General features: G+C 53.6%; 428 protein-coding genes, 3 tRNA genes, 4 pseudogenes and 1 other annotated feature (2 of these 436 only partly in view). Of the genes and pseudogenes, 192 read left to right on the forward strand and 243 right to left on the reverse strand.

Annotation, left to right across the window (positions count from 1 at the left end):
* On the reverse strand, positions 1-120 hold the 5' end (the start) of the coding sequence (locus AC07WB_RS09090; RefSeq protein ID WP_097097383.1) for a hypothetical protein. The gene continues 204 nt to the left of window position 1, outside the view; the window shows 120 of its 324 coding nt (coding positions 1-120); the start codon lies at positions 118-120; the stop codon falls past the left edge of the window.
* A gap of 366 nt (positions 121-486) precedes the next feature.
* On the opposite strand from AC07WB_RS09090, the gene rhaT reads away from it, so the two are divergent.
* The gene (gene rhaT, locus AC07WB_RS09095) at positions 487-1521 is read left to right on the forward strand and encodes an L-rhamnose/proton symporter RhaT (RefSeq protein ID WP_494940360.1); all 1035 of its coding nucleotides are present in this window, start codon (positions 487-489) and stop codon (positions 1519-1521) included.
* 28 nt (positions 1522-1549) lie between these two features.
* Here rhaT and rhaR read toward each other — a convergent pair whose 3' ends face one another.
* Both rhaR and rhaS read right to left on the reverse strand, forming a co-directional pair.
* Positions 1550-2416: an HTH-type transcriptional activator RhaR gene (gene rhaR, locus AC07WB_RS09100; RefSeq protein WP_345829789.1), complete on the reverse strand. Its 867-nt coding sequence runs from the start codon at positions 2414-2416 to the stop codon at positions 1550-1552.
* A gap of 15 nt (positions 2417-2431) precedes the next feature.
* Complete coding sequence (gene rhaS, locus AC07WB_RS09105; RefSeq protein ID WP_494940361.1) at positions 2432-3253, reverse strand: HTH-type transcriptional activator RhaS; 822 nt, start codon at positions 3251-3253, stop codon at positions 2432-2434.
* 290 nt (positions 3254-3543) lie between these two features.
* Between rhaS and rhaB the strand changes: the two genes are divergently transcribed.
* The 4 genes from rhaB to rhaM are packed head-to-tail and all read left to right on the forward strand — an operon-like array spanning position 3544 to position 7422.
* Positions 3544-5016 carry a rhamnulokinase gene (gene rhaB, locus AC07WB_RS09110; RefSeq protein ID WP_494940362.1) on the forward strand — a complete coding sequence of 491 codons (1473 nt, stop codon included), beginning with the start codon at positions 3544-3546 and terminating at the stop codon, positions 5014-5016.
* Positions 5009-6265 carry an L-rhamnose isomerase gene (locus AC07WB_RS09115; protein WP_494940363.1) on the forward strand — a complete coding sequence of 419 codons (1257 nt, stop codon included), beginning with the start codon at positions 5009-5011 and terminating at the stop codon, positions 6263-6265. The genes rhaB and AC07WB_RS09115 overlap by 8 nt, the downstream gene beginning before the upstream one ends.
* A 10-nt stretch (positions 6266-6275) precedes the next feature.
* The gene (rhaD, locus tag AC07WB_RS09120) at positions 6276-7118 is read left to right on the forward strand and encodes a rhamnulose-1-phosphate aldolase (RefSeq protein ID WP_097097377.1); all 843 of its coding nucleotides are present in this window, start codon (positions 6276-6278) and stop codon (positions 7116-7118) included.
* On the forward strand, positions 7108-7422 hold the full coding sequence (rhaM, locus tag AC07WB_RS09125; protein ID WP_097097376.1) for an L-rhamnose mutarotase: 315 nt from the start codon (positions 7108-7110) through the stop codon (positions 7420-7422). The genes rhaD and rhaM overlap by 11 nt, the downstream gene beginning before the upstream one ends.
* Positions 7423-7479: 57 nt before the next feature.
* Here rhaM and AC07WB_RS09130 read toward each other — a convergent pair whose 3' ends face one another.
* Positions 7480-8127: a TetR/AcrR family transcriptional regulator gene (locus AC07WB_RS09130; RefSeq protein WP_345829785.1), complete on the reverse strand. Its 648-nt coding sequence runs from the start codon at positions 8125-8127 to the stop codon at positions 7480-7482.
* A gap of 296 nt (positions 8128-8423) precedes the next feature.
* On the opposite strand from AC07WB_RS09130, the gene bhsA reads away from it, so the two are divergent.
* The gene (gene bhsA, locus AC07WB_RS09135) at positions 8424-8681 is read left to right on the forward strand and encodes a multiple stress resistance protein BhsA (RefSeq protein WP_097097374.1); all 258 of its coding nucleotides are present in this window, start codon (positions 8424-8426) and stop codon (positions 8679-8681) included.
* 84 nt (positions 8682-8765) lie between these two features.
* On the opposite strand, the gene AC07WB_RS09140 is transcribed toward bhsA, so the two are convergent.
* The 3 genes from AC07WB_RS09140 to ynfM all read right to left on the reverse strand — a co-directional run bounded on the left by AC07WB_RS09140 (position 8766) and on the right by ynfM (position 12011).
* Positions 8766-9950 (reverse strand): sugar transporter, encoded by a 1185-nt coding sequence (locus tag AC07WB_RS09140; protein ID WP_494940364.1) that lies wholly within the window; start codon positions 9948-9950, stop codon positions 8766-8768.
* Between the two features lie 379 nt (positions 9951-10329).
* Entirely contained in the window at positions 10330-10587 is a 258-nt protein-coding gene (locus tag AC07WB_RS09145) for a hypothetical protein (protein ID WP_097097372.1), read from the reverse strand.
* Between the two features lie 167 nt (positions 10588-10754).
* Positions 10755-12011 carry a multidrug efflux MFS transporter YnfM/SxtP(Kp) gene (ynfM, locus tag AC07WB_RS09150; protein ID WP_494940365.1) on the reverse strand — a complete coding sequence of 419 codons (1257 nt, stop codon included), beginning with the start codon at positions 12009-12011 and terminating at the stop codon, positions 10755-10757.
* 94 nt (positions 12012-12105) lie between these two features.
* Between ynfM and AC07WB_RS09155 the strand changes: the two genes are divergently transcribed.
* From AC07WB_RS09155 to bioD, 3 genes are all read left to right on the forward strand, one after another.
* Positions 12106-13002: a LysR family transcriptional regulator gene (locus tag AC07WB_RS09155; protein WP_494940366.1), complete on the forward strand. Its 897-nt coding sequence runs from the start codon at positions 12106-12108 to the stop codon at positions 13000-13002.
* 135 nt (positions 13003-13137) lie between these two features.
* Positions 13138-14355, forward strand: coding sequence for a sugar metabolism global transcriptional regulator Mlc (gene mlc, locus AC07WB_RS09160; protein ID WP_097097369.1), 1218 nt, complete (start codon positions 13138-13140; stop codon positions 14353-14355).
* 102 nt (positions 14356-14457) lie between these two features.
* Positions 14458-15162: a dethiobiotin synthase gene (gene bioD, locus AC07WB_RS09165; protein WP_097097368.1), complete on the forward strand. Its 705-nt coding sequence runs from the start codon at positions 14458-14460 to the stop codon at positions 15160-15162.
* 117 nt (positions 15163-15279) lie between these two features.
* Here bioD and osmV read toward each other — a convergent pair whose 3' ends face one another.
* Genes osmV through AC07WB_RS09185 form a run of 4 tightly spaced genes read right to left on the reverse strand, consistent with a single transcriptional unit; the run spans position 15280 to position 18733 of the window.
* A complete protein-coding gene (osmV, locus tag AC07WB_RS09170; protein ID WP_097097367.1) occupies positions 15280-16416 on the reverse strand; it encodes an osmoprotectant ABC transporter ATP-binding protein OsmV in 1137 nt (378 codons plus the stop codon).
* Complete coding sequence (gene osmW, locus AC07WB_RS09175; RefSeq protein WP_064738719.1) at positions 16416-17063, reverse strand: osmoprotectant ABC transporter permease OsmW; 648 nt, start codon at positions 17061-17063, stop codon at positions 16416-16418. The genes osmV and osmW overlap by 1 nt, the downstream gene beginning before the upstream one ends.
* A 9-nt stretch (positions 17064-17072) precedes the next feature.
* Entirely contained in the window at positions 17073-17999 is a 927-nt protein-coding gene (locus AC07WB_RS09180) for a glycine betaine ABC transporter substrate-binding protein (protein ID WP_097097366.1), read from the reverse strand.
* Positions 18000-18016: 17 nt separating this feature from the next.
* Positions 18017-18733 carry an ABC transporter permease gene (locus AC07WB_RS09185; RefSeq protein ID WP_494940367.1) on the reverse strand — a complete coding sequence of 239 codons (717 nt, stop codon included), beginning with the start codon at positions 18731-18733 and terminating at the stop codon, positions 18017-18019.
* Between the two features lie 383 nt (positions 18734-19116).
* Between AC07WB_RS09185 and AC07WB_RS09190 the strand changes: the two genes are divergently transcribed.
* Positions 19117-20577 (forward strand): MDR family MFS transporter, encoded by a 1461-nt coding sequence (locus tag AC07WB_RS09190; protein ID WP_494940368.1) that lies wholly within the window; start codon positions 19117-19119, stop codon positions 20575-20577.
* A gap of 31 nt (positions 20578-20608) precedes the next feature.
* Here AC07WB_RS09190 and AC07WB_RS09195 read toward each other — a convergent pair whose 3' ends face one another.
* Together AC07WB_RS09195 and AC07WB_RS09200 are read right to left on the reverse strand one after the other, a co-directional pair.
* The gene (locus AC07WB_RS09195) at positions 20609-20914 is read right to left on the reverse strand and encodes a DUF1161 domain-containing protein (protein WP_494940369.1); all 306 of its coding nucleotides are present in this window, start codon (positions 20912-20914) and stop codon (positions 20609-20611) included.
* Positions 20915-20966: 52 nt separating this feature from the next.
* Positions 20967-21302 (reverse strand): DUF1283 family protein, encoded by a 336-nt coding sequence (locus AC07WB_RS09200; RefSeq protein WP_097097362.1) that lies wholly within the window; start codon positions 21300-21302, stop codon positions 20967-20969.
* A 131-nt stretch (positions 21303-21433) separates the two neighbouring features.
* Between AC07WB_RS09200 and AC07WB_RS09205 the strand changes: the two genes are divergently transcribed.
* Complete coding sequence (locus AC07WB_RS09205; RefSeq protein ID WP_176519176.1) at positions 21434-21763, forward strand: YnfA family protein; 330 nt, start codon at positions 21434-21436, stop codon at positions 21761-21763.
* Positions 21764-21825: 62 nt separating this feature from the next.
* On the opposite strand, the gene ydfG is transcribed toward AC07WB_RS09205, so the two are convergent.
* On the reverse strand, positions 21826-22572 hold the full coding sequence (gene ydfG / locus AC07WB_RS09210) for a bifunctional NADP-dependent 3-hydroxy acid dehydrogenase/3-hydroxypropionate dehydrogenase YdfG (protein WP_049852249.1): 747 nt from the start codon (positions 22570-22572) through the stop codon (positions 21826-21828).
* A 381-nt stretch (positions 22573-22953) separates the two neighbouring features.
* Here ydfG and guaD point away from each other — a divergent pair, with 381 nt between their 5' ends.
* The 5 genes from guaD to dcp all read left to right on the forward strand — a co-directional run bounded on the left by guaD (position 22954) and on the right by dcp (position 30976).
* On the forward strand, positions 22954-24282 hold the full coding sequence (gene guaD / locus AC07WB_RS09215; protein ID WP_494940370.1) for a guanine deaminase: 1329 nt from the start codon (positions 22954-22956) through the stop codon (positions 24280-24282).
* Entirely contained in the window at positions 24279-25727 is a 1449-nt protein-coding gene (gene xdhA, locus AC07WB_RS09220) for a xanthine dehydrogenase small subunit (RefSeq protein ID WP_494940371.1), read from the forward strand. The genes guaD and xdhA overlap by 4 nt, the downstream gene beginning before the upstream one ends.
* Positions 25717-28083 (forward strand): xanthine dehydrogenase molybdopterin binding subunit, encoded by a 2367-nt coding sequence (gene xdhB / locus AC07WB_RS09225; protein WP_494940372.1) that lies wholly within the window; start codon positions 25717-25719, stop codon positions 28081-28083. Before xdhA ends, xdhB begins: the two co-directional genes overlap by 11 nt.
* Entirely contained in the window at positions 28070-28852 is a 783-nt protein-coding gene (xdhC, locus tag AC07WB_RS09230) for a xanthine dehydrogenase accessory protein XdhC (protein WP_097097358.1), read from the forward strand. The genes xdhB and xdhC overlap by 14 nt, the downstream gene beginning before the upstream one ends.
* 72 nt (positions 28853-28924) lie before the next feature.
* Positions 28925-30976: a peptidyl-dipeptidase Dcp gene (gene dcp, locus AC07WB_RS09235; protein WP_494940373.1), complete on the forward strand. Its 2052-nt coding sequence runs from the start codon at positions 28925-28927 to the stop codon at positions 30974-30976.
* A gap of 37 nt (positions 30977-31013) precedes the next feature.
* Here the strand turns inward: dcp and hpxO are convergent, their stop codons facing one another.
* Complete coding sequence (gene hpxO / locus AC07WB_RS09240) at positions 31014-32171, reverse strand: FAD-dependent urate hydroxylase HpxO (protein WP_494940374.1); 1158 nt, start codon at positions 32169-32171, stop codon at positions 31014-31016.
* A gap of 248 nt (positions 32172-32419) precedes the next feature.
* Between hpxO and AC07WB_RS09245 the strand changes: the two genes are divergently transcribed.
* Both AC07WB_RS09245 and AC07WB_RS09250 read left to right on the forward strand, forming a co-directional pair.
* Positions 32420-32659, forward strand: a complete 240-nt coding sequence (locus tag AC07WB_RS09245) for a hypothetical protein (RefSeq protein ID WP_097097355.1) — start codon at positions 32420-32422, stop codon at positions 32657-32659.
* Positions 32660-32734: 75 nt separating this feature from the next.
* Positions 32735-33997 carry an acid phosphatase gene (locus AC07WB_RS09250; RefSeq protein WP_494940375.1) on the forward strand — a complete coding sequence of 421 codons (1263 nt, stop codon included), beginning with the start codon at positions 32735-32737 and terminating at the stop codon, positions 33995-33997.
* A gap of 29 nt (positions 33998-34026) precedes the next feature.
* On the opposite strand, the gene AC07WB_RS09255 is transcribed toward AC07WB_RS09250, so the two are convergent.
* The 10 genes from AC07WB_RS09255 to AC07WB_RS09300 all read right to left on the reverse strand — a co-directional run bounded on the left by AC07WB_RS09255 (position 34027) and on the right by AC07WB_RS09300 (position 44165).
* Complete coding sequence (locus tag AC07WB_RS09255; protein WP_494940376.1) at positions 34027-34527, reverse strand: RES family NAD+ phosphorylase; 501 nt, start codon at positions 34525-34527, stop codon at positions 34027-34029.
* Positions 34527-35009, reverse strand: coding sequence for an Xre family toxin-antitoxin system antitoxin (locus tag AC07WB_RS09260; protein WP_494940377.1), 483 nt, complete (start codon positions 35007-35009; stop codon positions 34527-34529). The genes AC07WB_RS09255 and AC07WB_RS09260 overlap by 1 nt, the downstream gene beginning before the upstream one ends.
* A gap of 103 nt (positions 35010-35112) precedes the next feature.
* The gene (locus AC07WB_RS09265) at positions 35113-35442 is read right to left on the reverse strand and encodes a DHCW motif cupin fold protein (protein WP_494940378.1); all 330 of its coding nucleotides are present in this window, start codon (positions 35440-35442) and stop codon (positions 35113-35115) included.
* A 65-nt stretch (positions 35443-35507) separates the two neighbouring features.
* On the reverse strand, positions 35508-36992 hold the full coding sequence (locus tag AC07WB_RS09270; protein ID WP_494940379.1) for an FGGY-family carbohydrate kinase: 1485 nt from the start codon (positions 36990-36992) through the stop codon (positions 35508-35510).
* A gap of 60 nt (positions 36993-37052) precedes the next feature.
* Entirely contained in the window at positions 37053-37892 is an 840-nt protein-coding gene (locus AC07WB_RS09275; RefSeq protein WP_097097349.1) for a class I fructose-bisphosphate aldolase, read from the reverse strand.
* Entirely contained in the window at positions 37876-39630 is a 1755-nt protein-coding gene (locus AC07WB_RS09280; protein WP_494940380.1) for a glycerol-3-phosphate dehydrogenase/oxidase, read from the reverse strand. The genes AC07WB_RS09275 and AC07WB_RS09280 overlap by 17 nt, the downstream gene beginning before the upstream one ends.
* Complete coding sequence (locus AC07WB_RS09285) at positions 39623-40612, reverse strand: sugar-binding transcriptional regulator (RefSeq protein WP_097097347.1); 990 nt, start codon at positions 40610-40612, stop codon at positions 39623-39625. Before AC07WB_RS09285 ends, AC07WB_RS09280 begins: the two co-directional genes overlap by 8 nt.
* A gap of 13 nt (positions 40613-40625) precedes the next feature.
* Positions 40626-41621 carry an ABC transporter permease gene (locus AC07WB_RS09290; RefSeq protein WP_097097346.1) on the reverse strand — a complete coding sequence of 332 codons (996 nt, stop codon included), beginning with the start codon at positions 41619-41621 and terminating at the stop codon, positions 40626-40628.
* Positions 41618-43126, reverse strand: coding sequence for a sugar ABC transporter ATP-binding protein (locus AC07WB_RS09295; protein WP_097097345.1), 1509 nt, complete (start codon positions 43124-43126; stop codon positions 41618-41620). Before AC07WB_RS09295 ends, AC07WB_RS09290 begins: the two co-directional genes overlap by 4 nt.
* A 10-nt stretch (positions 43127-43136) precedes the next feature.
* Complete coding sequence (locus tag AC07WB_RS09300) at positions 43137-44165, reverse strand: substrate-binding domain-containing protein (protein WP_494940381.1); 1029 nt, start codon at positions 44163-44165, stop codon at positions 43137-43139.
* Between the two features lie 391 nt (positions 44166-44556).
* Between AC07WB_RS09300 and AC07WB_RS09305 the strand changes: the two genes are divergently transcribed.
* Together AC07WB_RS09305 and AC07WB_RS09310 are read left to right on the forward strand one after the other, a co-directional pair.
* Positions 44557-45819, forward strand: coding sequence for a DUF1479 domain-containing protein (locus tag AC07WB_RS09305; RefSeq protein WP_494940382.1), 1263 nt, complete (start codon positions 44557-44559; stop codon positions 45817-45819).
* A gap of 42 nt (positions 45820-45861) precedes the next feature.
* On the forward strand, positions 45862-46602 hold the full coding sequence (locus AC07WB_RS09310; RefSeq protein ID WP_097097342.1) for a DeoR/GlpR family DNA-binding transcription regulator: 741 nt from the start codon (positions 45862-45864) through the stop codon (positions 46600-46602).
* Positions 46603-46626: 24 nt separating this feature from the next.
* On the opposite strand, the gene AC07WB_RS09315 is transcribed toward AC07WB_RS09310, so the two are convergent.
* The 6 genes from AC07WB_RS09315 to AC07WB_RS09340 form a co-directional block, all read right to left on the reverse strand.
* The gene (locus AC07WB_RS09315; RefSeq protein WP_097097341.1) at positions 46627-47874 is read right to left on the reverse strand and encodes a type II toxin-antitoxin system HipA family toxin; all 1248 of its coding nucleotides are present in this window, start codon (positions 47872-47874) and stop codon (positions 46627-46629) included.
* Positions 47864-48211, reverse strand: coding sequence for a helix-turn-helix domain-containing protein (locus AC07WB_RS09320; RefSeq protein WP_097097340.1), 348 nt, complete (start codon positions 48209-48211; stop codon positions 47864-47866). Before AC07WB_RS09320 ends, AC07WB_RS09315 begins: the two co-directional genes overlap by 11 nt.
* A gap of 163 nt (positions 48212-48374) precedes the next feature.
* Positions 48375-49328, reverse strand: a complete 954-nt coding sequence (locus AC07WB_RS09325; protein ID WP_097097339.1) for a sugar-binding transcriptional regulator — start codon at positions 49326-49328, stop codon at positions 48375-48377.
* A 13-nt stretch (positions 49329-49341) separates the two neighbouring features.
* Entirely contained in the window at positions 49342-50280 is a 939-nt protein-coding gene (locus AC07WB_RS09330) for a sugar phosphate isomerase/epimerase family protein (protein WP_097097338.1), read from the reverse strand.
* A gap of 10 nt (positions 50281-50290) precedes the next feature.
* Entirely contained in the window at positions 50291-51817 is a 1527-nt protein-coding gene (locus AC07WB_RS09335; protein WP_097097337.1) for a glycerol-3-phosphate dehydrogenase, read from the reverse strand.
* Positions 51818-51827: 10 nt separating this feature from the next.
* Positions 51828-53375, reverse strand: coding sequence for an FGGY-family carbohydrate kinase (locus AC07WB_RS09340; RefSeq protein WP_494940383.1), 1548 nt, complete (start codon positions 53373-53375; stop codon positions 51828-51830).
* 424 nt (positions 53376-53799) lie between these two features.
* Between AC07WB_RS09340 and AC07WB_RS09345 the strand changes: the two genes are divergently transcribed.
* From AC07WB_RS09345 to AC07WB_RS09375, 7 genes are all read left to right on the forward strand, one after another.
* The gene (locus AC07WB_RS09345; protein WP_494940384.1) at positions 53800-54453 is read left to right on the forward strand and encodes a DUF2291 domain-containing protein; all 654 of its coding nucleotides are present in this window, start codon (positions 53800-53802) and stop codon (positions 54451-54453) included.
* Positions 54450-55988 (forward strand): sugar ABC transporter ATP-binding protein, encoded by a 1539-nt coding sequence (locus AC07WB_RS09350; RefSeq protein WP_097097334.1) that lies wholly within the window; start codon positions 54450-54452, stop codon positions 55986-55988. The genes AC07WB_RS09345 and AC07WB_RS09350 overlap by 4 nt, the downstream gene beginning before the upstream one ends.
* 22 nt (positions 55989-56010) lie before the next feature.
* Entirely contained in the window at positions 56011-57066 is a 1056-nt protein-coding gene (locus AC07WB_RS09355) for an ABC transporter permease (RefSeq protein WP_176519175.1), read from the forward strand.
* Between the two features lie 72 nt (positions 57067-57138).
* Positions 57139-58086 carry a D-ribose ABC transporter substrate-binding protein gene (locus AC07WB_RS09360; protein ID WP_007888383.1) on the forward strand — a complete coding sequence of 316 codons (948 nt, stop codon included), beginning with the start codon at positions 57139-57141 and terminating at the stop codon, positions 58084-58086.
* Between the two features lie 138 nt (positions 58087-58224).
* Complete coding sequence (locus AC07WB_RS09365; RefSeq protein WP_097097332.1) at positions 58225-59085, forward strand: DeoR/GlpR family DNA-binding transcription regulator; 861 nt, start codon at positions 58225-58227, stop codon at positions 59083-59085.
* 173 nt (positions 59086-59258) lie between these two features.
* Entirely contained in the window at positions 59259-59990 is a 732-nt protein-coding gene (locus tag AC07WB_RS09370) for a DUF1275 family protein (RefSeq protein ID WP_097097331.1), read from the forward strand.
* 203 nt (positions 59991-60193) lie between these two features.
* Entirely contained in the window at positions 60194-60403 is a 210-nt protein-coding gene (locus tag AC07WB_RS09375) for a YMGG-like glycine zipper-containing protein (RefSeq protein ID WP_064738688.1), read from the forward strand.
* Between the two features lie 80 nt (positions 60404-60483).
* Here AC07WB_RS09375 and AC07WB_RS09380 read toward each other — a convergent pair whose 3' ends face one another.
* A complete protein-coding gene (locus tag AC07WB_RS09380; protein WP_494940385.1) occupies positions 60484-61377 on the reverse strand; it encodes an aromatic alcohol reductase in 894 nt (297 codons plus the stop codon).
* A gap of 119 nt (positions 61378-61496) precedes the next feature.
* On the opposite strand from AC07WB_RS09380, the gene AC07WB_RS09385 reads away from it, so the two are divergent.
* From AC07WB_RS09385 to AC07WB_RS09410, 6 genes and pseudogenes are all read left to right on the forward strand, one after another.
* Positions 61497-61919 carry a winged helix-turn-helix transcriptional regulator gene (locus AC07WB_RS09385; RefSeq protein ID WP_097097329.1) on the forward strand — a complete coding sequence of 141 codons (423 nt, stop codon included), beginning with the start codon at positions 61497-61499 and terminating at the stop codon, positions 61917-61919.
* 49 nt (positions 61920-61968) lie between these two features.
* Entirely contained in the window at positions 61969-62394 is a 426-nt protein-coding gene (locus AC07WB_RS09390) for a hypothetical protein (RefSeq protein WP_494940386.1), read from the forward strand.
* A 164-nt stretch (positions 62395-62558) separates the two neighbouring features.
* Positions 62559-62684: pseudogene (locus tag AC07WB_RS09395) on the forward strand (ESPR domain-containing protein); the annotation flags it as partial.
* 24 nt (positions 62685-62708) lie between these two features.
* Positions 62709-65600, forward strand: coding sequence for an autotransporter outer membrane beta-barrel domain-containing protein (locus AC07WB_RS09400; protein WP_494941060.1), 2892 nt, complete (start codon positions 62709-62711; stop codon positions 65598-65600).
* A gap of 133 nt (positions 65601-65733) precedes the next feature.
* A complete protein-coding gene (locus tag AC07WB_RS09405; protein WP_097097326.1) occupies positions 65734-66381 on the forward strand; it encodes a response regulator transcription factor in 648 nt (215 codons plus the stop codon).
* A 9-nt stretch (positions 66382-66390) separates the two neighbouring features.
* Positions 66391-70035 carry a transporter substrate-binding domain-containing protein gene (locus AC07WB_RS09410; RefSeq protein ID WP_494940387.1) on the forward strand — a complete coding sequence of 1215 codons (3645 nt, stop codon included), beginning with the start codon at positions 66391-66393 and terminating at the stop codon, positions 70033-70035.
* 58 nt (positions 70036-70093) lie between these two features.
* Here the strand turns inward: AC07WB_RS09410 and AC07WB_RS09415 are convergent, their stop codons facing one another.
* Both AC07WB_RS09415 and AC07WB_RS09420 read right to left on the reverse strand, forming a co-directional pair.
* Positions 70094-70378, reverse strand: a complete 285-nt coding sequence (locus AC07WB_RS09415) for a YmdA family protein (protein WP_097097324.1) — start codon at positions 70376-70378, stop codon at positions 70094-70096.
* A 117-nt stretch (positions 70379-70495) separates the two neighbouring features.
* Positions 70496-71452 carry a MurR/RpiR family transcriptional regulator gene (locus AC07WB_RS09420; RefSeq protein WP_494940388.1) on the reverse strand — a complete coding sequence of 319 codons (957 nt, stop codon included), beginning with the start codon at positions 71450-71452 and terminating at the stop codon, positions 70496-70498.
* Positions 71453-71740: 288 nt separating this feature from the next.
* Between AC07WB_RS09420 and AC07WB_RS09425 the strand changes: the two genes are divergently transcribed.
* Genes AC07WB_RS09425 through celB form a run of 4 tightly spaced genes read left to right on the forward strand, consistent with a single transcriptional unit; the run spans position 71741 to position 75140 of the window.
* Positions 71741-72049 carry a PTS sugar transporter subunit IIB gene (locus tag AC07WB_RS09425; RefSeq protein WP_097097322.1) on the forward strand — a complete coding sequence of 103 codons (309 nt, stop codon included), beginning with the start codon at positions 71741-71743 and terminating at the stop codon, positions 72047-72049.
* 59 nt (positions 72050-72108) lie between these two features.
* On the forward strand, positions 72109-72450 hold the full coding sequence (locus tag AC07WB_RS09430) for a PTS lactose/cellobiose transporter subunit IIA (protein WP_097097321.1): 342 nt from the start codon (positions 72109-72111) through the stop codon (positions 72448-72450).
* A complete protein-coding gene (locus AC07WB_RS09435) occupies positions 72443-73756 on the forward strand; it encodes a 6-phospho-beta-glucosidase (protein ID WP_494941061.1) in 1314 nt (437 codons plus the stop codon). The genes AC07WB_RS09430 and AC07WB_RS09435 overlap by 8 nt, the downstream gene beginning before the upstream one ends.
* Positions 73757-73787: 31 nt before the next feature.
* A complete protein-coding gene (gene celB, locus AC07WB_RS09440; protein WP_097097319.1) occupies positions 73788-75140 on the forward strand; it encodes a PTS cellobiose transporter subunit IIC in 1353 nt (450 codons plus the stop codon).
* Positions 75141-75180: 40 nt separating this feature from the next.
* On the opposite strand, the gene AC07WB_RS09445 is transcribed toward celB, so the two are convergent.
* The 4 genes from AC07WB_RS09445 to AC07WB_RS09460 form a co-directional block, all read right to left on the reverse strand.
* Positions 75181-75750, reverse strand: a complete 570-nt coding sequence (locus tag AC07WB_RS09445) for a YceI family protein (protein WP_097097318.1) — start codon at positions 75748-75750, stop codon at positions 75181-75183.
* Between the two features lie 111 nt (positions 75751-75861).
* The gene (locus AC07WB_RS09450; RefSeq protein WP_494940389.1) at positions 75862-77127 is read right to left on the reverse strand and encodes a type II toxin-antitoxin system HipA family toxin; all 1266 of its coding nucleotides are present in this window, start codon (positions 77125-77127) and stop codon (positions 75862-75864) included.
* A complete protein-coding gene (locus tag AC07WB_RS09455) occupies positions 77117-77434 on the reverse strand; it encodes a helix-turn-helix domain-containing protein (protein ID WP_097097710.1) in 318 nt (105 codons plus the stop codon). Before AC07WB_RS09455 ends, AC07WB_RS09450 begins: the two co-directional genes overlap by 11 nt.
* A gap of 691 nt (positions 77435-78125) precedes the next feature.
* The gene (locus AC07WB_RS09460) at positions 78126-78905 is read right to left on the reverse strand and encodes a class I SAM-dependent methyltransferase (protein ID WP_494940390.1); all 780 of its coding nucleotides are present in this window, start codon (positions 78903-78905) and stop codon (positions 78126-78128) included.
* Between the two features lie 157 nt (positions 78906-79062).
* On the opposite strand from AC07WB_RS09460, the gene AC07WB_RS09465 reads away from it, so the two are divergent.
* Positions 79063-79722 (forward strand): DUF1345 domain-containing protein, encoded by a 660-nt coding sequence (locus tag AC07WB_RS09465; RefSeq protein WP_494940391.1) that lies wholly within the window; start codon positions 79063-79065, stop codon positions 79720-79722.
* A 19-nt stretch (positions 79723-79741) separates the two neighbouring features.
* On the opposite strand, the gene AC07WB_RS09470 is transcribed toward AC07WB_RS09465, so the two are convergent.
* Positions 79742-80050 carry a hypothetical protein gene (locus AC07WB_RS09470; RefSeq protein ID WP_345829726.1) on the reverse strand — a complete coding sequence of 103 codons (309 nt, stop codon included), beginning with the start codon at positions 80048-80050 and terminating at the stop codon, positions 79742-79744.
* 135 nt (positions 80051-80185) lie between these two features.
* Between AC07WB_RS09470 and AC07WB_RS09475 the strand changes: the two genes are divergently transcribed.
* The 3 genes from AC07WB_RS09475 to AC07WB_RS09485 all read left to right on the forward strand — a co-directional run bounded on the left by AC07WB_RS09475 (position 80186) and on the right by AC07WB_RS09485 (position 82726).
* The gene (locus tag AC07WB_RS09475; RefSeq protein WP_345829725.1) at positions 80186-80467 is read left to right on the forward strand and encodes a VF530 family protein; all 282 of its coding nucleotides are present in this window, start codon (positions 80186-80188) and stop codon (positions 80465-80467) included.
* Positions 80468-80770: 303 nt separating this feature from the next.
* The gene (locus tag AC07WB_RS09480) at positions 80771-82201 is read left to right on the forward strand and encodes a purine-cytosine permease family protein (protein WP_345829724.1); all 1431 of its coding nucleotides are present in this window, start codon (positions 80771-80773) and stop codon (positions 82199-82201) included.
* Between the two features lie 117 nt (positions 82202-82318).
* On the forward strand, positions 82319-82726 hold the full coding sequence (locus tag AC07WB_RS09485; protein ID WP_345829723.1) for a cupin domain-containing protein: 408 nt from the start codon (positions 82319-82321) through the stop codon (positions 82724-82726).
* Between the two features lie 47 nt (positions 82727-82773).
* Here AC07WB_RS09485 and AC07WB_RS09490 read toward each other — a convergent pair whose 3' ends face one another.
* Positions 82774-83892: a lactonase family protein gene (locus tag AC07WB_RS09490; RefSeq protein ID WP_345829722.1), complete on the reverse strand. Its 1119-nt coding sequence runs from the start codon at positions 83890-83892 to the stop codon at positions 82774-82776.
* 333 nt (positions 83893-84225) lie between these two features.
* Here AC07WB_RS09490 and curA point away from each other — a divergent pair, with 333 nt between their 5' ends.
* Both curA and AC07WB_RS09500 read left to right on the forward strand, forming a co-directional pair.
* Entirely contained in the window at positions 84226-85254 is a 1029-nt protein-coding gene (gene curA / locus AC07WB_RS09495) for an NADPH-dependent curcumin/dihydrocurcumin reductase (RefSeq protein WP_345829721.1), read from the forward strand.
* 110 nt (positions 85255-85364) lie between these two features.
* Complete coding sequence (locus tag AC07WB_RS09500; RefSeq protein ID WP_345829720.1) at positions 85365-86618, forward strand: SfnB family sulfur acquisition oxidoreductase; 1254 nt, start codon at positions 85365-85367, stop codon at positions 86616-86618.
* A 49-nt stretch (positions 86619-86667) separates the two neighbouring features.
* On the opposite strand, the gene AC07WB_RS09505 is transcribed toward AC07WB_RS09500, so the two are convergent.
* From AC07WB_RS09505 to AC07WB_RS09520, 4 genes are read right to left on the reverse strand one after another with little or no spacing between them, the layout of a single operon-like run.
* On the reverse strand, positions 86668-87654 hold the full coding sequence (locus tag AC07WB_RS09505) for an ABC transporter permease (RefSeq protein ID WP_345829719.1): 987 nt from the start codon (positions 87652-87654) through the stop codon (positions 86668-86670).
* Positions 87647-88660, reverse strand: a complete 1014-nt coding sequence (locus AC07WB_RS09510) for an ABC transporter permease (RefSeq protein ID WP_494940392.1) — start codon at positions 88658-88660, stop codon at positions 87647-87649. The genes AC07WB_RS09505 and AC07WB_RS09510 overlap by 8 nt, the downstream gene beginning before the upstream one ends.
* Entirely contained in the window at positions 88657-90180 is a 1524-nt protein-coding gene (locus tag AC07WB_RS09515) for a sugar ABC transporter ATP-binding protein (RefSeq protein ID WP_494940393.1), read from the reverse strand. Before AC07WB_RS09515 ends, AC07WB_RS09510 begins: the two co-directional genes overlap by 4 nt.
* Complete coding sequence (locus AC07WB_RS09520; RefSeq protein ID WP_494940394.1) at positions 90170-91147, reverse strand: sugar ABC transporter substrate-binding protein; 978 nt, start codon at positions 91145-91147, stop codon at positions 90170-90172. The genes AC07WB_RS09515 and AC07WB_RS09520 overlap by 11 nt, the downstream gene beginning before the upstream one ends.
* Positions 91148-91445: 298 nt before the next feature.
* Between AC07WB_RS09520 and AC07WB_RS09525 the strand changes: the two genes are divergently transcribed.
* Positions 91446-92210, forward strand: coding sequence for a hypothetical protein (locus AC07WB_RS09525; RefSeq protein ID WP_345829716.1), 765 nt, complete (start codon positions 91446-91448; stop codon positions 92208-92210).
* Positions 92211-92272: 62 nt separating this feature from the next.
* Here AC07WB_RS09525 and rluF read toward each other — a convergent pair whose 3' ends face one another.
* The 18 genes from rluF to AC07WB_RS09615 all read right to left on the reverse strand — a co-directional run bounded on the left by rluF (position 92273) and on the right by AC07WB_RS09615 (position 113820).
* Positions 92273-93154 (reverse strand): 23S rRNA pseudouridine(2604) synthase RluF, encoded by an 882-nt coding sequence (gene rluF, locus AC07WB_RS09530; RefSeq protein WP_494940395.1) that lies wholly within the window; start codon positions 93152-93154, stop codon positions 92273-92275.
* Between the two features lie 96 nt (positions 93155-93250).
* Positions 93251-94171, reverse strand: coding sequence for a metallophosphoesterase (locus AC07WB_RS09535; protein ID WP_494940396.1), 921 nt, complete (start codon positions 94169-94171; stop codon positions 93251-93253).
* A 12-nt stretch (positions 94172-94183) separates the two neighbouring features.
* Complete coding sequence (locus AC07WB_RS09540) at positions 94184-95002, reverse strand: carbohydrate ABC transporter permease (protein ID WP_494940397.1); 819 nt, start codon at positions 95000-95002, stop codon at positions 94184-94186.
* Positions 94999-95910: a carbohydrate ABC transporter permease gene (locus AC07WB_RS09545; RefSeq protein ID WP_494940398.1), complete on the reverse strand. Its 912-nt coding sequence runs from the start codon at positions 95908-95910 to the stop codon at positions 94999-95001. Before AC07WB_RS09545 ends, AC07WB_RS09540 begins: the two co-directional genes overlap by 4 nt.
* Positions 95911-95912: 2 nt before the next feature.
* On the reverse strand, positions 95913-97190 hold the full coding sequence (locus tag AC07WB_RS09550) for an ABC transporter substrate-binding protein (RefSeq protein WP_097097300.1): 1278 nt from the start codon (positions 97188-97190) through the stop codon (positions 95913-95915).
* Between the two features lie 27 nt (positions 97191-97217).
* Positions 97218-98318 carry an ABC transporter ATP-binding protein gene (locus AC07WB_RS09555; protein WP_494940399.1) on the reverse strand — a complete coding sequence of 367 codons (1101 nt, stop codon included), beginning with the start codon at positions 98316-98318 and terminating at the stop codon, positions 97218-97220.
* Between the two features lie 96 nt (positions 98319-98414).
* Positions 98415-99419, reverse strand: a complete 1005-nt coding sequence (locus AC07WB_RS09560; protein WP_097097298.1) for an ABC transporter permease — start codon at positions 99417-99419, stop codon at positions 98415-98417.
* Positions 99412-100356 carry an ABC transporter permease gene (locus AC07WB_RS09565; protein ID WP_345829707.1) on the reverse strand — a complete coding sequence of 315 codons (945 nt, stop codon included), beginning with the start codon at positions 100354-100356 and terminating at the stop codon, positions 99412-99414. Before AC07WB_RS09565 ends, AC07WB_RS09560 begins: the two co-directional genes overlap by 8 nt.
* Position 100357: 1 nt before the next feature.
* A complete protein-coding gene (locus AC07WB_RS09570; protein WP_494940400.1) occupies positions 100358-101986 on the reverse strand; it encodes a dipeptide ABC transporter ATP-binding protein in 1629 nt (542 codons plus the stop codon).
* Positions 101987-101995: 9 nt separating this feature from the next.
* Positions 101996-103747, reverse strand: coding sequence for an ABC transporter substrate-binding protein (locus AC07WB_RS09575; RefSeq protein WP_494940401.1), 1752 nt, complete (start codon positions 103745-103747; stop codon positions 101996-101998).
* A 20-nt stretch (positions 103748-103767) separates the two neighbouring features.
* Complete coding sequence (locus tag AC07WB_RS09580) at positions 103768-104976, reverse strand: GNAT family N-acetyltransferase (RefSeq protein ID WP_097097295.1); 1209 nt, start codon at positions 104974-104976, stop codon at positions 103768-103770.
* A gap of 10 nt (positions 104977-104986) precedes the next feature.
* Positions 104987-106210: an acyl-CoA dehydrogenase family protein gene (locus AC07WB_RS09585; RefSeq protein WP_494940402.1), complete on the reverse strand. Its 1224-nt coding sequence runs from the start codon at positions 106208-106210 to the stop codon at positions 104987-104989.
* 18 nt (positions 106211-106228) lie between these two features.
* A complete protein-coding gene (locus AC07WB_RS09590; RefSeq protein WP_097097293.1) occupies positions 106229-107377 on the reverse strand; it encodes an LLM class flavin-dependent oxidoreductase in 1149 nt (382 codons plus the stop codon).
* Positions 107374-108789 carry an LLM class flavin-dependent oxidoreductase gene (locus tag AC07WB_RS09595; protein WP_494940403.1) on the reverse strand — a complete coding sequence of 472 codons (1416 nt, stop codon included), beginning with the start codon at positions 108787-108789 and terminating at the stop codon, positions 107374-107376. The genes AC07WB_RS09590 and AC07WB_RS09595 overlap by 4 nt, the downstream gene beginning before the upstream one ends.
* Before the next feature lie 18 nt (positions 108790-108807).
* On the reverse strand, positions 108808-110427 hold the full coding sequence (locus AC07WB_RS09600; protein ID WP_097097291.1) for a dipeptide ABC transporter ATP-binding protein: 1620 nt from the start codon (positions 110425-110427) through the stop codon (positions 108808-108810).
* A complete protein-coding gene (locus AC07WB_RS09605; protein ID WP_494940404.1) occupies positions 110427-111254 on the reverse strand; it encodes an ABC transporter permease in 828 nt (275 codons plus the stop codon). The genes AC07WB_RS09600 and AC07WB_RS09605 overlap by 1 nt, the downstream gene beginning before the upstream one ends.
* A complete protein-coding gene (locus tag AC07WB_RS09610; RefSeq protein WP_494940405.1) occupies positions 111251-112204 on the reverse strand; it encodes an ABC transporter permease in 954 nt (317 codons plus the stop codon). The genes AC07WB_RS09605 and AC07WB_RS09610 overlap by 4 nt, the downstream gene beginning before the upstream one ends.
* A complete protein-coding gene (locus AC07WB_RS09615) occupies positions 112201-113820 on the reverse strand; it encodes an ABC transporter substrate-binding protein (protein WP_494940406.1) in 1620 nt (539 codons plus the stop codon). The genes AC07WB_RS09610 and AC07WB_RS09615 overlap by 4 nt, the downstream gene beginning before the upstream one ends.
* Before the next feature lie 250 nt (positions 113821-114070).
* On the opposite strand from AC07WB_RS09615, the gene AC07WB_RS09620 reads away from it, so the two are divergent.
* Positions 114071-115447, forward strand: coding sequence for an LLM class flavin-dependent oxidoreductase (locus tag AC07WB_RS09620; protein WP_494940407.1), 1377 nt, complete (start codon positions 114071-114073; stop codon positions 115445-115447).
* On the opposite strand, the gene AC07WB_RS09625 is transcribed toward AC07WB_RS09620, so the two are convergent.
* Complete coding sequence (locus tag AC07WB_RS09625; RefSeq protein ID WP_494940408.1) at positions 115425-116099, reverse strand: GntR family transcriptional regulator; 675 nt, start codon at positions 116097-116099, stop codon at positions 115425-115427. The genes AC07WB_RS09620 and AC07WB_RS09625 overlap by 23 nt on opposite strands.
* Positions 116100-116267: 168 nt before the next feature.
* On the opposite strand from AC07WB_RS09625, the gene AC07WB_RS09630 reads away from it, so the two are divergent.
* The 7 genes from AC07WB_RS09630 to AC07WB_RS09660 are packed head-to-tail and all read left to right on the forward strand — an operon-like array spanning position 116268 to position 123719.
* Positions 116268-117758 carry an ABC transporter substrate-binding protein gene (locus AC07WB_RS09630; protein ID WP_494940409.1) on the forward strand — a complete coding sequence of 497 codons (1491 nt, stop codon included), beginning with the start codon at positions 116268-116270 and terminating at the stop codon, positions 117756-117758.
* Positions 117755-118615, forward strand: coding sequence for an ABC transporter permease (locus AC07WB_RS09635; protein ID WP_494940410.1), 861 nt, complete (start codon positions 117755-117757; stop codon positions 118613-118615). The genes AC07WB_RS09630 and AC07WB_RS09635 overlap by 4 nt, the downstream gene beginning before the upstream one ends.
* Before the next feature lies 1 nt (position 118616).
* Positions 118617-119531: an ABC transporter permease gene (locus AC07WB_RS09640; RefSeq protein WP_494940411.1), complete on the forward strand. Its 915-nt coding sequence runs from the start codon at positions 118617-118619 to the stop codon at positions 119529-119531.
* Positions 119528-120928, forward strand: a complete 1401-nt coding sequence (locus AC07WB_RS09645) for a M20 family metallopeptidase (protein WP_097097282.1) — start codon at positions 119528-119530, stop codon at positions 120926-120928. The genes AC07WB_RS09640 and AC07WB_RS09645 overlap by 4 nt, the downstream gene beginning before the upstream one ends.
* A gap of 1 nt (position 120929) precedes the next feature.
* On the forward strand, positions 120930-121928 hold the full coding sequence (locus AC07WB_RS09650) for a 1-aminocyclopropane-1-carboxylate deaminase/D-cysteine desulfhydrase (RefSeq protein WP_494940412.1): 999 nt from the start codon (positions 120930-120932) through the stop codon (positions 121926-121928).
* Positions 121928-122911 (forward strand): ornithine cyclodeaminase, encoded by a 984-nt coding sequence (locus AC07WB_RS09655; RefSeq protein ID WP_494940413.1) that lies wholly within the window; start codon positions 121928-121930, stop codon positions 122909-122911. The genes AC07WB_RS09650 and AC07WB_RS09655 overlap by 1 nt, the downstream gene beginning before the upstream one ends.
* Positions 122901-123719 carry a rhodanese-like domain-containing protein gene (locus AC07WB_RS09660; RefSeq protein WP_494940414.1) on the forward strand — a complete coding sequence of 273 codons (819 nt, stop codon included), beginning with the start codon at positions 122901-122903 and terminating at the stop codon, positions 123717-123719. The genes AC07WB_RS09655 and AC07WB_RS09660 overlap by 11 nt, the downstream gene beginning before the upstream one ends.
* Here the strand turns inward: AC07WB_RS09660 and AC07WB_RS09665 are convergent.
* Positions 123705-125312 (reverse strand): dipeptide ABC transporter ATP-binding protein, encoded by a 1608-nt coding sequence (locus tag AC07WB_RS09665; RefSeq protein WP_494940415.1) that lies wholly within the window; start codon positions 125310-125312, stop codon positions 123705-123707. The two genes, AC07WB_RS09660 and AC07WB_RS09665, sit on opposite strands and share 15 nt — an antisense overlap.
* A 115-nt stretch (positions 125313-125427) precedes the next feature.
* Positions 125428-126318: a LysR substrate-binding domain-containing protein gene (locus AC07WB_RS09670; protein WP_097097277.1), complete on the reverse strand. Its 891-nt coding sequence runs from the start codon at positions 126316-126318 to the stop codon at positions 125428-125430.
* 108 nt (positions 126319-126426) lie between these two features.
* On the opposite strand from AC07WB_RS09670, the gene AC07WB_RS09675 reads away from it, so the two are divergent.
* Complete coding sequence (locus AC07WB_RS09675; protein WP_494940416.1) at positions 126427-127008, forward strand: nuclear transport factor 2 family protein; 582 nt, start codon at positions 126427-126429, stop codon at positions 127006-127008.
* A gap of 6 nt (positions 127009-127014) precedes the next feature.
* On the opposite strand, the gene AC07WB_RS09680 is transcribed toward AC07WB_RS09675, so the two are convergent.
* The 6 genes from AC07WB_RS09680 to AC07WB_RS09705 all read right to left on the reverse strand — a co-directional run bounded on the left by AC07WB_RS09680 (position 127015) and on the right by AC07WB_RS09705 (position 133709).
* Positions 127015-127983, reverse strand: a complete 969-nt coding sequence (locus tag AC07WB_RS09680; RefSeq protein ID WP_097097275.1) for a sugar-binding transcriptional regulator — start codon at positions 127981-127983, stop codon at positions 127015-127017.
* Positions 127984-128179: 196 nt separating this feature from the next.
* The gene (locus AC07WB_RS09685) at positions 128180-129037 is read right to left on the reverse strand and encodes a phosphogluconate dehydrogenase C-terminal domain-containing protein (protein ID WP_494940417.1); all 858 of its coding nucleotides are present in this window, start codon (positions 129035-129037) and stop codon (positions 128180-128182) included.
* A 4-nt stretch (positions 129038-129041) separates the two neighbouring features.
* Positions 129042-129851, reverse strand: a complete 810-nt coding sequence (locus AC07WB_RS09690) for a sugar phosphate isomerase/epimerase family protein (protein ID WP_494940418.1) — start codon at positions 129849-129851, stop codon at positions 129042-129044.
* A complete protein-coding gene (locus AC07WB_RS09695) occupies positions 129851-130624 on the reverse strand; it encodes a triose-phosphate isomerase family protein (RefSeq protein WP_494940419.1) in 774 nt (257 codons plus the stop codon). The genes AC07WB_RS09690 and AC07WB_RS09695 overlap by 1 nt, the downstream gene beginning before the upstream one ends.
* Positions 130625-130627: 3 nt before the next feature.
* Positions 130628-132373, reverse strand: coding sequence for a dihydroxyacetone kinase family protein (locus AC07WB_RS09700; protein ID WP_494940420.1), 1746 nt, complete (start codon positions 132371-132373; stop codon positions 130628-130630).
* 1 nt (position 132374) lies between these two features.
* Positions 132375-133709: an MFS transporter gene (locus AC07WB_RS09705; RefSeq protein ID WP_494940421.1), complete on the reverse strand. Its 1335-nt coding sequence runs from the start codon at positions 133707-133709 to the stop codon at positions 132375-132377.
* A gap of 446 nt (positions 133710-134155) precedes the next feature.
* Between AC07WB_RS09705 and AC07WB_RS09710 the strand changes: the two genes are divergently transcribed.
* Positions 134156-134614 (forward strand): RpiB/LacA/LacB family sugar-phosphate isomerase, encoded by a 459-nt coding sequence (locus AC07WB_RS09710; protein ID WP_097097269.1) that lies wholly within the window; start codon positions 134156-134158, stop codon positions 134612-134614.
* Between the two features lie 119 nt (positions 134615-134733).
* Here the strand turns inward: AC07WB_RS09710 and AC07WB_RS09715 are convergent, their stop codons facing one another.
* Positions 134734-135342, reverse strand: a complete 609-nt coding sequence (locus tag AC07WB_RS09715) for a TetR/AcrR family transcriptional regulator (RefSeq protein WP_494940422.1) — start codon at positions 135340-135342, stop codon at positions 134734-134736.
* A gap of 87 nt (positions 135343-135429) precedes the next feature.
* Positions 135430-136110 (reverse strand): type 1 glutamine amidotransferase domain-containing protein, encoded by a 681-nt coding sequence (locus tag AC07WB_RS09720; RefSeq protein ID WP_345829668.1) that lies wholly within the window; start codon positions 136108-136110, stop codon positions 135430-135432.
* 202 nt (positions 136111-136312) lie between these two features.
* Between AC07WB_RS09720 and lplA the strand changes: the two genes are divergently transcribed.
* A complete protein-coding gene (lplA, locus tag AC07WB_RS09725; protein ID WP_494940423.1) occupies positions 136313-137329 on the forward strand; it encodes a lipoate--protein ligase in 1017 nt (338 codons plus the stop codon).
* 77 nt (positions 137330-137406) lie between these two features.
* On the opposite strand, the gene AC07WB_RS09730 is transcribed toward lplA, so the two are convergent.
* Entirely contained in the window at positions 137407-138774 is a 1368-nt protein-coding gene (locus AC07WB_RS09730; protein ID WP_494940424.1) for a PTS transporter subunit EIIC, read from the reverse strand.
* A 302-nt stretch (positions 138775-139076) separates the two neighbouring features.
* Between AC07WB_RS09730 and AC07WB_RS09735 the strand changes: the two genes are divergently transcribed.
* Positions 139077-140276, forward strand: a complete 1200-nt coding sequence (locus AC07WB_RS09735) for an enolase C-terminal domain-like protein (protein ID WP_400455913.1) — start codon at positions 139077-139079, stop codon at positions 140274-140276.
* Between the two features lies 1 nt (position 140277).
* On the opposite strand, the gene AC07WB_RS09740 is transcribed toward AC07WB_RS09735, so the two are convergent.
* Together AC07WB_RS09740 and AC07WB_RS09745 are read right to left on the reverse strand one after the other, a co-directional pair.
* Positions 140278-140994: a GntR family transcriptional regulator gene (locus AC07WB_RS09740; RefSeq protein WP_097097263.1), complete on the reverse strand. Its 717-nt coding sequence runs from the start codon at positions 140992-140994 to the stop codon at positions 140278-140280.
* A gap of 210 nt (positions 140995-141204) precedes the next feature.
* Complete coding sequence (locus AC07WB_RS09745; protein WP_097097262.1) at positions 141205-141975, reverse strand: DeoR/GlpR family DNA-binding transcription regulator; 771 nt, start codon at positions 141973-141975, stop codon at positions 141205-141207.
* A 140-nt stretch (positions 141976-142115) separates the two neighbouring features.
* On the opposite strand from AC07WB_RS09745, the gene AC07WB_RS09750 reads away from it, so the two are divergent.
* Together AC07WB_RS09750 and AC07WB_RS09755 are read left to right on the forward strand one after the other, a co-directional pair.
* Positions 142116-143279, forward strand: coding sequence for an MFS transporter (locus AC07WB_RS09750; protein ID WP_494940425.1), 1164 nt, complete (start codon positions 142116-142118; stop codon positions 143277-143279).
* Entirely contained in the window at positions 143276-143668 is a 393-nt protein-coding gene (locus tag AC07WB_RS09755) for a VOC family protein (RefSeq protein ID WP_345829657.1), read from the forward strand. Before AC07WB_RS09750 ends, AC07WB_RS09755 begins: the two co-directional genes overlap by 4 nt.
* An 80-nt stretch (positions 143669-143748) precedes the next feature.
* On the opposite strand, the gene AC07WB_RS09760 is transcribed toward AC07WB_RS09755, so the two are convergent.
* Positions 143749-146109, reverse strand: coding sequence for a membrane-bound PQQ-dependent dehydrogenase, glucose/quinate/shikimate family (locus AC07WB_RS09760; RefSeq protein WP_494940426.1), 2361 nt, complete (start codon positions 146107-146109; stop codon positions 143749-143751).
* Between the two features lie 763 nt (positions 146110-146872).
* On the opposite strand from AC07WB_RS09760, the gene AC07WB_RS09765 reads away from it, so the two are divergent.
* Positions 146873-147841 carry a GT-D fold domain-containing glycosyltransferase gene (locus AC07WB_RS09765; protein WP_494940427.1) on the forward strand — a complete coding sequence of 323 codons (969 nt, stop codon included), beginning with the start codon at positions 146873-146875 and terminating at the stop codon, positions 147839-147841.
* A gap of 82 nt (positions 147842-147923) precedes the next feature.
* Here the strand turns inward: AC07WB_RS09765 and AC07WB_RS09770 are convergent, their stop codons facing one another.
* The gene (locus tag AC07WB_RS09770) at positions 147924-148556 is read right to left on the reverse strand and encodes a DapH/DapD/GlmU-related protein (protein ID WP_494940428.1); all 633 of its coding nucleotides are present in this window, start codon (positions 148554-148556) and stop codon (positions 147924-147926) included.
* 133 nt (positions 148557-148689) lie between these two features.
* Here AC07WB_RS09770 and AC07WB_RS09775 point away from each other — a divergent pair, with 133 nt between their 5' ends.
* Positions 148690-149592 (forward strand): ParB/Srx family N-terminal domain-containing protein, encoded by a 903-nt coding sequence (locus AC07WB_RS09775; RefSeq protein ID WP_494940429.1) that lies wholly within the window; start codon positions 148690-148692, stop codon positions 149590-149592.
* Between the two features lie 56 nt (positions 149593-149648).
* Entirely contained in the window at positions 149649-150194 is a 546-nt protein-coding gene (locus AC07WB_RS09780; protein ID WP_345829648.1) for an NUDIX hydrolase, read from the forward strand.
* A 117-nt stretch (positions 150195-150311) separates the two neighbouring features.
* Here AC07WB_RS09780 and AC07WB_RS09785 read toward each other — a convergent pair whose 3' ends face one another.
* Complete coding sequence (locus AC07WB_RS09785; RefSeq protein WP_494940430.1) at positions 150312-152705, reverse strand: glycoside hydrolase family 31 protein; 2394 nt, start codon at positions 152703-152705, stop codon at positions 150312-150314.
* A 14-nt stretch (positions 152706-152719) separates the two neighbouring features.
* Positions 152720-154021 carry an MFS transporter gene (locus AC07WB_RS09790; RefSeq protein ID WP_097097254.1) on the reverse strand — a complete coding sequence of 434 codons (1302 nt, stop codon included), beginning with the start codon at positions 154019-154021 and terminating at the stop codon, positions 152720-152722.
* 228 nt (positions 154022-154249) lie between these two features.
* Here AC07WB_RS09790 and uxuA point away from each other — a divergent pair, with 228 nt between their 5' ends.
* The 4 genes from uxuA (at position 154250) to AC07WB_RS09810 (ending at position 158678) form a co-directional block, all read left to right on the forward strand.
* A complete protein-coding gene (gene uxuA, locus AC07WB_RS09795; protein ID WP_494940431.1) occupies positions 154250-155455 on the forward strand; it encodes a mannonate dehydratase in 1206 nt (401 codons plus the stop codon).
* A complete protein-coding gene (gene uxaC / locus AC07WB_RS09800; protein ID WP_494940432.1) occupies positions 155455-156870 on the forward strand; it encodes a glucuronate isomerase in 1416 nt (471 codons plus the stop codon). Before uxuA ends, uxaC begins: the two co-directional genes overlap by 1 nt.
* Positions 156871-156985: 115 nt before the next feature.
* Entirely contained in the window at positions 156986-157759 is a 774-nt protein-coding gene (uxuR, locus tag AC07WB_RS09805) for a Uxu operon transcriptional regulator (protein ID WP_097097251.1), read from the forward strand.
* Between the two features lie 25 nt (positions 157760-157784).
* Entirely contained in the window at positions 157785-158678 is an 894-nt protein-coding gene (locus AC07WB_RS09810) for a LysR family transcriptional regulator (protein WP_097097250.1), read from the forward strand.
* 4 nt (positions 158679-158682) lie between these two features.
* Here the strand turns inward: AC07WB_RS09810 and AC07WB_RS09815 are convergent, their stop codons facing one another.
* The 4 genes from AC07WB_RS09815 to AC07WB_RS09830 form a co-directional block, all read right to left on the reverse strand.
* The gene (locus AC07WB_RS09815; protein WP_097097249.1) at positions 158683-160065 is read right to left on the reverse strand and encodes a M24 family metallopeptidase; all 1383 of its coding nucleotides are present in this window, start codon (positions 160063-160065) and stop codon (positions 158683-158685) included.
* Between the two features lie 594 nt (positions 160066-160659).
* Positions 160660-161952, reverse strand: a complete 1293-nt coding sequence (locus tag AC07WB_RS09820; protein ID WP_097097248.1) for a PQQ-dependent sugar dehydrogenase — start codon at positions 161950-161952, stop codon at positions 160660-160662.
* Positions 161949-162371: a DUF2231 domain-containing protein gene (locus tag AC07WB_RS09825; RefSeq protein WP_097097247.1), complete on the reverse strand. Its 423-nt coding sequence runs from the start codon at positions 162369-162371 to the stop codon at positions 161949-161951. Before AC07WB_RS09825 ends, AC07WB_RS09820 begins: the two co-directional genes overlap by 4 nt.
* Before the next feature lie 176 nt (positions 162372-162547).
* Positions 162548-164167, reverse strand: coding sequence for a peptide ABC transporter substrate-binding protein (locus AC07WB_RS09830; RefSeq protein WP_494940433.1), 1620 nt, complete (start codon positions 164165-164167; stop codon positions 162548-162550).
* A gap of 207 nt (positions 164168-164374) precedes the next feature.
* On the opposite strand from AC07WB_RS09830, the gene mpaA reads away from it, so the two are divergent.
* Entirely contained in the window at positions 164375-165088 is a 714-nt protein-coding gene (gene mpaA / locus AC07WB_RS09835; RefSeq protein WP_097097245.1) for a murein tripeptide amidase MpaA, read from the forward strand.
* On the opposite strand, the gene ycjG is transcribed toward mpaA, so the two are convergent.
* On the reverse strand, positions 165057-166043 hold the full coding sequence (gene ycjG, locus AC07WB_RS09840; protein WP_494940434.1) for an L-Ala-D/L-Glu epimerase: 987 nt from the start codon (positions 166041-166043) through the stop codon (positions 165057-165059). The two genes, mpaA and ycjG, sit on opposite strands and share 32 nt — an antisense overlap.
* 154 nt (positions 166044-166197) lie before the next feature.
* Between ycjG and tpx the strand changes: the two genes are divergently transcribed.
* On the forward strand, positions 166198-166701 hold the full coding sequence (tpx, locus tag AC07WB_RS09845) for a thiol peroxidase (protein ID WP_400455943.1): 504 nt from the start codon (positions 166198-166200) through the stop codon (positions 166699-166701).
* Between the two features lie 95 nt (positions 166702-166796).
* Here tpx and tyrR read toward each other — a convergent pair whose 3' ends face one another.
* The 7 genes from tyrR to pspA all read right to left on the reverse strand — a co-directional run bounded on the left by tyrR (position 166797) and on the right by pspA (position 172721).
* Positions 166797-168362 carry a transcriptional regulator TyrR gene (gene tyrR, locus AC07WB_RS09850; RefSeq protein WP_097097242.1) on the reverse strand — a complete coding sequence of 522 codons (1566 nt, stop codon included), beginning with the start codon at positions 168360-168362 and terminating at the stop codon, positions 166797-166799.
* A 213-nt stretch (positions 168363-168575) separates the two neighbouring features.
* Positions 168576-169649 carry a TIGR01620 family protein gene (locus tag AC07WB_RS09855; RefSeq protein ID WP_494940435.1) on the reverse strand — a complete coding sequence of 358 codons (1074 nt, stop codon included), beginning with the start codon at positions 169647-169649 and terminating at the stop codon, positions 168576-168578.
* Complete coding sequence (locus tag AC07WB_RS09860; protein ID WP_345829633.1) at positions 169646-171043, reverse strand: YcjX family GTP-binding protein; 1398 nt, start codon at positions 171041-171043, stop codon at positions 169646-169648. Before AC07WB_RS09860 ends, AC07WB_RS09855 begins: the two co-directional genes overlap by 4 nt.
* A complete protein-coding gene (gene pspD, locus AC07WB_RS09865; protein ID WP_007888070.1) occupies positions 171024-171272 on the reverse strand; it encodes a phage shock protein PspD in 249 nt (82 codons plus the stop codon). Before pspD ends, AC07WB_RS09860 begins: the two co-directional genes overlap by 20 nt.
* A 147-nt stretch (positions 171273-171419) precedes the next feature.
* Positions 171420-171767: an envelope stress response membrane protein PspC gene (gene pspC, locus AC07WB_RS09870; RefSeq protein ID WP_345829630.1), complete on the reverse strand. Its 348-nt coding sequence runs from the start codon at positions 171765-171767 to the stop codon at positions 171420-171422.
* Positions 171764-171991, reverse strand: coding sequence for an envelope stress response membrane protein PspB (gene pspB / locus AC07WB_RS09875; protein ID WP_097097239.1), 228 nt, complete (start codon positions 171989-171991; stop codon positions 171764-171766). The genes pspC and pspB overlap by 4 nt, the downstream gene beginning before the upstream one ends.
* 64 nt (positions 171992-172055) lie before the next feature.
* Entirely contained in the window at positions 172056-172721 is a 666-nt protein-coding gene (pspA, locus tag AC07WB_RS09880; protein ID WP_097097238.1) for a phage shock protein PspA, read from the reverse strand.
* A 164-nt stretch (positions 172722-172885) separates the two neighbouring features.
* Between pspA and pspF the strand changes: the two genes are divergently transcribed.
* The 9 genes from pspF to AC07WB_RS09925 all read left to right on the forward strand — a co-directional run bounded on the left by pspF (position 172886) and on the right by AC07WB_RS09925 (position 183394).
* On the forward strand, positions 172886-173878 hold the full coding sequence (pspF, locus tag AC07WB_RS09885) for a phage shock protein operon transcriptional activator (RefSeq protein ID WP_494941062.1): 993 nt from the start codon (positions 172886-172888) through the stop codon (positions 173876-173878).
* A 274-nt stretch (positions 173879-174152) separates the two neighbouring features.
* Positions 174153-175580, forward strand: a complete 1428-nt coding sequence (locus AC07WB_RS09890; RefSeq protein WP_494940436.1) for an alpha,alpha-trehalose-phosphate synthase (UDP-forming) — start codon at positions 174153-174155, stop codon at positions 175578-175580.
* A 298-nt stretch (positions 175581-175878) separates the two neighbouring features.
* Positions 175879-177501 (forward strand): ABC transporter substrate-binding protein SapA, encoded by a 1623-nt coding sequence (gene sapA, locus AC07WB_RS09895; RefSeq protein WP_494940437.1) that lies wholly within the window; start codon positions 175879-175881, stop codon positions 177499-177501.
* Between the two features lie 2 nt (positions 177502-177503).
* Positions 177504-178469, forward strand: a complete 966-nt coding sequence (gene sapB, locus AC07WB_RS09900) for a putrescine export ABC transporter permease SapB (protein ID WP_097097234.1) — start codon at positions 177504-177506, stop codon at positions 178467-178469.
* A complete protein-coding gene (gene sapC / locus AC07WB_RS09905; protein WP_097097233.1) occupies positions 178456-179346 on the forward strand; it encodes a putrescine export ABC transporter permease SapC in 891 nt (296 codons plus the stop codon). The genes sapB and sapC overlap by 14 nt, the downstream gene beginning before the upstream one ends.
* Positions 179346-180341 (forward strand): putrescine export ABC transporter ATP-binding protein SapD, encoded by a 996-nt coding sequence (gene sapD, locus AC07WB_RS09910; RefSeq protein ID WP_097097232.1) that lies wholly within the window; start codon positions 179346-179348, stop codon positions 180339-180341. Before sapC ends, sapD begins: the two co-directional genes overlap by 1 nt.
* Before the next feature lie 2 nt (positions 180342-180343).
* On the forward strand, positions 180344-181147 hold the full coding sequence (gene sapF, locus AC07WB_RS09915; protein WP_097097231.1) for a putrescine export ABC transporter ATP-binding protein SapF: 804 nt from the start codon (positions 180344-180346) through the stop codon (positions 181145-181147).
* Positions 181148-181286: 139 nt separating this feature from the next.
* Positions 181287-182075, forward strand: coding sequence for an enoyl-ACP reductase FabI (gene fabI, locus AC07WB_RS09920; RefSeq protein ID WP_007892455.1), 789 nt, complete (start codon positions 181287-181289; stop codon positions 182073-182075).
* A gap of 197 nt (positions 182076-182272) precedes the next feature.
* Positions 182273-183394 carry a CMD domain-containing protein gene (locus tag AC07WB_RS09925; protein ID WP_494940438.1) on the forward strand — a complete coding sequence of 374 codons (1122 nt, stop codon included), beginning with the start codon at positions 182273-182275 and terminating at the stop codon, positions 183392-183394.
* Here AC07WB_RS09925 and AC07WB_RS09930 read toward each other — a convergent pair.
* A complete protein-coding gene (locus tag AC07WB_RS09930; protein ID WP_097097229.1) occupies positions 183391-184287 on the reverse strand; it encodes a LysR substrate-binding domain-containing protein in 897 nt (298 codons plus the stop codon). The genes AC07WB_RS09925 and AC07WB_RS09930 overlap by 4 nt on opposite strands.
* A 300-nt stretch (positions 184288-184587) precedes the next feature.
* Here AC07WB_RS09930 and AC07WB_RS09935 point away from each other — a divergent pair, with 300 nt between their 5' ends.
* A complete protein-coding gene (locus tag AC07WB_RS09935) occupies positions 184588-184773 on the forward strand; it encodes a con-10 family general stress protein (RefSeq protein ID WP_097097228.1) in 186 nt (61 codons plus the stop codon).
* Between the two features lie 61 nt (positions 184774-184834).
* Here the strand turns inward: AC07WB_RS09935 and AC07WB_RS09940 are convergent, their stop codons facing one another.
* Positions 184835-186424, reverse strand: a complete 1590-nt coding sequence (locus AC07WB_RS09940) for a PTS transporter subunit EIIC (protein WP_097097227.1) — start codon at positions 186422-186424, stop codon at positions 184835-184837.
* Positions 186425-186668: 244 nt separating this feature from the next.
* On the opposite strand from AC07WB_RS09940, the gene AC07WB_RS09945 reads away from it, so the two are divergent.
* The 5 genes from AC07WB_RS09945 (at position 186669) to pdeR (ending at position 195715) form a co-directional block, all read left to right on the forward strand.
* Entirely contained in the window at positions 186669-188975 is a 2307-nt protein-coding gene (locus AC07WB_RS09945) for an FdhF/YdeP family oxidoreductase (protein WP_494940439.1), read from the forward strand.
* Positions 188976-189099: 124 nt separating this feature from the next.
* Positions 189100-191034 (forward strand): exoribonuclease II, encoded by a 1935-nt coding sequence (locus AC07WB_RS09950; RefSeq protein ID WP_494940440.1) that lies wholly within the window; start codon positions 189100-189102, stop codon positions 191032-191034.
* A 184-nt stretch (positions 191035-191218) separates the two neighbouring features.
* Positions 191219-193285 (forward strand): carbon starvation CstA family protein, encoded by a 2067-nt coding sequence (locus AC07WB_RS09955; RefSeq protein WP_345829616.1) that lies wholly within the window; start codon positions 191219-191221, stop codon positions 193283-193285.
* Positions 193278-193574, forward strand: a complete 297-nt coding sequence (locus tag AC07WB_RS09960; RefSeq protein WP_400455964.1) for a YbdD/YjiX family protein — start codon at positions 193278-193280, stop codon at positions 193572-193574. The genes AC07WB_RS09955 and AC07WB_RS09960 overlap by 8 nt, the downstream gene beginning before the upstream one ends.
* Positions 193575-193729: 155 nt before the next feature.
* Positions 193730-195715, forward strand: a complete 1986-nt coding sequence (gene pdeR / locus AC07WB_RS09965; RefSeq protein WP_097097222.1) for a cyclic di-GMP phosphodiesterase — start codon at positions 193730-193732, stop codon at positions 195713-195715.
* A gap of 15 nt (positions 195716-195730) precedes the next feature.
* Here pdeR and AC07WB_RS09970 read toward each other — a convergent pair whose 3' ends face one another.
* The 3 genes from AC07WB_RS09970 to araD all read right to left on the reverse strand — a co-directional run bounded on the left by AC07WB_RS09970 (position 195731) and on the right by araD (position 198656).
* Positions 195731-196597: a crotonase/enoyl-CoA hydratase family protein gene (locus tag AC07WB_RS09970; protein ID WP_494940441.1), complete on the reverse strand. Its 867-nt coding sequence runs from the start codon at positions 196595-196597 to the stop codon at positions 195731-195733.
* 145 nt (positions 196598-196742) lie between these two features.
* Positions 196743-197726, reverse strand: a complete 984-nt coding sequence (kdgT, locus tag AC07WB_RS09975) for a 2-keto-3-deoxygluconate transporter (protein WP_097097220.1) — start codon at positions 197724-197726, stop codon at positions 196743-196745.
* A 231-nt stretch (positions 197727-197957) separates the two neighbouring features.
* Complete coding sequence (gene araD, locus AC07WB_RS09980) at positions 197958-198656, reverse strand: L-ribulose-5-phosphate 4-epimerase (protein ID WP_345829614.1); 699 nt, start codon at positions 198654-198656, stop codon at positions 197958-197960.
* A gap of 338 nt (positions 198657-198994) precedes the next feature.
* Between araD and osmB the strand changes: the two genes are divergently transcribed.
* Complete coding sequence (osmB, locus tag AC07WB_RS09985) at positions 198995-199213, forward strand: osmotically-inducible lipoprotein OsmB (protein WP_097097218.1); 219 nt, start codon at positions 198995-198997, stop codon at positions 199211-199213.
* A gap of 73 nt (positions 199214-199286) precedes the next feature.
* Here osmB and yciH read toward each other — a convergent pair whose 3' ends face one another.
* The 5 genes from yciH to pgpB form a co-directional block, all read right to left on the reverse strand.
* The gene (yciH, locus tag AC07WB_RS09990) at positions 199287-199610 is read right to left on the reverse strand and encodes a stress response translation initiation inhibitor YciH (protein WP_494940442.1); all 324 of its coding nucleotides are present in this window, start codon (positions 199608-199610) and stop codon (positions 199287-199289) included.
* Entirely contained in the window at positions 199610-200317 is a 708-nt protein-coding gene (gene pyrF / locus AC07WB_RS09995) for an orotidine-5'-phosphate decarboxylase (RefSeq protein WP_494940443.1), read from the reverse strand. The genes yciH and pyrF overlap by 1 nt, the downstream gene beginning before the upstream one ends.
* A gap of 202 nt (positions 200318-200519) precedes the next feature.
* Complete coding sequence (gene lapB / locus AC07WB_RS10000; protein ID WP_494940444.1) at positions 200520-201689, reverse strand: lipopolysaccharide assembly protein LapB; 1170 nt, start codon at positions 201687-201689, stop codon at positions 200520-200522.
* A 6-nt stretch (positions 201690-201695) separates the two neighbouring features.
* On the reverse strand, positions 201696-202001 hold the full coding sequence (locus AC07WB_RS10005; protein ID WP_097097214.1) for a LapA family protein: 306 nt from the start codon (positions 201999-202001) through the stop codon (positions 201696-201698).
* Positions 202002-202129: 128 nt separating this feature from the next.
* A complete protein-coding gene (pgpB, locus tag AC07WB_RS10010; RefSeq protein WP_400455973.1) occupies positions 202130-202894 on the reverse strand; it encodes a phosphatidylglycerophosphatase B in 765 nt (254 codons plus the stop codon).
* A 229-nt stretch (positions 202895-203123) separates the two neighbouring features.
* Between pgpB and ribA the strand changes: the two genes are divergently transcribed.
* The gene (gene ribA / locus AC07WB_RS10015) at positions 203124-203717 is read left to right on the forward strand and encodes a GTP cyclohydrolase II (RefSeq protein WP_097097212.1); all 594 of its coding nucleotides are present in this window, start codon (positions 203124-203126) and stop codon (positions 203715-203717) included.
* A gap of 34 nt (positions 203718-203751) precedes the next feature.
* Here the strand turns inward: ribA and acnA are convergent, their stop codons facing one another.
* From acnA to topA, 5 genes are all read right to left on the reverse strand, one after another.
* A complete protein-coding gene (gene acnA / locus AC07WB_RS10020) occupies positions 203752-206433 on the reverse strand; it encodes an aconitate hydratase AcnA (protein WP_494940445.1) in 2682 nt (893 codons plus the stop codon).
* 447 nt (positions 206434-206880) lie between these two features.
* Entirely contained in the window at positions 206881-207060 is a 180-nt protein-coding gene (locus tag AC07WB_RS10025; RefSeq protein WP_097097210.1) for a YciX family protein, read from the reverse strand.
* Positions 207061-207063: 3 nt separating this feature from the next.
* Entirely contained in the window at positions 207064-207222 is a 159-nt protein-coding gene (locus AC07WB_RS10030) for a YmiA family putative membrane protein (protein WP_097097209.1), read from the reverse strand.
* Positions 207223-207716: 494 nt separating this feature from the next.
* Complete coding sequence (gene cysB, locus AC07WB_RS10035) at positions 207717-208691, reverse strand: HTH-type transcriptional regulator CysB (RefSeq protein ID WP_007892425.1); 975 nt, start codon at positions 208689-208691, stop codon at positions 207717-207719.
* Positions 208692-208883: 192 nt separating this feature from the next.
* Complete coding sequence (gene topA / locus AC07WB_RS10040; RefSeq protein ID WP_345829606.1) at positions 208884-211481, reverse strand: type I DNA topoisomerase; 2598 nt, start codon at positions 211479-211481, stop codon at positions 208884-208886.
* 371 nt (positions 211482-211852) lie between these two features.
* On the opposite strand from topA, the gene AC07WB_RS10045 reads away from it, so the two are divergent.
* Positions 211853-212101 carry a DUF2498 family protein gene (locus AC07WB_RS10045; RefSeq protein WP_097097207.1) on the forward strand — a complete coding sequence of 83 codons (249 nt, stop codon included), beginning with the start codon at positions 211853-211855 and terminating at the stop codon, positions 212099-212101.
* A gap of 26 nt (positions 212102-212127) precedes the next feature.
* Here AC07WB_RS10045 and sohB read toward each other — a convergent pair whose 3' ends face one another.
* Positions 212128-213174 carry a protease SohB gene (gene sohB, locus AC07WB_RS10050; RefSeq protein ID WP_097097206.1) on the reverse strand — a complete coding sequence of 349 codons (1047 nt, stop codon included), beginning with the start codon at positions 213172-213174 and terminating at the stop codon, positions 212128-212130.
* Between the two features lie 174 nt (positions 213175-213348).
* Here sohB and AC07WB_RS10055 point away from each other — a divergent pair, with 174 nt between their 5' ends.
* Positions 213349-214113 (forward strand): YciK family oxidoreductase, encoded by a 765-nt coding sequence (locus AC07WB_RS10055; protein WP_097097205.1) that lies wholly within the window; start codon positions 213349-213351, stop codon positions 214111-214113.
* On the forward strand, positions 214110-214697 hold the full coding sequence (gene cobO / locus AC07WB_RS10060) for a cob(I)yrinic acid a,c-diamide adenosyltransferase (protein ID WP_097097204.1): 588 nt from the start codon (positions 214110-214112) through the stop codon (positions 214695-214697). The genes AC07WB_RS10055 and cobO overlap by 4 nt, the downstream gene beginning before the upstream one ends.
* 37 nt (positions 214698-214734) lie before the next feature.
* Here cobO and rluB read toward each other — a convergent pair whose 3' ends face one another.
* Entirely contained in the window at positions 214735-215610 is an 876-nt protein-coding gene (gene rluB / locus AC07WB_RS10065; protein ID WP_097097203.1) for a 23S rRNA pseudouridine(2605) synthase RluB, read from the reverse strand.
* Between the two features lie 819 nt (positions 215611-216429).
* On the opposite strand from rluB, the gene AC07WB_RS10070 reads away from it, so the two are divergent.
* Positions 216430-217086: a serine protease gene (locus tag AC07WB_RS10070; RefSeq protein WP_345829598.1), complete on the forward strand. Its 657-nt coding sequence runs from the start codon at positions 216430-216432 to the stop codon at positions 217084-217086.
* Here the strand turns inward: AC07WB_RS10070 and AC07WB_RS10075 are convergent, their stop codons facing one another.
* Positions 217087-217707, reverse strand: a complete 621-nt coding sequence (locus tag AC07WB_RS10075) for an L-threonylcarbamoyladenylate synthase (protein WP_097097201.1) — start codon at positions 217705-217707, stop codon at positions 217087-217089.
* A 12-nt stretch (positions 217708-217719) separates the two neighbouring features.
* On the reverse strand, positions 217720-218604 hold the full coding sequence (gene rnm / locus AC07WB_RS10080) for an RNase RNM (RefSeq protein WP_494940446.1): 885 nt from the start codon (positions 218602-218604) through the stop codon (positions 217720-217722).
* Positions 218605-218758: 154 nt separating this feature from the next.
* Positions 218759-218863: a sequence feature (Trp leader region), on the forward strand.
* Positions 218864-218886: 23 nt separating this feature from the next.
* Here rnm and AC07WB_RS10085 point away from each other — a divergent pair.
* From AC07WB_RS10085 to AC07WB_RS10110, 6 genes and pseudogenes are all read left to right on the forward strand, one after another.
* Positions 218887-220449, forward strand: a complete 1563-nt coding sequence (locus tag AC07WB_RS10085) for an anthranilate synthase component 1 (RefSeq protein WP_097097199.1) — start codon at positions 218887-218889, stop codon at positions 220447-220449.
* Positions 220449-222042: pseudogene (gene trpD, locus AC07WB_RS10090) on the forward strand (bifunctional anthranilate synthase glutamate amidotransferase component TrpG/anthranilate phosphoribosyltransferase TrpD). The gene AC07WB_RS10085 and the pseudogene trpD overlap by 1 nt, the downstream one beginning before the upstream one ends.
* 1 nt (position 222043) lies before the next feature.
* Complete coding sequence (gene trpCF / locus AC07WB_RS10095) at positions 222044-223411, forward strand: bifunctional indole-3-glycerol-phosphate synthase TrpC/phosphoribosylanthranilate isomerase TrpF (RefSeq protein ID WP_097097196.1); 1368 nt, start codon at positions 222044-222046, stop codon at positions 223409-223411.
* A 46-nt stretch (positions 223412-223457) separates the two neighbouring features.
* Positions 223458-224651: a tryptophan synthase subunit beta gene (gene trpB, locus AC07WB_RS10100; RefSeq protein WP_097097195.1), complete on the forward strand. Its 1194-nt coding sequence runs from the start codon at positions 223458-223460 to the stop codon at positions 224649-224651.
* Entirely contained in the window at positions 224651-225454 is an 804-nt protein-coding gene (trpA, locus tag AC07WB_RS10105) for a tryptophan synthase subunit alpha (RefSeq protein ID WP_494940447.1), read from the forward strand. Before trpB ends, trpA begins: the two co-directional genes overlap by 1 nt.
* A gap of 292 nt (positions 225455-225746) precedes the next feature.
* Positions 225747-226061, forward strand: a complete 315-nt coding sequence (locus AC07WB_RS10110; RefSeq protein ID WP_097097193.1) for a BON domain-containing protein — start codon at positions 225747-225749, stop codon at positions 226059-226061.
* Positions 226062-226108: 47 nt separating this feature from the next.
* Here AC07WB_RS10110 and ompW read toward each other — a convergent pair whose 3' ends face one another.
* Positions 226109-226741 (reverse strand): outer membrane protein OmpW, encoded by a 633-nt coding sequence (gene ompW / locus AC07WB_RS10115; protein ID WP_097097192.1) that lies wholly within the window; start codon positions 226739-226741, stop codon positions 226109-226111.
* Positions 226742-226986: 245 nt separating this feature from the next.
* Between ompW and AC07WB_RS10120 the strand changes: the two genes are divergently transcribed.
* The 4 genes from AC07WB_RS10120 to yciA all read left to right on the forward strand — a co-directional run bounded on the left by AC07WB_RS10120 (position 226987) and on the right by yciA (position 229239).
* Positions 226987-227346: a YkgJ family cysteine cluster protein gene (locus AC07WB_RS10120; RefSeq protein ID WP_494940448.1), complete on the forward strand. Its 360-nt coding sequence runs from the start codon at positions 226987-226989 to the stop codon at positions 227344-227346.
* An 84-nt stretch (positions 227347-227430) separates the two neighbouring features.
* Positions 227431-228165 (forward strand): YciC family protein, encoded by a 735-nt coding sequence (locus AC07WB_RS10125; protein WP_097097190.1) that lies wholly within the window; start codon positions 227431-227433, stop codon positions 228163-228165.
* A gap of 60 nt (positions 228166-228225) precedes the next feature.
* Positions 228226-228765: a septation protein A gene (locus AC07WB_RS10130; protein WP_097097189.1), complete on the forward strand. Its 540-nt coding sequence runs from the start codon at positions 228226-228228 to the stop codon at positions 228763-228765.
* Between the two features lie 54 nt (positions 228766-228819).
* On the forward strand, positions 228820-229239 hold the full coding sequence (yciA, locus tag AC07WB_RS10135) for an acyl-CoA thioester hydrolase YciA (protein WP_097097188.1): 420 nt from the start codon (positions 228820-228822) through the stop codon (positions 229237-229239).
* 54 nt (positions 229240-229293) lie between these two features.
* On the opposite strand, the gene tonB is transcribed toward yciA, so the two are convergent.
* Positions 229294-230022 carry a TonB system transport protein TonB gene (gene tonB / locus AC07WB_RS10140; protein ID WP_176519173.1) on the reverse strand — a complete coding sequence of 243 codons (729 nt, stop codon included), beginning with the start codon at positions 230020-230022 and terminating at the stop codon, positions 229294-229296.
* A 205-nt stretch (positions 230023-230227) separates the two neighbouring features.
* On the opposite strand from tonB, the gene AC07WB_RS10145 reads away from it, so the two are divergent.
* Complete coding sequence (locus AC07WB_RS10145) at positions 230228-230524, forward strand: YciI family protein (protein ID WP_007892393.1); 297 nt, start codon at positions 230228-230230, stop codon at positions 230522-230524.
* 3 nt (positions 230525-230527) lie between these two features.
* Positions 230528-230698 (forward strand): hypothetical protein, encoded by a 171-nt coding sequence (locus AC07WB_RS10150; RefSeq protein WP_176519172.1) that lies wholly within the window; start codon positions 230528-230530, stop codon positions 230696-230698.
* Between the two features lie 15 nt (positions 230699-230713).
* Here the strand turns inward: AC07WB_RS10150 and AC07WB_RS10155 are convergent, their stop codons facing one another.
* On the reverse strand, positions 230714-230887 hold the full coding sequence (locus AC07WB_RS10155) for a YciY family protein (RefSeq protein WP_097097186.1): 174 nt from the start codon (positions 230885-230887) through the stop codon (positions 230714-230716).
* Positions 230888-231049: 162 nt separating this feature from the next.
* Here AC07WB_RS10155 and cls point away from each other — a divergent pair, with 162 nt between their 5' ends.
* Both cls and AC07WB_RS10165 read left to right on the forward strand, forming a co-directional pair.
* A complete protein-coding gene (gene cls, locus AC07WB_RS10160; RefSeq protein WP_097097185.1) occupies positions 231050-232510 on the forward strand; it encodes a cardiolipin synthase in 1461 nt (486 codons plus the stop codon).
* Between the two features lie 37 nt (positions 232511-232547).
* Positions 232548-232877, forward strand: a complete 330-nt coding sequence (locus AC07WB_RS10165) for an HI1450 family dsDNA-mimic protein (RefSeq protein ID WP_196250121.1) — start codon at positions 232548-232550, stop codon at positions 232875-232877.
* A gap of 43 nt (positions 232878-232920) precedes the next feature.
* On the opposite strand, the gene oppF is transcribed toward AC07WB_RS10165, so the two are convergent.
* The 7 genes from oppF to AC07WB_RS10200 form a co-directional block, all read right to left on the reverse strand.
* Positions 232921-233925 carry a murein tripeptide/oligopeptide ABC transporter ATP binding protein OppF gene (gene oppF, locus AC07WB_RS10170; protein ID WP_345829583.1) on the reverse strand — a complete coding sequence of 335 codons (1005 nt, stop codon included), beginning with the start codon at positions 233923-233925 and terminating at the stop codon, positions 232921-232923.
* Complete coding sequence (locus tag AC07WB_RS10175; protein WP_097097183.1) at positions 233922-234941, reverse strand: ABC transporter ATP-binding protein; 1020 nt, start codon at positions 234939-234941, stop codon at positions 233922-233924. Before AC07WB_RS10175 ends, oppF begins: the two co-directional genes overlap by 4 nt.
* Before the next feature lie 11 nt (positions 234942-234952).
* Positions 234953-235861 (reverse strand): oligopeptide ABC transporter permease OppC, encoded by a 909-nt coding sequence (oppC, locus tag AC07WB_RS10180; RefSeq protein WP_007892380.1) that lies wholly within the window; start codon positions 235859-235861, stop codon positions 234953-234955.
* Positions 235862-235876: 15 nt separating this feature from the next.
* Positions 235877-236797, reverse strand: coding sequence for an oligopeptide ABC transporter permease OppB (gene oppB, locus AC07WB_RS10185; protein ID WP_007892378.1), 921 nt, complete (start codon positions 236795-236797; stop codon positions 235877-235879).
* 80 nt (positions 236798-236877) lie between these two features.
* Positions 236878-238518: an oligopeptide ABC transporter substrate-binding protein OppA gene (oppA, locus tag AC07WB_RS10190; protein ID WP_097097182.1), complete on the reverse strand. Its 1641-nt coding sequence runs from the start codon at positions 238516-238518 to the stop codon at positions 236878-236880.
* Between the two features lie 157 nt (positions 238519-238675).
* Complete coding sequence (locus tag AC07WB_RS10195) at positions 238676-240289, reverse strand: ABC transporter substrate-binding protein (protein ID WP_097097707.1); 1614 nt, start codon at positions 240287-240289, stop codon at positions 238676-238678.
* A 595-nt stretch (positions 240290-240884) separates the two neighbouring features.
* Positions 240885-241532, reverse strand: a complete 648-nt coding sequence (locus AC07WB_RS10200) for a YchE family NAAT transporter (RefSeq protein WP_097097181.1) — start codon at positions 241530-241532, stop codon at positions 240885-240887.
* Positions 241533-241978: 446 nt separating this feature from the next.
* Between AC07WB_RS10200 and adhE the strand changes: the two genes are divergently transcribed.
* Entirely contained in the window at positions 241979-244654 is a 2676-nt protein-coding gene (gene adhE, locus AC07WB_RS10205; protein WP_097097180.1) for a bifunctional acetaldehyde-CoA/alcohol dehydrogenase, read from the forward strand.
* Between the two features lie 59 nt (positions 244655-244713).
* On the opposite strand, the gene tdk is transcribed toward adhE, so the two are convergent.
* The gene (tdk, locus tag AC07WB_RS10210; RefSeq protein WP_097097179.1) at positions 244714-245328 is read right to left on the reverse strand and encodes a thymidine kinase; all 615 of its coding nucleotides are present in this window, start codon (positions 245326-245328) and stop codon (positions 244714-244716) included.
* Between the two features lie 413 nt (positions 245329-245741).
* On the opposite strand from tdk, the gene hns reads away from it, so the two are divergent.
* Positions 245742-246149 (forward strand): histone-like nucleoid-structuring protein H-NS, encoded by a 408-nt coding sequence (gene hns, locus AC07WB_RS10215; RefSeq protein ID WP_097097178.1) that lies wholly within the window; start codon positions 245742-245744, stop codon positions 246147-246149.
* 96 nt (positions 246150-246245) lie between these two features.
* Here the strand turns inward: hns and AC07WB_RS10220 are convergent, their stop codons facing one another.
* The 5 genes from AC07WB_RS10220 to rssA form a co-directional block, all read right to left on the reverse strand.
* Positions 246246-247253 carry an NAD-dependent epimerase gene (locus AC07WB_RS10220; RefSeq protein ID WP_097097177.1) on the reverse strand — a complete coding sequence of 336 codons (1008 nt, stop codon included), beginning with the start codon at positions 247251-247253 and terminating at the stop codon, positions 246246-246248.
* Positions 247254-247267: 14 nt separating this feature from the next.
* The gene (locus tag AC07WB_RS10225) at positions 247268-248611 is read right to left on the reverse strand and encodes a UDP-glucose dehydrogenase family protein (protein ID WP_097097176.1); all 1344 of its coding nucleotides are present in this window, start codon (positions 248609-248611) and stop codon (positions 247268-247270) included.
* 23 nt (positions 248612-248634) lie between these two features.
* Complete coding sequence (gene galU / locus AC07WB_RS10230) at positions 248635-249543, reverse strand: UTP--glucose-1-phosphate uridylyltransferase GalU (protein ID WP_007892362.1); 909 nt, start codon at positions 249541-249543, stop codon at positions 248635-248637.
* Between the two features lie 193 nt (positions 249544-249736).
* Positions 249737-250753 carry a two-component system response regulator RssB gene (gene rssB / locus AC07WB_RS10235; RefSeq protein WP_097097175.1) on the reverse strand — a complete coding sequence of 339 codons (1017 nt, stop codon included), beginning with the start codon at positions 250751-250753 and terminating at the stop codon, positions 249737-249739.
* Positions 250754-250855: 102 nt separating this feature from the next.
* Positions 250856-251761, reverse strand: a complete 906-nt coding sequence (gene rssA / locus AC07WB_RS10240) for a patatin-like phospholipase RssA (RefSeq protein ID WP_097097174.1) — start codon at positions 251759-251761, stop codon at positions 250856-250858.
* A 96-nt stretch (positions 251762-251857) separates the two neighbouring features.
* Here rssA and AC07WB_RS10245 point away from each other — a divergent pair, with 96 nt between their 5' ends.
* The 5 genes from AC07WB_RS10245 (at position 251858) to xthA (ending at position 254498) form a co-directional block, all read left to right on the forward strand.
* Positions 251858-252313, forward strand: a complete 456-nt coding sequence (locus tag AC07WB_RS10245; RefSeq protein ID WP_097097173.1) for a YchJ family protein — start codon at positions 251858-251860, stop codon at positions 252311-252313.
* 57 nt (positions 252314-252370) lie between these two features.
* Positions 252371-253219 (forward strand): formyltetrahydrofolate deformylase, encoded by an 849-nt coding sequence (gene purU / locus AC07WB_RS10250; RefSeq protein ID WP_097097172.1) that lies wholly within the window; start codon positions 252371-252373, stop codon positions 253217-253219.
* Positions 253220-253363: 144 nt separating this feature from the next.
* Positions 253364-253448: transfer RNA gene (locus tag AC07WB_RS10255), tRNA-Tyr, on the forward strand.
* Between the two features lie 40 nt (positions 253449-253488).
* Positions 253489-253573: transfer RNA gene (locus AC07WB_RS10260), tRNA-Tyr, on the forward strand.
* 118 nt (positions 253574-253691) lie between these two features.
* Positions 253692-254498 (forward strand): exodeoxyribonuclease III, encoded by an 807-nt coding sequence (gene xthA, locus AC07WB_RS10265; protein WP_345829564.1) that lies wholly within the window; start codon positions 253692-253694, stop codon positions 254496-254498.
* A 33-nt stretch (positions 254499-254531) separates the two neighbouring features.
* Here the strand turns inward: xthA and AC07WB_RS10270 are convergent, their stop codons facing one another.
* The 4 genes from AC07WB_RS10270 to AC07WB_RS10285 form a co-directional block, all read right to left on the reverse strand.
* Positions 254532-254828, reverse strand: a complete 297-nt coding sequence (locus AC07WB_RS10270; RefSeq protein ID WP_097097170.1) for a YnjH family protein — start codon at positions 254826-254828, stop codon at positions 254532-254534.
* Positions 254828-256750: a DNA topoisomerase III gene (locus AC07WB_RS10275; RefSeq protein ID WP_494940449.1), complete on the reverse strand. Its 1923-nt coding sequence runs from the start codon at positions 256748-256750 to the stop codon at positions 254828-254830. The genes AC07WB_RS10270 and AC07WB_RS10275 overlap by 1 nt, the downstream gene beginning before the upstream one ends.
* 21 nt (positions 256751-256771) lie before the next feature.
* Entirely contained in the window at positions 256772-257815 is a 1044-nt protein-coding gene (selD, locus tag AC07WB_RS10280; protein WP_097097168.1) for a selenide, water dikinase SelD, read from the reverse strand.
* A gap of 153 nt (positions 257816-257968) precedes the next feature.
* Positions 257969-258520, reverse strand: coding sequence for an NAD(P)H nitroreductase (locus AC07WB_RS10285; RefSeq protein WP_097097167.1), 552 nt, complete (start codon positions 258518-258520; stop codon positions 257969-257971).
* Positions 258521-258689: 169 nt separating this feature from the next.
* Between AC07WB_RS10285 and sppA the strand changes: the two genes are divergently transcribed.
* From sppA to pncA, 3 genes are all read left to right on the forward strand, one after another.
* Positions 258690-260549 (forward strand): signal peptide peptidase SppA, encoded by a 1860-nt coding sequence (gene sppA, locus AC07WB_RS10290; protein WP_097097166.1) that lies wholly within the window; start codon positions 258690-258692, stop codon positions 260547-260549.
* An 85-nt stretch (positions 260550-260634) separates the two neighbouring features.
* Positions 260635-261648 carry an asparaginase gene (gene ansA, locus AC07WB_RS10295; protein ID WP_097097165.1) on the forward strand — a complete coding sequence of 338 codons (1014 nt, stop codon included), beginning with the start codon at positions 260635-260637 and terminating at the stop codon, positions 261646-261648.
* 15 nt (positions 261649-261663) lie between these two features.
* Positions 261664-262272, forward strand: coding sequence for a bifunctional nicotinamidase/pyrazinamidase (gene pncA, locus AC07WB_RS10300; RefSeq protein ID WP_097097164.1), 609 nt, complete (start codon positions 261664-261666; stop codon positions 262270-262272).
* A 35-nt stretch (positions 262273-262307) separates the two neighbouring features.
* Here pncA and AC07WB_RS10305 read toward each other — a convergent pair whose 3' ends face one another.
* Both AC07WB_RS10305 and msrB read right to left on the reverse strand, forming a co-directional pair.
* Complete coding sequence (locus tag AC07WB_RS10305) at positions 262308-262589, reverse strand: YeaC family protein (RefSeq protein ID WP_097097163.1); 282 nt, start codon at positions 262587-262589, stop codon at positions 262308-262310.
* A 2-nt stretch (positions 262590-262591) separates the two neighbouring features.
* Positions 262592-263002 (reverse strand): peptide-methionine (R)-S-oxide reductase MsrB, encoded by a 411-nt coding sequence (msrB, locus tag AC07WB_RS10310; RefSeq protein WP_097097162.1) that lies wholly within the window; start codon positions 263000-263002, stop codon positions 262592-262594.
* A 338-nt stretch (positions 263003-263340) separates the two neighbouring features.
* On the opposite strand from msrB, the gene gapA reads away from it, so the two are divergent.
* Both gapA and AC07WB_RS10320 read left to right on the forward strand, forming a co-directional pair.
* Positions 263341-264339: a glyceraldehyde-3-phosphate dehydrogenase gene (gapA, locus tag AC07WB_RS10315; RefSeq protein WP_007889697.1), complete on the forward strand. Its 999-nt coding sequence runs from the start codon at positions 263341-263343 to the stop codon at positions 264337-264339.
* Between the two features lie 74 nt (positions 264340-264413).
* A complete protein-coding gene (locus tag AC07WB_RS10320) occupies positions 264414-265286 on the forward strand; it encodes a D-hexose-6-phosphate mutarotase (protein ID WP_097097161.1) in 873 nt (290 codons plus the stop codon).
* A gap of 12 nt (positions 265287-265298) precedes the next feature.
* Here the strand turns inward: AC07WB_RS10320 and AC07WB_RS10325 are convergent, their stop codons facing one another.
* Both AC07WB_RS10325 and AC07WB_RS10330 read right to left on the reverse strand, forming a co-directional pair.
* Positions 265299-266147, reverse strand: a complete 849-nt coding sequence (locus AC07WB_RS10325; RefSeq protein WP_097097160.1) for an aldo/keto reductase — start codon at positions 266145-266147, stop codon at positions 265299-265301.
* A gap of 83 nt (positions 266148-266230) precedes the next feature.
* Complete coding sequence (locus tag AC07WB_RS10330) at positions 266231-266980, reverse strand: MipA/OmpV family protein (RefSeq protein WP_097097159.1); 750 nt, start codon at positions 266978-266980, stop codon at positions 266231-266233.
* Positions 266981-267387: 407 nt separating this feature from the next.
* Between AC07WB_RS10330 and yeaG the strand changes: the two genes are divergently transcribed.
* The 6 genes from yeaG to AC07WB_RS10360 all read left to right on the forward strand — a co-directional run bounded on the left by yeaG (position 267388) and on the right by AC07WB_RS10360 (position 276112).
* Positions 267388-269322 (forward strand): protein kinase YeaG, encoded by a 1935-nt coding sequence (gene yeaG / locus AC07WB_RS10335; protein ID WP_097097158.1) that lies wholly within the window; start codon positions 267388-267390, stop codon positions 269320-269322.
* Positions 269323-269412: 90 nt separating this feature from the next.
* Entirely contained in the window at positions 269413-270687 is a 1275-nt protein-coding gene (locus tag AC07WB_RS10340) for a YeaH/YhbH family protein (RefSeq protein WP_097097157.1), read from the forward strand.
* Between the two features lie 231 nt (positions 270688-270918).
* Positions 270919-272646 carry a potassium/proton antiporter gene (locus tag AC07WB_RS10345; protein ID WP_097097156.1) on the forward strand — a complete coding sequence of 576 codons (1728 nt, stop codon included), beginning with the start codon at positions 270919-270921 and terminating at the stop codon, positions 272644-272646.
* 77 nt (positions 272647-272723) lie between these two features.
* Positions 272724-272957 carry a DUF1480 family protein gene (locus AC07WB_RS10350; protein ID WP_097097155.1) on the forward strand — a complete coding sequence of 78 codons (234 nt, stop codon included), beginning with the start codon at positions 272724-272726 and terminating at the stop codon, positions 272955-272957.
* A gap of 376 nt (positions 272958-273333) precedes the next feature.
* Complete coding sequence (gene wbaP, locus AC07WB_RS10355) at positions 273334-274800, forward strand: undecaprenyl-phosphate galactose phosphotransferase WbaP (protein ID WP_400456018.1); 1467 nt, start codon at positions 273334-273336, stop codon at positions 274798-274800.
* A gap of 118 nt (positions 274801-274918) precedes the next feature.
* Positions 274919-276112: a multidrug effflux MFS transporter gene (locus AC07WB_RS10360; RefSeq protein WP_097097153.1), complete on the forward strand. Its 1194-nt coding sequence runs from the start codon at positions 274919-274921 to the stop codon at positions 276110-276112.
* On the opposite strand, the gene dadX is transcribed toward AC07WB_RS10360, so the two are convergent.
* Together dadX and AC07WB_RS10370 are read right to left on the reverse strand one after the other, a co-directional pair.
* The gene (gene dadX / locus AC07WB_RS10365) at positions 276105-277175 is read right to left on the reverse strand and encodes a catabolic alanine racemase DadX (RefSeq protein WP_494940450.1); all 1071 of its coding nucleotides are present in this window, start codon (positions 277173-277175) and stop codon (positions 276105-276107) included. The genes AC07WB_RS10360 and dadX overlap by 8 nt on opposite strands.
* A gap of 21 nt (positions 277176-277196) precedes the next feature.
* A complete protein-coding gene (locus AC07WB_RS10370) occupies positions 277197-278498 on the reverse strand; it encodes a D-amino acid dehydrogenase (RefSeq protein WP_097097151.1) in 1302 nt (433 codons plus the stop codon).
* 494 nt (positions 278499-278992) lie between these two features.
* On the opposite strand from AC07WB_RS10370, the gene AC07WB_RS10375 reads away from it, so the two are divergent.
* Entirely contained in the window at positions 278993-280528 is a 1536-nt protein-coding gene (locus AC07WB_RS10375) for a SpoVR family protein (RefSeq protein WP_097097150.1), read from the forward strand.
* 33 nt (positions 280529-280561) lie between these two features.
* Here AC07WB_RS10375 and fadR read toward each other — a convergent pair whose 3' ends face one another.
* Entirely contained in the window at positions 280562-281281 is a 720-nt protein-coding gene (gene fadR / locus AC07WB_RS10380; protein ID WP_097097149.1) for a fatty acid metabolism transcriptional regulator FadR, read from the reverse strand.
* Between the two features lie 308 nt (positions 281282-281589).
* On the opposite strand from fadR, the gene dsbB reads away from it, so the two are divergent.
* Positions 281590-282120 (forward strand): disulfide bond formation protein DsbB, encoded by a 531-nt coding sequence (dsbB, locus tag AC07WB_RS10385; protein ID WP_097097148.1) that lies wholly within the window; start codon positions 281590-281592, stop codon positions 282118-282120.
* A gap of 40 nt (positions 282121-282160) precedes the next feature.
* On the opposite strand, the gene ycgN is transcribed toward dsbB, so the two are convergent.
* From ycgN to AC07WB_RS10400, 3 genes are all read right to left on the reverse strand, one after another.
* Positions 282161-282607, reverse strand: coding sequence for a cysteine cluster protein YcgN (gene ycgN / locus AC07WB_RS10390; protein WP_007889667.1), 447 nt, complete (start codon positions 282605-282607; stop codon positions 282161-282163).
* 64 nt (positions 282608-282671) lie between these two features.
* Positions 282672-283331 carry a fumarylacetoacetate hydrolase family protein gene (locus AC07WB_RS10395; RefSeq protein WP_097097147.1) on the reverse strand — a complete coding sequence of 220 codons (660 nt, stop codon included), beginning with the start codon at positions 283329-283331 and terminating at the stop codon, positions 282672-282674.
* 267 nt (positions 283332-283598) lie between these two features.
* A complete protein-coding gene (locus AC07WB_RS10400; protein WP_097097146.1) occupies positions 283599-283874 on the reverse strand; it encodes a YcgL domain-containing protein in 276 nt (91 codons plus the stop codon).
* Positions 283875-284027: 153 nt separating this feature from the next.
* On the opposite strand from AC07WB_RS10400, the gene minC reads away from it, so the two are divergent.
* Genes minC through minE form a run of 3 tightly spaced genes read left to right on the forward strand, consistent with a single transcriptional unit; the run spans position 284028 to position 285854 of the window.
* Complete coding sequence (minC, locus tag AC07WB_RS10405; protein ID WP_400456025.1) at positions 284028-284735, forward strand: septum site-determining protein MinC; 708 nt, start codon at positions 284028-284030, stop codon at positions 284733-284735.
* A gap of 33 nt (positions 284736-284768) precedes the next feature.
* On the forward strand, positions 284769-285581 hold the full coding sequence (minD, locus tag AC07WB_RS10410; protein WP_007889662.1) for a septum site-determining protein MinD: 813 nt from the start codon (positions 284769-284771) through the stop codon (positions 285579-285581).
* A gap of 3 nt (positions 285582-285584) precedes the next feature.
* Positions 285585-285854 carry a cell division topological specificity factor MinE gene (gene minE, locus AC07WB_RS10415; RefSeq protein ID WP_007889661.1) on the forward strand — a complete coding sequence of 90 codons (270 nt, stop codon included), beginning with the start codon at positions 285585-285587 and terminating at the stop codon, positions 285852-285854.
* Between the two features lie 54 nt (positions 285855-285908).
* Here minE and rnd read toward each other — a convergent pair whose 3' ends face one another.
* The 5 genes from rnd to yoaA all read right to left on the reverse strand — a co-directional run bounded on the left by rnd (position 285909) and on the right by yoaA (position 292326).
* Complete coding sequence (gene rnd, locus AC07WB_RS10420; RefSeq protein ID WP_097097144.1) at positions 285909-287030, reverse strand: ribonuclease D; 1122 nt, start codon at positions 287028-287030, stop codon at positions 285909-285911.
* 98 nt (positions 287031-287128) lie between these two features.
* On the reverse strand, positions 287129-288805 hold the full coding sequence (gene fadD / locus AC07WB_RS10425) for a long-chain-fatty-acid--CoA ligase FadD (protein ID WP_141400251.1): 1677 nt from the start codon (positions 288803-288805) through the stop codon (positions 287129-287131).
* Positions 288806-289011: 206 nt separating this feature from the next.
* On the reverse strand, positions 289012-289605 hold the full coding sequence (locus tag AC07WB_RS10430; protein ID WP_494940451.1) for a Slp family lipoprotein: 594 nt from the start codon (positions 289603-289605) through the stop codon (positions 289012-289014).
* 59 nt (positions 289606-289664) lie between these two features.
* The gene (gene tsaB, locus AC07WB_RS10435) at positions 289665-290363 is read right to left on the reverse strand and encodes a tRNA (adenosine(37)-N6)-threonylcarbamoyltransferase complex dimerization subunit type 1 TsaB (protein WP_345829528.1); all 699 of its coding nucleotides are present in this window, start codon (positions 290361-290363) and stop codon (positions 289665-289667) included.
* 52 nt (positions 290364-290415) lie between these two features.
* Complete coding sequence (gene yoaA / locus AC07WB_RS10440) at positions 290416-292326, reverse strand: DNA repair helicase YoaA (RefSeq protein ID WP_345829526.1); 1911 nt, start codon at positions 292324-292326, stop codon at positions 290416-290418.
* Between the two features lie 124 nt (positions 292327-292450).
* Here yoaA and AC07WB_RS10445 point away from each other — a divergent pair, with 124 nt between their 5' ends.
* Positions 292451-292795, forward strand: coding sequence for a RidA family protein (locus AC07WB_RS10445; RefSeq protein ID WP_097097139.1), 345 nt, complete (start codon positions 292451-292453; stop codon positions 292793-292795).
* Between the two features lie 13 nt (positions 292796-292808).
* Here the strand turns inward: AC07WB_RS10445 and AC07WB_RS10450 are convergent, their stop codons facing one another.
* The gene (locus tag AC07WB_RS10450) at positions 292809-293006 is read right to left on the reverse strand and encodes a YoaH family protein (protein ID WP_008110398.1); all 198 of its coding nucleotides are present in this window, start codon (positions 293004-293006) and stop codon (positions 292809-292811) included.
* Positions 293007-293119: 113 nt separating this feature from the next.
* Between AC07WB_RS10450 and pabB the strand changes: the two genes are divergently transcribed.
* From pabB to AC07WB_RS10470, 4 genes are all read left to right on the forward strand, one after another.
* The gene (pabB, locus tag AC07WB_RS10455) at positions 293120-294475 is read left to right on the forward strand and encodes an aminodeoxychorismate synthase component 1 (RefSeq protein WP_494940452.1); all 1356 of its coding nucleotides are present in this window, start codon (positions 293120-293122) and stop codon (positions 294473-294475) included.
* Position 294476: 1 nt separating this feature from the next.
* A complete protein-coding gene (locus tag AC07WB_RS10460; RefSeq protein ID WP_097097136.1) occupies positions 294477-295046 on the forward strand; it encodes a CoA pyrophosphatase in 570 nt (189 codons plus the stop codon).
* 192 nt (positions 295047-295238) lie between these two features.
* The gene (locus AC07WB_RS10465) at positions 295239-296603 is read left to right on the forward strand and encodes an L-serine ammonia-lyase (protein ID WP_345829519.1); all 1365 of its coding nucleotides are present in this window, start codon (positions 295239-295241) and stop codon (positions 296601-296603) included.
* 231 nt (positions 296604-296834) lie between these two features.
* Complete coding sequence (locus AC07WB_RS10470; protein WP_345829517.1) at positions 296835-298397, forward strand: EAL domain-containing protein; 1563 nt, start codon at positions 296835-296837, stop codon at positions 298395-298397.
* Between the two features lie 55 nt (positions 298398-298452).
* On the opposite strand, the gene AC07WB_RS10475 is transcribed toward AC07WB_RS10470, so the two are convergent.
* Entirely contained in the window at positions 298453-300018 is a 1566-nt protein-coding gene (locus tag AC07WB_RS10475; protein ID WP_345829515.1) for a TerC family protein, read from the reverse strand.
* Positions 300019-300528: 510 nt separating this feature from the next.
* Here AC07WB_RS10475 and manX point away from each other — a divergent pair.
* From manX to AC07WB_RS10495, 4 genes are all read left to right on the forward strand, one after another.
* Positions 300529-301494 carry a PTS mannose transporter subunit IIAB gene (manX, locus tag AC07WB_RS10480; RefSeq protein WP_345829514.1) on the forward strand — a complete coding sequence of 322 codons (966 nt, stop codon included), beginning with the start codon at positions 300529-300531 and terminating at the stop codon, positions 301492-301494.
* Positions 301495-301552: 58 nt separating this feature from the next.
* The gene (locus AC07WB_RS10485) at positions 301553-302353 is read left to right on the forward strand and encodes a PTS mannose/fructose/sorbose transporter subunit IIC (protein ID WP_097097132.1); all 801 of its coding nucleotides are present in this window, start codon (positions 301553-301555) and stop codon (positions 302351-302353) included.
* A 14-nt stretch (positions 302354-302367) separates the two neighbouring features.
* Entirely contained in the window at positions 302368-303213 is an 846-nt protein-coding gene (locus AC07WB_RS10490) for a PTS mannose transporter subunit IID (RefSeq protein WP_097097131.1), read from the forward strand.
* A gap of 92 nt (positions 303214-303305) precedes the next feature.
* A complete protein-coding gene (locus tag AC07WB_RS10495) occupies positions 303306-303764 on the forward strand; it encodes a DUF986 family protein (protein ID WP_097097130.1) in 459 nt (152 codons plus the stop codon).
* Here AC07WB_RS10495 and rlmA read toward each other — a convergent pair.
* The 4 genes from rlmA to AC07WB_RS10515 form a co-directional block, all read right to left on the reverse strand.
* Positions 303761-304567 (reverse strand): 23S rRNA (guanine(745)-N(1))-methyltransferase, encoded by an 807-nt coding sequence (gene rlmA / locus AC07WB_RS10500; RefSeq protein ID WP_494940453.1) that lies wholly within the window; start codon positions 304565-304567, stop codon positions 303761-303763. The two genes, AC07WB_RS10495 and rlmA, sit on opposite strands and share 4 nt — an antisense overlap.
* Before the next feature lie 140 nt (positions 304568-304707).
* Positions 304708-304917, reverse strand: a complete 210-nt coding sequence (cspE, locus tag AC07WB_RS10505; RefSeq protein ID WP_008110414.1) for a transcription antiterminator/RNA stability regulator CspE — start codon at positions 304915-304917, stop codon at positions 304708-304710.
* Positions 304918-305001: 84 nt separating this feature from the next.
* Positions 305002-305076: a DUF2627 domain-containing protein gene (locus AC07WB_RS10510; RefSeq protein WP_110866451.1), complete on the reverse strand. Its 75-nt coding sequence runs from the start codon at positions 305074-305076 to the stop codon at positions 305002-305004.
* A gap of 696 nt (positions 305077-305772) precedes the next feature.
* On the reverse strand, positions 305773-306048 hold the full coding sequence (locus AC07WB_RS10515; RefSeq protein WP_494940454.1) for a YebO family protein: 276 nt from the start codon (positions 306046-306048) through the stop codon (positions 305773-305775).
* A 221-nt stretch (positions 306049-306269) separates the two neighbouring features.
* Between AC07WB_RS10515 and AC07WB_RS10520 the strand changes: the two genes are divergently transcribed.
* Positions 306270-306506 carry a YobH family protein gene (locus AC07WB_RS10520; RefSeq protein ID WP_097097127.1) on the forward strand — a complete coding sequence of 79 codons (237 nt, stop codon included), beginning with the start codon at positions 306270-306272 and terminating at the stop codon, positions 306504-306506.
* A gap of 36 nt (positions 306507-306542) precedes the next feature.
* On the opposite strand, the gene kdgR is transcribed toward AC07WB_RS10520, so the two are convergent.
* Positions 306543-307334 (reverse strand): DNA-binding transcriptional regulator KdgR, encoded by a 792-nt coding sequence (gene kdgR, locus AC07WB_RS10525; protein ID WP_494940455.1) that lies wholly within the window; start codon positions 307332-307334, stop codon positions 306543-306545.
* A gap of 193 nt (positions 307335-307527) precedes the next feature.
* On the opposite strand from kdgR, the gene AC07WB_RS10530 reads away from it, so the two are divergent.
* Positions 307528-308910 carry an MFS transporter gene (locus AC07WB_RS10530; RefSeq protein WP_097097125.1) on the forward strand — a complete coding sequence of 461 codons (1383 nt, stop codon included), beginning with the start codon at positions 307528-307530 and terminating at the stop codon, positions 308908-308910.
* Positions 308911-308958: 48 nt separating this feature from the next.
* Here AC07WB_RS10530 and htpX read toward each other — a convergent pair whose 3' ends face one another.
* The 4 genes from htpX to AC07WB_RS10550 form a co-directional block, all read right to left on the reverse strand.
* Positions 308959-309840, reverse strand: a complete 882-nt coding sequence (gene htpX, locus AC07WB_RS10535) for a protease HtpX (RefSeq protein ID WP_097097124.1) — start codon at positions 309838-309840, stop codon at positions 308959-308961.
* Between the two features lie 219 nt (positions 309841-310059).
* Positions 310060-312099 carry a carboxy terminal-processing peptidase gene (prc, locus tag AC07WB_RS10540; protein WP_345829506.1) on the reverse strand — a complete coding sequence of 680 codons (2040 nt, stop codon included), beginning with the start codon at positions 312097-312099 and terminating at the stop codon, positions 310060-310062.
* Between the two features lie 19 nt (positions 312100-312118).
* Positions 312119-312796, reverse strand: a complete 678-nt coding sequence (gene proQ / locus AC07WB_RS10545) for an RNA chaperone ProQ (protein ID WP_097097122.1) — start codon at positions 312794-312796, stop codon at positions 312119-312121.
* Between the two features lie 96 nt (positions 312797-312892).
* Complete coding sequence (locus tag AC07WB_RS10550; protein ID WP_007889607.1) at positions 312893-313393, reverse strand: GAF domain-containing protein; 501 nt, start codon at positions 313391-313393, stop codon at positions 312893-312895.
* Between the two features lie 217 nt (positions 313394-313610).
* On the opposite strand from AC07WB_RS10550, the gene yebS reads away from it, so the two are divergent.
* The 3 genes from yebS (at position 313611) to rsmF (ending at position 318960) form a co-directional block, all read left to right on the forward strand.
* Positions 313611-314855: a membrane integrity lipid transport subunit YebS gene (yebS, locus tag AC07WB_RS10555; protein ID WP_494940456.1), complete on the forward strand. Its 1245-nt coding sequence runs from the start codon at positions 313611-313613 to the stop codon at positions 314853-314855.
* On the forward strand, positions 314824-317463 hold the full coding sequence (locus AC07WB_RS10560; protein ID WP_097097119.1) for a PqiB family protein: 2640 nt from the start codon (positions 314824-314826) through the stop codon (positions 317461-317463). Before yebS ends, AC07WB_RS10560 begins: the two co-directional genes overlap by 32 nt.
* Before the next feature lie 72 nt (positions 317464-317535).
* Positions 317536-318960, forward strand: coding sequence for a 16S rRNA (cytosine(1407)-C(5))-methyltransferase RsmF (rsmF, locus tag AC07WB_RS10565; RefSeq protein ID WP_097097118.1), 1425 nt, complete (start codon positions 317536-317538; stop codon positions 318958-318960).
* A 3-nt stretch (positions 318961-318963) separates the two neighbouring features.
* On the opposite strand, the gene AC07WB_RS10570 is transcribed toward rsmF, so the two are convergent.
* Complete coding sequence (locus AC07WB_RS10570; protein WP_494940457.1) at positions 318964-319611, reverse strand: metallophosphoesterase; 648 nt, start codon at positions 319609-319611, stop codon at positions 318964-318966.
* Between the two features lie 255 nt (positions 319612-319866).
* Here AC07WB_RS10570 and AC07WB_RS10575 point away from each other — a divergent pair, with 255 nt between their 5' ends.
* Positions 319867-320598: a class I SAM-dependent methyltransferase gene (locus AC07WB_RS10575; protein ID WP_494940458.1), complete on the forward strand. Its 732-nt coding sequence runs from the start codon at positions 319867-319869 to the stop codon at positions 320596-320598.
* A 256-nt stretch (positions 320599-320854) separates the two neighbouring features.
* Positions 320855-321136: a DUF6388 family protein gene (locus tag AC07WB_RS10580; RefSeq protein WP_345829499.1), complete on the forward strand. Its 282-nt coding sequence runs from the start codon at positions 320855-320857 to the stop codon at positions 321134-321136.
* 48 nt (positions 321137-321184) lie between these two features.
* Here AC07WB_RS10580 and AC07WB_RS10585 read toward each other — a convergent pair whose 3' ends face one another.
* The 6 genes from AC07WB_RS10585 to copC all read right to left on the reverse strand — a co-directional run bounded on the left by AC07WB_RS10585 (position 321185) and on the right by copC (position 324763).
* Positions 321185-321352, reverse strand: coding sequence for a hypothetical protein (locus AC07WB_RS10585; protein ID WP_176519171.1), 168 nt, complete (start codon positions 321350-321352; stop codon positions 321185-321187).
* A 330-nt stretch (positions 321353-321682) separates the two neighbouring features.
* Positions 321683-321826, reverse strand: a complete 144-nt coding sequence (ymcF, locus tag AC07WB_RS10590; RefSeq protein ID WP_097097704.1) for a cold shock small protein YmcF — start codon at positions 321824-321826, stop codon at positions 321683-321685.
* Between the two features lie 2 nt (positions 321827-321828).
* Entirely contained in the window at positions 321829-322041 is a 213-nt protein-coding gene (cspE, locus tag AC07WB_RS10595) for a transcription antiterminator/RNA stability regulator CspE (RefSeq protein ID WP_007889586.1), read from the reverse strand.
* A gap of 1078 nt (positions 322042-323119) precedes the next feature.
* Complete coding sequence (locus tag AC07WB_RS10600; protein ID WP_176519220.1) at positions 323120-323467, reverse strand: DUF2511 domain-containing protein; 348 nt, start codon at positions 323465-323467, stop codon at positions 323120-323122.
* 33 nt (positions 323468-323500) lie between these two features.
* Complete coding sequence (gene copD, locus AC07WB_RS10605) at positions 323501-324382, reverse strand: copper homeostasis membrane protein CopD (protein ID WP_494940459.1); 882 nt, start codon at positions 324380-324382, stop codon at positions 323501-323503.
* Between the two features lie 3 nt (positions 324383-324385).
* Positions 324386-324763: a copper homeostasis periplasmic binding protein CopC gene (copC, locus tag AC07WB_RS10610; protein WP_400456060.1), complete on the reverse strand. Its 378-nt coding sequence runs from the start codon at positions 324761-324763 to the stop codon at positions 324386-324388.
* A 153-nt stretch (positions 324764-324916) separates the two neighbouring features.
* Between copC and AC07WB_RS10615 the strand changes: the two genes are divergently transcribed.
* Both AC07WB_RS10615 and exoX read left to right on the forward strand, forming a co-directional pair.
* Positions 324917-325147, forward strand: a complete 231-nt coding sequence (locus AC07WB_RS10615; protein WP_400456062.1) for a DNA polymerase III subunit theta — start codon at positions 324917-324919, stop codon at positions 325145-325147.
* A 3-nt stretch (positions 325148-325150) separates the two neighbouring features.
* Positions 325151-325819, forward strand: coding sequence for an exodeoxyribonuclease X (gene exoX, locus AC07WB_RS10620; protein WP_097097084.1), 669 nt, complete (start codon positions 325151-325153; stop codon positions 325817-325819).
* Here exoX and AC07WB_RS10625 read toward each other — a convergent pair.
* Both AC07WB_RS10625 and AC07WB_RS10630 read right to left on the reverse strand, forming a co-directional pair.
* Positions 325813-327876: a prolyl oligopeptidase family serine peptidase gene (locus AC07WB_RS10625; protein ID WP_097097083.1), complete on the reverse strand. Its 2064-nt coding sequence runs from the start codon at positions 327874-327876 to the stop codon at positions 325813-325815. The genes exoX and AC07WB_RS10625 overlap by 7 nt on opposite strands.
* 125 nt (positions 327877-328001) lie before the next feature.
* Positions 328002-328643, reverse strand: a complete 642-nt coding sequence (locus AC07WB_RS10630) for a tellurite resistance TerB family protein (RefSeq protein ID WP_345829491.1) — start codon at positions 328641-328643, stop codon at positions 328002-328004.
* A gap of 161 nt (positions 328644-328804) precedes the next feature.
* Between AC07WB_RS10630 and purT the strand changes: the two genes are divergently transcribed.
* Positions 328805-329983, forward strand: a complete 1179-nt coding sequence (gene purT / locus AC07WB_RS10635) for a formate-dependent phosphoribosylglycinamide formyltransferase (RefSeq protein WP_400456066.1) — start codon at positions 328805-328807, stop codon at positions 329981-329983.
* 189 nt (positions 329984-330172) lie between these two features.
* Here purT and AC07WB_RS10640 read toward each other — a convergent pair whose 3' ends face one another.
* Together AC07WB_RS10640 and zwf are read right to left on the reverse strand one after the other, a co-directional pair.
* Complete coding sequence (locus AC07WB_RS10640) at positions 330173-330814, reverse strand: bifunctional 4-hydroxy-2-oxoglutarate aldolase/2-dehydro-3-deoxy-phosphogluconate aldolase (RefSeq protein ID WP_400456068.1); 642 nt, start codon at positions 330812-330814, stop codon at positions 330173-330175.
* 187 nt (positions 330815-331001) lie between these two features.
* The gene (zwf, locus tag AC07WB_RS10645; protein ID WP_097097079.1) at positions 331002-332477 is read right to left on the reverse strand and encodes a glucose-6-phosphate dehydrogenase; all 1476 of its coding nucleotides are present in this window, start codon (positions 332475-332477) and stop codon (positions 331002-331004) included.
* Between the two features lie 371 nt (positions 332478-332848).
* On the opposite strand from zwf, the gene AC07WB_RS10650 reads away from it, so the two are divergent.
* From AC07WB_RS10650 to AC07WB_RS10660, 3 genes are all read left to right on the forward strand, one after another.
* Entirely contained in the window at positions 332849-333703 is an 855-nt protein-coding gene (locus tag AC07WB_RS10650; RefSeq protein ID WP_345829487.1) for a MurR/RpiR family transcriptional regulator, read from the forward strand.
* A 107-nt stretch (positions 333704-333810) separates the two neighbouring features.
* A complete protein-coding gene (gene pyk, locus AC07WB_RS10655; protein ID WP_097097077.1) occupies positions 333811-335253 on the forward strand; it encodes a pyruvate kinase in 1443 nt (480 codons plus the stop codon).
* Positions 335254-335339: 86 nt separating this feature from the next.
* Positions 335340-336572 (forward strand): MFS transporter, encoded by a 1233-nt coding sequence (locus tag AC07WB_RS10660; protein WP_097097076.1) that lies wholly within the window; start codon positions 335340-335342, stop codon positions 336570-336572.
* A 77-nt stretch (positions 336573-336649) separates the two neighbouring features.
* Here the strand turns inward: AC07WB_RS10660 and lpxM are convergent, their stop codons facing one another.
* The 3 genes from lpxM to znuA all read right to left on the reverse strand — a co-directional run bounded on the left by lpxM (position 336650) and on the right by znuA (position 340068).
* Positions 336650-337627 carry a lauroyl-Kdo(2)-lipid IV(A) myristoyltransferase gene (gene lpxM / locus AC07WB_RS10665; RefSeq protein WP_494940460.1) on the reverse strand — a complete coding sequence of 326 codons (978 nt, stop codon included), beginning with the start codon at positions 337625-337627 and terminating at the stop codon, positions 336650-336652.
* A gap of 127 nt (positions 337628-337754) precedes the next feature.
* Positions 337755-339083: a murein DD-endopeptidase MepM gene (gene mepM, locus AC07WB_RS10670; RefSeq protein ID WP_097097074.1), complete on the reverse strand. Its 1329-nt coding sequence runs from the start codon at positions 339081-339083 to the stop codon at positions 337755-337757.
* A 13-nt stretch (positions 339084-339096) separates the two neighbouring features.
* A complete protein-coding gene (gene znuA, locus AC07WB_RS10675; RefSeq protein WP_494940461.1) occupies positions 339097-340068 on the reverse strand; it encodes a zinc ABC transporter substrate-binding protein ZnuA in 972 nt (323 codons plus the stop codon).
* 77 nt (positions 340069-340145) lie between these two features.
* Here znuA and znuC point away from each other — a divergent pair, with 77 nt between their 5' ends.
* Positions 340146-340901, forward strand: coding sequence for a zinc ABC transporter ATP-binding protein ZnuC (znuC, locus tag AC07WB_RS10680; protein WP_494940462.1), 756 nt, complete (start codon positions 340146-340148; stop codon positions 340899-340901).
* Entirely contained in the window at positions 340898-341683 is a 786-nt protein-coding gene (znuB, locus tag AC07WB_RS10685; protein ID WP_097097072.1) for a zinc ABC transporter permease subunit ZnuB, read from the forward strand. The genes znuC and znuB overlap by 4 nt, the downstream gene beginning before the upstream one ends.
* A 7-nt stretch (positions 341684-341690) precedes the next feature.
* Here znuB and ruvB read toward each other — a convergent pair whose 3' ends face one another.
* From ruvB to aspS, 6 genes are all read right to left on the reverse strand, one after another.
* Complete coding sequence (gene ruvB / locus AC07WB_RS10690; RefSeq protein ID WP_007889560.1) at positions 341691-342695, reverse strand: Holliday junction branch migration DNA helicase RuvB; 1005 nt, start codon at positions 342693-342695, stop codon at positions 341691-341693.
* Positions 342696-342703: 8 nt separating this feature from the next.
* Positions 342704-343318 carry a Holliday junction branch migration protein RuvA gene (gene ruvA / locus AC07WB_RS10695; RefSeq protein WP_007889559.1) on the reverse strand — a complete coding sequence of 205 codons (615 nt, stop codon included), beginning with the start codon at positions 343316-343318 and terminating at the stop codon, positions 342704-342706.
* A 91-nt stretch (positions 343319-343409) separates the two neighbouring features.
* On the reverse strand, positions 343410-343937 hold the full coding sequence (gene ruvC, locus AC07WB_RS10700) for a crossover junction endodeoxyribonuclease RuvC (protein WP_345829477.1): 528 nt from the start codon (positions 343935-343937) through the stop codon (positions 343410-343412).
* Positions 343938-343974: 37 nt separating this feature from the next.
* Positions 343975-344718, reverse strand: coding sequence for a YebC/PmpR family DNA-binding transcriptional regulator (locus AC07WB_RS10705; protein WP_097097070.1), 744 nt, complete (start codon positions 344716-344718; stop codon positions 343975-343977).
* Positions 344719-344959: 241 nt separating this feature from the next.
* The gene (gene nudB, locus AC07WB_RS10710; protein ID WP_097097068.1) at positions 344960-345391 is read right to left on the reverse strand and encodes a dihydroneopterin triphosphate diphosphatase; all 432 of its coding nucleotides are present in this window, start codon (positions 345389-345391) and stop codon (positions 344960-344962) included.
* Positions 345391-347172 carry an aspartate--tRNA ligase gene (gene aspS, locus AC07WB_RS10715; RefSeq protein WP_494940463.1) on the reverse strand — a complete coding sequence of 594 codons (1782 nt, stop codon included), beginning with the start codon at positions 347170-347172 and terminating at the stop codon, positions 345391-345393. The genes nudB and aspS overlap by 1 nt, the downstream gene beginning before the upstream one ends.
* A 233-nt stretch (positions 347173-347405) precedes the next feature.
* On the opposite strand from aspS, the gene AC07WB_RS10720 reads away from it, so the two are divergent.
* The 3 genes from AC07WB_RS10720 (at position 347406) to cmoB (ending at position 350000) form a co-directional block, all read left to right on the forward strand.
* Positions 347406-348227 (forward strand): DUF72 domain-containing protein, encoded by an 822-nt coding sequence (locus AC07WB_RS10720; RefSeq protein WP_400456078.1) that lies wholly within the window; start codon positions 347406-347408, stop codon positions 348225-348227.
* A 79-nt stretch (positions 348228-348306) separates the two neighbouring features.
* Entirely contained in the window at positions 348307-349035 is a 729-nt protein-coding gene (cmoA, locus tag AC07WB_RS10725; protein ID WP_097097065.1) for a carboxy-S-adenosyl-L-methionine synthase CmoA, read from the forward strand.
* Positions 349032-350000, forward strand: a complete 969-nt coding sequence (gene cmoB / locus AC07WB_RS10730) for a tRNA 5-methoxyuridine(34)/uridine 5-oxyacetic acid(34) synthase CmoB (protein ID WP_494940464.1) — start codon at positions 349032-349034, stop codon at positions 349998-350000. Before cmoA ends, cmoB begins: the two co-directional genes overlap by 4 nt.
* A 3-nt stretch (positions 350001-350003) precedes the next feature.
* Here the strand turns inward: cmoB and AC07WB_RS10735 are convergent, their stop codons facing one another.
* From AC07WB_RS10735 to cutC, 3 genes are all read right to left on the reverse strand, one after another.
* Positions 350004-350624, reverse strand: coding sequence for a LysE family translocator (locus AC07WB_RS10735; protein ID WP_494940465.1), 621 nt, complete (start codon positions 350622-350624; stop codon positions 350004-350006).
* 155 nt (positions 350625-350779) lie between these two features.
* A complete protein-coding gene (locus tag AC07WB_RS10740) occupies positions 350780-351637 on the reverse strand; it encodes a hypothetical protein (RefSeq protein WP_097097062.1) in 858 nt (285 codons plus the stop codon).
* A 236-nt stretch (positions 351638-351873) separates the two neighbouring features.
* Positions 351874-352626, reverse strand: a complete 753-nt coding sequence (gene cutC / locus AC07WB_RS10745) for a copper homeostasis protein CutC (RefSeq protein ID WP_345829466.1) — start codon at positions 352624-352626, stop codon at positions 351874-351876.
* A gap of 84 nt (positions 352627-352710) precedes the next feature.
* Here cutC and AC07WB_RS10750 point away from each other — a divergent pair, with 84 nt between their 5' ends.
* Complete coding sequence (locus tag AC07WB_RS10750; RefSeq protein WP_494940466.1) at positions 352711-353850, forward strand: MalY/PatB family protein; 1140 nt, start codon at positions 352711-352713, stop codon at positions 353848-353850.
* Here AC07WB_RS10750 and AC07WB_RS10755 read toward each other — a convergent pair.
* Positions 353847-354407, reverse strand: a complete 561-nt coding sequence (locus tag AC07WB_RS10755) for a VOC family protein (RefSeq protein WP_097097059.1) — start codon at positions 354405-354407, stop codon at positions 353847-353849. The two genes, AC07WB_RS10750 and AC07WB_RS10755, sit on opposite strands and share 4 nt — an antisense overlap.
* Positions 354408-355012: 605 nt before the next feature.
* Between AC07WB_RS10755 and argS the strand changes: the two genes are divergently transcribed.
* From argS to aroQ, 5 genes are all read left to right on the forward strand, one after another.
* Positions 355013-356743, forward strand: a complete 1731-nt coding sequence (argS, locus tag AC07WB_RS10760) for an arginine--tRNA ligase (RefSeq protein WP_097097058.1) — start codon at positions 355013-355015, stop codon at positions 356741-356743.
* Positions 356744-357196: 453 nt separating this feature from the next.
* On the forward strand, positions 357197-358576 hold the full coding sequence (locus AC07WB_RS10765) for an MFS transporter (RefSeq protein WP_097097057.1): 1380 nt from the start codon (positions 357197-357199) through the stop codon (positions 358574-358576).
* Between the two features lie 17 nt (positions 358577-358593).
* Complete coding sequence (locus AC07WB_RS10770; protein ID WP_097097056.1) at positions 358594-359853, forward strand: gallate dioxygenase; 1260 nt, start codon at positions 358594-358596, stop codon at positions 359851-359853.
* Entirely contained in the window at positions 359853-360692 is an 840-nt protein-coding gene (locus AC07WB_RS10775; RefSeq protein ID WP_494940467.1) for an amidohydrolase family protein, read from the forward strand. The genes AC07WB_RS10770 and AC07WB_RS10775 overlap by 1 nt, the downstream gene beginning before the upstream one ends.
* Positions 360689-361120 carry a type II 3-dehydroquinate dehydratase gene (gene aroQ, locus AC07WB_RS10780; RefSeq protein ID WP_097097054.1) on the forward strand — a complete coding sequence of 144 codons (432 nt, stop codon included), beginning with the start codon at positions 360689-360691 and terminating at the stop codon, positions 361118-361120. The genes AC07WB_RS10775 and aroQ overlap by 4 nt, the downstream gene beginning before the upstream one ends.
* Here the strand turns inward: aroQ and AC07WB_RS10785 are convergent, their stop codons facing one another.
* Positions 361121-362347, reverse strand: a complete 1227-nt coding sequence (locus AC07WB_RS10785) for a LysR family transcriptional regulator (protein WP_494940468.1) — start codon at positions 362345-362347, stop codon at positions 361121-361123.
* A 128-nt stretch (positions 362348-362475) separates the two neighbouring features.
* On the opposite strand from AC07WB_RS10785, the gene galB reads away from it, so the two are divergent.
* The 8 genes from galB (at position 362476) to AC07WB_RS10825 (ending at position 369938) form a co-directional block, all read left to right on the forward strand.
* Entirely contained in the window at positions 362476-363216 is a 741-nt protein-coding gene (gene galB / locus AC07WB_RS10790) for a 4-oxalmesaconate hydratase (protein WP_494940469.1), read from the forward strand.
* A complete protein-coding gene (locus tag AC07WB_RS10795; protein ID WP_345829457.1) occupies positions 363213-363926 on the forward strand; it encodes a 4-carboxy-4-hydroxy-2-oxoadipate aldolase/oxaloacetate decarboxylase in 714 nt (237 codons plus the stop codon). Before galB ends, AC07WB_RS10795 begins: the two co-directional genes overlap by 4 nt.
* Positions 363927-363929: 3 nt before the next feature.
* Positions 363930-365018 carry a 4-oxalomesaconate tautomerase gene (locus AC07WB_RS10800; protein WP_494940470.1) on the forward strand — a complete coding sequence of 363 codons (1089 nt, stop codon included), beginning with the start codon at positions 363930-363932 and terminating at the stop codon, positions 365016-365018.
* A gap of 3 nt (positions 365019-365021) precedes the next feature.
* A complete protein-coding gene (locus tag AC07WB_RS10805; RefSeq protein ID WP_494940471.1) occupies positions 365022-365906 on the forward strand; it encodes an NAD(P)-dependent oxidoreductase in 885 nt (294 codons plus the stop codon).
* Positions 365907-366021: 115 nt separating this feature from the next.
* On the forward strand, positions 366022-366477 hold the full coding sequence (locus AC07WB_RS10810; RefSeq protein ID WP_494940472.1) for a GlcG/HbpS family heme-binding protein: 456 nt from the start codon (positions 366022-366024) through the stop codon (positions 366475-366477).
* Positions 366478-366492: 15 nt separating this feature from the next.
* Complete coding sequence (locus AC07WB_RS10815; RefSeq protein WP_097097048.1) at positions 366493-367020, forward strand: sugar dehydrogenase complex small subunit; 528 nt, start codon at positions 366493-366495, stop codon at positions 367018-367020.
* A complete protein-coding gene (locus AC07WB_RS10820) occupies positions 367013-368614 on the forward strand; it encodes a GMC family oxidoreductase (RefSeq protein ID WP_345829451.1) in 1602 nt (533 codons plus the stop codon). Before AC07WB_RS10815 ends, AC07WB_RS10820 begins: the two co-directional genes overlap by 8 nt.
* 10 nt (positions 368615-368624) lie before the next feature.
* Positions 368625-369938, forward strand: a complete 1314-nt coding sequence (locus tag AC07WB_RS10825) for a c-type cytochrome (protein WP_494940473.1) — start codon at positions 368625-368627, stop codon at positions 369936-369938.
* A gap of 45 nt (positions 369939-369983) precedes the next feature.
* Here AC07WB_RS10825 and flhE read toward each other — a convergent pair whose 3' ends face one another.
* From flhE to flhB, 3 genes are read right to left on the reverse strand one after another with little or no spacing between them, the layout of a single operon-like run.
* On the reverse strand, positions 369984-370391 hold the full coding sequence (gene flhE / locus AC07WB_RS10830; protein WP_494940474.1) for a flagellar protein FlhE: 408 nt from the start codon (positions 370389-370391) through the stop codon (positions 369984-369986).
* Positions 370391-372478, reverse strand: coding sequence for a flagellar biosynthesis protein FlhA (flhA, locus tag AC07WB_RS10835; protein ID WP_345829446.1), 2088 nt, complete (start codon positions 372476-372478; stop codon positions 370391-370393). The genes flhE and flhA overlap by 1 nt, the downstream gene beginning before the upstream one ends.
* Entirely contained in the window at positions 372471-373622 is a 1152-nt protein-coding gene (flhB, locus tag AC07WB_RS10840) for a flagellar biosynthesis protein FlhB (RefSeq protein ID WP_494940475.1), read from the reverse strand. Before flhB ends, flhA begins: the two co-directional genes overlap by 8 nt.
* Before the next feature lie 833 nt (positions 373623-374455).
* Here flhB and AC07WB_RS10845 point away from each other — a divergent pair.
* The 8 genes from AC07WB_RS10845 to AC07WB_RS10880 all read left to right on the forward strand — a co-directional run bounded on the left by AC07WB_RS10845 (position 374456) and on the right by AC07WB_RS10880 (position 383446).
* Positions 374456-374950 carry an SH3 domain-containing protein gene (locus AC07WB_RS10845; RefSeq protein ID WP_176519169.1) on the forward strand — a complete coding sequence of 165 codons (495 nt, stop codon included), beginning with the start codon at positions 374456-374458 and terminating at the stop codon, positions 374948-374950.
* Between the two features lie 84 nt (positions 374951-375034).
* A complete protein-coding gene (gene icmH / locus AC07WB_RS10850) occupies positions 375035-376249 on the forward strand; it encodes a type IVB secretion system protein IcmH/DotU (RefSeq protein WP_097097042.1) in 1215 nt (404 codons plus the stop codon).
* A complete protein-coding gene (gene tssM / locus AC07WB_RS10855; protein ID WP_097097697.1) occupies positions 376249-378363 on the forward strand; it encodes a type VI secretion system membrane subunit TssM in 2115 nt (704 codons plus the stop codon). The genes icmH and tssM overlap by 1 nt, the downstream gene beginning before the upstream one ends.
* A 13-nt stretch (positions 378364-378376) precedes the next feature.
* Positions 378377-379075, forward strand: a complete 699-nt coding sequence (tagF, locus tag AC07WB_RS10860) for a type VI secretion system-associated protein TagF (RefSeq protein WP_345829441.1) — start codon at positions 378377-378379, stop codon at positions 379073-379075.
* A 33-nt stretch (positions 379076-379108) separates the two neighbouring features.
* Complete coding sequence (gene tagH, locus AC07WB_RS10865; protein ID WP_400456110.1) at positions 379109-380224, forward strand: type VI secretion system-associated FHA domain protein TagH; 1116 nt, start codon at positions 379109-379111, stop codon at positions 380222-380224.
* On the forward strand, positions 380221-380997 hold the full coding sequence (locus tag AC07WB_RS10870; protein ID WP_494940476.1) for a PP2C family protein-serine/threonine phosphatase: 777 nt from the start codon (positions 380221-380223) through the stop codon (positions 380995-380997). The genes tagH and AC07WB_RS10870 overlap by 4 nt, the downstream gene beginning before the upstream one ends.
* A 13-nt stretch (positions 380998-381010) precedes the next feature.
* Entirely contained in the window at positions 381011-381961 is a 951-nt protein-coding gene (locus AC07WB_RS10875) for a hypothetical protein (RefSeq protein ID WP_345829439.1), read from the forward strand.
* Between the two features lie 66 nt (positions 381962-382027).
* The gene (locus AC07WB_RS10880; RefSeq protein WP_097097037.1) at positions 382028-383446 is read left to right on the forward strand and encodes a serine/threonine protein kinase; all 1419 of its coding nucleotides are present in this window, start codon (positions 382028-382030) and stop codon (positions 383444-383446) included.
* Between the two features lie 5 nt (positions 383447-383451).
* Here AC07WB_RS10880 and AC07WB_RS10885 read toward each other — a convergent pair whose 3' ends face one another.
* Positions 383452-384126, reverse strand: a complete 675-nt coding sequence (locus tag AC07WB_RS10885) for a gamma-glutamylcyclotransferase (RefSeq protein WP_176519168.1) — start codon at positions 384124-384126, stop codon at positions 383452-383454.
* Between the two features lie 239 nt (positions 384127-384365).
* The gene (gene chaB / locus AC07WB_RS10890) at positions 384366-384596 is read right to left on the reverse strand and encodes a putative cation transport regulator ChaB (protein ID WP_097097035.1); all 231 of its coding nucleotides are present in this window, start codon (positions 384594-384596) and stop codon (positions 384366-384368) included.
* A gap of 367 nt (positions 384597-384963) precedes the next feature.
* On the opposite strand from chaB, the gene chaA reads away from it, so the two are divergent.
* Positions 384964-386049 carry a sodium-potassium/proton antiporter ChaA gene (chaA, locus tag AC07WB_RS10895; protein ID WP_097097034.1) on the forward strand — a complete coding sequence of 362 codons (1086 nt, stop codon included), beginning with the start codon at positions 384964-384966 and terminating at the stop codon, positions 386047-386049.
* Positions 386050-386189: 140 nt separating this feature from the next.
* Here the strand turns inward: chaA and kdsA are convergent, their stop codons facing one another.
* Genes kdsA through hemA form a run of 6 tightly spaced genes read right to left on the reverse strand, consistent with a single transcriptional unit; the run spans position 386190 to position 391497 of the window.
* Entirely contained in the window at positions 386190-387044 is an 855-nt protein-coding gene (gene kdsA, locus AC07WB_RS10900; protein WP_097097033.1) for a 3-deoxy-8-phosphooctulonate synthase, read from the reverse strand.
* 25 nt (positions 387045-387069) lie between these two features.
* Positions 387070-387879 (reverse strand): invasion regulator SirB1, encoded by an 810-nt coding sequence (sirB1, locus tag AC07WB_RS10905; protein WP_097097032.1) that lies wholly within the window; start codon positions 387877-387879, stop codon positions 387070-387072.
* The gene (locus AC07WB_RS10910; protein WP_097097031.1) at positions 387876-388274 is read right to left on the reverse strand and encodes a SirB2 family protein; all 399 of its coding nucleotides are present in this window, start codon (positions 388272-388274) and stop codon (positions 387876-387878) included. Before AC07WB_RS10910 ends, sirB1 begins: the two co-directional genes overlap by 4 nt.
* A 9-nt stretch (positions 388275-388283) precedes the next feature.
* Entirely contained in the window at positions 388284-389117 is an 834-nt protein-coding gene (gene prmC / locus AC07WB_RS10915; protein ID WP_494940477.1) for a peptide chain release factor N(5)-glutamine methyltransferase, read from the reverse strand.
* Positions 389117-390199: a peptide chain release factor 1 gene (gene prfA / locus AC07WB_RS10920; RefSeq protein WP_097097029.1), complete on the reverse strand. Its 1083-nt coding sequence runs from the start codon at positions 390197-390199 to the stop codon at positions 389117-389119. Before prfA ends, prmC begins: the two co-directional genes overlap by 1 nt.
* 41 nt (positions 390200-390240) lie before the next feature.
* On the reverse strand, positions 390241-391497 hold the full coding sequence (gene hemA, locus AC07WB_RS10925; protein WP_494940478.1) for a glutamyl-tRNA reductase: 1257 nt from the start codon (positions 391495-391497) through the stop codon (positions 390241-390243).
* A 216-nt stretch (positions 391498-391713) separates the two neighbouring features.
* Between hemA and lolB the strand changes: the two genes are divergently transcribed.
* The 4 genes from lolB to AC07WB_RS10945 all read left to right on the forward strand — a co-directional run bounded on the left by lolB (position 391714) and on the right by AC07WB_RS10945 (position 395678).
* The gene (lolB, locus tag AC07WB_RS10930; protein ID WP_097097027.1) at positions 391714-392337 is read left to right on the forward strand and encodes a lipoprotein insertase outer membrane protein LolB; all 624 of its coding nucleotides are present in this window, start codon (positions 391714-391716) and stop codon (positions 392335-392337) included.
* Positions 392334-393191, forward strand: coding sequence for a 4-(cytidine 5'-diphospho)-2-C-methyl-D-erythritol kinase (gene ispE, locus AC07WB_RS10935; protein WP_494940479.1), 858 nt, complete (start codon positions 392334-392336; stop codon positions 393189-393191). The genes lolB and ispE overlap by 4 nt, the downstream gene beginning before the upstream one ends.
* 136 nt (positions 393192-393327) lie before the next feature.
* Positions 393328-394275 carry a ribose-phosphate diphosphokinase gene (gene prs / locus AC07WB_RS10940; RefSeq protein WP_006118899.1) on the forward strand — a complete coding sequence of 316 codons (948 nt, stop codon included), beginning with the start codon at positions 393328-393330 and terminating at the stop codon, positions 394273-394275.
* Between the two features lie 227 nt (positions 394276-394502).
* The gene (locus AC07WB_RS10945) at positions 394503-395678 is read left to right on the forward strand and encodes a GGDEF domain-containing protein (protein ID WP_494940480.1); all 1176 of its coding nucleotides are present in this window, start codon (positions 394503-394505) and stop codon (positions 395676-395678) included.
* Here the strand turns inward: AC07WB_RS10945 and ychH are convergent.
* Positions 395675-395950, reverse strand: a complete 276-nt coding sequence (gene ychH / locus AC07WB_RS10950; protein ID WP_097097024.1) for a stress-induced protein YchH — start codon at positions 395948-395950, stop codon at positions 395675-395677. The two genes, AC07WB_RS10945 and ychH, sit on opposite strands and share 4 nt — an antisense overlap.
* 257 nt (positions 395951-396207) lie before the next feature.
* Here ychH and pth point away from each other — a divergent pair, with 257 nt between their 5' ends.
* Both pth and ychF read left to right on the forward strand, forming a co-directional pair.
* On the forward strand, positions 396208-396795 hold the full coding sequence (pth, locus tag AC07WB_RS10955) for an aminoacyl-tRNA hydrolase (protein ID WP_008107639.1): 588 nt from the start codon (positions 396208-396210) through the stop codon (positions 396793-396795).
* Between the two features lie 111 nt (positions 396796-396906).
* A complete protein-coding gene (gene ychF, locus AC07WB_RS10960; RefSeq protein WP_097097023.1) occupies positions 396907-397998 on the forward strand; it encodes a redox-regulated ATPase YchF in 1092 nt (363 codons plus the stop codon).
* Between the two features lie 187 nt (positions 397999-398185).
* On the opposite strand, the gene AC07WB_RS10965 is transcribed toward ychF, so the two are convergent.
* The 30 genes from AC07WB_RS10965 to AC07WB_RS11110 form a co-directional block, all read right to left on the reverse strand.
* Positions 398186-399502 carry a VasL domain-containing protein gene (locus AC07WB_RS10965; protein ID WP_494940481.1) on the reverse strand — a complete coding sequence of 439 codons (1317 nt, stop codon included), beginning with the start codon at positions 399500-399502 and terminating at the stop codon, positions 398186-398188.
* Positions 399503-399545: 43 nt separating this feature from the next.
* Positions 399546-400001 (reverse strand): type VI secretion system baseplate subunit TssE, encoded by a 456-nt coding sequence (gene tssE / locus AC07WB_RS10970; RefSeq protein ID WP_494940482.1) that lies wholly within the window; start codon positions 399999-400001, stop codon positions 399546-399548.
* Complete coding sequence (gene tssJ, locus AC07WB_RS10975; protein WP_494940483.1) at positions 399998-400540, reverse strand: type VI secretion system lipoprotein TssJ; 543 nt, start codon at positions 400538-400540, stop codon at positions 399998-400000. Before tssJ ends, tssE begins: the two co-directional genes overlap by 4 nt.
* Positions 400518-401591 (reverse strand): type VI secretion system baseplate subunit TssG, encoded by a 1074-nt coding sequence (tssG, locus tag AC07WB_RS10980; protein WP_494940484.1) that lies wholly within the window; start codon positions 401589-401591, stop codon positions 400518-400520. The genes tssJ and tssG overlap by 23 nt, the downstream gene beginning before the upstream one ends.
* Positions 401555-403309, reverse strand: coding sequence for a type VI secretion system baseplate subunit TssF (tssF, locus tag AC07WB_RS10985; RefSeq protein ID WP_494940485.1), 1755 nt, complete (start codon positions 403307-403309; stop codon positions 401555-401557). Before tssF ends, tssG begins: the two co-directional genes overlap by 37 nt.
* A 62-nt stretch (positions 403310-403371) precedes the next feature.
* Positions 403372-404943: a type VI secretion system protein TssA gene (tssA, locus tag AC07WB_RS10990; protein ID WP_345829387.1), complete on the reverse strand. Its 1572-nt coding sequence runs from the start codon at positions 404941-404943 to the stop codon at positions 403372-403374.
* Positions 404943-408350 carry an ImcF-related family protein gene (locus AC07WB_RS10995; protein WP_494940486.1) on the reverse strand — a complete coding sequence of 1136 codons (3408 nt, stop codon included), beginning with the start codon at positions 408348-408350 and terminating at the stop codon, positions 404943-404945. The genes tssA and AC07WB_RS10995 overlap by 1 nt, the downstream gene beginning before the upstream one ends.
* Entirely contained in the window at positions 408343-409455 is a 1113-nt protein-coding gene (locus AC07WB_RS11000; protein ID WP_494940487.1) for a KPHS_23130 family T6SS system protein, read from the reverse strand. The genes AC07WB_RS10995 and AC07WB_RS11000 overlap by 8 nt, the downstream gene beginning before the upstream one ends.
* A gap of 2 nt (positions 409456-409457) precedes the next feature.
* The gene (locus AC07WB_RS11005; RefSeq protein WP_097097015.1) at positions 409458-409715 is read right to left on the reverse strand and encodes a PAAR domain-containing protein; all 258 of its coding nucleotides are present in this window, start codon (positions 409713-409715) and stop codon (positions 409458-409460) included.
* Positions 409716-409797: 82 nt separating this feature from the next.
* Entirely contained in the window at positions 409798-410199 is a 402-nt protein-coding gene (locus AC07WB_RS11010) for a hypothetical protein (RefSeq protein WP_345829381.1), read from the reverse strand.
* The gene (locus AC07WB_RS11015; RefSeq protein ID WP_494940488.1) at positions 410181-411500 is read right to left on the reverse strand and encodes a phosphatase PAP2/dual specificity phosphatase family protein; all 1320 of its coding nucleotides are present in this window, start codon (positions 411498-411500) and stop codon (positions 410181-410183) included. Before AC07WB_RS11015 ends, AC07WB_RS11010 begins: the two co-directional genes overlap by 19 nt.
* Positions 411493-413256: a bifunctional alpha/beta hydrolase/class I SAM-dependent methyltransferase gene (locus tag AC07WB_RS11020; protein WP_494940489.1), complete on the reverse strand. Its 1764-nt coding sequence runs from the start codon at positions 413254-413256 to the stop codon at positions 411493-411495. Before AC07WB_RS11020 ends, AC07WB_RS11015 begins: the two co-directional genes overlap by 8 nt.
* A complete protein-coding gene (locus AC07WB_RS11025; protein ID WP_494940490.1) occupies positions 413253-413885 on the reverse strand; it encodes a lysophospholipid acyltransferase family protein in 633 nt (210 codons plus the stop codon). The genes AC07WB_RS11020 and AC07WB_RS11025 overlap by 4 nt, the downstream gene beginning before the upstream one ends.
* 8 nt (positions 413886-413893) lie before the next feature.
* Positions 413894-414823, reverse strand: a complete 930-nt coding sequence (locus AC07WB_RS11030; RefSeq protein ID WP_494940491.1) for a phosphatidate cytidylyltransferase — start codon at positions 414821-414823, stop codon at positions 413894-413896.
* Positions 414816-415418: a CDP-alcohol phosphatidyltransferase family protein gene (locus AC07WB_RS11035; RefSeq protein WP_494940492.1), complete on the reverse strand. Its 603-nt coding sequence runs from the start codon at positions 415416-415418 to the stop codon at positions 414816-414818. Before AC07WB_RS11035 ends, AC07WB_RS11030 begins: the two co-directional genes overlap by 8 nt.
* A 52-nt stretch (positions 415419-415470) precedes the next feature.
* The gene (locus AC07WB_RS11040; protein WP_494940493.1) at positions 415471-417909 is read right to left on the reverse strand and encodes a T6SS phospholipase effector Tle1-like catalytic domain-containing protein; all 2439 of its coding nucleotides are present in this window, start codon (positions 417907-417909) and stop codon (positions 415471-415473) included.
* Positions 417897-418427: a Tli1a family immunity protein gene (gene tli1a, locus AC07WB_RS11045; protein WP_494941063.1), complete on the reverse strand. Its 531-nt coding sequence runs from the start codon at positions 418425-418427 to the stop codon at positions 417897-417899. The genes AC07WB_RS11040 and tli1a (AC07WB_RS11045) overlap by 13 nt, the downstream gene beginning before the upstream one ends.
* Positions 418427-418957 (reverse strand): Tli1a family immunity protein, encoded by a 531-nt coding sequence (tli1a, locus tag AC07WB_RS11050; RefSeq protein WP_494941064.1) that lies wholly within the window; start codon positions 418955-418957, stop codon positions 418427-418429. Before tli1a (AC07WB_RS11050) ends, tli1a (AC07WB_RS11045) begins: the two co-directional genes overlap by 1 nt.
* Entirely contained in the window at positions 418957-419487 is a 531-nt protein-coding gene (gene tli1a, locus AC07WB_RS11055; protein WP_494941065.1) for a Tli1a family immunity protein, read from the reverse strand. Before tli1a (AC07WB_RS11055) ends, tli1a (AC07WB_RS11050) begins: the two co-directional genes overlap by 1 nt.
* Complete coding sequence (gene tli1a / locus AC07WB_RS11060) at positions 419487-420002, reverse strand: Tli1a family immunity protein (protein WP_494941066.1); 516 nt, start codon at positions 420000-420002, stop codon at positions 419487-419489. The genes tli1a (AC07WB_RS11055) and tli1a (AC07WB_RS11060) overlap by 1 nt, the downstream gene beginning before the upstream one ends.
* A gap of 26 nt (positions 420003-420028) precedes the next feature.
* Positions 420029-420790 (reverse strand): toxin Tle1 chaperone Tla1, encoded by a 762-nt coding sequence (gene tla1 / locus AC07WB_RS11065; RefSeq protein WP_494940494.1) that lies wholly within the window; start codon positions 420788-420790, stop codon positions 420029-420031.
* 31 nt (positions 420791-420821) lie between these two features.
* The gene (locus AC07WB_RS11070) at positions 420822-423197 is read right to left on the reverse strand and encodes a type VI secretion system Vgr family protein (protein ID WP_494940495.1); all 2376 of its coding nucleotides are present in this window, start codon (positions 423195-423197) and stop codon (positions 420822-420824) included.
* Positions 423198-423240: 43 nt separating this feature from the next.
* Positions 423241-425844: a type VI secretion system ATPase TssH gene (gene tssH, locus AC07WB_RS11075; RefSeq protein WP_494940496.1), complete on the reverse strand. Its 2604-nt coding sequence runs from the start codon at positions 425842-425844 to the stop codon at positions 423241-423243.
* Positions 425845-426047: 203 nt separating this feature from the next.
* Complete coding sequence (hcp, locus tag AC07WB_RS11080; protein ID WP_097097003.1) at positions 426048-426539, reverse strand: type VI secretion system effector Hcp; 492 nt, start codon at positions 426537-426539, stop codon at positions 426048-426050.
* Between the two features lie 3 nt (positions 426540-426542).
* A complete protein-coding gene (locus AC07WB_RS11085; protein WP_494940497.1) occupies positions 426543-428228 on the reverse strand; it encodes an OmpA family protein in 1686 nt (561 codons plus the stop codon).
* Positions 428225-428899, reverse strand: a complete 675-nt coding sequence (gene tssL / locus AC07WB_RS11090; protein WP_494940498.1) for a type VI secretion system protein TssL, short form — start codon at positions 428897-428899, stop codon at positions 428225-428227. The genes AC07WB_RS11085 and tssL overlap by 4 nt, the downstream gene beginning before the upstream one ends.
* Entirely contained in the window at positions 428896-430236 is a 1341-nt protein-coding gene (tssK, locus tag AC07WB_RS11095) for a type VI secretion system baseplate subunit TssK (protein ID WP_494940499.1), read from the reverse strand. Before tssK ends, tssL begins: the two co-directional genes overlap by 4 nt.
* Before the next feature lie 15 nt (positions 430237-430251).
* Positions 430252-431799: a type VI secretion system contractile sheath large subunit gene (gene tssC / locus AC07WB_RS11100; protein WP_097096999.1), complete on the reverse strand. Its 1548-nt coding sequence runs from the start codon at positions 431797-431799 to the stop codon at positions 430252-430254.
* Between the two features lie 29 nt (positions 431800-431828).
* Entirely contained in the window at positions 431829-432326 is a 498-nt protein-coding gene (gene tssB / locus AC07WB_RS11105) for a type VI secretion system contractile sheath small subunit (RefSeq protein ID WP_345829355.1), read from the reverse strand.
* A 357-nt stretch (positions 432327-432683) separates the two neighbouring features.
* Positions 432684-433358 carry a GntR family transcriptional regulator gene (locus AC07WB_RS11110; protein WP_345829354.1) on the reverse strand — a complete coding sequence of 225 codons (675 nt, stop codon included), beginning with the start codon at positions 433356-433358 and terminating at the stop codon, positions 432684-432686.
* A gap of 114 nt (positions 433359-433472) precedes the next feature.
* Here AC07WB_RS11110 and AC07WB_RS11115 point away from each other — a divergent pair, with 114 nt between their 5' ends.
* The 4 genes from AC07WB_RS11115 to AC07WB_RS11130 are packed head-to-tail and all read left to right on the forward strand — an operon-like array spanning position 433473 to position 437452.
* Positions 433473-434153 (forward strand): DUF2848 domain-containing protein, encoded by a 681-nt coding sequence (locus AC07WB_RS11115; protein WP_345829353.1) that lies wholly within the window; start codon positions 433473-433475, stop codon positions 434151-434153.
* A gap of 11 nt (positions 434154-434164) precedes the next feature.
* Complete coding sequence (locus AC07WB_RS11120; protein ID WP_345829351.1) at positions 434165-435508, forward strand: amidase; 1344 nt, start codon at positions 434165-434167, stop codon at positions 435506-435508.
* Positions 435509-435510: 2 nt separating this feature from the next.
* The gene (locus AC07WB_RS11125; RefSeq protein WP_345829350.1) at positions 435511-436146 is read left to right on the forward strand and encodes an antibiotic biosynthesis monooxygenase family protein; all 636 of its coding nucleotides are present in this window, start codon (positions 435511-435513) and stop codon (positions 436144-436146) included.
* Positions 436139-437452 carry an MFS transporter gene (locus AC07WB_RS11130; RefSeq protein WP_494940500.1) on the forward strand — a complete coding sequence of 438 codons (1314 nt, stop codon included), beginning with the start codon at positions 436139-436141 and terminating at the stop codon, positions 437450-437452. Before AC07WB_RS11125 ends, AC07WB_RS11130 begins: the two co-directional genes overlap by 8 nt.
* A gap of 74 nt (positions 437453-437526) precedes the next feature.
* Here AC07WB_RS11130 and AC07WB_RS11135 read toward each other — a convergent pair whose 3' ends face one another.
* From AC07WB_RS11135 to AC07WB_RS11180, 10 genes are all read right to left on the reverse strand, one after another.
* Positions 437527-437730, reverse strand: a complete 204-nt coding sequence (locus AC07WB_RS11135) for a hypothetical protein (protein WP_097096992.1) — start codon at positions 437728-437730, stop codon at positions 437527-437529.
* A 61-nt stretch (positions 437731-437791) separates the two neighbouring features.
* Positions 437792-438334 (reverse strand): TetR/AcrR family transcriptional regulator, encoded by a 543-nt coding sequence (locus tag AC07WB_RS11140; RefSeq protein ID WP_345829872.1) that lies wholly within the window; start codon positions 438332-438334, stop codon positions 437792-437794.
* Positions 438335-438570: 236 nt separating this feature from the next.
* Positions 438571-438849 carry a hypothetical protein gene (locus tag AC07WB_RS11145; RefSeq protein ID WP_345829349.1) on the reverse strand — a complete coding sequence of 93 codons (279 nt, stop codon included), beginning with the start codon at positions 438847-438849 and terminating at the stop codon, positions 438571-438573.
* Positions 438850-439192: 343 nt separating this feature from the next.
* Positions 439193-440401, reverse strand: coding sequence for a multidrug effflux MFS transporter (locus tag AC07WB_RS11150; RefSeq protein WP_494940501.1), 1209 nt, complete (start codon positions 440399-440401; stop codon positions 439193-439195).
* 121 nt (positions 440402-440522) lie between these two features.
* Positions 440523-441362, reverse strand: coding sequence for a DUF817 domain-containing protein (locus tag AC07WB_RS11155; RefSeq protein ID WP_494940502.1), 840 nt, complete (start codon positions 441360-441362; stop codon positions 440523-440525).
* A 155-nt stretch (positions 441363-441517) separates the two neighbouring features.
* On the reverse strand, positions 441518-442897 hold the full coding sequence (locus tag AC07WB_RS11160) for an NtaA/DmoA family FMN-dependent monooxygenase (RefSeq protein WP_097096988.1): 1380 nt from the start codon (positions 442895-442897) through the stop codon (positions 441518-441520).
* Between the two features lie 19 nt (positions 442898-442916).
* Positions 442917-444539: a dipeptide ABC transporter ATP-binding protein gene (locus AC07WB_RS11165; RefSeq protein WP_494940503.1), complete on the reverse strand. Its 1623-nt coding sequence runs from the start codon at positions 444537-444539 to the stop codon at positions 442917-442919.
* The gene (locus AC07WB_RS11170) at positions 444539-445396 is read right to left on the reverse strand and encodes an ABC transporter permease (RefSeq protein WP_494940504.1); all 858 of its coding nucleotides are present in this window, start codon (positions 445394-445396) and stop codon (positions 444539-444541) included. The genes AC07WB_RS11165 and AC07WB_RS11170 overlap by 1 nt, the downstream gene beginning before the upstream one ends.
* On the reverse strand, positions 445393-446412 hold the full coding sequence (locus AC07WB_RS11175) for an ABC transporter permease (RefSeq protein ID WP_494940505.1): 1020 nt from the start codon (positions 446410-446412) through the stop codon (positions 445393-445395). The genes AC07WB_RS11170 and AC07WB_RS11175 overlap by 4 nt, the downstream gene beginning before the upstream one ends.
* A complete protein-coding gene (locus AC07WB_RS11180) occupies positions 446409-448022 on the reverse strand; it encodes an ABC transporter substrate-binding protein (RefSeq protein ID WP_494940506.1) in 1614 nt (537 codons plus the stop codon). Before AC07WB_RS11180 ends, AC07WB_RS11175 begins: the two co-directional genes overlap by 4 nt.
* A 302-nt stretch (positions 448023-448324) precedes the next feature.
* On the opposite strand from AC07WB_RS11180, the gene AC07WB_RS11185 reads away from it, so the two are divergent.
* The 3 genes from AC07WB_RS11185 to gap all read left to right on the forward strand — a co-directional run bounded on the left by AC07WB_RS11185 (position 448325) and on the right by gap (position 451833).
* Entirely contained in the window at positions 448325-449560 is a 1236-nt protein-coding gene (locus tag AC07WB_RS11185) for an acyl-CoA dehydrogenase family protein (protein ID WP_097096983.1), read from the forward strand.
* Between the two features lie 203 nt (positions 449561-449763).
* Entirely contained in the window at positions 449764-450744 is a 981-nt protein-coding gene (locus AC07WB_RS11190; RefSeq protein ID WP_494940507.1) for a GlxA family transcriptional regulator, read from the forward strand.
* A 78-nt stretch (positions 450745-450822) separates the two neighbouring features.
* A complete protein-coding gene (gene gap / locus AC07WB_RS11195) occupies positions 450823-451833 on the forward strand; it encodes a type I glyceraldehyde-3-phosphate dehydrogenase (RefSeq protein ID WP_097096981.1) in 1011 nt (336 codons plus the stop codon).
* 70 nt (positions 451834-451903) lie between these two features.
* On the opposite strand, the gene phoA is transcribed toward gap, so the two are convergent.
* Positions 451904-453310, reverse strand: a complete 1407-nt coding sequence (gene phoA / locus AC07WB_RS11200; protein ID WP_494940508.1) for an alkaline phosphatase — start codon at positions 453308-453310, stop codon at positions 451904-451906.
* A 244-nt stretch (positions 453311-453554) separates the two neighbouring features.
* Here phoA and AC07WB_RS11205 point away from each other — a divergent pair.
* Positions 453555-453642 (forward strand) — tRNA-Ser (locus tag AC07WB_RS11205).
* A 376-nt stretch (positions 453643-454018) separates the two neighbouring features.
* Here AC07WB_RS11205 and AC07WB_RS11210 read toward each other — a convergent pair.
* From AC07WB_RS11210 to AC07WB_RS11220, 3 genes and pseudogenes are all read right to left on the reverse strand, one after another.
* Complete coding sequence (locus AC07WB_RS11210; RefSeq protein WP_494940509.1) at positions 454019-454309, reverse strand: hypothetical protein; 291 nt, start codon at positions 454307-454309, stop codon at positions 454019-454021.
* 5 nt (positions 454310-454314) lie between these two features.
* Positions 454315-454404: pseudogene (locus AC07WB_RS11215) on the reverse strand (DUF4113 domain-containing protein); the annotation flags it as partial.
* 139 nt (positions 454405-454543) lie between these two features.
* A complete protein-coding gene (locus tag AC07WB_RS11220; RefSeq protein WP_494940510.1) occupies positions 454544-455050 on the reverse strand; it encodes a terminase small subunit in 507 nt (168 codons plus the stop codon).
* Between the two features lie 20 nt (positions 455051-455070).
* On the opposite strand from AC07WB_RS11220, the gene AC07WB_RS11225 reads away from it, so the two are divergent.
* Entirely contained in the window at positions 455071-455586 is a 516-nt protein-coding gene (locus AC07WB_RS11225; protein WP_494940511.1) for a DUF2441 domain-containing protein, read from the forward strand.
* 1215 nt (positions 455587-456801) lie between these two features.
* Here the strand turns inward: AC07WB_RS11225 and AC07WB_RS11230 are convergent.
* Positions 456802-457347 (reverse strand): YniB family protein, encoded by a 546-nt coding sequence (locus AC07WB_RS11230; protein WP_494940512.1) that lies wholly within the window; start codon positions 457345-457347, stop codon positions 456802-456804.
* A 729-nt stretch (positions 457348-458076) separates the two neighbouring features.
* Between AC07WB_RS11230 and AC07WB_RS11235 the strand changes: the two genes are divergently transcribed.
* Positions 458077-458346, forward strand: a complete 270-nt coding sequence (locus tag AC07WB_RS11235) for a hypothetical protein (RefSeq protein WP_494940513.1) — start codon at positions 458077-458079, stop codon at positions 458344-458346.
* 160 nt (positions 458347-458506) lie between these two features.
* Here AC07WB_RS11235 and AC07WB_RS11240 read toward each other — a convergent pair.
* From AC07WB_RS11240 to yeiL, 4 genes and pseudogenes are all read right to left on the reverse strand, one after another.
* Positions 458507-458898 (reverse strand): annotated as a pseudogene (locus tag AC07WB_RS11240) (integrase arm-type DNA-binding domain-containing protein); the annotation flags it as partial.
* Positions 458899-459153: 255 nt separating this feature from the next.
* Complete coding sequence (locus AC07WB_RS11245) at positions 459154-459693, reverse strand: nuclear transport factor 2 family protein (protein WP_097096977.1); 540 nt, start codon at positions 459691-459693, stop codon at positions 459154-459156.
* A gap of 30 nt (positions 459694-459723) precedes the next feature.
* The gene (locus tag AC07WB_RS11250; protein ID WP_176519166.1) at positions 459724-460308 is read right to left on the reverse strand and encodes a TetR/AcrR family transcriptional regulator; all 585 of its coding nucleotides are present in this window, start codon (positions 460306-460308) and stop codon (positions 459724-459726) included.
* A gap of 177 nt (positions 460309-460485) precedes the next feature.
* Positions 460486-461172 carry a transcriptional regulator YeiL gene (yeiL, locus tag AC07WB_RS11255; protein ID WP_097096976.1) on the reverse strand — a complete coding sequence of 229 codons (687 nt, stop codon included), beginning with the start codon at positions 461170-461172 and terminating at the stop codon, positions 460486-460488.
* A gap of 133 nt (positions 461173-461305) precedes the next feature.
* Between yeiL and rihB the strand changes: the two genes are divergently transcribed.
* A protein-coding gene (rihB, locus tag AC07WB_RS11260) for a ribosylpyrimidine nucleosidase (RefSeq protein ID WP_494940514.1) crosses the window boundary here: on the forward strand, positions 461306-461373 show its 5' end (the start). The gene runs 871 nt beyond the window's last position; 68 of the gene's 939 nt are visible here — the first part of the coding sequence; the start codon lies at positions 461306-461308; its stop codon lies off the right edge, out of view.

Raw genomic sequence — 461373 nt, forward strand, 5'->3', positions numbered from 1 at the left:
CTCATCCAGTCCATTAATAAAGACGTTGAGCGCCTGCGCTGGCACGACAGCGCGGATGTCATCGAGCATCACGCGACTCACCGATTGCGACAGCAGCAGCCTCAATCTTTTGGTATTCATCTCAATCCTTCGTCCTGATGATTTTCCCAACGTTATACGGATTATTTGTCAGCGGGGAAAGCCTGGCGCACGGCTTTGTGTGACTGCCATGTTAAAGGACGCTTTGGCAGTGAAGTAAATACTGTGCTGATCGACACAACAAAAAATAAAAATATGCTGAATAATAAGCTACTTATCAAAATCATCCGCTGTCCTGCCTGCAAATGCGATTTTGTGATCCTTATGTTGATGACCCCCCGAATTTTGCCAGTCACCTGCGCTTTCCGGCAGCCATTCAAAGGCTGAGCGAAAGCGGCTCACCGTAGACTGCCGGTAATCGGGAGACCGCCGGTTTCCTGTTGGCCTCAACCTTACGAAGGAATAACAATGAACAGTGCCATCATTGCAGGTATTTTCTGGCATCTGGTGGGTGCCGCCAGTGCCGCCTGTTTTTATGCTCCATTTAAGCAGGTGAAAAAGTGGTCTTGGGAAACGATGTGGTCGGTCGGGGGTATTATGTCATGGCTGATTCTGCCTTGGGCGGTCAGCGCCGTCTTGCTTCCTCACTTCTGGAGTTACTATAGCAGTTTCAGTTTTTCACAGCTGATGCCGGTCTTTCTGTTTGGTGCCATGTGGGGCATAGGCAATATCAATTACGGTTTGACCATGCGCTATCTGGGGATGTCGATGGGCATCGGTATCGCCATCGGTATCACCTTAGTGGTAGGAACCCTGATGACACCGCTGCTGCAAGGGCGTTTTGTCGAGTTGTTCAGCTCGGCAGGTGGACGTATGACACTGCTCGGCGTGTTTGTTGCGCTGATCGGTGTAGGAATCGTGTCACGTGCTGGTCTGTTGAAGGAGCGCGCGCTGGGTATCAATGCGGAAGAGTTCAACCTGAAAAAAGGACTGGTGCTGGCGGTCATGTGCGGCATCTTCTCTGCGGGCATGTCGTTTGCGATGGATGCCGCGAAGCCGATGCATGAAGCCGCTGCCAATTTAGGTATCAATCCCCTCTATGTGGCATTGCCGAGCTACGTGGTAATCATGGGCGGTGGTGCGTTGGTGAATTTGGCTTACTGCTTCATCCGCCTGGCGGTAAAAAGCGATTTGTCTGTGCGTCGTGATTTCTCGGTCGCTAAGCCCATGCTGCTTGTGAATATTGCCTTTGCCGTGCTGGGCGGCACTATGTGGTATCTGCAATTCTTTTTCTACGCATGGGGCCACGCCAAAATCCCAGCGCAGTATGACTTCGTCAGCTGGATGCTGCATATGAGTCTTTACGTGCTGTGCGGCGGCTTGGTCGGATTGGTGCTGAAAGAGTGGAAATCGGTGGGGCAACGTCCAGTACGCGTCCTTTCTCTGGGTTGTGTGGTGATTATCATTGCCGCCAACATTGTGGGTTTAGGCATGGCGGCCTGATGAATAGCCTGATGCGCCAAACGGCGTGTCAGGCTTTGGCCTTTTCTGATAAGAGTTCTCGCTGCGGCAGGAAGCGCTGCCGCCAGGCACTCGGCGTTAATCCCGTTTCACGCGTAAACACCACCGAAAAGTAGTTGCTGTCATCAAAGCCACACCGCGCCGCCACTTCACTGATTAATCCCTCTTGCGTCCGTAACAGATATTTCGCCTGACAAAGCTGGAGCTGTCGTAAATAGTGCCCAACGGTCATCCCCGTTTGCTGACGAAAAAGCTGTTTTAATGCGCGTTCACTTAACTGATTCTGTTGACAAAAAAGGGATAAATCGAAGGGGCGACTGATGGCTCCTTGCAGCGCCGACATCAGGAGATCAAGCTGTTCGCCTTCCGGCAGTGCCCACGGGCGATCGGCTGCATAACCGTGCCGCCGCAAAATGAGCGCCAGCTGTAAAAACAGGGCTTCAGAGAGCTGTATCGAAAGTGAATCACTTTTACGGCTTTCGCGTTCTAGCTGACTAATTACGCCGCGAGCCAATGCCATACCGCGCGTGGTTAAGCGCCAGCAACCGGGAGAATTCTCTTCCTGTGGAGGCAGCAGTTGACTCCAGTCGAGGCCAAGGCGAAAGCGATCGCGACAGTAAAGTATATTGTCGAGCGCCAGATCGTTGACGCTGTCATAGCTGTGGCAATCATTGTCATGGATGTAAAACACATCGCCGCAGGTCACTAACCATGGACGATCGTTTAATACATGCAGGCCGTTGCCGCGCCAGACAATGACAATTTCACTGAACTCATGGCGATGTGGCGGAAAGGAGGGCTGCGGCATGCGCTCGGCCACGGCAATCGGCAGATTGGTGGCCGGGAAATAGTCTTCGCGCGTTAAGAGCAACGGCATGAGAAAACACTCCGGTTATAGCATCTGCTGGCGCTCCGCTCGGGGCGCGCAGCCAAATTCTCGCCGGAACAGCGTGGAGAAGTGGTTACTGTCACCAAACCCACACTGATAGGCGATGTCGGTAATGCGCATATCGCTATGACGCAGTAAATGCCGCGCCTGTAACAGGCGAAGCCGATTAAGGTAACGCTGTGGCGTATTGCCGGTTTGCTGCTTCATCTGACGGTGCAGGGTACGCAACGACAACGAAAAACGATCGGCCAACGCATCCCATACAATATCTTCACTGTAGTGTTCATTGAGCCAGTCAAGCAACCGGTGCAAGCGTGCTTCCTGGTCCTGAGAGTGATCGTTGTGAGCCGCTTCGCGCAGCAGCACCAGCAGTTGTAGAAAGAGCTGTTCCTGGTGTGCGTGGCGTTCCAGCGACCAGCTATCCTGTTGCTTCATCTGCGTCACAATGTGCAACGCTTGCGCCATGACTTTGTGATTAATGCGCCAATGCGAAGCGTAGTTATCCTCTTCCTCACGAGGCAGCAACGCCTGCAACCCGGAAAGAAATCGAAATGAGGCCGGGCTACGGTAAAGCACATTGGTCAGGCACAAATTTTCGGTTTGCTCATACAGGTGGCGGTCGTGATCGCGAATAAAGCATACGCATCCGGCAGATAACGCCTGCGGCTGACCGTTAAACACATGAATACCTGAACCTTGCTCCACCAGCACAATTTCATGGAAATCATGATGATGTTCAGGAAACGCCTGCTGTGGCACGCGCGGCTCAATGGCGATGGCGTAATCCCCGGCTGGGAAGAAATCTGCGCTATGTAGAACAGTCATGGTTCGCCTCTCATTTGACTCAACTGCAGCCGAGTCTACGCAGGCGCCCCGCAGCTTACCTTGAATTTTGAACTGTGTGACGCAGGAAAATGGCTAATTTTTCAAGATCTCATCGGCGAATGACGGAAATGCGGCAAGGCTCACAACTCTCTACTTATCGGGTTATGTGAGCTTTCTCACGAACTTCTTTGTCCGTCTGCCAGCAGATATTCCGGCCTGGCAGTAAGGGGAAGGTGGCCAAAAGCAGAGGTTTCTAATCTGTAGTCATCTCATTACAGGAAGAACACGCCATGAGTATGCGTAACATTGTTGCCATTGATTTAGGCGCATCCAGCGGGCGCGTGATGCTCGCACAATGGAGTTCAGCAAAGCAGCACATTAGCCTGCGCGAAGTCCGCCGCTTTACCAATCAGCGCGTACGCCGTGCCGACTATGATTGTTGGGATCTGGACCGACTGGAGCAGGAGATACGTCTCGGACTCGCCCAGCTAGACGACGAAGGCATCGTGCCTGACAGCATCGGCATTGATACCTGGGGCGTCGATCTGGTGCTGCTGGATGCCAACGGCGAGCGTGTCGGTGAGGCGGTTAGCTATCGTGACAAGCGCACGGAAGGGCAAATGGCGCAGGCCATTAACGACCTTGGCAAAGAAGCCATCTATCAACGTACGGGCATTCAGTTTCTCCCCATCAATACGCTCTATCAACTGCGTGCGCTGCATCAACAGCAGCCCGATTGGCAGGCACGAGTGCGCCATGCCTTAATGATTCCGGACTACCTGCATTATCGCCTTACCGGCCAGATGAACTGGGAATATACCAACGCCACAACGACGCAATTGCTCAATATCCAGAGCGGTGAGTGGGACCACGATTTACTGGCGTGGGCGGGTGTCCCTGCTGAGTGGTTTGGTAAACCGACGGCACCGGGAAATACCGTGGGATACTGGACCAGCGCCAGTGGCAACTATATTCCCGTGATTGCTGTCGCCACTCACGACACCGCCAGTGCGGTTCTGGCGACACCATTGATGCAGGATGATGCTGCCTACCTCAGTTCAGGCACCTGGTCACTGATAGGCATTGAGAGTTTGCAGCCTTGTGTCAGCAGCGCTGCGCTTAACGCCAACGTGACTAACGAAGGCGGAGCAGAAGGCTATCGTGTGTTGAAAAACATCATGGGCCTGTGGCTGCTGCAACGAGTGTGCACGGAACTGCACATTACCGATCTCTGCTCACTGATCGATGATGCTGCACAAGAACCGCTGTGCCACGCCCTGATCAATCCCAACCACAGCCGCTTTATCAACCCTATCAGCATGGTCCAGGAGATTCAAAACGCCTGCGCCGAGCAGAATATGCCGGTGCCGCAAACGCCTGCCGCGCTAGCGCGCACCATTTTTGACAGCCTGGCACTGTTATATCGCCAGTCAATCAGGGAACTCGACCAGCTCCGCGCCACGCCGCTGCGGCAGCTACATGTGGTGGGCGGTGGCAGCCAAAACCCGCTCCTAAACCAACTGTGTGCCGATGCTTGTCAGGTACCCGTATTGGCCGGCCCTATTGAAGCCTCAACGCTCGGCAACGTCGGTTGCCAGTTAATTGCGCTGGGGGAATTGCGTGACGTTAACGATTTACGCCGCTGCATCAGCCAAAACTTCCCGTTGAAAACATTTGAACCGCTAAAAAACAGTGCCTTTGCTGCCCATCAGGCACGCTTTGCGGCGCTGAGCCAACCTGCTAAGGAACTTGCATATGACTAAGCTGATTGAACAAGCCTATGAACTGGCTAAACAACGCTATGCCGCGATGGGCATAGATGTGGAACAGGTGATGGCGCAACTGGATGGCATTCCTGTCTCAATGCACTGCTGGCAGGGCGATGATGTTCGCGGTTTTGAAAATCCGAACGGCGAATTAACCGGCGGCATTCAGGCGACGGGCAACTATCCCGGCCGCGCCCGCAATGCGGACGAGCTGCGCGCTGATGTAGAAAAGGCGATGTCGCTTATTCCCGGCGCCAAACGCCTCAACCTGCACGCGATTTATCTGGAGAGCGATAAGCCGGTTGATCGTGATGCAATTGAGCCACAACATTTCAGCAACTGGGTGGAATGGGCTAAAACGCATAAGTTAGGTCTCGACTTCAATCCAAGCTGCTTCTCGCATCCGCTGAGCGCTGATGGTTTCACGCTGTCGCACGCAGATAAAGGTATTCGCCAGTTCTGGATCGATCACTGCAAAGCCAGCCGCCGCATTTCTGCCCACTTTGGCGAGCAGCTAGGTACGCCTTCGGTCATGAATATTTGGGTACCGGACGGAATGAAAGATCTCACCGTCGATCGATTAGCGCCACGTCAACGACTGGCCAGCGCGCTTGATGAAGTTATCAGTGAAAAACTCAACCCAGCGCATCATATCGATGCCGTAGAGAGCAAACTATTTGGCATTGGGGCAGAGAGCTACACCGTGGGCTCCAATGAGTTCTGCCTCGGGTATGCCAGCAGCCGCCAAACCGCATTAACGCTCGATGCCGGGCACTTCCATCCTACCGAAGTGATTTCGGACAAAATATCCACCGCCATGCTTTACGTGCCGCGTCTGCTGCTGCATGTGAGCCGCCCAGTGCGTTGGGACAGCGATCACGTGGTCATTCTCGACGATGAAACGCAAGCCATCGCCACTGAAATTGCCCGCCACAAGCTGTTCGACAAAGTGCATATCGGCCTCGACTTCTTCGATGCTTCGATCAACCGCATCGCGGCATGGGTGATTGGGACGCGCAATGCCAAAAAAGCGCTGTTACGTGCGCTGCTTGAGCCAACCGATCAGTTACGTAAGCTGGAATTAGAAGGGGATTACACCGGCCGTCTGGCCATGCTGGAAGAACAGAAATCCTTGCCGTGGCAAGCGGTATGGGAAGCATGGTGCCTGCGCCACGATGTTCCGGCTGACGCCAGCTGGCTGAGCGAAGTCCGTCATTATGAACAACAAACACTGCGTCAACGTTAAGGGACACATCATGCAAAATATTCTCTCTTCCGCTTTTGTTCAGGGAATGGTTAAAGCGACCAGCGACATGTGGTTGAAGGGCTGGGATGAGCGTAACGGCGGTAACGTTACCCTGCGCTTGTTACCTGAGGAAGTTAAAGCTTACGCCAGTGATTTTTATACGGAGCCGCGCTGCATTGAGTTGACGCAACCCGCACCGGCCCTGGCCAATGACTGGTTTCTGGTAACCGGTTCGGGCAAATTTTTCCGCAATGTCCAGATCGATCCGGCCGATTGCCTCGCGCTGTTGCAGGTGGATGACAAAGGGTTGTCATACAAAATCCATTGGGGATTGAGTCATGGTGGCTTGCCAACGTCAGAATTAGCTGCGCACTTTCAGTCGCACAGCGTGCGCAAGCAGATCTCCAACGGCGTCGACCGCGTCATCATGCATTGTCACGCCACCAACTTCATGGCGCTGAGCTATGTGGTGGATCTGGACTCAGCGCGCTTTACGCGCTTGCTATGGGAAGGCAGCACTGAATGTCTGGTAGTGTTCCCCGATGGCGTTGGCATTCTGCCGTGGATGGTGCCTGGCACCGATGGCATTGGGCAAGCGACAGCGGATGCGATGGCAAACCACAGCATTGTGATGTGGCCGTTCCACGGCATTTTTGGTGCTGGCCCCAATCTTGATGAGACGTTTGGCTTAATCGATACCGCCGAAAAATCATCAGAAGTGGTGGTAAAAGCGCTGTCGATGGGCGGCATTCGTCAAAGTATCACCACCGAGCAGTTGATTGCATTGGGTGAGCGTTTCAACGTCAAGCCATGGCAAGCAGCTTTACAGGCGGAGCGCAGTGATGTTGCGTAAGGCGTTTGTGATGCAGGTTCATGCACACTGCCACGATGAGTATTTGCGTCGCCATTCGCCTATATGGCCAGAGCTGGCCGAAACGCTGAAAGCCCATGGTGCACACAATTATGCTATTTGGTTAGACGAAGAGCGCAATCTACTCTTTGCAAGTGTGGAGGTTGAGTCTGAAGCGCGTTGGGATGCTGTGGCAAAAACGGATGTGTGTCAGCGCTGGTGGGCATCGATGAAGGAGTTAATGCCAGCAAATCCTGATAACAGCCCGCTGAGTGCGGCTCTCAAACCGATGTTTTTCTTGCCGTAGAATCGCGCGTTAAAAGAAGTTAAGCAGGCCAGCATTCATGTTGGCCTGCATTTTTATCTAGCTCAGCTCACAATAACCTGCCAACGCAGGCCAAATTGCCATCTGCGTATCGACGATCTGGTCAAGATCGGCGCGATTGGCACCTTCGCGAGCCCGTACCGACATTCCCTGCAGCAAGCAGGCGAGATAACTGGCTAATGTGCTGCTGTTAGCGCACTGCGGCAGTTCATTACGTTGCTGCCGCTTATCGAGAAACGCTTTTAACGCAGACTCTTGCGCATGATGCTGCTGCGCAAGCATCTGTGCCACCTCTTCTGAGCCAGACGATAACGCGCTGGACGTACAGATAAAAAAGCAGCCTGCGGGTTTATCGCACTCGGTAAAACAAGCCGCGGTGGCGCGAAAATACGCTTCAATTGCGGTTTTCACATCCAGCGCATCATCATTCAATACCGCATTACGCTGTGCACTGAATGTTTCGATGTAGCGCTGCATTGCCGCACGAAATAAACCCTCTTTGTTTTCAAACTCAGCATAGAGCGTAGGTGCTTTAGCGCCGGTTGCGTTAACCAAATCTGACAGCGAAGTGCCTTCGTAACCATGGGCCCAGAACAGCATCAATGCTTTATCTAGCGCATCGTTACGATCAAAGACTTTTGGTCGACCGCGAGTTTTACGGTTTACCGCTGCGGTAATGTCTGTCATTGGGCACCTCATTGCATGAAAACACCCAATTAAATTACCGATCATTAAATAAATATGCAAGTCGACTTCATCTTACCTGCGTTAGGCTTTGCCCGTTTGTGCTTTCGCTGGCTAAAAGCACCCGAATGGATAAGTCAAAAAAGCGCTGAAAGCCCATAATCACGCCACTCCCGATTAAAATAATGACCGTTAATAAAATGATTGACGAGCATGCCCATTCGGCGTTAGCATTTAATTAACGGTTGTTAAGTTAATCGCATCCGACCCCAATTCATCTGTGTATAAGAGAGAAAATTATGAAAAGCATTAAACTGACCCTGGCCGCTGTGGCACTGTCCTCCATCGCGTTTGGTAGCATGGCTGCCGATCTGGTAAACGAAGCGCCAATGAATCAACAACAGATTGGCGTGATTAGCGCTTCAGGTAGCACTAACCTGACCTCGCTGGAGAACCAGCTATCGGAGAAGGCCAATGCTGCGGGAGCAAAGTCTTTCCGCATAACTTCGACCTCTGGCAACAACAAGCTAAATGGCACAGCAGTCATTTATAACTAAGAGAATTGTGCAGCGTGCCCCGAAGCATGCTGTGAGAAATGAATAAAAGGCTTCAGCAGCGTATGTCTGCTGAAGCCTTTTTTATTATCCGTTAGAACGTAACTGAGGATAGCGACGGAAGATAGCGATACACCAGAACAGGGCGGCAAGCCCAATGATGCCACCAACGTTACCCACATCTGACATTTTCATATGCAGGCTAACCTGGTTGCCCAGCAGCGCGCCTGCACCAATGCCAATATTGTAAATCCCTGAGAACAGCGACATTGCGACATCAGTTGCATCCGGTGCCAGTGCCAACACGCGCACCTGCATAGCCAATCCGATCATCATCATTGCCATGCCCCAGGCGATGCATAGTATGGTGATTGCGGCGGGACGCGCGGCGGCAAAGACCAATAGACCCATGCTCAACGTGATGATAGCAATGGCCGCGATCAGCATCGCTGAGGGGAATTTATTACCTAGCGTGCTGAACAACACGCTGCCGATAATGCCAGCCGATCCAAACAGCAGCAAAAGCAGGGTGGTGAAGTTTTCATCGGCATTGGCCACAACCTGCATAAACGGTTCGATATAGCTGTAAGCGGTGTAATGCGCCGTCACCACCACCGTTACCAGAATGTACATGGCGACCAACGCAGGACGACGGAATAACATCGGTACGCTGCTCAGCGAACCGGTGTGTTCACTAGGCAGGCGAGGAAGTACGCGCATCAGCAGGATGAGCAATACCAAAGCCGACAATCCAATCATACCGAAAGTAGTACGCCAGCCGAGGTATTGACCCACGATGCGGCCAATGGGCACACCCAATACCATCGCCAGCGCCGTCCCGGTAGCCAGCATACTTAATGCCTGTGTTTTCTTACCGGCAGGCGCCACACGAATTGCCAGCGAAGCGGTAATTGACCAGAACACCGCATGCGCCAGCGCAATGCCGATACGGGAGATAACCAGAGAAGTGAAATCCCACGCCACAGAAGAGAGCACGTGGCTGGCAATAAACAGAATAAATAGCACCGACAGGAGTAAGCGGCGTTCAATGTTACGCGTCAGCAACATCAACGGCAGCGACAATAGTGCCACCACCCATGCATAGATGGTGAGCATGATGCCAACGTCGGCGGTCTTCATGGCATAACTGGCGGCGATATCCGACAGCAGACCAACCGGAACGAATTCCGTGGTGTTAAAGACAAAAGCAGCGATAGCCAGCAGCACGACGCGCAGCCAGGCTGTCTTACGGGAGACGGTTGTAGATTGCATGGAGTTCAAATCAGTCAGGCGGCGAATGTCAGGGCCAAATTGCACCCCATAAAGGTGACCTTTGTCACAAAATTGCGGCTATTGTGGAGCATTAATGCGCCGAGGGAAACCGTTTGTCGGGCTTTTATCGCTGAATATTTTTTATCACCTCCGGCGTGGTTAATAGCCTGAGGTTATTATTGTTTTCTGCTCGATAAATAAACAGCGCGAAGAAGTGAAGTAAAATGCTAAGACGGGTTCGGGGCGATCTGGACCTTGGGCGCATTCCTTACATAAAGGTCCAGACAATATTAAGCTGAAATTTATAATTATTATGAAATCCCTTAGTTTCGCTTAACAAAATGGTTTAACCGCTTAAGCCATTGTCAGACCAGTATTATCAGAGTCTCACCATGTGTTTTAGTGCCACACTATTCTGGGTTGTCAGGTTTTTTTTTACACCGACCGGACAACAGTGCTCGCAGCCCATCGCGCTGGTATAAAACTTACGCGCCTGTTGGATGGCGGCGTTCGGCGTATAAAAAGTACCTAGAAAACGGCGTGCATTATCGGAAGGGAGGAACGGGCAGCCCGTTGCATGTACCACATGATTGTCGTTATAGCCGGCATGCTTATCGACGTAATAATAGAGTTCCATCTAACGTCCTCATTGCTGTGAAATAATAAAAGTCTAACTATTGTTGGAATGGAATTATTATAGCGATGAATCGCCATTTTGTTTTATCTGGAACTGTCAGAACGGCGGGTGGCGTAACGTGATAAAAGAAGCGGGGCGCACAGGCCCCGAGAGAAAGGTGAAAAGTATTACAGTTTTCGGCACTGTAAGCGCCATCCGACCAACAAAGCCATTAATAATAAAAGCGTAATGAAGACGGTGACGCCTATCCAACCATAGCTATGCCAGAACACGCCACCTAGCGTTCCTGCCACACTTGAGCCCACATAGTAGCTGAACAGATAAAGTGAAGAGGCCTGGCCTTTAGCGCGGCGCGCGCGTGGACCAATCCAGCCGCTTGCAACCGAGTGAGCGGCAAAGAATCCAGCGGTGAACAACATCATGCCAGGTAAAATTGCCCACAGTGAGTCAAAGGCGGTAAGCAACAGTCCCGCGAGCATGATCGCCGTGGCGCTAATCATCACTGGACCACGCCCAAAGCGGCTGGTCATGGCCCCGGCCTTCGGCGAGCTCCAGGAGCCGGTAAGATAAACAATTGAAAGCAAACCCACCACGGCCTGGCTTAGCGACCACGGTGCGCTCAGAAGGCGATAACCGATGTAGTTAAACAGCGTCACGAATGCGCCCATCAGCAGAAAGCCTTCCGCAAACAGCAACGGCAGTCCTTTATCGCGCCAGTGCAGGCGGAAGTTGATGAACAAACTGCGCGGTCGCAACGATGCCGGACGGAAATGGCGCGATGCTGGCAAAATTTTCCAAAACATCAGCGCACCGGCAAGGGCAAAGCAGCCGATAACGCCAACGGCAATGCGCCATGAGAAAAAGTCAGTGAGAACGCCGGTAAGCAATCGTCCACTCATACCGCCAATCGAGTTGCCGCTAATATACAGTCCCATCGAAAAGGCGATAACCCGCGGATGAATCTCTTCGCTCAGATACGTCATGCCCACAGCCGCGACGCCGCTAAGCGATAAACCTATCAACGCGCGCATCAGCAAAATCCCCTGCCAACTGCTCATGGTGGCTGATATCAACGTGCAAATGGCCGCGAGCAATAGCGCCGTTACCATTACCGATTTGCGTCCAATTGCGTCCGATAACGGGCCGGTAAACAGCAATCCCAACGCCATTAACCCGGTCGAAAGTGAGAGCGAAATGCTGCTCTCTGCGGGCGACACGCCAAATTGCTGTGATAGCACTGGGAGGATGGGCTGTACGCAATATAACAAAGCAAAAGTGGCAAGGCCGGCGGAAAACAGCGCAAGGGTCACGCGCATAAACTGCGGCGATCCGCGCTCAATCCATTCTGAAGGGGGTACAGCGGGTGCAGGCTCTACGGACAACTCGTCTTCATCAAGTATCCCCGCCTGGGAAGAGCGACTCACGGAACATCCTCGGTTGGTGATTAATGACGTTACTGTAGGAAAGCGCTAATAGGTTGTACAATATATTAATAATCTCAAATAAGACGTTTAAAATATGAATATTGAGTTGCGCCATTTACGCTATTTCATCGCCGTGGCGGAAGAGTTGCATTTTGGCCGTGCAGCGCAGCGCCTGAATATTTCGCAACCGCCGCTCAGTCAGCAGATTCAGCATCTGGAACAGGAAATTAGCGCTCAACTTTTTACGCGTACCAATCGTAGCGTGCAGCTCACGCCCGCAGGGCGCCTTTTTCTCCAGGATGCGCGCGCTATTATGCTGCAGGTTGAGCAGGCAACGGGCCGTGCGGCGCGAGTACATAGCGGCCAGGAGGGTGAGTTACGCATCGGTTTTACGTCGTCCGCTCCGTTCACCGGTCTGGTATCCGATGCGCTTTATCAGTTCCGGCAGCGCTGGCCGGAGGTGCACATTCAGATGCAGGAGAACAATACGCGCCAGCAGCTTGCGCCTCTGCATGAAGCGCGGCTCGATCTCGGCGTTATGCGCAATACGCCGCTACCCAACGACCTGCAACATCGGGTGTTACTGCGTGAACCGCTCTGTGCCGTGGTGCACTGGGCACATCCGCTGGCTGATGCGGAATCAATTTCCATCCAGCTATTAGCAAACGAGCCATTTGTGTTTTTTGATCCGCAAGGGGGGACGGCGCTGTACGGAGAAATTCTGGCGCTGCTGCATCGTTATCAAATCCAACCCTTTATTACCCAGGAAGTCGGTGAAGCGATGACTATTCTTGGCCTGGTGGCAACCGGTCTTGGTGTCTCGATCTTACCGGCGTCTTTCCGTCGAGCGCGTCTGGCGGATGTGGTATGGATTCCCTTGCAGGAGAGCGATGCTATTTCTGAGGTTTGGCTAGTCTGGTCGGCGACGCGTGAACCCACCGCGCAGATGGCAAATATGATGACGCTGATGCTCAAAAATGCCGAGAATTGAACCAGCTGTTGTCGCGATATACTCTCTTTATGTGCGATAAATCACATTTCTAATCAAATATTTGACGCTGCCGGTCAATCTGCATCACCATAGCTGCTGTTTATTTAGAAGCGCGAAAATAATGGGAGCAGGGGCGTGAATCTGTACAGTCAACCTGGCCATATTGACCAGATAAAACAGACCAACGCAGGTGTGGTTTACCGACTGATTGACCTTTACGGCCCGATTTCGCGTATTGAGCTGTCTAAACGTGCCCAGTTAGCACCCGCCAGTATTACCAAAATCGTACGTGAAATGCTTGATGCCCACCTGGTGCAGGAAACGGAGTTTCAGGATCCGGGCAGTCGCGGGCGTCCGGCGATTGGTCTGATCCTCGATACCCTTGCCTGGCACTTTCTCGCTATTCGCATCCAACCCGGACAGATTACGCTAACGCTGCGCGATCTCAGCACGCGAGCAATCCAGGAAGATCGATTACCGCTGCTCGCCACGCCTGAAAAGCCATTGCTACAAACCTTGCAAGACATCGTCAATGATTTCTTCATTCGACATCAAAGTAAGCTGGAGCGGCTAACCGCTATCGCCATTACGCTACCAGGGTTAATCAACGCCGCTTCGGGCGTGGTGCATCGCATGCCAGGATATGATGTGGAGGAGATGCCTCTGGGAGAAACCCTGGCTCAGCGCACCGGGCTACCGGTGTTTGTGCAGCATGATATTTCCGCATGGACGCTCGCAGAAGCGCTATTTGGCGCATCGGGCGGCGCGCAAAACGTGATTCAGATAGTGATTGATGAAACGGTTGGCGCGGGCGTCATTAGCGGCGGACAGTTGTTGCATAAGAATGGCCGCACCTTAGTGGAAATTGGACATACGCAAATCGATCCCTACGGCCAACAGTGCTATTGCGGGAATAATGGTTGCCTCGAAACGGTGGCCAGCACCGGAAGTCTGCTGAACCTGACGGCGCAGCGTTTGCCGTCGCAGCCAGAAAGTTTGTTGCATGATGCACCTTTGACCATCGCAAGCCTGTGCTCGGCAGCCCAGCAGGGCGATCGTCTGGCGCGCGATGTCATTGCCGGAGTGGGTCATCATATAGGCCGCATGCTAGCAATGATGGTCAACATCTTTAATCCTCAACAAATACTTATCGGTTCTCCGCTCAACCAGGCTTCTGACGTTTTGTTTCCGGCGGTGAGTAGTACCATTCGTCAGCAGGCATTGCCCGCGTACAGCCGTGAAATCCAGCTCACGCCAACGGCTTTCAACGATCCTGGCACCTTTGGCGGCGCGGCGCTGATCAAAGACGCGCTCTATAGCGGCTCTTTATTGGTAAAACTGTTGCAGGGATAATTAAAGCTCACCTTAAGTTTGCGCTAACGCAATCTGCTTCTCGCCACATTTACTTAAACTGCCTCCTTCGCACGTTACACATCGCTTTAATGAAGGAGGAGAGTGGTGAAAACACTTTTTGTCACCGGTACCGACACCGCGGTGGGTAAAACCGTCGTATCACGCGCGTTATTACAGTGTTTCGCAAAAGCCGATTTATGCGCAGCAGGTTACAAACCTGTCGCCAAAAGCGCGCAGGTCACACCTGAGGGGCTACGTAATAAAGATGCGCTTTTATTACAGCAGTCTTCCGCTCTCACTCTGCCTTATAGCGCGGTGAATCCTATTACGTTGATTGAGGATGAGATCAGCACCAGCTCTTCGCAACGTATTGATTATTCACTGTTGAGTCGCGGGCTTCATGATTTACAAGCGCGCGCAGCCTGCGTTGTGGTTGAGGGCACGGGTGGTTGGCGTAGTTTAATGAACGATCTCCAACCGTTATCTAACTGGGTACAGCAGGAGCAATTACCCGTGCTGTTGGTGGTAGGGATTAAAGAAGGCTGTATCAGTCATGCATTACTCACCGCAGATGCCATTGCGCTTGATGGATTGAAATTAGTGGGCTGGGTTGCTAATCGTATTAATCCAGGTTTGGCCCATTATGCTGAGATTATCGATGTGCTGCGGGAAAAACTGCACGCCCCTTTGTTAGGGGAATTGCCTTATTTACCGCGCGCAGAACAGCGCGAACTCAGCCGCTATCTGGATGTAAATCTATTGAATGAAGCGGTTGCGCGCAATGACAGTGCCAAACCAGCAGCCTGATGAAAGTGAATGCAGTGATGAATTTTGCTCTGGTGCGTCTCGCTGTCGTCACCCTACGCTGAGTCATGCCCCGCGCGGTAAAAAGCGCGGGGCACTTACTCGATTAACGTAGGTTTATTAAGGATTTAACCGACGACGCGTACGCCCTGAACTCAGATAATCGGCGATGTAATCCTGTGATATTTCGCCACTGTAGCGTCCCTCTTCATCGACAATCGGCATCCATACCGTGTTGTGTTCATACAGTTTGGAGAGCACCACGCGCAGGTTTTCTTCAGCTTTCCCCGTCACTTTAAACGTATGCAGCATCTCTTCGCAGCGACCGGTGGCTCCGCGTGCTTCACGACGCTTCACAAATCCCAGTGGCTTGCCATCTTCATCTACTACCGTCACCGAACGCATATCGTTATCGTCCATGGTGGCGAACGCTTCCTGCAGGGGCGTATTACGTTGTACGGTAATGGTGGGCTGTTGATCGGTTACATCGCCTGCCTGCACCAGCAGTAACCGTTTCAGCGTTCGGTCCTGACCGACAAAAGAGCCAACAAAATCGTTAGCGGGTTTGGCTAACAGCTCATCCGGGCTGGCGCACTGCACGATTTTACCCTGACCAAATACCGCAATGCGGTCGCCCAGTTTCAACGCTTCATCGATATCATGACTCACCAGCATCACGGTCTTCTTCAGCTGACGCTGCATCTCGAGAAACTCGTTCTGAATCACTTCTCGGTTGATGGGGTCGACCGCACCGAAAGGTTCATCCATCAGCAATACCGGCGGATCAGCGGCCAGTGCGCGAATCACGCCGATACGCTGCTGTTGGCCACCGGACATTTCGCGTGGATAGCGGTGCAGGAATTTGGTCGGATCGAGCGCCACCATGCTCATCAATTCCGTGGCACGTTCGCGGCAGCGCTTCTTATCCCAGCCCAGCATACGCGGCACTACGGTGATATTCTCTTCGATGGTCATATTCGGGAACAGACCAATCTGCTGGATGACATAACCAATATTACGGCGCAGGGTCACGGTATCTTGTCCGCTGGTGTCTTCGCCGTTGATCAAAATCCGGCCGCTTGAGGAAGGGATCAGACGATTAATCATCTTCAGGGTAGTGGTTTTGCCACAGCCCGATGGACCGAGCAGCACACACATTTCCCCGGCAGGCACTTCAAGGCTGACGTTATCAACGGCATTAAGCGTAGTGCCGTTCTTTTGCGTAAAGGTTTTCGTCAGGTTTTCCAGTTTTATCATTATCGAATCCCCTTAGGAGTCAGCGCCGACTGCAAACGGTGCAGCAGCCAATCAAGCACAATCGCGAGCAAACAAATCATTAAGGCACCGGCAATCAACATACGCACATCGCTGCCGCTGATACCGTCGAGCAGCTGCAGGCCCAGGCCGCCGGCCCCAATCACGGCAGCAATCGCCATTACACCGACGTTCATCACTACCGCTGTACGAATACCGCCGAAAATCACCGGCAGCGCCATTGGAATTTCTACCCAACGCAGGCGTTGCCAGAAGGTCATGCCAATTCCGCGCCCGGCTTCACGCAGACCTGGGGAAAGATTCTCCAGTGCGGTGTGCGTGTTACGCACGATGGGCAGCAGCGAGTAAAGGAACACGGCAGTAATCGCGGGAAGGGCACCGATGCCTTGACCGATCATCGAAAACAGCGGAATCATCAGGCCGAACAGCGCAATGGTGGGAATGGTTAACACGATGGTGGCGATGCCGAGCACCGGCGTTGCCAGCCACTTAAAGCGCACAATCAAAATGCCCAGCGGTACGCCGACAATAATCGCGAAACCGACCGCCACCAGCACCAGCCACGTATGTTGCCAGGTGAGCGTCATCAGGGTGTGCCAGTTATTCATGATGTAATGCAAGGTATCCACAGCGCCTCCTTACAGCATGTTTTTAGATTGAAGGAAATCACGCGCCACCTGTTGCGGTGACTGATGATCAATATCGACACGCTTATTCATCTCGGTAATCGCTTCGTCATTAATCAGGGCCGACAGCTGATTAAGGGCGCTATCCAATCCCGGATGACTTTGCAACACATCCTGGCGCACCACTGGCGTGACGTTGTAACTTGGGAAGAAGTGCTTGTCGTCCTCTAACACTTTGAGTTCAAAACCTTTCACACGCCCATCGGTGGTATAGATCAGGCCGGCATCCACAAAACCATCACGAATCGCGTTGTACACCAGGCCCGGATCCATCTGGCGAATCTGCGGTCGATCCAGCGGCATGTTGTAGGCTTTTTGCAGCGGCTTCAGGCCGTCGGAGCGTCCTGAGAACTCGAGATCCAAACCGAGTTTCCAGTTGTGTTTAGGATCGTTTTTACGCACCTCTTCCAGCTTCGCCACCAGCTGCGACATGGTGGTGATGCCTTCTTTATCCGCGCGGTCACGCTGCATGGCGAACGCATAGGTGTTGTTCATCGGAGCAGGATTGAGCCACACCAAACCCAGTTTGGCGTCCAGCTGTTTGACCGTTTTATAGGCGTCTTCCGTCGACATCGGTTTATTGATGTGATTAAAGATGATCAGCGAAGTGCCGGTGTATTCCCAGGTCATATCAATCTGTTTATTGATCATCGCGTTGCGACCAATGGTGGTGGCGATATTGGTCTTTGGGATCACCTGAAAACCTTTCTTCTGCAACCACAACACCGTCATCGCGGACAGGATGTGTTGCTCGGTAAAGCTTTTGGTCGCCATGGTAATCGGTGTTGCGGCGGCGGCGCTTTGGCTGATTGCCAGCGTCGCGGTCAGTGCCAGCGCCGTACGTTTAACCCAGCGCGCCAGCTTATTGGCAGTAGCCATCACAAAACTCCTTGTGTTTAAGCCGCAGAGTGCGGGCTGAGATAACGTCCCAATGCCGCCAGCAGCATATCGAGAATCAGCGCGACCAGAGCGGTAGCGACTGCGCCAAGAATAAGCGTGGGGAAATCATTGAGATAGATGCCGGGGAAGATCAGCTCGCCAAAGCTGCTGGCGCCAATCAAGAACGCTAATGGCGCGGTTCCTACGTTGATGGCGGTAGCGATGCGGATACCGGCTAAAATCACCGGTAACGCGTTGGGGATCTCCACCTGGCGCAAACGCTGGAATTTGGTCATACCTATACCATTGGCGGCTTCGATTAACGACGGCGGAACCGCGCTTAAACCGGCAAAAGTATTACGCACAATCGGCAATAGTGAAGCGAGGAACAGGGCAATGAGCGCAGGGCGATCGCCGATACCGACAATCACCATGGCCAGCGCCAGAACGGCCAGCGGCGGCAGCGTGTTACCTACGTTGAAGATTTGCATTACATATTCAGCCCAGCGACGGGCGAACGGACGACTAAGTAAAATACCGCTGGGAATCCCGACCAGCAGCGCAAAGAACATCGACCAAAACACTAAAAACAGATGCTGCTGTCCGAGATAAACCAAATCTTCCCGGCGATCGCGCAGCGTATTTAAACCCAGCCCCCATACCAGCAGAGCAATCACCGCGACAATCGCGAGCAGAGCCAGCCCCGCGCGGCGGGCGAGCGATGCATTTTGCATAGCCAGTGTCTCCCTGATTCGAAAAATCGTTCGATATGCTTATGTCATTCCCAGGATGGTGGCGATGTGAGCCATACTCACACACGAAAATCCTTCACCCCGTCAAATTGCAGTTAAAATGACTGTTTGCTAATGCTTTTTCAGCGAATAACTGGAAAGCACCGTTTAGAGCTATAGCAATGCTTGTCGAATAGCGCCAGTTTTTACGGCAAAATCAGACAGATAGAAATCACAGGAAATCACAGCGAACCCGCATGGAATAAGGCATCATCCGACAATAAAAAAATTTCATCGAAATGCGTGACGCTGTCACAAATAGGCGCACGCAGAGGAAACTGCTATTACGAATTTTCAGCTAGCCTTGTTAGAAATTAGGGAGGCGTATGACTGAAACTGCAGAATTGAATACGGAACATCGCCATTGGATTCTCATCGGCTGCATGCTGGCCATGTTTATGGCGGCAATTGAGGTCACCATCGTGGCCACCGCGATGCCGACGATCATTGCCGATCTCGGCGGTTTTTCGCAGTTTGGTTGGGTGTTCTCCATCTATCTGCTCACCCAGGCGGTAAGCGTGCCGCTGTATGGCCGCCTGGCGGACATGTGGGGCCGTAAACGGCTGCTGTTTATTGGTGTTACGCTGTTTTTGCTTGGCTCCATTCTCTGCGGATTTGCCCACAACATGACGTGGTTAATTCTGTTCCGTGCTTTTCAGGGCCTGGGCGCGGGCGCCATTATGCCGCTGACATCGACCATCGTTGCCGATGTCTATTCTCCGCGCGAACGCGCCAGCGTTCAGGGCTGGCTCTCCAGCGTGTGGGGTATTGCCGCAATTATTGGACCACTAAGCGGCGCATGGCTGGTCCAGCACTTTAGCTGGTCGGTGATTTTTTGGGTCAACGTGCCGATTGGCGTGCTTTCGATGCTATTGCTGGCGCGGTTCCTGCCAACGCGTGAGCACCATCAGGATTCCGCACTTAATCTCACCGGCAGCTGCTGGCTGATGATATGTGTAACGGCATTATTAGTCGCGCTGCTGCAAGCGGAAGTACTTGGCTATTGGTTATTGCCGTTCCTGGCGCTGGCGCTCATTGCCGCATGGCGCTTAAAACATCATGAACAGCGCGCCGATGCGCCCCTTTTCCCGCTCGAAATTTGGCGCAGTCGCCTCATCGTCGCGGGTAACGTGGGCAACCTGATCATAGGTGCCACCATGATGGGCATTAGCGCATTTTTACCCACGTGGATTCAGGGCATCACCGGCGGCACGCCGCTGCAGGCGGGCAGCGCATTAGCAATGATGTCGATTGGTTGGCCGCTGGCGAGTACCTTGAGCGGCCGATTGATGTTGGTGACGTCGTATCGATTTACCGCACAAATGGGTGCACTGCTGCTGATTGCGGGCAGCGCGTTACTGTTACTGCTGCGCAGTGATAGCTCCATTATGCAGGCCGGTTTTACCGCGTTTGTAATGGGGACCGGCATGGGAATGACCACCACGACCTTTTTGGTATCGGTACAGAACCACGCGCATTATGACATTCGCGGCATTTGCACCGCGTCGATCATGTTTAGCCGCATGATAGGGTCGGCCATTGGTACCGCTTTGATGGGGGCGGTGCTCAATCTCAATCTGTCACTGCGTTTGCCGCAGGCAGAGGATCCGATGCAGAAAATCATGTCGCCCGAAAGCCGTCAGGCGCTGCCAGAGGCGACGTTGCATGCCTGGACTGGGCAAATTGCCACCTCATTACACTGGGTGTTTGTCGTGTCGCTGTTGATTGCGCTGTTGACGTTGGGAGTGGCATGGCTGATGCCGCGCCAGCGGCCGGAAGCGGAGTAAAAGCAGGGCGGCCAGGATGCCGCCCGAAAGATTATTGCGCTGAGCTATCCTGAGAACTGCCTGCGCTGTCTGGCACGCTGCTGTCAGCATCATGGCCATTTTTCTTGTAAACAATCTTCTGTGTGTCATTTTCACAATGACCAACCACCTGACCACCAGCCTGATCGGCTTGATCGGCTTGATCGTTGGGGACAATATCAAGCGTGAAGTCCGCTTCAGCGACGCCGTTATTGATAATTTTTTTGCTGATATCCGCTTTAACACTTTCACACGATGCCTGTGCTAACACCGGAAGAGCCAGCATGGCCATCAGCAGAACTGCATTACGTTTTTTCATCATTCACTCCTTTGGTAAGAATTCCTTTGCAAACTATAGCAGCGATAACGCATTAGGGCGCAACGGGGCGTCCGGTACGACGATCAAGGCAACGCAGCGTGTTAGGTTCCCAATAGGCGTTAACGTTGTAACTTTTCTCGCACGAATCACGCGTATCAAAGGCTTTATCCGCTTTGTCGAACTCTTTCTCAACGCGGGTATTGACCTTGTTACGCAGATTTTTTGTGTCGTTCCACTGCTCTTTGCTTTGACGCGCTGCTTCATTGCTGGACGCACTGTTGCCATTTTCAATAATCAGGCGATCGGTATTTGCAGAAGCCAGCGGCGCGGCCAGTAATGCGCTGGAGGTCAGCACGGTTACCAGCAGGGTGGAATACAGTTTTTTCATCTTCATTTCCTTCAGTTTAACACCAGCACAGCCGGGATCATGGCTGTAACAACCATGGACGCTAGTATATCATCGCTGCTTCTTTGCTCACCAGCGGTGAGCTATTTGTTTAGGTTAGAGAGAGATTTTCAATGCTGGTGAAAACCACGTTGCTGTTTTTCATTACAGCGATTGCGGAAATTGTCGGGTGCTTCCTGCCGTGGCTCTGGTTAAAGAAGGGCATGACGGCCTGGCTATTGCTGCCAGCGGCGGCGAGTCTGGCGCTGTTCGTTTGGTTATTGACGCTGCATCCAGCGGCAAGCGGACGCGTCTATGCGGCCTATGGCGGCGTGTATGTGTTGACCGCGCTAATCTGGCTGCGTGTGGTAGATGGCGTGAAACTGAGTACCTGGGATTGGGTCGGCGCGCTGGTGGCGTTTAGCGGTATGCTGATTATTGTGGCCGGTTGGGGACGCGCTTAATTTGGTAGGGTCGCCATTTATGGCGACCTGGTGCGCATGAATGCGCACCCAACAAAATCACATTAACCTTTATGCACCTTCAAACCTGCGGTGGTTTGCGTTACGGGCATAATCTCCAGCGTATTAATGTTGACGTGTTTTGGCAGCGTGGTCACCCAATAGACCGCTTCAGTAACATCTTCCGCCGTTAGAGCGGTGGTGCCTTCATATACCTGTTCCGCTTTGCCATCATCGCCTTTAAAGCGCACGTTAGAAAACTCGGTGCCGCCAACCAAACCTGGCTCAATATCGGTTACGCGCAGCGCGGTGCCGTGCAGATCGGTACGCAGATTCAGGCTGAACTGACGCACGAACGCTTTGGTCGCGCCATAAACGTTACCGCCTAAATAGGGCCAGCTGCCGGCAATCGAACCGATATTCACAATATGCCCCACGTTGCGCTCAACCATCGCTGGCAGCACCGCGCGCGTCATATACACCAAGCCTTTGTTGTTGGTGTCGATCATATTTTCCCAGTCTTCAATATTGGCTTTATGCGCCGGTTCAACGCCCAGCGCCAGGCCGGCATTGTTCACCAGCACATCAATATCGCGCCATTCGGCGGGCAGGGCAGCAATCACTTCGTCGATGGCGGCACGATTGCGCACGTCCAGCTGCACGGTATACAGATTGTCGCCCAGCTCCTCTTTCAACTCTTTTAAGCGCTCAGCGCGACGTCCGCTGGCGATCACCTTGTGACCTGTAGCAATGAAGCGGCGGGTGATACTTTGACCAAAACCAGCAGTTGCGCCAGTAACAAAAATAATCATCTCACTGTTCCTTAAACGATTTCAGGTTATCAGCCACACCTTAGCATTAACCTTCAACCCATGCTCATGAAAACCAAAGGCAAGCTGTTGCAGGATTTTGCCTGCACGTTGAGAGTGCAATCGCGCACCACAAAGACGCATGTCATCGAGCTTGGTACGCGCTCAATGAAGCAAAACTCAGCGCAGTGATAAATAGCAACCGTTTGCCAACATAAGCAATCGGTTGCGCATACGATTGCAGTGCCAGCTTGACACAAAAACCAGTCGAATCAACCTATTATATTGAATTTAAACAGTATTTTTTGTTCTTTGCGTTGGCATGCGCTTTGCAAACTATCTTTAAGCCATTACCTGCACATAAAAAAGCACCAAGGAACCGTTATGCCTTACGCATCCGAAACGCTGCTGCGCGCCAGCTTCTTTGATATCACCGCTCTGGCCGCGCAGCCGGACGACATCGCCGCCAACGCACGCTATCTCGAAGATGGCTTATTAACGCTGCGCGACGGCAAAGTGGTCAGCCTCGAAAGCTGGCAGATCGCGGAAGGGCGCGTCAATCCAGCCGAGGTTACCGATCTGCGCGGCAAACTGATTGTGCCGGGCTTTATCGATACCCATATTCATTACCCGCAAACTGAGATGATTGGTGCCTTCGGCGAGCAGTTACTCGAATGGCTGAATCACTACACCTTCCCGGCGGAAAGCCAATATCACTGTCCCGATCACTCAGCAAAAATGTCGGCGTTCTTCCTGCAACAGCTGTTATCAAACGGCACCACCACCGCGCTGGTGTTTGGCACCGTGCACAAACAGTCGGTGGATGCACTATTTAGCGCGGCGCATCAATTGGATATGCGGCTGATTGCCGGCAAAGTGATGATGGATCGCAATGCGCCGGAATACCTGACTGAAACGCCCGAACAGAGCTACCAGCACACGCGAGAACTGATTGAACGCTGGCATCAACGTGGTCGCCTGAGCTACGCGCTCACGCCGCGCTTCGCGCCGACATCCTCACCGGAACTGCTGGACAAAGTGCGTCAGCTGCGCGAAGCGTATCCAGACGTGTGGATGCACACGCACCTGAGTGAAAACCAGCAGGAAATCGCCTGGGTAAAAGCCCTGTTCCCTGAGCGTGACGGATATCTCGACGTCTACCATCATCACCACCTCACCGGCAAACGCAGCGTGTTCGCCCACTGTTTGCATCTGGAAGATAAAGAGTGGCAATGCCTGCACGACACCGATTCATCGATTGCGTTCTGCCCGACCTCAAACCTGTTTCTCGGCAGCGGCCTGTTCAATATCAAACGCTGCTGGCAGCAGGGCGTGCGCATGGGCATCGGCACCGATGTCGGCGCCGGCACCACCTTTAACCTGCTGCAAACGTTGGGCGAAGCGTATAAGGTCGGCCAGTTACAGCAGTACAAACTGAGCGCCTGCGAAGCGTTCTATCATGCCACCCTGGGCGGCGCGCACGCGCTCGATCTGGATGACGTCATCGGCAACTTTAATCCCGGTAAAGAGGCCGATTTCGTGGTGCTCGATCCGGCGGTTTCGCCGCTGCAGAAGCTGCGCCATGCCAATAGCAAAGATATCTGGGAGCGCCTGTTTGTGCTGATGACGCTGGGCGATGACCGCAACATCGCGCAGACCTGGGTGAGCGGCAAACCGGTATGGCAGCGTGAAAGTGAGGAGCAAATCGCATGATTCAGTTTTTACTCAACAATCGTTTAGTGACCGAACACGCGCTGGATCCCAACCTCACCGTGCTCAACTACCTGCGCGGCCAGCAGCAGCGACGCGGCACCAAAGAGGGCTGCGCCTCAGGGGATTGCGGTGCCTGCACCGTCACGCTCGGTAAGGTCGTCGATGGCCAGATGCACTATCAGGCGGTCAACAGCTGCCTGACACTGGTCAGCAGCCTGCAGGGTAAGCAACTGATCACCGTGGAAGATCTTAAACAGGGCAGCGAACTGCACAGCGTGCAGCAAGCGATGGTGGATTGCCACGGATCGCAGTGCGGTTACTGCACGCCGGGCTTTGTGATGTCGCTGTTCACCCTGCAAAAAAACAGTGGCGGCTGGAATCGTCATCAGGCGGAACAGGCATTAGCGGGCAATCTCTGCCGCTGCACCGGTTATCGTCCGATCATGGAGGCCGCGCAGCAGGCATGTGAACACGCACATGCGGATGCGGATGCGTTCACCGCCAACGCCGCCTCGCTGGTGCAGCGTTTACAGGCGCTCAGCAACGATGACGTGCAGATTATTGAAGCCGATGGCAGCCGCTGTTATCTGCCGAAAACCGTGGCGCAGCTCGCCGATCTTTATCAGCAGCATCCCGAGGCACGTTTAGTGGCGGGCGGCACCGATCTGACACTGCAGATCACCCAGCAATATCAACGCCTGCCGCTGTTAATTGCGCTGGAGCAGGTTAACGAGCTGAAGGTTTGCCACGAGGATCATGACCATATTTATCTCGGTGCCGCCGCGTCCTTGCAGCAGTGCTACCAGTTTCTGGCGCAGCACATCCCGGCGTTTAGCCGCATGCTGGAGCGTTTTGCCTCGCTGCAAATCCGCAATCAGGGCACGCTGGGCGGCAACATTGGCAATGCATCACCAATTGGCGATTGTGCGCCAATGCTGCTGGCGTTGAACGCGCAGCTGGTTTTGCAGCAGGGCGAACGGCAGCGAAAAGTTCCGCTCGATCAATTCTTTACCGCATATCGCCAAACGGTAATGCAGCCGGGTGAGTTCATTCACAGTATTACTATTGCCAAAGTGACGGTGTCACCCAACTTTGCCGCATGGAAAGTGGCGAAACGACTGGATGATGATATTTCCGCGGTGTTCGCCGCCATCAATCTGCACATCAGTAATGATGTGATTGTGGAAGCGCGTATCGCCTTTGGCGGCATGGCGGCAACACCGAAACGCGCGCTGGCAGCGGAAACAGCGCTGCTTGGCCAGCCGTTGAATCTCACCAGCATCGAAAAAGCCTGTACCGCGCTGAGCGTGGATTTCCAGCCGCTGAGCGACTTCCGCGCCAGCGCTGATTATCGCCTGCAGGTGGCACGCAATCTGCTGCGCCGCTATTACGCGCAAGCGTCTGGCGAGCTGACCATTACCGAGGTGTCGCGCTATGTCTCATAACCGCCCGGAACTGAATGAAACCCTGCTGAAAACGCAGTTCGCCACCGGCATGCAAACTGGCGTGGGGCGCAGCAACAAACATGAAAGTGCCGAGAAGCACGTCTCCGGTGAAGCGCTGTATATTGACGATAAGCCGGATTTACCGGGATTACTGCATCTCTGTCCGCGCCTCAGCGAGCACGCGCACGCGCGCATCCTCAAGCTGGATGTGCAACCCTGTTACGCGGTGCCGGGCGTGGTCAGCGTATTGACCTGGCGCGATGTGCCGGGTCTCAACGATGTTGGGCCGCTGGAGCCGGGCGATCCGCTGCTGGCGCAGGACAAAATCGAATACTTCGGCCAAATTGTGATTGCCGTCGCGGCCGACTCACCGGAAGCGGCGCGTGCCGGCGCTGCGGCAGCGGTCATTGAATATGAAGCACTTCCGGCGGTACTCGACGTGCGTGAAGCACTGGAACAGCGCTTCTTTGTGCAGCAGCCACATGTTCATCAGCGCGGTGATGCGGAAGCCGCGCTGGCGCGCGCGCCTCGGCGAATCAAGGGCGAGTTTCATATCGGCGGCCAGGAGCACTTCTATCTGGAAACCCAGACGGCGCTGGTGATTCCTGGCGAAGACGACAGCCTGCAGGTGTTCTCCTCCACGCAAAACCCCACCGAAGTGCAAAAACTGGTGGCGGAAGTGATGGGCATCACCATGAACAAAGTCACCATCGATATGCGCCGCATGGGCGGTGGCTTTGGTGGCAAAGAGACGCAGGCGGCAGGCGTGGCCTGTTTATGTGCTATCGCCGCACGGCAATTGCGTAAACCGGTGAAGATGCGTCTGGCGCGGCGCGACGATATGCAAATCACCGGCAAACGCCACCCGTTTTTTGTACGTTACGACGTCGGCGTTGATGACGATGGGCGCTTCTGCGGCGTGAAAATTGATTTGGCCGGCAACTGCGGCTATTCGCTCGATCTCAGCGGATCGATTGTCGATCGCGCGATGTTTCACGCCGATAACGCCTATTACCTGGGCGATGCGCTGATCACCGGCTATCGCTGCCGCACTCACACCGCGTCTAACACTGCTTATCGCGGCTTCGGCGGCCCGCAGGGCATGGTGGCGATTGAGCAGATCATGGATCACATCGCGCGGGAAATGGGACTGGACCCGCTTGAGCTGCGCAAACGCAACTATTACGGCAAAACCGATCGCAACATCACCCATTATTACCAGCAGGTGGAAGACAATCTGCTGGATGAGATGACCGCCCAGCTCGAAATCAGCAGCGAATATGCGGCACGTCGCCGTGAAATAAGCGCCTTTAACGCCAGCAACCGTTTGATGAAACGTGGGCTGGCGCTGACGCCGGTGAAATTTGGCATCTCCTTTACCTCCAGCTTCCTTAATCAGGCGGGCGCGCTGATTTTGATCTACACCGATGGCACGGTGCAGCTCAATCATGGTGGTACCGAAATGGGTCAGGGGTTAAACACCAAAGTGGCGCAGATTGTGGCGGAAGTGCTGCAAATTGATATCAGCCAGATTCAGGTCACCGCCACCGATACCGGTAAAGTGCCGAATACCTCGCCAACTGCTGCCTCAAGCGGCGCCGATCTCAACGGCAAAGCGGCGCAGAATGCCGCGCAAATCCTGCGCGATCGCATGACCGAGATGCTGTGTCAGCAGCATCAATGTGCTGCTGACGCGGTGAGCTTTAGTAACGGCATTGTGCGCGTTGGTGAGAAGCACTTTACTTTTGCGCAGGTGGCACAGCTTGCCTGGCTTAACCAGGTGCCGCTCTCTGCCACCGGCTTCTATAAAGTGCCGGGTATCCATTACGATCGTGCCGCCGGACGCGGCAAACCGTTCTATTACTTCTCTTACGGCGCCGCCTGCTGCGAAGTGTTGGTCGATACCCTGACCGGCGAATACCGCCTGCTGCGCGCCGATATTCTGCATGATGTGGGCGCCTCACTGAATCCCGCTATCGATATCGGGCAAGTGGAGGGTGGTTTCGTGCAGGGCATGGGCTGGCTCACCTGCGAAGAGCTGGTATGGAATGATAAGGGCAAACTGCTCACCGACGGCCCGGCCAGCTACAAAATCCCGGCGATCAGCGATGTGCCGAGCGATCTGCGCGTCACGCTGGTGGAGAATCGCAAAAATCCGCAGGACACGGTGTTCCATTCGAAAGCCGTTGGCGAGCCGCCCTTTATGTTAGGCATTGCCGTGTGGTGTGCGTTGCAGGATGCCGTCGCCAGCGTCGACAATTATCGCCGCCATCCGCAGCTGGATGCACCCGCCACGCCAGAGCGGGTGTTCTGGGGGATTCAGCGCTTATCAGGAGCAGAGCATGATTTATCATGACTGGATCAGCGTGCTGCACAGCCTGCGCGAAAAGCGCGAAAGCTGCGTGCTCATCACCGTGCTCAGCGAGCGTGGCTCGGTACCGCGCGATCGCGGCAGTAAGATGGTGGTAAGCGCCAGCGATACGTTTCTGACAATTGGCGGTGGTCATCTTGAGTACCAGTGCATTGCGCAAGCGCGTGCCATGCTGCAGCAGCGGTGCACGCAACCGCGCAGTGAAGAGTTCGCGCTGGCCGCACGTCTCGGCCAGTGCTGCGGCGGTCACGCCACGTTGCTGTTTGAGCCGCTGATGCAGCATCAGCCGGAAATTCACCTGTTTGGTGCCGGTCATGTTGGCCAGGCGTTGGTGAATTTACTGGCCACCTTGCCGTGCCATATCACCTGGATTGATAGCCGCGCCGCACAGTTTCGCACGGTACCGGCTGGCGTCACGGTGCGCCAGGTCGACGATCCAATCGACTGTGTGCAGGAAGCCGCACCTGACAGTTACTTTGTGGTAATGACCCACGATCATCCGCTGGATCTGGCGCTCAGCGAGGCGATTCTGCGCCGCGGCGATTTCCGCTATGCCGGGGTGATTGGCTCGGCGACGAAAGCCCAGCGCTTTCGCTATCGGCTGGAGGGCAAAGGCATTGCTGCCGAATCCGTTGCACGCCTACGCTGCCCGATTGGTTTAGCGGATGTGAAGGGCAAGTTGCCAGCTGAAATTGCGGTGGCGGTGGCGGGCGAAATCATCAGCGTTTATCAGCAGCAGGCGATAAGTTGTTGAGAGAGGTGGAAACTGCCAGGATAGAAACATCCCGCCGCCGCCGTGCGGCGTTGCTGATTATCAGGAGCGATAATGACTTCACGAGCCAATCCGTTTTTCACCGCCAGCCGTTTGCCGTATCAAACGCCACCCTTTGATCAGATTCAGGAAGACGATTTTCTGCCTGCGCTAGAAGCGGGCATTGCAGAAAAACGCCGCGAAGTGGCAGCGATTGCCAGCAATCCGGATGCGCCAGACTTTGCCAACACCTATGAGGCGCTGGAGCGCAGCGGTCAGCTGTTAAAACGCGTCAATCTGGTGTTTGGCGCGATGACCTCTGCCAATACCAGCGATCGTCTGCAGGAAATCGACGAACAGATTACGCCGCAGCTCACCGCGCTGAACGATGAAATCTGCCTCAACAGCCAGCTGTTTGCCCGCCTCGATAGCGTGTATCAACAGCGCGGTTCGCAGTGCCCGGACGCTGAAGCCATGCGTCTGGTGGAAGTCACCTGGCAGCATTTCCAGCTGGCGGGCGCCAGCCTGAGCGAAGCCGATAAAACCCAACTGCGCGCCTGCAATCAGGAACTGGCGAGCCTCAGCACGCGCTTTGGCAACAAGCTCTTAGCCGCCACTAAAGCGGGCGCCTATGTGGTAAGCGATGTGCGGGCGTTGGCAGGATTAAGTGAAGAAGATCTGGCGCACGCCAAAGCCGCCGCCGAAGCGCGCGATTTACACGGTGAATGGCTGATCGCCCTGCAAAACACCACCCAGCAACCGGCCTTACAATCGCTGGAGGTACGCGCCACGCGTGAAGCGTTGTTCCAGCAGGCACTAACGCGCAGCGAGCAGGGCGATGATAACGATACGCGCGCCATCGTGTTGCGCATGGCGCAGCTACGTGCTCAGCAGGCGAGCTTGCTCGGATTCAAAACCTATGCCGAATGGAGCATGCAGGATCAGATGGCAAAAACGCCAGATGCCGCGTTTGCCTTTATGCGCCACATTGTGCCTGCCGCGCGCGCGCGCGCAGAACGCGAAGCCGCTGATATCCAGCGCGCCATTGAGCAAGCGCATCACCGTTTCCCGCTGCGCGTCTGGGACTGGAATTTCTATGCCGAGCAGGTACGCAAAGATAAATACGCGCTGGATGAAAGCCAAATCCGCCCTTATTTTGAGCTGAACAACGTGCTGGAGAAGGGCGTGTTTTGGTCCGCCAGCCAGCTGTTTGGTATCCGTTTCAGCCAGCGTCACGATCTGCCGGTGTATCATCCGGACGTCAACGTGTATGAGATTTTCGATGCCGACGACACACCGCTAGCGCTGTTCTACACCGATTTCTTCAAGCGCGATAACAAGAGCGGCGGCGCGTGGATGAGCAATTTTGTCGACCAAAGCACGCTGCTCGGCAGCAAGCCGGTGATCTACAACGTCTGCAACTACACCAAGCCGCAGGCTGGCCAGCCGGCGCTGCTGAGCTGGGACGAAGTGATTACGCTGTTCCATGAATTTGGTCACGCGCTGCACGGTTTATTTGCGAACCAGCGTTATCCGAGCCTGTCCGGCACCGCCACGCCGCGCGATTTTGTCGAGTTCCCGTCGCAGATCAACGAGCATTGGGCCAGCAACGAAGCGGTGTTTGCTAACTATGCGCGTCACTACCAAAGCGGCGAGGCGATGCCTGGCGAATTGCGTGACAAGATGGTGCGTGCCGCGAAGTTCAACAAAGGCTATGACATGACCGAGCTGCTGGCCGCGGCGCTGCTGGATTTGCAGTGGCATTCTCTGACCACAGATGATAATCCGCAGGACGTGAGTCACTTTGAACTACAAGCGCTGGCGGCGGAAAACATCGCACTGGCGGCGGTTCCGCCGCGTTATCGTTCCAGCTATTTCCGTCACATTTGGGGCGGCGGTTATGCGGCCGGTTATTACGCCTATATCTGGACGCAGATGCTGGCCGATGATGGCTATCAGGCCTTTGTTGAACGAGGTGGATTAACACGCGAAAACGGCCAGCAGTTCCGCGACCATATTCTGTCGCGCGGCAACAGCACCGACCTGCAGCATCTGTGGCTGGCCTGGCGCGGCAGAGAGCCGGAGATCGGCCCGATGCTGAAAAACCGTGGTCTGGAGGACGCGTAACGATTGTTTGTAGGGTCGCCATTCATGGCGACCCGGTTCACCCGAGCGGCCCGCCTTCAATGGTTTCGATCATTCCGGCCAGCACGCGCTCGCCGGTTTCGTTTTTCAAATCCGCGTACCACGCCGCGGTCACTTCTGCATCTTTCGCATGCGTCACATCGCAGCGCTTGCGCGCCTTAAGGACCAGATCTTTAGTGCGATCCACGCGCCGTGCTTCGTAGCGTAGCAGCGCATCCTCAATCCCCAGCGAATGCGCTGCCAGCGTCTGCGCCAGCACCACCGCATCTTCCATTGCCGCGCAGCCACCTTGTCCGATATCCGGTGTGGTGCTGTGCGCTGCATCGCCCAGCAAGGCCACGCGACCTTTGACGAAACGGCTGAAGGGTTCGATATCGTGAATTTCTACCCGATTAGTGGTTTGTGGATTGAGGCTTTCAATCAAGCGTTGCACCGGATCGGCCCAGCCGCTGAAGTAGCCTTTAAGATCGTTTTTCAGCGTGGAGCGATCTTCCGGTAAGCCTTTCGGCAGGGGGACATCGAAGAAAAAGTAGAAGCGATTGCCGCTAACCGGCATCAGCGACACGCGTTTGCCTTCCCCAACAAAAGTGGTCCACTGATCGGCAGGCGCGATGGTTTCATCAATGGTCACCAGACCGTTCCAGTTAACGTAGCCGGCATAACGCCGCTCCACGCTCTCGCCCAACACATAGTGACGGATCACTGAATGCGCACCGTCAGCGGCAATCAGGAAATCGCCCTCGACCTGGCTGCCATCATCAAACCAGGCGGTGACGCCTTGCTCGGTTTGCTCAACCTGGGTCACGCGCTTGCCGAAGCTGATACGCGAACGACCGTAGGTGTCGATTAGCATTGCCTGTAATTCGGCGCGTGCCACCGGGTAAGGATATTCACCAACCTGTTGCACCAGCGGCGTCATGCTGAAGCGGGTGAGCGTATGGCCGCTGTAAGCATCGTTGTAAGCCATAAACGCCATGTTGCCGCCCAGTACGCGCAGCGACGCTTTCATGCCTAATGCATTGAGGCATTTAACGCCGTTTGGCCAGATAGAGATTGCCGCGCCCACCGGTTTCATCTCTTTCACTGCTTCAAACACCGTTGTCTCAAAACCCGCTTTCTCCAGCGCAATAGCGGCACTCATCCCACCAATGCCCGCACCAATGACAATCGCTTTCATATTTATCTCCTTTGCTATGCCTTAGAGATTGCAACTTTTGTACCAGTTATGTCTATGGAGAAAATTATCGATATCATTCTGATTTATAAATGATAATTCAGTGTTTATCTCGGCATGCTGCACGGTAAGGGAACGGCCTGGTGCACCTTATCAGGGCAAGCTGCGCATTTTTGTGAATCAAAGGTTTCAGCATGGTAATTGGCCTGGGAACAGCCATACTGATAGAACCTTTCTGCGAGGACTTACTCATGAAGTGGATAATGGCTTTTACGCTGCTATTCAGCGCTAGCGTGCTGGCGCAACCGCAATGGCAGCCGGAGAGAAAAGCGCCGGTCGTGCAGCTAACGCCAATTGCCGCGAAGTGCGATGTGTCGGCGTGTCAGCAAAACTGCTACGTGCAGCAATCGCAGTGCAAGAACGACAACGGAGGCGGCTGCGGCTCGCTGGCACAAATTTGCGTACAAAACTGTTCCAGTCAGTGTCGTTAAGTGAAATAAATCTGTCACAACAGGGTGCTAGCGTGTTTCCCCGGCAAGGTAATATTTTGATAACAGGGGAAAATAATGAAAACCCGCTTCACACTGATTGCAACGGTTCTACTGCTGGCACAGCAGGCGTATGCGGTTTCACTGCCCGACGCTGCTGCGCTGGCCGATCTAACGTCTACCGGTTCCACGCCCGGCTACTCCCAACTTGAACAGCAATCACTGCAGGCTGAACGGCAGGCGCTGCAAGGCAACGCCAGTGCCTTAACGCGTGAACAGTTGGAAAAGGCCAGGCAGACAGCGAAACAGGCCGACACGCAGTGGCTAAAAAACAGCGGTTACGACTTCAAAAGCAAAGAGAATCAGCAGGCGGGCATAGCGTTGCTTTCAGGCTTTAGCGCACTGCCCAGCAGCGTACTGGATGCCAGCCGCGCCACCGTCAGCAGCATCAACCTGAACGCCACGCAAAACGTCCGTCATCAGGCTCTGGCCGATGCGGAAGCGATTAGCTATCTCTATTTCCTCTCCGATGCGCTCGGTCCGCGCCTTGGCAAAGCGTTCCTCACGGCTTACGACAAAGGTGAAATCGGCAAAGCGGCAGCCCTGATTAAAGCTAGCGAAGTCAGCACCAGCGCGGCGAAGAAACATTTTAATTACCCACGGCCTTTTCTACATGAGGGCAACAGCATCCATCTGGTGCCAGACGATGTGGTAGTGAAAGACAATGTACGTTATACCGCCGACGGCGGCTCCTTCCCAAGTGGCCACACCAATACCGGTTACACCGACGCCTTGTTGTTGGCCGAAATGGTACCGGAGCGTTTTGAAGCGCTGGTGACGCGAGGAGCGCGGTACGGTTATTCGCGTGTGGTGTTAGGCGTGCATTATCCGTTGGATGTGATGGGTTCTCGCATGGTGGCGCAGCGTAACGTGGCAAATTACCTCAACGATGCGCGTTATCAGGCGCTGTTCAGTGAAGCGCGCGATCAGCTGCGAGCCGCATTGGAGAAAGAGTGTGGTACTACGCTTGCAGAGTGTGCACGCAGTGAGGGCAAAAACGATCCGTACCGCTCGCCAGCTATGCTGCCGTTCTATCGCTTCACCATGAGTTATAACCTGCCGAAAGCCGCGGTAAAAAATACGCCGGTTAAGGTGCCGCAGGGCGCGGAGATCTTGTTGAAGGCGGCGCTGCCGCAGCTTTCTGATGCGCAGATTCGCGGCCTGATGGTGAAAAGTGCATTACCTAACGGTTATCCGTTGTCGGGTAATAACGCCGAGCAGTCGTTCTGGCAACGTCTGGATTTAACGGCGGCATATGCATTGGCCAGACCGCAGCGCTAATATGTTGATCGCCATTCCTGCGCGCGGCATCACTCCTTAATCCGCCGGTCAAGCGTGAAGGGCGCTGAAGTGGCCTGGGCGAAAAGGGCGGCAGCGGCGGGATGATCGGGATGCAAAATGGCATTGTCTTCACCGGTCAGAATGCTCGGCACCGTCAGCAGCAAAGGCAATTCACTCTCCAGATTGAGAAAGGCCGCGCCAATCGCCTGCGTCTCTTCCTGCTGCTGATATTTATGCCAGTCGCTGGGCAGCTTGCTGCTGTCCAGCGCCATAATTTCGCTTTCTGGAACCGGCACGGTAAAGATCATAAAGCGACTTTTCTCCAGCATGGCTTTACCCGTATGCACCACCAGTTCCAGCGTGGCGAGCGCCTTTGAGCTGCTGAGATAAACCGTTTTAATACCGGGCGGATTCCAGCGACCGCCCCATTTTTCTGCGCCAGCGCCGCTAAAGGCATCGCTGGCGTACTCTTCTTTCACTAAACGATAAAACAGGCGGTAGGGAGCATCCGGTTCCTTCCGTTGCGTCATTACACAATCACTCCGTGTTCCAGACGGCCAATCAGCGTTAACACCGCATCACAGCCCGCGGGCGTGCTCAGCATCTCCATAGGCACTGCATCATCCAGTGCTAACGCAGGTTGATACATCCAGTGCATCGCGGCGTCAACGTCACCACCAAATAATTGCAGCACGGCATCCAGAATTTCGAAGACCTGATAAACACGAGCGCCTTGCTCCACGGATAGCTGTGAACCGGCTTTCTCGCGACGACGATAGGTATTGCGATCGATTGAGACCATTTGCGCGACGTCCAGCGGTGTCGCTTTGAGCACCGTAGCAGCGCGCTCAACGATGCCAACGTCCAATCCTTCGGTGATCAGCTGGTGCGCTTTGAGCGGATTACGCGGCAATCCCATTTGGTCCATGAAGGATTTATGCACATGCTGCATCAGCGTAGGATCGAAGACGCGTGCGGCATTGCCGTGATTGAATGGGGATGCAGTTGTCATAACAACCTCCTGTGTAATGTTCATTTGAACATTTTGATAGTTCAAGTGTACAGCACTACGCAGAGGTTGTCATTTTTTGTCCGTACGTAAAAACAAATGGCGGTTAATCAACAATAAATAACGTTGCGCCCAGCGTTGTTGAGGAGCGATGTGCTTCCGCATTGTCCGCAACCTGGTAACTGACGCCAGCGGTTAAGGTGAAGGTGCGTCCATCATCCAGCTCGGTCACCATTTCACCTTGCAGGCACAGCAAAATATGTCCTTTACTGCACCAGTGATCTGCCAGATACCCCGCTGAATACTCCACCATGCGAACGCGAATATCACCGAAGCGCTGGGTGCGCCACAGCGCAAAACCCTGTTCACCGGGATGCGTTTCAGGCGCGATGTTGTTCCATGTAGTGATGCCAAAAGGAAGCTGATTGATTTGCATGCGGATACCCTGATGAGGTTGAGGCATCCATGATTAGCAGCCAGCGGGCCTATTAGCCAGTAAAATCAACTGGCTTCCTGCCACATCTCGCGCATCGCTAGTTCGAGTTTTTTAAACACCCGGTAACGCGAGTCATGGAACGCAAAACGCTCCGCACGCGGCAGCAGTTCGCCTGGATTGATCTGCACCGCCTGCTGCACCGCCTCGGAGAGGTTACGCCACGCGCCAACGCCCACACCGGCACACAATGCCGCGCCTAGCGCACCGGTCTCTTTACACTCGGCCACGCGAATAGGAATGCCTAATACATCAGCAAACATCTGCGGCCAGATGCAGCTGCGCGCTGCGCCGCCGGACAAAATCGCCTGGGTAAAGGGAATACCGGCCGCGCGTAACCGATCGATATGCGCGCGATGCGCAAAGGTCACGCCTTCAAATAGCGCAAACAGCATATCGGCACGCGTGTGCCAGCCGCCAAGACCGTAAAATCCGGCTTTCGCCGGTTCCGATTTGCGCCCGGAGTAGAGATAAGGATGATAGAGCGGCAGCTGTGCATTAGGTTGTACATGGGCTACCGTGTCGCTGCTGCGCGCCGCGCCCTGGCCGCCGCGGCCATCGTCAAATTCGCGCAGGAACCAGTCGAGGTTAGCCGCCGAGGTGGCGCTGGCTTCAATCGCCATATAGCGATCGGTTTCGATGATCGAGTTCATAAACACCGGGCGCAGATAATCAGGTTTATCCACCACCACTTGATTGATGCTCCAGGTCCCCGCGACAATCGAGGCTTCGCCGCTGTTAACCACGCCGGAACCAATGGCGCTGGCCACCACATCAAAAATCCCGGCAACCACCGGAATGCCCGCCGGTAAGCCGGTGAGCTGAGCCGCTCGTGGGGTAACATGGCCGACCACCTCGCAGGATTCCCGCAGCACGGGTAGCAGGGTGAGGGCGTCTTCAATGCCGTACAGCGCCAGTAACTCCTGGCTGTAACCCCGCTGCCGATAATCAATCAGGCCGGCACCGGCGGCATCCGAATAATCTGCGCTGATGGCGCCACTGAGAAAATGGGCGATAACGTCTTTGGCGCAGAGTAAATGTCCCACCTGCGCCCAGCGTTCGGGCTGGTGCTGCTTAATCCAGCTGATTAATACCGGCGTCGCCGCAGGCCAGGGCTTTTGCAGTGAAATTTGGTAAATGCGCCGATCCGCGTCGCTCGCCTCCAGCGCCTGCACCGTTTCACTGGCGCGATGATCGATGGATTGAATGCCAAACAGCGGCTGCTGCTGTTTATCCAGTGCGTACAAGCCGTTGCCGTGGCCGGCCGCGCCCACCGCAATCACATCACTCGCCGGCGTGCCCGCCTGTTGCAAACAGCGGCTTACGGCATCGCTGACGCCGTGCCAGATATCCGCCACCGGCCGTTCGGCATAACCTTCCTGCGGGCGCTGGGTTTCTCCTGCGCACTCGGCCACCGACAATACGCGACCGCTGAGATCAAACAGCACCGCTTTGATCATGGTGTTTCCGGCATCAATACCCACTATCTTCATATCCGACTCCGTTCTACAAGCGAAGACGGCGCACCGCTTAAGCGCCGGTGCAGGTAAGGCTTAACCCTGCTGATAAATTTCCAATGCGTCGGGGCCGCTGGCGCCCTGATGAATGATCGCCATCAGCGCTTTCACCACGCGCGACGGATTATCGTGCTGGTAAACGTTGCGGCCATACACCATGCCGCTAGCCCCCTGCGCCATTAGCGCGGCGCTTTTTGCCAGCACGCCCGCCAGCTCGCCTTTGCCGCCACCGCGTACCAGCGTGGGGCAGCGCGCCGCTTCGACCACGCGATGAAAATCTTCCACGTGCTCGGTGGGATCGGCTTTGATGATATCTGCACCTAACTCACGCGCCAGCCGCACCAGCGGCACAATCTTCTCCACATCGCCAAGGGATCCATACGCCGCGCCTTGTCCGGCGGGCGCCATCACCAGCGGTTCAATCATCAGCGGCATGCCATAGCGATCGCACGCCTGGCGCAGACGGCCAATATTCTCGACACACATGCGGAAAATGCCCGGCTCATCGGGGATCAGATAGAGATTCACCACCACCGCAGCGGCGTCCAGCTGCAGCGCGGCGAGGATCGGTTCATCGGGATTGTGCAGCACCGCCCACATTTCACGATGGCGCGCGGCGTTGTAGGCGTTGCCGACATCGGTACGCATCACCAGCGCCGGTTTGCGCCCGGCGACGCGCTGTAGCAGATCGGCCTGACCGTAATTCACCTGAATCGCATCTGGCTGCGCGGTAATCAGGTTATCCATTACCGCTGCGATGTTCTCCAGCCCAATGAGAAAATCTGGCTCGTTGGCGATGCCGTGATCGATCGCCACATCCAGACATTTACCGTGCTGGAACAGGCGATGCATGCGCACTTTATTGGTTACTAACATGTCGTGTTTCCTCCTGAAAAACCGTGGGATAAAGACCGGTGAGGCCGTGTAAACGCGCCAGATTGTCACAGCCACGTTGCAGCTGCTGCGCGCGTTCGGTGTCGCTCCAGCCCAGCGTGGTCGCCATGATCTGGGCAATCTCCTGCACCAGCGGCGCGGTCAGTTCACCGCAGATCGCCAGCGAGGTGCGGCGCACCAGCAGATCTTCCAGCTGGCACACCTGTTCATGCTCAATCAGATAGCGCAATTCGATATCGCTGTACGCCGCGTGATGCTGCAGCGGGTGTTCGCCTTGCTGCTGAATCAGCGCCAGCAGCGGCACGGCGCGGCTGCCGTAACGTTTTGCCAGCTGCATTACGCGCGGCAGCGGCGCAGCATAACGCTGCACCAGCTGCGCCAGCCACGCGGTTTGCCCTGAAGGCGGAGGGAAATCGCGTCCGCCGCCAATCGGCACATCGCCGCTGGAAAGATGGCGTTTTTCGCCGAGCAGGCGCAGCACGCGATCGGCTGCCTCTTCACCAAACTGACGAAATGTGGTCCATTTGCCGCCGACTAAACACAGTGTGCTCCACGCCCGATTGGCATCGGGTGGCAGCATCACCAATGAGTGGTTACGTGAAATCTGGCCGTTGAGTTTGGCATCGCTGGCCGGCAGCGGACGCACGCCGCAGAAGGTATAGACGATAGCGGCATCGGGCACGTCGATGTGGGGAAAGACGAAGCGCAGGGATTCCAGGATATACACTTTTTCATCCTCTTCGCACACCACCGCGTCGGGATCGTCAACGCGAATATCGGTGGAACCCACCAGCACCTTGCCGAACCACGGGAACATGATGCAGACGCGGCCTTCCTGATTTTCGAAGTAGACCATTTCGCCATCCAGCATATGCAGCAGTTCGGGATGATCGAGGATCAGATGCGATCCTTTGGTACCGCCAATCATTTTTGGCAGGTCGTCGCGAGAAGAGATGCGCTGGTTGAGCTGGTCGATCCACGCCCCCCCGGCATTCACCAGCACGTGCGGTTGCAGGCTAAAGCGCTCGCCACTTAACGCATCCTGCAGAATAACGGTTTCGCCCTCGGCGCTCACCAGCTGCAGATAGTTGAGCGCCAGCGCTTCCGGACACGCCTGTTGCGCGTCGTCTATGAGTTCAAACCCCAACCGTTCCGGCGCGCTGATCCACGCATCATAGTAGCTGGCGCTGTACTTCACCCAGGGCGCAAATCCCGGCCAGCGATCGCGCGTGGCCGCTTCACTGCGCACCTGATGCTTCGGCATTGAGCCATACTGGCGGGTGTAGATATCGTAGAGGCTGAGGCCGGTTTTAATCAGCAGCGCGCCGCGCCGCGTGGGCTTATCGCTCAGGCGTAGAAAGCGCCGCGTCGCATTGACCAGCCCGCCAGCGAGATTGTCGATTGGCACCGTCGTACGTAAAGGGAATACATAATGCGAGGCGTTTTTTAACAGGCGATCGCGCTCGGTGACCGACTCTTTCACTAACGTGAACTCACCGGTTTCCAGATATCGCAATCCACCGTGGATCATGCGTGAGAGCGCGCCGCTGGCGGCCTGGCACCAGTCGCCTTTCTCCACCAGAATCGCCGGAATACCTTGCAAGGCCAGTTCACGAAAGGTGCTGATGCCGTTGATGCCACCGCCGACGATCAACACCGGGGTGGACGAGCGCTGGCGTAAGAGGTTCAGGCGCTGCTCGCGCGTTTGAATATTATCCATGAGTGACTCCTCGACTCAGGTCCAGTTCCAGTACGCCTGCCGCAGTGGATTCATCCGTGACCATGCTTTTCAGCCACTGACCATGCAGCGCGCAGCGGATGGGATCCACTTTGTCCCGTCCGGCGACTACCGCCATTGAGAATGGAATACGCTGCAGCTCGGGCAAGGTAAGCGCGACCAGCCGACGGTTGGCGTCAAACGGCGCAGGCTGACCGCGAGCATCCAGCAGCCAGGCTAACAGTTCACTGCGCGCGCCGCTGGTTTCAATACTCGCCGAGGCATGACGCGCCGCCAGGTTGAGGTCATAGTAGCTGGAGCTGTCGCTATGAATCGATCCAAGGCCAACCACGGCCAACGTGGCGTTGCGTGCTTTATCCAGCACATTCTCGACGGCGCTGATGCCCATCAGCATGTCGCGTTCTTCGGCGGAATCGGTAAACAGCGGGGCATGGATCTGCCAGGCGTGTCCGCCGAGGCGCGCCGCCATTTCCGATGCCACGTGATTAACATCGGTGTAATGCTTGCCTTGTACGCAGCCCAGGGCGGGCACCACCTGCACATCGTATTTACGCGTGGGCTGTAAGGCATCAACCAACGCGCTAACGCCTTTCCCGCCGGTAATAGCAATCACATCGCCATCTTTGAGGCGCGAGAGCAGATATTCTGCCGCCGCAGCGCCAACCATTTGCAGACTTTGATCCTCGCTGCGCGCCACATTCGGTGCGACCACCACCTGTTGCAGCTGGCCGAGAGCGGCCAGATCGCTCTCCAGCTGGTGCGCTGACAGCCACGGCGATTTGATGGTGATCTCCACCATGCCGCTCTCTTTACCCTGGCGAATCAGCCGATTGACGCTAGCCACAGACAGGCCAGTCTCAACCGCAATATCCGACTGCTTTTTGCCGTCGAGGTAATACATCACCAGTACCTGGTAAATCTGACGTGCGCTGTGAAACGCGGGATGTTCGCTAGTGAATTCCATGGGCGATAATTCCTTATGCAGCTCGGTATTTATTCAGCAAATGGTCAATAGACACCGCGGCCAGCAGGATCAAGCCTTTAATCAACTCCTGCCAGTAAACGGAGACGTTAATCAAAATCAGCGAGCTGGTAACAATCGACAACAGCGCCACACCGAGCACCGCGCCAAGAATCGAACCGGTGCCGCCTTTCAGACTCGCACCGCCAATCACCGCCGCCGCAATTACATTCAGCTCCATACCCACGCCAAACGTCGGGGTAGCAGAGCCGAGACGCGCCATGTAGATAATGCCCGCCAGCCCAGCCAGCGTTGAGGTCAGCACCGTGACCCACAGTTTGATGCGATTGATGTTAATGCCGGAGTAGGCGGCGGCACGTTCGTTGCTGCCGGTATAAAACACTTTGCGGAACAGGGTTGCTTTACGCAGCAGCACGTCGAACAGCGCCACCAGGACAAAAAACAGCACGATGACAAAGGGAATGCCCCAGATAGCGCCCTGGCCGATAAACTTGAAATTCACCGGCAGAGTAAACAGCGACAGCGGTGTGCCCTGGGTGACGATCATGCACAGGCCGCGCACAATCACCATCGCTGCCAGCGAGGCGATAAAATGGCTGAGGCCGATTTTGGTTACCGTAAGTCCCATGAGTAAGCCCACCAACGCCGCCGCGCCAATGCCTGCCAAACTCGCCAGCCAGGGATCCATGCCGCTCAGGAACAGCTGCCCGGCCACCACCATGGAAAGACAAACCACCGCGCCAACTGAAAGATCGATACCGCCGACAATCAGTAAAATGGTCATGCCGATCACCACGATGCCTTCAATCGAAAACGACAGCAGCATCGCCTTCATGTTGGCCCAGGTGAGGAAGTAGGGCGAGGTAAAGCTCATCACCACGAAGATCAGCGCGATGATCACGATCAGCCCCACTTCGCGCTGCTTGTGTATGCCGCCGAACAGCGACCAGCGCGATTTTTGCAAGGTGGGCAGGGTGGTATTCATGGTCATACGGCCTCCGCTTCAGGATTGATGCCGGCGGCGAGCCGCATCAGATTTTCTTCTGTCATGGCATCACCGGTGACTTCACCGCTAATACGCCCTTCATGAATCACAATGATGCGATCGCACAGGCCAATTAACTCGGGCAACTCCGACGAAATCACCACTAAACCCACGCCGTTTGCCGCCAGTTTGGCGAGAATGCTGTAGATTTCCGCCTTGGCGCTGACGTCCACGCCGCGCGTGGGTTCGTCAAGAAAGACAATTTCCGGCTGTACCGACAGCACGCGGGCTAGCGCGACTTTTTGCTGATTGCCGCCCGACAGCGATGACACCGGATCGCTCAATTTGCCATGCTTCAGTTTCACCTGCTGTGCCAGCGCTTCTGCTTGCTGGCGCTCGCGGCCCGGGCTCAGCAGCAGGCGATGATGACTCACGGCGTGGAGATCCAGTGCCGAAATATTCCAGTCGATTGGCATCGAGAGAAACAACCCGGCGTCTTTGCGATCCTCAGATAAATAAACCATGCGCTGTGCAATGCTGGCCGCGTAATTGCGCAGCGTCACCGCCTCGCCTTTAATGCGGATCGCGCCGCGTTTAATCGGCAATAAACCGCAAATCCCTTGCGCGATTTCACTGCGTCCCGCGCCCATTAAACCGCCGATACCGAGGATTTCACCGGGTCGCAGATCAAAATGAATAGCGTGGAAGTGTTTGCCATCACCGAGATCGCGCACCTGCAACAGCGGCGACACGGCGCTAACCGGGCGTTTATTGGGGTAAAGCTGTGAAAGCTCACGTCCTACCAGGCGCGTAATCACTTCATCGGGCGTCATGCTGCGCAGCGGCGCGCTGTGCACGGTGCGGCCATCACGCAAAATAGTGATGTGCTGACACAGCGCAAAAATTTCCGCCATACGATGGCTGATATACACCACCGCAATCCCTTGCGCCTGTAGCTGACGCACAATGGCAAACAGCGTCTGGGCTTCCGGTTCGGTCAGTGCGGCAGTCGGTTCATCCAGAATCAGCAGGCGACAATCCAGCGTCAGCGCCTTGGCAATCTCCACCAGCTGCTGCTGAGACAGTGAGAGTTCGCCCACCTTGCGGGTCACGGCGATCGGCGCCAAGCGGTTCATCACCGTCTGTGCTTTCTCACGCAGCGCTTTATGTGGCATCAGCACGCCACGCTGGCTGGCGGCGTGCGCCATCCAGATGTTTTCATACACGCTGATATCCGGGCACAGCGCAATTTCCTGATGCACTAAACCTATACCGAGCTGCTGTGCCTCGCGCGGCGAGCGCAGGGTGATAGGCTTGCCATCAAGTAACACCTCACCGCTATCCGGGCGCAGAATGCCATCGATAATATTCATCAACGTCGATTTGCCTGCGCCGTTTTCGCCTGCCAGCGCATGGATTTCACCGGCGCGCAGAGTGAGATCTACGCCCTGTAACGCCCGCACCGCGCCAAAGCTTTTACTGATGCCTCGCAATTCAAGAAGTGCCGTCATGATTGTCACCTTACTCGTTGATGCCTTTGGTACCACGGCGTTTCAGATAGGCATCCCAGCGGAAATCGTCGGCATTGTCTTTTGTCACCACCGCATAGCCGTTATCGAGGATGGGGAAGGCGAAAGGATTGGTGCCGTTGCGTTTGGCATCGTTCATGGGATCGATCAGTTCCGGATGAGCGGCGAGGAATAAGGTCATAAAGCCCATATAACCCTGAATGCCCTGATTCGGATTGATGGCGCCAAACACCTGGCCGCTTTTAATCATATCCAGCACCTTGGCGTTAACATCGACGGTCATCACTTTTACTTTGCCGCCATTTTCCGCCACCGCCTGCGCGGCACCGATCGCCGAGCTGGCTTCCGGCATGAAGATGCCTTTGAGGTTAGGGTTGGCCTGCAGCATTGAGAGCACGGCGTTATATGCCTTTGAAGGATCCTGATTGGTGGCGGCGCGCGCCACCAGTTTGCTATCCGGGAAGGCGGCTTTCATTTCGTTGATAAAAGCGGTGACGCGACGATCGTGATTATCCTGCCCCGGGTTTTCCAGTACGGCAAACTCTGCGCCTTTACCCATCGCTTTGCCAAGCTCATCGGCAGCGGCTTTGCCTTCACGGAAGTTGTCCGAGGTGATGTAAGCGACGCGTTTGCTGTTGGGAGAATCGGCGGCGAAGGTCACTACCGGAATGCCCATTTCAGCGGCGCGATTAATCGGTTCAATAAACGGATCGGGATTCATCGGATGAAGAAAGATACCGGCGGGTTTTTGCGCCAGGATTTGCTCAAAGCTGGAGAGCTGTTGGTTAACATCATAGGCTGGCGTGCCGCCGTAAACGGTTTTGCAGCCCAGCTGGTGCGCCGCCTGTTTGAACATTTCATAGACCGGGAACCAGTATTCCACGCCGGTTACCATCACGTTCATATAATAGGTTTCGCCGGGCTTACAGCGAAATTGTGGCGCGTCATCGGCGGCGCTTACGGTGCTGGTGAAACTGCTCGCCAGCAATAAACTCGCGAGAAGTGCGGTGATTTTTTTCATGTTTTTTCCCCGGAACTGACGCTGAATGTGTATGGCTCAGCCGTGACAACAAAACGCGGAAAAACGAGCCGGGGTTAATCGTGAAAATTATTTCTTATGCATGAAATAATTTTCACAAGGTATAAAAGCTGGCGCGAAAAAGATCAATTTATGGTTAACGAATTGTTTCGTAGTTGTGAGTGCGTTCACTAATTGCACTCTTAGGCTGGGTGCAAGCGGCGTTGATCGTCGTTGGTGTGCTCATGCTTTCATATGAAACCTGTCATCAGCTTTATGTGTGACAAAGCTCCCAATTATAAGGTTGCGTGATTGTTAATTGTTCTTCATTAGTTATGAATGAAGTGTAATTTATTTCGAATGAAGATTTTAGGCAATCAAATCGGAGCACCTCATGAACACAACCTTCACGTCTGTACAGCAACCTGATGATTTCAAACAGAACGTCCGCCAGATGAAAAAAGCGCTGAGAGAGCAGATTGGCGATGTCGAAGGGCTGTTTGAACAAGTCAGAAGCAAAATCGTTAACGAAATTGCCGCCGCCCGCGCCGAAGAAGCCCAAAACGGATCGGCATGGCCACAAGTCACTCAGCAGGACATCGCTACCGGACGCATCAGCGAGGCAGTGAAGGATCATATTCGTCGTCGCGGCTGCGTGGTGGTGAAACAAACTTTCGCGCGCGATCAGGCATTGGCGTGGGATGAATCAATGCTCAAGTACCTCAATGACAATGATTTCGATAATGTCTACAAAGGGCCAGGCGATAACTTCTTCGGAAATCTTGAGGCCTCACGCCCGGAAATCTATCCGATTTACTGGAGCGATGCGCAAATGTCAGCGCGCCAAAGTGAAGCCATGGCGCAGACGCAGTCCTTCCTCAATCGCCTATGGAAGTTTGAGTCGCGCGGTATGCGCTGGTTTGAGCCGGACGTCAGCATTATCTATCCCGACCGCATTCGCCGCCGTTTACCGGGCACCACCTCAAAAGGGCTCGGCGCGCATACCGATTCCGGCGCGCTGGAGCGGTGGTTGCTGCCGGCTTATCAGCAGGTGTTCAGTAAAATCTTCACCAACCAGTTTGATCAATACGATCCGTGGGATGCGGCGCACCGCACGGAAGTGAATGAATATCAATCTGGCACCACCACCAAGTGCTCGGCATTCCGTACCTTCCAGGGCTGGACGGCACTATCGGATATGCAACTTGGGCAAGGTTTGCTGCATGTGGTGCCGGTGCCGGAAGCGATGGCCTATTTGCTGTTGCGTCCGCTGCTGAATGATGTACCAGAAGATGAGCTGTGCGGCGTCGCGCCGGGCAAGGTGCTGCCGGTATCTGCGCAGTGGCATCCCGAGCTGATTGAGGGGTTATGTTCGATTCCGGCGCTGCAGGCGGGCGATTCGGTGTGGTGGCACTGCGATGTGATCCATTCGGTTGCTCCGGTTGAAAACCAGCAAGGTTGGGGCAATGTGATGTACATTCCTGCCGCGCCGCTGTGTGAGAAAAATGCGGCTTATGCCAGCAAAGTCGCGCAGGCGCTGGCCAGCGGTGCGTCGCCGGGCGATTTCCCGCCAGAAGATTACGAAACACACTGGCGCAACCGTTTCACGCCTGAGGCGCTGAATGCCAACGGTCGCCGCAGTCTGGGATTGGACTGAATTTCTGGTAAGCTTGGCAAAAATCTTTCGGCAGCGGGTGTTATGAACGCACGTCATCAGCAAATTATTCAATTGGTTAGCGAGCGCGGTAGCGTCAGCGTAACTGAACTGGCGCAAACCACCGGCGTTTCGGAAGTGACCGTGCGTCAGGATCTCAATCTATTGGAGAAAGGCGGCTTTTTGCGCCGCGTGCACGGCTCTGCCGTGGCGCCAGAGAGCGATGACATTGGTGCGCGCATGCAAACCCGCTTTGCCGTGAAAAAACGGCTGGCGGAATATGCGGCGTCGTTGGTCAACAGCGGGGAAACGGTGTTTATCGAAGGGGGTAGCACCAATGCGTTGCTGGCACGCGAACTGAGCGATCGCAGCGATATCACGATCATTACCGTGAGTCATTACATCGCCGGATTGCTGCGCGAAAAGGGCGGCGATGTGATTATCCTCGGCGGTCTTTTTCAAAAAAGCAGCGAATCGGTGGTGGGGCCGCTGACGCGCTTATGCATTCAGCATCTTAATTTTCATAAAGCCTTTATCGGCATTGATGGCTGGGATGCGGTGACCGGTTTTACCAGTCGCGACATGCTGCGCTGTGACGTGGTGAATGCCATTATGGAAAAACCCACCCACACCATCGCGCTGACCGATTCATCGAAGTTTGGCCAGATTCATTCGTTTGCGCTGGCCCCCACACAGCCGTTTCAAACGCTTATCACCGATGACGGACTGGATACCGCCTATCAAAAGACGCTGCGTGCGCAGGGTGTAGCGCTAAATTTGGTTTAACTGACGAACCCATCACTGCGTGTGTCATTCAAGTGAAAATGGATTGATAAATTGCCTGCCCCATAGACTTGCGCGGTCAACCTGGTTCAGTTCTGCTTCATCACATACGTTGCGCCAGTGGCTTTCGATCGACGTTTTCATCATCATGAACTGCTCATGCGCATCAGTGCGACTCAACGCAAAATGATGGGCCGCGTTCAGACAACTGGTCATGCGGCTTAAATTATTATTGCCGCTGATGAGCATAGCCTGAGAAGCTTCATTACCCGCTCGCCCCTGCGGGCAAATGTCATAAGCTGGCGTCAGACTAAAGGTATTACCATCCCAAAATGCGGCGTGATTTCGCGCATGATCATCGGTATTGCCGCAAAGAATATTGAAACAGAGCCGCTTATACAGTTCCAACAATGTCTGATTGGGTGATGCGAAGCGCTGACGAATTATTTCAGCTAACGTCTCATAACTGGCATAGCGTGCGAGCATATCGTCGAGTTCAAACAAAGTCAGAGCGGAGAGCATAACTTTGCGTGTCCATCCATTGGATTGGTATTCACGGTCAAAGCGCTCAATCATGATCACATCGCGCCCTCCAGCCTTAACAAGCTGCACGGGTGCGACATTTAAGCCTGCGAAATATGCAAGCCGCATTGCAAGAAATTCGCCCTTTACCACATTCCATATATCGGCACTGGCTGAAAATTTAGCGATATATTTTTTTCCATCAAATTCGATTAACGCTTTTGGACGTGCGCCGCCAATCGATGTGCCATGAAACAACGCTTGATCCAGTTCTGCTGTCAACGGCACACCTTTTTCAACCCGATCGGCTGACTCGAGTAATTCAGGAAGACTCACATTTTCAGCGGCTCTGGGAATATAGTCCGTTGCGGAATGTTGGAAATCCAAAGCACCAATGCGATCTGAACCGGACTCCATCAGGTAGGTCAGTTCATCAAGCATTCCGGTATCAACATTGGCACCTTTTCGTCCCATACGACGGTTAATGATGACACGACGGCCCCAAGCATCAGGCGCGCTATCTCGAATACAACCCGCAATTTTCAGGCCATTCAAAGGAGGAATAATACCCGTACGCAAAGGAAGTTCGTTCGGATTAAGCGGAATACGATTTTCTCGTTGTAGGTAACTGCGACCATAGTTGAAAAAGAGAGTGTCTCCCTCAGTTTCCAGTCTTCCCGCTACCACCGGGTGAGTTTCACCCGGCAACCATATCCATACGTAAGCTTCTCTAACATGCTGTTCAGAAGTCATCTTTCACCTTCCTGGTGCTCTTTATTTTACTGGTGTGTTTTGGTAATAGCTTTAGCTTTTCCTCCACACGATTACGATGACTGACCAATGATGGCAAACTCACCTCTGTATCAAAAAGAGGAATACCCAAAATGGCCGCAATCTCAAAATAGGTGCCAATCTGGCATTTAACATCGCCTTGCTCAACGCGATATAACGTTCCCCGAGAAATTCCGGCTCTTTCTGCCAATTCTGCGGCGGGGATCTGTTTCTCAATACGTTCAGCACGAATCAGAGAAGCCAATAACGTAATGGCTTCCTGAGCATATCGAGAGGGGGGGGATCCAACAAAAGTCATGATTTGCTCCATACACAATACAAATAGCCGTTATATGTACTACATATAGAACACTATAAACCGAGGAGAAATTCTAATCCATCTTGGGAAAATGAAGGTGGGTGTTCTCTATACAGCACATATAGGCCTTATATGTACTGTACAGAGAACATTGAGGTTGAAATTACGATACCAGCGCCTGCGCCGTTACTTCATCGGTAATCAAACCGGTTACCAGCCCGCTGGCGAGCACCGCGCGGATCGCTTCAACTTTGCTGACGCCGCCTGCCAGCGCCACAATCTCTGCGCGATGCGCCAGATCCAGTTCCACCGACAAGGTGCGCGACGTCAGATTGGTGTTAATCATCTGCCCGTTAGCGTCAAAGAAATGCCCGAGTAATTCACCGACCGCGCCCGATGAGGAGATGTCGTTGATCTCTGCTTCATCAATCATACCGGCCTCAACCAGCTGCGCCGCCGGTTCCACCGTGCCAATCCCCACCAGTTTAATTTCGCTCTGCGCCGCCATGGCAAACACCTCACTCACGCCACGCTGCGCCAGCAGGACGTCACGATCTTCCTGGGTATTAGCAAAAAACGGTACCGGCATCATGTAGGCTTGTGCACCGGTTTTCTCCGCGATGCGATGCATAACATCGTGCGGATTCAGCGCGTAGTTGCGCGTCAAACAGCCAAGCAGCGAGACAAAACGCATGTGCGGCGCATCGATGCGTGGCAGCTGGTGGATGGCAGCGGAAAGGGTGCGACCATGCCCAAGGCCTAGCGTGGTGGAGGGCGATGAAGCCAGGAGATTGCGCAGATAGTCCGCGCCCGCCATACCCAATGCGCGCACCGGCAATCCCTCTTCACCGAGATCGGGCGCGACCTGGCAAAAGTTCAAGCCGAACTTTGCGCGCAGTCGATCTTCTAACGCCACGCAGGCCACGATATCGCCATCAATGGATACCTTTACCGCGCCTTCCGCCACCACGCGCGCAATCATACGGTGCGTTTTAACCGACGGCAGCCCAAGCCGTTTCGCGACTTCGGCCTGCGTCAAGCCGCCAACGTAGTGCAGCCAGGCGGCGCGCAGCGCCAGAGATTCGTCGCGTTCAGTAGAGGTTGGAGCCGGTTTCATGGTTTACGTCCTGTTAGTTAGACAAATGCAGATCCTGCACGCCGGTATCGATATGCCCGGCCCAGAAGGCGACGCTCTCGGCAATCTCATTGACCACGTTGCTATCTGTCGGCTCGCGTTCTTTAAAGCTCAGCTCCAGACAGATCTCATTATCCTGCGCTCCACCACGCGCCAGCGCGTCCAGCAGCGGCTGGGGCTGAATGCGGCCGCCGGCATTGTACTGCAATGTAAACGGTCTGTGGCCGCCTTTATCCAGCATGCTCTGCTTGATGTGGATAATCGGCGAGTAGCGCGGCACCGCTTCCGCCCACGCGTAAGGATCGAAGTCGCGCGGATCGGCAGAGGTAACATCACCGTGATCGATATCTGCCATCATCCACATCGGTACGGCCATTGCTGCCTGGCTCAGCCGCTGCTGCAGGGCTAAACAGGCCGGGATGGTTTCACCGAATTCGCGGCCCACGCTCATCGGTTCCCAGAACAGGTATGTTAACCCGGCGGATTTTGCGTGTTCGGCCACCTCAGCCCAGCAATCAATGGCAATGTCGATTAACGCGGCGCGGCGCGTCGTATCGTTGAAATCTTGCTGGGTAAAAATGGCAAACTGCGAACCCACTGCAGCACCGCCCAGTTCCGCGGTAATGTCGGCAAAGGTTTTGAACCAGTCTACGTAGTAACGGCGTACCGCAACGTCAGGATGGCCAAAATGGTTGAGGCGGCCATAAGGTCCGGTCATACCCGACGTGATGCGCACGCCCGTTGCGCCCAGCGCCTGCTGCATGCGCCGCGTCATGCGGTTTATGGTGGCAGCGGGCCAGCTGGGATTGATAAATTCGTGGGTCAGCTGCACGTCACGAATGCGAATCTGCTGCGCCACGGTGTGAATCAAATCCTGGGGATCGGCAAAGCGGTTCACCAGCGGGTTGGTATTGAGTGACAGCGTTAACGGCATGGTTCACCTCTTATCCGGCGTGCGCACGCAGCGGTGCGGGGGCAGCATAGGTGGCGTTGAACCACTGCGTGAAAGCCTGCTGCTGCGCCTCATCGAGATGCAGCTTATGCTTGGTGCGGCGCCAGAGCACATCCTCTGCCTGCTGCGCCCATTCGTATTCCACCAGATAGCGCACCTCAGCTTCATACAGCTGCCCACCGAAATGACGTCCCAGATCGCCCAACGCATTGGCGTGATCGATAAGCTTGTCCATACGTGTGCCGTACAGACGCGCGTAGTGTTTCCGCAGCGGCTGAGGCAGCCACGGCCAGCGTGATTTAACCTGCTCTAAAAACGTCTCGAAATCGGCGTGCGGCATATCGCCGCCCGGTAAGGTGGCGGCGCGCGTCCAGTCGGCACCCATGTTCGGGAAGTAGGGCGCCAGTTTTTGCATGGCGTGCTCAGCGAGCTTACGGAAGGTGGTGATTTTACCGCCAAATACGTGCAGCAGCGGGGCGTTTTGCCGATCGTCGAGGTCGAAAACATAGTCTCGCGTGACGGCAGAGGGATTGCCTTTGCCGTCATCAAACAGCGGACGCACGCCGGAAAAGCGCGTTATCACGTCGTTGGCGCGCAGTTTCACCTTAAAATAGCGATTAACCACATCGATCAAGTATTGCTGCTCGCTATCATCGACCGTGACCGCTTCCGCTTTGCCTTCCCACGCAATATCGGTGGTGCCGATCAGCGCGTTATCGCCTTCATACGGGTTAATAAAGATCACGCGCTTATCCGTGTTTTGCACCAGATAAGCCTGCTGACCTTCCCAGAATTTCGGCACAATAATGTGCGAGCCTTTTACCAGGCGCACGTTGCGATTGCTTTTGGTGTGCGTCACCTGATTGACGATATCCAGCACCCACGGGCCTGCCGCATTTACCAGCACTTTGGCAAACACAGTGCGTGACGCACCGCTGGCATCCTGCAAGGTGATTTCCCATTTGCCGCTATGGCGCGTGGCTGCCACGCAGCGGGTGCGCGGCAGAATGGTGGCTCCCCGTTCGGCGGCATCCAGCGCATTCAGCGTCACCAGTCGCGCGTCATCGACCCAGCAATCGGAGTATTCGAATCCTTTGTGATAGCTATCCAGCAGCGCCGCGCCCTCAGGATCGCGGCTTAAATCCAGTGAACGGGTGCCCGGTAATTTTTTGCGGCCCCCAAGGTGGTCATAGAGAAACAGCCCCAATCGCACCAGCCACGCCGGGCGATCGCTCGGGCTGTGGGGCAGAACAAAACGCATCGGCCAGATAATGTGCGGTGCCGCGTTAAGCAACACTTCACGCTCGATAAGCGCTTCACGCACCAGACGAAACTCATAATATTCCAGATAGCGCAAACCGCCGTGCACCAGCTTGCCGGAGCGCGATGACGTGCCCTGGGCGAGGTCATCTTTTTCACACATCATCACCGATAACCCGCGCCCGGCGGCGTCGCGCGCAATGCCTGCGCCGTTAATGCCGCCGCCAATCACAAACAGATCCAGCATGTGTTCACTCATGATTTACTCCTTAAAACTGTTTAAGCGCATGCCAGGCGGCAGGAAGATCGTTACGCATCTGTTGATAGGTGGCGAAAAGCGGGTGATAGCGCTGCATCAGATCGGTAGATGGCGCTTCGGGTGCATCCAGCAGCGGCATGACCCAGGTTTTAACGCAGCTCTCCATTGATGGATAAGCACCAATCGCGACCGCCGCCATCATCGCGGCACCGGCCGCACCGGCTTCATCGCGCTGGCTGATACGCACTGGCGCACCAAGGCAGGCTGAGAGAATCTGGCGTAACGGCTGCGAGCGCACGGCCCCGCCGGTTAAACGAATTTCGCCCGGCAGGCTGCCCATCGCCAGATAGCAATCGCGCGCCGCCATGCCGATGCCTTCGATCACCGCACGCACCAAATCGCCAAAATTGTGGGTGTAGCTCAGGCCGGTAAAGCTGGCGCGCGCCTCGGCATTGACAAACGGCCCGCGTTCACCGGCGATGGAGATGTAAGGGTGATAGAGCAGGGTGCCGGGCTTCGCGTCGTTGAGCCAGCGATCGATATGGCCGACCAAACGGGCATGATCGATTTCACAACCAAAGCTGCTGAGCAGGTCACTGGCGAGGTTTAACAGCCAGTCGAGATTGAGCGTGGATGCCATATTGGTTTGCACCTGCGTGACATAGCCCGGCCACGGCAGCGGAATAACGTAACCGGTTTGCGCCGGATTCAGCCACACCTCATCAATGGTCACGCTGCGCAGGTGCACGCCGGTTGAGCCAACAATCGAGCAGGCGGTATTAGCTTCTCCGGTATGCACGCCAGCACCCAGCGCGGTCATCGCCATATCGACATAGCCGAGGCAGATAGGCGTGCCAGCGCGCAAACCGGTAGCCTGCGCGGCGTCGGCGGTGAGAGGATGAGTCGTTTGCGTACCCTCAATGATCTCGGGCAGCAGATGGCGACGATGCTCAAGGCCCAGTGCGGCAATGACCCGATCGTCGTAGCGCTGATGGCGGAAGTTGCCGAAGGTAAAACTCGCTTCTGAGGGGTCGGTGGCGCGTATGCCGGTGAGGTTCAGGTAGAGCCAATCTTTGCAGTGCAGCGCGACTTCGCTTTGCGCCAGCAGTTCGGGATAGAACTGGTCCATGTGCGCGAGCTGCGCGCCCTGCTGGCAGGTGTTGAGTCCGGTGCCCGTGGCGTTGAAGCGCTGAGCCGCTAAGGGATGCTGATTGAGTTTTTCTACCGTGGGAGCCGCACGGGCATCCAGCCAGATCCACGCATCACCGACCGGCTGATTATTCGCCCCCACCAGCCAGCTACCGTCTCCCTGGGCAGTGACGGCCACCGCCACTACGCGCGCGGCCAGATTGTCGACGCGCTCGCCTAATTTACGTATCGCCGTCACCGCATCTTGCCAGGTTTGCGTCATCGATTGCTGCGCCGCGCCGCCTTCACTGCGGTAATAACTGTTACGCACTGATGCGCATGCCAGCTGCGTGCCTTCCAGATCAAATGCCACCGCTTTAACCACCGAGGTGCCGGAATCCAGACCCAGAATGATATCGCCACTATCCACGTACACCTCCGAGAGAAGAAGAGTGATCACCCGACGTATTACAGCCGCCCGCTGTGTTAACAGCCTGTGATGATTTTGCTAAATAATGTCTTACACCACTTCTCACTGAGATAACATATCTTCTGTATTATTTTTCTTTAAAACAAATAAATTTCAGTAGGGATAGCGAAGTCGATCACGAAAATGATGCTAAAACCGCGGGAGAAGCGATGAGCAACCTTGTGATAAATGCTTGTATTGCGCTGTTAATGCGGTTTGTGACGCGTCCGACATCAATTAAGCGATCCAGATCGCTCTCCTGAAAAAATTGCGGCGTACCTGTTGACAATTTAGTCACATCAGCTCAATTCTCATCACACAAGTTATCACATTTATAACATTATCGGCGCGATTATCGCAGCTGATAACCGTGAGAGGTCACGTTATGTCCGATGTCTCAATACTTGCGAAACAGATCTCCCGTAAGCGTACCAGGCGCTATGCGGCGATTGCGTTGGTGGTCGTCGCCGTCATCGCCGCGATGGCGCTGGATACTAAAGTGGTCAAAATCGGCTCCGCGGATGATGCGCAGGAACAAGGGTTCTCAGCGGATAGCTACGGCCAGAAAACCTTCCCGACCATCCAGCACGACGTCGAATCTCGTGCGGTTGAGGCCAAAACGCTGGCGGACGCGCTGCAGGTAAATCAGCAGGACGCGGTGCAGAAATATGGCGTGGGCACGCCGCTGCCGGTGTTCGCGGTGAAACTGGAAGGCGTGGTGCAAGCGGGTCAGATGGGCATCTTCCCGCTACAGGTTGCCGGATTGCCGGAAGGAACGCAGGTGCGACTGCAAACCGGCCCGGCGATAACCGGCACCGATCTGCGTGACGCCAACGGCAAAATTCAGTTCGGCGACTTTACCAACCAGATTGAGTACCAAAACGCCGGTTCGGCGATCAATCGCGCGATGAAAACGGCGGTACTCGACAAGCTGGACCGCGATGCGCTACCGGGCAAAACCGTGCAGGTGGTCGGCGTATTCCGCCTGCTGAACGCGAAGAACTGGATGGTGACGCCGGTTAGCATGGAGGTGAAATGAAACCGTTCAACGTTAATCCTGCCTTGCTGAAAGGTGAAGTGATCCTACAGGCGCGCAATATCAGCAAAGTCTACGGATCAACGCACGCGCTGAAGGGCGTCAATTTCGAAATTCGTCGTGGCGAAGTGACCACGCTATTTGGTGAAAACGGCGCGGGTAAATCGACGCTGATGAAAATTTTGTCGGGCGTAGTGACGCCAACTACCGGGGAAATTCTGTTAAACGGCGAGGAGAAAGTATTTCGATCCGCTACGGAAGCGCGAGACTGCGGCATCTCAATTATCCATCAGGAACTGAATCTCGCACCGAATATGAACGTGCGCGACAACATCTTTATGGGGCGCGAAATCATGAAGCCGGGCGGCGTGGATTACGCCGAAGAGGCGCGCGTCACGGCGCACCTGATGGCCGCGCTGGAAGAGGAGATTGATCCCCTGACGCCGGTAGAGAACCTGCGTCTCGGCCAGCAGCAGATCGTCGAAATCGCTCGTGCTCTATCGGTAAATTCACAGATTCTAATCATGGATGAGCCCACCTCAGCGCTCAGCGCGGCAGAAGTCGCCGTGTTATTTCAGGTGATACGCGATTTAACCAGTCAGGGCGTGGCGATTGTTTATATCTCCCATCATCTGGAAGAGGCGCTGGAGATTACCGATCGCGCGGTGGTATTGCGTGACGGCGTAATGACGGCCTACGCCAAACGCGATGAGATCGATCTCGAATGGATCGTGCGCAATATGGTGGGCGATCACTTTGATCTGGGATCGCCGCCCACAGGCTATGAGTTCGGTCTGCCAGCATTAACCGTTAACGATCTCACGCTGAAAAGCAAAACCGGCATTCGGCTGGTGGATAACCTGTCGCTGGCGGTGAAAGCCGGGGAGATCGTCTGTATTTACGGCCTGATGGGCGCCGGACGCACCGAGCTGCTGGAGTGTATCGCCGGGCGACTGCACCAAAACAGCGGCCACATTCTGCTGCAGGACACCGATGTCTCTGCGCTGACCATTTCACAACGCATTCAAATTGGGCTGGCGCTGGTGCCGGAAGACCGGCAGCGCGATGGCCTGGTGCAAACCATGTCGGTGGGCGAAAACCTGTCACTCGCCAGTATCAGTGAGTTTGTACGCGGCCTGATGCTCTCCAGAAGCCGTGAAAAACAGCTGGTTAACGACAGTATTCGTAACGTGACGGTGAAAACATCCGGTGGCGAAGCGGCGATTGGCTCGCTCTCTGGCGGCAATCAACAAAAAGTGGTGATTGGCAAAATGCTCGCCACGCGTCCCAAAGTGATTTTGCTGGATGAACCGAGTCGCGGCATCGATATCGGCGCCAAAGCCGAGGTGTTTCGCCTGCTGGCCGAGAGTGCCAAAAAGGGGCTGGCGGTGGTGTATACCACGTCGGAAGTGGGTGAGTGTTTGAGTATTGCGCATCGGATCGTGGTGATGAGCAAAGGGCGCATTTCCGCCATCTTCGACGCAAACGTGAGCAAAGAACGCATTATGGCCGCTTCAGGCGAGTCTCTGGTGGCATGACATGAAAAACGGAGCAAAACAGATGACTGACAGAACACAAACGCTGGCCACGCCGCCGATCGCCACCAAAAAAAACAGCGATAAACAGCTCCATCTGGCGCGTTTGCTGCTGGAAGGGCGCGCATTCATCGCGCTATTGGTGATTATCGCCACCTTCTCTTTCCTGTCGCCTAACTACTTTACCGGCGCCAATTTTCTCACCATGGCGTCGCATGTGGCGATCTTCGGATTACCGGCGATCGGCATGCTGCTGGTGATCCTCAACGGCGGCATTGATTTGTCGGTGGGCTCAACGCTCGGTCTGGCGGGCGTGATGGCCGGCTTTATGATGCAGGGGATCAATCTAGAAGCGTTCGGCGTGGTGCTGTATCTGCCGGTTTGGGCGGTAGCGATTTTGACGCTGGTGGTCGGCGCGCTGGTGGGCTTAGTCAACGGTATCCTCATCGCCTGGTTCCGCGTACCGGCGTTCGTTGCCACCCTCGGCACGATGTATGTGGCGCGCGGTATTGCGCTGCTGATCACTAACGGTCTGACCTACAACAAGCTCTCGGGTAGCGAAGCGCTGGGCAACAGCGGGTTCGACTGGCTCGGCTTTAATCGACTCTTCAACATACCGGTTGGCGTGCTGGTGCTTGGCGTTGTGGCGCTGGCCTGTGGTTTTCTGCTTAGCCGCTCGGCCTTTGGTCGCTGGCTTTATGCTTCGGGCGGTAACGAACGCGCGGCCGATCTCTCTGGCGTGCCGGTGAAACGCATCAAAATCAGCGTTTATGTGTTGTCGGGTATCTGCGCCGCGCTGGCGGGGCTGGTGCTCTCTTCACAGCTCACCTCGGCAGGCCCAACGGCGGGCACCACTTACGAGCTGACGGCAATTGCTGCGGTGGTGATTGGTGGTGCGGCCCTGACCGGCGGACGCGGTAACGTGCGCGGTACGCTGCTCGGCGCGTTCGTGATTGGATTTCTCTCTGATGGCCTGGTGATTATCGGCGTCTCTGCTTACTGGCAGACGGTGTTCACTGGTGCCGTGATCGTGCTGGCGGTATTGCTTAACACCCTGCAATACGGGCGGCGCGCTCGCTAACCCGCGCGTGCTGTATGAGCAGCGCGCGGATATCCGTAAAACCTGTACCCCTATAATAACGGAGCACCTACTATGTTCACCAAACGTCTCTTCATCGCGGCCGCGGCCATGGCCATCACCACCTTTGCTGCGCCAACCTGGGCGGATAACGGGCTAATGACCATCATCGTTAACGATCCTTCTAACCCTTACTGGCTGACGGAAGGCCAGGTCGCGCAAAAAGCCGCCGAGAAGCTGGGCTATAGCGCTAAAGTCAGCGCCCACAAAGGCGACACGAATACCGAAAGCCAGCTGATTGATACGGCGATTACCAATAAATCCAAAGCAATCATTCTTGACCCAGCCAATGCCGACGGCTCGGTTGGGTCGGTGAAAAAGGCCATTGCCGCCAATATTCCGGTGTTTATCATCAATGCTGAGCTCAACCAGAGCGGGCTCGCCAAAGCGCAGCTGGTTTCAAACAACGCGCAGGGCGCGGCTGTCGGCGCAATGGAGTGGGTGAAGCAGGTGGGTGATACTGCCAACTATGTTGAGCTGGTTGGCCCGCCGTCCGATAACAACGCCGCAACGCGCGCGAACGGCTTTGATACCGTGCTGACGCAATATCCCACGCTGAAGAAAGTGGGCCAGGAAGTGGCTAACTGGGATCGCACCCAGGGCTTCAATAAGATGCAGTCGCTGCTGCAGGCCAATCCCAACATCAAAGGCGTAATCAGCGGCAACGATGAAATGGCGCTGGGCGCGATTGCGGCGCTGAAAGAGGCGGGCAAGCTGAACCAGATTAAAGTGGGCGGTTTTGATGGTTCGCCGGATGCGGTTGACGCGGTAAAAGCCGGTACCCTGGCATATACCGTGATGCAGCCGGTAGCGCAGTTCGCGCAAAAAGCGGTAGAGCAGGCGGACAGCTTCCTGAAAACCGGTAAAACGGGCGCAGCCTCTGAGAAACAGCTGTTTGACTGCATTCTGATCACCAAAGAGAACGCCGGCAATTTCGCCTCGCCGTTTGTGTTGAAGCAGTAAGTAAAATCGGGTCGCCATAAATGGCGACCCTACAACTGACCTGTGCGGAGTTTGGCGCACCAGGACAATTTGCCAAAACCGTGTTTAAACGCTGTAATGAGTGCCGAACCCGCTTTTGCTTCTTTTCCCGGATGAAATATGGCGCACAACCCGCAGGACTCTTCCCTTGGCGTATTCATGGCCGAAACCTTACCCAGCGATAGCCGCCAGGCACGCCAGCTGGCACGTCGGCAACTGATTGCCGAAGCCGTGATGGCAGAAGGGGCAATCCGCATTGAAGATATCACCGATCGCTTCGGGATCAGTTTGATGACCGCACACCGTGATATTGATGAGATGGTAGAGCGGGGGTTGCTGCATAAATCGCGCGGTGTGGTCTCAGCTACGCCAACCAGCCTGGTTGAATCCAGCGATATCTACCGCGCCACGCGCCAGCTGGAAGAGAAGCAGGCGATTGCTGACGTCGCCGCCACCTATCTGGAGCCGGGACAGGCCATTTTCCTCGATGACTCCACCACGGTGTTGCAGATGGCGCGGCTATTATCAGCGCGTGCGCCGCTGACGGTGATCACCAATTCACTCACGTTAATGAATGAGCTGCGCAACGGCCGGGATATCACCTTGATGGGGTTAGGCGGCCAGTTTTATCACTGGTGCAATGCCTTTATGGGGCGCATGACGCGCGAAGAGATTGCCAGTCTGCGTGCCGACGTGTTTTTCGTCAGCATGTCGGCGATTATCGACGATGCCGTCTTTCATCAATCGGCCGAAACGGTAGAGACCAAACGCGCGATGTTTGATGCGGCACAGAAACGCATCCTGATGATGGACAACACCAAATTTGAGCGGCGTGCGCTGCACCGTTTTGCCCATCTGCGTGAATTTGATGTGGTGATAGTCAATCAGGGAACACCGATCCCTATTTTACGTCGCATGCAGGATCTGGGCGTGAATGTGGTCGTTGCTCCGATGAAAATATCCAGCAGCGTGTCATCATAAGACGCGTGTTATTGCGCCCAACGCTTTACGTTTATTTAAATATATTGAGACTTCAATGCTTTTTTTAGTTTCTTTAATCCAGGCGTTAATTATTCAGGGATTTCCTGGCAATTAAATGTCCAAATTGCTCTACGTTTACTATTCGGCCAAATTTCAGAATAATGGGGTATCTGATGCTGATTAAACTTAAACGTACGCGTACGCATGATGAGGACAGAAATCTGGCAATGTGGTTAGCCACGGCAGCCGGCGTGCTCAATGCTATTGCCCTGGGCGCATTTGGTTTTTTTCCCTCGCATATGTCAGGTAATACCTCACAATTATCCAGTGAAGTGTCGAACGTTAATTTTCGCGATATCACCTTTCTGGCCACCATTCTCGTTGCATTTGTTTGCGGCGCGGTTACCGCCAGAATGGTGGTGATTGGCGGATTAGCGAATGGCAATCGCATTATCTTTTGCCAAATTCTGTGGGTTGAAGGATTGGCGTTGATAGCGTTATCGCTGTTTGAGTTGTTCTTCTTTTCATCCGCTAATAACCGGGAAGTTATTGTCATTCTGGGCTTTCTGATGGGCGTGCATAATTCCACCTCAACACAGTTATCGAATGGTCGGGTACGTTCCACCCATATCACCGGTACGCTGACGGATGCCGGGATCTCACTGGCGTCGGTGCTGGCGGCACTGTTTCGTCGCGATCCGTCGAAAAATGTTTCGGGGCAAAAGCGGCAGTTGTGGACGCATCTGACCACGATTTTCTCTTTCCTGATCGGCGGGATTGTCGGTTTAATGATGTTTAAACACCTGGGTTTTAAAGCCATGGCAATGGTAGGCGCCATTTTAGTGCTGGTGGCCACGCTGGCGATGGTCAGAACATTAATACGCGCGAAGCGTACGGCGGCATAAACGGAGGTAACGGCTGGCAAAGCGACCACGATTTAACCGCTTTGCTAGTACCATCCTCAAATAGGAATTTTTACCTTTCACAAAAGCGTAAAACCCCTTAAATTCACGCCGACGAGCAGTACCAGTCGCAACAGATTGGGTATTTTAACAACAATCAAATAAACACTATTGCATGCCATAAAATAATGGCAGTGAGGCTTTGTATGCTTTTAAAACGCAGCTGTAAGATTGCTATTGTTATGTTGGTTATGTTTTCTGTTACCGCTTGCGGCATGTCGCATCGCGGGAGAAATACCGCCATTGGTGCCGGTGTGGGTGCCGTAGGTGGTGCGGTATTAACCGGCGGTAGTACGTTCGGCACGCTGGGTGGTGCAGCAATTGGCGGCTTGATCGGACACGAAGTGAGCCGTTAATTGTTTGCAATTTGATTCGCTGCCTCGTTCAGCGGCAGCGAATCAGACCAGCAGCAATTAACTCTTTTCTGACATTCCGCTTATTTCATCTTCTCCTGAACTAACCATTGTTTCACACTGGTTACCTCAATACCTTCACGGTAATTATAGGTATTTACCATTGGCCATGAAACGCCATCTTCCCGCGCAAACGCCAAACGATATGCAGCATACCGATCGTGGGGTGCGTTAATGTTCGCGGCCTTTAGCGTGGCAATACGCTCCACCTGACAGGTAAAATCTGTGGCGAAATGCTGGCCAAGTAATGCCGTGAGCTGCGTATAGGTGAGGGTGTCGCCGGCAATATAAATAACCTCATTACTTATCGCCGGCGTATGGAAAAACAGGCTCGCCGTTAATCGGCCAATATCTTCTGGCGTGGTCAGGGTTAACGCAAATTCAGCGTCTCCCAGTGCATGTACCGTGCGTGATGCAAGATTAACCACGCCAAAATCGGCTTCAAACAAAAAGCTGGTAAACATACCCGTCGAAACAATGACCCATTGCGTTTGCTGCTGGGCACGTAATAGCGATCTCACCGCGAGCTGTTCATCCCATACTGGTTGCCCGCTATTTTCGCCAATTCGATCGTAATCGACACCAAACTGCCAGGGGAAATAACGCGCCACCTTGGCCAACAGCACTGCCTCGGTTATTTTTATCTGTTTACCCATACCGCCCACGAAGCCGCTGCAGTTAATAATGGCATCATAGGGCGTAAACAGCTGGGCCAATTCCCCGATGGATACTGCATTAAAATCAGCCGTTAGGATGCCAATATCCCACCGAGCAAGTTGTTCTGCGCGTTGTTGGGCGCTTTGTGAGGCACTTTGTGGCCGTAATAATACGGTTAACCGGATTTCAGGATGGGATTCCCGCAGCGCATAAAACCCCTTAATTACCGCCATTCCCAATTCTCCGGCACCGATGATCAATATATTGCGCCAATGATTATTCACGTAATTGTTCATACTTTTCTCCTTAGGTTGCTGCTAAGGTTGCCCAGAAGAACGTGGCGCTGCAATCAGGCACATTAATGATACCGGGGAAGAGCATGAAATTAAGCGATGAGCAAATAACGGTGTTTGCCACCATTTGTGCGGCCCTTAACGATGAGGACGATATGCTTAAACGCGAAATTCTCACGCACGCAGGAAATCGCTGGTCGCTAAATGTTATTTATACGCTGGGGGTAAACGGCACCTTGCGACACGCCGAACTGGCCAAGGCGATGCCCGGCGTTACGCAAAGAATGTTAACGCGCACGCTGCGATCGCTTGAACGAGAGGGATTAATTAGCCGCTACGATCATCAGCGTAAACAGCCTCATCCGCGGGTTGATTACAGCCTGACGGAATTAGGTAAGGGGATGTTGACCAACATGTTACCACTGTGGCATTGGGTCATCGATAATGCAGCGTTAATACGTGATTCCCGCACCCGTTTCGATACTAAGGAGGGTCGCTCTGGCATCTAAGAAATAGCGTAACTTTCATAAGTTAATCAACATGGATAGGAGTCAATATATGGAGTTTCATCATAAAAGTTGGGAAGAAAAAGCATTCGACTTAGCCAATCAAGGTATCTCCCTTGAAAGTGATGACCAAAATGTCGCGGCGACATTCTCATGGGCTGCTGCGGCGGAATTAGCAAAGACACATCTGCGGGATAAAGAAATTTATTACTGGATCTTAAGCGGGTATGGTTCTTCATTAGTTAAGTGTCAACGCTATCAGGAGGCCATTGAAGCCGCTAATGAAGCGCTTGAATGGGAAGCAACGAAAGGCCAGATCCTTGCAAGAATGACCCTCGCGCGAGCGCTCTATGGAATGGGGGCAATTGACGGCGCGATAGCTTATTTCCAGCAAATATATGCGATGAAAGGCGAAGCTGTTTTTGATGCGTTTCCGGAATTCGATAAAAAAATGCTGGCAGATTTGATGGGACTATAAAAGCGTATTCCAACCTTCAGAGTGAAAAGAGCCTCAGTTAGGGCTCTTTTCCTACGCGATCGGAAACGTCCTACACGCCTGTGGGAACGGTATGATTTAACCCTAAGACACGCATCCTTACTCTTGCGGCATATAAATCGCATATGTTGCTGAGTGAGAGTCTGATGAATATTGTTTACCGCATTATCTGGAATAAAGTGACCGGGCAGTTTGTTGTCGCCTCCGAATTCGCGAGGGGAAAATGTAAATCAAGCCGTTCCCGCAATAGTGCCTTAATTAACGGCGTTTCGGCGGCCTTATTATTTGCAAGCGGTATGAGCACGGCACATGCCGGTTTGGTGGCGAGTGGCGTAAGCCAGAGCCATTCCGACCAGGATATCGTGACCAGCGCCAGTAATGACTATGGCATTCAGGCTGTTTTAGCCGGCGGTGAGATGAATTTCACCGGCGGCACGATCAACACCAGTGGCATTTCGGGCTACGGTGTGGTTGCTTCGGATCAAGGCATGGTTAATATCAGCGGCACCCAAGTGACCACCACCCGTGCTGACGTTCAGGCCCTGTATGCCACACGCAACGGCACAATAAATGCCGATGGTTTAACCGTGAATAGCAACGGCTATGGTGCGTATGTGACAACCAACAGCGCGATGGATTTCCTTAACGGCAGCATAACCAGCAGCGGCGATGGCGTGTATGTGGTCGGCACCAGCACGGTGAATTTTCTCAATAGCAGTGTCACCAGCAACAACCGTGGGCTGGTAGCGGGTGGACTGTCAACACTGACCGCCAGCGATGCCACGATTAATTCGGTAAATCAGGGCCTGTATGCGAACGGCGCAACCATTAACGGCGAACGTTTAATCGTCAATACCAGCGCTCGTAACGGTTACGGCGTGTTTGCCAATGGCACATCGGGCATTATCAGCCTGAAGAACAGTCGGGTGAATACTTTAGGCGATTATGCCAACGGCTTGTATACGGTCAATGGCACTTTTACTGCAGTACAGAACGATGTAGCGACCTCAGGTATCAATGCTCACGCGGTCTATGCCACTGGCTCAATGGCTAATCTGAATGTCACAGGCGGCTCGCTTAGTACCACAGGTGCAGGCGCTGCTGGCGTTCTTTCGAGCGGCGGTGCGCTTGTTAACGCAGATAATCTCTTCATTAACAGCAGCGGTGTGGCTCTTTCGGCCAGCGGCGCAACACTGGATGCCAGCAATATTACCCTAAACACCGCAGCAGGATCGTCAGCGATCGCTGCCGCTGCCGGTGCGACAATTACCGGAACCGCCATTCAGGGGCAGGTGGGCGATGCGGGTAATCTGGTCACCTTTGATGGCGCTGTCGGTGCCGCCAACAGCGTTACGCTGATGAATTCTGCCCTCAGCGTAACGGGAAATAGCGCAATGGGTATCAACAGCATCAACGGCAACAATCAGCTTGCGCTGACCAATACACAACTGAGCGCGGCTGAGGGCAGTGCCATCACACTGCAGAATGGCTCTTCGCTCACTCTCTCGTTGGAGGGATCCACATTAGGCGGAGCAACACTGCTTGATGCATTGGCCAGCGATACCCGCGCGCAGATCACCGCCAGCAATGGCTCGGTGATGGCGGGTAATATCACCGTTGATCCTGCTGCTACCGCTGCGAGCAGCCTGGCGCTGAATGATTCACAGTGGAGCGGCAGTGCGGCGAACCTGCAGGCGCTGACGCTGGAAAACGGCAGCCTGTGGAATATGACCGACAACTCAACTCTGCATACGCTGGCGCTGAATGACAGCACGCTGAATTTCGATCACAGCAATGGACGTTCAACAACCTTGACGGTGAAGGGTGACTTTACCGGCACGGGCGGCACGCTGATCATGAACACGGTGCTGGCTGGCGATGATTCAGACACCGATAAATTGCATGTAACGGGCAACACCAGCGGCACCACGCATGTCGTGATCAATAATGCCGGCGGTAGCGGGGCGCAGACGTTGAACGGGATTGAGTTAATTACCGTAGACGGCACGTCTGCCGGTGAGTTTAGCCAGCAAGGGCGTATTGCAGCAGGTGCTTATGACTATACCTTGTCGCGGGGCGCGGACACTAAAAACTGGTATCTGACCAGCGATGTCAATGCCGTGGACCCTGTTATCGATCCGGTGGTGGATCCGGTCGTTGACCCTGGCGTTGATCCCATCGAAAAGCCAGTGGTGCAGCCGGGTGCCGGCAAGCCTGCGCAGATGATTGTGCGTCCTGAGGTGGGCAACTATAACGCCAATATCGCGGCGGCTAACACCTTATTCACTTTGCGCCTGAGCGATCGTGGCGGCGAAACACACTATGTGGACGTGCTGACCGGCGAAAAGAAAACAACCAGTCTGTGGATGCGCAACCTCGGCGGCCATCAGCAGATGCGTGACAGCAGCGGACAGATCAAGACAGAAACCAATCGCTACGTGCTGCAGTTGGGCGGCGACCTTGCAACCGGGAGTTTCACCGGCAGCGATCGCCTGCATTTCGGTGCGATGGCCGGTTACGGCAACGCTCGCAGCAATAGCGATTCATCGGTTACCGGTTATCGTTCGCAGGGCCATACCAACGGTTATAACGTGGGCGTATACGGCACCTGGTATCAGCAGCCGGAACAGCACACTGGCGCCTATGTGGATAGCTGGTTGCAATATAGCTGGTTTAACAACAGCGTGAATGGCGATCATCTCGCCGCCGAGCGCTATAAATCAAACGGCTTTACTTACTCGCTGGAGAGTGGATACAGCTGGAAAGTGGGCGAAGATCGGGCGAAAAACAGCTACTTCATTGAGCCTAACGCGCAGTTCATCTGGATGGATGTGAAAGCAGACGATCATACCGAAGCCAATGGCACTCGCGTCAGCAGCCAGGGCGATGGCAACCTGCAATCACGTGTCGGTTTGCGTGCTTCACTGAAAACGGCGGGTGAACCGAATCAGGCGGTTTATCAGCCGTTCCTCGAAGCCAACTGGATTAATAACAGTAAGGACTTTGGTAGCACCCTGAACGGTGTCAGCATGACCAGCGAAGGGCAAAAAAACATCGCGGAAGTGCGCGTCGGCGTGGAGAGCAAACTTCCTTCAAGGGTTAACCTGTGGGGCAGCGTCGGTCAGCAAATGGGTAGCAATGATTACCGCGACACCAGCGCAATGATCGGGGTAAAAGTCAGCTTCTGATCACCATTGTCCACGTTTAGCGATGCCGGGCCGTTTAGCCCGGCATTTTTACAGCTCATTGATGGGCATAACAAAATAGCGCTATGCTTAAAAAAATCAGTTATTGATTGCTCATTTCAATCACAGGACGGATATGCACAACTCTTCACCCTACAGCGCAGTTATCGTCGACGATCATCCGGTGGTTCGCATGGCAATTGAAATGCTGCTACTGCGGGAAAACATTGCCGTGACCGGTAAAGCTCACGATGGCGCCGAAGCGCTGCAGTTGGTGAAAAATCTGACGCCGAATTTGATGATTCTGGATATTGCGATTCCGGTGCTTAACGGGCTGGAAGTTATTTCACGCGTTCACGCGATGGGGTATCCCGTAAAAATCCTCGTTTTCACCTCACAAACGGCGGCATCATTTGTTTCACGCTGCCGTCTCGGCGGTGCTTCCGGTTTCGTCGAGAAAACGGAAGAGATGGATGATTTACTGGATGCTATCCGCGCCATCCGGTCAGGCTATACGTTTTTTCCGGCGGAAAAGATGCCTGCGGACTATCCTGCGGGTTCAGCCACGGGTGAAGAGTCGGCCAAACTCGCGCAGCTCTCTGACCGGGAGATGATGGTGCTGATTTATCTTGCTAAGGGCTACAGCAACATCGAAATTGCCGAGGTGCTGACCCTCAGTAACAAAACCATTAGCACCTATAAGACGCGCTTGCTGCAAAAGCTGGGTGTCAAAACGCTGGTGGATTTAATCGGTATTGCCCATCGCAATCATCTTACCGACTAAGGAATATCCGTGAAGTCTCTGCTGTATAAAGTGGCTCTGCCCGTCATGGTATTTCTGGCGCTTTTAATTCTGCATGATGAGGCGATACCTGCTGCTGAACGCCCCATGGATCTGACCTTACTCAGCCGCTCACCTCAGCTGAAGCATCCGCCCACGCAAAGTTTGAACGCCGTACAGCAACAGTGGCTGGCCAGCAAAACGCAGCTGGTAGTAGGCATCGCGTTGCCGCAATATCCGCCATTTACCGTCATTAATAACAAATCTGAATTTGAGGGTATCACCGCTGACTATATTGGTTTGATGGCCACCCTCATCGGTAAGCCGATCAAGGTTAAAGTGTATGCCAATCAAAATGCGGCCTATGAAGCGTTAGAAAACGGTAACGTTGATTTGCTGGGCGGCATGACGCAGTTCGAAAAGCCGAATGAACATCTTACCCTTACGCAGCCTTATGCTACCGAACAGGCGATTATGGCGATGCGCAGTAACGCCAGCCGCACCCTCAGCAGCGATCTGGCCGGGGAAAATATTGCGATGGCGGCAGGCTATCTGCCGTTGGCATGGGTGCAGCAGCAGTTTCCCCATGCCAGCATCCAAACGTATCCCAGCTACCAACAGGCGATTGGCGCCGTGGCCTTCGGTGATGCGGATGTCTTTCTCGGCGATCTTTATCCGATTAGCCGCAATTTCCTCAACAATATCCGCGTCGTGGGTTTAGCCGACTTCCCGGCAAAAACGCTGGCGTTTGCCACACGCCCGGATAATGTGCTGCTCAAACAGATTCTGGATATTGCACTGGCCGAGGTTAGCAATGAAGAGCGCCTCAACATTCTGCAGCGCTGGCATGTTGGCCGAAGCGCTAGCGTGCTTAATCAACAGATTTTCGAACTCACCGAGAGCGAAAGGCAGTGGATCCGGCAGCACCGCAAGGTCAGGGTAGCAGCCATTGACGGCTTTGCCCCGCTGACGTTTACCGATGATGACGGCAATTATCGTGGCATCACCATCGATGTGCTGTCGCAAATTCGCTTGCGCACCGGTCTGGATTTTGAAATCAAAAGCGCGGGCAGCGTGGATGAAATGCAAAGCCTGCTTCAGCAGGGCGATGTTGATATGATTGGCGCGTTAACACCCAGCCCGCAGCGCAAAAACGGTCTTAACTTCAGCCGTGCCTACTTTACCAGCGCCTTTGTAATGGTGGTGCGACAGCAGGCGAATGCACCGCGCAATCTCAGCGATTTGGGGCGAAAAAAACTGGCGGTAATTAACGGAACGCGCATGGCTGATACCCTGCGCAGCCAATATCCCGACATTCAGATCGTCAATGCCAGTAACGCCAACGATGCATTAGCCATGCTGAGTCGTGGTCAGGTAGATGCCGCAATCAATACGCTGGCCAATACCGAATATCAAATAGCCCGTTATTACCGTAATCGCATGCGCATTAGCGCCACGCTCGGTGAATCTCCGGCGTTTATTTCATTTGGTATTCCGCCCCAGTCACATGAGCTGCAGCAGATTATCGACAAGGTCATGCTGAGCATTCCACCCGATGAGATGGATGTAATTGGCAATCTCTGGCGCCCCAACAACATGGTGGCGTCGGAAAATTTCTGGCGCGAGAACCGCGTCGCCATTCTCACCGGCAGTGCATTTGCGGCGGCACTGATCATGGTTTCATTGCTATGGGCCATCTGGCTGCGTCGCCAGATTCGCATCAAATCGCGCATTCAGCGTGAGCTCAACGATCAGCTCGAGTTCATGCATGACATGATCAACGGCACACCGAATGCGACTTACATTCGTGATGCCAGCGGGCGGTTAACCCAGTGTAACGACAGCTTTTTACAGGACCTGGGCGCCACGCGCGAACAGGTGATCAATCAATCGCTGCTGTCGAGCAATCTTTTCGCAGATGAACAGCAAACGCAGCGTTATATCCACGATTTCTACCAGGTGTTGAGTAGCGGACAGCCGCTATTCAAGGACCGCACGTTTCAGCATCTGGGTTCAGGCCAACTGAAAACTATTTTCCACTGGATTCTGCCTTACCGTGATGCGGAAGGCCGGGTAAAGGGCGTGATTGGCGGCTGGCTTGATATCAGCGAACGGCGGCAGTTACTGGAGGCGTTAAATCTGGCGAAAGAGGAAGCCGAAGCCGCCAGTCGTGCCAAAACCCAGTTCCTCTCCACCATGAGCCACGAGATTCGTACGCCTCTCAATGCCGTACTCGGCATGCTGGAGCTGGCGCGCAAATCGGCCGATAAGAATCGTGTCGATCATCAGGCGCTGGACGTTGCCTCGGATGCGGCTAACGAACTGGTGGAGCTGCTGGGGGATATTCTTGATGTGGCACGCATCGAAGCCGGTAAGCTGACGCTTCAGCCCGAGCGCGCCAACCTGCAGCAGCTGTGCAAATCCGTGGTGCGTATTTTCCAGGGAATGGCGGAACAAAAATCCCTGAGCTTAACGCTGGAGATGCAACCCGATTGCGGCGAGGATGTTTTGATTGACCCGCTCCGCTTTAAGCAGATCCTCTCTAATCTGATCGGTAATGCCCTTAAATTTACCGCTCAGGGTGGCGTCAGTGTTGCCGTGCGCATTGAGCAGCAGGCGCGCTGGCACATCGCGCTCAGCGTGAGTGATAGCGGTAAAGGCATTTCACGAGAAGATCAGGCCAGGCTCTTCGCACCGTTTAGCCAGGTGGGATCTCACGGTGAGCAAACGCAGCGTGGCACCGGGCTGGGGTTGATTATCTGTAAAACCTTGTGCGAGAAAATGGACGGTTCTATTTCGCTGGAGAGCCAGCCGGGAATGGGTACGCGTATTGACGTGCAGCTGTTTGCTGACAGGCTGCCACAGGAAGAGCCGCAGCAGGAGCCGGTTTCTGTCGCCAGCGCGCAGCGCCATTCGAGCTTGCGCATTCTTATTGCGGATGATTTCAGGGCTAACCGTTTACTCCTCACGCGACAGCTCCAGTTTCTGGGCCATCAGGTACTTGAAGCCAGCGATGGTCGCCAGGCGCTGCACCTCTGGCGTCAGCAGCCGCTTGATGTGGTCATTACGGATTGCTGTATGCCGGAGATGGATGGCTATGCGCTGGCGCAGGCGATTCGTGCGGAAGAGGCGTTGCGCAACGGTTCTGCCTGTACCATTTTAGGGTTTACTGCGAACGCGTTGCCGGAAGAAATTATCCGTTGTCGCGAGGCGGGCATGGATGGCTGCATGTTCAAGCCGAGTACGCTAGAGGATCTCCAGCGCTGGCTGGATCCGGTGACACGTCAGCCTGTGCCCGAAGCGTTACCGGGAAACGATGACGTTTCGGATGCGATGCGTAAACTCGCGGGGGGCGATGCCACGCTGGTGAGCGAGCTGATGCAGGAGATGTTGGCGAGTTATCAGCAAGATATGCTGGCCTTGACCGCGGCGTTAGCTGACGACGATCGTGACGCATTGCTGGAGCTGGCTCATAAAGTGAAGGGTAGCGCGCGGTTGACGGGTTCCGCTGAGCTGGTTGCACGGTGCGTCGAACTGGAAATTAGCTGTCATGCACCGTCGCCACTGCGCAAAGAGATTGCGGAAGCGGGGCGGGCGTTGCTGGCGGAGATTCGGCGCGCTTTAAACACACTTTCATCAGCACCTCCTTCCAATTGATGAAAGGCCTTAGTCTTGCGACTAAGGCCTTTTGCTCATCAGTAGAGTCAGCAACGGTTTACTTATAAGTCACTTCTACGATTTTCAGATTAGCGTGATTTTTTACTGTTTCAATGCTGACCGTGCCCAGCTGATAGGGCATAGCCTGCTTGTGCTGGGACATAGCAATCGTTTGTACCTGATTGACACCGTTGCGGTAGCAGTTGATTGAAGCCTGCTGCAGCTGTGTGCTGGTGTCGCAAACGGATTCAACCACTGAGCCATTAAAGGTGATGGTGCCATCTGCCGCTATCGCTGTGGGTAGCATAATCAGACCTGACAATAAAACTAATAGGTTGCGCATTCGAAATCCCCTGGGTTGCCTAAGAGAATTATCGGGCACGCAGGGGAAAAACTTAAGCGAATACGGCAGCTAAATTAAGTAAATACTGCAATTAGCCTCAGAAAAGTCTTGGTTGCATCAGGGGTTCGGCTGACCCAACAGCGTGGTTTCCAGCTGATCGAGTGCGAATAAAATACCGTAACGCCGCGTATTTTTCGCCACCGGCAGCGGCAGCCAAATATCGGCCTGGCTGGCGAGGTCCAGCGTGCTTGGGCAGAGCGCAATCACCGGGGTTTTTTGGATAGTTGCGTGATGTACGGCGCTGAGGACGTGGCTGTTTACGGCATCCGGCGCGAGAATAAACAACACATCATCTGGCTGCAAACGACTCAGCGTCATGCTTAATAGATTGTCATCCTGAATCCAGGCGATGGCTAATCCGAGACGATGCAAACGCTGGTGGACCTCAGCAACCAGCGGCGTTTGTGGGCCTGATGCGCCAATCAGCAGCACGCTTCTTGCCTTGCGTAACGTCTCTGCTGCTCGCGTCCAGGTTGCGCGTTCTGCCAGCGCGAATTGCTGCGTCAACGCCTGGCTGATTGCCTCTAAGGGCGCAATAGCAGGGGAATGACGTACCTGTGGCGCGCGCGCTAAACGCATGCGCAAATCGCGAATATCTTCGCAGCCCATTGAACGAGCGAAGCGGGTGATGGTCGCCGCACTGACTTCAGCACGTCCGGCAAGTTGCTCGATGGTGGCGGAAGCAGCAAACGTTGTGTCACTCAAAATAGCCTCCGCGACGCGCTTTTCCTGCTGGCTCAGTGATGCCTGCCGCTGGCGGATGACATCGATAAAGGCCACGTCCTGCTGCTGGCCGGCTTTCCGCACCTGATGCAAAAAGTCATCAAGATCGCGGCAACCTGCCGAAGCGGCAAAGCGGCGTAGCACCTCCTGGCTTACGCCCGCCTGCGCGGCCAGTCCTTCCATGGTGGTGTGCACATTGGCGTCCAGGTTCGCCAGAATAAAGCGCGCCAGCCTCGACTCTTGCGCATCTGCGCGCTCACTCTGCTGTCGCAATTGCCAGACAATATCCATTAGCTCATCACATCCTCAATAGCGAAGGTACATCATGCATGAAATTAATTTTCATGTTGAGTTTTTTTTCAGCGTTTTTTATGCGTTTTTTGCGATAAGTGATGATTAAGACAAAATAATTACGCGTAAGATCACACTGATGAAAAATATTTTCATACAAAATATTCACATAATTATCTGATTATTAACAAATAAATAATTATTCATCAGAAAATCGTCTGCCCATAGCCACTTTACAGCTTCCCTGAGACAGGTCTTAAATGCCCAAGTCAAATCACACGAGGAAAAATCATGCGCATCGTACTTTGTTGTGCTGCGGGGATGTCAACCAGCATGCTGGTTGAAAGAATGCAGAGTGCTGCGCTGGGGCGCGGACTGAAGATCGACATCAAAGCGGTTCCGGTGGCGGAGTTCGAACGCATACTGCCGGATGCCGACGTGGTACTGCTTGGACCGCAAGTTCAGTTTGAAGCCGCTCGGCTTACCGCCATTGCCGCTCCGCAGGGCAAAACCGTCGCCGTTATCGACATGATGGATTACGGCATGATGCGTGGCGATCGGGTGCTTGAAAAAGCGATGGCGTTACACACCGCGTAATACTCCGAACACCCTCATTTAACCGACATGACACAGCCCGATGCTGTGGGGGATTCTGCATGCCTGAAAACGTGGTTCTCGAGTTTGAAGAGCAAATTATGCTGCTGCTGGTGCAAGCCGGAGCAGCACGCAGCGCAGCGATCGGTGCGTTACGTCTGGCGCGTGACGGGCAGTTTACCGAAGCGCAGCAGCAGCTGGCCGCGGCTAAAGAGTGCATCAGTGCGGCACATCAGCAGCAAACGGCATTGATCAGCCTCGATGAGGGCAGCGGCAAGCTGCCGGTCACGCTGATCCTGGTGCATGCCCAGGATCACCTGATGAACGCCATGCTGATTCAGGATCTGGCAGGTGAAATTATTGAACTCTATCGCCGCACTGCGGCAGGAGCAACCGATGCTTAAAATGGCGATTATTGGTGGTGGCAGCAGCTATTCACCTGAACTGGTAGAAGGGATCATCAACCGCTATGCACAGCTGCCGGTCACCGAACTGGCGCTGGTAGATGTTGAACAGGGCCGTGAAAAGGTGAACGTTATCGCCGATCTGACCCGGCGTATGCTGCAGCAGAATGGATTAGAGCAGGTCAAAGTGAGCGTACATTTTGCGCTGGATGAGGCGATTCGCGGTGCCCGTTTCGTACTGACGCAGCTACGCGTGGGACAATTAGCCGCGCGAGCGGCAGATGAACGGCTCGGGTTGAAGTATGGACGACTCGGCCAGGAAACCACCGGCGTCGGCGGGTTCGCCAAAGCGCTGCGCACCATCCCGGTGATGCTGAATATCGCGCGCAAAGTGGAAGAGCTGGCGCCGGACGCCTTCATCATCAATTTCACTAACCCGGCCGGAATTGTCACTGAAGCCGTGTCGCGCTATAGCAAAGCGAAAATCATTGGGCTGTGCAACGTGCCGGTTAACATGCATCACATGATTGCCGGCATGCTTGATGCGCCGTGGGATGATGTGCAGCTGCGCTTCGCCGGGCTGAATCATCTGGTGTGGGTACATCAGGTGACATGTCGCGGCGACGACGTTACTGAACAGGTGATTGAGCAGCTGTGCGATGGGCAATCACTGACCATGAATAACATCAAGGATATGCCCTGGTCGCCATCGTTCCTGCGCGCGCTGAAGGCCATTCCATGCCCGTACCACCGTTATTACTGGCAAACGCCACAAATGCTGGCGGAAGAGCAGGAAAAAGCGCAGAGCGGCCATGAAGGGACGCGCGCCGAGCAGGTGATGAAAGTCGAGGCTGAGCTCTTTGCGTTATATGCCGATCCGCATCTGGCACACAAGCCGGAGCAGCTTAGCTTCCGCGGCGGCGCGTACTACTCGGAAGTGGCCGTCGAGCTGATCAGCGCTATCCATAACAATAGCGGCAAAAATTTGGTGGTGAACTGCCGTAATCAAGGCGCAATCCACGGCCTGCCGGATGATGCGGTGGTGGAAGTGAACTGTCTCGTTGACGCGCAAGGCGCGCATCCGCTGGTGTTTGGTGCGTTGCCGCCGCTGATGAATGGGCTGACGCAGCAGATCAAAGCCTTTGAACGCCTGACCATCGAAGCCGCAGTGCATGGCGATCGGCAGCAGGCGCTGCTGGCGCTGGTTGGCAATCCGTTGGTTGGTGACGTTACCACTGCTGAAGCGCTGCTTGACGAAGTCCTCACCCTGAATCAGCCGTGGCTGCCGCAGTTTGCCACTCCTTAATCTGTTGCGCCATTGAGCCTGAGGAGGCCCTATGTCCAACCGTACTTTTATTGATCGTTATGTCTTGCCCGCTGCACTGAAAGTCGCCGGTCAGAAGCACGTGCTCTCGGTGCGTGACGGCATCATTCTCAACATGCCGTTTATGCTGATTGGCAGTTTCTTCCTGATCTTTGCCTATCTGCCGATTCCGGCATGGGGCCATTTGATGGCGGACCTGTTTGGCGATACGTGGCGCAACAAATTGCTTTATCCGGTACGCGCTACCTACGACATCATGGCGTTGATCTCCAGTTTCGGCATCGCTTATCGACTGGCGGAGAAGTATCGCACGCTCGATCCGCTGACCAGCGGCGCCATGGCCTTAGTGGCGTTTGTGATGACGATTCCGCAGCAGACGCTATTTGCCCCGGTGGAAGGCGCGCCGACACAGCTGGTCACTGGCGTACTGCCGATTTCGCTGATCGGTAGCCAGGGATTGTTCGTGGCAATTGTGATTGCGCTGCTCTCAACGGAGATTTACCGCTTTGTTCATAACCGTAATCTGGTGATCAAAATGCCTGAAGGCGTACCGCCGGCGGTGGCAAAGTCCTTCCTCGCGTTGGTGCCGGGCTTTTGCGTGCTGGCGGTGGTCCTGGTCATTCGCCTCGCGGTGGAAGCCTCGCCGTTCGGGGATATCAACAACCTGATCGCCACCGTGATTGGCTTACCGATGCACCACGTCGGCGGCACATTACCCGGCATGATCTTCTCGGTGTTGTTGATTGGCATTTTGTGGACGCTCGGGCTGCATGGCGATGCGATTGTGTTGGTGTTTATTCAGCCCGTTTGGCTATCGAACATGAGTGAAAATCTCGAGGCATTCCAGCATAACCAACCCATTCCGCACATCTTCACCCAGCAGTTTTATGATTTGTGGATTGCGCCCGGTGGAACCGGTGCCTTACTGGGGCTGGTGATCTTTATGCTGATTCGTTCACGCAGCCGTCAGATGAAGCAGCTTGGCAAAATTGCCGCGCCTGCTGCACTGTTCAATATCAGCGAACCGTTAGTGTTTGGTATTCCACTGGTGATGAATCCGTATCTTTTCCTGCCTTTTATCCTGACACCTGTGGTATTGGTGATTGTGTCGTGGGCCGCGATGAGCACCGGTTTAGTGGCGCCACCGGCTGGGATTGCGCTACCGTTCACCACACCGATTTTCGTGAGCGGCTATCTGGCAACGGGCGGGCACATCTCCGGCACCGTGCTGCAAGTGGTTAATTTAACGCTTTCACTGGTTATCTATTATCCATTCTTCCGCGTATGGGATCGGCTCAAATTCCGTGAGGAAGAAGAAAGTAAACAGCAAGCCCAGGTTGCCACGGGCGAGGCGATAACACCGTAGTGACTTTGCGCCTGCCACCCATTAGCGGTGGCAGGCTTGGTTAATTGCGCTGGGCACGAATACTGAGTTCAATATCTACCCGGTCATCAACAATACCTACCAAGCGATCAACGCGAAAAGCGGTGCGGGAGATCGCCGTGGAGGCGTGCAAAGCCATGGTGTTTGAGGTTGGCGCTACTATTTCGCCGTTATCCAGCTTAGCGATGAGAATCACAGGGCGACTAACATCCTTCACAGACAACGTGCCGATAATTTGAAATTTTCCTTCACCCAGTGACGAAACACGACTGCTGCTGAAAGCAATATTGGGGTAGTGCGGGGCGTCAAAAAAAAGATCGCTCTTGAGTTGATAGGTTAATAAGGCATTCGAAGCCACAAGCGTTTTCACGGGAATCTTCACTTCTATATGATCCTGCCACTCTTGGCTGGGATTGAGGGTGATATAACCCGTCACACCATTCAGGTGCGCCTGCGAAAAATTGTGGCCAAAAGCGCGCCAGGAGAGCCCAATGGATGATTGCTGCGTGTTGATGGCATACGTTTTTGTCTCGGCGTGCGCGACCGGAGATATCAGTAATATAACGGCAGCGAGACAGGCGGTGCGAATCATGGGTTTTACTCCAGTGTGGCAGATAGAGAGTAAACACCTTAAGGGGCAGATTTATTCATCGCGTTTTTATTAATGAAGAAAGTAGGGCGGCGATGGTTTATCAGCGGCGGGCTAATAACGTAACCGCTTGATATTGTCATCCATGCGCGTCTGAATGGTACGCAATGTTTCTGCGGTGATTTGCCCGGGGAACATATCGGCAGCCTTTGCCGCAAAGCGAGCCGCCACGTCACAGCACTTCGCGATAACATTATTGGCCTGTTCTGAACTCAGCTCGGCTTCCTGCTCGGCCAACGCGAAAAGATGTTCACGACCAATTTGCAACGCTTCGCCCATCACATCCATTTGATGATAGCCACCGGGTCCTTCGCACCAGGTCACATCGTAGAAAGGAGCCAGCTGCCATTGTCCATTCTGCGTCATGATGTAAGCAAAGTTTTTCGGGTGATCGTCGCGGTTGTTGAACACGACATTGAAAACCACGCGCTCAAACGCCAATGCTTTCTGGCGGACATCATTGGTACAGATCTGCGTTGCGCGCAGGAAACTGGTGTAATCCAGCGCACCTGGTATCTGATAGTTTGCGCCGGTAAAGGCCGCAAGACTCTGCATCGGTATCCGCACTCCGTTGTGACGATCAAACCGCTTAGAGGCGAACGCCGCCTGTCCATTTGGCAGAGAGAAGTAGGCGGTATCAGGCGTTGCGATCTGGCATTCGCGCAGGCACTCTGCATACACCGCTTCAATCGCGCAGACTTCGGGATGTTCCTTGCTGGCGGGGAATTTAATCAGCCACGCATCCATTTCAGCGGCGGCGGCAGTGGTAAAATGACCGCTAAGCGGATCGCGGTACAGCAGCGCTTTTGGCCTTGCTCCCTGAGGTGAGCCGCCCATCTGTAACAGCCGCTGCAGGAATTCACCGCCTTCGCCATCCAGCACTTCCTGAACTTCTGCCGCCAGTTTTGTCAGCGAAATATCTTCCGCCAGCGAAGTCGCTTCAGGCTGGGAGGGTACAAACGACATTGCGCCCATCGCATTGCTGCCGATATAGGTGAGACGTTCCAACGGTCCGATTCGCGCTGCATTCAGACCGCGCTGGCGGAATAGGCGATCCATCAGCAGCATGCCCCAACCATCGGGTAACGCATCGTAAACCGGGCCGGGTAGAGCAAGCTGATGCGCGGGGAAATCCCTGCGCAGCCGCGGTCCTTTTAGCGGCAGGCTAAGCGACGAGAGTTCTAGCCCGCGCCGCGCTGCTTCTGCGCTGTATTCAAACATGATCAGCGGACGACCGGTGAGCGCGGTAGAAGAGACCAGCGTTCCCCAAAGCCATCGTTCACCCCAGCCTTCGTAGTAAACATCGACTTTACTGACCATCGTTAGCACTCCTTTTTACGCGCTGACGATCGGTGTTCTTCTCGTAGCGCAGCAGATCGTCGAGACTGTCGATCTGCGGCATAAACAGCGCCTCCAGTTCTTTACCGCGTCCCAGCACCATCGCCACCCGCACCAGATTTTCAAATCCCACGTTACGTCCGGATTCGAGATTTGACACGGTATTGACGCCAATTCCCGCCCGCGCGGCGATATCAGCCTGCGTCATCTGCTGCGTCAGGCGCTCTTTACGCAGTCGCTCACACAGTAGCTTGACAATTTCGCTGGGTTTTCTAAGGGTTAAATCCATCATATTGTGTCTTATCATCCAAATATGCGGTTAATACCCAATATTATAGAATTAAAAACAATGCGGGTAAATTTTTTTAAATCCATTATTTCAGGTGTTAAGGGGGAAAGTAGGGGATAAACCACGAAATTATGGAGTTAATCAGCCTGATGGGTAAGATTTAGGTGCTCAGTCTCAAAGTAACATTATCGCTTCGCACGAATAATTCGCGTGAGGCCAATGTTAAAATGTCCTAATGACGCTCACTTAAGCAAAAATGCCTTTTTACGCAGGTGCGCATGAATGCGCACCCTACAAAAACCCGGCTATATCGACGTAGGGTCACCATTCATGGTGACCGATTCACTTATTGACTCACGAGCATCAGTTTTAAATGTCCGGGTTTCAGCTCACGGTAAGCCATCATTAGTTGCGTCCTTAGACGGGGTACTCTGGAAAAATGACGATTAAGCGGATTTCTCAATGTATCCAGAGGCGGACATCTGAATTTAGCCGTTAAACATCAAAGTGCACATAATGTATATTATGTTAAATTTAATGACGCAATCTTTATCTCACACGCCCAGGTGCTGGCCAACAAGCCCTGCACCGCTAAATAAGCCATCATTTGGCTTCATATTCTTTCACTGCCCGTTTCGTAGCGACGCAAGTTATCGCGCAATAAAGTGCGTCACGCTACTCTCACGAGAAACTAGCCGGCTATAGCTACCCAACCGCGAAATGAGAAAGCGGCATAAAAAAGCGATGGTTCGAGAAAACCAGCCTCCCGCAAAAGCGCTTCTTCCTCGGATGCAGATAAAAGCACAAGACGCTCAGCCATCGTTTTAGCTGACGAGGCAGCATTTACCGGGTTGGCAGCAAAGCTGGTAGAACGCGTCAACCATTGGAGCGAGTTGGAGTCAGGTGCCGCATGGTGAGCGATGACGATTTGACTGCCCTGCTTCATGCGGCGACGAATCTGCCTCAGTGTGTGCAGCCGTTCGCTTCTATTAAGAAAATGTAGCGTGAGTAAACATGTTGCGCCGTCAAAAAGAATGTGTGGCGCGTTGTCTACTTTGCCGGTCACGAGCTCAATTCGATCGGCATAAGATGCGGTTGTCTGACGTGCAATATCAAGCATAGCCGGCGACGGATCTACGCCGGTAAACCGCCAGTCGGCCTGTGCCTGTGCCATGGCCAGCAGCTCCAAACCGCCACCGGCACCCACAACAAGGATATGCGCTGCTTCAGTCGCACCTTCACCCAGCAGAATGGTTGTCATCCGATGGAGATCGGACAGTCCGGGTACCTTTTTCGGCGTGTCCTGAACATAAGCCGCAACGGTACTTGATTGCATAAACGGTGTAATATTGGCATTCATGCCGATGGTTATCTTATCGTCATTCAAGGCGAAACCTCGCTGGATCAGATGTTGGATGTCACGACAGGAATGCTCCCAGGCGATGAGAGATCTTTTGATGATATATAACACGCTGCATTTCATGCATCAATAACAGTTACATGAATTGGTTTAATAACGCCCGCTATGAACGGCCTCAAACGGGCGGAATAATTGCTAAGCCTGGCGACCTTAGCAGCGCCTTCGTCTACATTTAAACCCATCTACCTCACGCAGAACAACTTATCTCATGGGCTCTTCGCTAACGACTCACCTCTTCGCTCGGCTGCGATTACTGATCTCAATTATTGCCGGCGTTATTTGCTATTACGTTCTTCCCGCTCAGCTTGGCACTTTGCAACGCCTATTGATTGGCTGGAATGTTTTGGCGTGGTTGTACCTGATTTTTATCTGGTTTCGCATGTTGCGTACTGAAGTGAAGGATATTCAGCATATCGCCAAAATGCAGGATCAAAGCGCTGCGCTAGTGCTGGGCATGGTTATCATTGCCTGTATGGTCAGCATTGTGGCGATTCTGAGTGAGCTCTCATCGTTGCAACATCTCACTGGAACGCCGCGCGTGCTTCATTTATTACTGACAGCAATGACGCTCGTCGTTTCATGGGCACTGCTGCCCAGCTCCTTCGCGATGCATTATGCGCATCATCACTATCTGCATCGCAGCAAAGATGTCACACCGATGATCTTCCCGGAAAAGCCCGACGATCCTGATTATTGGGACTTTCTCTATTTCGCCTTCACCATCGCCGTCGCGTCACAAACGGCTGATGTTGCAACGGGAACCACTGAAATGCGCAAGATTACGCTGCTGCAATCTGTAATCTCGTTTATCTTCAATCTGGCGATTTTGGGATTATCGGTCAACGTAGGTGCCGGATTGCTGAGTTAAAGGTGCAGCAGCAATAGCGCTATCTGCGCCCTTTTATGACGGATGCCTTCCAGTTGAAATCACTGACTTCGCTCTCTTTGAGCGATTCAGGTTTCTTCCTGCGCGTTGGCGTTTTCTTTGCTTTATCAGCCAGTGCTTTCTCTTTTGCTAACTTTGCCGTCATGATCTGTTGTCTGGCTTCCGCCGTGAACTCTTTTTCTTTCTTCGCGTCCGGCTCTTTGCCCGTGCGCTGGCGATACTTCTCAAGCAAACCTTTATAGGCTTCTTCTACCGCCACACGTTCAGAAAGAGTGAACTGATCGATGGAAATCATTTTCTTGTCGTTCATAGCGTATCGTCCATTAGTAAAATCACAGCGACAAGTGTACAGCATTGAAGTGGATTTACCGGTAATGAAGATCGTAGGATTGCCGCTTGCCCGGCTTTCTTGTAACCTTCCCCGTCAACTTTTTAAGGATTTTCCATGAACGATCATCGCTCCAAAGATCCCTTGCACGGCGTAACGCTTGAGATGCAAATTAACGCGCTGGTCGCACATTATGGCTGGGATAAGCTGGGCAAGCTTATCAATATCAACTGTTTCAAAAGCGATCCTAGCGTCAAATCAAGCCTGAAATTTTTACGACGGACGCCCTGGGCGCGCGCGGAAGTTGAAGCGCTTTATCTGGACTCATTGGATGATTTCAGATCGGAGAATGAAGGTGACGTCGCCCCCAATCCCTGGACAACAGGTCGTAACAGCTAATTTTTGCCGATGTAGTCGGCAGCGCTACGTGAAATCTCAGTCACAATCCCCCTGCTTTTTTCACAGAATTCACGTAGCGACGTCATCTCAACATGGACATTTCCGCCCTCTTATTCCGCACAACCTTGCCCGCTTAACAACTTATTAACCTTGCCCGCGTCATCACATTTTCCAATGGTTGATGGTGTTGTATGTTTCCAATCCTCATGACAATATCGCTACATGTATATACATGTAGTGCCAGGATAACTCACACCATACCAACAATAAATGACCCCATTTTGACGCTTCAGCGAGGAAACTATGTCAGCCGAATCACCTGCAGCAGATTACCGCGGCGCGGACAAACAGCGCCTGTCAGAAACACGCTCTATCGATTACATTCCCGCGAGCGAACGCCACGGACATCCGTTTAGCCAGTTCACGTTATGGTTCGGCGGCAACTTGCAAATCACCGCTATCGTGACGGGTGCGCTGGCGGTGGTTTTGGGGGGCGATGTTGTGTGGTCGATTATTGGCTTACTGGTTGGCCAGGTTGTCGGCGCCGCGATCATGTCATTGCATGCCATTCAGGGACCGCGCCTGGGATTGCCGCAGATGATCACCAGCCGCATGCAGTTTGGGGTATATGGCGCGGTCATTCCCCTGGTGCTGGTTTGTATTATGTACGTCGGCTTTTCAGCCAGCGGCACGGTGTTAGCGGGTCAGGCACTCGCCAAACTCATCAATACCAGCAATGCGACCGGTATGATCTTGTTCAGCGCGATCATCGTTGTCATTGCGGTGCTGGGTTATCGTGTGATTCACAAGCTGGGAAAAGTGGCCAGCGTTATCGGCGTGCTGGCCTTTGTATATCTGTTTATCACCCTGCTTTCCACACATGACCTTAGCGCCGTGTGGCAAAACCAGCACTTCACGATTGCTAATTTCCTGCTTGCCGTTTCGCTATCATCATCGTGGCAAATTGCGTTCTGTCCTTATGTCTCTGACTATTCTCGCTATTTACCCACCAATGTCTCGGCGAAAAAACTCTTCAGCTCGGTGTTCTTTGGTACCGTATTGGGCACTCAGGCATCCATGACATTGGGCGTCATCGTCGCGGCCATTGCCGGCAAAGCGTTTCCAGGGAATGAGGTCGGCTATATCGTGAGTTTAGGCAGTAGCGCGACGATGGCGATGGTGATCTATTTTGCCATCTGCTTCGGCAAAATTACCTTCACCACGCTGAATGCTTACGGCAGTTTTATGTCGTTGACGACTATCGTTTCGGGGTTCCGTCAGAAGACATCGCTCAGTCGTGGCGGCCGTATACTCTTTGTGGTGCTGATGGTAGCGGTTTCCTGCGTTATTGCCCTCATCAGCGAACCGGCGTTCCTCAAATCCTTCACGCATTTTCTGCTGTTTTTACTGGCCTTTTTCGTGCCGTGGAGTGCTATAAGCCTGACCGATTTCTATCTTATTACCAAAGGCAAAGTGGATGTACCGGCGCTGTCGCAACCGCATGGCCGTTACGCTCGCTGGAATTGGGCAGGCATTATTGTCTACTTCTGTGGCGTGCTGGTGCAGTTGCCGTTCATTGATAGCCCGCTACATCATGGCTCATTAACCTGGATTTTTGCGGGTAATGACGTGTCCTGGATTATCGGTTGGTTTGTGACAGCCCTGCTGTGGCTAAGCGCGAAAAAGTTTGATCGTCGTGGCACCCTAAAACAATCAATTTATCCCATTGCGTGACGTTGTCACATTGAGGAATTAATGAATCGCGCTCACAAGTGTATTCGGCTTTGAGCGCATTATCATTTAATCAGCCAACCTCTACACTTTATCCACGCTGCACAAATGGAGATAAAGATGAACGAACAATTTGATGGCAATGGCATATTCCCAAAAGGGCCTAAAAATGAAGCGCTTGCGCAATATTTTACCGGCACAAGCTACCTGAACATGCTGACAACGGAAGGCGTTACCATTGGTAATGTGGTATTTGAACCCGCCTGCCGTAATAACTGGCATATTCATCACGGTGGTGGCCAGATCTTATTGGTCACGGGGGGACGCGGGTGGTATCAGGCGTGGAATCAGCCAGCCCGTCAGCTGGTTGCGGGCGATGTGGTTAACATTCCTGCAGGATTAAAGCATTGGCATGGTGCGGCGGCAGATAGCTGGTTTGCTCACATTGCTATCGCTGTTCCGGCCGAGGGCGCCTCCAACGAATGGCTGGAGCCCGTTACGGATGATGAATATCAACAGTTGTCCTGAAGTGGCTGTCGGGTGCGCATTTCTGCGCACCTGCAGCGTTCACGAGGCTAGTTATACGTTACCGTCGTCACCCAATTAGCATCGCCGCCAGCGGCTGCTTCACTCACTCGCTTAAGCTCCCCGCTTCCTGCTTCAATGGCATAGCTGCCGATAACCGCACTCTTCTCACCACTGGCGATTAGCCAGCGACCATCGGATGTAATCGCTATCCCGCGCGGCTGTTTCTCTACCTGCCAGCTATCAATCAGCGACAATTTCCCATCGGCTTTACTCACCCGATAACCGCTAATGGTGCTGCTGGTGCGTTCGCTGACATACAGAAAACGTCCATCTGGCGTAAGACGAATATCGGCAGACCAGATGCGTGGCGTGGTATCGCTATAGCCCGGTGGACGCTCGCGTCCATGCGCAAGTCTGTATTGCGCGGCAACGGCGTTAGGCATTTCTGCCACCTTAACCAGCTCACCGCCTGGCTCACGGCGGAATTGCGTGATGATGCCGCCCATTTCGCCAATGTTATAGAGATAGCGATTATCCGGTGATAGCACTGAATGGCGTGGCCCGTTATCAGCAGCCGTTTTGACGTAGCCGTTGCCGAGCGCCGTCAGGTCACCCTCTTTGCTCAGTTTCAGCTGTAACACGCGATCGGTGCCGAGATTGCCGACATACGCGTTTTCGCCGCTTGCATCCACAATCACCGAATGCGCCGCGTGCCCGGTTTTATAGCTGCCGACCGGCGGCGCAGTGAGTTTGCCATCGCTTGTCAGACGATAAACGTGCACTACGTCACCATCATAGGATGCCCCAAGCAGAAAGCGCCCCTGTCGGTCAGTACTAATATAGGGATAACTGGCCGCAGCCGTCACCGAGGTAGATTGATGTAGATCGCCGCTATTGCGGTCAATGTCCCAGCTCACCAGTTGCAGCGGTTTACTGCGAATTGCCGCATACAGATGTTTATGGTCGGCGCTCAGCGTCATCGGCATCACTTTGCCACCGGCGTGGGTGTGGCCCAGCAGTTGCAGCGCGCCGGTTTGCTCGTTGAGGGCGTAGCGCGCAATGGTGCCATCATCGGCTTCTGAAACATAAACGAAAGTGTGCGCCAGCAAGGGCACACTTGCGGTCATGGTGGCTAAGAGCGTCGCCGCGCGGAATAGGTTTTTCATGCTGCTCGCTGCGCCTCTTGATCGGGGGTGGGTTTTTCTTGATGTCGTGTCATAGCGTCACCTGTAGGGATAAAAGCACCGCTATAGGTATAGGTAGTTGAATAGCGTCTCCGGTATAGGAGATTGCCTGATACCGATTGGGCAAATGCCCTGCACGTTATAAAAATCATGTTGTTACGTTAACTCGCCGCACAAAATTTTAGCGCAGGTTTGTGCGCTGGCTCACTCGATAAATCCTCTGCGCGGCTGTTAGCGCGGCATCAATACACAACCTACGAAAGGTATCCTCGTCTACACTTGCCTGACGTGAAAAACGCTGATAGAGGTAAATCAATGTCGCAATCCAATCAACGCAACCAGGCTTGGCTGCTCGCTTCACGTCCTGAAGGCGAACCGGTAAAAGAGAATTTTCGCCTGGTTGAACAGCCCATTCCTGAACTGAAGGACGGTGAGATCCTGCTGCGCACTCTGTACTTATCGCTCGATCCCTACATGCGCGGGCGCATGGATGACAGCAAATCTTATGCCGCACCGGCGCAGATCGATCAGCCTATGGTCGGCGGCACCGTGAGCGAAGTCGCTGAGTCTAAACATGCCGATTTTAAGCAAGGTGACGTGGTGCTGGCGCAAAGCGGCTGGCAAAGCTATGCGGTTTCAGACGGCAGCGGCGTGGCGAAGCTGGGCGATTTGCCCCATCCTTCCTGGGCACTGGGTATTCTCGGTATGCCAGGATTTACTGCCTATATGGGATTGATGGATATCGGCCAGCCCAAAGCGGGTGAAACGCTGGTGGTTGCAGCGGCAACCGGCCCGGTTGGGGCTACGGTTGGTCAACTTGGTAAACTGAAGGGCTGTCACGTGGTGGGTGTGGCTGGTGGCGAGGAGAAATGTCGCTACGCCATTGAGAAACTGGGTTTCTCCGCCTGCATCGATCATCACCGCGACGACTTTGCTGAGCAATTGGCAGCGGCCTGCCCGGATGGCATCGATATCTATTTCGAGAATGTCGGAGGCAAGGTCTTTGATGCGGTATTCCCCCTGCTAAACACCGCAGCACGCGTGCCGGTATGCGGGTTGGTTTCCGGTTACAGCAGCCGTGAATTACCGCCAGGGCCGGATCGCACACCACAGATCATGGGCGGCATCCTCAAGCGCCGCATTCGTATGCAGGGCTTTATCATCTTCCAGGATTACGGCGATCGTTATCCTGAATTCCTCAAAGCGATGACGCCGCTGGTAGAGCAGCAAAAAATTCACTACCGCGAGCACATGATTGAAGGTTTAGAAAATGCGCCGCAGGCCTTTTTCGATATGCTGAAGGGCAAAAATTTCGGCAAAACCGTGGTTAAAGTAGCGCAGTAACCCGTTGTGTTAACGCCATTTTTCACTTTGCATAGCTGCAATTGAGATATGGCGTGAACTGAGCGCATGAGATGATATTTTTCCCTATAGCGTAATTACCGGGAGTTCTCATGTCGCTCAGTCCCACCCCTAACCTCAAGGTTAATTCTCAACAGGCCGAAGCGCCCGTCCCCTTACCTACCGAGCCGGCTCACCGCATTCGTGATGATGCCGAGGCGATTGAGATTGCTCAGCGGCTGGCCAGCGAGTTTGCCCGTGAAGCCGCGCGGCGTGACCGCGAAGGTATTCTGCCGCTTAAAGAGTTAGACGCATTCTCTCAAAGTGGTTTGTGGGCGATGGCGATCCCGAAAAACCTGGGCGGCGCAGGTGTATCCTGGGTAACGGTAGCGAAAGTGATCGCCATCATTTCGGCGGCGGATTCTGCGCTGGGGCAGCTGCCACAAAACCATCTGGCGGGTGTCGCGCACCTCATTGCCGATGGCACGGAAGCGCAGAAACACGAGCTACTGAGCGAAGTGCTGGCCGGGTTGCGCTGGGGTAATGCTTTCTCTGAGAAAAACTCGCGTACCGTTGCCGATTTTCAGACGCGCTTTAAGCAGGATGGCGATGAAGTGGTGATCAACGGTGAAAAATTCTACGCCACCGGCGCGCTACTCGCGCATCGCATTCACGCGGTAGCGCTTGATGAACAGGATCGCGCCCATCTTATCGTCCTCGACCGCAGCTCGCCCGGCATCACCATCATCAATAACTGGTCGAGCTTTGGCCAGCGCACCACGGCATCCGGCACGGTATTGTTGCATAATGTGCGTGCCCCGCTTTCACGCGTGATCCCCGTGTTTCAAGCCTTTGAGCGCCCAACTGCAGCCGGTCCGATTTCGCAGATTATTCAGGCAGCCGTTGATGTCGGCATTGCGCGCGGCACCATTGAAGACACGCTGCATTTTATCCGCGAGCGTTCACGGCCCTGGATTGATAGTGGTCAAGAGCGCGCATCCGATGATCACTTTACGCTGGCTGCGGTGGGTGATTTAAAAATCCGCCTTCACGCAGCTGAAGCTCTACTGTGGCGCGCCGGTCAAGCGATTGATCTGGCACTGCAGCAGCCCGACGAATCCACGGTCGCGGAGGCGACAGTCGCCACCGCAGAAGCCAAAGTGCTGACCACCGAAATCGCCATTTTGGCCGGCAACAAGCTGTTTGAACTGGCGGGAACCCGTTCTACGTTGCAGGAGTTCAACCTTGACCGGCACTGGCGCAACGCGCGCACGCACACGCTACACGATCCGGTGCGTTGGAAGTATTACCATGTAGGAAATTATTACCTTAACGGCACCCCGCCGCCGCGGCATGCCTGGAGCTAAAGGTAGCAACAGGATCAGCCGAAATTCCGGCTGTTCCTGTTTGCCGCTATCACGCATGACGTCGCGCGCGTAACGCGCCGACCGCCAACACAATAAAAATCAATCCACCGGTGGCAACCTGCTGCCAGTAAAAATTCCAGCCGACCAGCAGTAATCCATTGGCAATAAAGCTCAGCAGCACGACGCCAAGCAGCGTCCCTACGACATTGGGCCGACGGGATGGCGCGAACGTGGCACCAATAAAACTGGCGCCGATGGCGTTGAGCAGGTACGCATTACCCGACAGCGGCACCCAGGCTTTGACATTGGCCGCCAGAATCAAGCCGACGATCCCCGCAACCAACGCGGCTAAAATAAAGGCCATTGCCGTCAGCCGTTTCACCGCGACGCCAGAGTGCTGCGCCACGCTGTATTGTTCACCCATCACCCGCAGCGATCGGCCGGTAGCGCTGCGGTGTAGCAGTTGATAAAGCGCCAGCGCAACCAGAAATAACAGCCAAAGCGGCAACGGAATGGCGAGGAATGCACCGTGTCCCATCGCGGAAAAGCCCTCGGGCAGCTTTTGGCTCAGCAGATAGATCGGTTGCCCGCCGTTTGATGACAGCTGCTGCACGCTTTGTCCAATAAACAGCGTGCCCAGCGTGGCGAGAAACGGCTCCACGCCCAGCTGCGTGACTAAAAAGGCGTTAAACACCCCAACCAACAGCGCGGCAACCAACGCGGCAATCAGCGCCACGGGCAAACTGACCTGATGCAGCATCAGTGTCACCAATACCAGACAAGCAATATCGATGGCCGTGCCAACCGACAGATCAATCGCGCCAATACGTGTGACCAGCGTCATCGCCAGCGCGACAATCGCGAGCGGCGCGACGTTATTCAGCAACACGCTGCGCAGGTTAGAGGCCGTGGCGAAAGCGGGCGCGGCAATAACAAAGAACAGCAGCAGCGCTATAAAGGGCAGCACGATAGCGACGCGCAGCAAAGCGGCCTGACGCGGGCGTTGAGTGACAGGCGATATGAGAGAGTCAGACACCTTGTGTTCTCCGGGATTGGCGACGACGCATTAGCGCGGTTAACGCCACTACTAATAGAATCAATACGCCTTCGACGCCGTTGATCCAGTAACTTGAGACGTTGATAAGCTGGAAGCCGTTGGCGATTAAACTCAGGAACAGCGCGCTGATCAACGCACCGCCCAGTGTCGGCACCAGACGACGGGAAAACACCACGCCTAATAATGCAGCGGCGATCACCATTAGCAGGTTGTCGTTTGCGCCGGGTGAGCTACCGCTGAGCAGCGACACCGATGCAATCGCGGCAATGGCCGCACTCACACCGCACAACACATAGCTCAGTCCCTGATAGCGTTTGACGCCAATCCCCGCCGCATTAGCCGCCTGTGGATGGCTGCCCACGGCCTGCAAACGCAGGCCAAATGAGGTCAATCGGCTCAAGGCAATGGCGATAGAGGCCAGAATGAGAAATGACCAGCCGAGCCACGACACCGCTAAGGGCCCGTTACTTAGCAACAGATTTTGCAGGTTGCTGCTGACTGGCACCGATGCATTGCCGGTTAGCACCATCTCCAGCCCAATGGCGATGTTCATACTGGTGAGCGTTGCCAGCAGCGGTAAGATCCCCAGCCAGACAATCGCCAACGCATTAAACAGGCCCACCGCAGCGCCAGTGAAAAGCGTCAACAGCAGCGCAATAGCGATGGGCTGCCCGGCATTGAGCTGGCTGGCGAATACCGCCGCGCTCAGGCCAAGATTGGCGGCGATCGACAAATCGATGCCGCCGGTGATGCCTTGTAAACCACCGCCGCTTAACACCAGGGTTAACCCCAGCGCCAGAGTACCGACCACCGCGGTTTGTTGCAGCACATTGCCCAGATTCATTACCGTCAGGAATATCGGTGACAGCCAGGCAAACACCGCCAAAACCAGCACAATAATCAGTAAAGAAACGTGCTGCAGCCACTGCTGACCGTTTGCACGTTGCGGGGATTCAAGAGGACCAGATTGGGTAACATCGCTCATGAAGCATGCTCCGTTAACGCGCCAGTGCCAGAAGCCCAGGAGAGAATCTCCTGATGGCTGGTATGCTGTGCCGCCAGGGTAGCGACATGTTCGCCGCGCGCCAGTACCATAATGCGGTCAGCAAGCGTTTGCAGTTCCAGCAGATCGGTGGAAAACACCAGAATGAGTGCGCCATCATTGGCCAGCTGCTGCAGCGTATGATAAATCGCGGCCTTCGCGGCAATATCGACGCCCACCGTCGGTTCATCCAGCAGATATAATCGCGCGCCAGTGTTAAGCCATTTGGCCAGCACCGCTTTCTGCTGATTGCCGCCCGAGAGCTGGCGTAACGGCGCCAGCTGCCCAGGCGTGCGAATCGCCAGCTGCTGAATATTCTTTGCCACCAGTTCGCTTTCGGCCCGACGCGATACACCACCCCAGCGCAGCAAACGCTGTACCGTGGTTAAGGTCACATTGTCACGCAAGCTAAGATCCAGTGCGATACCGTTGGCTCGGCGATCTTCCGGCACAAAAGCGATACCGCGCTTCACGGCCGCATAGGGTGATGAGGGAATGCCAGCCACATTAGCCAGTTTTACCGAGCCGCTCACTGCGGTTTCCAGGCCGAAGAGTGCTCGGATCAGCGCCTTACCGCCCGATCCTAACAGGCCGGTAATGCCAATGATCTCGCCCTGTCGGCCGGTAAAGGAGACATTATGGAAACGACCAGGCGCACTAAGCGCGGCAACCTGCAGCACCTCCTGTCCGGCACGACGTGTCTGACGCGGCGTAAGTTCATGCTGCGTATCCCCTACCATTGCACCGATTAGCGCGCTGGGCGATAACTGCTCAGCCGTGAAATGCGCCACATCTTTGCCATCGCGCAGTACGGTAACGCGCTGGCACAACGTCTGTATTTCATCGAGATAGTGCGACACATAGATCAGCGCGATGCCCTGCTGCCGCATACGTTCAATCACGCGAAACAGCGCGTGCACTTCGTGACGTGCCAGCGCGGCGGTAGGCTCATCCAGCACCACCACGCGTGGCTGATGTTGCAACACGCGGCAGATTTGGACTAACTGCTGCTCTGCCACACTTAACGTGGCAATCAAGGCATTGGCATCGAGCTGCAAACCAAAGTGCTGCTGTAGCTGCTGCTGTGCCTGCTGGCGCATACGGCGCCGCTGGATAAACGGCGTGGCGAGCAAACGCGGTTCGTTGCCGAGCCATAGCGCCTCCGCCACCGTCAACGAACCGGGCAGTAACCGCTCCTGATGCACGATGGCAATCCCCTGCCGCTGCGCCTGTGCGGGTGAGGCCAACGTGAGCGGCTGACCATCCAGCGTAATGCTGCCGCGATCGGCGGCATGAATACCGCCTAACACTTTGATTAATGTCGATTTGCCGGCACCATTATGACCAATCAAGCCATGCACTTCACCGGCATGTACGCTGAGCGACACCGATTGCAGCGCGGGCACGCCATCAAATGCTTTGCTGATGCCGTGCAGGTGTAATAGCGGCGCGTTATTTGCCATCCGTTTGGCCCAGCGTTTTCTGCGCGTCAGCGGCGTTCTCTTTGGTCACCAGAATCGCTGGAACATAGGTGGCTGGCGGCAGCGAGCGATCGCCCGCCAGATATTTCGCCACATTTTGCACTGCCGTTTGACCAATCACGTACGGCTGCTGCGCGACAACCGCCGCCGCACTCGATTTTGCATCTTTAACCAGCGACACCACATCCGGGCTACCGTCAACGGCATAGGTTTTGATTTCGTTACGTCCGGCGGCATCGACAGCCTGAGTGGCGCCAATTTGCGGTACATCCCATGCCGCCCAAATCGCCTGCACCGAACCTTTTGGATATTTATTCAGTAACTGGCTGATTTGCGCATAGGCATCCTGGACCGTATTCGGGATAACATCGCGCAGTTCCGGCTGAATAATTTTAATTTTAGGATACCATTTCAGCACGGCCTTTAACTGGTCATAACGCATCGCAACCACCGGTACGCCATAGAAACCGTTAAATACCAAAATATTGCCTTCGCCGCGCAAATCATTTACCAGCTTTAAGGCTAGCTGCTCGCCAATATAAAAGTTATCTGAGGTGGTGACGTTAATACTGGATGGGCTGGCGGTATCCACGGTAAATAACGGAATACCCGCATCGCGGATTTTTTTCAGCCAGGGTTCAAGTACTGAGGCGGTACCAAGCGTTTCAATGATTGCATCGGGCTTTTGTGCAATAAGCGTCTGAATTTGAGCAATTTGCTGCGACTCCTTGCGACCGCCATCTAAGGCAATCGGCGTACCGCCAAGGCGTTTAACCTCGTCAATTTGTCCCTGATACGCTTTAAGATCCCAGTAGTGGTCGGTACCGGCTACGGTGATACCAATACGTTTTCCGGCGAGTGATGGGATTGGCTGATCTTCGGCGTGCGCGACGCCTAATAACAATGATGCCGAAGCCAACAGCAGGCCAGCCAGACGGTGCTTTTTCATTCTTAATATCCCTGGAAAAATAATAAAATGTTGTGTTGCACCTGTTTGCTGGCGCGTGAAATAAAAATTATCACAGCCATTTTTTATCCATAATGCTATTTTCAACTTAAGCTAGTCGGCAATTGATAATAGTCGGGAAGCGAATAGAGGGAGCAGCCTGCAAATTTAGCGCTTCGCTTATCAATCTATTTTAGCGAAATCGCATTCATTACTGGTAATCCATACAGATAAGGTTCAGGATGGTTGCTCATCCTGGACTAACGTCCACGGCAATTCACCCTCTATCTGAGGGCTCTTTATGAATTTTTACTCAACTGAAACCGTCTGCGCCTTAACCGGTGCCAACCGCGCAAATCTGCGTCGCTGGTTGCGCGGTGGATTGATATCAGAAAACAGTATCAGCAAGGATTGGAGCAGGCATCAGGTTGATGAAGTGCTGGCCATGATGTCATTAACCGCCGGTGGCGCGACGCTGTGGCAAATCCATCAGGAAAAAAAGGGCGAAGCGGATTGTTCATCGTCCGGCTGGCTTGCCCGACGTGGTGATATGTTGCGCCAGCTGGAATTGGGTTCCGATCGCGAACTGGCGCGTACCGTACGTAATCTGGCGGGCGATTACAGTAGCGATGACTTTATTAATATCCTGATGAAACCTCTCAATCGCTGGCTGAGAGACGATACTCGTCGCGGCGCAGCGCGTCGCCTGGCACGTTTTCACCAGGCCATTACTCACCACAGCAATTGCGTAACACGCGCATCAACGCGCCAAAAAAGCATGCCGCTGTTGCTCGAAGTGGTCAGCGTGAGCGATGAAACGGAGATTTGGCTCGAGGCGATTCGTCTTTCCGGTCAGGGATTTTGCGTTGAAATTGATCGCACATCACAGCCGATGCGGTATGGCTCGGAAAGCCGTCACGATCACCATCTATTATGGTGCGGTGCGGGGATCAGTGAAGAGCGGATGGCACAGTTCCAGCGCGGGTTGCGTGCCGGTAAAGCTGTCATGCTGAGTGGACCGGATCGCTCGGTACATCATGCTGTTACTGAGGCTCGGGTTGCCTAGCCGGTGCGTTCAGCACCGGCCATTTCTACTTTGTGTTTTCAGCACACGGCTTGGCAAAAACATCAGCGCCCTTTCTTCTTCCGGCCCGGCTGGGAAAAACGCTGACGATTGGCCGGCTTTGCACCCGCTTTTTCGCCCGTCTTCGCTCCACCTGCCGCAGGTTTTTTCGCGCCAGTGACCGGCTTCTTCTTCGCCTGCGTTTTTTGCGTTTTCTGATCTTCTGAAGATGAATCTTCAATCAGTTTGAATAGATCGATCAGTTCGTCATCGGTCAAATCACGCCACTCGCCCAGCGGAATGCCTTTCAGGCTGACGTTCATAATACGCGTACGCTCAAGCCTGGTGACTTCAAAACCGAAGTGCTTGGTCATGCGGCGAATCTGCCGGTTCAGCCCCTGAACGAGGATGATGCGGAACACAAAGGTCGATTCTTTCTTAACTTTGCATTTCTTCGTGACGGTGCCCAGCATTGGCACGCCCGCCGCCATTCCAGCAATAAATTCGTCGGTGATCGGTTTATCAACGGTAACCACGTACTCTTTTTCGTGATTGTTACCGGCGCGCAGGATCTTATTCACCAAATCGCCATGGTTGGTGAGGAAGATCAGCCCCTGAGAATCTTTATCCAGGCGACCAATCGGGAACACGCGTTTACTGTGATTAACAAAATCACCGATGTTATCGCGCTCGCCTTCTTCCATGGTGGTGATGATGCCTACCGGCTTGTTCAGCGCAATCAGCACCAGATCCTCTTCATCACGCGGCTCAATCAACTGGCCATTAACTTTGACTTCATCCCCAACAAACACCTGTGCACCGACGGCGGCACGTTTGCCGTTAATGAAAACGTTGCCTTGTTCGATATAACGATCGGCATCCCGGCGCGAGCAGATTCCGCTCTCGCTGATGTATTTATTCAGGCGTGTGGATGAAGTAGGCAGCATGGTTCCTCCGAAAAAAAACGGACTATACAGCAACCTGGGGCGTTATGGGGAGTGTTGATTGCTGGTCAATTAACGCCAGGCACCACAACCTGCAATTTATGTGCAGCGGGAATGATGATGGCTGATTTCACCGCCATAACCCAAGACGCGCACTTCCTCGCCGGTGATTTCCACCACCGCAAAGGGGATTGATTCCGCTCCATCCAGCATCCCTTTTAGGGTATAAAAGCCTGTTTGACCGATGCGCGCATAGCTGCCGCGATGATCGTGTCCGGTAAAACGCCCATGTATGTTGTAACTAGAAAGCAGTTCTGCCAATTCACTACCGTTTAATAAGTTGTGGCTGTTATGCGGTGCCAGCGGATAGTGCCCAAACACCACCACGTTCTCCCCCTGCTGCTGCGCCTGTTGTAGCTGTTGTTCGATCCATACCCTTTGCGCGGTTCCAACCGCGCCATTCCACGGCCTGGCCTGCGGTTGCTGCTGCTCCGCCAATGCCACCAGCATCGCTTCTGCTGTTGCACGATCGTCGCCGTTCATCGCGTTACAGTACAGACTGATATCGTTACCGTCATAGACAATAAAGCGCCACCCTTTCAGCGAGAAGGCGTAATAGCTTTTTGGCAGCGCGGCGGCGTCATTAAGATGCTGCGTAATGGTCTGGGCATCGTGATTGCCCAACACCACCGCATGCGGATGTTCCAGACGCTGATAAAGCGGCAGCACCGCTGCATAACTTTCCCAATGACGATCCACCAAATCGCCGAGCGTTACGACAAAATCCAGCGGCTGCTGGTTGAGTGCATCAATCGCCTGCGGCAGCTTGTGCAACGCATGACGATAGTAGAGATGTTTATCGCGGTCGGGGTCGATATCCGCATATTGCGGATCGGCAATCAGTCCAAAACGCAGCGTGTCGCTCAGCGGCGCTGAACGTACGTTTGGCAATGCATACAGCTCAGCGACATCACCCAGTAATTCACGCTGTAGTGCGGTTAGCGGATGCGGATAAGACACGGAAAGCACTCCTTAGCGAATACCGGCACGCATAAATGATTGAATAAACTGACGCTGGAAAATCAGGAACAGCACCAGCAGCGGCAATGTGGTCATCAACGTCGCTGCGCCAATCAGCGCCCACTGCACGCCCTGCTCTGGCGCAGAAAACAGCTGCAGGCCGACGGTGAGCGGCCGCACGTTAACGGAATCGGTAATCACCAGCGGCCAAAGGAAATCATTCCAATGGAAACTGATCGACACCAGCGCAAACGCGACATAAATCGGCTTCGCCAGCGGGATATAAATCTTGCGCAGAATGTAGAATCGACTGGCCCCTTCGACAATCGCCGCCTCTTCCAGCACCAGTGGAATACTTTTAAAGGTTTGCCGCAGCAGAAAGATAGCAAACGCCGAGGAGAAATACGGCAGCGCAATGCCGGTCAGCGTATCGCGAAGCCCTAAGGCGCCGATGGTCTGGTAATTATTCAGAATCAGTACGTCGGGGCTAATCATCAGCTGCAGCAGAATCAGCGCAAAGATCACTCCTGAGAATTTCAGCTGGAAACGTACCAGCGCATAGGCGGCCATCGTTGCCAGAATCAGCTGTACCACCACAATCATCAGCACCAGCAGGCTGGTATTGAGAAAGTAGCGGGCAAACGGCGCGGCGTGCCAGGCATGAATGAAGTTTTGCAGCGTAAGCGGCGACCAGAGCGCGAAGCTGGCCTGATCCGATGCTGGGTGAATTGCCACCCACAGCGCCACCAGAATAGGCAGAAACCACAGCAGCGCCGCCAAACCAATGGCGCTATTCAAACACAGGCGGCCAAACGTCATCTTTGGCTTCATTGGTAATGGGCTCGCTTATCCAGCAGGTTAAATTTGAACAGCGCAAGCGCGGCGAGGATCGCCAGCAGCACCACCGTCATGGCAGCCGCAGCCGGCATATTCCAAAAGCTGAAGGCGGTGCGATAAATATAAAACAGCAGCAGGCTACTGCTGTTATTCGGCCCGCCATTGGTCATGGCAAGTACCTGATCGACAATACGAAACGCGTTCATCGACGCATTGATCAGCACAAATAGCGTGGTCGGCATCAGCAGCGGCCACTGCACGCGACGGAAGAAATAGCGGCGCGACGCGCCCTCTATCGCAGCGGCCTCGCTGAGTCGTGGGTCGATCTGCTGCAGCGCGGCAAGATAGAAGATCATAAAAAAGCCCGCTTCGCGCCACACGGATACCGCCATCAGGCAATAGAGCGCGCTCCCTGGTTCGCCAAGCCAGTTAATCGCCGGCAGGGAAAACAGCGCCAGCAGCTTATTCAGCAAACCGAGCTGCGGCGTGTAGAAGAACAGCCAAAGGTTAGCGATGGCGATCATCGGCAACAGCGAAGGGATAAAGAACGCGGTGCGCACCAGCGCATTGGCGCGCATATGACGATTGACCGCCAGCGCCATCAACAGTGCCAGCGTCACCGCCAGCGGAATGGTGATCGCCGCATACAGCAGATTATTCCACAGCGACTGAATGAAGATATCGTCATCCAGTAGCGCAACATAGTTATCCACCCCAACAAAACGGGCGGGATGGCCATTACGTGCCGCACTGAACAGGCTCTGCCACACCGTCGCCACTGCCGGATAGTGCGTAAACAGCAGTAAAAAGCTCAGCGCCGGTAAAATCAGCAGATAGCCATACAGCTGCATTGACCCTAAGCGGGGACGACGAACCGGCGCGACGGCGAGAGGCGTACTCATGGTTATTGATACGCCTTTAACAGACGATCGGCCTGCTGCTGCGCATCTTTCAGCGCCTCGGCGGGGGTTTTCGCCTGAGTCACCGCTGCTTCAACCGCGTGGTTCAGTGCATCCTGAATCTGCACGCTGTTGTAGGTGGAGAGTTCCGGCTGCGCGTACTTCAACTGCTCACGCGCCACCAATGCCTGCGGCACCTGTTTCACGTAATCCTTCATCACCGGGGTTTCCCAGGCCGCTGGAGAAGTGGCGACATAACCGGTCGCGATACTCCAGCGCGCCGCCTGCTCGGGCGACGTTACCCAGCGGATAAATTCCATCGCGGCTTTCTGCTGTTCTGGCGAGGCATTTTTGAATACATACAGGTTGCCGCCGCCGGTTGGGCTGCCGCGCTGGGTCTTCTCTGGCAGCATCGCCACGCCGAACGGGAATGTCGCGTTGTCGCGTACGTTAGTCAGATTACCGGTGGTGGTGATCATCATCGCGGTTTTACCGCTGATAAAATCCTGCGGCGTGGTGCCCCATGCAATCGCCCCCTTCGGCGACACCTGCTCTTTTTGCCCCAGATCGGTTAACCACTGCAGGGTTTCTACGTTGCCCGGCGTGTTGAAGTTAACGGCGGTGCCTTTACCGTTATCCAGACGACCGCCGTTGGTGGCGGACAAGCCCTGGAAGTTCCAGTAGCCGTTTGGCGTGGAGGGAATTTCGATGCCCCACTGGCTGACGCCGTTGGCGTCGTTAATCGTCAGTTTCTTACTGAACGCCACCACCTGCTGCCAGTTAGCCGGCGGCGTATCGGCGTTCAAACCGGCTTTCTCAAACGCCTGTTTGTTCCAGTACATCACTACGGTAGAACGCTGGAACGGCACGCCCCACACTTTGCCGTCAATGTGACGCAGAAACGCCGGATAGAAACCGTCGATCCACTTTTTACCTTCGTCACCGGTTGCCAGATCGCTGGCCGCCACGATGGCCCCGGCATCGATCAGCGAATAGGCTTCGATATCCCCGATAACCGCCAGCTGGGGCGCATTGCCACCGCGAAACGCCGTCAAGGCTTTGGTGACGGTGGTGGCATAGTCACCGGTATACACTGGCTGAATGCTCACTTCCGGGTGCTGTTTTTGGAAATCAGCGACCAGCGCATCCACGGTGTGGCTCACTTTGCCCCCTACCGCGATCGGATAATACATTTGCAGCTTGACCGGATCGGCGGCGAAGGCAGAAGCCGCACTACAGAGCATGAAAACAGAGGCCAGACGTGAATAACGAATCGCAGACATGATATTCCCTTAAGCAAATGACAACGGTTAAACGGCGTATTTTTTCTGTGAGGCAAACATGTTGGGTTCTGCATGGGCGCAGCGCTTGCCGCTCGCGCTATAAAACAGATACTGGCGCGCGGCAGACCACTGCAATCCCACTTCACAGCCGTCGGCGAAATGGTGCATCCCCGGTACTTTGACCGTCAGCGGTTCTGCCATTCCCGCAAGCATGCACACCAAAAGCGTGTCGGCGCCCATATATTCCGCACCGATCGCTGTTGCGGTCAGTGCAGCGTGCTCCGGCGCAATCAGTTGGATATCTTCAGCCCGTAATCCCAGACTGAGCGCCGCCGCGCGATATTCCACCACCGGCGTCGAGAGATGACTTAGGTAGTGATGATTATCCCGCTGCTGCAGCGGCAGAATGTTCATTGGCGGCGCCCCAATAAACTGCGCGGCGAAGATGCTGGCAGGATTGTTATAGAGGTCGTCCGGTGTGCCGTGCTGTTCAATGCGGCCATCGTTGAGCAGAATAATGCTGTCGGCCATGCTCATCGCCTCGGTTTGATCGTGCGTCACGTAAAGCAGCGTCAACGCGAGCTTTTTCTGCAGGGCGCGGATTTCACGGCGCATGCTTTGCCGCAGTTTGGCATCCAGATTCGACAATGGCTCATCCATCAAGCACAGCGTGTTATTGGCGATGACCGCTCTGCCCAGCGCCACGCGCTGCTGCTGTCCGCCAGAGAGCTGCGAAGGCAAACGGGCGAGCAGTGTATCGAGCTCCAGCAATTGACTGACGTTATCGAGCCGGGCGGCATAGGTGTGCTGATCTTCGCCGCGCGCTTTCAGGCCAAACAGCAGGTTCTCGCGCACGTTAAGGTGCGGGAACAGCGCGTAGGATTGAAACACCATTGAAAGCTTGCGCTGCGACGGCGGTAGATGGGTGATATCGCTATGTTTGAAGTGGATCGTGCCGCCATCCGCCGTTTCCAGTCCGGCAATGGTGCGCAGCAGCGTGGATTTGCCACAGCCCGATGGGCCAAGCAGCGCGACAAAGCTCCCTTCTGCGGCGTCAAAGCTGATGTCATTCAGGGCGATTTTCTCGCCCCAGGCCTTGGTAATATGATGAAGCGACAGGTGGCTCATGCATCGGCAATCCAAAAATCAGAATGGCGGTAAGCTAGCGGAAGGAAATGAAGGATTTATGTCATTGAGATGACGCTACGGTGATGCCCCCTGACATCACCCTTCACGCACATGGCTACTGAACACCGCCTTTTGGATAATATCCACCAGGGTATTGCACAGAATAAAGGCGCAGGCGGCGAAAATGGTGGTGCCAATCACCACCGGAAAATCCCCGTCCAGCGCCGCATCAATCGCCAACCGGCCTACGCCATCCAGCCCGAACATCTTCTCCGTGACGATCGCGCCGCCCATGATCGCCGCCAGTTCCATGCCGGTTAATACCAGCACCGGACTCATCGCCGGCTTAAGTGCGTGATCAAAATAGACGCGCCATTCGCTAACGCCTTTGGCGCGCGCGGTACGAATATAATCGTGATTCAGCACTTCGAGCATGCTGGCACGAATAACGCGCTGAAAAATACCGATCTCGGCCAGCGCCAGCGTCAGCCACGGCAACAGCAAATGCCGTAACCATTGCCAGACATCCTCGCTAAACGCGACATAGCCGCCCGCCGGAAAGAGGTCGATCCCGTGCAGTGAGAGCTGATAGAAGAGAAAAAAGATAATCAGCATACCGCTCAGAAAGGTCGGCAGCGACAGCGCCGCATAGGAAAACAGCGCTAAGACGCGATCGATAAAACCCTCGCGATAGCGTGCCGCGAGCACGCCCGTTACCATAGAAATGGCCATCCATATCACTAACGCACCGCATGCCAGTGACAACGTCACCGGAGCTTTAGACAGAATCAGCTCGGTTACCGGCATCTGGAATCGAAATGAGTAGCCCAGCGCCGGTGGCCAGTGCATTAATCCCACGGCTGTCCCCTGAATTTCCGGGCCACGCCACAGGAAATAGCCAAGCTGCTGATACCAGGGATCGTTCAGATGCAGCGCGCGCGCCACCGCCGCAATGGTTTCAGGCGTAGCGTTACGCGGTGCCAGCATCACCGCCGGATCCTGATAGGCAATGCGTGTCAGCATAAAGGCGGCAATCAGCACCAGCAGCAACGTCAGAGCCGCACGCAAAATTGGTGAGACAATAGCGAAAAATTTAGCCATGAGCGCGGTCCAGATGAGGATCAAACACGTTGCGTAAGCCACTGCTTAACGAATTAAAGCCGAGTACGGTAAAAAATAGCGCCAGCGCAGGTGCCGCCAAAAACCACGGTTGTACCTGATACATCGCCGAACGTTGCACATCGGCAATCATATTGCCCAGACTGGCGGCCGGTGCCGGTACACCGACGCCAAGGAATGACAGCGTGGCTTCGGCAATAATATTGGTCGGCAGCTGAATCGCCCAGTAGACGCCCACGGTCGGCAATACCGCTGGCAAAATTTCACGCCACAAAATGTGCCAGCGCGTCATACCCATCAGCTGCGCGGCGGCAACAAACTCCTGATGACGCAGATGCAGCACCAGTCCGCGCGTAAGACGCGCGAAATAGCCCCATGAGAAAAAGGTAATCACCGCCACCACCACCCAGCCAGGATCGACCTTGGCCCCGCCGTCGCTACTGTGATTGAGCGCCAGCAAACTTAACGCAGTGACGACAAACGGAAACGACAGCACCAGATTAATCACCTGCTGGCACAGCAGATCAATACGTCCACCGCGATAGCCGCCAATCAGTCCCACCAGCAAGCCGATGATCATCGCTAACGTGGTGGCAGGAATCGCCACCAGCAGCGACACCCGCGTGCCGTATAGCGTACGGACCAACACATCGCGGCCATTATCATCCGCCCCCAGCGGAAACGCGCGCGTGGGGCCAAGCGGAATCCCCATGTCGTTTAGCGCCGTATCACGAAACTGTTCAGTTTCGCCATGCCCCAATTCGTGCGCCACCCAGGGCGCACTCAGCGCGGCAAGCACCACCAGCACCACGATAATCAGGCCACGGCGGGCACTGCCTTCTTGTACGATCCGCCGCCATATCCTCGCCGGATGCGCGGCGGGCGCGCTCGGGCTATCGATAAGTGATTGCTCCGTCATGTCACTGCTCCTCTGCCATCGCTATTCCACGCGCTTGTCCCGGAATAGCCGCCAGTAACTGTTGCGTCCACGGCTGCTGTGGACGTGAGAAGATCTGTTGACTGCTGCCCTGCTCAATAATCTCACCGTCCCTGAGTACCAACACGCGGTCGCACAACGCGGCCACGGCGGAGAGATCGTGTGAGATAAACAGCAGCGACAGCGATTGCTCGCGGCGCAAACGCATCAGCAGTTGAATAATGCGATGCTGGGTGGTGACATCCAGCGCCGACACCGCTTCATCAGCTACAATCAGCTGCGGCTTCATCGCCAGCGCCCGGGCGATAGCCACGCGTTGACGCTGTCCACCCGAAAGCTGCGCGGGATAGCGCGTGGCCAGTTCAGCGGCTAACTCAACGGTGTGCAGCAGCTGATTCACTGCCGTATGGAGTGCGCTTGCCGTCAGGGGCTGGCCGGTTTCACGCCGCGCGGTAAGCTGCAGCGGATCGCGCAGGATATCCGCTACGCGTCGCCGGGCATTAAGACTGTTGTAGGGATCCTGAAACACCATCTGCACCGCGTAACGCAGAGGATGCTGATGCAGCCCGCGTGCTTCCCCTGCCCGCTGCCAGATCTCGCCGTTCAACATTATCTCGCCCTGATCCGGCCGATCGAGCCCCACGATAATCCGTCCCAGCGTGGTTTTACCGGAGCCGGATTCGCCAACCAGACCAAGAATTTCGCCTTTGCGCAGGGAAAAAGCGATGTTTTGCAGCACCTGCTGCTGCCGTGTCACCCACAGCGAGCGTCGGACAAACGATCGGGCTAACGCCTTAACCTGCAACAGCACTTCACCCGGTACATGCGCGGGCTGCGGTGGAAACTGATGCCAACCCGCCGCCAGCAGCGCGCGGGTATACGGATGCTGCGGCGCGGCGAACAGGACGTTTTTCTCCGCTGACTCGACGATGCGGCCCTGCTGCATCACTACCACGCGATCGGCGATATCCGCCACCACGCGTAAATCGTGGCTGATAAAGATCAGGGCACAGCCGTGCTGCTGCTGCAGACGTTTTAACAGCCGCAGGATGCTGGCCTGTACCGTGACGTCCAGCGCCGTGGTCGGCTCATCGGCCACGATCAGCTTAGGGTTCAGCGCAATGGCCATGGCGATCATCACGCGTTGCCGCATCCCGCCAGAAAACTGCGCAGGACGATCGTGATAGCGCTGAGCAGCATCACGTATGCCCACCTCCTCCAGCAGCGCCAGCACGCGCGTGCGCAATGCTTTACGACGCAGCCGCTGATGCGCGCTAATCGCCTCTTCAATTTGTTGGCCGATGCTTTTCAACGGATGCAGATTACTCAGCGGATCTTGCGAAATGTAGCCAATCTGCGCCCCACGTAGCCGCCGGTAGTGCGCCGCGCTGAGATCGTTAAGCCGTATCCCATCAAACAGCCGTTCACCCTGCACCTCAGCACTGGCCGGCAACAGGCCCAACACTGCCAGCAGGCTCAGGCTCTTGCCTGAGCCGGATTCCCCGACGATCGCCAGCGTTTCCCCTGGCGCCACGGCAAAGCTCACCTGTTGAACACGTGGTGATTGCTGATGAAAGCCAATCGTTAACTGGTCAACGCACAGCAGCGGCATAGATTCCCCTTATGGCTTCACGGCGATGTTGGTGATATCAGCCTGCGTTGCCAGTGATGACCACGTCCAATGGGTGACGCGATCGGAGGTGATGGCAACGCGGCGTTTCTCAAACAGCGGAATCCACGGCAGATCGGCGGACACTAAACGATCGGCCTGCGCCCAAATTGGCCCTGGGTTATCTGAGCCGTAGGCCTGCTTCGCTAACGCGTTTAGCTGCGGATTGCTATAGCAAATGGCATAGACATTGCCACGGCCGCACGGCGCGGCATCAGAGTTCAGCCAGCCGCCCAGCAACATGCGCGTCGCCGGACCTTGCCAATCAGGCGAGGTCTGCGCCAGTGCCAGATCCCAGCGATTAGCGGGACTTTGCAGATAGGCCATAAACTGCGGTGGCGGAACCGGATTGAGGTTGAGGGTGATCCCCGCTTTCGCCAGGTCTTCCTTCAAAATAACCGCCAGGGTGCTGAACTGATTGTTGGCGCGATACACCAGATCAAAACTCAGCCCATTGGGGAGGCCCGCCTCCTGCAACAGCGCTTTGGCTTTCGCCGGGTCGCCTTTGTTATCGGCGGTGGGATAGAGATCGAGGTTCTCATGCCCTAACAGCGTGCTGGTAATAATCTGCCCCAGCGGTAGCGCCGCAATTTTCCCGCCCTGCGCCTGCACCAGGTGTGCACGATTCACCGCATAGGTCAGCGCCTGACGCACTTTCAGATTTCGCAGTGCGGTAGCGCCTGCGCTTTTCGCTTCCGGCTGGGCGTTAATGGCGATGAAGTTGGCGGCCCCGCTGTTGGCAGCGTGCAGATACGGGCTGTTTTTGATCGCGTACTGGCGGATCACCGCCTGCGGTGGCACATCCAGATAGAGCGACAAATCGGCATCACCGGCCTGAATGCGTTGCGTGACGCTGTCTTCATTGTTACCGGTGAAGCTAATCTCAATGTTATCGACATAGGCCTTGCGCGCCGGATCCTGCGCATGATTGTAATCTGCCACTTTTTTCAGCAATAGCTTCTGCCCACTTTGATACTCCGCCACGCTATAAGGCCCGCTGGAGGGGAAATGCTTACGCAGCTCCGGCGAGTCCGGATAGTATTTCGCCACAATCTCTTCCGGCAGCGGCGTGACGAAGTTCATCGACAGGATATTGAGGAAATCGTAGTTTTTGCTGTCGGAGCGCAGCACCAGCGTTTTATCATCCGGCGCGCTGACGCCGGCGATCTCGTGGGAATCAATAAAGGCCTGGGTGGCCGCTAAATCGCCGGTCGGCACCCTGGAAAAATCTTTGCAGTAGGCAGCAAAACCGGAGAAGGCGAGGTTGAAATAGTTCACGGCGGCCACCGGCTTATTGGGATCGCAGAAGCGTTTGATGGTGTAGACAAAGTCCTTCGCTACAATCGGTCGGGTGGTCGGTCCCGCGAAGTGAATGCCGTCGCGCAGATGGAAGGTATAGGTTTTGCCATCGGCGCTGACGTCCCAGGATTTGGCTAAATCCGGCACCAGCGCCGTATCGTCTTTCAGGCTTTGCGGCGATCCTGCATAGGTCACCAGCTGGCGGGTTACCGCGCGCATAATTTCCCATGAATCCACCGAGTAGCCGGTTTGCGGATCAAAGGCATCGATATCGGACTGCAGCGAGGCAATCCGCAGCGTCCCACCCGACTGCGGCACCTCTGCCGCCGTGGCATTCAGTGCGGCCGTCGCCATCAACGCCAACAGCATACTCTGGCCCGCTAGGGGCCAACGTGCTTTACGCATGACATTTCTCCTGGTTTCAATCAAAAAAACAGCCCGGACCATGGCTGCTCAGCCACGGCAAACAGCCGTTCAAGGTGTTCCGCAACGTGCGGACGATGAATGTGAATGTTTTGGCTATAAATCAACTGCCACACGCGACTGCCGCCCAATATTAAGCTGGCCAGCGCATCAACGCTTAAGGTGGCATCGGGTTGCGCTTCACTGCGCGTGATGCCCTGCGCTGCGATGCGCCAGCGCCCCTGATTGTGCGGCAGCAGCGGATCGCGAATGTCGAGGATCACCGCGTCATCCGTGGCAAAAGTACGTGCCTGTAATACGGCCTGCACATCAACAATGCGCAGCCAGCTTTCATCGCGCTGCGCACTGACGGTGACGGCGCGCGGGTTATCCACCAGCAGCGGCAACGGATCATCGACAGGACGTGAAGGAAAATGCAGGTGCCGGGTGATATCCAGCTGCAACAGAAAAGCGATTAAGCGGCGATAGCTGTCGCCATCCGGCGCATGCAGATCGTCTACCACCAACGTGCGATCGCGGCTGTAAAGCCAGTTGTCATCCGGTTGCGCGTGATAGCGGACAAACGCTTGCGCTTCACCGTGCTGCACATCGAACGCCACATAATGGTTAAGATTGCTGTGCGTCAGACGATGCTGCTGCATCGCCCACCACTGCGGCCAGCGGCTTAACGTCCCTGCTCGCCATGACGGAAAACGTTGCACCACGGCGATTTGCTGCGCCCAGGCATCCGCCGCCGGTCGCAGCTGTATCTGCCCCGGCACGGCGGGCAGCTGCAGCAGCTCCCGCTTATCCAGGTGATAGCTGCTTAACCAACTGGCGATGCCGTAGCCCAGACGACGATACAGCGTGCCCTGCGAGGCGCGCAGCGTCGCCACCGCCACGCCGCGCTGGTGAAATTCGTGCAGCTGAGCGCTCAGCAGCGCACGCATCACGCCGCGCCGGGTAAAATGCGGCAGCACGCCAACATGAGTGACGGCACTGTGTGAAACGCGCTGGCCGCCCGGCAGCGTCAGTTCACCGCTAAAACTGTTGGTGGTGCCCACCAGTTCACCCTCCAGCCAGGCGCCCCATACGCGCTGGGGTTCCAGATAGCGTTCAACCCACTGCTCCTGCGGCGTGACACCGCCCGGCAGGCCAAACATCGCCTGACGAAACGTCTGCGCGGCGGCCAGTAAGGTGGGCGCGTCATCAATTAAACGGACTTGCGGCATGATCGACGCTCTACGCTTTTTTCGGTGGCGCGTAGACGCGCGGGGTTGGCAGTTTGCCCGTCAGCACATAATCCCCCACCTCACGAATGCGGTAGCTCACCGGATCGTGCAGCGTGTGCGTGCGCACGTTACGCCAGTAAACATCCAGTCCGTAGCGATTGTCGGTTGAGCGGCCACCGGTGAGTTCAAACAGCTCATGACTGATTTTCAGCGCCACGTTATTCGCAATCACTTTGGCCTGATCGGTTAACAGCGCCAGTTCGCCCCACTGTGCTTCCGTTAACGCATCGCCAGCATGGAAAGCGGCCTGGTAGGTGCGCGCCGTCTTCTCCGCCAGCGCAATACCCGCCGCAAGTTCCGAGGCGAGTTCACCGGCCTTCAGGCGGTGATAAGGATCATCCAGCGCCTGTTCTACGCCCGACTCTGGCCACGGTCTTACGCTGGTCCGGAAATAGTGGGCGGCTTGCTTCAGCGCGCCTTCAGCGATGCCCAAATAGAAGTGCACGAAAATTAGCTGGCTGAACTGATTACGTAACGCATTACGCAGTACCGCGCTGGCGGGGTTCTGTTCCAGCCCGGTGAGACGATCCTGTGGACGTAGACGAACACGGTCAAAATCCAGCGTGCCGCTGGCGGTGAGGCGTTGTCCCAGGTTATCCCAGTCATCATTAAAGCGGATGCCGGGCTGATCGGCCGTCACCTGATACTGCACCAGCTGGTCATCAATCCAGACGGCGATCGTCATCACTTGCGACACCGCCGCGCCGGTGGCAAAGGTGCGGCGGCCGCTGACTAAGACATCGTCGCCATCCCACTCCAGCTTCAGGCGTGGATCGCGCGGATTACTAATGCTGGACTGGAACCAGCCGTGCTCAACAATGCCGCGCGCAATGAATTCCCACTGCATACGATTGCCCAGGATGTAGCTCCAGACGCCGTTCGAATAGTGATAGGCGATGAGCTGCCCCAGCGAACCGTCGGCGGCCGAGATAATGCGGCTGATCTCCAGCGCCTGCACCAGATCGACGCCGCCGCCACCCAGCGATTTCGGCACCGCCAGTTTTAACAGCCCGCTTTGGCGCAGCCAGTCGATCTCTTCAAACGGATGCTGATTAGCCCGGTCGCGCGTCTGTAAGGTGCTGGCCAGACGATCGGCCACCTGCTGTGCTACCTGCTTCCAGTGCGCGAATTCTTGCTCGCTGACGCCCTGATAAATGTCGTTGGCGTGACTCATAATAGGCCTCTGGTGATGTTATGAAGTGGAAGAAACAACGAAACCTTCGCGACGCAAAATTGCGCCGGCGCCCTCGCCAAACCACCAGGCTTCTTCCAGGTGCGGCTGGCCGGACAAAATAAAGTGGTCGATACCTAACGCGTGATAGGCTTTAATCTGGTCGGCAACCTGCTGATGGCTGCCCACCAGCGCGGTGCCAACGCCGCCGCGTACCAGCCCGTAACCGCTCCAGATATGCGGCGCGATTTCCAGCGCCCGCACGTTCTCCGGCGTGACCTGTTCGGCCTGAATAGTGTTGAGCAACGCAATCATGCGCTGCTGCCCCACCGATTCCGTGCGGCTGAGCAGCGTTTGCGCGCTATGAATGCGCTGCGGCGTGACGTTTTGCAGCAGGCGCGCGGCTTCACGCCAGGCGTCCTCTTCGCTGTCGCGACTGATGACATGAAAACGAATACCCATTGACAACGTGCGGCCCTGTACCGCCGCCGCCGCGCGGACCTCGGCCAGCCGCGGTGCGACCTGCTCCAACGGTTCTCCCCATGTCAGCCAGGTATCGGCATGGGTGGCCGCAACCTGCTGCGCCGCAGCACTGGCGCCGCCAAAAAAGACCGGCGGCACCGCCCAGGGTGACGGCAGCAGCGTCGCCTGATCCAGCTGATAATGTTCACCGTGAAAATCGAAGGGTTGCCCGTTGGCGCGCGCGGCGCTGACGCCCTTAAACGCCGCAATAAATTCGCCGCTGCGCGCGTAGCGCTGATCGTGATTGAGGCGATCGCCATAGCGCCGCTGTTCAACCGGATCGCCGCCGGTCACCACGTTGATCAGTAACCGACCCTGTGTGAGCCGCTGGAACGTGGCCGCCTGATGCGCTGCCAGCGTCGGCGAGATAAAACCAGGGCGAAAGGCAACAATAAATTTAAGACGCTCGGTGTGCTGGCTAATCGCCATGGTGCTCAGCCAGGCATCTTCGCACCAGCTGCCGGTCGGCGTTAGCACACCTTCGAAGCCCAGACGTTCAGCGCTGCGCGCGATATCAATCAGATAGTCGAGCGTGGCGGCGCGGTAATCCTGGCCAATACCGGCAATGTGCTGCGAGTCATCACCGGCACCGACGATTTCGCGGCTGTCGCCGTTGGTGGGTAAATACCAGTGCAGATGAAGGCTCATGCCTCGCTCTCCGGGTAGCGATGCGCACGCAAATCACTAAAACGCAAACCGGGGTGGTCGGCGCGCAGGCGGCGCTGACCTTCGCCCTGCAATCTTTCGCGCAGCGTCAGTGCGCGCCCATCGGGACGACGCATGCGCCCGCGTGCCTGCAGCTCCGGCGCAACCCAGCGCGCAAAATCTTCAAAGCTGCCGGGGCTGATGGCATAGGCCAGATTGAAACCATCAATGCCGGATTCATCCGCCAGTTTCTCAAGCGCATCCGCCACGGTTTGCGCACTCCCGACCAGCGTAGGATGAATGCCGCCAATGCCGATGTAGTCACTGATGTCGCCTACCGTCCACACCCGCTCAGCATCAATACGCGTTAATCCCGCCAATGCCGAACGCCCCGCATTGGTTTCGATATATTGCAATGGGGCATCCAGCGGCCAGGCGGACCAATCCACGCCGGTCCAGGCAGAGAACAGCGCCAGCGCGGCTTCCTGGCTGGTGTAACTGAGATAATCCTGGAATTTGGCGTGCGCCTTCTCATCGGTTTCATCGACCACGACGCTAACCGCCGTGATAAAGCGGATGGCCTCATCGGCGCGCCCTTCTTCTCGTGCCGCCGCGCGGATGCGATCGATATTGTTACGAATCGACTGCGCCGTGGTGCCGCCGAGAAACACCACTTCGGCATTTTGCGCGGCGAACTGACGGCCGCGATCGGAGGTGCCCGCCTGAAATAACACCGGCGTGCGCTGCGGGCTCGGTTCACTGAGATGCGCATCCGGCACGCTGAACCAGCGGCCTTTATGCCGGATAGGATGGACTTTGGCCGGATCGGTATAAACACGGGCTTGTTTGTCGCGCCGCACCGCATCCTCTTCCCACGATCTTTCCCACAGCTTGTAGGTCACCTCAAGAAACTCCTGCGCGCGCTCATAACGTTCGTCATGATCCATCTGGCGTTCGAGTCCAAGATTGCGGGCAGCTGATTCCAGTACCGAGGTGACGATATTCCATGCCACGCGCCCTTTGGTGAGATGATCGAGAGTGGTGAACTTGCGCGCCAGCAGATAGGGGTGTTCATAGGTAGTGGAAACGGTAATGCCGAACCCCAGCTGAGTGGTGACTGCGGCCATCGCCGAGACCAGCAGAAGCGGATCGTTAACCGGCGACTGGGCGGCGGTGCGCAGCGCAGCATCCGGTTTGCCTTGATAGACATCGATCTGCCCGAGCGCGTCAGCAATGAACATCGCATCAAAACCGGCGTCATCCAGCACGCGGGCAATGTGGGTCCAGTAGCCTAGCGACGTGTATTCACTGGCGCGGTCATCAGGATGGCGCCACAGTCCGGCCGAGACGTGGCCCACAACATTCATTATGAAGCCGTTAAACAGCAGAGTTTTTTTCGCGCTGACGTTACTCATCATCGGTCCTTATCAGGGTTAAGCACGTTGCCGGTCACGATCGATAACCGCATCCGGTAACAAATTGGCCGCCAGCAAACGCTGCGTGACAGCGTGCCGCTGCGGGGCATACAGCGCATGACGCGGAAAATCATCCACCACCTTGCCGCCCTCCATCACCACAATGCGCTGGCAAAACTGGGTGACTAACGCGAGGTTATGGCTGACAAACAGGCAGCTGAGCTGACGCTGCTGATGCAGCTGCGTCAGCAGCCGCATTACCTGCGCCTGAATGGAGAGATCGAGCGCAGAGGTCGGCTCATCCAGCAGCAGGCAGCTCGGATTCACCACCAACGCGCGCGCAATATTGGCGCGCTGACGCTGACCACCGGAGAGCTGGTGCGGATAGCGTGCCAGCAGCGCCGGATTCAGCCCCACTTCACTAAAGACCTGCTGCGCGCGCAGCAAGGCTTCCGTTCGGTTGCTGGCGCTGCTGAGCCGTAGCTGCGGACGGATCAGCTGCTCGCGTAGCGTCAGGCGGGGATTAAAGGAAGCCAGGCTATCCTGAAAAACACACTGCACCTGACGGCGAAACGCCCGCTGTGCGTCGGCATCGGCTAGCGTGAGCGGCTGACCGGCAAAGCGCACCGAACCACGCGTGGGGGCGATTAACTGGGCAAGCAGGCGCAGCAGCGTTGATTTTCCCGAGCCGGATTCGCCAATTACGCCAACCACTTCGCCCTGCCCGATCTGCACATCAACGGCATCCACCGCGCTAAAGGCGCTTTTCTGGGGCCACCAGCGCGCGGGCTGCCGTCGCCAGTAGTCGCGACCGATACCGCTGGCCTGCAACAATATGGCGCTATCGGATGGGCTAACCGGCTGCAAATCCGGGCGCGGCACGGCCGCCAGTAACGTTTGCGTGTAGGGATGCTGCGGGCGCGCAATGATGTCGCGGGTAACGCCGGTTTCAACGATGACGCCCTGACGCATCACGGCAACCCGATCGGCCAGCGCGGCGACGACGCCAAAATCATGGGTAATCAGCAGCATCGCCATATTGTGCTGGCCGCGCAGTTCGCGTAGCAGCGACAGCACCTCAAATTGCACGCTGGCATCCAGCGCGGTGGTCGGTTCATCGGCGATTAACAGCGACGGCTGGCACATCACTGCCAGCGCAATCAGCACGCGCTGGCGCATGCCGCCGCTCAGCTCATGCGGAAAGAGATCAAACACGTGCTGCGCTTCGCGAATATGCATGCGCTCCAGCCAGCGCAGCGCTTCCGCGCGTAAAGCCGCACCGCGCAGCGAGGGATTGAGCCGACGCAGGTTGTGTTGCAACTGTTTGCCCACGCGCCAGGAGGGATCGAGAGTGGAGAGTGAATTCTGAAACACCATCGCGATGTCGTGGCCGCGTAACCGATTCAATAGGCTTTCAGGCTGATTGAGCAGTGAACGCCCGCTAAAGTGGATCGCGCCGCTGGCCTGCGCCGTCGCGGGCAGCAATCCCAGAATCGCCGCTGCGGTCAGGCTTTTCCCCGATCCTGATTCCCCCGCCAGCGCCAGCACTTCACCCGGCGCCAGCGTCAACGAAACCTCCTTGACCGCAACCTGATCGCCAAATTGCACCTTGAGCTGCGAGACGGTTAATAGGTTCATCACAGCCCCTTACGATGTGGATCGAGCATGTCGCGCAGACCGTCGCCGAGCCAGTTAAAGGCCAGCGATACCACCACAATGGCGCACGCAGGAAGCGTGGCGATGTGCGGAGCGCCGAGGATCATCCATTGCGTCCCTTCGCCCACCATGCGCCCCCAATCCGCCTGCGGCGGCTGAACGCCAAGGCCAAGAAAGCTCAATCCCGCCAGGAATACCACCATGCCGCCCAGCAGCGAGGTGGTGTACACCAGCAGCGGCGTGGCCACATTGGGCAGCAGCTCACGAAACAGGATGTCGCTATGGCTCGCGCCCTGGGCATGCAGCGCCTCGACATACTCCTTCCTCACTTCTGCACGCGTGTCGCTGTACACCACCCGCGTCAGATATGGCACCACGCTACAAATCAGGGTGATCGTCACCGTGAGATAGCCGCTGCCCAACACGGCGGAGAGACCAATCGCCAGCAGCACCATGGGAAAAGCAAACAGCATATCGGTGATGCGCATGATGAAAGCAGAGAACGCCGAGTCGCGATAACCGGCCAGCATGCCAAACGCCAGGCTGAGCAGCGCAGCAACAATAACCGGTAAGATCGATGCGCCTAGCGCGCTGCGGCCGCCCCAGATCAGGCGACTCAACATGTCGCGTCCCTGATTGTCACCACCAAGCCAATGCCCCGGGGTGCCCGGCGGTGCAAGGCGTAAACCGGTAAACGACTGCAGGGGATCGTAAGGCGCCAGCCACGGTGCCAGCGCGGAGATCATCACGATCAGCAGCAGAATGAGTAAACTGCCCGCCGCCAGGCGCTGCTTGAAAAATGCCTTCATTGATGACCTCGCTGACGCGGATTGAGCCAATCCTGCAGCAGATCGCTCAGCAAATTAACGGTGAGAAAGCAGATGGCGACCAGCATCACGCCGGTTTGAATGGTGGGATAATCCTGGCCAGCCGCCGCGTTATAGAGCTGTGAGCCAATGCCGGGCCAGGCGAAAATTTTTTCGATAAAAATTACCCCGCTCAGCAGATAGCCAATCTGTAAGCCGGTAATACCAACAATGGGCGCCAGCAGATTGCGGCCTACGTGGCGCCACAGCAGCACCGCTGGCGAATAACCCAGCGCGCGATAGGTGCGCAAATAATCTTCATTGAGAATGGTGATGACGCTGTTACGCACCTGACGGGCGAGGATCAGCATGGAGATCAGCGCGGTGGAGAATGCCGGTAGCCAAAGGTGATGCAGCAGATCCAGCAGGCCCCGGTCGCCACGCATGTCATACATGCCGGAAACCGGGAACCAGCGCAATTTGACGGCAAACAGCCAGATAACGAACACACCTAACCAGAAAATGGGGATATTGTGGCCGAGTTGGACCACCAGCATCACCACGCGATCGCGTCGCGTGCCGTGCCACAAACCGCACAGCACACCAATAATCACACCTGGGATCAGGCACAGCAGCACCGCTGCGCCGGTCAAAATCGCCGTATTGGCAAAGGCACCGCTCAGCACCTCAATCACTGGCGTACGCATGGTGAGCGAGATGCCCCAATTACCGGTAAACAGATTTTTAAGCCACAGCAGATATTGCAGCGCGGCCGGTTTATCCAGGCCATAAAGCTGGCGGATTTGCTCGATCGATTCCTGCGAAAGCTGCCCCGCTAAGGCGTTGGTAATCGGATCACCAGGCGCCAGCTTGGCAATCAGAAAGACCAGCAGCGAGATCAAAAACACCAGCGGTATCGCCTGCAACAGGCGCATGGCGATCAATCGCATCATGCTTTTAACCACACGCGGGTTAAATCATAAAAGTTCTGCGCCGGCACGTTGAAGCCTTGTACCGCCGGCGAACTACTGAAGACGCGATTAAGCTCCAGCAACGGAACAAAAGCCGCCTGCTCCTGAAACTTTTGGTTAATCTGCTGCCACAGCACCAGCGCCTGTTGGCGATCAACCGTTACCGCAGCCCGATCGATGAGTGGTGCTACCCCGGTAATCACCGCCTCGCCTTTGCCGCGGCTCACCACATAGTTTTTCCACGCCACGCGCAGCCATTGCGGTGAGATCAGGCCCCACTCCATGGTAAATAAGCCGGTCTCATCGGCCAGGTTGGCGAGGTGCGAGCTGTAAGTGATCCACTCCTGCGAGATAACCTTCACATTGATGCCCACTTTGCTGAGATCGCGCTGGATCCACTCGATCACCGCCTGATTCTGATCGTAGGTAATGATGGTGAAGCTGACCTCGCCAGGCTGGAAACCAGCGTCTGTCAGGAGCTTTTTTGCCCCGTCGGGGTCGTAGGGATAATCTTTCTGGCTGGCGAGAAACGCCTCATTGGAGCGATTAAGAATGTTGTAGCTCGCCACGGCATGGCCGTTAAGCAGGCTCTTTACCAGGCCTTCGCGATCGATGGCTTTTATCACGGCCTGGCGCACGGCCAGCTGGCGGGTAAATTTGTTGGCAAAATTCCAGCCGAGGAACAGTTGATTGGCTTCCACGCTGTCGTGCACGGTGTATCCACTCTGTTCCAGCAGATCGACCGCATCCGTTGGGGTACGCGACAAGATATCAACCTGGCCAGACTGTAAGGCGCTGATACCGGTGCTGCCATCCAGAATCGGCCGGAAGATAATGCGCTGCATATAGGGCTTTTTCCCCCACCAGCGTTCATTGCGCAGCAATTCGGTATGATCGTTACGTACGCGAGAGACAAACTGATACGGCCCGGTGCCAGTGGGATGTTCAGCTAAGCCATCTTGTCCCCATTTCTGCAGGGCGGCCGGGCTGAAGATGCCTGAAACCCAGTTACCTTGCGGCAGGAAGCGCAGGAAATCCGGGAAGGGTTGATTGAAATGATAGGCCACCGTGTGGGCATCAATGACTTCGACAGTTTTCAGGTCGCTATAGACCTGTGCCATAGTGGCCTGCGATTGACGATCAAAATATTCAAATTGCGGATCGGTAAAACGGCGCACATTAAATCTTACCGCTTCAGCGTCAAACGCCGTGCCATCATGAAATACTACGTCGCTGCGCAGATGAAACGTGTAAATAGTGGCGTTTTCATTCACTTCCCAATGCGTTGCCAGCGCAGGAATAATCGGTGGCGTACCTTTAGCGGCAGGAACCGATAAATCTTCGGCAACCAACGATTCATAAATATGTTTATCTACGCGGTAGGTTTCATACGAATATTGACGATTCGGGTCATAAATAGTGGGTTCTAAAGCCTGTCCTACCACCAGGGTTTTACCATAGCGTTGACTCTCTTCATCAGCCGCCAGCAACGGGAGCGAGCTTCCCATGCCAATAAAAACGGCGGAGGATAATGCAGAAAGCTTAAGCAGCAAACGGCGCGCGTGATTAACCGTCTGATCGGATTGATTTTTTGACATGGTGTTTTCCACTGGTTGCAGGCAATTAAATAATAAATCATTAATAATCAATGCATTGATTGATTATCTCTTATAGTGAAATTACGGTAGCACGCAGATTTAGATTATTTAAATGCCTTTTAAGCAAATCATTATCCGCTTTAGCGGATTATTTAATCCCGTTTTGTGCATGTTGATGTGTGAATATTGTCATTGCTAACGCGTTTATTTTTATTACTCTCCTCACTCTCTCGTCCGGCAGGAAAAAACAATGTCCACATCGAATCGTATTATTTTAAGTGCTTTTACCATGGCCGCTGTTTCTCACATTAATTACGGTATGTGGCGTCATCCCGATGAACAAGGCTGGCGCTATACCGATATTGAATACTGGACGGCGCTTGCCACGCTACTGGAAGAGAATCATTTTGATTGTTTATTTATTGCCGATGCGTTGGGCTTATTAGATACCTGGAATGGATCGCCCGCGGCATCGCTAAAAAACGGTATTCAGTCCCCGCTGATTGATCCCTTACTGCTGGTGTCAGCGATGGCTGGCGTGACCCAGCGTTTAGGATTTGGCGTCACCGTCTCCACCACCTACGAGCAGCCCTATTTGCTGGCGCGCAAATTTACCACGTTGGATCATCTCACTGACGGTCGTATTGCCTGGAATGTCGTCACTTCACAGCTCGATAGCGCAGCGCGCAATCTGGGACTGGATCAACAAATGGAACATGACCAGCGTTACGAACGCGCCGACGAGTTTTTGGCGGTGTGTTATCAGCTGTGGCAGCACTCCTGGCAACGCCATGCGCTGCAGCGCGATAAGCTGCGCGGCATCTATACCGACCCGGCACAGGTGAAAGCGATAAAGCATCATGGCCGCTTCTTCACCGTGCCCGATGCCCACTTAAGTGAGCCAAGCCCGCAGCGTACGCCGGTGCTGTTTCAGGCGGGAGGATCGCCGCGAGGTATTCACTTCGCGGCACAGCATGCGGAAGTGGTGTTTGTCGCCGGACTGGATGCCGCAGGGGTAAAAAAACAGGTTCAGGCGATTAAGCAACAGGCTAAACGGGCTGGCCGTGCGCCTGATGCCATCAAATTTATTAGCGCGGTAACGGTGATCACCGGCCAAAATGCGGCGGAAGCCGAAGCTCACTATCAGCAATTACGCGAACTCTACGATCTGCAAGGCGCGCTGGTGCACTACTCCGCCAGCACCGGCGTGGATCTTGCCAAACATGATATTGATTCGCCACTCGACTGGCAGCACACCAACGCCAACCAATCCTTGCTAAAAATGATTACCGGTGCGCCGGGCGAACCGCGTAAGACCCTGCGGGAAGTGTTCAAACCGGAGATCGGCTTCGGCCGACAAAAGACCTTTGTTGGCAGTGGCGACCAGGTAGCCGATCAGATTGAAGCGTGGCTGAGCGCCAGCGAAACGGACGGGATTAATCTGGCGCAATGGCTAAGTCCGCGCAGCCTGGCCGATTTCGCGCGTTGGGTGGTTCCGGTGCTGCAGCAGCGCGGACGGCTGGCGCCGCAGCCGCAGAACAGCACGCTACGTCAGCGGCTCTTTGGCACAGCGTCGGCAGAACCGGCGGCAGATCACCCGGCTATCAATCCTGCGTTTCGCCGCTGAAGTAGTGGCGCACGAGGATTTCGGCACCATCATCAATGGCTTTCAGCAGAATCTTTTCGCTATTGATAGAGTCGCCTGCCTGTAACGCATCCAGCAGACGATCATAGTTATGATGCCCGTTCACCACCTCTGTGGGCTGCGGGTAGAGATAGTTAAAGCATGGACCAATTTGCACCCACAGCTGCTCAATCAAGGCTTCCAGCGTCGGCATTTGCGCATAGCCATACAGCGTAAAACGAAACGCGCGGTTAGCTTCCAGCGCGGCCTCCGCAACGCCACTCTGCTTCGCTTGCATGAAGCGCGCGCAGAGTTTTTTTAGCTCAGCAATTTGTTTTTTCCCCACAAACGGCGTGGCTGCCTTCACCGCTAAACCTTCAAGCTGCTTACGAATTAGGGTGATCTCCTCAAAACGCTGACGCGACATTTCCGGCACCAGAAAGGCCGCTGCGGGCGTGGCATTCAGGGCTCCGGCAGAAACCAGACGCAATAATGCTTCACGCACCGGCGTAATGCTGGTGCCGAGCTGTGCGGCCAGATCGCGCGTCACTAGGCGCGCGCCGGGTTTCAACTTGCCAACAATCAGCGCGTTACGCAGCGATGATTCCACCTGAGCGGTTAAACTCAGTCGCTGCGCTTTGTCCATTTCGATCATAGGTTGCAGGCCCTTTACTGGAATTCGCAAATGGTAAGTTATTTTTAATGTTTTATTGCCAACATCACGAATTATAGGATATATCATGTATTACAAATAAGCACAGTCTTGATTCTGGCAGTATCCACTCTTTTCACTACCTTGCCGTTGGCAATTTTGGGAAACGTTATGAGACTACCTGCAGTGAAGTTTGCCACCACCGCGTTGCTATTTGCTCTGTTGCCATCTGTCCAGGCAGCGGAACTCACCATTGGCCAGCCCACGTCTGCCACGGCGATGGATCCCGGCTTCCTGAAAGAGTCTGCCACTCTGGTAGATAATATTTTCGATACCTTAGTGCGCCGTGCGGATGACATGTCACTGCAGCCGGGTTTAGCCACCGAGTGGAAAGCGATTAACGACACAACCTGGCAATTTACCCTGCGTCAGGGCGTAAACTTCACCGATGGTGAGCCAGTAAATGCCGAAGCGGTGAAATTCTCCCTCGATCGTATTTTAGATCCGGCAAATCACGCACCGACGATTTCTTATATTCGCACCATCAAATCGGTTGATGTGATCAACGATTATCAGGTGCAGATCCACACCAACGGTCCGGATCCGCTGCTGCCGACGCGTATGAGCCGCTATCCGGCCTATATTGTGCCGCCAACCTATGTGAAAAAAGTGGGTGCCAGCGAATTCGCGCGGAAACCGGTCGGCAGCGGTGCGTATAAGCTTGATAGCTTCATCCCCGACGAAAAAGTGGTGATGGTCGCCAATGAAAGCTACTGGCGCGGCAAGCCTGCTATCGATCGTGTGACCTGGCGCCCGATTCCTGAAGCCACCGCGCGCCTTACCGCGCTGCTGACCGGCGAAGTGCAGCTGATTGAAAGCGTGCCGGCCGACATGGTGCCAGCGCTGAAAAATCGCCCGAATGTTGCGCTTGAGCAGGTTAAAGGTGGCGGGTTAACCATTTATCTCGGCCTGAAAGATGATGAGAAACCGCTGAACGATGTGCGCGTGCGTCAGGCGCTGTCGTTAGCGCTGAACCGTCAGGCTTATACCCAGCAGTTGCTGCACGGGTTCGGCACACCAACCGGCACCATGGCTGGCGCCAATGACTTTGGTTATCTGGCGGTTCCGGCCACCGCGCAGGATGTGGCTAAAGCCAAATCGCTGCTGGCAGAAGCCGGTTACGCTAAGGGCTTTACCCTGCGCTTTCAGGCACCGCGTCGCTACATCGCCAGCGCCGATGTAGCACAAGCCATCGTGCAGGATTTAGCGGCGATCGGCGTGAAGGCCGAACTGGAAGTGCCGGAGTGGTCGGTGTATACCCAACAGGTTGCCTCACAAAAACAGGCACCGATGTACATGCTGGCGTGGGGCTCAACCCAAACGCTGGATGCCGATGCCGCCCTGTTCCCCATCCTGCGCAGCGGTGAACCCTACTCCACCGTGCACGATGCAGAACTGGATAAGTTGCTCGATCGCAGCCGCCAGATTGTCGATCCTGCTGAACGCAAAAAAGTGTTAGCGCAGATTCAGCAGCGCGTGGCGGAGCAACAGCCGCTGCTGCCGCTGTATCGGGAAGACACGCTGTACGCGCACAGCACCTCGCTCAACTTTACAGGCCGCGTCGATGCCCGCATCCCGCTGTTTGATCTGAGGCTGAAATGATCTCTCCGGGCACCGTGCTGCAGCGCCGTCCGCGTCGCCTGATATACGGCGATGCGCTGATCGGCTCGACTTTGCTGATCGTGGTGATTGCCACGGCGCTGCTTTCCCCGTGGCTGCCGTTGCCCGATGCATTAAGTAATAACCTGAATGAGATGTTCCTGCCGCCGGGTACGCCCGGCGCGCAGGCAACACATTGGCTGGGTACCGACCAACTCGGCCGTGATTTGCTCTCGCGGATTTTGGCGGGCACCCGTTTGTCGCTGCTGGTAGTGCTGGTCGCCGCCGTGATTGGCGCGGTGATTGGCGTGGCGCTGGGGATGATTGCTGGCTATGCCGGTGGTTGGGTGGATGCGCTGATCATGCGCCTGATCGACATCCAGCTGGCGGTGCCGTTTATTCTGTTAATTCTGTTGGTGATTGCGCTGATGGGCGCGTCGCTCACCAACATCATTGTGATTATGGGCTGCACCAGCTGGGCGATTTATGCCCGCGTGGCGCGCGCCAAAACCTTAGAAATTCGCGAGCTGGAATATATTCAGGCGGTGCGCGCGATGGGCTTCTCGCCGCTGCGCGTGCTGCTGCGCCATATCCTGCCCAATCTGCTGACGCCGCTGGTGGTGTTGCTGACGCTGGATATTCCGCGTTTGATCGTGCTGGAAGCATCGGTAGGTTTTCTCGGCATGGGCATCCAGCCGCCAACGCCAACGCTGGGTAATCTGATCGGCGAAGGACGCTCTTATATGCTGTTGTCGCAGTGGCTGGTGCTCTATCCCGGCCTGGTGATTGCGGCGCTGGTGATTGGCTGCAACCTGCTGGGCGATGCGCTGTTACGTCGCACGCATACAAGGCTGGATTAAGATGCTGAACATTCTGCTCAATCGCCTTGGTCAATCTGTGTTAGTGCTGCTCGGGGTGTCGCTGCTGATTTTCTTTAGCCTGCATATGACGGGCGATCCGGCGGCGCTGATGATGCCGCCGGGCTCCAGCCAGCAGGAGATGGATACCTTTCGCCACAGCATGGGCTTTGATCGTCCGCTGATGTGGCAATACGGCCACTATCTCAGCGGCGTGCTGCACGGCGATTTGGGTGAATCGCTGCGTTACAGTCAGCCGGTGCTGGCGCTGATAGCTGAGCGTCTGCCCGCGACCGCGCTATTGGCGGTCAGTGCGCTGGCATGGAGTTCACTGCTGGGCCTGCTGCTCGGCATTATCAGCGCCCTGCGCCCGCACAGCCTGTGGGATTTGGTCTGCCGCCTGCTGGCTTTTTCCGGCCAGGCGATTCCGGTCTTCTGGCTGGGATTACTGCTGATTCTACTGTTTAGTTTGAAATTACAGTGGCTGCCATCCAGCGGTTACGGCACCTTCGCCGCGCTGGTGATGCCCGCACTGAGCCTCGGCGCGTTTTACATGAGCGCCGTGGCCCGCCTGACACGCGCCAGCCTGCTGGACGTATTGCAACAGGATTACATTCGCACCGCGCGCGCTAAAGGGCTGAGCGCCTGGCGCATCGTGGTGCGCCACGGTTTACGCAACGCGCTGATTCCGGTGATCACCGTGCAGGGCATGTATTTCGCCTCGCTGCTGGGCGGCGCGCTGGTCACCGAGATTATTTTTGCCTGGCCGGGCATTGGTCGTCTGGCGATTCAGGCGATTCAAAACCGCGACTTCCCGCTGGTGCAGGCGATTGTGCTACTCGCCGCGGTGGTGTTTGTGGCGATCAATTTGCTGATCGACCTGCTCTATCTGGTGCTAAACCCGAGGATTCGTTTATGAGTCGCCTTGCTGCCACCTTAGAACTGCTGAGTGAACTGACGCGCTGGCCGAGCGTGGCCGGCCAGTTATCTGCGCAGCGTGGATTGGCAGCCTGGCTGGAACGCTGGATGGTGGAGCAGCTCAATGCTGCCGTTATCCATCCGGTGGCGACTCAACACGACGAGGCCCCGCCGCTGGTGCATGTGCGCATTGATAACGGCAGCGACAGAAGCGTGGTGTTGTACAACATGTATGACGTGATGCCTGCGGATGACGCCGGTTGGGACGTAGCGCCGTTTATCGGCGGCATCGTTGAGTGGCCTGAACTGGGCCAGGTATTTGTCGGGCGCGGTGCCGAGAACAATAAAGGACCGGTGGCTGCCCTGCTGATTCTGCTGCGCGAAATGCAGCACAGCCAACAGCTCAATTTTAATATCGAAATTCTGTTAGAAGGTGAAGAGGAAGTCGGCAGCGGCGCGCTGCGGCGTTATCTGGCGCAGCAGCCTTGCCCGATCGCTCCCGCCGAAGCGGTGTTGTTTCCCTCGCTGTGCGAATACGGCGGTGGCGCACCGCGGGTTTACCTCGGCTTTACCGGACTGGCATCCGGGCGTCTGAACGTGACCGGCGGCGACTGGGGCGGACCGTCTTCAGCAATTCATGCCAGCAATGCCGGCTGGATCGCCAATCCCGCGTGGCGCCTGGTGCAGGCCTTGCATGCCATCGCACCGGCCGAACACAGCGGCGTGCTGGCGCGCAGCATGCCCGATGATGAGGCGAATCAGCTGCTGGCGAGCTTAGCCGAGCAGTTCAGCATTCATGACGAACTGCGTTTTCGTCGCAGCCAGCGCCTGATGATTGCAGGCGACACCTTGAGCAGTCTGCAAACGCTGCTCGGCAGTGCGGTGTTGACGCTGGCCGAGCTGCACAGCGATCCGCCGGGCGGACGCGGCGTGATTCCTTTCCGCGCCAGCGCCGAGTTGGCGTTCCGCATTCCGCCAGGCTTCGATCAGGACGCGATGATTGCCGCCGCCCAGCAGCGCCTGGCGCAGCCGGATTTAGCCGGCTGCGAACTGCAGCTGTTCGATCGCTATCCCGGCGTACGCTTTAGCCGCCACGCCCCCGGCGTAGATGCACTGATCGCCAGCTATCAAACGCTGGGTGCCGCTCCGCAAATCTGGCCGTGGGCACCGGGCTGCGCCCCCGCCTATGCCTTTGCCGCCGTCGCGCCCGCCTTTCTGATTGGCGGATTAGGCCACGGCGGCAACGCCCATGCCGTCAACGAGTTTGTTACGCTGGCAGGACTCGAACGCTTCCAGCAATCCATGAGCCTGTGGCTCACCGCATTCAATGATTCGGCCATTGGCCGGGTCGCGCCACACCAGGGAAACACCGCAGTACATAAAAATACAAGGCTATAAAATGAAATCAGTTGAAGAGTTTGAACGCGTTCCGCTCGGCTTCTTCCCCACGCCTCACGAGCCGCTGCCGCGGCTCAGTGAGGCACTTGGGATTACGCTGACGATCAAACGCGATGACTACAGTGGCTTCGGCGGCGGCGGCAACAAAGTCCGCAAGCTGGAGTATCTGATGGCGGAGGCCTGCAAAACCGGCGTCAATGTGGTGATCACCACCGGCGGGCATCAATCGAACCACGCCCGCATGGTGGCCGCCGCGGCGCGCAAGTTTGGCATGCGTCCAGTGCTGGTGCTGCGGGGCAATCCGCCCGCGAGCTGGCAAGGGAATCTGCTGCTGGACAAGCTGTTCGGGGCCGAGGTGCAGTTCCTCGATCCCGACGGCTACTTCACGCAGATTGAAGGTGCGATGCAGGCGCACGCTGATGCGGCGATCGCCCAGGGTGAAACGCCAATGATTATTCCGCTGGGTGGCGCGACGCCACTCGGCGCGTTGGGTTATGTGCGCGCCGTGGAAGAGATGGCTGCGCAGCTGGCTCCCCACCACACGCCCGCGCCAGATTTTATCGTTGCGCCTACCGGCTCTGGCGGCACGCTGGCTGGATTGCATGTGGGAACGCGGCGCTATTGGCCGCAGACCAAGGTGATTGGCATCAGCGTCAGCGCCAAAGCCGATTGGTTTCAGCCACGCATTGCCGGCATGGCGCAGGATTGTGCCGACCTGCTGCAATGGCCGCAGCGGTGGCAACCGGATGATATCTGGATTGAAGATGGCTATGTTGGCCAGGCTTATGGCGTGCCATCCGATGGCGGTATTGATGCCATCTACAAACTCGCCCAGCTGGAAGGCGTGCTGCTGGATCCGGTATACACCGGAAAAGCGATGCACGGCCTGTTTTCGCTGGTGGAACTGGGGCGCATTCCGCAGGGTTCGCGCGCTACTTTCGTGCACTGCGGCGGTTCTCCGGCGCTCTATCCGTTCGCCGACCGTCTTTTGGAGCCGTGATGGACGCGTTATTGCGGGTGCTGGATGAAGCCACCGTCGCGCAATTGGGGGGTAACGATATCGCCCTGGCGCTTGAGGATGTCAAAGCCGTAATCCGTCTGATGCGCCTCGGTGAGGCGCAGATGCCCGCCGAAAATCACATCGATCTCGGCACGCCGTTGGGTAAAGCTTATGCGTTACCGGCGCGCGTCGGCGGCAGTTATAACGTAGCGGGCGTGAAGTGGACGGCTCATCGTCCTCAGCGTCCGGACGCCCTGCCCGCCGCGTTAGCCTTAACGTTGATCAACGATGCGCAAAGCGGTCTTCCCCGTGGTCTGCTGGCCAGCGGTGCGTTAACTGCCGCCCGCACCGCCGCCGTGAGCGCGCTGGCGTTGCAGCTGGCTGCGCCACAACCCGTGAAACGCGTGCTGTTGCTAGGAGCAGGCCTGCATGCGCAGACGCATCTGCACATGCTGCATCAGCTGTTTCCACAGCTGGAACAGATTGGCATCTGGAATCGCTCTGGCGAAAAACTCACGGCGTTGCATGATGTGCAGATCGAATCCAATCTGCCGTTGGCGCTGGCGCAACCCTACGACGCCGTGCTGACCTGCACCAGCGCAGCGCAGCCGATTGTTGATGCAGCGGCGGTGCGTCCTGGCCGGATTATTGTACAGGTGGGCTACCACGAAGTGAGTTTTGCCGCCATCCATGCCAGCAGCAAAGTGGTGGTGGATGCCTGGGGTGATTTCGCCCAGCGTAGCGCAAAAAGCCTGTTTCAGATGTTCCGCGCCGGTGAGTTTCGAGAGCAAGATGTCGCTGCCGATCTCTGCGCGCTGCTCGTCGATGGCTGGCGCCCAGCAGCGGATGATAGCGTCTATTTCTCCTCGTTTGGCCTCAACGTGTTTGATATCGCCCTCGCCGCTCGCGTGTTACAGGCCGCAGAGCACAACGCACTCGGCACCTTGCAGTCGCTGTTTTCGGGAGTTCAGCATGATCATTGATGTGCAAACCCTTCACCAGCGTCAGGCGCAGGGTGAAGCCTTTCTGCTGATCGACGTGCGCGAATTTGCCGACTGGCAACGCGCCACCTTGCCCGACGCGCAGCACTGTAACGTCTATGACTATTTTATCGACGACAGCAGTGAGCCAGGTTTAGCGGTGATGGCGGCAGAAGCGGCCACCGCGCTGCAACCGATGTTTACTAGCTATCGTGGCGCCACGCCGGTTTTTTTTGAGCAGCAGGTGGGAATGCGTTCGCCGCGCGGCGCGTGGTTTGCGTGGCTGCTACAGCGCGATGATGCGCTAATTCTGGATGGCGGCGTGGAGGCCTGGCAGGCGGCGGGTTTTGACCTCACGCCAGGATTAGGTTTAAGTCGAACGGTGGCGCATCCGCCCGCCGCAAACGCCCGCGCGTGGAATCGCGATGTGGTGTGCAGCCGTGAGCAGGTGTTAGCGGCGGATGGCGTGACGGTAATCAATGTAGATGCCCGTCGTCCCAGCGAATTTGACGGCAGCTTTGCCCACGCCTGCTGTCAGCGCGCGGGACGAATTCCTCATTCTCAGCTGCTGTTTTGGGAAGACGTGGTCAGCGACGGTCATTTCCGCACGGCTGATGACATTGAGGCTCGCGCTACGGCCGCAGGGCTGAATAAAAAAGCGAAATTACAGGTTTATTGCCACCGCGGCGCGCGAGCCGCCACGGTATGGGCGGCATTGAAGCTGGCGGGTTTTGCGCATGTCGCGGTGTATGTCGGATCCTGGCACGAGTGGGCTGAACACCCTGAACTGCCGCTACTACACGGCAGCTGATCGTTGCGCCAGCGCCTGCTGGATATCCGGCGCTGCCGCCAGCAATTGCTGCGTGTAGCGGTTCTGCGGATGGTTGATCACGCTCGCCGTTATGCCCGACTCCACGATTTCACCGTGATACATCACCACGACCCGATCGCACAGCTGCCGTACCGCGCTGAGATCGTGGCTGATAAACAGCACCGATAATCCCAGCTTGTGCCGTAGCGTATTAAACAGCGCCAGAATCTGCCCGCGTACCGATAAATCCAGCGCAGCAACCGCTTCATCCGCCACCAGCAGCTTCGGCTCCATTGCCAGCGCGCGTGCAATCGCAATACGCTGGCGCTGACCGCCGGAAAATGCCCCTGGTAAACGATGCGCATGTTCCGCTTTCAACCCCACTAACATCAGCAACTCTTTTACCCGCTCATCCACCGCAGCGCCTTGTCGCAAGTGCCACACGCGCAGCGGCTCGGCAATCTGTTCACCCACCGAAATTTTGGGATTAAGACTCGCGTATGGATCCTGGAAGATAATCTGGGCGTGACGGCGTAACGTATTTAGCTGGCGACCTTGCAGATGCTGGCCCTGGAAATGCACTTCGCCTGCATCTGCGGCAATCAAACCAATCGCCGCGCTGCCCAGCGTGGTTTTTCCGGAGCCGGATTCACCAATCAAGCCGACGATTTCGCCCTGCGCAATCGTTAGATTAGCCGGGTGTAAAACGGTTTGGCGTTTGGCTGGCCACAGCGGCATGCGACGCGGCAGCGGATAGCTTTTGCTGATATCACGTAGCACCAGCAGCGGCGGCTGATCGGCCATTGTTATGGCTTCCGGCATCTGCACCGCCGAGGCGGCAATCAATTTACGCGTGTAAGGATGTTGTGGCGCGCTGAGCGTATTGAGTACTGCTCCCTGCTCAACCAGCTGCCCGTGCTGCATTACGCACACGCGATCGGCGTAACGTGCCACCACGGACAGATCGTGGGTGATCAATAAGATCCCCATCCCCATTTCTTGCTGCAGCTCTTGCAGCAGCGCCAGAATCTGCGCCTGAATGGTGACATCCAGGGCGGTGGTCGGCTCATCCGCAATCAGCAATTCCGGCTGTCCGCTGATGGCGCTGGCGATCATCACGCGTTGGCGCATACCGCCCGATAATTGATGAATATACTGGCGCGCTCGCTGTGCCGGATTAACGATACCGACGCGTTCCAGCAGCGCAATCGCTTCCTGCTGGGCCTGCTTCCAGCTAAATTGCCGATGCCGCACCAGCACTTCGGCGATCTGTTCACCGATGCGCAGCGTGGGATTCATGCTGGTCATTGGCTCCTGAAACACCGTGGCAATGCGGCATCCGCGCAGTAATTGGGTTTTGCGTGCATCCAGCGGATCCCCATTGAAAACCACGCGACCGCCACTTTGCTGCACACCGGCAGGCAGCAAGTTCATCAGCGCCAGGGAGGTTAAGGTTTTGCCAGAACCCGACTCACCAACCAGAGCCAGTATTTCCCGCTGGTCAAGATGAAACGAGACGTTCTGCACCAGCTGCCGCCGATCGTGAGTTTGTAGTGAAAGATTTTCAACCGACAGCATGCGGGCGCTATTCATCTGGCAGGGATTCTCAATAGGGAAAAATACAGGATATATCCTGAAGATAGGGTGAACAAGACCATTAGGTTATGGTACTGCGCGTGGCGGAATAAGCCTTAAAACACGTCAGGCTTTATACTTCGGACGCGTTTGCACGGGCTGTGGCGAGGTAGGCTAAAACGGCCCCGCTACACTCATTTTTACGGCTGACTATCATTAAATTCGCCGTGAGCATGGGTGCATCCAGCTCACGATAAACCACGCCCGGGATCGCCACCTGCGTTAATGGCGCTGGCACCAATGCAATACCCAGACCCGCGCCAGCCATCGCGAGCACGCTCAGCGTACTGGAAATGCGATATGCAATGTTCAGCGCATCACCCAGTAGGCTAGCTAGAACAGCATCTAAATGTGAATCAACCTGATGAGCTGTGTACATGATCATAGGCTCATGCGCGAGCATCGCCACGGTCAGACGCTGTTTTCCAGCCAAAGGATGATCGCTAGACATCACGACAACGCGATTCCACTCTCCGATTAATTCATGCGCCAGCGCAGAATTCTGCTGCGGATGATAATCAGGCATGTAACCCACATCGAGCATGCCGCTGTTAATCGCCTCATTTTGCAGGTGTGGTGCCAATTCCTGACATTGCAGCTCAGCATGCGGATAGGCATGATGAAATGATCGTATATCGCGCATCAATCTTCCGCTAAATACCGCATTGCCAGCAAAGCCAATGCGTACCCGCCCTATTTCCCCACGTATTGCCTGTTTAACCACGCGCTGAGCGTGTTCGGCTTGTTCCAGCGTGCGCACTGCCTCGGCCTGCAATAGTAATCCCGCCTCAGTCAGTTCAACGCGACGACTGGTACGCAGAAACAAAGGGCCGCCAAGCTCAGCCTCCAGTGCTTTGATTTGCATACTTAACGCGGGTTGAACAATGTTCAACCGTTCCGCCGCGCGGCCAAAATGTCCCTCTTCGGCAACCGTTAAAAAATAACGCAGATGACGTAACTCCATATTCACTTCCATCCATCACTAAAAATGATTGATACGTAAATTCTATATATTTGAGTTTATCGTTATCAGCGCACAAACTGAACCCCGTTAACCAATAGGAGCAACAACATGCAAGACCAACTTCAGGATCGTCAGCAACTCAATAACCTTATGAACGGTTGGATGCATCGCGATCTGGGCGAATGGGATCAATTACGCGAGCTGTTTCACCCTGATGGCACCATCGAAATTACCTGGTTTGAAGGGCTGGCAAGCGAGTTTGTCAGTGGTTCGATGCGGATGGGTAAATCCGATCTTCGCACCAAGCACCTGATCGCTACGCCGATGATCACCTTCAACACCGGTGGCACCAAAGCTATCCTCGAAACCAATGCGATGATTATTGCGGAGAATGTAAAACTGAATGTCGGCTGTGAATGCCATAACCGTTTTTATGATATGGCTGAAAAACGCGATGGCGTATGGCGACTGGTTCATCGCCAAAGCATTTACGATATGGGGACATTTACCTTCCCGCAGGGTCTGGTGGAAATCGACCCAGCCAGAGTGGCGAAATACCCGCGAGAGTATGCAACGCTGGCTTATTTGCTGGAGCTGAGTGGCTTTCCATTACAGCGGGTATTTGCCACTCGTGGGAGTGAACTGGAGCAGAATATCAAACGCGACGCCCAGCAATGGTTGTCGGTTTAGCCAGTTCTATGATTGCGACAAACTCAAAATCGTGCGGATGTTCTGCGCCGTTGTCGCAATAATATCAATCGCCCCCGTGCGCAGTGCGCCAAGAATGGCCATCGCTTTGGTATTTTCAGCAGCGATGGCAATCACGCAGGGAATTTTGCGTAACTCTTCAATGCTGAGCCCAATAACCCGGTCGTTCATCACCGTATCAACGTGCTGGCCCTGCGAATTGAAGAAGTCATAGCCCGCCACATCACCGGTTACCCCCTGATTGACGCTGGCATCAATGATTTCGTGCGGCGTAAACCAGCCAAGTTTGACCATATAGCTGTTTTCGTTCATGTCGCCGATGCCCACCAGCGCCACATCCGCTTTGCGTGCACGATCCAGCGTTTCCTTGATGGTGCCGTTTTGCATAAAGGCATCACGCAGCGCCCGATTCTCAACATAGGCGGGCGCATACAGCGTTTCGCTGATGCCGCCAAATTTTTTCGCCATGCGACGGCTGATGTGATCTGCGTTGATGGCATCCCCCGGACGATGGGTGCCGCCAATGCCGCTGATGAATAGGCAATTGCGTGTCGGCACCTGGCCGGGATGATCGGCAACCGCAGCCACATTGCGCCCTTGCCCAACGGCGACAATGGCGTCGTCTTTCAGCGACTGCGCTAAATGTGACGACACCAGCGCGGCAACCTGACGACGCTGCTCTTCCTGGTCCGGCTGATCCAGCGCAATCAGCGCCCGTTGCAGTTGCGGGAAGCGATTTTGAAGCTGTTGTTCGAGACGGGTGCTGAACACCGGGTGATAACGCACATTGATTTCGACGATGCCCTCTTCACGTGCGCGTTTGAGTAAGCGGCCAACCTTGATACGGGAAATCCCAAATTTACGCGCAATCTCCTCCTGGGTGATTTCGTCCTGATAATAGGCGACGGCAATTTCCGTCAGCAGTTCGGAGTCCTGAGAGAGCGTGTTTTTTTCCATCCGTAACCTGTCTTGTTTGGGTGTTATGCGAAGATGCTGCAAGCGCGCCACGTAGGGTGCGCATTTATGCGCACCTGGTCGCCATGAATGGCGCCCCTACAAAATACCGGCTTGATGTGACTTAGGCAGGGAGTTATATCATTGATACGACTCGCTTCGCCAGATAACCGCGCCGCGAGTCGATCGGGCATCACGCTTAGCGCTTGATAGCGTCGATTTTCAGCATGCGGGCAATCACGATATCCAGCTCTTTCTGATAGAAAATTTGTTTCCAGTCAGGTTTAACGATCTTCTCACGCCCATATTCCATGGCGATCATGCAGGCATCGGAGAACGGGTTGGTGGCACGGAAGGCGACAGCCAGCGCAATCTGAATATGACCATACAACATCGCCTTGGCCGCTTCTTCCGGCACGCCGCTGTGTTTCACGGTTTCGTCCAGCGCTTCTTTCATGAAGGCACCGACCATGCAGGCGACGGTTTCCACCAGCGTCGGTTCCAGATACGCCAGCTGCGTCACGGTTACCCAATGGACGTGCTCAACCGGACCGTACATCACGCTTATCACCTTGCTCAGCTCGGCTTTCTGCGCATCGGAACCGCTTTCGTACGAGGCCGCCACGTGCTGAACCGCTGCGATGCCGCCGAAAGCATCCGCATGCTCTTCTTTGGTATAACGCTCAAGGAATACCGACGGATGGCAAGGATGCGCCACCGCGTATTCAATGCCATCACGATGGGCGATCAAATTCGCGTACGCGGCAGCCGGATCCAGCGTCAGCAGGATCGCGCCCGGTTTCATCTGTGGCACCACGCCTTCAGAGACTTTTCCCAATACGATATCCGGTACCGCCAGAATCACCACGTCACTTAAAGGCACCACGGAGGCGGCATCAGAGAGTTCGCGACCCTGCGCGCTAATCTGTTCTTGCGCTTTTGGTGAGTTCTCACAGTAAAACACCTGGTAATCGCTTTTCTGCAAGTTGGCAGAAATACGCATACCCATTTTACCGCCGGCACCTATCACGGTGATGGTTTTCAGTTGCACGCTCATGTTGTTACTCCTGATTTTGTTTACTGCGTAAGAATTCAACGGTGCGGCGAGTCCATTCGGCTTCTCGCTCGCAGGTCACGGCAGCATCCTCTTGCCACGGCAACCAGTGTTCGACGATTTGGTTAATGCCTTTATCCACCGGGCGCACGCTGGCGATCATCCGATCGTAATCCAGCAAACCTTCGCCCATCGGGCAGCCGGCAAAGGTAAAGCCAACCCAGCCATCACGACGCGTGAAGGCAAAGTCTTTAATGTGCAGATTGCCGACGCGCGCGGCGGTGTTGGCGATCACCTGCTCCGGCAGCTCCAGCCCAGCGACACAGTTGGCGGGATCGAGACACACGCCCAGCCACGGCGACAGGAACTTATTGATGACCGACATCATCACGCCGCTATTGACCTGCTCATACGTCTCCAGGCAGAGACGCACCTGCTGGCGGGCGAAATCAGGTAACACGGCAGCAATCAGATTGGTGGCTTCATCCAGCGACGGGCGATGATCGGCGGTATAAAACATCGAGCGCACCACGTGAGCATCGAGAATTTCCGCCATATGCAGATAACGCAGCAAATGGGCGGTAGCCAGACCACGCGTGCCTAATTCCAGCGTAATACCCAGCGCATCGGCCTGCTGACGCAGCGTAAGCAGCTGCGCGTCGGACCAGCTTTCAATCGCCGGATAGTCGCAAATTTGAAACACCGAGATATCGAGGTCCGCGGTCTGCTGCAGCATCTGCTCCAACGTCAGCGGGTTGGGTACGTTTGACGACATGCGCCAGAAAAAAGCGTAGGTGCTGAGTCCTATCCGGCTCATTAACGGCGCTCCTGAGCCAACACGCTGGCTTCCTCAATAATTTGGGCCAACGCTTGCGGATCGTGAGCAAAACGTCCCAGGAACAGACCATTCACGTCTGTACCAAGGCGTTGAATCAGCCCCGGACCGGCGCTGCCGCCATAAATGACTTTCAGCGTGATACCCGGCGGCGTAGAGAGCTGCTGCAGGCCGGCGCACACCGCGCGGATGTAGCTGTCCGGCGCGGGCTGCGGCGCGCCGATTGCCCATTGTGGTTCGTAGGCAAAGAACACTTCACCTTCTAATCCCTGCTGCGCGGCGTCAGATAAGGCTTCCGCCAGCTGCTGCTCGCACAGCGTGATCGCCTGCTGCGGATCCGCCTGCTGTTCTTCACCGATGCACAGCACGGGCGTGATGCCGTGGCGCAGCGACATCGCGACCTTGGCAGCGATTTGCGCGTTATCTTCATGGAAGTGACGACGGCGTTCCGCATGGCCAATTTCGGCTAGCGAACAGCCCAGCTCTTGCAGCATGCTGGCGCTGACTTCACCGGTCCATGCACCGTTCTCCGCCTGGCAAACATCCTGACCGCCGAAGCGCACCGTCGTATTAGCAAAGATCTCCGCCACTGCCGGAATGGCGGGATAAGCCGGTAGGACAAATAAACCCACTTCACCGCTTTTCACGGCCGGATGCCCGGCAATGGCTGCCACATCGCGACACCACTGCAGCGTTTGTTGATAACCGAAGTACATTTTTAAACTGACGCCAAGCCAGACTTTTGGCTGAGACATGCTTCAAACTCCTTGTTCAGACGTACTCTGTTCTTTTAGCAGATCGCCCACGGTATTCACGATTAATGCAAGTGAAATTGCGCCTGCGTCGGGTGTGCCCAGGCTTTTTTCTGCCAGCGGACGTGCGCGGCCCATTTTTGGTACCAGCTGCGCGGTATCCTGCGCGGCTTTGTCTGCCACCTGCGCCGCCGCCAGCCAGGCATCGGTTAACGATGCGCCTTCTGCAACAGCCGCATTTAAGCTGTCGCTAAACGGCACCAGTACATCAACCATGGTTTTGTCACCCACGCGCGCTTTACCAAAGTGCATGATGCCTTCTTTGGCTGCACGCACACCCGCTGCCACGCGCTGCGCATCGGGTGTAAAACGATCGCCCAGCGCAGTGCCCAACGCGGTGAGCGCCACGCCCCACAAAGCGCCAGACGTGCCGCCGGCGTTATCAGCCCACGCATCTGCCGCCCGGCACAGTAAACTGCCAGCACCCGCACCGCGCGCGGCAACGTCACGCGCCTTTGCTACTGCGCCCAGCACGCCACGCTCCATACCAATACCGTGGTCGCCATCACCAGCGACCGCATCAATGTCGCCAAGCCGTTTTGCGTTACGTTGTAACATATCAGTCACTGATTCCAGCAGTTGCAGAACGCGTTTGGCGCTTTCCTGCGATTCAGCGGTCGCGGCAGGCAAGGCTTCTTCACGGCTTTCCTCTCGCTCCGTGGCGCTCAGGGGTTCTGCAACCAGCACGCTACCTTTGCGATAGGCTGGCGTATTGGTTGGCGCACGCCACAGGGTTTCCAGCGTTTCATCCAGCCACATCAGCGTCAGTGACGCGCCAGCCATATTAAAACTGGTGACAAATTCGCCGACGTCAGGTTCGACAATCTGCACTTTTGCTGCGTCCAGCAGCTGCGCGACGCGGCGATAAACCACAAACAGCTCTTCATATTTCACCGAGCCCAAACCGTTGAGGATCACTGCCACGCGCTGACCTTCAGCTTGCTTTATATCAACGGGTAATTCATTGAGCAGGCGCTCAACGAAGATCTCCGCCAACTCATCTGCGCTCGGCATGTCGGTCTCTTTAATGCCCGGCTCGCCGTGAATGCCTAATCCCAGCGCCATGCGCCCTTTTTCCACTTCAAACAGCGGATGCGATGCGCCTGGCAGAGTACAACCGGCAAACGCCACGCCAAAGGTGCGGGTGCGTTGATTCGCGTGCTGTGCCAGTTTTACCACGGCGGCCAAATCGTGCCCCGCTTCAGCAGCGGCGCAGGCGGCTTTAAAGACGCAAAGATCGCCTGCCACGCCGCGACGCTTTTCCAGCTCTTCTTTGCCCGCGCTGGAGATATCGTCGGTGACCGCCAGCACGTCACAGGCGATGCCTTCCGCCCGTAAACGTTCGCAGGCCTGGCCAAAGTGCAAAACATCACCCGCATAGTTGCCAAACATCAGCAGCACGCCAGCACCGTTATGCGCCGCACGTGCAACGTTGTAGATTTGCTGCGCCGAGGGCGAAGCGAATAAATTGCCCATCGCCGCGCCGTGTGCCAGGCCTTGTCCAACCAATCCAGCAAACGCCGGATAGTGGCCCGATCCGCCGCCGACAATTACCGCCACGGTGTTCGGCTCGCTACGGGTACTGCGCACCACGCCGCCAGTAACCTGACGCACTTTATCGGCATTGGCGGCGACAAAGCCTTCAATCAGCTCAGCGGCGAAGGCTGAGGGTTGGTTAAACAGGTACGTCATATTAATGCTCCTGAGCTAAAGAGATCGGCTGAGACGGCGAGCGACGGCGGTTAAGTAACAGCATGAGAATGGCTGACAGCAGCATGAATCCGCCGACCACAAACATCGGCAAGGCATAGCTGTTAGTCGCGTCATGCAGCGCGCCGGTAATGTAGCCCGCAGAGAAGCCCGCTACGTTTCCTAAGGTATTAATCAGTGCAATCGCGGCCGCCGCAGATGCACCGGTCAGGAATTGCGTCGGTAATGTCCAGAAGTTAGGTAGCGCGGCGAAGATGGCGCTGGCGGTAATCGCAATCACCATGATGGTGGTGAACGGCGAATCCATATACAGCGCCAGCGGCACGCTGATGCCGCCTGCCAGCGCCGGAATAGCGATGTGCCAGGTTTTGCAGCCACGACGCGCAGCGTCTTTCGACCAGAAGAACATCACCACCGCCGCGATCAGGTACGGCACGCCGGTAATCAATCCTTTCTGCATGACATTAAAGGTGGTGCCGAACTGCTGCTGGAAGCCAGCAATAATGGTTGGCAGGAAGAACGCCAGCGCATACAGACCATAAATGAATCCGAAGTAAATCAGGCACAGCATCCATACGCGGCCGTTACCCATTACCGAGCGCAGGCTGTGTTTCTGATGGCCCTGCTTCTGCTGATGCTCGGCTTCCAGCTCAGCGGTAAGCCAGGTTTTCTCTTCGGAGGTCAGCCATTTAGCCTGGCGCGGCGAATCCACCAGCCAGAACAGTGCAGCAAACCCAATCAGAATTGCGGGAATTGAGACGCCCATAAACATCACGCGCCAGCCGGCCATGCCGAACAGACCATGCTGCTCAATTAATGAAGCGGCTAACGGTGCGCCAAATACCACGGTTAGCGGTTGCGCAAGATAGAACAGCGATAGAATTTTGCTGCGATGCCGGCCAGGTACCCACATGCTGAGGTAGAGGATCGCGCCCGGGAAGAAGCCAGCCTCAGCGATGCCGAGCAGCAGACGCAGCGTATACAAACCTTCCACACTGCTTACCCATGTGAACAACAGCGAGACAATCCCCCAGCTGATCATGATGCGCGCCAGCCAGCGACGCGCGCCAAACTTATGCAGCGCCAGGTTGCTGGGCACCTCCAGCAGGATGTAACCAATAAAGAAGATGCCTGATGCTAAACCAAACTGCAGCGCCGTCAGGCCGAGGTCTTGCGTCATGCCGTTGGGGCCCGCAAACGAAATCGCGGTGCGGTCGAGAAAGTTAATAAAGAACATCAGCGCCACGAACGGCACTAAACGCCAGGAGATTTTTCTGATGGTGGACTTTTCCACCGCCGTGACGGTTGGCTGGTTCATAACGCACCTCCAGGACATGCGGAGTTATTCATTTCGTTAAGCGGTGTTGGCCCAGCGCTAAGGGCGCGCTGGCGGCAGGCGAACTGAGAGGTAAGGTGTAAATGCAGCATGTTCGAGTCCTTAATGGGTCTTCTTGTACATTAGTAAAGCTATGCGAACAAATGAACAGTACACGGATAATTGCGCACACCTCAAGCGCAATACACGAAAGTGTGAGCGCGCTCATGAGATTCTATTTTGCAGTTATTATCGGACTTTTGCTCAATGCAGCGGCCAAAACCACACTGGTATGGTGATTTCAAGCGCATTAACGGGCGATATCTGGCACCTCTCATATGAACAACACTTGAACACATGATTAATTCTATGGCAGGCTGCTTATGAACATCTTCTCGCCTGCTGAACAAAAGTGCAGGCGACCATGCCAACCCTGCTGGAGAACGACGATGAAAACAATCGCTATTGGCGCCGATGATGCGGCTATCGAATTGAAAAACGTGATTAAAAAACTGCTGGAAGAGAAAGAGTTTGTGGTAACGGATTACACCAATGATGCGCAAAACGATCGTCCGATGTATCCGGATGTGGCATTTGCATTGGCTACCGCCATTCAGAAAAAAGAGTTTGAGCGCGGTATCCTGCTGTGCGGTACCGGCATCGGCGTGGCTATTGTCGCTAACAAGGTGGAAGGCGTGCGCGCCGCGCAGTGCCACGATACCTTCTCCGCCGAGCGTGCCCGTAAGAGCAACAACGCTCAGATCATGACCATGGGCGCGCGCGTTATTGGCCCTGAGCTGGCTAAGAATATTGTCAATGCCTGGCTGGCATCAGAGTTCGAAGGGGGCGGCTCTACCGCTAAAGTTGAGAAAATCGGTTACTACGAGCAAGTTTCCCACGCTAAATAAGCGCCGCGCTCGCGCCCTGCTGCGTACTTTTGCAGCACCAAGAATGGCGATCAAAACAAAGCGCATAGGGTTTCCCTGGCAAAAACCCGCATAAGGGTGGCTGAGGCGGAAGGACCGTGTTATTGCGCGGTAATACGAATAATTTTCTGCGTCATGCTCATGGCTGAATCAAACGGGCCAGTATGACGCACGATTTTCACCATGATGCTGGCCCCCACCCACAGCTGATAAAGGCTTTCTGCCACGAGGGACGGTTTATCATCAATCACCAGGGATCCCTCTTTCACGCCCGCTTCTAACGCCTCCGCCAGACGTGCGATGATCCCTGAAGTGCCGTTCTGCAGCGTAACGCGCATACTGTCCGAAAGATCGGCGACTTCCGCGCCCAGCTTCACCGCCAGGCACTTGCCCTGACAATCGGAGAACGATTGTGTCTCACGCCACAGCTGCCAGTAGTTCATCAAACGTTGTGCCATGGTGAGATCCGGCTGGGCCAAGGTACTATCGAGATCGGTGAGATAATCATCAAAATAGCGCGCCAACATCGCTACGCCAAACGCCTCTTTCGAACTGAAATAGTGATAGAACGAACCCTTCGGCACGCCAGCATCGGTGAGGATTTCATTCAATCCGACAGCCGAAAACCCCTTGCCTGCCATGATACGTTGGCCGGTAGCAAGGATGTGATCGCGGATTTCATGGCCATGTAATTGGGATGCAGTAGTCATAGCCCAAGATTATCAAATACTAGACCAGTCGTCTATGCTCAGGAAAATGGAAGGCGGACGACACGTTCGCCTCCCGTTAATCGGCCTTTACTGAGCTAATTGCTTTATCAGCTGTTGTGCGGTCTCGGCTGAGGATGTTGGATTTTGTCCAGTGATCAGCAGGCCATCGCTAACCACGTAAGAACTCCAGTCGGCACCTTTAGAATACAGACCGCCCTTGGCAATCAGTTCGTCTTCCACCAGGAATGGCACCACCTTTGTCAGGCCAACGGCCTCCTCTTCGCTATTGGTAAAGCCGGTAACATTGCGCCCCTGCACCAGCGGCTTCCCTTCTGGCGTTTTGACATGGCGCAACACGCCCGGCGCATGACATACCAACGCGACGTGTTTGTTTGCCGCGAGGAAGCCTTCAATCAGCGCGATGGAATGCTTATCCTCGGCCAAATCCCACAACGGGCCGTGACCGCCAGGGTAAAACACGGCGTCGTAATCGGCAGGCGTTACGCTATCCAGACGTACGGTGGCCGCAAGTTGCTGAGTTGCTGCGGCATCGGCTTCGAAGCGATGGGTTTGTTCGGTCTGGAAATCAGGCTCGTTGCTTTTAGGATCTAACGGCGGCTTGCCGCCTTTCGGTGAAGCCAGCGTGATGTCGGCCCCGGCATCTTTGAACGCGTAGTAAGGCGCAGCCAGCTCTTCCAGCCAAAAGCCGGTTTTACGTCCGGTATCGCCTAATTGATCGTGCGAGGTGAGAACCATAAGAATCTTCATCGTCAATCTCCAGTTGCCAGGATTAAATATTCAAACTAGACCAGTCGTCTAGCGCTTAAATTCACGTTAACATCTATTAGACCAGTCGTCTAGAGCCTGAGGCAATTTTAGTAAAATGTCATGCGCCCTCGTTTCTTACCTTTCAATCCACTTAAGCGTAACCTATCTTCCGCTTGCCCTTTCTCATGGAACTGGAGGAATGATGTCCACCTTACGTTTGCTTATCTCAGACTCGCACGATCCCTGGTTTAACCTTGCTGTGGAGGAGTGCATTTTTCGGCAAATGCCGACAACGCAGCGCGTGCTTTTTCTTTGGCAGAATGCCGAAACCGTGGTGATTGGGCGAGCCCAGAATCCGTGGAAAGAGTGCAACACTCGGCGTATGGCCGAGGACGGTATCAAGCTGGCGCGCCGCAGCAGCGGCGGTGGCGCGGTGTTTCACGATTTGGGTAACTGCTGCTTCACCTTTATGGCCGGAAAACCGGAATACGATAAAACGGTTTCTACGGCCATCATCCTGCGTGCTTTAGAACGGCTCGGTATTCCCGCCGAAGCCTCCGGCCGCAACGATATTGTGGTCAACGTGGCGGGCGAAATGCGCAAAATATCGGGCTCCGCCTATCGTGAAACGCCGGATCGCGGTTTTCATCACGGTACATTTCTGATGAATGCGGATTTGTCGCGTCTTGCCGAGTACCTCAACCCCGACATCAAAAAATTACAGGCGAAAGGCATCCGTTCTGTGCGCTCACGCGTGGCCAACATTGCCGAATTAGTGCCGGATATTCGCTTTGATACGATTTGTCGTGAGGTCGTTGCCGCTTACTTTAATTATTATCAGGAAGCCTGCGAACCGGAGCACATCTCCCCCGCCGTGCTACCGAAATTGCCCGGTTTCAAGGAGCAATTTGCCCGACAAAGTAGCTGGGAGTGGAATTTCGGCAGCGCACCCGATTTCTCGCATCTGCTTAATGAACGCTTTGTCTGGGGCGGCGTGGAGATTCACTTTGATGTTGAGCGTGGTGTGATTTCTCGCTGCCAAATATTCACTGACAGCCTTAATCCCTCCCCTTTAGAAGCGCTGGCGATGCGTCTGCAAGGGACATTGTACCGGCCGGACACGATATTGGCGCAATTGCAGCAGTTGAAAACAGACTATCCGGGTCAGATTAATGAATTGAGCCAGCTGGAAACCTGGCTGGTGAGCAACGTAAGCTAAATAGCTTCGGTCGCCACGTGTGGCGACCAACGCTCGATATGCCGTTTGCTTATTTATCCTTGCTCAGACTGCACAGCTTAATCAGTTTCTTTGCCTACCAGTATTATCGTCAGGCTAAAGGACAAGACCAGCGCAATCACTACGCCCGAAACGGCCCAGATAAAGTACGGTCCGATGTAAGCCGGCAGACTAAATATGCTGGAAAGGATATAGCCATATAAACGCACGCCAAAGAAACCAATAAAGGCGGAAGCGAGTGCGCTGGATACGGTGGCGGCGATAAACGCTTTTTTATAGCGCGTTAATACCCCAAACAGCGCAGGTTCAGTGATGCCTAATAACGCTGAGATCGCAGCTGAAAGCGTTACGACTTTATCCTGACGATTTTTACTCAATTTCCAGATGGCAAAGGTCGCTCCTGAGATTGACATATTTGCCATAAACATCATCGGCATCAACATGTCATAACCGCGATCGCTGAAATTCTGCAGCGCGATGGGTGTCATTGCATGGTGCATACCGGTAAGTACCGCCAGCGGCCGAATGGCACCCACAATCAAACCGGCAAAGCTGGATGAAATACTGAACAAGCCTTCAATAAATAACGCTAATCCCTTTCCTAGCCAAATACCCATCGGGCCAATCACCACTAGCGCAGTGAGCGCGGCGAGAAACAGCGTTAACGTTGGCGTAAAGACCGTTTTCAACACTTCCGGCATAATACGATCAACCCAGCGGTGGATATAACTCAGTGCCAGAATTGAAAAGATGACCGGAATAACACTTGAGGCATAGTTGAATACCGAAACCGGAATCAGGCCCATAAACCAGAATGCGTTTACGGCACCTTCCTGATGTGCGGCCAGCGCTTTAGCTGCATCGATTAATGACGGATACATCAAACACGCGGCAACGGCTGTGGCCAGATATTCATTGGTCTTAAAGATTTTAGCCGCAGAGACCGCCAGGAAAAACGGTAAAAAATAGAACACGCCGCTGGCGATTAAATCAATCACCATCACCGTATCACTCTTTGCCGAGATCAGCTGTAATGCCACCAAACCGGCTAGTAATCCTTTTATCATCCCTGCGCCAGCAATGGCGGGAACAATGGGTCCAAATACACCGGAAACGGTATCCATAAACAGGGAAACGATGCTTTTACGCGTTTTTTCCCGCTGTATCTGCGGCTGATTATCGTTATTCAGCACGGGCACGAGTTGCTCATACCAACTATTTACTTTCGGCCCAATAATGATTTGAAACTGTTCGCTTTGCATTTGCGCCCCCAGAACACCGGGCAGCGCTTTAATTCCACTCTGATTAACTTTATTGTCATCAATTAGATCAAAGCGCAGCCGAGTCATACAGTGCCAGACTTTATTGATATTATTTTTTCCGCCCACTAACTGAATGATATTTCCTATGACGTCCTGCGTTCCCATACTTGCTCCTAAGGGAAAAAACTGCCCTGATGAAATCTGCTCTGGATGGTAATAAATGAACGCAGGCAAAACAAACCAATAAATCATGATGAGGATCACAAAACCACACTCAACAGGCTTTATGACACGAAAAATCGCAAATTGGTCTGTTTTTTAAAGAGAAATCACGCATTTTTTTAACCAATATTTATTACATAAAAAGGGTTTGCGTCTTAATAAAAACCCAGCAATCATAGGGTAAAAATTTCATATCATTCTGCCTTACTGTTAAACGCTGTGAGTGTGCCAGAGGAGTTTTCTTTGTGACCCCAACTATTATCGAAAGTATTCACTGCTTTATTACTCGTCCCGATCGCCATAATCTCATTACCGTACGCGTTACGACCAATAAAGGCATTACGGGACACGGCTGTGCCACTTTTCAACAGCGTCCATTGGCGGTAAAAACGATGGTCGATGAGTATCTGGTTCCCCTTTTGGTCGGGCGAGATGCCAATAATATTGAAGATCTGTGGCAAATGATGAACGTTAATGCCTATTGGCGAAACGGTCCGGTAACCAATAATGCTATTTCCGGTATTGATATGGCATTGTGGGATATTAAGGCGCAGCTGGCGGGTATGCCTTTGTATCAATTATGGGGGGGGAAATCACGCGATGCGATTGCAGCTTATACCCATGCCAGTGGTGAAACGCTGGAAGAACTTTATGCCTCAGTAGATCAAGCGCTAGAAATTGGCTACCGTCATATTCGCTGTCAGTTGGGGTTTTACGGCGGTACCGCCCAGGATCTCCATGCTCCAGAAAAGGGTACCGCCGGCGCTTATTATTCTCAGCAACAGTACATGGCAAATACGGTTGAGATGTTTCGTGCATTGAGAACCAAATATGGTCATCAATTTGAAATTCTGCATGATGTTCACGAACGGTTATTTCCGCAGCAAGCGATTCAGTTGGTTAAACAACTGGAACCTTATATGCCCTATTTTCTCGAGGATGTTCTTCCTCCGGCGCAAACCGGTTGGCTGGCACAGTTACGCCAGCAGAGTGCCGTGCCGCTGGCATTAGGTGAATTATTTAATAATCCAGCCGAATGGCATGAGTTGATCATTCATCGCCGAATCGACTTCATTCGCTGCCACATTTCGCAAATTGGTGGCATCACGCCAGCGCTTAAACTGGCGGCGCTGTGTCAGGCATTCGGAATACGGTTAGCATGGCACGGCCCAGGTGATATGACGCCTATCGGTGTCGCCGTGAATACGCATCTAAATATTCATTTACACAATGCTGCCATTCAGGAATTTATCCCACGCTCATCGCTGACGGATGCGATGTTCCCGGGCGCACCTAACGTTAACAAGGGATTTATTTATCCGCCACAAGCGGCGGGTATCGGCGTAACCTTTGATCAAGCGCTGGCGGAGAAATATCCGGTGGTCTACCGTCCGCATGAGTGGACACAAAGTCGCCTGCCGGACGGCACTATTCATACGCCATAATTTAACGCTGTTTCTGACGAAAGCGCAGATTGTCAGGATTATGAGGAATCAGGTAGGTGCAGGTGTAATCAATATCGACAATGTCGCTGATTTCGTATACCTGTCCTCCCTGAAGAATGCCGCGGTTAATGATATGCATCGCCGGGCTGCCTTTTTTACAGCCAAGAAGCGTAGCCTGATCGCGATTGACGCTAATAGCCCGGTAGCTGGTTAGCAAATGTGAAATGTGATAGCCCCTGGCTAAAACATATTGCTGAATAGAACGCTCGATTATTTCCCCCGTAAGATCGGAAAATAATTGCGCGGGCATGCGCGAGGTTTCAATCTGCACCGCGATATTATCAACATAGCGCAGGCGGGAAAATTCCCAGATAAATGCCTCATCGTTGATGGCAAATATTTGTTGCTCGTCGCTATCAGGACGTCGCTTACGCAGGCTAAGAGAGCGGTAATGTATCTGATCAAAACGTTTTTCAGTGATTGAATTATAGACGAGCGGGTTATTACGTACCGTCTCGTTTATCCAGATGCCTGAACCCTGCACGATACGCACGGCTCCAATACTGACCAGTTTTTCCAGCGCTTGCCGAATGGTAAAACGTGAAACGCCATACTCTTCCGCCAGCTGACGCTCAGGGGGCAATTTGCGGGGCGCGGATGTGTCTTCCTGATAAATTTTGCTCAGCAAATCCTGGGTAACGAACTCTTTCTTTTTCATTAGATTACCCTCCTCCTATCATTGACGGAAGGATAATACCACGTCAGCACTACATTTCATTTTTACCGTCATCGAACAAGTCCCATTGCATAATTTCATGCAAGAGTTTCATCCTCAGCGAGATCGATATCCTTCTCATTCGTGAAGACTCCACCTTGCTGGTATTTTTATAATATTGGATAAAAAACTCGCGCATCGGAATATCTCCTTCTAAACTGTTATTAACGTTATATTTTCTGCACGAAATGCATTGTAAAACGCCTTGTTAAGCTGCTCCTCCACCACTAGAACATGGATTTCGTCACAGCCCGCCACCGCGAATCTGGCAACGCCGGGGATTTTATCCGCCGTAAGACCAACAATCGTTTGGTTACTCTGTTTAATAGCCACTTTTTTAAATTCGCAATCGGCAAAATCAAATCCTGTCAGACCTGATTCAGGGCTCATGGCGCATCCGCCAATAAAGGCCTGGTCAAAATGGATGTTGCGCAGTTGCTCTATTGCTGTGTGACTTACGCAGCCTCCGCTTTTTTTATCAATATGCCCACCCAGCATGATGACATCTATATTGGGGTGTTTTAAAAGCACGGCGGCGATATCCGGCGCGTTTGTTGCCACCGTTAATGACAACGCCTCTGGCAAAGCCAGGGCCATCGCCAAATTGGTTGTTCCCGCATCGATAAATACACAGCTATCGTTTTTAATAAGGCTGGCACAGGCCGTCGCGATCATCTCCTTTGCTGCGTGATTCTGCTCTTTTCGCAGCAGAAAAGTGCCCGCTTCAGGTAACTGTATTACAGCGCCACCGTATACTTTCTTGCAAATACCTTCCTTACTCAGTTCGTGCAGATCACGCCGGATAGTGTGTTCTGAAACGCCCAATTGTCTGGCGAGGTCAACACAGACGACCCGTCCCTGCTCTTGCAGGATCTGTTTGATCAGCGCTTGTCGCTGATCCGGAAAGGCAGCATAATCGAGCATAAACATTCCTTAATCCATCAAAAACGATCTACAATGAGCATAATCGCGCAAATGTTTGCAGATTGTCAATCTTGCATGCAGGCGCAATGAACTACCCCGTTGCTCCCAGGGATTGTTATCCATCTATAAAGAGGAATGAAATGATTCAGCATCTCAGCAGCATTACTCCCAGCCGCGCTACGCGTCTGACTTTTTTTATTGCCGGGTTTGTCACCGCCACCTGGGCCGTCATTGTGCCTTTCGCGCGCAATAACACAGGGGTCAACGAAGCGATGCTTGGCACCTTGCTGCTCTGTCTTGGCTTTGGTGCGCTGATCGCTATGCCGGTAACGGGGCTACTGACCAGCCGTTTTGGCTGTCGCCGCGTCATCGTTGTCGCCATCGCATTGATTATCCTGAGCACGCCGCTACTGGCGGTTATTGCCAATCCTCTGCTACTTGGCCTGGTTCTCCTGATTTTTGGTGTGGGTGTTGGCGTGACGGATTGCGCAATGAACATTCAGGCCATTCTCGTTGAGAAGCAATCGGCTGCGCCACTGATGTCCGGATTTCATGGCATGTACAGCTTCGGCGGCATCGCGGGCGCAGGGGTTATGACTGTGCTGCTGTCATTGGGCATGAGCGTGCTGGCCGCAACGCTGCTGGTGACGTTCACGGTGATGGTGTTGGCCATACTCAGTTTTCCGGGGCTTCTAACCTATGCCAATCCTAAAGAGGGCCCAGCATTCGCCGTGCCGCGCGGGCACGTATTACTACTGGGCCTCATCTGTTTTGCCGTATTCCTGACGGAAGGAACGGTGCTGGACTGGAGTGCCGTTTATCTGACGCAGGTGCGGGATATTCCTGAAACCTTGGGTGGGCTGGGTTATACCTGTTTTGCTGTGGCGATGACGCTGGCGAGACTTACCGGAGACCGCATTATTTCTCTGCTAGGACGGCTGCCGGTGGTTCTGGTGGGCGCGCTCACTGCGGCAGCCGGACTGGCGCTGGTAACCTTTATTCCCTCATGGTCTCTCTCGCTGCTGGGATACGTTTTTGTGGGTGCCGGTTGCGCCAATATCGTACCGGTTATGTTCTCCGCGGTAGGACAACAGAAAGTAATGCCACAGGTAGTGGCGGTACCCGCAATGACAACGTTAGGCTACCTCGGGGTTTTAAGTGGTCCGGCGATAATTGGTTACATTGCCCATTACAGCTCTCTCGCGCTTTCATTCTCACTCATCATGGTGCTGATGCTTGTCGTCGCTGCACTGTCACTCACGCTCAATTTAGGCAATAAAACCCCTGCAGGAGAGAACGCATGAAAATTGCACACGTGGCGTTATGGACCAACAATTTGACTGCCCAGCAACATTTTTGGCAGGATTTTTTTGGCGGAACATCTAATGAACTTTATATCAGCAAAAATCGCCCTGGTTTTCGTTCTCACTTCATTCGTTTGCATGAAGGCGCCACCATCGAACTTATGGCTCTGGAAGCGTTAGCACAAGGAGCGAATGGCACAGAACTGACCGGATGGGCACATATCGCGATTAACGTTGGCGCCAGGCAAGATGTGGATGCGATGGTCAAACGGGCATCGGAGCAGAAGATTTTAGTCAGTCCGGCGCGGATAACCGGAGATGGTTTCTATGAAGCCCTTATTCGGGATCCTGACGGCAATCTGATTGAAATTGTCAGTGATGATGAGTAAACCGCGCGATAGCTTTTATTTAACGCGAAGCAGATAAAAAAAGGCGCCGCAATGGGCGCCTTAACTTGACGTAGTCGGGGTTATTTCAAACGGAATGCCACCACGCTGTCACCCGCTTGGGTGCCAAGCGAACCGTGGCCGCCAGCGGCAATCACCACGTACTGCTTGCCGTCTTTACCCATAAAGGTAGATGGCGTGGCCTGCGCACCGGCACTCAGTTCAGTCTGCCACAGCAGTTCACCGGTGGTGCTGTCGTAGGCACGGAAGAAGTTATCCGCCGTTGCCCCATGGAACACCAAATCACCCGCCGTCAGCAACGGACCACCGTGCGCCACCATGCCCATCGGGAAACCGATTGGGAAGCGGCCAGGCAGGAAGCTGGTTTTCAGGTTTTTGGTGACGCCGACGCGGCGCAGCCATTCGGTTTTACCGGTCTTCAGATCCACACCCGCCATACGGCCCCAGGGTGGAGCAACACAAGGAATGCCAAGACCAGACGCCAGCTGCTGAATGTGAATGGCATAATCACCGTGGAAGTTTTCATTCCAGTACGGCTGACCATCTTTGGTGAACAGGCGCTCGGTGGCGGTCTGCTCGCTACGTTTGATCAGATTGTATTTGTAAGCCAGACGCACTGGCGCGGCAATCAGCATTTGACGCTGCGGATCGACGGCGACAGAACCCCAGTTGAACACGCCAATGTTACCCGGGAAGATCAGCGACCCCGCTTCGGTTGCTGGCGTCCACGGGTTACCGTCGTAGCGCAGGCTACGGAAATCCATGCGGCATGACATTTGGTCAAACGGCGTGATACCCCACATTGATTTCTCGGTCAACGGCTGCGGGATAAAGTTCAGGCTGGATACCGGCTGCGTCGCGGCAAATTTCTCGCCCGCTACGCCACCTTCGGTTGAAACCTTCACCTGATTCACCGGATAAACCGGCTGGCCAGTAAGACGATTCAGCACAAACAGGTTGCCGGTTTTGGTTGGCAAAATCACCACAGGCTGCTTTTGGCCCTGATAATCGATGTCCACCAGCGAAGGCTGTGACGGATTATCGCGGTCCCACAGATCGTGGTTGGAGCTCTGATAGCGCCATTTGAAGGCACCGGTTTGCAGATCCAGCGCCACCAGCGCATCGCGGAACTTCTCGGTGTTGCTGTTTGGATCGCGTTCAATACCCACTTCATCCGGTGAAGCGTTACCAAACGGCACGTAGACCACACCATTTTTCAGGTCAGCACTCAGCGTGCCCCACGCCACTGGCGTGTCCTGCGGATAGTTCTGACCCGCGGCGATCGGTGCGGTGTTTTCCGGGTTAGCCGGATCGAAGTTCCACACCAGACGGCCAGTTTGCACGTCATACGCGCGAATTACGCCTGACGGGTTACCGCTGTTGAAGCCGTTGTCCATCACCGAACCGCCAACGATCACCAGCTTGCCCGCCACCAGCGGTGCCGCGGTTTGCATCAGCGCATGGGGACGCACTTCACCCATATTGGCATGCAGATCAACCACACCGTTCTCACCGAAATCGGCGCACGGTTTGCCGGTATCGGCATCCAGCGCGATCAGCTGCGCGTCAGTGGTGGCATTAAAGACACGCTTACGGCAGATCGCCGGGTTGGCGGCATTCTCCTGCGCGGCAACCGGTGCGTCTTCGTAATAGCTCACGCCGCGACAGGTTTGATGCTGCTGCAGGTAAGAGCGATCTTTATTTGGCGTGAACTTCCACTTCACTGCGCCCGTTTCAGGATCGAGCGCGTGGACTTCATTATGCGGCGTACAGAAGTAGAGCATGCCATTGGCTTTCAGCGGCGTCGCTTCGAAGGTGTATTCGGTCGCATCCGCATCCTGACGCAGATCGCCGGTGTGATAAGTCCATGCGACTTCGAGGTTTTTCACGTTCTCTTTGCTGATCTGGTTCAGCGCGGAGAAACGCAGGCCATCAGAGGATCCACCGTAAGCGGTCCAGTCGTTAGCCGCGCCCTGCTCGCTATTTTGCTCGCGCGCATTGCTGATGGTGCCTTCCTGCGGAATCGGATCGTAGAAGCACAGACCAATCACCACCACAATCATGATCATCACCGTGCCGCCCAGGAAGCTATGGAAACGGCGCTCACCGCGATAGAGCGGTTTTACTACCCACGGCATTGCCAGCCACAGGCCGATTACGCCGAACAGGTCGCCGCGCGGGATCCACTGCCACTTGTCAAAGCCCACTTCCCAGATAATCCAGGCCAGCGTAATCCACATCAGTACTGCATATAGCGCCAGCGCACTGCGCTGGTTGCGGAACAGTAAAATGGCGGTGATCAGTAATCCCACCGCCATCAGTGCATAAAATGCACTGCCGCCCAGCATCAGCAGCTTGCCGCCCATATACAACAAGGCAATCGCGAGGATCGCGAGCACGATGCTGGTTAGTTTGTTAACCATGCTAATCCCTCAACCTTTTTCATCAAAAAACCTCAAAAATTAACCCACATAGAATCAACAAAATTTTAACGTACGTTACCGTTAAGTAAAAACCCGTTGCCAAGTGTGTCGTTAGCTCCGCTTATGAATGTAGTTTGGCTTATCGCTGCCAGCCGCCGCTCCGCTCATAATGTGACTGAAATCACGTTTCATTTTCGTTGAGAGAATTAATCATTGATGCAAATAAACCGCATTTTTTGATAACAAAACTGCGCTTAAATGCACGGTACTGACGCGTTTCCTCACCATTGATTGCGCTGCGAAACTGAGTTGTATCGCGCGCTGAGGCGATAAACTCATGCGGTTATGCATACCAGGGAAACGTTATAGAAATCACTTGATTAGTCCGCTCATTATTTTCTCGCTTTCCTTATCATGCAAAAGCGATGAACAGGTACAAAACCCGCCAGACGTACGCAGCGCGATCGTTTGGGCGAAACCATTGCGATCGGAGTTTGTATGCTTAAACATCAGATGAAATTGTTTTATTAATCAGGTTACAGTCATTGCGATTATTCCTGGCAATAATAAACGCGGTAGTATCCACAACCCCATTATTATTCATTTTCTGTTTTTTTAAACTTGCCCTGTGTTTATTGTCATTGATTAGCCATCGGCTTGAAATATTATTTTGGGAGTTTCCTCAGCCTGCGCTGTTCGGGTAAGCGTGATATACATCACCTTACTGCTGTGCGGCTAAGCCGCTTATAAAAAGAAGGTTATTATGATCAGCGCAGACTCCCTTTATCGTAAATTACGTTTTCCTTTTAAATTCACACATGCTGCTTTTAGGTTTCCCGTTGCTAACGCACACGCTCGTCAATATCAGGTGTTGTCACCCGAGCAAACCGTTGACCTGCTGCTCAGCAACGACAAGCTGTCCATTAGTCGCTATGGCGATGGAGAACTGGAGATGACGCTATTTAAAAATATTGGCTTCCAGGCCTTCGATGAACGTCTCTCAATTCGTCTAAAAGAGATTCTGCGTCGCGGAAGTCAGCTAAATAATCCGTGTTTATTATGTCTGCCCGATGCTTTTCGCGGTACCGGCAATATGCGTTTTGGTTCAGCCCTATTCTGGTTTTTTCATAAGGCCTTTTATTTTCGTCATTATGAAGCGTTATTAAAAAAGAATTATCTCTACGGCAATACTTCCGTGACGCGTCCATATCATGATTATAAAGATAAGCAGCAAGCGACGCGTATTTTCACTAAGTTTAAGCAGCTATTTCACGACAAAAAGATATTGATAGTAGAAGGCAGCGGTACGCGCCTTGGTATCGGCAACGATTTGTTAGCCGGTGCCCGAGACATTAAGCGCATTACCACGCTTAATCGTAATGCCTTCTCGGTTTACAACGATCTTTACAGCTTGGTGCTGGCGCATGCGCGCGACTACGATATGGTGCTGATGTCGCTCGGACCTACTGCCACCGTACTGGCTTACGATCTCAGCCAGCACGGTATTCGCTGTATTGATACGGGTCATATCGATATTGAGTACGAATGGATGCGCAGTGCGGCACGTGACAAAGTGCAAGTGGCCGGTAAGAACGTTAATGAGGTGGGCGTGTTGCTGAGCGATACGTCGCGCGACGCTGACGAACACTATCGCCAGCAAATTTTGCTGCATGTCGGGCTGCCACAGGATGCCGTGTTGTCAGCGATGACCAACCATCCCCCGATGGTATGATGCACGTCACACGCCATCGCAACGACATCCATTTTGCGCTGGCGTGTGATGGCAGACGAAAACACGCTGCCGTTTTCTGCCTTCAGTTTGCATGTCGCTGGCAAAAAAGGGTGAGATCGGAAGACTGAAAGTCTGCCAGGTTGGCCATGATTTTCTCCAGCGGCCAGTGCCACCAGGCTATCGCCTGTAGCTGTGCGGCAATGTCAGCGGCGAAGCGCGCACGAATGACTTTAGCCGGAACGCCGCCGACAATGGTGTACGGCGCCACATCTTTGGTCACCACCGCCCCCGCCGCCAATACGGCACCATCGCCCACCATTACGCCCGGCAAGACAATCACACCGTGGCCAATCCACACGTCGTTGCCAATAATAACGCGGTCGGCACGACGATCGGCAAAGAAGCCCGCATCGCGCTGTGATTGTGTATCGTAATATTCCGGACAGTAGGTGAAACGGTGTTGAGAGGCACGATCCATCGGGTGATTAGGCGCACCAATACGTACCTGATTAGCTATCGCCGTAAAGCGCCCAATCTGTGCATCAGCCACGCAGCAATGTTCGCCGAGGTAGGAGAAATCGCCTAATTCGCTATATTCGAGATAGCTTTGCGCCAGCACTTCACATTGCTGACCAATGCTGGTTTCGCGCATGCGCACGCTTGGATCGATAAAGGTCTTTTGCAGTTTTGCCGGTTGCACAGCAGCAAGTGCCATAATACATGCTCCGTTGTGGTCAGATGTCTGGATAACCGGTTGCCGCGGGGCAACCGCCAGCCACAACGCTACAGCGCAAAGATGACAGTAATGCTATTGTGCGCCTCTGTGACTGGCGATTTGAGGAAATGGAATGAGAACACCCTGGTCAATTCTGGCGTTATTGTGGTCAGCCGGACAGGCTTCTGCCGCGCTGCCCGCCGACATTAAAGCCGGTGACATTGTGCAAGTTCAGTTGGCGCAGCTTCATCCTACGCAGGCGGCCATTGGCTATCGCCAGTTGGATTACAAGCAACATCGTTATGAAGCCGAACCCAAAAAGCTCTTTGATGATTACTGCGAAAGCATGGGGCAAAAGGGGGTCGCTAAGTTTGATCGTCAATCCCGCCTCACTCAACCCAGTAGCTTCAGCTGCAAGCTGCCGGTCGGTAGCGAACCAGGCCCGATGAAAACCGCCGTAATTGCACCCGATAACACGCTTTATCTCACCGATGGCCACCATACCTTCAGTAATTTTGCCGATATCGCCGGTCTCAACACGCCGGTTCAGGTGCGCATCACTGATGACTTCCGTAGCTTGCCGACCATGTCGGCATTCTGGCAAAAGATGGAGACGGCACATCTGGTGTGGCTGGATACGCCCTCTGGTAAGGTCCAACCCGATGCGTTACCCAAAGAGCTAGGACGCAAGCATATGCAAAATGATGAATATCGCTCGCTGGTCTATTTCGTGCGTGATATCGGCTTCGATAAAGAACAAAATCCGCCGCCTTTCCTTGAGTTTTACTGGGGAAAGTGGCTTGAAACCCAGCTGCCGCTTAAAACGTTTGATCTGAAAGATCGCAGCGGTTACGCCAATGCATTGAAAACAATCGCTGAGAAAATGACCAGCATCCCGAAAGAAACGGTGATTGCGCACAGCGATAGCGGACCGCTGACCGCTGAAAAGCTGGGCGCGCGTAAGAAAGTGAATGAGAAGAAGCTGGATAAGCTGGTTTCTGATAACGGCAAATTGACGTGGGCCTTTGCGCAGTAATCTCTCTTCAGGCGGAGGATCTTTCCGCCTTTTCTATTATTACGTTGGAGGATGATGTGAAAGCCGAAATCCATACGCTTGTATCTAAAGAGATTTACCGCAATCGCTGGTTAACGTTGAAAGAAGATAAAATTCAGCGGGCGGATGGCAGCGAAGGTATCTATTCGGTAATCGAGAAAGATGACTTTGTGGTCGTTCTGCCCATCGAAGATGACAGCATTTATGTGGTTGAACAGTACCGTTATCCCATTGGTGAACGCACCATTGAGTTACCTCAAGGTAGCTGGGAACTGACGCCCAATGCCGCGCCGGAAGATCTTGCCGCGGGTGAACTCTTAGAAGAAACGGGCCTGGTCGCCGGGGAGTTAAGTTATGTGGGTTATCAGAAGCTAGCTCAGGGCTACTCCGCCCAGGGCTATCACATTTATCTGGCGCGGGATCTGACGTATCAGGGACAAAATCTCGATGCGGAAGAAGTGGGTTTGACGGCGAGTAGAATGAAAACTGCCGACTTTCTGGCGTTGATCCTGGCGGGAAAAATTACCGATGCGACATCGGTGACGGCATTTCTGTTGGCCCGGGCGAAAAAGCTAATCGATTAACGCCGCCACCGCCGTTGTGGCCTGGCATTTGATGATTCTGTTGCGCATCGCTGCGCACCTTAGGAAACCGCGCGGGTCATTATCGATCGCCACGCCTGGCGATCGATAAATAACGCATTACGCAGACGCTATCTGCGCCAATACGACCTCAGCCTGCGCGCTATTCACCTCTACACCGTCAATCAACAGCTTACGCTGTTCACCTACTGGCAATGTCACTTTCAACCTCTGCCATGCCGGCTGGAAAGTGCCCTTGCGGGTAAAGGTGAGATGAATGCTCTGAGCATCGCTGCGCATTTCCCAGTTCAGCCATAGCGCATTGCCCTGCTGGTAGCCCCATGATTCGCCATCATCCTCAAACAGCATGCCGTTCGTCACGCCTTTGCCCTGTAGTGGGAACAGCTGCAGGGTGCGGCAATCGTCAGCGTTGGCATCCACATGCCGCAGGCGCTCGCTGAGCGGTAATCCCGCACCGGCTCGCACCAGCATCGGCTGCGTTTCTAACGGCGCGTCCAGCGTGACCCACTGACCGGCGCTATACCATCGCTGACTGGCAAAATCATACCAGCCGGTTTGGTTATCGGGCAGCCACAGACGACGCGAGCGCTGGCCGGGTTCGACCACGCTGGCCACCAGTAGATCGCGCCCCAGCATAAACTCATCGCATTCGGCAAACGTCTGCGCGTCCTGCTCGTGATCGAGGAAAGTTGGACGCAACATCGGCTCATCATCAGCATGGGCCTGCCACAGCAGCGTATAGAGATACGGCAGCAGACGATAACGCAGCGCAATCGCGGCGCGAATCGCAGGCGTGGCGGCCGGGTACATCCAGGGCTCATTTACGGTGCGATCGTCATTCCAGGAATGAATAGTAAAACGCGGGTGCATCACGCCGTTTTGTATCCAGCGCACAAACAGTTCGGCATCGGGCTTATCGCCGGAGAAACCGCCCACGTCATGTCCTACGTTGTACAAACCAGACAGACTCATGCCTAATCCCATGCGAATGTTGTAGCGTAACGTGGTCCAGTTGGTGCGGTTATCACCGCTCCAGGTTTGCACGTAGCGCTGCATCCCGGCGCAGCCGGAGCGTGAAATCAGGAAAGGACGTTTTTCCGGGGCGAAACGCTGCTGCGCTTCCATAGAGGCGCGCATCATCAGCAGCGGCATCACCGGACGAATGTGTTTGATGGCAATGGGCGTGCCAAAGCCGTGGCAACGCGCCTCGCCATCCCACACCTCATATTCATTGTTATCATTCCAGGTGGAATCAATACCTTTTTCCAGCAGCTGTTTGGTGACATTTTCCTGCCACCATGCCACGGCGCCAGGATGGGTAAAATCAAGATGCGACCCCTCGTCATCCCAAAACACCGAGCGCTCAGGCGCATCGGCCTCAGAGTCGCGAATAAACAGCCCTTGCTCTGCCACTTCGTTGTAACGCGGATGATCCTGCAACAAGCACGGTTTGATATTGGCGGCGAGGCGCAAGCCGGCATCGTGAAACGCCTGACTCATCACTTCCGGCTGTGGCACTTTGTCGTAGTTCCAGTTGAACACGTAGCGCTTGTTGTTAATGGAGGTATAACCCGATGAAAGCTGGAATGAATCACACGGAATATCATGCTCTTCACACAGATGAATGAAGTTCATCAACTGATTTTGCGCGTCTGGCGCATCCGTATAATGCATGGTTGAACCGCTGTAACCGAGGCTCCATTTCGGGCCGAACAGCGTTTTCCCGGTGAGACGCACAAAAGCCTTGGTGACATCCAGTACCTTATCAGCAACAAACAGGTAATAATCGATGTCGCCACTCTCCGCCTGCCAGCGGCGATACGGCTGATGATAATTATCGAGCTCGTTCCCCAGATCAAACCAGCTGCTGCTGAGATTATCGTAGTAGAGACCAAAGCTGACATTGTCGCGGCGCGTAATGGTAAAGGGCACGTGTTTGTAGAGCGGATCGGTCGAAGAAGCGTTATAGCCCATAGCATCCAGGTTGCGCATTTCATAACGCTGACCGTTGCGCTGCAAATCGCCGCTTTTCTCACCCAGCCCATAGTAACGGTCATCAGGCATGCGGCGCTGATAGTGCGCTACGCCATCGCCGTGTGCATTGAGTTGATAGGCGCTGGTCGGGCGATCGCAAGTCAGCAGCTGCCACGCGCCGGCGCCGTCGCAATATTGCCACTCCAGCGCCAGCGGCTGATGCACGATTACCCGTAGCTTATCGGTGGCGATCACCAGGGTGCTGCCCTCCTCCTCAAGCGTAAAGCCCGGCAGTGAGAAGCCCGCCAGACTGTCACGCTGACGCCCTTCCCACGGCACATCACTCTGCGGCGCAATGCTCCATGTTCTGTCGAGGGTATAGGCGCCCTGACGTTTAATCGCCACGCGAAACATCCCCGATTCCAGCACATACAGGCAGAGCGTGTGTTTACCATCGACGGTCAGCGCCACATGATGCGCATCAGAGCCAGCTAAAGACCAATTTTTTAACGTTTTCATCGTTACCTACTTATTCAGGCGCGCTGTGCGCGACGTTCAGCAATAAAAGCAATCAGGAATACCGCACCGATCAGGTCAAAAAAGCCCATGGCGACAAACAGTGGATTAAAACCGATGGTGTCGGCAGTAACGCCGATCAGCAGCGAGAACAGGAAACTGGAGATCCAGGCAAACGAACCGCGCATACCGTTGACGGTTGCCATCTGCCCTTTATCAAACTTCTCTACCACCAGCGCGCTCAGCATGCAGGAGATGATTTGATGACCGAAACCGCCAATTGAGATCAGCGCGATAGCAACATAGGGATCTTTGGTGACCGCCACCATCGCCAGCGACAGCATCAGAAATGCACCGGTCACCGAGCTTGCCACCACGGAGTTAACCTGAGTGAAACCAAAAATTTTGGTGTAAAGGCGGGTCAAATAACCGCTGGCCGCGCTGCCTAAATCAGCGGCGAGGAACGGCAGCCAGGCGAACATGGCGATCTGCTTCAGGTCCATGCCCAACTCTTTCGCCAGATAAAGCGGCACCCAGAAACTCAGCACGCCCCAGGCGGGTTCCGCCATAAAGGCGGGAATGGCGATCCCGTAGAAGCGTTTGTTTTTCGACACGGTTTTCAACGCGGTAAAGAAAGGCAGTTTTACCGCCGGTGGCTCGTTGTCCTGACGAATAAATGCCAGTTCGGACGCCTGCAGATTGGGATGCTGCTCAGGGTCGCGATAGAACAGCCACCACAGCACCACCCAGCCCAGCGCCAGACAGCCCGTGAATAAGAACGCCCCCTGCCAGCCAAAGGAAGCGTGAGCGAAGTAGATAATCGGCGGTGCCAGCATCGCGCCGATGGAGAAACCTACCCCCGCCCAACCGGCGGCAATTGGGCGCTCTTTTTTTGGAAACCACTCGCCTATAACTTTCGCGTTAGCCGGCGTGGCTGCCGCTTCTGCGCCCCCCATCACAAACCGTAGAATCGCTAAATGCACCCAGCTGGCCGCCCCCGCGTGGAACAAGCAGGCCAGTGCCCAAATGGAGGCACAAATGAGAAAGCCGAGCTTGAGGCCAATGACATCGATCAGCCAGCCACAAAGGGGCTGAAAGAAGGTGTACGCCAGCTGGAATGCGCCGACAATCCACGAATATTGTTCGGTGGTGATGCCGAGACTGGTTTTGAGTTCGGGCGCCAGAATGCCTAACGAGTTACGGGTGATGTAGTTGACCGTAACGCCTGCTAAGAACAGCACCAGCACCCACCAGCGCAGATTGCGCCAGGTGCGTTTGGTGCCTGCAGCGGTTATGCCTGGATTTAAACTGCGGTTCATCGGCCTCTCCATATTGAGTCATTTCTCATCATTCGCCAGGAGTGAAACACAGTTGTGGAAAGTGGTCGCCAGCGTGATGTCGCATTTGTGATCTGGTTAACCAAAATCACTCAGAAGGTTGACTTAATTCCACAAAGAGCAGAGTTTTAACCGCTAGCGGCGTGATTATTGATGAATAAAACACGCTAAATGACCACATTGGTCAACCAAATTTAGTGAGGTAACAACATGAAGCAGACCTGGCGCTGGTATGGCCCAAACGATCCAGTCTCTCTTGCCGATGCGCGCCAGGCTGGCGCAACCGGCATCGTCACGGCGCTGCATCACATCCCCAATGGCGAAGTGTGGTCAGTGGCAGAAATCCAGCAGCGTAAAGCGCTGGTTGAAGCCGCAGGCCTGGTGTGGTCGGTAGTTGAAAGCGTGCCGATTCACGAAGAGATCAAAACCGGCAGCGGCCGCTGTCAGCACTGGATCAGCAACTATCAGCAGTCGCTGCGCAATCTGGCGCAGTGCGGCATTACCACCGTGTGCTACAACTTCATGCCGATTCTTGACTGGACGCGCACCGATCTCGAATACCTGCTGCCGGATGGTGCCAAAGCGCTGCGCTTTGATCAGATTGAGTTTGCGGTGTTTGAACTGCATATCCTGCAGCGCCCCGGCGCGGAGCGGGATTACAGTGCACAAGAGATTGCCGAGGCCGCCGAGCGCTTTGGGCAGATGAGCGAACAACACCGCGAACGCCTGACGCGCAACATTATCGCCGGATTACCCGGTGCTGAAGAAGGTTATACGCTGGACCAATTTCGCGCGCAGCTGGCACGCTATGACGGCATCGGTAAAGCTGAACTACGTGAGAATTTTGCCAGGTTCCTGCGGGCGATTATTGCTGTTGCCGAGGAAGTGGGCGTGCGCATGGCGGTACATCCGGACGATCCGCCCCGCCCGATTCTCGGCTTGCCGCGCATCGTATCCAACGCCGACGATTTGCAGTGGATGATTGATACCGTTAGCAGTCCGGCCAATGGTTTCACCCTGTGTACCGGTTCGTATGGCGTGCTGGCAGAAAATGATTTAGCCGGTATGGTGAAACGCTTTGGCCCACGCATCTACTTTGCGCATCTGCGTTCGACAAAGCGTGAAGAGAATCCAAAGAGCTTCCATGAGGCGGCGCATCTGGGTGGCGATGTCGATATGTTTGCCGTGATTAAAGCGATTGCCGAAGAGGAGCATCGTCGCAAAGCAGCCGGTCAGGAAGACGTTATCCCGATGCGCCCCGATCACGGTCACCAGATGCTGGATGACCTAAAGAAGAAAACCAATCCCGGCTATTCGGCGATTGGGCGATTGAAAGGGCTGGCTGAGATTCGCGGCGTTGAGCTGGCGATTCATCGCGCCTATTTTGACACAGCGGCGAATCAGGGAGCCCGGTAATGCGCTTTATGGATGAGGATTTTCTGCTGCAAAGTGACACCGCGCGGCGTTTATATCATGATTTCGCGGCTGACATGCCAATCTACGATTACCACTGCCACCTGAATCCGCAGGAGATTGCGGAAGATCGGCGCTTCGCCAATCTCGGCCAGATTTGGCTGGAAGGCGATCACTATAAATGGCGCGCGCTGCGTGCGGCGGGCGTAGATGAATCCTTGATCACCGGCAAGCACACCAGCGATTACGATAAGTATCTCGCCTGGGCGCATACCGTGCCGAAGACGCTGGGAAATCCGCTCTATCACTGGACCCACCTTGAACTGCGCCGGCCGTTTGGCATCACTGATACGCTGTTCGGCCCGGACACCGCGCCTGACATCTGGCACCGCTGTGCCGAAAAGCTGGCGCTAACTGAATTTTCCGCGCGCGGTATTATGCGCCAGATGAAGGTGCGCATGGTCGGCACTACCGACGATCCGGTCGATTCACTGCGCTACCATCGCCAGATCGCCGATGACGCCAGCATTGATATTGAGGTCGCGCCGAGCTGGCGTCCGGACAAGGTGTTTAAAATTGAGCTGGACGGCTTCGTCGCCTATCTGGGGCAGCTGGAAGCGGCAGCGGATATCGCCATCGATAGCGTCGAGGCGTTGCGCCGTGCCCTGTTGCGCCGCCTCGATCACTTCTCCGCCCACGGCTGCCGCGCATCGGATCACGGCATCGAAACCCTGCGCTTTGCACCGGTGCCAGCAGATAACGTACTCGACGCAATCCTTGAGAAACGTCGCTGCGGTAATCAGCTGGATGAACTGGAGATCGCACAATTTAGCACGGCGATATTGGTGTGGCTCGGCAGTGAATATGCCCGCCGCGGCTGGGTGATGCAGCTGCACATTGGTGCCATACGTAATAACAGTACGCGCATGTTCCGCCTGCTGGGGCCAGATAGCGGTTTTGATTCAATTGGCGATAATAATATTGCCTGGCCGCTGGCGCGCCTGCTGGATGCGATGGACATCGACGATTGCTTACCAAAAACCATTCTGTACTGCCTCAATCCGCGTGATAACGAAGTGCTGGCGACCATGGCCGGTAACTTCCAGGGCGCAGGCATGGCTGGCAAAGTGCAGTTTGGTTCTGGTTGGTGGTTCAACGATCAGCGCGATGGCATGCTGCGTCAGTTGGAACAGCTGTCACAAATTGGCTTACTTAGCCAGTTTGTCGGTATGTTGACCGATTCGCGTAGTTTCCTCTCCTACACGCGACACGAATATTTTCGCCGCATTCTGTGTAATTTGCTGGCGCAGTGGGTTAAGGACGGGATAGTACCTGCGGATGAGCCAATGCTGGGTGGCATGATCCGCGATATCTGTTTCAACAATGCCAGGCGCTATTTTTCGCTGAACACGGCGTGAGAGCAGCCGGTGATACGTGGTCCAGGCCGATTCTTATTCACTATGTTATAGTGCGCGCCTCTGAGCTCGCCAGCCTCAGAGGTTGTGAATCCCTTAACGCAAAGAAAAGAACACAATGAAAACTCCAACTTCAGCTCAGCGTCCGTATCAGGAAGTGGGCGAAATGCTACGTAATATGATTACGCAAAAGCAGTACGCCGTTGGTCAACGGTTGCCGCCGGAACGTGAACTTGCAGCACTGCTCGACGTGACGCGCACGTTAGTGCGTGAAGCTCTGATCATGCTGGAGCTGGAAGGGTTAATTGAGGTGCGTCGCGGTGCTGGCATTTATGTGATTCATGACACCCCGCCACACCCGGCATCATCACAAAAAGCCAGTAACGATGCGGGGCCGTTTGAGATGCTGCAGGCGCGTCAGCTGCTGGAGAGTAATATTGCCGAATTTGCTGCGCTGCAGGCGACGCGTGAAGACATCATGAAGATGCGCCAGGCGCTGGAACTGGAAGAAAAAGAGCTGGCCTCTGGCGCGGTTAACCAAAGTGAAAATGGCGATCGCAATTTCCATTTGGCGATTGCTGAAGCCACGCACAACAGCATGCTGGTTGAGCTGTTTAAGCAATCCTGGCAGTGGCGCGAAGACAACGTGATGTGGAGCCAGCTGCATCGCCATCTGATTAACAACGATTACCGTAAGCAGTGGCTCGACGATCACAAGAAGATCCTCGCTACGCTGGTCAAAAAAGATGCACGCGCCGCTAAACAGGCAATGTGGGAACATCTTGAGAACGTGAAGCAGCGGCTGCTGGAGTTTTCGGACGTCGACGATATCGATTTCGATGGCTACCTGTTTGAATCCTGGCCTTTGTACGTCACCCGAAATCCTAATTAAGAGCGTAATCGAAAAGGTCAACCACATGCTTCGGGAAAACTTTAACGACCTCATTTATTTAATCATGGTGGCGCGCGAATGTAGCTTTACCCGTGCCGCAGCAAAATTAGGCGTTTCACAATCTGCATTGAGCCATTCAATTCGCGGTCTGGAAGAGCGTTTAAACACGCGACTCTTAACGCGCACTACCCGCAGCGTGGCGCCTACCGAAGCCGGTGATAACTTAATAAAAAGCGTTGCTCCGATGATGGCCGACATTGAAAAGGCCTTGCTGCAACTGACCGACAATCAAAACAGGCCCTCGGGGAATATTCGCATTACCGCCGGGGAGCATGCGTTGTCCTCCACCTTATGGCCGCTGCTTAAACCGTTTGTGCAGGCCTATCCAGACGTTAACGTTGAACTTTCGGTCGACAATACGTTAACGGATATCGTAAGTGGCCGTTTCGATGCGGGAGTACGGCTGGGTGAAAGCATTGAAAAAGATATGGTGGCGGTGAGGATCGGCCCAGACTGGAAAATGGTTGCCGTGGCTGCACCGGAATATCTGCAAAAAAACGGAATCCCCGCCACACCTTACGAATTGCAGAACCACAACTGTATCAACATGCGCCTTCCCACGCTGGGCGGTTTATACAGCTGGGAATTCAGCAAAGCGGGCAAAGCGATTCGCGTGAAAGTGGATGGACAACTTATTTTTAATCATCTGGCGTCGCGTATTGATGCCGTGCTTGCTGGCATGGGCATTGCCTTTGTGCCAGAAGATACCGTTAGCAAACACATCGCCAGCGGCGAATTGCAAACGGTCCTGGATGACTGGTGCGAACCGTTTAGCGGATATTATCTTTATTACCCCAGCCGCAAACAGCATACCGCCGCATTTGAGAAATTAATCGAAGCCATAAAATACAAAGGTTAAGATTTTATCTCTCCACGCTCAGCGCCTGATGCTTCGCCAAAAAGAACGGCCTCAAATAGGCCACGCTATTCGACAGCGGTAATACATCTGCGCTGAGCTGAATGCCAATCACCTCTCGCAAATAACGACGGCGGGTCTCAATGCGCTGCCACAGTGCCGGATAGGCGTGACGAATCTCCATTTGTAACGCCGCATCAGCCAGCGCTACGCACTCTTCCGCGCTCGCGCCGCTGTAACCCGCAACCGCGGGGATAATATCAATCTGGAGCATCATGCCGCTTTTCAGCACTTCAACCGAACGCGGATAAATCGGCGATGACATCCACTCTTCATCCGCCACCAGATGTCCGGGATTAAGATGCCAGCCGAAATGCTGCTTCGGCAAAACCTGCTCAATAAGATCGTAAAGCATGCCACCGCGGGTTCCGACGCGAATATTTTCCAGCCAGGCAACCACGGCGCCAAAGTAGGGTTTCGCGATGCGATCCAGATAATCGGACTGGCTTTGCGGCAGTTCACTCGCTTCAGCGATGACAAAACCGCTGCGACTTGAGAGGCCACCTTTGAAACCGGTGGTAAGCGAAAGCGGATCGCCGCGCTGTATTTTTTTATAGGTTGGATAGAGATTCGCGTTAGCGAAACGACTGCCGGTCGCCGCAATAGTTACCACCGTGTGGGCTTGCCCTTCGCCACTCAGTAGTGCGCCCAGCTCGGTTTCACGTACGCCAACCTCAATGGCATTGAGCGCATCCAGCATACAGTTCGACGCGAGGTTGGCACCATATTCGTAATGGGCTATTTCGTTCGCATTACAGGTGGTTCTGGCACCGTTATCGCCAATAAAAAGGTGGACGGCATTTTCCAGCACCGCGTCATCTTTCAACGTCCGTTTTATGGCATCAACGATGAAATACGGCAAATCAAAGAGTGTGTGGCCATTTCCCGCTGCGGGCGTGAACATCTTCCATCCCACCAGCCCAACCTTGTTGCTGTTATTTAAGCCCGCATCAGCGAAAAGCTGTTCCAGCGGAACTTCATTCTCCATCGGCTGATTGGGCAGTGAGAAGAAAGGCGTGTGCACCAGCGAAGCCGCTACGCGTGAAAAACGTGCCAGCTTGAGGTTTTCGTTGCCTAATACCAGAGTGCAGCGTCCGGACTGGTCCAGCAGTAACAGCCCCTCTTCGAAACGCGGAATAAATCCGGTGAGATACTCGAAATTACTCCCATGTTCCTTGTCCGCGTAAATCACCAGGCTATCAAAACCCTGCCGTTTCATGCCTGCCAGAAGCGTATTTTTTCGTTTTAGCAGGGTGTCATCGGAGAGAGAGACCGGCTCAACGTCACTAAACTTCACCGGCGCGGTGAGGGGGCCAAATTTGATTGCCATGATGCGTTTCCTCGCAGTGCAAATAGTTGCCTGAGATAGTAGCGTCTTTTGCCGGGCAGGATTTTGATGCAAACGAAAAAAGGCGGAGGGGTGAGCTCCGCCTTGTTTCAAGTTCCGGTCAGTGCGCCTGACCGGTCAGTTGCAAAAGGGCAACGATGATTTGCAAGATGACCCGGACTAAGTCCAGTAGCAATCGAACAATTTCCATCACTTTCCTTCTCCTCTGACAGGAGCGCGCCTTTCAGCCGCCGGGGCTTTGACTCCACCCGCCGACGGCCTAAGCACATTGTGTGAGGAGTGCTGAGCGGCTCTCATTGTGAAAGCCACAGGCCAGCACCACCTGAAACCTGCCGGGATTTGACTATCCGCGCCCCTGGAGTCATCAGAAAAACAATGAGGCTTCGCTCGTCACTCAACACCTGTATAACCATACAGTATTATTGCAAAACTTGAAATATCTCGCCGCACATTTTATTATCGCCTGTGTGAGGAGTGCTGAGCACCCCGTTCGCAGCGCGGTTACCAGCCGGTTTGCGAACATAAAAAAAAGGATTTGGCGTTTAAGCCAAATCCTTTTTTATTATCTGCGATGCATTACCGCGCGGAACTGATACGCCAGATAGCGTTGCCCGCATCATCCGCAATCAACACGCCGCCTTGCTGATCGGTGGCTAAGCCAACCGGTAAGCCTCGCACCTGCTTTTGATCGTCGGTGAGGAAGCCTGTCACCACCGGCTGTGGCTGCCCTACCGGCTTCCCGTCTTCGAACTTGACCCACACCACCTGATAGCCGTTAAGCGGCGTGCGGTTCCAGCTGCCGTGTTCGCTGATAAACGCCCCGCCACGATACTGCGGCATGTTATCTGCGCCATAGAACAACAGGCCGAGCGGTGCGACATGCGAGCTGAGTGCATAATCCGGTTTAATCGCTTTCTCAACCAGATCCGGCCTTTGCGGCTGCGCGCGCTCATCGACGTGTTGACCATAATAGCTGTACGGCCAGCCGTAGAAGCCTTTATCCTGCACCGACGTCATATAATCCGGCACCAGATCCGAGCCAATCTCATCACGCTCATTCACCACCGCCCACAGCTTGCCGCTCTGCGGTTCCCATTGTAAGCCGGTTGGGTTGCGCAGGCCGCTGGCGTAGATACGACTGGCACCGCTCGCCGCATCCACCTCCAGCACCGCCGCGCGGCGATACTCCTCGCCGATACCATTTTCCGTCACGTTGCTGTTTGAACCTACCCCAACATACAGCTTGCTGCCGTCAGGGCTGGCAAGCAGCGATTTCGTCCAGTGATGATTAATCGGTCCGCCCGGCAGTTCTGTGACCTCTACGGGCGGCGTGCGTATCTCGGTTTGCCCGGTTTCGTAAGGGAACTTCACCAGACTATCGGCGTTCGCCACATACAACGTGTTACCAACCAGCTGCATACCAAACGGCGCCGTGAGGTTTTCAATAAAGCGATGCTGCTCCCATTTTCCGTTCACGTTGCGCAGCAGCGTTATGCGATTGCCACCCTCACCGCCTTTGCCTGAGGCTTTCTGCACAAGGCCCATGATCAGCTGCTTAGGCGCGGTGGTCGGCTTTGGCGTACCATTCGATTCCGCCACCAGTACATCATTATTAGGCAGAACCAGTACCTGACGCGGGTGTTGTAGCCGATCGGCGATCTTCTCGATCTTCAGCCCATCCGCCACTTTCGGCATTTCGCCGGCTTTCCACGGCGTGCCTTCCGGCACCTGCATTGGCGGCATAAAGAAGTTCTGCGCCTGCGGCAGTTCAGGGTTAGCACCAATTTGCTTTTGCGGATCGATCAGTGCCCCGTCATCACAGGCACTGAGCAACATCGCGAGCGTTATCGCGCTAAGTACGTATTTCATGCGCGACCTCCTTGTGTGCGGCGATCTCGCAGCACCAACTGCACGTTAGCGATCAGCAACAGCGCGACCACCAGCGTCGAGAGCGTGACGCCCATGGGCACCACAGCATACGCATCACGGCTATGAATAAAGGCGTTCACCACCGCCAGCACGATCGCCAGCAGCGACAGCCAGAAATGGGTCTTTTCATTCGACCTGGCCCCGCGAAATAAATAAACCAGGCTAATTAAACGTGGCAGGATGGCCAACACCAGACCGATAGCAATCAGCCAGCTGGCGGATTTGGTCCACATGATGACGAAGGTTTGCAGATAGAGGATATCGAAAAACCAGGCCGCAACGAAAAAGCCCAGCGGCAGCGGTTCCAGCAATGTGTAGAGCGTCACGCCGAACACCGATCTTCCTGAGGTATAGAACATTACTCTCTCCCTTTTACCGTATTATCATCAGATGGCGTACGCGGTTCGCTTTATTGCAACAACGTGCCACCACCTGTGAAATATTAGTAAAGATAAACAGTAACGTTTAACACTTATCTAACTTTTTAAAAATGATGACTTATCTGCCGTCAAAGGTTCTCGGCGGCTTAGCGATATCAGTGCTTTTCAATCCACAGTTCGCGGCTATACGCCACGTCTTCTGGATTGGTGATCGGATAACCTTTCACCCACGGCTTTATTAAACGTCCATTGGTGTATTGATAGATCGGAGCAATGGGCGCCTGATCGGCAATGATCTGTTCGGCTTTGTTGTAGTCAGCGTTGCGTGCCGCCACACTGGTTTCCCTACTCGCTTTCGTGAGCACCGCGTCATAATCGCCGCTGTGGAAGCGCGCGATATTGCCGCTATGAGTGGAGGTCAGCAAACTGAGGAAGGTCGATGGCTCGTTGTAATCGCCCACCCACGACGCGCGAATCACATCGAAACTACCGCTATTACGGCTATCGATATAGGTCTTCCACTCCTGATTTTGCAAGGTGACGTCCACGCCAAGATTCTTCTTCCACATCGACGCCACGGCAATCGCGATTTTCTGATGGCTTTCAGAAGTGTTGTACAGCAGCGTCAAATGCAGCGGTTTACCCGGCCCATAACCCGCCGCCGTCAATAACGCTTTGGCCTGGGCATTGAGCTCCTGCTGACTGTGCTGTTGCAAATAACTTTGCTGTGGCGTGAAGCCAGCGGTGACATCCGGCGTAAAATGCCAGGCCGGTTTCTCACCGGTGCCCAGTACTTTCTCGGCGATAATACGGCGATCGATGCTCCACGACAGCGCCTTACGTACGCGCACATCCGCGGTCGGCCCTTTCTCAGTATTAAATGCGTAATAATAGGTACCGAGCTGATCCGGCGTGTAAACCTGGCCAGGTAACTCTTTCTTCAGCAGCGCGTACATATTTTTGGGGAAGGATTCAGTGATATCGATATCGTTGGCGCGATAACGCTTGGTGGCGCTCGACTCTTCGTTAATCGGCAGGAACGTGACCTTGGTCAGTACCGACTCTTTGTCATCCCAGTAATGGCTGTTACGTACCAGTACGATTTTTTCATTCACCACGCGTTCCTGCAGCTGATAAGCCCCATTTCCCACCAGCTTGCCCGGCGAAGTCCAACTATCGCCCTCTTTTTCTAACACTTTTTGCGAGACCGGGTACATCGCGGCGTTGGCGACCATGCTCGGGAACCACGGCACGGGACGTGACAATGTCACCTTGAGATGTGTTGCATCGGTAGCGGTAACGCCAAGTTTATCGGCGCTCATCTGCCCTTTGGTGATGGCTTCCGCATTCTCAATACCGCTGAGCGCAGCAAACCAGGCAAAAGGTGAACTGTTCTTTGGCTCAACTAAACGCTGCCAGCTATACACAAAATCCTGCGCGGTGACCGGCTCGCCATTTGACCAGCGCGCCTCTTTACGCAAGGTGAAGATCCACGTTTTGTTATCGTTGCTGCTCCAGCTTTGTGCCACCCCCGGCACGATTTTGCCGTGGGCATCCTGATTCGTCAGTCCTTCGAACAAGTCGCGCATGACCTGAATTTCCGGCAGGCCTACCGCCTTCATCGGATCCAGTGAAGCGGGCTCATCTTTAATATGGCGGACGATTTCCTGCGAGCTAGCCAACTGTGCACCCGGCGGAATGTTGGCGGCAAATGCGGGTGAAACTGCGCTGGTGATGACTAAGGCAGCCAGCGTCTTGCGGAACGTTAATTTCATTACCACTCCTTAACCCGTAAAAACGGCGACAGCAAACAGGATTATGTCGCCAGCAACTTTCGGCACTTTATCGCAAATCGCTGATTGATATATAGCTATTTCCCTGCGTGCTGTTTACCGTTATGTTGAGGCTGGATTGCCGGTCACATTTTTCTTGCGCGCCAGAACGCTTTTGGCGGAGTTGGAAGCATTTCAATGAGGAACCTTATGTCGTCATACCATCCGCGTCCGCTGCGCGGCAAGCTGGACGCCGTCTGGCAACAATACGGGCAATCGGTGCTGGGCACGCCGCTGCTGTGGTTTCCCGCCCCGGCCGCTGATGCAGAAAGTGGGCTCATTATCGCCGGTACACACGGCGACGAGAATGCCGCCATTGCCACGTTATCCGGCGCGATGCGTACCCTGCCGGACGCGCTGCGCCGCCATCACGTGATTCTGGCGGTGAATCCTGACGGCTGTCAGCTGGGGCTGCGCGCCAACGCTAATGGCGTCGATCTCAACCGTAACTTCCCTGCCGCTAACTGGCAGAGCGGCGACACGGTGTATCGCTGGAACAGCGAAGCGGATGAGCGTGATGTCGTGCTCTCAACGGGATCGGGGCCGTCATCCGAGCCTGAAACCCGCGCGCTGTGTCAGCTGATCCATCAGATCAAACCAAGCTGGGTGGTTTCCTGGCATGAACCGCTCGCCTGCATTGACGATCCTCATCACAGCGAGTTAGCGCAGTGGCTGGCGCAGCAAACGGCGTTGCCGGTTGTCAGCAGCGTTGGGTATGCCACGCCGGGCTCGTTTGGCAGCTGGTGCGACGATCTCGGTCTGCTGTGCATCACCGCCGAAATGCCGCCGATTTCGGTGGACGAAGCCACCGAAGTTTACCTCGAAGCGATGATTAATCTGCTGCGCTGGCAGCCAGCGGCTTAAGTACGCCGTGCGTGAAATGCAGCGACGGTTCAACATCGGCAGCCAGCCAGGTTGGGCCGTCCAAATCCGCAAATGTCGCCCGTGACGTCAGCGGTAACGCCGCACGAATTGCCCGTGATGTGCACAGCATACAGCCGAGCATAATGGCAAATCCCTGCTCACGAGCGGCATCGACCAGCGCCAGCGCCTCGGTTAAACCGCCGGTTTTGTCCAGCTTGATGTTCACCATCTCATAGCGCCCTTTTAGCTGGGCCAAACTCTCACGGGTATGGCAGCTTTCATCAGCACAGATCGGCAGGGGATGGATAAAGTTACCGAGTGCGTCGTCCTGTGCCGCAGGTAGCGGCTGCTCAAGCATGGCGATGTTCAAATCGGCCAGCAGTTGGCAGCGAGCCGCCAATCCCTCGGCATGCCAGGATTCATTCGCATCAACAATCAGCGTGGCATTCGGTACCGCGGAGCGAATCGCCACCAGACGTTCGCTGATGAGATGGTCATCCATTTTGATCTTTAGCAGACGCGCACCATGCTGCCAGAGCGCCTGCGCGCTGCTGGCCATCGCATCCGGGGTATCAATGCTGATGGTATGCGCGGTGATGATTTCCTTAGCCAGTGCAACGTCACACAATTCCTCCAGGCTTTTGCTCTGCTGCTGCCGCTCTAAGTCCCACAAGGCGCAGTCGATAGCATTACGCGCTGCACCCGCAGGTAACGCCTGCTGCAGGGCTTCACGCGTCATGCCGCTCTGCAGCGCACTCAACTGCGAGGCAATCTGTTTCAATACCGAGGCTTCGCTTTCGCCGTAACGCAGATAAGGCGTGGCTTCACCCACCCCTTTGATGCCGTTCTGCTCAATTTCCACCACCACCACATGCGCCTCGGTGCGGCTGCCGCGCGAAATAACAAACGGCGAATGGAGCGGCCAGGCTTCCGGATAACTCTTCACTGTTCTCATTCTTTCTCCTTAAATCCGCATGTTAATTGCGAGCCGGCTCGATTATCGCCCGGAAAGGCGCTCGTAAACCCTTAAAAATTATGTCATAAACAAACGCTATATCTGTTCTGACGCGGCTAAAGTCAGATATTCACTTGTTAAAAAAGGAAATCGTATGTCTCAGACTGTTCACTTCCAGGGTAGTCCGGTACCTGTTGCAGGTCACTTCCCGCAGGCTGGCGAGCAAGCAAAGCCTTTCAACCTGGTCGCCAAAGATCTCAGTGATGTCTCCCTTGCTAAGTATGCAGGCAAACGTAAAGTTCTGAACATTTTCCCAAGCATCGATACTGGCGTGTGCGCCGCATCGGTGCGTAAGTTTAACGAACGCTCGGGTGAAGCGGACAATACCGTTGTACTCTGCATTTCGGCAGATCTGCCTTTTGCGCAGTCACGCTTCTGCGGTGCGGAGAACGTCAGCAATGTAATCACGCTCTCTTCACTGCGTGGTGCTGAGTTCAAAGAAAACTATGGCGTGGCGATTGCTGATGGCCCGTTAAAAGGCCTGACCGCGCGTGCTGTGGTGGTGCTGGATGAAAACGATAAAGTGATTTACAGCGAATTGGTGAACGAAATCACCGAAGAGCCAAACTATGATGCGGCGCTGGCTGCGTTGAAGTAATTTTTTGTATTAAAAACGCCGCCCTATTGAGGCGGCGTTTTTAGTGTGCGCGCCTATCAATGCGCGCCTTGCTGCCACATCATCGCGGCCAGCGGCTACTCGCTCTCGGTGCGCTTCTGCCCCAATCCATACTCACGCAACTTATTAGCGATTGCGGTATGCGATACGCCCAGGCGTTTGGCCAGTTTGCGTGTGCTGGGATAGGAGAGATACAGACGCGTGAGCACCGAACGTTCAAAGCGACTGGTAATGTCATCCAGCGATCCTTCCATCGCCTCTTCGCCCAGCGACACATCCAGCGCCTGCTCCGGTAACACAATATCCTGCGGTCCCAGTTCGTAACCTTCCAGCTGCGTCAGCGCGCGATACAGCGCATTTTTTAGCTGCCTTACGTTACCCGGCCAGTTGTAGCGAGTTAGAAACGGTGCCAGCTGCGATGACAGGCGTGGACGCGGTAATCCCTGCTCATCGGCAAAGCGCGCCACAAACATTTCCGTTAGCGGCAGGATATCCAGCGGACGTTCACGCAGCGGCGGTAGATTCAGCGTCAGCACATTCAAGCGATAAAACAGATCTTCACGAAATTCGCCGCGTTGTACCAACTCAATCAGGTTCTTCTGCGTGGCGCAGATCACACGCACATCAACATGCACCTCATGCTCTTCACCCACGCGGCGGAACGTCCCATCATTGAGGAAGCGCAGCAGTTTGGTCTGCATGCGTGGCGACATTTCGCCAATCTCATCCAGCAATACCGAGCCGCCGTTGGCCTGTTCAAAGAATCCTTTTTTGCCTTCCAGTGCATTAGGATACGCGCCCGCTGCGTGGCCAAACAGTTCGCTTTCAGCCACATCATCCGGCAACGAGGCGCAGTTAAGCGCGAGGAAAGGTTTTTTACCCCGCGCGCTACGCAAGTGGCAGGCGCGCGCCAGCATATCTTTGCCGGTGCCGGTATCGCCCACGATCAGCAGCGGAGCATCGTGCATCGCCAGTTTGCGTGCTTGATCGATCACCTGACGCATTTTTGGCGTTACCGCCACAATATGATCGAATTCTGATTCGTCAGTGACGGTGAGGTTTTGCAGCTGTCGCCCCATGCGCGCCGTTGATTTCAGCGTAATCATCGCGCCGACCGGCAGATCGCTCTGGCCCTCTTCTTCTGCCAGATAAATTGGCCGCGCTTCCATCAGGAAATCGCGTCCCTGTATCACCACATGCTGCGCCTGAGCATCAACCCGCTCATTCTCCAGCCAGCGCTGGAAGTTGAAGCCGGTGATTAGCGTGCCAACGTTTTGATTACGCAGCTTCTGTTCATCAAGCGTGAAAAGGTTTTGTGCCGCGGGATTCGCCAGCTCGACCTTGCCTTTTAGATCGATCGACAACACCGGCTCCGGCATCGCCACCAGCAGCGCGCTCAATGCACGATGTTCGCGTTCAGATGGCATAAACGAGACGGTGCGCACATCTGTCACGCCAGGTGTACGGCGAATTTCCGCCATCAGATTGCTGAAGGGTTCAAACTCCAGCGCGGTAAAATTGAGGTAAATGCGGCCGAGTGGCGCAATTTCGATGCCGCGCAGATCAATATTGCGGGCAACCAACAGGTCGAGCAACTCGCGCGCCAGACCGATTCGGTCCTGGCAGAAAACTTCCAAACGCATTGCGATGAGCCTTAGTCAGGTTTTGATTTTAGTGATAATACGCTAACTTGCAGCGCCTCAGAAGAGGCCTGTCATGAAAAGTTGACAGCCAGAGGCAGGTGATAGAGGGAAGTGTAGCGGAGCGACCAACAAAAATCCCGCCAAATCCAGGCGTTAACACAGATAATTTCACCTTTCACGCTACGGCTAGCGTGAAAGGTAAGCAACAGCTGATTATTTAGCAGCCTGCCCTGGTTTATCCCCACTTTTTACCAGCGTTTCTTTAAGCTGACCGATCAGCTCACGGCGGAAATCACCCAGACGCGGTTTGTCCTCTTCCAGCCATGGCAGTGGACGACACAGCTCCATGGCTTTGATGCCAAGACGCGCAGTGAGTAAACCGGCGCCAATCCCTTGCGCAGCGCGGGTGGAGAGGCGCGCGGCGAGATCCTGCGACATCCAGTCCATCCCCACTTCACGCACCAGTTCCGAGGCACCGGCGAACGCCATATTGAGCAGTACCAGCCGGAATAGGCGGATACGACTGAAGTAACCCAGCTCGATACCATAAATGGCCGCGATGCGATTCACCAGCCGCAGGTTGCGCCAGGCGATAAACGCCATATCCACCAGCGCCAGTGGGCTAACGGCGATCATCAAGGTGGATTCCGCGGCATGACGGCTAATTTCACGTCGCGCCTGGCGATCCAGCACCGGCTGCACCAGCTGGGCATATAAAGTGACAATTTCCCGATCGTTATGGGTTTCATGCAGTGCCGCATGCCAGCGTTGCAGCGCGGGATGCGCCTGGTCCAGCTGCGCCTGCTGCGCCAGTTTTTCGCAAAACGCCCGCCCTTTACCGACGCCGTGGCTGTGCAACAATTCGCGGCCAATATCGCGTTCCTCGGCACGTTGGCGCAGACGATACAGGCGACGCCATTCACCTATCAGCGCGCCAGCGCCCGCCGCAACAATCAATCCACCGGCAATGCCCGTGCCGAGCGCAAACCAGTCGCGCGTGATCCATGAATCGTGCAGCCACTGTGCGCCCTGCGCCACCACGCTGACGCCAAAAATACCGAGCCCAACGCCAACCATTTTGCGCCACAGGCTCCGTTTAGGACGCAGTGCCGCCTCCACCACTTTTTCGCCTTGACCCTCTTCCAGCGGCTCGGCTTCTGCCGTGGCAAGAAACGCGCTCTCACTTTCGGGGGTGAAGGTTTGCGCGGCGCGCAGCGGTTTTTCTGCTTCTACCGTCAGCGGGCGGGCAAAATCAATGCGCCCTTTTAAAGGTGTTTCATCGCTCATCGCAATTTATCTCCCAGTAAAAATTCCAGCGCAGCATCCATGCGAATGTGCGGTAGCGGACGGTCGACATCCAGCTGCTGCGGTCTGAACTGCTCAAATTGAAATCCCTGCTGCTGCCAAAAACCGTGGCCAGGCAAACGCGGCGGCACTTCGCCGGGATAAAACGTGAGCGCTTCGTTATCGGCCAGACGATGGCCACGCAACGCAGGCAGCTTCTCGCCGCGATGATCAACCAAGCCGCTTTCGGTGGCCTGCACCGACGCCAAACCAAGGCAATCCATGTTGATCCCTTCAAACGCCGCGTTCTGCCACGCATCCTGCACCAGCTGCTGCAGCAGAGAGACCATGTTGGCATGTTGATCGGCAGTAACATGATCGGCTTTGGTGGCAGCAAACAGCAGCTTGTCTATGACCGGGGAAAACAGGCGACGGAACAGCGTGCGCTGGCCGTAATGGAAGCTCTGCATCAGCTGGGTCAGCGCCAGGCGCATATCGTTGAACGCCTGCGGTCCGCTGTTGAGCGGCTGCAGGCAATCGACCAGCACAATTTGGCGATCGAAGCGCAGAAAGTGATTCTTATAGAAACCTTTCACCACGTGCTGGCAATAGTAGTTGAAGCGCTGCTGCAGCATAGCAAAGTTGCTGCCCGCAGGGGCTTGCGCCAGTTTGCTGACCTGCATCTCTTCAACCTGCGGCCAGGGGAAAAACTGCAGCGCCGGCGCACCCGCCATATCGCCCGGCAGCACAAAGCGTCCCGGCTGGATAAAGTGCAAGCCTTCGGTTTTGCAGTGATGCAGGTAATCAGTCCAGGCAGCAGCGATCGCGGCGAGGCGATTCTCATCGGCTGGCGCGAAAGGATCGAGATCGGCACACAGGCTGCGCCAGTGCGCTGACCACGCAGCACGATCGCCCTGCAACAGCCCGACCATTTGGCGTGACCAGCTAAGGTAATCCTGCGCCAGCATCGGCAGATCCAACAGCCATTCGCCGGGATAATCGACAATTTCAAGGTACAACGTGGCAGTGTCTTTGAAGTGGCGCAGCAGCGATTCATCGGGCCGATAGCGCAGCGCCAGGCGCATTTCGCTCACGCCCCGCGTAGGCGTTGGCCACATGGGCGGCGTGCCATACAGCTGGGCCAGACCTTCATCGTAGGTGAAACGCGGCGTACCCAGTTCACGCTGCGGTACGCGCTTCACGCCCAGCAGCCGATCTTCGCGCACCACGGAAAACAGCGGCAAACGTGCGCCACTGTGTACATTGAGAAGCTGGTTAACCAGCGAGGTGATAAACGCGGTTTTGCCGCTGCGGCTTAAGCCAGTAACCGCCAGGCGCAGATGGCGGTCAACACCGCGGTTCATCAGCGCCATCAATTCATTTTGCAGTCTTTTCATCGTTCTCCCTGATGAATCGTGCCGACAAGCGTTTGAATGCTTTGCTCAGCAACGGTTCCAGGGCGGCCGCCAGCAACAGGCGCAGCGGACGGCGCGCCACCGATTTCACCGCCCAGCCAGCAATCCCGCCGGGCCCGTAAGTTACTGCGCTAATGATGATAAATTTCCCCGCCGACATCAACGCAGGTGTCGCGCGACGGCGCAGAGCAGTAAAACGTTGAGTTTGCATACAGTTTCCTATTTCACTTTTTACCCAAAATAATTCGAGCGGCAGAAAGGCGGCAAGTGCCTGAATCCCCGGGAGCTTACTCTAGTAAGTGACCGGGGTGAGGTCACGCAGCCAACGCATCTGCCGCTTGAAGTATGACGGGTAAAATCAGATTTGGCGGAAGCGGCTACGCACGCTAAATGTTTCCGAGGTGACATAGCGTTCAATCTCACGCACGTTACGTTCGTCGCTGTGTAGCGTGGCTTCCAGCTCGTCGAGCAGTTCCCGTGCGCTCGGAGTGCGTTCACCCGCGGCATCGGCGGGCTTCTCATCCAGCACAAAACCGAGAATAAAATAGGCAACGATGGTGAACATAAACAACCCAAGGAACAGCGACAGCACCACAATGACGCGCAACAGACGCACCGGAATATCCAGGTATTCGGCGATACCGGCACAGACGCCGCGCACTTTACCCTGCTGGGGTATGCGCCACAGTTTACGACCGTTCATCATGGCTGCCTCCAGTTTGGATGTTCGGCATCCAAAATGGCTTCCAATGCTTCCACACGCTCACGCATACGACGTGCATCCTGGGTGATCTGTTGCAAACGCTGCAAATCATTCGATGACAAATCTGCACCGCCGTTGCGTTTGTTGCTGTAATGCAGCCATAACCAGATCGGTGCGACAAATAGCACAAAGATCGTTAACGGTATGGCGAGAAAAAGTGCGCTCATTAATTCGACTCTCCTTAATCATTTACACCCTTTTAACTCGGGCCTGCGGCCAGGCCCGTGGCGATCACTCACTGCGATTCATTTTGGCTTTTAGTGCGGCCAGCTGCTGGCTGATTTCATCATCGGCTTTCAGTTCAGCAAACTCCTGATCCAAACCTTTCGGTTTACCAAAACGCTGACTTTCCGCTTCGGCTTCCATGTGATCGATACGGCGCTCAAAGGATTCAAAACGCGCCATTGCATCGTTCAGCTTGCCGCTGTCGAGCTGACGACGTACATCACGTGAAGAGGACGCCGCCTGGTGACGCAGTGTTAATGCCTGCTGACGCGCACGGGTTTCGGTCAGTTTATTCTCCAGCTCACCAATCTCGCCTTTCATGCGTTCCAGCGTCTCTTCCACTTGCGCCGATTCCTGCTGCAGGGCCGCCATCAAATCGGTCAGTTTCTGCTTTTCGATTAACGCAGCACGCGCTAAATCCTCTTTACCTTTATTAATCGCCAGTTCGGCTTTGTCCTGCCATTCAGTCTGCTGAATCTCAGCTTGCTCAATGCGGCGCGATAACTGTTTCTTTTCCGCTAGCGCGCGAGCGGAGGTCGAACGCACTTCAACCAGCGTGTCTTCCATTTCCTGAATCATCAGGCGTACCAGTTTCTGCGGATCTTCGGCGCGCTCCAGCAGAGAGTTGATGTTAGCGTTCACGATGTCGGCGAAACGAGAAAAAATACCCATAATGATGTTCCTCTAATTTTGTAGGTAGGTGCGCAAGGCGCTCTTCACTAATACAAATCGCGTGCCAACTTTTAGTTGGTTGATTTTAATGGCTTTGTTTATTTTACATCCGCCACAACATCACTTAAGGTAGTGAAATTGATTAATCAGTGGCGAATTTCATCATGGCAAACGGTAGCGACAATCTCTTGGGCGAGTCGAATAACTTTCTGGAGGTGTTGGAGCAGGTCTCGCGTCTGGCGCCGTTAGAAAAACCTGTACTGGTGGTCGGCGAACGCGGCACCGGCAAAGAGCTTATCGCTAGCCGCTTACATTATCTGTCAAACCGTTGGGAAGGCCCTTTTGTTTCCCTCAACTGTGCTGCGCTGAATGAAAACCTGCTCGACTCCGAACTGTTCGGCCATGAAGCCGGTGCATTTACCGGGGCGCAAAAACGTCATCTGGGCCGCTTTGAGCGCGCCGACGGCGGCACACTTTTTCTTGATGAGCTCGCCACCGCGCCGATGCTGGTGCAGGAGAAACTGCTGCGCGTGATTGAATATGGCCAGCTGGAGCGCGTTGGCGGCAATCAATCACTGCAGGTCAATGTGCGCCTGGTCTGCGCAACGAATGAAGATCTGCCCGCGCTGGCCAGCGCTGGAAAATTTCGCGCGGACCTGCTCGATCGCCTGGCCTTCGATGTGGTTCAGCTGCCGCCGTTGCGCGAACGTCGCAGCGATATCTTGGTGATGGCTGAACATTTTGCGATTCAGATGTGCCGCGAATTAGGTTTGCCTCTCTTCCCCGGTTTTAGCGAGCGCGCCCAGCTGACGCTGCTGAAGCACAGCTGGCCCGGTAACGTACGCGAATTAAAAAACGTGGTAGAACGTTCCGTGTATCGCCATCACAGCGCTGAAGAGCCGCTGGATAATATCATTATTAAACCGTTTGCTCCGCGCACGCCGCTGCCAATTCACTCCGAACCGACAGCAGCTCCCCTGCCTTCTCTGCCGCTTGATTTACGCCAATGGCAAAACCAGCAGGAACGTGAGTTAGTGGAAGTGAGTTTGCAGCAGGCCAAATACAACCAGCGCCGCGCCGCCGAACTGTTACGTGTGACTTACCATCAACTACGCGCAATGATGAAAAAGCACGGCATAGAGATGAAAGTAAATTGAATAATATCGATTATTAAATCTTTATAAATCTCACCGCTATTTTTACGGCTTTTTTACGGGTGAGTCGGCTAGATTAATTCTATCGACAACCCTGAAAGATGCGCAGGAATAGCAATAAATGGAAAATATCGAGTTAACTGGCAGGACTCGGCCGTTCATTAATACGCGCGAACGTTAAATAATGAGCGGCTTTCTTCAATTCCTTTTACATCAACCTTTTTTTAACGCTCTGCCAGAAATCGAGAACAGGCAGGTTAAGCAACAGGTAAAAACTATGTCAGGCTTAATATTGGTTTCGCACAGTCAGAATAGTCACTCAACTCTCGCCACTATTTATGAAAGCATATTAGCGCGCCGCGGTGGAATGTGGGTGAAATGGAGCGGTGAGTTCGAGACTCTCTCTTCAGAGCTGCACCGTGAGCTGAATTTTAATAAAGGCAATGAATATGACACGCTGACATTTCGCTTAACCAAAGCTGAATATGAAGAGGGTTACCATCAATATATTCATCAGGGATTGTGGCCGGTCTTTCATCAGCGACCTGACATGGCTCGATTTTCAACCAGTAGCCAGATTGGCTATATGCGGCTTAATGAAACCTATGCGCGTGCTATTAGTGATTATGCCATGCCCGATGATGATATCTGGTTGCAGGATTATCATTTGATTCCCAGTATTAAAATGCTGCGCGATGCGGGGCTAATCAATCGTATTGGTTTCTTTTTCCATCAACCTTTTCCCGCCGGGCAATCTTTTGAATCGATACCCAACTGGCGCTATTTGGCCGATTCATTATTGTGTGCCGATCTGATTGGTTTCCAGACCACCCAGGATATGAACAATTTCACTGCATGGGTAGGATCGCGTTTCCGCTGTGAACACCTCTCGCCTTATACGCTGCGGATTCATGGCCGCCAGTTAAGCGTTGGTGTATTTCCAGTGGGCATTGATACGGCGGAAACCAGCGCGCTGGCTGAAAGCAACAGCTGCCTTTTTATGGAACAGCAGTGCCGTGAAACCTTACCGGAGAATATCATTCTTAGCAGCGGACACTTCGACGATAGCACCGGCACGCCCTACCGTATCAGCGCGATTGAGGTATTACTTCGTCAACATGAAGAGTACCACCACAAATTTTCATTGGTGCAGCTCGCTTCTATGGCGTCCGGCTATTCTCATCGCATTAAAGAATTGTCGCGCGATCTTGAGACGCGCTGCGGCGAAATGAACGGTATTCATGGTGAGCTGAACTGGTATCCCGTGAGTTATCTGAGCAATCATTATTCGCGAGAAGAGCTGTGCGGATTCTACCGTGCGGCGCGCGTGGCGCTGGTAACACCGCTGATAGCCGGGATGAGCCTGATGGCTAAAACCTATGTCGCCGTGCAGGATCATACTAATCCCGGCGTTTTAATTTTGTCACAGTTTGCCGGTGCCGCCGAGCAGATGCAGGGGGCGCTGGTGGTCAATCCTTACGATCCCGATGCGATTGCAGATGCCATTCATACCGCGCTCATCATGCCACTTTCCGTACGCCGCGAACGTCACGCGAGCCTGATGAAAAACCTTCACCTGCATAACTGCTATACGTGGGCGGAAGCCTTCATCAACGCCTTGCAACCGCGCGAACAAGAGGCCGATTTGAGCGTAAAATCAGGCGTGATGCTCTCGAATGGCTTCAGTGGACGCCTGCGTTATTAACGCTGGCTCGGACCTGGACAAAAAAAAGCCCGCACAGCGTGCGGGCAACTAATACTGGAAGCAATGTGAGCAATGTCGTGCTCTTCTTCGGTAGAGCCACCGTCGAAGCGCAGATGAATAATAATCATTCTTATTATCATCTGTAAAGCCCTAATTGAGAATTTTTCTCATTTCCACACTAAGATTGTGATTACCTCATCGCCACTTTGGCGAAAAACACAGCAGAAGCGTCGCGAATTTTGGGACTCCGAGCGGTTTGGGATACACTCACGCTATTGCCTCAGAATCGTTGAGTTCTATGCCAAAACTATTCCCTTCTCTGCTGCTTGGTCTCAGCATCATGAGTGCGTCAGCGTGGGCCGCGCCAACCGACAATATCCGCCACAGCGGCTTTGTCTATTGTGTGAACGGCACGGTTAATACGTTCAATCCGCAAATGGTAAGCAGCGGCCTGGTGGTCGATACGCTCGCGGCACAGCTGTACGATCGGCTGCTGGACGTCGATCCTTATACCTATCGGTTGATTCCCGATCTGGCTGAGAGCTGGGAAGTGCGAGATAACGGTGCAACCTACCGTTTCCACCTGCGCAAAGACGTGGCCTTCCAGCACACCAACGGGTTTAAACCGACGCGCAAAATGAATGCCGACGATGTGGTATTCAGTTTTGCGCGCATGTTTGACCGTAAGCATCCGTGGCATAACGTCAACGGTGGCAGCTATCCCTATTTCGACAGCCTGCAGTTCGCCGATTCAGTGCAGAGCGTTAAAAAGTTGGATAGCGATACGGTGGAAATCCGCCTCAACAGCCCAGACGCCTCCTTCCTCTGGCACATCGCCACCCATTACGCGCCAATTTTGTCGCAGGAGTACGCCAACAATCTCAGCGCTAAAGGCCAACAAGAGCAGCTGGATCGCGAGCCCGTAGGTACTGGCCCGTTCCAGCTGAGTGAATACCGCACCGGGCAATATCTGCGGCTGGCACGTAATCCGCAGTATTGGAAAGGCGTACCGCGGCTGCAGCAAGTGGTGATTGATTTGGGCGTCGGCGGGACCGGACGTTTATCTAAACTGCTGACCGGTGAATGTGATGTGCTGGCCTATCCTGCCGCCAGCCAGCTGAGCATTTTGCGCGACGATCCGCGTCTGCGTATGACGTTGCGACCCGGCATGAATATCGCTTATCTGGCGTTTAACACCCGTAAACCCCCGCTCGATCGCCCGGAAGTGCGTCATGCACTGGCGCTGGCGATCAATAACGAACGCTTGATGGAGTCGATTTATTACGGCACCGCAGAAACGGCGGCTTCGATTCTGCCGCGCGCGTCATGGGCTTATGACAACGATGCACACGTTACCGAATATAATCCGGCGAAAGCACGAGAAGCACTGAAGGCGCTCGGTCTGCAAGACCTGCATTTACGCTTAGTGGTGCCCTCTTCTTCACAGTCATGGAATCCTAGCCCGCTGAAAACCGCTGAGCTGTTACAGGCCGATTTGGCTCAGGTTGGCGTGCGGGTGACCATCGCGCCGGTGGAAGGGCGATTCCAGGAAGCGCAGCTGATGGAGATGAATCACGATCTCACGCTAACCGGTTGGGCCACCGACAGTAACGATCCCGACAGTTTCTTCCGGCCGCTTCTGAGTTGTGCCGCTATCCGCTCGCAGACCAACTATGCGCACTGGTGTTCGCCGGCGTTTGACGAAGCGCTGCAACATGCGCTGTTGTCGCAACAGCTTTCGGCGCGCATCGATAGCTACGACAAAGCGCAGCAGATTTTGGCGCAGGAGCTGCCGGTATTGCCGCTGGCCTCTTCGCTGCGTTTGCAAGCCTATCGACATGACATTAAAGGCTTAGTACTGAGCCCGTTTGGTAACGCCTCTTTTGCCGGCGTTTATCGTGATGAGAGCAGCGAGGAATAAGCATGATCATCTATATTTTGCGTCGTCTGCTACTGCTGCTGATCACCCTATTCTTGCTTTCGCTGGTGAGCTTCAGCCTCAGTTACTTCACACCCAACGCGCCGCTGGAAGGTGCATCGCTGTTTGATGCCTGGTGGTTCTGGTTTAAAGGCCTGTTGCAGTTCGATTTCGGCGTATCCAGTACCAACGGTCAGCCAATCGATATTCAACTGCGCGAAGTATTTCCCGCCACGCTAGAGCTGTGCGTAATGGCGTTTATTCTGGCGCTGCTGGTTGGCATTCCACTGGGGATCTGCGCCGGCGTGATGCGGAAAAAGTGGCAGGATAAAGCGATTAGCGCCCTGGCGCTGCTGGGTTTCTCAATGCCGGTGTTCTGGCTGGCGCTGCTCTTTACCCTTTTCTTCTCCTTGACCCTCGGCTGGCTGCCGGTTTCTGGACGCTTCGATCTGCTTTATCCGGTGCAAAATATCACTGGCTTCGCGCTGATTGATGCCTGGCTGAGCCATTCGCCCTGGCGCCATGAAATGATGGTGAGCGCGTTGACGCATATGATTCTGCCGGTAATAGTGCTGGCCGTTGCGCCGGCTACCGAGATGATCCGCCTACTGCGCAGCAGCACCAGCGACGTGATGGACAAAAATTACGTCAAAGCTGCCGCAACGCGCGGGTTGTCGCGCTTCACGGTGATTCGCCGTCACGTATTGCATAATGCGCTGCCGCCGGTGATTCCCCGTCTTGGGCTGCAATTCTCCACCATGCTGACATTAGCAATGATCACCGAAGTGGTGTTCAACTGGCCAGGCCTTGGTCGCTGGTTGATTAATGCGATTCGCCAGCAGGACTACGCAGCAATTTCTGCTGGCGTGATGGTGGTCGGTGGATTGGTCATTCTGGTTAGCGTGTTATCCGATATTCTCGGTGCGGCACTTAATCCGCTGAAACATAAGGAATGGTATGCCCTACGATAATGTCTATGACGAGAAGCGGCTGCCCAGCACGCTGCGTCGCAGCTGGCAGCGCTTATACCGCGACACCAGCGGCATGGTCGGTTTGTACGGCTTTGGCATCCTGCTCTTCCTCTGTCTGTTCGGTGGTTTGCTGTCACCTTATGGCATTGACCAGCAATTCCTGGGTTATCAACTGCTGCCGCCTTCGTGGTCGCGCTATGGCGATGTCTCTTTCTTTCTTGGTACCGACGATCTTGGGCGCGATGTACTGAGCCGCCTGTTAAGCGGCGTGGCGCCCACCGTGGGGTCCGCCATTCTGGTTACGGTGTTAGCGACGATCTGCGCGCTGGTGCTCGGTATCTTCGCTGGCATAACACGCGGCGTGCGTTCGGCGGTAATGAACCACGTGCTGGACACGCTGCTGTCAATTCCTTCGCTATTACTGGCGATTATCGTGGTGGCCTTTCTCGGGCCGCGTCTGGAACATGCGATGCTGGCCGTGTTTCTGGCGCTGATCCCACGTTTAGTGCGCGAAATTTATACTGCTGTACATGATGAGATGGAGAAAGAGTATGTGGTGGCGCTGCGCCTCGATGGTGCGCGCAATCTGAATATTCTGTGGAACGCCGTGCTGCCGAATGTGCTGCCGCTGCTGGTGAGCGAAATTACCCGCTCGCTGTCAATGGCGATTCTGGATATCGCGGCGCTCGGTTTCCTCGATCTTGGCGCGCAGCTGCCCTCACCCGAATGGGGCGCAATGCTCGGTGACGCGCTGGAGCTGATCTACGTGGCGCCCTGGACGGTGATGCTGCCAGGCGTGGCGCTGATGGTGAGCGTGTTGATCGTTAACCTGCTGGGCGATGGTATCCGTCGCGCAGTAGAAGCGGGAGTTGAATAATGCCGCTACTGGATATCCGAAATCTGACCATCGAGTTTATGACCGCTGACGGTCCGGTCAAAGCGGTCGACCGCATCAATCTGACGCTTACCGAAGGTGAAGTGCGCGGGCTGGTCGGTGAGTCAGGATCGGGCAAGAGCCTGATCGCCAAAGCCATTTGTGGCGTAACGAAAGATAACTGGCGCGTCACCGCCGATCGCATGGTATTTGACGACGTCGACCTGCTGCGTCTGTCGCCGCGCGAACGCCGACGTATTGTCGGCCACAATGTCTCGATGATTTTCCAGGAGCCGCAATCCTGTCTCGATCCGTCAGAAAGCATTGGCCGCCAACTGATGCAGGCCATTCCGCGCTGGACCCATAAAGGTCGCTGGTATCAGCGCCTGTGGTTCTGGCGTAAAGTGCGCGCGATTGAGCTATTGCACCGCGTTGGCATCAAAGATCATAAAGACATCATGCGCAGCTTCCCGTACGAATTAACCGACGGTGAATGCCAGAAAGTGATGATCGCTATCGCCCTGGCCAATCAGCCGCGCCTGTTGATCGCCGATGAACCGACCAACGCCATGGAGCCAACCACGCAGGCGCAGATTTTCCGCCTGCTGAGCCGCCTCAATCAGAATAACAACACCACGATTTTGCTGATCAGCCACGACCTGCGCACGATGAGCCAATGGGCTGACCGCATCAACGTGATGTATTGCGGCCAGACGGTGGAAACGGCGCAAAGCGAAGATCTTATGGATACGCCGCACCATCCTTATACTCAGGCGCTGATCCGCGCGATGCCCGATTTCGGCAGCGCGCTGCCGCACAAAAGCCGATTAAATACGCTGTCTGGCGCGATCCCGTCGCTGGAACATTTGCCGATTGGCTGTCGTCTTGGGCCACGCTGCCCGTATGCGCAGCGAAAATGCATTGAGACTCCGCGTCTGACCGGTAACAAAGCCCACCTGTTTGCCTGCCACTTCCCGCTAAATATGGAGGGCCAGTAGTCATGGACACCTTGCTGGAAGTACGCAACCTGAGCAAAACCTATCGCTATCGTACCGGCCTGTTTCGTCGTCAGCACGTTGAGGCGGTGAAAGGCGTCAGTTTTACCCTGCGTGAAAAGCAGACGCTGGCGGTGATCGGTGAAAACGGTTCGGGAAAATCCACGCTGGCGAAAATGCTGAGCGGCATGGTGGAACCCACCGCGGGTGAAATGCTGATTGACGATCATCCGCTGGAGTACGGCGACTATGGCTACCGGAGCCAGCGCATCCGCATGATTTTTCAGGATCCCTCCACCTCGCTCAATCCGCGGCAGCGCGTCAGCCAGATTCTTGATTTTCCGCTGCGTCTGAATACAGAACTCGACGATGAAGCGCGCGAGAAACGCATTATCGCCACGCTGCGCCAGGTCGGCTTGCTGCGCGATCACGCTGGCTACTATCCACATATGTTGGCGCCCGGACAGAAACAGCGCCTGGCGCTGGCACGCGCATTGATTTTGCAGCCAAAAGTGATCGTTGCCGATGAAGCCCTTGCCTCACTGGATATGACCATGCGCTCGCAGCTGGTAAATCTGATGCTGGAACTGCAGGAGCAGCACGGCATCGCCTATATCTATGTCACGCAGCACCTTGGCATGATGAAGCACATCAGCGATCAGGTATTAGTCATGCATCAGGGCGAAGTCGTGGAGCGCGGCGGCACCGCCGATGTGCTGGCCTCGCCGTTACATGATCTAACCAAACGCCTGATCGCCAGCCATTTTGGTGAAGCCTTAACCGCCGAAGCCTGGCGACGTGAGCGCTGATGCCGCACCGCAGCGTGGAAAACGCGGTGCGATTTACCGCATTTATAGAGACGTGCTAGACTTCGCACGAGATTAACGTCGGTCGCCTGCTTTTTAACCATCGCGACCGCCAACAACAATGACCAAAAGGATTACAGCTATGGGTTTTCTTTCCGGTAAGCGCATTCTGATTACTGGCGTTGCCAGTAAACTCTCAATCGCCTACGGTATTGCGCAGGCGATGCACAAACAGGGCGCAGAACTGGCTTTCACCTACCAGAACGACAAACTGAAAAGTCGTGTGGAAGAGTTTGCCAAAGATCTGGGTTCAGACATTGTTCTGCCTTGCGATGTGGCAGAAGACGAGAGCATTACTGCGCTGTTCACCGAACTGGCAAAAACCTGGCCGAAATTTGACGGTTTCGTTCACTCCATCGGTTTCGCGCCTGGCGATCAGCTGGATGGTGACTACGTGAACGCCGTTACGCGTGAAGGCTTCAAAATTGCGCACGACATCAGCGCCTACAGCTTTGTGGCGATGGCAAAAGAGTGCCGCGCAATGCTGAACCCGAATTCTGCCCTGCTGACCCTCTCATACCTCGGCGCAGAGCGCGCGATCCCGAACTACAACGTGATGGGTCTGGCTAAAGCGTCTCTGGAAGCCAACGTTCGCTACATGGCGAACGCGATGGGTCCTGAAGGCACGCGCGTTAACGCCGTTTCTGCTGGTCCAATCCGTACCCTGGCCGCGTCAGGCATTAAAGACTTCCGTAAGATGCTGGCACACTGCGAAGCGGTGACCCCGATTCGTCGTACCGTGACCATCGAAGACGTGGGTAACTCTGCGGCTTTCCTGTGTTCTGACCTCGCGGGTGGTATCACCGGTGAAGTGGTACATGTTGATGGCGGCTTCAGCATTGCCGCCATGAACGAGCTGGAACTGAAGTAAGCTTCATAGGGTCGCCATTCATGGCGACCTCTTAATACAAAAACATCCCTCCTTATACTCGTAAGCTATTAATTATTCCCCATCATTCTTTTGCCGTGGACAGCCGTTCAGCGACGATAAGCTAGCCCTTTGTTGCATGCCTGCTTTTCAGATTCGCACGCCGTGCAGCAAGTCCGTTTTTAGCGAAAGGAATGACCATGGAACAACGCCGTTCTCCCGGCCATGACCACTGGTTTTATGAAAGCCAGACTCGCCCGAATACAACCGCCACCGCACCGCTGGTGCCCGAAGCCGCCTATATCGAAGACCGTTTTCTGCTCGGTTTGCAACAGGAAGCCACCGCACTCCAGCCGCTGTTGACGAGTTTTCAGCCCACACTGCTGGCAGCACGCGACCTGAGCCAGATCCTGTTTCCCGATACGCTCGCGACCAGTTTGACCCACACCTTAACGCTGTACGATCGTCTTAGTACCGCGCTGACAGTAGCGCAGGTGGCCGGCGTTCAGCGCCTGTGTAATCACTACTCTGCGCGGCTTAATCCTTTGCCGGGCCCGGATTCCTCACGTGAAAGTAACAATCGCCTGACGCAAATTACCCAATATGCTCGCCAGCTGGCGATGCAGCCTGAATTGATCACCACTAACAGCATCAGCGCGCTGGATGCGGTGGGATTGACGGAGCCCGATATCGTCACGCTGAACCAACTTATCGGTTTTGTCAGCTATCAGTCGCGCGTCGTGGCCTCGCTGCACGCGATGATGGGCTTGCCGGTACGCTGGATCCCTGGCGTTTCTCCACCACCCGATGCCAGCGCAGCGTTGTTTGCCAGCAGCGCTGGCTGGCAGCCTGCGCTAAAACCGGTGGAATTGCGCTATGCCAGCGCCGAACAGCTGGCAGCGGTGACTTTCTGTCAGGGAATTGACGGGTTAGATGACGCGATCTGGTTATTGGTACACGATGCACCAGCGCTATACGGTTTCGCCACTCTGAAGCAGCGACTGAGCACACATTTCGCTGCGGAAGAGGCGCTGGCACAAGCGGTCTGCGCACGCGTGCTGGGTTGTCGCCGCCAGTTCGGGCAACTGACGGGCGAATGGCGCGCGGCGCTGTTGCAGGATGTGGAGAACGCGGGTACTGCATCGCCGGTGATAGCGATTGGCGCCCAGTTAACCCGCCAGCCCGATCGCTTTAGCGCGGCACATCTGCAACCTTTGCTCAATGCGGGCTGGGGCACCGAGCGCATCTTTACGCTGTTACAAGCCGTGGCGTTTGCTAACTGGCAGGATCGCGTGCTGATGGCGTTAGGAGAAACCCGTTAGTCGGGCAGATGCCGACGCGCTTCATCAAAGAAGTGCTGAGCCAGCGGTGAAGCTCTGCCTGGCTCGGCAATCACCAACGCTGCCTGGCGCCCCATTGGGGCAATCTCAATTGGCCGACGCGCCAGATTCTGTAACAGCTCCGGCAGCAGATGGCCGCATGGCGACACCATTACGCCCAATCCCACCTGCGTACTTTGCAACAGTTGCATAATTGACGCGCTTTCAACGATAACGCGCGGAATGAGGCCAGTTTCACGCAGCTGGCCGTCGAGATAACGGCGAAAATAGCGCGTTGGCTCGGCCAGACATAGCGGATGGCTGGCGAGCATCGATAGCGACAGCGTTTCATGCTCAAGCAGTGCCGGAAAATAGTGAGGATTGAAAAGTGCTTCCACGCCGGGATCTTTTAACAAAGCGGTTTGAAAATGCAGCTCGCGTAAGGAGGTCAGCTCAAAGAAGCCAATCCCGCCATCTACCGTATGGCTGTTGAGCGCCTCTAAAAGCTGATCGGCACTCATCGCTGAAACGCGATAATCAAGCTGCGGGTAGCGTATTTCAACCGCCTTTAATAATGCCGGCAGCGCCACGCTGCACTGCGGCATCACGCCCAGCCGCAAGGTGCCATTCACGCCATGCTTGAGCGATTCCACTTCCAGCTTTAAACCCTGATAGACCGAGACAATTTCCCGCGCCCACGTCAGTACGCGCTCGCCTTCCGGCGTGAAACCATCGAAATTGTTGCTGCGATTGATCAGCGATAACCCTAACTCGCGCTCAAGGTTTTTCAGCCGCATTGAAAGCGTTGGCTGGCTAACAAAGCTGGCCTCAGCCGCACGTCCAAAGTGCCGTTCGCGCTCCAGGTTACACAGATAAATTAACTGTTTGATGTCTATTTTGTTTGTCCAGCAATAAGTGATGAAAGATGACGTCGGCTATCTAAAAATGCCGTGTTACCCAGCAGGCGAGCGCCAAATAAACGGGCCGGGAAAAACCGGGGGATGTTCAACCAGCCCGCCAGTGATGTCAATGTAACCCCTTCATTTTATTCCCGGGTATGCCTTACCCATTGAATTCTTTCTCCAACTTCAATTATTTACACCTCGCTCACTGGCCTTACTGCAACCAGCGTCTAAAATTGTCAGCGTGACTAGCTAGTCCTTAAATCTAATGGAACATTGATAAGAGGTCTTCCTATGAACAAACAGAGCTACAGAGGCGGCGCAGGGAATTTTGCCAACAATCCGGAACGTGCCAGAGAAGCTGGCAAGGCGGGAGGCCAGGCCAGCGGTGGTAACTTCAGAAACGATCCTGAAAGAGCCGTCGAAGCGGGTCGGAAAGGAGGCAAAATAAGCCGTCGTCCTCCAACGAAGTCTGAGTAAGGCGCCTTAGGATGTTGTCTGCCAGGGATTGGCATCAGCGTTGCTGTTATCAAGCAACGCTTTACGCCACGCCCAGCGCGCTTTTCACCTCGTTAGCAATCTTCTCAACCTGCGGGCCGTAAATCACCTGCACATCATGTTCGCTGACGCGATTAACCCCATTGGCGCCGGTCGTGAGCAAGGTTTGATCGACCACTTGCTTCATCTCTTTAACCCGTACCCGCAGCCGGGTAAAACAACAATCGACATCTTCTATATTGGCTTCACCGCCGAGCCCGCTAATGATCACTTTGGTGCGCTCATCAGCCGCCACCTGCTCCGGTTTTTGCTCCTCATCAGATTCGCGCCCCGGCGTTTCCACACGCATGCGCGTAATCACAAACCGGAAGGCGTAATAGTAAATCGGCACATACATCACCCCCAGCACAATCGTCCACCACCAGTGGGTTTTCGTGCCGCCGAGAATACCAAATACCACCAAATCGATGGCGCCACCCTGCACGTTACCGATCATCAGGTGCAGCATCGACATCAGCATAAAGGACAAGCCGGTGAGCACCGCATGCAGGATATAGAGCACGGGCGAAACGAAGATGAAACAGAACTCCAGCGGCTCGGTGATACCGGTTGTAAAGGACGTTAATGCACCCGCCAGCACCAGCGCTTTAACGCGCTGTTTATGCTCGGGCCGTGCGGTGTGATAAATCGCGAGTGCGGCGGCCGGTAAACCAAACATCATTACCGGGATTTTGCCTTGTGCAAGGAATTGCGTGGCACCGCGCACCGTATCATCCGGGATCGCGCCGGGATGCGTCAGCGAAGTATTAAAGATATTCAGCGCGCCCACAACGCTTTGCCCCTCCACCGTTGCCATGCCACCAATCGGCGTAAACCGTACGGTTTCATTGAGAATATGGTGCAAGCCGGTGGGAATCAGCAGGCGTTCGCTGGTGCCAAGCAAAAAAGCACCATATTGCCCACTTTTACCAATCATCAGGCCAACCCACGCGATGCCTTCGCCGATGGTCGGCCAAATCAATGCCAGCAGCACGCCCACCAGCGGCAACACCACCACCGTGACGATCGGCACAAAACGACGTCCACCGAAGAAGCTGATGGCCGTGGGCAGCTGCTGCGTATAAAACCGGTTGTGCAACACCACGGTAATCAAACCTGCGATCACGCCGCCCAGCACGCTCATGTTGTAAGTAAAAATACCGAGCATGTCGATGTATTCGGCGGAGGTCATCATCGCGGCGGTTTGGTCCATGCCAGCCTTTTGCAATGCTTCTGGCGTGGTGGTCGCCGCCGTCAAGCCCTTCGACGCCAGCGTGGAGCTGATGCCGACGTTCATGGCGATATAACCAATCACTGCGGCGAATGCGGCGGTGGGCTTCTCGGCTTTTGCCAGTCCAATGGCGCTGGCCACGGCAAAGAACAGCGGCAGATTGGCAAACAGCGCTCCCGCCACTTTACGAATAAAACCAATGATCAGTTGTGGCACCTGCAGATTGGCGAAAGCATCTCCGGTAATTGCCGGATTTTGCATTGCGGCGGCTAACCCAAGAAAGATCCCTGCGGCGGCGATCACCGAGATCGGCATCATCAAAGCTTTACCGAAAGCGTGAATTTGGCTGGCCAGATTCTTCATGCTGCGTGCCCTTCTCATCATTGAAAGAGCAATTATTAGTCAGTTATTCCTGCAGCACGTAACTCACGCACCTGACCAGCGGGAAAAATTTGATATAAGTCACGCTTTGCTACCTTTTTGCGATAAACGCCGCCTATCGCTCCATTAAACCAATCAATTAGACAACTTTTAAGGAGAGTCGCACACTTCCCGCTAACAGAAGACATATTCTGATAACAACTCATAAACAAATAAGCCTGCAACTATGAAATTTAAACGTAAGATTCAACCTTATCGCGCCGCGGCGGGCGGCTGGGGTTCATTGGAAGCGACTACCCGTTTTGTCCTTGATAGCAAAGCAGCGCTGAAAAACATGCGTAACTTAATGCGCATGAACAAAGCGCGCGGTTTTGACTGCCCGGGTTGTGCATGGGGCGATGACAACAAAAGTACCTTTAGTTTCTGTGAAAACGGCGCAAAAGCCGTGACCTGGGAAGCGACGCGACGCGTCGTTGCTCCAAATTTTTTTGCCCAGCACAGCGTGAGCACCCTCTATCAGCAAAGTGATTATTTTCTCGAATATCAGGGCCGCTTAACCCACCCTATGCGCTACAACAGTGCCACCGACCATTACGAACCGATTAGCTGGGATGACGCCTTTGCGCTGATTGCTCAGCACCTGCAGGCGATGGATCATCCAAACCAGATGGAGTTGTATACATCGGGTCGTGCCAGCAATGAAGCGTCATGGCTTTATCAACTGTTTGGCCGTGTGATGGGCACCAACAACTTCCCCGACTGCTCCAATATGTGCCACGAAGCCAGCGGCACCGGCCTGAAACGCAGCATCGGCGTGGGTAAAGGCACCATTCGTCTCGACGATTTTGATCATGCGGACGCAATTTTCGTCTTCGGCCAGAATCCAGGCACCAACCACCCGCGCATGCTGCACAGCCTGCGTCACGCTGCCGATCATGGCGCGAAAATCGTCACCTTCAATACCCTGCGCGAGCGCGGGCTGGAGCGTTTTGCCGATCCGCAAAAGCCGCTGGAAATCGTCACATCGATGGCCGGTACGATTAGTTCTGCCTATTACCAGCCCCATCTCGGTGGCGATATGGCGGCGATTCGCGGCATGGTGAAAACGTTGCTGGAAATGCAGCGTGAACGTTTGGCGGCTGGCGAAGCGGGCATTTTTGACCATACGTTCATTAGCGCAAATACCCAAGGCGTTGAGGAATATCTAGCCGCCGTAGATAACACCCGCTGGGACGATATCGTGCGTCAATCCGGTCTGAGCGAAGCGCAGATACGTGAAGCCGCGGCAATTTATCAAAGCGCTGAGCGCGTCATCGTGACCTGGGCGATGGGTATCACCCAGCATAAACATTCAGTGGACACCGTACGCGAAATCACCAACCTGCAATTGCTGTTTGGCCAGTTGGGCAAAAAAGGCGCGGGCCTGTGTCCGGTACGCGGCCACAGTAATGTGCAGGGCAACCGCACCATGGGTATCGATGAAAAGCCGAGCAAGCCGTTCCTTGATGCACTGGGTACCCACTTTGGTTTTGAACCGCCGCGCGAGCACGGTCATAACACCGTTGAAGCGCTGAATGCGATGTTGCGTGATGAAGTGAAAGTGCTGATTGCGTTAGGCGGAAATCTCGCGGCGGCAGCACCCGACTCCCCCGTCACCGAAGAGGCGTTGCAGCATTGCGGTTTGACCGTGCACATCAGTACCAAACTGAACCGCAGCCATCTGGTGCCGGGCCATGAAGGACTGATTCTGCCAACCCTGGGCCGCACCGAACGCGATCGTCAGGCCAGCGGTAATCAGTACATCACCGTTGAAGATTCTTTCAGCATGGTACATGCCTCAGAAGGCGTGGGGATTCCGCTGGCGGAGACGCAGCGTTCCGAAACCGCGATCGTTGCGGGTATTGCGCATGCCACTTTAGGCAGCGAGAAAATCGACTGGCTGGCAATGGCGGGTAATTACGATCTGATTCGCGATCACATCGCTGCGACCATTCCGGGCTTTGACGATTTTAATAACAAGTGCGACATCCCCGGCGGTTTCTATCTCGGCAATGCCGCCGCAGAACTGCGCTTCAACACACCGAGTAAGCGGGCAGAATTCAGCGCCGCCGTCCTGCCGACTTCCCTGTTCCCGCAGTTGGGCGATGTGGCCGTGCCGTTTACGCTGCAAACTCTACGTTCACACGATCAGTACAACACCACCATTTATGGCCTCGATGACCGTTATCGCGGCGTGTATGGCCAGCGCGAAGTGGTCTTTATCCATCCAGATGATATGGCGTCGTTAGGTTTCAGCGAGGGCCAGCTGGTGGATATTGAGACGCTGTGGAATGACGGATTAACGCGGCGTGTTAGTGGTTTCAAGCTGGTGCCGTACAATATTCCGCGCGGCAATCTCGCCGCCTATTATCCGGAAACCAACCCGCTGGTACCGCTCTCCAGCTTTGGCGACGGTAGCGGTACGCCGACCTCAAAATCGGTGCCGGTCAAGCTGGCATTAACTGCCGCCTTGCCCTCACAACGCATCGCCTAACCAAAGCGTTATCAGAAGGTAAAAAGCCGCGTAAAGCGGCTTTTTAGCCTGTTTTGACCTTGCCGCGCGCACGCGATTCGCGTAAAACTGTCAGCCGCTCTTAGGCCACGAAACTATATAAATTATGTTCCAGGATAATCCGCTGCTCGCGCAGCTTAAAGAGAAGCTTCATGCGCAGACTCCGCGTGTTGAAGGTATTGTTAAAGGTACGGAAAAAGGCTTTGGCTTCCTTGAAGTTGATGCTCAAAAAAGCTACTTCATTCCGCCACCGCAGATGAAGAAAGTGATGCACGGCGACCGCATTCAGGCCGTGATCCACACCGATAAAGACCGCGAGAGTGCCGAGCCGGAAACCCTGGTTGAGCCGTTCCTGACCCGCTTTGTCGGCCGCGTACAAAGGAAGGACGATCGCCTGTCGATTGTGCCGGACCATCCGCTGCTGAAAGACGCGATTCCGTGTCGCGCCGAGCGTAGCGTGAGCCACGACTTCCAGAACGGGGATTGGGCAGTAGCGGAAATGCGCCGTCACCCGCTGAAAGGCGACCGTGGCTTCTATGCTGAACTGACCGAATTCATTGTCACGGCGGACGATCATCTCGCCCCGTGGTGGGTCACGCTGTCACGTCATAACCTCGAACGCCAGGCGCCTGACGTCGGCTTTGGTGAGATGCTTGACGAAAATCTCCAGCGTGAAGATTTAACCGCGTTGCATTTTGTCACCATCGACAGCGCCAGCACCCAGGATATGGATGATGCGCTGTATGTGGAAGAGAATGCCGACGGCAATCTGTCACTGACTATCGCTATCGCCGACCCTACCGCTTATGTCGCGGAAGGCAGCGAGCTGGATAAGCTGGCCGCTAAACGCGCCTTTACTAACTATCTGCCGGGCTTCAACATTCCGATGTTACCGCGCGAGCTGTCTGACAACGTGTGTTCACTGCGTCCGAACGAACGTCGCCCGGCGCTGGCGTGCCGCGTAACCGTGTTGAAAGATGGCAGCCTGGCTGACGATGTGCACTTCTTTGCCGCGTGGATCGAGTCCAAAGCCAAACTGGTTTATGACAACGTCTCCGATTGGCTGGAAAACAGCGGCAGCTGGCAGCCCGAAAGCGAGGCGATTGCTCAGCAAATTCGCCTGCTGCATCAGCTGTGCCTGGCGCGCAGCGAGTGGCGTCAAACCCATGCGCTGGTGTTCAAAGATCGTCCGGACTACCGCTTTGTGTTGGGCGAGAAAGGCGAAGTGTTGGATATCATTTCCGAGCCGCGTCGCATCGCTAACCGCATCGTTGAAGAATCCATGATCCTCGCTAACGTCTGTGCCGCAAAAGTGCTGCAGGAGAAGCTGGGCTTTGGTATCTACAACCTGCATACCGGTTTCGACCTCGCCAATGCAGAGCAGGCCGCAGGCGTGCTGGCAGGTCACGGCATCACCGTTGATCCGCAGGCGATTACCACGCTGGAAGGCTTCCGCCAGCTACGTCGTGAACTTGATGCGCAGCCTACGCAGTATCTCGACAGCCGCATCCGTCGCTTCCAGTCTTTTGCGGAAGTGAGCACCGAGCCAGGCCCGCACTTTGGTCTCGGTCTTGAAGCCTATGCCACCTGGACGTCACCGATTCGTAAGTTTGGCGACATGATCAACCATCGTCTGCTGAAAGCGATTGTGCGTGGCGACAGCATCGCCCGTCCGCAGGATGAGCTGACGACGATCATGAGCGAGCGTCGTCGCCTGAACCGTATGGCTGAACGCGATGTCGGTGATTGGCTCTATGCGCGCTTCCTGGCGCCGTTTGCTGGTACCGATCGCAAGTTCAGCGCCGAGATCATCGACGTGTCACGTGGCGGTATGCGCGTCCGCCTGCAGGAAAATGGCGCGGTCGCCTTTATTCCTGCTCCGTTCATCCACGCGGTGCGTGATGAGCTGGTGTGCTCTCAGGAGAGCGGCACCGTGCAGATTAAAGGTGAAGTCGCTTACCGCGTCACCGACATCATTGATGTGACCATTGCGGAAGTGCGCATGGAAACCCGCAGCGTGGTTGCCCGTCCAGCCGCCTGAGCATGAAAACTCGCGGGATAACAGCCGTTATCCCGCATTTCATTGCAATCACCTTCGCAAAGGTTAAATTTGCATTCTGCTTCACACTTCTGCTGCTAACCCCTGTCGTTAACAATTCATTACATTACTTTTAACTTGTTGTATTCGATCGCCTCTTTTCCCGGTCTCTACAAGGAGTTAACTCATGAACAACGTCAAAACCGGAGTCATCTGGTTAGCGGTGGCGTTAATTGGCGCAGGCGCATTTGCCATGCTGGCGCTCAGTCGCGGCGAACACGTCAACGCCGTCTGGCTAGTGATTGCCTCGGTCGCCTGCTACAGCATTGCCTACCGCTTTTACAGCCTGTTTATCTCTAAACGCATCTTTGAACTGGACGATCGTCGTCGCACACCCGCGGAACGCTTAAGTGACGGCCTCGATTACGTCCCCACTAATAAATGGGTGCTGTTCGGCCACCACTTTGCGGCGATTGCTGGTGCAGGTCCGCTGGTTGGCCCAATTCTCGCGGCGCAAATGGGTTTTCTGCCCGGCACCATCTGGATTCTGGTTGGCGTAATGTTTGCCGGTGCGGTGCAGGACTTTCTGATTCTGTTCATCTCTACGCGTCGTGATGGCCGTTCGCTCGGTGAGATGGCACGTCAGGAGCTCGGTTCGTTCGCGGGCGTGGTTACCATGCTCGGTGCGTTGGGCGTGATGATTATCATCCTCTCAGCGCTGGCGCTGGTGGTGGTAAAAGCGTTAGCAAACAGTCCGTGGGGCTTGTTTACCATCGCTGCCACTATTCCGATTGCGCTGTTTATGGGCGTGTATATGCGCTTCCTGCGGCCGGGAAAAATTGCCGAGGTGTCGATTATTGGCTTCGTACTGATGATGGCGGCGATCATCTACGGCGGCAACGTGGCAGCCGATCCTTATTGGGGGCCGCTCTTTACGCTCAAAGGCACTGAGTTGACGTGGGTGCTGGTGATCTACGGTTTTATTGCCTCTTCGCTGCCGGTGTGGCTGCTGCTGGCACCACGCGATTATCTCTCAACTTTCCTGAAAATCGGCGTCATCATTGGTCTGGCGATTGGCATTCTGTTTGCTATGCCGGAAATGAAGATGCCCGCCGTCACCAAATTTATCGATGGCAGCGGCCCGGTATTCTCCGGCGCGCTGTTCCCGTTCCTGTTTATTACTATTGCCTGTGGTGCGATTTCCGGCTTCCACGCATTGGTCTCGAGCGGAACCACACCGAAGCTGGTGGAGCGCGAAAGTCATATTCGCTTTATCGGCTATGGCGCGATGTTGATGGAATCGTTCGTGGCGATTATGGCGCTGATTTGCGCTTCGGTGCTCGACCCGGGCGTTTACTTTGCCATGAACTCTCCTGCCGCACTGATTGGGACTACGGTGGAAAGTGCCTCGCAGGCCATCAACGGCTGGGGCTTTGTCGTGACGCCGGAAATGTTGAGCGGCATTGCCCGCGACGTCGGCGAAAGCACGATTCTGTCACGTGCCGGTGGTGCGCCGACCTTTGCCGTAGGTATGGCGCATATTATTACCGAGGTGTTTAACAGCCGGGCCATGATGGCGTTCTGGTATCACTTTGCGATTCTCTTTGAGGCACTGTTTATTCTTACTGCGGTTGATGCCGGTACCCGCGCCTGTCGCTTTATGGTGCAGGACCTGGTGGGCACCGTGGTACCGTCGATGGCCAATAACCGTTCATGGCTGGGTAATATGGCCGGCACCACCGTGGCGGTAGCAGGATGGGGCTTCTTCGTTTATCAGGGCGTGGTCGATCCACTTGGCGGGATTAACACGCTGTGGCCACTGTTTGGCATCGGTAACCAGATGCTGGCGTCGATGGCGCTGATTCTCGGCACCGTTGTCTTGTTCAAGATGAAGAAGCAGCGCTATGCGTGGGTCACTATTTTACCTACCGCCTGGCTGTTCATCACCTCAATGACGGCCGGATGGCAGAAGATCTTCCACGAGAAGCCCTCCATTGGTTTCCTCGCGCAGGCGAACAAATTCAGCAAAGGTATCGATGACGGCATCGTTATCGCTCCGGCCAAGACCGTTGCCGATATGCAAACCATCGTGTTTAGCAATCAAATTAACGCGGCCCTGTGCGCCTTCTTCATGCTGGTGGCGGTCACCATGCTAGTGGCAGCCTTCTTCGTGATCCGTCGCGCACTCAACAGCACAGTGCCGACTACCCATGAATCCGAAATCTCCCTGCGCAAAGAGGTGCGAAATGTCTGAGTCCATTTTTCAGTGGAGAAAGCCCACCGGTGCGTGGCAAATTCAGCACTGCTTACCAATCACACCTGCAGCGGGTGGGCAAAATCTTACGCGCTGGCAGCGACTCTGGCGGGGTTTGCAGCAAAGTTTTCGTTTAATGGTCGGCGTTCATGACTATGAAACTTATCTGAAGCATATGCGCGAACATCATCCAACGCTCGCTCCAATGGATGAGCGCGCTTTTCACCGTCACTGCCTCGATGCGCGCTTTCCCAGCCAGCCAGGCAAGCTGGGTAAGTGCCCTTGCTAAAGACTTCAGCCCCGTTTATCGGGGCTTTTTCGTGCCATTCTTTAGTAAAAACAAAAATATATTTAATTTGCACCTTGTGCTGACGCAGGAGGTTGAATACTGTTGCTAAAATAATGAGATACCGCCCGCTGAGCATTCCCCCGGAGGAAGTTTCCATGACCGATGAACAAGGGCAAACGTTGCTATATACCTTGTTTGGCACCACCAGCCCTCATTGGCGTTTAACTTCAGATAGTGATGCTTTGCATTTTGCCGAAGATGAGAACGCTAACACCAATATGGCGGTTCCGCTTACACCCGCGCAGGCCAGTTTACTTCGCGCGATGACGGTCATTACCTCCAGTATCAACCTTACGCTGTCGCTGCACGGCGAGCCGGTGCCGATGCATTTCGTCGGCCGTAAAGTTAACCAATCAACCTGGGCAGGAACCTCCTCAGCTTGGGGCGATACCTCCGCCGTCGCGCGAGATTTGACGCTGGGCTTATCTTTTGCCGAGCAGGTGGTTTCTGAAGCAAACTCGGTGATTGTGATCCTCGATCAACGCGGTAATATTCAACGATTTAACCGCTTGAGCGAAGAGTATACCGGGCTGAAAGAGCAGGAAGTGATTGGCCGCAACGTGTTTCAGCTGTTTATGACTAAACAGGAAGCCCAGGCATCACGGCGCAACATCACCGGCTTCTTCCGTGAAGGCAGTTCATATGAAGTTGAGCGCTGGATTAAAACCCGCAAAGGTCAGCGACTGTTTCTGTTTCGTAATAAGTTCGTACACAGCGGTAGCGGGAAAAATGAAATTTTCCTCATCTGTTCTGGAACCGACATCACAGAAGAACGTCGAGCGCAGGAACGGCTGCGTGTTCTGGCCAATACCGATACGGTGACCGGTTTACCTAATCGCAACGCCATCCATCAGCAGATCAGCCTGGCACTGGAGCTGGCAAAGGGCAGTCAAACCGGCGTGGTTTATCTTGATTTAGATAATTTTAAGAAGGTTAACGACGCCTATGGCCACATGTTCGGCGACCAGCTGCTGCAGGCGGTATCGTTAGCCATCCTCAGCTGTCTGGGTAAAGATCAAACCCTGGCGCGTCTTGGTGGCGATGAATTCGTGGTGCTGGCGGAACACACCAGCCAGGCCGCGCTAGAAGCGATGGCGTCGCGCATTCTTGAGCGCCTGCGCCAACCGTTCCGCATTGGCCTGATTGAGGTCTATAGCGGCTGCTCGATTGGCATCGCCCTCGCCCCGCTGCATGGCGAAGACCGCGAAAGCCTGATTCGTAACGCCGACACGGCGATGTACCACGCGAAAGAGAATGGTCGCGGTAAATTCTGCGTGTTTGCCAATGAGATGAACCAGCGCGTGTTCGAGTATCTTTGGCTGGATACCAACCTGCGTAAAGCGCTGGAGCTGGATCATCTGGTGGTGCATTACCAACCGAAACTCAATGCTAAAGGCGACGTGGTTAGTGCAGAGGCGCTGGTACGCTGGAATTCTCCCGAGCGCGGTTTGGTGCCGCCGGGCGACTTCATTTCCTATGCGGAGGAGTCAGGATTGATTGTGCCGCTGGGTCGCTGGGTCATGCTCAATGTCCTGCAGCAAATCATTAAGTGGCGTAGTGAAGGCATCTACCTGCGTGTCGCCGTGAATGTTTCAGCTAAGCAGCTGATCGATCAAAGTGTTTATACCGATCTAAAACATGCCTTAAGTGAAGCGGGCCTGACGGATTGTCCTATTGATATCGAACTGACGGAAAGCTGTTTAATTGAGAATGAAGCGGGCGCCCTGATGTTGATGAAGCAGTTTCAGGAACTTGGCGCAGAGATTCATCTTGACGATTTTGGTACCGGCTACTCTTCTCTTTCCCAGCTGGCGCGTATCCCTATTGATGCCATTAAGCTGGATCAGAGTTTTGTGCGTAATATCAATATGCAACCTGTTGCACAATCGCTGGTCCGTGCGATTGTTGCCGTTGCTAAAGCCCTTAAGCTGCAGGTGATTGCTGAGGGCATTGAAACCGAAGCTGAAGAGAAGTTTGTGATGGCCAACGGTGTCGATGGGCGGCAAGGTTATTATTATGCAAAACCAATGCCCGCAGAAGAGCTCGGGCATTGGCTGGCTAAGCATCCTGCCCGCGTCTAATGCCGGTTAGCGAGATTAACCGGCTTTGCGCATGGAAGCGCTATGCCGGTTCTGCAGTTGTACCAGACGTTCCATATAGGCAATGTCTTTCGGTTCCAGCGTGAAGGCATAATCTACCCAATCCTCCGTTATATCCATCAGTTCTGCCCGTGACAGCTGCAGCACACGTTGACGTGCTTTGAGCATGGCACGTACGCCATTCAACTTTGGACGAAGCGTGTCGATAAAGGTCCGCGTAGTGCGATAACCATCGCCCGGCTGGAACACTTTATCGACCAGGCCACGCGTCTCATACCACTCCGCGCTGTGTGACTCCCCTTCCATAATCAGCTCTTCGGCCAGCTTCATGCCAGACCGACGCGCCACCAGGGAGTAACCGCCCATGCCGGGGAACAGGTTGAAGGCGATCTCGGGGAACCCCATGCGCGCACTGTTCTGCGCCAGAATGAAGTGGTGTGCCAGCGCCGCTTCAAAACCGCCACCGAGCGCACTGCCTTCAATCATTGCCAGGGTCACCGCTCCGGTATCAAACCCCCGCGCTGCGGAATGGATGCAGTCGACACAGGCACGTGCATAAGCGCGCAGCGCTTCACGACGATTATTGCGAATGCAGTCTACGAAGAAACGCAGATCGCCGCCGGCGTTGAACATCTGCGGTACTAACGAACCCGTGACCCAAAAATCAATTGGCAGACCGGAACGCTGGGCGGAATAGCTCAGGTTCATGATCTCCTCGATTAATTCGTGGTTAAAACTCGGGCGTGGTTGCGCACGCAGCATCATCCACATGGTGTGGCGGCCCTCTTCATAGTAGGCCGCGAGCTGTGTGGTTTGTCCAACTTCGGTGAACAGTCTGCATGTGGGTTGGTTAATTACTGTCATTGTCTCATCCTCTGTTTATGTTTATGTGGTGCGTTAAACGCCACATCAGCGTAATCCAGAGTGAGGCCAGACCAAATGAGAGATTGATTTATAAAGCAAAATCCAGAGATATCCCCGACCATCGGCCGGGGAAGCATTAGCGGGCTTACTTGATGGCAGCGCGTTGCCCTACGGCAACATGAGAACGCTTAACGCGTCTTGAATACACAGCGGTGATGATAGGCACGATTACAGACGTCACTATCACCGACGTGGCGACTAATGCCGTGGCAGCAGGAGCAACCGGTTTAAACTGCGGCAGCATTTCTGCAATCAGGACCGGCGTGGCGACCGCGGCTCCGGCAGTGCTGGAAGCCGCGATTCCCGCCGTGCCGTCGCCGCCACCGATGAAGCGGTCGGCAATAATCAGAGGAATGCCGGTAATAATGATGACCGCAACACCCAGCAAAATGCCCAACATCCCCGTTTGAGCAATCACCGCCAAATCGATGGTATTACCCAGCGCGAAAGCGAAGAAGGGAATCAAGGTGTGAACCGCTTTACCAAAGAAATCACGCAGTTCCGGATCGAGATTGCCAAGCGCAAATCCGACAATAAACGGCAGTACTGCGCCAACAAAAACGTGGGGTTCAAATGAAGCGATGCCTGCGGTACCGAGAATCACCATGGTCATCAGCGGTCCCGATTCCAGTGACATCAACACAAAGGCTCCCGCCTCCTCTTTCGATCCATATTGCTGCATGATTGAGGCATATAAGCCGCCGTTGGTCATATCCATGGCGGCTACCAGGGCTAGCGTAGAAAGACCAGCAAACATCCCCACTTCAATACCATTTTCCGGCATCACGCGTGAGGCAATCGCCGCGACAACCCAGGCGACGGCAATTTTAGTGAGGACTAGCGTACCGGATTTACGCAACACCGTGCCCGTGGCGCTCAGTTTGATTGACGCCCCCATGCAGAAGAACCACACCGCCAGGATCGGTACCGTACCGCTCATCAAGCCATTAGTAAAAGAACCGAAATATTTACCCGCGCCGGGGGAAAAAGTATGGCATAGCGCGCCTAAAAACAGCGGAATCAACATCATACCGCCAGGAATTTTATCGATTGCCCGTTTAATATGCATAGGTCTGTCACCTTAACTGAGCCAAAGGGAGGTGCGTTTCAATTGCCGGAAGGCATGGGGAGCAAGATAACGGCGGGTGACAAGGAAAAAAGTGATCGCACCTTTATTTATGAAACAGTGTTTTATTTTTATTGGTTGATCATTTTGAATTTATGATGTGCATCGCCATACCAGTTGAAATGGCGGGAAAAAGAAAGGCGCCCTCAGGCGCCTGTCTCATTTTGCATACCCTTAATTCTGTCCATACCATGCGTTTTGACCATGTTTGCGCAGGTAGTGTAGATCGAGCAATGTTTGAGAAATGGGCGTTAACTCAGCCTGAAGCCTGGCAGTGTGCAACGCCATATAGGCAACTTCCTCCAACACCACGGCGCTATGCACCGCAGCGTGCGCATCTTTACCCCAGGCAAAAGGACCGTGTGAATTAACCAACGCAGCCGGAACGGCATTGGGATGAATCCCTCGTTGTGCGAAGGTTTCAATAATCACCTGCCCGGTATTCCACTCATAATCTCGCTCTATTTCTTCACGCTTCATCTGACGCGTGCAAGGGATAGTGCCGTAGAAATCATCCGCATGCGTGGTACCCAATGCAATGATCTCACGTCCAGCCTGAGCCCAGATAGTCGCGTGGCGCGAGTGCGTGTGAACAATACCGCCAACGTCCGGCCACGCCAGATAGAGTGCGCGATGCGTCGCCGTGTCAGATGACGGGCGCATTTTGCCTTCTATGATATTGCCGCTGGCTAATTCCACCACCACCATATCGTCGCGCCGCATATCCTCGTATTTCACGCCAGAAGGCTTGATTACAAGTAGACCGCGTTCGCGATCCACGGCACTGACATTGCCCCAGGTAAAGGTCACCAGGTTATAGCGTGGTAAATCGAGATTCGCTTCCAGTACCTGCTGCTTTAACGCTTCCAGCATGATTTTTCTCCTGAGAACTGTGATACCTCAATTGTGAGGAGCAGGCCAGGAAACCGTTATGGAAGGAATCGCTATAAAAGCAGCGAAAAGTGGCTGAGGCACCAAAAATGCGGTGTAAATTAAGACTTTTCTATCTTCGGAAACAATGCGCAAAGTTTAGACTTATCTAAGCATTGATGCGGACCTGATCTCTCCCAGTTTGAATGCTGTTGCAGGATGAATAGGGCAACGCATTTTACGGTGATTATCGACGGCATAGGATGTGACGAAGGAGAATTTTGGAGGACAACATCTATACTTACAGTGTTACCTCTGTGTTAACAATCAAGGAGAAGTGAATGACTACAACAATGAAACGTTTAACCGCAGCCTTACTGGCTACCACTTTAGTTGTTGCCTTGAGCGGTTGCTCCAACTGGTCGAAACGCGATCGCAATACCGCAATTGGTGCGGGTGCGGGTGCCATTGGTGGTTCCGTGCTAACCAACGGTAGCGGGCTCGGTACTATTGGCGGCGCGGCCGTCGGCGGTATCATCGGCCATCAGGTGAGTAAGTAATAAAACAATAATACGCAGGCTACGCAGCGCATCTACCGATCAACGGGCCACCGATAACGTGGCCCGAACTGTTTCAACCGCCGGCGAGTTTTACTTTCATACCTTTGGCTTCCAGCAGCGTCTTAATCACATCGCGCTTGTCGCCCTGGATTTCGATCACGCCCTCTTTTACCGCACCACCACAACCACATTTTTTCTTCAATTCAGCGGCGAGCTTTTCAAGTGCGGCATCATCAAGATCGATACCGCTGATCAGGCAAACGCCCTTTCCTTTGCGACCGCTAGTCTGACGCTGAATACGTACAATGCCATCGCCTTTTGGTCGCGGCGCTTTCTCGTCTTCGTGCGTAATGCGACCGCTATCCGTCGAATATACCAGTCGATTGTCCTGAGCCATTATGCCTCCTGTAAGCTATGCAGGATTTGCTGCAGGGTTGCTGCCGGATCGGCGGATTGGGTAATTGGACGACCAATAACCATATAATCCACACCCGCCAGTTTAGCCTGCTGCGGCGTCATGATGCGTCGCTGATCGCCTGCATCACTGCCTGCGGGCCGAATGCCAGGCGTTACCAGCGCAAAATCCTTGCCAATTACCTGCTTAAAGTGCGCGGCTTCTTGTGCAGAGCAAACCACGCCGTGCAGACCGCAATCATGGGTTAAACGCGCCAGGCGCTCTGCCTGCTCAGCCGGGGAAAGTGTAATACCCAGACCTTTCAAATCGCTCTCATCCATGCTGGTTAACACGGTGACGGCAATCAGCAATGGTGCATCTTTCCCAAAGGGTACTAACGCTTCACGCGCCGCATTCATCATGCGCGCGCCACCGCTTGCATGAACATTTACCATCCACACACCTAAATCGGCAGCGGCTGCCACAGCATGTGCCGTCGTGTTTGGGATATCGTGAAACTTGAGGTCGAGGAACACTTCAAAACCGCGCTCCTGCAGCAGCTCCACCAGTGCAGGACCAAATAACGTGAACATCTCTTTGCCCACTTTCAGCCGACACTGGCTTGGATCAATGCGGTCAACAAACTGCAGCGCGCTGTTGAGATCATGATAGTCGAGAGCCACCAGAATGGGTGAAGTGGTTACAGGCATAACGTTTCCTCAGTGACAGGCACCCGCAGGCGCGATGGACAAACGGCAAGCATTCTACCTGCGCAGAACGGTGACCACAATCACGCTACCAAATCTAACGAACCTGACTGACGAGCCTATGCACGATGTTGAGGAGTCGCAAAAGCGTAAACCCTGTTGTATGTTGTAACTATATCGCGCTATAAAAAGAACATCACGGCCACTATTGGCCGTCGAGTCCACGAATGGGTTTAACGGAAGACCACGCACGACAGGATGGACAATGCCAGTACAGTGCATGCGCCGTAAATCCACACTTCTGGCAGCGATAGCGCGGTTTGGTGCGGATCTGTTCACCTACCATGTCACGCAGGACCATCAAACTCTCTTTCGCGCGTCCATCTTCAGCTTCATGTAAGTGGAAATCCATCAGGCGATGGAATACGCGCATTGTCGGATGCCGCTGCAGCTGACGATTGATGTATAACTGCGCGGCTTCTGGGCCTTGCTGCTGCTCAAGGATGTCGGAGAGATAGAGTTCTGCCGCTGCGCCCGTGTTCTCATCAACGCAGCGTTGTAAAAATTGGGCCCAGTTTTCGGCTTGATTCAGTCGCTGATAGCAAGTTTCCAGCATAGGCAAGGTTTCGCTTACCAGTTCTTTATCCTGCTCCAGCACGCGCTGCAATCGGATGGCAGCTTTGGCGTACTCGCCCTGCTCCATCAGAATACGGCCCATCATGATCGAAACGCGCGCACTCTGATGATCGGCTGATTCACCCTTTTTCAATAGCGTCATTGCACGATCAAGGTCATCACTGCTTAGCGCCTGTAATGCCAGCTCGCAATAGAAATGGGCGATTTCACCTTTTTGTTTGTCTTTACCGAGTTTAACCAGTTTTTCGGCCACTTCGATGGCCTTTTGCCAGTCGCTGGTCGCCTGATGAATCAGTAACAGTTGCTGGAGCGCACCAATGCGAAAATCCGTTTCTTCCACCAGCTGACCAAACATGTCTTCGGCGCGATCGTAAAGCCCCGCTGCCATATAATCACGTCCAAGTTGCTGGATCGCCAGCAAACGCTGTTCGTAGCTGAGCGAAGCGCTTTCCATCAATGCCTGGTGAATACGAATAGCGCGATCAACTTCGCCTCGCGAACGGAACAGATTGCCCAGCGTCAAATGCGCCTCAACTGTGCCGCTGTCCTCTTTCAACATATCGAGAAAGAGATCAACCGCTTTGTCCTGTTGATTGGAGAGTAAGAAGTTAACCCCCGCCACATATTCACGTGACAGGCGATTCGCTTCTTGTTGCTTATCCTGATGCGCACTGCGGCGGCCCATATACCAGCCATACGCCGCCGCAACAGGAAGAAGCAAAAACAGCAGTTCAAGCATCGAAAATTAATCCCGACGGCTAACAGTAGGTGACGTTGTCACAGCAGTAGCTTGTTCATTTTGCGCCTGAATACGCTTTAGTTTTCGCTGCGCGTTGGCCAGTGATACGCGTATGCGTAGCCAGAACAGACCACAAATCGCCCAGCCAAGCAGGAACCCGGCGCCAAACAGACTGGCGAGTAAAGTAGAAATACGAAATTCGCCCTGCGCTAGCAGATAATTAAAAGTGATGACCTGGTCGTTATGCGCTCCGAGCGTAACGGAGATAATAAAAATGACCAAAACCACGAGAAAAATTAGCAAATATTTCACAATGCATCCTGTCGAGAGGTTATCCAAGAGAAGTATGCCAAAAAAGCGCCATTGATGCTGCTTATCCCCGCATCAGTTAGCGCATTTTTCTGCAAGCGCAATCAATCATATGGGGACAAATAGCGTAATTACAATCCATCATCGCGCTGCGCAATCTCCTTCTGCTCTGCGGGGGGAACCGTTAGAGGGCCGCAAAAACGCTGGGCCAACAGGGTTGCTAGCGTCACCAGTACCCAGGAAATGATTGTTGCCATAACTACATCACGCGGCCAGTGCATACCCAGTAATAGGCGGCTTCCCATCACCATTGTTGCCCAAATAAACAACACTGCGACCGTCTTAATATGCCTGCGTGGCCATAACAGGCCGATCGCCAATAACGCCCAGCTGGCTGCAAACATGGTATGCCCGGAAGGAAATGCATAGCCGGTTTCAAAGGCCCAATGATTTTTTAACCATTGAGGCAGCTGCGTATCATTGGCCAATAAGGTTGAAACCATCTCACTGCGCTCGGTACGATGCAGCTGATAGAACTCATCGCCGCTAATGCCATGGCTTTTTTCCAGCCAAATCACATAGGGTCGAGGTTCCTGGACATGCTCTTTAATGGAGGTTTTGGTGTACTGGCCGGCAAGAATTGCGCCATTCATAATGAGAATAAGCAAAATCGCGGGTTTGAGACGGAAACGTAAGCACCACAGCATCCAGGCACTGAGAATAATGCTGGTGAGAATCCCCCATGGGCTGGTTACGGTTTCCGTCATCCAAAACAACAGGCGCAGTATCTTACTGCTTTCTCCTGGCTGCCATTGCCAACCCGATATCCACACGCCCACGGGCATCAGCAATAATAAAAACGCCCCGAAGGTGGTCCGCTTGATGATGTTTAACATTCGCTTCCTTTAAGATCTGCTGCAACACGCGCGGCATGCATAACTTTAGCTGAAAAAAGAATAACATACCCATTGCGGCTTGGATAATTGTGCTTTATCACTACAATCACTGTGACCGATTAACGGCGAGAGTTCGGGTTGTGGCACAATAGCGTAAGTTTCATCGGGCCACCTGGGCCCGTGCGTTATCATGATGATAGCGCATCCTCTGAAGGTTCTGGAGAGTCACATGCAGCTTAAACGGGTAGCAGAAGCCAAACTGCCCACGCCATGGGGAGATTTCCTTATGGTTGGTTTTGAAGAACTGGCAACCGGGCACGACCATGTCGCGCTGGTTTATGGAGATATTAGCGATCACAATCCGGTACTGGCACGCGTCCATTCCGAATGCCTGACCGGCGATGCCCTGTTCAGCTTACGCTGCGACTGCGGCTTTCAGCTGGAGGCCGCGTTAACGGCTATCGCTGAAGAGGGGCGCGGTATCTTGATGTACCATCGCCAGGAAGGCCGCAACATTGGTTTGTTGAATAAAATTCGTGCTTATGCCTTACAGGATAAGGGCTACGATACGGTTGAAGCGAATCATCAACTCGGTTTCGCCGCGGATGAGCGCGATTTCACCTTGTGTGCAGATATGTTCAAACTGTTGGGCGTCAATGAAGTGCGCTTGCTAACGAATAACCCACGCAAGGTTGAGATCCTCAGTGAAGCCGGTATCAACATCGTAGAGCGTGTACCGCTGGTTGTGGGTCGTAATCCAAAAAATGCCCACTATCTTGATACCAAAGCTGAAAAGATGGGTCATCTGCTACCGAAATCTTGAGCAGATAAAAAAGCCGGGAAATCCCGGCTTTTTTTTAGTTGAGCATGTTGCGTATCACATAGTGCAAAATGCCATCGTTCTGGTAGTAGGTTAGCTCATTGCCGGTATCGATTCGGCAGCGCGTTTCCAGCGTCTCTTTACTCCCATCCACGCGTGTCAGCGTTACCGTCACGGTTCCACCTGGCTTAAGTTGCGCCAGATTCGCCACATCAATGTACTCTTCACCGGTTAATCCTAACGTTTTGCGAGTGACACCTGCGGGAAACTCTAGCGGTAAAATGCCCATGCCAATCAAATTGGAACGGTGAATACGTTCGAACGATTCGGAAATAACCACGCGCACGCCTTGCAAGCGTGGGCCCTTTGCAGCCCAGTCACGGCTGGAACCTGAGCCATACTCCTTGCCGGCGATCACCGCTAACGGTACGCCTTCCTGCTGATACTTCATCGCCGCGTCATAAATCGCTAGCTGCTCGTTACTGGGGAAGTGTTTGGTGTAACCTCCCTCCACCCCCGGCACCATCTCATTGCGTATGCGGATGTTGGCGAATGTACCGCGCATCATCACTTCGTGGTTACCACGACGCGAGCCGTATGAGTTGAAATCGGTGCGTTCAACGCCGTGCGAGAGTAAATAGCGTCCGGCAGGACTTTCCGCTTTGATGCTGCCCGCAGGCGAAATGTGGTCAGTTGTTACGGAGTCACCGAGCATCGCCAGAATGCGTGCGCCCTTGATATCTTGTACTGGCTGCGGCGTTTTCTCCATATCATCAAAGAAGGGTGATAAACGAATATAGGTGGAATCGCCGTCCCAATCATAGGTTGCCGCTTCGCTGACCTTGATCTGTTGCCATTCAGGCGTGCCGTTAAAGACCTCAGCGTACTCCTTGTGGAACATATCGCTGGTCACTTTTTGCACCGCCGCTGCAATTTCTTCAGGCGACGGCCAGATATCTTTCAGGAATACATCATTGCCCTGCCGATCTTTTCCAAGCGGATCGGATTGCAGGTTGAGCTTCATATTGCCCGCTAATGCATACGCCACCACCAGCGGCGGTGATGCCAGCCAGTTGGTTTTAATCAAGGGATGAATACGACCTTCAAAATTACGGTTACCAGAGAGCACGGCAGCAACCGTAAGATCACCCTCTTTGATGGCGCTTTCTATAGCATCAGGCAATGGGCCTGAGTTACCGATACAGGTGGTACAACCATAGCCGACCAGATTGAAGCCCAGATCGTTCAGGTAAGGCGTTAATTGCGCGACGTCCAGATAATCAGAAACCACCTTCGAACCAGGCGCCAGCGAAGCTTTAACCCAGGGTTTACGCATCAGTCCGCGCTCAACTGCATTCTTCGCTAGCAACCCCGCAGCCATCAACACGCTTGGGTTAGAAGTATTCGTACAGGACGTAATAGCAGAAATCACCACGGCGCCATCATCTAACTGATAACTTTTACCGGTTTCACTGTCGCGATAGCTCACGGTTTTATGTGGCTTTTGCGCCTGATTGATTTCAAGTTCATTACTGGCAGCAAAAGCATCAGGAACATCACCAAGCGATACACGATCCTGTGGACGTTTTGGTCCAGCCAGACTGGATTCGACTTCGCCCATATCCAGCGCTAAGGAATTGGTAAACACAGGCTCGTCCCCAGCGTTACGCCACATTCCCTGCTGTTTAGCATAGGCTTCAACCAACTCTACCTGCTCCTGGTCACGACCGGTGAGCGTCATGTAACTAAGCGTCACTTCATCAACGGGGAAGAAGCCACAGGTCGCGCCATATTCGGGCGCCATGTTGGCTATAGTGGCGCGGTCGGCAAGCGGCAGGTCTGCTAAGCCATCGCCGTAAAACTCAACGAATTTACCGACTACGCCATGCTTACGTAGCATTTGAGTGACGGTTAGCACCAGATCGGTCGCGGTAATACCGGGACGCAATTTGCCGGTGAGTTTAAAACCGACCACATCAGGAATGAGCATAGAGACCGGTTGGCCCAGCATCGCCGCTTCGGCCTCGATGCCACCCACCCCCCAACCCAATACGCCCAGCGCATTGATCATCGTTGTGTGCGAATCGGTCCCAACCAGCGTATCGGGGTAAGCAACCTCTTGCCCATTTTGCGTTTCATGCCACACGGATTTGCCGAGATACTCCAGGTTCACCTGATGACAAATGCCGGTGCCCGGTGGTACAACGCGGAAGCGGTTAAAGGCTTTCTGGCCCCAGCGCAGGAAAACATAGCGTTCATGGTTGCGTTCCATTTCTAAACGTACGTTTTCGTCGAAGGCTTTATTATCGCCGAAATGGTCGACGGTAACGGAGTGGTCAATGACCAAATCAACTGGCGAGAGCGGATTCACTTTGGCGACATCACCGCCAAGGCGTTTTACCGCCTCACGCATAGCGGCTAAATCCACTACGGCGGGAACGCCGGTGAAGTCTTGCATTAGAACACGGGCTGGCCGATAAGCAATCTCACGATCGGCATGCGCATCTTTTTGCCATGCTACCAGTGCTTCAATATCTTCGGCCGTAACCGAATCTCCATCTTGCCAGCGCAACAGGTTTTCAAGCAGGACTTTCATTGACTTGGGCAAGCGATCGATGTTGCCCAATTGCTGAGCTGCTTTCGGCAGGCTGTAATAGTGATATTTTTTTGCCCGAACATTCAGCGTGTCCTGACTGTGCTCGCGTAACGTTAACGACATAGCGCCTCCATGTAAGTAGATCTCTTTTTAAACCTCAGTGACTGCAAGGTTTAGCTTAAAGATAGACCACATTTTCGTTAACGTTTTGATAACAACACGAATTGACACATTTTAACGTAATAAAAAATGCCCCGACATTTGTCAGGGCATTTCAAGTAATTCATTTTTTAATTTGCGTTAGGGATTACATCATTGCCCAAAAGGCTGCTGCCCAAAAAGCAAACGAAAAGGTATATACGCCAAACCAGGATAAGGTTGTTGTATTGAGGTTCATGATTCACTCCCTCCCGGATTCCGGGCAAAAAAAGTCCACCGTCGTCAGCGTTGTACTGATGACACCGTTTTTTTAATGCTGAGTGTTAAAGGACGGGCTTTTAACTTGCCCACCGGATAATCCGGCAAAATGAGGGACTAAATAGCGCTATAAAGAGCGGAATGCACACTGCGTTATTTGGACTTCGGATCCATGAATGATTCGATAAAATTACGTTGATTCTCACTCAGTTCCCACGATGCAGGAATGGTGACTTGCGGTTCTTTCGAAACAACGTCTTTAACTTTACATGCTGGCGTTTGCGACTGACGCGCAGCAACCGGATGTTTACGACTAAGAGTATTTGCCCACATGGCTTAACCCCACATACGCCAAATCATTAATGCCACCACTACCCAGAACAGTGCTGAAGCAGCGAAGACAGTCAACCAAGCCTTGCGACGAGTGTTACCAGAACGCTCAACTTTGGTGCTTTTAGTCCGGAAATCCGGCTGGACAGTTATTCTCGTGTTCATAGTTTTTGATAATCACTCTCAATAAAACGATTGATGACAACGATTAAGATTTAGGACGAATCCTAAACTTGTTAAGACCGAAAATCCAGTTATTTTTATTGAGCACAACGATTAACGCTATTTATCAAAACACAAAAAATTGATGAGATAAATTTAATTGCCACGATAACTATTAATTAAATAGTTACATTGTAAATTTGAGTTAGCACCAAATTAGATCCACTTTAAATTTGAGTTTAATTCGCTAACCCAGTTAGAAAGCCCTTCTCCATCAACTCTTAACTGGAGTATGGGAATATTCCTGGCGTGCTGCAAAGTAGCAAGGTAAAAATTGTGTACTGATTCGCATTTAATAACTAACAATAGAAAAACATGTGACCCATGTTTCATTTACATAAAAATAATGGAATTTTTTTGATCTACTCGTGGCGCTAAGCGCTATGGGATTCCGAAGGTGCCCACTGGACACCTTGGCAAAATAATGAGTTAGGTAATTATTTGAAAGGTAATTTGATATCGCGGAACATCGCTTCAATATCTTCATTAGAACGCAGTGCTACCGCAGCATCCACCACATCACGCGTAAGATGAGGTGCGAAACGTTGAATAAAATCATACATATAGCTACGCAGGAAAGTGCTGCGTCTGAAGCCAATTTTAGTCGTGCTATTGGTAAAGATCTCTGAAGCTTCTATACGCACCAAATCCGGATCGGCAATGGGGTCTACTGCCATGCTGGCGATAACCCCCACACCTAAGCCTAAACGCACGTAGGTCTTAATCACATCCGCATCGGTAGCGGTGAATACGATGCGTGGCGTCAATCCTGCTCGGTTGAATGCAGTGTCCAGCTCTGAACGCCCGGTAAAACCGAAGGTGTAAGTGACTAAGGGAAAATCTGCCAGCTCTTCAATCGTCACATTTGATTTGCCCGCAAGCGGGTGATCGGGCGTCACAACGATGGCGCGATTCCAGTGATAGCAAGGCAGCATAATCAAATCGTCATACAGATGCAGTGCTTCAGTGGCAATAGCAAAATCCGCATTCCCTTTGGAAACCGCTTCAGCAATTTGTGTCGGCGAGCCTTGGTGCATATGCAGCGAGACGCGTGGATAGCGTTCAATGAAACCCTTAATCACGCCAGGAAGCGCATAGCGTGCTTGTGTGTGCGTCGTCGCGACATAGAGCGATCCCTTATCTGGCCAGGTATGTTCACCGGCGACAGATTTAATCGCATCCACCTTCGATAACACTTCACGCGCAATACGAATAATCTCTTCACCCGCTGGCGTGACCTGAGTCAGATGTTTACCACTGCGAGCAAAAATCTGCACGCCGAGCTCATCTTCCAGCATGCGTACCTGCTTGCTGATGCCGGGTTGCGAAGTGTATAAGCCTTCGGCGGTCGATGAGACATTAAGATTGTGATTGACCACTTCGACGATGTAACGCAACTGCTGCAATTTCATAGTTATATCTTCCTGGTAGCGACAGAGGTGCATTCCCTGCAGGCGTGTTTCCGCCTTGATGACAGCAGAGGGAGGGAAAGCGAGTCAGCGAAACGAAAAGAGTTCTATAACTACTATATCAGTTAAGGGAAGAATGTAGAACGATTAGCTATAAGGATAAGAGAAAGGCCAGCAGACGCTGGCCTTGGAGGATTACTTCTTAGCTTCCTGCCACTTGCCGTCAATATAGAACATTGACCAGCCTGTAGCTTTGCCGTCTTTTTCTGATGAAACGTATTGCTGCTTTGTTTTGCGACTAAAACGTACCATCGTCTTATTACCTTCCGGATCGGCGGCGGGCGCTTCCGACAGATATTTCAGCTTTTCAGGGAGACGATCGGCAAAGCGTTGCAGCTCTTCCACTAAAGGCGCACGTGTTTCACGCGATTTAGGGAAGGTATTGGCAGCAAGGAATACGCCAGCTGCGCCATCACGCAATACAAAATAAGCATCTGACTTTTCACACGGCAACTCTGGCAGCGGCACCGGATCTTCTTTTGGCGGGGCGACATCACCGTTGCGCAAAATTTTGCGGGTATTTTTACAATCATCATTGGTACAAGCCATGTACTTGCCAAAACGCCCCATTTTCAGGTGCATTTCAGAACCACATTTCTCACACTCAACAACAGGACCGTCATAGCCCTTGATACGGAACTCGCCCTGCTCGATTTCGTAGCCATCACACTCTGGGTTGTTACCGCAGACGTGCAGTTTACGCTGATTATCGATCAGGTAGCTATCCATCGCCGTACCACACTTCTGGCAGCGGCGACGTGCGCGCAGCGCGTTGGTTTCGGCATCATCGCCTTCCAGCACGTTGAGAACTTCATTTTCCGGAATCAGGTTAATGGTCTGCTTACAGCGTTCTTTAGGCGGCAAAGCATAGCCAGAACAACCCAGGAAAACACCGGTGCTGGCAGTGCGGATCCCCATAGGACGGCTGCACGTCGGGCAATCAATCGACGTTAATACCATCTGGTTCGGCTGCATGCCACCCTCTTCCGGATCTTTTTCAGCATGGTCTAACTGCTGGCTGAAATCACTGAAGAAAGAGTCGAGCACGGCTTTCCACTCGGCTTCGTTATTGGCAACCTGGTCGAGGCTGTTTTCCATGCGCGCGGTGAAGTCATAGTTCATCAACTCGCGGAAGTTCGCTTCCAGACGATCGGTGACAATCTCACCCATTTTTTCAGCATAGAAGCGGCGGTTCTCTACGCGAACGTAACCGCGATCCTGGATGGTCGAAATAATTGATGCATAAGTCGATGGACGGCCAATTCCGCGCTTTTCAAGCTCGCGCACTAGCGAAGCTTCGCTGAAGCGCGCCGGCGGCTTGGTAAAGTGCTGGCTTGGCATCAGCTCTTTCAAATCCAGCGTGTCGCCGACATCAACCGGTGGCAGCGTCAGATCTTCATCATTCTTGCGCAGCGCAGGCATCACGCGCGTCCAGCCATCAAAACGCAGCGTGCGCCCTTTGGCTTTCAATTTGAATTCAGCCGCGCCCACGGTCAGCGTGGTGGAATCGTACTGCGCCGGTACCATCTGGCAGGCAACAAACTGACGCCATATCAGCTGATACAGTTTTTGTGCGTCAGCTTCCATATCTTTCAGCTGTTCTGCCACGACATTCACATCTGAAGGACGAATCGCTTCATGCGCTTCCTGCGAGTTCTCTTTGCTGGCATAGGTGTTCGGCGCTTCTGGCAGATATTTCTTACCAAAGCTGCTTTCAACGTAGCCACGCGCCATCGCCACCGCATCCTGGCTCAGGTTGGTGGAGTCGGTACGCATATAAGTAATGTGGCCGGCTTCATACAGACGCTGTGCCATCATCATGGTCTTCTTCACACCGAAGCCAAGACGCGTGCTGGCTGCCTGTTGCAACGTAGAGGTAATGAAAGGTGCAGAGGGTTTGCTGCTGGTCGGTTTATCTTCACGATCCAGCACTTCATAACGCGCTTTCTGCAGAATAGCGACCGCAGCGTGAGTTTGCTCACGATTGACCGGGCGGAACGCCTTATCATTTTGATGCGTAACCTGCATCGCCAGATCGGCACCTTTCGGCGTGGCAAAATCAGCATTGATCTCCCAATACTCTTCCGGCACGAAGGCTTTGATCTCGTGCTCGCGTTCCACCACCAGACGAACAGCTACAGACTGTACGCGGCCGGCTGACAAACCGCGGGCTATTTTTTTCCACAGTAGCGGCGACACCATGTAACCGACGACGCGGTCCATGAAACGGCGAGCCTGCTGGGCATTAACACGTTCGATATTAAGCTCGCCCGGCTTCTCAAACGCCTGACGAATTGCATTTTTGGTGATTTCGTTAAACACCACGCGGCTGAAACGCTTGTCATCGCCACCAATCACTTCCCGCAGGTGCCAGGCAATGGCTTCCCCTTCGCGGTCAAGGTCGGTTGCGAGATAGATGTGGTCGGCATCAGCAGCAAGGTTTTTCAGCTCAGCAACCACTTTCTCTTTGCCAGGCAGAATTTGATAATCCGCTTCCCAGCCATGCCAGGGATCAACACCCATACGGTTGACTAATGCGGCTTTCTCATCCTTCTTAACCTTTTTGCCAGTTTTCGCCTTTTCCCCGTCGGCACTTTTACGGGCAGTTGAACCGCTGGTCGGCAAATCACGGATATGACCGACGCTGGATTTCACCACGTAGTCATTACCGAGGTATTTATTGATTGTTTTGGCCTTTGCCGGGGACTCAACGATTACGAGTGCTTTACCCATATGTACCTTTACCTAAATGAAACGTCCTGATAAACGGGAGAGAATTGGAGGTCCCAAAACCCAATGGGTTCAATATTGCTGCCAACATTTCTCATTTCAAGGCAGCAGGGATAATCTCAGGCCAGATTGCGTCGACTTCTGCAACTTTATGATTAGGAGCGAGTTTTCCATCTGACAGTATCACACATCCGGGTGTGATCTCCCTGAAAGCTGAATCGCCCACACTCTACCTGATAAAATCCGTTACGCAACTTAATTAGCATTCTGCTTAATTTTGCGCCAGTTTTATAACGCAATGCTGATTTGCTGAACGCGATGACTCGCAAGTAATATAGAAGGAGAAAATTGGCTGTCAAAAAAAGGAGTGGAAAATGTCAGGACCAATGGAATCTATTTCACGCCAGGCGTTACTGGAAATAGCGAATCAGTTAACCAAAAAGCACGACGATTATTTTATCGGATTAGAAGCGAATGATGTGATTCAACAGGGTGACGTATTGGTGTTTCGCGGCCCCTATTTTCTTGATGATGAAGGCTTGCCCACCGCCAAAACCACCAAGGTGTTTAATGTGTTTAAACACCTCGCCGTTGAGCTCTCCGCTCACTATCGTCTGGCATAAAAAAGCCCGGCATTTGCCGGGCTTGATTACAAGAGTGGCTTGTCGCCGCGCTGCCACATTTTCAGAATCAACCGTTCAACGGCCAAACTGGCGCTGTTGGTAAAGCGATCCATCATTTTACGCTTACGGGCATAATGCACGCCCAGCACGGTGAAGCGCTCCATATGATTAATGATCAGCGCATCGCTGGTGCCAATTTCGTCAATCAGCCCTAAATCCAGCGCCTGACGGCCATACCAATGTTCTCCCGTCGCCACTTTGTTCAGATCAAGTGATGGGCGCATCTGCTGTACAAAATCTTTGAACAGCTGATGGGTTTCGTTGAGATCTTCCTGGAACTTCTCACGCCCTTCATCAGTGTTCTCACCAAATAGCGTCAGAGTGCGCTTATACTGGCCGGCGGTGTGTAATTCGACATCAATATCGTTGCGTTTCAGCAGACGATTGAAGTTAGGTATCTGCGCAACCACGCCAATGGAGCCAATAATAGAGAAAGGCGCCGCAACGATACGATCTGCAACGCAAGCCATCATATACCCCCCGCTCGCGGCCACTTTATCTACCACAGCGGTAAGCTGCAGTCCCGCATCGCGCAGGCGTTGAAGCTGGGAAGCAGCCAAACCGTAGCCGTGCACCACGCCGCCGGGGCTTTCCAACCGTAGCAGAACTTCATCGCCCGGCGTTGCCACTGCCAGCACGGCAGAAATTTCTTCACGCAACGAGGTCACTTCGCTGGCATCCATGCTGCCTTTAAACTCAAGTACATAAAGCGTAGGTTTTGCCGCTTCGCTGATGCCTGCTTTGGCATTGCGCTTTTCGGTTTTGGCTTTGTGCTTCTCTTCTTTCTTATGCTGCTTCAGCCATACTTTTTGCGCCTGTGGCTTCATTTTAGCGAGCTGAAGATCTTCCTTCATCTCGCGATAATCGTCGTCGAGATGCGTCAGGCGCAGTTGACCGCCGCTATGACGTTTACGCAGCGCGGCATTGAGCACAATCAAAACAATAGCTGCAATCGCCACCACCACGGTGACGGCTTTAGCCAGAAATAATCCGTAACTGGAGAAAAAATCCATTCTGCCGCCTTATTAAACAGTAAATTACAACGGGCTCAAGTTTACCCGCTTTACACCTTGCCGTCGCCTGAAATGCCGCCAGGCGGCACAGAATGCGAGGCAGATCGATTGCACCTGACGGCGATTTAAGGCATAAAGCCAAAAACCTGCTGATCCCCTATAAAGGACATCGCTGTGCATTATCAACCGAAAAGCGACCTGTTGGAAAATCGTATCATTCTTGTCACCGGTGCTTCAGACGGCATTGGCCGTGAAGCCGCCCTTACCTATGCGCGCTATGGCGCGCGCGTCATTCTGTTAGGGCGCAATGCGGAGACGCTGCAGCGCACGGAACACACTATCAACCAACTGAATAAGCAGCCTGCCGCGTCATTGTTACTGGATCTCGCCGACGCCACGCCGGAAAGTTGCCAGCAATTAGCGCTGCAGATCGCTGCCCTGGTGCCTCGTCTTGATGGCGTGCTGCATAATGCCGGCATCCTCGGCGAAATCGTGCCGCTGGAAGAACTTGATCCCACCATCTGGCGCAATGTCATGCAGATTAACCTTGATGCCACCTTCTATTTAACCCAGGCCTTGCTGCCGCTGCTATTGAAATCAGATGCTGGCTCGCTGGTATTTACCACATCCAGTGTCGGCCGGACCGGACGTGCTGGCTGGGGCGCTTATGCGGTATCAAAGTTTGCTACTGAAGGTATGATGCAGGTGCTGGCTGATGAGTATAAAAATCGTCATCTGCGCGTAAACTGCATCAATCCTGGCGGTACACGCACCAAAATGCGCGCCAGCGCATTCCCGGAAGAGGATGCGAATTTGCTCAAAACACCCGCCGACTTGATGCCGCTCTATCTCTATTTAATGGGCGATGACAGCCGCCGTAAAACGGGCATCAGCTTTGATGCGCAGCCTGGACGTAAAGCGGGGCCCGCTACCGCATGAGCGATCGCCACCAGCAGCGACAGCAGCGCCTGAAAGAACAGGTAGATGCACGTATTTCCGCCGCCACCGAAACGCGCGGCATCTTGATGGTATTCACCGGTAACGGCAAAGGTAAAACCACCGCTGCATTTGGCACTGCGCTGCGTGCCTGCGGTCACGGCAAAAAGGTCGCCGCCGTGCAGTTCATCAAAGGCGCATGGCCAAACGGCGAGCGCAATTTGCTGGAACAGCACGGCGTTGAGTTTCAGGTCATGTCCACCGGATTTACCTGGGAGACACAAAACCGCGATACCGATACTGCCGCCTGTCAGGTGGTGTGGCAGCAGGCACGCCGACTGTTAGCGGATGAGAGCCTGGATCTGGTGATCCTCGATGAAATCACCTACATGGTAAGCATGGATTATCTGGAGCTGGATGAGTTAATTCAGGCGCTACAACAACGACCATCGCAGCAAAGCGTAATTATTACGGGCCGCGGCTGCCATCGCACGCTGTTGGATATGGCGGATACCGTGACGGAAATGCGTCCGGTTAAACATGCATTTGATGCCGGCATTCAAGCACAGCAAGGCATAGACTGGTAAATCAGTGACGCCACACCATGCGGCGTCACTTTTCGTATCAGGAACCGCGTTTTGTATTATTACGACGCGGAGTATTGCTGACCACGCCGTGACGTTTTACCGCGCGACGGATTTGGTTGGCTTTAGTGCGACGACGATCTTTTTCCACCGCCACTTTGGTCACCGTCTCTTCCGGCATGCTGACTAAGGTACGCAGATAGTTTACCGCCGGTAACTCTAACTCCATCCAGCCGCCGCGAGGCAACCCTTTGGGCAGTTGAATATCACCGTAACGTACGCGCATCAGACGACTCACCTGCACACCAACGGCTTCCCAGAGACGACGCACTTCACGGTTACGTCCTTCGGTCAGCGTTACGTTGTACCACTGGTTGATACCTTCACCACCGGCAAACTTAATGGTTTTGAATGATGCCGGACCGTCCTCAAGCTGCACGCCTTTGCTCAGCTGACGAATTTTATCGTCATCCACTTCGCCAAACACGCGAACGGCATATTCGCGCTCAACTTCACGGCTTGGGTGCATCAGACGGTTAGCCAGTTCACCATCAGTAGTGAACAGCATCAAGCCGCAGGTATTCACATCCAGACGGCCAACGGCAATCCAGCGCGAACCACGCAGACGCGGCAGACGATCAAAGACCGTTGGACGCCCTTCGGGATCGTTACGCGTACAGAGTTCACCTTCCGGCTTGTAGTACGCCAGCACGCGGCACACTTCGGTTGCTGATTCAGCGATTGAAACCAGATGACCATCAATACGGATTTTCAGGGACTTATCACTTTCAATACGATCGCCAAGCGTCGCCAGTTTGCCGTCAACGCTGACGCGTCCGGCTGAAATCATGGTTTCGATTTCGCGACGCGAACCGTGACCGGCGCGCGCTAATACTTTCTGTAATTTTTCGCTCATGGAGCCTCGTTGTCGCCTTCCCAGGCGTCGTGGTAAGAAGAGGTACGATACAGGGATTACCAATTCCCATATCAGAATCTGTTACCGCTGCGCATCGCTTCCGCAATCTCAGACGGCCCGCGATTTTACACTAACGCAAGTTTTGTTAACACCTTTTCCTTTGCTGCCGATAACAGAGGGCCAGATAAACATCGCCAAATAGGGGCGAAGAAATTAAACATTGATCCCACTGATAGATCATCCCGGTTGCTGAACACACATTCAATGCCAAGTGACTGAAATATTATCAGTTAGAACATCGCCTGCTCTTAAGAAAATCAAACCCACTTAAGCGACGTGATACATTAACCCTTTTCATCACTCCTCAGGCAGCAGAGCGCGCCACATGAAAATGCTAGCACCAACATTAAATCTAAGTAAAAACGATAAAACAGCATAAAAATCTAATCAACAACCTTAAGTGAGCCTTTAAAATCCAATAAATTTAAATTAATAGTTAATTGGTACTACAGGTTGGATTAAGTCTGTATTTTTGTATTTTTTGATTCAGATTAAATTTGATGAATTGTTATGATGAGAAAACTGTGTAAAATTTGAGCCTGAAATCCAGTGTGTCGTAATTATAACCATTTTAATATTACAACTTACACCCTTTCAGTTAACAACCCATTAACGGTCACTGTGTAATTTCACTGATATATAAACAAACGGGCGCACGCGGGATTTGATGCGTTTATTCATTTACGGAATGAATTTAATTCGCATGTCGAAAGTCTTCACCAGGGATTTTACTGACATGCTTTTATGAAGATTATTGCCATGAAAACCTCTCTGCTTTGGCCAGCGCTTGCGGCGCTGGCACTGAGCGGTTGTTCCGTGGGCCACACTGAGTACAGTCGTACCGCGATGCAGCACGTTGATATGAGCGTGACGGGCATCCCGACTGTGCTGGGTTTGGGCATCCTCGGCACAACCATTCCTTTAACGCCAGAATATAGCCTGACGGCGGCTCACGTCGCGAAAACCGCCGTTCAGCGGGTGAAGGCGTATCATCCCTATTGCGATGTCGCGATTATTTACCATAAAAACAGCCCGGAAACTCTGGCTAAATTCCGTAATAGTGCCGTTGGCGAACCCATTAAAATGTATGGTTATAGCTTTATTTCCGCCATGCCGGTTGAATCAAGCGGCGTTAATTTAGCGCGCACCGCTATCACTAACAAATGGAATAAAAAGCCCTGCATGGCGATGGCATCTAATGCTGGCGTAGTGCAAGGAATGTCGGGCGGCGCGGTATATAATGCTGACCAAACCATTGGTGGCGTCATTGTGGGTTACAGTCATGAAATTGCGAATGTACGCAGTAAGAAAGTCATCTTAAAAGATGTCTCTCTTTATATTCCGTATAGCGATTTCAGCAAATGGCTGGAGGCAAATATTGGTCAGACGCAGAGCATCACGCCTGACCATGTGTAATCACTGGAAGGGACGGATGTCGCCGACGCCTTCCCGCACCACCACTGGCGCATCGCTGGTGAGATCGATTACCGTAGTGGGCTGCTGTCCCAGCGTGCCACCGTCGATGATCAGATCCACCAGCTTGCCAATGCTGTATTGAATCTCTTCAGGATCAGATTCGGTAAAATCGTTGCCGGGCAACATCAGCGAGGTCGACATCATTGGCTCGTTAAGACGTTCCAGCAACGCCAGCGCGACTGGATTTGATGGCACGCGTAAACCTATAGTTTTACGTTTATCATTCATCAAACGGCGCGGCACTTCTTTAGTCGCCTTCAAAATAAAGGTGTAATTCCCCGGCGTATTATTTTTCAGAATACGGAACGCCGAGTTATCGACCTGCGCATATGTCGACAGTTCCGACAAGTCGCGACACATCAGCGTAAAGTTATGGTTGCCATCCAGTTGACGGATACGGCATATCCGCTCCATGGCATTCTTCTCTTCCAGCCTGCAGCCCAGCGCATAACCAGAATCGGTAGGATAGACAATCACGCTGCCTTTGTTCAGATAGTCGACGGCCTGATTCACCAGGCGTGGCTGCGGATTGTCGGGATGAATGTGAAAATATTGACTCATAGAAACCTCATATCACCTGTCTGCAACAGCAATGCTGGGTGCCAAATCGGGGAAGCGCTCCCAAATGGGCTCGACGCCACCAGGAAGCCATAATTTGCGGCCCAGTTCTATCCACGGACAAGGTTGGTGAAAATCTGATCCTTGCGACCCTGCCAGCTGATTATCACGCGCATAAGTTGCCAACTGCGTACGCTCGTTTGGTGCCTGCTGACACTGCGCGACTTCCATCGCGTCCCCGCCCACGTCGGCAAAATGCGCAATCAATCGCTTAAGCCATTTTGCGGAAAGGCCGTAACGCCCCGGATGCGCTAAAACGGCATAGCCGCCAGAATGATGAATAGCATCAATGGCTTGTTTAATTGTACACCATTGCGGAGGCACGTAGCCGGTTTTCCCTCGCGCCAGATAATTTTTGAATACCTGCGCCATATTATCGGCTTTGCCAATCTCCATCAGATAGCGCGCAAAATGACCGCGCGTGATCATACCGCCTTGCGCCAGACGCTGAGCGCCGGCTAACGCATCGGGAATACGTGCACGCTCAAGCCGTTCAGCCATCTGCTGTGCACGGTCGAGGCGACACTGATGCTGATGCGCAAGGAATTCTGTTAGCGCGGGATGCTGGCAATCCACATTCAGCCCCACAATATGGATTTCATGATTTTCCCATAACGTTGAGGCTTCTAAACCGGCGAGCACGCGGATCGGAAGGTCCTGCTGCTGCACGGCAGCCATCGCCTCCGCGACGCCCGCAACGGTATCGTGATCGGTGATCGCTAACACGCCAACTTTCATTTCAACCGCGCGCTGTACCAGTGCGGTAGGCGACAACAGTCCGTCAGAAGCCAGCGTATGGCTATGTAAATCGTAAAGGGGAAAGCGAGCAATGTCCGACAAGATAACTCCAGCAACAGCGTAAACCGGCAGGCATGATAACGATTTTGCCCCTGGCTGAAAAAGGGTATTGACTTTTTTCGCCCGAACCAGTTAACTAGTACACAAGTTCACACGTAACGGGTATTTAATCATGGCTATTTTGGGTACGCATTTAAATGGTTGGTGGCACGATGATCCCTTGAACGGGCGACGTCGTCGTGCACAACTTGCGTAACCGCTGTGCAGATACCTAAGCCCGCCATCGAGCGGGCTTTTTTTTGAGCGAAATTCAGAGAATCCATTATGGCTATTGCGAAACCTACATTGAAGTTGATAACCGGTACCGCGCCCTACCGCGAAGATCCGGCCGCAGTGTTCCATCAGCTATGCGGCGCACGTCCAGCAACTTTGCTACTTGAATCCGCGGATATCGACAGCAAACAGAACCTGAAAAGCCTGCTGATTGTTGACAGTGCGCTGCGCGTCAGTGCACTTGGCAATATCGTTACGATTAAAGCACTGTCTGAAAATGGTCGCGCTATCTTGCCACTGCTGGATGAGGCGCTGCCCTCTGACGTGCGTATTGAAGTGCGCCCCGACGGTCGTGAACTCCATTTTTCCCAGCCGCAGGGTTTACAGGATGAAGATTCCCGCCTGAAAGCGCTCTCGGTGTTCGATGCCCTGCGCCTGATCCCCCAGCTGGTTAACAGCCCGGAAGAGGAGCGCGAAGCGATGTTGCTAGGAGGTCTTTTCGCCTATGACTTAGTCGCAGGCTTTGAAGATTTACCGCAACTGCGCAACGAACAGCGCTGCCCGGATTACTGCTTCTATCTGGCTGAAACCCTGCTGGTGATCGACCACCAACAGCGCAGTGCGCGCCTTCAGGCCAGCTTGTTTAGCCCGTCCACCAGCGAGTTTCAGCGTCTGCAAGGCCGCATTGAGCAACTACGCGGTCAGATGACGCAAGCCGCACCTGCCTTACCCGTGCAACGCGTTGAGCAGATGACGTTAAGCACCAGCCAAAGCGATGAAGAGTATTGCAGCGTAGTACGTGAGATGCAGGAAGCGATTCGTATCGGCGAAATCTTCCAGGTGGTCCCTTCTCGTCGCTTCTCGCTGCCGTGCCCTTCACCACTCGCCGCTTACGACACGCTGAAAAACAGCAATCCAAGTCCTTACATGTTCTTTATGCAGGATCAGGACTTCGCGCTGTTTGGTGCCTCTCCGGAAAGCTCGCTGAAGTATGACGCCACATCACGGCAGATTGAGATCTACCCGATTGCCGGTACGCGCCCGCGCGGTCGTCACGCTGATGGATCGCTGGATCGCGATCTTGATAGCCGTATCGAACTGGAAATGCGCACCGACCATAAAGAGATGGCGGAACACCTGATGCTGGTTGATTTAGCGCGCAACGATCTGGCACGCATCTGCGTACCGGGCAGCCGCTACGTTGCTGATTTGACCAAAGTAGACCGCTACTCGTTTGTGATGCATCTGGTGTCACGCGTGGTTGGTACGCTACGTGAAGACCTCGACGTGCTGCATGCCTATCGCGCCTGCATGAATATGGGCACGCTGAGCGGTGCGCCGAAAGTCCGCGCCATGCAGCTGATTGCTGAAAAAGAAGGCACCCGTCGCGGCAGCTACGGCGGCGCCGTGGGTTATTTCACCGCTAACGGTGACCTCGATACGTGTATTGTCATCCGTTCGGCCTGGGTAGAAGACGGCGTTGCCACCGTACAAGCCGGTGCCGGCGTGGTACTGGATTCTCAACCGCAAGCAGAAGCGGACGAGAGCCGCAATAAAGCGCGTGCGGTATTACGTGCCATCGCAACTGCCCATCACTGCAAGGAGATTTTCTGATGGCCGATATCCTGCTGCTCGATAATATCGACTCCTTTACTTACAACCTCGTTGATCAGCTGCGCACCTTCGGCCACAACGTGGTGATTTATCGCAACAACGTACCGGCTGACGTGCTGATTGAACGCCTGCAGCACATGGAGAATCCGATCCTGATGCTGTCACCGGGTCCCGGCGCGCCAAAGGATGCCGGCTGTATGCCGCATCTGTTGCAAGCCCTGCGCGGCCGTCTGCCAATTATCGGTATCTGTCTCGGCCATCAGGCGATTGTCGAAGCTTACGGCGGCCATGTCGGCCAGGCTGGCGAGATACTGCACGGTAAAGCCTCTTCTATTACCCATGACGGAGAAGGCATGTTTGCCGGCCTGAGTAACCCGCTGCCGGTAGCGCGTTATCACTCGCTGGTGGGCAGCAATACGCCTGCGGAGTTGACTGTAAACGCCAGCTACAACGGCATGGTGATGGCTGTGCGCCACGATGCTGACCGTGTATGCGGCTTCCAGTTCCACCCCGAATCCATTCTCACCACTCAGGGCGCACGCTTGTTAGAACAGACGTTGGCCTGGGCGCTGGCGAAGTAATAGGGAGATTATGATGCAAACTATTCTGGAAAAACTTTATCAGTCTGAAACGCTGAGCCAGGGCGAAAGTCATCAGCTATTTAGCGCCATTATTACTGGCCAGCTGGAACCAACGCAGCTCGCCGCCGCGCTGGTTGCCATGAAAGTCCGTGGTGAACGTCCGGAGGAGATCGCCGGCGCGGCCTCAGCGCTGCTGGAAGATGCCAAACCGTTTCCGCGTCCGGATTACACCTTTGCCGATATCGTCGGTACCGGCGGTGATGGCAGCAACAGCATCAACATTTCCACCGCCAGCGCCTTTGTGGCGGCTACCTGCGGTTTGAAAGTTGCCAAGCATGGTAACCGCAGCGTCTCAAGTAAATCAGGCTCATCCGATCTACTGGCGGCATTTGGCATTAATCTCGACATGCCGGCGGAAAAAGCCCGCAAGGCGCTGGATGACCTGAACGTCTGCTTCCTGTTTGCGCCGCAGTACCACAGCGGTTTCCGTCACGCGATGCCGGTACGTCAACAGCTGAAAACACGTACCATCTTCAATGTGCTGGGCCCGTTGATTAATCCGGCGCGCCCTCCACTCGCGGTGATTGGCGTGTATAGCCCAGAACTGGTGTTGCCGATTGCGCAAACGTTAAAAGTATTGGGTTATCAGCGTGCAGCGGTGGTACACGGTGGCGGCATGGATGAAGTCGCGCTGCATAGCCCAACGCAAGTGGCTGAGCTGCGCGATGGTGAGATTACCGGTTATCAGCTGACGCCAGAGGACTTCGGTTTTGGCTTCCATGATAAAGACGCGCTGGCTGGCGGGACGCCGGAAGAAAACCGTGACATTCTTACCCGTTTACTCCAGGGTAAAGGCCAGCCGGCCCATGAGCAGGCCGTTGCGGTGAACGTCGCAATGTTACTGAAAGTATTCGGAAATGAAGATTTGCGCGACAACGCACAGCGCGCCATCGCTGCCATTCGCAGCGGACAGGCTTATGAGCGCGTTGTCGCTCTGGCAGCGAGAGGATGAGATGAGTATTAAGGGCACTGTTTTAGAGAAAATCGTACAAGACAAAGCCGTGTGGGTTGAGGCGCGCCAGGCACAGCAGCCGCTCGCCACGTTCCAGAACGATTTACAGCCTGCCGCACGTCATTTTTACGATGCGCTGCGTGGTTCGCGCACGGTATTCATCCTGGAATGCAAAAAAGCATCGCCTTCTAAAGGGCTGATCCGCGAGGATTTCGATCCTGCGGCTATTGCTGGCGTTTATCGTCACTACGCTTCTGCAGTATCGGTGTTAACCGATGAAAAATACTTCCAGGGCGATTTTTCGTTCCTGCCTATTGTCAGCGCGGCCATTACGCAACCGGTGTTGTGTAAAGACTTCATCATCGATCCTTATCAGATCTATCTGGCCCGCCACTATCAAGCCGACGCCATTCTGCTGATGCTCTCGGTGTTGGATGATGAACAATATCGCCAACTCGCCGCCGTAGCGCACAGCCTGAAAATGGGCGTGCTGACGGAAGTGAGCAATGAAGCAGAGCTGGAGCGCGCAATTGCGCTGGAAGCCAAAGTGGTTGGGATTAATAACCGCGACCTGCGTGATTTATCCATCGACCTCAACCGCACGCGTCAGCTGGCGCCGCGCCTTGGGCATGGTGTAACAGTCATTAGCGAATCGGGTATTCATAACTATGCGCAAGTGCGTGAGTTAAGCCATTTCGCGAATGGCTTCCTGATTGGTTCCGCGCTGATGGAAGAAGCCAATCTCACCGCTGGCGTGCGTCGCGTGTTACTCGGCGATAACAAAGTTTGCGGCCTGACTCGCGCCGAAGATGCACGAGTGGCACAAGAAGCCGGAGCCATCTACGGTGGACTGATTTTCGCTGAAGGTTCGCCGCGTCAAATCAGTATTGAACAAGCGCAAGTGGTTCAGTCTGCTGCTCCATTGAAATACGTAGGCGTATTCCGCAATAACGCAATAAGTGACATTGTCACCTCAGCGTTAACCTTGAAGCTTGCAGCCGTACAGCTGCACGGTGATGAAGACCGAGCATTTGTCGCAGAGCTGCGTGCCGCCATCCCCGCTGAGACGCAGATTTGGAAAGCGCTCAGCATCAAGGAGCATTTGCCAGCACGTGATTGGCAACATGTTGATCGCTACGTGTTCGATAACGGCCAGGGCGGTAGCGGTCAGCGTTTCGATTGGTCACTGCTGCAAGGTCAGGATCTCGGCAATGTACTGCTGGCCGGTGGCTTAAGCGCTGATAACTGCGTCGAAGCCGCTCAACTCGGCTGTGCCGGCCTCGACTTCAACTCTGGCGTAGAGTCTGCCCCGGGCATTAAAGATGCCGGTAAAGTCGCAGCGGTATTCCGCACGCTGCGCGCCTATTAATTTCGCTTGCCCGCCATCGTGCGGGCCGAATAAGGAAGATGAAAAAATGACCACGTTATTGAATCCCTATTTTGGCGAGTTTGGCGGCCAATATGTGCCGCAAATCCTGATGCCAGCGCTGCGCCAGCTGGAAAATGCCTTCGTCGAAGCACAGCGCGATCCGGAGTTTCAGGCCGAGTTTACTGACCTGCTGAAAAACTATGCCGGGCGTCCAACGGCTTTGACGCTGTGTAGTAATCTCACCAAAGGCACAAAAACGCGCCTTTATTTGAAACGTGAAGACCTGCTGCACGGCGGCGCACACAAAACCAACCAGGTGCTGGGTCAGGCATTGCTGGCGAAGCGCATGGGTAAAAATGAGATCATCGCTGAAACCGGCGCGGGTCAACACGGCGTGGCCTCGGCGTTAGCCTGCGCCCTGCTCGGCATGAAGTGCCGCATTTATATGGGTGCTAAAGATGTTGAACGCCAGTCGCCAAACGTATTTCGTATGCGTTTGATGGGTGCGGAGGTCATTCCGGTGCACAGCGGCAGCGCAACATTGAAAGATGCCTGTAATGAGGCATTGCGTGACTGGTCTGGCAGCTACGAAACCGCGCACTATATGCTCGGCACCGCGGCGGGTCCGCACCCGTTCCCGACCATCGTACGTGAATTCCAGCGCATGATTGGTGAAGAGACTAAAGCCCAGATTCTGGAACGCGAAGGCCGCCTGCCAGATGCGGTGTTAGCCTGTGTTGGCGGCGGTTCGAATGCGATCGGCATGTTTGCTGACTTTATCGACGAAACCAGCGTGGGTCTGATCGGCGTTGAGCCTGCTGGTCACGGTATCGAAACCGGTGAACACGGCGCACCGCTAAAACATGGTCGCGTAGGGATCTATTTCGGCATGAAAGCGCCCATGATGCAGACAGAAGAAGGCCAGATTGAAGAGTCCTACTCGATTTCCGCCGGTCTGGACTTCCCTTCAGTTGGCCCGCAACATGCACATTTGAACAGTATTGGCCGTGCGGAATATGTCTCGATTACTGATGACGAAGCGCTCAGCGCCTTTAAAGAGCTATGTCGCTCAGAAGGGATTATCCCTGCGTTAGAGTCATCGCATGCGCTGGCTCACGCGCTGAAAATGATTCACGAGAATCCGGATAAAGAGCAGCTGCTGGTGGTTAACCTCTCCGGCCGCGGCGACAAAGACATCTTCACCGTTCACGATATTTTGAAAGCCAAGGGAGAGATCTGATGGAACGTTATAATCAGCTGTTTCAACGTCTGTCGGCGAAAAAAGAAGGCGCTTTTGTGCCCTTCGTCACCCTCGGCGATCCCACGCCTGAACTGTCGCTGAAGATCATTGATACGTTAGTCGCTGGCGGCGCAGATGCTTTAGAACTCGGTATTCCGTTTTCCGATCCGCTGGCAGATGGTCCAACCATCCAGGGCGCTACGCTCCGTGCCTTTGCTTCCGGTACCTCGGTGGCTCAGTGTTTTGAAATTCTGGCGACCGTACGCCAGAAATATCCTGACCTGCCGATTGGTCTGCTGATGTACGCTAATCTGGTGTTCAGTAAAGGTATCGATAATTTTTATGCGCAGTGCGCCGCCGTGGGTGTGGATTCGGTGCTGGTAGCGGATGTTCCGGTGGAGGAGTCGGCGCCATTCCGTCAGGCAGCAATGCGCCACAACGTGGCACCGATCTTTATCTGTCCGCCGAATGCGGACGATGCGCTACTGCACGAAATTGCTCAGCACGGCCGCGGTTACACCTATTTGCTGTCCCGTGCTGGTGTTACCGGCTCAGAGAATCGTGCAAGCCAGCCGCTGCATCATCTGGTTGAGAAGCTGCGTGAATTCAATGCGGCTCCGCCGCTGCAGGGGTTTGGTATTTCCGAGCCAGGTCAGGTAAAGGACGCCATTGCGGCAGGCGCTGCAGGTGCAATTTCCGGCTCAGCGATTGTGAAAATCATTGAACGTAACCAAAACGATCCCGCCAGCCTGCTCAGCGAACTGAAAACCTTCGTTAGCAACCTTAAAGCAGCCACCCTCTAAAATCACGAGGCCTTATTCGCGCACGCGGATAAGGTCTCGTTTCTACATTTTGTTTCCCTGCAACGTCTGTGTTGCCGCTCAGATCTGCTCGTTTTAATCAATCAACATCACTTTTAACCTGCACCACCAGCCTAACCTGGTCGATAAACGTGTTATTGGATCAATAAGTGGCAAAAATCACGCATTTCTAACTTTTTCGCATCGAGAGGTTTGCCGATTGCGCAAGCTCAGACCACAATTAACTGCGCCGCCCCATTGCGGCGAAACATCATCTAAGACAGGGAGATAACCAATGAATTTTTTCAAAGTCGTGGCAGGATTTTTGATGGCTGCAGTAGTGGCACTGACGCTGAGCGCTTGTGCACCAACAGCAACAAAAGAAGGCACGGGTGGATACATCGACGATACGGTTGTCACCACCAAAGTTAAGGCACAGTTGTTAAATGATGAATCGCTGAAATCTACTGAGATCAACGTTGAAACCTTCAAGGGCAAAGTTCAGCTGAGTGGTTTTGTTAGCTCACCACAGATGGCTAACCGTGCCGTTGCAGTAACGCGCAGCGTAGCGGGTGTAAAATCTGTGGTTAACAATATGCAGATTAAATAACACAACGGGCGACCATCTGGTCGCCCGTTTCCTTTACGGCATCCCCGTTAGAAACGGTAACCCACGCCGAAGAAGAATACCCAGGGATCGATGCGAGTATTAATATTTTGCTGCTCACCGTTGGCTTTGAATTTCACCTCTGTATCAATGTCCATGTACCACAGCGATGCATTAAGCATCCAGTCGCGGTTGATTTGATAATCCAAACCAACCTGACCCGCCAGCCCCCACGAATCTTTCACACTGAGATCGCTTAAACCGGCGTCTTTGCCTGTCTGATTGAATTTTGCATCATAAAAAGTGGTGTAGTTGATACCCGCGCCGACATAAGGACGCACTTTGCTATTGCTATCAAAGAAATAGTATTGCGCCATTAATGTCGGTGGCAGCTGGCGCACGGTGGCGAGGTTGCCGGTGGCGCCGAGGCCAACTTTATGACGGAAGGGGGTTGCTGCTAACAATTCAACGCCAATGTTGTCCGTCGCCATATAGGTAAAGGTTAAACCAAGTTGGGTATCGTTACTTACATTGAAGCCGCCCATTCCCAGCACATTGTCAGAGCCTTCGGTCGGACGTACGGTCGCGCTACCTGCGCGCATAAAGAAATCACCTGCTTCATGAGCCAGTGCCAGTTGCGGGATGGCCAGTGCCATTAGCAGCGCGCATTTTGCCAGTTTCATAATCACTCCTTTGCCAAATAAAGTAGGGTCTTAATCGTGTTCGCGGCACAACATTTACCCCTTTTTTGGTAAAAGATCATCTTCCTCAATATAAATTAATCACTTAAAAAACAATGAATTGATTCAGATCAATTTTGGCTTTACACGGCGCAATAATTGTCTGCTTGCGAAAATTTTTTGGGGTGATTATTTTACTTTTTCCTGAGTGATTTTGGTTCGATGCATGAGGAGTGGCGGGCGATCAGATGAGCGATTTACTTAACCCCTGTATGACGTGTGGCGCATGTTGCGCGTACTTCCGTGTCTCCTTTTACTGGGCCGAAGCCGATGATGGCGGCGGTGCCGTCCCCGTTGAGTTAACCGAACCGTTAGGCCTACTGATGCGCAATATGCGCGGCACCAACGATCGTCAGCCGCACTGTATTGCGCTGCAAGGGGACGTTGGCGGCTGCGTATCCTGCGGTATTTATCAGCAACGTCCGTCGCCTTGCCGTGAATTTTCGATGTCTGGAGAGAACGGGGAGGTGAACGAAGCCTGCGATCGCGCCCGTGCGCGCTATGGTCTTCCCGCCCTTTTTCACCCTTCTTTACCTGAGATGACATAAAGTTATCGCAATGCGGGTGCCAGCACGCCAATAGAACATGTACAATCGCCGGGTTAATTAATCCGGTTCTTTCAAGGAGTTTACATGTCTATCACGGCAAGCTCGTTATACCGTGACACAGGAAATTTTTTGCGCCATCAGTTGGTTACTATTTTACTGATGGCACTGCTGACCTCATTCATTACTGTGATTGTCGGCCATGCGTTAACGCCTGGTGAAGAGCAGCTATCGTTGTTAAGTCAGTCAGATGACAGTGCATCGTCGCTGTTTGAGCTCGTGCAGAATATGTCACCCGATCAGCAACGAATTCTCCTGCGTGCATCTGCGGCGGGAACCTTCGCGGCCCTGATTGGCAACACGCTGCTGCTGGGTGGCATGCTATGCCTGATCCCCATGGTTTCTGGTGGACAGCGCGTCAGTGCGCTACGTGCGATTGGCGCTTCTGCACCCATGCTGCCAAAGCTACTGTTGCAAACTTTCCTGATCACGCTGCTGGTGCAATTGGGCTTTATGGTACTGATGGTACCGGGCGTGATTCTGGCGATACTGTTTTCGCTGGCGCCAGTGATTCTGGCCAGTGAAAAGCAAGGGGTCTTCGCTGCCATGCGTGCCAGTATGCGTCTCGCGTGGAAAAACATTAAGGTCATTGCGCCAGCGATCGTGCTGTGGCTGCTGGCAAAAATCGTTTTAATGTTCTTCTTTTCATCGCTGACCGTACTTCCTGCGAACATCGCTTCCGTGGTGTTAAACGCGCTGGGCAATCTGGTCTCCGCTGTATTGATTATCTATCTGTACCGGCTCTATATGCTGTTACGTTAATCGTTAAGGCGCTCAATGGGGCGCCCTTAACTGAACGCTCCTGCCCTAATTGGAAACGCTATGAAGCAGTTACTCGATTTTCTTCCCCTGGTAGTTTTCTTCATCTTTTACAAGCTGTACGACATTTTTGTGGCATCTGGCGCACTCATTGTTGCGACTGGCCTGGCGCTGGTCGTCAGCTGGGTGCTGTATCGTAAGCTGGAAAAGATGACCATTTTTACCTTCGTGCTGGTAGCCGTTTTTGGCACGCTAACGCTGGTGTTCCATAACGATGAGTTCATCAAATGGAAAGTCACCGTGATCTACTCCTTGTTCGCACTGGCGCTGCTTTATAGCCAGTGGTTCATGAAACAACCGTTGATCCAAAGCATGCTAGGTAAAGAACTACAGCTACCTTCAGGCGTTTGGCGTCATCTCAATATTGCCTGGGCGATTTTTTTCCTCGCTTGCGGTCTGGCAAATATTTATGTTGCGTTTTGGTTATCGCAGGAGTTTTGGGTTAACTTTAAAGTGTTCGGTCTGACCGGCCTGACCCTACTCTTCACCCTGCTAAGCGGCGTATATATCTGGCGACAGATGCCGCAACAAGAACAAAAATAAAGCGACTCCGCCCGATATTGTCGGGCTTCTCTTCACCTGCAGAAGAACTGAGCAATGGAAGAAAAACATAAGTCGCCGCAAGGCGAAATGGTATTGCGCACTCTGGCAATGCCCGCAGATACCAATGCCAATGGCGATATTTTTGGTGGCTGGTTGATGTCGCAGATGGACATGGGCGGCGCCATTAAGGCGAAAGAGATTGCCGAAGGTCGCGTTGTCACCGTGCGCGTTGATGGGATGACATTCCTCAAACCGGTAGCGGTGGGCGATGTGGTGAGTTGCTATGCTCGCTGCATCCGCACCGGCAATAGCTCGATGACCATCAATGTCGAAGTGTGGATTAAGAAAGTTTCGTCTGAACCTATCGGTCAGACTTACTGTGCCACTGAAGCGGTATTTGTCTACGTGGCCGTTGATAACACCGGGCAATCTCGCCCCCTGCCGCCCGGCAGAAGTCATCTAAGCGATGTTTAAAACGCAAAAAGCGGTCATCTGACCGCTTTCTTTTTGCTCATCAATCACATGGTTTTACTCAATATTCGCGCCGCCATTAATACGGAACACGATATTCATGGTCAGATTTTTGCCTGGACGACCGGGTTGATAGCGCCATTTCTTCATAGCCTGTTTCACTTCTCGCTCAAACATATTGCGCGGTTCAGCAGATAAAATCTCCACGTTGTCTACGCGACCATCACTATCCACATCAAACTGCACGCGTACGCGTCCTTCTACGCGTAGCGCAAATGCACGCGCGGGATAAGCGGGCTTACTCACATTCATCGCTTTCGGGCCATCTGAAACGCTTGGGGTCGCAGTCGGATTTGCTTTAGGTGCTGTCGTTGGGCGTGTCTGCGTAGTAGGCGCCTCCTGTTTGACCGGATTTTCCTGTGGCTTCACTTCCTGCCGTGGTTTCGGCTCAGGCTTTTTCTCAACCTTAGGCTTCGGTTTGGGTTTAGGCTTCGGCTTAGGTTCAGGTTTAGGAATGGGCACTGGCTCAACCTTAGGCGGTTCAGGCGCCACTTCTGGCTCTGGTTCGGGCTCTGGCGGCGGCGGTGTCACCTCTGCGGGTGCAGGCTCTGGCTGCACTTCCGGTGCCACAAGGGACACGCTAATTGGCTGTGACGCTTTTGGAACTTCAATGACCTGATGAAAGGATGCATAGAGAATGCCAGCAATCAACGAACCGTGAAGTACCACGGATAAAATTACAGCAACAGGAGTACGTGTAGGAAAAGGCGTAGTCAACGTGGTCATATCATTCATGTTCATTGAGTGAAGCGCAGATTTTAAATGCAAATAGCAATCAGTTTCAATAAGCGATGTGTAAGGCACCCATTTTAAGGCTTTTTTTAACCCTCTTTGCGCTGAATGACAGTGTAAATATCTTTCGTTTGCACTCTGATTAACGATCACTTAACGTGTCACGCAATTTCGGCAAGTCTAACGGGAGTATCCCATCGTGCTTTACGTCATTTATGCGGAAGATACCGCTGATTCACTGGAAAAACGCAATTCGGTACGTCCCGCGCATCTTGCTCGTTTGAAGCTGCTGCAGGATGAAGGCCGTCTGATTGCTGCAGGCCCGCTACCAGCGGTTGATAGTAATGATCCAGGTCCGGCGGGTTTCACCGGCTCCGTGATTATCGCTGAATTCTCCTCACTGGAAGTCGCGGAATCCTGGGCCAAAGATGATCCCTATATCGCAGCAGGCGTCTATGAGAAAGTCGCGGTTAAGCCGTTTAAACGCGTTTTCTGATTTATGTGGCAGCCTGTTTTACTGCTTTTGGCGGTGTTTGTACTCATTGGCAGAGCACTTCTGGTATGGCGTCAGCAAGGCTGGCGCAACGCACGACAGCACATCGTCATGCTGATTGTGCTAGCAGCAGCATTACAGATGGTCAACGTGATCGTGGTGCTACGCGGCGCATAAAGCCGCGTATGCCAATCAGACCATTTGTGAAATAAATAGAATAGAGCGGCGATGTTGTTGCGCTACCTGATGACGAATGGTGTGGATACGTTTGTATCGACGCGATTGCCCTTCCAGCCAGCGAGCACGGCGACGATGTACCTGACGTAACATTCTCCAGCGCGCCACTTCATTTTTGCTGCGTCTCATCACATCCTCTCAGACAGGCTAAACTCGGCAGGGATTATAAAGATCTGCTCCAAAATGCCAAATCGAAACCTTCATCGAAGTGTCATTCACGATTAAAGGTTTCACTACCTGTGATCAGCACGTAAACTTTGCACTTCAAAGCGCGAACAGGATGTCCACTTAATGACCACATTTTATACCCTTATCAGTTGGTTGCTGCTCTTTGGCTACTGGTTGCTGATTGCGGGTGTCACGCTACGCATTCTGATGAAACGGCGCGCGGTGACCTCGGCAATGGCCTGGCTGCTGATCATCTATATATTGCCGCTGGTGGGTATAATCGCTTATCTCTCATTTGGTGAACTGCATTTGGGCAAACGGCGTGCTGAACGTGCCCGCACCATGTGGCCTTCAACCGCTAAATGGCTTAACGATCTTACACAGTGCCGCCACATTTTCGCCACAGAACATAGCGAAGTCGCGCGCTCGTTGTTTGAGCTGTGTCGTCATCGCCAGGGGATTGCCGGCGTTAAAGGCAATCAGTTGCAGTTGCTGACCAGCTCCGATGATGTCATGCATGCGCTGATTCGCGACATCCAGCTGGCGCGCCATAATATCGAGATGGTGTTCTATATCTGGCATCCCGGCGGGTTAGCCGATGAAGTAGCAGAATCACTGATGGCTGCATCGCGGCGCGGCGTACATTGCCGCTTAATGCTGGATTCAGCCGGTAGCGTCACCTTCTTCCGCAGCCCGTGGGTCAATATGATGCGCAATGCGGGCATCGATGTGGTTGAAGCGCTTCAGGTAAGCCTGCTACGTGTGTTCCTGCGTCGTATGGATTTACGCCAGCATCGGAAAGTGGTGCTAATCGATAACTACATCGCCTACACCGGCAGCATGAATCTGGTCGATCCACGCTTCTTTAAGCAGGATGCCGGTGTCGGACAGTGGATCGATCTGATGGCACGCATGGAAGGTCCCGTGGCCACCACTATGGGCATTGTGTATGCCTGCGACTGGGAAATTGAAACGGGTAAACGTATTCTGCCGCCGGCACCTGATGCGAATGTCATGCCATTCGAGCAGGAAAGTGGCCATACCATTCAGGTGATCGCCTCCGGTCCCGGCTTTCCGGAAGATATGATTCATCAGGCACTGCTCACCGCGGTTTACTCAGCACGTGAGCAGTTGATCATGACAACGCCCTACTTCGTACCCAGCGATGACTTGCTGCACGCCATCTGCACCGCTGCATTACGTGGGGTTGAAGTCAGCATTATTGTACCGCGCCACAATGATTCGTTGCTGGTTGGTTGGGCTAGCCGCGCCTTCTTCACCGAACTGCTCGAAGCAGGCGTGAAAATTTATCAGTTCGAAGATGGCTTATTGCATACCAAAAGCGTTCTGGTGGATGGGCAACTGAGTTTAGTGGGCACCGTTAACCTGGATATGCGCAGCCTTTGGCTTAATTTTGAGATCACATTGGTGGTAGATGATGACGGCTTCGGCAGCGATCTCGCCACGGTACAAGATGATTATATCGCCCGCTCACGCTTACTGGATGGTGCGCGCTGGGCGAAACGTGCCTGGTGGCAGCGCATCGTTGAACGACTGTTTTACTTCTTTAGTCCTTTACTGTAAAACGAGCGAAAATATTACCGCCTCACGGCAAGCAGGAATGACCATGGATTTAAATAATCGCCTTACTGAAGATGAAACGCTGGAGCAGGCTTACGATATTTTTCTTGAGCTGGCAGGCGACAACCTTGATCCCGCAGACATCATTCTTTTCAATCTGCAGTTTGAAGAGCGCGGGGGCGCAGAGCTTTTCGATCCTTCTGAAGATTGGCAGGAACATGTGGATTTCGATCTGAACCCCGACTTCTTCGCTGAAGTGGTGATTGGATTGGGCGAAGCCGATGGCGAGCCGATTACAGATGTGTTCGCGCGCGTACTGCTGTGCCGTGAAAAAGATCACAAGCTCTGCCACATTCTGTGGCGCGAGTAAGTATCCTTTAAAAAAACGCCGGGCATCCACCCGGCGTTTTTATTTATAGCGGATCGACTTTTAAACACGAAACCGCATGGCGGAAGCTGCCTTCCAGCAGCGGCCGCGTTTTTGCACACTCTGGGCCAGCAATCGGGCAACGCGTACGGAATACGCAACCTGATGGCGGATTTATTGGCGACGGTAGTTCCCCTTCCAGCAGCTGGATCTGCTTATTCTTCTCCAGATCAGGGTCAGGAATCGGCACCGCCGACATCAGCGCACGCGTATAAGGATGCTGCGGATTGTTATACACCGCATCGTAGGTGCCCAGCTCCACGGCATGGCCAAGATACATCACCAGTACGCGGTCGGAGATGTGTTTGACCACCGCCAGATCGTGCGCGATAAAGATCAGCGACAGCCCCATTTCGCGCTGCAACTTTTGCAACAAGTTAACGACCTGCGCCTGGATTGACACGTCCAGCGCCGACACGGGTTCATCGCAGATGATCAGTTTCGGCTCAAGGATTAAAGCGCGCGCTATTCCAATACGCTGACACTGACCGCCAGAGAACTCATGCGGATAGCGGTTGATAAGGTTCGGCAGTAAACCGACCTTCATCATCATGCTTTTAACCTTATCCTTTACTTCCTGGCGCGGCATTTTCGGGTAATAGGTGCGTAATGGTTCAGCAATGATATCGCCGATGGTCATACGCGGGTTAAGCGACGCCAGCGGATCCTGGAAGATCATCTGGATATCGCTGCGTGCCTGGCGCCACTCTTCCTGGCTTTGCCCCAGCAGATCGCGACCGAGCCACGCTACGCGTCCCTCAGTGGCTTTTACCAGCCCGATAATTGCGCGAGCCAGCGTAGATTTTCCGCAGCCGGACTCGCCTACAACGCCGAGCGTTTCACCTTCGTAGAGACGCAAGCTGACACCATCAACTGCTTTTAGCGTGTGAGGCGGCTGCCAGAACCACTGTTTGCCATCCTTAATTTCGAAGTGCACCTTAAGATCGGCGATCTCGAGGAGGACTTTTTTCTCTTCAACTACGGCACTCATACTAACTCCTCCACCGGCTTGAAGCAGGCACGCAGACGACCTTCAGCAAAAGGTTCCAGCGGCGGTGCCTTGGCGCAAATGTCCATGGCGTAGGCGCAACGAGGCTGGAATGGACAGCCTTGTGGTAAGCGCAGCAGGTTTGGCGGGTTGCCAGGAATAGTGGTCAGCGACTCACCTTCTTCGGCATCCAGACGTGGCACTGCACTCAGCAGGCCAATTGAATACGGATGCGCAGGCTGATAGAACACATCGCGCGCGCGACCATATTCCATCGTTCGACCGGCGTACATCACCAGCACTTTGTCACAGATTCCCGCTACGACACCGAGATCGTGGGTAATCATCACGATCGCGGTGTTGAATTCGCGCTTAAGCTCATTCAGCAACGTCATGATTTGCGCCTGAACAGTCACGTCGAGCGCGGTGGTGGGCTCATCAGCAATCAGCAGTTTTGGCCGACACAGTAGCGCCATCGCAATCATTACACGCTGGCGCATACCACCAGAGAACTCGTGCGGGAACATCTTCATGCGTTTACGTGCTTCCGGCATTTTCACTGCGTCCAGCATACGCACTGACTCTTCAAACGCCTGTGCGCTGTTCATGCCCTTATGTAACTTCAGCACTTCCATTAACTGCTCACCCACGCGCATATAGGGATTGAGCGAGGTCATCGGATCCTGGAAGATCATCGAAATCTGCTCAGCACGCAGCTTGTTGAGCTTGTTTTCCGGCAGATTAAGGATCTCTTCGCCGTTAAACTTCGCCGAACCGCCTATACGACCATTTTTCGCCAGCAGCCCCATCAGGGCAAACGCAGTTTGCGATTTACCTGAGCCAGATTCCCCCACAATTCCAAGCGTTTCACCCGCATGCAGTGAAAAGTTGAGATCGTTCACAGCTGTTACATCGCCATCATGAGTACTAAAGGTGACACGCAAATCTTTTACATCCAGTAGCAGGTTACCGTTTCCCGCACGCGCAGCTATTGCTGGCTGAAATTCATGGATAGTCATCGGGAAACTCCTTAACGATCTTTCGGGTCGAGGGCATCACGCAAGCCATCGCCGATAAAGTTAAAACAGAACAGCGTGACCACAAGGAAGCCTGCAGGGAACATTAGTAACCACGGCGACACTTCCATTGAGTTAGCACCGTCGCTAAGCAGCGCGCCCCAACTACTCAGGGGCTCTTGCGTACCGAGTCCGAGGAAACTGAGGAAAGATTCAAACAGAATCATGCTCGGAACCAGCAGCGAGGCGTACACCACCACCACACCCAGCACATTAGGCACGATGTGACGCAGTACGATATTGAAAGTACTCACGCCCCCTACCTGCGCCGCTTCGATAAACTCTTTACGTTTCAGGCCCAGCGTCTGACCGCGCACGATACGCGCCATATCCAGCCACGACACCATGCCAATCGCCACAAAGATCAGCAGAATGTTACGTCCAAAGAAGGTTACGAGCAGGATGACGAAGAACATAAACGGGAAGGAGTTGAGGATCTCGAGGATACGCATCATGACTGAGTCAATTTTACCGCCCAGATAACCGGCTAATGAGCCATAGAGCGTGCCCACCAGTACCGCGATCAAGGCGGAAGCGATGCCGACCATCAGCGAGATACGGCCACCAATCGCGACGCGCACCAGCAGATCGCGTCCCGATGAGTCGGTACCAAACCAGTGGCCAGAAACCGTATCCGGCGCAGCAGACATCATCGCCCAGTCGGTATCGTCATATTTGAACTGCGACAACATAGGTGCAAACACTACGAACAGCGTGATTACTAGTAACACCAACAGACTGATGAACGCAGCACGGTTGTGAATAAAGCGGCGACGCGCATCCTGCCAGAGGCTGCGCCCTTCGACTTCCAGTTTTTCACTGAAGGCATCCAGAGCTTCGCTGTTTTTCTTACTTAACATCATGGGCGAGCTCCACAATCAGTAACGGATTTTTGGATCGATAACGGCATAGAGCACATCAACGATCGCGTTAAACAGAATGGTCAGAACGCCAACCAGAATGGTTAGACTCATCACCAGCGAATAGTCTCGGTTCAGTGCCCCGTTAACGAACAGCTGACCGATGCCAGGCAAACCATAGATAGATTCAATCACCATTGAACCGGTGATAATGCCGACAAATGCTGGCCCCATGTAGGATAAGACTGGCAGCATAGCGGGCTTCAGCGCATGGCGCAGCACGATACGACGCAGCGGCAAGCCTTTAGCGCGTGCTGTACGGATGAAGTTTGAGTGCATCACTTCAATCATCGAACCGCGGGTAATACGCGCGATGCTGGCAATATAGGCCAATGAGAGCGCCACCATCGGCAGCAGCATGTAATTCCATTGGCCGCCGTTCCAGCCGCCGCCAGGCAGCCAGCGTAGGGTTATCGCAAAGACCAGCACCAGTAATGGTGCCACGACAAAGCTGGGGATCACCACGCCGGTCATCGCGACCCCCATCACGGCATAATCCCACAGACTGTTTTGCTTTAAGGCCGCGATGACGCCGGCCGTCACGCCCAGCACCACGGCGAGGAAAAATGCCGCCAGGCCGAGTTTGGCTGAAACCGGGAAGGCATGGCCTACCAGATAATTCACCGAGTAATCTTTGTATTTGAACGATGGCCCAAAATCACCGTGTGCTAACTGCACCAGATAGCTCAGGTATTGTTTGCCTATCGGATCGTTGAGATGGTATTTCGCTTCGATATTTGCCATCACCTCTGGCGAAAGCACACGCTCGCCGGTAAATGGACTGCCGGGTGCCAGTCGCATCATGAAGAAAGAGATGGTGATGAGAATAAATAGCGTCGGGATGGCTTCGAGGAGCCGACGCAGGATGAATTTTAACATTGCCGTACCTACCAGGCTGTTGCTTCACAAATTAAAAAGGCGGTGCCGCAGCACCGCCACTGTCGATAGCCTGAGTGCTATTAATGTTTAATGATATACAGGTTTTTATCGACGGTTTTATCCAGCGGATCGTTACCGGTATAACCACCCACGTAAGGCTTCACCAGACGTGCGTTGACATAGTAGTAAACTGGCACGATGGTGCTGTCTTTATCCAGAATCTGCTCTGCCTTCTGATAATCCGCTACACGCGCCTTATCGTCTGTGGCTTTAACGGCATCGTGGATAACTTTATCGAAGTCAGCGCTCTTATAATGTGAGGTGTTACTGCTGCTGTCAGACAGCATGATGTTCAGGAACGATGTGGGTTCGTTGTAATCGGCACACCATGCGGCACGGGAAACATCAAAGTTGCCCTGATGGCGCGTATCCAGGAAGGTTTTCCACTCCTGGTTCTCAAGCTTGATGTTCACACCGATATTTTTCTTCCAGATAGAAGAAGCGGCGATCGCTAGTTTTTTATGCAGATCGGAGGTGTTGTACAGCAGATTGAAGGTCAGCGGTTTATCTGCGGTATAACCCGCTTCAGCCAGCAGTTTTTTCGCTTCTTCATTACGCTTGTTCTGATCCCACTTGAACCAATCTGGTGGCAACAGTTCCATACCATCGGTGGCTGGCGGAGTAAAGCTGTAAGCCGGCTGCTGGCCTTGAGCCAACACTTTGTTCACCATGATGTCACGATCCAGACCAAGCTTCAGTGCGGTACGTACGCGTGGATCGGTGAACGGGGCTTTCTGGTTGTTAATTTCGTAGTAGTAGGTGCAGAGATACGGCTTCACCATCAACTCTTTGCCATTATCACGCTGCAGCTTTTTGAACAGCTCGATGGGCATGTTGTTATAAGTGATATCGCTGCCGTTTTCAGAGAAGTAACGGTTAACATCACTGACTTCGGAGTTGATAGGCAGGAACGTCACTTTGTTCAATACGGTGTGCTCGTTATCCCAATATTGCGGATTACGCACCAGCGTCACACGCTCGTTAATTACGTGTGATTCAAGTTTAAAGGCGCCATTGCCCACCCAGTTTTGCGGTTGGGTCCACTGATCGCCAAATTTTTCGATGGCGGGTTTATATACCGGAGACATGACGGAGTTAATCAGCAACTTGTAGAAGTACGGCACCGGCTCGCTCAGCGTCACTTCCAACGTATGATCATCAATTGCTTTGACACCAAGATCGGAGGTTGGCTTTTTGCCAGCGATGATGTCATCAACATTCACGATGTGGCCATATTGTGGATAGCTAGCGTACGGGGATGCGGTTTTTGGATCGACCAGACGCTGCCAGCTGTAAACGAAATCTTGTGCGGTTACCGGCTCACCATTAGACCACTTAGCGTTCTTGCGCAGATGGAAGGTCCAGACTTTATAATCTTTATTTTCCCAGCTTTCAGCCACGCCCGGTACCGGCTTGCCATCGCTATCGCTGGTGATCAGGCCTTCATATAGGTCACGCGCGATGTTGTCTTCAGGCACACCTTCAATTTTGTGTGGATCCAGCGACTGTACCTCATCGCCGTTACCGCGGACCAACTCCTGTTTTGCTGCCAATTCAACGCCTGCTGGCACTGTTGCTGCCAGCGCGGCATTCCCTGCCAGCGCGCCGATTGCTGCTAATACGCCTGCAGCAATCAGGCTTTTTTTCGTGATGTTGTTCATTATTACGCTCCAGTTTTATTATCTTTACCAGGTCGATTCATCGCCTGGCGTCCCCTTTTCGGGTGGTCTTCGCCTGTCTGAACGAAGACCCGAATCACCCTTTAGGGTTTACCACGGTAAAGTGCCGTCCGACTGTAGCGTCGGATCGATACATTACTCAATGTTTCTTTATGTAATAGTATTTCAACGCCAGCATATCCTGCGGGTCTTTACCGGTGAAGCCGCCAACCCAAGGCTTAACCAGTCTCACGCTAACGCGGTAATAGACTGGCACAATGGGCGAGTCTTTATCGAGTTGCGCTTCCGCCTGCTGATAAAGCGAGGCACGGCCTGCTTCATCCGAATGCGTGAGTGTTTGCTTCATTAATTGATCAAATTCTGGGCTGTTATAAAAGGCCGTATTAATCGACGAACCGCTTAATAACATATTCAGGAAAGTTGACGGTTCGTTATAATCGGCGCACCAGGTTGCACGGACCACGTCGTACTGCGCCTGATGCCGCGTTTCAAGTAGTGTTTTCCACTCCTGATTCTGTAATGTGATCACAGCACCGAGATTCTTTTGCCACATTGATGCTGCAGCAATCGCCTGCCTCTTATTCTGCTCAGATGTGTTATACAACAGCGTAAAACGCAGCGGATTTTGTGGGTTAAAACCCGCCTGCGCTAATAATTCTTTCGCCGTGGCATTTCGCTCTGCCTGGGTTTGTTGTGCCCAGGCAGGAGGAGAGAGTGTAATGCCGTGGGTGAACGGCGGTGTTAAGCCATAGGCAGGAATTTGTCCTTGCCCCATAATTTTTTGCGCAATTATGTCGCGGTCAAGTGTTAACTTCAAAGCGGCACGCACGCGCCCATCATTGAAAGGCGCTTTTTTATTATTAATTTCATAGTAAAACGTGCATAAAAGAGGGCTGACTTTGACCTCGTCGCCGAGATCCTGCTGCAGTTTTTTAAACATCTCTGGCGGGACCGCGCTGTTAGTCATATCGGTCCCCCCGCTGCGATAGCGATTAATATCACTATTTTCCGAGGAGAGCGGTAAAAACACACCCTCCTCGATTACGGTATGTGCATTATCCCAATAGTCAGGATTGCGTTTAACCACGATTTTTTCATTCACCACCCATTCACTTAATGTAAAAGCGCCATTGCCTATATAGTGATTCGGCTGTGTCCACTGCTCACCCCACTGCTCAATGGCCGGACGATAAACCGGTTTCATGGCACTGTGCGCCAGCATGGCAACAAAATAGGGAACGGGTTCAGAAAGGGTAACCTGAAGGTGATGGTCGTCGAGAGCTTTAACGCCGAGTTCACCAGGCGCAGCTTTGCCAGATAGAACAGCGTCAATATTTTCAAGGTGTGCTGTTTGCAAATAGCTGGCATAGGGCGACGCGGTTTTAGGATCGGCCAGACGCTGCCAGCTATAAACGAAGTCATGCGCGGTTACCGGTTCGCCATTACTCCATCGCGCATCGTTGCGCAGCGTAAAAGTCCAAATACGGCCGTTGTCACTTTGCCACGAACTGGCGACGCCTGGCACCAGTTGTCCGTTATTGTCGGTTTCAACGAGCCCTTCCAGTAAATTACGCATGACATTCGATTCAGGCACGCCTTCTGCCTTTTGCGGATCTAATGTTGCTACTTCACTGCCATTATTAATAACAATCCGTTGCACATCTGATAATGGGGTACCAGCCGGGATTTGTGCTGCCTGGCTCTGTGCCACTATTCCCGCAAGGCATAAGGCTAGCACCGAAGGTGCAGCCATTTTCGCTACCATGCATTTCATCAACAAATATCAACCTTACTCATAAGCCTGATAGGATGTAAGCAAAAAGCGTACACATTTGTCGCTATCAGATAAAAAATTTGTGGATGAGCCGAAATTATCAGAACCGTTGCCCGCGCGCCAAAGCTAAACTGCAAAAATGTTAGCAGATTCTCTTTTATCACGATCGGACATGCAGTGAAAGAGTTAATTTTTATCCAGAATTATCATCTAATTTTTTGATTTTAAAATAATTTTTGATGATTTTGCATGTAATCTATCCATCTTAGCTATTTTTTAATAAGTTATTCCAATATAACCATATAACTCCTCATCATCCCTACTATTCGTTATTGAATTGGCGAATAACCTTTTAGACATGCTAATTAGTACGAATTAGGCAGAAGATTTATCTGTGATAATTATAACAATATTGAAGCGCTTTTAGATGCGGGCTACAAAAGTTAGTAGTAAAAGTGATGATGGCTGCGATGACTTTAGCAACAAGAATAAAATAACCAAAATGGTGCAATTAATCACTTGCGCGCACCATTTTGGGTCAAGCATGCGGCGTTACAAAAAAATAAATGTGGGGTCAGTTAAGGAGTCCAGGAAAAATCGATTTCATGCCAGTTACGATAAACTCGATACCTAAAGCCATTAATAATAAGCCCATGATACGCGTAATGACGTTAATCCCCGTTTGACCAAGTAACCGAACCATTAAAGGTGCAGCACGAAAAAGAAGCCAACAGCTAAAAGCAAAAATGGCAATCGCAATACTTAAGCCAAGTAAATTTTGCCAACTGTTATAGCGCGTGCTCCAGACGATGGTTGAACTTATCGCACCGGGCCCCGCCATTAATGGTAAGGCCAGTGGCACCACGCCAATACTTTCACGAATGGCGCTCTCAGACTTCTCCTGCTTATTTTGCTTATCTTCCCCGAGCTTCCCGCTGATCATCGACATCGCTATGGTGACAACCAAGATTCCCCCCGCAATACGGAACGAATCAATTGAGATACCAAAGACATGTAAAATGCCATCCCCGAGAAAAAGGGAAGTCCAGAGAATGATGGCGACGGCCAAATTTGCCGTAAGATTGGTTTTGTTGCGCTCCGCTACACCCTGGTAGCTGGTCATACTGATAAAAACCGGGATGATGCCCACCGGATTCACTAAGGCAAACAACCCGACAAAAAACTTAATGTAGCCGGAAAGATCGAGTAGTACGGGATTCAAAGTGGGCTCCGGTAAGGTCTGAATTAAAAATCGCGCTTAATGTAGTGCAAAAGCCGGGCGTAAAACCAGAGGTAAAGGCAGAAAATTATGCTACCTGTCGCGGTCATAACCAGTTTATCTGACTGCTGTTACTCAAAAGTTATAACGATGCAGCTTCAGCGTTCAGAGAATGTGGCAAAGCACACTAACTTTACTTGCGAAAGTTAGTGCTGAAAGGTGTCAGCTTGGGTTCGAATTGATCCAAATCATTATTTACCTACCTCAACAGGGGTAATCTTACCCCATCGAAACCACTTCCGGAGCGCTTAGGCATCTTGACCAGGAAACCCTTTTAGTAAGCAAAGACAATACAGTCGTTAACTTGAGCAATTTATAAGCTTAACGTGACTATACTTCTGGATCAGGCTTGTTTACTAAAAGAGTTTAACTTCCTTCAGGAGAGCACTATGGCCGTTACTAATGTTGCCGAACTTAATGCACTGGTAGAGCGTGTTAAAAAGGCACAGCGTGAATTCGCTAATTTTAGTCAGGAACAAGTGGATGCAATTTTCCGCGCTGCCGCCCTCGCCGCTGCAGATGCCCGTATTCCACTGGCCAAAATGGCCGTCGCCGAATCTGGCATGGGTATTGTTGAAGATAAAGTGATCAAAAACCACTTCGCTTCAGAGTACATTTACAATGCCTATAAAGATGAAAAGACCTGCGGTATCCTTGCAACCGACGATACCTTTGGCACCATCACCATTGCCGAACCCATTGGCTTAATCTGCGGTATTGTACCCACCACTAACCCAACTTCTACTGCTATTTTCAAGGCGTTGATTAGCCTGAAAACCCGTAATGGCATCATCTTTTCCCCACATCCGCGCGCAAAAGATGCCACGAATAAAGCGGCTGATATTGTTCTGCAAGCTGCAATCGCTGCAGGTGCACCGAAAGACATCATTGGCTGGATTGATGCCCCATCGGTTGAACTGTCGAATCAATTAATGCATCACCCAGATATCAATTTAATCCTTGCCACCGGTGGTCCAGGCATGGTGAAGGCGGCGTATAGCTCTGGCAAACCTGCCATTGGCGTTGGCGCGGGCAATACCCCAGTCGTGATTGATGAAACAGCCGACATTAAACGTGCAGTTGCATCAATTCTGATGTCGAAAACCTTTGATAACGGCGTGATTTGTGCTTCTGAACAATCTGTCATTGTGGTTGATTCAGCATATGACGCTGTACGTGAACGCTTTGAGAGCCACGGTGGTTACCTGTTGCAGGGCCAGGAGCTGAAGGCCGTTCAGGACATTATCCTGAAAAATGGTGCATTGAATGCCGCCATTGTAGGACAGCCGGCAGCGAAAATTGCCGAACTGGCGGGGATTACCGTACCGGCAAACACCAAAATTCTTATTGGTGAAGTGAAGCTGGTGGACGAGTCTGAACCGTTTGCGCATGAAAAATTATCACCGACATTAGCCATGTATCGCGCTAAGGATTACCACGACGCCGTTGATAAAGCGGAAAAACTGGTAACTATGGGTGGTATTGGACATACCTCATGTCTGTATACCGACCAGGATAATCAGATTGAGCGCGTACACTACTTCGGCGATAAAATGAAAACCGCTCGTATTCTTATCAATACCCCAGCGTCACAAGGCGGTATCGGTGACCTGTATAACTTCAAGCTGGCTCCGTCACTGACACTGGGCTGCGGTTCATGGGGGGGTAACTCCATTTCTGAAAACGTGGGACCTAAACATCTCATCAACAAGAAAACCGTGGCCAAGCGAGCTGAAAATATGTTGTGGCATAAACTTCCGAAGTCTATCTACTTCCGTCGCGGCTCACTGCCGATTGCCCTTGAAGAAGTGGCAACTGACGGAGCTAAACGCGCCTTCATCGTTACTGACCGCTTCCTGTTCAATAACGGTTATGCCGATCAAGTTACTCGCGTACTGAAATCACACGGCATTGAAACCGAAGTGTTCTTTGAAGTTGAGGCAGATCCAACGCTGAGCATTGTGCGTAAAGGCGCGGAACAGATGAACAGTTTCAAACCTGACGTGATCATTGCCCTCGGCGGTGGTTCACCGATGGACGCTGCAAAAATCATGTGGGTCATGTACGAACACCCTGAAACGCATTTTGAAGAGCTGGCGCTGCGCTTTATGGACATCCGTAAACGTATCTATAAGTTCCCAAAAATGGGGGTGAAAGCACGTATGGTTGCCATCACCACCACCTCTGGTACAGGTTCTGAAGTGACTCCATTTGCGGTAGTTACTGATGATGCAACAGGCCAGAAATACCCGCTTGCGGACTATGCACTAACTCCAGACATGGCAATTGTTGATGCTAATCTGGTGATGGATATGCCGCGTTCTCTCTGCGCATTTGGCGGCCTTGATGCGGTGACACACTCACTTGAAGCTTATGTGTCAGTATTAGCCAATGAGTATTCAGATGGTCAGGCACTTCAGGCGCTGAAATTGCTGAAAGAGAACCTGCCTGCCAGCTATCGTGACGGCGCTAAAAATCCGGTTGCACGTGAGCGTGTTCACAATGCAGCGACTATCGCGGGTATTGCGTTTGCTAACGCATTCCTTGGGGTATGTCACTCTATGGCGCATAAACTGGGTTCTGAGTTCCACATCCCGCATGGCCTTGCTAATGCGCTGCTTATCTCAAACGTGATTCGTTATAACGCGAATGACAATCCAACTAAGCAGACGGCTTTCAGCCAGTATGACCGCCCTCAAGCACGCCGTCGTTATGCTGAAGTGGCCGATCATCTGGGACTTTCAGCTGTAGGCGACCGTACCGCGCAGAAAATTGAAAAACTGCTGGCCTGGCTGGAAGAGATGAAAACACAGCTGGGAATTCCAACCTCTATCCGCGAAGCGGGTGTACAGGAAGCTGATTTCCTCGCGAAAGTAGACAAACTGGCAGAAGATGCATTCGATGACCAATGTACTGGCGCCAACCCACGCTATCCGCTGATTGCTGAACTGAAACAAATTATGCTGGATACCTTCTACGGTCGTGAATTCTCTGAGTCTTACAGTGAAAAAGCTGCTGAGACAAAAGCAGAAGTGAAAATCGAGAAGAAAACCAAGAAAGCCTAAATAGTTTTAACTTAAAAAACCCGCTTCGGCGGGTTTTTTCATCTGCCTAAAAACTAAGCCTACGGTTGTTGTGTCCCATATATCGCTCTTAATGAGCCTTCATCAATAGCTTGTTTATAATGTTTGCGGCACACAGAGATATAACGTTCATTGCCACCAATTACGACCTGCTCCCCCTCACTGAAAGGCTTTCCGTTGGCATCGAGGCGTAACACCATGCTAGCTTTACGGCCACAGTGACAGATGGTTTTTAGCTCGACAAGTTTATCAGCCCAAGCCAGTAAATATTGGCTGCCAATAAATAGCTCACCGCGGAAGTCCGTGCGTAAGCCGTAGCACAATACGGGAATATCCAGATTATCTACTACATTAGACAATGCCCTAACCTGTTCTCGCGTGAGGAACTGGCTTTCATCGACCAGCACGCAATGCACGGGTTGCTTAGCATGCTCGTTGGCTATTTCCTGATCCAGTTGCGTGTTAGCGTTATATAAAAAAGCCGGAGACGATAGTCCGATGCGTGAACTGACCTTGCCGGCACCAAAGCGATCATCAATTTCTGCGGTATAAACCAGTGAACGCATACCGCGCTCATGGTAATTATAGGAAGATTGTAGTAGAGCCGTTGATTTACCTGCATTCATCGCAGAGTAATAAAAATAAAGTTGGGCCATTAGAAGGATCTCATCGCAACCTATATTCGTTGCGCCGCAGTTTACCATAAAGTTGTAAAGCTGTAGCGATGCATTATTTTTATCATCTGCTCAATTTAACAACAGCAACACACTCTTTAGATGTCTACATTACGAACATAGCACAATTTGATAAAGTAGTTCATGCGCTAATATTTGATTCATTACTATTACCACTGACGTGAAGGAATTCACGGAATGCCAAGCATACCGTACAAAATCACTACCAAAGAAAGTTACAAAACGCGTAAATATATTTTGCGCAGCGTTCAAAACCCACCTCTATTTTTTAATTTACGTTTTGCTTTTAAATCTGGCTATTGCAGTTATTTTTTTGCACCACTATTATGAGTTGGCAGAACCACTCCCATTTATTATATTTTGAGATTAGGACAATGAGCGAAGCACTTAAAATTCTTAATAATATCCGTACATTGCGCGCACAAGCTCGTGAATGCTCTCTGGAAACATTAGAAGAGATGCTGGAAAAGCTCGAAGTTGTGGTCAACGAGCGTCGTGAAGAAGATTCCCATGCACAAGCGGAAAATGCAGAACGTAATCGCAAACTGGAACAATATCGTGAGATGTTGATTGCGGATGGCATCGATCCAAATGAGCTATTGCAGGCTTTATCTGAAACGAAAGCACCGGGTAAAACCAAGCGTGCTGCTCGTCCAGCTAAATATTCCTATGTTGATGAGAACGGTGACAACCGCACGTGGACCGGTCAGGGACGTACGCCTGCTGTGATTAAAAAAGCTATTGAAGAACAAGGTAAAAAACTGGACGATTTCCTGCTGTAATCTCTCCAGTGCTTCGAATTGTGATTAGTGAAGAGCGCGTTCACTTTACACCAGATAAGAAAAAGGAAGCCAAAGGCTTCCTTTTTTCATAGAGATTTATTGTTGATAGAAGCTTCGGTACCAATCAACAAAATTTTTGACACCCTGCTCTACGCCGGTTTGCGGACGGAAATTAATCGCCTCATAAAGCGGTTGCGTATCAGCACTGGTACTCAACACATCGCCAGGCTGCATTGGCAGCATATTTTTCTTTGCCTCAATTCCCAGCGCTTTTTCCAGCGATTCAATATATGTCATTAAACTGACTGGCTGGCTATTACCAATGTTGTAAACACGATAAGGCGCAGAACTGCTTGCCGGTGAGCCTGCTTCTACAGTCCAGGCTTCATCTGGCTGCGGGATAACATCCTGCAATCTAACAATCGCTTCGGCTATATCATCAATATAGGTAAAGTCGCGGGTCATTTGCCCATTGTTATAAACATCAATTTTCTCACCTGCTAACATCGCACGCGTAAATTTGAAAAGTGCCATATCTGGGCGTCCCCATGGACCATAAACAGTGAAAAAACGTAATCCAGTGGTTGGCAGTTGATAGAGATGCGAATAAGTATGCGACATCAACTCGTTAGCTTTTTTTGTGGCCGCATACAGTGAAACAGGATGGTCAACGGAGTCATCCGTTGAAAAAGGCATTTTGCGGTTCAGACCATAAACTGAACTGGATGAGGCATATAGCAAGTGGCCAATTTTATGATGGCGACAGCCCTCAAGAATATTGAGGTGACCGATTAAATTAGCATCGGCATAAGCGTGGGGATTTTCAATTGAATAACGTACGCCAGCCTGCGCGCCTAAGTGAATTACACGCTCAAATTTGTGTTCTGCGAACAAAGAAGAAATGGCCTGGCGATCCGCCAGGTCCATTTTTACGAATATAAAATTGGGATGTGTAGCATTCTGATCTAAACGGGCCTGCTTAAGGCTGACATCATAGTAGTCATTCAGGTTATCGATACCGACAACCTGGTGACCCACTGCCAGCAAGCGCTGGCTGACGTGAAATCCAATAAAACCTGCCGCGCCGGTGACCAGAAACTTCATACATCCCTCATTATTTATTCTACGATTTGAATAGACGCTCCGCGGCCGATTGCATAGTACGTAAAGCCGCGCTTGTTGATACGCTCTGGATCATACAGGTTACGACCATCAAAAATCACGGGTTGTTTTAACGCGGTTTTGATGACATCGAAATCTGGTGCACGGAAGTTTTGCCATTCGGTGCAAATCACTAAGCCATCTGCTCCCTGTAGCGCAGCTTCCTTGGTGCCCATCAATTTCAGGTCATCACGATGGCCGTAAACGCGCTGAGCTTCATCCATCGCTTCCGGGTCAAATGCCTGAACTGTTGCGCCAGCTTCCCATAACGTTTCCATCAGCACACGGCTGGATGCTTCACGCATGTCGTCCGTATTAGGTTTGAACGCTAGTCCCCACAGAGCAAACGTTTTGCCGCGTAGATCGTCGCCAAAATGGCGCTTAATGAAAGTCGGCAGTTTGTTCTTCTGCGAGTCGTTAACGTCCTCAACGGCCTGCAGCAGGCGTGGAGTGTAACCGATTGATTCAGCAGTGCGAATCAGCGCCTGTACGTCTTTCGGGAAACACGAACCGCCATAGCCACAGCCAGGATAGATGAAGTGATAGCCGATACGTGAATCAGAACCAATCCCCTGACGCACTTTCTCAACGTCGGCTCCCAGACGCTCAGCCAGGTTTGAGATCTCATTCATAAAGCTGATTTTGGTGGCCAACATACAGTTCGCCGCGTACTTCGTCAGCTCTGCACTGCGAATATCCATCAAGATCATACGATCGTGGTTACGATTGAACGGCTCGTAAAGTTCACGCAGCAATTCAACAACTTCATCGTTGTCAGTACCAACCACGATGCGCTCCGGACGCATACAGTCATTAACTGCAGCACCTTCTTTGAGGAATTCCGGGTTAGAAACCACGTCAAAAGCAATATTTACATCGCGTTTCTGCAGGGTTTCAGTCATTACCGCACGAACCCGATCCGCAGTACCAACGGGCACAGTGGATTTGTCGATAACGACTTTATGATCGTTCATGTGCTGTGCAATGGTGCGCGCAACTGCGGTCACATATTTCAGATCGGCAGAGCCATCTTCATCGGGAGGCGTACCCACAGCGATGAATTGCATTACACCATGATTTACGCCCTCTTCCGCATTGGTGCTGAACTTCAGGCGACCAGACTCATAGTTTGACATTACGAGCGGCGTCAGGCCCGGTTCAAAGATCGGAATATGACCTTTCTTCAAGTTTTCGACTTTCTTTTCGTCGACATCAATACAGAGAACGTCATGTCCGACTTCGGCTAACACCGCAGCCTGAACCAGACCGACATAGCCGATACCAAATACAGTGACTTTCATTGAATTATCCTGTGTTTATTGAGTTACTTTTTATTGCCTACTGCGCCTTCAAGCCATTGGGTGAAATCTTTACCCAACACTGGATGACGAACGCCGTACTCAACAAAAGCCTGCATGTAACCCAGTTTGTTACCGCAGTCATGGCTTACACCGTTCAGGTGATAGGCTTCTACCGTCTCTTTTTCCATCAGCATAGCAATGGAGTCGGTCAACTGAACTTCGCCACCCGCACCTGGAGGTGTTTTAGCCAGCAGCGGCCAGATATCAGCAGATAACACATAGCGTCCAACCACAGCCAGGTTTGACGGGGCTTCAGAAGCTTTTGGCTTCTCAACGACGCCAACCATTGGTGCGCTCTGGCCTGGGGCAAGATCGGCACCCTGGCAGTCAACCACACCATAAGCGGTGACATCCGCAACCGGCTCAACCATGATCTGGCTACGACCACTCTCTTCATAACGAGTCAGCATCTCTGCCAGGTTGTCTTTGGTTGGATCAGATTCGTATTCATCAATGATTACGTCGGGCAGGATAACGGCGAAAGGTTCATCACCAATCAGTGGATGTGCACACATCACCGCGTGGCCCAAACCTTTAGCAATGCCCTGACGAACCTGCATGATGGTGACATGCGGTGGGCAGATAGATTGGATCTCATCCAACAGTTGGCGCTTAACACGTTTTTCCAGCATTGATTCCAATTCAAAACTGGTATCAAAGTGGTTTTCAATGGCGTTTTTAGAAGAGTGTGTAACCAGCACAATCTCATTAATGCCTGCTGCAATGCACTCATTCACGACATACTGGATCAACGGCTTATCGACAAGCGGTAACATCTCTTTTGGAATAGCTTTCGTCGCAGGCAGCATACGCGTACCAAGACCTGCAACAGGGATTACCGCTTTTTTTACTTTAGTCTTATAGGCAGACATCTAAATACCTCTCTTAATAGGCCGTTCAAGTTAATACTTGATATGTCGGTTTAAAAACGAAATGAGTATACCAGTTACTATCAGACGGATTTATCCTGGATGGAGTTAATCCGCGGAATTTAAGACTATTACCCAAGTGTAAAGCCTGCCCCTGGTCCTGTCTTCAACCCGCGAAAAATTTTAATCCGATGGGTTATTCTTCCGCTGATAGCATCAGGCGAAGCCTCCCACCGGCGCCCCAGATATGACACTGCCAGGCATCGGCACGTTGGCTGATTTGGTTGAGATGTGTGCTACCCATAGTACCAAGCGGCACACCATTACTGAGTTGAATTTGATGAGTATTAATATGCAAAGTCGCATTAAGCCCAGCTGAAACCAGAATCAGATTCTTAAGCTGACGATGATAATAGCCAACTAATAGCGGGAATTGTCCGCTCAAATTGGCCTGCCGCAACAACATGTTAACCTGACGTAATAATCCATTAAGCTCTGGCAATCGCTGTTTCTGACCGGATAATTGTTCCTGTAGCAAGCCATTAAATAACGCCCGCAATAAAAGTGCGGCCAGAACCCCGTTGTCACCTGCCCTGGTAACATCAAGACAGTAGAAAGCAAGATCGTTATCAGACAGTGCCGCAATATCCAGCACTAAACCCGGCTGTTCTGCCATCGTCAACTGACGGTAGTTAATGCGGCAATTGGCGATCGTTTGCTGCACGGGTGGTTGCAACTGTTTTAGCAGCTTGGAGGCGGCAAGGGGATCGCTGACTAACGCATCCCAATCCTGGAAAAGCTGCTCGTCCTCCTCGACTTTCGACGTGAACATCGAGGGATAAAGGCACTCAAAAACCGCCTCTCTGAAGCGCTCAAGGTTTTTTAGCGGCTTAAGGAGCACATCTTGTACCCCCAGTCGCAGCACATGGGCAATGTCGGCCATATTTTGCGTTGCCGAGATAATCAGTATGGGGACGTTATTGCCGCGGCTGCGAATACGCTCAACAAACGGAATGCCGCCCATACGCGGCATTTCAAGATCGCAGACAACCAAATCCACCGACTGCGCGGATAATAGTGTTAAGCCATCGAGACCATCACCTGCTGCTAATGTGCTGGCGCCCAAGTTGGTCAATAAGTTGTCAATTAATGAACGGAAAACGACCTCATCTTCGACAATGAGAATCTTTTTGCCGATTAGCGGTTTCTCCATTCTCTCCCCCTGCGTACCAGATAATTCAATAGTGGTTCATAAAATGCAGTTGCGCCTTTCAGAATTGGCTGAAGTAGCAACACCTGTGAATGAACAACCTGACTATCTGCTACGGACCAGCGGTAATAGTTCATCCATTTTTTTCTCAACGGCGGCCTTGCCAGCCGCGATGGCTTCTTCTGCACGATGAAAGTCCAATGTGGAAATTTGAGGACAAAACGGCTGAATCAGCACATCCGGCGGGTCGCCCGCCATGCGGTTACGTTTCAGGCGATTTTCCAGTACCTGGATGGACGTAGACATAATCTCCATCGCACCCGGCGTTTGAGTAGCTCGGCGTTGCGTCAAACCCACAATGCGCTGACGCAATTTTTTTCCCCAACTCAGCGCTTCAACTGCCGCCGCTTCTTCACCGCTTTGCGGTGTCACTGAAAGTAAATCTTGCTGCATCAGGTGTGCGTCATGCTGGAGATCCACAGCAATAACGATGTCGGCACCTAGCGCGCGGGTTAATGAGATGGGTACGGGATTCACTACTGCACCATCCACCAACCAATATCCATTGTAAGCGATAGGTGGTAGTAAGCCTGGCATACTACAGGACGCACGCACAGCCTGATGTAAATCTCCCTCCGTTAACCACACCTCTCTTCCCGTACTGAGATTGGTTGCCACAACGCCAAAAGGTTTATCGCATCCATCAATTAACTCGTTTGGGATGAGTTGCCGGATATGGCTAAAAACCCGATCCCCCCGCAGCAAACCACCGCGCTGCCACGAGAGATCCATTAGACGGATGACATCCCAATAGCGGAATGCGCTCACCCATTTTTCCATCACACCCAGCCGGCCATTCACATAGGCTGAGCCAACCAACGCGCCGACGGAACAACCCGCCACAACATCGATTTCAATGCCTGCTCGTTCTAACGCATTAATAACACCAATGTGTGCCCAACCTTTAGCGGCACCTGAACCCAGTGCCAGCCCGATCCTTACTTTTCTCATCTCACCTCGTGATTGGCTTGTTGCGTAGCATCACGCCTGACAGTCGGCTACCATAGCGCACGCTTTAATTTACTTTAATCACTTCCAGGAGATGACGTGTCTGAAAAGTGCCCTTGCTGCAGCGGAAAGGAGTATAGCTTATGTTGTCAGCCCTTTCTGATTGGACAAGCGAACCCATTAAGTGCTGAGCAATTAATGCGCTCACGCTACACCGCCTATGTTGTTAAAAATGCTGCCTGGCTGGCTGCAACCTGGCACTCCAGTAAACGGGTGGCGGATCTCGAGACGTTATTATCCGAAAGTTTTTCCGGTACTGAATGGCTGGGTTTGAATGTAACTTGTTGTAATCAAGGAAGCCATGAGAATGAAGCCTTCGTAACGTTTTTTGCGCGATACCTCGAAAAAGGCCGTACTTCGGCGATCTATGAATGTTCACGCTTTCTTCGCGAGGATCAACGCTGGTACTATGTAGACGGAACAACACCTGAGTTGGGACGTAACGATCGCTGTCCTTGTGGCTCCGATAAAAAATACAAAAAATGTTGTGGCTAATCTGGACAGATACACAACGGCTTTACCATTCATCGCTTTGACAGGACTCTGATCGAGATGCAAGCGCAAACCATCCAACGAAAAGTATTACGTACCATTTGCCCAGATGCGAAAGGTCTGATCGCCAAAATTACTAATATTTGCTACAAGCACGAGCTCAATATTGTGCAAAATAATGAGTTCGTCGATCACCGTACCGGGCGCTTTTTCATGCGCACTGAGCTGGAAGGTATTTTCAACGACAACACCTTGCTGGCCGATCTTGATGGTGCACTGCCAGCAGGATCAGTGCGTGAATTACAGAGCGCAGGCCGTCGTCGTGTTGTCATTCTGGTCACCAAAGAGGCACATTGCCTGGGCGATTTGCTGATGAAAAGCGCTTTTGGCGGTCTCGATATGGAGATTGCGGCGGTCATTGGTAACCATGAAACGCTGCGCTCGTTGGTCGAACGCTTCGATATTCCGTTTGTGATGGTGAGTCATGAAGGCCACACGCGCGAAGAACACGATAACCGTATGGCAGACGAAATTGACCGCTATCAGCCGGATTACGTGGTGCTGGCCAAATACATGCGCGTATTAACACCGGCCTTCGTGCAGCGCTACCCTAATCAGATCATCAATATTCACCACTCCTTCTTGCCGGCTTTCATCGGCGCACGTCCGTATCATCAGGCGTATGAGCGCGGCGTGAAAATCATCGGCGCAACCGCGCACTATGTGAACGATAACCTTGATGAAGGTCCAATCATCATGCAGGACGTTATCAACGTCGATCACAGCTATACCGCAGAAGAGATGATGCGTGCTGGACGTGATGTAGAGAAGAATGTATTGAGCCGCGCACTGTATAAAGTGCTGGGTCAGCGCGTGTTCGTTTACGGTAACCGCACGATCATTCTTTAACCGCTTTGGCGCTGAACTGCACAACTCTTCAGCGCCACGCATAAAAAGTGGGCAAACGATTTTTATTTTCAGTGACGGTGCTTTACAGGCTGAGCGCATTTGGTATGATGCGCCCCGCTTTAAGAGGCAATGATTCAGGCCAGTGGTGGGATTCCCGAGCGGCCAAAGGGAGCAGACTGTAAATCTGCCGTCACAGACTTCGAAGGTTCGAATCCTTCTCCCACCACCATCTGAATCGTCTCCCTGAAGCCACAATATGTAACATCCCTGGTGGGATTCCCGAGCGGCCAAAGGGAGCAGACTGTAAATCTGCCGTCACAGACTTCGAAGGTTCGAATCCTTCTCCCACCACCATCCAATGTCTTCCCTCCCTTTCGCTTTACTTGTTGATTTCTCCCGCTACGCACCATGACTTTTGCCGAAAAACTCGTTACCATCCCGACACTCTTTTGCGGATAAAAATGGCAGCGAAATGAAATTTGTCTCCTTCAACATCAACGGTTTGCGCGCACGCCCGCACCAATTAGAAGCATTAGTTGAACAGCATCAGCCAGATGTCATCGGCTTGCAGGAAACCAAAGTGCATGACGATATGTTCCCGCTCGAAGACGTTAGCAAACTGGGCTATCACGTGTTCTATCATGGGCAAAAAGGACATTATGGTGTCGCGCTGCTGACTAAAGCTGAACCAATTACCGTGAGTCGTGGTTTCCCAGGTGATGACGAAGAAGCACAGCGTCGTTTGATCATGGCGGAAATACCGAGTTCTATCGGTAATATTACCGTAATCAATGGTTATTTCCCTCAGGGTGAAAGTCGCGACCATCCGACCAAATTCCCGGCCAAAGAGAAGTTCTACCGCGATTTGCAAAACTATCTTGAGCAGCAGCTGGCCGTTGATAAACCGGTGTTAATCATGGGTGACATGAATATCAGCAGCACTGATTTTGACATCGGCATCGGTGAGGATAATCGCAAACGTTGGCTGCGTACCGGGAAATGTTCGTTCCTACCAGAAGAGCGGGAATGGATGGATCGCTTACTGCAGTGGGGGCTGGTTGATACCTGGCGCGATAAATTCCCAGCAACCAACGACCGTTTCTCATGGTTTGATTACCGTTCAAAAGGCTTCGATGATAACCGTGGACTGCGCATTGACTTGCTGTTAGCGAGCCAACCGTTGGCCTCGCGCTGTGTTGATAGTGGCATTGATTACGACATTCGCAGTATGGAAAAGCCGTCGGATCACGCACCGGTTTGGTCAACATTCAAGCTGTGATACAGCAGCGTGGCGTTTTTACGCCACGCGCTTTTATTTGATGATCTTCCAGATAAGCGGATTGGTGCCTATCGCTTTCTCATCACGTCCGCACTGGAGTAATACACCTTCCGCCTTTACTACCGCCCCTTCTGAATAGCTGCGGTTCTCATAGGTACAGCATTGCATGCAGTTGCTTTGCCGATTATTTTGTCCCTGTGTCCAGACTTCTGGCGGCATATCTACCACGACATCGGTATTTCCCATTCGATTATTTTCCGGCTGGCGATTAGCCAGCGCGGCAGTGCTGCATAACAGCAGTCCACTGAGCAATATCATTACATTCCGCATCACTCTGTCTCCTTGGTTTTGCGACGAGCCGTTTTCGGTTTGGCTTTCTTTTTTGGGCCAGGCGCTGTCAATCCGCGAAAGGCCTGTAACGAGGGACGCTGGCGCGCTTCACCAATCAGCCCAATCAAGGTGCTGACCAGCGGCTGCATAAACTCATCATATCGGCAGGCTTTTTCACTGATGCGTGTCAGTGTGGACTCCCATTGCGCCGTCATATCCGGACGGGCAGCCATTTCAGGCAACGCATGAATCAGCGCCCTACCAGCCTCCGTTGAATGAATATAGCGTCCATTTTTTACCAGGAAAGTGCGGCGGAACAGTAATTCTATAATGCCTGCACGCGTAGCTTCCGTACCTAAACCATCGGTCGCACGCAGAACTTTCTTTAATTCTTTATCCTGAACAAAACGCGCTATGCCTGTCATTGCCGATAACAAGGTCGCATCGGTGAACGGACGCGGCGGCTGCGTTTGCTTTGCCAGCACTTCACCACGCTCACACAGCAGTTCATCGCCTTTGCTGACTACCGGCAGCGGCGTGCCATCGTTCTCTTCATCACGCTCTTTGCTGCCTAACAGTGCACGCCAACCTGCCTCAGCCAAAAAGCGTGCTTTGGCAATGAATTTTCCTCCGCCGATGTCGAGATCGATAACGCATTTGCGAAAGATCGCATCCGGACAAAACTGCATAAGATACTGACGCGCGATTAACCCATAAATGCTGGCTTCATTTTCCGTAAGATTCACTTTGCTGGCGCGAGCGGTGGGGATAATCGCGTGGTGAGCATCCACTTTTTTATCGTCCCAGCAGCGATTCTTCTGGTCAGGATTAAAATCAGCGGGTGGCGTTAAATTGGGCTGATGTGCCTGTATGGCGTTCAATACCGCATGACGCCCAGCAAAGTGCTCATCAGGCAGATAGCGGCTGTCAGATCGCGGATAAGTGATCAGCTTGTGAGTCTCATACAGCCGCTGGCAGCAATCTAATACGGTCTGCGCGCTGAGCCCGAAACGCTTACCTGCTTCAATTTGCAGGCCTGAAAGTGAAAACGGCAGCGGCGCAGTATCCGATTCGCGCTTATCGTTATAGCCGGTGACCAGCGCAGGTTTGCCGTTAATACGCTCCAGCACGTGATCCGCCAGCGGTCGATGTAACAATCGCCCCTCTTCATCCTGCCAAGGCTCGCAGGCATCACTCGGCACCCAGCTGGCAACAAAGCGTTCGTCTTTTGGCGTGACGATGTGTGCTTTGACTTCGAAGTAATCCTTCGGGATAAAGTTCTCAATCTCTTCATCGCGACGCACCACCAAGCCCAGCACCGGCGTTTGTACACGCCCGACTGACAGCACGCCATCGTAACCGGCATTACGCCCCAGCAAGGTCCATGCGCGGGTCATATTGATGCCATACAACCAGTCGGCACGTGCGCGCGCCAATGCCGACACGCACAACGGAATAAATTCACGATTTTCACGCAAGCGCCCGACGGCACGTTCTACTGCCGAAGGGTTGAGGTCGTTAATCAGGCAACGCTGTACCGTTTGGCGTTTTTCTGGCGCGAGTTGCAGGTAATCCAGCACCTCATCCACCAGCAGTTGGCCTTCACGGTCGGGGTCTCCCGCATGCACCACAACGCTGGCTTGCTGCAGCAATCCTTCGATCACTTTCAGCTGCTTCGCTACCGAAGGACGCGGCTGTAAGCGCCACTTATCAGGAATGATCGGCAGATCGGCCAGATTCCAGCGCGCATAGCGGCTGTCGTAACTATCGGGCTGCGCCTGCTCCAAAAGGTGCCCAACACACCAGGTCACAACCTGGTCATTCCCGCAGGCAATATAACCATCACCACGACGATGCGGTTTCGGCAACACGTCGGCAATCGCACGCGCTAAGCTAGGTTTTTCAGCAATAAACAAACGCATGGATGGCGTCGTTCCTTAACATCAGGTAATTACGGTAATCAGAGGATGATCTGCGTTGGCGGCAAACAACTCGCCTATTAGCGCGGCAGTGACACCTGCTTCTGTCGCGCAACGCTGAAACTCTTCTACGGCGTCATGTTGAACCGCGACTAACAGACCGCCGGAAGTTTGCGGATCGCAAAGCAGTGCGCGTGTTGCATCATCAAGAGGAGAAATAGATGCACCGTAGCTGGCAAAATTACGGCTGGTGCCACCCGGTACCGCACCCGCAGCGATGTAGTCATCTACGCCCGCCAGTCGCGGCACATTCTTTGCTATCAGCTCAGCACGCAGCCCTGAACCCTGGCAGATTTCACTCAAATGCCCCAGCAAGCCAAAACCCGTCACATCGGTCATGGCACTGACGCCATCAAGTTTGGCAAAGTCTGCGCCGGCGTTGTTGAGCTGGCACATCACCTCAGCCGCTAAGGATTGATGCTCTGAACGCAACAGGCCTTTTTTCTCAGCGGTAGTCAGAATGCCAATCCCTAACGGCTTGGTAAGGAATAGCTGACATCCTGCCTGTGCCGCACTGTTCTTTTTCACTCTTGCCACATCAACAATGCCGGTAACGGCCAGACCAAAGATAGGTTCTGGCGCATCAATCGAATGACCACCAGCCAGCGCGATTCCCGCGGCCTGACAAGCGGCGCGGCCACCTTCGACCACCTGTTGCGCCACCTCCGGACTCAGCACATTCACGGGCCAGCCTAGAATGGCGATCGCCATGATCGGTTTCCCGCCCATGGCATAGATATCGCTGATGGCATTGGTGGCGGCGATACGGCCAAAGGTAAAGGGATCGTCGACGATCGGCATAAAGAAATCCGTGGTGCTGACCACCGCTGTACCATTGCCAAGATCGTACACTGCGGCATCATCACGCGTTTCATTACCGACCAGCAGTTGCGGATCGTGAAATGGGCTCAGCTCACTGTGGAGAATGGTTTCCAATACCTGCGGCGAAATTTTGCAGCCGCATCCAGCACCATGGCTGTACTGCGTTAAACGGAGTGATTCACTCATGGCGAGGTCCTTATGCGCTAAACAGAAGGCGCTATGTTAGCCTGGCTGCAAGCTGGTGGTAAGTGCTGCGCGGCCTAACCTCGATCTTTCGCACAGGCTGTGTGCAATCTCTGTAACAGCGCATAACGTGCCGCATAAACTCGCCGCTGTCTGTCAGAAATAACTGACAAACCGTGCAGTGTCAGGCGCCACAACCGTGGTGTTGGCTTTCAACTGCGGCGTACCCAGATAGAGAAAACCAACAATCGCATCCTGCTCACGGCAGCTAAACGCTTCACGAACGAGTGGATGATCGGTCCATGGCCCGCTACGCCAGATGCCGTTAAAGCCTTGCGCGACAGCAGCCATCTGCATCGCCATTACCGCGCAACTGGCAGAGGCCAACTGTTCCCAATGCGGTACTTTGGCATTCTCTTCACAATGCGCCACTACAGTGATGATCATCGGCGCGCGGAATGGCGCCGAAGCCGCTTTGTCGATGGCTTTTTGCTCTAAGTTGCTATCGCGTGCGGCTTGTTCCAGCACGTTGCTAAAGCGATCGCGCCCTTCATTTTCAACAATAATGAAGCGCCATGGCTGCAGCGTGCCGTGATCCGGCGCGCGCATGGCGGCGTGCAGAATATTTTGCAGGGCTTCACCCGTTGGAGCCGGTTCTGCCAGGCGTGAGGCCGAGCGACGATTCACTAATAAATCCAATGCATCCATTATTCTTCTCCCATGAATAAAAAGCGTGGCCTAATCCTGGCACAGCACGATCTTTTGTAACAGTCTGGCGCGATTTCCTGCTGACTTTTCGCACGCCGCTCTTTAGGATGAACGCGACATCGGGGCTGACCGCGTGCTGGCTGCCCTGTTACGTGAATATGGAGAGTTTATGCGCACACTGTGGCGAATTATTTCCGGTCTGTTCCGCTGGAGCTGGCGGGTACTGAATTTTATTCGGGAATTTATTCTTAATTTATTTCTTATTGTATTGATTCTGGCAGGCGTCGGGATTTGGATGCAAGTTTCCAGTTCAAGCAGTAATGAACCGGTCCAGCAAGGTGCACTGAAAATCGATCTGAGCGGTGTTCTGGTCGACAAACCTTCCGTCAGTAATCGTCTAAGCCGCATCAGCCGCCAGCTGTTGGGCGCGAATAGCGATCGTTTGCAGGAAAACTCTCTGTTTGATGTGGTTGATGCGATCCGCCAGGCGAAGACGGATAAAAACATCACTGGCATCGTGCTTGAACTGCGTGACTTTGCCGGCGGCGATCAGCCTTCCCTGCAATATGTTGGTAAAGCGCTGCGTGAATTCCGCGATGCTGGCAAACCGATTTATGCTGTGGGCGATAGCTATAGCCAGGCACAATATTATATTGCCAGCTACGCCAACAAAGTTTATCTCTCGCCGCAAGGTACGGTGGATCTGCACGGTTTTGCCACCAATGGCCTTTATTACAAAACGCTGCTGGATAAATTAAAAGTCAGTTCACATGTTTTCCGCGTCGGAACCTATAAATCTGCCGTTGAGCCATTCCTGCGCGACGATATGTCACCCGAAGCGCGCGATGCCGACGGTCGCTGGGTTGGTCAGCTTTGGCAGAACTACCTGAATACGGTGGCGGCTAACCGCCAGATCACAACCGACCAATTGTTCCCAGGCGCAGCGGGCATTATTAGCGGCCTGCAAGCCGTTCAGGGCGATTCAGCGAAATATGCGCTGAATAATAAGTTAGTGGATGTACTTGATACGCGCGCAGCCGCCGATCAGGAGCTGGTCAAAACCTTTGGCTGGGATAAAGCGAATAACGATTATCGAAGCGTGAGCATTTACGACTATACCGTTAAACAACCGCCTCAGAATCAGGATGGCAACATTGCGGTTATCCTCGCCAGCGGCGCCATTATGGACGGTGAAGAGAGTGCCGGAAATGTCGGTGGTGATACCACTGCATCTCAGATTCGTGATGCGCGACTCGATCCAAAAATCAAAGCCATCGTACTGCGCGTCAATAGTCCTGGCGGCAGCGTTACCGCCTCCGAGGCAATACGTGAAGAGCTGGCTGCGGCGCACGACGCCGGTAAACCGGTGGTCGTTTCGATGGGCGGTATGGCGGCATCTGGCGGCTACTGGATTTCAACACCGGCTGATTACATTGTGGCGGCACCGAGCACCCTGACCGGTTCCATCGGTATCTTCGGCGTGATTAACACCGTTGAAAACAGCCTTAGCGCCATTGGCGTGCATACAGATGGTGTTGCCACCTCACCGCTGGCAGATATGGCCACGACTAAAGCGCTGCCGACTGAAGTACAACAGTTGATGCAGCTGACGATTGAGAATGGCTATCGTAATTTCGTTGGATTAGTGGCGGCATCACGGCATAAAACACCCGAGCAAATTAACGCCATTGCGCAGGGCCACGTATGGACCGGAAGTGATGCCAAAGCCAATGGGTTGGTTGATGCGTTGGGCGACTTTGATGATGCCGTGGCAAAAGCCGCTGAGTTGGCTAAGGTCGGCAAACCACAGCTGAGCTGGTATCAGGATGATCCGGGTATGATTGATCTGCTGTTAAATCAGATGAACGCCTCGGTACAAGCCGTTTTACCCGCCGCCCTTAAGGTTTGGCTCCCTGCTCCAATGCTCGATGTGATGAGCGCTGTGAAAGAACAACCGGGATTGCTTAATAACCTTAACGATCCGCAAAACCGCTACGCTTTCTGCCTAAACTGCGGCAACGTACGCTAATCTTTACAGCCCGGCCGCTGGTCGGGCTGCTTTTCGTTGGCAATCCCCTTATACTGCGCGTTTTACGGCAAGTCTGAGCTTCTTCATGCAAAAGAAAAATATCTATGTGGCCTACACGGGCGGCACCATCGGGATGCAGCGTTCGGCGCAGGGCTATATACCGGTATCCGGTCATCTCCAGCAGCAGCTAACTACGATGCCGGAGTTCCATCGACCTGAAATGCCCGATTTTACCATCCACGAATATCAGCCGCTGATGGACTCCTCGGATATGACGCCGCAGGATTGGCAATCGATTGCTAATGATATTAAGCAAAACTACGATCGCTATGATGGTTTTGTCATCCTGCATGGTACTGACACAATGGCCTTCACCGCGTCAGCCCTCTCATTCATGCTGGAGAACCTCGCCAAACCGGTCATTGTGACAGGTTCACAAATTCCATTGGCCGAATTGCGTTCTGACGGGCAACAAAATTTGCTCAATTCACTCTACGTTGCAGCAAATTATCCTATCAACGAAGTGGCCCTGTTCTTCAATAACACGCTGTTTCGTGGCAACCGAACCACCAAAGCGCACGCCGATGGCTTCAATGCCTTTGCTTCACCGAATCTGCCCCCCTTACTGGAAGCAGGGATTCATATAAAACGCCTGAATACGCCCGCAGCACCTCAAGGCCATGGTGAATTGATGGTGCACCCGATTACGCCGCAGCCGATTGGTGTTGTCACGATCTATCCCGGCATTTCTGCGGATGTGGTACGTAATTTCCTGCGTCAACCGGTGAAAGCGCTGATTTTGCGTTCTTATGGCGTGGGTAACGCACCACAGAATGCTGAATTCCTCGCAGAACTGCAGCAGGCCAGCGATCGTGGCATTGTCGTCGTGAACCTCACGCAATGTATGTCTGGCAAAGTGAATATGGGTGGTTATGCTACGGGTAATGCGTTAGAGCATGCCGGCGTCATCAGTGGTTTTGATCTCACGGTTGAAGCGACATTAACCAAACTGCATTTTTTGTTGAGCCAGAATCTTACCAGTTCGGAAATTCGTGCCAAAATGCAGCAGAATTTACGCGGCGAACTGACCGAAGATTAATACGGAGCGAAACTGATGAAACGGGCATTGATAATTATCGATATTCAAAACGATTTTTGCCCCGGCGGCCCAATGGCGGTTCGTGATGGTGATCAAACCGTGGCGGTAGCGAATCGCTTTGCGCGAGAGTTTCATGACCGGGGCGAGTGCGTCGTGGCCTTGCAGGATTGGCATCCTGCCAATCATGGCAGTTTTGCCTCCATTTCAGGTGAACCCGTTTACACGCTAGGTGAGTTAAACGGATTAGCGCAAATCTGGTGGCCGGATCACGGCATTGAAAACACTCCAGGCGCGGATTTCCATCCTCAACTTGATCGCGCATTGATTGATGCGGTATTCCACAAAGGTGGTGATGTCGAAGTCGATAGCTACAGCGCTTTTTTCGATAACGGACATCGACGCAAAACAGAACTCGACAACTGGCTGCGTGAGCGAGGCATCAGCGATTTAGTGATGTTAGGTCTTGCTACCGATTACTGCGTCAAGTACAGCGTGCTGGATGCGTTAGAACTGGGCTACAACGTCGAGGTCGTTAAAGAAGGCTGCCGCGGTGTGAACCTGAATCCGGATGATAGCGATATTGCGTTCGCGCAGATGGAAGCGCAAGGTGCGGTATTAATCTGAAAATGTGGGCTGGAGCAACCAGCCCTTTTTTATTTTTAGTGCAGGTTGATGCGCGTGACATCGGGCTCGATACCGAAATCTTCTTTAAGCTGTTTCTTCGACTTCATCACCATATCCCCACCTTTACTGATGGTCATATGTTGCGGATCGTCATTGTGGCGTGCCTGCCACAGCATGACCAGCTGCAGGCAGTTATCTTTCTGCTCTTGCGTCAGCGCGACGCCGTCCGGCCATTTGCCCGTTTCAACTGCCGTAGATAAACGCGCATACACTTCCGGCGTCATTGCCGCCAGCATCGCTTCCAGTTCCTGTTTCATGCTTAACCCTCTTGCTGATTGCCCTGCTCATCAGTGAAATTCAACGAGGCGGAGTTTACGCAATAGCGCTCGCCGCTTGGTTGAGGGCCGTCCGGGAATACATGCCCAAGATGAGCATCGCAATTACCACAGCGAATTTCGACGCGGTGCATACCATGCGTATCGTCTTCCAGATAGCGAATAGCTTCATCACTATAAGGTTGATAGAAGCTTGGCCAGCCACAGCCTGAATCGTACTTCGTTTCGGAGAGGAACAGCGGCGAATTACAAACTAAGCAGTGGTAAATTCCTTCCTGCTTGTTGTGCAGCAACGCGCCCGAAAAAGGGGGCTCCGTTCCACGATGCTGAGTAACATAGCGCTGCATTTCGGATAGCTGCGCGATTTTTGCCTCGGGTGCGGTGTCTTTAGCCATTTTATCTTCCGGAGTGTCATTCTGAAAAAATCGACTAGTATTCTAACAAACGTACAACATCTATCGGGTCTTTTTTCGTGCTAACGCTTCTGACATCTCGGCAAGAGCACGATTTTGTGATGGGGATCACCCTTTGCAAAACTCATCCCTTTTCAGCCTGCATTCGGCGTAACATAGGCGCGCAATAAGGGTGCTGCGTAAGCGATTGCGCAACGAATTATTCCTGGTGTCGGAATTGACCTGTCGCAACAATTGACACGATTCCGCTTGACGCCTGGTAAGGTTTTTGTAATTTTACAGCCAACCTTTTATTCACTAACAAATAGCTGGTGGAATATATGACTATCAAAGTAGGTATCAACGGTTTTGGCCGTATCGGTCGCATCGTTTTCCGTGCTGCACAGCAGCGTTCTGACATCGAAATCGTCGCGATCAACGATCTGCTCGACGCCGATTACATGGCTTATATGCTGAAGTACGACTCTACTCACGGTCGTTTTGACGGCACTGTAGAAGTTAAAGACGGTGCGCTGATTGTTAACGGTAAGAAAATCCGTGTTACTGCTGAGAAAGACCCGGCTAACCTGAAGTGGGACGAAGTGGGTGTTGACGTTGTTGCTGAAGCGACCGGTATCTTCCTGACCGACGAAACTGCACGTAAACACATCACCGCTGGTGCGAAGAAAGTAGTTCTGACGGGTCCATCTAAAGACAGCACCCCAATGTTCGTGCGTGGCGCTAACTTTGACAAATATGCCGGCCAGGACATCGTTTCTAACGCATCTTGCACCACCAACTGCCTGGCACCGCTGGCTAAAGTTATCAACGATAACTTCGGCATCGTTGAAGGTCTGATGACCACCGTTCATGCAACCACCGCTACGCAGAAAACTGTTGATGGCCCGTCTCATAAAGACTGGCGCGGCGGCCGCGGCGCAGCACAGAACATCATCCCATCTTCTACCGGTGCGGCTAAAGCAGTAGGCGTAGTTCTGCCAGAACTGAACGGCAAACTGACCGGTATGGCATTCCGCGTTCCAACGCCAAACGTGTCTGTTGTTGACCTGACTGTTCGCCTGGAAAAACCAGCGACCTACAAAGAAATTTGTGCAGTGATCAAAGCTGAGTCAGAAGGCAAAATGAAAGGCGTGTTGGGCTACATCGAAGATGACGTCGTTTCTACCGATTTCAACGGCGAAACTCTGACTTCAGTATTCGATGCTAAAGCGGGTATCGCTCTGAACGACAACTTTGTGAAACTGGTTTCCTGGTACGATAACGAAACAGGTTACTCACACAAAGTTCTGGACCTGATTGCACTGGTTGCTTCTAAGTAAGCAAAGCGGTGAAACAGACAAGGGGTGACTTCGGTCACCCCTTTTTTTCGACTGGATGAAGAGAAGGTCTGACAATGCAAGATACGCTATATACCCTTCCGGTAGTGAATCAAATCACCCCCTATCTGTCACAGCGTCAGCAAGGTGATTTACCGATTCTGGTGGTAAGCCATCCAAAAGTCCGCGCGGCCATTGCGCTGCAGGGCGCACATCTCCTTTCATGGCAGCCGAGTGGACAACAACCGGTAATTTGGCTCAGTGAAAAGACACCATTTACTGCCGGTAAAGCGATTCGTGGTGGCGTGCCGATCTGCTGGCCATGGTTTGGTCCAGCAGGCGAACCGGCGCATGGCTTCGCGCGCAATATGCCGTGGACGTTGACTGCGCATGACGAAAACGATGATGCCGTCATGCTGACTTTTACGCTGGAAAGCAACGCACAGACCAAAAAACTGTGGCCGCATGACTTTACTCTGCTCGCTCGCTTCCGCATCGCAGAGCACTGTGAAATTGAGCTGGAAGCATATGGTGACTATGAAGCGACAGCCGCGCTGCACAGCTATTTTCAGGTTGCCGATATTGCGCAAGTGGAAGTCAGTGGCTTAGGAAAGAGCTTTATCGATAAAGTTAACGATAATTCGATTGGGGAATCCGATGGCAAACAGACCTATCCCAATCGAGTGGATCGTGTCCATACTGCCGCAGATGATTGTAGTGTAATCCATGATAGAGCGGGTAAACGTCAGATTGAAGTTTATCACCATTATCAAAGTGACGTTGTCACGTGGAATCCCGGTCCTGAACTATCCTGCAGCATGGGCGACATGGCCAATGAGGGATATAAAACCATGGTATGTGTTGAAACGGCACGGATTAGTAAGCCATTAAAAAGTGCAGGTGAATCTCCTGCTCGCCTGAGCGCCACCCTTCGGGTCGTCAACAAATAAACTTCTGCAGGGCTATACGATATCCAGCGCTGTTTTACTCTGCGGCGCTGGAAACACCCCATCAATAATCGTGAGTTCTTCCTGACTGAGATGAATACTTAGCGCGGCAGCATTCTGTCGCACATGATCTTCACTGCTGGCTTTAGGGATCGCTAAAATACCCTCCATGCGAATGATCCACGCCAGCATTAATTGTGCCACGCTAATGCTCTTCTGTTGTGCAATTTGCTGCAGATGCGCATTCTCGAACAGCGCCTCTCTTAAGCGTCCCGCCTGCGCTAACGGACAATACGCCATGATTGGCATGCCACGGCGTTGGCATTCAGGCAGCAAATCATACTCAATGCCCCGGGAGGCTAAATGATAAAGCACCTGATTAGTTAAGCAGGCTTTGCCGCCTGGCTCATTCCACAGTTCCAGCATGTCGGCACTGTCGAAATTGGATACGCCCCAATGACGAATCTTACCTTGCTGCTGCAATGATTCCATCGCACGCAGGGTTTCTTCTAAAGGCACATTACCGCGCCAGTGTAATAGGTAGAGATCGAGGTAATCGGTTTGCAGACGGCGAAGACTGCGCTCGCAAGCCTCAATGGCATCAACTTCCCCGGCATTCCATGGATAAACTTTTGACACCAGCCAGGCTTGATTGCGACGCCCGCGCAGCGCTTCACCAACTACCTCCTCCGCACCCCCTTCGGCATACATCTCGGCGGTATCAATAACTTTTAATCCGAGTTCCAGCCCCGCCTGTAGCGCGGCAATTTCCTGACGGCGCTGAGCAACATTCTCGCCCATGTACCACGTTCCCTGCCCAATTGCAGGAATGGCGGCTTCGCCGGGAAACGTTATGGTTTTCATCACTCCTCCTCCGCTCCATTACGGGGCTCATTATTGGTGCAATGTAAGAAAAACGCCTCATTATGAGGCGTCAACTTTGCTTATCAGAAGGTATAACTAATGCCGGTCCAGAGGGTGAACTGCCCCTCTTTATTGACCATTGGACTGTCTTTAATTTCGCTGTCAAAGCGCGTATAGCGACCGGATAAGCTGGCATTCCAGCTATCAGTAATTTGATAGCTGGCGTTCATTTCCACATAAGGCGACCAACTGTCATCTGGGTGATATTCAGCGATGCCAGTACGGGTACTTTCGTGTGATGAAACACCATAGTAATAGCGGTTCTGATTGGCACTGTTCCATATCGCACCGATACCCGGCGTCAGACTCAATGCGCCAAAATCGAAACGATAAAGATAGGTAAGATCCCACAGCATACCATTGCTGTTATTGAGTACATCGCCGAGCAGCGCGGTACGCACAATCCCCCAATCGGCGACGTGACGATAAGTAGCACCTGCCATCAGCGTCATGCGACGCTTATCGAGCGCTTTCATGTCGCCTAAATCGTTATCTTTAGGATCATACTCCTGAGGCGAACCCAGTACGGTTAGCGAGAGCTGATTCTGTGGGTCTTTCCACAAGTAATAGCCGCCTTGCAGACTGTGGAACCAGAAGTTTTCACCTTCATAATTAATCACAGGAATCGGCAGATAGCGGTCTTGTCCCCCCTTATAAGGAGACTGGGCATAAATGACCGAAGCCCCAAGAGTTAAGGTTTCTGCATGAGTGGCGAACGCCACAAAATAACAAGGAACAACAAGAGCAAGCGCTTTAAGTTTGAATTGGTTCACAATTTATTCAGTCCATTAATATAACAATCACACGTAGAGTCTAACCAAATTTTTGCTATCGGTTAACGTTTAATGATGCTCTGGAGGCGGCGCGGAGGAATTATCTGAGCCGCCTCCTTGCTATCCATGCTTAGGTTGATTGTCTCAGTGCTTATGAGACTTTGTTATTGATATATCGCTGATTAAGGTTAAAAGTGGCAGCAGGTTTTCTGATTGCCTTCTACAGTTAAATGTAAGACGAGACTTTTTGTACGAGCAGAGTAACCGAAATAATTGTGTATCCCGATAAAAAAACGTCAGGTTGGCATAAGGGTTGCTGTACTCATTAAAGAATATCTTCCGGGAGCTGCTATAACCTTTAATTACGCTCCTTTACCTGTGCTAAAAACGAAAGGACGGGCATCGCTATGAATATATTCGATCACTATCGTCAGCGTTATGAAGCTGCCAAGGATGAAGAATTCTCACTACAGGAATTCCTCGCCATCTGTAAACAGGATCGTAGTGCATACGCCAACGCTGCCGAACGACTCTTAATGGCCATCGGTGAGCCGGTGATGGTTGACACTGCGCAAGAGCCACGCCTTTCCAGAATTTTCTCCAATCGCGTCATGGGACGCTACCCTGCCTTTGAAGAGTTTTACGGGATGGAAGAAGCGATTGAGCAAATCGTCTCCTACCTGAAACACGCTGCGCAGGGTCTGGAAGAGAAGAAACAGATTCTCTACTTATTGGGCCCAGTTGGCGGCGGTAAATCGTCGCTGGCTGAACGACTGAAAGCGCTGATGCAGCGAGTGCCGATTTACGTGTTAAGCGCGGATGGCGAACGCAGCCCGGTAAATGATCATCCGCTGTGCCTGTTCAACCCGCAGGAAGATGCCAATATCCTGGAAAAAGAGTATGGCGTACCGAGGCGTTATCTCGGCACCATCATGTCGCCTTGGGCAGCGAAGCGTCTGCATGAATACGGCGGTGATATCACTCGCTTTAAAGTGGTAAAAGTCTGGCCGTCAATTTTGGAACAGATTGCTATAGCTAAAACCGAGCCGGGTGACGAGAACAATCAGGACATCTCTGCGCTGGTTGGTAAAGTGGATATCCGCAAACTGGAAAATCACGCGCAGAACGATCCTGATGCCTACGGCTACTCAGGTGCATTGTGCCGCGCGAACCAGGGTGTGATGGAATTCGTTGAGATGTTTAAAGCGCCAATCAAAGTGCTACATCCGCTGCTGACCGCCACGCAGGAAGGTAACTATAACGGGACTGAGGGCATCTCTGCTCTGCCGTTTAATGGCATCATTCTGGCGCACTCCAATGAATCAGAATGGGTCACTTTCCGTAATAACAAAAACAATGAGGCGTTCCTTGACCGTGTTTACATTGTCAAAGTGCCTTACTGCTTACGCGTTTCTGAAGAGATTAAGATTTACAATAAGCTGTTGGATCACAGTGAGTTAACCACTGCTCCTTGCGCACCGGGAACGCTGGAAACGTTGGCCCGCTTCTCAATTCTGTCGCGCTTGAAAGAGCCGGAAAACTCCAGCATCTACTCAAAAATGCGCGTATATGATGGTGAAAGCCTGAAAGATACCGATCCAAAAGCGAAATCCTGGCAGGAGTATCATGATTACGCGGGCGTAGATGAAGGCATGAACGGGCTCTCTACGCGCTTCGCGTTTAAAATTCTGTCACGGGTGTTCAACTTTGACCATGCCGAAGTGGCGGCTAACCCGGTGCACCTGTTTTATGTGCTGGAACAGCAAATTGAGCGCGAACAGTTCCCGCAGGATCTGGCGGAGAAATACCTTGAGCATCTGAAAGGCTACCTGATTCCGAAATATGCCGAGTTTATTGGCAAAGAGATTCAAACCGCCTATCTGGAATCCTACTCTGAATACGGCCAGAACATTTTTGACCGCTACGTAACGTACGCTGACTTCTGGATTCAGGACCAGGAATATCGCGACCCTGATACCGGGCAGCTCTTCGACCGCGAGTCACTTAACGCCGAGCTGGAAAAGATCGAGAAACCTGCAGGGATCAGCAACCCGAAAGATTTCCGTAATGAGATTGTTAACTTTGTTTTGCGTGCCCGCGCGCAGAACAGCGGCCGCAATCCAAACTGGACCAGCTATGAAAAACTGCGCACGGTAATCGAGAAGAAAATGTTCTCGAATACCGAAGAGTTGCTGCCGGTGATTTCGTTTAATACCAAGACCTCGACGGACGAACAGAAAAAACACGATGATTTTGTCGATCGCATGATGGAAAAAGGCTATACCCGCAAGCAAGTACGCCTGCTGTGCGAGTGGTATCTGCGCGTGCGTAAATCGTCATAATCGTTACCTGTAAGCGATACGGCATCATGGTGCCGTAACATGAGGCCGGGTATCCCGGCCTGAGCTTGCAATGCAGTTTGGGGGAGTTTTATGGCCTATTTTATCGATCGGCGTCTGAACGGTAAGAATAAAAGCGCCGTTAATCGGCAGCGCTTTCTGCGCCGTTATAAGTCGCAAATCAAGCAATCGATCTCCGAGGCCATCAATAAGCGTTCGGTGACCGATGTCGAGAGCGGCGAATCGGTCTCGATTCCAATTGACGATATTAATGAACCGAGTTTCCATCAGGGTCGCGGCGGCAGTCGCCATCGCGTCCACCCAGGGAACGATCACTTCGTGCAGAACGACCGTATCGAGCGTCCACAAGGCGGCGGTGGCGGTGGAAGCGGCCAGGGCAACGCCAGTCAGGATGGTGAAGGCCAGGATGAATTCGTTTTCCAGATTTCTAAAGACGAATATCTCGATCTGTTATTTGAGGATCTTGCGCTGCCGAATCTGCGCAAGAATCAGCATCGTCAGCTAAATGAGTACAAAACGCACCGTGCTGGATTCACCTCAAACGGTGTGCCTGCCAACATCAGCGTGGTGCGTTCGCTGCAGAATTCGCTCGCTCGTCGGACGGCGATGACTGCGGGTAAACGTCGCATGCTGCATGAGCTGGAAGACACACTGAAAGAGGTGGAGAACAGCGAGCCGGCTCAATTGCTGGAAGAAGAGCGGTTACGCAAAGAGATCGCTGAATTGCGTGCGCGCATCGAGCGGGTGCCGTTTATTGATACCTTTGATCTGCGTTACAAAAACTTTGAAAAGCGGCCGGAACCCTCCAGCCAGGCAGTCATGTTCTGCTTGATGGACGTGTCAGGTTCGATGGATCAAGCGACTAAAGATATGGCGAAGCGCTTTTATATCCTGCTGTATCTGTTCCTGAGCCGAACCTATAAGAACGTTGACGTGGTATACATTCGCCACCACACGCAAGCGAAAGAAGTGGATGAACAGGAGTTCTTCTACTCGCAGGAAACCGGCGGCACCATCGTTTCAAGCGCACTTAAACTGATGGATGAGGTGGTGAAAGAGCGTTATGACCCGGCACAATGGAACATCTACGCGGCGCAAGCTTCGGATGGCGATAACTGGGCTGATGATTCTCCACTCTGTCACGAGATTTTAGCTAAACATATTCTGCCAGTAGTACGTTATTACAGCTACATCGAGATTACGCGCCGAGCTCATCAGACCTTATGGCGCGAGTACGAGCACCTGCAGGCGATGTTCGATAACTTTGCGATACAACATATTCGTGAGCCAGAAGACATCTACCCTGTATTTAGAGAACTTTTCCACAAACAGGCTGCTGAAGCCTAAGTTTATAAGCCGGTCACCGACCGGCTTTTTCTTTTCCGCGGCTACGCTCACTCCCCCTGAAAAACTGTGCTTTTTTCATACGAATTTAACCTTATATGGGATGCCGACCCGCAGAATGAAAAAAAGTGCAATTAAGCGCTGACAAGCTATTGATAAGGCATTATCTTTTCAGCTTGTCTGTGTGAATCCCCCCGCAGTTTGTTTTTTTGGTCCCGCCGCAGGAGAACGCCGTTGAATACCAGCATGATTTACAGTTTGTTCATTATTGGTTCCGTGCTGGTTGCAGCAAGTATTTTGCTGAGTTCATTCTCTTCACGCCTTGGCATTCCCATTCTGGTCATCTTCCTTGCGCTCGGCATGCTGGCCGGAATTGATGGCATTGGTGGTATTGCCTTCGACAACTACCCGGTTGCCTATCTGGTTTCTAACCTTGCGTTAGCTATCATCCTGCTGGACGGCGGTATGCGTACCAAAGCCTCCTCGTTGAAGGTGGCTCTTGGACCGGCGCTATCGCTGGCGACCGTCGGCGTGATGATCACCGCCGGTTTAACCGGCGTCGCTGCCGCGTGGTTATTCAAACTTGATTTAATGCAGGGCTTCCTGATTGGGGCGATTATCGGTTCCACTGATGCCGCCGCGGTGTTTTCGCTTTTAGGCGATAAAGGTCTCAACGAGCGCGTGAGCTCTACGCTGGAAATCGAATCCGGCAGCAACGACCCGATGGCGGTGTTTCTTACCATCACGCTGATCGACATGATTCAGCAGGGCCAATCCGGTCTGAGCTGGATGTTCGTGGTGCATCTGGTACAGCAATTCGGTTTAGGCATCGTATTAGGCCTTGGTGGCGGCTGGGCGCTGCAGCAGTTAATTAATCGTATTAATCTCGCGCAAGGTTTGTATCCACTGCTGGCGGTAAGCGGTGGCATCATCGTCTTTGCGCTAACCACCGTCATGGAAGGCAGCGGCATTCTGGCGGTTTATTTGTGCGGTTTCCTGCTGGGTAACAGCCCCATTCGCAACCGCCACGGTATTTTGCAAACCTTTGATGGCATGGCCTGGCTGAGCCAAATTGGCATGTTCATTGTGCTGGGCTTGCTGGTGACGCCGTCCGACTTATGGCACATCGCTGTGCCGGCGATGATTCTCTCCTTGTGGCTAATTTTAGTCGCGCGCCCCCTTTCCATTCTGGTTGGTCTTCTGCCCTTCAAAGGCTTCACCGGACGCGAACGCATCTTTATCAGTTGGGTTGGCCTACGCGGCGCCGTACCGATTATCCTCGCGGTATTCCCGATGATGGCTGGATTAGAAAATGCCAAACTCTACTTCAACATCGCCTTCTTTGTCGTGCTGGTGTCGCTGATGCTGCAAGGTACGTCACTGGGCTATGCCGCTAAACGTGCAAAAGTTGTGGTACCGCCAACCGCATCGCCAATCAGCCGGGTTGGGCTGGATATCCATCCTGAGAATCCCTGGGAGCAATTCATTTATCAATTGAGCGCGGACAAATGGTGTGTGGGAGCAGCGCTGCGTGATTTGCAGATGCCGCGAGAAACACGAATTGCTGCCCTGTTCCGCGATAACGCACTGATGCACCCGAATGGTAATACGCGGCTAAAAGAGGGTGATGTACTCTGCGTTATTGGTCGTGAACGTGATTTACCTGCCCTTGGCAAAATGTTCAGCCAATCGCCGCCGGTGGCGCTGGATCAGCGCTTCTTTGGTGATTTTATTCTGGATGCAGACGCTCGCCTGCGCGATGTGGCGCAAATATACGGGCTCGAGTTGGATGAGCAGACGAACGATCAACAGTCGCTGGGTCAGCTGGTGATGAGCCTGCTGGGCAGCACACCGGTGGTTGGCGATCAGGTCGAGTGGAACCAACTCACCTGGACCGTGGCCGAAAAAGAAGATAATCAGATCGTCAAAATTGGCGTGCGCGTAATGGAAGAGAAGGAATAATCCGAGCTCTTAACGCTCGTAAACTGCGTGTTAACGACTATGCTCACTATTCAACCCAGCAAACACGGGAGAATATAATGGAACACGTGGTAAAAATCGGTCGCTATGAAATTGTTGATGCAACGTTCAATAATGACAATATGGAGACTGTGAGTATTCCTGGCAAAACCAATCCCGGCCTGGTGGACCAACTCGACGGCTGGGACAGTGAAACCAGTGTGCCAGCGTCAATTGATGGTAAGGCTGTCGATTTGCAAATTGGGCACTATGACAAGGAGCAGGACCTGTGGGTACTAAAAAAACCTGCCTGATTGCCGTTACCGCCATTTATTAAAATGGCGGTGATTCCGAAAAGCAGTCTTAAAAACAAGCATTATATTGTCGAACATTGAGATTTTAGCCTTATTTTTCATCAGATTACCCCATTATTTCTTTAGTCATTTATTTCCTTTTCAGACTATTTCCATATTAACTCTGTCAAATAACTCCTGCATACTCTTAACCGTTGCTGCAGCTTTTCGTGACGTGTATCACGTCTCAAACGGTCCTTTCCATGCAGCGCTTATGGCAGCACTGACTTATATCTCGCTGAAAATATTATTTTTCCTGATTTTCAGCGGACCACTCCTGAGCGCGTACTTGATTCTGGTCAGGCCATCTTTTACTTAAGAAAAGAGAGCAGGTTTTATGGCAAGTACTTTAATAATGAACAATGCAACCCGCTCGTGGAGCGGACTGCGCAAAAACCTCATCGCAAAAGTCGCACTGAGTGTCTCCGATTTAATAGCATTAAATTTGGCATTGTTTTTATCTGCCGCCACCGTGCAAGGTATTTGGGGTGAACTGGATACGTTTATTCCGCCGCAACAGATTGAATATCGTTTTATTGCGCAGTTAGGTTTATCCGTACTTTGTACCGCCTGGTTCTGGGTACGGATGCGCCATTACACCTACCGCAAACCGTTTTGGTTTGAATTAAAAGAGGTGATTAAAACGCTGTTTGTTTTCTCTCTGCTTGATCTGGCGCTGATTGCCTTTTCAAAATGGGACTTCTCCCGCATGGTATGGGTGTTCAGCTGGACCTATGCCCTGCTGCTGCTGCCGCTGATGCGAGCCGTGGTTAAGCGGGCCATTAACCGCGCAGGTCAATGGCAGAAGGAAACCATCATCATTGGTTCTGGTAAAAACGCCATGGAAGCCTATGCCGCGTTACAAAGCGAGGAGATCCTGGGCTACAACGTGCAGGCCTTTATCTCCCTCGATGATGACCAGCAGCATGAAAAAGTTAACGGCGTACCGGTTATCACCTGGAAAGATATCAACTGGCAAACCATGGACCGCGACAACACGCAATTTATCGTCGCCACAGAATATGAACAGCAAGTGGTGCGCGATAAATGGCTGAAGTTCCTGTCTAAAATGAAGTGTCGGTCGATCTCCGTGATCCCAACGCTGCGCGGTGTACCGCTGTATGGTACCGATATGTCATTCATCTTCAGCCATGAAGTGATGATTTTGCGCGTGAGCAACAACCTGGCGAAACGCTCTTCTCGTTTCCTGAAGCGTACCTTCGATATTGTTGTAGCTTCTATGCTGCTGGTGTTCCTTGGTCCGGTATTTGGATTGCTATGTGCAATGGTGAAGCGTGACGGCGGTAATGCGATTTATGGTCATGAGCGCGTCGGTCAGGATGGCGTGAAATTCAAATGCCTTAAGTTCCGCTCAATGGTGACCAACTCGCAAGAAGTGCTGCAGAACCTGCTGGCAACCAGCGACGAGGCGCGTGCGGAATGGGATCGTGACTTTAAACTGAAAAACGATCCGCGCGTGACCAAAATTGGTAACTTCCTGCGTAAAACCAGCCTTGATGAGCTGCCGCAATTGTGGAATGTGATTCGTGGTGAAATGAGCCTGGTGGGCCCACGCCCCGTCATCGAGGCAGAGCTGGAACGCTATGCGGGTGATGTGGATTATTACCTGATGGCCAAACCCGGCATGACAGGTTTGTGGCAGGTCAGCGGCCGTAACGATATCGATTACGATACGCGCGTTTACTTCGATTCCTGGTATGTTAAAAACTGGGCGCTATGGACGGACATCGCCATTCTGTTTAAAACCGCGGGTGTCGTGGTGCGTCGCGACGGCGCTTACTAATACCCTCGACGCGATGCCTGCGCAGTTTGGCAGGCATCGCCTTTTCTTTTTATCCCTTTCTTTTTCCTCACAGAGTCATTACCCTTCCCGCTTGTTTAACAGGTCGTTTCGGTACGTAATGCAAAAATTCACCCTGATACTTCTAAGCCTCGTGCTGCTGGCACCGCTTGGCATTGATCTTTACCTCCCCACTCTGCCGCAAATCGCCGATGGCCTGAACAGCCCGGTGAGCCTCATCCAGCTCACCATTCCCCTGTTTTTGCTGGTGATGGGTATCGGTCAGCTGGTAACCGGACCACTGGTTGATAATTTTGGCCGTAAGCCAATCGCGCTGATTGGCCTGGGCTTGTACATCATTGGCAGCATCGTTGCGGCCACCGCCACGCAATGGCCGGTGTTCTTCCTGGCGCGCATCATCCAGGGTTGCGGCGTGTGCTGCAGCGCAGTAGTGGCCTTTAGTGGCGTGCGCGATCGCCTGAGTGGTGAAGATGCGGCTCGCGCTTACGGTTTTCTCAATGGCGCATTGAATATTGTTCCGGCTCTGGCTCCGCTGCTGGGTGGTATTCTGGCGGAAGCCTATGGCTGGCGCGCACCATTCTGGTTCCTGTGCGGTTATGCGGTAGTTATCGGATTGATTGTCGTCATCTGGCTGCCAGAAACGCGCCCTGCAGACACGCTGCGGGTAAAAGGGTTGCCGCTGGCGCAGTATGGCGCAATTGCGCGTGAACCACGCTTCCTTGCCTTCGCATTTGCTAATGCCGGTGCGTTGGGCATGGTGCTAACGTATGTTTCACTGGCGCCGCATGTGTTGATGACCGAAGGCGGCCTCACGCCACTCCAATTCTCCTTCGCCTTTGGCGCCAATGGTTTTTGGATCATGCTGGTAAGCGCCTTCGTGAATAAAACCATTCGCAAAGCGGGACGCCCGTTCTGTCTGGCGATGGGTTTTGCGACGATGTTGATTGGCGCCATTCTGCTGATGATGGGCACTGCACTCTTTCCGGCCGCATGGCAAAACCATTGGGCGCTATACATGATCCCGGTGGCCGTTTCTGTGGCAGGATTAGCGTTTACCGTCGGGCCGGCCACCAGCTACGCGCTGGAGCCGTATCAACAGCAGGCCGGTGTCGCTGCAGCCTTACAAGGATTTATACAGATGGCGTGCGGTGCCGGTGGAAGTATGGCCATCGTGGCCCTACCGGTGGCGGAGAAATCGTCTCTGGCATTGATGATGCTGACGGGTGCAGCGCTGGCCCTCATCGCCTGGCGCTGCAGCAAAAATATGCGCGGCAGCGTGACCGCGCTTAAATAACTTCAACCGGAACGCGTGGCGCGAGCGCACACATCAGCTCGTAGCCCACCGTTCCGGCGGCTTTTGCAACCTCATCGATCTTAACCTGATTACCCCACAGCTCAACCTTCGAGCCAATTCCAGCCTGCGGGCAAGGTTCCAAATCGACCATCATCATGTCCATGGAGATCGCGCCCAGGGTTTGCGTGCGCACACCATCAACGCAAACGGGTGTGCCCGTTGGTGCGTGGCGTGGATAACCATCGGCGTAACCGCAGGCGACAATACCAATACGTTGTGCGGCACCAGCATGATAGCGATACCCATAACCAACACCATCACCGGCATTTAATTGCTGTACGCCAATGATCTCGCTGTTAAGCGTCATCACCGGCTGCAATCCGGTGCTGGCGATATCCTGCCAGTCGCCGCTGGGTGACGCGCCATAGAGAATAATGCCGGGACGTACCCAATCGAAATGTGCTTCCGGGTGCCACAACGTGGCCGCAGAGTTCGACAAGGAACGAGGACAATGCAACCCTTCTGCCGCCAGCTCCACACGCTTCATCGGCTCAATTAAGCCATCCGGATTTTCCGCATCGGCAAAGTGCGCCATCAGCGTCATCTCACCTACAGTCGGCAAAGCCCGCAGTTTTTGCCATGCCGCCTGCGCCAGTTCCGGTCGGAAACCCAGCCGATTCATGCCGCTGTTAATTTTCAGATAAACATCAACCGGCGCCGACAGCCGCGCTTTCGCCAGCGCCTGAATTTGCCAGTTACTGTGCACGCTGGTTGTAAGGCGATAACGATCGATCAGCGTTAAATCTTCCGCATGGAAAAAACCCTCCAGCAGGAGAATCGGTTTTTTCCATCCCTGCTCACGCAGCAGGATGGCCTCTTCCATATTTAACAGGGCAAACCCATCAGTTTCGGCGAGACTTTGCCACACGCGTGCAACACCGTGACCATACGCATTAGCCTTTACTACCGACCAGACGTGCGAGTGTGGAGCAGCCTGACGCACAGTAGCAAGATTGTGACGCAGCGCCTGTTGATTGATGGTGGCACCGGTTGGACGTGACATGCTTTAACTCTCCCTGAGGTTTTAACGCGTCGCGCTGGCGTTACGCAGTGGCGACGAATGGGGCTCAAAACCCGGCAGGTAGCGCAGCACGGACAAATCATCTGCGGCGATCGCCGGTTTCTGACCGGAAATTAAATCAGCCAGAAGCTGACCGGAACCACACGCCATCGTCCATCCCAACGTGCCGTGGCCGGTATTGAGATAGAGATTGGAGAGCGGCGTGCGTCCAACAATGGGCGTTCCGTCCGGGGTCATAGGACGCAATCCGGTCCAGAACGTGGCCTGTTCAACATATCCGCCCTCAGGATAGAGATCGCGGACCACCATCTCCAGCGTTTCACGTCGTGCTGGCAACAGTTTGGTGTTAAAACCAACAATTTCCGCCATGCCGCCCACGCGGATGCGATCGTCGAAGCGCGTCACCGCCACTTTGTAGGTCTCATCAAGGATGGTGGAAACCGGCGCAGCATCGGCATCTTTAATTGGAATCGTCAGCGAATACCCTTTCAGCGGATACACCGGGATTGAAAGGATATCTTTCAACAGCGCCGTCGAATAGGAACCAAACGCCACCACATACGCATCGGCTTTAATCACTTCATCGCCACACTTCACGCCATAAATGCGGTTACCTTCGCGCAGCAGTTGATCCACCGACGTGTTATAGCGGAAGGTGACGCCCGCCGCTGCGGCCATCTCAGCCAGACGCTGGGTAAACAATTGGCAATCGCCGGTTTCATCGTTAGGTAAACGCAGGCCGCCGGTAAGTTTGTGTGCCGTGGCCGCTAGCGCCGGTTCGACATTTTTCAGTTGATGCGCTTCCAGCAACTCATACGGCACGCCGGCATCGCGCAGCACAGCAATATCTTTACTGGCGCTTTCAAACTGCTGCTGAGTACGGAAAAGTTGCAGCGTCCCGCCCTGGCGACCTTCGTAAGCGATACCGGTGCTGGCACGCAGCGTTTTCAGGCAGTCGCGGCTGTATTCCGCGATGCGCACCATACGGCTTTTGTTCTCTTGATAGTGCTGCATGTCGCAGTTACGCAACATATTCCACATCCATTCCAGCTGGAACTTGCTGCCATCGAGACGAACCGCCAACGGGGCGTGACGCTGGAACATCCATTTTACCGCTTTGAGCGGCACGCCCGGCGCCGCCCAGGGCGCGGCATAGCCTGGCGATATCTGTCCGGCGTTACCGGCGCTAGTTTCTAACGCCGCTGCGGGCTGACGATCGATCACCGTGACGTCATGTCCGGCCTGAGCCAAATACCAGGCGCTTGCAACCCCAACCACACCACTACCAAGAATCACTACGCGCATAAGCCCCTCGTCGCAGCAAAAGAACAATTAACTACTAACCAAGCCCAAGGCAGCATAATTTCACCGCCAATCAAATCTTACATTCGATCGACATATTTCACATGTTTTTCACCTGCCTGCACACTGAAATCATGCAGCACATCAAAAATCAGGATTTTTTATGCCTTAAAACCGTTATTCAGCCATTTATTATGCGTCAGGGAGTGGTTTACTCTTTTTTCAGGAGAAAGCGCCGCAGTCATACATTTAACTTATAAACAGAGCATTACTCTGCAATCCATAATAAAACCAATATTTATCACATGCGGCGTCTTAACTGGCGCTTTTTGAATGATTTTCTGCCAAAAGAATTCGATTGAGATCCAGTTTCGGATAAGCGACAGTGGACTATCATTGAAGTGTTCGCTCAGTTTTATTGGGCCATCTTTACTCAGGATGAGGCCTTAAACGATCGTGACAGGTAATCCCTGCCGCTTGCAAAACAGAGGTGCGCTATGACGACAATCTTTGACGAGCCAACCCGCAGCAGTAAACGACTCAGTGACGGCCCAGACTGGACCTTCGAACTGCTGGATGATTATCTGGCGGAAATTGACCGGGTAGCGAAAAGCTACGGGCTGGAAACCTATCCGCACCAAATTGAAGTGATCACCTCCGAACAGATGATGGATGCGTACTCCAGCGTGGGTATGCCGATCAACTATGCACACTGGTCGTTTGGCAAGAAATTCATCGAAACCGAACAACGCTATAAGCACGGTCAGCAAGGCCTGGCTTATGAGATCGTCATTAATTCCAATCCGTGTATCGCCTATTTGATGGAAGAGAACACCATGACCATGCAGGCGCTGGTGATGGCGCACGCCTGTTATGGTCACAACTCTTTCTTCAAAAATAACTATCTGTTCCGTAGCTGGACCGATGCCAGTTCAATCGTCGATTACCTGCTGTTTGCGCGAAATTACATTACCGATTGCGAAGAGCGTTACGGTGTGGAAGAAGTGGAACGTCTGCTGGATTCCTGCCATGCGCTGATGAATTACGGTGTTGATCGTTACAAGCGCCCGCAAAAGATTTCACTGCAGGAAGAGAAAGCACGGCAGCAGAGTCGTGAAGAGTATTTGCAGAGCCAGGTGAATACGCTGTGGCGCACGCTACCGCGCAAAGAGAAGGAGTCGGTACACGTTGAGGCTTCACGCTACCCTTCTGAGCCGCAGGAAAATCTGCTCTACTTCATGGAGAAAAATGCACCGCTGCTGGAATCCTGGCAACGTGAGGTGCTGCGTATTGTCCGCAAAGTCAGTCAATACTTTTATCCGCAGAAACAGACGCAGGTGATGAATGAAGGTTGGGCCACCTTCTGGCACTACACCATCCTGAATCATCTGTATGACGAGGGCAAAGTGTCGGAACGCTTTATGATGGAGTTCCTGCACAGCCACACCAATGTTGTGTATCAGCCGCCGTATAACAGCCAGTGGTATAACGGCATCAACCCGTATGCACTGGGCTTCGCAATGTTCCAGGATATCAAGCGCATCTGTCAGACACCTACCGAAGAAGATCGCTACTGGTTCCCTGATATTGCCGGTTCAGATTGGCTGAAGACCCTGCATTTTGCGATGCGCGAGTTTAAAGATGAAAGCTTCATTAGCCAGTTCCTGTCGCCAAAAGTAATGCGTGATTTCCGGTTGTTTACGGTGATGGACGATGACCGCAACAATTTCCTCGAAATTGCGGCTATTCATGACGAAGCGGGTTATCGCGCCATTCGGCAGCAGCTATCGGCGCAATATAATCTGAGCAATCTGGAACCTAACATTCAGGTTTATAACGTCGACTTACGCGGCGATCGTTCTTTAACGTTGCGTTACGTGCCGCAACAGCGGGCGCCGCTTGATAAGAGTCGTAAAGAAGTTCTGAAGCATGTACATCGCTTATGGGGCTTTGATGTCATTCTTGAGCAGCAGAATGAGGATGGCAGCGTAGAGTTGCTGGATCGATCGCCCGCGCGCGGTCCATCGCTATAACAAAAAAACCGGACTGTGAAGTCCGGTTTTTCTTTATCGTTTGCTGGCTAAATCATCCGGCATGCTTTTCTGCATTTTGTGCCAAATCTCGCCGCTGCGACGACCATAGTCGCGCACGCTATCAACGATCTGCTCTTGTGAAGGGTTGGCAACGCACAAATCCGCCAGCTGACGATAGAAGTTACGCGCCAGCTCACGCGCTTCGAGGTTGGAGAAATAGTGACGACCAACGCGGGTATAAAGTCCTTTAAGGCCATTTAAAATCAGACCATAAATAGGATTTCCAGAAGCAAAAGCCAATCCGCGGAACACACGGTAATCCAGCTCGGTATAAGCCTCTGCTTTGTCTTCCTCACTCAACGCATTTTCCAGTACTTCACGCGCTTTATCTGGATGATGACGCAGCGCACGGCTGATAAAAATGGAAGCAATATTCGTGCGCACCGACAGCAGATTATCAATCAGCTGCGGCACGCTATCGTGGTCGAGACGAGCCAGAGTTTCGAGAATGTTTAAACCGGAGGTTTCCCAGAAATCGTTAACGCGCGTCGGTTTGCCGTGCTGAATGGTCAACCAGCCATCGCGAGCTAGTCGCTGCAGCACTTCGCGCAACGTGGTGCGAGTTACGCCAATCAGTTCAGAAAGCTCACGTTCGGCAGGCAGAATAGATCCCGGTGGAAAACGACTATTCCAGATGCTCTCAATAATATACTCTTCAGCAAATCCCGCAGGGCTCTGCGCCTTAATCACCATAGCATTTATTTCTCGTTACTTTCTTTATCGTAATGCGACTCATCATACCAGAGCGGCTATAGCGGAAATAGCCTGCCAACCGATTAAAAGCGCGCGCTGGCGCAAAATTCAGTCGCGATCTCAGGGCCCCTTCAAGCAGAAGCACAGGGTTGCGCTATGCCGGCTTATCCTCTTTCACTCCATGCCCTCTTTTTTCAACGGAACTCGACTTAAGTCATTTTTGTTTAAGATTTTTTCCTATTGCCTGGCTGGCACGGTTACGCTTTTGGTTTACACTGCGACACATTAACGGTTACAGGAAAAGCACTATGTTGCGATATTTGAATCAATGCTCGTATGGAAGAGGTGCCTGGCTACTGCTGGCCCTAACAGCACTGGCCTTTGAGTTGACTGCGTTGTATTTCCAGCACGTTATGGGATTACAGCCTTGTGTGATGTGTATTTATGAACGCTGCGCGCTATTCGGCGTGATGGGTGCGGGTATCGTCGGAGCGATTGCACCGAAAACGCCACTGCGCTGGGCGGCGATCCTCATCTGGATCTATAGCGCCTATGAAGGGGCTCGTCTCTCTTACGAACACACCATGATTCAGCTGCATCCTAATCCGTTTGTGACCTGCGACTTTGCCGCCCGCTTCCCTACCTGGTTACCGCTGGATAAATGGCTGCCAGCGGTGTTTGTGGCGAGTGGCGACTGCGCCGAGCGTGGCTGGACGTTCCTCACCTGGAGCATGCCGCAGTGGATGATCGTCATTTTCGCGGCATATCTGTTAGTCGCGCTGCTGGTACTGATTGCGCAACCGTTCAAACCAAAACGCCGCGATCTGTTCGGGCGTTAAGCAGTAACAAAACAGGCAGCCAAGGCTGCCTGTTTCTCGCTTACCCGTTGCGATCGGGTCGATCAATGATATGCTCTTCCCAATCGCGCACTTCACTCTCGCGCACCGCAATAAAACGCACTGAAATGCGCTGAGCATGCATCGCCTTTTTCGAACCGGCAATCAGCGGATGCCAGGCTGGCAAGGTTTTCCCTTCCCCTAACACGCGATACGCGCAGGTACGCGGCAACCATTCAAAACTGGTGAGATTTTCACGCGTCAGCTTTATGCAATTCTCTTCTAACTCAAAACGACGCTCGTAGCTTCGACACTGGCAGGTCTTGATGTTCAGCTGATTGCAGGCCACGTTGGTAAAGTAGATTTCATCCGTGTCCGCATCCTGCAACTTATTCAGGCAACATTGGCCACAGCCGTCGCATAGAGATTCCCACTCTGCGTCGTTCATTTGGTCAAGGCGTTTTGTCTGCCAGAAAGGTTGTTCAGTCATGATGGCGGTCCGGGTTAATAATAAGACCGCACCTTATAAAGGTTCAGGTGCGGTGATGCAAGTTTTACAGTACGCGAGTCGCGATACCGTGGCCGGCAAGCGAGACTTCCAGCTTATCACCTGAGCGCATTGGGCCAACGCCTTCAGGTGTACCGGTCAGCACCACATCGCCCGCGCGCAGGGTGAAATATTGGCTCATGTAGGCAATCAGCGGCAGGATTTTGTGGATCATATCCGCAGTAGTGCCATGCTGGCGCACTTCGCCGTTAACAACCAGCTTCAGTTCGGTGTTCTGTGGATCGCCGCTAAACTCAGCAACGGGAATAAAACCCGACAATGGACACGAGTTATCGAACCCTTTGGATTTTTCCCAGGGTTGGCCCGCTTTCTTCAAACCGGCCTGCACATCACGTAGGGTCAAATCCAGCGCGACGCCATAGCCGGCAATGGCCTTCGCCACGTGTTCTTCGTTCGCCTGCTTCAGCGTCGAGCCAATCAGTACCGCCAGCTCAACTTCATGATGCACTTCACCAAAATTTGTCGGAATCGACAGCGGCTGGCGCAGATCGCATACCGCGGTTTCTGGTTTGATAAACACCACCGGTTCAGTGGGCGTGGCGCTGCCCATCTCCTTGATGTGCTTCGCATAGTTGCTGCCAACGCAAACCACTTTGCTGACAGGATAATCCAACAGAGCGCCTTGCCAGTTACGATGCTGATACATGCTATTCCCCTGCTTTAGTTGTGTATGCCGCCAGTGATGCTGGCGACGCTGTCTGTTTCAGCGCCGGAACGCGGCAGGCTGAGGAGGAATATATTAGCGGGTTTATCACGGCTGGCGTGGCGGAAATTGTCAAGAGTCGTTAATTCTTTGCGACAAAATCGACTAAGCGTTTTGATAATTGCCCGCAATAAAAGTTTTACACGGGCAGTTAATTAACGCAAATAGCACTGATTATTTCTACAGGATATATTTACAGATGAATCTGAATTAATCTTTTTTACCCTGATCGAGATGAATGTTGAGCAGACTTTCAACCGGCGGCGGAATCTGCAAATAATAGCCGTTATCGCTCAATCCTTGCTTAACTTTATTGATATCAGCGTTGGCTAGCTTGTCACGCTTATCCAGTGACAGCACCATTGCCAGCTGGGGTTTGCCGAAGCCACGCAGCAGTTCTTCAGGCACACGTGAGAAATCGTCTTTTTTTTCAACATACAGATAAGTCTGTTCACGTTGCGGGCTTCTGTAGATCACACAAAACATATTTTTTACTCGAATTAACCGGTGGCGTCACTTGCCTGAATATAGCAGTAACTATAACATGCTTGCAGAACTTCGAATATTGACCGTTTGATGTTATTGCCGATTTTATCGACGTACATTTAAGGGTCGTAAAACAGGACTGAGTCAGCACAGATGTCGCAAACGCCAATCGAATTTAAGGGAAGCAGTTTTACCCTATCAGTCGTTCATCTGCACCATTCGCAACCCGAGGTGATTCGTCAGGCGCTACAGGACAAAATCGATCAGGCTCCCGCCTTTTTGCAGAATGCACCTGTGGTGCTCAATGTGTCAGCGTTAACCGGCGACATTAACTGGAAGCAGATGCAACAAGCGGTGATGGCTACCGGGCTGCGTATTGTTGGCGTTAGCGGTTGCAAAGATGAAGCCCTGAAAAAAATGATTGCCCGCGCAGGTTTGCCGGTTCTTTCTGAAGGTAAAGAGAATCGCAAACAGACAAGTGCCCCTGTTACTGAGGCCGCGCCGGTTGCCCCTGCGGTAGTGGAAGGCACCAGTAAAACGCGCATCATCAATACACCGGTGCGTTCGGGACAACAAATTTATGCGCGCAATGCCGATCTCATTGTCACCAGCAGCGTCAGCGCCGGCGCGGAATTGGTCGCAGACGGCAATATCCATATTTACGGCATGATGCGTGGGCGTGCACTCGCCGGCGTGGGCGGCCAAAGCGATAGCCAGATTTTTTGCACCAACCTCGCCGCAGAGTTGGTCTCAATTGCCGGGGAATATTGGATGATTGATCAGATTCCGGCGGAATTTTTTGGTAAAGCTGCGCGCCTGAGCCTCCAGGAAGGCGCACTCACCATTCAGACACTTAATTAAGCCCCTTTTCTTTCGTTAAGGAAATCAACATTTATGGCACGCATTATTGTAGTTACATCGGGTAAAGGGGGCGTTGGCAAGACCACGTCAAGCGCGGCCATCGCTACCGGGTTAGCGCAGAAAGGCAAAAAAACCGTCGTTATCGATTTCGATATCGGTCTGCGTAACCTTGATTTAATCATGGGCTGTGAACGCCGCGTGGTTTATGACTTTGTAAACGTCATCCAGGGCGATGCCACCCTGAATCAGGCGCTGATCCGCGACAAGCGCACCGAGCAGCTCTACATTCTGCCCGCCTCGCAAACGCGTGATAAAGATGCGCTGACCCGTGAAGGCGTTGAGAAGGTACTAAACGATTTGGCGGCGATGGAGTTCGACTTTATCGTGTGCGACTCACCGGCGGGTATTGAAACTGGCGCACTGATGGCGTTGTACTTCGCGGATGAAGCGATCATCACCACCAACCCAGAAGTCTCTTCAGTACGTGACTCCGACCGTATTCTTGGCATTATCTCCTCTAAATCACGTCGTGCCGAGAACAGCCAGGATCCGGTAAAAGAGCATCTGCTGTTGACCCGTTATAATCCTGGCCGCGTGACGCGTGGCGATATGCTGAGCATGGAAGATGTGCTGGAAATTCTGCGCATTCCGCTGGTTGGTGTGATTCCGGAAGATCAATCTGTGCTGCGTGCTTCTAACCAGGGTGAGCCGGTGATCCTCGACGCAAACGCTGACGCCGGTAAAGCCTATGCTGATACCGTAGATCGCCTGCTTGGCGAAGAACGCCCCTTCCGCTTTATTGAAGAAGAGAAGAAGGGTTTCCTTAAACGCCTGTTCGGGGGATAACCAATGGCATTACTTGATTTCTTTTTATCCCGTAAGAAGAACACAGCCAATATAGCCAAGGAAAGGCTACAGATTATCGTAGCCGAACGCAGAAGGGGTGACAGTGAGCCCCATTACCTGCCGCAGCTGAAGCGCGATATTTTGGAAGTGATCTGTAAATACGTAAAAATTGACCCGGATATGGTGACCGTTCAGCTGGATCAGAAAGGGGATGATATCTCTATCCTTGAGCTCAACGTAACACTGCCGGAGCCGGAAGACGTTCCTAAATGATTAAAGCGGTTTCCTGATTTTCCCCTGCGTTGTTGCGCAGGGGAAAATGCTGTCTTAAAGCGCCTGCAGAATCTCGTCGATACCAGCTTTAAGCAGATCGCCGCGCCAACCAGAAAGCAGTTCCGGTGTACGCGAAGCGCTCTTCAATCCCCAATGAACACTCAGCACCTGATTGATCTGGCGACGTGATGCCAGCAACTCCTGACTAAATCCGCTCTCTTCACTCACCTGCTGTACCAGCGCCTTAATGGCTTTGAACGCCTGCTTGTAGTGCGGATGATCGATCAGATTTGGCAGCGGCTGCGGCAAGGTAGCTTCATCCTGTGCCAGCGCTTCAGCGACTAATGCCACCATCGCTTTACCGTGGAAGCGGATCTCATGGCCATTAAGACCTAAATGGTCCAACTCGCCAAGACTGCCCGGCATAAAGCGCGCCACTTTCCACAAATTCTCTTCACGCACCACAAAATTCACCGCCATATCTTTCTGACGTGCGATGTTTAAACGCCATGCTGCGAGACGCTGTAAGGCGGCCAGCTGACGCGGACGTAACTGCCATGCGTTAGTGATATCACGCCACGCTTCTTCCGGTTGCAGCACATCAAGACGGCGCTGGCACAACGTATCGCATTCGCTAAGCGCCGCCGCCATATTGCCCGCAGCTTCGGTTTGCGCCACCAGCTGATGGGCGATAGGAAGCAGATAGGCCACATCGGCCGCTGCGTATTCACACTGACGTTCGGTCAGCGGACGCGCGAGCCAGTCGGTACGCGATTCGCTTTTATCCAATTCGATTTGATTGAAATGCATCACCATTGAAGCAAAGCCCCACGATAGTGGCTGGCCGATAAATGCCGCCAGGATTTGTGTATCAACCATCGGATTGGGCAGGCATTTAAAACGGTGCAGGAAAACTTCAAGATCTTCGCCACCGGCGTGCAGGAATTTAGTGATCTGCTTATCCTGCAGCAGAGCGACAAACGGCGTCCAGTCACTAATGTTAAGCGGATCGATCAGGATCAGCTGATCACCATCAAACAGCTGAATCAGGCCGAGCTGCGGATAGTAAGTGCGCGTACGCACAAATTCAGTATCCAGCGCCACGGCTGTATGCTGGCGAGCTTTCTCGCAAACGGCGGCCAGTTGGTCATTTTGGTCGATCAGGGTGTAATTCACGTTGTCTTTCTCGCTGCGGCAAACTACGCGCAGCGCTCCATGTTAAAAGCAATAAAAACGCCGGACTGTGCCGGCGTTAACCTGGGGAGAAGGGTGCGTTACTGCCCTTCTCGCTTCGCCTCATCACGCAATTCACGGCGCAAAATTTTGCCCACATTGGTCTTCGGCAGCTCGTCACGAAACTCAATAATCTTCGGCACTTTGTAGCCGGTGAGCTGACGACGGCAATGATCCAGCACCTCTTCTTTCGTTAAGGAAGGATCTTTCTTCACAATACACACTTTGACGGCTTCACCCGAAAGATCGCTCGGTACGCCAATCGCCGCCGCTTCACGCACTTTCTCGTGCTGCATAAGCACATCTTCAATCTCGTTAGGATACACGTTAAAGCCCGACACCAGAATCATGTCTTTCTTACGATCGACGATGCGAATAAAGCCTTCGCTATCAACGGTAACAACATCGCCGGTATGCAGCCAGCCATTTTTCAGCACTTCATCGGTGGCATCGGCGCGCTGCCAGTAGCCTGTCATCACCTGCGGACCACGAATGCACAGTTCACCCGGTTCACCAGGCGGAACATCTTTATCTTCATCGTCCACGATGCGCACATCTGTTGAAGGCACCGGCAAACCAATACTGCCGGTATGACAGGTAATGTCATAGGGATTGACAGACACCAACGGCGAACATTCAGTGAGGCCATAGCCTTCCAGCAAATAGTGGCCCGTGAGTTTTTCCCAACGTTCGGCCACCGCTTTTTGCACCGCCATACCGCCGCCTGCGGACAGCCGCAGCGTGGAGAAATCCAGTTTGTTGAAATTGGCATCATTCAGCAGCGCATTGAATAACGTATTCACGCCGGTAATGGCGGTAAACGGGAATTTGCTGAGCTCTTTGACAAAGCCTGGAATATCGCGCGGATTGGTAATCAGCAGGTTAGTCCCGCCGAGATCGAGGAAGAGCAACCCATTCACCGTCAGCGCAAAAATATGATACAGCGGGAGCGCGGTAACCACCTGCTCTTTACCCGGACGCAATAGTTTGCCGTAAGTGGCTTTGGTCTGTTCCAGATTGGCCTGCATATTACGGTGCGTTAGCATCGCGCCTTTGGCAACGCCGGTGGTACCGCCGGTATATTGCAGGAATGCCAGATCGTCGTTGGTGATGGCCGGACGCTGATAGGTCATCTGTTCGCCCTGCTGTAGAGCACTGCGGAACGGAACCGCACCGGGCAGATGATATTTCGGTACCAGCTTTTTCACGTATTTAACGACGAAGTTCACCAGCGTCGCCTTTACCGGTGCCAGCTGATCGCCCATGCGGGTAAGCATCACATGCTTGATGGGCGTCTCAGCGACCACTTTTTCCAGCGTATGGGCAAAGTTAGAGACAATCACGATAGCGCTGGCACCGCTATCAATTAGCTGATGTTTAAGTTCGCGCGGCGTATAGAGCGGATTGACATTCACCACCACCATACCAGCACGCAGCACGCCAAATAGCGCGACAGGATACTGCAGCAGATTTGGCATCATTAACGCCACACGATCGCCCTGCTTGAGCCCCAGCCCCTGCTGCAGCCAGGCAGCAAACGCGCGGCTCTGCTTCTCCAGCTGCCGATAGGTCATCGGCTGCCCCATATTGATGAATGCCACCTGATCGGCATAGTGCTGTGTTGCGTGCTCGAAAAGATCGACCAGCGAAGTGTAGCGATCGGCACTAATTTCCGCTGGGACATCTGGCGGATAGCGTTTGAGCCAAACCTTATTCAAAGAATCACCCCGATATTCTTGTTGTATAGCCATCGCCGCCTCGACAATCAGTGTTGTTAACAATATTTTAACTGATTGTACCAGTTTGCCTGTTTTGGCATTTTCAGGTTGCGAAGCGCATCACTAAATTTCGCGCATCGGTTGCGCGCCCAATAAAAAGGCCCGGTCGCAAGCACCGCGACCGGGCCATAAAAATACAGACAACGTTATTCGGTGAGGATAGTTTGCACCTGAGCCGGTCCGCCGAAATTCATCCCCCAATAAGGATTTGGTCCCCAGTAGCCCGGATGATGACGCGTGGGTCCGTACCAAATGTAAGGATCGATAGGTTGTGGCGGCGTCATCACCTGCTGCGTCAAATGCCAGCGCTGATAACCGCGCACATCAACAACGACAAAGTTGTAGCTCGCCTTACCGATTTCCCCTTTTTCCGTCCCTTTAATGTTGCCCAGCACGGTAATGTATTGGTTATTCAAATCAATCGGGTCAACAAACCCGCTTATATCCGCATAAATACGGCCAACGGATGCCGATCCTAAACGCGGTCGCGCACTTTCATCCAGTGGTTGAGTGGCAATTTCCAGACGCGTTGACCCGTTCAGATTCGTCACTTTAACCACTTTACCGCCAAAACGAGATTCCTGACCGACATACAGTTCCGGCGCATTCATCACGCGTAACAAATCTTGCTGTGGAAGTTGCGAGCTTCCTTTAATTGAATCTGGCACCGAAACACAGCCGCTTATCAGCAGTGCGCAGGCTAACAGAGCGCCAGACATCCCTTTACGACTCATTGGCATAGTACTTCTCCTGTATTTCTCTGTTTAGACTGGGCGCGTAGAAATTAGTTGCGCGCCGTTTAGCGTCCCGGCAACTTTTTCCATGCCACTTCATTACGCAGATAAACCGGTTCGGCGTTCTCAACCGCTACCGCTTCATGACGTTGCCAGGCGCTGAGCGCCAGCGGCAGCATATCTTCAGCCGCGGGCAATAACACTGCAGAAGCCTTAAGGACGGCACCAGGCGATGACAGCAGATGTGGATATGCCTGCCAGCCGGTTCCCACCGTGGTCCATTCACCCGCTAACGTGGCGATGCGTTCCTGTGCGGCTTCGGGTTTCAGCACCGCTTCTGTTTCCGCACCTTGCCATTCGCCGTGTTCATCGCGTTGATATTCAGCCCAATAGAGTTCACCCATACGCGCATCAATTGCTGCCAGCACACGTGTCGCACCCGTCAGACGCCACGCGCCCTGCGCCATCGTTGCTAACGAGGAAACACCAATCATTGGCAAATTCGCGCCCAGCGCCAGCCCTTGCGCAATACCGATGCCAATGCGTACACCTGTGAAGCTGCCCGGACCGCGGCCGAATGCCAGCACGTCGAGCGCGGTCAGATCCAGCTGCTGCGCCTGCAACAGCTCCTGAACCAGCGGGAGAATACGTTGGGTGTGATCGCGCGGGGCGATTTCAAAGCGGGCATCAATCTGCTGCAGGTTTTGCAGCGCGGCAGAACAGGCTTCTGTCGCCGTGTCCAGGGCTAAAATTCGGACGGACATAACAACCTCAGAGAGTCAAAATGGCGCGCATCTTATCACAGCCTGGCAGAAATTACCGATCCAGCGGCTGACGAACAAATTCAATGGCGCGAGCGATATCGCGGGTGCGCGGCGTGGGCGGCAGGCTGTTAAGAAACAGGCCGCCGTAAGGACGCGAAACCAGACGTTGATCGCAAATCACCAACACGCCACGATCGTCAGTATCACGGATCAATCGACCCACGCCCTGTTTCAAGGTGATCACCGCATCGGGCAGTTGCACATCATTGAAAGGATCGCCGCCGCGCAGACGACAATCTTCCATGCGTGCTTTCAGCAGCGGATCTTCCGGCGACGTAAACGGTAGCTTGTCGATGATCACCAGTGACAGCGCTTCACCGCGCACATCAACGCCTTCCCAGAAGCTGCTGGTCGCCACCAGCAAGGCGTTACCGGCTTCAAGAAATTGTTTCAGCAACTGTCCTTTACTGGTTTCGCCCTGCAGCAGCACCGGCAAGGTCATTGAGGCGCGAAACTCTATCGCTAACTCGCGCATCATCTTGTGCGAGGTACAAAGGAAGAAACAGCGGCCCTTATTGGCATCGATAAGCGGTTTCATCATGCGTGCCAGCTGCCGCGCACCGCCGGGATGATTTGGCTCGGGCATATTACGCGGGACGCAGAGTAGCGCTTGTTGGGTGTAGTCGAATGGGCTGTCGAGAATCATGGTAGTCGCATTATCGACACCGAGGCGGCTGGAGAAATGGCTCATTTGCTCATTCACGGCCAGCGTCGCAGAGGTGAATATCCACGCCGCTTTGCGGTTATCCATCACCTCGCGAAAACGTTCCGCCACGGAAAGCGGCGTCAGCGCCAGCGTAAAATGACGGCTGTTACACTCATACCAATAGCTGAAGCCCGGCTCATCAATCGCTCGCAAACGCTTCAGGCGCGTGCGATACAACGCGGCACGTTCAAATGCAGCATCCAACAGGGCTGAACGTCCTAGCGAAAGTTTGATGACGTCGTAGCAGAGCTCTAGCGCATCATCCAATAACGTAAACATGCGCATGATGTTGTTATCGCTAAGCAAATCGCGCAAATTGCCGCGGAAGCCGGGCTCTCCCAGCGTCAAACGAAAGTCTTGCGCGCACTGTGCCAGGCGGTCGGCGGATTTTTGCAGTTGCTGCACATCGCGCACTTCGGTGCGATAGGCAATGATGATGTCTTTGGCGAGATCCTGTAGCTGCCGACTCGATAATTGCTGGCCGAAATACTGGCTAGCGATATCCGGTAATTGGTGCGCTTCATCAAAGATCATCACATCGGCTTCGGGAATGAGTTCACCAAAGCCGCCCTCTTTCACCACCAAATCGGCGAGAAACAGATGGTGATTCACCACCACCACGTCGGCATCCATGGCTTTTTTGCGTGCTTTCACTACAAAGCAATCTTTATACAGCGGGCAATCGCTACCGAGGCAGTTATCGTTGGTGCTGGTGACAAACGGCCAGATTGGGCTGTCTTCTGCCACGCCGCTGCAGTTGCTGACATCGCCATCTGTGGTTTCTGACGACCAGCCGCGCACGCTGATCAAATCACCCAGCGCCTGCACGCTAAGATCGCCACCGGTTTGATTTTGCTGCTCAAGACGCTCGAGGCATAAATAGTTGGATCGCCCTTTCAGCAGCGCCGTTTTTCCGCTGAACTTCAAGGCGCGCGCGATGGTGGGCAGATCGCGATTGTACAGTTGATCCTGCAACGCTTTGGAACCGGTGGAGACAATGACCTTTTTTTTCGCACGCAGCGCCGGTGCCAGATAAGCATAGGTTTTACCGGTGCCGGTACCCGCTTCAACCACCAGCTCGCCGCCTGTTTTGACCGCTTCGGTTACCGCTTTCGCCATTTCCCGCTGCGCTTCACGCGGTTTAAACCCCGGAATCGCCTGCGCCAGCGCGCCATCAGCTGCAAAATCGTCTGCCACACTTCCTCACATCATCGTTAAAAACCACTGTAATTATGTCAGGATTCCGCCTGGGCGACCACAACAGATGACATTCGCCCCTGGGATATGGCAGGCTAGCGCGGCAAAACTAAAGGAGAACCACATGACTATTACGCGTATTGATCCGGAACACCGGATGTCCGAAGCCGTAGTGCATAACCAAACCGTGTATTACACCAGCGTACCGGAAAATCTGGATGAAGATGCAGAAGCGCAAACGGCCAATGCGTTAGCCGTGATTGACGCCATTCTTACACGCGTGGGATCGGATAAAAGTAAGATCCTTGATGCCACCATTTTTCTGGTCGACAAGGCTGATTTCCCGGCAATGAACCGCGCCTGGGATGCGTGGGTCTCGCCTGGCAATGCCCCGGTGCGCTGCACCGTGCAAGCAGGCTTGATGAATCCGAAGTATAAAGTCGAAATTAAAATCATCGCCGCGCTGTAAAGCTGTTTGGGCGTTATTCGTTGTCGTCTTCTTCATCCTCATCGTCTTCGAACATCGCCCGAATAGCTTCGCCTTTATAGGTTTGGCGAATTTCTTGCGCAACTTGTGCAATCGCCTGCCCGCTCGACATACCACCCGCCATTAACTCCTGAATACGTTCAACCGCCTGCTGCTGCTGCTCGTGAGATAACGCTGGAAGACCTGTAAACATAATTCTCTCCTGGTACAAGGGGGACGCATTATTACCACGAGGAACAAACGGGTGCCAGCAACAAAAAAATATGCCAGGCTAGCGACCTGCTTGCTGAAGTGATTTGTCCCACAATGGTAAATAGTCTCGTACTGAAGTATACGCCTGAAACGCTGGTACACCTTTTCTCTCCCCTTGCCCATCAACCCTGGGCGATGTTACTGAGTTCTGGCCAGGCCAATCACGCGGATAACCGCTTTGATATCCTCACCGCCGATCCGCTTGCGACGCTGACTACGCGCGGCGAAAGCACCGAAATTATCTGCGGAGATGCGGTGACTCACTCTACAGCCGATCCGCTTACGCTGGTGCAACAGCACTGCGTGGCTTTAGGTCCCACGCCAGATTTCAATCCTGATCTTCCCTTCCAGGGCGGCGCCATGGGGCTCTTTGGCTATGATCTGGGGCGGCGCTTCGAAACGCTGCCGCACCATGCGCAGCAAGATCTCTCTACGCCAGACATGGCGATAGGCATTTATGATTGGGCGCTGATCGCCGACCATCATCAACAGAAACTGACGCTAGTTTCCCTGAATAGCGCAGAAAAACGCTGGCAATGGCTACAAGCGCAAACGGCTGTGGAAACGGATCCCTTTACGTTGACCAGCGAGTGGCAATCAAACCTCAGTTTTGACGATTATGCACAACGCTTTCAGGCGGTGCAGGCCTACATTCAGGCCGGTGATTGCTATCAGGTTAATCTCGCGCAGCGTTTCAAGGCTAGCTATCGCGGCGATGAATGGCAGGCCTTTTTACGCCTTAACCAGGCGAATCGCGCGCCGTTTAGCGCATTTCTGCGTTTGCCACACAGTGCGTTGCTCAGCCTATCACCGGAGCGCTTCCTCTCTCTGCAACGGCAGGAGATTGAAACACGCCCAATTAAAGGGACATTACCGCGCCTCGATGACGCAGAAGCCGACCGCCTGCAGGCGGAAAAACTGGCTCACTCCGAGAAGGATCGCGCCGAGAACCTCATGATCGTCGATCTGTTACGCAATGATATTGGTCGCGTTGCCACACCCGGCAGCGTCAGCGTTCCCGAACTCTTTGTGGTTGAACCTTTTCCAGCAGTGCATCATCTTGTCAGCACCATTCGGGCGCACTTGCCGGAAACGCTGACAGCTACCGATCTGCTTCGCGCCTGCTTCCCCGGCGGTTCAATTACTGGCGCACCAAAAATCCGCGCGATGGAGATTATCGAAGAGTTAGAACCACATCGCCGTAACGCATGGTGTGGCAGTATCGGGTATATCAGCCTGTGCGGTCGTATGGACACCAGCATCACCATTCGTACACTCATTGCAGAAAATCAACAGCTTTACTGCTCAGCCGGTGGCGGATTAGTGGCGGACAGTAACCTCGACGCTGAATATCAGGAAACCTTCCATAAGGTGAACCGTATCTTGCCCAGCTTGCGACATGAGGAATGAGATGAATTTGACGCTGGAACAGTTCGTCAGCCGTTTTGTATTGCAGCCACCGCTACATACCCCAAAAAGTGTCATTAGTGGTCGACGCGCGGCGGTGCTGGTGCCGGTGATTGATGGCGCGGAGCCTGGGTTGTTGCTCACGCGTCGATCCTCTCATTTGCGGAAACATGCGGGCCAGGTCGCCTTTCCCGGCGGTATGCAGGATGCCACGGACTCTTCACTTATCCACACGGCGCTGCGTGAAGCGCAGGAGGAAGTGGGTATTTTGCCACAGCAGGTGCAAATTATTGGCGTGCTGCCACCCGTCACCAGCAGTACCGGTTTTGCCGTTACGCCAGTGGTGGGCATTATTCCTGCCGATCTCGCTTTGCGCCTCAATCCCGACGAAGTTGAAAGCGCCTTTGCCATGCCGCTCTCCGAAGCGCTGCGCCTCAGCCGTTATAGTGGACTGACGCTTCGCCGTGGCCATCGCCAGCATCAGGTGTGGTTGTCATGGTATGAGGATTACTTTATTTGGGGAATGACAGCGGGCATCATTCGCGCGCTGAGTCAGCAGATCGCGCTGCCCTGATCCCTCGATTTCACCAACCTTCCCGCAAAATAATCGATCCGCCTCACAACTGTGCAAATGGATAACTATTTCTGTGGTTTATAATTAGTTTATTTCATGCGAAAAGCTGCTCGTTGTGCGGCATGGGCGATTACTATTAGCCGCATAAACGGCTGGTGCCGTGCAGAATAAGATTTGTGAGGAGTGTCACCTGTGATTAGTGTTTTTGACATGTTTAAAGTTGGCATCGGTCCATCCAGTTCGCATACCGTTGGCCCAATGAAAGCGGGCAAACAGTTTGTTGACCTGCTGGCCGAACAAGGCAAATTGCAAGACGTCACGCGCATATCGGTTGATGTCTACGGTTCGCTGTCGCTGACGGGCAAAGGACACCACACCGATATCGCCATTATCATGGGGCTGGCGGGTTTCGAACCGGCCACCGTTGATATCGATGGCATTCCCGCCTTCATCAAAGACGTTGAGCAGCGCGAACGCTTGCTGTTAGCCAACGGCGCGCGCGAAGTGGATTTCCCTCGCGAAGGCGGTATGGTGTTCCGCAGCGAGAATTTATCGCTGCATGAAAACGGCATGACGGTGTACGCCTTCGCGGGTGATCTACTGATCCTGAGCAAAACGTACTATTCCATCGGCGGCGGTTTCATCGTCGATGAAGAGCACTTTGGTCAGCCGGTGCTGGATGAGGTTTCTGTTCCCTGGCCGTTTAATTCCGCCAAAGAGTTGCTGAGCCACTGCCGTGAAAGCGGTTTGTCGCTGTCGGGTTTGGTGATGAAAAACGAGCTGGCACTGCATAGCCGCGATGAGATTCACGCCTATTTTGGTCACGTGTGGCAAACCATGCAGGCATGTATCGATCGCGGTCTCAATACCGAAGGCGTACTGCCGGGTCCACTGCGTGTGCCACGCCGGGCAGCTTCCCTGCGCCGTCTATTGGTTTCCTCCAATAAACACTCAAACGATCCTATGGACGTCATCGACTGGGTGAATATGTTTGCGTTGGCGGTGAATGAAGAGAACGCTGCCGGTGGACGTGTAGTCACTGCGCCAACTAACGGCGCCTGCGGTATCGTTCCGGCGGTGCTGGCCTACTACGATCATTTTATTGAAACCGTCACACCTGACATTTTCATTCGTTACTTCCTCGCCTCCGGGGCGATTGGCGTGCTGTATAAAATGAACGCTTCTATTTCCGGTGCTGAAGTCGGTTGTCAGGGCGAAGTGGGCGTGGCCTGCTCGATGGCCGCCGCCGGGCTGGCGGAACTTTTGGGTGGCAGCCCGGAACAGGTTTGTGTCGCCGCCGAAATCGGCATGGAGCACAATCTTGGTTTGACCTGCGATCCCGTCGCCGGCCAGGTTCAGGTGCCGTGTATTGAACGTAATGCCATTGCTTCAGTAAAAGCCATCAACTCTGCGCGCATGGCGCTGCGCCGCACCACGGAACCGCGTGTTTCGTTAGATAAAGTCATTGAGACGATGTACGAAACCGGCAAAGATATGAACGCAAAATACCGTGAAACCTCGCGCGGTGGTCTGGCGATTAAAGTTCAGTGTGACTAACCTGAACTCACCGCGTTGGTGATGATTAAAGCAACAGTTGATTATTTTTCAGCATCTGTTGCTACCTCCCTGTGAGTAAACCAGATACATTAATTTCGCGCGCGGCCCTGAGTGGCCGCGCTTTTTTTAGTGCCGTTTTTTTTATTCAGCGGCGCTAAACCTGGCCGCCTCAATGCCGATAACCTACACGTTAATTTGGCTTCAATCTTTGATTTTGCAAGGTGGTTACTGATGCTCGTTCCCCAGCAATTTGTGGGTCAATTTCGCCGTAAGCGTCTGCTTATTGCGTTAGCGATCGCCTCGCTGGTTCTGGTTCTGACGCTGACTTTTCGCTATGTCGAAGAGAAGTCGCGCATTGAGCAGCAGTCACTGAATTTCGCTACCCGCGCGATCGAACGATTTGATCGTATGTTCTCGCCGCTGGACGTTTCCGCCAACAACACGCTCGGGTTAGTGGGCGTGCCTTGCGCTCAGGTGCGCTACCCGCTGATAGAAAAAATCGCCTCACTGCAAACCGTGCGTACCGTGCTACTGGTGCAGGATGATACGCTTTACTGCTCCAGTATTTTTGGCCCGTTAAACCTCTCCTTTAGTCAAACTTATCCTGAGCTGGCACTTAACAATCAGCGCATGATGCTGGTTACCGATAATGACTTGTTGAAAGGTTCGCCGGTGCTGCTGCTCTGGACACCTAAATCACTCAATAATCATGAAGGCCTGCTGCAAGTCATTAATATTGAATTGATGACCAATTATTTGCTAGAACCCCAACTGCCATGGGTAGAGCGTGCCATTTTCAATGTAGGCGGCCAAAGCCTTGAGTACGGCAACCCGCTGATTGAACATACCGTGCCCGCTGATGATGAAGTCGCTTACGATCAAGCGTCGTTGCGCTATCCGTTTAGTATCACCCTGTATGGCCCCTCACCCGCGCGTCTGGCACTGAATACGCTGCCTTCGCAACTGCCGCTGGCGTTGATGCTGAGCCTGTTGATGGGGTATATGGTCTGGCTGGCGACGGCAAACCGGATGAGCCTTAGCTGGCAAATCAGTTATGGCATCGCCGCCAACGAATTCATGGTCTATTGCCAACCGCTGATCAATGCCCAAAACGGAGAGTGTGACGGCATGGAGCTGCTGCTGCGCTGGCATAACCAGCGCCAGGGGTGGATTGCGCCGGACGTGTTTATTCCGCTTGCCGAGCGACAAAATTTGATTGCGCCTTTGACGCGCTTTGTCCTGGCTAAAGTCGTGCATGAATTGCCGAATCTGCCGCAGTGTCCCTCATTCCATATTGCCATCAACGTGGCCGCCAGCCATTTCCGTGACCGTGCAATCGTCGATGATCTTCAAACTATCTGGTGGCCGGCCAACCCGCTTCCGAAGCTGGTGGTAGAGTTGACTGAACGAGATGCCCTGCCGGTGATTGATCAATCAGTGGTAGCGCAATTACATGAGATTGGTGTTCGCCTGGCGATTGATGATTTTGGTACCGGCCACAGTTCGCTGGCTTACCTGAAGGATCTCAAACCCGACGTGTTGAAAATCGACAAGATTTTTACCGCGGCGATTGGTACTGATGCGATTAATGCTACCGTCACAGACATGGTGATTTCGCTGGCGCAGCGCCTTAATATTTCTCTGGTGGCAGAAGGCGTTGAGACTGCGGAGCAGGCGCACTATCTGCGTGAACGGGGTGTTGATCATCTACAAGGCTATTTCTACGCGCGCCCAATGCCGATTGAAGACTTCCCGCTTTGGCTGGAACGGCATCAGGGCGAGTTAAGCGCATAAAAAAACGGCCACTCGTTACGGAGTGGCCGTTTTTTATTTATCCCCGCACAATGATTTACTCTTCATGTTCTTCGTGGTCATAGGGCTTATCTTTCGTTACGCGAACCAGGTCGATGCGGTACTCCGTCGCCTCAATGACCTGGAAATGCAACGGTGGCAGATCAATCACTTCTCCTGGAAGTGGCAGCTGGCCTTTTTGCGCAATCAGCAAACCGGCTAACGAGGCGTGATCTTCATCGGCCTTCACCAATTCGTGATGATCCAGCAGCTGTTGCAGCGAGTGCAGATCGGTGCCGCCCTTCACTAACCAACCGTCACCATCCGCAATGATATCCGGCGTTTCATCTTCATCCGGGAACTCACCGGCAATCGCTTCCAGTACGTCGAGCGGCGTGATTAAACCCTGTACCACACCAAATTCGTTGGTAACGATAACAAAGCTGCCTTTCGCACGACGCAGCACGCCCAGCAGGTTTATCGGATCCAGGGTTTCGGGTACCACAATCGCCGGCGTATTGGCGGCGAAGGTGGCCACATCCATTCCATGTTCCAGCGCCACCAGCAGCTCTTTAGCCCGCACCACGCCAATGATTTCATCCAGTTCACCGCGACATACCGGGAACAAACTGTGCGGCGTATCCAGCAGCTGAATACGGATTTCATCCAGCGGACGCGAAACATCAACCCAGGAGATATTACCGCGCGGTGTCATAATGCTGCGGATAGAGCGCTGAGAGAGCGTCAACACGCCGTTGATCATGTAGCGCTCTTCGTCCTTAAAGGCTTCCTGCGGCATCGCTTCAGTCAATGAGGTTTCTTCCGCGGTGGTTGCCTGTTTGCGCTGACGTCCGCCCATCAAACGCAGAATCGCTTCTGCGGTACGTTCGCGCATCGGCCGATGTTCCTGATGACGAATAAAGTTACGGCGCGCAATCTGGTTGAACAACTCGATGATAATTGAGAAGCCAATCGCGGCGTACAGATAACCTTTAGGAATGTGGAACCCAAAGCCTTCCGCCACCAGGGACAAACCAATCATGAGCAGGAAGCTCAGACACAGCACCACCACAGTTGGGTGTGCGTTGACGAAGTTAGTCAGCGGTTTTGAAGCCAGCAACATCACGCCCATGGCGATAACAACTGCCGTCATCATAATAGGCAGATGGTTTACCATACCCACCGCAGTGATCACCGCATCAAGTGAAAATACGGCATCCAGCACAACAATTTGAATTACCACCGCCCAGAAGCTGGCGTAGCCTTTATTGCCCTGATGTTCCAGCCCGCGGTTCTCGAGTCGCTCATGCAGCTCCATGGTTCCCTTGAATAACAGGAACAAACCTCCGAACAACAGAATTAAATCTCGTCCGGAAAAGCTGAAATCGCCTACGCTGAATAGGGGTCGCGTCAGTGTCACTATCCAGGAGATCAGTGACAGCAGGCCCAAACGCATGACCAGGGCAAGCGACAGGCCGATCAGACGGGCTTTATCGCGCTGCTTCGGCGGCAACTTGTCCGCGAGGATGGCGATAAAGACCAGGTTATCAATGCCAAGAACGATTTCGAGCACGATGAGCGTGAGCAATCCGGCCCAAATTGAGGGATCAAAGAGAAATTCCATCAATGACTCCTTACTGAACGTGAAGATGCACGTATTTGAGCCTGCACCGAAAGGTGAGACGCGAGATCGTTAAAGGCGGTGATAACGCTAAAGTGCGTAAAGGCGTGCGCGGTAACGCGCAGAGAAGATGTTGAGCGACGTCGGTGACGGTCCATAAAGGTGAGCTGAAGCCCGGTACTCCTGAGTAATAAACAGAGGAGTAATGTATCAGTTACATCAACGGCGTCAAAAAAATTTATTACATTTACAAATATCTACGCAAACGCCTGAATAACGCACAAAAGCGTACATTAGCGCCGTTACGCTCTGAATAGCTGACAAACATCACATAATTTATTTTTTCGATCACTAAAATAAATCGCGACCTTATCGCTGTGCAGCGGATAGTTTCGTTTTTTTTATTGATGCCTTTCTTCATCTTAGACCTAACGATCCACCTGAAACACTAACGGTAATTTTCAATGATTCCCGGCACTGCCCGAGAATCTCTCACGCGAACGGAGGTAGCAAGTGACCATTGCTATTGTAATTGGTACACATGGCTGGGCGGCAGAACAGTTGCTTAAAACAGCAGAAATGCTGTTGGGTGAGCAGGAAAATGTCGGATGGATTGATTTCGTTCCCGGCGAAAATGCAGAAACGCTAATCGAAAAGTATCAGGCACGACTAGCCGATCTCGACACGTCAAAGGGCGTGTTGTTCCTGGTCGATACTTGGGGTGGCAGTCCGTTTAACGCGGCCAGCCGTATTGTGGTAGACAAACCTGACTATGATGTCATCGCCGGCGTCAACATTCCGATGTTGGTGGAAACGCTGATGGGACGTGATGACAATCCATCGTTGCAGGAACTGATTCATATCGCAGTTGAGGCCGGTCGTGAAGGCGTTAAAGCGCTCAAAACCGAAACGCCTGCTCCAGCGGCTGCGGCACCGGTGGTGGCAAAAGCCCCTGCCCAGCCGCAAAAACCGATGGGTCCGGGCGATCATATGAAAATTGGCCTTGCGCGTATTGATGACCGCTTGATTCACGGGCAAGTGGCAACGCGCTGGACGAAAGAAACCAACGTCACGCGCATTATCGTCGTCAGTGATGAAGTGGCTAACGATCATGTGCGCAAGACCTTGCTGACTCAAGTTGCACCGCCGGGCGTTACCGCGCACGTAGTGGATGTCGACAAAATGGTCCGCGTTTGGAATAACCCCAAATATGGTCAGGACAAGGTGATGCTGTTGTTTACCAATCCAACGGATGTCTTAAGGATTGTTGAGCAAGGCGTGGATATCAAATCCGTCAATATCGGCGGCATGGCATTCCGTCAGGGCAAAACGCAGGTGAACAATGCGGTATCTGTCGATGAGAAAGATATCGCCGCGTTCCGCAAACTTAACGAGCGCGGTATCGAACTGGAAGTGCGTAAAGTTTCCAGCGATCAGCGACTGAAAATGATGGACCTGATCGCCAAGGTCAATCCGTAGTTCGCCCTTTGCCTGCGAATGCGGGCGAATTTTAGAGACCTTGCAGAGGAGAAATGCAATGGAGATAACCACGCTACAAATCATTTTGATATTTATTGTGGCCTGTATCGCCGGGATGGGATCGATTCTTGATGAGTTTCAATTCCACCGCCCGCTGGTGGCTTGTACCTTAATTGGTGCGGTTCTTGGCGATATGAAAACCGGTATCATCATCGGCGGTACGCTGGAGATGATCGCGCTGGGCTGGATGAACATCGGTGCTGCGGTTGCACCTGATGCTGCGCTGGCTTCCATCATCTCAACCATTCTGGTTATCGCGGGTGGGCAAAGCGTGGGTGCGGGTATCGCGCTGGCTATTCCACTGGCCGCGGCTGGCCAGGTTCTGACCATCATTGTGCGCACCATCACCGTCGCCTTCCAACATGCCGCCGATAAGGCAGCGGAGAAAGGCAACCTGAGCGCAATCAGCTGGATTCACGTTTCCGCTCTGGTCTTGCAGGCAATGCGTATTGCGATTCCTGCGCTGATCGTGGCGATTTCTGTGGGTACCAGCATCGTTCAGGAGTTGCTGAACTCCATTCCTGAAGTTGTTACCAATGGCCTGAACATCGCCGGTGGTATGATCGTGGTAGTTGGTTACGCTATGGTCATTAACATGATGCGTGCGGGCTACCTGATGCCGTTCTTCTACCTTGGCTTCGTCACTGCAGCCTTCACCAACTTCAACCTGGTTGCGCTGGGCGTGATTGGCGTGGTGATGGCGGTGCTGTATATCCAGCTGGCACCGAAATATAACCGCGTTGCAGGTGCTGCAACGGCCGGTCCTGCAAACAATGACCTCGATAACGAACTCGACTAGGAACAGGTGAAATCATGGTTGATACAACTAACACTCCAAAGAAACTCACCCCTGGCGATGTCCGCGGTGTGTTCCTGCGCTCCAACCTGTTTCAGGGTTCGTGGAACTTTGAACGTATGCAGGCGCTGGGTTTTTGCTACTCAATGGTGCCGGTGATCCGTCGCCTGTACCCGGAAAACAACGACGATCGTAAACAGGCGATTAAACGTCACCTGGAGTTCTTCAACACCCATCCATACGTTGCTGCACCTGTGCTCGGCGTAACAATGGCGATGGAAGAGCAACGCGCTAACGGTGCGGCTATCGATGATGCCGCAATCAACGGTATCAAAGTTGGTTTAATGGGCCCGCTCGCGGGTGTTGGCGACCCGATCTTCTGGGGTACCGTTCGCCCAGTGTTTGCGGCGTTGGGCGCCGGTATCGCGATGAGCGGTAGCCTGTTAGGCCCGCTGCTGTTCTTCATCCTGTTCAACGTGGTGCGTATGTTGACCCGTTATTACGGTGTGGCTTACGGCTATCGGAAAGGTGTCGATATCGTCAGCGATATGGGCGGCGGTTTCCTGCAGAAACTGACGGAGGGCGCGTCGATTCTCGGCCTCTTTGTCATGGGGGCGCTGGTCAACAAGTGGACGCATGTGAATGTGCCGCTGGTGGTGTCACGCATCACCGACCAGACAGGGAAAACCACCGTTACGACGGTTCAGTCGATCCTCGATCAGCTGATGCCTGGCCTGATTCCGCTGCTGCTGACCTTTGGTTGTATGTGGCTGCTGCGTCGTAAAGTCAATGCGCTGTGGATTATCGTTGGCTTCTTCGCCATTGGTATCTTCGGCTATTGGATTGGCCTGCTCGGTCTGTAACAATCTGGCCGGGAGCTCGGCTCCCGGCTATTTTCGAACGGCATTACCTGAGCGCCCACGTTGAGGTAAATTCGGTTGAGGAAGAACACCTAATGTCACTGACTGACGCCCTAATCGCCCTGCTTATTGCAGGTTTCGCGCTGTATGCTATCTATGACGAAGCGATCCTACCGCGCCGTAATGGACCGACTAAACTGCGTGTCGCGCTGCGCCGCCGCCACAAGATAGATAGCGCTATTTTCATCGTGTTACTGCTGATTCTGTTATGGAACAACATCGATAATCATGGAACCCAGCTCACCACCAATTTGCTGATGGTGCTGTGTTTCATGTCGGTGTGGTTATTCTGGATTCGCAGTCCAAAACTGCTGATGAAGGAGAGTGGCCTGTTTTATGGTGTTGTATGGATTGATTATCGGCGCATCCAAAGCATGAATCTGTCTGAAGACGGCATTCTGGTGATGCAGCTGGAACAACGTCGCCTGCTGATTGCCGTTAAGCAGCTTGACGATCTGGAGCGGATTTACACTACGCTCGTGGAAGCGCGTTAATCGCGCCGCCACAGTGTGAGCGTGAAATCGGCATCACAGCTAAACTCGCTGGACGCTGCGAGGTTTTGCCAGACTTCTTCACGTGCGCGCCAGGCAAATGGCGTCATTTGTAATAAGCTAACAGCGTCAGCCCCACTTAATCTCATGTTGTAATGCAGGTTCTGCCGATCGGCCAACTTAAAACCTGCATACGCTTTCTCCTCAGCCGCATGAAGCTGCACTTCGCGATAGATAAGCGCTTTAAACTGCCGCAAATGGTGTGGCCCTGGCGTCACCGTCAATACGAAGCCGCCCGGCTTAATGACGCGCGCCAACTCATCTTCGCTGCAGGGCGCATAAATACGCACGACCCCATCCAGCGCTGCATCCGCAAACGGTAAACGCTGGCTTGATGCCACACAAAATTTCACCTTGCGATAGCGCTTAGCCGCCATGCGTATCGCTGCCTTAGCCACATCAAGACCAAACAGTTGTGCCTGAGGCAGTGCTTCCGCCATCGCCGCCGTGTAATAACCTTCGCCACAGCCGATATCCAATACCTGCGATGAGTGCGACCCCAGCTGTTGCGCAAGGAGCCCTGCAACGCTCTGACGTAAAGGTTGATAGTGTCCGGCATCAAGAAACGCTCGACGCGCCTGCAGCATTTCAACACTGTCACCGGGTTCTCGCGAGCCCTTATATTGCACCGGCAGAAGATTGACGTACCCCTCTTTAGCCTGATCAAACTGATGTCCCGCATCGCAGCGGAAGCTGTTGGACTGCTGGAGAAGAGGCTGATGACAAAGTGGGCAAATCAACGACATAGATAACTCCGGGTTAGCGTTTCGCGGCGCAGTTTACCCTGGTCAATTGGTAACAGAAAGAATAAAGAAAAAGCCCTGCTCAGAGAGCAGGGCTTTAAGATTCTTATCAGTGGTGCATGGCACCGAGCCTGAGATCGAAATCAGATTGGGGTAACGTTGACCGCAGCTGGACCTTTCTGGCCGTCCTGGATTTCGAACTCAACGCTTTGGCCTTCAGCCAGAGTTTTAAAACCATTGCCCTGGATTGCAGAGAAGTGTACGAACACATCTTTGCTACCGTCAGCAGGAGTAATAAAACCAAAACCTTTAGACTCGTTGAACCACTTAACCTGACCTTTAATCTTTGCCATTTCGCAAATTTCCTTTCGATGTTTATATTGCCCTAAGGGCAGACTTACAGATAAACCAGAGACATTACTGAATGAGGCACTAATTTAAGGTTCGGCAAGGAAGCGGTATTCAACGTCAACGTCTTTACTCGTAACTTCTTTACTGAAGATGCCATACATAAACAGAACTGTACCTCGTTTGACCCACGATTTGTTATCACATATTCGCAAATTAATGGCAAGCCATTTTTAAACGGTGATCGACGTGACGCACATAATTAGCTAATTCACCTGCTAACGCCTCTTTCTTCATCCTACTGTGTATTGACAGCGGAAGAATAAACTGGGCAAAAAAAGGTTATCACTCAGTATAGTTAGCGTTAATACCCCTATTAGTCAAGCGTAGCGGTGAAGCATTCAACGACACATTTTAAGCCATTAACAATACGGGAAAAATATTGCATTAATATGGCACGAATAAAATATTCCACCAAAAAGTTAGCCTGCCACGCAACAATTGTGCGCAGTACAAATATTGTACAAACAGCTTTATTCGGTATAAGTTAGTAATTGTTCTGCACCAAAAGCAGGAGAAGCAAATAATATGCGCCCCATATAAAAGCATTCATAATGATGTGGCATTTATCTCATTTTTTTCTAAGCACTTAACAATTAAATGTTATAAAAAACAGCACAAGGCCTGATTTAATGATAGCGCCTTAGGATTAATCTTAGATGATATTCACCCGGCCATCTTTCATGGCTATTCATAGTGGTACTTCTCATACAATGAACATCCGGTAGAAAAACTGCTACGCACCATTATAGTGCGCAGCAGAGACTTTATCACATCGCTAACGATGGCTTATGACATGCTTAGCGCTCAGGGATCATCCGAATAAAATCGCGTTGTTCATTCGCGTCTTCATCGACAACTGGTTTTGCTGTGGCGGGCTGTGCATCGACCAGACGACGCAGCAGTACATTCTGTTTCTTTTGCTCTTCTATTAGCGCTTCCAGCAGCTGAATTTGCTCGCTGGCTCGCACGCTGGCCCGATTGACGAAGAACCAGGCGATAAAGGCCACAATAATGATCAGGGACAGGACGCCATAGGTTAACAGCGGACTGGTATTTGCGGCTAATTCATTCATAACTGCCTCTATAGTCAAAAATCAAATCTCTACTCCGCCGCTGATTCTACTCGCTGGCGGCAGAAAAGATAATGGGTAGCGGCTGAAAGCAGATTATCCCGCAGCGTTACGTCTTTCAGTTATCTCTGATCGATCCGTTGGCTAAAGCGAGGCATGCTACTACAGTAGGTTTGGCAGCAACGTCAGGACAGCTGCGTTATGTATCACAAGGAGAAGAAAGCATGAAATTACTTATTCGCACGATTGGGTTGGTAGCGCTGATTTGGCTGGCCATGCTGCTTACGGGCTATGGTGTCCTCACCGGTAGCAATAAGAATGCGGCAGGATTAGGACTACAGTGTAGCTACTTAACAGCGCGCGGCATGATCACGGCACAGTACCTGCACACAGATAGTGGAATCGTTGGCGTAACGGATTGTCCACTGCTGAAGAAAAGTGGCGAAGTCGTCGATAACTAATGATGAAACGGGCTGGCAACAGCCCGTTTTTAATCGTTAAAAAGGATAAGTGTGGTAGCCCATCTGTTCGGACAAATTTCGTGCTGCACGATGCAGCATCGCAACATATTCATTTTTCGCCTCTTCGGAGAAGCGGATAGTCGGAAATGAGATACTGAGCCCGGCGATCACCACGCCAAAACGGTCAAATACCGGTACTGCGATGCAGCGTAATCCCTCTTCCTGCTCTTCATTATCTTCGCCAAAACCTTGATCTTTGACCTGATCCAAAACGGCCAATAGCGCCTCGGCCGTGACAATGGTTTTCGCTGTGCTGCGACGAAACTCCACTTCGTTTAGAATTTCCTGCACTTCAGCGCGCTCACGCCAGGCAAGCAGCACTTTCCCAATTGCCGTGGTATGCAATGGATTACGGCGACCTATGCGGGAATACATTCGCAAATTATACAGCGAATCGATTTTGTGGATGTAGACGATGCTGTCTTCTTCCAGCGCACCAAGATGAATGGTTTCTTTCGTTAAGCGCGAGAGTTCGCGCATCTCAATATCTGCACTACGAATCAGATCAACGTTCTGTAAGGCTTTGGCACCGAGTTCAAACAGTTTGAGAGTCAGCGAATATTTCTCACTCTCCCCTTCCTGCGCCACGTAGCCGAGCAACTTCATGGTCTGCAGAAAGCGATAAACGGTGCTCTTCGACATCATAACGCGCTGGGATAATTCAGTAATACCGTGATCGCGCTCTTCCCCCAGCGCCTGTAAAATGCCAAACACCTTCATTACTGATGAAACGGAGTCCGGCTGTTTGTCATTTTCGCTACTCGCCATGGCGCGTATCCTTTTTTGAAAGTGTTTCAAAAAAAACGGAACAGAATCGTCAGTATATGCGTTTCCCATCGCTGGCGGCAACGACCCAGACTCAGTGACACATTCACACGTAATTTTATGTCAATGAATGCGGTGCTTTTCGCCAGCGAATTGATTAGCATGATGATATTCACCCCCTTCATTTATCTAACTTATGTCTTTAACCGTTTCTCAGGATGGTTTACCCGTTCCCCAGCGCTATGGCGCGATAATCACCATTGCGCTTGGCATCATGATGGCGGTACTTGATGGCGCCATCGCTAATGTAGCTTTGCCCACCATTGCACGCGAACTCAATGCTAGCCCAGCAGAATCGATCTGGATTGTTAACGCCTATCAAATCGCGATCGTTATCTCGCTGCTGTCGCTGTCGTTTCTCGGAGATATGCTCGGTTATCGGCGCATCTATCAGGTCGGGCTGGCCCTGTTCATCGCCACGTCGCTGTTTTGCGCCCTCTCCTCCTCGCTGAATATGCTGACGGTTGCTCGTGTGCTGCAAGGCTTTGGCGGTGCAGCGCTGATGAGCGTGAATACGGCACTGATTCGTATCATCTACCCGCAGCGCTTTCTTGGGCGTGGGATGGCGATTAACTCGCTGATCGTTGCCGTATCCAGCGCAGCAGGACCCACCGTTGCAGCGGCCATTCTTTCAGTCGCCAGTTGGAAGTGGTTATTCCTGATTAATGTTCCTTTAGGGATTATCGCGCTGTGGCTAGCGTTGCGTTTCCTGCCTGATAACACTCAGAAAGCAAAACAACAAAAATTTGATGTGCCAAGTGCCATTATGAATGCACTGTTCTTTGGCCTGCTGATTTCCGCGCTCAGCGGCTTTTCTCAGGGACAGAACGGCTGGCTGATTGTGGCCGAACTGGTGGCGTTGGTGCTGGTGGGTGTGATATTTGTTCGTCGGCAACTGGCCATGCCCGTTCCGCTGCTACCTGTGGACTTACTGCGTATCCCCATTTTTTCACTATCGATTGGCACCTCAATTTGCTCGTTCTGCGCACAGATGCTGGCGATGGTGGCGCTGCCGTTTTTCCTGCAAAACGTGCTGGGGCGCAATGAAGTCGCAACGGGCCTGCTGTTAACGCCGTGGCCGCTGGCGACGATGGTAATGGCGCCGATTGCGGGTCGGCTGATTGAGAAATTCCATGCGGGATTATTAGGCGGATTGGGGTTAGCGATGTTCGCCGCTGGGCTTTTCCTGCTGGCGCTGCTGCCCACGCAGCCAACCGATGCGGATATTATCTGGCGTATGATGCTGTGCGGTGCCGGCTTTGGTTTGTTCCAGTCACCGAACAACCACACCATCATCTCAGCTGCACCGCGTAATCGTAGCGGTGGTGCCAGTGGAATGCTGGGCACCGCGCGTTTAGTGGGACAAAGTAGCGGCGCAGCGCTGGTGGCACTGATGTTTAATCTCTTCAACGATAGCGGTACTCATGCGTCGCTGGTGCTGGCTGGCAGCTTTGCCACCGTCGCTGCGGTAGTGAGTTTGGCACGTATGACGCAATCACGCGCGACCGTCGAATCATAGAAATAACAAGGGCGCCGTTCAGCGCCCTTGTTCTGCAATAAATCGCAATTACTTGAGGTATTCACCCGTACGCAACGCTTCGATACGCTTATCAAGCGGCGGATGTGACATGAATAGCTCACTCAACGATTTGTTTTTGCCGTTAATGCAAAACGCCATCATGCTACTTGGCTCCTGCGGCTCGTAGCTGGTTTTCAGACGCTGCAGCGCCGCAATCATCTTCTCACGCCCCACGAGCTTCGCAGAACCTGCATCAGCGTGGAATTCACGGTGACGTGAGAACCACATGGTAATCAGGCTGGCGAGGAAACCGAACAGCAGCTCTAGCACCATCGAGACGGCGAAATAAACCATTGGATTACCGTTCCCGCTCTCTTCACCATCGCGATTACCGGACAGGAAGCCCGAAGCGATTTGCGCAAGAATTCGGGAGATGAAGATAACAAAGGTGTTCACCACACCCTGAATTAGCGTCATGGTAATCATGTCACCGTTGGCGATATGGGCAATTTCATGCGCCAATACCGCTTCCGCTTCATCACGACTCATGTTTTGCAGCAGTCCGGTAGAAACGGCAACCAGCGAAGCATCGCGGCGCGCACCAGTAGCAAAAGCATTGATATCCGGCGCGTGATAAATTGCCACCTGCGGCATCGCAATGCCGGCCTGCTGAGCCTGGCGGCCAACGGTATTCATCAGCCAGCGTTCCGTCTCATTACGGGGTTGTTCAATGACTTCACCGCCAACGGATCGTAACGCCATCCATTTGGACATCAGCAGTGAAACAAACGCACCGCCAAAGCCAAACAGACCTGCCATAATCATCAGGCCCTGAACACTGCTTGACTGGATTCCTGTCAGACTTAATATCAGTCCGAATACCAACATCACCGCCAGGTTGGTGAGCAGGAAAAGAGCAATACGCATCATAAACGTTATTCTTCCTCAGTTGTTCACGCGCTCATGCGCGGATACCTATCCTATGGTCATTGCCACGCATTTCAAGCAACCTTAATCTTTAAGTGCCTAAAAAGACATAACTTTACATTAGATGGCAGCCTGCGCAATTCAGTGCGTGCCATCCAGTAGAAAATAATTCTCACGCAAAAAAAAGCACCGCCGGAGCGGTGCTGATTTCAAGCCAAAGGATTATTTCGCTGCTTCGGCTGCCGGCTGATTTTTTTCCAGCTGCGCCATATCGTTAGCGATTTTCACCGTTTCATCTAAATACGGATCGGGTTCTTTGTAGTCTTTCGGCAGATCTTCAATGCTCTTAAGCGGTGCTTTGCCTTCCGCCTGATAACGCGCGTTAATACGCTCCAGACGTAATGCATCATCTTCGTGGTTCTCTTTCTCACGCTGGGCAAGATTGAGCGACACGATATTACGCTTATCCTTCATGGCATCAAAGCGTGCAATATCTTTCATGATGTATTGGAATTCACGATCTTTCGCGATGCGGTCTGCATGCTCTTTGGTCAGCTGCGGTACCAGCGGCGCGATATCGCCGGTTTTGGTATAACTGGCCGCATTTACGCTGTCCCATGGAAGTGCATTGTCCTCAAACTTCTCACCCGTTTCTGCAGCCTCTACGCCGGTGGGCATCAGCAGATCAGGCGTAACGCCCTTGCGCTGTGTACTGCCACCGTTGATGCGATAGAACTTTTGAATGGTGTACTGCACGGAACCTAACGCTGGCCACTCTGGACGCAACATCTGATCGTAAATTCGGTTCAGTGAACGGTATTGCTGCACGGTACCTTTACCGAAAGTCGGTTCGCCGACAATCAGTGCTCGGCCATAATCCTGCATCGCCGCGGCAAAGATTTCAGATGCGGAGGCGCTGAAGCGGTCCACCAGTACGACCAGCGGACCTTTGTAATACACAATCCCGTCGTTATCGCTGTCCTGACGCACACGGCCATTGTTATCACGCACCTGCACCACCGGACCACTCGGAATAAACAGACCCGACAGGGAAACCGCTTCGGTCAACGCGCCGCCACCGTTAGTACGGAGATCAATCACGATGCTGTCGACGTTCTGCTTTTGCAGTTTCTGCAGCTGTACTTTTACGTCGTCAGTCAGACCAACGTAGAAGCCTGGAATATCCAGCACGCCGACTTTCTCTTTACCGACGTTATGCACGGTCCCTTTTACGGCACGATCTTCCAGACGGATTTTCTCACGCGTCAGCGTGACCGTTCGGGTTTTGGTCCCTTTACCCGCAGGCAGGACTTCAAGACGCACTTTACTGCCCTTCGGCCCTTTAATTTTGGAAACCACATCGTCCAAACGCCAGCCGATAACATCTTCCATCGGTTTGCCCGGCTGACCAACGCCAACGATACGATCGCCAACGGTGATCGATTTACTCTTCGCAGCAGGTCCACCCGCCACCATCGAGTTGATTACGGTGTAATCGTCATCCATCTGCAGCACCGCACCAATCCCCTCCAGAGACAGGCTCATCTCAGTATTGAATTGCTCGGTATTGCGCGGTGAAAGATAGTTCGTGTGCGGATCGATTTCATGCGCAAACGCGGTCATCGCCAGCTGGAACACATCTTCACTATTGCTTTGCGCCAAACGACGGATGGCAAAGTTGTAACGCTTGGTCAGCGTTTCACGGATATCTTTTTCATCTTTACCGGCCAGTTTCAGGCTCAGTTCATCGTATTTTACTTTGGCATCCCACAGCGCATTCAGCTCATCAACGCTTTTCGGCCAGGGCGATTTTGCTCGGTCAATGTCAATGGTGTCATTGCCGGTGAAATTCATAGGGCGATTCAGAACACTCAGCGCATATTGATAGCGCTCGAAGCGACGTTTCTGCGCCAGATTGTAGAGATCGTAAAACACATCCAGCTTACCGCTGCGGAACTCATCGCCCACGGTGGTTTTTTTATCAGCGTATTGCGCGATATCCGATGCCAGCAGCACGTTGTGGCTGTAATCGAGCAGATTCAGGTAGCGATCAAAAATTTTCGCTGAAAAGTCCTGATTCAAATCGAATTGGCGATAGTGGGAACGGGTAAAGCGCGAGGTAACGCGTTCACTGACGGTTGGATGCTGCGGGTCTTCATGTAGCTGTGGAATCTGGTCGGCACGCGTAATGTTATCTGCGCCAAAGGTGGGGCCTGCCAATAGCAGGCCCGCGATCATACCGATCTTGAAAATATTGTTCATGCCAGGGTCAGCCTCCGTTTCAGAACTGCAAATGTTCTGCGCGCACAATCATTGCCATGCCGGAAGCGAGCTGAACCCGAACGCCATCTTTGGTGATTTCAAGAATGGTAGCGTCCATTGCACCTTTGCCTGCAGTCACCTTGATATTCTGGCCGGGTTGCAATGTTGAGGTATCAGTGACAGGTTTAGCACGTGGCTGCTGCGCAGGCTTACGTTCGGCAGTGGCCGCACGCGGCGCCTGAGGACGTGGCTGACGCGGCGCATCGCCTGCGGCAGCTTTACGCGGAGCAGGTTTACGCGGGCGACGTTCAGCGGTCTCTTCACCGGCTTCACGCTTTTTCGCTTTCTGCTGATCGCGCTGCGCCTGCACGCGAGCTTTGGCTTCTTCCAGTTGCTTGCGCGCATGTTCTACATGTTGCTCATCCAGCACGCCACAGGCGTTACCGTCGAGATCAACACGAATGGCACCGGCTTTGATGCCATAAAGATAACGCCAGCTAGAGGTATATAGACGTAAGGCAGAACGCAGTTGCGTCTTGCTCAGGCTCAGTTCGCCTTGAACACGCTCGACCAGATCTTGAAAAATGCCGATTTTGAGCGGACGCGCCTCGCCTTCGGCGCTAAAGCATTGCGGAAAACGCTCCGCCAAAAAGGCGATGACTTCTTTACTGCTATTCAACTTAGGTTGATTTTCCATGAAATTTCCTGATTACAACGGATTTGCCGACCAGAGCAGGCATGAACAGGCGACATTATAATGACAACATCGCCAAATGCTATGTGATCCAGTCGATTAGCTGTGCGTCAGCTGAATAAATTTTACGATGTCGCTGCCCGCCAGCACTTCACAAAGCCCGTCGGTAAGGGCCACCAGCCCCGCTTCATCCTCGCTATCGAAGCGAGAATAAACCGTACTATCAATGTCTAAAACACCTACGAGGGTGCCATTTACTTTCAGAGGAATCACGATTTCTGCATTGCTGGCTGCGTCACAGGCAATGTGTCCAGGAAATGCATGCACGTCTTCAACAAGCTGCACTTTGTCTTCGGCCACCGCCGTACCGCACACGCCTTTGCCCACCGGAATACGCACACAGGCAATTTTGCCCTGAAAGGGCCCCAGTACCAGCGTATTCGGCTCAGTAAGCAAATAGAATCCTGCCCAATTCACGCCCTCGAGGCGTTCAAATAGCAGCGCACTGCAGTTGCCGAGCGCGGCCAGGAACGAGGTTTCACCCGCCAACAAGGCGCGGACATCGCGATTCAAATCCTCGTAAAAAGCTTTTTTGTTCATTGTTTAACCATAACTCATCACTGGGGTGACCTTACTGTCACTCAGTTGTTAAAATAAGCACTAATAATCCAGGCGCATCAGGTGAATCATTCTGTTAGTTACTATACCCTTAGCATTCGGTGGATAAGACTATTCTTGTACCACTGAATGTTGCAGGCAGATTTGCTCTGCTCAGCATGCCGGTAACCGTAACGAACGATGGGCACTTGCGTCACCTATGAAAATTCACGCTATCAGCCAGACGTTGCCCCACGCACGTTATCAGCGTTGTCCGCAATGCGATACCCTTTTTTCCTTACCGGATGTGAAATCGCATCAGACAGCCTACTGTCCCCGCTGTCATGCTCAAATCCAAAGTGGTCGTGATTGGTCAATGACGCGCCTCACCGCCATGGCGGTGGTGATGATCGTGTTAATGCCCTTCGCCTTCAGCTTGCCGTTGGTGGATATCCGCCTGCTCGGCATGCGAATTAATGCCAGCCTGCTGGAAGGCGTGATTCAGATGGCGCAGCAGGGCAATACCCTCACCGCCTCAATGGTGGCGTTTTGTACCATTGGCGCGCCGGTCACGCTGGTAGCTGGCATTATTTATTTATGGATCGGCAACGCCCTCGGCATGAATCTTCGCCCGGTGCTCTTGATGCTGGATAAGCTGAAAGAGTGGGTGATGCTGGATATCTATCTGGTCGGCGTGGCAGTGGCGTCGATAAAGGTGCAGGATTATGCCGCGCTGGAAGTCGGTTATGGTTTAGTGGCCTATATCGCACTGACGGTGCTGAGCCTGCTGACGCTGATTCATCTTAACGTTGAGCAGCTATGGGAACACTATTATCCCCAATCCATGCCGACCTCGCCGCCGGAAGAGTGGCAGGTATGCCTTAATTGCCATCAAACTGGCACACCCGATGAGCGAGGCCGCTGCACACGTTGTCACACGCCACTTGATTATCGCCGCCGCCACAGTCTGCAGAAATCCTGGTCCGCGTTGATTGCCTCGATTGTGCTGCTGATCCCCGCCAACCTGTTACCGATCTCAGTGGTTTACGTTAACGGGGCGCGTCGCGAAGATACCATCTTCTCCGGTATTCTTGGTTTGGCATCCGGGAATGTGCCCGTTGCTGCAGTGGTGTTTATCGCCAGTATTCTGGTGCCGTTTACCAAAGTGTTAGTGATGTTGACCTTGCTACTCAGCATCCATTTCAAATGCGAACAGGGCATAAAAACCCGCATTCGTCTGCTGCGCGCCGTAACCTGGGTGGGCCGCTGGTCGATGCTGGATCTGTTTGTCATTGCGTTAACCATGTCGCTGGTCAATCGCGATCAGCTTCTGGCTTTTACCATGGGACCGGCCGCCTTCTATTTTGGCTCCGCCGTGATCCTGACCATTATGGCTGTAGAGTGGCTTGATAGCCGCCTGATCTGGGATGCACATGCAACAGGAAACGCCGACTACACCGACTAGCGCCAATCTGCGCAATAAGCGCAAGATTTCGCCGTTCTGGTTATTGCCTATTATCGCCCTGCTGATTGCTGGCTGGCTGCTATGGACCAATTATCAGGAGCGCGGTACGACGATCACCATAAACTTCCAGACCGCCGATGGGATTGTGCCGGGTCGTACGCCGATCCGTTATCAAGGTGTGGAAGTGGGCACGGTGCAAGGCATCGTGCTGAGCGATGATTATCGCAGCATCCAGATTAAGGCCAGTATCAAAAGCGATATGCGTGATGCGCTGCGTGAAGACACCCAGTTCTGGCTCGTCACGCCAAAGGCATCGCTGGCAGGCGTGTCCGGGCTTGATGCTCTGGTAGGCGGTAACTACATCGGTATGATGCCGGGCAAAGGTAAAGAGAGCGATCACTTCACTGCGCTTGATACCCAACCGAAATATCGCGTCAATACCGGTGAACTCCTGATCCACTTGCGCGCGCCGGATCTGGGTTCGCTCAACACCGGTTCTTTGGTCTATTACCGCAAAATTCCGGTAGGCCGTGTTTATGATTACAGCCTGAATAACAGCACCGATGGGGTAACTATCGATGTGCTGATTGAGCGTCGCTTTATCAATCTGGTGAAGAAGCAGAGCCGCTTCTGGAATGTCTCGGGCGTAGATGCGGATGTCAGCCTGAGCGGTGCCAAAGTGAAGCTGGAGAGTTTAGCCGCGTTGGTCAATGGCGCGATTGCCTTCGATTCGCCGAATGACGGCCAGCAGGCCAAGGTTGATGAAACCTATCAACTCTATCCCGATCTGGCTCGAAGCCAGCGAGGCGTGCAGGTCCAGCTGGATTTGCCGAGCGGCAACAACCTTAAAGCAGACAGTACGCCGCTGATGTATCAGGGATTGGAAGTCGGCACCTTAACCAAACTTAATCTGCTGGATGGCGGCAAAGTCACGGGCGAACTGACGGTGGATCCTTCGGTAACCGGCCTGATGCGCAGCGGGACGCGTATCGAGATGCGCACCCCTAAAATCAGCCTGACTGACACCAATTTGAGTAGTCTGTTGACGGGCAACACCTTTGAACTGGTCCCCGGCGAAGGTGAGCCACAGGATCATTTCACCGTGCTGCCCGCCAGCGAAACCCTGCTGCAGAAACCGGATGTGCTCACGGTTAAACTGAGTGCACCGGAAACCTATGGTATTGATGCTGGTCAGCCAGTCATGCTGTACGGCATGAAGATTGGCCAGGTCATCTCACGCTCTCTGGACGAAGACGGCATCAGTTTTGTGGCGGCTATCAATCCGGAACACCGTCAGCTGGTCCACGCTGACAGTAAATTTGTGGTGAATAGCCGCCTCGACGTGAAGTTTGGCCTCGATGGGATGCAGGTGCTGGGCGCGAGCGCGCGCGAATGGGTCGATGGCGGAATTCGCCTGATCCCGGGCGCGAAAGGTAACCCATCAAACCGTTACCCTTTATATGCCGACGCAGAACGTGCGGAAGAAGGCATTGTCGGAGAGCAGCCACCGACTACGCTGAAACTCACTGCTAACAGTTTGCCGGACGTGCAGGCGGGATCGGTGCTGCTTTATCGTAAATTCCAGGTCGGTGAAGTGGTTGATGTCGTACCGCGCACAGATGCCTTTGAAATCTCAATTCACATCCAACCGCAGTATCGCAAGTTACTGACCAGTGAGAGCGTGTTCTGGGCCGAAGGCGGTGCAAAAGTCCAACTCAACGGTAGCGGCTTAACCGTGCAGGCTTCGCCGCTCAACCGGGCGCTGAAAGGGGCCATCAGCTTCGATAATCTCACCGGCGCGCAGGCAGCGAAAGGCGTGAAACGTGTGCTTTATCCATCAGAAACCGCGGCGCGTGCCGTCGGCAGCCAGATCACCTTACATACTTTTGATGCCAGCAAACTGGCGGCCGGGATGCCGATTCGTTATCTCGGCATTAACATCGGTCAGGTTGAATCGCTGGCTCTGAGTGCGGATAACAATCAGGTGGTGGCAAAAGCGGTACTTTATCCGGAGTACGTGCAGGATTTCGCGCGTATCGGCAGCCGTTTCTCGGTGGTGTCACCTGAGATTTCTCCGGCGGGTGTTAATCATCTGGAAACGCTGCTGCAGCCTTACGTTAACGTCGACCCGGGCAAAGGTGCACCCGCACGTACGTTTGAACTGCAGGAAAGCACCATCACCGATTCACGCTACCTCAACGGCCTGACCATTTACGTTGATGCCGCCGAAGCCGGCTCGCTATCGGTAGGTACACCTGTGCTGTTCCGTGGCGTCGAGGTTGGCACCGTTACCGGTACCTCGCTGGGTAACATGGCGGATCGTGTGCAAATCGCCCTGCGCATCAGCAAGAAATACCAACATCTGGTGCGTAACAACTCGGTGTTCTGGCTGGCGTCCGGTTATAACTTTGATTTCGGCCTGATTGGCGGCGTACTGAAAACCGGTACTTTCCAGCAGTTCATTCGTGGCGGCGTGCAGTTTGCGACGCCGCCAACGGTGCCGTTAGCACCACAGGCCGGCGCCAACAAGCACTTCCTGCTGCAGGATGAAGCGCCAAAAGAGTGGCGCAATTGGGGCACGGCAATTCCGGATCCTAATCAACCTTAAGCAAATCGGGCAGCCTGGCTGCCCGATTCTTTTTAGCGTGTTACACTTCGCGCTCATTTTGTTTTCCGGTAGATGCTCGTGTCCGATCGCTTTCCTGAAGATTTTCTCACGCTTATGCGTGTAAGCCTTGCTGACGAAGCCGAACTGCAACGTTTTCTCGCCATCAGCCAGCAACCGCTGCGCCGCAGCTTACGTGTTAATACCTTAAAAATTAGCGTCGCCGATTTTCTGGCACGCACTGCCGATTATGGCTGGCGCTTATCGCCCATTCCATGGTGTGCCGAAGGCTTCTGGATTGAGCGTGACGATGAATCGCTGCCGCTGGGTAGTGTCGCGGAACACCTCAGCGGACTTTTCTACATTCAGGAAGCCAGTTCGATGCTGCCGGTCACCGCGCTGTTTGATGCCGCGCCGGACGCGCGTCAGGTGATGGATGTGGCTGCGGCGCCAGGATCCAAAACCACGCAGATGGCCGCGCTGATGCGCAATGAGGGTGCCATTCTGGCTAATGAATATTCCGCCAGTCGCGTTAAGGTATTGCACGCCAACATTAGCCGCTGCGGCGTGAGCAACGTGGCGCTTACCCATTTCGATGGACGCGTATTTGGTGCGGCGCTACCGGAACGCTTCGATGCCATTCTGCTGGATGCGCCCTGCTCCGGCGAAGGCGTGGTGCGCAAAGATGCTGACGCCTTGCGCAACTGGTCGCTGGCCAGTACCGAAGCGATCGCTGATACCCAGCGCGATCTCATCGATAGCGCTTTCCACGCGTTGCAGCCTGGCGGTACGCTGATCTACTCCACCTGCACGCTGAATCAGATCGAAAACCAACAGGTCATTCACTGGTTGCAACAGCGTTATCCCGACGCAGTAGAAATCGTCCCACTTAATGGTCTGTTTGCCGGCGCGGAACAGGCATCGACACCGGAAGGATTCCTGCACGTTTTCCCGCAGATCTTCGATAGCGAAGGTTTCTTTGTTGCGCGCCTGCGTAAAACCGCCCGCCTTCCCGCGTTGCCTGCCCCCACCTATAAGGTCGGCAAACTGCCTTTCTCGCCCTGTAGCCGTAAGCTAAGCGCGGAAGTGCAACAGGCTGCAGCAAAAGTGGGCTTGCATTGGGATGAGAACCACACGTTGTGGCAACGTGACAAAGAGCTGTGGCTGTTCCCCTCGGCTCTGGAAAGCTGGCTGGGTAAAGTACGCTTCTCGCGCATCGGCCTCAAGCTGGCGGAGACCTTTCCGAAAGGTTATCGGTGGCAACATGAAGCTGTCGTCGCGTTATCACAGCCCGGTAGTGAACTGGAATTTGCACTCACAGATGCAGAAGCGGAGACCTGGTATCGCGGTCAGGATATCCATCCCGATACGTTGCCAAATCGCGATGAAGTGATCGTCACCTATCAGCAGCAACCGTTGGGATTGGCGAAAAAGGTCGGCAATCGGATTAAAAATAGCTATCCGCGTGAGCTGGTGCGTGACGGGCGTCTTTTCCGCTAAGCGTTATTGCAGCTGTACTAGCGTGAGGTGATTACCAAATACCGCGCCGGTATCGATATAGTGCTGATTTGCGATGTTTAGCGGCTGTTCCAGTGGCGTGTGGCCGAAATAAAAGTCGCTGGCACCCTCAATGTTGGCAGAACGTCCGCGCTGATGGTGCCCCAAGCGTTCCCGGCTCCATACCACCTGTTGCCAATCAACATCCTGCCCTAGCACATAGTGACTGGCAGGATAATCAGCATGCGCAATCACTACAACGCGATGCCCCAAATCCAGATGCAGAATGAGGGGTAATTCGGCGCAGCGCTTCAATGCATGTCTCGCCGCAATTAAGCTGGCTCCCTTCAACTGCCAAAACCAGTCACCGCCGTTCATCATCCATAACGTCTGATCTTTTCCTTCCAGGGCCGCGAGCGCCATCTGCTCATGGTTACCCCGCACGCAGCGAAACCACGGCTCCTGCAGCAGCTGTAAACAGCCCGGGCTATCTGACCCGCGATCGATCAAATCGCCAACCGAAAGTAAGAGATCCTGCTGCTTATCAAAATCGCGCTGCAGAAGCTGTGCATCAAGTTGGGCGCGGCAACCGTGTAAATCGCCTACCACCCAAATTTTTCGCCACATTTGGGCACGTATCGTTTGATAAAGCATGTAATCTTCCCCGGTTGAATGGAAGTTTAGTGAACCCGGAATAAAGTATAGTCCGGTGAGGTTTGCCAGCGGAGGGAACAGCATGAGCGGCCGTAAACAATTCATTGGTGTATTAGTTGTCATCTTTATCGGTAGCCTGCTGCTGCTGGAGTCACTCGCTCGTTTGGTGCATTTGTTACTGGTGGGATAGTTACCTGACTTTACATTCGTCCCCAAACGCCTAAACTCCTTTGCGCATCATATAAAGGAGCTTTTATGAGCCAGAATATTTACGACGATCCTGATTTTTTTGCCGGTTATGCCACTCTGCCCCGTTCCGTTCACGGATTAGAAGGCGCGCCAGAATGGCCAGCCTTACGCGCTTTGCTTCCCGATTTGCTTGATAAGCACATTCTTGATTTAGGCTGCGGCTATGGTTGGTTTTGCCGCTATGCACAACAGCAAGGCGCGCGTGACGTGCTGGGGCTGGATGTTTCAGAGAAAATGCTGGAAAAAGCCGCGAAGATGACGCTAGGTGCCGGCATTCGCTATCAGCGCGCCGATTTGGAAACGCTGCAGCTCAGTGAAACCTTCGATCTCGCCTATAGCTCACTTGCCCTGCATTACCTCATCAACATTGATGCGCTTTTCGCCACGCTTTTTAATGCATTAGCGCCGGACGGAATGTTGGTGTTTTCATGTGAGCACCCGATTTATACCGCGCCAACGCAACAGCAATGGATTTTGGATGACAAGCAGCAGCGCAGCTGGCCGGTAAACCACTATCAGCAGGAAGGAGAACGCATTAGCAACTGGTTTGCCGATGGCGTAAAAAAACAGCACCGCAAACTGGCGACCTGGGTTAATGCGCTGATTGGCGCAGGATTTGAAATCGTTCACCTTGATGAATGGGGGCCGAGCGACGAGCAGTTACAACAGAATCCCGCACTGGCAGAAGAGCGCGATCGTCCCATGATGTTTTTACTGGCAGCACGAAAACCTCGCTAAACTTCAACCGTGGCTGCATCCTGCAGCCCCGTTGAAATCCCTTCCGGCGCTTATCTCCGGCGCTCATTAAAGGCGTTAGCTCTGTGAGGGACGGCAGCTACTTTAGGTGTTCAAACGCATTCAAACAAGTTAAATGATATTAACTATCATTATCATCTTTGTGTTTTGTTAGATGCACTAACAGGCATCTTCAGCCACATCATTTTTATGGCCTTTGCTAGACTTTCAGGACGGTAATTTCTTAAGGAGTGAGCCAATGAAAGATTATTATAAGATCGACTTGGAAGCCTTTATGCAAAATAACGCGGATTTGATCCGCACGATAAAAAGTAAAGCCCCTGTTTACGCCGATGAGTTAGGTCTGGAAGTTGTTCAATATATTAATCGGGAAATAAAACAAGCGCACCTTGATTATATCGAAAGTTTAGGTGTAAAGGATCCGTATGAATATTATATATCGCAGCATGAATCTGACCGTTATCTGGCAGACCAACTTATTGCGCAACACCGTGCCACTCTGCACCCTTCAACCTCATAACTGAGGTCAATTGCCACACGCTAAGTGTGGCAAATAGCGGCTACCGCGTTAACGGGTGATAAAGAAAATAGCCAGCAGGAAGAAGGCTAATAAACCTGAGAATGTCATTACGCCGATACGCGGCGTTTTTGCCCGACCAACAACGACACCAATAAAGATGCAAAGCAAAGTTAATGTGCCAATCATTACCCAGAGAAGATATTGTGTGTTTGCCATGAAAGATCCTTATTAGCCGACCATAAAACGGATGCGCCAACGTTATACCATTTTTCACACCTGTTGACTGCAGCTATTTGCCCGCACTGTTCATGCTGCCAATATCACTAATGTCGATAATTGTGTGACCATGCGCTAGCATCCAACTTTCGCTGCTAACCGTAATGGTCAGGCTAAACAGTGCGCAATCATGCCAAAGACGACGCGGGGATTGGTTCATAAACGTGGATTTTTTACATAAAAAAAGCACTGCCTAAGCAGTGCTAGCGATGCTGGTATCAGGCAATCGCCTGATAACCCCTACTAAAAGTCAGGGGAGAATATCCGTTATTATGCAGCTTTCAACACAATCATTGATGATTTGCAGAAAATGCATTTAGCACCATGGGGATTCATTTTAGTAATATCGAACGCTGAGGTGCGATATTGTGAACCCTGGCAATGCGGACATCTTAAACGATGATAAATGCGAATAATTACAGACCTAATACGTTTGTTGCTGACGGGCCTTTTGGACCATCTTCAACTGAAAACTCAACACGCTGACCTTCATCAAGTGAGCGATAATCAGTACCCTGGATGGCTGAGAAGTGGACGAAAACGTCCTTGCTGCCATTTTCAGGAGAAATAAAGCCGAAGCCTTTTTCAGAGTTGAACCATTTTACCGTTCCAAGAATTTTATTAGACATAATTTTTACCTTTTAAATGAGCCTATTGGCGTTAAGGGCCGAGTTGCAGATACGAATCAGAACTTAGGATAAGACTCAAGAGAAAGGGCTTGAAGCGGCACTAACTGGGATGAGAAATACAATGGGAACTAACCTTCTAACTGTCTGCTATTCAGACCGACGAAGCATTAACGCATGTATCCTCAGCACAAGCAAGCGGAAATATTTTATATTTTTGCTTAGAGCAAAAAAGCGGCTACGTTTTGCATGCAAATTTTGTGCGGAAAAATGAATTCAAATGCTTCCCCGCTCAACAGGCGAATACATCTAGCAAAATATTCGTTCATTGAGCCCGCTAGCTATCCACGATATTAAATAAGTTTACTAAAACGGATACCGGTTACGGCTTACTCTGCGTGGATTGACGGCACCTTTAAGTGATAAAACCCACCGAGAGGTGGGTTTTATTGTCAGTCAGGCTGCTTATCTCCTGACTCAGGGGCTAAGCTCTCGTCATCCTTGTCGTGCTCATCTTGTTTAGCCTTAGAATCATCGTCAAGCTCATCAGCTTCAATCGGTCGGTCAGACATATCTCCTCCTTATGTTGCTCTGAGATTTAAGTGTAGAAGGCTGTTTAAAGGTAAGCCTAGCGCATCAGGCAAATGGTTAACAAAAGTCAAAACCATAAGCACTGAGCACCAGTCGGATCTTGTGGGGAGATGAAATAAAAAAATCAGCGAAGAAGTGAGTGTGGAAATGCTAACGTGGCCAGGATTGCGTGAGGAGTTAGACCGGATATCAGTTATTCGGAAAATTTTCGGACACTTAATCTTTTATCGTTATATATCAAAACCATAAAAAAAGACCGAATACGATTCCTATATTCGGTCCAGGGAAATGGCTCTTTGAGAGCCGTGCGCTAAAAGTTGGCATTTTTGCAGGCGAGGACGCCTTGCCATTTAAAGGTAGACCACGAGTGATTAATTTCCAGCCAATCGTCACGATTGGTAAGGAAAGCTGTCAACTCTGTGATCGTGCTGACAGAACGGGAGAACAAGCGCAGCGACAAAACTGTGCGCTACGCCTGATAAAGAAAGGATTACTTACCACACAGCTGCTGAGCACGATCGACAATCGGCTGCAGGCTCATTTTCTGCCCCGGGTGCGCTTTATCGTCAGCAACAATGGTATCAATGGATTGCAGCGTACCTTGTCCAGCAGTTTTGCGCGCATAGGCAATATCGTTAAGCGGATACTGCAACAGCGTGCTGGGGTTAATAGCGAATAGTGCACCATCTTTTTCACACGTGAGCATCACTTCTTCGCGGGTAAACGGCCATTTATCTTTACCAATCTCAAAGCGGCTGACGGTAATAATCTGTGCAGCCATCGCCTGGCCACACAGCGCCATCAATACGCCAGCTGGAATCAATTTCTTCAGCAAAATATCAACCTCGTTTCATCTTCTTTAATTACACATTCAGGCCGGTGACAGCGTGGCGAACACGCTCACTAACCCGATAACGCCCACTGCCAGCAGCAGCTCAAGCTGCGTCAGGCGGATAAACAGCGGTGATGCATCACTGGTTGCGAGGCGAAAACGCGGAACCAAAAGATAACGGTTAACCAGCGCGATCAAAACCATCAGCATCACCAGCAAGACTTTCGCCACCAATAGCTCGCTCCATAGCGTGGCTTGCCAATTCAGCGGTGAACCTGCAATCAACAAACTATTCATAATGCCGGTGAGCAGCGCCAGCGCCACCGCAAGGTGCCCGTAGCGCGAAAAACGCATCATGCAGCGGATTGCATCGCGGCGAAATGCAGTGTGCCGAGCGTCTCGCATCAGCAGCAACAAAGGCACTAAACCCCCAGCCCAGAATGCGGCGGCAATCAGATGCAGCGCGTGGTTAGCCTGCTGTAGCACACCAGCCCAACTATCGCGCATTGCCGCATGGCCCACACCGGCTAAAGCGATAAGCTGCAATAGGCTACTGAGCAATAGCATCTTCTGGCGAAGCGTGCCTTTTAGCAGTAATGACAGTGCGCTGAGCAGTGCGAAGCCAATTTCCCAACGCCAAACCACGCCAAAGCGCGTTTGTAGCACTGCTTGCCATGTGTCAGGATCGCTGATGTTACGCCAATCGCCGCTCATTAAGCCGGTTTGCGTCGCCAGCATCAGCACGCTGCTAAGCAAACTCAGTACCGCACTGCTCGCTAATATCAACCCTAAATGCTGCGCCAGCAAAGAGCGATAGCGTAGCGGTGCCAGCAGAGCGGTATAAAACGCGCTGCCGGCAAGCAACAAGAGCGCCATAAAATGCAGCGCCCGCAAGCTTATCCACAGCGTGGTCAAACTCATCAATTACTTCACGCTGAAGCTATAGCTGCCTTTGGTTTTATGGCCATCGACAGACAGCACATGCCAGTTAACCTGATAGCTACCTGATGGCAGCGGTTGGGCGATCGGTACAATCAGCTGATCATGCTGCTTATCATTGAGTTTGGCTTTTTCCACTGCAACCGGCTGATGCTGCGCGTTAAGCACTTCCACGCCGCTAAAGGCCACTTCAACATCTTCGGTAAAGGTCAGCGTCAGATTCTGTGGGGAGCTATTAACCACGGCTTTATCCGCTGGCACCGGGGTTTTAAGATGAGCATGAGCCAGCGCAAACTGACTAATGGTGAGCGTTGATGACGCCAGCAACAGCGCCATAACACGGCTTAACGCGGTTTTCTTCATCACTTCTTCCCTTTTAAGTGCGGCAACACACCGCAAACGTGGCAGCAGGATACGCCGCCGATCTGCAGGTGTCGAGACTTGCGGTGCGATCCAATCTCCTTGATCCAGCGCGGCGAAACCATTACTTTTGCCCCTGTTTATCAGGAGAAATACATGAGCCAAAACCTTGCCCTGCTCTCGCAGGAAGAGAAAGATAAAGTGAATGTCGATCTGGCTGCCGCAGGCGTCGCCTTTAAAGAGCGCTACAATATGCCGGTGGTTGCCGAAATGGTGGAGCGCGAACAACCCGAAGCGCTGCGTGAATGGTTTCGTCAACGTCTAATGCACTATCGCCAGGCCTCGCTCAGCTTGTCACGCCTGCCCTACGAACCTAAGCAGAAGTAATCTATGTTACGTGTTATTGATACCGAAACCTGTGGCTTACAGGGTGGCGTGGTTGAAGTGGCATCGGTTGATGTCATTAACGGCCAAATCGTTAATCCAATGAGTGATTTGATCTGTCCGGATCGCCCGATCGGTCGCCAGGCCATGGCGGTGCATCGCATCACTGAAGCGATGGTGGTTGGCAAGCCTACCATTGAAGAAGCGATTGGCCGCTATCACGGCGCTGCACATTACGTGGCGCACAATGCCAGTTTTGATCGCCGCATGCTGCCAACCATGCCAGGCGAATGGATCTGCACCATGACGCTGGCACGTCAGCTGTGGCCAGGGATTAAATACGGTAATCAGGCATTGCGTCATAGCCTGAAGCTTGACGTGACGCCACCCGCCGATCTGCATGCGCACCGCGCGTTGTATGACTGCTACGTCACCGCCGCGCTACTGATCCGCATTATGGAAACGTCTGGCTGGAATGCCGAGCAGATGGCGAACTTGTGCCAGCCGGCAGCCGTAAGTGGTGATGTGTTCCCGTTCGGGAAATATCGCGGGCAGAGTATCGGCAGCATCGCGCGCAAAGATCCGGGCTATCTGCGCTGGGTGCTGGAAAATGTACGCGATTTGCGCCCACCATTACGGCAGGCGCTGCGCAAGTACGTGAAAAGCGATCAGTAATCGGCGCGGTCTGGCAAGCTACCCTGTGCCAGGCCAATCAGGAAAGTAAATTCCTGCGCCACACCTTCATAAGCTTTGAAACGGCCCGATTTCCCGCCGTGACCCGAATCCATCTCGGTACACAGCAGCAGCAGTGAGTCATTGGTTTTAAGCTCACGCATCTTCGCTACCCACTTGGCGGGTTCCCAATACTGTACCTGCGAATCGTGCAGGCCGGTGGTAACCAGCAGATGCGGATAGGCTTTAGCCTCAATATTGTCATACGGGCTGTATTGAAGGATGTAATGGTAAAATTCCGCCTGCTCGGGATTGCCCCACTCGTCGTATTCACCGGTGGTGAGGGGAATCGAAGGATCAAGCATTGTGGTGACCACATCCACAAACGGCACCTGCGCCACCACGCCATGGAACAGATCGGGTGCCATATTCACCACCCCGCCCATCAATAATCCACCCGCGCTGCCGCCCATCGCATAGAGCCGCTGTGGATTACCATAGCCTTTCGCCACCAGCGCTTCGGTAACATCAATGAAATCGGTGAAGCTGTTCAGCTTGTTCTTCAGCCGGCCGCCGTCATACCACTGTTGACCGAGTTCACCGCCGCCGCGCACATGAATGATGGCGTAAACGAAGCCGCGCTCCAGCAGGCTAATACGGCTGGTGCCAAAACTGGCATCCATACTGCTGCCATAGGCACCGTAACCGTAAACCAGCAGCGGATTGTTGCCACGCTGAAAATATTTACGGTGATAGACCAGTGAAACCGGAACTTCCGTACCATCGCGTACCGTAATCCACAAATGTTCGCTTTTATAATCCTCAGATTTGAAGCCCGGCACCGGCGTCCTCTTCAGCACGCGGCGATCGCCCGTTTCCATATTGAGCTCAAAAAGTGTGGTCGGCATCGTCATCGAGGAATAGCCGTAGCGCAGCGTGTCACTTTCCGGGGAAGGGTTATAGGCAAGCCAGGTAACATAGGCTGGATCGTCAAAAGCGATCCCAAAGCTCTCCCCGCTTTCCCAGTTGATCTGGCGCAAGGTGTTAACGCCGTGCTGCCGCTCTTCCACGACCAGCCAATGGCGGAATAACTGGAAATCTTCCAACACCACGTGGTCCCGTGCGGGAATTAACGATTGCCAGCGTGCTTCCGCCAGCCAGGCGCTGCGATAGAGACCGAAGTTTTTGCCGTCGCGATTTGAACGGATATAAAACTGGTGGTTGTAGTGATCGATGCTGTATTCGTGGTCGCGTCGACGCGGACAGAACGTCTGCGGCTGCGCATCTGGATATTCCGCGTCGATCAGCAGAATCTCACTGGTTGTGGTGCTGTACAGAGCAATCAGGATGAAATGTTCCGAGGTGGTTTTGTGCACGCTGAGATGGAAGGTATCGTCCTTCTCCTCATACACCAGCTGATCGTCAGACTGCGGGTGTCCTAGCTCGTGGCGCCATACCTGATAGGCCAGCAGCGTTTTAGGATGTTTGCGCACGTAATAAAGCGTGCGGGAATCATTGGCCCAGGCAACGCTGGATGACGCGTTGTTCAGCACTTCCGGATACCAGCTACCGCTGGCAAGATTGCGAAAACGAATGCCGTATTGGCGTCGTGAAAGGAAATCTTCTGCCAATGCCATCACTTGATTGTCCGGCGTGATGGCCAGCGCGCCCATGGTGTAGAAATCGCTGTGGGCGGCACGCTGGTTGCCATCAAGCAGCAGCTGCCACGGCTCATCAGCGGGCGCCTCAATCGGCTGACGGAAATAGGCCGGATATTCGTTGCCGACTTCATAACGGCTTTGATAGCGATAACCATTTTTCACATAGGGTACTGAGTGATCCTGCGGCGGAATGCGATCAACGATCTCTTTCAATACCCGATCTTGTAATGGACTCTGCGACGCCATCATCGCCCGTCCGTAATCATTTTCAGCATGCAGGTGAGCCAGCACGTCCGGATTTTCGCGTTCGTCATCGCGCAACCAATGATAATTATCGGTACGCGTGTCGCCATGCAGATTCATTACGTGAGGGATTTTTTTCGCGTATGGCTGCTTCATAAAACTCTTCTCCCTGAAGGACAATATCCAGCAAGCGTGGCACTAATCACGCACGATGCCAAGCTGCTTGCAGATTTTGCCACCCAGGAAGAAGCGAAAGCCGCGCATGCAGCCTTCGCGCAGAATTATGCCGCTTTTTCAGCCTCAATATCGCGTTGAATGCCATCGCGGACATCCTGAGGGATTTTTAACGCATCGCCCAGCGCGGAGAGATAGCTGCGCTCCATAAAGTGGTCAACATCTATTGCCGCACAGCTAAGGAAATAGAGTTCCAGCGCTTCTTCTTCATTTTTCACATCTGCCGCCAACCAATTGGGATCGAGTGGACGATTCATCGCCTGCTGAATCAGCGCCTCAGCCTGTGCGCCATACCCCGCTTGATGAATGTTCTGCTCAATCGCCGCGCGTTCACGATCGTCGATGTGCCCATCACTCTTCGCCGCGAAGACCAGCGCCGTCACTAAGCGCTCTGCACGCTGATCCATTGGCGTTTGTAGCTGGCCAAATCCCGCGTCGTCCTGATGCGTTTCACGCACGCGCTGCTTATATTTGTTCCACAGCAGAGCCCCGGCCGCCGCGCCGCCGCCCACCAGTAACGCTTTGCCACCATATTTAGTCAGTAGCTTGCGCGTCGATTTGCTGCCGACCAGCAATCCCGCCAATCCGCCCAAAGCGCCGGGTGCTAGCATATCGCTTAAGCCGCCGGATTTTCCGTCTCCACCCTTTTTCGCCAACACCGATTGAATTTGCTGCAGCCAATTGCTCATCGTTTAACTCCTGTTTAAGTTTTCGCTCTCCATGCTGCCGCAGCTTGTGTCAGATAACGTCAGAGCGGGAAAAGTATGGCAAACCTGATGATGGCGAAAGCGTGAGTACGCAAACGTTTTCGTTTATACTGCGCGCGCATTTTGACTGCTAAGGTGAAATTATGACAACTCTCGGAACCGCGCTGCGCCCTGCCGCCACGCGTGTCATGCTGTTAGGTTCAGGTGAATTAGGCAAAGAGGTGGCGCTGGAGTGCCAACGTCTCGGTGTAGAAGTGATCGCAGTGGATCGTTATGCCGATGCGCCCGCCATGCACGTTGCGCATCGTAGCCACGTGATCAATATGCTGGATGGCGAGGCGCTTGCCGCGTTAATCGCCCAGGAAAAGCCGCATTTTGTGGTACCTGAAATTGAGGCGATCGCTACCGAAAAATTGCTGGAACTGGAAGCGCAGGGCCAGAAAGTGGTGCCGACGGCCCGCGCCGCACGCCTGACCATGAATCGCGAAGGTATTCGTCGTTTGGCAGCGGAAGAGCTGTCTCTGCCAACCTCGTCGTATCAGTTTGCCGACAGTAAAGAGAACTTTGTCGCCGCCGCCCACGCGATTGGATTCCCGTGCATCGTAAAACCGGTGATGAGCTCCTCCGGTAAAGGCCAGAGCTTCATCCGTGAAGCCAGTCAGCTGGACAAAGCCTGGGATTATGCGCAGCAAGGCGGACGTGCCGGTGCCGGTCGCGTAATCGTTGAAGGTGTGGTGAAGTTTGATTTTGAAATCACCCTGCTTACCATTAGCGCGGTTGACGGCATCCATTTCTGCGCCCCGATTGGTCACCGCCAGGAAGATGGCGATTACCGTGAATCCTGGCAGCCGCAGCAGATGAGCGAGCTGGCGCTTCAACGCGCGCAGGATATTGCTGCTAATGTGGTGAAAGCGCTCGGTGGCTATGGTCTGTTTGGCGTAGAGCTGTTTGTGTGTGGTGATGAAGTGGTGTTCAGCGAAGTATCACCGCGTCCGCATGACACCGGCATGGTGACGCTGATTTCACAAGATCTGTCGGAGTTCGCACTGCATGTCCGCGCCTTCCTTGGCTTGCCGATTGGCGGTATTCGTCAATATGGCCCAGCCGCTTCGGCGGTGATCTTGCCAGAGCTCAACAGCCACAACGTGCAGTTCGTCAATATCGAAGCCGCGCTGGGTGCAGGCTTGCAGCTGCGTCTGTTTGGTAAGCCGGAAATTGCAGGTCAGCGTCGTTTGGGCGTTGCGTTAGCAACCGGTGAAACCACCGATGAGGCGATTGCGCGTGCTGTAGCCAGTGCAGCTGCGGTGAAAGTTGAAGGGTAAGTGAGTTCAAGAGGTCGCCATGAATGGCGTAATGCCGCTCTCTTAAGCAAAAAAAGGCCTCTTTGTGCAGGTGCGCATAAATGCGCACCCTACGAAAACCCGGCTATATCCACGTAGAGTCACCATTCATGGTGACCGTTTCACGCTAACTGATGGGCACTACGCCATGTATAGGACCCTACAAATCCGTTACGCGCGTGCCCCTTCAACCGCTTCACGCGCCAGACGCGTAATGCGATCCCAGTCGCCGGTTTCCAGCGCATCATTGGGTACCAGCCATGAGCCCCCAATGCATAGCACGCTTTTCAGGGCCAGGTATTCACGATAATTTGCCGGAGAGATGCCGCCCGTCGGGCAGAAACGCACCTGTGGGAAGGGTCCACCAATCGCCGACAGCGCTTTTACGCCGCCGTTGGCTTCAGCCGGGAAAAATTTGAACTCGCGCAGACCATAATCCATACCGGTCATCAGTTCAGATACGGTACTGATCCCCGGAATCAAAGGTACCGGACCTTCAACTGCCGCTTTCAGCAGGGACTCTGTTAATCCTGGGCTGATAACAAATTGTGCACCGGCATCTGTGACTTCTTTCAACTGCTGTGTATTAATCACCGTGCCTGCCCCAACAATCGCTTCCGGCACTTCTTTAATCATGGCGCGCAGTGCATCCATTGCTACCGGCGTACGCAGCGTCACTTCCAGCACGCGCACACCGCCCGCAACCAGCGCTTTAGCCATCGGCACCGCATGTTCCAGTTTGTTCACCACGATGACCGGCACAACCGGGCCAGTTTTCAGGATCTGTTCTGCACTTGTTTTCCAGTTCTTCATCACGTTTCCTTAGTTGCATCAGCCCGGCGCGCAGCCACGCTGTCAATAATTGGGACCTACCATACAAGATTGGCTGGAGCGACGTCTATCGGATATCAATTTTTTTTGAAACCCGGGTTCACTTTTCAGATAAAGGAATTTTCGGCAAAAAAAAGCCCGCACATTCGGCGGGCTTAGCAACACGTGATTATTCGAACTCGTTCCAGGAACGGCCATCGCGCGTAATCATCGCGACAGAAGCCACCGGCCCCCAGGTGCCAGCCTGATACGGCTTCGGCGCTTCGGCATCGGCGTTCCAGGCATCAATGATGGAATCCACCCAGCCCCAGGCGGCCTCTACTTCGTCACGACGCACAAACAGCGCCTGAATGCCGCGCATGGTTTCCAGCAGCAGACGCTCGTAAGCATCGGCCAGATGCGACTGGTTGAAAGTTTCTGAATAGCTCAGATCCAGCTTGGTGGTTTGCAGCTTATGTTTGTGATCGAGTCCCGGCACTTTATTCAGGATTTCGATATCCACACCTTCGTCCGGCTGCAGACGAATGGTTAATTTGTTCTGTGGCAGTTCGGCATAAGAGTCTTTGAACAGGTTCATCTCTGGGTTCTTGAAGTAGACCACCACTTCAGAACATTTCGTCGGCAAACGCTTGCCGGTACGCAGATAGAACGGCACGCCAGCCCAACGCCAGTTATCGATATCGACGCGGATGGCGACAAAGCTTTCCGTGGCGCTCTGCTTATTGGCGCCCTCTTCTTCCAGGTAGCCCGGCACTTTTTTACCCTGCACAAAGCCCGCGGTGTATTGGCCACGTACGGTTTTCTCGCGCACGTTAGTCTGATCAATACGACGCAGGGAACGCAGCACTTTCACTTTCTCATCACGGATGGCATCCGCGCTGAGATCGGACGGCGGTGACATGGCGATCATCGTCAGGATCTGCAACAGGTGGTTCTGGATCATGTCACGCATCTGGCCGGCTTTGTCGAAATAACCCCAGCGGCCTTCAATGCCCACTTCTTCTGCCACGGTAATCTGCACATGATCGATAGTGCGATTGTCCCAGTTGTTAACGAAAATCGAGTTAGCGAAGCGCAGCGCCAGCAGATTAAGCACCGTCTCTTTACCGAGATAGTGGTCAATACGGAAGACCTGGCTCTCTTCAAAGTATTTGCCGACGCTGTCATTGATCTCTTGCGAGGTTTCCAGTGAGGTGCCAAGCGGCTTTTCCATCACCACGCGTGCCGGTTTGGCGTTCAGCTTCGCGGCGCCCAAACCGTCACAAATTGCGCCGAAGGTGCTTGGCGGCATGGCGAAATAGTTGATGGTGACACGATTTTTCTGGTCAAGCATTTTGCCCAGTTTGGTGAAATGCGAGGTGTCATTAACGTCGAGGTTACAAAAATCGAGACGGCTGCTGAGTGTGTCCCACAGCGCTTCGTCGATTTTCTCTTTCATGAAGGTTTCCAGCGCTTCACGAACCACTTTGGTGTACGCATCCTTGTCCCAATCCGCGCGGCCTACGCCAATAATGCGAGTGGTTTCATGAATCTGACCGGCTTTTTCCAGCTGATACAGTGATGGCAACAGTTTACGGCGAGCAAGATCGCCTTTGGCACCGAAAATCACCAGATCGCATGCCTGGGCTGTTTGTGTAACCGCCATTTTCCTCTCCTCGTTGCAGGATATACCCGGCTTGAGCGTTCTCATCACGCCAGGTCCTTATTGTAATTTTCTTACAGCACAATGTACGTTTTTCGCCGGTTCAGGACAACCCGAACGCAGCCTTTGCTGGCGTTAACTGTGAACGAATTAAAGGTGTTAAGTGTGTTGTAGCGTGCCATTTGAGCACTTTTTCTGTTTCGATGTTTGTCGCGGCAAAACACGTCAGCGATCAAAGTATCGCAAAAAATTCGCGCTTACATTTGTCCTTCGCTGCGTGCGTGCCTCTATTACACGGTATATTCTTGAGAATTGGCAGCGATTTCATCCATCGGTGAACGCGGAAAAGTGATTGACGGTCATTAGGTTAAACCATGCTGGAACAGATTCAGGCGCATTTAGCGGCGCTGAGCAAATCGGAACGTAAAGTAGCAGAACAGATTCTTGCTGCTCCTCAACAGGCGATGCACTCCAGCATCGCCACGCTTGCACGTGCCGCTGACGTCAGCGAACCCACGGTGAATCGCTTTTGTCATCGCATGGGCACACGCGGCTTTCCTGATTTCAAGTTGCAGCTCGCGCAGAGTCTGGCAAAAGGCCCAACCTGGGTCAGCCGTGATGTGGAAGAAAATGACAGCGTCGAAAGCTTTAGCCATAAGATTTTTGATTCTGCACTAGCCGGTTTGAGTCGCGTGCGTCAGCAGCTCGATGTTGAGGTGATTCATCAGGCAGTTTTGGCCCTTACAAAAGCGCATAAAATTGCCTTTTTCGGTCTGGGCGCCTCCGCCGTGGTCGCACACGATGCCACCAACAAATTTCTGCGTTTTAATCTGCCGGTCATCTGGTCAGAGGATATTGTGATCCAGCGCATGAGTTGCATAAATAGTGGACCAAATGATGTATTTGTTCTCATCTCACATACTGGCCGCACCAAAAATATGATAGAACTGGCTCGCCTGGCGCGTGTAAACGCTTCCACTGTGCTGGCTATCACTTCTCCGGGTTCACCGCTGGCAGCAGAAGCGACACTGGCATTGACGCTGGATGTGCCGGAAGATACCGATATCTACCTGCCGATGGTTTCCCGCCTGGCGCAATTAACCGTGGTTGATGTACTGGCGACAGGGTTTACCCTTGAGCGCGGCGCCTCTTTCCGTGAGAATCTGAAACGGGTGAAAGAAGCGCTAAAAGATTCGCGCCTGGAGAAACAGCCGCAGGAAAATAATTAACATCACATTCACAATGTGAGTCGAATCACAGCCCATCAATCATATAGAATAGATGAACACTACGTGTCACTTGAGAGCGACACGCTACTTTGCTAACGGAGTCCTTCATGTCCAGACGTCTCAGAAGAACCAAGATCGTTACAACCCTCGGTCCAGCCACCGATCGCGACAATAACCTCGAAAAAATCATCGCGGCAGGTGCTAACGTTGTACGACTCAACTTCTCCCACGGCACACCAGAAGATCATCAGCAGCGCGCCAACAAGGTGCGTGAGATTGCCGCGAAATTAGGTCGCCACGTGGCGATTCTTGGCGACCTGCAGGGGCCGAAAATTCGCGTATCAACCTTCAAAGAAGGCAAAGTTTTCCTTAATGTTGGCGACCGCTTCCTGCTGGATGCCGATTTGAGCAAAGGCGAAGGCGATAAAGAGAAAGTCGGTATTGACTATAAAGGCCTGCCAGAAGATGTGGTGCCGGGCGATATTCTGCTGCTGGATGATGGTCGCGTGCAGTTGAAAGTGCTGGAAGTCCAGGGCGCCAAAGTATTCACCGAAGTAACCGTCGGCGGCCCGCTTTCCAACAACAAAGGTATCAACAAACTGGGTGGTGGCTTATCTGCTGACGCGCTGACAGAGAAAGACAAAGTCGATATCATCACCGCCGCCAAAATCGGCGTGGATTATCTCGCTGTTTCTTTCCCGCGTAACGGCGAAGATATGAACTATGCTCGCCGCCTGGCGCGCGATGCCGGTTGCGACGCTAAGCTCGTGGCGAAAGTTGAACGGGCAGAAGCCGTTGCTTCACAGGAAGCGATGGATGACATCATTCTGGCATCAGATGTGGTAATGGTGGCGCGTGGTGATCTGGGTGTTGAAATTGGCGATCCGGAACTGGTCGGTATTCAGAAGGCGCTGATTCGTCGCGCACGTCAGCTAAACCGCACCATCATCACCGCTACGCAGATGATGGAATCAATGATCACCAATCCGATGCCAACGCGTGCGGAAGTGATGGACGTGGCGAATGCCGTGCTCGATGGTACCGATGCCGTTATGCTCTCGGCCGAAACCGCGGCGGGCCAATATCCGGCAGAGACCGTATCCGCAATGGCCAAGGTGTGCCTCGGCGCAGAAAAAATCCCTAGCGTTAACGTCTCCAAGCACCGCCTTGAGGTGCAATTCGATAACGTTGAGGAAGCCATTGCGATGTCTGCGATGTATGCTGCCAACCATCTGCAAGGGGTTTCAGCCATCATCACCATGACTGAATCAGGCCGTACTGCGCTAATGACGTCACGTATCACCTCTGGTTTGCCGATCTTCGCCATGTCACGTCACGAACGTACGCTGAATCTCACGGCGCTCTATCGTGGCGTTACGCCAGTATTTTTCGACAGTAATAATGACGGTGTTGCCGCCGCGCACGATGCAGTGAATCTGTTGCGCGACAAAGGTTTCCTCGTGTCAGGCGATCTGGTGATTGTCACCCAGGGCGACGTGATGGCGACCACCGGTACCACCAATACCAGCCGTGTGCTGCGCGTAGATTAATACGCACTACCGACAGCGGCTGTAACAACATGGACAAACGCGACTGCCTGGCAGTCGCGTTTTTATTTTTTTGACAAGGAGGCCAGATGGCCCGCTATCAACCTATTACCCAACTTACCGGGCGCGTACTGCTGTTTCCGCTCGCGTTGGTGTTATTCGAATTTGCGACCTATATCGCGCACGACATGATTCAGCCCGGCATGTTGCTGGTAACCTCAGAATTCGGCGTGGGTCCTGAATGGGTATCAACATCGCTGACCGCTTATTTGATGGGCGGCGTTGTATTGCAGTGGCTGCTTGGCCCGCTTTCCGATAAATATGGCCGTCGCCCCGTATTGCTGTTTGGCATTCTGTTCTTTGCTGCCGCTTGTATTCTCACCACCTGGGTCAGCAGCATTGAAGAGTTTGTCGCGCTGCGGTTCATTCAGGGCATCAGCCTGTGTTTCATTGGCGCAGTCAGCTATGCGGCAGTGCAGGAAGCCTTTGCTGAAGCACTGGCAGTGCGCATGATGGCGCTGATGGCCAACGTTGCGCTGCTTGCGCCGTTAGCTGGACCCTTGGCCGGCGCCGCGTGGCTCACGGTTGGCGAGTGGCGCAGCATGTTCTGGCTGTTTGCCATCTGCAGCGTCATCGCTTTTGCCCTGCTTTGGCGCGTAATGCCAGAAACCGCTGGCGATCGCAGCCACTCCATCGCCTTGCCCACGCTGGCACGTGGCTATGCGCGTTTAGCGCGCGATCGCCAGGTCATGTATGGATCATTTGCGATTGGTTTAGTGTTTATTCCCATCCTTACATGGGTAGCCCTGTCGCCGGTGATTCTGATGCACGATGAAGGGCTGTCGCGGATGCAATATGCTCTACTGCAGCTGCCGGTATTTTTAGCAATGATTGCCGGGAATATCACGTTGGGCAAATTGGCGGGCCGCGTTCCGATTGAGCAGCCGGTAAAATTTGCCGCATGGCCAATCCTGATTGGGTTGAGTATTGCGCTGTTGGCGAATTTGCTTAATAGCCACACCTATCTGCTGCTGACAGCAGGTTTGAGCTTGTACGCATTTGGCGCAGGCATGGTGAACGCTGGACTTTATCGCTTAACGCTCTACTCCAGTGACGAAGGCAAAGGCAGCGTCGCGGCAATGCTCGGCATGATCAGTATTCTGACCTTAGCCGTAGGTATTGAGCTGGCAAAAAGTGGCTATTTCAGCGGCGGTACGCCGTGGTTTAGCGGCATCAACTTTGCGGCTGGCGTATTGTGGTTTGGTCTGGTGACGCTCTTCCTGCGTGAACGGAAACGTCGCAGTCATGTAAAAGCAGCGTGATTGACAGATTAGAGCCTGGCATGTTGGAAGGTGCGCATTGATGCGCACCTGGTCGCCATCAATGGCGACTCAACGAATTATTTCTTGCGCGGATAAAGTTCTTTGCGCGCATAAGGTTCGATATCCCCTTCTTTGCGCGTCTTTAGCAGCTTCAAAATCCAGGTGTACTGCTCAGGATGCGGACGCACAAATACTTCCACTTCTTCATTCATGCGACGAGCCAGCGTGTTGTCATCCGCTTCCAGCAAATCGTCCATTGGCGGACGCACATAGATTTCCAGCCGGTGCGTTTCGCTGTTATATACCGGAAAAAGCGGTACCACGCGGGCGCGACACACTTTCATCAGACGACCCACGGCCGGTAGCGTGGCTTTGTAAGTGGCAAAGAAATCCACAAACTCACTGTGCTCTGCGCCATGATCCTGATCGGGCAGATAATAGCCGTAGTAGCCCTGACGCACCGAAGCGATAAACGGTTTGATGCCATCGTTACGCGCATGCATACGCCCGCCGAAACGGCGACGCACGGTATTCCACAGATAATCCATTAACGGATCGCTCTGATTGTGGAACATCGCCGCCATCATCTGGCCTTCAGACGCCAACAGCATGGCCGGGATATCAACCGCCCAACCGTGCGGCACCAGGAAAATGACATTTTCTTTATTCGCCTGCAGCTGCTCAATGATTTCCCGGCCGTGCCAATCAACACGCTTTCGCACGTGCGCAGGATTGCGTAAGCCGAGCTCCGCCATCATTGCCATCGCCTGCGGTGCAGTAGCAAACATACGATCAGCAATCTCTTCGCGCTGCGCCTCACTCAATTCTGGCAGGCAATAATAGAGATTGATCAGCGCACGACGACGCGCACTCTTCGCCAGCTTGCCAGCGAACTTGCCCAATCCACCCAGAATAGGATCGCGCACTTTGGCGGGAAGCAACGCCATGCCAGCCAGCGCGCCAACCGCCAACCAACTGCCCCAGTATTTCGGCTTCAAAAAAGAACGTTGAAAAACGGGAATAAACTCACTGTTATTTTTCTTTCGGGTTTCCATGCACTCGCCTCTGACAATGACCGGTCAATAATAGTGACGATGGTTTATTTTGCAATCTTCATGCGCCAGATAGCAAAAAACCGACGAAGAATCCGTCGGTTTTTCCGGTGTTACGCGAAAATGTGCGCTATTTCAGCGTTAACTGCGGCAGCCAGGTTTTCACTTGCGCCATATAAGTGCTGCGATCTTTACCGGTCAGCCCTTCCATGCGTGGCAGTTTCGCCGTTAATGGATTGACAGCCTGGTTATTGATCCACACTTCATAGTGCAGATGTGGGCCAGTAGAGCGTCCAGTGTTACCCGAGAGCGCAATGCGATCGCCTCGTTTCACTTTTTGTCCAGGCTTCACCAGCGCCTTGCTCAAATGCATGTAACGCGTCATATACTGACGACCGTGGCGAATGGCCACGTAATTGCCCGCCGCGCCGCCGTTCTTCGCCATCACCACTTCCCCGTCACCCACCGCCAATACCGGCGTGCCGATAGGCAGGGCGAAATCGACACCTTTATGCGGTGCGATACGCCCAGTCACCGGATTAAGACGGCGAGGATTGAAGTTAGAGGAGACGCGATACTGCTTAACCGTTGGGAAACGCATGAAACCACGTGCCAGGCCGGATGCGTTACGGTCGTAGAACTTGCCATCTTCCGCGCGGAAGGCGTAGTAATCTTTGCCCCCGGTGCGCAGACGTACGCCAAGCAGTTGGCTTTGTGCACTTTTGCCATCGAGCATTTCACGCGACATCAGTACGCTAAAATCATCGCCTGCGCGCAGCTTGCGGAAATCCATCTGCCACTGCATTGCTTTGATGACGTTACTGGTTTCTGCGCTGGTCAATCCCGCCCGCTGAGCACTGGCAGCAAAACTGCCTCGCACTTCGCCTTTCAGCACGTTGTTCTGCCATTCACCCTTTTGCAGCGCCTGCTGCATCGTAAAGCTACCGTTATCGGCGCGCTGATAAGTACGAGTTTCACGGCGATCGATTTCCCAGCTGAAGGTTTGCAGTTGGCCATCCGCGTCCAGCGTCCAGCTAAGTTGCTGGCCGACGCGCATATTGCGCAGGTCTTTATCACTGCTAACCAGCGCATTGATATCGCCCAGCTCAATACCGTACTGATTCAGCGCACTGCTCAGCGTATCGCCTGAAGAGACGGTGTAATCATGGACGTTTGAATTGTCCGGGACGTCTTTATCAATGTCGTCGGCAGGAATATCTTCTTCCGGCTCTTCGGTGGTTTGGTCGATCGGCTCGCTGGCTTCGGGCAGCAAGGTCCGCAGTTCGTCTTTATCCAGCGCGATAGTTTTCACGATGGGTGCAACATCATGGGGATGATAAACGTATGGCCGCCAAACGGCGACGGCCAAAGTCACTACGGTTAATGAACCCAGCATAACGCGGTGGGGTCGCGGCAAATTATTAAATGCGAGGGCGACAGAGCGGGCTATCTGCTGCACTTTTACTTATTCCTCATGCTCCATTCAGGCAGCTCGCATACTGGCTCGACAGCTGTGAAAGGAATTTCACGTAGCTATCTTTTGTTAAGCTGATCCCCATGCCCAATGGATCGAGCGTGCCTTTACGCACCTCAGTTCCACGAGACACGGCATCGATAACGGCCGGCCTGAATTGTGGTTCAGCAAAAACGCATACGGCTTTCTGCTCAACCAACTGTGTTCGTATTTGATGTAAACGCTGGGCGCCCGGTTGGATTTCAGGATTGACGGTAAAATGCCCTAATGGTGACAAACCGTAATGTTTTTCAAAGTAGCTATACGCATCGTGAAAAACGAAATAACCCTTGTTCCGCACAGGCGCAAGTTGCGCGCCAATGTGTGTATCCGCGTTGGCTAATTCTGCCTCAAACTGCTGCAGGTTAGCGTCAAGTTTGGCTTTGCTTTGCGGCATAAGTTCCAATAATTTCCCATGGATTGCAACCGCAGATTGCCTTGCGATCTCAGGGGACATCCACAGATGCATATTAAATTGCCCATGGTGGTGGTGAGCATGAGACAGGTCTTGTTGCTCGGACTTTTCTGAGGCAAGGTCATGATCGTGATCGTGCTCATGTTCCTCATCATCATCATCGCCGCTAATCAATAAGGGTTTTACTTCCGGCAAAGCGGCGATCTCGAGGTTTTTATTGGCAGGTAATTCTGCCGCTGACTTGGTCAGGAAGGCTTCCATTTCCGGGCCGGTCCACACTACTAAGTCTGCGTTTTTTATACGTTTTACATCGGAAGGACGCAGAGCATAATCATGTTCAGAAGCACCGTCGGGCAGCAACACTTCAACCGGTGTAATGCCATCGGCGATTGCGGCTGCGATAAATCCGATGGGTTTAATTGAAGCCACCACCGCTGAGTGCGCAGGCAGTGCGGAGGAGGTAGCGATTGCCGCAGCAGTGAGGGTGAAAATGAGACGTTTTTTATTGTGTAACATAATACGACATTCCATCGTGACCAGGTGATGGAATGTGATATTATAACATTCGAAATTCTATGCAACCCGTAAATATCATGCCGCCACTTGTTACTCTTGAAAACATTTCAGTGAAGTTCTCCCAGCGCCCGGTGCTAGCAGGCATTAGCCTTACGCTCGAGCACGGGAAAATTCTCACTCTGCTGGGCCCGAATGGCGCTGGCAAATCGACGTTGGTTCGCACGGTGCTCGGGCTGCTTAAACCAACCGGCGGCACCGTCAAGCGCGCTGCTGATTTGCGCATCGGCTACGTGCCGCAGAAACTGCACATTGATCCCACATTGCCAATCACCGTTGAGCGTTTCATGCGTCTTTCGCGCGGTACCCGACGTGATGCGATTTTGCCCGCGTTAAAACGCGTACAGGGTGGACATCTGCTTAATGCGCCGCTGCAAAAACTCTCTGGCGGGGAAACACAGCGTGTTTTACTGGCGCGAGCGCTGCTGAATGGTCCTCAACTGCTGGTGCTGGATGAGCCAACCCAGGGTGTTGACGTGAACGGCCAGGTTGCGCTGTATGATTTGATCGATCAGCTGCGTCGCGAGCTAAACTGTGGCGTGCTAATGGTCTCGCATGATTTACATTTGGTGATGGCGAAAACCGATGAAGTGCTGTGTCTTAATCATCACATCTGCTGTTCCGGGACACCCGAAGCCGTTTCGCAGCATCCTGAATTTATCGCCATGTTTGGGCCGCGCGGTGCGCAGCAGCTGGCAATCTATCGTCATCATCATAATCACCGTCACGATTTACAGGGACGCATTGTTCTGCGCAAAGGAAATGGCCCGTCATGATTGAACTGTTATTACCTGGCTGGCTGGGTGGCGTCTTGCTGGCGCTGGCCGCCGGTCCGCTTGGCTCGTTTGTGGTTTGGCGCCGTATGTCCTACTTTGGTGACACCCTTGCCCATGCATCGCTGCTAGGTGTGGCGTTTGGTTTACTGCTCAACGTTAATCCTTACTATGCAGTGATTCTGGTTACCGTCTGTCTGGCACTGGGATTGGTATGGCTGGAGCGTCGCCCACATCTCGCTATCGACACGCTGCTCGGCATTATGGCGCACAGTGCGCTGTCGCTGGGTTTAGTGGTGGTGAGCCTGATGCAAGGTGTGCGTGTCGATCTGATGGCGTATCTATTTGGTGACCTGCTGGCGGTCACGCCAGATGACCTGTGGATGATGGGCGGAGGCGTAGCGATTGTGTTAGCCGTGATGGCGTGGCAGTGGAACGCTCTGCTGTCGATGACCATCAGCCCTGAGCTGGCACAGGTGGATGGCGTGAACATTCAGCGTACGCGTTTGATGCTGATGCTGGTGACCGCTTTAACCATCGGTGTGGCAATGAAATTTGTCGGCGCGTTGATCATTACATCGCTGCTGATTATCCCGGCGGCGACGGCGCGTCGTTTCTCGCGCTCGCCAGAGCAGATGGCGGGTTTTGCCGTGATTGTCGGTATTGTTGCGGTAACCGGCGGGCTAACCTTCTCCGCCACTTACGATACGCCAGCCGGTCCTTCAGTTGTATTATGTGCCGCAGTGCTGTTCATTATCAGCATGGCAAAAAAACCGGCGGCTTAACGCCGGTTTACTCTTCGCGACTGATACCAAAATGTTTATAGGCATGCTGCGTTGCCATACGGCCACGCGGCGTGCGCTGAATGAATCCCTGCTGAATCAGGAAGGGTTCAATCACATCCTCGATCGTTTCCCGCTCCTCGCCAATCGCCGCAGCCAGATTATCTAACCCAACCGGACCACCCGAGAATTTGTCGATGATCGCCAGCAGCAGTTTGCGGTCCATATAATCAAACCCCTGACTGTCGACGTTAAGCATATCCAGCGCGCTAGCCGATACTTCGCCGCTCAAATTACCGTTGGCGCGCACTTCCGCAAAGTCCCGTACCCGACGCAGCAACCGGTTGGCGATGCGTGGCGTACCGCGCGCACGACGCGCGATTTCTAACGCGCCCTCTTCGCTCAACGCCAAGCCAAGACAGGCTGCGCTTCGCCCAACGATGTGCTGTAAATCAGGGACATTATAGAATTCAAGACGCTGGACGATGCCAAAGCGATCGCGCAACGGCGAAGTTAATGAACCCGCACGTGTGGTGGCGCCAATCAGGGTAAACGGTGGCAGGTCGAGCTTAATGGAACGCGCCGCCGGGCCCTCACCAATCATAATATCCAGCTGATAATCTTCCATTGCCGGATACAACACCTCTTCCACTACCGGTGAAAGGCGATGGATTTCATCGATGAACAGCACGTCATGCGGTTCGAGGTTGGTCAACATCGCTGCGAGATCGCCCGCCTTCTCCAGCACCGGCCCCGACGTCGTGCGCAGATTAACGCCCATTTCATTGGCTACGATGTTGGCCAGCGTGGTTTTACCCAATCCCGGCGGACCAAAGATCAGCAGATGATCGAGTGCGTCGCCGCGCAGTTTCGCAGCCTGGATGAAAATCTCCATTTGCTCGCGCACCTGCGGCTGACCCACATATTCCGTCAGCAGCTTAGGTCGAATGGCACGATCGAGCGTTTCTTCTTCGTTAAAGGAACTGCCAGAGACCAGGCGATCGGCTTCAATCATGCTTTACCTCAAATAGCTGCGCGCAGCGCTTCGCGAATCAGGGTTTCGCAATCCGCGTCCGGTTTTCCCACTTTGCTGATCATGCGGCTGGCTTCCTGTGGTTTATAACCGAGGGCAACCAGTGCCGATACGGCTTCTGCTTCAGCATCGTTGTTATCCTGCGCGGCTGATGGCGTGGTCAATGTAAAGGTTGAGTCACCACCAAACAGATCGCCGTGCATACCAATGAAGCGGTCTTTCATTTCCACAATCAAGCGCTCGGCGGTTTTTTTGCCTACGCCTGGCAGTTTAATCAAAGACGCAATCTCTTGTCGCTCAACCGCAGTAACGAACTGCTGCGCTGACATGCCCGACAAGATCGCTAGCGCCAGCTTTGGCCCCACGCCATTCACTTTCACCAGCTCGCGGAACAGCGTGCGCTCCTGCTTGTTATTGAAACCGAACAGCAGCTGCGCATCTTCACGCACCACGAACTGGGTAAAGATGATCGCTTCCTGATTAATTTCCGGCAGCTCGTAAAAGCAGGTCATTGGCATGTGCACTTCATAACCGACGCCGTGCGCTTCAATTAACACCAGCGGCGGCTGTTTTTCCAGAATGTTGCCTCGTAAACGACCAATCACCTGAGCGATTCCTTAATCTGTAAGTAAGCCTGCGTTTATAGCATAAAAAAAGCTGGATGAATATCCAGCCTCGTATAGCGTTTCGTTTCCGCTAACCCGATCGCATACGACCGCGCGTCATCACCAGTTTTGTGTCACTTATACGTCCAGCATTTTGACTCATATGGCAGTGGGTGATGGCAATCGCCAGCGCATCGGCGGCGTCAGCTTGCGGGTTCGCCGGCAGTTTCAGCAAGGTCCGCACCATGTGCTGTACCTGACTTTTCTCTGCACCACCGGTGCCGGTTACCGTTTGCTTCACCTGCCGCGCCGCATATTCAAATACCGGCAAATCGTGATTCACCGCAGCCACAATCGCCGCACCGCGCGCCTGGCCCAGCTTGAGCGCTGAGTCAGCATTCTTCGCCATAAACACCTGCTCAATGGCGAAGTAATCAGGTGAAAACTGCGTGATGATTTCGCAGACGCCGGCGTAAATCAGTTTGAGGCGCGACGGCAAATCGGTGACGCTGGTGCGGATACAGCCGCTGCCCAAATAGGTGAGCTGGCGGCCGGTTTGGCGGATAACACCGTAACCGGTGACGCGCGAGCCGGGATCGATCCCGAGAATTATCGCCACAGCGCGTCTCCGGTAAGTGGGGTTTTAAGCAACGCCATTACAGCGTTTCTGCGATCTCATCAGAGATTTCACCGTTATGGTACACTTCCTGCACATCATCGCAGTCTTCCAGCATGTCGATCAGGCGCAGCAGTTTCGGCGCAGTTTCGGCATCCATTTCGGCTTTGGTTGAAGGGATCATTGAGACTTCAGCGGTGTCCGCTTTCAAGCCGCCAGCTTCCAGCGCATCACGCACCGCACCCAGCTCTTCCCACGCGGTGAACACGTCAATTGCGCCATCATCATAGGCGACGACGTCTTCGGCACCGGCTTCCAGCGCCGCTTCCATTACCGCATCTTCGTCCTGGCCTGGCGCGAAGGAGATAACACCCTTCTTGCTAAACAGGTAAGAAACTGAACCGTCAGTTCCGAGGTTACCGCCAGTTTTGGTGAAGGCATGACGCACTTCGCCAACGGTACGGTTGCGGTTGTCGCTCAGGCACTCGATCATCACCGCAGAGCCGCCCGGACCGTAACCTTCATAGATGATGGTTTCCATGTTGGAATCATCTTCGCCGCCCACGCCGCGTGCAATTGCGCGGTTCATGGTATCGCGGGTCATGTTATTGGACAGGGCTTTGTCCATCGCTGCGCGCAGGCGCGGGTTGGAACCGGCATCGCCGCCACCGAGCTTCGCAGCGGTAACCAGCTCGCGAATGATTTTGGTGAAGATTTTACCGCGTTTAGCGTCCTGAGCAGCTTTACGGTGCTTAGTATTCGCCCATTTACTGTGTCCAGCCATCTTGCATATTCTCCGATCTTTTACTGGGTGCAGGCTATCTTACTTGCGATCTTGTCCCCCGGCAGTGCTCGCAATCCTCACGTACATAAGTACGCTCCGGTTGCTGTGCGCTGGCGGTGAACAACCTCGCGGCGCCGATTACGCCTGACTGTTCGATATTGTTCGGTGCGTTCATTGAAAACTCACCAGATTCATAAAACTTAATGCATTCGCCACCGGAATAACGCGCGGCGGCGAGCATTCAGATAAATTCTTCAATTGCCTGGCGGTTACTCCAGGACTTGGTGAGGGCTGCGGCAGCGGCGGGGTCGAGCCAGCGCGCGGCGAGATGCTCGGTGAGCAGTAGCTCACGCTCTGCGGGTAACGCCAACCTGAACCAGTGTTCGCGATTGTGCGTGGTGCCCGGCGCGTAACGATGGCGATAGTGCGGGAAGATTTCAAACTCGATCTCTTTGTGACAATCGTCCAGCACTAACTTTTCATCCGCTATGTCGATGGCGAGCTCTTCTAACACTTCGCGCTGAGCCGCCTGATGTGGGCTTTCACCCGCTTCCAGGCTGCCAGTAACCGATTGCCAAAAGCTGTCGTCATCACGTCGCTGCAGCATTAACACCCGGCCGGTATCTCGCGCAAAAATCACTACCAGCACCGATACCGGATGTTTATAGCCCATTACTTGTTCTCTGACTTTTCTTTCTTCGGTACCACTAAAATACCCAGATCCAACAAGGCGGCTGGATTGGCTTCGCTTGGCGCTTCAGTCATCAGACATGCTGCTGCGGTAGTTTTCGGGAACGCGATCACATCACGGATGTTATCGGTACCCGTTAACAGCATGGTCAGTCGATCCAGACCAAAGGCCAAGCCCGCGTGTGGCGGTGTGCCGTATTTCAGGGCGTCGAGCAGGAAGCCAAACTTCTCGCGCTGCTCTTCTTCGGTGATTCCCAGGATGCTGAACACCGTCTGCTGCATTTTGCCGCTGTGGATACGTACCGAACCGCCGCCCACTTCGTAGCCGTTAATTACCATATCGTAGGCATTGGCTACTGCCTGTACCGGATCGGTCGCCAACGCTTCGGCGCTCATCGCTTTCGGCGAGGTGAACGGATGGTGCATCGCTGCCAGGCCGCCCTCTTCATCTTCCTCAAACATTGGGAAGTCGATAACCCACAGCGGCGCCCAGGCTTTTTCATCGGTGATCTGCAGATCGCGGCCCACCTTCAGACGCAACGCACCCAACGCATCCGCCACCACTTTAGCGCGATCGGCACCGAAGAAGATCAGGTCACCATCTTGTGCCGATGTGCGATTCAGGATCGCTTCGACGATCTCTGCCGTGAGGAATTTCGCTACCGGGCTCTGTACGCCCTCGAAGCCTTTAGCACGTTCGTTAATCTTCATCCACGCCAGGCCTTTGGCGCCATAGATTTCAACAAACTTGCCGTATTCATCAATTTGCTTACGCGTTAATGCAGCCCCGCCTGGAACGCGCAGCGCCGCTACACGGCCTTTGGCATCATTAGCGGGGCCCGCGAACACCTGGAACTCGACATTTTTCAGCAGATCGCCAACGTCCACCAGCTCCATGGGATTACGCAGGTCTGGCTTGTCGGAACCGTAACGGTGCATCGCTTCCGCAAAGGTCATCTGCGGGAAGTCACCGAGATCGACGCCCTTGATGTCGATCCACAGCTCACGAATCAGACGCTCCATCTTTTCACGTACCTGCTCAGCCGTCATGAACGAGGTTTCAACGTCGATCTGGGTGAATTCAGGCTGACGGTCGGCACGCAGATCTTCGTCGCGGAAGCACTTAACGATTTGATAATAGCGATCAAAACCCGACATCATCAGCAGCTGTTTGAACAGCTGAGGTGACTGCGGCAGCGCGTAAAACTTACCTTTGTGTACGCGGCTCGGCACCAGATAGTCACGCGCGCCTTCCGGTGTTGCTTTGGTCAGCATTGGCGTTTCGATATCGAGGAAGCCCTGGTCATCCATGAAGCGACGCACGAAGCTGGTAATTTTAGCGCGGGTTTTTAAACGCTGAGCCATTTCCGGACGACGCAAATCCAGATAGCGATAAGTCAGACGCGCTTCTTCGCTGTTGATCTGGTTCGAATCCAGTGGCAGAGGTTCAGCACGGTTGATGATGTTCAGTTCATGCGCAAACACCTCCACTTCACCGGTGGCCATGTCGCTGTTTTTGTTTTTTTCGTCACGTGCACGCACGGTGCCGGTGATCTGGATACAGAATTCGTTACGCAGTTCAGATGCCAGCTGGAAAGCGTCTTGACGATCGGAATCGAAGAACACCTGTGCGATACCTTCACGGTCGCGCATATCGATAAAAATCAGGCTACCCAGATCGCGACGGCGATTTACCCAGCCGCAGAGAGTGACTTGCTGACCCACATGAGACAGATTGAGCTGTCCGCAATATTCTGTACGCATAACGTATCCTTTTAACTTCGCCGCTGCTGCCAGACAACATCAGGCCGCGTAACCTTATGAGATGCTGTCGCAAAAAAGGCGGCTATTATAATGGAAAAACCCAGGCAGGATAAGTGGAGCCAGATCAAAGCGGACAAAACAATAGGCTTTATCGCGCTGTTTTTCCTGCCGACATCAAAACAGGGTACATTATGCCGCCCTTTCCCGCCCCTAAAGGATTAAGGAGTTCGCGTTTGACACTTCGCATTGGCTTACCACAATGGCAGCACGCGCGCTGGAAACAGTTCGGTTTAGAGACGCTGGCCGATTACGCACAGCTGTTTGGCTGCGTGGAAGGCAACACCACACTTTATGCTTTGCCGAAGCCGGAAGTGGTGATGCGCTGGCGGGATATGACCCACGATGACTTCCGCTTCTGCTTCAAATTTCCCGAGAGCATCAGTCACCAATCTGGCCTGCGTAACTGTGATGAATTGCTGACGGCGTTTTTCCGCCTGCTCGATCCGCTGAGTAACCGTATCGGTCAATATTGGTTGCAACTGCCCGCGGCATTCTCTCCCGCACAGCTTGGTGATTTATGGTTCTTTTTGGATAGCTTGCCGCGCAATTTTCACTATGGCGTGGAAGTGCGTCATCAGGCGTTTTTTGCCAAAGGTGAAGCCGAACGCGCGCTGAATCGCGGTTTGCTGGACCGTAGAATTAATCGGGTAATGCTCGATAGTCGCCCGGTGCATGCCTCAAACTCGCAGTCTGTCGCAGCGGTGCAGGCGCGATCGCAAAAACCGCGCGTGCCGCCACATGCTGTGCGTACCGGATCGCAACCTATGGTGCGCTTCATTGGCAGTGATAGCGTGGCGGAGAGCGTGCCCCTGTTTCAGCCGTGGCGCAGTAAACTGCAAGCATGGCAAAAAGAGAGCGATCCCATGCTGTTTATTCATACACCAGACATGGGCGACGTGTTTCCGCTGGTTCAGGCGCTGTGGCCGCAATTGCAGCAGCTGGAGCCGACACTGCGCAATCTACCTGAGTGGCCGCAACAATCGACGCTATTCTAAACTCAACACTACAACGTGCAGCGTGCGGTAGTTTCTGCCAAAATAGCGCCCTTTCCGATTTCTCTCCGGACTTTTCATTATGTCTGATCGCGATACGCTATTTTCCGCGCCCATTGATAAGCTGGGCGACTGGACCTTTGACGAGCGCGTAGCTGAAGTTTTTCCCGATATGATTCAGCGCTCGGTGCCGGGTTATTCCAACATCATTTCGATGATTGGCATGCTGGCAGAACGCTTTGTACAGCCGAATAGCCAGGTTTACGATCTCGGCTGTTCGCTGGGCGCAGCCACGCTGTCGGTGCGCCGCAATATTCATGTGCCAGGCTGCCAAATTATTGCCGTGGATAATTCTCCGGCGATGGTGGAACGCTGTCGCCGTCATATCGACGCCTTCCGTGCCGACACGCCGGTTCAGGTGATCGAAGCGGATATTCAGGATATTCATATCGAGAATGCTTCGCTGGTGGTGCTGAATTTTACCCTGCAGTTTCTTGAGCCGCCCGCCCGTCTCGAATTATTAAAGAAAATCGTTAACGGTCTGAATCCGGGTGGCGCACTGGTGCTGTCTGAGAAGTTCAGTTTTGAAGATGCTGACGTAGGTGAACTGCTGTTCAACATGCATCACGATTTTAAGCGCGCGAACGGCTACAGCGAGCTGGAGATCAGCCAGAAACGCAGCATGCTGGAAAACGTGATGCTGACCGACAGCGTGGAGGCGCATAAAGCGCGCCTGAAAACCGCCGGTTTCAAACATGCAGAGTTATGGTTCCAGTGTTTTAATTTTGGTTCGTTGGTGGCGTTGAAATGATTGAGTTTGGCCGTTTTTATCAGCAGATTGCCACCGGCCCGCTCGCCAGCTGGCTGGAAGTCTTACCTGCGCAAATTGCCGCATGGCAGCGTGAAAACCTGCACGGTAAATTCCGCGATTGGGAGAAGTCGGTTGATTATCTCCCCCTGCTTGCACCGCACAAGCTGGATTTACTGCACAGCGTGAGCGCGGATGCCAACGATCTGACCGATCGTCAACGTCTGGGTATTGAAAATTTGCTGCGCAATTTGATGCCGTGGCGCAAAGGTCCTTATTCGCTGTACGGTACCGAGATCGATACCGAATGGCGTTCTGACTGGAAATGGGATCGCGTGTTGCCGCACATCTCCCCCCTAACGCATCGCACGATACTCGATGTCGGGTGTGGCAGCGGCTATCACATGTGGCGCATGATCGGTGCTGGGGCGAAACTGGTGGTGGGTATCGACCCTATGCAGCTGTTTTTGTGTCAGTTCGAAGCGGTACGTAAGCTGCTGGGCGACGATCGTCGTGCGCATTTGCTGCCGCTGGGCATTGAACAACTGCCAGCGTTACAGGCGTTTGATACCGTATTTTCGATGGGCGTACTTTATCATCGTCGTTCGCCACTCGATCACCTTATGCAGTTGAAAAATCAGTTGGTCAATGACGGCGAGCTGGTGCTGGAAACGCTGGTGATTGAAGGCGACGAGAACGCGGTGCTGGTGCCGGGTGAACGTTATGCGCAGATGCGTAATGTTTACTTTATTCCTTCTGCCGCTGCGCTGAAGAGCTGGCTGGAAAAATGCGGATTTGTGGATGTGCGCATTGCCGATTATGCGGTGACCTCGGTGGAAGAGCAGCGACGCACCAGCTGGATGACCAGCGAATCGCTGGCCGAATTCCTTGATCCTAACGACAGCAGCAAAACGGTCGAAGGTTATCCCGCGCCGCTGCGCGCCGTACTCGTGGCCCGCAAACCGTAAAGCTTAACGCCGCGACAGCGCCAGCTTCGCGGCAAAGCCAATAAATACGCAGCCAGTCAGGCGATCCATCACTTTCAGTACCGCAGGGCGACGCAGATGCGCCGCGAAGTACTGGCTGCTACCAATCAGCACGGCATTCCACACCAGACCAATCACCATGTGCGTCAACGCCATTAGCGTGCACCACAGCGGCACCGATGCGCCTGCCGGAATGAACTGCGGCAGGAAGGTGACATAGAATACGCCGACCTTGGGGTTAAGCAGGTTGCCGAATAATCCGCGCGTGAAGCAGGCGAAATAACGTTGTTCTTTACTCTGCGCGCGCTGCCCTTCTTCCGCCTGCGTGCGCGGATTGATCAACAGTTTGACGCCAAGATAGAGCAGATACGCCGCACCGATCCATTTCAGCAGGTTATAAGCCATTTCCGAGGCCAGCAGCAGCGCGCCCAAACCCAGTCCCACCGCAACGCCCCACACCAAACAGCCGAGCGTGACGCCCAGCGCCGTTACCGAGGCGCGTTTCCAGCCTTGCGCGGCGGCGGAACGCAGTACCAGCGCAGTATCAAAGCCGGGAGTGAGCGTCAGAATGGTGATGGCGAAGAGGAATGAAAGGATTAGGGTCATAGGTTTGTCCGGTACGTTTCAGGCAAAGAACAAGGGCCGCTGCGTAAAGACGTCGTGGACACATCCCTGTGGACTCTGCCTGCGCATCCATGCGCTGGAAGCTTTACTCCGCGGCCCTTGTTCATTGCCTTAATGTTAAATTGGTGTGTTTGGCGTTAATCCTGGGCGGCTGATTCGCCTGGCGAGTTCCAATATTGATATTTATAGGCTGAGCTAAGATGGCGTTCAATGGTGCCTTTGGCAAATACTTCGGTTTCATGCAGATAGCTCAATGTACAGTTGCCCACCTCATCCCACAGCTGGCATTCATCCACCGAGCGCAGCGTGCTAACCGGCGTTGTCGAGGTGCCATTCAGGCGCAGTTCCCGCCACTGGTTGTCATAACTGTAGGTATCTTTGCTGCGTGCGCTGGTGGATGAAATGACCAATCCCTGCGGATTCCAGCGCCAGCTGTTTTCACCGTTGCTCATGCTGTCGCTACCGCGCGCCACGCTTTTTTCAACGCGGAGCTGTTTGTCATAGCGATATGTCGTGTCGGTAAAGCCCTCTTTGCCCATGCTGGTAAATTTATCGGAAGAGCTGACAATGTTGCCGTGCTGTCCGATTTGCCAGCTAATGGTGCCCTGCCGGTTATCTACAACTTCTTCCTGACCAGCCTTGATGACTTTGACCAGATAAGCATATTCCGCCACCCAGCCTCGCTGCACGCGGGCGATATGCTGTTCCATGGTCAGTAAAACGTTGCCTTCATTTTTGTCATAGGAGATATCGGCCACCATCAAATCACCGCACTGATTAAACTGACCGAGCACGCGCTTTTGCGAATTAACATCTTTGCCAAACTCGCCGGCCACCACTTGACGCACCGCACCTTTGGCATCGCCACCCAGCATAATCCAATTGTTACTGCTGGTGATATTTTTGCTCAGCGGCGGACACGCGGAACTTGCCGCCAGCGCGATACCACAGTAAGGAATAAGCAGCACTAAAACGGCACAAGGGAAGGATTTCATGAAGGTTATCCGTACGAAGCCATAAGTAATCAAAGCATCATTTGCTGGAACACGCTATTACGACTTGAAATCTTTCCCAAAAAATTCGAACGACAGGAACGCACGCCGCCAACCTATCTGTAGCCTGAAGTATGAAGGGGATAGACAAAAAGAACCCCAGCAAAAATGCTGGGGTTGGTACTTGCAAACATCACGTCATGTGAACTGGCGTGCTGCGCGGCAAAACTGGTGCGGATTCAGGCTACCCGGGCGTCGGTTAACTGCGTCATGCTTTTCATGGCTTCAACGACATCACCATCAACGCAGTAGCGGCTGAATTCATCGGTTTCCGCTTCGGAGCACATTGAAACACCGGCTTTACGGTAGCGCATCGGCGAAGCGACTAAGCGGCTGGCGGAGCTGTGGACTTCCTGCAATCCACTGTCGATAAACTTCTGAATATTGCTCAAGCGTACGCCCGCACCGGCCATAATAATCGGACCTGTGCTGTGCTCATTTAGTTCCCGTAATAATGCAATTCCTGCTTCGGCACTCTGTTGCTGGCCGGAAGTCAGAATACGCGCGATGCCTAAATCAGCCAGCACTTCTAGCGAACGTTTAGGGCTGTGGCATAAATCAAAGGCGCGATGAAACGTCACCGCCATGCCATCACACAGCGCCATAATCTGCTGCATACGGGCAATATCGACATGCGCATCTTCATCCAGCATGCCTATAACCAATCCCGGAAAACCCAATTCACGCATTAGTGAGACATCAGATTTCATCGTCTCAAACTCTCGCGGGGTGTAACAAAAATCGCCACCGCGCGGACGGACAATAGGATGAACCGGGATCGAAATTTCACGGCGTGCCGCTTCCAGCACGCCAGCTGAAGGCGTCAACCCACCTTCGCGCGGCGCACTGCACAGCTCCACGCGATCGGCACCGGATTGCTGCGCAGTCATTGCACAATCGATGCCGTAGCAACAAATTTCCAGTTTCGTCATACCATGCTCCTTTCATGACTTCTGGCTCGGGAGGAATGCTTCAGTTAATCTGCTTAATTGGATAGTTTACGTGGAACTCGCACAATGGCATTCGATTTTGATCAATGGATAGACCGTCGTCACAGCGATAGTTTGAAATGGCACAAATATGGCGATCGTGATGTGTTGCCGTTATGGGTGGCTGACACGGATTTCAGGTCTCCGCCTGCCGTGATTGAGGCGATTAAAAAGCGTGCGGATCATGGCGTATTTGGCTACGGCGCAGCGCCAGAAGGATTGATTGATATCACTATTTCCCGCTTAGCGCAGCGCTACAACTGGCATATTCAGCCCGACTGGCTGGTGTTGCTGCCGGGCGTCGTATGCGGTTTAAATCTTTCGGTCCGCGCGTTCACAGAGTCTGGCCAGTCTACCGTTGCTCCCACGCCGATTTATCCCCCTTTTCGTACCGCTGCACAATTGGCCGAGCGCACGCAGGTGAACCTACCCATGCGACTGCAGGGCGATCGATGGGTCATGGATCTCAACACCCGCACCATGCAGGGAAATGAACGCCTGCTGATGTTATGCAATCCACATAATCCATGTGGCACGGTTTATCGTCGGGATGAGCTTGAGGCGCAGTTGGCGTTTGCACAGCAGCATGATTTGATTGTTTGCTCCGATGAAATTCATTGCGATTTATTGTTATCACCGGACGTGCACCATATTCCATTCGCGACGCTGAGTGAGGATGCGGCACAGCGCAGTATTACCCTGATTTCCCCGTCAAAAAGCTTCAATATCGCAGGATTAGGCGCATCACTGGCGATCATTCCCAACCGCGAATTAAGACAACGCTTTAAGCAGGTCCGTGAAGGGATCGTGCCAAGCGTTGATATCCTGGCGCTCGTGGCGGCAGAGGCAGCGTGGCGGGATGGCGAGGAGTGGCTGACTGCCCAGCTCGATTATTTACGCGCTAATCGCGATCGGTTGGTGGCACAGGTCAATGCCCTGCCAGCACTGCGCATGACTGCGCCGGAAGCAACCTATCTCGGCTGGATCGATGCCAGTCGACTCGCTGTCGACACTCCCGCGCTTTACTTTGAACAGCATGGGCTGGGGTTTTCACCTGGCGGCGATTTTGGCGATGATCGCTTTGTGCGTTTTAACTTTGGCTGCACCCGCGCCACGCTGGAGCAGGCGGTAACACGTTTGCAGCATGCGGTCGCTGCGCGCGGTTAATCCTGTTCGCTGGCAACGATCTCCTCTAATCGCCAGGGATGAAACTTAATGGTGGTTTGCCCGTCCGTAACGGCCAGCGTCGGGTTGGGCAAGCGCTCGTTCTCCCCTTTTGGCGCACTGGTCTTGAAGGAGATGCCAGGCTGCGTCAAAGCCTCATCGGAAAGCAAGGCCATCGCACGCTTACCCAGCGATTCCGGATCGCCGCGCAGCACAATCTCCACATGCTCCCACCCTTCATGGCGATAGAGTTTCTCGCCCGGCCACGGCAGTTCAATCACATCGACTTGCCAGCCGGCCAGGTTTAGCGGCTGATGCAGTTTAAACAGGCAGATTGGACGCCCATTAATAATTGCCTGTGAAAACTGGTGCCCCATTTGCAAAAATCCGGCTTTCCAGCGTTCCGCTGTCGCAAATTGGTGGCAGCGCACCGCCACATGATCGGCTTCATGTTCCGCCAGATTAATGCCTAAACGTTCAGCAAAATGTTCAAGAGATTGTGCAAAACGCATCAGGTCTTGTTCTAAGTCATCCAGTTCCTGCGGAAAGTGGGTCTGCATCACGCCATTACCTCAATATCAGTTCACGTTTATTAATCAATATGAAATTTGATAAGTGTTGATTCCACTTGACAAAATTGTCGGATTCATCCGATTTCAGTGAAGAAATGCCCTAAAACAGCATAAATAGCCCATTCATTTCAGATTTATCGTTAAAACAGGTCCAGTAGTTACTTTATGAAAGTGACCTAACCCACTGTTATTGTTAATAATAGTTAATACAATGAGATAAGTCTTATTTAAGTTCCAAACAATTGCAGCTTGCTACCCTTTCTTATAAATTTGTGTTTCACCACTACAAGGAACGGCCTTATGTCTATGCTCATTGTTGTCGCGGTCCTGATTGCACTAATGGGATTTGCAATTTCCCGCCACTGGAAGGCCCGTGAAGACAAAACTGTTAAAAATCCTCGTCGTCACTCACGGCGCCGTTAATCGGCGCTGGAGGCCCGACGTGGCCACTCATAGCATACCGAAAAGCTGACGCAACTTAACATTTCACGTATACTTCCCCTCTTATTTTTCCGTCCCGCCGTACAGTTGTGGGATGACGACATCGGCTCGCCGCCTGCTGGCGGGCCTTTTCAGCATATGAAGGTAACGCGGTGAATATTCAGGCTCTTCTTTCCGACAAAGTCAGTCAGGCAATGGTAGCGGCGGGTGCGCCTGCCGATTGCGAACCTCAGGTTCGTCAGTCTGCGAAGGTGCAGTTCGGTGATTATCAGGCAAACGGTATCATGGCCGTGGCGAAAAAGCTTGGTCAGGCACCGCGACAACTGGCTGAGCAGGTGATTCAGCATCTGGATCTCACCGGTATCGCCAGCAAAGTTGAAATTGCCGGCCCCGGTTTTATCAATATCTTCCTTGATCGTCAGTGGTTAGCCGGGCAAACCGCCCAGGCGTTGCAGTTGCCACGTTTGGGTGTGAGCACCGTTAAACCACAAACTATCGTGATTGACTACTCCGCGCCCAATGTGGCGAAACAGATGCACGTGGGCCACGTGCGCTCCACCATCATTGGTGATGCAGCCGTGCGCACGCTGGAGTTTCTCGGACATCACGTTATCCGTGCCAACCACGTAGGTGATTGGGGCACGCAGTTTGGCATGCTGATCGCCTATCTGGAAAAGCAGCAGAACGAGAATCATGAAGCGATCGCGCTGGCCGATTTAGAAGCCTTTTATCGTGAAGCTAAAGTGACTTACGACGCGGACGAAGCCTTTGCCGAGCGCGCACGCAACTACGTAGTGAAACTGCAAGGCGGTGATGAATATTGCCGCAGTATGTGGAAGAAACTGGTTGATATCACTATGAGCCAGAACCAATTGGTTTATGACCGCCTTAATGTGACCCTGTCACGTAATGATGTGATGGGTGAAAGCCTGTACAACGATATGTTGCCGGGTATTGTCGCCGACCTGCGTGAAAAAGGTCTGGCAGTGACCAGCGAAGGCGCCACCGTGGTTTTCCTTGATGAGTTCAAAAACAAGGAAGGTGAACCGATGGGCGTGATCATCCAGAAGAAAGATGGCGGCTATCTCTATACCACCACCGATATCGCCTGTGCTAAATACCGTTACGAAACGCTGCATGCCGATCGCGTGCTTTACTACATTGATTCGCGCCAGCATCAGCATTTGCAGCAAGCATGGACCATCGTGCGCAAAGCTGGCTACGTGCCGGAATCCGTCCCGCTTGAACACCATGCGTTTGGCATGATGCTGGGCAAAGATGGCCGTCCGTTCAAAACCCGCAGCGGTGGCACCATTCGCCTGGCCGATCTGCTGGACGAAGCAGTGGAACGTGCGCATGCGCTGGTGAGTGAGAAAAATCCGGAGATGTCAGCGCAAGAGCTGAAAGATCTGTCAGAAGTGGTCGGTATCGGCGCAGTAAAATATGCCGATTTGTCGAAAAGCCGCACCACCGATTACATCTTCGATTGGGACAACATGCTGGCCTTTGAGGGTAATACCGCGCCCTATATGCAGTATGCCTATACGCGCGTGCTGTCAGTATTCCGCAAAGCGGGTATTGATGCCGATAGCCTGAGCGGCGACATCGTGCTGACCGAAGAGCGTGAAGCGCAGCTGGCAACGCGTCTGCTGCAGTTCGAAGAAGTGATTACTCAGGTCGCGCGCGACGGTACACCACACGTGATGTGTGCTTACCTGTATGAACTGGCGGGTCAATTCTCCGGCTTCTATGAACACTGCCCGATTCTTTCGGCTGAGGATGAGAATATCCGTCACAGCCGCTTGCAGCTCGCCGCGTTAACCGCAAAGACGCTGAAACAAGGCCTCGATACGCTGGGCATTAAAACCGTCGAACGTATGTAATATCTTCAGGCGGAGCATGCCTCGGGCATTCTCCGCTTACTTACACGTCTATCCATCCCCTTTCGTTTTCATTCTCGTCGCCTATTTCCTACGCTGATGCCCGCCCTTTTTCACCCATAGTCCACCGATCTCACCACGCTTTTTCGTCTGCGTTCTCTCCATCCTCTTACGGCTTTTTTTCCTGAATCCGCGGATTTGAAAATTTACGACGCAGCTCACCAAATAAATAAAACTCATACCTTGATAACCATTTTATGGCAGACAAACCTACTCAGCCCCCCTAATTTGGTAATCGAACCCGAAACAAAAATACATTTAACAAGCTGTTTTAACAGCAAAAAATAATAATAACTCTCCCTACCGTCGGGTTAAAGTGATGCCGTTAATGTCAATTAGCGCAGAGAAAAGGTTTAACCCAGCGATGTTATTAATAAAAAAATCAGAGCGTATCCTATGAGCAATCACGACATTATCGATGTAAAAGGCTGGATCGACGCCCGCCCGATCACCGGATACCAGTGGCTGACCCTTGCCCTGTGTTTCATCATCATCATGTTTGATGGCTATGACGCGGCAGCAATGGGCTTCATTGCACCAGCCCTGATTGAGGATTGGGGCATTAGTCATGCGGAAATGGGGCCGATTCTTGGCGCCGCCATGTTTGGCGTGGCAATCGGTGCGCTGATCGCCGGCCCGTGGTCCGACAAATTCGGCCGTAAAAGGGTGCTGCTGCTGTCAATCGCTGTCTTTGCCTGCTTTAGCCTGATGAGCGCTTTCGCTCGTACGCCGCTGGAAATGGGCGCGTTACGTTTTCTCACCGGCCTCGGTCTCGGGGCGGTCATGCCAAACTGCGTCACCCTCGTGTCGGAATACATGCCGGAACGCCGCCGCAGCCTGATGATCACCGTAATGTACAGCGGCTTTAATATTGGTTCCGGCCTGGGTGGTTTTATTGCTGCCGGCATGTTGCCGCACTATGGCTGGCAAGCGGTATTGGGCTTTGGCGGCCTGCTGCCACTGCTGATGTTGCCCCTCCTGCTGTGGCTGTTACCTGAATCGGCCATGTATATGGTGGTACGCAAAGTCAGTCGGGACAAAATTGCCGCCGTGCTTAAACGCCTCGGTGGTGAGTTCGCGGTAGGGACCGCCTTCGTTCTTAATGCCCCGGTGATCCCGAAGAAAGCCCAGGTGCTACAACTGTTCAGCCGTGGTTATGCCGGCGGTACGCTGGTGTTGTGGCTGACCTATTTTATGGGACTGTTTGTCATCTACCTGCTCAACGGCTGGTTGCCGACCATTATGCGGTCCGGCGGCGTGACGCTGGAGCGCGCAGCGATTGTTGCCGGCTTATTCCAGCTGGGCGGAACGGTTGGCGGCCTGCTGGTAGGCGGGTTGATGGATCGTTTTAAAGCTAAATACGTGATTGCTCTGTTCTATCTGCTGGGCAGTTTCTGCCTGGTATCGCAGGGAATCTGGGGCTTTGGTCCTACGGTGCTGGCACTGCTGGTATTCATGGCGGGTATTTGCATCAACGGGGCGCAAACCGGATTGCAGGCATTTTCTCCCGCATTCTACCCCACCGAAATGCGTGCCACTGGCGTGTGCTGGATGCACGGTATTGGCCGTAGCGGTGCCATTATCAGCTCTTCTCTGGGCGGCGTGCTGCTCGGCGTTTTTCCTGGGCAAACCGCTATTTTTATCGTTTTGTCGCTCCCGGCAGTTTTGGCGGCACTCTCCATCACCCGACATCACCCTGCGCAGGTGACGCGTCAGGTCAAAGGCATCGACCTTAATGACCTGCCGTCCCTGTCGCGTACCCTGAATAATCGATGAAATAGAGGTCACAACTCATGGCTAAAATCATAGGCGGTCTGGCAGTTTCTCATACCCCCACCATTGGCTTCGCGGTCGATCACAACAAACAGCAGGAAGGCGCATGGGCGCCAATATTCGATGGCTTTGCGCCGATGCAGCGCTGGCTGGAAGAGAAGAAACCGGATGTGCTGCTGTATGTGTTTAACGATCACGTTACCTCGTTCTTTTTCGATCACTACTCGGCCTTTGTACTGGGCATTGATGATGAATATGCCGTCGCCGATGAAGGTGGCGGACCGCGCGATTTGCCGCCGGTAAAAGGCCATGCGGCGCTGTCGCAGCATATTGGTGCCAGCCTGATGGCCGATGAGTTCGATATGTCATTCTTCCAGGACAAAGCACTGGATCACGGGCTATTTTCTCCGCTTTCGGCGCTGGCACCGTGGCAAGGCGGCTGGCCAATGCAGGTGGTTCCGCTGGCGGTGGGCGTTTTACAGTTCCCGATTCCAACGGCGCGCCGTTGCTATAAATTGGGTCAGGCGCTGAAACGCGCAGTGGAGAGTTTCCCGGAGGATCTTAAGGTTGCGGTGGTGGCGACCGGTGGCGTTTCTCATCAGGTGCACGGCGAGCGCTGCGGCTTCAATAATCCAGAATGGGATGCGCAGTTTATCGATCTGCTGATCAACGATCCTGAACGCCTGACCGAAATCACTCTGGCGGAATACGCCACGCTCGGCGGTCTGGAAGGTGCGGAAGTGATTATGTGGCTGATCATGCGCGGTGCGCTGTCGGCTAACGTCGAGAAGTTGCATCAGGACTATTATCTGCCTTCGATGACCGGCATCGCCACGCTAATCCTCGAAAACCAGTCGCGTGAGGCACCGGTAGATGTACATCAGCGCCAGCGCGACAAGATTAATCTGCAGCTGAGCGGTGTGGAAAAACTGCCAGGCACCTATCCCTTTACCCAGGCGCGCAGCCTGAAAGCGCTGCGAATCAACCGCTTCCTGCACCGCATGATTCAACCTGAATGGCGTAAGCGGTTCCGCGAAGCCCCGCAGGCGCTGTATCAGGAAGCGGGTTTAACCGCTGAAGAGCAAGCGCTCATCACCCAGCTCGACTGGCGCGGCATGATCCATTATGGCGTCAGTTTCTTCCTGCTGGAAAAACTCGGCGCGGTGGTTGGCGTCTCTAACCTGCATATCTACTCGGCGATGCGTGGCGAAACGCTGGAGCAGTTCCAGCAGACGCGCAATCAACAAGTGCTCTATTCGGTGGCGGGGAAAGCAGACTGATGTTTACGCAACCGGTCATCGACTGCCATCACCACGTTTTTGACCCTAAAAACTTTCCCTGGGCGCCCGAAAGCGCCTATAACCCAGACGGGCACGAGCTGGCAACGCCGGATTACTATCGCGCCGTGATGCAGGCCTACAACATCCGCCATTCGCTGATTGTCGGTCCAACCTCGGGTTACAACACTGACAACCGCTGCCTGCTGGATACCATCAAACGCGGTGAAGGCCGTTTTAAGGGCATTGCGGTTACGCCGCGTGATGTGGATAGCGATACGCTCGCCTGCCTGAAATCACAGGGCATTGTCGGTGTAGCGCTTAACGTGGCGATGTTGGGCACCGAACCGTTTATTCAGCTGGATGGCCTGATGGGCAGGCTAGCGGAGCTGGATCTGTTTGCCCAAATCCAGGTGCAAAACGACCAGCTACTGGCACTGATGCCGCTGCTGTCACGCACCCGCACGCGCCTGCTGATTGACCATTCGGGTCGGCCGGATGTGGGCGCAGGCTTAGCACAACCGGCGTTTCAGGCGCTGCTGTCGCTGGCCGGTCAGCAACGCACCAGCGTCAAGCTCTCCGGGCTGGCGAAATTCTCCCGCCAGCCGTATCCCTTTAGCGATGGTCATCCTTATTTGCTGGCTTTGCTGGACGCTTTCGGTGCGGAACACTGCATGTGGGGCTCGGACTGGCCCTTCCTGCGCGCTACTGAACGCATGGATATGGGCACGCAACTGCTGCTCATCGAACAGCTGATCCCCGATGAAAAGAGCCGCCGTCAGGTGCTGTGGCACACGCCGCAGCGGCTGTTTGGTTTTACTGAATTACAGGAGTCACGATGAGAACCATCTATGTTTTGAACGGCCCGAACCTCAATTTACTGGGCACCCGCGAGCCGGAAACCTACGGCTCCGACACGCTGCAAAGCGTGGAAGCGCTATGCCGCGCAACGGCGGAAGAGCTCGGCGTGGCGATTGAGTTTCGTCAGACCAACCACGAAGGTGAAATGATCGAGTGGATACAGCAGGCACGCCTACAGGCGCAGGCGCTGGTGATCAATCCGGCGGCATGGACGCACACCTCGGTAGCGATCCGCGATGCCGTTACCGGCGTGGCACTGCCGCTATGGGAAGTGCACATTACCAACGTGCACAAACGTGAACCCTTTCGTCACCACTCCTATCTTTCGGACGTGGCGCAGGGTGTGATCTGCGGCTACGGTATACGCGGCTACCGCTATGCGTTGATGGAAGCGGCGCGCGTAAGCTGACTATTCACCCTGCCCGCACACTTCACGCAGGCAGCGGATCAACGCATCCGCTGCCGGAGAGTGCAGGCAGCCTGCGCGCACCGTCAGCCCGATGGCGCGTTCGGTATCCGGCAACGGCACCGGCAACGCCACCAGCGCGCCGGAGGCCAACTCAACTTCCAGCTGATGGGCGGAGACGGCCGCCAGCATATCGGATTGCAGCAGCAAGCCACGCACCAGTGCCAGATCGCCGGTTTCTACCACCGGATCCGGCGCCGGAATGCCCATCGCCTGGAAACTGTTATTCAGCAGATAGCGCGCTGGCGTTGCCGAACGCGGCAACACCCAACGCGCAGCGCGCAGATCGTCGGTAGCAATCTCACGTCCCACCAGCGGATGATCGTGGCGCGCCAGCAACACCATACGCTCTGAGAACAGTGTTTCTCGCGTAACGTCTAGCGCCTCTTCATCGCGACGCAGCGCACCAAAGATAAAATCAACATCGCCGGAGCGCATTTCCGCGGCCAGCACGCCAAAGGCGCTTTCACTGGTCACCACGCGAACCCCCGGATAACGCGCCGTCAGCATCACGATCGCCTGCGGCAATATCCGCGTGCGACCCAGCGGCAAGGCACCGACGCGCACTGTCCCCTCCAGAATCCCACTACGCGCGGCAATATCAGCCGGAATATGGCGCAGTTCATTCAGCGCACGTCGCACGTTAGGCTCGATTTCCCGTCCAGCGAGTGAAGGCATCATGCCTTGTGGCGTGCGTTCCAGCAGCGCGATACCTGCTCCATTTTCCAGCACGCGCAGTGCGGCACTCACTGCAGGTTGGCTGAGTTCGAGACGCGTCGCCACCGTCTGCATATGTCGTGTCTGACATAAGGTGATAAAAATTTGCAGGCGCCGCACGTTGAACAACCACAGCGGTTCGGCATCGTTACGCTGTGCGCCACGCCCCTGCAGTTTAGCCAGGCGCTGCGGTACCTGATGCAGCTCCTCAATCGCGCGTAAGGCGCGCGGCAGTACACATTTGCCGAAGTCAGTCAGCATCATGCCGCCAGCGTGGCGCTCAAACAGCGTGACGCCTAACGTGACTTCCAGGTCGCGAATGGCGCGCGTAATCGCCGACTGGGTGCGAAATAATTCATCTGCCGCACGAGAGACACTGCCCTGTGCTACCACCTGACAAAAGGCTCTGATTTGCATCAAGTTTGTCAGTTCCTGACTCGCATTTTTCGCCATCTTTCCCTGCCCACTTTCTCCACCGATCGATGTCGCAATATAAATAAAACGCATACCCGCTGCAATCAAATGAATTATCCGCACCGCGCCCGCAGTGACAGCATGGAAAAAACAGCGGAGGACTAAGCATGACCGAAAATACAGCTAAAAAAACCGCGCTGGTGGTCAGCGCGCACTCAGCAGATTTCGTCTGGCGCGCGGGTGGCGCCATCGCGCTTCATCATGCACAGGGCTACACGGTGCACGTTGTCTGTCTCTCATTTGGCGAACGCGGTGAATCGGCCAAGCTGTGGCGTAAAGGGGAGATGAGCGAAGAGAAAGTGAAAACTGCCCGGCGCAGCGAGGCGCAGGCGGCGGCCGACATTCTGGGGGCCAGCATCGAGTTTTTTGACCTTGGCGATTATCCGCTGCGTGCCGACAAAGAAACCCTGTTCCGCCTGGCCGATGTTTATCGTCGGGTGCAGCCGCACTTTGTCCTGACCCACTCATTGCAGGATCCCTACAACTACGATCACCCGATGGCCACGCACCTTGCGCAGGAAGCGCGCATCATCGCCCAGGCTGAAGGTTATCGTCCGGGCGAAAAAATCGTTGGCGCACCGCCGGTTTACTGCTTCGAACCGCATCAGCCAGAGCAGTGCAACTGGAAACCGGATGTGCTGCTGGATATCACCTCAGTGTGGGATAAAAAATATCAGGCGATTCAGTGCATGGCCGGGCAGGAACATCTGTGGGAATACTACACGCGCGTCGCACAGCAGCGCGGCGTGCAGGCCAAGCGCAACGTCGGGATCACCAGCCAGCGCGATATCGTTTATGGCGAAGGCTATCAAAGCATCTTCCCACGCGTAACGGAGGATTTGGCATGAGCCTCATCGGTAAAAAAGGCGTGGCGGTGCGCACTATTCAACGTGCTGCTGCTGCAGATATCGACGCCCTGGCCCGCTCAGGTGTCGCCACCGTGCACGAAGCGCAGGGGCGCACAGGCTTGCTCAATCCCGCCATTCGCCCCATTCAGCAGGATTGTGGCATTGCTGGCAGTGCAATCACCGTGCTAGTGGCACCAGGCGATAACTGGATGTTCCACGTGGCGGTGGAATTGTGTCAGCCGGGCGATGTGCTGGTGGTAGCGCCCACTTCACCGTGCAGTGACGGCTTTTTTGGCGATCTGCTGGCAACCTCGCTTCAGTCACGCGGCGTACGCGGACTGGTGGCGGATGTGGGGGTGCGCGATAGCCGCACGCTGCGCGCAATGGGTTTCGCGGTCTGGTCGCGTGCGGTGTATGCGCAAGGCACCGTGAAAGAGACGCTCGGTTCGGTCAATGTCCCGCTCGTGTGCGCCGGACAGCTGGTCTGGCCCGGTGACGTGATCGTGGCCGACGACGACGGCGTGGTAGTGGTGCCACGCAGTAACGCCGCCAGCGTGGCAGAAAAAGCGCGTCAGCGTGAAGCGCTAGAGGAGAGTAAACGCGCCCGCCTGGCAGACGGTGAGCTGGGGCTGGATATTTACCAGATGCGCCCGCGCCTGGCGGAAAAAGGCCTGCGCTATCTCGACACGCTTGATCAACCGGAGGAGTAAGCCATGCGCCAGCGTCGCATTCCCTGTTTATTGATGCGCGGCGGCACCTCAAAAGCCGCCTGCTTTCTGGCGCAGGATCTGCCAGCCGATCCCACGGCGCGTGACCGGGTGCTGCTGGCGGTAATGGGATCGCCTGATATTCGCCAGATAGATGGCCTGGGTGGCGCCGATCCGCTGACCAGCAAAGTGGCGATCGTCAGCGCGTCCAGCCGCGACGATGCCGATGTCGACTACCTGTTTGCCCAGGTCAACGTCGATCAACCCCGCGTCGATTACGGGCAAAACTGCGGCAATATTCTCGCTGCCGTTGGGCCCTTCGCGGTCGAACGCGGGCTGGTTGCGGCGGGCCGTGAACGCACCACGGTGCGCATCTTTATGCACAATACCGGGCAAATTGCCGAAGCAACATTCGCCACGCCCGGCGGGGAAGTCGACTATGACGGCGAACTGCGCATTGACGGCGTACCGGGCACGGCGGGCGAGATCGCCCTCACCTTTAACGATATTGCGGGATCGAGCTGTGGCGCCCTGCTGCCGACCGGTCAACCGCGCGATCGCTTTGACGGCATCGACGTCACCTGCATCGACAACGGTATGCCGGTAATCCTGGTGCGTGCTGCGGATGTCAATCGCAGCGGCTATGAAAGTCGCGAAGCGTTGGATAACGACAGCGAGCTGAAACAGCGGCTGGAGTCGATTCGCCTGCAGGCCGGGCCGCGCATGAATCTGGGTGATGTCAGCCAGCGCACGGTGCCGAAAGTGACCCTACTGGCTGAGGCACGCCACGGCGGCGCGATCAGCTCTCGCACCTTTATTCCCCACCGCTGCCACGCCTCGATTGGCGTGCTCGGCGCGGTGAGCGTCGCCAGCGCCTGTCTGATCCCGGGTAGCGTCGCCGACGGCCTGGCGCGCACCAGCGATGCGCCTCAGCAGCGCCTAAGCGTGGAACACCCGAGCGGTGAGTTCAGCGTACTGCTACAGCGCAGCGGTGATAACCCACTGGCGGGCTGCGGTTTGCTGCGCACCGCACGTGCGATTTTTGCCGGTGAAGTGTTGATTCCAGCGGCGATCTGGCCTTTCAGCAAGGAGTAGTTGATGAACATCACTTTTATCGGTTTTGGCGAAGCGGGCGGCATTCTGGCCCATGACTTACAGGCGCAGGGCAATGCGATAACGGTATGGGATCGTAAAGCCCTTGAGGCGGAGAACCTGCCCGCGCTGCAGCAAAAAGCGCAGCACAGCGGCGTGCGGCTGGCCGACTCACTGGCTGAAGCGTTGCGGGATGCCGCGCTGGTGCTCTCCACGGTGACCGCATCGCAGGCGCTAAACGTGGCGCAGCAGGCCGCACCGCTATTGCGGGCCGGGCAGCATTTTCTCGATCTTAACTCAGTGGCGCCGCATACCAAACGTGCCGCGGCTGAAGCGATTAACGCCGCCGGTGCCAGCTATATTGACGTGGCGGTAATGGCGCCGGTACCGCCCAAGCGGCTGGACACCCCGCTGCTGATCGGCGGCGTTCAGGCAGCTCAAGTACAGCTGCTGCTACAACAGCTCGGTTGCAACAGCCGCATGCTGGGTAGCGAAGTGGGTGAAGCTTCGGCGATCAAGATGTGCCGTAGCGTGATGATTAAAGGATTGGAAGCGCTGACCACTGAATGCCTGAGCGCAGCACGACAGTACGGCGTCGAGCAAGCGGTACTTGACTCGCTGCACGCCAGTTTTCCTTCGCTGGGCTGGAACGATCAGCTGCCGCACTACCTGATTAGCCGCGTGGCGGAGCACGGCCAGCGACGTGCGGAAGAGATGCAGGAAGTGGTGAAAACACTGCAAGACGTCAAGGTGCCGGCCGCGATGAGCGCAGCAATTGTTGCGACACAGCAAGGGCTGATAGATGCGTTAAACGCCCGCTCCCTGCGCTATCAACAACTGACACCGTTTATCTGGCAAGAGACGCTGGATAAGATCTATCCACCTCAATGAGTTATACGGAAAGCGGTATGCGTTTTGTTTATCGGCAATTGTTTACATTTTTGCAACAGCGTAGCGTAAGCGAGACGAGAAGCACGTTTAAAACAATAAATATCGGAAGCAAAAAATGAAGAGTAGAGCATCTGTCGCCCTTTCCCTGCTACTGGCAGCGGGCGCTGGCCAGGCCAGCGCCGCCGCGCTGGACGCCAGCCTCACCAATCAGGTTATGACCCGTGTAAAAAATAGCATCAGCGCGCAGCACAGCACCGGCTGCGTGGCCGTGGTTGATGCCAGCGGCACGCTGCTGGCCTTCCAGCGCCTTGACGGCGCCTCGCCGGGTTGTGTCGATGCCGCGATAGGTAAAGCCCGCACCTCGGCGTTGTATCACGCCCCCTCGCTGAAATTTATGCAGCGCTTACAGAGTGGCGAAACCACCGTTCTCGCCATCCCGCATGCCGTCGCACTCGGCGGGGGGTTCCCGCTCCAGCTGCAGAGTGAAGTGGTCGGTGCCGTTGGCGTCAGCACCCCCAAACAGGAACTGGATAATCAGGCTTCAGAGGCTGCCGCTCAGGCGCTGAAATAACTTTCGGGGATTTCCATGATGACTCTTTCACGCCGCCGGCTATTGACCGGCACGGCGGGCCTGCTGGTGGCTGGCGTCCTGAGGCAGGTGCTGCCCGGCAACCTCGCTTTCGCGGCACCCCCGCTGGCCGCCGCGGTTGCACCCTCCGCCAGTTTTCGCGCAATTTCCGTCACCCTCACCGGGCTGGAACAGCCGGATACGCTACTGGCACAGCGCCTGTACAGCTGGCTGCACGACCATGTCCCGCAGTTGGATAGCCAACTTGATACGCTCAGCACGCTACTGCAACAGCAACCCGTCGCCAACGGCGGCACGCTTCTGACGCTGTTGAGTACCCAACCCAAAGCCCTGAACGATCTTTATCAGGCGCTGGTTTCCGGTTGGTATCTGGGCGTCGTCGGCCCGCTGCCAAGGCCGCAGTGCATCGCCTTTGAAAATATTGTCAGCTATCAACTGGTACGCGATTCGCTGTTACCCCCGAGCTATGCGCCGGGACAACCTAACTTCTGGACGCAGCCGCCAGCAAGGAGAGCACATGTCTGATTCATTAAGCGCCGATGTGGTGGTGATCGGAGCCGGTATTGCCGGTTCACTGGCGGCACTGAAGATGGCCAACGCCGGCGCCTCGGTACTCATGTTGGAATCCGGCCCGGAGATTAAGCGCGATCGGGCAGTAGAATATTTCCGCAACTCGCCGTTTAAAGGCGATTTCACTGAACCTTACCCGCCGCAACCGTGGGCGCCGCAGCCGAAATTCATCCCCAGCGATAACAATTACCTGATCCAGAAAGGCCCGGATCCCTATCGCGCCCAATATCTGCGCGGCACCGGCGGCACCACCTGGCACTGGGCGGGACAGGCTTTCCGTCTGCTGCCTAACGATATGCGTATTCAATCACTGTACGGCATTGGCCGCGACTGGCCGATCAGCTATGCCGAGCTGGAACCCTACTACTGCGACGCCGAGTATCAGATGGGCGTTTCTGGCGACAGCGATTTGGCTTCGCCGCGCTCACGTCCTTACCCGCTACCAGGCATTCCGCTGCCGTACGGTTTTGATCGCCTGAAGCAGCGTCTCGGTCCGCTGGGTTATGAGGTTGGCATTGGTCCACAGGCGCGCAACAGCATCGCTTATGATGGTCGCCCGGCCTGCTGTGGCAACAATAATTGCATGCCGGTGTGTCCGATTGATGCGCAATATCACGGTGGTATTGCCGCCCGTAAGGCGCTGGATGCCGGCGTGAAAATTGTCACCAACGCGGTGGTGTTTCGCATTGAAGCTGACGATAAAGGGACGATTCAGGCGGTACATTACCTCGATCAAAACAAAGCGCGCCATCGCGTCACCGGCAAACAGTTTGTCCTGACGGCGAATGGCATCGAGAGCCCGAAAATCCTGCTGCTTTCCACCAGCGAACGCTATCCGCACGGCATCGCCAACCGTTCCGGTATGGTGGGCCGTAATCTGATGGATCATCCGGGATCGTCGGTGGAGTTTTACGCTGATGAACCGGTGTGGTTTGGTCGTGGGCCGATGCGGCCAGGCAGCATTAACAACCTACGGGATGGCGATTTCCGTGCTGAACGTTCGGCGCTGCGCATCGATCTGTCCAACACCTCACCGGTGCGCTATCTCACCGAACGTCTGGTGCGTCAGGGTTACTACGGCCAGGCGCTCAACGACAAACTGGCCTTCCAGGCCGAGCGTTTTGTCCAGCTGAAGTGCCTGCTGGAGATGCTGCCGGAACCGCAAAACCGCGTCACGCTGAGCAAAACGGAAAAGGATGCCTGGGGCATTCCTCGTCTCGAGGTTCATTACCGCTTCCCGGAGTACGTGCATCGCGGCTATGACCAGTCAATGGTCGACTTCCAGCGCATGGTTAAACAGATGGGCGGAACGGAGGCGATTTATAGTCCGCGCGGCGTTTACGATAACAACCAGCATATTACCGGCACCATGATTATGGGTAGTAATCCACAGGATTCGGTGGTGGATGGGCACTGTCGTACTCACGATCACCCGAATCTGTTTATCGCCGGCACCGGCATTATGCCCTCAGCGTCGACGGTCAATTCCACCCTGACCGGTACCGCGCTGGCGCTGCGCATGGCCGATAGCGTGCTGGCAAGCTTGTAAGGAGCATCCGATGAAACCTGTAGTTCTTCAGGCCGCTATCGCGCTGCTCCTGATGCAGTGTGCAGTAGCGCAGGCGGCAGACAACGACGCGCAGATTAAACGCGGTGAATATCTGGCACGCGCCAGCGACTGTACCGCCTGCCATACCGCCACCAACGGTCCACTGTTTGGCGGCGGCTTTGCCGTCAGTACCCCTTTCGGTCAGATTTGGGGCAGCAATATCTCATCCGATAAGCAGTTCGGTATTGGTAGCTGGAGTGACGATCAGTTCGTTGCTGCGGTGCGCGATGGCATTGGCAAAAACGGCGAACAGCTCTATCCAGCGATGCCGTATGACTCTTTCACCAAAATGAAGCGCGATGATGTGTTGGCGATCAAAGCGTATCTGCTGTCGATGCCACCGGTTCATCAGGCGTCACCGCAAACCGACCTGCCATTCCCGTTCAACCAGCGTTGGGGCATGCGCTTCTGGAAGTGGTTTAATTTCGAGAAGGGCGAATTACAGAACGATGCGCAGCAGAGCGCGCAGTGGAATAACGGTCGCTATCTGGTCGAGGCATTGGCGCACTGCGGCACCTGTCATACGCCGCGTAATCTGACCATGGGCATGGACAGCGATAAAGCGCTGGCCGGTGGCGATCTCGGCGGCTGGATGGCGTACAACATTACCCCGGACAAACAGGCAGGCATTGGCAGCTGGAGCCAGCAGCAGCTGGTGACCTACCTAAAAACCGGCTTTGTTGCCAATAAAGCCAGCGCCTCTGGCCCGATGGCAGAAGCGATTGAGCACAGTCTGCAATATCTGCCGGACAGTGACCTGCAGGATATCGCTACCTATTTGCGCACCGTTAAGCCACAGCCGGATAAGCAGCAAAGCCAGCCGCGCGACAGTTGGGGACAGCCCTCAACGGCGCTGATTGCTCTGCGCGGCGCAGACGACGGCACGCGCAACGCGCAGCCCGGCGCGGTGCTGTTTGCCGGTAACTGCGCCAGCTGTCACGGCGCGGAAGGTGCGGGATCGGGCACGGGCTTCCATGCTTATCCATCGCTGTTCCATCACACCAGCACCGGCGCGGCAGATGGGCGCAATGTGGTATCCGTGATCCTCAACGGCGTGCGCCGCCATATGCGCGCAGGTGAAGTGTTTATGCCCGCCTTTGCGCCGGAGCTGAGCGATCAGCAGGTGGCTGACGTCAGTAATTTTGTCAGCCAGCAGTTTGGCAATCCGGCCGCGGCTAAGGTGAGTGCAAAACAGGTTAAGGCATTGAGGCAGGATGCAAAGCTGGCTTCGCCCCCCATCTTTAGTCAGGGGGATAAACCTTAAGCGTGGCTATCGGCGGCACGACAAGCGTCGCCGATAGTTTAAGGGCTACTGATAATTTACCGTCACTTCACTGCTCACCACGCGCAAGCCCGGCGGCAATGCGCCCTGGCCCTGAAAACCAAAGGCCAGATGCAACGTCTCTTCCGCGGCAACGTTGGCTAAACCGCGCGTACTGCCGCTGGCCCCTTCGATTTCGACACAGCGATCGGCGGCACATAAGCGCACCACCAAACCCGACGGCGCAGGACGGCTAAGCTGATAGCGCCAGTTCACTACGGAAATAGTGCCCGGTGCGGATGACGGCGCACGCAGCGCCGGCGTTTTCATCCAGTTACCGCGCACGCCGAGACTCGGGCCGCTGGCGTTGGCGGTCCAGGCACCGCCGGCCGCATTGGCAGCGAGCGGCAACGCTATTATCGGTAACATCATTAATGCCCAGCACCAACGGCGCATTACTTGCCTCCAATGGTGGCTGTCATGCGGATCTGCCGGTTGTCGGTCAACTCCATGTTCGACAGCACGATCAGCTGTGGCAGATTGCGACGCAGGAAGCGCGCCAGCAGCGCACGCAGCGGATGGTTCACCAGCAGCACCGGCGGAGCGCCGACCATCTCTTGCTGCTGCAGCGCACCTTGCGTCTGCACCAGTAAGCGATCCGCCAGGCCCGGCTCCAGTCCACCGCCGCCCTGCAGCGCCTGCAGCAGCAAGCGTTCCAGCGTGGCATCAAGGCCAATCACCTGCACCTCGCCATTTCCTGGGAACCACTGCTGGGTAATCGCGCGTCCCAACGCCACGCGCACCACGCTGGTTAGCTCCTGAGGATCGTTCTGTACCGGCGCATGTTCCGCCAGCGTTTCGATAATGGTGCGCATATCACGAATCGACACGCGCTCGGTCAATAGATTTTGCAGCACTTTATGCAGCGTGGTTAAGGTGATGACACCCGGCACCAGATCTTCCGTCAGTTTCGGCATCTCCTGCGTGACGCGATCCAACAGCTGTTGCGCTTCCTGACGGCCAAACAGCTCGCTGGCGTACTGGCCAATCAGATGATTAAGATGAGTCGCCACCACGGTGCTGGCTTCTACCACGGTAAAGCCTTGAATTTGCGCCTGCTCTTTCAACGCGCTATCAATCCAAATCGCCGCCAGACCAAAGGCTGGATCGACAGTCGGCTCACCCGGCAACGACCCCGCTGCGGTGCCAGGGTTGATCGCCATCCAGCGGCCCGGGTAGGCATCGCCGCTGCCAATTTCCACACCTTTCATCAGAATACGGTAGCGCGCAGGCGGCAACTCCATGTTGTCACGGATATGCACCACCGGCGGCAGGAAACCGACCTCCTGTGCCACCTTCTTACGAATACTGCGGATACGCCCCAGCAGTTCGCCATTTTGCAGGTGATCGACCATCGGAATCAGACGATAGCCCACTTCCATGCCCAGCGAATCTTCCAGCTGTACGTCGGTCCAGGAGGCCTCGACGGTGGCTGGCGTCTCTTGGGTTTTTACCAGACTGGCAGATTCCGCCGGTTTCTTCGGCTGCATTTCGCGCCCGCGCAGCCACCAGGCCAGGCCCAGTAAGCCAGCGGTAAACAGCAGAAAGACAAAGTTCGGCATGCCCGGAACCAGACCGAGTAAACCGATAACGCCGCCGCTCAACATCAGTACGCGTGGATTTCTAAACAGCTGGCTCACCATCTGTTCGCCAACATCCTGATCGGTGCTGACGCGCGTCACAATTACACCCGCAGCCGTTGAGATCACCAGCGCGGGGATTTGCGCCACCAGGCCGTCACCGATGGTCAATAGCGTATAAGTTTCACCGGCGTGACCGAGATCCATGCCGTGCTGCACCACGCCGACCAACAAACCGCCGATGACGTTGATCACCATAATCAGAATGCCGGCGATGGCATCACCGCGCACGAATTTACTCGCACCGTCCATCGAGCCGTAGAAGTCCGCTTCCTGTGTTACCTCACTACGACGGCGCTTGGCTTCATCTTCACCAATTAAACCGGCGTTTAAGTCAGCATCAATGGCCATCTGCTTACCAGGCATACCATCAAGCACAAAACGCGCGCCCACTTCGGCGATACGCCCCGCACCCTTGGTGATCACCATAAAGTTGATGATGACCAGGATGATAAACACCACAATACCGATGGCAAAGTTACCGCCAACCAGGAAGTGGCCAAAGGCTTCTACCACGCGTCCGGCCGCATCGGCGCCGGTATGACCGTCCAGCAAAATGATTCGGGTAGAGGCAACGTTTAGCGCCAGGCGCAGCAAGGTGGAGAAAAGCAGAATGGTTGGGAATGCTGCGAACTCCAGCGTGCGCTGGGTGAACATCGCCACCAGCAGCACCATGATCGACAGCGCGATGTTAAAGGTGAACAGCAGGTCGAGAATGAATGCAGGCAACGGCAGCACCATCATCGAGAGGATCAGCATGATCAGTACCGGACCAGCCAGTACCTGCCACTGCGTGTCTTTAAAGTTGCTCGGTAAACGCAGCTTCTCGGCTAAGTTAGCCATCGTTTCTGTTCTCTCCTGCAAAGTCCATGTCTGCCGGCACCGGCAGGTTTTTAGGTTTATTTGGAATCAGGCCGCCTTCGCGCTTCCAGCGTCGCAGCTGCCAGACCCAGGCCAGCACTTCTGCCACGGCGGCATAGAGTGCGCCGGGAATAAACTGGCCGATTTCCGTGTGTCGATACAGCGCGCGCGCAAGCGGCGGCGCCTCAAGAATGGGAATACGATGCTCTTTGGCTAATTCGCGGATTTTCAGCGCAATATCACCCGCCCCTTTGGCAACCACTTTAGGAGCACTCATCTTGCCTTCCTGATATTTTAGGGCCACCGAATAGTGAGTGGGGTTGGTGACGATAACGTCCGCTTTTGGCACGTCGGCCATCATGCGGCGCCTTGCGGCAGCGCGCATCGCCTGACGAATACGCCCTTTAACGTGCGGATCGCCTTCGTTTTGTTTATGCTCGTCGCGAATTTCCTGACGCGTCATGCGCAGCTTTTTGAAGTAGCTATACAGCTGCCAGAACACGTCAAAGCCAACCATCGGGAATAATCCCAGCATGACCAACCCGCAGCTGGCGGCCATCATTGATAAGCCGTGATGCAGGGCGTTAATCGGCGGTTCACTCATCAGCCGCAGCATCTCTTCCCAGTGGCTCCAGATGTACCAACCGGCAACCAGCCCAACCAACACCGCTTTCATAATCGACTTTACTAACTCTGCAGCGGTTTGGCCGGAGAACATGCGGCCAATACCGCTCAACGGATTGAGCTTCTTGAGGTCGAGCTTGATGGATTTACCGCTAATGTTGAGGCCGCCCAGCGCCATCGGTCCGGCAATCGCCACCACCACAAGGCCGCCCATCAGCGGCAGTAGCGCAATCATGGCCTGCTTAATCAGGCTGCCAATGTGCCCGATAATGACCTTGTCATCGTTCACCATGCCGTGATCGAAACGGAAACCCGTGGCGACCATGCTCGCCAGCCGCTCTGCCATGCTGTTGCCGCCTACCCATAAAATCAGCAGTCCAATCAACAGCATCATCACTGAAGTCAGCTCGCGCGAACGCGGAATCTGCCCTTCCTCACGCGCCTTCTCAAGTCGGTGGGGGGTGGGCGATTCTGTTTTGTCCTCGTTACTCTCTTCAGCCACAACGCACCTCAGCGGGCAGGAATTATGAGCATAGAATGCCAAAAGCCCACGCGGCTAAAGCGCGGATTAAAGGGGAGAAATGTGAGTTTATTTAGCCATAAGTGAAATTGCGGACGGTTATAACCGCTAAGCGGAATAAAAAAAGGCGTCCAGCCACATGCGCGCAACATGGGCAGGACGCCTTTATCCAAAGCACTCGATTCACGCTTAACGAGAAACAAATGCACAATGTCAGTAAAGGTATTGCAAAGTGTGTGCCAAAGGCTAAATGCGTGATGCAGGCCGCTCAAGCAGGAAGAAATGAATTGATTGATAGAAATGTGCACTATCTGGGCGCGCCAACTGCACAGGCTTTGTGCAGCACGGCGATCTGCGTCCACTATCCTTAAGCAAAAGCCATGCCGTGCTACGCTGAATGGCGTGCAGAAAACGCCCGGAAATTCCGAAATTTTGAAAATTGTTTCGCCGGGCAATCTTTTTTAACCCCGATAAATAGATTAATCTTATTTACCATTTTTAATTGGTACTAACACCAGGCAAAAGCAACATCAGCACCGCCTTTTGCTAACCCCAACAAATAAATTAACTCAGCTTATCTTTCGCCAGGACTAAGTGTTTTATATCATCGGCCTGCGCTGCTTTTTCGCCCGGTAGCACGGGATTTCTCTTGGTGCAATGGTTTGAATTCTCAAAAGTCTTAGGTAGACTTAGTTCAGCACTATCTTTCTGTAATCTGTCTGTTTTTTTGATGGCTTTCTCGCTGCCTAATCTGCCTGCCTTAAAGGCTCGTGCCGCAGATTACTCTGCAGCTAATCTGATGAAATTTGAGGATCATGGTGAATAAGAGTCTCGTGCTTGTGTTGCTGGCGGTGTTAAGTTTGGCTGCATGTAAAGCGCCGCCGCCACCCGTTACTGATGACACGCTGGTAACCAGTGAAGTAAATGGTGTCAAACTGGTTCATCGTCATGCGGTGGCAGCACCTGGCGAATTCACGCCGGTTAATGAGAGTTATCGCGCGCTGTATGCTGCATCGGTGATGACCACGCCTGATTTTAGCGGCAAAGTGGTGCGCTATCTCGATAACGCTAAACCGTTTGAAGTGCTTGGCCGTGTTGAACACAGCTGGCTGGCCGTGGCCGATGAGCCAAACGGCCAGTTGATTGGCTATATTCCACCGAAAGCAGGCGTGGAAAGCAGCCGTTATGACGCGACCATCCGTAGCGACCGCCCGCGTCCTCGCCGTAATAGTAAACAGGTCTGTGTGGCCGTTGGAGGCGCGAGCAAAGCTTGTCGCACTAACGATACTGCGACCTGGATTTTAGACTGATAATGCAATCCGGCGCACAATGCCCGCAGATGTTTACATTCTGCGGGCTGTGATTTTCGCCCTTGCCTGGATAACCGAGATTTAATGACTCAGGATTCTTTTGCTCGCGATGGCATTGTCGCGGGCAATGATAACCTTTTGCTTAATGCCGCAGCACCGATCCTGAATGCCGTCGTCCGTATACGGCAGGCTGCCACGCATGACGATCCTGCTGGTCTGCGTCAGTTGCTGATTGAAGAGATCCGTCAATTTGAACAACGCTGTAAGCAAGCAGGCTTGCCGTTTGAGATGATTATTGGCGCGCGTTACTGTTTGTGCAGCGTGCTGGACGAAGCAGCAGCGCAAACGCCCTGGGGCACGCGCGGCGTATGGTCTGGCAATGGCATGTTAGTGACCTTTCATAATGAAAGCTGGGGCGGTGAAAAGGTGTTCCAGCTGCTATCGCGCGTGTCACAAAGTCCGCAGCAGCATGTGTGGCTGCTGGAGGTGATCCACTATTGCCTGCTACTCGGTTATGAAGGCCGTTATCGCGGCAGTGAAAGTGGCCGGGCACAGTGTGAAGCCATCCGCAAACGGTTGGCGCAATTAATTGCTGAAAACCGCCCATCCAGTGCCGAGCCCGCCGTGCCCTTAGTGGAAGTGCATCCACTGGTGAGTACATTAACCCGCCCGATGGTGCCGCTCTGGGCCTGCATTACCTTAGCCGCGCTGATTGCCAGCCTGATTTATAGCGGGCTTAACTGGCGGCTGGGTAATGCGGCTGAACCCTTGCTACGTAACATTTATCAAACGCCACTGCCGCAAATCACTCCGGGACGACGTCCCACCTCACCCCAAGCCCTGCTCGATTTGCATCAACGTCTGAATGATGTCATTGCCGCGGGCCAACTGGAAGTCAGCGACGGTGCTTTTGGCAGCAAAGTGATCATCCCCGCTGACAAGCTGTTCGCCAGCGATGGCACCGTCGTGAATCAGGTCGGTCGTGCCCTGCTAGCACACGTTGCCAGCGCCATGAAAACCGTCAAGGGCACGGTGCTGGTGTCGGTGTACACCGATAATAGTCCGGTGGATGGCCGCTTCGCCTCAAGCTATGAATTCTCTTTTGCCCGCGCGCGCGCGATTACACAGCTGCTTAATCCACAATTAGCCGAAGGTCACAGCGTGAAAGCGGAAGGACGTGGTGACAGCAATCCGCTGCTGCCCAACGACAGTAATGAAAATCGTGCCCGTAATCGTCGGGTTGAAATTACCCTGTTTGCCACTCCGGAAACACTCGGCAATCATCAGGGAGGCCAATGATGCGCGCGTCACTGCAACATCTGTTAACCCATCGCCTGCTGTGGAGCCTGATTGGCGTCACGGCGCTGAGTTGCGTGCTGTGGATGCTTGGACCGCTATGGAGCTGGGGCGATACGCGCCCGCTTGAGCCGGTACTTCCGCGCCAGCTGGCGGTAGGAATGCTGTTCTTGCTCTGGCTGCTCTTCCAGTTTATTCCTGCGCTGTGGCGCGGCTGGTTCAATAGTAAATTGCTTAATCGCCTGCAGCAGATGAGCCATGAAGAGTTGTCCGATCGTCAGGCGACGGACACGCTGCTGGCCCAGCGCTTCAGTGAAGCTGCACTGCGTTTGAAACGCACCCAGTTTGGTCGCCGTCATCAGCAGAGCTGGCTGGCACGCTTTCAAAGCCATTACCTGTATCAGCTCCCCTGGTACGTCATGATTGGCGCACCGGGTGCCGGTAAAACCACGGCTTTACTGAACGCCGGGCTTGAATTCCCGCTCACCGACAGTCTCGGCAAGGCCGCCATTCGCGGCGTTGGCGGCACGCGCCATTGTGACTGGTGGTTTACCGATAGCGCAGTGCTGATCGATACCGCAGGGCGTTACGCCTTACAGGAGAGCCAGCGTGCCCGCGATGGCGCTGAGTGGCAGAGCTTTATCAATCTACTGAAGCGCTATCGTACCCGTCAGCCGATCAACGGCGTGATCATGACCATCAGCGTCTCTGACCTGCTCACCGACTCGGCTGAAGCACGTCATGCCCAGGCCAGCGCACTGCGTGAGCGCATGGCGGAGTTACATCAGCATACCGGCATTCATTTTCCCGTTTACGTGATGGTGACCAAAACCGATCTGCTGAAAGGGTTTATGAGTTTCTATGGTAATCAGAGCAAGCCACAGCGTGATGCTATCTGGGGTTTTACCTTTCCCTGGGAACCCGGTAAGCCGCATAAAGAGGATTGGCATCGCAGCTTCGGCCAGCAATATCAGCATTTAGAGCAGCGTTTGCAGCACCAGCTGGCAGACGTGATGGCCAGTGAACGCGATCTCACGCAGCGTGCCGACAGCTTCCTGTTCCCGCAAGAGTTCAGTTCGCTGCGTCCCCTGCTGAATGAGTATCTCGACGTGGTATTTTCCAGCCATCAGGAGCCGATAGCCTGGTCACCGCGCGGCCTCTTCTTTACCAGCGGGACGCAGGAGGGTTTACCCTTTGATCGCATCATGGGTGAGCTGAATCGCAAGTTACAGCTGCCCCATACCGGTGAGAGCAGCCTGGCGGCCTGGGATAGCGTCAATCGCAGCAGCCCGATTCCCGGCAATAAAGGACAAAGTTTCTTTATTCGCGATTTACTCAGCGATCTGGTATTTCGTGAAAGTGGCCTTGCCGGCAGCAATCGCCGTTGGGAATATCGTAATCGCCTGTTCCACTGGATTGGCTATGGTGTGCTAACGGGCGCTCTGCTATTGCTCTCCTGTTTGTGGCTGACCAGTTACATTCAGAATCAGCATTATTTAGATCAGGTGGCTGAGCGCATCGGTCCGATTACGGTTCAAAGCCAGCAGGTGATTCATCAGCCCGCCGATAATATTTTTGATCTGCTACCCTTCTTAAATAACCTGGTAAAACTGCCGTTGTCTGAGCGCTTTTCCCTCGACAATCCACCGCTTACCATGCGCGTTGGCCTTTATCGCGGCACCCAGGTGAGCGATGCGGCCTGGGTGCTTTATCAAAATGCACTTAAGTCTTTACTGTTGCCCCGCGTAGCACAGCAAATCACCAATCTGCTGCGTGACGACCCGGGTAACGATAACGAATACAGTCGTAATGCGCTGCGTGCCTATCAGATGTTGTATCAGCCACGTAATTATGACGGTGAATTTCTGCGTGGCTGGCTGATGCAAAATCTGCAGCGGTCATTGCCTAACGAGGTGAGCGCGCGCGATCTGCAGCAGCTCGACTGGCATCTCAGTCAGCTGCTGGATCAGCAAATACAGTCTTCGCCTTATGCGCGTGATAACGCTCTAATGATGCGCAAGCTTGCGGAGAATCTGAAAAATGCCGGTGAAAGCAGCAATACGCTGGCGATCACGCCGCGCGTCGTTTCGCAGCGATTGACCAGACACAGTGAGTAATGGTGAGGTAACGATGCCGAAACACACTGCGCCAGGCTGGTATGGCAAACTACCGGCAACCGGCGATTTTTTGCGCCAACGTCTCAGTGAAAATACCGTGACGCCCTGGAGCCACTGGTTTCAGCAGGGTTTGGTGCACTGGCATCAACAACCTGAGGCCAGCACGGCACAATTTCTACGCGCGCCGGTATGGAACTTTGTTCTGCCGCTTTCCCCTCTGCGTCAGCAGGTACAGATGGGCTGTTTGTTGCCCTCCAGCGATCGTGTAGGACGCGCATGGCCGCTGTTAGCTCTGCGCAGCTTCCCTCTCAGTCACTGGCACAGCTCGCAGCTGGCGATGTCCGGCGACTGGTTTCAGGAACTGGGAGCGCTGCTGATGAGCGCAGTGCGCGATCGGCTCAATCCCGATGCTTTAGAGCAGAAAATGCAGCAGCTGTCGCCGCTGATGGTGCCGGATACGCAGCGCAGCGACATCATGGATGTGATTGGTTTTGCCGATCTGCCCTGCACGTTAAGCTGGCGTGAAGTGGCCGACAAATTTGATCCGCAGCAGCACATGAGCTACTGGTGGAGTAATCGCAGTGACGGTTTTAGTCATGCCACACACAAGCATAGTGGTCCGCTGACTGCACAACTGTTTTCGTTATTGTTTAACCCGGCGTCTGGTGCACAGCCGGGCCGCAACGGCCTCTATCCACCCATGTTTGAATAGGCCGCCGCGTTTGCCTTATTAACGGGATGACTCATGCAATTTACCATTGTGCAGTGCAATACGGATGTGCCGGCAAAAACGGTTGCGTTCAAACCGCCCGGCGGCACCATCGGCCGTAGCCAGGATAACGACCTGGTGCTGCCAGACGAATCGCGGGCGATATCACGTCTGCAGGCACTGGTGCACCTTTCTCCTGAGGGGGAATGCCGTTTAACCAACCAGGGAAGCGTCACGTCGGTGGTGCTGAATGGCGTCGCGCTGCAACGCGGTACGCAAGTCGCGTTGCAGGATGGTGATACGCTGCAAATTGGTGAGTACCAGCTTGAAGTTCGCGATCCCAACACGCTCAGTGCGAGTAAGCAGGACGATCCGCTGGCTTTCTTTACCGATAACGCTGACGACCCGCTCGGCATGTTGCAGCAGCCGGAAGTCATTCCCGAACCGGCAGCACGTAGTGAGCGCCGTAACGATCCCCGCCTGGCTATCGATCCGCAAAGCGATGCCCCCACGTTACCCAATGTGTTGCCCGGTGCCAGCCAGGACAAGCTGATTGCTGCGCTGCTGGAAGGTATGGGGCTGAACAACGGTCACCAGACCACGATTACCGAGGAGCAAATGCGGGTTACCGGCCGCATGCTGAGCCTGTTTTCGCAAGGTACCGTTGCCCTGCTCTCCTCGCGCTCGATTCTGAAGCGCGGGGTGAAAGCAGATATGACGATGATCCTTAACGAAGCCAATAATCCTTTCAAAATCCTGCCTTCGGGCAAAACCGTGCTGATGCAGATGTATCAGAGCCAGATGCCTGGCTTTATGCCGCCAGAACCGGCGGTGCGCGACGCGTTGGTGGATTTACAGGCGCATCAGCTCGGCATGATTGCCGGTATCAGGGCCATTATCGCCGCAATGCTGCAATCGTTTAATCCTCAGCGTCTGGAAGAAGAAGCGCGCAAAGATGGTGTGTTGCCGAAGCTGGCGTTAAGCAGCGGGCGTAAAGCAGCATTGTGGGACTATTTCTCACGCCACTACCAGCGTACCGCAGGCGAGATCGAAGATGACTTCCACACGCTATTCGGGGAGGCCTTCTTGCATGCCTACGATATGGAAGTGAATCAATATAAAGATTCCCAAACGCGGACCGAAGACGCATGAAGATGATGTTTGCCAGTCGTTGCCAGCAAGGTATGCGCGACGAGAATCAGGATCGTACCGGCGTCGAGCTGGACGATAGCAGAGCCTGTTTTCTGGTGTGTGACGGTGTTGCCGGCTTGCCCGGCGGTGATATGGCGGCGCAGCTGGTGCGCGATACCCTGCTGAAGCAGCTGCAGCGCAACGCGAGCTTCACGCCAGACAGCACGCGCGCGGCGATAGAACACTGTCAGCAGGTGTTGATTGAGGCACAGGGAAACAATCCGAATTTTTCACGCATGAGCACCACCCTCGCCGCCCTGTTTATCGACCGCGAAAAACAGCTCGCATGGTGGGCGCACGCGGGTGATAGCCGGGTTTATCACTTCCGTCATGGGGTGCTAAATCAGGTGACGCGTGACCACAGCCTGGCCCAGCAGTTACGTGAAGCAGGCTATGAAAATACCGGCATTAACAGTAATTTACTCTATAATGCGCTCGGTGTTGAACCGGCGCGTCCGCCCACGTTTAGCGAAGTGATTTCGCTTACCGATGGCGACGCGTTTCTCGTCTGCAGCGACGGATTCTGGCTCAATCTCACCACCCACGAAATGGAACTTGCACTGCGCATGGTAAATGCCTGCGAAGAGTGGCTGACTTTGATGGAACAAGCCGTTAACCGCAGTGTAAAAAGCGACAATCTCAGTGCTTTGGCAGTCTGGATTGGCGAACCGCAGGAAGCGACGCTGCTTTACTCCCAGGCTGATGCGGCACGTTTTCTGCCGTCACGTTATTGATGCAAGGATTCTTATGAAAGTGTGGTTGACGGGCTTCGCAACGCTGTTGCTGGCCTTTAATGCGCAGGCAGAAGATTATCGCGTGGTGTATTCACCAAGCCTGTCATTGGAAGTCTACATTGATGACGTGGCAAGTAAGGCACCGAACGACTGGTGTAAAGAGACGCTGCCGCTGCGAATTGTCTCGGGCAAAAGCACCGACTCCAGCATTCTGACCAGCTTCTTGCCGCGCGTCGGTACGCTGCTGGCAAATCAATGCGGCCTGCTGGATGAGCTTCCCTGGCAAATGACCAATAAAGACGGCAGCGTACTAGCGAATGGCAGCGCGGCCAAATTACAGAACTGGCGTCCAATTGTAATAAACGATGCCACAGCCAGCGCAACCAGCAGCAATGCTGCACCGCTCGATCTGTCGCGTCCGGCCGATAGCACGCCGCTGCAGCACTTTGCGTTGCCAGGCGGTTGCCACTTCCGCACCTGGTGGGATGACAAAGGCGAGTCGCTCTTTATTCCCGATAATCCACAACAACACTGCTCGACGGAAGGGTGGCTGGAAGGTCCGAGTGAAATGACCTTAATGAGCGGAGGTAAAGCGCGCACGGTGGCGTTGAACTTCACTCAAGGCTATCCGATTGCTGACCTGAAATTAAGCGGCCCGCCGCTGGAAGTTGTTTCGGTAAATAACCAACGCATGATTGTTACGCGTCCGGATGCCGATGATAGCTGGCTCGTGCTGCCCTTTGATGCGCAACAACACGTATGGCGCTTCACCGGCACGCTGTTAGTGAAAATGGATAAAACCGCCGATCAGGATAGCGATGTGCTGAAAAAGCGGGTTGAAACGTTACGCGGCGTTTGGTTGCCGCAATTTATGCCACAGCAAAAAGTGACTGTGTTACTGATTGACACCCTGCATGCGGATCTCGCCGATCCGGCGATTGGTGCCTGGCGTAACATTAATTAATTAGCGGTCGTTGCCTGCCGTCAGTCACCTGACGGGGCGCTACAGGACGTGTTCAGAGAGTTCACTATGTCGGCAAACGAAAACCATACACCCAACGCCCTTCCTGCGGGCTACCGGTTTAATGAATTTGAAATCAAGGAAGTGATTGGCGGCGGCGGCTTTGGCATTGTTTACCGTGCCTGGGATCATCAGCTGGAGCGCACCATCGCCATTAAAGAGTACATGCCGGTATCACTGGCGGTGCGCGCGGCAGACATGTCGCTGGAACTTCGCGGGGAGCGATTCCACAAATTATTTACGGCCGGGCGTAACAGCTTTATTCAGGAGGCGCGGCTGCTGGCGCGCTTCAATCATCCCGGTTTGCTTCACGTACTCCGTTTCTGGGAACAGAACGGCACCGCCTATATGGGGACGCTGTATTACAGCGGGATGACGTTAAAAGAGTGGCAAATCACCAGCCCGGACAGCATTGATGAAGGCTGGATCCGTCGCCTGTTGCCGCCGCTATTTGGCGCTATTGACACCATTCATGCTGGCGGTTATCTGCATCGCGATATCTCACTGGATAACATCCAGATTCAGGAGAACCAGCTGCCGGTATTGCTTGATTTCGGATCAGCGCGCAAAGAGATTGGTAACCTTTCTGACGAAACCGAGATCATGCTGAAGCCAGGCTTTGCCCCGATTGAGCAGTACAGCGAAGAGGGTGAAATCGAGCAAGGTCCCTGGACGGATATTTATGCGCTGGGTGCGGTATTGCACAACCTGATCACCGGTCATGCGCCGCCGGTTAGCGTGGTGCGCTGCATTGAGGACAACTATCAGCCCCTGGTTGAACGCAAACCGGAAGGCTATTCTCTGCCGCTGCTGCACGCGATTGACTGCGCATTGGCGATGAAGCCGAAAGATCGTCCACAAAGCATTGATGCGTTTGCCAACCTGATTGATTTACCGGTCAGCGATGTTGAGTCTCTGTCGACAACGCTTCCGGTCGCTGCTGAGCCGATCCCGCCCGTTGAGCCATTAGCCGCCCCACCAGAGCCTCAGGTGCTGGCGGTGAATCACGGTGCTGCCGCCGTTGAACCCTTAACGCCGCGCAACGTACGCCGTTTGTCCCCAGGTTTAGTCGCTGCCGCGGTCATTGCCGTGTTAGCCGTTATCGGCGTGGTGTGGAAAACCAATCATCACAGCGAAACGCCGCCAGTGGCTGCCACAACTTCACCTGCCACGCCTGCTGTCGCCGATAATAAAGCGGTGGCGAGCAGTGCGCCAACCATGGCGACGGTTTATCTGCGTTTGCAGGCGGGTGAAAACGTGATGCTGAATGGTGAGGCGAAGGATGTGAAACCTTCCAGTAGCGGTTTTGCCTCGCTGAATCTGGCCGCTGGGAGTTATCGCATTGAAGTGCATAATGGTAGCCAGGTGCACAGTCAATCCTTGACCATCGACAAGCCGGGAACCTGGCTGATCAATCCTGCGCAGTAACGAGGTTAGCGCGCTGCTGTATTCTGGTTCTGCAGCGCCCTAACTTCAGCCGCCAGCCGCGTCAGTGCCTCTTCTTGCATGCCACGCTTGCCCAGCTCCTGCTCCAATGCATAGAGATACTGTGCGTTGGTGCCCAACGGGCCGCTGGCCTGCGCGATCAGTGGCGCAATAGTGCGACGACATGAATCGGTCTCGTACAGTGGATGGCGGGGATCCATAATGAAGACCAGCGCGGTGACGTTACGTCCATCCTCCAGCGCCAGTTCGCACCAGGTTGGCAGATAGCAGCCGGTAATCATTTCACGCTTCCACAGCAGTTCGAGCTCATCATGCAGCCGCGATTCTGGCAAACGAAACGCCAGACCGCTGGTCATCCCGCCCTCTTTCAGTGCCAGCATGCGTCCCGGCGCCGTGACCGTACCGCGACCCGCAATCAGACGCAGACAAAAGGCGCGGTGCCAACCTTCCAGCCGGCCAGACGCCACTTCTTCCGCTTCAAAAATCGGGTTCCACATCAGCGAGCCATAGCCAAAGATCCACACTGGACTCTGGTCAGGACGACAAGCAAGCGTTGCCGCCAGCGATGCCGCACGCTGTTCACAGCTCCACAGTAGCGCCTCGTCAATATCACCAAATGATGTTTTGCAATCTGCTTTTAATAAAAATTCCCGGGTTAACACTACGGTCTCCTCTACTATGCAAACATCTCGCCGGTGCAGCATCTTAAAACTGATGTCTTAACGTCGACGCCTGTTACGTCGGCTTAAGAGAAGACATTAATTCATTTTTAACAAAAAATTCAACATTGACCCCGATCACAAAGGGGAAATTCTCTGTAAATAGCATCGGCTGCCTGGCGAGAAACTTGAATAGCGCGGGGAAAAGCAGGAATGCGGGCCAAAATGACCCGCTTCACAGACTAGTTTTTAGGGTGCCACTTATCATCATCACCTTTGGCATACTCTTGTTTAACGGCTGACCAGGCAACTTTGTGGGCAACCTCTTCGCGAGATTCGTCGCCACGTCTGTCGTCAGGATCTTTATATTGATCCCAGGCGCTGTTGAAGGCTTTCTGATAGATGGTTTGTGCGTGACTCGGCAACACATGGCGCACACTGTCGGGCAACTCACGGTTAGATGAATAAGGCATATTTCCTCCTGTTTCACACTAAAACTTAAGCCTGGAACATCTGCGATAAAACGCAAATCGTTACTTTAGCCGGCAGGAGCGTAAAAAAAGATTTAAACCGCTATAAAGTACATCATAAGTACTCATTAATGGCTTTAATTACCGTTGAAACTTAGCAAAATACTATTTCAACATAATGAATATATGCATATATCCGCTGATAACCTGACCTTTCTCCCTGTTATGTATAAGAAACGCCTTTGGTAAAGTCGCGTAAAATCGCAGCAGCCTGGCTGATGAAAAGTTACACTGCGTTGCGTCAGAAAACTCATTATATTTATCAGGCAATGATTGCCTGCTTTGTACTTTTTCCCGGAGAGGATGGTAAATGCCTGGACATGAGAAAACCCGCCACACCGAGTACTCACTGATTTTCCCCGTTGCTGCGCTGGCTGTGCTGAGTTTTTTTGGCAACCAGACAGCGCTACTGCCGGTTATCGGCATCAACTTACTGGCGCTAGTCGCCATTCTGAGCAGCGCCTTTAGCGTTGTACGTCATGCGGATGTATTAGCCCACCGTTTAGGTGAACCTTATGGCTCGCTGATTCTCAGCCTTTCCGTGGTCATTCTGGAGGTAAGCCTTATCTCCGCGCTAATGGCGACAGGCGATGCCGCCCCCGCGTTGATGCGCGATACGCTCTACTCCATCATCATGATCGTCACCGCCGGTTTAGTTGGTTTTGCCCTGCTGCTGGGTGGCCGTAAATTTGCCACCCAGTACGTCAATCTGGCGGGGGTTAAGCAGTACATGATCGCCATTTTCCCGCTGGCGATTCTGGTGCTGGTATTTCCCAATGCATTACCGGGTGGCAACTTCTCCACCGCACAAGCGCTGATTATTGCCGCAATATCGGCCGCCATGTATGGCGTGTTCCTGTTGATTCAGACAAAAACGCATCAGAGTCTCTTCGTTTATGAGCATGAAGATGATGGCGACGATCCGCATCACGGCAAACCCTCCGCGCACAGTTCGCTATGGCATACCGCGTGGCTAATCGTGCATCTGATCGCGGTAATTAGCGTCACCAAGATGAATGCCAATCCACTGGAAAGCCTGCTGACAGAGTTGAACGCGCCGAAGCAGTTCACCGGTTTCCTGGTGGCGCTGTTGATTCTGTCGCCAGAAGGATTAGGTGCAATTAAAGCGGTGTTGATGAATCAGGTACAGCGCGCGATGAATCTGTTCTTTGGTTCAGTGCTGGCAACGATTTCATTAACCGTGCCCGCCGTCACCATCATCGCAACCTTGACCGATCAGCAATTGGTATTTGGCCTTGAGCCGCCGCAGATGGTGATCATGAGTGCCGTGCTGATTCTGTGCCACATTTCGTTCTCAACTGGCCGTACCAACGTACTGAATGGTGCTGCACATCTGGCGCTGTTTGCCGGCTATTTGTTGACGATTATGCTGTAAACCGTAGGGTTGCTATGAGCACACATTCTGTAGCGGCGCGATTTATCGCGCAATAAATTGCGCCGCTACGACACCTGTGAATGGTGAATGACAAAATAATAAAAAAGGCGCCATCGGCGCCTTTTTTACATCTGAAACAATCAGTTGCTGGTGTCCAGCTCTGGGAAGCCCTTCACCAGATCGTCGATCGCTTTCATCTGCACCAGGAATGGCTCCAGCTTGTCCAGCGGCAGCGCGGAAGGACCATCACACTTGGCGCTGTTCGGTTCCGGGTGCGCTTCGATAAACAGGCCAGCAATGCCAACCGCCATACCGGCACGCGCCAGTTCAGCCACCTGCGCACGACGACCGCCAGATGCAGCACCGAACGGATCGCGCGTTTGCAGCGCGTGGGTGACGTCGAAGATCACCGGGCTATTTTTGGTGACATTCTTCATTACATTGAAGCCGAGCATGTCGACCACCAGATTGTCGTAACCGAAGTTGCTGCCGCGATCGCAAAGAATGACCTGATCGTTGCCGCCTTCCACAAACTTGTCATAGATATTACCCATCTGGCCTGGGCTGACAAACTGTGGCTTCTTCACGTTAATCACAGCGCCCGTTTTCGCCATGGCTTCCACCAGATCGGTCTGACGAGCGAGGAAGGCGGGCAGTTGAATCACATCAACCACGTCCGCTACAGGCTGCGCCTGGGAAGCTTCATGTACGTCGGTGATAATTTTCACGCCGAAAGCCTGCTTCAGCTCCTGAAAAATTTTCATCCCCTCTTCCAAACCCGGACCGCGATAGGATTTGATGGATGAACGGTTAGCTTTATCAAAAGAGGCTTTGAATACGTAAGGGATGCCGAGTTTGTCGGTGACCTTAACGTAATGTTCGCAGATGCGCATGGCGAGATCGCGCGATTCCAGCACGTTCATGCCGCCGAAAAGAACGAATGGCAGATCGTTTGCGACCTTGATATCGCCAATACTCACTACTTTCTGTGTCATGACCTTTCCTTATATCTTCTGAGGCTTAGTGCAGCGTCACCTGCTTCTGTTCGATGGCGTGAATCTGCACTTTAATCATTTCGCTAACCGGGTCTTCAGGACACTGTTCAACAAAATAGGTCAAATCGGTCAGCGCGATGTGTTCACACTCTAACTGCGCGTATATCAAGCCGCGATCGCGGATCTCATAGGGATCGTCGGGGTCGATCTGCAGCAGCACCTGGCTTACGTTCAGCGCCAGTTCCATCTGCTTCTCTTCCATCAGCGCCGATTTCAACGTATCAAGCATTTTGCGCATGACGTTGATCGTTTTCGCTTCGTCGAGATCATCATTATACAGCTTAGCGGTTGGGCTAATATTGCCCTTAAGCCATACTTCTAACGTATGCGTATCCAACGTTTCGCCATTGAATGGATTAATTAGCCACATCTCGCCGTCTAACCAGTCCGCACGCAAAATCAGCTGCGTAGGAAAAATGACCGGCATGAGCGGTAACTCTAGCTCATCGGCGATATGCAGCAGAATCACGCCGAGCGAAACCGCAGTACCCTGGCGGCTCGAAAGCACTTTGTCGATCCACAGCGCATCCGAAAGGTTGTAGACGCCGCTGGCACCACCAAATCCCCACTGACGATAAAACAGTTCTAACAGCTTCTCGAGCTGCAGATCGGCATCTTTTTCACTGCTGATAAACGCACGGGCTTCCTCGACCAGCGCGGCCAGCTGCTGCTGCACGGATGGCGCGGAAAAATCATTGCGTATGGCGCATGTGGCACCAATCACCGCTTCACTTAACGGCGTTTTACTGTAATCAAGTTGCTCTGGCGAGGTCATACAATCCCCAATAACGGCATTTTGGTCATCGCCAGCTTAATCACAATCAACAAGGCAACGATTGCAACCAGACAGGCGATCCAACGTGTCCCCATTTTACGTGGGCGACGGCTCAATGCCACGGAACCTAAGGCGATGTAGATAATAACCGCTAACAGCTTCTCCGTCAGCCAGCTTCCTTGCGGTGTGAACGGATAAAAGTGAGTAATCATCACTAACAGCGCGCCGCTTATCAGTAAAAAGGTGTCGTTAATATGCGGCGCAATGCGCACCCAGCGGCGCTGCAGCATGCCTGAACCAGTGCACTGCCAATAGAAACGGAGCAGAAACAGGCTGATCGTTAAGGCTACAGTCAGTAAATGGAAATGTTTGATCAGGGGATACCAGCTCGCCATCGTCGTTCCTTAATTGAAAAATTGTCCCAAAGTGACACGCGGATTCCCGCCGTAATCGTCAACGGTGCTTACCATCTGGTAATTGTGCTGCATCATCATCGCGCGTAGGGCCGCGCCCTGCTGCCAACCGTGTTCCAACAACAGCCAGCCACCAGGCTGCAACCATTGCGGCGCGGTGTGAATAATGAAGCGTAAATCGGCCAGGCCCTGATCGTCCGCCACCAGCGCGCTAAGCGGCTCAAAGCGCACATCGCCCTGCTGCAGATGTTCATCGGCGGCATCAATATACGGAGGATTGCTGACAATCAGGTCAAAGCGTTGGGCAGGAAGATCGCTAAACCAGTGGCTAAGCATGAAGTGCGCGTTGTTGATATGCAGACGCTGCGCGTTGTCTTGCGCCAGTTCCACCGCGGCAGGAATACGATCGCAGCCGATAACCTGGCACTGTGGTCGCTCGCTGGCTAAGGCCAGCGCGATGGCTCCGGTTCCGGTGCCCAAATCCAGCAGTGACGTTGCCGTTGCTGGCAGATGCGCCAGCGCCTGCTCCACCAACACTTCGGTATCCGGACGTGGAATCAGCGTGGCATCACTGACGCGTAACGGCAGCGACCAGAACTCACGCTCGCCCACCAGATGCGCAATCGGTTCACCGTTAACGCGCCTTGCCAGCAACGCCTTGAGCTGTTGCTGCTGCCGTTCATCAAGTTCCGCATCATCAAATGCCACCAGCCAGCTGCGGGATTTGCCCGTCACGAAGCCCAGCAAAATTTCGGCATCGCGCTTTGGGCTATCACCGCCGCAGAGCGCCACCACCGCTTGCTGTAGCCAGCGACGGACATTCATCAATCCTGTCCAGCCAAGGCAGCGAGCTGATCGGCTTGATACTCCTGCACAATCGGCTCGATCAATGCATCAAGTTTGCCTTCCATCACCTCGTCGAGACGATAAACGGTCAGGTTGATGCGGTGATCGGTGACACGCCCCTGCGGGAAATTATAGGTGCGGTTGCGATCGGAACGGTCGCCGCTGCCGAGCAGGTTACGGCGCGTGGAGGCCTCAGCGGCATTACGCTTGGCGGTTTCGGCGGCATGAATACGTGCGCCCAGCACCGCCAACGCTTTGGCTTTATTTTTGTGCTGTGAGCGCTCATCCTGGCACTCCACCACAATGCCGGTTGGCAAGTGGGTGATACGGATGGCGGAATCGGTGGTGTTAACGTGCTGACCACCCGCACCGGAAGAACGGAAGGTGTCGATTTTTAAATCGCCCGCGTTAATTTCCGGCATCTCAGCTTCTGGCAGCTCCGGCATCACCGCGACGGTACACGCCGAGGTGTGAATGCGGCCCTGCGATTCGGTTTCCGGCACACGCTGCACGCGGTGGCCGCCCGATTCAAACTTAAAGCGGCCATAAGCGCCGTCGCCACTGATGCGGGCGATGACTTCTTTATAACCGCCGTGTTCGCCTTCGTTGGCGCTAATGATCTCCACCTGCCAGCGACGCGCTTCCGCGTAACGGCTGTACATGCGGAATAGATCGCCAGCGAAAATGGCCGCTTCATCACCGCCGGTGCCGGCACGCACTTCGACAAAGCACGAGCGTTCATCGTCGGGATCTTTCGGCAGCAGCAGCACCTGCAGCTGTTGTTCTAATTCCTCGCGCTTCTCGCGCGACGATTTCAATTCTTCCTGCGCCATCTCGCGCATTTCCGGGTCTTCCAACAGCATTTCGGCAGTTTCAACATCTTCCTGCACCTGCTGCCATTCACGGAAACAACGGGTGACGTCGCTAAGCTGGGCATATTCGCGTGATAACGCACGGAAACGATCCTGATCGGCAATCACGCCGGCATCGCCCAGTAACGCTTCCACTTCCTCATGGCGTTCCTGGAGCGCTTCCAGCTTGGCAACAATAGAGCTCTTCATGTAATAGCGGGTATCCCAGTGATAGGTCGTGACTGACCAGATTACTCTAAACCGAGGCTGTCACGTAAGATCTGCAGGCGTTCGCTGTCGCCGTCGCGCGCGGCCTGCTGCAGTGATTTGGTTGGTGTATGGATTAAACGGTTGGTTAGCTTGTGGGCCAGTTCCTGCAACACTTTTTCCGCGTCAGCGCCCTGACGCAACGCCATCAAGGCGCGCTCATGCAGTTCGGCACGCACTTCATCGGCCTGTGAACGATATTCGCGGATGGTTTCTACCGCACTTTGTGCGCGCAGCCAGGCCATGAATTCGCCGCTCTCCTGCACCACAATGCTTTCAGCCTGCACGGCGGCCGCTTTGCGCTGCGCCATGTTCTGCTCGATGATGGCTTGCAGATCGTCAACGCTATATAAGTAGGCATTGGCCAACTTGCCCACTTCCGGCTCGACATCGCGCGGGACGGCGATATCAACCAGCAGCATCGGCTGATTGCGACGCGCTTTCAGCGCGCGTTCCACCATCCCTTTACCAATAATCGGCAGCGGGCTGGAGGTGGAAGAGATAATAATGTCGGCGTCGGCCAGGCGGGTTTCGATATCGCCCAGGCCAATCACTTCCGCGCCGACTTCATCGGCCAGCAGCTGAGCGCGCTCGCGGGTGCGGTTGGCAATCATCAGCTTTTTAACGCTATGTTCGCGCAGATGACGCGCCACCAGCTCAATTGTTTCGCCGGCACCCACCAATAGCACGTTGACGGTGCTCAGGGATTCAAAGATTTGCCGTGCCAGTGAACAAGCAGCAAAGGCAACGGACACCGCGCTGGCACCGATTTCAGTTTCAGTGCGGACACGCTTAGCCACCGAGAAGGTTTTCTGGAACATCCGCTCCAGTTCACTGCTCAGCGCGTGGTCGCGTGATGAATCCACAAACGCTTTTTTCACCTGACCGAGAATTTGTGGTTCACCCAACACCAGCGAGTCCAGTCCACTGGCAACGCGCATCAGGTGGCTGACCGCCGCGTTATCCTGATGCCAGTAAAGGCTGTTACGCACATCCTCTTCGCGCAAATCGTGATAATCACACAGCCACTGCACCAGTTTTTCTTGCAGATCCGCTTGTTGCTCTACGCTGAGGTAGAGTTCGGTACGGTTGCAGGTCGAAAGGACCACACCGCTCTGCACCATCGGCTGGGACAGCAGGCTATTCAGCGCCAGTTCCAGCGAGTCAGGTGTAAACGCAACGCGTTCGCGCAGCGCAACAGGTGCAGTTTTGTGGTTGATTCCGAGTGCAAGCAGCGTCATGTGATTCGGGTTGGGATATCCCAATAATTGTCAGGGTTTTGTGCAGCGCATTCTACAAGATGCCACAGGTCAAGAAAAGCCATACAAAGCCTATGACTGTAATAAGATTAAACTGAACGTGCGCAATTATCGCTACAACAGCATTGACGGCTTACCCGCGGATGGTTAGCGTTACCGGTTACGAAGTAAAAACGTGTCTGAGGAGATGACCACGTGATGCATTTGCCCCCGCGCAAGTTACTGCGCCTTTTACCCCTTGCCAGCGTGTTACTGGCTGCATGTACCATTAACAAACCACAAGGTCCGGGCCCAAGCACCACGTCACCGCAATGGCAACAGCACCAGCAGGCCGTCGCAAAAATTAGTCAGTATCAGACGCGCGGCGCGTTCGCTTACCTCTCCGACAAGCAAAAAGTTTATGCGCGCTTTAACTGGCAGCAAACCGCCGCCGATCGCTATCGCTTGTTGCTGACCAACCCGCTGGGCAGCACTGAATTGCAGCTTGATGCGCAAGGATCGGTAGTACAGATCGTGGATAACAAAGGCAAGCGCTACGTAAGCAACGATGCTGAGAAGATGATTTCACAGCTTACCGGTATGGATATTCCGCTCGCCAATCTGCGTCAGTGGATGATGGGCCTCCCGGGCGATGCGAGCGATTATCAGCTGAACAGTAACTATCAGCTGCAAAGCCTGAATTACAGCCGCAATGGACAGCAGTGGAAAGTGAATATCTCCGATTACGACAGCAAAATTAACCCGCCGCTGCCGGCGAATCTGGAGCTAACCGAAGGCGGTCAGCGTATCAAACTGCGCATGGATAGCTGGACCACAAAATGATCACCACGTGGCCGGCGCCAGCAAAACTGAATCTGTTTCTGTACATTACCGGCCGTCGCCCTGACGGCTACCACAATCTGCAAACCCTGTTTCAGTTTCTTGATTACGGCGACACGCTGGAGATCATCCCTGATAGCAGCGATAAGATTACGCTCCTGACGCCGCTGGACGGCGTGCCAGATGAAGAAAACCTGATTGTGCGGGCCGCGCTGGCGTTAAAGCAATGTGCCGCCGCGCGGGGCACATTACCCGCGTTGGCCGGTGCAACGATTGCGCTGAAGAAAGTGTTGCCGATGGGTGGCGGTCTTGGCGGCGGCTCATCGGATGCCGCTACGGTGCTCGTCGCTCTCAATCATCTATGGCAAACCGCTCTCAGCGATGATGAACTCGCAACGATTGGCATCAAGTTGGGTGCCGATGTGCCGGTGTTTGTGCGCGGTCACGCGGCCTTTGCTGAAGGCGTCGGCGAACAGTTGCAGCCAGCCGAACCTGCAGAAAAATGGTATCTGGTGGCGCATCCAGGCGTCAGTATCGCTACCCCCGATCTGTTCCGCGATCCCGATTTGACGCGCGATTCGCCAATCCGCACATTAGATGAACTATTACAGCGGCCTTTTCACAATGATTGTGAGGCTGTGGCAAGAAAACGTTTTCGTAAGGTTGATGAGCTGCTTTCCTGGCTGCTAGAATACGCGCCGTCGCGCCTGACTGGGACCGGAGCTTGTGTGTTTGCTGAATTTGACACCGAGTCCGACGCACATCAGGTGCTGGAGCTTGCCCCGAAATGGATTTGCGGATTTGTGGCGCGCGGGCTTAATATCTCGCCGTTGCAGCGCACACTTTCTGGGCTATAAGCGTTTACGTGACAGTGTCACACGTTCCAGATACTGCACGTTGCGCATTAACACACCCGTATGAACATGCTCTTTGGTATTCGCCGGTTACTCTAGAGCCGTTCATTCTCTGGACGCCAAGCCTGAGGTTCTTCTCGTGCCTGATATGAAGCTATTTGCTGGTAACGCCACCCCGGAACTAGCACAACGCATTGCCAACCGCCTTTACACTAGCCTCGGAGACGCCGCTGTTGGCCGTTTCAGTGATGGTGAAGTAAGTGTACAGATCAACGAAAATGTACGCGGTGGTGATATTTTCATCATCCAGTCCACCTGTGCCCCCACCAACGATAATCTGATGGAGCTGGTTGTGATGGTCGACGCATTGCGTCGGGCTTCTGCTGGTCGTATTACTGCTGTTATTCCTTACTTTGGCTATGCGCGTCAGGATCGCCGTGTGCGTTCTGCTCGTGTTCCTATCACCGCCAAAGTGGTTGCCGATTTCCTCTCTAGCGTGGGCGTTGACCGTGTTCTCACCGTTGACCTGCATGCTGAACAGATTCAGGGCTTCTTTGATGTCCCGGTCGATAACGTATTTGGTAGCCCAATTCTGCTGGAAGATATGCTGCAGATTGGTTTGGAAAACCCAATCGTTGTTTCCCCAGACATTGGTGGCGTAGTGCGTGCGCGCGCTATCGCCAAACTGCTCAACGATACCGATATGGCTATCATCGACAAACGCCGCCCGCGTGCGAACGTTTCCCAGGTGATGCACATCATTGGCGACGTTGCAGGTCGTGACTGCGTACTGGTCGACGATATGATCGACACCGGCGGTACGCTGTGCAAAGCGGCTGAAGCATTGAAAGAGCGCGGCGCTAAACGTGTGTTTGCTTACGCCACTCACCCAATCTTCTCAGGCAATGCGGTGGAAAATCTGCGTAAATCTGTCATTGATCAAGTGATTGTCTGCGATACCATTCCGTTGTCCGAAGAGATGAAATCTCTGCCAAACGTGCGTACTTTAACGTTGTCTGGCATGTTGGCCGAAGCGATTCGTCGCATCAGTAACGAAGAATCTATCTCTGCGATGTTTGAACATTAATTCATCGCATGCAACCGGGCTTCGTGCCCGGTTTTTCTTTGCCAGTCCATAGGATGTTACTCACCGATTAAGCCGCTTTCCCTGCTGATATTTCCGCGATAAATTCCGTTAAAACCCGCTATTCTCGCTGCCATCCACTCTTTTTCTCCCACACCTATTGCCGCACTTTAGTGGTCCAATGATTAATGGTATTTTTCTCGACACTTTTACTAAGAGCTCCGACCACTATGTCTCTCGACATCTACACGCTGTTTGTTTGTGAGCTCTATGTGCTGGGGTTTTTAAGTATCATTTTGATCTTTGCCTGGGTTGGCGGGCAATATGATCGCGTATTGGGTTGCACCACGCTGGCCTTGGTTTTAACGTTAGCGGCGGTATTTCTCAGCAGCATGCGCAGTGCCGGATTCCATTTTCTACCGGTGGTCATCGGCAATGTAATGCTGCTCTTTGCCTATGGCAATCTGCTTAACGCTTTTCGCATTTTCTGCGGAAAACCTATCGGAATGAGTTGGATGGGCGGCGGTTTACTATGGGCCACTTTATGTTTATTCCCCGAATTCTATGACAGCCAACCAAAGCGTGTTCTGGTGGTTTGCCTGCTGTGCATTATCTTTACTGGCGCGCTGATTCGCTTGCTGTGGCGCGTACGCGCATCCCTCACCGTCACCTTCTGGCCAGCGCAGTTTCTACTGTGGGTTCATTTACTGTTTCACGTGACGCGCATCTTCCTTGATGATGCAGTGGCTTCGCCGGTACATGGTGCCATTGGGGGGTCAAGTTTCTCGGTTTACGTCATTCTGGAATCGATTTTGTTTGTCATCGGCCTGACCTTTACGATTCTGGCGATGGTCAACGAGCGCGCTCAGGTGGCACACAAACTGGCTTCAATGCACGATCCTCTCACCAGCGTGTGGAACCGTCGCGCCTTATTTGAACAAGCGGATAAAGTGGTGCTGCGCAGCTCACGCCCATCACAACCGTTTATTTACAGCGCAGTACTGTTCGATTTAGACCATTTTAAAACTATTAATGACCGCTATGGCCATCAACAAGGTGACCAGGTCCTGATAGATTTTTGTCAGGTGGTGCAGTCTGTGTTGCCGGAGGGTGGTCATTTTGCCCGTCTGGGCGGTGAGGAGTTTGCAGCGATATTGCCTGGTGATGAAGATCAAGCACAGCTGATTTGTGAGCGTATCCGGTTAGCGACACAGATATCACAGCCTAACGACGTCCGTTATACCGTGAGTATCGGTTTTGCTACCGCTCTTGAGCCTGGTCAGCCTTTTCCCGCTTTGCTGGCGCTGGCTGATGAAGCGTTATATCGCGCTAAAGCCAGCGGCCGTAATTGCATTGGACGATATCGCGTTCAGGAACGGCCGCTTAGAGAATCAGTAATGACTTAATGTGAAGAGTGATTGCGACGGCAGCGTTTGTCGCCGTAATGACGCAACCAAAAGTAACGATCTTCTACTCTTTCACGTCCGCTGACGCGCGCACCCACCAGCCAAAGTAACGCGCCGACGAAGATGCTAAACATGGCACCATGTGCCAAAAATTGCGGCAGATTGAGTGAAGGAAGCTGGTTAATAATGGAATACCCGACGCCGAGAACCATCGTCAGTAAACCCAAACACATCAAGCTGTTACCTACTACGCGGCATTGTTGACGTTTCATGATTCACCTCCATCCTTATAAAAGCAAAACAGCACGTATGGTTAATTAGCCATAAGCTTAGGCAATAGCTGCCGCTTAAGTTGCGTACAGGATCACAGTTCCTTCACAACCTTTGACGAAACTTTACTGCCAGCACCTTGATTTCGATAGAAATTGATTAGTCACTGAGCGTCATTACCGGTTATTGGTGCACTTTGTGATTCGGACCGACAGGCAGTAAACTATCGCCCTTTCCGCAGCAAGACAGGATAAACAACGTGAGCAGCATTAAACTGATTGTGGGGCTGGCCAATCCCGGCGCTGAATACGCCGCAACGCGCCATAATGCGGGTGCCTGGTATGTAGATTTGCTAGCGAGTCGTAACAATCAGTCATTAAAGGATGAGCCTAAATTCTATGGCTACACCGCACGCTTATCTTTAGCGGGTGAAGATGTGCGCCTGCTGGTGCCGACCACCTTTATGAACCTCAGCGGTAAAGCGGTGGCAGCGATGGCGACCTTTTATCGCATAGCGCCGGAAGAGATTCTGGTGGCGCACGATGAACTGGATTTACCTCCGGGCGTGGCAAAGTTCAAACAAGGCGGCGGCCACGGCGGTCACAACGGCCTCAAAGACATCATCAGCAAACTAGGCAATAACAATAATTTTCACCGTTTGCGCGTCGGCATCGGCCATCCTGGCGATCGCAATAAAGTCACCGGTTTCGTGCTAGGCAAGCCGCCCGCCAGCGAACAAAAGTTGATTGACGATGCGGTAGACGAAGCGGTGCGCTGCACCGAACTGTGGCTAAAAGAAGACAAGATTAAGGCGATGAACCGCCTGCATGCCTTCAAGGCTGGTTAAGGCCAATTCCCGCGCCGCAGAGGGCAATTCTGTGTATAATGCGCGAAATTTTTTGAATCTGTCGGCGCTAATGAGCAGCGCTGCGCACTCAGTGATAAAGGTAATCAGACCATGGGATTTAAATGCGGTATTGTGGGCCTGCCGAACGTCGGTAAATCCACCCTGTTCAACGCGCTGACCAAAGCGGGTATCGAAGCAGCCAACTTTCCGTTCTGCACCATCGAGCCAAACACTGGTGTAGTACCAATGCCCGATCTGCGCCTCGATCAGCTGAGCGAAATCGTTAAACCACAGCGTGTGGTGCCAACCACCATGGAATTTGTTGATATCGCCGGTCTGGTAAAGGGCGCATCCAAAGGTGAAGGCTTGGGTAACCAGTTCCTGACTAATATCCGTGAAACTGAAGCTATTGGCCACGTGGTGCGCTGCTTCGAGAACGACAACATCATCCACGTTGCGGGCAAAGTTAACCCGGCGGAAGATATTGACGTGATCAACACCGAGCTGGCGCTGTCGGATCTCGACACCTGCGAACGTGCCATTCAGCGTTGCCAGAAGAAAGCCAAAGGCGGCGACAAAGATGCCAAAGCTGAACTGGCTGCGTTGGAAAAATGCCTGCCGCATCTGTCTGAAGCTGGCATGCTGCGTGCGCTGAAGCTGGATGCAGACGAGAAAGCGGCCATCCGCTACCTGAGTTTCCTGACGTTGAAACCGACCATGTATATCGCTAACGTCAACGAAGACGGTTTCGAAAACAATCCGTACCTCGATCAGGTACGTGCCATTGCCGAAGCCGAAGGTTCTGTCGTCGTTCCGGTGTGTGCTGCCGTTGAGTCTGACATCGCCGAGTTGGAAGATGATGAACGTGACGAGTTTATGGCGGAATTGGGGCTGGAAGAACCGGGTCTGAACCGCGTGATCCGCGCCGGTTATGCGCTGCTGAACCTGCAAACCTATTTCACCGCTGGCGTGAAAGAAGTGCGTGCATGGACCATTCCGGTAGGCGCTACAGCGCCACAGGCGGCCGGTAAAATCCACACCGATTTTGAGAAAGGCTTTATCCGCGCACAGACTATCGCCTTTGAAGACTTTGTGGCTTATAAAGGTGAACAAGGCGCGAAAGAGGCCGGCAAGATGCGTTCCGAAGGTAAAGAGTACATCGTCAAAGATGGCGACGTGATGAACTTCTTATTTAACGTCTAAATAAAATGTATTGTCTCATGAGGTTTTATTAAACCTCATGGCAACGACAGGAAAACATTAAATCCACGCGCTTGCGTGGATTTTTATTTCATAACGCGAAGCAAAAATTGCGCACAGCATGACCGTTGCTGTTATTTAATCCAAGCTAAAATATTACTCGACGTAAATGTCGCATGTTCAGGAAGCATTACTGGTGTTGCGGCAGGGTCAGTAAATGATAAGAGGCAATCAGCTGATTCAGGTGCATCTCCACCTGTTTCACATTACCCTGCGCGGCATCATCATTCTGGTCAATCAACTGTTTTAGCTGACGTAACTGCTCCTCTACTGGCACGGTGTGACTCAGTGCCTGCGAGATACCGTAGACAGCGGTTTTCAGCTCGCTGACGGTCAGATATCTGCCGCCTTTTTCGTCCACCTCATCTAACCGCTGCGCCAGGGCTTTAAGCTGATCCATACCCTGCTGCCAGCCAACCATGTTTTCCGCTGGCAACGAGGCGGCGAGCAGTTGCTGATTCCAGCGCGTTCTCATGGCCGCCGCATCAACGCCATTTGGCAGCAGTTGGTTCGCCTGCAGAACCAGCGCACTGCCGCGCTCTAGCTGCCATGCAGGGGATGCTGCTAAAAGCTCATCCAACTGCTGCTGTGTAAGATTCAGCCAGTCATCGTCGTTGAGCCAGCCGGGCGCACGTTCCTTCAATTTCTGTACAGATGCAGCATCCAGCAACGGAGATAGTGGCGCCACTGATGCTAAAAGCTCACGCTTAAAAGCGGGATCGCGAACGAAATAACATGCGGCAGACAGCGTTGCGACAACCAGCAGCGCTGAGCCGATACCGGCGAAAAAAGCCCGACGACATAATCGACGCCTTTCCGATACCGTGCTCTCGGCCGTTGCCACATAAACCCAGCCCCCCATTGGCACAGCCAACGCCGAATGTTCATGTTGATTTGCTACGGCGCCATTCTGTTGCACCACATCACCACGCTCCAGAGCAGCTACCGCGTTGCGGATACGATCCAATAGCCTATCCAGCTGGCTACTCTGCCGTAGATCCAGACGCTGCAGATGATCACCGGCTGTATTAAGCAAACTGGCAACCTGATTCAGCGCGGTTAAATCATTCAGCGTTAGCGTCTGGCTGCGTAAATATTGCTGCAAGCGCCGACTCAACGATGCCAGTAATTTAATCCGCGTTTGAACTGGCTGCGGCCAAAGTATTGGCCACTGCCGGGTCAGCATTGCCACCAGCACCGCCAGTCCTTCGCGCATGCCATCAATGCCCGCGAGGTGAGCGCGGGAGACGGTATACCAGGAGGCGGTCTGCAACTCCACGCCGTTTTGTTCGAACAGTGTCAAACATAAATCAGAGGCAAGCCGCCAGTTAACGTCAGGTCGTGCTGGATGGGACAACTTCTGCATTTCGTGGCGAAGCGCGGCATATTCTTTGAAACAGCGAGGATCGCCGCCCGTCTTCAGTTGGCGTGATTGAGATGTGTTCATTGCTGAGTTCCGTTACGCCTGAATGGCAGGCGAAAAAATGATTTCAGAGGGGAGTGCGAATATCCAGATACTGCTGTTGTTTCATATGGCGAATCATCACCCGGCCTTCGGGCATAAACTCTGTACCGAAGCGCACCAGGCCAACGTCTTTCAGTTCAGCGTCAATAGCGTAGCGCAGTTCGCCGGGAATCTTTTGTTCAAGTAAAGCTACATCAATACGTTTCAGACGAGGTTCGTATTTCAGCAGCACTGCTGAGAGTGTAAACAGCAACTGATGTGCGGTGCCGGGCATCCCCTGCAGGATACGTGTCATGTCCGGCAGCCCGTAATCAGGAATATGCGATAGCGATCCAGCGCGGGTATTGAGGATGCGCTGCATGTTGTCGAGCACGGACATAATCACCTGATCCCGCTCATTCACCTGATGCAACTCTAGTCCTCCAGCAAAGCCCCCTTTTAGCAACTCATACAGCGAAGGCTGATGGTGACCAGCACTCATGATTTCTTCTCTACAAGGCTCAAGCTGTTGCTGCTTAATTCAATGACGCGCGCCCTGTCCGGATCTAAATCATTACGTTCCAGCACCAGCCGCCAGTTATTTTTGGCCATATCCGGCTGCTGAAACAGCGCAACCACCGCAATAAAGCGACTCTCTTTTTCCATCGGCATATTCAGCGCCACATCCCCACCGGGGGTTATCACCACATCACGATCGGCCAGAAGCTCACCGTTAAGTACGTTCGTCACATCTCCGGTTAGCTGTTGATACACCGCACCGTCAAAAGCTTTACGTTCGCTCAGCTGAAATACGCGCACCATTACCGGCTGGGACAGCGGATTATGCTCGCGACTGTCACTGTTGAGACTTTCGCGGGCAGCAAAATCAAGATGCAGCGTTTTAATCTGCTTGTAAAAAATTGCATCAAATGCTGCCGCACTTCCGTCACTCACCTTCTGCTGCAAACCACAGCCAGAGATCAGTAGTACTGCACTACACACCATCGCGTAACGAGTTTTAATCAAAGTAGTAACTAACACGTTGTTGTTCCTTGTAAATTTCGGCCGGGCTCAAACCTGAATAACTGCCTAGCTCAGTGGTAAACGTTTGGGGGATATCGGGAGGGCAATTCGCTTCTTCAGCACCCAGCACGCCAATCATGCCGAGCCAGAAAGGCGTCTCTCCTAGCGCCGGCGCTGCTAATAAAGGCGTATCCAGCCGTAGCCGGATGCGTGCCCGGTAACGCCAGCCAAGATAAACTCGCAGCAAAGCCAAAAAATCCTGATAAAGCTGGCCGTCTGGAAGCCAGCGTCGTGCTTCATCCGCGCAGGAAGTTTGCAGTTCAATCAGCAACTGGCTATTGGCATCGATTGCTTCATCGCCGAGCGGTGCATTACCATCCAGCACAAAATCACATTCCAGCGGATGAACTACCAACACCGGGCGTAGGCAGTGCGGCCTCACGCTGACCGAGGTTTGTGGTGCCAACAAACGCACCAGCGCGCGAATGCCCTCTTCCGTTCGGCCCGGCTGACGCATCACCCCTAACAGTGCCAGGAAGCGCGAGACAGGCGTTGCGAGGTGTTTTGCGGTTCCTGGAATGCCCAAGCCCACCAGACCAAGTAACGATTGTGATGTCTTATCACTGCCACCCGACTCGAAGGTGGCCGGATAAGAGTATTTGCGCCAGATACGATAAAACTGCGTCAGAATACGATGGTTAAAAATATCCAGAAATCCCTGCAGCGCTTCATGTCCTTCATCGCGCTGCGTGATGTCATCGACATATGCGCCCGGCAGCGGTGAATCGACGCCGTACAATCCGAGAAAAGTGGTGCGCACTACCGGCGGCGCAGCATCATCGCTGTCGCTGTACTCAACCGCTTTCAGCTCGCCAGCCGGAAACCCCATGCCGGGATGCGGCAGCAGCCGCACCGCGTCGTTTTCCGGTTTGTTAGTGCTGCCCAGTGGCGGCTTATCTTTGTGTTGATGCTCTATCAACTGGCAGAAGCGGTAAAAGTTCAGCCGCGTCAGCTCCTGCTCCAGCCGTGGCGTCAGCCGGAGATGCGGCGGTTGTGCTTCTCTTCCCATACGAGGCGCTCTCCGGTTGGCTGCAGGATTAAAATCAGACGGTTAAACAGGTGGATATCGGTATACAGCGCGAAGAAGCGGCTAAGCATCTCGCCAAACAAACAGATATCACCACGGCCGGCAAAGCCGCTGCTGTCGAGGGTGATTTCAATCTGCACGCCGCGCAGCAGATAGCCCTGCTCAAAGTGTTCAGTCTCTTTGTGGCAAACGTGCAGAATCGCCTCCAGACGACGGCGGTTCATTTCGCTGTGCGTCCAGTCATACAGCGCCAGCGTGCCGCGCAGCACCTCGGCGTTATCCATCATCCACAGGAAGCTGGAACCGAGATGGCTCAGCACACGCCAGTGAAAGCGGTCACGATTGGGCGGATAGCATGGCAGCGTCGGCGCGCACAGGTTGCGCACCTGCATCGCCACGTCGGTGCTGCTCACCGCGGTATCCAGCAGCGTGCTCTGCAGCGCGCGACGCGGCAGCTGGCCGTTGGTACCGGTGACGCTTACCGACAGGCTTTCGTTCTCCGGCAGGCTGTGATTATCAAAGGCTTCGCCGCCGAGGATCATCCAGGTTTCGTGCAGCCCGGAAGGCCCGCGCCGCACGCGCGTGTGATAGTAATGTTCCGGCGCTTCATGACGCAGCATCCCGCCTTTGTGGCGGAAGCTGCTGAAGGGCACATATGGCAGACCTTTCGATGAAATCACTGAATCTACCGAGTAAATTTCGGTATGTCCGTCCTGCACGCGCATCGGTCGCAGCATATATTCGGTCTGTAATCCGTTGATCATCAAAGGATCGGACTCCATCGCGAACAGGTTGATGACCGGCACGGCGTTGAGGCGCAGATGCTTTTCGCTGAACTGGAAATCATGCTCCCAGCGCTGGGCCAGCACCACGTCGAGTTCAAACCACGGCAGCGATGCGGGCAGCGCCACCTGCTCCAGCCCGCGCAGATTCACCGCCATGAATTTTTCGCGGAAGGTAAAGTATTCCAGCAATAGCTGATAACCACTGAAGCTGCCCTCATCGCCCGGCCACAGCCGATCTTTCTCGCTGAAACCCTGCGCGCTGAAGTGGCCGTCAAAGCGGCGGCTGTCGGTTTCGCCTGGCAAACGCAGTGTAATGCTGGCGGCGTTAAGCGTTAATGCTTCGTGCAGCGCGCAGGCCAGCGGCGCATCGGCATTGAGATAGAGCGGAATGTGGCTGACATCAATGCGACTCCAGTCGGCCAGTGCCCCACCGTTAAAGCGCAGGCGGATCACCGAGCGTCCGGCGGCATCGGTTGACAGCTTTGCCGATTCCAGCGCCAGCGGCAGCACCTGCACGGCGCGCGTGGTGGTGTAACGGCAGCGTGTGCCTTTTTCACCGACCGGCCGAGAGATCACTTCAAAGCCACGCGCGAGGCGCATCGGCTCCTTCATCTCGCGCCAGTCGGGCGTGAACTCCACCACCGACATCGACGGGATAGTGCGCAGATAGTGCGGCCACAGCAGGCTCACCAGCCCTTCGGTGAGTTCCGGCAGGTCATCGTCGAGCTTTTCCCGCAGCCGGCCGACCATAAAGGCAAAGCCTTCGAACAATCGTTCAACGTAGGGATCGCGGGCACCGGCTTTATCGAGATTGAGCATCGCCGCCTGTTCAGGGTGGGCGCGGGCGAACTCTTCGCCCGCTTCCTGCAGGTAGCGCATTTCAGCGTCGTAATAACGCAGGGTTAAATCGTCCATGGTATTCACTAAGTAATGTGCCGCCGGAGAGAATCAGGCGACAGGAAGTTGAAAAGCAGAAGTCAGCTGCAGAGGATTGCGGCCCTGAGCGGGTCAAGCGTGATAAGGCCGGACAACAGCGCGTCCATTTCCGGCTGAATGCGCGTGCGTTCACTTTCACTACGCGCAGCCCTGGCACGCAGCAGCTTCAGCCGCCGGGCGCGCACTTCGAATAATAAGGTTGGTTCCCACTGCGCAAGCGTCAGTGTGCCGGCATGCTGGTTAAGTTCATCCAGCAGATGCAGTGCCATTTCGCTCTTACCAAACTGCTCGCATACTCGCGCCATTAGCAGGCGCAGCAGCCACTGATCTTTCGTATTGCTGGAGCCTGGACGCATCTGCAGCCAGGCAAGCGCAGCTTCGACGCTCTCTGTTTCCGCTTTTTCCACCGCTTCACTTTCCAGTGACAGAATGTCGTTGTCCGGCCCGGCAAACGGCGTATCACTGTCCGTTAAGCGTATATCGCCCATCACTTTCTGCGCGATCCAGCTGCGGGTCACCTCATCGGCAAACGGCGTGCCGTCTGAATAGCAGAGCGTTTCCAGTCCCGGCAACCTTGACAGTAGCCCATGCAAATCCTGCTGCACAATGTTCGCCAGCGCCGCGCCCTTGTCCTGACGATTCAGCGCTTCACAGGCGTACCACTGCAGATCGAACCACACGTGATTGATGGCCTGCGCAAACAGCGAGTCGGTCAGTTCCAGCAGCTCCGTCCAGCTTTGCTGCAGATACAGGCGCTTGAGGTGTGCACGATGATCGGGTTTCGGCGGTGGCAAACGCGTATTGCCGCCGGGTCCGAGCGCGGGAAGATTGAGGATGGTATCCCAGCGCACGCTTTTCATCAGATGGTGCGCGGAAAGCCAGCCGCCGGGCTGCTCGCGCAGGTAGTTTGCCAGCACTTTTGCCTGCGCCTTCAGCGTTTCGCCGGAGTTGACCGGCGCGAGTGCGGCAAGGGCTGAATCATCTACGTCCGCATGCGTCGGGCTGTTAAGTGGCACCATGGCGCTGGCTCCGCCGTTCTGCGCCAGTCGCAGCTCCAGCGCACGCAACAGCGGCTGAAGTCCGTTACGCTCATCTTCACTGAGCGCATCTTCAATCAGCAGCAGTGCGCCGCTGATACGACAAACCCGCGCGATATCGGCTTCCGGCCACAGCGTCAGGCTGTCGAGCATTCTGGCGCTGCCGAGCCAGGCCAGCGCGCCCTGGCGACTGCGGCTGCGCTGCGGATGCAGCTTTCCACCAAACTGATGCAGCGCGGCTGCCAGCAGTTCCAGTCCTTCCGCCAGCCCCTGCTCGCCGTCCTGATGCAGGCGCGCCCACGCGTAAAAAGTGATCACCCGGATATCCTTGCTCACGGTTGTCAGCAGCGATTCCGACAGGCGGGCGATGGCGTCAGTATCAAACCCGGAAAGCTTATTCACCTCTTCGCGGATCTGCATAAACTGATCGTCGTAAGCCGGATCGTCTCCGGCGGGCAACGCTTGACTGATCGGTTCCAGCCAGCGCGCCCAGTCGCTGCAGTGTTGCCGCGCCTGGCTTCTCAATGTGGATTCATCCACGCTGCAGGCGCGAACAAGTTCTATCATCGCGGTCATTATTCTGCTCCGTCCATATTGGTGATGAAGTCATCCGTGCTTGTTTCACGCGGGGCCATTGCCTCGGAGGCACTGGCCGCATCCACGCTGAAAATTTCCGTCGGCAGCGTAAAACCCCGCAGGCGCAGCAGCGCCAGCGGACCGTCGCGCATCTGGGTGCGTAGCACCCACGTCAGCGTGCGCTTATCCGGCGTGGTGAAACTCAGCAGCCAGCGGCTGCGATCGAGGCGCTCACGTTTCCCCTCCTCCAGCCAGCGGATAAAGCCCCAGGTGCCGGGATAATCGCCGTATATCTGCGCGCTGCTTTTCACGCCGCTCCAGGTCAGTAGCGTGCCCGGCTTCAGGCTGTCGCCCGGCCAGCGCATCGCCTGCCAGGTCGCCATCTGATTGAAATACCGCAGCGGCTGACCATCAAGCATCAGCTGGGTTTCAATCACCTCTGGCGCGGCGCGGCCCTGCAATTCAAAGCTGATGCCCTGCGTGCCGTCGGTAAACAGAATATCGGAGAGCTCGCGCAGCTGGTTAACCGCCTTGAGGAAGGCAGGATTGAAGGTTAATCCCTGGCTGTGAGCCGCATTCGGCACCCAGCTGCTGCCCTCTTTTTGCAACACGCCACCTAGACGGCTGCTGAGAAAGCTGTCGATACGTCCGGCATCGCGGCGGATAAACTCCGCCAGCATCGGCAGCGACGCGTCGCTTTGCCCGGCGGCAAATGGATAGCGCCCGTCGAACGCAGTGCGCCAGTTTTCCACGATGGAGCGCTGCCACTGCGCATTCAGGCTCACCGCCGATGGCTGCAGGATGGTTTCCCACGCCTGCGTCAGCGGCTGGACGAACATCGTCTGGCCAAAGCCGCTCCACTCTTCGCCGAGGCTGGCCGCCATCAGGCTGCCGTATTGCTGCGTATCAGTAAGGTCAACGCTCTTGCCCTGGAAAACCGTCTGCGCCAGGGTTTGCAGCATCTCCTGCGGATCCGGTGCGGCGGCGACCTGCTGCAGACGCAGGCGCACGCGGGTGATGCGGGTTAGATAGGTTTGCAGCGTCAGGCTGCTGTCGGCGGCCATCAGCTGAGAGCCGCTGTTTTTGCCGGTCAGCGCCAGCAGCGGGCCGAAGGTCACATCCAGCGGACCTTCGGGGCCGGTGGCTTTCTGGCTGATAACCGGCTTGTCTTTCTGGCCGATCAGGTCTTTGGCTGAATTGATCAGCGTGTCGGACAGCGCCTCGCGCTGCTGGCCGGTCCGGCCCTGCCACGCCAGCGTGTTCATTAACGCAATCAGCGGTGACTGACGCACGTCGCTCATTAGCGTCAGCTGGTCCGTGACGTCGGCAATATTCTGCGCAGGGTTAAGCCGGATGCCATTGAGGAAGTTGAGCCAGCTGGCGGCAAAGTCACTGAAATAGCGTTGGGTTAACCGGGCCTTCAGTGCTTCCGGGGAAATCTCCTGCGGCACGGCGCTGCGAGTGTCGCTGAGCACCCAGTCGATTTCATCGCGCCGGGTGTTGGCCGCTTTCTCAATCTCCTGGCGCACGCCGCCTTCCCACGCCTGGCGCGTAAACACGCCCGGAATTTTGTCGTCACTGCTGAACAGCCGGTGCATATCGGTGCCCGGCGTCATATCTTCCAGCGTCAGATCGGTGTAGTTGCGGCGCACGTCGCGCAGGACGTTTTGATATAGCGTCATCTCGGCGTTGCGCTGGCCGGTCTGCAGCAGCAGCACCTGGCGTACCTGACTCAGCAGCGACGCATTGGGTTTGATGCGCCAACCCGGCTGCGACGGCAACGACGCGGCATAGAATGCCCACAAATCCGGGGCCAGCGTCTGCCACAACGACGTTGAAATGCCGGGATATTCCGGCTGAACGGTCGCCATGGTCTGCGCATAAAATGCCGGTTCAGCGCGCTCCGGGCGCGCCATCATCAGCCAGGCCTTTAACTGCTTATAACCCGGCTGCGCCAGCGTGGCGCGCTGCGGGCTGGCGGCAGGCAGGCCGGCCAGATAAGTCAGCCTCTCTTCAAGCGCGATGCGCGCCGGTTCATGGATCAGCCGCTGCGCTGCGACGCCGTACCACGGCAACATCGCATCATGCAGCTGCTGCGTATGGTTAATGCCGAAGCGCTGATACCAGGGCGCGCCGTGCTGTAGCCAGTGCTGCTGCTGCCCGAGATCGTTACGCAGGCCATGCAGCGCAATCAGCTGCGCATCATCAACCTTGGTTGAATTCACCAGTACCTCAGCTTTATCCGCCGCGCTGACAATCTCATGACGGTTTAACAATGAGGAGGCCAGCATGCCTGCGCCGCCGAGCAGCATCAGGCTCATCAGCGACCAGGCCAGCGTCTGTTCCCACGGCAGCCCGATGCGACAGCCTCTGGCGCGGTCTGACGCGATTCCCTGCCAGAGCGCACTGTCGGATAATGCCTGAGGATGCACGCTGTCCAGCGCAGGCTTTGCTTCCGGCAGGCTGAACATCAGACCACGCAGTAAACTGCGACGCGCCGGGTCCAGCCACGGCGCTAAGCGCTGCTGCCAGGCCTGACTTTCACCGCTGGCAAGCTGCTGCGACAGACGCAGCAGCCAGTCGTGGCTGATGTTGTGAGCGACCTGCGCCAGACCGCGTTCACGTAACGGAGTAACCAGGCTTTCCAGCTGTTTAGCTATATCTTCCGGCTGCGCTTTCGCCGGAAACACTGCGCCTACCGCGTTGTTTTCACGCTCTGACTGCGGCCAGTCACTATGACCGAGCTGCCAGATCCACACCGGCGCACGCCAGCGCAGCGCGGTGGCAATCTTCTCTAGCGAGCGCATCGCTGCATCGCTTTTTTGTGGTGTGAGAGCGGTATCGGAACCGTACACCAGAACAATGCCGTCCAATGGGCGACTGCGGCGCAGCTTGCGCAGGAGTTGAACCGTGGTTGTGTTCAGTTCAGCACCAAGGCTGGCGCCATAAATCAGTACTACGCCAGCGCCTTCCAGCCACTGCTGATGAATGAGTCCCGGAATGAGGGCTTCAACAGCGGCCTCATCGCCGGTGATTAGTAACATGCGTACTTTCCGCCGCCATAACCAGCCGTAACGTGCCTTAAGATGCTGACACAGTTCCAACAGCGTGCTCTGCGTGCTGCTATCGGTTGTGCTTTTTGGGGATGCAAAGGGTTGCAACGTAACAGATCGTTTTATCCATAACCGCCAGCACATCACCACGATGACGGCCAGGCTGCCTGTGATTATCCAGACAAGAAAACTGATCAATAGCATTGGGCGCAGCCGTTCCCACTCGGTGGTCAGTTGTAAAGAGAGCCACCACCAGAGTCCGCTACCGACAATGTCGAATAAAGTTACGAAAATAAAAAAAAGGGCTGCGGTTGCCAACGGCGAGGTGACTGAAGGCTTTTGATCCTTATCCATAAGTTTTAACAATTCCCGTGGTGTAACCAGCGGTCAGATCGCGTGCAATCCAGGCGCTGGGCTTTCCTTGTTGTTGCGTATTGAGTGCGGCGAGTGACATGAGAATTAACGCTGCCATATTTCCCGTTATTCCCCAGTTAGCGTCCTGCACATGATGTGTCAGATTCCAGCCATTGAGGTAAGGAAGCTCATCCTCAGGAAGCGTGAAAAGCAGACAGGCGTCAGGTGGCTCGCTTATCTCGCTCTGTTCAAGCGCGCGTTGACAGGCATTGGCCAGCGTGGATGAATCGCAAATTTCACCACGATTTAACTGCACCACGCCCTCCCGCCCCACCAACCACAGCACAGCCGCTTCTCCGGCGGGCAGATCTTTGCTTATTGCGGGTTGTGATGCACAACCCGCAATAAGAATGGTTTGATCCACCGTTGCATTGTTTATCTTCTCGATGACCGTTGCTAACGAGGCTTCCCCCAACCAGTTCTCTGGCTGTTCGGGCAGTAATAGCTGAGGAAACGTAACAGATGCTTGCTGCGTAAATGCTTGCCAGGCTCCAGGCGATCCCAGCCAGTAAAAAAGTCTGGGAGGTAATGCCAGTGCATCAGGCCGCTGTTTTCGCCACTGCAGCACCAATAAACTCGCTAACTGGGCTTCACGTGTGCCTGAGTCTTTAGTAACGATCTGCGGCAATCGCAGTGCTCGACCAGTCGATTCCGTCACTGGTTGCGGTGAACGATGTTCACGCAGCAGCAGCCGGGACCAATGCTGCGGCTCAGTCCCTGAAGGGCCGAGCAACACAATATCGTGTAGCCCAATCACTTGCCGATGCTGCTGCCACCAGAGCTGTTGCTCATACTCGACCAATTGCTGGTAAAAACGGCCGTTATGCATGGCACAGCGGTAACACAAAATGCGTGCTAGCCACGTTAGAAAAAGCAACGCTGCGATCACCGTCGATACTGCCAGGGTATTAACACCACGCTGTTCAACGGGTGTGAGTAAAGCCATAAAGGCAGAGCTGAACGATATCAACGCCACCCCAACAATTAACCAGCGCTTATTATTGGGGGAACTGGCTGGCGAGCATGGCGGAAAACTGGGTGGCATCCTCACGATGCGATACCGCAATCAGGAAATGAGCTGACCAGCGTGCAGCCGCAGGCGCATTTATGCCCATGTAATGCGGCAGGTTGACCATCGAATCGGGTTAACGAACTGCCTTCCGCGATGGTCGTCATACCGTGTTTATTGCACTTCACCGGATCGCCTTTAACAGCAAAACCTTTGCCGAAGCAGTTGTAATGCCCGGCCAATACCTTGCCGCCATACTCGCGTAAGGTATCGCCTTCACGAATAACATTTGTCATGATGTTTTCCTTAACATTAAGGCAAATTTAATTAGCAGGGCAATTCAGAGTTGGAATGACGTAATCTACATCATTAATAAACTTACTCTGCTAATGTCCAAAAAAGATAAATAACTGAAAAAAGAGAAACCAACCAAAGAGCTATAAGCGCGTATATCGCCCGATAAAATAATCCTCGCGCCCCTGCCCAACGCTCATTCAGGCTGCGGGTCGTTAAATCTTTTCCTGCCCATAAGTTCGACATTCCCGCATCAAATAAAACAAGATCGCTTTCGCTATCCAGCAATGTAAAAAGCCGCTCGTCCAGCCATAAACGCCAGCAAAAGTAATGCGTTGTTAAAAACAGGATTAACAACAATAAACTTTGCAACGAATATAATAGGTTAAAAGCCAATACCAGTGGAGGGAGAGTTAACAGTGCAAAATAACGCCAACTAGATAAATGAATTTGCACAATTCGATTAGTTAGCCCGATGTTTTGCATTGAATTTCCTGAAAATGTTCCAGCAGTTGAATATGATCAGATGTCAATACCACCTGCGGACGCTGTTTTTTTATATGATCGATGGCTTGAGCAACGGAACTAACATGTCGTTCTGCTACTAACCAGGCAGCCATAACCGTTGCACTCCGCGATAAACCCAATGCGCAGCAAACGAGAACTGTGCGGTGTTTTTTCTTTAGCTCAGTGAGTTTGGCGACAGCATGGCTGATATTGCTAATATCCGGCACTGTTAAGTCCATCAATGGATGTGCGAACCATGCACGCCGCATACCAGAACTACGATGAAACTCAGCCGTAAGATCAAGCACCGCTTCTTGCTTTGGCGTTTTATCAGGAAAACCACCCAGAGATATACCATCATAAATCAATGATGTTTTGGCTAGTGAATGAGAGAACCACTGTTTTGAAAACCAGGCTCCGATTAAATAAGGGTAAAGTATGAATCGCGCTGAGAGAGACAAATATCCTCCACTACTTTTTTGGAATACACTGATGCCAAGCCCTGCGTAGCCAGACGCGACAATAAATAAAGCAACAGCAGGCCAAAATAGAAAATAGCTGTATGGAATCAGTATCCCTGCCATTAAACAGATTAAGCTACTAAGGAAATATTTGGCAGCCAGACACAATTCATGTGACGAGGGCACCTTCCATCGCCATCGATCTTTTATTGGAATTACATAGCTAATTGCCATTGCCACAATAAAGCCACTGAACACATCAATAAAATGATGCTGCCAGGTTGTCAACACTGAAAGCGCAATAAGCAAAAACCATGCGCCATTAACCAGTCTGGCACTACGGGTTAAATGCTGGCGAAAACGTAACCACAGCAGCCAGGTGAGGATAATATGCAACGAAGGAGCCTGATTAAAAGGCAAATCAAACAGTTCAAGCTGATAAAATAACCAACCAAACATGCCCTGTGTGTCTGGTCGAATAAAGGTAAATTTTAGTGGGAAAAGTAGAAACCCAACACAAGCAATAAAGGATGCAGCAAGCAACCGACAGCCGTGACGGGTCAGCTCTTGTTTTGATGTGCAGATGAAGAGCGAAATGCCATACAGCAGGTCAATGCTCCAGTAAGGCACTATGGTCCACGGCATAAAGGGAATGGCGCGTTCCCAATTGAACACAATGCTGCCAATATCACTCCTTGTCGCCGTGTACAGATTTACTTGCCCGTAGCTGAGGAAGAAAAACGGTCCTAATAACAGCAACCAACATAGCCCCTGTTTCCAGAGGCCATATTTTTTCTGCATGGGAGTTAACTCAGACATGCTGCTTTCTCACTGCCAGCGATACGGTAAAGATGCCAAATTCATCAATTACCTGATGGCATTTCTCGAAACCAGCCTGCTCCACCAACGCATCCATCTCTTTCTGACTACGTACACGCATCATCCACGGGATGCCATTCTGGTGGCTGGTTAAGGTATAAGCGATGGTTTTTAACTGCGGGTGCCAGGGTTGCCCGGTGTAAACCAAAGCACCTCCCGGAGGTATGGCAGCAGCAAGACCCGCTAGCGAGGTTTTTATTAAGTCGTTATCTGGGAACAGTTCATACAAGCCAGAAACAATGCCCAATGTTGGCGCTGGATTGAGAGAGGCAAGAGAATCATAGTCAAATGCGTTGCCTTTTTTGAACTGAGCAATGTGGCTCAACCCGCGCTGCTCAATCATAGATCGGCCTTTTTCCACATTCAAATCGCTGTAATCCCGCAGCAAAATGCTTTCAATGCCCTGCTGTTGTTCTAGCGCATCCAACACGTAGCGACCATGTCCGGCAGCGATATCCACTACTCGCACTGGCATATTGTTGGCCCGGAGCTGCGCAACAGCCTGCTCAATCATCTGCTGGATGTTCACTTTCCGCACGCGGATGCCACGCCAGCCAACACTGTTGAGATAGTTACGGTCGATGATGCGACCAAGAATGCCAAAACCTTCAGCCTGATTGCGGTAAACGTAATCCAGCGTACTACCTGAATCGAAGCCGGTTTCATAACCCAGACGCATGCCTTTAGATTGCCTGCCAATGGTTTTCATGCCAAAACTCAAAGCCGAATAACACATCCCTTCCAGGAATCGGGATTTCAGTGGCACCTGCAATTCACGATATGCATCTGCACTTGGACTCCAGCGATCTTCATTGCTGTAGTCGAATGCATAAGGCGGAGCTTCATAAAGTCGGTCAATAAAACTTTTCATTTTATCGAACGCGAGAGAACGATTTTTCTCACCCAACGTATCGTGATAAAAACCGGGTAAAATATGCTGCTCTTTTATTGCGCTACGGATACCGGCATAAAACTGTTTTTGCGGTTTCGCATGCACCACAAAATCATCACCTGAAATAAGTAATTGCGTAGGCAGAGTGATAGCTGAAGAATCAGCAACAATGCGCTCCGCCGTTTTGTAGAGATCTAGCAAGATATTAGCGGCTATTTGTCGCGTGATTAATTTGTCCTGCTCAAAACTCGCGATACGTTCAGGATCGTGGGTCAGAAACTTACCTTTCACGTAAGAGTTAACGTAGAACAAGCCACGCATACGCTGCATTAATCTCAGACCGACACGAGCAAACGGCACATATAATTTGACCTTAAATGCCGGAGATGCCAGTACCATGCCACGTATTTTTGGCGCGTAATCATGAACCCAAGTTGATATCAATACTGCACCAACGCTTTGTGCAATCACGACAATATCCTCAAGCTTAACCTGCGCATCCTGTGCGACAAAACGTACAAACTCATCAACATCTAATACTGAACGAGCCAGGCTTGGGCTATAACCGCGTTCGCCGGGTGACTTGCCGTGACCGCGTGCGTCCCAGGCATAAAATCGCGTATCGGGCATCATCAATTCATCCACAATATGTTGCAGGCGTCCAGAGTGTTCATGCCCACGGTGAAACAGCACAATTACTTTATTGCTATTCACTTCCGTGGCTGGCCAGTGGCGAAAAAATAACGATGTTTCATCGCTGGCTAAGAATGTACCTTCCTGAAATAAACGCGCTTCCTTACTCATGATGCTTTCCTTGTGGCTAGTTGCTCTAAAGCGACAAAGCGATTTAAGAGTGATGTTTTAAAAATGATTTTATCCGCGTCATAATCGATTGGACTATCAATAAAGATGTCGATAAAAAAAGGGACGGGGATTTTCTGACCTTTCCCCATCGCACGATCCAGACCGTGCATGTAAACAGGAATAATAGGTACATCGGGGCACTGCTGACTTAAATGCCAGATACCCGATTTAATCTCCGAGATTTTTCCCGGCTCTCCGCGCGTGCCTTCTGGGAAAATAATGACGATTTTATTCTTTGCTAATGCATCAATACAGGCTTGTAACGGATTAGCTAAATGGGCGCCGCGATAAACCGGAATAATGCCAATGACTTTCAGCGCGAACCAGCCAATGACTTTGTTCTTTAGAAAATAATCAGCCGCGGCAACTGGCTGAACGTTGACCAGTGTCTTTAGTGGGAACAAGGTAAACAGTGTCAATACATCCAGATGGCTATTATGGTTTGCCACAATAATCGCCGGCCCCTCTACCGGTAATTTCTTGCGATCGCTAACACGCACACCCAACCAAATCCAGATGACGGGATAAGCGATACATAGCGTAAATATCCAGCGTAAATACCGATTCATCTGCGCCTCTACATGTAGAAGTAATAATAGAAATGGAAGAATAGCGGCGCGGTATAAATCAGTGAATCGAGACGATCGAGAATACCGCCGTGTCCTGGTAGCAGTTTTCCAGAGTCCTTAACGCCAAAATCACGTTTAATGGCTGACATCACCACGTCACCGCAAAATCCGCTTAAACCAATGATCACACCAGCGCCAATAGAATGAATCAAATCCATCTGTGTCAGCAGCGGGCCAAAAATGCCCGCCAGCAGCGTTGTGGTGAATACACCACCCAATAACCCGGCCAGGGTTTTATTTGGGCTAACCTTAGGTATGACTTTTATTTTCCCTAACGACTTACCCCAAAGATATTGCGAAATATCATTGAGCTCAGTGCAGCCGACAAGGAAAATAACCAGTAACGCCCCTGCTATAGCATACGTGCCCGGCAGCATCATCAAATAAGCAACATGACTTAATGAAAATACCGTGGTCATCATGCCCCAATGTATAATCGATGCAGAGTTCAAAAACCCCTTGGTATCACCGACAATAACCATGCGCGCAGGCAAGAATAGAAACACATAAATGGGGATGAAAATAATGAACATCCCATACCACGACATTCCCACCCATATGTATTGCAGCGGAATGGCAGCATACATCCACAGCAAAGGCACGCTGTCTGAACGTCGTGTCGGCGCTAACGTCAGATATTCCTTTAACGAAAGAAAACTGAGTAAACCAAAGAAGGTCAGTGCCAACCACTTGGGTGACAACATTGCCAGAGAAAACAGGCTGATGATTACCCACCAACTATTAATTCGCTGCTGTAACTCTAGCCAGTCACGTTGTGGACGAGTTTGTTTCAGAATGAAGAGAGTCAGGGTAGCGAGTAATAAAACGCTAAATATCCCACCAAAGCAATAATATAGTATCTTCGAGGCGTCAGGCATTATTCACCTCCATCGCACTTCGGCAACGATTGATGCAGGTGCATACCAGTAACAACGACATGGCAGTGAAAACCTTATTGGCGACGTCAATATATTGTGGCCAGCAAGCAATAAACAGACCTAATGCTCCTAATAGAAAAGCGCGATCGCTTTTTCCTAATGGTCCCCGATAATTCCTGATGTGCGTCAAAGTCTGAGCAATAACGCCACAGAATTCAGTAAGCCATGAAAGCAACACCACCAGCACGACTAACCATGCAGATACGCCGGTTAAAAAAGCGAATGAGAGGTAGAGTGCAGCATCTGAAATAATATCGCCAACTTCATTAAGAATTGCGCCAAGTGTTGATTGCTGATTGAACTCTCTGGCTAACATGCCATCAATAGCATTTAGCGCCATACGAAAGAATAAAAACAGCGGGAGTAAAATGAATAGTGACGGTTGTGAAAAGAATATTAGCAACCCGCCCAATATTATTGACCCCAGCATTGCTAGTGATGTTATTTGGTTTGCGGTAACTCTTTTCGCATGCAGCATAATTACAATTGGTCTAAGTAAGTTTTGAAACTTAGGTTTGATGTCATATAACGTCATAATAGGGCTCCTGCCATTTATTTTATTTCCAGCTATTTTTTCGAAAAATAAATTATGCAGATAGAGTTTTCTCTTTATTCGACCAATCCGAAAGAATCGAATTCTTAGCCATCATTAAGTTGTGCTCATCGGCGACAGCTTTATAGTTTGCAACCACTGCTCCAGGTTCATCAGTGAATTGCTGTTGTTGTGCCGCATCCGGCAGCATGGGGATAAGCTCATTGGTCTGCACATCGCGCATTTCGATATCGAATGCTTCAAGGCCAGCTGTTGCTGCAAGCCCAGAGACCTTTTTGATATCTTGTTTCTGCTTTAAACTGATAATAACACCCGCCACAGGTGATACCGCGCCAACAACATCGCCGGCAATCACCAATGGTGATAATGACTTATTACTTTTATTGCCGAAATAGATCATTCGGTAACGGAAATATCCACCCCAGGGTTCACGTGTACCTAATGCGGAATACAAAAACCAGGCGCGCGAATCATGTACCTGATCATCGAATAGCGATCTGACCAATCCGGACGGGTTAGTAGCATTACGGGATTCATCTGAGAATGGAAAAAGCAACTTATACATTACATCGCCTTCCGTTCTCATTTTTTTAAACTCTGCCACTTCATCATCGGTATTGATGCGAAAAATCGTTCGACCAACCAGATTATCTATAACGACCTGAACAACACCATTCTGCGAACGAAACTTACCTTGATAATCTTCACGAAATTCACGTGCGGCTTCCCACAGTTGTCGCTTTGCAATATCCGGGTCGAAATCCTTAACGCCAGCAGGCATAACGATATCTTTCAGCTCTTCTTTTGAATACTTATATTTTTCCAAGATTCTTTTGGATTCTATTTTCCCCTGCTTATCCTCTCTATTTTTCTTAGAAATCTGATACTGTTTAGGGTCATTGTCACTATTAGTCGCTTGCTCATAAAAACGTGCATTAATCAGAGTTTCATGCGCATATCGCCCAATACGCCAGCCGGTGATCCATGCCATTTGATCTTCAATCACCGCTTCTAACGACGCTGTTGCTCGTACAGGTTTGTAATCTATTGCTTCTTGAGAGTTGAATTTTTTGGGGGTGGATTGGTTGAGGGTGAATTCTCGCCAAGCGTTGAATCGACTGATTAATAAAGAATCAACATCAAAGAGCTGAATAATATCAAGAGACATTTTCCTCCAGTTATCTTTATCTAATGTGTTTGGTAATGACTCCTCAGGTATTTTTAATGGAGCTCCAGCCTCAAAAGCTTCAGCATATATATCATTTAAAATAATCTGAGAGAGTAAAAAACCATCATGAGATGCAACTGATTTACCTTGATCTCCTGGAGGATATCCCCCACCAACATCTGAGTGCATGCCGGGGTAAACCACCTCAATACTGTTCTCTGGATATTTTCCATTGCCCCTGCGAATAGAATCCAGAGGAAAGCATAGCCGTTGTTCATGGGATGAAACCAAATGAGCGCAACGTTTAATCAAACCACCATAAGTGACTTCGTCAGGCAATTCCATGGTGTCATCGGCCCACGCCATATGGCCTTCCGCTAATGGAGCAATATGGGCAACTCCCACTGAAGCGACTGTATCAAGCAATCCCAGGAATTCAACACTGATCGGAATTTTCAGTTCATCAATAGTTAAGCATTGCTCCGGTTTCGTATTTTCCACTTCTGGCGGTGGGAGCAGCTCACAGAGCCAACGAACAAAAGCACGAGCAGTTGCCGCACCGCGCGAGAAGCCATAAACATACAGCTTGATACCCAACAGTTTTGGTTTTCCTGGCTCGGGTTGATCAAGCGCGGGTTTCAACAGAGACTTGAGTGAGCTCAGCTGCCTCGTGAATTCTTCATAGCGATTATGACTGCCGCCATATCCAAGCCGCGCCCAGGTTGTTCCCATGTTCTTAACAGCCTTGCGAACTTCAGCATTGCTCATCCACTTTTCTTTCAGAACAAAATTCAGCACATCAATAATGCGTAACAGCGCCCAGTTAATACGTTCTTCACCCATATGCGCTAGTGCCAGCCCTATAATACTGTAATCAAGATCGTTTATTTCCGGAAATGGTGTACCGACGCCGGGTAGATAAAATTTGAAATACTTATCAGCTCCGGTATCGTTAATATCAAATAGTTCGCCGTTATCGCGTCCAACACCACCTGCATAGCCACTGCCAATGGTAGCGCGAAATAAGCGCGCAATATTCGTTGGGTGTTTTGGATTAGACAAATATAAATCGTTATTCAGGTTATTACCCGTTCCATCAAAAAATATGCTGATATGTAACGTTTTGCAACATGGCGGTTCTACTCGCTGCCCAGCAGCCACACACAGAGCCTGGCGATATTCAAGTGCCTCACTGTCTTGTTTTTTGCAATTTAATCCAACTAACGCCGCGGAATCCGGTAAACGTCCTTGAGGAGGAAAAGATGGCGGATACCAGACTAAATCTCTTTCAATTACTTTGGACATACGGCAGGCTCCTTCATCCTCAAAGGCTCTTTAATCGGATAGTTAACATTCCGTGGTGACCAGCAACTGGTGGTTACTTTAACTTCATCACAGGGAAGAAAATGCACGGTTATGCCGCAAGTTTCCTCACCATTATAATCAGGGATGAAAACTTTCCTACTATGACCCTTTTTCTGCTCATGATTTTTCTTTTTCCAAGCTTCGTATTTATCTCTGTTAGCAAATCCAGGAAAGTCATCAGAAGAACCTACTCCTGTTTCCCAATCAATCTTAACTGTCATTCCCGGTTGCCATTTAGCTGGCACCCCAAAGCAACAACCGCCGCCGCCCCCTTGATAAGGGCCAATAGAGTCTATGCCGGACTCGCCATCAACACTAAATTGATTAATTGCCCAATGCGTATGGTTGATAGCTTTAATCACCCCGGAACCACCGCTGGCCGCATTAGCATTTTCCTGAGCACAGGCGGACAATAAACAAGTGAGAGAGAATAATAAACAGAAGCGAAAATTTTTCATCACTTTGGACATACGGCTGGCTCCTTCATCCGTAAAGGCTCTTTAATCGGATAGTTAGCATTACGCGGAGACCAACAGCTGGTGGTGACCTTAATTCCATCACAAGAAAGAAAATGAACAGTAATCCCGCAAGTATCCTGTCCGTTATAATCCGGAAGTAATACTATCTTACTGTGCTGTCTCTTCTGCTCGTGGTTTTTCTTAGTCCAGGCTAAATACTTTTCCCAATCGGCAAAACCTGGAAAATCATCTGATGAGCTAACACCTGTTTCCCATTCAATTTTAACCATCATTCCCGGCCGCCATTTAGCCGGCACACCAAAACAACAACCACCACCGCCCCCTTGATAAGGGCCAATTGAGTCTATTCCGGACTGGCCATCAACACTGAAATGATTAATAGCCCAATGTGTATGGTTGATAGCTTTAATCACCCCGGAACCACCGCTGGCCGCATTAGCATTTTCCTGAGAGCAGGCTGATAATAAATAAGTTAGAGAGAGTAATATAAAAAAGCGAAAATTTTTCATTACTTTGGACATACGGCTGGCTCCTTCATCCTTAAAGGCTCTTTGATAGGATAGTTAGCATTACGCGGGGACCAGCAACTGGTTGTGACTTTAACATCATCACAGGGAAGAAAATGAACAGTAATTCCACATGTATCCTGCCCGTTATAGTCTGGTAATAGAACGATTTTCGTATGTTCTCGGTCATTAGCTTTCATTTTTTTTAGCCACGCATTGTATTTTTCTCGGTCAGAAAATCCAGGAAATCCTTTAGTAGATGCTTCACCACTTTCCCATTCAATTTTAACTGTCATTCCCGGTTGCCATTTAGCTGGCACCCCAAAGCAACAACCGCCGCCGCCGCCCTGATATGGACCGATAGTATCTATTCCTGACTGGTCATTAACACTGAAATGATTAATTGCCCAGTGTGTATGGTTGATAGCTTTAATCACCCCGGAACCACCGCTGGCCGCATTAGCATTTTCCTGAGCACAGGCGGACAATAAATAAGTGAGAGAAAGTAATATACAGAAGCGAAAATTTTTCATTACTTTGGACATACGGCTGGCTCCTTCATACGTAAAGGCTCTTTAATCGGATAATTTTCGTTGCGTGGTGACAAGCAACTGGTGGTTACTTTAACTTCATCACAGGGAAGAAAATGGACAGTAATTCCGCAATTATCCTCATTATTATAATCTGGGAGAGAAACTGTCTTCTTATGCTGGCGATTTAGTTCCTGTATTTTCTTTTTCCAAGTCTGGTATTTATCCCAATTTTCAAATCCCGGAAAACCATCCATTTCTCCAACTCCTGTTTCCCATTCAATTTCGACCTTCATTCCCGATTGCCATTTAGCTGGCACTCCAAAGCAACAACCGCCGCCGCCACCCTGATATGGACCTATTGTATCTATTCCAGACTGGCCATTAACACTGAAATGATTAATTGCCCAGTGAGTATGATTAATAGCTTTAATCACGCCACCTACAGCTTGAGCGTTTGGTAGCAAAATGAAGACTGATATAGTTATCGCAATTAAATTAAAGAAAAATAGTATCATTTGTTTCATTCCTTCCTTGCGATTAGTTAGCCGACGATTACTTCAGCCAACTTTCCTTCAACCCAACGCTCGCGATCTTCATCCATAATTAAATCTTTATCTGAGGCCTCGCACATCGCTTTATAACAAATCTGAAACAACGTTTCCTGTGACAGATGTTCGGGGATGACGCTTTGTTGATAGTTCAGCATAATATTTACATCACAAACGCACATTAGATAATCCAGCTGACGATCGCTGAGATCAATATGTGACATTTTTTCACCACTTAAAGGTGCGGCACCATTACCCGCTATCAACTGTGCAACACCATCTCTGTCTATCCAGCTCCAAAACACAACGGGTCTATGAATTTGTGATTTCTGTTCTTCATTTAATAAATCAGCTGTTAGAAGAGGAAATAATCGTGGATCATAAAAGCGGAGAATCCCTGGGCGCCCTTCATGTCGGCCATCGGTACAATTCTGCAACCATTTGGCCAGTAAATCTATTGGCCAGATTGAGCACAGCGCCAGTAACACACTACGGTTTGAATCTTCCATGCAAATTTCATCAAGCCACTGACGCTGTTGCGGATCATCTAAATCGATACGCAACAATAAAGGTGCTTCACTTTCAGCAATTTCTTCAGGAAGTCCCTGAAATAGTGATTGCCATTCTATGGACAAAACCTTACAGACAGGAATAACTGAATACTTCAGACCCGATTGGTCGATAATCAGGTGAAGGTGTTTCCCTCCGAGTTTTTTGCATTGATTTTCCAATTGTGAAATCCATTCATTCACCATATATTTCGCCTTAAAATAGTGATATTGGTATTTATTTCCTCGGGACGAATCCTTGTGCCAATTCCTGGGCGCGTTTTAAACACTCCTTACAAACCGATGAAGGTAATTCAGGTAATGGAAACTCCTGGCTTTGAGGGCCCTTGAAATCATGTTGGCCTTTAAGACTGATTAATCCCGGCCCATGAATTTCAATTTCACCGTCAGGTGAAAGGCGAATATATGCGCCACCGCTGGCAATCGTAATGCCATTTTTCGCCGTGAGCTGCAGGTGACCTTGCGTGGATTGCACCGTGACATCTTTAAGGGATGTCAAAGATAGCGTGTCGGCATGTGACTCCACCTGAAGCGGGCCTTTTGCAGAGACCAGACGCATGCCCTCCTGCTGGGCAAGCAGCGATATTGCCTTCGATGCATTCGCTGACAGTCGCTGTGCACTGGCGAGATTCACTTCGCCAAGACTCTGTAAATACAGGCCTTTACCGCTGTTAAGCAACATCCCTTCCGGCGTTACTGCACCGATCCCTTCTGGCGCGCTGATCAGCATCGCTGATCCTTTCAGTTCATCTGCATTTTTATGTAGGGACTTCAGTGTCTCTATGTCTGGCGAAAAACTCCGGTGTGTCTGAGTAACACTTCCCCACTCAGTGAGCTGATTGACCGCCCCTTTCATCAGGCTGATTGGTTGCTTCATCTCCAGCGCATTTCCCTGCGCCGCCGTCTGCCCGTCGGCGCTGATAAACAGCCCTTTGCTGGCGCGGATGGCGCCCCAGCTGTCGGTGCGCAGCTCAAAACCTTCGCCGCGCGGCTGGCGCTCACCGTCGACCAGATGCCCGAGATTCAGCTGGCTCTTGCCGCCATACTCGGTGCTGAGCTTGATGTGCTCCTGGCCACGCGTGTCGTCGAGGCGCAGCTTGTTGTTGGCGGGCGTGCGCAGCACATTGCGTTTGTAATTGCGGATGGTGACGTGGTCTGCGCGTGACGAATCATGCAGCACGCCGGCAATGTATGGACGATCAGGGTTGCCGTGCTCAAAGCCTATCGCCACCTCGGTACCCGCCAGCAGCGGCAGATGCAGGCCGTAGGTGTCGCCGGCGAACGGACGCGCCTGCCGCACCCACAGGCTTTCGAAGCCGCTCTCCCAGCCAGCCCGGTCAAACAGCATGCTGACGCGATAGCGCCCGTCGCGGTCAATGTGCCCATAAGTGTCGTTGGTGGTGGTGCTGGTGATGCGCGCCGGTAAGGTGCCCGCCATCACCGGGCGCGGTGCGGGTTCCGGACGGTAGCTGTAGCGGCCTTCCGCCGGGATGCCCTGAAACAATGTTTCCATGCTGCTGTCGCGCGCCGCGCGGCAGACCAGCGAGGTGATAACCACGCCGCTGCGAAACATCTCCGCCGCGTTGCTGCCGCTGGCGCGCACCACTACGCCCGGCATCAGCGAGGCACAACTGGATTTGGCGCTCAGCTGCGTCTGCCGGTTGAGGTAGCGCTCGTGGCGCAGCCGGGCGTAGAACGCGCCGCTTTCGGTTGCAGGCGTTGCGCTGTAAACCTCGCCCGCCTGCAGATAGTTATCCGCCCAGTGATAAGCCTCGCCGTAAGTGGTGTCGTCGCCGCCGGTGACATCGGCCTGCGCATTCATGTCGGCGGTGGCGTCGCGATAGTTGTAATCGCGGGTGCTGACGGTTTTCTCCACCACGCGAAAGCGGCTTTCCATCGCCCAAACCGACTCCACGCCACTGTCGTGCAGACCGGATGGCGGCACGGCGGGCAGCGTCAGGCCGGTCACGTAGCCCTGCGGGCCGTCATAGAATTCAACCACGTCGATGTTGAGACGCGTGTCGGTGGTGAAGCGGAACCAGATGCCGACCTCCGCCAGCAGGCGCGAGACGAAGCGCAGGTCATCCTCGTCAAACTGCATCACCTGCTCGCGCTTCGGGTAGTCGCGGCTGAGGTTAAATACAAAATCCTGCCCGCGCATGCCGTGGCGCTCGCGCAGGATGGCTTCGGCAATCTGCGGCACCGACATGTCCTGCCAGATGGCGTTCTGCCGGGTACGCGCCAGCAGCGCCAGGCGCGGCTGCAGCGTGATGGCGTAGCGTGCTTCGTCCGCCGACACGCCAAGCATATCAAAGCCAGTGAGCACGCCCTGCACCACGCGCAGCGGCCCGGCTTTGTGCAGCAGCTCGCTAAGGATCTGCGGGGATGGCAACAACGTCAGCGACGCCGGTTTCCGTAGCATCGCTTCGCGGCTGATGTGCTTGTCAGTGCTGGTGAAGATGATGTTCCAGCTGAACGGCGCGCTCAGCGTCTCCGTGCCTTCAAAGCTGAGCACGTCCAGCGGGAATGAGGCGTCTTTGACCTTCAGCTGGTGATGACTGTGGCTGAAGGTGATAATGGCCTTATCTGTCATGGTGAAATCCTTTTATTGCCGCGTACAGAAAACCGTCGTTCACTCAGAACGTAAAGGTCACATCGCCTTCTTCACTGGTATCCAGCGTCAGTCTGTCTCTTAAGGTGCCGCTGGCGCGATGCTGCAGGATCATCTGGCTCATAACCGGCAAAATCTGCTGATTGAGCAGGCTGTCGATGTTGCGCGCGCCGGTGTCCGGCAACAGGCACGCATCGGTGAGCATGTCGAACAGATCTTCGCCGATGGTGGTGCGCATGCCGTAATGACGTTGCAAACGCTGGCTCACCTGCTTCAGCTTCATTTCCACGATGACGCGCATGGCTTCGCGTGCCAGCGGGCGATAAATCACCGTCTGGAAGCGGGCCAGTAGCGCGGGCTGAAAATGGTCGCGCAGGAGTGGGCGCAGGCACTCCTGAAGTTCGGATTCGGTGGCTTGCGGGTTTTCGTCCAGCAGCTGCATCAGCGGGTCGCTGCCAAGGTTTGAGGTCATCAGGATTACGGTATTGCGGAAGTCGATCTCACGTCCTTCGCCGTCGCGCATAAATCCGCGATCAAATACCTGATAGAACAGATTGATCACGTCGCGGTGCGCTTTTTCCACTTCGTCGAGCAGCACAACGCTGTACGGACGCTTACGCACCGCTTCGGTAAGGACGCCGCCCTGGCCGTAGCCAACGTAGCCCGGCGGTGAGCCTTTGAGCTGGCTAACGGTGTGCGCTTCCTGGTATTCGCTGAGGTTGATGGTGATTAACGACTTCTCGCCGCCGTACAGCAAATCCGCCAGCGCCAGCGCGGTTTCGGTTTTGCCGGTGCCGCTGCTGCCCACCAGCAGGAACACGCCCTGCGGGCCATTTTCTGAGGTAAGCCCGGTTTTAGCAGCGCGCAGGCGCTGGGCGATGGCGTTTAGCGCGGCATCCTGACCGACCACACGCGTCGCGAGCTGACTTTCCAGCGCCAGGAGTTCGGCCTGCTCATCCTTCGTCAGCGAAGAGAGCGGCACGCCTGTCCAGTCGGCAATTACGCTCGCGACGATGCGCGCATCAACGTCGGCGGTGAGCAGTGGCTCGCCGGGCTGCAAAGCATCAAGTTCAGTCTGGAGTTGGGCGATATTGCCATGCTGTGTCCCAGCTTTGCGGCCAGCCAGCAGCTGCTGCATCAGCGACTGCACCTTTGCATAGCGCTGCTCAAGTGTCTCAAGTTCTTCATCAATTATTGCTATCTGGCTTTCAATTTCAGCCAGACGCTCGAGCGGGATAGCGCTGCCGAGCGCTTCATCGTCGAGAATGGCGCGCTGCTCAATGTTCAGCCCGTCAAGCTTCGCTCTCAAACGAATAATCACCTCCGGCACCGTGTCCTGATTCATGCGCACGCGCGCAGCAGCGGTATCAAGCAGGTCAACCGCCTTGTCGGGCAGCTGGCGACCGGTTAAGTAGCGGCGCGACAGCGTGACGGCGGCGCGTACCGCTGCGTCGGTGATATGCACGCCGTGGTGCTCAGCGTAGCGTGACTTAAGGCCACGCAGCATCAGGCACGCGGTGTCGTCGTCCGGCTCGTCAACCTTGACCATCTGGAAGCGGCGCTCCAGCGCGGCGTCCTTCTCGAAGTACTGCTTGTATTCACTCCACGTGGTGGCCGCAATGGTGCGCAATTCGCCGCGCGCCAGCGCTGGTTTCAGCAGGTTGGCCGCATCGGCGCCGCCCGCTTGGTTGCCCGCGCCGATAATGGTGTGCGCTTCGTCGATAAATAACAGCACCGGCTGCGACGCATTCTGTACCTCGGTGATGATGTTTTTCAGGCGCTGCTCAAACTCGCCCTTCACGCCCGCACCCGCCTGCAGCATGCCGAGATCCAATGTATGCACCCTCACAAGTTTGAGGCTGTCCGGTACGTTGCCTTCAGCGATGCGCAGCGCCAGCCCTTCCACCAACGCGGTTTTACCCACGCCCGGCTCGCCGACCAGAATCGGGTTGTTCTTGCGGCGGCGCGACAGGATATCAATCATCTGGCGAACTTCGTTGTCGCGGCCAAATACGGGGTCGATTTTGCCATTACGCGCATCAGCGGTGACGTCGCGGGTGAAGCGCGCAAGCGCTTCGGCAGATGGGGTTTTGTTCGGGCCTGCTGCGGAGGGTTGTTCGAACGTGCTGACCGGCATTTCCGGCTGCTCCGCTTCTGCACGCTCATCGGACTGCGCGTCCAGCATCGGCTGTAGGCGCTCCAGCTGGCTTATGCGCAGACTCAGCAGCGGCCACAGCCCTTCACAGCGCACCAGCGACGGCTGTTCGGCCAGCGCCATCAACAGATGCACGCTGCGGATTTGTGGGGCGTTATCTGAAGTCGAGGCCATCAGCCACGCCTGTTTCAATAAAGCTTCCAGTGCCGAGGAAAGCTGCGGGCGACCACGTACCGCACGCGGCTGACGATCGAGAAATGCCAGCAAATCCTGCCAGATGGCATCCATATCCCACTCATAGCGGCGCGCAATCACGGTGATGTCGCCTTCGCCCTGTTCCAGCAGCTTGAGCAGCCAGTGTTCCGGCTGAATTTCCGCATGCGCGCGGGTCTGACACAGCGAGGCAGCGGCTTCCAGCGCCTGCGCGCAAAACGGGTTAAGGCGACGCAGCAGTGCGGCTGACTGACTATCCATAGTAAAGTTCTCCTGATTGGGGCACGCTACCGCCCGTCGCTATGTACCAAAGCGCATAAGGTCAGTAGGTCTGATGTGGAAATGACTAGTGATTTCACCCGTCGAAGATGGAATCACCAGGCATCTAGAGCGGTACGCGTTTTGGTCGCCATGAATGGCGACCCTACGAGATGGACGGTCCGCTGGGACCGCCCCTACAGCCGTTATGCTGTCGCTCTCTCATTCCATGAATCGGAATGAATAATGTTGCCGTCTTTGTAGGTCCAGGTGATTTTTTCGTAGCGCAACTCAATCTGCTCAAGATGGTTGTGCTTCTCTTTTGACGGGTCTTTAACGTCGTGCATCAACGGATTGACCTTCACCACCTTTACGTTTTCCAACTTGGTGTTGAAGTACTCGACCTCCTGGCCTGCGTCACTAATGCGATACCATTTGAACTCGGCCGATTTAAGCGTCTGCCCGGTGGTTACCGCTTTATAGAGATACGGGCTGGACGAGTCGATCTCCTTGGTAAGCAGGAACGGCGTATGAATACGCGTGCCGGTCAGCTTGCCGGTGTTATTGTCGGTCGGGATGTACAGGTTGTGTTCCTGCGCCACCACTTCGATGCTGCCTTCACGGTCCTGTACATCCACCGATCCTTTAATGTCCGCACCGCCATCGTCCTTCAGCCACAGATAAACGGGAATTGCCATGTGTTACTCCTTTTCTTCATGATTACCGTCACCATCCTGTGATGACGGAGGGAAAGCGCCCGGTGCCTGACAAGCGTCAGCTTGAGGCACGAGACTGATCTCAACGCGCCGGTTTGCTGCGCGCCCCTCGGCGGTTGCGTTGCTCGCCATCGGGCGACTCTGGCCAAACCCCTGTACCGCAAAACAACTCTCATCCACATCACCGGTATCACGTATCCATTCGCGGACTGCGTCAGCACGCTTCAGTGAGAGTTTTTGGTTCAGCAACACATTGCCGGTGTCGTCGGTATGGCCCGCTACCACAATCAACCAACCTGGCTTCGCCTTAACGTTAACCAGTGCGTTAACTAACACTTTGGTTGAGCCCGTTTTCAGGACGGATTTGCCCGAATCAAACAGCGACATGGCATTCAGTCTTACCAGCGTGGGTTGAGGTTTGGGCGCAGGTATGGGTTTGGGTTCTGGCAGCCAGGTGCCGATGGCACGCAATACGGGCAGGTGAAGATAACTGCCCTGGTAAAGGCCTAGCCCAAACCGTAATGGCGCACCCTGCCGTGCATACTTATCTAGCTGCTTCGCGTCATCACGCAGGACCTCAACCGCCGCCAGTTTTGGCGCGTAGTCCGTCATGGCGATGCGGTAATAATGTCCGAGGTCAAACGCGATGCGCTGGATCAACGATTGATTGTTCATGGCAACCGCACACAGGGCGATAGCTGTAGAAACTGCGAATGCATTAAGCGCCATGCGCAGTGCACGCATGCGTGGCGTCAGGCCACGGCCTTGCGGCAGCAACGGAAGGACAAACTCCGGAAGAATGGTTGCAGCGTCAGTAGCAGAACCGGCGCTGGCGATCGTGGTGTGCAGCAGCAGCCATGCACGCCACAGCGAATCGTGCTCCGCATCCAGTGTGCCGGGTTGCAGTTGCATCATGATAGCGCCGGGTTTCACTGAGGCGACGTCGGTATGCGAATCTGTCAGTACACGCAGCACATGCTGGCGTAACCACGCATCCAGTGAGTTGAGCAGGATATACTGCTGCATCGCTGTTGCGCCGCCCGCCTGCATCCATTCATCTAAGCCGCGCGGTGAGGCATCATCCAGCCAGATTTGTGGACGCCTTTCCGCCAGCTGCACCTGCCAGAGTGGAGCCGTACACAAGGTCATCGCGCCAGCAACCGCCACATTAATCAGCAGCGGTAGTGCCTGGCAGGTTTCACGGCGCAGTAGCGCAATTTGCCAGCGGAGGGCAAAGAGTTCATTTTCCAGCACTGCGTTGTCATGCTGCTGCTGCGGAATGATGCTCATATAGATGGAAATCTGGCAGCCCCAGCCGGGACGCATCTGCAATAATTGACGCACGTTGTGCTGCAGTTCGCTGCTATCTACTACGCGAATAAAGCAACCCTGCGGCAAAAGACGTACTGGCTCCGCTTCAGACAGACCATGATCGCCGCAGCACAGCACCACCGGATGCCGGTAAGTCGCAGCGGGTAAATCACTCCATAACTGGCCGGTTGCTTTTATGCGGCGTCTTGAAAGCTTTAACATCACTGTGCCGATAATCAGCGTAATGGTCAGCAAAAGCAGAATGGCGGAGCTGCGTGCCACCGGTAGAAACAGCAGGCACAACACGGCGGCGAGCAGCCATATCCAGAGCGCCAGTAAGCGCTGAAGCAACGGCGTCATCCTTTCACTCCAGGCAACAGCGTTGTGATCAGGTGATCCAGCCAGTGGTTTAGGCCCCACCACAGTGCCGCCAGCAGCAGTGCTGTCAGTCCAATTCGCACTGGCCAAAGGCTTAACCAGCCCATGCTCAGCCCACCGTGTGCCAACGACAGCAAAGGCGCATCTGCTGGGCGCGTGAAGGGAGGCACGCGTTTAGCCAGCGCTGTCATCAACTGCTGACGGGCGGGCGCATCTGCAGAGGCATAACCACCCAGAAAGCCCAGCAGCATCACGCGATGAAAGCAGGTCAGCACTAGCGGATCCGCTTCGGGCTGGGCCAGCACCTGCTGCATGCGATCGCACAGGGTTTCGCCCGCGTCCATGGTCTGTAGAAAGTGCCCCTGCAGCGGCATGTGATACCACTGTAAGCAAGCATCATCCTGCACCCCGCGCCCTTTTACCGCTTCATCCAGCAGCGCGCACTGAGCCAGAAGAATGTCATGACAACCCTCGCGACTCACACCCGCTTCCCGTAGCACACGTTGCACATGCTCGGCATCTGCGACGCAGCGTTGCCAAAGGGTCAGTCCTCCGTCTTCAGTAAATTCTGGCCCGTGCCGTAGGCTGATTACCTGCAGCCAGGTATTTTGCAGCAGCGCATCAATGTCGATGGTTTGTGAGGGTGTACTCATGATCTCAGCACCGCAAAGAGTTCCAGTTCCGGGTCACCCAGCGTGCCGGGGACGTAAAACATGCAGCTACCGCTCTCCAGCATTGCTCGTGCCGCCGGGTGAGACAGATCCAGTGAGAAATACTGATTCTCCAGACGCAGCGGAATAGCAGCCGGAACGTGGCTGAGCGGTTTTAGAGGGATACCCAGCTGCGAGCTATTGACCAGCGCGATGACGTCATCAGGGCTACCCGCTTTACACTGGCGCGGGAATTGCTCTTGCAGCTGGACCACCGGCAGTGGAGAACGTACGGAAAGATAGAAATCGGCTTCTTCGCGCAGGCGGGGATCGTTCAGGCGCGCATGCCACTGACGCAGCCGACGATCGTGGGTCATTTCAATCACCACCATGCGCGACGGCAGGCTGGCTTCGAGCAGCGTACCTAGCAAGCTGAACAACGGCGGAAAAACGTCGTTCAGGTTGTCATGCCGGTAAGCAGGAATGGCACTGACCTGATGCTCCAGCGAAAATGTCAGCAGGCTGCCCGCCAGTCTTGCCAGCTCAGGATAGAGCCGCTCCGGCGGACTTTGCGGATGACGCACAAAATCGGCCAGCACCGGTTCAGCGCTGTTAAGCGCATTCAACAGCCAAAACAATGACACATCAGCAACGGCAAAATCGGCCATACGTTGATTGCTTTCGCGGCGCATCGCCATCAAGCGTGCCAGCCGTGCATCTAGTTGTGTTATGAGTAGATCCAACGCGGTGATAAGCCATGGACTCGACTTCATCATCAGCAGCGGCGGTAGGAATTTATCGTCCAGCATCCAGCCACCCTGCGCATCTTGCTGCAGGCGAGCCACCGGGCAGGTCAGCCAGTCGCTGTTGTCCTGATGCGCATAACGCAGCGTCAACTCGGGTTGCAATACCGCCACCTGCCGGATGTCATCCCCGAACAGATTGCGAACATCACGCCAACGCTGGCGAAAACGCACCGGGCGTTCAGCCACGTCGCTTTCCTGCAGGCAATTGCCGCCGCTGGCGTAGAGCTGCGGCAGCGCCAGAACAACCGTCACTTCCTTCTGCTCCGCCTCAAGCGTTAGCGTGGGGGGAAGCGGATCGGCGTTTTGTGTATCCACCAACGTGCCATCGCTGAATCGCAGGTGCAGATGGCGCGGCTGCAGACGCCCGAGTTTCAGCGCCTCTGGCTCAAACTCCGCCTGCAGCACGCCCCAGGGTTGATTAAGGCCCATACGCGCGATGCATTCGCTCTGCCACGCCTGCCAGGCAGACTGCTGCTGAAAGTGCTGAGGCGAGATCATAGTGCCCCGGCCCCAAAGTGGTTGCTCTGTTTTCATCCCTGATCTCCGCCCTTACGCTTTCGCTTTCGGCATCTGCGACACCAGCGACAGGTTCACGTCCATGCCTTCCACCTGGAAGTGCGGGATGGCGAACAGCTTGACGCGGAAGAAGCCCGGATTGTCTTCGATATCTTCCACCAGCACTTTCGCATCGCGCAGCGGATGTGAAGACTGCAGCTCGTCGCCCGGATCGGTCATCTCGGTGACCAGCGTGCGCACCCAAGTGTTCAGCTCCAGTTCTAGCAAGCGGCGATCTTTGGTAGTGCCGATGTTTTCGCGCTGGATCAGCTTCAGATAGTGCGCGATGCGCGACAGCAGGAAGATATAAGGCAAACGCGCATTGATGCGGCTGTTGGCGGTGGCATCGGCGGTATCGTAGATCGCCGGTTTCTGCGTCGAATTGGCCGAGAAGAAGCAGGCGTAGTCGCGGTTCTTGTAGTAAGAGAGTGGGATAAAGCCGAGATTGGCGAACTCAAACTCGCGCGTTTCCGGGATCATGACTTCAGACGGGATTTTCACCTGGTTGCCGGTGCCGAGATCGTACAGATGGATCGGCAGATCCTGGACTGCCCCACCCGCCTGCGGACCGCGGATTTGTACGCACCAGCCGTTGCTGATGAAGCTCTGCACCATATTGGCGGCGAAAGCGAACGAAGCGTTGGTCCACAGGTATTTGTCGTGGTCCGGACCTTTCACCTCTTCCACATAATTGAAGCTGCGCACCGGCACGGTGTCCGGGCCGTACGGCAGGCGACCGAGCACACGCGGCATGGTCAGCCCGATATAGCGCGCGTCGTCGGTGTCACGGAATGATTTCCACTTGATGTATTCGGCGCGGTCAAAGTAGTTGCCGATATCTTTTATGGCCGCCACCTCTTCCATCGAATCTTTCAGGAAGAACTGCGGGCCAACCGAACCGATAAACGGCATGTGCGCCGAAGCAGCGACTTTCGACAGGTTACGCAGCAGCGCCACGTCCTGTGCGGAAGCATCAAACTCATAGGCAGAAATCACCGCGCCAATCGGCTCGCCGCCCGGCGTGTCGTATTCAGCCACATACGTTTGCAGATAAAGGCCGCTCTGGATGATTTCCGGCGCATCTTCAAAGTCCTGACGCAGGTCATCTTTCGACACGTCGAGCACTTCAATTTTCACGTTCTGCCGGAAGTCGGTTTTATCCACCAGCGATTTCAGGCCGCGCCACGCAGATTCTACCTTCTGGAATTCGTCGTGATGCATCACCGCATCCAGCTGGCGGCTGATCTGGCGATCAAGCTCGGCGATATGATGATCCAGCAGGTTTTTATCCAGCTTCTCGACTTTTGCGCCGCTGATTTTTAAGCGCGTCAGAAACACCTGCATCGCAGCGGTGACGCGCTCGTCAGCGGTGGCATCTGACATCGCCTGGCTGTCCTGCCAGACGTTCAGATCGCTCAGCTCGGAGACCGGATTAAGGTTGATTTTTTCAAATAGCGAAGCGTATACGCCACCTGCCGCCGGGCGATCCAGCACGGTGGTTGCGCCATTAGCATGGGTTTCATTCTGAACTGACATCAGCATTCTCTCTCTATAGTCCGTTACGGGGATGATCAGGCTTGATCGGTGGCCAGCGCAGACAGCTCGCTACGCAGTTCGTCGCTCAGTGCGGGATCTTTCAGGATGGCTTCAAGCTCTTTGCGGAAGGTGACGTTATCCAGCAGGTTCGATTTGAGGTCGCGCAGCAGATTACGCATTGCCAGCATGGCGCGCAGCTGCGGGATTTGACGGGCGACCTGCTCCGGCTCAAAGTCCTTCATGTCGCGGAAGTTAAGCGCCACGTTCTCTTCGCTGCCATCGCCGGCCAAGGTGTTAGGCACGATGAGGTTAACGGAAGGTGCGATGTCGGCCAGCACGCTGTTGAAGTTGTTCTTATTGACGTTGATTTTTTCGCGCTCAGACAGCGGACGATCTTCCTGGCCGTTGCTGAAATCACCGGTGACCAGCAGTTTGAGCGGCAGCTCGGTTTTTTTCGCACTGCCGCCGGTATGCAGGTCAAGTTTGAGGTTGATACGTGCTTTAGGGATTTCATTCTGATAAGAGTTGCTCATATTTACTCCTTGTAAAAATGGCGCGGAAAGCACGCATAGGCACACTTTCCCTGTGTGTTTCGCCGGGAATATATATGAGGTCGCATCAGTAAAGCAACGCACAGCGCTGTCGCTTTATTCCTGTTTTTTATAGGAAATTTCTTGGAATTTCACTTAAGTCATTGAGGGTTTTTAGAAAATCGATTAGGAATTCTCCTAAATAAAAATCTATTTTTTTGATCCATACGACACAAGAAGGGATTTTTCTGAGGGAAATAATACAATTTTGCTAATTATTGGCTGGATAGGCGTTTTCACTCACCCGCCCAGCCCACGGTTGAGCACTGCCGCCGGCACACAATCATTATAATAGGCCGTTCAGTTATTCAGCAGAGCCTGTTTGAAAGAGTAGATATGAATGCGTGCCGCGTCTTCCGCCTGCTCGGCATCGCCCTTCTCCAGCGCCGCAATAATTGCCTCATGTTCAGCAATAACTTCATTCATATGTGCGGCGCTCGACAGTGTCGTCGCCCAGAAGCGTTGTGCCTGAGCATGAATGATGCTCAGGATATCGGCCAGACGGCTATTGGCTGCAATATCCGCCAGCACCTGATGGAACTCGCGGTCAAGCAGCATCATCTGTTCCCGATCGTGTAATTCACTGGCGCGGGCAATGCGCTGGTTAATTTCCCGTAAATAGGTAATCTGCGCAGCGTTGACGCGCTGCGTCGCCAGACGTAGGCACAGCGCTTCATTAACCAGCCGCACTTCTATTAACTCCAGCGCATCATCCATTGACAGCGGCGACACCATCACACCCTTACGCGGAATGATCTGCAATAAACCTTCGGTTTCCAGCCTGTGCACGGCCTGATTGATAGGTGTTCTGCCCATCTCAAGATCATCCATTACCTGCGCGATGTTGAGATAGTCCCCGGGCTTGTACCGCAGGGTGATCAAGCGGTGTTTAAAAGCCAGATAGGCTCGTTCATTAAGAGAAATACTCTTTGGGCTGGCTGGCGAGCTCACATTTTCAGCAATCACATTACTCATCGCGCAAATCCTTATTAGGTAACTGAGACATATTACACAAAAACCTGGCATGAAAATGGCTAGATTGAAATCACTGTGAAATTTCACACGAATTTCTCAAATGGAGATCAAACCATGCAATTACGTTTTACAACTGATAACGCAGACGCAGCAGTACTGGACGTTGAGGTCAAAGAGCTGGTTATCGCCGGCTGGGTGGGCCGCGATCGGGCAGCCGTGTTGCACCATATCAGGGAGCTGGAAGCACTTGGCGTGCCCGCTCCTGGTGCGGTCCCGCTGTTTTATCGCGTTGCGACGAATCAGCTCAGCCAGCAAATACGCCTGGAAGTGGTGGGCGAGGAAACCTCCGGCGAAGCCGAGCCCTTCGTGTTTTTCCATCGCGGCGAGTATTGGGTTTCACTGATCTCAGACCACACCGATCGCCATCTGGAAACCTTTAGCGTGGCGCTATCAAAGCAGGCCTGCATTAAACCTGTCGCCGGACACGCCTGGCGCCTGTCAGAAGTGAAAGCGCATTGGGATCGGCTCGAGCTCCGCGCCTGGATCAAAACAAACGGTGATTGGATTACCTATCAGCAAGGCGCCCTATCCGCTCTTCTCACGCCGATGGATTTATTAAACCGCTATTTTACTGATCGTCAGGTTGAAGAAGGTTTTGCTATGTCATGCGGCACGCTTAGCGCGATCGGTGGCATTCGCCCTTCGAGCGAGTTTCGCATGGCGCTGCACGACCCGCTGCTCAACCGCACGCTGGAACATACCTATATTACTGGCTCGCTGCCGGTCATCGCCTAAGAGGAACCTCTATGACAACGTTATGGCAAGCGAGCCAGCAACTGCTCGCCGGGCACATCACGCCCGAAACGTTAGTGTCTGATGCTCTGCACGCCATCGCGGCGGAGTCCGGCGAAGGTAAACGCGTCTTTACCCAAACCTATCTGGCCGAGGCGCAGCAGCAAGCTCGGCAGGCGAACGCGCGCTGGCAACAGCACCAGCCAAATAGCGCGATCGATGGCCTGCCGATCAGCATCAAAGATCTGTTTGATGTCGCCGGCGAAGTGACGCTCGCCGGCTCGCGTTTACTCAGCAATGCTGCAAAGGCAACGTCTAACGCCAGCATGGTAGAACGGCTGCGCCAGGCGGGAGCAGCCATCGTCGGCAAAACCAATATGACCGAATTCGCTTTTACCGGTCTTGGTATTAACCCGCATTACGGCACGCCCGCCAATCCGTGGCAGCGCACTGAACAGCGAATCCCCGGCGGCTCTTCTTCCGGGGCCGCCGTGGCCGTGGCCGATGGCATGTGTCTGGCGGCGGTCGGTACCGATACCGGCGGCTCCGTGCGTATTCCCGCTGCGCTGTGCGGCTTAACCGGTTTCAAACCCAGCGCCAGTCGTATTGATCAAACCGGAACCTTGCCGCTGGCCGCGTCGCTCGACAGCATTGGTGTGATTGCCCATGACGTGCGCAGTTGCTGGCTGCTCGATAGCGTGATTGCCGACGAACCGCTGTCCATTGATGAACGCCGCCTTTCTGACGCACATTTCGTTATCCCGCAAACGCGCGTGCTGGAAGGCCTTGATCAACATGTCAGTGCGGCATGGCTGCACGCACTCGGGCAGCTTCGTGCGCAGGGCGTAACGCTGACTGAGCTGCCCCTGCACGAACTGGCAGAGCTTGAAACGATCAACTCGCGCGGCGGTATCACGGCCTGGGAAGCCTGGCAATGGCATCAGCATTACGTTCATTCTCAGCCCGATGCCTACGATCCGCAGGTCCTGACGCGCATTAAACGCGGTAGCTTGCTAACCCACGAAGAGGCCAGCGCGCTGTACCAGCAGCGAGCTGACTGGAAACAGCGCGTTGAGAACGCGATTGCGCCCTTCGATGGCATGTTAATGCCCACGGTGCCGCTTATCGCCCCCACTCTTCACGAACTTAACGATCCTGCGCGCTACATGCAGGTCAACATGCTGATGCTGCGCAATACCAGCGTGATCAACATGCTGGATGGCTGTTCGATCTCTCTCCCCTGTCATCAACCTGGCGCTGCGCCGGTTGGCCTGATGCTGTCCTCAACCCATGGCAACGATGCTGCATTACTCAGCTGGGCTGCCGCGATTGAAACCACCCTGAAACGGAGTATCTGATCATGACTCAACCCCATGGCATGCTGTATGTCGCCACCCATATCGAGGCTGCAGATGAAGCGGATTTCAACCAATGGTATGACCACGAGCACGTGGAAGAGCGCGTTGCCATCAAAGGCTTCCTTTCTGGCACACGCTATCAGTCCTTAGAGGCGGAGCGGAAGTATCTCGGTCTGTATGAAACAGAATCGCTTGAGGCCTTCACCAGCGCGGATTATCACGCAGCCTTCACGCGTCAGACGGAATGGTCGGTGAAGAATCTCAACAACATGATCAATCCCATGCGCCGGGTGTGCGCCATCACCCACCAGCATGGTCAGGGCACTGGCAGCCATCTGGCGGTGCTGACGCTTACGTCAGGAACAGATGTTGCATTACTGGACGGCTGGCAAAAAAGCGTGCAGCAAACGCCGGGCTATATCGCTTCGCGTTTGTTAACGCCAGATACCACGTTGAGCTCCCCTCTTCCCCGGGAAAATAGGGGAAATCGCCCCATGCATCCCATGCTGCTAGTGACCTGCCGCGACGTGCAGATATGTAAAACCCTCGCCGCCAGCGCCGCACAGGCGCTGAATGCAGATGCTCAGCTTTACTCCCTCAGCTGGCAGTTAACCAAACAGGAGATGGCACATGGCTAATACCGATTCGACACTGCAGCACACTGCACGCGAGCGCACTGGCCACGCCAAAACCGGTCGTCTTGCGGCGGCCAGCTCGATTGGCACGGCACTCGAGTGGTATGACTTTACGGTTTATAACATCATGGCCGCGTTGGTGTTTAACCACGTATTTTTCCCAGACTTCGATCCACTCGTCGGCACCATCCTGGCGTTTTCCACCTATGCGGTGGGTTACGTCTCACGTCCGGTAGGCGGGATGATTTTTGGCCATCTGGGTGACGTAGCTGGCCGCAAAGCGGTGCTGATCACCACGCTGGTCATTATGGGCGTCACTACCGCGCTCATGGGCCTGCTGCCCGGCTATGCAGTGTGGGGGATCTGGAGTCCGTTGCTGCTGGTGGCATTGCGTTTTATTCAGGGTATCGCGCTGGGCGGTGAATGGGCCGGTGCGGTGTTACTTTCCATGGAACATGGCGATGCCAGTAAACGCGGGCGTAATGCTTCGTTCGCACAGGTTGGCCCTTCCTGCGGCACGTTAATTGGTACCGGATTTATCACGCTGGTCACGGTGGCGTTAAGCGGTGAACAGTTCCAGCAGTGGGGATGGCGTATTCCCTTCCTGTTGAGCCTGCTGCTGGTAACCTTTGGCTTGTGGCTGCGTCGCGGCGTTGAAGAGACGCCAACCTTTGTCGCGATGCAACAAGCCGAGAAAACCACCCATACGCCGCTGAAAGAGGTGTTCCTTCGCTATCCGCGCGAGTTGCTGATCGCGGGGGGATCGCGTATTGGCTCGGATGTGTTGTACGCGCTGGTAGTGGTGTTTACGCTGACCTACGTCACCACGGTGCTACAGTTGCCGCGTCCGCTGGCCCTGATGGCCACCATGCTGGGCGCGATAGGCAATGCGATTACCGTACCGATGTTTGGCGCGCTTTCAGATAGGTTAGGCCGCCGACCAGTCTACATTGTCGGTGCTTTGCTAGCGATTGTCTGGTCATTTGTCTTCTTCGTTCTGCTCGACAGCTCGCAACCGGTGCTGATCGTGCTGGCGGTGATCGTTGGCCTATTGATTCATGCGGTGATGTATGGCCCGCAGGCAGCATTTGTGACCGAGCAGTTCCCCAGCCATGTGCGTTACGCGGGTTCTTCGCTGGCCTATACGCTAGCGGGTATTATCGGAGGTGGCTTTGCGCCGCTGATCATTACCTCTCTGTATAAGGAGATGGGCAGCACACTGTGGGTGTCGCTGTATGTCAGTCTGGCGTTACTGATTACGCTTTTTGCGCTGTGGAAAGCGAAAGAGACAGCGCACCGACCGCTGTAATTCGCTTATTGAGTTTGGCGAGGGAGTGCCAACTTTCAGCCAGGAGAGCAGAATGTTCCGCACCATCGAGTGGATTAATGCAGTTTTTTGGCCAGAATACGAATCGCTTTCTCACAGGCGCTTTTCGTCTTGCTGTCTGACGAGCGTAAGCTCAAACGGTACAGGGCACCAATCAGTTCCTGTACGCTAAGCGCCTCATCGGGCCGGAGAATATGTGAAACCACGCGCCCTACCAGTGCACGAATATCATCCGTAATGTCTGTATCTTCGTCTTTCACTTGCCCTCCTGCCTCACGCTTCGCTTATTTAGGAAGTGCCCACCTCCTAATTAGACAAATGTTAATCCAGCAACTTCATGACTAACTTGATGGTCTCTGGTTCATCTTTTACATCGGCGATCTTGCCTACTACCCGCATACCGAAGGCGATGCACAGAATCAATCCTGCCGCGGTATCGGTATCCAGTTTTTGCGAGACCGATCCATCTTCCTGCCCGAGTCGCAGTAAAGAAGCGAGAAAGTTTTTATTACGCATCACCGCCTCACTCACCAACTGCGACAAGTCGTCATCTAACACCTGTAGTTCAATCGCGCTGCCAACCACCAGGCACCCGGTTCGCCCCTCCACGGCCCGAGCAGAATCGAGGTAAAACTGCAGCAGCTCAGCGAGTTTTTCGCGACCGGTTGTAACCCGCGCCAGCCGTTGACGCAGGTCCGCGTTGCGCACCGAAAGGTAGCGTTCAAACACGTTAAGAAACAGACTGCGTTTATCTTTGAAGGCTTTATAAATGCTACCGGCCGTTAATCCCATGGCGTCGCCCAGGTCATGCATGGAGGCAGCATGAAAACCTTTTTGCCGAAAAACGATCATCGCTTTATCCAGGGCCTGGTCGATATCAAACTCTCTCGGGCGGCCCCGTTCTCGGCTTTTCGCTTCGGTGGTTAACGTTTTAGGCATAGTTGACGCATGACGTATGGCTGGTTTCCAAAAGTGGTCGGCTGGTTCTTTGCAGCGCTAACTTTATCGCAATAGAGAAGAGAATGTACACCTGTTTGCTGTTAATTCATTATATAACCGATAGTTACGTAATCATTAAGCGGGGAACTGCACTGTCGAAGTCAGTGTTTGGTGGAATCATCTGCCGCGATGTTTTTAGCAAAGAAGCTCATTACACCCTCGCCAGATTTCTCATTGTTGTTCATTTCACTGCCGGTCTTAATCGTCTCAAGCGCTAGCCTGGCAACGCGTTTTTTTTCTGGCGTGTCAGCGGCATGCAGCATTTTCTCTAATTGTCCGATGAGCGTGGCGCGCGAAACCGGCGCATCCTCATTAAATAATTCAATAACAGCTTCGCCGATTAAGATGTCGCACAACTTTTTATCATCACTATTTTTCATGGAGTTCTCTGTAACCGTCTTGACCAATCCTGGCCGGAGGATCCTGACTTTGCAGAGCATACCGATTGAGCAAAAAACGTCAAATGCTAAAAAGAGGAGGTTTAATCAACATTCAATCAATAGAAACGCTTGTGGCATTTTCAATAAGTGCCACAAGCTTTATAGCGATTAGCCGCCAACACGCGCCTGCAACGCTGCGGGATACCGTTCACCAATGACTTTGATGGTGTCTAACGCTTGAGGATTGTTTTAATTGGACACGGTAATCAGCCAGGGTTTATTAACTGCATCCATGAGTTGCCCCTTCTGGTGATGCCCACTCAACCTCCTCTTAATCAAAACATTAAGCGGATTTGACCGTGGCGGCGCTGAGCGCCATCACCGCGCTTGCCACGGTAAACAGCGCGATAATCCACGCCATGGTCCAGGGCGTACCATCGCTGAGTAGCGCCAGCAGCAACGACGAGATAATGCCGCTGCCGTATTGCAGCGAGCCGATGAGCGCCGAGGCGGAACCCGCCATAGTTGGCACGGTATCCATGGCGGCGGCCGTGGAGGTTGCCGCGATAATGCCGTTCATCGAGAAGAACACAAACACCGGCAGAATAATCATCAGGATGCCGCCGAAGGCCAGTTTGGCGCTCAGCGCCAAAATTAACGCAGCGAGGGTGGCGGTAGTCACCGCCATTTTGAGCAGGGATTCCAGCGGATAGCGGTGCACTAAACGCCGGTTCACCATGCTTACCGCCATTAACCCCACCACATTCAGCGCGAACAGCCAGCCATAATGCTGCGCATCAATGCCGAAATAGGTGATGTAAACAAACGGCGAGCCGGTAATAAAGGCGTAAGCCGCCACGTAGTAGAACGCCACGCACAGCGTAAAGCGCATGAAATGGCGGTTTTTCAATAGGGCAAAATAGTTGCTAAACGCTCCGTTGAGCGACGCTTTTACCCGCTTGTCCGCCGGTAAGGTTTCGGGCAACCAGCACATCAGTATCAGCATGACGCAGCCGATGGCCGCCAGCAGCCAAAAAATCGTGTGCCATGAGGTGACTTTGATCATCTGCCCACCCAGCAGCGGCCCGGCAATCGGAGCAATCGCCATGACAACCATTAGCGTGGAGAGCATCTGCGCAGCGCGAGTGCGCGCAAAGAGATCGCGGATCATCGCGCGCGCCAGCATCGGTCCGGTACAGGCACCTAACGCCTGAAACACGCGCCAGAACACAATCTGCGTAATATCGCTGGAGAGCGCACAACCCACAGAACCGATCACAAACAGTACCAATCCGATAAACAGCGGCACTTTGCGGCCAAAATGGTCGCTGAGCGGCCCCCAGATGAGCTGGGCAATACAGAAGCCGATGAGAAATCCGGTAATGGTCAGTTCGGCGTCGCCGTGCAGCTCTTGCGCCATCAGCGGCATGGCAGGCAGATAGATATCCGTGGATAACGAGGTGATCGCCATCAACGCACTCAAAATGAGGATAAAGGGCAAACCGCTCGATTTGACGATAAAGGATTGAGAACGCGTGGAGGCGTGATCCATATTGAATTCCAGAGAGATCGAATTCGCCTATAGTAGCGGATGGGATGGTGAAGATAATGGCCTGAAAGAGGATTGCGCCTATGAGGGAAATTCATCAATAGGCGCACTAATTTGCCATGACTCACTGCGCAATGTGTACGCGTTTTTTAATATCCTTGAGAAACAGCGTAATGGTAAACGTCATCATCACCAGTAGCGACCAAGCGCCCCATTTGCCGACATGTACCGTTGCCCACGCCCCTATTTGATTAGGATATTGCCATACGCCCAATAATGTCCCCAGATTCTCCGCTAGCCAGATGAAAAAGCCTATCAGGATAAACGCCACCAGCAGCGGCATACGGAAAGGACGATCGTAAGGCGTAAAAACCACCACCGAGCGCGCATACAAACCCAACGCCACTGCTGCGATATACCAGCGATAGTCGCCGATAAAATGATGGGTAAAGAAATTGGCATACAGCGCCAATGAGAGCAGTACCGCATACAGAATGGGAGGATGATGGCGAATTTTCAGATCCATCAATCGCCAGCATTGGATTATGTAACTGCCTACCGCCGCATACATAAAGCCACTGAATAAAGGTACGCCTCCAATTTTGCTCCAGCCTGCCTCAGGATAATGCCATGAACCAATCGCCGATGAGGTTTTAAACAGCTCTAAACCGAAACCGAGCAAATGAAACAGCGTGATGGATTTCAGTTCATCCCAGCTTTCGAGTTTCGTCGTGACCATCAATAACTGAATAGCGACGGCGATAATCAGCAACAGATCATAGCGTGCAATACCGAACATACCGGCGCGCGGTAACGTGAATATCGCCAGAAAGAATAAGCCGGCAAATAAGCAGGCGCGTGCTTCTTTAATGCCAAACCAGATAAACTCCACGGCAAAACGCCGGATGCCGGTTAAGCGCAGTGCGGGGGGATGGATTAGAAACTGATCGAGGCGATTATGCATAACGAATTCCCTATAAAGTAAAACATCCATTTTTATCAGCATAATAAAAAAGCCACGCAGCGTCGCACAAATGCTTATCAGGCGGGAAGAGCGATCGCCATAATTGGCGACCGCACTATTTTGTAGGGTGCGCATTAATGCGCACCGGGTAACATTTAACCCAACGTTAATTTCCTTTGCGGATGCGACGCTGGCAGCCTGCTCTCTTTGCCAAAAATCTTCTCGCGCAGCGTGCCGGGCTTATACGCCTTCTGCGCCAGACCGCGCTTCTGCAGTACCGGCACCACATGCTCAACCCACTCATCCCACCAGCCGAGCGTGGTGACGGGCACCACGTTAAAGCCATCCACACCCGCATCCGCAAACTGCTGCACGCGATCGGCGATCTGCTCTGGCGTACCGGCAAAACGACCCGGCAGCAACGCGTGCTGGATCAGGTACTCACGCCACGTCAGCACGCGCCCCTGCCCGTAATCCGCATCTACCGCAATGCGGAATTTCGAGCGCATATGCTGGCTAAACTCCTCGCGGCGGCTGAGCTCGGTTAACGGCGTATCAGGATCGATATTCGCCAGATCGATGCCAGAGCCGCCGCTGTAGAACCCCTGCAGCGCGTTGATATCAATGTTGTCGAACAGATATTGCTGCTTGCGCTTTGCCTCCTCCTCGGTGGATCCGATCACGGTAGAAAGCATCACCAGTTTTTTCAAATCCTCCGGCTGACGACCGTAATCCACCACATCCTGATTCAGGATGGCGATATCTTTGCGCGCGGTATCCGGCGTTTGTGATGGCAGGAATGTGACCTCGGCATTACGGGCGGCAAAGCGACGTCCGGCGTCGGAGTTGCCGGCCTGGAAGAACACCGGGCTACGCTGCGGCGACGGCTCAACAATGTGCGGCCCCTCCACGCGATAGCGCTTGCCCACATGGTTAATTTTGTGAATTTTATCGGCATCGAAAAAGCGATTGGTGGCGGGATCGTGCAGCACCGCGCCCTCTTCCCACGACAGCTCCCACAGTTTGTACGCCACATCCAGATACTCTTGCGCCCATTCGTAGCGCTCGTCGTGCGGCACGATGTCCTGATAACCGTAGTTACGGAAGCCGTTGGAGAGATACGAAGTGACGATATTCCAGCCAATGCGACCGCGGGTAAACTCATCCAGCGAGGAGATCTGGCGTGCAAACGAGAACGGGTGCGCCTGAATCACGTTGCTGGTCACCACCAATCCCAGATTCTCCGTGGCCAGCCCCAGCGCCGAGAGGATGGTGATCGGATCGGGTTCGGGGAATTGCGTGCCGGCGCTGATGGTGGTTTTGCCATCGCCATATTCGATGTCGTAAACCCCCACCACATCGGCAATGAACAAGGTATCAAACAGCCCTTTCTCCAGGGTTTTCACCGTCTTGACGTAGGCATCCAGCTGGTTGTAGCCATACTGCACCTGACCTTCCGGCGTGCGCCAGTAGCCGTGGCTGTGGTGGTTGGGCGTGAGGTGCAAAAATCCGTTATAAATCAGTTCGCGTGACATGTTCGCTCCGGTAGCAAAGTTAGGCGATTTCCAGCGCAGCCAGACGTGGCAGCGAGGCAAGTAACTTCTGGGTATAGGGATGGCGCGGACGATAGAACACCTCATCGGCGGCGCCCTGCTCGACTGCCTCACCGTTTTGCATCACCAACACGCGATCGCTCATGTGATGGATAACGCCGAGGTCGTGCGAGATAAACAGATAGCTGACGCCAAGCTGCGCCTGCAGATCGCTAAGCAGATCGAGAATCTGCGCCTGGATAGTGACGTCCAGCGCGGAGACCGCCTCATCCAGCACGATCACCTGCGGATGGGTGGCGATGGCACGGGCAATGGCCACGCGCTGACGCTGGCCGCCCGACATGCGCGCCGGCCATTGGTTAAGATGTTCCGCGCCGAGTCCAACCGATTGCAGCAGGCTGATGGCGCGGTCACGCGGGGTGTGCGTTGCCGGATGCTGATCTAAGGCAATCGCATCCAGCAGGATGTCGGCCACCCGCCAGCGCGGGTCGAAAGATGAAAGCGGGTCCTGATACACCACGGCAATCTGGCGGCGAATGGCACGCTGAGCGGCAGCGGACGCGTGGCTCCACGGCTGGCCGGCAAACAGCACCTCGCCGCTGTCCGGCGCTTCCAGCGCCAGCGCAATGCGTGACAAGGTGGTTTTGCCAGAACCCGATTCACCCACAATACCCAGCGTTTCACCGCGTCGCAGCGTAAAGGAAACATCGGCAACCGCGCTGTGCCCCCGAAAACGCTTCACAATATGGCGCGCTTCCAGCAGCACGTCCGCTGATTTACCCCCCGCTGGCGCTGGCGCGCCGGGCGCGCTGCCGGAAAGGCGCTGTCCTTTGGTGTGTTCGCTGGGAATGGCGTTGATCAACCCTTGGGTATAGGGATGTTGCGGCTGCTGCAACACCTGCTGCGCCGTTCCCGCTTCGACAATCGCGCCGCCCTGCATCACCAGAATCTGATCGGCGATTTTGGCCACCACGGCCAAATCGTGACTGATTAGAATCACGCTGGTGCCGCGATCCAGCATCTGCCGCAGCACCTCCAGCACTTGCGCCTGCACCGTGACATCCAGCGCGGTAGTCGGCTCATCGGCGATCAGTACATCCGGATGCAGCGCAATCGCCGAAGCAATCAGCGCGCGCTGGCGCAGACCACCAGAGAGTTCGCCCGGTCGCTGGCTGGCGCGATAGGCTGCCTGCGGCACGCCCACCTCTTCCAGCAGCGCCTGCACTTTCTGCTGGCGGCTGGCGGCATTGCCCCAGCCGTGCAGCGCCAGCGCTTCGGCAATCTCTTTGCCTACCGGCCGCAGCGGATCGAGTGACACCAGCGCATCCTGCAAAATAAAACCCACTTTGCTGCCGCGCACCCGACGCCAATAACTTTCGCTGCGCCCGAGCAGCGCTTCACCGTGCAGACTGAGCGTGTTGGCCTGCACCTGCAGTTGCTCGCCCGCCAATCCCACCAGCGCGCGTGCGGTAACACTTTTTCCCGAGCCTGATTCACCGACCAGCGCCAGACATTGACCGCGTTGCAGCGCAAAGCTAACGTTCTTCACAATATGGCGCGGCGCGGCATTCTCAGCGCGGGCCCAAATGTTCAGGTCACGGACTTCTATCACGTTATTGCTCATCAGCGCTTCTCTCCTTCGGCCCGCTGCTGGATGTAGCGGCCGATTTGCGTAAACGACAGCGCCACCAGCACAATCGCAATGCCCGGCAACACTTCCAGCCACCACGCCACGGTGACGTTAATTTTTCCCGCTTCGAGCAGCGCGCCCCACTCCGGCGACGGTGGTACCACGCCTAAACCCAGAAACGACAAGCCGGATGCCCACACCACCGATTGTCCGATGCCCAACGCCACCAGTGAGAACAGCGGTCGGAACACGTTGGGCGCGATGTGCTGGATAAACAGCCGATGCCACGGATGGCCAAGCGCACGTGCCGCTTCGACATAGCCGGACTGCTTCACCTGCAGCGCCTGCGCGCGCACCAGTCGCGCGTAGCCCGGCGCGGTGCCGATGCCCACCGAGATCAGTAAACTGCTGGCGGACGGACCCAGCAAGGCGACAAACAGCAGCGCCAGCAGCAAGGTGGGAAACGCCAGCAGAATCTCCAGCAGGCGATTCACCGGTTCGGCCAACCAGCGCGGACCGAGCGCGGCGCTGAAGCCCAGCACAATGGCGCCGAACAGCGCGATGACCATGGCGCCGATACCAATCAGCAACGACTGGCGCGTACCCCAGATAATGCGGCTATACAGATCGCGGCCAATGTCATCGGTGCCGAGCCAGTTAGCCCATGAAGGGGCTTGCAGCGCACGATAGAGATCGGTGGCGAAGGGATCGTGGGTGGCCAACGCGCCAGGCGTTAGCGCTGCGACAATAAAGAACAGCGCTACGATGCCGGAAAGCAGTACCGAAACCGGCAGCTGCCAGCCGGCGCGTTGCGTCTGCGGGCCAGCATAATCAGTGAGATGAGTTGTCATGCGCGACCTCGCAGGCGGGGATCGACGATCAGGTAAATCAGGTCAACCCCCAGGTTAATGACGATGTAGAGGAAACTGATCAGAATCACGATGCCAGAGACCAGGGCGAAATCCTTGTTGCTGACCGCATTGACCAGCACGTTGCCGAGTCCCGGGCGGGCAAATACCGCTTCCACCAGCACCGCGCCCGACAGCAGGTTGCCAATCGCCCAGCCGCTTAAGGTGATGGCGGGGATCAGCGCGTGGCGCAACACGTGGCGCCATCGCACGCCCGCCAGGCTCATGCCGCGCGCCCGCGCCGACAGCACAAACGGCTGCTGCATGCTGCGCTCAAACTCGCCGCGTATTGCGTGGCCAATAAAGCCCGCCAACGGAATTGCCAGCGTGATCGCCGGAAGCACCGTGCCCAGCAGGCTGGTGCCGCCGACGACGGGGAACCAGCGCAGAGCGATGGCAAAGACAATCAGCAGCAGGATGCCAATCCAGTACTGCGGCAAGCCGGCCATGATGGTTTCCACTGCGGAGCCAAACGCCGCCAGCCGACGATTGCGCCCGGCGGTTAACAGCGTCCAGGGAATGGCGATAATCCACGCCAGCAGCAATGCGGCTATCGCCAGCGTAAAGGTCGGCAGCAGCTGCTCAGCGATGATATGCACCACCGGGCGCTGCAACTCGAAGGAGAAACCAAAATCGGCGTGCAGCAGCTGCCAGAAATAGTGCAGATACTGTTCAACGATCGGCTTATCGAACCCGTATTGCGCATTGATTGGCGCCAGCTCGGCCGGCGTGCGCTCAATCACCTGTCCAGAGGTGATATTCAGCAAAATGGTGGCGCGATCGCCCGGCAGCACCGATAGCACTAAAAAGGTCACGGTGATGGTGCCCCACAGCACAAATAGCGCCGAGGCAATGCGCACACTCAGGGTGCGCAACAGCGCCACGCTGCGGCGGCGTGGTAAGGCCCGTTCCTCAACCCGGGTGGCGCTGGTCTGCGGCGCGGAAGTTAATTCACTCATGGCTTCTCCTGCACGAAGTACGCATCGTTAAAGTTCAGCAATCCGTTGCCCTCATCCTGCCAAAGCCCGCGGATGTGGTGGGCGATGGCGACGTTGTAGGTGAAGTTGTAGCCGCCGATGGCAATCGCCTGATCGTCAAACCACTTTTGCAGCACCGCAAACTTCTGCTGGCGCAGCTGGGGATCGGGCTCGCGCTGCGCATCGAGGATTTGCGCTTCCACTTCGGGATTATTGAAAAAGCTGGTGTTGTTGCCGTTGAATGCGCCGTTCAGCGCGTGGTTGTAAACGATGTCGAGGATATTGGGCGAGGGCCATACCCAGTAACCAAAGCTGATTTCCTTATCCGCCGGACGCGAACGCGCACCGGCAAAGCCTTCGGTTTGCGTCAGCGGAATCAGATCCAGCTTGATACCAACGCGTTTGACCTGATCCTGCACCGCCTGCAGCATCAGCGCGCCTTCCTGGTCGATAATCGCCTGGATAAACGGCAAGCGGGCATCGAGCGTTTGGCCGTCTTTGGTGCGATAACCGGCGGCATCACGTCCGGTCCAGCCCGCTTGATCCAGCAGCTGATTGGCTTTGGCGATATTCAGCGAGTAGCGGTCGTCAACGTTCAGGTAGAGCGGCGTACTTTTGCTCAGCGAGCCGTTGCCCTCATACGGCACTGCGCCTTTGAACACCGTTTTGACGATCTGCTTGCGGTCCAGCGCATAAGCAAACGCCTGGCGCACGCGCCGATCGGTGAATGGACCGCGCTGCACATTAAAGGAGAACGCCTGTGGACGACCGGTCGCGACGTACGACAAGGTTTGATAATGCTGTTGCAGCGCCTGCCACTGCGCCGACGGCGGCTGGTAGATCACATCCGCGCCGCCGCTGACCAGCGCGCCCCAGCGCGTGGTGGCATCGGGCACGAATTTCCACTCCAGGTGTTTGATATAAGCCGGCCCGTTATGGTGCGCATTCGGCGGTGCCCAACGATAATCGTCGTTGCGCACAAAACTGATGCCATCGCCGCGTACCCAACGCGCGACTTTCCACGGTCCGGTGCCCACCGGGCGCAAACACTTCTGCTCGCTGCTGTTATGCGCCAGCGAATCTGGCGATTGAAAACCGTAATGCCCATTTGCTAATACGTTATAGATTTCCGGATTGGGCTCGGATAAATGCAGCGCCACGGTATAATCATCGACTTTGGTAAATCCGGTCATATAGGTAAATCCGTGCCAACCTATTCCCTTTTGCCATGCGGGATAATTAGCAATCACCGCGTCGGCATTAAAAATATCGCCATCGGTAAATTTCACGTCATGGCGCAAATGAAAGGTAATGGTTTTACGATCGGCAGATTCACTCCAGCTGGATGCCAGCCAGGGACGGATCTGTCCTTTATCGTAACTGACTAAATAATCAAACACCTGACGTGATAAATACGCTTGCTGCACCCAACCGCCCCATAAGCAAGGCGGCTCCTGCTCATGCAAATAGACCAGCGTGCCATCGCTGGAGGTGGGTGAAGACGCTGCGGCGCTGACGTTAATTGGCAGCGCCGCACAGCTCAACGCCGCCATTATCGGAATGATTAATCGCTGAATGGGCTTTACTCTCATTTTGCTACCGTTTCCCTAATGCAAGCCAATAACTTATTTCCGCGCGGACCTACTCCACGTGAAAAGGTGTTATCTGGAAATTTAATGAATATTTTTGGAATAGCGTTTGAATAGAGCACAGATATAAATCCCGGCAAATAACAATATCGGCAGTGAATATGCGAAATGGGATTTTTTGTTCCACATAGTGAAATATCATTTTTATATCAATGCAGCGAAATAGCTTAGTGAGAAAAAGCATTATTTGGTGTTCGGTGGCGATGACATAGTAATGGGATAATGTCTTTGCCGGAGAGAACGCTATGTCGCAAATCGAATTAGGTTGGGGTGCCGATCCGTCGCCTCGGTATGAACAGCTGGCGGAACGCTTTCGCCCGGTATTTCAGAAAATACGCGCAGGTGCGATTGAGCGAGAGTTAACACGCCAGCTGCCAATCGAGCAAATTGCCTGGCTGAAGCAGAGCGGATTCACCGCCCTGCGCGTTCCGGAAAGCGCCGGTGGACTCGGTGCCACGCTGCCCGAGCTGTTCAATTTGCTGATCGAACTGGGCGAAGCGGATTCCAACCTTGTGCAATCGATTCGCGGACATCTCGGTTTCGTCGAGAACGTGCTGAACAGCGGTAGCAGCAGCTATCGCGCGAAGTGGCTGGCGCGGCTGGGGCAAGGTGAAATTGTCGGCCCGGCCTGGAGCGAAACCGGCGATGCGCGTCAGTCAGAATTCTCCACGCGCATAGAGCGCCACGGCGACGGTTGGCGGCTCAACGGCAGGAAGTTTTACACCACCGGTTCGCTTTATGCCGACTGGATTGATGTTGGCATCACTGATGAAAATGGCAAAGGCGTTTCGGTGACGCTGGCACGTTCCGCACCGGGCGTGACGGTGCTGGATGACTGGAATGGCTTTGGCCAAACCCTCACCGCCAGCGGTACGGCGCTTTTTGACAATGTGCTCATCGGCGCGGATGACATCAAAGAAGAGGTGCATTTCCGCTATTCACCAGCTTTCTATCAGCTGATCCATCTGGCGACGCTGGCGGGTATTGGCCGCGCCCAAAGCGGCGAAGTGGCACAGCAGGTGGCGTCTCGTACGCGTACCTACAGCAACGGCAATGCGCCGCGTGCCGCCCAGGATGCGCAGATTTTGCAGGTGGTTGGACGCCTGCGCGGCGCGGCCTACAGCAGCGGTGCGATAGTGCTGCACGCCGCCAGCGCGATACAACGCGCGTTTGATGCGCATCTGAGCGGCGATCAGGAACGGGAAAACCAGGCGGTGGCGATTGCCGAGCTGGAAGTATCGCAGTCGCTCAATGTGGTGAGCGATCTGCTGCTTAATGCCAGCTCGACGCTCTTCGATGCGCTGGGTGCATCGGCCACGCTGAAACCGCTGGCGCTGGATCGCTTCTGGCGCAATGCGCGCACCCTCTCCTCACACAATCCCCGTATCTATAAAGATCGTATCGTCGGTGATTTTGCGGTGAACGGCACCTTACCGCCGGAGCAGTGGCGGATCGGTGTGGCGGATAAATCGGCTACCTAAGCGTAGGGTCGCCATTTATGGCGACCTGGCATCCAGGTGCGCATAAATGCGCACCCTACGGGATTGGCACCGATCTGTTGTAGGGGCGCCATTTATGGCGACCTGACATCCAGGTGCGCATAAATGCGCACCCTACAGGTTGTGCTAGCTGCTTAACCCATGAGACACTTTGGCTTATTTCGTTAAAGTGTCTTTTTTACGCCATGAAAACCTTTCTGATTATTGTGCCTGACGGTGGCATGCTGTTCGAAGCCGCAGGCATCGCCGATATCCTGATGCGCGCCAATCAACATTTACCGGTGGGCGGTGATCAACAACGCTATCGCGTTAGCCTTGCTACCACCCAATCGCATCAGGTGATTCACGGCCAATCTGGCCTCAATTTACTGGCCGACCTGAAACTGGCGGACGTTGATCCACGTAACGCCTGGGACACCATTATGATCACCGGACGCGGCGACACCGCCGAAGAGGGCAACATGGTGGTCGATTTTATCAAGCTGGCGGCACCGCAGGCGCGTCGTGTGGTATCGGTCTGTGGCGGCGCGATGTTATTGGCTGAGGCGGGTTTGCTTGATGGCCGCCGGGCGACAACACACTGGCGCCTGCTCGATACCCTGCAGTCTCGCTATCCGCTCGTCCACGTTGAAGGCGGTCCGCTGTATATTCAGGACGGTTGCATGTGGACCTCCGGCGGCGTCAGTTCGGGCTTTGACCTGACGCTGGCGCTGGTGGAAGAGGATTTCGGCTTCAGCGTGGCGCGCGATATTGCCCAGGATATGGTGATGTATTTACGCCGTCCTGGCGGGCAGATGCAGTTCAGCCGCTTCCACCTGCAAGCGCCGGGCGGACTGGGCGTAATCGGTGAACTGCAGCGCTGGATCCGTGAAAACCTGGCCGACGAGCTGGCGGTAGAAAAGCTGGCAGAACGTGTCGCCATGAGTCCGCGAAATTTCACCCGCGTCTTCACCCGTGAAACCGGCGTACCTCCCGCGCGTTACGTCGCCGAAGCGCGACTCGCCGCTGCGCGCGAGCGTTTAGAGCAGAGCCACGACACGCTGGAGCGCATTGCCCTTGCCACCGGCTTTGGCAGCAGCATTAATCTGCGCCGTAGCTTTGAGCGCCAACTGCATCTCACACCCGGAGAATATCGCCAGCGCTTTCACTGCAGAAAATTGGCGTAAAGTGATCCTTTTTTGGCGTTTACGCCAGATGCGCATCAGCCTACAGTGACTCCAGCATCTTCGGAAAAGGAGTCAATTATGACTAAGATCGGCATTAACGGCTTTGGCCGTATCGGACGCAACGTTTTTCGTGCAGCACTTGGCAGCGATGATATTGAGATCGTCGCCATTAACGACCTCACCGACAGTAAGACCCTCGCGCATCTGCTAAAACACGATTCTCTGCTCGGCAGACTGCCCGCTGAAGTGGAAGCCGGTGAAGGCGAATTACGCATCGATGGCAAAGCGGTGCGCGTATTCAGCGAGCGCGATCCGGCCAATATTCGCTGGCGCGATGTCGGCGTCGATATCGTAATTGAAGCTACCGGCTTCTTTACCGAGCGCGACAAAGCCGCCGTGCATATCACCAGCGGCGGTGCCAAACGTGTGATTATTTCCGCACCCGGCAAAAATGATGACCTGACCATTGTGCTTGGCGTTAACGATCAACGTTACGATCCGCAACAGCATTTTGTAGTGAGTAACGGCAGCTGTACCACCAACGGCTTAGCGCCGGCGGCGGCGGTATTGCATCAGGCATTTGGTATCGAGCACGGGTTAATGAATACCACGCATGCTTATACCAACAGCCAGGTGCTGCACGATCAGCCCGAGAAAGATCTGCGCGGTGCGCGTGCGGCAGCGCTGTCGATCGTGCCTTATTCCAGCGGCGCGGCAAAGGCGCTGGGGCGCGTGATCCCTGAGCTGGAGGGGCGTTTGACCGGCTATTCACTGCGCGTACCGGTGCCGGTGGTATCGATCGTCGATTTAACCGTAACGCTGCAACGCGATGTCACCGCTGAAGAGGTGAATGCCGCCTTTAAAGCCGCGGCCGCAGAAGGCCCGCTGAAAGGTATTTTGGGCTACAGCGACGAACCATTAGTCTCAAGCGATTATCAGGGCGATGCCCGTTCATCGATTATCGACGGACTCTCAACGCTAGTGATTGGCGGTAATCTGGTGAAGATTCTTGCCTGGTACGACAACGAATGGGGCTTCTCAAATCGTCTGGTGGATTTGGCACGCTTAATGGCAAAACGCGGATTGTGATTTTGGTGCGCATCAATGCGCACCATACGAAAATCGTAGGGTCGCCATTTATGGCGACCGTTTTAACACCTTACTTGAGTCCCATCGCGTCCTTCAGGGTAAAGAACAGATCGGTCTGGTCGGTTAATCCCACCACATTCGCCGCATGCGGACCGTACGCCGCGATGCGCACCTGCGTGCCGGTATGCTCCTGCGAATCCTCTTCTGAATTACCGTAGCTGATGGTCATCACCGCGCCATCTTTGGTATTCACCGCTTGCGTCAGGCCCGGTGCTTTGGTGCCGTTTTCAACGATCTGGCTGCTGTGGGCGTGATCGGCGGTCACCACCACCAGCGTATCGCCATTCTCGCGCGCAAACGCTAGCGCTTCCTGTACCGCTTCATCCAGATCCACGGTTTCACCAATCTGACCGCACGGGTTTGCCGCGTGATCCTGCTTATCAATCGATGCGCCTTCCACCTGCAGGAAGAAACCTTTGTCGTTGGTGCTCAGCAGAGTAATGGCCTTTTTAGTCATCTGCGCCAGCGTCGGTACTGAAGCCGGACGATCTTTATTGACTTCACAGGTCACTACCGGCTTATCAATGTTGCCGTGATAGCTGGCTTTCGGTCCCTGCCAACGCACCGGCATATTGCCATCGGCAAACAGGCCCAGAAGCGGTTTGCTCTGATCGGCCTGCTGAATGGCATTCATGCCCTGCAGATTATCAATCCACTGATAGCCCAGCGCCTGCGCCTGTTCACGCAGGGTTTTGCCCTGATACTCGCCGGCTTTGGCGGTTTCATTAAAGGACTTCGCACCGCCGCCCAACGTGACATCTGGGCGGGTTTTCAGCAGCTGTTCAGTAATCGATCCTTTACCGCCCTGCTCCAGCGCGTTGCCCGGGCACAGCTCGCTGGTTTTCTCCGGGCCGTAGCATTTGCGCGAGGTGACGTGTGCCATTAAGGCGGCTGGCGTGGCATCCTGCAGTTCAGCGGTCGACACGTTGCCGGTGGCTTTACCCGCGGCTTTCGCCAGCTCAAGAATCGTCACCTGATCTTTGCCATTAACATCGACGCCAATCGCGCCGTTGTAGGATTTGGTGCCGGTGGCCCACGCAGTAGCCGACGCGGCAGAATCCGTTACGTAATTGGGTTTATGGGTTTTCTTGTCCAGCGAGTAATGGGTGTATTGACCGGTGAGCGGCAACGCATCCAGGCCGGGGAAGAAACCGCCGGCGCCGCGCGCCTGGTTGCGGGCGGCGGTGATTTCCGAATCGCCCATGCCATCACCAATCAGCAGAATCACGTTTTTCGCGGTGCTATTGATTAATGAGGCTTTTAACGCCTCGGTCTGGTTGCCAGTGAGACGACGCGCGCCGCCGTGCTCGGTAATATCGCCGTTGGCGGCGCGTGAATAATTTGCATCATCTGCCACTGCTAACGTCGCGATCAGAGAAGTCAGCAGCGTAACCGTAAAGAGAGGTATGGATTTCATTTATAAGCATCCTTAGCTGTAAATATAACCAAATGTTTCCGCGGACAAGTCTGCGACAGTGCGGTGACGCTTTTGTGACACAGAGAGGATAATTTGATGACAGAACAGGCAGGGTGAGCAAGCCGAAGGCAATACGCTCAGAGCTTAAGCGGATAGAACAAAAGGAGAAAATAGCGCTTGACCCTTTTCAGCGATCTCCCTATAGTAGCGCCCCGTTGACCCAGCGCGGTTGGCAAAAAAATGTGGTGAGGTGTCCGAGTGGCTGAAGGAGCACGCCTGGAAAGTGTGTATACGGCAACGTATCGGGGGTTCGAATCCCCCTCTCACCGCCACATTCCGAAGAAGAGTCTGAACTCACGTTCAGACTTTTTTTTTGCCTATTCTGCAGAGAGAGGGGGTGAGAAGCCCCGACGGGGTTTGACAACTGGCGCAGCCAGTTGGACAGCGGAGCCTGCGACGCTGCCCGCAGGGTGAGCGCAGCGAATCAATTCCCCTCTCACCGCCACATTATGTAGGAAGTTGCGTGGACAACACCGCATGTAGCCTGACTCCAAAGACTACAGCGAGACCACCGAACTACAAAAGAAGTAGAAAATAGTGCACGTGAAATGCACGCTCATCTTAGATGCAAAGAAAAAGCCTCTGGTTAACGCCCGAGGCTATTCTGTTTTTGTCTAATTGGATCAGGATATTTCATCACATTGCCAATTAAATCGTCGGCCTTTCATCTTCATGCACGGTCGTGATTTCGTATGTTACCACTCCCATCACGCCGATGTCTTCCAGCAGATCATCCATGTAAAACGCGCCATCGTCTGTGATGATGCGCTGCGGCTGAATCATTATCATCGCCCACTTATTCATGCCTGACATATCAACCAGTACAGTGTCACCGTTTACCGGATACCTTTCCTTATCGACTATGCACCGGCGCCCATTCAGCTCAACCATGAATCGGGTCTTACAGGTCGGCAGGATGTGCTGCAGCTGCTGAAGCATAAACGTCACTTCGCCACGGGCAGGTCCGACAAACTGGTTGTGTATGCCGGCGACAACATTTCGCGCTTCATCTCCCAGGATTTCTGAATGCCCTGTTCATGCCCTCGAAGTATTCGAGCTGCTACGACGTCATTTTATACCGGACTGGCTTGCCTTCTTTGTCGGTTATTCAGTAGAGATTGTTTAGGCGCCAGAGCTTGTCACGCAGAAGCGCGATTTGTTCTGGCTTCATGGTTACCCCTTGGCTGGATCATCCATTAAGTCAGATAGTGACTCCACTGCCACCTCTGATTTAACCTGTTCCCGGAACGCCTGGACGCTGACGTGCTTGCCAAGCAGCTCGAGATTCTTCACCTTGTTAGGCCACTTAATTTTTTTCAGCAGATCAGCGGAGTCACCGGCAAGCTCTGTGACGTCCATGCCAGATAGCGTGGTGCGCCAGACTTTAGGCCACTGCGTTATCGGCTTCAGCTCGCCATTAACAAGCAGGATGTCGAGCACGTCCATCTCATTTATCTCAACCAGACGACGAAGCACATAAGCAGCATCTACGTTAACTTGCTCATTGCGCTGAGCTTTAAGTTCGACGATTCTGTTTTGGATGTCAGGTTTTGTTAGGTTCTCGCAACCTGATGCTCGGGCAGACTTCTCGCTGTACCCTGCCCGAATTGCCGCTTGCGTGGCGTTCAAATCGATGAGGTACTCGCGACAGAACATTTCTTGTTTGTCGGTGAGTGCCATTAATGTTCCTTGGAAATTCTATGACTACTTATTACACAGTTGACTCTGGCAATTACTACTCGCCAGGCATGATTGCTAGCCCGATAACTCCTTCCATTCAGCCCATCGAGTTGCAAAATATGGTTACAAGCCTCTTTCCTCGAGGTGTATCAAAACATGGCGATGGTTATTTTCTTTCCGGGAATGCAATGGCAGGTCAAATTGACTATTCAATCGACTGGGGCCTTGAATTTTATAGAAGAGCGATGCGACCTGGCACACCATCACGATATGAGTGCATTTTCGCCTGTGAATCACTGGAAGGAGCGCTGGCGTTTAGGTTGCAATATAGGAGCCAGAACGCTCCTATTTATGAGGTGGAGGCAGATTCAAATTTGGTTCATAGAGGAGACATGGCTCTTTTGAATAATGGTAATACCTGCCTTGTCTATACCTACCAAATCGAACATTACTGGGCTGGAACGACTTTTGCCCCCGAACCGTTTTGGGAGATTTTGATTCCTCTACCGGCGACCATAGGTAATCAAGTTGCTTAGAAAGATGCCAAACAAGCCCGGCAAGCCGATTCGATGGCCTCCCAATCTGGTGATACCATGGTTTATTCCTTAGCGACCTCTTCAGATGGCTCAGGCACATACTCCATCTTGAGCACGTCATCAGGCGCGAGGTATCCCCAAGCGCCATCTTCCTGAATCACACCAATAAAAATACGCAAAATATTTATTTCGGATGTAAACTATAACATCGTGCAACAATGTGTTTTGCACGGGAGATTTCAACATCTATCTACCTCTGGGGCGTCAAAATGAAGACAATAATCTTATTGGCTTTAACTCTGCTCGTCGTGTCATCACCAATATCAGCAAATCAACCGCAGTTATTTGCTCCAAAAGCAGGATCATTTGTTTTGAATGGCGAAATGCCTAGGTTTGTTCCGGCCCAGTTCGCAACATCTACAACTATAGGCGCCGGTAATTGTTCTGTCACACGAACATATGTGGAGCACTATACCTGCAATGATAAGCTGCCAAGATCAATAACTTGCAGTGTATGGACAGATATGGGCAAGGAATGTCGTACAACATGTCAGCCAAAAACTTGCCCTGCTGGTTCGTAAATTAGTGAGGCGGCATAATGCACTTTAAATTATGCCGCTAATTTGAAGCGCAACTCATCATCAGGCCGCTCGCAAATGCGCCTTGTGATGAAGGCCGTTGTGAAAGTGGCTCTCTAAATCCACGAATATGTGGTTATGCTACAGCGTAAAGCAGCTTCATCTGCCCCTTAACCGGGAAAGCAGCCATGCAGCGGGCTTCGAAATCACGATAATCAGAGCACCCATTGCGATACTTGTAACGCGGATAATCTGATGCTCAATCAAAGTCAGCGCATCCGGTTTCAAATGCTGATGGATCTTCTCGCCTTTAGTCAGCCTACCTTTAACTTCCGAGTAAACATCTGGTGGCAATACCGGCCCGTAAATCCACTTCGCGCTTCATTGGGCGGCAATTTTTCTCTGCCGTGGCAATCCAATCATGCGGAAAAGTGCGTCATATAATGGATCTTTAAAGCATTTCTCCCATGCCGATGGATCACTGAGAAGAAAAATTGCTTTAATCCGCTCAGCTACGGCAAAAAGGAATTGAGATTCTTTTGATAGGCTTTCAGTTATATTTAATTATTTATGATCTCTAAAAATTTCATGAACAGAGATGTGAATACCCCTGCTCATTTTTATTAACTTTAATAATTCATCCAATTTTTAGTAACCAGAGCACAATAGCTACAATAACGGGTGCCAGATAAAGTGAGTGGAATTGCTTGAAAAAACTCTCAGATTCAATAGATACATTTTTTGCCACATCTTCAAATTTTCGAGGTGATGCAGCAGCACTATCACCCATCATTGATCGTTCCAGCTCAAGATCCATGATTTTTTGCTTAATACTATTCAACTTTCTCGATAAGTTGTTAGCTGATCCCAAGATTGCCAGGCCGACAAAAAAAAGCAAATAAATTAACAAAAAAGGTATGTTAACAGTAGATAATACGTCTTCTAGATCAATCACCGGACTAACGGGCCAAAGAAATTTCGGAAAGTATGGTAGATAATACAGACCTGCAATTAGCTGTTTTATTCCACCCAGTAATCCCAACCCCTGCTGTTCAAGAAAGTCAATATGGATGTAAAGTGATTTGACTATACCTACGGCAGTCAAACAACCAGCGATTACTGCAATAACTCCGCCGACAATCCTTTTCTGCACTATCTTTTTTTTCGCCTCAAGATAATTCACTAATATACTCCATGTAACAAATGAGATTTATAAATGTAAATGAATCTGAACTCTCATTCAAGTTTTTCTCTATTTTCATGACTCATATCCATTGATGTTTTCACTCACCTCTCAGAGCTTGGGCATGTATTGAAGTAGCCAAATAAACTAGTCCCCAAATCAAGTTTGTAGTCTAATATTCTTTCTGTGACCAGTAGTAATATTTTTTTGTACGGTATGGGCGCTGCTGGAAGCTTCTTCTGGCAAGTAATTTCTCCTTAGAATGTCTTACTTTCGGAGCTTCACACCACTAAGTTCTTACACCTAAGTAGAAAATGTCGACTGCTGTGGCTTGCGGCGACAGAGCTCACTGCCGGGGAAACCCCGGATTCCGCCTTACAGAGTATTCTCATGATCTGTTCCCCCGTAAAAATGCTTCTTTGTGCGGATCCCCTCACTTTACTTATGAAGACATTACCAACGTTGAGATGTCACAATCAGCAGAGAGCAGGTAAGTTACATTTAGAGCAGAAAGTTTTCATTATAAATGTTCGCTTCCAACATGGGCACAATGGTAAAGTAATTTACTGGTCAGGTATCATGTCGCTAGGTAAGCAGCGGGACATCGAAATAAATGGGCGAATGGTTAACGTTTTTTTGAATGTCAAAAAAATATAATACTCGCTATTGGAACCCCCATCGGATCATTATATTTTTCGGCGAGCTTCATAAATTACTAGGGGAATTTTCATGGGAGACATAACGCTAATAATTGAATGGATTCGAGAACATCATGTTTCCTCTATGACATTTGGCATTTTATCAGCAATTTTGTGGATTAAATCGGCCACAGCTAAAGTTACTTTAGGAAAAAAGATTGTTATGGTCACATTTGACGATCCTAATTTTGATGTTAATTTACATGATTTCTTAGCCACCTCAAGGCTACAATCTAAGTATAACGCATTTGCTGCATTAGCTGCAGCAGCCACAGTATTATCTCAGCTAATCGGTTGGTAGAACAGAAATAGGGAATACCCTTTTCATGGTGTATGCATCAAGCCTCGAGATTTTGCACCGAACATCCCCAGCGACATAAACTAGTTCTTATTCAGTCGCTCCTTCTCAGGAGACGGTTAAAATGACTCCATCGTTGCATTGACGTGGGCGTACTTGGCTTCCTTGGAAAAACATGGCGTTCCAATGACGATAATCTTTGCTTTTCATGCTTCTTGTTACGCCAGCCTGAAAGTTGCTCCTGATGCACCTTCCGCGCTGTCTCTTCAAATGTTGGGATTTTGACTTTTTCCGCCTCAATCTTTTTTAACTCGAGCGGATCAATTCCAGCCGCCAGTTGCTCACGCATTGATTGAGCAACCTTCGCTGCCTCTGCAATGCTGGTTTCCGGATAAGTGCCCAACCCTGCGTTACGGCGTTTATTGGTGACTGGGCTCACTTAACCTAATACCCATTTGCCATGCCCTTTGGTTGAAGATGCGTGGAGTGTCAGGCCGGTGACGGTTTATCGTCAGGCTTATTGTGCCTGGCTTTAGTGTCGGTGAGTAATGCCATTTTGATTGCTTCCTGCTCAAGCGAGTATGCCATCCAGTATACCATTTATAATGCACTTCAACTGGATGGCCTGAAACTGATTTGGACGGATTTAAAGATAACTCACTATTATCGCGATAATTATTGTACACGTTTGGAATAGACCGGATTTGAATCAGGCGGCCCCTCTCACCGCCACATTCCGAAGAAGAGTCTGAACTCACGTTCAGACTTTTTTTTGCACCCAGTACAGCGACGAAATTTCAGCCGAGTAGACTAACGTGTCGCCTTAAGCACATCGGAAAGACCGCGCGCCAATAACTCGCGAGGGGCATCTGTGCCGTCTACTGGAAGAAGGGTTCTGCTATGAATTTTCCAGCGCCCTTCATGACGTTCTAACTCCCAGCGATTAACCACTACCCGATGAATGCGATAGCCGGTTGAGTAACCATGATTGGCCATTTCACGCGGCTCACCCTGTTTATCCAGCTGCAACAGCTGTAAATAGGAGGTCACTATGGCTTTGTTGCCGCGCAAATCAATCAGCGGTAATCCAGTAAAATGCGCAAGCCCACTTTTAATCGCTTCCTCGTGTGCCGGTCGGAGAATAAATGCAGCGATCGCATCGACCCCTTTTGCCCCATCCAGTTCCTCACCACGATTAAAAGTGCCCTCCTCCATATAAACAGCAGCGGTATATTCGGCAAGACCGGTATCTGCGCTGGGCGGATGGGAAGCAATCAGCTCATATATTGCTAATTTATCCTCAATGATTTGCAGTCGCTGTTCTAATTTTTGGGTAGTTATTTCAGTCATAAATCTTATCTCCAGCAGCGCGATTTATCGCTATTTATGAATAAGTCTGTTGATGACTGGATGCACAATCTCCTGGAATAACGCTGTGTTTTCGAGCGCTCTGGCGGCCAACATCGCCCCATGAACGGTTGCCATCACAGATTTGGCCTGGATCTCTGGCGCCTCATCAAGCTGAAAAATGCCGCTGATTTCCCCTTTACGCAGTAGCGCTGTGAGCCAATCGGCCAGATCGGAGAAATGCCCGCTCACTTCAGAAGATATTTCTCGCGGCAACTTAGGCAGTTCCACCGAAAGCATGACGCAAATACAGAAAGGAGACGTTCCCTCACTAATACAGGCTGACCAGTAATCGATATAAGCCTGCAGTTCCAGCAGAGGATCGTTGAGGTTCTGCTCCAACGCCGCCATTCCCATTCTGGCCTCCTCGCGATATTCCGCAACGACAGCTTGCACCAGTTCAACTTTACTGGGGAAATGATGATGAATACTGGCTTTTTGAATCTGAACCAATTCAGCAATATCAGCATAGCTAAAGCTGTTATAGCCACCCGAGGTCAGCAACTGCCTGGTGTGGAGGATGATTTCTCTGGCTTTGGGTGAGCGTTCTATCAGCATAAATTTCCTAAACAATGTACTTATTCAACACGCATAACTCTTATCGTAAAACTAAAGAGATAGAGCCTTAAAGTCAAGGAAAACCTACTAGTTGGTAGGCTGAAGATTGAATGCAATTTAGTTAAGAAAAACACTAAATCATTTACCGCTAAAAATAATATTATAATAAATAAATCCTCAAGGCAGCGCGCCCTCTGCTTCCATCTCACGCGCTAATTCAATAAGCGCACTTTTATTTTTGATAATATAACCAGACCTGGCTTTAGTTAATAACCCCTCCTGCGTCAGTTGCGCAATGACATATAAGAGATGGCGATATGACACCCCCATATATTCTGCAACCTGCGTATGCTTTTCGTGATAAACATCATCATTCTGCGTCAATAGGATAAAAGCTGCCAGCCGGTTAACCAACGAGAAGGATTGATTTCTGATGAGTGACACAATATTCCGATAATTTTTATGCGTTAAGCTAATACAAATATGACGTAAAAAAATAGCATCACTTAACAGCCTTTTCCGGAAAGGTTTAACGGGTAACGCCAGACACCAGCACTCCTCTATCGCCTGAACGGCACGCGGTTCATGCTGCTGATCGATGAGTTCAAGCTCCCCGATAAAACAATGCGCTGCAAAGAAATCAATTAATGATATTCGTCCATTGGCTAATGTCGCATACAGTTTCGCCCTGCCTCTTGCAAGATAAAACAGGTATGCCGGTTGCTCACCTTCTTTCACGATATAATCACCGGCCATGATATGAAGCAGTCGGGTTTCCGCCATCACCTCAACAGAAAATTTCGCTGTATAGTCTGAATTTTCAATTAATTTCCTCTTCAGATCTTCATTATGGATTTCTTTCATAATCGTTTCCCGATGTGAGATTTCTCATATTTAACATACAATTTTAGCTGTTAGGGTTAAAGCGTTGACAAAGCATTTTTATCACACAGTTAAAAAATGCATGTTATTCCAACCCTAATTGAGGAAATGAGAAATGGCGCAGAGAAAAATTATTCTGGATTGTGATCCGGGTCATGATGATGCTATTGCAATTATGATGGC

The sequence above is a fragment of the Pantoea sp. GW821-FHT03E06 genome (assembly GCF_059420725.1).

Bases quoted from the DNA above. Each gene is read 5' to 3' on its own strand.
- rhaT (WP_494940360.1), top strand. From the start codon at position 487: ATGAACAGTGCCATCATTGCAGGTATTTTCTGGCATCTGGTGGGTGCC.
- rhaR (WP_345829789.1), bottom strand. From the start codon at position 2,416: ATGCCGTTGCTCTTAACGCGCGAAGACTATTTCCCGGCCACCAATCTG.
- rhaS (WP_494940361.1), bottom strand. From the start codon at position 3,253: ATGACTGTTCTACATAGCGCAGATTTCTTCCCAGCCGGGGATTACGCC.
- rhaB (WP_494940362.1), top strand. From the start codon at position 3,544: ATGAGTATGCGTAACATTGTTGCCATTGATTTAGGCGCATCCAGCGGG.
- AC07WB_RS09115 (WP_494940363.1), top strand. From the start codon at position 5,009: ATGACTAAGCTGATTGAACAAGCCTATGAACTGGCTAAACAACGCTAT.
- rhaD (WP_097097377.1), top strand. From the start codon at position 6,276: ATGCAAAATATTCTCTCTTCCGCTTTTGTTCAGGGAATGGTTAAAGCG.
- rhaM (WP_097097376.1), top strand. From the start codon at position 7,108: ATGTTGCGTAAGGCGTTTGTGATGCAGGTTCATGCACACTGCCACGAT.
- AC07WB_RS09130 (WP_345829785.1), bottom strand. From the start codon at position 8,127: ATGACAGACATTACCGCAGCGGTAAACCGTAAAACTCGCGGTCGACCA.
- bhsA (WP_097097374.1), top strand. From the start codon at position 8,424: ATGAAAAGCATTAAACTGACCCTGGCCGCTGTGGCACTGTCCTCCATC.
- AC07WB_RS09140 (WP_494940364.1), bottom strand. From the start codon at position 9,950: ATGCAATCTACAACCGTCTCCCGTAAGACAGCCTGGCTGCGCGTCGTG.
- AC07WB_RS09145 (WP_097097372.1), bottom strand. From the start codon at position 10,587: ATGGAACTCTATTATTACGTCGATAAGCATGCCGGCTATAACGACAAT.
- AC07WB_RS09155 (WP_494940366.1), top strand. From the start codon at position 12,106: ATGAATATTGAGTTGCGCCATTTACGCTATTTCATCGCCGTGGCGGAA.
- osmV (WP_097097367.1), bottom strand. From the start codon at position 16,416: ATGATAAAACTGGAAAACCTGACGAAAACCTTTACGCAAAAGAACGGC.
- AC07WB_RS09180 (WP_097097366.1), bottom strand. From the start codon at position 17,999: ATGGCTACTGCCAATAAGCTGGCGCGCTGGGTTAAACGTACGGCGCTG.
- AC07WB_RS09185 (WP_494940367.1), bottom strand. From the start codon at position 18,733: ATGCAAAATGCATCGCTCGCCCGCCGCGCGGGGCTGGCTCTGCTCGCG.
- AC07WB_RS09190 (WP_494940368.1), top strand. From the start codon at position 19,117: ATGACTGAAACTGCAGAATTGAATACGGAACATCGCCATTGGATTCTC.
- AC07WB_RS09195 (WP_494940369.1), bottom strand. From the start codon at position 20,914: ATGAAAAAACGTAATGCAGTTCTGCTGATGGCCATGCTGGCTCTTCCG.
- AC07WB_RS09200 (WP_097097362.1), bottom strand. From the start codon at position 21,302: ATGAAAAAACTGTATTCCACCCTGCTGGTAACCGTGCTGACCTCCAGC.
- AC07WB_RS09205 (WP_176519176.1), top strand. From the start codon at position 21,434: ATGCTGGTGAAAACCACGTTGCTGTTTTTCATTACAGCGATTGCGGAA.
- ydfG (WP_049852249.1), bottom strand. From the start codon at position 22,572: ATGATTATTTTTGTTACTGGCGCAACTGCTGGTTTTGGTCAAAGTATC.
- guaD (WP_494940370.1), top strand. From the start codon at position 22,954: ATGCCTTACGCATCCGAAACGCTGCTGCGCGCCAGCTTCTTTGATATC.
- xdhA (WP_494940371.1), top strand. From the start codon at position 24,279: ATGATTCAGTTTTTACTCAACAATCGTTTAGTGACCGAACACGCGCTG.
- xdhB (WP_494940372.1), top strand. From the start codon at position 25,717: ATGTCTCATAACCGCCCGGAACTGAATGAAACCCTGCTGAAAACGCAG.
- xdhC (WP_097097358.1), top strand. From the start codon at position 28,070: ATGATTTATCATGACTGGATCAGCGTGCTGCACAGCCTGCGCGAAAAG.
- dcp (WP_494940373.1), top strand. From the start codon at position 28,925: ATGACTTCACGAGCCAATCCGTTTTTCACCGCCAGCCGTTTGCCGTAT.
- hpxO (WP_494940374.1), bottom strand. From the start codon at position 32,171: ATGAAAGCGATTGTCATTGGTGCGGGCATTGGTGGGATGAGTGCCGCT.
- AC07WB_RS09245 (WP_097097355.1), top strand. From the start codon at position 32,420: ATGAAGTGGATAATGGCTTTTACGCTGCTATTCAGCGCTAGCGTGCTG.
- AC07WB_RS09250 (WP_494940375.1), top strand. From the start codon at position 32,735: ATGAAAACCCGCTTCACACTGATTGCAACGGTTCTACTGCTGGCACAG.
- AC07WB_RS09255 (WP_494940376.1), bottom strand. From the start codon at position 34,527: ATGACGCAACGGAAGGAACCGGATGCTCCCTACCGCCTGTTTTATCGT.
- AC07WB_RS09260 (WP_494940377.1), bottom strand. From the start codon at position 35,009: ATGACAACTGCATCCCCATTCAATCACGGCAATGCCGCACGCGTCTTC.
- AC07WB_RS09265 (WP_494940378.1), bottom strand. From the start codon at position 35,442: ATGCAAATCAATCAGCTTCCTTTTGGCATCACTACATGGAACAACATC.
- AC07WB_RS09270 (WP_494940379.1), bottom strand. From the start codon at position 36,992: ATGAAGATAGTGGGTATTGATGCCGGAAACACCATGATCAAAGCGGTG.
- AC07WB_RS09275 (WP_097097349.1), bottom strand. From the start codon at position 37,892: ATGTTAGTAACCAATAAAGTGCGCATGCATCGCCTGTTCCAGCACGGT.
- AC07WB_RS09280 (WP_494940380.1), bottom strand. From the start codon at position 39,630: ATGGATAATATTCAAACGCGCGAGCAGCGCCTGAACCTCTTACGCCAG.
- AC07WB_RS09285 (WP_097097347.1), bottom strand. From the start codon at position 40,612: ATGGAATTCACTAGCGAACATCCCGCGTTTCACAGCGCACGTCAGATT.
- AC07WB_RS09290 (WP_097097346.1), bottom strand. From the start codon at position 41,621: ATGACCATGAATACCACCCTGCCCACCTTGCAAAAATCGCGCTGGTCG.
- AC07WB_RS09295 (WP_097097345.1), bottom strand. From the start codon at position 43,126: ATGACGGCACTTCTTGAATTGCGAGGCATCAGTAAAAGCTTTGGCGCG.
- AC07WB_RS09300 (WP_494940381.1), bottom strand. From the start codon at position 44,165: ATGAAAAAAATCACCGCACTTCTCGCGAGTTTATTGCTGGCGAGCAGT.
- AC07WB_RS09305 (WP_494940382.1), top strand. From the start codon at position 44,557: ATGAACACAACCTTCACGTCTGTACAGCAACCTGATGATTTCAAACAG.
- AC07WB_RS09310 (WP_097097342.1), top strand. From the start codon at position 45,862: ATGAACGCACGTCATCAGCAAATTATTCAATTGGTTAGCGAGCGCGGT.
- AC07WB_RS09315 (WP_097097341.1), bottom strand. From the start codon at position 47,874: ATGACTTCTGAACAGCATGTTAGAGAAGCTTACGTATGGATATGGTTG.
- AC07WB_RS09320 (WP_097097340.1), bottom strand. From the start codon at position 48,211: ATGACTTTTGTTGGATCCCCCCCCTCTCGATATGCTCAGGAAGCCATT.
- AC07WB_RS09325 (WP_097097339.1), bottom strand. From the start codon at position 49,328: ATGAAACCGGCTCCAACCTCTACTGAACGCGACGAATCTCTGGCGCTG.
- AC07WB_RS09330 (WP_097097338.1), bottom strand. From the start codon at position 50,280: ATGCCGTTAACGCTGTCACTCAATACCAACCCGCTGGTGAACCGCTTT.
- AC07WB_RS09335 (WP_097097337.1), bottom strand. From the start codon at position 51,817: ATGAGTGAACACATGCTGGATCTGTTTGTGATTGGCGGCGGCATTAAC.
- AC07WB_RS09345 (WP_494940384.1), top strand. From the start codon at position 53,800: ATGTCCGATGTCTCAATACTTGCGAAACAGATCTCCCGTAAGCGTACC.
- AC07WB_RS09350 (WP_097097334.1), top strand. From the start codon at position 54,450: ATGAAACCGTTCAACGTTAATCCTGCCTTGCTGAAAGGTGAAGTGATC.
- AC07WB_RS09355 (WP_176519175.1), top strand. From the start codon at position 56,011: ATGACTGACAGAACACAAACGCTGGCCACGCCGCCGATCGCCACCAAA.
- AC07WB_RS09360 (WP_007888383.1), top strand. From the start codon at position 57,139: ATGTTCACCAAACGTCTCTTCATCGCGGCCGCGGCCATGGCCATCACC.
- AC07WB_RS09365 (WP_097097332.1), top strand. From the start codon at position 58,225: ATGGCGCACAACCCGCAGGACTCTTCCCTTGGCGTATTCATGGCCGAA.
- AC07WB_RS09370 (WP_097097331.1), top strand. From the start codon at position 59,259: ATGCTGATTAAACTTAAACGTACGCGTACGCATGATGAGGACAGAAAT.
- AC07WB_RS09375 (WP_064738688.1), top strand. From the start codon at position 60,194: ATGCTTTTAAAACGCAGCTGTAAGATTGCTATTGTTATGTTGGTTATG.
- AC07WB_RS09385 (WP_097097329.1), top strand. From the start codon at position 61,497: ATGAAATTAAGCGATGAGCAAATAACGGTGTTTGCCACCATTTGTGCG.
- AC07WB_RS09390 (WP_494940386.1), top strand. From the start codon at position 61,969: ATGGAGTTTCATCATAAAAGTTGGGAAGAAAAAGCATTCGACTTAGCC.
- AC07WB_RS09400 (WP_494941060.1), top strand. From the start codon at position 62,709: ATGAGCACGGCACATGCCGGTTTGGTGGCGAGTGGCGTAAGCCAGAGC.
- AC07WB_RS09405 (WP_097097326.1), top strand. From the start codon at position 65,734: ATGCACAACTCTTCACCCTACAGCGCAGTTATCGTCGACGATCATCCG.
- AC07WB_RS09415 (WP_097097324.1), bottom strand. From the start codon at position 70,378: ATGCGCAACCTATTAGTTTTATTGTCAGGTCTGATTATGCTACCCACA.
- AC07WB_RS09420 (WP_494940388.1), bottom strand. From the start codon at position 71,452: ATGGATATTGTCTGGCAATTGCGACAGCAGAGTGAGCGCGCAGATGCG.
- AC07WB_RS09430 (WP_097097321.1), top strand. From the start codon at position 72,109: ATGCCTGAAAACGTGGTTCTCGAGTTTGAAGAGCAAATTATGCTGCTG.
- AC07WB_RS09435 (WP_494941061.1), top strand. From the start codon at position 72,443: ATGCTTAAAATGGCGATTATTGGTGGTGGCAGCAGCTATTCACCTGAA.
- celB (WP_097097319.1), top strand. From the start codon at position 73,788: ATGTCCAACCGTACTTTTATTGATCGTTATGTCTTGCCCGCTGCACTG.
- AC07WB_RS09445 (WP_097097318.1), bottom strand. From the start codon at position 75,750: ATGATTCGCACCGCCTGTCTCGCTGCCGTTATATTACTGATATCTCCG.
- AC07WB_RS09450 (WP_494940389.1), bottom strand. From the start codon at position 77,127: ATGGTCAGTAAAGTCGATGTTTACTACGAAGGCTGGGGTGAACGATGG.
- AC07WB_RS09455 (WP_097097710.1), bottom strand. From the start codon at position 77,434: ATGGATTTAACCCTTAGAAAACCCAGCGAAATTGTCAAGCTACTGTGT.
- AC07WB_RS09465 (WP_494940391.1), top strand. From the start codon at position 79,063: ATGGGCTCTTCGCTAACGACTCACCTCTTCGCTCGGCTGCGATTACTG.
- AC07WB_RS09470 (WP_345829726.1), bottom strand. From the start codon at position 80,050: ATGAACGACAAGAAAATGATTTCCATCGATCAGTTCACTCTTTCTGAA.
- AC07WB_RS09475 (WP_345829725.1), top strand. From the start codon at position 80,186: ATGAACGATCATCGCTCCAAAGATCCCTTGCACGGCGTAACGCTTGAG.
- AC07WB_RS09480 (WP_345829724.1), top strand. From the start codon at position 80,771: ATGTCAGCCGAATCACCTGCAGCAGATTACCGCGGCGCGGACAAACAG.
- AC07WB_RS09485 (WP_345829723.1), top strand. From the start codon at position 82,319: ATGAACGAACAATTTGATGGCAATGGCATATTCCCAAAAGGGCCTAAA.
- AC07WB_RS09490 (WP_345829722.1), bottom strand. From the start codon at position 83,892: ATGAAAAACCTATTCCGCGCGGCGACGCTCTTAGCCACCATGACCGCA.
- curA (WP_345829721.1), top strand. From the start codon at position 84,226: ATGTCGCAATCCAATCAACGCAACCAGGCTTGGCTGCTCGCTTCACGT.
- AC07WB_RS09500 (WP_345829720.1), top strand. From the start codon at position 85,365: ATGTCGCTCAGTCCCACCCCTAACCTCAAGGTTAATTCTCAACAGGCC.
- AC07WB_RS09510 (WP_494940392.1), bottom strand. From the start codon at position 88,660: ATGAGCGATGTTACCCAATCTGGTCCTCTTGAATCCCCGCAACGTGCA.
- AC07WB_RS09515 (WP_494940393.1), bottom strand. From the start codon at position 90,180: ATGGCAAATAACGCGCCGCTATTACACCTGCACGGCATCAGCAAAGCA.
- AC07WB_RS09520 (WP_494940394.1), bottom strand. From the start codon at position 91,147: ATGAAAAAGCACCGTCTGGCTGGCCTGCTGTTGGCTTCGGCATCATTG.
- AC07WB_RS09525 (WP_345829716.1), top strand. From the start codon at position 91,446: ATGAATTTTTACTCAACTGAAACCGTCTGCGCCTTAACCGGTGCCAAC.
- rluF (WP_494940395.1), bottom strand. From the start codon at position 93,154: ATGCTGCCTACTTCATCCACACGCCTGAATAAATACATCAGCGAGAGC.
- AC07WB_RS09540 (WP_494940397.1), bottom strand. From the start codon at position 95,002: ATGAAGCCAAAGATGACGTTTGGCCGCCTGTGTTTGAATAGCGCCATT.
- AC07WB_RS09545 (WP_494940398.1), bottom strand. From the start codon at position 95,910: ATGAGTACGCCTCTCGCCGTCGCGCCGGTTCGTCGTCCCCGCTTAGGG.
- AC07WB_RS09550 (WP_097097300.1), bottom strand. From the start codon at position 97,190: ATGTCTGCGATTCGTTATTCACGTCTGGCCTCTGTTTTCATGCTCTGT.
- AC07WB_RS09555 (WP_494940399.1), bottom strand. From the start codon at position 98,318: ATGAGCCACCTGTCGCTTCATCATATTACCAAGGCCTGGGGCGAGAAA.
- AC07WB_RS09560 (WP_097097298.1), bottom strand. From the start codon at position 99,419: ATGGCTAAATTTTTCGCTATTGTCTCACCAATTTTGCGTGCGGCTCTG.
- AC07WB_RS09565 (WP_345829707.1), bottom strand. From the start codon at position 100,356: ATGACGGAGCAATCACTTATCGATAGCCCGAGCGCGCCCGCCGCGCAT.
- AC07WB_RS09570 (WP_494940400.1), bottom strand. From the start codon at position 101,986: ATGCCGCTGCTGTGCGTTGACCAGTTAACGATTGGCTTTCATCAGCAA.
- AC07WB_RS09575 (WP_494940401.1), bottom strand. From the start codon at position 103,747: ATGCGTAAAGCACGTTGGCCCCTAGCGGGCCAGAGTATGCTGTTGGCG.
- AC07WB_RS09580 (WP_097097295.1), bottom strand. From the start codon at position 104,976: ATGCCGCAAGTCCGTTTAATTGATGACGCGCCCACCTTACTGGCCGCC.
- AC07WB_RS09585 (WP_494940402.1), bottom strand. From the start codon at position 106,210: ATGAGTCACGCCAACGACATTTATCAGGGCGTCAGCGAGCAAGAATTC.
- AC07WB_RS09590 (WP_097097293.1), bottom strand. From the start codon at position 107,377: ATGAGCCTTCATCTGCACTGGTATTTACCCACCAACGGCGACAGCCGC.
- AC07WB_RS09595 (WP_494940403.1), bottom strand. From the start codon at position 108,789: ATGAGTAACGTCAGCGCGAAAAAAACTCTGCTGTTTAACGGCTTCATA.
- AC07WB_RS09600 (WP_097097291.1), bottom strand. From the start codon at position 110,427: ATGAACCTATTAACCGTCTCGCAGCTCAAGGTGCAATTTGGCGATCAG.
- AC07WB_RS09605 (WP_494940404.1), bottom strand. From the start codon at position 111,254: ATGAAGGCATTTTTCAAGCAGCGCCTGGCGGCGGGCAGTTTACTCATT.
- AC07WB_RS09610 (WP_494940405.1), bottom strand. From the start codon at position 112,204: ATGATGCGATTGATCGCCATGCGCCTGTTGCAGGCGATACCGCTGGTG.
- AC07WB_RS09615 (WP_494940406.1), bottom strand. From the start codon at position 113,820: ATGTCAAAAAATCAATCCGATCAGACGGTTAATCACGCGCGCCGTTTG.
- AC07WB_RS09620 (WP_494940407.1), top strand. From the start codon at position 114,071: ATGTCCACATCGAATCGTATTATTTTAAGTGCTTTTACCATGGCCGCT.
- AC07WB_RS09625 (WP_494940408.1), bottom strand. From the start codon at position 116,099: ATGATCGAAATGGACAAAGCGCAGCGACTGAGTTTAACCGCTCAGGTG.
- AC07WB_RS09630 (WP_494940409.1), top strand. From the start codon at position 116,268: ATGAGACTACCTGCAGTGAAGTTTGCCACCACCGCGTTGCTATTTGCT.
- AC07WB_RS09635 (WP_494940410.1), top strand. From the start codon at position 117,755: ATGATCTCTCCGGGCACCGTGCTGCAGCGCCGTCCGCGTCGCCTGATA.
- AC07WB_RS09640 (WP_494940411.1), top strand. From the start codon at position 118,617: ATGCTGAACATTCTGCTCAATCGCCTTGGTCAATCTGTGTTAGTGCTG.
- AC07WB_RS09645 (WP_097097282.1), top strand. From the start codon at position 119,528: ATGAGTCGCCTTGCTGCCACCTTAGAACTGCTGAGTGAACTGACGCGC.
- AC07WB_RS09650 (WP_494940412.1), top strand. From the start codon at position 120,930: ATGAAATCAGTTGAAGAGTTTGAACGCGTTCCGCTCGGCTTCTTCCCC.
- AC07WB_RS09655 (WP_494940413.1), top strand. From the start codon at position 121,928: ATGGACGCGTTATTGCGGGTGCTGGATGAAGCCACCGTCGCGCAATTG.
- AC07WB_RS09660 (WP_494940414.1), top strand. From the start codon at position 122,901: ATGATCATTGATGTGCAAACCCTTCACCAGCGTCAGGCGCAGGGTGAA.
- AC07WB_RS09665 (WP_494940415.1), bottom strand. From the start codon at position 125,312: ATGAATAGCGCCCGCATGCTGTCGGTTGAAAATCTTTCACTACAAACT.
- AC07WB_RS09670 (WP_097097277.1), bottom strand. From the start codon at position 126,318: ATGGAGTTACGTCATCTGCGTTATTTTTTAACGGTTGCCGAAGAGGGA.
- AC07WB_RS09675 (WP_494940416.1), top strand. From the start codon at position 126,427: ATGCAAGACCAACTTCAGGATCGTCAGCAACTCAATAACCTTATGAAC.
- AC07WB_RS09680 (WP_097097275.1), bottom strand. From the start codon at position 127,983: ATGGAAAAAAACACGCTCTCTCAGGACTCCGAACTGCTGACGGAAATT.
- AC07WB_RS09685 (WP_494940417.1), bottom strand. From the start codon at position 129,037: ATGAGCGTGCAACTGAAAACCATCACCGTGATAGGTGCCGGCGGTAAA.
- AC07WB_RS09690 (WP_494940418.1), bottom strand. From the start codon at position 129,851: ATGAGCCGGATAGGACTCAGCACCTACGCTTTTTTCTGGCGCATGTCG.
- AC07WB_RS09695 (WP_494940419.1), bottom strand. From the start codon at position 130,624: ATGTCTCAGCCAAAAGTCTGGCTTGGCGTCAGTTTAAAAATGTACTTC.
- AC07WB_RS09700 (WP_494940420.1), bottom strand. From the start codon at position 132,373: ATGACGTACCTGTTTAACCAACCCTCAGCCTTCGCCGCTGAGCTGATT.
- AC07WB_RS09705 (WP_494940421.1), bottom strand. From the start codon at position 133,709: ATGAACCAGCCAACCGTCACGGCGGTGGAAAAGTCCACCATCAGAAAA.
- AC07WB_RS09710 (WP_097097269.1), top strand. From the start codon at position 134,156: ATGAAAACAATCGCTATTGGCGCCGATGATGCGGCTATCGAATTGAAA.
- AC07WB_RS09715 (WP_494940422.1), bottom strand. From the start codon at position 135,342: ATGACTACTGCATCCCAATTACATGGCCATGAAATCCGCGATCACATC.
- AC07WB_RS09720 (WP_345829668.1), bottom strand. From the start codon at position 136,110: ATGAAGATTCTTATGGTTCTCACCTCGCACGATCAATTAGGCGATACC.
- lplA (WP_494940423.1), top strand. From the start codon at position 136,313: ATGTCCACCTTACGTTTGCTTATCTCAGACTCGCACGATCCCTGGTTT.
- AC07WB_RS09730 (WP_494940424.1), bottom strand. From the start codon at position 138,774: ATGGGAACGCAGGACGTCATAGGAAATATCATTCAGTTAGTGGGCGGA.
- AC07WB_RS09740 (WP_097097263.1), bottom strand. From the start codon at position 140,994: ATGAAAAAGAAAGAGTTCGTTACCCAGGATTTGCTGAGCAAAATTTAT.
- AC07WB_RS09745 (WP_097097262.1), bottom strand. From the start codon at position 141,975: ATGCTCGATTATGCTGCCTTTCCGGATCAGCGACAAGCGCTGATCAAA.
- AC07WB_RS09750 (WP_494940425.1), top strand. From the start codon at position 142,116: ATGATTCAGCATCTCAGCAGCATTACTCCCAGCCGCGCTACGCGTCTG.
- AC07WB_RS09755 (WP_345829657.1), top strand. From the start codon at position 143,276: ATGAAAATTGCACACGTGGCGTTATGGACCAACAATTTGACTGCCCAG.
- AC07WB_RS09760 (WP_494940426.1), bottom strand. From the start codon at position 146,109: ATGGTTAACAAACTAACCAGCATCGTGCTCGCGATCCTCGCGATTGCC.
- AC07WB_RS09765 (WP_494940427.1), top strand. From the start codon at position 146,873: ATGATCAGCGCAGACTCCCTTTATCGTAAATTACGTTTTCCTTTTAAA.
- AC07WB_RS09770 (WP_494940428.1), bottom strand. From the start codon at position 148,556: ATGGCACTTGCTGCTGTGCAACCGGCAAAACTGCAAAAGACCTTTATC.
- AC07WB_RS09775 (WP_494940429.1), top strand. From the start codon at position 148,690: ATGAGAACACCCTGGTCAATTCTGGCGTTATTGTGGTCAGCCGGACAG.
- AC07WB_RS09785 (WP_494940430.1), bottom strand. From the start codon at position 152,705: ATGAAAACGTTAAAAAATTGGTCTTTAGCTGGCTCTGATGCGCATCAT.
- AC07WB_RS09790 (WP_097097254.1), bottom strand. From the start codon at position 154,021: ATGAACCGCAGTTTAAATCCAGGCATAACCGCTGCAGGCACCAAACGC.
- uxuA (WP_494940431.1), top strand. From the start codon at position 154,250: ATGAAGCAGACCTGGCGCTGGTATGGCCCAAACGATCCAGTCTCTCTT.
- uxaC (WP_494940432.1), top strand. From the start codon at position 155,455: ATGCGCTTTATGGATGAGGATTTTCTGCTGCAAAGTGACACCGCGCGG.
- uxuR (WP_097097251.1), top strand. From the start codon at position 156,986: ATGAAAACTCCAACTTCAGCTCAGCGTCCGTATCAGGAAGTGGGCGAA.
- AC07WB_RS09810 (WP_097097250.1), top strand. From the start codon at position 157,785: ATGCTTCGGGAAAACTTTAACGACCTCATTTATTTAATCATGGTGGCG.
- AC07WB_RS09815 (WP_097097249.1), bottom strand. From the start codon at position 160,065: ATGGCAATCAAATTTGGCCCCCTCACCGCGCCGGTGAAGTTTAGTGAC.
- AC07WB_RS09820 (WP_097097248.1), bottom strand. From the start codon at position 161,952: ATGAAATACGTACTTAGCGCGATAACGCTCGCGATGTTGCTCAGTGCC.
- AC07WB_RS09825 (WP_097097247.1), bottom strand. From the start codon at position 162,371: ATGTTCTATACCTCAGGAAGATCGGTGTTCGGCGTGACGCTCTACACA.
- AC07WB_RS09830 (WP_494940433.1), bottom strand. From the start codon at position 164,167: ATGAAATTAACGTTCCGCAAGACGCTGGCTGCCTTAGTCATCACCAGC.
- mpaA (WP_097097245.1), top strand. From the start codon at position 164,375: ATGTCGTCATACCATCCGCGTCCGCTGCGCGGCAAGCTGGACGCCGTC.
- ycjG (WP_494940434.1), bottom strand. From the start codon at position 166,043: ATGAGAACAGTGAAGAGTTATCCGGAAGCCTGGCCGCTCCATTCGCCG.
- tpx (WP_400455943.1), top strand. From the start codon at position 166,198: ATGTCTCAGACTGTTCACTTCCAGGGTAGTCCGGTACCTGTTGCAGGT.
- tyrR (WP_097097242.1), bottom strand. From the start codon at position 168,362: ATGCGTTTGGAAGTTTTCTGCCAGGACCGAATCGGTCTGGCGCGCGAG.
- AC07WB_RS09855 (WP_494940435.1), bottom strand. From the start codon at position 169,649: ATGAGCGATGAAACACCTTTAAAAGGGCGCATTGATTTTGCCCGCCCG.
- AC07WB_RS09860 (WP_345829633.1), bottom strand. From the start codon at position 171,043: ATGAAAAGACTGCAAAATGAATTGATGGCGCTGATGAACCGCGGTGTT.
- pspD (WP_007888070.1), bottom strand. From the start codon at position 171,272: ATGCAAACTCAACGTTTTACTGCTCTGCGCCGTCGCGCGACACCTGCG.
- pspC (WP_345829630.1), bottom strand. From the start codon at position 171,767: ATGATGAACGGTCGTAAACTGTGGCGCATACCCCAGCAGGGTAAAGTG.
- pspB (WP_097097239.1), bottom strand. From the start codon at position 171,991: ATGAGCGCACTTTTTCTCGCCATACCGTTAACGATCTTTGTGCTATTT.
- pspA (WP_097097238.1), bottom strand. From the start codon at position 172,721: ATGGGTATTTTTTCTCGTTTCGCCGACATCGTGAACGCTAACATCAAC.
- pspF (WP_494941062.1), top strand. From the start codon at position 172,886: ATGGCAAACGGTAGCGACAATCTCTTGGGCGAGTCGAATAACTTTCTG.
- AC07WB_RS09890 (WP_494940436.1), top strand. From the start codon at position 174,153: ATGTCAGGCTTAATATTGGTTTCGCACAGTCAGAATAGTCACTCAACT.
- sapA (WP_494940437.1), top strand. From the start codon at position 175,879: ATGCCAAAACTATTCCCTTCTCTGCTGCTTGGTCTCAGCATCATGAGT.
- sapB (WP_097097234.1), top strand. From the start codon at position 177,504: ATGATCATCTATATTTTGCGTCGTCTGCTACTGCTGCTGATCACCCTA.
- sapC (WP_097097233.1), top strand. From the start codon at position 178,456: ATGCCCTACGATAATGTCTATGACGAGAAGCGGCTGCCCAGCACGCTG.
- sapD (WP_097097232.1), top strand. From the start codon at position 179,346: ATGCCGCTACTGGATATCCGAAATCTGACCATCGAGTTTATGACCGCT.
- sapF (WP_097097231.1), top strand. From the start codon at position 180,344: ATGGACACCTTGCTGGAAGTACGCAACCTGAGCAAAACCTATCGCTAT.
- fabI (WP_007892455.1), top strand. From the start codon at position 181,287: ATGGGTTTTCTTTCCGGTAAGCGCATTCTGATTACTGGCGTTGCCAGT.
- AC07WB_RS09925 (WP_494940438.1), top strand. From the start codon at position 182,273: ATGGAACAACGCCGTTCTCCCGGCCATGACCACTGGTTTTATGAAAGC.
- AC07WB_RS09935 (WP_097097228.1), top strand. From the start codon at position 184,588: ATGAACAAACAGAGCTACAGAGGCGGCGCAGGGAATTTTGCCAACAAT.
- AC07WB_RS09940 (WP_097097227.1), bottom strand. From the start codon at position 186,424: ATGAAGAATCTGGCCAGCCAAATTCACGCTTTCGGTAAAGCTTTGATG.
- AC07WB_RS09945 (WP_494940439.1), top strand. From the start codon at position 186,669: ATGAAATTTAAACGTAAGATTCAACCTTATCGCGCCGCGGCGGGCGGC.
- AC07WB_RS09950 (WP_494940440.1), top strand. From the start codon at position 189,100: ATGTTCCAGGATAATCCGCTGCTCGCGCAGCTTAAAGAGAAGCTTCAT.
- AC07WB_RS09955 (WP_345829616.1), top strand. From the start codon at position 191,219: ATGAACAACGTCAAAACCGGAGTCATCTGGTTAGCGGTGGCGTTAATT.
- AC07WB_RS09960 (WP_400455964.1), top strand. From the start codon at position 193,278: ATGTCTGAGTCCATTTTTCAGTGGAGAAAGCCCACCGGTGCGTGGCAA.
- pdeR (WP_097097222.1), top strand. From the start codon at position 193,730: ATGACCGATGAACAAGGGCAAACGTTGCTATATACCTTGTTTGGCACC.
- AC07WB_RS09970 (WP_494940441.1), bottom strand. From the start codon at position 196,597: ATGACAGTAATTAACCAACCCACATGCAGACTGTTCACCGAAGTTGGA.
- kdgT (WP_097097220.1), bottom strand. From the start codon at position 197,726: ATGCATATTAAACGGGCAATCGATAAAATTCCTGGCGGTATGATGTTG.
- araD (WP_345829614.1), bottom strand. From the start codon at position 198,656: ATGCTGGAAGCGTTAAAGCAGCAGGTACTGGAAGCGAATCTCGATTTA.
- osmB (WP_097097218.1), top strand. From the start codon at position 198,995: ATGACTACAACAATGAAACGTTTAACCGCAGCCTTACTGGCTACCACT.
- yciH (WP_494940442.1), bottom strand. From the start codon at position 199,610: ATGGCTCAGGACAATCGACTGGTATATTCGACGGATAGCGGTCGCATT.
- pyrF (WP_494940443.1), bottom strand. From the start codon at position 200,317: ATGCCTGTAACCACTTCACCCATTCTGGTGGCTCTCGACTATCATGAT.
- lapB (WP_494940444.1), bottom strand. From the start codon at position 201,689: ATGCTTGAACTGCTGTTTTTGCTTCTTCCTGTTGCGGCGGCGTATGGC.
- pgpB (WP_400455973.1), bottom strand. From the start codon at position 202,894: ATGTTAAACATCATCAAGCGGACCACCTTCGGGGCGTTTTTATTATTG.
- ribA (WP_097097212.1), top strand. From the start codon at position 203,124: ATGCAGCTTAAACGGGTAGCAGAAGCCAAACTGCCCACGCCATGGGGA.
- acnA (WP_494940445.1), bottom strand. From the start codon at position 206,433: ATGTCGTTAACGTTACGCGAGCACAGTCAGGACACGCTGAATGTTCGG.
- AC07WB_RS10025 (WP_097097210.1), bottom strand. From the start codon at position 207,060: ATGTGGGCAAATACTCTTAGTCGTAAACATCCGGTTGCTGCGCGTCAG.
- AC07WB_RS10030 (WP_097097209.1), bottom strand. From the start codon at position 207,222: ATGAACACGAGAATAACTGTCCAGCCGGATTTCCGGACTAAAAGCACC.
- cysB (WP_007892425.1), bottom strand. From the start codon at position 208,691: ATGAAATTGCAGCAGTTGCGTTACATCGTCGAAGTGGTCAATCACAAT.
- topA (WP_345829606.1), bottom strand. From the start codon at position 211,481: ATGGGTAAAGCACTCGTAATCGTTGAGTCCCCGGCAAAGGCCAAAACA.
- AC07WB_RS10045 (WP_097097207.1), top strand. From the start codon at position 211,853: ATGTCAGGACCAATGGAATCTATTTCACGCCAGGCGTTACTGGAAATA.
- sohB (WP_097097206.1), bottom strand. From the start codon at position 213,174: ATGGATTTTTTCTCCAGTTACGGATTATTTCTGGCTAAAGCCGTCACC.
- cobO (WP_097097204.1), top strand. From the start codon at position 214,110: ATGAGCGATCGCCACCAGCAGCGACAGCAGCGCCTGAAAGAACAGGTA.
- rluB (WP_097097203.1), bottom strand. From the start codon at position 215,610: ATGAGCGAAAAATTACAGAAAGTATTAGCGCGCGCCGGTCACGGTTCG.
- AC07WB_RS10070 (WP_345829598.1), top strand. From the start codon at position 216,430: ATGAAAACCTCTCTGCTTTGGCCAGCGCTTGCGGCGCTGGCACTGAGC.
- AC07WB_RS10075 (WP_097097201.1), bottom strand. From the start codon at position 217,707: ATGAGTCAATATTTTCACATTCATCCCGACAATCCGCAGCCACGCCTG.
- AC07WB_RS10085 (WP_097097199.1), top strand. From the start codon at position 218,887: ATGGCTATTGCGAAACCTACATTGAAGTTGATAACCGGTACCGCGCCC.
- trpCF (WP_097097196.1), top strand. From the start codon at position 222,044: ATGAGTATTAAGGGCACTGTTTTAGAGAAAATCGTACAAGACAAAGCC.
- trpB (WP_097097195.1), top strand. From the start codon at position 223,458: ATGACCACGTTATTGAATCCCTATTTTGGCGAGTTTGGCGGCCAATAT.
- trpA (WP_494940447.1), top strand. From the start codon at position 224,651: ATGGAACGTTATAATCAGCTGTTTCAACGTCTGTCGGCGAAAAAAGAA.
- AC07WB_RS10110 (WP_097097193.1), top strand. From the start codon at position 225,747: ATGAATTTTTTCAAAGTCGTGGCAGGATTTTTGATGGCTGCAGTAGTG.
- ompW (WP_097097192.1), bottom strand. From the start codon at position 226,741: ATGAAACTGGCAAAATGCGCGCTGCTAATGGCACTGGCCATCCCGCAA.
- AC07WB_RS10120 (WP_494940448.1), top strand. From the start codon at position 226,987: ATGAGCGATTTACTTAACCCCTGTATGACGTGTGGCGCATGTTGCGCG.
- AC07WB_RS10125 (WP_097097190.1), top strand. From the start codon at position 227,431: ATGTCTATCACGGCAAGCTCGTTATACCGTGACACAGGAAATTTTTTG.
- AC07WB_RS10130 (WP_097097189.1), top strand. From the start codon at position 228,226: ATGAAGCAGTTACTCGATTTTCTTCCCCTGGTAGTTTTCTTCATCTTT.
- yciA (WP_097097188.1), top strand. From the start codon at position 228,820: ATGGAAGAAAAACATAAGTCGCCGCAAGGCGAAATGGTATTGCGCACT.
- tonB (WP_176519173.1), bottom strand. From the start codon at position 230,022: ATGACCACGTTGACTACGCCTTTTCCTACACGTACTCCTGTTGCTGTA.
- AC07WB_RS10150 (WP_176519172.1), top strand. From the start codon at position 230,528: ATGTGGCAGCCTGTTTTACTGCTTTTGGCGGTGTTTGTACTCATTGGC.
- AC07WB_RS10155 (WP_097097186.1), bottom strand. From the start codon at position 230,887: ATGAGACGCAGCAAAAATGAAGTGGCGCGCTGGAGAATGTTACGTCAG.
- cls (WP_097097185.1), top strand. From the start codon at position 231,050: ATGACCACATTTTATACCCTTATCAGTTGGTTGCTGCTCTTTGGCTAC.
- AC07WB_RS10165 (WP_196250121.1), top strand. From the start codon at position 232,548: ATGACCATGGATTTAAATAATCGCCTTACTGAAGATGAAACGCTGGAG.
- oppF (WP_345829583.1), bottom strand. From the start codon at position 233,925: ATGAGTGCCGTAGTTGAAGAGAAAAAAGTCCTCCTCGAGATCGCCGAT.
- AC07WB_RS10175 (WP_097097183.1), bottom strand. From the start codon at position 234,941: ATGACTATCCATGAATTTCAGCCAGCAATAGCTGCGCGTGCGGGAAAC.
- oppC (WP_007892380.1), bottom strand. From the start codon at position 235,861: ATGATGTTAAGTAAGAAAAACAGCGAAGCTCTGGATGCCTTCAGTGAA.
- oppB (WP_007892378.1), bottom strand. From the start codon at position 236,797: ATGTTAAAATTCATCCTGCGTCGGCTCCTCGAAGCCATCCCGACGCTA.
- oppA (WP_097097182.1), bottom strand. From the start codon at position 238,518: ATGAACAACATCACGAAAAAAAGCCTGATTGCTGCAGGCGTATTAGCA.
- AC07WB_RS10195 (WP_097097707.1), bottom strand. From the start codon at position 240,289: ATGGCTGCACCTTCGGTGCTAGCCTTATGCCTTGCGGGAATAGTGGCA.
- adhE (WP_097097180.1), top strand. From the start codon at position 241,979: ATGGCCGTTACTAATGTTGCCGAACTTAATGCACTGGTAGAGCGTGTT.
- tdk (WP_097097179.1), bottom strand. From the start codon at position 245,328: ATGGCCCAACTTTATTTTTATTACTCTGCGATGAATGCAGGTAAATCA.
- hns (WP_097097178.1), top strand. From the start codon at position 245,742: ATGAGCGAAGCACTTAAAATTCTTAATAATATCCGTACATTGCGCGCA.
- AC07WB_RS10220 (WP_097097177.1), bottom strand. From the start codon at position 247,253: ATGAAGTTTCTGGTCACCGGCGCGGCAGGTTTTATTGGATTTCACGTC.
- AC07WB_RS10225 (WP_097097176.1), bottom strand. From the start codon at position 248,611: ATGAAAGTCACTGTATTTGGTATCGGCTATGTCGGTCTGGTTCAGGCT.
- galU (WP_007892362.1), bottom strand. From the start codon at position 249,543: ATGTCTGCCTATAAGACTAAAGTAAAAAAAGCGGTAATCCCTGTTGCA.
- rssB (WP_097097175.1), bottom strand. From the start codon at position 250,753: ATGGAGAAACCGCTAATCGGCAAAAAGATTCTCATTGTCGAAGATGAG.
- rssA (WP_097097174.1), bottom strand. From the start codon at position 251,761: ATGAGAAAAGTAAGGATCGGGCTGGCACTGGGTTCAGGTGCCGCTAAA.
- purU (WP_097097172.1), top strand. From the start codon at position 252,371: ATGCAAGCGCAAACCATCCAACGAAAAGTATTACGTACCATTTGCCCA.
- xthA (WP_345829564.1), top strand. From the start codon at position 253,692: ATGAAATTTGTCTCCTTCAACATCAACGGTTTGCGCGCACGCCCGCAC.
- AC07WB_RS10270 (WP_097097170.1), bottom strand. From the start codon at position 254,828: ATGCGGAATGTAATGATATTGCTCAGTGGACTGCTGTTATGCAGCACT.
- AC07WB_RS10275 (WP_494940449.1), bottom strand. From the start codon at position 256,750: ATGCGTTTGTTTATTGCTGAAAAACCTAGCTTAGCGCGTGCGATTGCC.
- selD (WP_097097168.1), bottom strand. From the start codon at position 257,815: ATGAGTGAATCACTCCGTTTAACGCAGTACAGCCATGGTGCTGGATGC.
- AC07WB_RS10285 (WP_097097167.1), bottom strand. From the start codon at position 258,520: ATGGATGCATTGGATTTATTAGTGAATCGTCGCTCGGCCTCACGCCTG.
- sppA (WP_097097166.1), top strand. From the start codon at position 258,690: ATGCGCACACTGTGGCGAATTATTTCCGGTCTGTTCCGCTGGAGCTGG.
- ansA (WP_097097165.1), top strand. From the start codon at position 260,635: ATGCAAAAGAAAAATATCTATGTGGCCTACACGGGCGGCACCATCGGG.
- pncA (WP_097097164.1), top strand. From the start codon at position 261,664: ATGAAACGGGCATTGATAATTATCGATATTCAAAACGATTTTTGCCCC.
- AC07WB_RS10305 (WP_097097163.1), bottom strand. From the start codon at position 262,589: ATGAAACAGGAACTGGAAGCGATGCTGGCGGCAATGACGCCGGAAGTG.
- msrB (WP_097097162.1), bottom strand. From the start codon at position 263,002: ATGGCTAAAGACACCGCACCCGAGGCAAAAATCGCGCAGCTATCCGAA.
- gapA (WP_007889697.1), top strand. From the start codon at position 263,341: ATGACTATCAAAGTAGGTATCAACGGTTTTGGCCGTATCGGTCGCATC.
- AC07WB_RS10320 (WP_097097161.1), top strand. From the start codon at position 264,414: ATGCAAGATACGCTATATACCCTTCCGGTAGTGAATCAAATCACCCCC.
- AC07WB_RS10325 (WP_097097160.1), bottom strand. From the start codon at position 266,147: ATGAAAACCATAACGTTTCCCGGCGAAGCCGCCATTCCTGCAATTGGG.
- yeaG (WP_097097158.1), top strand. From the start codon at position 267,388: ATGAATATATTCGATCACTATCGTCAGCGTTATGAAGCTGCCAAGGAT.
- AC07WB_RS10340 (WP_097097157.1), top strand. From the start codon at position 269,413: ATGGCCTATTTTATCGATCGGCGTCTGAACGGTAAGAATAAAAGCGCC.
- AC07WB_RS10350 (WP_097097155.1), top strand. From the start codon at position 272,724: ATGGAACACGTGGTAAAAATCGGTCGCTATGAAATTGTTGATGCAACG.
- wbaP (WP_400456018.1), top strand. From the start codon at position 273,334: ATGGCAAGTACTTTAATAATGAACAATGCAACCCGCTCGTGGAGCGGA.
- AC07WB_RS10360 (WP_097097153.1), top strand. From the start codon at position 274,919: ATGCAAAAATTCACCCTGATACTTCTAAGCCTCGTGCTGCTGGCACCG.
- dadX (WP_494940450.1), bottom strand. From the start codon at position 277,175: ATGTCACGTCCAACCGGTGCCACCATCAATCAACAGGCGCTGCGTCAC.
- AC07WB_RS10370 (WP_097097151.1), bottom strand. From the start codon at position 278,498: ATGCGCGTAGTGATTCTTGGTAGTGGTGTGGTTGGGGTTGCAAGCGCC.
- AC07WB_RS10375 (WP_097097150.1), top strand. From the start codon at position 278,993: ATGACGACAATCTTTGACGAGCCAACCCGCAGCAGTAAACGACTCAGT.
- fadR (WP_097097149.1), bottom strand. From the start codon at position 281,281: ATGGTGATTAAGGCGCAGAGCCCTGCGGGATTTGCTGAAGAGTATATT.
- dsbB (WP_097097148.1), top strand. From the start codon at position 281,590: ATGTTGCGATATTTGAATCAATGCTCGTATGGAAGAGGTGCCTGGCTA.
- ycgN (WP_007889667.1), bottom strand. From the start codon at position 282,607: ATGACTGAACAACCTTTCTGGCAGACAAAACGCCTTGACCAAATGAAC.
- AC07WB_RS10395 (WP_097097147.1), bottom strand. From the start codon at position 283,331: ATGTATCAGCATCGTAACTGGCAAGGCGCTCTGTTGGATTATCCTGTC.
- AC07WB_RS10400 (WP_097097146.1), bottom strand. From the start codon at position 283,874: ATGTTTTGTGTGATCTACAGAAGCCCGCAACGTGAACAGACTTATCTG.
- minC (WP_400456025.1), top strand. From the start codon at position 284,028: ATGTCGCAAACGCCAATCGAATTTAAGGGAAGCAGTTTTACCCTATCA.
- minD (WP_007889662.1), top strand. From the start codon at position 284,769: ATGGCACGCATTATTGTAGTTACATCGGGTAAAGGGGGCGTTGGCAAG.
- minE (WP_007889661.1), top strand. From the start codon at position 285,585: ATGGCATTACTTGATTTCTTTTTATCCCGTAAGAAGAACACAGCCAAT.
- AC07WB_RS10430 (WP_494940451.1), bottom strand. From the start codon at position 289,605: ATGCCAATGAGTCGTAAAGGGATGTCTGGCGCTCTGTTAGCCTGCGCA.
- tsaB (WP_345829528.1), bottom strand. From the start codon at position 290,363: ATGTCCGTCCGAATTTTAGCCCTGGACACGGCGACAGAAGCCTGTTCT.
- AC07WB_RS10445 (WP_097097139.1), top strand. From the start codon at position 292,451: ATGACTATTACGCGTATTGATCCGGAACACCGGATGTCCGAAGCCGTA.
- AC07WB_RS10450 (WP_008110398.1), bottom strand. From the start codon at position 293,006: ATGTTTACAGGTCTTCCAGCGTTATCTCACGAGCAGCAGCAGCAGGCG.
- pabB (WP_494940452.1), top strand. From the start codon at position 293,120: ATGGTAAATAGTCTCGTACTGAAGTATACGCCTGAAACGCTGGTACAC.
- AC07WB_RS10460 (WP_097097136.1), top strand. From the start codon at position 294,477: ATGAATTTGACGCTGGAACAGTTCGTCAGCCGTTTTGTATTGCAGCCA.
- AC07WB_RS10470 (WP_345829517.1), top strand. From the start codon at position 296,835: ATGCTCGTTCCCCAGCAATTTGTGGGTCAATTTCGCCGTAAGCGTCTG.
- AC07WB_RS10475 (WP_345829515.1), bottom strand. From the start codon at position 300,018: ATGGAATTTCTCTTTGATCCCTCAATTTGGGCCGGATTGCTCACGCTC.
- AC07WB_RS10485 (WP_097097132.1), top strand. From the start codon at position 301,553: ATGGAGATAACCACGCTACAAATCATTTTGATATTTATTGTGGCCTGT.
- AC07WB_RS10490 (WP_097097131.1), top strand. From the start codon at position 302,368: ATGGTTGATACAACTAACACTCCAAAGAAACTCACCCCTGGCGATGTC.
- AC07WB_RS10495 (WP_097097130.1), top strand. From the start codon at position 303,306: ATGTCACTGACTGACGCCCTAATCGCCCTGCTTATTGCAGGTTTCGCG.
- rlmA (WP_494940453.1), bottom strand. From the start codon at position 304,567: ATGTCGTTGATTTGCCCACTTTGTCATCAGCCTCTTCTCCAGCAGTCC.
- cspE (WP_008110414.1), bottom strand. From the start codon at position 304,917: ATGGCAAAGATTAAAGGTCAGGTTAAGTGGTTCAACGAGTCTAAAGGT.
- AC07WB_RS10515 (WP_494940454.1), bottom strand. From the start codon at position 306,048: ATGAATGAATTAGCCGCAAATACCAGTCCGCTGTTAACCTATGGCGTC.
- AC07WB_RS10520 (WP_097097127.1), top strand. From the start codon at position 306,270: ATGAAATTACTTATTCGCACGATTGGGTTGGTAGCGCTGATTTGGCTG.
- kdgR (WP_494940455.1), bottom strand. From the start codon at position 307,334: ATGGCGAGTAGCGAAAATGACAAACAGCCGGACTCCGTTTCATCAGTA.
- AC07WB_RS10530 (WP_097097125.1), top strand. From the start codon at position 307,528: ATGTCTTTAACCGTTTCTCAGGATGGTTTACCCGTTCCCCAGCGCTAT.
- htpX (WP_097097124.1), bottom strand. From the start codon at position 309,840: ATGATGCGTATTGCTCTTTTCCTGCTCACCAACCTGGCGGTGATGTTG.
- prc (WP_345829506.1), bottom strand. From the start codon at position 312,099: ATGAACAATATTTTCAAGATCGGTATGATCGCGGGCCTGCTATTGGCA.
- proQ (WP_097097122.1), bottom strand. From the start codon at position 312,796: ATGGAAAATCAACCTAAGTTGAATAGCAGTAAAGAAGTCATCGCCTTT.
- AC07WB_RS10550 (WP_007889607.1), bottom strand. From the start codon at position 313,393: ATGAACAAAAAAGCTTTTTACGAGGATTTGAATCGCGATGTCCGCGCC.
- yebS (WP_494940456.1), top strand. From the start codon at position 313,611: ATGAAAATTCACGCTATCAGCCAGACGTTGCCCCACGCACGTTATCAG.
- AC07WB_RS10560 (WP_097097119.1), top strand. From the start codon at position 314,824: ATGCAACAGGAAACGCCGACTACACCGACTAGCGCCAATCTGCGCAAT.
- rsmF (WP_097097118.1), top strand. From the start codon at position 317,536: ATGCTCGTGTCCGATCGCTTTCCTGAAGATTTTCTCACGCTTATGCGT.
- AC07WB_RS10570 (WP_494940457.1), bottom strand. From the start codon at position 319,611: ATGCTTTATCAAACGATACGTGCCCAAATGTGGCGAAAAATTTGGGTG.
- AC07WB_RS10575 (WP_494940458.1), top strand. From the start codon at position 319,867: ATGAGCCAGAATATTTACGACGATCCTGATTTTTTTGCCGGTTATGCC.
- AC07WB_RS10580 (WP_345829499.1), top strand. From the start codon at position 320,855: ATGAAAGATTATTATAAGATCGACTTGGAAGCCTTTATGCAAAATAAC.
- AC07WB_RS10585 (WP_176519171.1), bottom strand. From the start codon at position 321,352: ATGGCAAACACACAATATCTTCTCTGGGTAATGATTGGCACATTAACT.
- cspE (WP_007889586.1), bottom strand. From the start codon at position 322,041: ATGTCTAATAAAATTCTTGGAACGGTAAAATGGTTCAACTCTGAAAAA.
- copD (WP_494940459.1), bottom strand. From the start codon at position 324,382: ATGAGTTTGACCACGCTGTGGATAAGCTTGCGGGCGCTGCATTTTATG.
- copC (WP_400456060.1), bottom strand. From the start codon at position 324,763: ATGAAGAAAACCGCGTTAAGCCGTGTTATGGCGCTGTTGCTGGCGTCA.
- AC07WB_RS10615 (WP_400456062.1), top strand. From the start codon at position 324,917: ATGAGCCAAAACCTTGCCCTGCTCTCGCAGGAAGAGAAAGATAAAGTG.
- exoX (WP_097097084.1), top strand. From the start codon at position 325,151: ATGTTACGTGTTATTGATACCGAAACCTGTGGCTTACAGGGTGGCGTG.
- AC07WB_RS10625 (WP_097097083.1), bottom strand. From the start codon at position 327,876: ATGAAGCAGCCATACGCGAAAAAAATCCCTCACGTAATGAATCTGCAT.
- AC07WB_RS10630 (WP_345829491.1), bottom strand. From the start codon at position 328,643: ATGAGCAATTGGCTGCAGCAAATTCAATCGGTGTTGGCGAAAAAGGGT.
- purT (WP_400456066.1), top strand. From the start codon at position 328,805: ATGACAACTCTCGGAACCGCGCTGCGCCCTGCCGCCACGCGTGTCATG.
- AC07WB_RS10640 (WP_400456068.1), bottom strand. From the start codon at position 330,814: ATGAAGAACTGGAAAACAAGTGCAGAACAGATCCTGAAAACTGGCCCG.
- zwf (WP_097097079.1), bottom strand. From the start codon at position 332,477: ATGGCGGTTACACAAACAGCCCAGGCATGCGATCTGGTGATTTTCGGT.
- AC07WB_RS10650 (WP_345829487.1), top strand. From the start codon at position 332,849: ATGCTGGAACAGATTCAGGCGCATTTAGCGGCGCTGAGCAAATCGGAA.
- pyk (WP_097097077.1), top strand. From the start codon at position 333,811: ATGTCCAGACGTCTCAGAAGAACCAAGATCGTTACAACCCTCGGTCCA.
- AC07WB_RS10660 (WP_097097076.1), top strand. From the start codon at position 335,340: ATGGCCCGCTATCAACCTATTACCCAACTTACCGGGCGCGTACTGCTG.
- lpxM (WP_494940460.1), bottom strand. From the start codon at position 337,627: ATGGAAACCCGAAAGAAAAATAACAGTGAGTTTATTCCCGTTTTTCAA.
- znuA (WP_494940461.1), bottom strand. From the start codon at position 340,068: ATGTTACACAATAAAAAACGTCTCATTTTCACCCTCACTGCTGCGGCA.
- znuC (WP_494940462.1), top strand. From the start codon at position 340,146: ATGCCGCCACTTGTTACTCTTGAAAACATTTCAGTGAAGTTCTCCCAG.
- znuB (WP_097097072.1), top strand. From the start codon at position 340,898: ATGATTGAACTGTTATTACCTGGCTGGCTGGGTGGCGTCTTGCTGGCG.
- ruvB (WP_007889560.1), bottom strand. From the start codon at position 342,695: ATGATTGAAGCCGATCGCCTGGTCTCTGGCAGTTCCTTTAACGAAGAA.
- AC07WB_RS10705 (WP_097097070.1), bottom strand. From the start codon at position 344,718: ATGGCTGGACACAGTAAATGGGCGAATACTAAGCACCGTAAAGCTGCT.
- nudB (WP_097097068.1), bottom strand. From the start codon at position 345,391: ATGGGCTATAAACATCCGGTATCGGTGCTGGTAGTGATTTTTGCGCGA.
- aspS (WP_494940463.1), bottom strand. From the start codon at position 347,172: ATGCGTACAGAATATTGCGGACAGCTCAATCTGTCTCATGTGGGTCAG.
- cmoA (WP_097097065.1), top strand. From the start codon at position 348,307: ATGTCTGATCGCGATACGCTATTTTCCGCGCCCATTGATAAGCTGGGC.
- cmoB (WP_494940464.1), top strand. From the start codon at position 349,032: ATGATTGAGTTTGGCCGTTTTTATCAGCAGATTGCCACCGGCCCGCTC.
- AC07WB_RS10735 (WP_494940465.1), bottom strand. From the start codon at position 350,624: ATGACCCTAATCCTTTCATTCCTCTTCGCCATCACCATTCTGACGCTC.
- AC07WB_RS10740 (WP_097097062.1), bottom strand. From the start codon at position 351,637: ATGAAATCCTTCCCTTGTGCCGTTTTAGTGCTGCTTATTCCTTACTGT.
- cutC (WP_345829466.1), bottom strand. From the start codon at position 352,626: ATGACGAAACTGGAAATTTGTTGCTACGGCATCGATTGTGCAATGACT.
- AC07WB_RS10750 (WP_494940466.1), top strand. From the start codon at position 352,711: ATGGCATTCGATTTTGATCAATGGATAGACCGTCGTCACAGCGATAGT.
- AC07WB_RS10755 (WP_097097059.1), bottom strand. From the start codon at position 354,407: ATGCAGACCCACTTTCCGCAGGAACTGGATGACTTAGAACAAGACCTG.
- AC07WB_RS10765 (WP_097097057.1), top strand. From the start codon at position 357,197: ATGAGCAATCACGACATTATCGATGTAAAAGGCTGGATCGACGCCCGC.
- AC07WB_RS10770 (WP_097097056.1), top strand. From the start codon at position 358,594: ATGGCTAAAATCATAGGCGGTCTGGCAGTTTCTCATACCCCCACCATT.
- AC07WB_RS10775 (WP_494940467.1), top strand. From the start codon at position 359,853: ATGTTTACGCAACCGGTCATCGACTGCCATCACCACGTTTTTGACCCT.
- aroQ (WP_097097054.1), top strand. From the start codon at position 360,689: ATGAGAACCATCTATGTTTTGAACGGCCCGAACCTCAATTTACTGGGC.
- AC07WB_RS10785 (WP_494940468.1), bottom strand. From the start codon at position 362,347: ATGGCGAAAAATGCGAGTCAGGAACTGACAAACTTGATGCAAATCAGA.
- galB (WP_494940469.1), top strand. From the start codon at position 362,476: ATGACCGAAAATACAGCTAAAAAAACCGCGCTGGTGGTCAGCGCGCAC.
- AC07WB_RS10795 (WP_345829457.1), top strand. From the start codon at position 363,213: ATGAGCCTCATCGGTAAAAAAGGCGTGGCGGTGCGCACTATTCAACGT.
- AC07WB_RS10800 (WP_494940470.1), top strand. From the start codon at position 363,930: ATGCGCCAGCGTCGCATTCCCTGTTTATTGATGCGCGGCGGCACCTCA.
- AC07WB_RS10805 (WP_494940471.1), top strand. From the start codon at position 365,022: ATGAACATCACTTTTATCGGTTTTGGCGAAGCGGGCGGCATTCTGGCC.
- AC07WB_RS10810 (WP_494940472.1), top strand. From the start codon at position 366,022: ATGAAGAGTAGAGCATCTGTCGCCCTTTCCCTGCTACTGGCAGCGGGC.
- AC07WB_RS10815 (WP_097097048.1), top strand. From the start codon at position 366,493: ATGATGACTCTTTCACGCCGCCGGCTATTGACCGGCACGGCGGGCCTG.
- AC07WB_RS10820 (WP_345829451.1), top strand. From the start codon at position 367,013: ATGTCTGATTCATTAAGCGCCGATGTGGTGGTGATCGGAGCCGGTATT.
- AC07WB_RS10825 (WP_494940473.1), top strand. From the start codon at position 368,625: ATGAAACCTGTAGTTCTTCAGGCCGCTATCGCGCTGCTCCTGATGCAG.
- flhE (WP_494940474.1), bottom strand. From the start codon at position 370,391: ATGCGCCGTTGGTGCTGGGCATTAATGATGTTACCGATAATAGCGTTG.
- flhA (WP_345829446.1), bottom strand. From the start codon at position 372,478: ATGGCTAACTTAGCCGAGAAGCTGCGTTTACCGAGCAACTTTAAAGAC.
- AC07WB_RS10845 (WP_176519169.1), top strand. From the start codon at position 374,456: ATGGTGAATAAGAGTCTCGTGCTTGTGTTGCTGGCGGTGTTAAGTTTG.
- icmH (WP_097097042.1), top strand. From the start codon at position 375,035: ATGACTCAGGATTCTTTTGCTCGCGATGGCATTGTCGCGGGCAATGAT.
- tssM (WP_097097697.1), top strand. From the start codon at position 376,249: ATGCGCGCGTCACTGCAACATCTGTTAACCCATCGCCTGCTGTGGAGC.
- tagF (WP_345829441.1), top strand. From the start codon at position 378,377: ATGCCGAAACACACTGCGCCAGGCTGGTATGGCAAACTACCGGCAACC.
- tagH (WP_400456110.1), top strand. From the start codon at position 379,109: ATGCAATTTACCATTGTGCAGTGCAATACGGATGTGCCGGCAAAAACG.
- AC07WB_RS10870 (WP_494940476.1), top strand. From the start codon at position 380,221: ATGAAGATGATGTTTGCCAGTCGTTGCCAGCAAGGTATGCGCGACGAG.
- AC07WB_RS10875 (WP_345829439.1), top strand. From the start codon at position 381,011: ATGAAAGTGTGGTTGACGGGCTTCGCAACGCTGTTGCTGGCCTTTAAT.
- AC07WB_RS10880 (WP_097097037.1), top strand. From the start codon at position 382,028: ATGTCGGCAAACGAAAACCATACACCCAACGCCCTTCCTGCGGGCTAC.
- chaB (WP_097097035.1), bottom strand. From the start codon at position 384,596: ATGCCTTATTCATCTAACCGTGAGTTGCCCGACAGTGTGCGCCATGTG.
- chaA (WP_097097034.1), top strand. From the start codon at position 384,964: ATGCCTGGACATGAGAAAACCCGCCACACCGAGTACTCACTGATTTTC.
- kdsA (WP_097097033.1), bottom strand. From the start codon at position 387,044: ATGACACAGAAAGTAGTGAGTATTGGCGATATCAAGGTCGCAAACGAT.
- sirB1 (WP_097097032.1), bottom strand. From the start codon at position 387,879: ATGACCTCGCCAGAGCAACTTGATTACAGTAAAACGCCGTTAAGTGAA.
- AC07WB_RS10910 (WP_097097031.1), bottom strand. From the start codon at position 388,274: ATGGCGAGCTGGTATCCCCTGATCAAACATTTCCATTTACTGACTGTA.
- prmC (WP_494940477.1), bottom strand. From the start codon at position 389,117: ATGAATGTCCGTCGCTGGCTACAGCAAGCGGTGGTGGCGCTCTGCGGC.
- prfA (WP_097097029.1), bottom strand. From the start codon at position 390,199: ATGAAGAGCTCTATTGTTGCCAAGCTGGAAGCGCTCCAGGAACGCCAT.
- hemA (WP_494940478.1), bottom strand. From the start codon at position 391,497: ATGACGCTGCTTGCACTCGGAATCAACCACAAAACTGCACCTGTTGCG.
- lolB (WP_097097027.1), top strand. From the start codon at position 391,714: ATGCATTTGCCCCCGCGCAAGTTACTGCGCCTTTTACCCCTTGCCAGC.
- ispE (WP_494940479.1), top strand. From the start codon at position 392,334: ATGATCACCACGTGGCCGGCGCCAGCAAAACTGAATCTGTTTCTGTAC.
- AC07WB_RS10945 (WP_494940480.1), top strand. From the start codon at position 394,503: ATGTCTCTCGACATCTACACGCTGTTTGTTTGTGAGCTCTATGTGCTG.
- ychH (WP_097097024.1), bottom strand. From the start codon at position 395,950: ATGAAACGTCAACAATGCCGCGTAGTAGGTAACAGCTTGATGTGTTTG.
- ychF (WP_097097023.1), top strand. From the start codon at position 396,907: ATGGGATTTAAATGCGGTATTGTGGGCCTGCCGAACGTCGGTAAATCC.
- AC07WB_RS10965 (WP_494940481.1), bottom strand. From the start codon at position 399,502: ATGAACACATCTCAATCACGCCAACTGAAGACGGGCGGCGATCCTCGC.
- tssE (WP_494940482.1), bottom strand. From the start codon at position 400,001: ATGAGTGCTGGTCACCATCAGCCTTCGCTGTATGAGTTGCTAAAAGGG.
- tssG (WP_494940484.1), bottom strand. From the start codon at position 401,591: ATGGGAAGAGAAGCACAACCGCCGCATCTCCGGCTGACGCCACGGCTG.
- tssF (WP_494940485.1), bottom strand. From the start codon at position 403,309: ATGGACGATTTAACCCTGCGTTATTACGACGCTGAAATGCGCTACCTG.
- tssA (WP_345829387.1), bottom strand. From the start codon at position 404,943: ATGACCGCGATGATAGAACTTGTTCGCGCCTGCAGCGTGGATGAATCC.
- AC07WB_RS10995 (WP_494940486.1), bottom strand. From the start codon at position 408,350: ATGGATAAGGATCAAAAGCCTTCAGTCACCTCGCCGTTGGCAACCGCA.
- AC07WB_RS11000 (WP_494940487.1), bottom strand. From the start codon at position 409,455: ATGCCACCCAGTTTTCCGCCATGCTCGCCAGCCAGTTCCCCCAATAAT.
- AC07WB_RS11005 (WP_097097015.1), bottom strand. From the start codon at position 409,715: ATGACAAATGTTATTCGTGAAGGCGATACCTTACGCGAGTATGGCGGC.
- AC07WB_RS11010 (WP_345829381.1), bottom strand. From the start codon at position 410,199: ATGCAAAACATCGGGCTAACTAATCGAATTGTGCAAATTCATTTATCT.
- AC07WB_RS11015 (WP_494940488.1), bottom strand. From the start codon at position 411,500: ATGTCTGAGTTAACTCCCATGCAGAAAAAATATGGCCTCTGGAAACAG.
- AC07WB_RS11020 (WP_494940489.1), bottom strand. From the start codon at position 413,256: ATGAGTAAGGAAGCGCGTTTATTTCAGGAAGGTACATTCTTAGCCAGC.
- AC07WB_RS11025 (WP_494940490.1), bottom strand. From the start codon at position 413,885: ATGAATCGGTATTTACGCTGGATATTTACGCTATGTATCGCTTATCCC.
- AC07WB_RS11030 (WP_494940491.1), bottom strand. From the start codon at position 414,823: ATGCCTGACGCCTCGAAGATACTATATTATTGCTTTGGTGGGATATTT.
- AC07WB_RS11035 (WP_494940492.1), bottom strand. From the start codon at position 415,418: ATGACGTTATATGACATCAAACCTAAGTTTCAAAACTTACTTAGACCA.
- AC07WB_RS11040 (WP_494940493.1), bottom strand. From the start codon at position 417,909: ATGTCCAAAGTAATTGAAAGAGATTTAGTCTGGTATCCGCCATCTTTT.
- tli1a (WP_494941063.1), bottom strand. From the start codon at position 418,427: ATGAAAAATTTTCGCTTCTGTTTATTATTCTCTCTCACTTGTTTATTG.
- tli1a (WP_494941064.1), bottom strand. From the start codon at position 418,957: ATGAAAAATTTTCGCTTTTTTATATTACTCTCTCTAACTTATTTATTA.
- tli1a (WP_494941065.1), bottom strand. From the start codon at position 419,487: ATGAAAAATTTTCGCTTCTGTATATTACTTTCTCTCACTTATTTATTG.
- tli1a (WP_494941066.1), bottom strand. From the start codon at position 420,002: ATGATACTATTTTTCTTTAATTTAATTGCGATAACTATATCAGTCTTC.
- tla1 (WP_494940494.1), bottom strand. From the start codon at position 420,790: ATGGTGAATGAATGGATTTCACAATTGGAAAATCAATGCAAAAAACTC.
- AC07WB_RS11070 (WP_494940495.1), bottom strand. From the start codon at position 423,197: ATGACAGATAAGGCCATTATCACCTTCAGCCACAGTCATCACCAGCTG.
- tssH (WP_494940496.1), bottom strand. From the start codon at position 425,844: ATGGATAGTCAGTCAGCCGCACTGCTGCGTCGCCTTAACCCGTTTTGC.
- hcp (WP_097097003.1), bottom strand. From the start codon at position 426,539: ATGGCAATTCCCGTTTATCTGTGGCTGAAGGACGATGGCGGTGCGGAC.
- AC07WB_RS11085 (WP_494940497.1), bottom strand. From the start codon at position 428,228: ATGACGCCGTTGCTTCAGCGCTTACTGGCGCTCTGGATATGGCTGCTC.
- tssL (WP_494940498.1), bottom strand. From the start codon at position 428,899: ATGAGTACACCCTCACAAACCATCGACATTGATGCGCTGCTGCAAAAT.
- tssK (WP_494940499.1), bottom strand. From the start codon at position 430,236: ATGAAAACAGAGCAACCACTTTGGGGCCGGGGCACTATGATCTCGCCT.
- tssC (WP_097096999.1), bottom strand. From the start codon at position 431,799: ATGCTGATGTCAGTTCAGAATGAAACCCATGCTAATGGCGCAACCACC.
- tssB (WP_345829355.1), bottom strand. From the start codon at position 432,326: ATGAGCAACTCTTATCAGAATGAAATCCCTAAAGCACGTATCAACCTC.
- AC07WB_RS11110 (WP_345829354.1), bottom strand. From the start codon at position 433,358: ATGAGTAATGTGATTGCTGAAAATGTGAGCTCGCCAGCCAGCCCAAAG.
- AC07WB_RS11115 (WP_345829353.1), top strand. From the start codon at position 433,473: ATGCAATTACGTTTTACAACTGATAACGCAGACGCAGCAGTACTGGAC.
- AC07WB_RS11120 (WP_345829351.1), top strand. From the start codon at position 434,165: ATGACAACGTTATGGCAAGCGAGCCAGCAACTGCTCGCCGGGCACATC.
- AC07WB_RS11125 (WP_345829350.1), top strand. From the start codon at position 435,511: ATGACTCAACCCCATGGCATGCTGTATGTCGCCACCCATATCGAGGCT.
- AC07WB_RS11130 (WP_494940500.1), top strand. From the start codon at position 436,139: ATGGCTAATACCGATTCGACACTGCAGCACACTGCACGCGAGCGCACT.
- AC07WB_RS11145 (WP_345829349.1), bottom strand. From the start codon at position 438,849: ATGAAAAATAGTGATGATAAAAAGTTGTGCGACATCTTAATCGGCGAA.
- AC07WB_RS11150 (WP_494940501.1), bottom strand. From the start codon at position 440,401: ATGGATCACGCCTCCACGCGTTCTCAATCCTTTATCGTCAAATCGAGC.
- AC07WB_RS11155 (WP_494940502.1), bottom strand. From the start codon at position 441,362: ATGCATAATCGCCTCGATCAGTTTCTAATCCATCCCCCCGCACTGCGC.
- AC07WB_RS11160 (WP_097096988.1), bottom strand. From the start codon at position 442,897: ATGTCACGCGAACTGATTTATAACGGATTTTTGCACCTCACGCCCAAC.
- AC07WB_RS11165 (WP_494940503.1), bottom strand. From the start codon at position 444,539: ATGAGCAATAACGTGATAGAAGTCCGTGACCTGAACATTTGGGCCCGC.
- AC07WB_RS11170 (WP_494940504.1), bottom strand. From the start codon at position 445,396: ATGACAACTCATCTCACTGATTATGCTGGCCCGCAGACGCAACGCGCC.
- AC07WB_RS11175 (WP_494940505.1), bottom strand. From the start codon at position 446,412: ATGAGTGAATTAACTTCCGCGCCGCAGACCAGCGCCACCCGGGTTGAG.
- AC07WB_RS11180 (WP_494940506.1), bottom strand. From the start codon at position 448,022: ATGAGAGTAAAGCCCATTCAGCGATTAATCATTCCGATAATGGCGGCG.
- AC07WB_RS11185 (WP_097096983.1), top strand. From the start codon at position 448,325: ATGTCGCAAATCGAATTAGGTTGGGGTGCCGATCCGTCGCCTCGGTAT.
- AC07WB_RS11190 (WP_494940507.1), top strand. From the start codon at position 449,764: ATGAAAACCTTTCTGATTATTGTGCCTGACGGTGGCATGCTGTTCGAA.
- gap (WP_097096981.1), top strand. From the start codon at position 450,823: ATGACTAAGATCGGCATTAACGGCTTTGGCCGTATCGGACGCAACGTT.
- phoA (WP_494940508.1), bottom strand. From the start codon at position 453,310: ATGAAATCCATACCTCTCTTTACGGTTACGCTGCTGACTTCTCTGATC.
- AC07WB_RS11210 (WP_494940509.1), bottom strand. From the start codon at position 454,309: ATGCTTCAGCAGCTGCAGCACATCCTGCCGACCTGTAAGACCCGATTC.
- AC07WB_RS11220 (WP_494940510.1), bottom strand. From the start codon at position 455,050: ATGGCACTCACCGACAAACAAGAAATGTTCTGTCGCGAGTACCTCATC.
- AC07WB_RS11225 (WP_494940511.1), top strand. From the start codon at position 455,071: ATGACTACTTATTACACAGTTGACTCTGGCAATTACTACTCGCCAGGC.
- AC07WB_RS11235 (WP_494940513.1), top strand. From the start codon at position 458,077: ATGGGAGACATAACGCTAATAATTGAATGGATTCGAGAACATCATGTT.
- AC07WB_RS11245 (WP_097096977.1), bottom strand. From the start codon at position 459,693: ATGACTGAAATAACTACCCAAAAATTAGAACAGCGACTGCAAATCATT.
- AC07WB_RS11250 (WP_176519166.1), bottom strand. From the start codon at position 460,308: ATGCTGATAGAACGCTCACCCAAAGCCAGAGAAATCATCCTCCACACC.
- yeiL (WP_097096976.1), bottom strand. From the start codon at position 461,172: ATGAAAGAAATCCATAATGAAGATCTGAAGAGGAAATTAATTGAAAAT.